Below are 402,517 nucleotides of genomic sequence, written 5' to 3'. Positions count from 1 at the left end.
CTTTGAATGCTTGGGATGTGTCCAATGTAACAAATATGTCGGCTATGTTTTCAGAGGCCTCCAGTTTCAATCAGCCTATCAATAATTGGAATGTTTCTAATGTAACTTATATTGATTGGATGTTTTCAGAAGCGACTAATTTTAATCAGCCATTAAATGAATGGGATACTTCTAGTGTAGCGGATATAAAAGGTGTTTTTAAGAACGCAACTAGTTTTAACCAACCACTAAATAATTGGGATGTTTCCAATATATTTTTTATGAATTGGGTGTTTTCAGGAGCAACTAATTTTAACCAGTCTTTAGATAATTGGGATGTTTCCAATGTAGGTTATATGTCTCATATGTTTTCGGGAGCAACTAATTTTAATCAACCACTTAATAATTGGCAATTTGAAGATATTAAAACTGGAGGATTTGATAATTTTTTAAACGGTTCAGGGTTATCTACAGAAAACTATGATTTGTTATTGGGTAGTTTGGTGGATATATATATGAGTAATTCTATGGAGGAAATTTTGGATTTTGGTGGTTTAGGATTGACTTACTGTAATATGGAGGCTCATGATTATCTTACCAATACTTTAGGATGGAATATAAATGATGCAGGAGTGTCTGGAACATGTAATATAATATCTGGAGGTGTTTTTTTTGATTTGGATGATGATGGTTGTACAGAAAGCGATATACCTGCCGATATTTTTTCAATAGAAATAGATAATGGTATTGAAACCTATAAGAGATTTATACAGAGTGGTGAGTATACTTTTGCTGCAACGGAATAGAGCTTTACAGTTTCACTGGTAAACCTCCCAGATTATTTTACTGTTACTCCAGAATTTGTGGAGGTTGATTTTGCTACTTCAACAGGGGAGCAGGTCGATTTTTGCGTCACGGCCAATCAAGATATCAATGATCTAAATATAACCTTATTGCCAATTACAGAGGCGCGACCGGGCTTTACGGCTACCTATAAATTGGTGGTTAAAAATTTGGGCACCCAAAGTATGGATAACATAACGGCAAGCCTCCTTTTTGATGAGGCCATGCAAAGTTTTGTGGAGGCCAATCCAGTTACAAGCGCAACAACTACCAACAGTTTGGAGTTTACCATTGCAACCCTTGCACCTTTTGAGAGTTGGGAAACAGGCATTACCATGCAAACCTTTACGCCTCCAGCTGTTAACGGTGATGACCTTTTAAACTTTACAGCTACAGTGTTACCAAACACCGATGATTATACGCCTAATGACAATATCTTTAGTTTGGAGCAAATTGTGGTGAACTCCTATGATCCTAATTACAAACAGGTGTTGCAGGGTGAAACTATTGTTATGGAACAAACAAGTGAGTATTTGGATTATTTGATCAGGTTTCAAAATACAGGTACGGCCAGTGCCATTAATATTAGGGTAGAAGATGAACTGCATGACAATTTGGATTGGAGTACTTTAAGTATTACCAGTGCTAGTCATGACTACCAGGTGGAAGTTACCAATAGCAATGAGGTGGAGTTTATTTTTGATGACATTTACTTGCCTGTAGAGTCACAAAATGAACCAGAAAGCCATGGTTTTATTGCTTATAAAATCAAGCCTATAACAACCGTAGCAGTTGGGGATGTTATGAGTGGGAATGCCAGTATTTATTTTGACTATAATGCGCCTATCATCACCAATACCGTAACCACGGAAGTTGTGGATGTTTTGGGAGTTGGGGAACATGTTTTGTCAAGTTTGGTAACTGTTTACCCAAACCCAATAAGTGAAGGGGTTTATCTAGAAATGAATGATGGAGTTGAGCTAATTTCTGCAAAACTGTATAATGTACAAGGACGCTTATTGCTTGAAACCAAAGAAACCACCAACCATATCAAAAACAGAACAATTGTCGTCTGGCGTTTATATGCTGCGTTTGGAAACAAACAAAGGACAATTGGTAAAAAGAGTTGTTAAGAAATAAAGTAATCGATATAAAAGAACATTAAAACGCAATCATTTCCGGTTGCGTTTTTTTATTTGGCAAAATAACTTTTTGAGGTTGAAAATAGAAAAAGGGGTTTTTCAAACTTTGGCTTAACAAGTGTTTATATATTGATGTTGTAAGAAAAATTTTAAAAATAATTAGTAGGCTTTAAATAATTTTTCTTCTTTTATAGTGAAAACCAACTAATTTCTTAATCAACCAATGAAACAAATCTGCTTATTTATAACATTTGTGTTACTGACATCCGCTGCTGTTGCACAAGCACCTTTTGTCACTACTTGGGGAGTGGCTGGTCATGGTAATCAGCTTCTTATTCGCTTTGAAACTGAATATGGAGAAGGAGGGAATTACACTATAGATTTCGGAGACGGTACAATTTTAACAAATCAATCAGGTGTCGCTTCACATACCTACGAAGCACCTGGCACCTATACTGTAACAGTATCTGGTAATTTCGATAGGTTTTTATTAGAGGAAGATTATGAAACACTTTTAAAAAGTGTGGAACAGTGGGGGGATACAGAATGGACATCTATGGAGGGGATGTTTAAGGGCTGTTCTAATTTGGTAATTAATGCCACTGATGTGCCGAATTTGAGTAAAGTAACTAGTATGAAAGAAATGTTTTATGGATGTGCTTCATTAGCTATTATACCCAATCTTGGTGAATGGGATGTTTCCAACGTAACAAATTTAGCTGGGATGTTTAACAGAGCAACTAGTTTTAACCAACCATTGGATACTTGGGATGTTTCCAAAGTAACAACTATGGGTAGGATGTTTACTTATGCAAGTAGTTTCAATCAGCCCCTTGAGGCTTGGAATGTTTCTAATGTAGTGAATATGGAAGCGATGTTTTTGCAAGCAACTAGTTTCAATCAGCCCCTTAATGCTTGGGACGTTTCCAAAGTAACAAATATGAGTAATATGTTTAGTGATGGAATTTTTAGTACAACTAACAGAACAGTGAAATTTAATCAATCTCTCGATGCATGGGATGTTTCAAATGTAACTGATATGAGCTATATGTTTTGTGGGGCTAAATTCAACCAATCCATTGAGGCTTGGGATGTCTCCAATGTGCTAACTATGAAAGGTATGTTTTACGAATCTAAATTCAACCACCCTATTGCTCCTTGGGATGTCTCCAACGTAACGGATATGAGCAATATGTTTTACAGAGCAGATTTTAATCAACCCATTGGTGCCTGGGATGTTTCAAATGTAATAGACATGAGTGGTATGTTTAGTGAGGCAACTGATTTCAGCCAACCCCTTAATTCTTGGAATGTCTCCAATGTAACAAATATGGCTGGTATGTTTAAAAGAACAAGCAGTTTTAACCATCCAATTAATGCTTGGGATGTTTCTAATGTGACAGAAATGGGATACATGTTTAGTGAGGCAACTAATTTCAACCAGCCCCTTAATGCATGGGATGTCTCCAATGTAACTAATATGTATTCCATGTTTTATTATGCAATTAACTTTAATCAGCCTCTTGATAACTGGGATTTTACTAATGCAGCTACGAGTGTTTTTACCTTTGTAATGTATTCTGGCTTAAATGTTATTAATTATGATTTGTTGTTGGAGCGTTTTTCAGAGTTAGACATGCCAACTGGGCTAAACTTTAATGCTCATGGCTTATTCTATTGCAATCAAGAAGCTCGTGATTATTTAATCAATACTTTGGGATGGAATATGGTACGTGATTATTTGTCGTTAACTTGTAATTCTATTTCAGGTTCGGTATTCTATGATGTAGATGCCAATGGATGTACAACAGAAGATTTAGTTGCAGATGTTTTTTTTGTAAATCTGGATAATGGTATTAGTAATTTTAGACAATCTGTTGCCAATGGTATGTATTCTATTCCAACAAGGGATGAAAATTATACTGTTTCGTTGGTAAATGTGCCTGAATACTTCACGGTTAGTCCTGAAGCTATAGAGGTTGATTTTACAAGTACTATAGATGAAATTGTTAATTTTTGTATCACCTCCAGCCAAGTTGTCAATGATTTAAGTATTACCTTATTACCAATCACTGAGGGGCGACCTGGTTATGAGGCTACCTATAAATTGGTGGTCAAAAATTTGGGCACACAAAGCATGGATAACATAACGGCAACCCTCACTTTTGATGAGGCTATGCAAAGTTTTGTGGTCGCATCTGCAAAGACAGAAACAACTACCTCTAATAGTCTAGAATTTAGTATTACAGCCCTTAATCCTTTTGAGAGTTGGGAAACAAGCATAACCATGCAAACCTTTACCCCTCCAATCGTTAATGGTGGTGATGTTTTAAGCTTTACGGCTATGGTGTTGCCAAACACCGATGATTATACACCCAATGACAATACATTTAATTTGGAGCAAATTGTGGTTAACTCCCGCGATCCGAATGACAAACAGGTGCTGCAGGGAGAAACTATTGTAATGGAACAAACAGGTGAATATTTGGATTATTTGATCAGGTTCCAAAATACTGGGTCTGCCAGTGCGGTTAATATTAGGGTAGAAGATGAACTGCATGAAAATTTGGATTGGAGTACTTTAAGTATTACCAACGCTAGTCATGAATATCAAGTGGAAGTCACTAATGGCAATGAGGTAGATTTTATTTTTAATGGTATTTATCTGTCTGCAGAGTCGCAAAATGAACAGGAAAGCCATGGTTTTATCGCTTATAAAATCAAGCCTAAAACAACGGTAGAGGTTGGTGATACCATGAGTGGAAATGCTAGTATTTATTTTGATTATAATGCACCTATCATCACCAATACTGTTACCACGGAAGTTGTAGGTGTTTTGGGAGTTGAAGAACATGTTTTGTCAAGTTTGGTAACTGTTTACCCAAACCCAATAGATGGAGAAATCCATTTGGAAATGAATGATGAGGTAGAGCTAATTTCAATAAAACTTTATAATATGCAAGGACGTTTATTGTTAGAAACAAAAGAAAACACCAACTATATAAAAACAGACCAACTATCCTCAGGTGTTTATATGTTGAGTTTGGAAACAAACAAAGGACAGTTGGTAAAAAGAGTTGTTAAAAAATAAAACAGGAATTATGTTTGAAAAACGCAACCATAATTGGTTGCGTTTTTGTTTACGTAATCTTAAGATAAATTTAAGGTATATTCCTTGAAAAAACATGTACAATGATTGTTTCTAAGATGGAGATATTGAGTTCTGTTGCTTTCGCAAATTTGAGCACAGTAAATACTTGGCGTTCGGTTTTCTTTCTCTAATAGTTTTTGCAGGTATACCATAAGCAACGGTATGATCTCCAATATTTTTGACCACTACGGATCCAGCACCAATAACTGTGTGTTGACCAATATGTACATTGTTTATAATGGAAGCTTTAAGGCAAACGGCAGAACAATATCCTATTTTAACATTGCCTCCAATTGTAACTCCGGGGGCCAAACTTGAATAATCTTCCATAATACTATCATGGCCAAGGGAAGAGTTGGTATTTAAAATACAAAATTCTCCTAATTTGGCATCGGCATTTATAACTACTCCAGCCATAATTACAGTTCCATCAGGGATCGTAATATCATTAGCTAATATAGCACTTGGATGAACTACTGATACAAATTTTATATAGGATGAAATTTTGTTGATTTTCTCTTTGCATTCCTTTCTCGTATGATTGTCACCAATACCAATTATAATTCCGTAGATATCATAGTTTAAAATAATCTCATCTATGTCAGTGAAGTTTGCTAAAATTTTGTATCCATAAACAATATCCCCTTTCTTTTTAAAAGAATCTATAAAGCCCACAATGTTGTAAGCTTTAGTTTTGTGTATAATATCAATAATTACTTTTGAATGACCTGAAGCTCCAACTATTAAAACATTTTTCATAGAAATACATTTGCTTGTTAATTTGGTATTCTTTTTAATGTTTTTGGGGTAGGACATTTTGAATTGAATTCGGAACTTACTCAAATATAATATTTTAATTTGTTATTTTATTTGTGATAACGAAAAATGTAAATATAATCCTATTTTGGACAACTATTAGGCTCTTACTATTTGAGAAAATGCTATAAAATTCTTTATTGTTAACTTGATCACTATCATTTTTTTTCCTTCTTCTAAATAGTATCGAATTCAATTATGCTATAGAATGATGGTTTAAAGGAAATCTTGTTTTTTTATTTATCCGAATCCAATTAAAACCCATAATTTTGAACACTCATATATTAGCTATGCCATTTTTTGAAAATATAAAGTCTAATTATCAGCCCAAGCGTTTGGCGGTAAAGTTGAATGCCAAAGGAGAGCAGTTTGTTGTAAAAGGCCATCCGTGGGTGTTTTCAAACAGTATTGTCAAGATCAATGAGGATGCAAAATCGGGTGATCTTGCCATTATTTTTAGTAAAAACAAGAATAAGGTAATTGGACTAGGGCTGTACGATGCCAATTCTCCCATTCAAATTAAAATGCTTTATAGTGGTGGTGAAAAAGTGGAAGTTAATGCTGCTTTTTTCCAAAGGCGAATAAATGAGGCTTATACAAGACGGTTTGAATTGTTACAGACCAATACTAATAGTTACCGATTGATTTTTGGCGAAAATGATGGTTTCCCTGGTTTAATTGCAGATGTATATGCTTCGGTATTGGTAGTGAAGTTGTATTCTGAAATTTGGCTTCCTTATTTAGAAGTTATTTTGCCGATGATGCAAGAAGTATCTGGCTCTGAAACCGTAGTGATTCGTTTAAGCCGAAATCTTCAAAATATATCCAATCAAAAACTAGTTGACGGTTCTGTAGTTTATGGGGTGTTGGAGGATGAGGTTGTGAAATTTGTAGAACACGGCGTGAATTTCTCAGCCAATGTTATTAAAGGTCATAAAACAGGCTATTTTTTAGATCATCGAGCCAATAGAAAACAGGTGGGGGAATGGAGCAAAGGCAAAACCGTGTTGGATGTGTTTTCTTATGCAGGAGGGTTTTCAGTTCATGCGCTATATAACGGGGCTACTTCAGTAACTAGTTTGGATATTAGTAAGCAGGCTTTAGAAGTGGCCGTAGCCAATGGAAAATTAAATGATTATTTAGGTGTACATAACACCATCGCAGGTGAGGCGTTCAAAGAATTGGAAAATCTAATTCGGAAAGGAAAAACATTTGACGTGGTGGTCATTGATCCGCCTAGTTTTGCAAAACAAGCTTCCGAAGTTGATTTGGCGAAAAAAAAATATGCTCAGTTAGCAACATTGGGCACGCAATTAACGGCTAAAAAAGGTCTCTTGGTGTTAGCTTCCTGTTCTTCAAGGGTGATTGCTCAAGCCTTTTTTGATATTAACAATCAAGTATTAAGTAGTGAGGGGAGGAAGTTTAAATTGGTGTTAAAAACGCAACATGATATTGACCATCCTGTGAACTTCCCAGAGGGAGCTTACTTAAAATGTGCATACTATCAATTTTTAGATTAGAAATCCACTTCTTGTTATGCGCGCATAGTAAAATGCTTATATTTGTTGTATAAGCAAACTATATGGGACCCCAACTTACAGAAATTTTAGACATCAAATACCCTATTATCATGGCACCAATGTTTTTGGTGTCCAATGTAGCTATGGTGAAAGAAGCCATGGAAGAAGGCATTGCAGGTTGTATTCCCGCTTTAAATTATAGAACGCTTCCGGAATTACAGGAAGCTATAAAGGAACTGAAGGTTGCAAAGCCCCAAGGAGGTTCTTTTGGCTTTAATTTGATAGTCAATAAATCGAACGTTAAATACAAAGAGCAGTTAGCACTATTATGTGAAGAGGGTTGTGATTTTATCATTACGTCTTTAGGAAGTCCAGAAGAAACCATTCGTGAAGCCCATAAATATGGCATTAAAGTGTTTTGCGATGTTACTGATCTTGCTTATGCCAAAAAAGTAACTGAGCTTGGAGCAGACGCTGTGATTGCCGTAAACAATCAAGCAGGAGGGCACCGTGGGGAAATGTCACCTGAGCAACTCATTAAGGAAATCAAAGCAAATTGTAATATTCCAGTGATTTCGGCTGGAGGAGTTGGTACGAAAGCACATGTAGATGAAATGTTTAAATACGGTGCTGCAGGAGTTTCGGTAGGAAGTCCGTTTATTGCCTCACAAGAAGCTGGAGTGACTCAAGAATACAAACAGGCTTGTGTCGATTACGGGAAAAAGGATATTGTGATGACCGAAAAAATTTCGGGAACGCCATGTACGGTCATCAATACACCTTATGTACAAAAAATAGGTACAAAAGCTACTTGGTTGGAAACGGTTTTAAATAAAAACAAAAAGTTGAAGAAATGGGTAAAAATGCTAAGGTTTTACTTAGGTATGAAAGCTACAGAGAATGCAGCGCTCAAAGCAACCTATAAAACAGTATGGGTGGCAGGACCAAGTATAGAATACACTCATGAGATTCTTCCTGTAAAAAATATTGTAAGAAGGTTGACCAGATGAAAGATTTTTGTATAAAAAAAGGGAAACTAAATGTTTCCCTTTTTTTATAGAATTATATAAGCTTACTGCTTGATTAATTGTGTAGTGGCTTGTTTTCCAGTTGTAGTAGTGGTTTTTAGAATGTAATTACCTTGAGCCAAGTTAGAAATGTTTACTTCTTCAGAAAAGCTATTTCCTTTACGATTTACTACAACTTGTCCTAATAAGTTAAGTATAGTTATACCTGAAATTTGCTCTCCAGCTTTTACAGTTACAACATTGGTTGCAGGATTAGGATATACTGACAATTGCTCCAACTCATAATTAGGAGTGGATAAAGTAGCCTCATAGGTTACGGTAATAGTCCACGTATTGTTGTCTACTTTGTTGTAAACTGTGCTACATTCTCCAGTTGTACCTCCCCAGGATCTCCAAGCTCTAAGTTCAAATTCAACATCGCCTGTAGCTCCATTAGCTATGTCAATATTGTTACGGTTGTAGATATGTGTACCTGTGGTGCCATATCCATAGTAGATGTTGGGTTCAGTATTTCCTGTTGTATTGCATACTAGAATAGATCTTTGGTCGGATTTGTGACCATAACCTAGAGCGGACATATTGTATGATACAGATACATTTGCGACTTGATATCCTTCAGGAATAGAAACTGTCAGTGTACCGGGGCATGTATTGTCTCCAGTTACACTAGAGGGCACTCCTTTTTGGGTTTCAATGTCCCTCTCTGTGTAAGTTGCACTAATTTGTCCAGGAGTAAATGAAATCATTGACCAATCTCCTAAATCATAGCCCCCACAGTTTGAACGAATCCAAAAATAATAGGAGGTTGCAGTCGATAATTCGGAGAGAGACAGAGAAGTAGTTGATGCGTCTAGGTTTCCTGTAGGTTCTGTTGTAGAGTTAGGACTTGTGCTGTCTGTGGATAAATAGTAATCATAACCATTAGAAGGGGAAAGATCGGGAATGCCCCAAGATATCACAGCACTTGTTGCTTCTGTTTCAGCTTCAACATTATATATAGGCAAACATGAAGGGGATAATTCAGCAGAAATTGCCATAATATTTAAGACTCCCGAAGCGGAGGTTTTTGTAATTTCTATGTTTTGAATTGTTTTCCCATAATTTGCAGGTAGAATGTCTAATTGTATTTGGTATAATCTAGGGTTTAAGGTGTTTACTTCAATTACATCTGTATTTCTGTTAACTCGGCTAAACCCAATTAATGCCCTAGGTTGTGATGTACTCCCCATCCAATTAGGCATTAAGGAAGGAGTGAAGGTTTGAGTTGAATTATCCGTAAAAGTAATGGTTGTTGCAAATTCAGAACTGTTGCTCCCAGAAGTTCCTACAATAAATAATTTAGAGGCTTGGACAGAATTGTTAAAAGTCAGGGTTCCGCTTGTTTCTTGAGTAACAAGGCGAAGTGAATTACTACCACTGTAATCTCCTAATTGAAAGTTAAGTCCAGATGTTGCTTCTGAAGAGAAGAAACCATTTGTAGGAAGGGCATTCTCTAAATTTGTCGATCCATCAGGATTAAAATCATTACTCATTAAACTCCAGTCTGTGGCATCTAGGGATTCTGTAGTGGAATATAAGGCAGACCCGCTCCCTTCGGCAATAATGTCTTCTGTAAATCCAGTATTTATTAATAAGGGTTCATAATTTTGTGCGTTTATTGCAGGAGAAGTTCCTAAAAAGGTTCCCAATAATAAAGCAGGTAATTTTAATTTCATAAAAATTTAAAAATTTAGGCGTTGTAATAATAAAAACGGAAGACTCTTGTCTTCCGATGCCAAATATATGGATATATCCTAATTTTACTAGGTGCCTTAATTTTTAAAATTCAAAGACTGATGGCAGATAAGCTTTATGGAGGAATCCTCCAAAAATAAAAAAGGGAAACTAAATGTTTCCCTTTTTTATGGAATTATTCAAGCTTATTGCTTTATCAATTTTGTAGTACCTTGTTTTCCGGTTGTAGTAGTGGTTTTTAAAATGTAGTTGCCTTGAGCCAAAGAAGAGATGTTTAGTTCTTCAGTAAGACCATTCCCATTTTTATTTAATACAACTTGCCCTAAAAGATTAAAAACAGTAATATCTGAAATTTCTTCACCTGCTTTTACTGTAACAACATTGTTCGCTGGATTTGGGTAAATAGATAACTCCTCAAGTTTGTAACTAGGAGTCGATAAAGCTGTAGGTTCGTAGGTTACAGTAACTGTCCAAGTATTATTGTCTACCTTTATATAAGTGTCATTACAAGAGTCTGGAGCGCCCCCATATGTTCTCCATGCTCTAAGTTCAAATTCTACAGTTCCAGTCGCTCCATTGGCTATAGTTAAATTATCTCGGTTATAGTTATGTGTCCCCATTGGTCCTGTGCCTTTAAAAAGTTCTGTTTCTTGGTTGCCTGTAGTGTTGCAAACTAATAAGGATCTTGCTTCTGATCTATAGGCGTAGTTTTGGGAAGTCATGCTGTAAGATACCCCTACATTGGATACCTGATAGCCTTCAGGAACAGTTACTGTTAATAGGCCTGGACAAGTTGTGGTAGAAGTAGGTGTTATATAGTAACTATAGTTCATATGTGTGTTTATATCTCCTTGTGTATATGTAGCGCTAGCCTGTCCGGGAGTAAATTTTACCAATAACCAATCTCCTAAGTCATATCCTCCACAGTTGGAGCGAATCCATAAATAGTTAGTTGTACCAGTTGCTAATTCTGGAAATGATAAGGATGTTGTAGAAGCACTTAAATTACCCGTTGGTTCTGTAGTGGCATCAGGGGCTGTACTTTCAGTGGATAAGTAGTAGTCAAATCCATTAGAAGGAACTATTGTAGGCAAACTCCAAGTTACTTCCGCACTGCTAGGGCCTGTAGAGGCTTCAAGGTTATAAATTGGTAGGCAAGATGGGGCTAACTCGGCAGAAAAGGCCATAATATTTAATACACCGCCACTTTCAGATTTTGTGATTGTTATACTTTGAATTTGTCTCCCGTAATTTTCAGGTGAAAGCTCCAATTTTATTTGGTATAATCTTGGGTTTGTTCCTCCAGTGGTATATTCATCTGTATTTTTGTTAACACGACCAAAACCTTGAAGTGCTCTGGGCTGAGTTGTTTTATAATACCAATCGGGCATTGTCACTGCATCGAAAGTTTGTGTTGAATTATCTGAAAATGTTACTGTTGTAATGAAATCAGAATCCCCGCTTCCAGAGGTTCCAACAACAAATAGCGTGGTAGCTTGTATAGAATTGGAAAAGGTTATTGTACCACTTGCGTTTTCACCAACAAGGCGTAGGGAGTTGTTGCTGCTATAGTCGGCCAACTGAAAGATTAAGCCATTTGTTGTTATAGAAGTAAAAAGTCCGTCCGTAGGAAGGGCATTGGTTAAAGTTGTTGCTCCATCAGGGTTAAAATCATTACTCATAAAGGCGTAGTAGGCACCATCTGCATCTTCTGTGGTTGAGTATAAAGAAGAACCAGGGCCGTTAGCTATAATGTCTTCAGTAAATCCTGAACTCACCAATAATGGTTCGTAGTTTTGAGCGTTTGCAAAAAATGAAGCTCCTAAAAAAGCTCCTAAGAAATAGTTAGGTAGTTTTAGTTTCATAAATTATTAAAATTTAAGCATTATGTTGATAAAAAGAAGACGTGTGGCTTCTGCCTCAAATATATGAATATTTGTTAATTTTCATGAAATCCCTTACTTTTTAACAGATGTAAAATAATTTTTATGAAAAAGAGCGTTAGAAGTCTTGTCTTTTGATAATATTTTTAAAAATTAGGGTGTTTAATTTAAAATGTTAAATATGAGTCAGTATGAATGACCATGGGATATCTTAAATTGAGGTTATTTAAACATATTTGTTGGTTTTTCATATGAAGTTTTACCTCATAAGCTTTCAATTTAAGATTTTGGGAGGCGTTTTGGCTTATATCAAATCAGAAATAAGTTCTGTATTCACCACATGTTTACCTTCAAAAGAAATGATTTTTAAGGTATTTGGAAATAGCAAATTTGCTCTGTTGATTTCTGTTTCCATACGTTCTTTTGTTAAGTATTCATCTTCTGTGCCATATAGAAGAGATACTTGCGTAGAGGAATCCATATAGTTGAAATCTTCAGGAGTCAATTCTTTTGGAATGCCACCGGAATGAATGATTAATTCATGGCATTGCAATTTCCGTTTGGCCAAATAACGCATAGAGACGCTAACCCCTTGGGAATAGCCTAAGACAATCAATCTTTTGTCAGCAGGGAATTGTTCTGCTTCCCAAACGGCATCAAAATAGCGCATCACATTTTCAGTTTCCTTAAGCGTATTTTCCTTGGTAAGCCAACTGGCTCCCACATGTCTCAGTTTTGGAGGAATATAGTATTTGCTCTGTGCCTGTGGCGCAACGATGTAGTTTTCTTCGGTATTCAAATGTTCAAAATGTCTTAAAAAATAGCGACTTAAATAGCCCATGCCATGGCAAACAAACCAAATATTCTTGGTGCGTTCTGTAAGTTGGTTGAGTGTGGCGTAAGAATTTGTGGTAGTATAGGTGATTTCCTTTTCGGATAAATTCATTATTAGTCTTGGTTTTGTATTTTTACAATCGACTTTAAAATTACACTATTTCTATGCAATTATCGAAAGAAGAGGTTCTGCAACGTGCCAATGAACAATGTAAAAATACCTTGATGGAAACCTTGAATATTGAAATTGTGGACTTTGGGGAAGACTTTTTGGTGGCCAAAATGCCTGTAGATTCCAGAGTGCACCAACCAGACGGGGTATTGCACGGAGGGGCTACTGCAGCATTGGCGGAGAGCGTAGGGAGCTTTGCTTCTCATATTTTTGTGGATACTGAAAAGTTTTTTGTGAGAGGTATAGAAATTACGGCCAATCACCTGAAAGGTATTCGTGAAGGCAATGTTTATGCCAAAGCCACTTTTATCCATAAAGGAAGAACGACGCAGCTTTTGGATATTCGCGTGACTGACGATGACGATAATTTGATTTCTGTATGTAAGTTGTCCACCATTTCCCTGCCTAAAAATAAGTAATGGATTTCCCTGCCTAAAAATAAGTAATGGATCTAGAGGCATTTTTGACACAATTTCAGGATTTCTACAAATCCCAACGTCCTTTTGTACTTTATCGAAAGCCACATAAAAAGGCAATAAAAGCCTTGGTGCAAGAGGATGATAAGTTACATTTTGTAAAGGATTTTTTCGAACAAGGTTTTGTGATGACGCCGTTTGATGATAAGAATCCCATGGTGTTGATTCCTTTTGAAAATTCAGAGGTTTTTGGAGTGGAATCCTACGATTTAAAAGAATTCGAAGAAAGAGAGAATTCATGGTCTTCATCCAATCTTGAAGCATACAAAAGGCAACACGTGGATTTAGTGAAAGAAGGTGTAAATGCCATTCAAAAAGGAGACTTTGAAAAGGTTGTGCTTTCAAGGCAGGAAAAGGTTGTTTTGGATACTCCGAATCCGATCGAATTGTTCCTAAAATTATTGGCTACATATCCAACCGCCTTTGTGTACTGTTGGTATCATCCTAAAGTAGGATTGTGGCTTGGGGCAACGCCTGAAACCTTGCTGAAAGTTGAAAATAACAGGATGTCTACAATGGCTTTGGCTGGAACACAGGCTTATAAAGATACAAAAGATGTCGTTTGGGGAGTTAAAGAGCAGCAGGAGCAACAATTCGTCACCGATTTTATTGTGGAAAGTCTCCAAGGTGTTGTGGGCAATTTACGAGTTACAAAACCAGGAACGGTTAGGGCGGGAGGCTTACTTCATATTCAAACCAAGATTAGTGGCGCTTTGAATGGCAATTTGGAAGAAGTTATTAAAAGATTGCATCCAACACCAGCGGTGTGTGGATTGCCAAAACTAGCTTCAAAAGCATTTATTATTGAAAAGGAGCATTACAATCGTACTTACTACACAGGTTTTCTTGGGGAACTTAATCTTAAGGAGAAGAACGCTCGCAATACTAAACGAAGAAACATCGAAAACAATGCTTACGATACTGTAAAAACGGTGACCGATTTATATGTGAACTTGCGCTGTATGCAGCTTAAGGATGATGCGGCTTTGATTTATGTTGGTGGAGGCATTACCAAAGATTCTAATCCGGAATTGGAATGGGAGGAAACCGTAAACAAATCCAAAACCATGAAAAAAGTCTTGAATTCTGTTCAGAAATGAAGACAAAAGAAAGGCTTTGTTCTGGGTAAATAAAATTTAAAAAGCTGTATTGAATAAACGTCCTTTTAATTTAGTATAATTCATAGAATGCTTAATTTTACAGCTCATTTGTAGATACTCGATTCATGAAATATTCCGCGATTCCACTCGCACAAACTGTAGTACAGCTTTGTAAAGCCAAGAACATAAAACATATTGTTATTTCTCCAGGTAGCCGCAGCGCTCCCTTAACCATAGGGTTTACCAACGACGAATATTTTACTTGTTACAGCATTGTAGATGAGCGATGTGCAGCGTTTTTTGCCTTAGGTATTGCTCAAAGTATTCAAGAACCTGTGGCCGTAGTTTGTACTTCGGGAAGTGCCTTGTTGAACTATTATCCAGCAGTTGCCGAAGCTTATTATAGTGATATTCCTTTGGTGGTGTTATCGGCAGATCGTCCTAAATATTTGGTAGGAATTGGTGATGGACAGACCATAAACCAAGAAAATGTGTTTAAAAATCACATTTTGTATTCGGCCAATTTAAAGCAGGATTTGGATGTGAAAGCAAAACCTTCGGACGACGATGAACCTGCTATTATAAAAAGCATAGAACATAAGTTAGAGCGTTTTTTAGGATTGAAACAGGAGCTTCAGGAAGAGAACGAACACGAAATCAATGACGCCATTAATATTGCGCTTACTAGAAAAGGGCCCGTTCACATCAATATTCCTTTTGATGAACCTTTATATGAGATAGCAGATAAATTAACTGTGAATCCGAAGGTCATTAAGCCAGAAGTTAAGCCTAAAAAAATGGATGCTTTAGAGCTCAAGCTCTGCTTGGAAGATTGGAGCAATGCTTCCAAAAAAATGATTTTGGTAGGGGTGAATGGTCCAAGTGCTTTGGAAGCAAAGTGGATTGAAGAGTTGGCAAATGACAATAGTGTCTTGGTATTTACCGAAACGACTTCCAATTTGCACCATAAAGAGTTCTTTCCTAGTATCGATAAACTCATTGCTCCTTTAACCGATGAAGAGTTTAAGGAGTTGCAGCCAGACATTTTGATTACGTTTGGAGGTTTGATTGTTTCCAAAAAAATCAAGGCTTTTTTAAGAAAATATAAGCCAAAACAACATTGGCATGTAGATGAGAAAAAGGCCAACGATACGTTTTTCTGTTTGGAAAAACACCTTAAGGTGTCTCCAAACCAATTTTTTGAAAGCTTGTTGCCTAAGTTGACCCATATCAAGAAAAGTAATTACAAGCAAGTTTGGAAAGCGGTAAAAACACATAGAAGAGAAAAACACAGTGAATACATGGAGGAAATTCCTTTTTGTGATTTTAAGGTGTTTTCAAAGTTGTTGAAGAGCATTCCGGATCATACAAATCTTCAGATGGGGAATAGTTCGGCTATTCGATATGCCCAACTTTTTAAAGGGAATCCAACGGTGGCAGTGTATTGTAATAGGGGAACAAGTGGTATCGATGGCAGCACAAGTACCGCTATTGGCTTTGCTCACGCCAATGAAGCCCAAACTACATTTGTTACAGGAGATTTGAGCTTCTTGTACGATAGCAATGCGTTGTGGAACAATCATATTCCGAAGTCATTTAGGATCATTGTCATTAATAATTATGGAGGTGGGATTTTTAGAATTCTTCCTGGACATAAAAACACAGAAAATTTTGATACCTTCTTTGAAACCAAACATCATTTAACAGCAAAGCATTTATGTGCCATGTATGGTTTGGACTATCAAACGGCAGATAACGAAGAAAATTTGTCAGCGGCTTTAGAGGATTTTTATAATGAATCTGAGCAACCAAAATTATTGGAAATTTTCACCCCTAGTACGGTAAATGATGAAGTATTGCTGAACTATTTTAAGTTTATACGTTAATAGAGAAAAGGCTTAAACTGATTTCTGCATAAAAAAATGCATATCTTTAAAGTCCATTTCTAATAATTAAAAACACGATAAAACCTATGAACAAGCGCGAAGAATTAATCATTAAGTACGCCGCTGAGCTAAAAGATAAGTTTGGATTAGAACCTGAGATGGATTTGCTTACCAAAATTACCATTGGCTGCGGACCGTCTATTTATAATGCAGATTCTGCGACAGTCTCCAGTTCAGATGATTCGGAATTGGAACGAGTAAAAACCAATTTCTTGATTAAAAAATTGGGGCTTGAGGATACTCCAGAATTGGATGCAGCTATTAATTCCGTGATAGATAATTATGGGCGCTCCAATAGGACTAAATATAGAGTGGTAGTCTATTATTTGTTGACGAAACATTTCAGTAAGGAAACGGTTTATTAATCCTTCGATATAAGAATAGAAAAGCGCTACAAAGATGTAGCGCTTTTTGTTTTTGGGTTCACTATTATGCTTAACTTTGCCGCATGATACACATAGGAGAATACAATACGTTAGAAATTGTAAGAGAAACCGAGCCTGGTTTGTTTTTGTCTGATAAGGAAGATAACGAGGTGTTGTTGCCTAACCGTTATGTTCCGGAATCTTTTGAGATTGGAGATGAATTGGAAGTCTTTGTTTATTTGGATAACGAAGAGCGTTTGGTGGCTGTTACAGATCATCCGTACATTACCAAAGGCGATTTCGCCCTTTTAAGATGTAATGCCGTGACCAAATTCGGGGCTTTTTTGGACTGGGGAATGGTGAAGGAGCTGTTCTGCCCGTTTAAGGAGCAGGTCTTTAAAATGAAAGAAGGCGGTTGGTATTTGGTACATTGTTATCTAGATGAAGAAACCGAAAGATTGGTGGCTTCGAGCAAGACCAATAGATTTTTGGATAACACGAATCTCACGGTTGAAGTGTTTGATGAAGTAGACCTAATTGTATCTCATCCTTCGGAAATTGGGATGAATGTTATCGTGAACAAAAAACACCAGGGACTTATTTTTAAGGACAATATCTTTAAGGATCTGAGTGTTGGCGATCGTTTGAAAGGTTTCGTCAAGAAGATTCGCAAGGATAATAAGTTGGATATTGTACTGGAGCAAATTGGCTATAGAAGTATAGAACCCAATGCCGATATTATTCTGAAGGAATTAAAGGATAATGGTGGTTATTTAGAACTTACCGATAAATCCGATCCTGAACTTATCAAGGAGGTACTTCAAATGAGTAAGAAGAACTTTAAAAAGGGGATTGGCAATTTGTACAAGCAACGCTTGATAGAGATTAAAGAGGATGGAATTTATTTGGTCTAGGCGTAAATTGTAATTGACCTAAAACCCATTCGGTAGCATCTGCGAGTGTATTGAAACGCTTTCTTTTAATGCTGAAATAGTGTTCCTCAATGGCCAACATACGTTTGGTATTGTGGTTGTAGGTAACAACGGCATAAGCTTTAATATGGCTTACTTTGCTGCTGTTTTCAAGGGCATCTACAAGGTCTACAGAAAAGGAGTGCACACGGTTGGAAATAAAGCCGTAGGGTTGGTCGCCAAAAATCTCATCGCATAAATCAAAGATTTCCTCAAAATCCTTAAAGGCCACGTTGGTGCCTTGCCTAAATTCGGCAACTACGTAATTGCTGAAAAAATGAAAGTCACCTATTTCAATACAATAAGTGGCTTCCACGTTTTTAGCGAAAGGCGATTCCAATACTTTCATTTCTTAACAAAATCTAACAACCAAAACAAAATTAGGGAGCAAGATTTTCCCTACCAAAAAAATGAATTCATATTAGTTGTAAATATGTATTTTTACGCTGAAATTAATTATCATGAGTAATATAAATTGGAAAACGGCCAAGGAATACGAAGATATCACGTATAAAAAATGCGATGGTGTGGCACGTATTGCGTTTAACAGGCCAAATGTTAGGAATGCCTTTAGGCCCAAGACAACAAGTGAATTATATGATGCCTTTTACGATGCCAATGAAGATGTAAATATCGGGGTGGTATTGTTATCTGCAGAAGGACCGTCAACCAAAGATGGCGTGTATTCTTTTTGCAGTGGAGGAGATCAAAAGGCGAGAGGTCATCAAGGTTATGTTGGAGAAGATGGTTACCATCGTTTAAATATTTTGGAAGTACAACGATTGATTCGTTTTATGCCTAAAGCAGTGATCGCGGTGGTGCCAGGATGGGCTGTTGGTGGCGGCCATAGTTTACATGTGGTTTGCGATTTAACTCTGGCCAGTAAGGAACATGCCATTTTTAAACAAACCGATGCCGATGTCACCAGTTTTGACGGTGGTTATGGATCTGCCTATTTAGCTAAAATGGTGGGGCAGAAAAAGGCAAGAGAAATATTTTTCTTAGGAAGAAATTATTCTGCTCAGGAAGCTTTTGAAATGGGAATGGTAAATGCCGTGATACCTCATACCGAATTGGAAGATACCGCTTTTGAATGGGCTCAAGAAATATTGGCAAAATCCCCAACTTCCATTAAAATGCTAAAATTCGCGATGAACCTTACCGACGACGGAATGGTAGGGCAGCAAGTATTTGCGGGAGAAGCGACGCGTTTGGCCTATATGACAGATGAGGCTAAAGAAGGTAGAAATGCCTTTTTGGAAAAGCGTAAGCCTAACTTCGACAAAAAGTGGATTCCTTAATTAGCTAGTACTATTTTATGAGTAAACTTAGCAGCTGGATTTCAGCATTTCGTTTGCGTACCTTGCCTTTGTCTTTATCTGGGATTATTATTGGAAGCTGTTTGGCAACCTATAATGGTCTTTTTGATATGGCTATTTTTGTGTTGGCAATGTTGACCACCGTTGGCTTTCAAATTCTATCCAATTTGGCCAATGATTATGGTGATGGCGTAAAGGGAACCGACAACGAAAACCGATTAGGACCACAACGAGCCATTCAAAGTGGAAGCATTACGCCTACACAAATGATGGAGGCGATCAAGATTAACATTTTAATAGTGATTGTGTTGTCATTGTCCCTAATCTATGTGGCAATGGGGCATGAGTATTTAGTATATTCCATAATTTTTATTGTGTTGGCTGCGGCCTGTGTGTATGCGGCTATCAACTATACTATGGGAGATTCGGCATATGGCTATAGAGGTTTGGGAGATGTTTTTGTGTTCATATTTTTTGGTTTGGTTAGTGTTATGGGAAGCTATTTCCTTTATGCCAAACAATTGGATCACGTTCTGGTATTACCTGCAATTGCTTTGGGCCTATTGAGTATAGGAGTTTTGAATCTGAATAATATGAGAGATATAGATTCCGATACCTTATCCAATAAAATTACCATAGCAGTGCGATTGGGGAAGCAAAAAGCGAAGATATACCATTATGTTTTAGTGGGAGGGGCTATTTTATGTGGAGCATTGTTTGGTGTTTTGTATTATAATTCGCCTTATAACTTAATTTTTGTATTGGCTTTTATTCCGTTGTTTAAGCACTTGATTAGTGTCAAAAAAGCAAAAACATCAGAAGATTTAGACAAGCAGCTGAAACCACTTGCATTAACAACCTTCCTATTTTCTTTATTACTGGGAATAGGGCATATTTTATAGAAAATTTAACTTTAAAATGTTGTAAATCAGTTCTTTAGTTGTATCTTTACAGTAATAATTTTGTAGGTCAACAATTTATGCTATATGTTGGCAATAAAATTTGGGGCTTTGAAACTCAGATAAATTGTTAAATTTATCTGAGTTTTTTTGTTTTACTAATTCCATAACCAATTATTCCATGAAAATTACATTTTACGGGCATGCCTGCCTTAAGATAGAAGTAAACGATGTTCATATTCTTGTAGACCCTTTTATAACTGGAAACCCTAAAGCAGACCAGATAGATATTGAGACCATTAAAGCCGACTATATTTTGTTGACCCACGCCCACCAAGACCACACTTTGGATGCAGAGGTTATTGCCAAGCAAAACAATGCCATTATTGTTTCCAATTTTGAAGTGACCAATCATTACGAGTCCAAAGGGATTGAAGTTCACCCTATGAACCATGGCGGTAAATGGGATTTTGAATTTGGAGTGGTGAAATATGTTAACGCCATTCATACGTCCTCATTTCCAGATGGCAGTTATGGTGGCCAACCGGGAGGTTTTGTGATTGAAGGAGAACATAAAAATATTTATATCGCAGGAGATACCGCATTGACCATGGACATGAAATTGATCCCGATGCGCACCAAATTGGATTTGGCAGTGCTGCCAATTGGGGATAATTTCACTATGGATGTGGACGATGCCATTATGGCCAGTGATTTTGTGGAATGCGATAAGGTGTTGGGCTACCATTACGATACCTTCGGCTATATTGAAATTGATCATGAAGAGGCCAAACGCAAGTTTTTCGATGCCAATAAAGATTTAATGCTTCTAGAAATAGGAGAGGGCATTGAGCTTTAATCACAAAATTCCAAATACTTACTTTTTAACTGCTAAACTGTAACAGTACAGAGAAATCCTCATCTGTATACTAGAAAGATTAAATTTTAAGGTTATGAAAAGGATCAAATTACCATTTACGTTTTTATGCATTATTGTTTTAAGTGCTGTTCAATTAGGTTTTGGACAGGCTAACACGTTTGAAGTATCTTCATTTGATAAGGTTATTGTGAGTCCACATATAGAGGTTATTTTTAGAAGCGGAGAAAAAGAAAGTGTGGTTGTAGAGATGTTGGGCGAACCTATTGAAAAGCTTAATGTAGAAGTCAAAAATAAAACACTTCAGTTGTATTTGGATGGCGCACAATTTGTAACTACCCATGATAAAAATACGGTAACAGGATATGGTTCGGTTCCATTGTATGATGGCACCATTGTAAAAGCTGTTGTTACTTATAAAGATGCCGATAAATTCTCTTTAAGAGGCGAAGAGCGTTTTCTATTTGAAGACATTGTGCAAATGTCAAAATTAACCATGAATATTTATGGAGAATCGCAAGTTTACATGAATGAGGTTATTTTAAAAGATCTGAAAGTGACCATTTACGGAGAAAGCTTTTTAAGGATTGATAAAGGAAGTATCGAGAATCAGAAGTTTACGGCTTACGGGGAAGCTACGGTTAATACCATAGACGTTAACAATAATTCTACTAAAATTACAGCATACGGAGACGGAACATTTCAATGCAATGTATCTGGACGTTTAAAAGTAGTTGCTTACGGAGAGCCTGTAATTACCTATAAAGGGGATCCTGTTTTAGATAGTGGTCTTAAAATAGGAGAGGTCTCTTTAGTAAAAGTAGAGTAATATATTTAGGATGGCTACTTTTTAGGATCTTGGACTAAGAAGGTCTTGGAATTTAGCCATTCCGTTCTTAAATCATCACTTAATTTTCCACTACCGTCATGTCTCCACCCCGGAGGCTTTAACAAGTAAAGGATTCTACTTCTCAAAGAAATTTTTGTTTGGAAGAAGTCTTTAAACATCTGAAACCATTCTAAAAATGCTATTTTAAAAGGGTTGTAGGTATGTATGTTCTTTACCAATCCATAAGTCACTTTTTCATCTTCCAATTCTGGTTGAAACGTTCCAAACAATTTATCCCAAATTATCAGTATCCCGGCATGGTTTCGGTCTAAATACAAAGGGTTACTCCCGTGGTGTACTCGGTGATGGGAAGGGGTGTTCATAATGGCTTCAAACCAATTGGGCATTTTGTTGATCGCTTCCGTATGAATCCAAAATTGGTAGAGTAGGCTTATGGACATTTGCAGTAAAATCATGGCAGGATGAAATCCTATAAGTGGCAACCACAACCAAAATACAAAAGAATAAAACCCACCAGACCAAGTCTGCCTAAGCGCAGTGCTTAGGTTGTAGAGCTCAGATGAATGATGAACCACATGCGAAGCCCAAAATAATCGACATTCATGGCTAATTCTGTGGAACCAATAATATGAAAAGTCATCCGCAAAAAATAGCAGTACAAAACTCCACCATGTTATTGGGATGGTCATGATTCTAAAATGGTTGTAAATGTAGAACAATCCCATTAACACAATTCCTTTACTTATAAATCCCAAGAGCACATTGCCAATTCCCATGGCAATGGAGGATAGGGCATCTTTGGCTTGATATCCTTTTAAATTTTGCTTGGTTGTAACGTACAGCTCTAGGGCCATGGCCAATATAAATACAGGAATGGCAAAGTGGATGATGTTTGGAAAATCTGGCATTTAATGCGATATTTGAATTCTAAAATTACAGATTTTTAATTGTCTTTTTCATTTTATATTCCTTAAAAGTTTTATTGTTATGACCTTTTCCTTGCGTGCCTTAGCCTTGTTGTGCTTTATTACTACAAGTCAGTTTTTGTTTAGTCAAAATCCGAATCAAACGGGGAGTTGGTACATGTATTTTTACAAACACCAGTTTCAAAATAGTCAATTTGGGATTCAAGGGGATGTACAATATCGCAATTGGAATATCATAGGAGACTTGGAGCAGCTGTTATTACGTTCAGGCGTCACCTATCAACCAAAGGAAGCAGATGTATTGTTTACTTTGGGGTACGCTCATGTTACTTCGGGAGCCTTGGGGGATTCTAATGATACCAGTGCAGAAAGTAGAATATATCAAGAAGCTTTGTTGCCGCAAAAAGTGGGAGGACGTTTTTATTTAACGCACCGATTTAGGTATGAGCAGCGCTTTGTGGAAGATCAGGATTTTAGAACGCGCTACCGCTATAATTTGTTTCTCAATATTCCTTTCACAGCAAAAACAATAAGTCCTAAGGTGTTTTATGCCGCGCTTTATAACGAACTCTTTGTAAATGGCCAAACCGATATTGGAGACGGCAGGGAAGTGGAACTGTTTGACAGGAACCGAACTTATTTAGGAGTTGGTTATGTATTGAATGAATCCATTCGTTTTCAATTGGGTTGGATGAACCAAAAAACGGCCAATAATGGCAAGGCGCAATTTCAGGTAAGCATGCATCATAAGTTTTAATTAAGGTGTATTTTTGTGGGTATATGAATGCAACGTATCATCAATACATTTTAAATTTTAAGCAACCCAGTGGCACTTCCAGAGGCATATTACGAACTAAGGAGACTTGGTTTATTGTTTTGGAATCCGAAGGTAAACGAGGAATAGGAGAGTGCGGCATCTTGAGAGGATTGAGTGCCGATGACCGTCCAGATTACGAACAGCAGTTGCAATGGACTTGCAATAATATTGAGATGGGCTTGGAGGCCTTGCTTGAAAAGAATCGAGAATTTCCAAGCATTCAATTTGGGTTGGAAATGGCTTTTAGGTCTTTGGCAAGCACATCTCCCTTTTTGTTGTTTGAAACCAATTTTACAAAGGGGACAGATGCTATTCCAATTAACGGTTTAATTTGGATGGGAGATGAAGCTTTTATGAAACAACAGATTGGAGCTAAAATTGAAGCTGGTTTTGGTTGTATCAAGATGAAAATTGGCGCGATAGATTTCGATACTGAAATCAGTCTGTTGAAGTCTATCAGAAAAGAGTTTAGTTCAAAGGATATAGAACTTAGGGTGGATGCCAATGGAGCCTTTACTCCCGAAGAAGCATTAGAAAAGCTCAAACGCCTTTCCAATTTGGATTTACATTCCATTGAACAACCGATTAAACAAGGGCAATTTGAAGAGATGGCAGCCTTGTGTGAAAAGACGCCTTTGCCTATCGCATTGGATGAAGAGTTGATAGGAGTTTACGATTCAAAGGAAAGACCGAAGCTTTTAGATAAGATTAATCCGCAATTCATCATTTTAAAGCCCAGTTTTATTGGAGGATATCATGGAAGCGAAGAATGGATTAATATGGCCGAAGAGCGGCAAATAGGCTGGTGGGTAACTAGTGCCTTGGAAAGCAATGTTGGGTTAAATGCGATTGCTCAATGGACCTATACCTTAGATCAAAACCAACCTCAAGGTTTGGGAACGGGAAGTTTATTTACCAATAATTTCGATAGTCCTTTAGAAGTCAAGAAAGGGGCTTTACATTACAATAACACCTTACATTGGAATTTTAATTTATAACATATGTATATAGAACAAGCATATAAAGTTTTGCACGAATGGTGGCGCTATGCCGTAGGGGTTTTGCTTATAATTATTGCGGTAATTATTGGGCAAATTCCTTTTACCGGAGCAGTTTTTTTGGAAGCCCATAACGAAGGGATGGACATGTTTAATATGAATGAGCAAACCATGATGACTATGTTGGAGCCAAATTTGAACCTGTTTTTAATGCTACTGTCTTTTGCGGTGGGGTTGGCAGGTGTTTTGTTTGTGGCAAAGACTATTCACCATCAAAGTATTCGCTCGTTAACCACGAGTAGACAAAAAATAGATTGGAAGCGGTTTTGGTTTGCTTTTATTTTCTGGGGAATTGTCTCTACAGGGCTGTCATTGTTGGATTATTTTATGAATCCTGAAGGCTATGTGTTGAACTTTAAACTAGTGCCGTTTTTAATTCTTTGTGCTGTTGCTATCGTAATGGTGCCACTTCAAACCAGTTTTGAAGAGTATTTGTTCCGAGGGTATTTAATGCAGGGAATAGGTGTAATTACCAAAAACAAATGGATGCCGCTACTGTTGACATCTGTAGTGTTTGGAGGATTGCATATAGCTAATCCAGAAGTAACCCAATTGGGCTATATAATTATGATTTATTATATCGGGACAGGATTATTTTTGGGTATCCTAACCTTAATGGATGAAGGAATGGAACTGGCTTTGGGATTTCATGCGGCCAATAATTTGTTTACGGCTTTGTTGGTAACCGCAGATTGGACAGCTTTCCAAACACATTCAATATTAAAAGATATGTCCAGCCCAACAGCGGCTGGTTTTATGGATGTGTTTGTGCCCGTATTTATTCTATTCCCAATATTACTATTTGTATTCGCTAAAAAATATAATTGGACCGATTGGAAAGGGAAATTGTTTGGAAGTGTTGAAGAACCGCCTGCAGAGGACTATAAAATTATAGAATAAAAAAAGCGACCAATTTGGTCGCTTTTTGTTTATGTATTCCGAGAGGAATTATTCCACAGGCTTTAATAAAATGGCAGCTTTGTTAAAATCGGATGCGGCATTGATGACCTCTCTAAACTCTTCGTAGCGATCTAAATCGTATTCCACAGTTTTGTAGAACTCTTGAATGGTGATAATGATTTTGTTGCCTTCCAATTTATAACTGGATTCAAACTTGGCCAGTTTTTCACCTTTATCGTTTTTGTAGCTTTTGTTCAGGTTTAAGCTGCTCAAACCTTCAGCAGTATACCCTTCTGGAATATGAACGGTAATGGTGTAATCGTATTGGTTTGGATAGCTCATTTCAATAGGATTCACACGTTCGGTCTCTTGGTACAATTCACTTTGGGTTCCAATAATAAGTCCCACTTGGAAAATATAGCTGTCACCAGCATCTTCAATCAAAGATTCCGAAGAGACTTTAGAGTTCACAATAAAAGGAACATTATACTTGGTTTGGTTGATGTCATTGTTCTCGGTAGAAAAGCTTATTTCCTGTTTGTCTTCAACACCAGAACTGGTTAAATACTCCTTAAACTCTTTGATACCTTGCTCGCTGGATAGATTTAAAATAGCTCTATTGGTGGCAGACCAGTGACCAGTATATTCTTGGTGCATTTCAATAATGGCACTTTCAATATCATCATTAAAGGTAATATCAGTCGTACGTTTTACTTGGCTGTAGTTAGGGTCATTTTGCTCAATTTTTTGGAAATAATGCCCTAAATCTCGTTTGATGTAAAGCCCATAGTTGCCAAGAATGTTTGCAGGAGCTTCCCCAACTCGGTATTCAATGCGGTCTGGAGCAATGTATTTTTTCTCCGTAGGCAAATAGATTAAAAACTCTCTGAGCATGCTCGGGATAAAGAATGTAGGATCGAATTTATATTCAAATCTACTGGCTGTAATTACCACTTCATATTCAACATCCAAAGCTTTTAGGTAATGGGCGTAGGCTTTTAAAATCCCAAAACTACTGGCGGAACGGTTCTCCAAAATGTAGTCTAAATTGGAAAGTTCTTCGTTGTTATTTTTTACAATGTTGAAGTTGCTCTTTATGAAATTATCCACACGAGAGGCTTTTTCAAACGTCGACATGTCTGTTTTACCTTCCGTGATAAGCGGAAGATCGTTACTTACTTTAGGAGATACTTCTGAAGGAAAGAATTTGGTTCCTACGTTATAGGAAACATTGGTCCAAAACATCTCTTGAGAAATATCCTGTCCGTTAGGGAAACATTGGTAAACCACCGCTATTTTGTTGGCGTCGGGAGTGGCGTATTCTTCTTCAACCATAGCTGGAATATCCTTTAAAACAAGTGATTTTGCATTGTTTCCGTCTACAGTGATATCCTCAAATTTTACATCGGTTCTGTATGCTTTTACGTTGGATTTTAGGTTTCCAGTAATGAAAGTGAATTCAGCATTCTTGATTTTGTAATTACTTTGGATGGTTTCGGCTCCATACATGTCGAATTCTTTTTCAACGGTGTATAAAACCTCAATTTCCGAACCTTTTTCCACTCCTTCAATGGCGAAAATCTTAAAGTCTCCGTATTCGTCTACGTTTTTGACTTCCTTTATGTTCTCTTGGTTCAAGACCGTTACCTTTCCTTTTGGGCTAATGGTTCTGGCCTTGATGTCTACCACTTTTTTAACCTCGTACATCGGGATGTACACGGTGTTGTGTCTGGCAATCCCTTTGTCATCATTTACGCGAGTAATGGTATGCTCGGTCTCATAACGTTTGGGCTCCGGAGACATGATATTTGCCGAATATTCAACAATGTGCTTTTTTAGAATTCCTATGGAAGATTCTTCGGTTTCTTCCTTGGTGAGTTTATGTAATTTGGGTTTCTTTTCCCAATCATAGGTTCTGAATTGCTGTGCAAAACTGCTGCTTGTAGTAAGGAGCAGTACAATAAGAGCTCTTTTTATCATTATAATTTTTCTAGTATTATACTTTTCTTGTAGGCTTTGATGAGGCTTTTGATAAAGCTGTTCCAACTCTCAAATTCATCATTTTGGATGCTTAGGGTTTTAACGTAGATGTCTTTGTGTTGGGTAAGGATATTGCCATCTACGGAATAAGTGATTTTGTAACCGTAATGTGGGTTTTCAAAACTCAATTCTTCAGGAATATAACTCACTTTGTACCCTTCAGGGATCGTTAAATGGCTTATAAATTGCTTCTCGAATAGGTAGTCTATTTTCTTGCTGTATTTTCTACCCTCCAAGTCTAAGCCACTTTTGGAAAGACTCCTGTCAATATTTAAATTGATATAGGTTTTGTTACCAATGGTTTTGGCATAGTTTTCAATATTCAAATCGTACTGAAGAACCAAAGGCGTTTGTTTGTTGTTGAAATTTGCCTTGGTAATATTGGTGTACTTGGTTTTATTGTTGCCCAAAGCCAAGTTGGTGTTTAAAAACTGTTCATCGGTTTGGTCATTTTTTTTGAAGGTATAGTCCGAAATGAAATCTACTTTTTCATATCCCGTCATTTCCCTTTTTTCCGTCACTTTTACAGAAGTGTCATCCAAAGTAAATTCACTGGTGACTTTTGAAATACTTTTGCTAGCATCTTGAACGGGCACTTTAATGATTTTGTAAGTATCCTTGTCTATTCCTAATAGGGCTTCTTTGGTTTGTGTGAAACCACTAGGCATTCCGTAAGGGACATAACTGTCCGTCGCATCCAGGAAAATGGTGTCTTTTTCAACAATTGCCGTGTTGATCATATGGTTATCAACCATAGGAGTAGGGACGTCGTGGTAAGAATATTGGCGGTCTCTAGTACCAATCCATGTGCGATACGATTCAATACCGACGTGGTTGAGCATTTCGTAAAGCAAATTGGCCATGTCTTTACAATCGCCGTAACGCTTGTCGCATACGCTGGCTGCGCCACGAGGAATAAAACCTCCAAGCCCATCTTCAAAGGCCACATAAGTGATATTGTCTTGTACCCAATTGAAGATCGCTTCGGCTTTTTCTTGTTTAGTACTTAAATTTTTGGTGATGTTATCGGCAATATCATATACCTTTTTTAAGTCCTTATCATCTATTTGTTCCACCAAAGAATTGTACCAGTTGTAAAGGTCGGACACGTCATTTAAGACATTGTATGTTTTGCCTTCTTCCGTATAGTTTTTAATGTAAACGATGATATGTGGAAGGTAATACAACGCAGATTCGGTGTCATCTTCTCCTTGAAACCCTTGAATGTTATTTGCAGTCCAAGTATAGGTGTAACCGTTAGGGGAATCTTCTTTTTTGAAGTTTACATCAATGTTTTTTGTGTTGAATTCAATATGTCCAATAGTAACATTTTTAGGGAACTCAATAGACAATTGTGCACTTTTGGTAGGCACATACGTTCCAAAACGGAATAGCCCCAAAAAGTGAGGGTCCTTGATGATTTCCTTATAGCTTAAATTGGTAATGGCCCCCTTGGTAACCGCAGGAAAAATAAAGCTTTTGGATTCTTGGTCGCTATAAAACACACCGTTGTCAAAATCTCGCTTGGTTTCAATATAGTCGACCTTTATTTTCTTGTCGGAGCTAGGAATGTAGGTATAGGCATCAATATCTTCAATGGTCCTAAAGCTATCAAAACTCATGGATTCGTTGGCAAAATAAAGCTTGTTGGAAGTTAGATATTCTGCCTGCTCCGAAATGTTGTTTGAAATATCAAACTTATGTTCATTCAACTTGATCTGAATGTGCTCGTGACGCTTGAGGTAAATGAAGTCTTCGTCGGAAAAATCTTGAGCAAATATGAAAAAGGGGCTTAACAGTAGGAGTAATATGGTCTTGTTCATAGATTCGTTCTTAATTTTCAAATATATTTTTTTTAATTTTAAATTTTAACGTAAAATCAGTTAAAAATAGCATAATTTTAGCTTATCTAATACCGTACCACAATGATTCCAAGTTACGATAAAATACATTTAAGGTTTAAGCTCAACGGTTCTAGTTATGATAAAGAATCGCTTAAAGAAGTGAGCTACAGTTTGATAAAGGAAGGAGAGGCCTACGAGAAAATAATAGGAGATTTTTTGTTGGATTGGCTTGATGATAAGGAGTCTGTTGAAGTGAAAACTTCGGGATCTACGGGCACGCCAAAGGTAATTTCGGTGAGTAAACAAGCTATGGTACATTCGGCCTTGGCTACAGGAAATTATTTTAAGTTGTCTCCGGGAGATAGAGCACTTCATTGTTTGCCTACCAATTTTATTGCGGGTAAAATGATGTTGGTAAGAGCTATGATTTTAGGGTTGGAACTAGATATGGTTGCGCCTTCTAGACTCCCTGCTTATGATGACCAAGTGGTTTACGATTTTTGTGCCATGATCCCCATGCAGGTGAAAGACAATTTGGAACGATTGAAAAACATTAAAACCTTGATTGTTGGAGGGGCTGCATTTCCGGCCACTTTAATGCCTTTCATTCAAGACCTGCCAGGAAACGTATATGCTACTTATGGTATGACTGAAACCTTGAGTCATATTGCGGTAAAACCATTGAATCATCTAAAAAAAGCAGCACATTTTCAAGTGTTGGAGGGCATTGATATTTCTCAGGACGAACGTGGCTGTTTGGTGATTGATGCGCCCGATTTAATGGTTGAAAAATTAGTGACCAATGATATAGTAGAATTGTATTCAGATAAAGAGTTTGATGTTTTGGGACGTATTGACAATGTCATTAATTCTGGAGGAGTTAAGTTGTTCCCTGAGCAAATTGAAGCCAAATTGGATTCCAATATCGGACAACGCTTCTTTATTTCTTCTGAAGAGGATGAAGTTCTAGGGGAGAAGGTGATATTGGTAGTGGAGAAAGATGATAGCTCCATTACACCATCTACATTTAAGGTATTGGACAAGTTTGAAAAACCAAAAGCGGTTTACGTATTGGAGCAATTTGAGGAAACCATCTCCGGTAAAATAAGGCGAAAAAATACATTAGAACTTTTAAAGAAACACTCAAAACAAAAACCACTCATTTGAGTGGTTTTTTGATTATATGATAGGTTGAATTAGTTGTTTCGTATTCTGCCAGACCCAGAAACTTTGGTATCTTCTTTTGCAGGATTGCCTTTATAGCTTACAGAGCCAGAACCTGCCACACGAGCTTTTAAAATCTCTTTTGAGTATACTTTGGCGCTACCAGATCCAGCTACGGAGACATCGGTGTTGTTTGAAATTAATTTGTAGGCTTCCAAATCTCCCGATCCCGCAACACTAGCTTCCAGTGAAGTGGTGTTTCCTGAAAGGACCAAATCCCCCGATCCGGCCAAACTGGCTTCAACTGTATTCGCTTCCACCGAAATTTTTAAATCTCCAGACCCAGCCATTTCCACATCAAAATGATTGGAGACAATGGTGTCTTCGTTCCAAAGGTCTCCGGAACCGGCAAAGGACACCTTCTCAATATCTGTAAAAGGGATGGTGATTTTTATTGGTTTGTTGCTGCTGGTTCTAAGGTTAGCCGAGTTTTCAACCTTAATGATCAACCGTTCGTTTTTTACTTCGGTTACAATGTATTCCAGTAAATTGGCTTCACCTTCCAAGATTATTTGGCCCTCTGTGCCTTTTACCAAAACATAGTCAAACGATCCTGCGCAACTAATGGTATTATAGTCTGATGTTGTTCGGGTAATGGTTGTAACATTGCCATTTCCCTTTACTTTCTTTTGAGCTTGAGTGGTGCCTATGGCAAAAATTGCGAATAGACATAATGCTAATCTTTTCATGGTGTTAGATTTTTTTGAATGTGACACTTCCGTAATCGGATGAAATTTTAATGTTGTTGGAGGAGGAGGCGTCTCCGTGATATCCTAAGTAATAGTTTCTCGAAGATTCTTCTTTCTCCTTGGTGAAATGGAATTCATCAGCATCTCTTAAGGAAGCGTATTCCAAATCGATTTCAAAGTTGAAGCTGTAGCCCGCTTGATAACCAATCGTGATTCCTACATAATCGGTGTCGATATTGATATTGCCGGCATTGGAAGCCATTTCATCAATTTTTAGGGAACCGTAATCTGCATTAATAGACACATTTTTGTAGACCTTCCCAATTCTTGTGGTAAGATAATCTCCATTGCCCTCTACGTTGTTGATGTTTTCAATGGTCATGGAGCCATAATCACATCTGTATTTAATGTTTTCTCCAATTTCTACCACCGATTTGGTATAATCGGCAACGATATCGAGATCCTTTGTTTTAGCTACGGTAAAGGCACTATAATCGGCATTGATATTTCCGCTTTTAATGTATTCGAAGTAGCTGTTTTTGGTATAATCAAAACGAATTTCGTTGCCATCCGCCATGAGTTCTTTGGTAGTGATTTTACCGTAATCGCATTTTAGAATAGCTCTTCCCTCAAGCTTGTCCAGGTTTATAAAACCATAATCGTTATTGAGGTCTACACTGTTGGAAATTGGCAATTTCACAAGGTAATTGATTTCCATGTTCACATTGTTGTTGTTTCCCCAGCTCCACCATGATTTGGATTTGTTTTTGTTGAAAATGGTTCTGGCTTCCACAAGATTGGAGTTGGCATTGAACTCAACTGTAATGTCATTCAATTTGGCTTCTACCTTTTCAAGGTCGTTGCCGTTGGTTTTGATATTTACTTCAATGGTAGTGGTGCTACCGCTGTAGGTGACCACATTGATGTTGCCGTAGCTGTTGTTGATTTTTAACAAGGCATTTGGGCTAACGGGAAATTCCTTTTTTATGGTTTTTTCCTTGGTATGCTTGCCCTTCCAGTTCATGGAATTGCTAGCAATGCTCACTGCCGAAATCAATAGGAAGGCAATGGCGAGTTTATATGGTAAGTTTGTTTTCATTGTATTCTTGCTTTAACTGTTTTACTTGTTTTATGTTTTCCAAAACATCGTTGAGTAGATCTATTCTGCTTTGGAAGTTTGAAATCATGGCGTAGATTACGCGTTTATCATCGCCACTTTGTGTTAAATCTATTTTGAGGGCTTCATATTTATTTTCTAGAATTTCCATTTGTTTAAGGGCATCGTCAATGAGCTTTTCCGTTTCAGGGGAGCGTTCGCTCTTAAGTGTAGCCAGTTCTTGCTCAATGGCAGCCGTAAAGAAGGTTTGCGTTTCTGATAATTCAGGAGACACACTGGCTAAATCTTTTGGCTCTGGCTGCTGCATGAATACGGTAAAAAGTCCAAGGGCCACAATAATGGAGGCTGCAATGGCTAGAGCACTTTGCCAATAGGAGCGCTTCATCCTTGGCTGAACAACAATGGAAGTTTGGCTTGGATTCTGCATTTGCAATTTTTCCAAGAAACGCCCTTGATGGCCTAGGTTTGGCATCTCGTAATCCAAGTCGTCCTTTATGGAGTCAAACAGTTTGTCTAGATTATCTCGTTTCATCGTTTTGTTTAATGTTCAGTTATTAACTGAAGTTTTTGTCTGAGGCTATCTTTGGCTCTGGATATCATGGTGCGGCAATTGGCATATGAAATATTCATGATTTCGGAAATCTCGTCATAGTCGTAGCCTTCAACTAAATGAAGGGTTAGGCATAGTTTGTAGTTTTCTTTCAAGGTTTTCATCGTGTCAATTACCTGTTTAGCTTTTAAGTTGGTAAACTCATGATCTTCGGGGATGCCATCTTGATCTTCAACTTTGTAAAGGATATCATCCAAATGAACATCATTGTGCTTACTGTTCTTGTTGTATCTATGGATACTGTTGTTAATTGTTATTCGTTTTAACCAAGCTCCAAATGTGCTGTAAACCTTTAGGCTGTCCAATTTTGTGAAAGCCGTTAAAAAGGACTCCTGCATGATGTCTTCAGCTTCATATTTGTCTTGAACAATCCTATAGGCGGTATTGTACATGGCTCTGTAATACCTATTATAGACTTCCATTTGAGCCTTTTGGTTGCCGTTATTACAGAGTTGCAATAAGTGCTCTATATTTTGATTGGTCAAGGTCAAAAAAACAATTGTTTAGTATAAAGATATCGTTGAATGGAATTTGTTACACTTTGCGTAAAAAATTGTACAGTCTTTTTTTAGCAATGGCATAACTATTGAATAAATATAGCGGTAAATAATGTAAAAACACTGTAAAACATTGGTTTGTAGTGGGCATTAAAAATTGTTTAACGTAAGTAATGTGTAAATTCTGTTACTAAAGAGGTGACAGAATGACCAAAATATATCTATGGCAAAATCTAATTTTTTAAGTCTTGACAGTTTGTCATTTCAGGAATTTGATGAAAATTCAGAATTAATTCCTTTAATGACCCCTGAAGATGAGGCAGAAATCAATAATGAAGTCCTACCGGATTCACTCCCAATATTGCCTTTGCGCAATACGGTGTTGTTTCCAGGTGTGGTGATTCCTATTACTGCTGGTCGCGATAAATCCATTAAGTTGATCAACGATGCCAACAGTGGCGGGAAGGTAATAGGAGTAGTATCTCAAAAAGACGAAAATGTGGAAGATCCTTCAGGAAAGGATATCTTCAAAACAGGGACCGTAGCCAAAATCCTTAAGGTATTAAAAATGCCCGATGGCAACACGACTATTATCATTCAAGGGAAAAAGCGCTTTGAAATAGATCAAGTAGTTAGTGAGGATCCTTATATGACAGCTACCATTAAGGATTTAATGGAGGCAAAACCAGGACCAAACAATGATGAGTTTGCAGCCATTATAGAATCTATTAAGGATTTGGCGCTTCAAATTATCAAGGAAAGTCCAAATATTCCAACCGAAGCAAGTTTTGCTATCAAGAATATTGAAAGCAATTCGTTCTTGGTGAACTTTGTGTCTTCCAATATGAACCTTTCGGTTGAAGAAAAGCAAAGGCTTTTGGAAATAAACGATTTGAAGGAACGTGCTTTGGCAACCTTGAAATATATGAATTTGGAGTTCCAGAAATTGGAGCTTAAAAATGATATCCAGTCCAAGGTTCAAAGTGATATGAACCAACAGCAACGCGAGTATTTTCTTCATCAGCAAATGAAAACCATTCAAGAAGAGCTTGGAGGTACTTCATATGAGGAGGAAATCGAGGAAATGAAATTGCGTGCCAAGGATAAGGTTTGGAGTGAGGATGTAGAGGAGCATTTCAATAAGGAAATTTCCAAATTGCAAAGAATGAACCCTCAGGTTGCAGAATATTCCATCCAACGTAATTATTTGGATTTGTTCCTGGATTTACCTTGGAATGAATACAGTACGGATATTTTTGATTTAAAACGCGCAAGAAAAATATTGGACCGTGACCATTATGGTTTGGACGATGTCAAGGATAGAATCATTGAGTATTTGGCGGTTTTAAAACTGCGTAACGATATGAAATCTCCTATTTTGTGTTTGTATGGACCTCCTGGGGTTGGTAAAACCTCTTTGGGGAAATCTATTGCAGAGGCATTGGGTAGGGAATATGTAAGAATGTCATTGGGTGGTTTACGTGATGAAGCCGAAATTAGAGGGCATCGCAAAACCTATATCGGGGCTATGCCAGGAAGAATCCTGCAAAGTCTTAAAAAGGCCGGTACTTCAAATCCTGTGTTTGTTTTGGACGAGATAGACAAATTATCTAACAGTCACCAAGGAGATCCGTCTTCGGCTATGTTGGAAGTATTGGACCCAGAGCAAAACAGTGAGTTTTATGATAACTTTTTGGAAATGGGTTATGACCTTTCCAAAGTTATGTTTATTGCTACGTCCAATAGTCTTAATACCATTCAACCTGCGTTGAGGGATAGAATGGAAATCATCAACGTAAGCGGTTATACTATTGAAGAGAAAGTAGAAATTGCCAAGCGTCACTTGTTGCCGAAGCAATTGGAAGAGCACGGACTTTCAGTAAAGGATTTGAAAATTGCCAAACCCCAATTGGAGAAAATTGTAGAAGGCTATACACGTGAATCCGGAGTGAGAGGATTGGAAAAGCAGATTGCCAAAATGGTAAGACATGCAGCCAAAAATATCGCCATGGAGGAAACTTATAATATTAAGGTGACCAATGAAGATATCATCAAGGTGTTGGGAGCTCCAAGATTGGAACGTGATAAATATGAAAACAACAATGTTGCTGGTGTGGTAACAGGCTTGGCTTGGACAAGTGTAGGAGGGGACATCCTCTTTATCGAATCCATTTTATCCAAAGGAAAGGGAGCTTTAAACATTACCGGTAATTTAGGTAAAGTCATGAAGGAGTCGGCTACCATTGCAATGGAGTACATTAAATCCCATGCCGAGGAATTTGATATCGATCCAGATGTTTTTGAAAAATACAATGTGCATATCCACGTGCCGGAAGGAGCAACGCCTAAAGATGGGCCTAGTGCAGGGGTAACTATGTTGACCTCATTGGTGTCTTTGTTCACGCAGCGAAAGGTAAAGAATAGCTTGGCCATGACAGGGGAGATTACTTTAAGAGGAAAAGTGTTGCCTGTTGGTGGAATCAAGGAAAAAATCTTGGCTGCTAAACGCGCTAGAATTAAGGAAATTTTACTTTGTGAAGAAAACAGACGTGATATTGAAGAAATAAAAGCTGAATACCTAAAAGGGCTTAAGTTCCATTATGTTACTGATATGAGTGAAGTGTTGAAAATTGCACTCACCAATCAAAAAGTAGATAATGCAAAGACTTTATAAGTGTATTGGAGCAGAAACAACAAAAACCTCAATGAAAATTGAGGTTTTTTTATGCAAGAAAAATAAATCAAACATGCACTCGTTTTAAGTAAGATTTGTTTACTTTGCACACCTATGCTAAAGAGGTTTACCACTTTTTTTTGTCTTTTCACCGTATCAACCATTTACTCGCAATTAGGCGGTGAATCTACCTATCAATTTCTAAATCTTGTGTCTTCTCCAAGGCAAGCTGCTTTGGGAGGAAAGGTGATTACCAACTACGATTATGATGTTACGGGAGCTATATACAACCCCGCAACCATCAATGATGAAATGGACAATCAGTTGGCCTTAAACTACACAAGTTATTTGGGAGGTATCAGTTATGGTACGGGGGCCTACGCCTATACTTGGGACCGAAGAGTACAAACCTTTCATATGGGGGTTACCTATATTAATTATGGTGATTTTGATGGCTACGATGAGAATGGAGTGTCTACAGGTTCCTTCTCAGGAAATGAAGCGGCGATATCTTTTGGATATGCAAGACAAATAGGATATTCCGATTTTTATTTTGGAGCGAACGTAAAGTTTATAACTTCCAAGCTGGAGCAGTACAATTCTATTGGGGCTGCTTTAGATTTGGGGGTCATTTATATTGATGAGGATTTAGGTTTTCATGCGGCTTTAACGTTAAGGAATGCTGGAACTCAATTCAAAACCTATGCAGGACAAAATGAAAGTCTTCCGTTGGAAGTGAATTTAGGATTGTCGCAGCAATTGGAAAATGTTCCATTACGATGGCATTTAACTTTCGAGAATTTACAGGAATGGCCAATTGGGGTTTCCAACCCGGCAAGAGCCACTACCGATTTGGAAGGGAATCAAACCCAGGAAAAAGTTGGCTTCTTTAATCAAGTATTGCGTCATACTATTGTGGCCGCAGAATTGTTTCCAGATCGCGGGTTTAATTTAAGATTGGGCTATAACTTTAGACGATCGGAGGAATTGCGAATTGAAGATCAGCGTAATTTTTCGGGATTATCTTTTGGAGTTGGCTTGAAACTTAATAAATTAAGGTTCAGTTATACCCATGCCCGATACACCAGTGCTTCAAACACTAACTTTTTAGGATTGCAAATAGATTTGAGATAATGCAGAATATTACCATAGCCATAGACGGCTTTTCTTCAACAGGTAAAAGTACGGTAGCAAAATCCTTGGCAAAAGCTTTAGGTTACGTTTATGTGGATTCTGGTGCCATGTATAGAGCAGTGACACTGTATGCCATGAGGCATAAATATATTGATGGAACACATTTCAATAGGGAAGGACTGTTAAATCAATTGGATGACATTGCTATTTCATTTCAATTCAATCCAGATTTAGGCTATGCCGAAGTATACCTAAACGGTGAAAACGTTGAAAAGGATATCAGGACCTTGGAGGTTTCCAATTTGGTGAGCCAGATTGCTGCGGTGCCGGAAGTTCGTGAAAAACAAGTGGCCTTACAAAGAAAAATAGGAGAGGACAAGGGGGTTGTGATGGATGGAAGAGATATCGGAACTGTAGTATTTCCAAATGCCGAATTGAAAATATTCATGACAGCTTCTCCCGAAACAAGGGCCAAACGTCGCTATGATGAATTGGTACAACGTGGGGACGAGGTAGATTATGAATCGGTGTTGCAAAATGTGCAGACACGTGATCATTTGGACTCTACCAGAAAAGATTCCCCTCTCATCCAGGCTGAAGACGCTATCTTGATTGATAATTCTCACTTAAGCCTGCAAGAGCAGTTCGATAAAATTTTGGAACTGGCACAAAAGGCTATTTCGGTAAAAAATAGCTAATAGAAATCCTTCTTTTTAATTATTTAAAATCAGCAGTTTATACTTTGTGTGAATTGTTTGTTTATTTTGTTTTATAGTTGTATTTTTGCACTCCTTTTTGGCGGATTGGAAAAGTAAAAAAGGACTTTGATAAAAATAAACAATAATTCTTCTGTGTGTTTCCGCATGACACTTTTCAAATATACAGAATACAAATTATTATCAGCACATGGCTGAAAACGCAAAACAAGCAGAAGTTGAAGCAACTGAAGCTAAAACTGTAAAGGCTCCAGTATCTGAAGCTCAAGCAAACCCAGAAAAATTCTTAAAAGATTTCAACTGGCACAATTACGAAGAAGGAATTGACCAAGTTGACGATCAACAATTGAAAGAATTTGAAAAATTAGTTTCTGAAAATTTCGTTGACACTTTAGATGACGAGGTTGTAGAAGGTGTAGTAGTTCACATTACAGATCGTGACGCTATTATCGACATCAACGCTAAATCTGAAGGTGTAATCTCTTTAAACGAGTTTCGTTACAACCCACATTTAAAAGTAGGAGACAAAGTAGAAGTATTGATCGATGTTCGTGAAGATGCTACTGGACAATTGGTGTTGTCTCACCGTAAAGCTCGTGTAATCAAAGCTTGGGATCGTGTTAACGCTGCTCACGAAAGTGGAGAAATCGTTAACGGTTTCGTTAAATGTAGAACTAAAGGTGGTATGATCGTTGACGTATTCGGAATCGAAGCATTCTTGCCAGGTTCTCAAATCGACGTGAAGCCAATTAGAGATTACGATCAATATGTAAATAAAACTATGGAATTCAAAGTTGTTAAGATCAACCACGAATTTAAGAACATAGTAGTATCTCACAAAGCACTTATCGAAGCTGACATCGAAGAACAGAAAAAAGAAATCATCGGTCAGTTAGAAAAAGGTCAAGTATTGGAAGGTGTTGTTAAAAACATTACATCTTACGGTGTGTTTATTGATCTTGGTGGTGTAGATGGATTAATTCACATTACTGACCTTTCTTGGTCAAGAATTAACCACCCGAACGAAATTGTGGAACTAGACCAAAAACTTAACGTTGTAATCCTTGATTTTGATGAAAACAAATCAAGAATCCAATTAGGATTGAAGCAGTTGAGCAAGCACCCTTGGGAAGCGCTTGGAGAAGACGTTAAAGTAGGAGACAAAGTAAAAGGTAAAGTAGTTGTAATTGCAGATTACGGTGCATTTATCGAAGTAGCTGACGGTGTAGAAGGATTGGTTCACGTTTCTGAAATGTCTTGGTCAACTCACTTACGTTCTGCTCAAGATTTCGTATCTGTTGGAGATGAAATCGAAGCAGTTATCTTGACTTTGGATAGAGAAGATCGTAAAATGTCTCTTGGTATCAAGCAATTGACTCCAGACCCATGGACAGACATTACTTCTAAGTACCCTGTAGGTTCTCACCACACAGGTATCGTACGTAACTTTACAAACTTTGGTGTATTCGTAGAATTGGAAGAAGGTATTGACGGATTGATCTACATCTCTGATTTATCTTGGACTAAGAAAATCAAGCACCCAAGTGAATTCTGTAACGTAGGAGACAAGTTAGACGTTGTAGTATTGGAATTGGATGTTGAAGGACGTAAACTAAGTTTAGGTCACAAACAAACTACAGACAATCCTTGGGATAAGTACGAAACTGAGTTCGCGATCAACACAACTCACACTGCTGAAGTTACTGAGATCGTAGACAAAGGTGCTACTGTAGAGTTCAACGAAGATATCGTAGCGTTTGTTCCTGCTCGTCACTTAGAAAAAGAAGACGGTAAGAAACTTAAGAAAGGTGAAGAAGCTGAATTCAAAATCATTGAGTTCAATAAAGAATTCAAGCGTGTTGTAGCCTCTCACACTGCTATCTTTAGAGCTGAAGAAGCTGCCAATGTAAGAGCTGCTGCTGAAAAAGCAGAAGCACAAGCTGCAGAAGCAAAACCTACTTTAGGAGATGCTAATGACGCATTACAGGCACTTAAAGATAAAATGGACGGTAAGAAATAATTCAAACCGCATTAAGCCTAAAAAGCCTTCAGATTTCTGAAGGCTTTTTTTATATCTTAAATCCAAAATCTGCATTGTATACAAGGATTTTTTAACTTAAATTTGTAATCCAAATACCTTTGGAAACAATATGAGTCAAAAAGTATTACTTAATGCTAAAGAGGTTAATATCATTCTTCATCGATTGGCCTGTCAACTCATTGAAAATCATAATAATTTTACCGATACTGTTCTTATAGGAATTCAACCTAGAGGGAAGTATTTGGCGCAGCGTTTGGCAAAAATGTTGCAAGATGAATACCATGTAGAGCAACTGCATTTAGGCTTTTTGGACATCACTTTTTTTAGGGATGATTTTAGAAGAGGGGATAAAACCCTAGAAGCCAACAGCACGGAAATCAACTTTTTGGTAGAAGGTAAAAATGTTGTGTTTATTGATGATGTACTGTACACCGGAAGAAGCATAAGAGCAGCCTTAACAGCCATACAGTCCTTTGGAAGGCCTAAAGAAATTGAATTGTTGACCCTGATAGACCGTCGCTTCAGCAGACACTTGCCCATTCAACCAACCTACAGTGGACGTCAAGTAGACGCCATCAATAAAGAAAAGGTGATAGTGAACTGGCAGGAAAACGAAGGAGAAGACTCTGTGTATCTCGTTGAAAAGGAAGTTTCAGGGTAAACTTAAAAGAATAACCGAATTAAATTACCAACCCCATTTAATGGGGAAAATATAAAGATCTATGAGCGAGTTAAGTGTCAACCACTTATTGGGAATTAAATATCTAAACTCACAAGATATTCAATTGATTTTTGAAACTGCCGATCACTTCAAAGAAGTTATCAATAGGCCTATAAAAAAGGTGCCTTCGCTCAGGGACATTACCATAGCCAACTTGTTTTTCGAGAATTCAACAAGAACAAGATTGTCTTTTGAATTGGCAGAAAAAAGGCTTTCAGCAGATGTCATTAACTTTTCTGCGGCACAGTCTTCAGTAAAAAAAGGAGAAACCCTTATCGATACTGTAAACAACATCTTATCTATGAAAGTGGATATGGTTGTTATGAGGCATCCCAATCCAGGTGCGGGCGTGTTTTTATCAAAGCATGTAAATGCAAGTATTGTAAATGCAGGTGATGGTGCCCATGAACACCCTACACAAGCCTTGTTGGATTCTTATTCCATCAGAGAGCGATTGGGTAGTGTAGAAGGTAAAAATGTGGTGATTGTAGGGGATATTCTGCATAGCCGTGTGGCGCTTTCTAACATATTTGCATTGCAATTACAGGGAGCCAACGTTATGGTGTGTGGCCCAAAAACATTGCTTCCTAAATACATTGATAAATTAGGAGTAAAGGTAGAAACCGATTTGCGCAAAGCTTTAAATTGGTGCGATGTTGCCAATATGCTTAGGGTTCAAAACGAGCGCATGGACATAAGCTATTTCCCGTCTACTAGAGAATATACTCAACAGTATGGTGTTAACAAAGCATTATTGGACTCTTTGGATAAAGAGATTACCATCATGCACCCAGGACCTATTAATCGTGGTGTCGAGATCACGAGTGATGTTGCAGATTCTAAGCAGGCCATTATTTTGGATCAAGTTCAAAATGGGGTTGCGGTTAGAATGGCTGTAATTTATTTATTAGCTTCTAAAATTAAACACTAACGATCATGATTTTTGACAAAGACGAAAACATTACCATCATTACGCAGGAAAAAGCAACTCCCCAAGAACTAGTTAAGAAATTAGGCGTTTTATACGAACGTTTTAAAAATGACAATGTCATTGTGAACCTAACCAGTTTAAATAAAATTCCATTGGAACAAGTGGTTGAATTTTTGGAAATCTCCAACAGACATAGAGGGGCCAAACATTCATTTGTAATAGTAACCGACAAAGTTGACTTTAATGAAATGCCCGATGAGATTATGGTAGTTCCTACTATTAAAGAGGCTTACGACATTATTGAAATGGAAGAGATGGAGCGTGATTTAGGGATTTAATACAAACGATTCTAACAAAAATACATATCGAAAACCAGTAAGTTAACTTGCTGGTTTTCTTTTTTGGTTATCATTATTCCTTATAAAAATTGATGTTTCCATAAAAAATTCGGAAATTTCAGATATCAAATATTCTCTAGAAAGAAATCAATTTCGAGAGCACCAAAACGTCCAATCTATAAAGTTTAGCAATATTTTGAAACTTACAATACTCGGTTGTTACAGCGCAACACCAAGGGCCAATACCAATCCAACCGCTCAGGTTTTGGAAATTAGAAACCATATGTTTTTGATAGACTGTGGAGAAGGCACACAAGTTCAGTTGCGTAAAAACAGGGTGAAGTTTGCCCGAATCAAGCATATTTTTATTTCGCATTTACATGGAGATCATTTTTTTGGTCTGGTAGGTTTGATTTCCACGTTTCGATTACTGACAAGGGAAACAGACTTGCATATTTATGGTCCAAAAGGGATTAAGGAAGTCATTACTTTACAAATGAAATTGGCAGATTCCTGGACCAATTATCAACTAATATTTCATGAATTGACCTCTACAGAATCTGAATTGATTTTTGAAGATGATGTGGTTCAGGTTTACACTATTCCTTTAGATCATAGGGTATATACCAATGGATTTTTATTCAAGGAAAAAGAAGGGGAACGAAAATTGGATATGAATGCGGTGCTTAATGAAGATATCGATGTGGCTTATTACCGAAAGTTGAAATTGGGTCACGATATCTTGGATAACAAAGGAAACCTTATAAAAAATAGTAGTGTTACCAAACCACCTGTACCTTCAAAGAGTTATGCCTTTTGTAGTGATACCGCTTATAATGAAAAAATGCTGCCAATTATAGAAGATGTTACGGTGTTGTATCACGAATCTACATTCTTGGAAAAACATGGGCATTTGGCCCCTAGAACAAAACATTCTACAGCTATTGAGGCGGCGACAATTGCAAAAAAATGTAATGCTGGAACCTTAATTTTGGGGCATTACTCTACACGCTACGATAGTTTGAATGAATTTAAGGAAGAAGCCCAAACTGTGTTCAATAAAGTGCTTCTTGCTGAAGATGGTAAGACCTTTAATTTTGATTGATACGCTGAAATTCCCTTAGATTCTGAACCCATTCCATGGCTTCTTCCAAGGTTTCACAACGCTTCATACTGGAAGGAGAGAATAGCTTTTCAATAGAAGCATTCATAAAATTGATATAGGAATAGTAAACAATGGCACTGGCTACAATATGGTCTAGTTCATCTTGAAATCTACTCCAGGAATGCGGGTCTAAAGAATAGGAATTTACCCTGTTAGAGATGTAGGCAATTTTAAAGCTAGGGCCATAGTGGTCCATTGCAAAAGCAATAACTTCTTCAATTTTTTCCCAGTCAAAATGAACGCCTTCATTGATTTCTGAAAGGATAAATTTGTCGAAAAAGTATATATTCCCAAAGGAAAACTCTACTTTTACGTGTTTAAATTCGTGGAAATATTTACTGTCTTCAAATCTCATGTAGGCGAAATATGAAGACAAAACTATAGGAATTTTTTCACCTGTAAAATTAAATTTCACCTAAAATTTCAGAATATATTCTAATGAATACAGACTTAAGTGGTTACAGAAAATCGTACGAAAAGGGGGAACTTCTGCTAAAAGATGTGTCGGAAAATCCGTTGGAGTTGTTCCAAAAATGGTTCCATGAAGTGGATCGTTTTTTTCCGGATGCCGAGGCAAATGCCATGACTTTATCTACCATTGGTTTGGATGGTTTTCCTAAGAGTAGGGTGGTTTTGCTGAAGAAATTTACCTACGAAGGTTTTATTTTTTACACCAATTATTTAAGTGAAAAGGGGAGGGCTATTGCCGTCAATCCTAATGTATGTCTCTCTTTTTTTTGGCACGGGGCAGAACGACAAATTATTATAAAAGGTAAAGCAGAAAAAATAGCAGAAAACTTAAGTGACGGCTATTTTGAATCCAGGCCTAGAGGTAGCCAATTAGGAGCGATGGTCTCTAACCAAAGCGAGGTTGTTAAAGACCGAGAGGAATTGGAAACTAAACTGAAGAATTTAGAATTGGAATATGAGGGGAAGGAAATTCCTAGGCCGGACTATTGGGGAGGTTATATTGTAAAGCCTGTGGAGATGGAATTTTGGCAAGGAAGACCCAATAGACTGCATGATAGAATTCGTTGTGTTTTAGATGCCGATTATAATTGGATCAAACAGCGATTGGCACCATAAACCACCTCATTTTTGAAGCTTAAACAACCTTAAGTCTTGTGTCGATGAAATGCATTTATCATCGCTGTAAGGCTTAATTTTTATCTCTAAAAGCACTGTTTATCGTTTATTGACATATTAAATCGACGAAATGCGTGTTTTTTATCGATTTTAACATTTCTTTAACAGTGAGTTTCTGATAGTCTAGTAATTTTACTAAACCAAATCAAATTTAACCTACTTATGACTACCAAAACTCTATGGCCGTTGCTGGCTTTACTAGCTTTGCTGTCGTTTTCCTGCACCACCGACAGCTTTTCTGATGGAGATATCAATACCATTACTTTAGAAAATGCTCCAGCAGCCAAAACCATTGAAATAGAAATCTTGGAATTGATCAATGCCCATAGAATCGAAAAGGGGCTGAACCCTTTGAATAATTTGGATGTCATTAAATCTGTAGCGTACACCCATACGGATTATATGGTGACTGAAAACGTTGTTAACCACAATAATTTCTTTCAAAGAAAAGAAAGCTTGATACAGAATGCCGCAGCTACAAAGGTTACAGAAAATGTGGCTTATGCCTATAGTACAGCACAAGGAGTTGTAAATGCTTGGTTAAATAGCGAAGGACATAGGGAAAATATAGAAGGAGACTTTACAGATTTTGATATTTCTGCTGAACAAAATAGCGAAGGAAAATGGTATTATACCAATATATTTATAAAGAGATAAATCCGCTGTTAACTTTAAATTCCTTAAAAGATCGTTATGTACTCATGACGATCTTTTTTGTTTTAGAGTCTTCTTAAGGAAAAAAATAGAAGATAGTTTAGTTTGTTTTAATTGGAGTAGGGCAAATACAATATTTAAAGGAATAGATGGCTTAGGAGTTTGGATTGGTAGAAAATAAAAAGCAGACCATTTGGTCTGCTTTTTATTTTAAGAAGTTTTGTAATTTTATTCCGAAAGGATATAGAAGTAAGATCTTCTGTTAAGCTGATGCTCCTCTTCGGTACATTTTACACCGTTTGAACATTGGTTCAACAATTGAGTTTCTCCATACCCAATAGCACTTTCTATACGTTCTGGAGCAATGCCACGAGACAATAGGTACTCTTGGGTAGATTTAGCTCTACGGTCTGATAGCTTCATGTTGTACTTGTCGCTTCCTCGGCTATCCGTATGCGATTCAATTTTAATCACCATATTAGGGTGGGTGCGCATTACGTCAACAATATGTTCAAGTTCCACTTGAGCATCTGTTCTGATATCCCATTTGTCGAAGTCAAAGAAAATAGGGTTGATCACTATTTGGTTTTCGATGATTAATGGTACCAATTCCAGATCAACAATCATATCACCATCACTATCGGTACCAGAAAGGATTTGTTTCAGTTCATCTTTGTAATCTACTTTGGTTCCCATAATGGTGTAGGCCGTTTTACATTTCAATTTGAACTCATACATACCTGTAGAGTCGGTCATTTTTTCTTCTAAAATTTTACCTTCGGCATCTATTAGTTTTACAGTTGCCAAAGACAGAGGCAATTTTGTAAGGCTGTCCTTAACAACACCTCTCACCATTTGTGAACAGGCGGTAAAGGAATAGATATCGTCACTACCAACACCTGGACGGTTAGATGAAAAATATCCGTTTTCAGTTTCTGAATCGATAGTGAAAGCAAAATCATCGTATCCTGTGTTGAAAGGTGCTCCTAAATTTTCAAGTTCAGCACTGGAATCATTCAGGATATCCGATTTAAAAATATCCAAGAAACCTAGGTTGATATTGCTATCTGAAGAAAAGTAAAGGGTATTGTCTTTGGCTACATAAGGAAACATTTCTTTACCGTCACTATTGATGGATGGGCCTAAGTTTACAGGCTCACCATAACTGTCATCTCCCAAAATAGCTACCTTGTAAATATCGGTTTCTCCATAACCTCCCTCACGATCTGATACAAAGAATAATGTTCTATCATCTGGACTCAATGCAGGATGCCCTGAAGAGTAGACCTTATCATTAAAAGGTAACTCTTTAATGTCTTTCCAAATACTGTCTTTATAGGACGCTTTATAAATTTTTAAGTGAGAAGTTCCTTCTTTGTCAGTTTTTAGACGGTTATTTTTATTGACATTGTCTCTGGTAAAGTACATTGTTTTGCCATCTTGAGTAATAGCGATATTCGCTTCGTGGAATTCTGAATTAATTGATTTGGAATTGATGCTTTTCACCTTTTTGAAGTTCTCTGCACCGTCTTGCTCATTGATCACTACTTCGTAGATATCCAAATAAGGTTCCCCATTCCAATCATAGATTTTATCCTTTCCATCTCTTGCAGAAGAAAAGTATAAAATACTATCTCTTCTATAAGCCCCAAACTCAGCATATTTGGTATTGATAGGAAGCGATTCCGTTCTTACATATATACCATCAGTGGAGGACAATTGCTCATAAATGGCAAGATCGTCAAAATTTAAATTGGCAATACGATCATCGTCAGGGTTGGCAGCTTTATATTTCTCCAGCCATACAATGGCTTCTTCATAGTTTCCTTGACCTCTTAAGGCTTGGGAATATCTATACATATATTTGGAGTCCAATTCACTTTCGTGAAGTCTTAAAGCTTCTCCATACCATTCAGCAGATTCGGCAGATTTGGAATTGTTATAGTAACAATCACCTAGTCTTGTCAACACATGAGCGCTACTATCTCCTTTTTTTACAGCTTCTTTGTAAAATTCTTCAGCCTTGGTATAAGCGTAATTTTTATAGAACTTATCGGCGACTCTTACCTGTTGCTTCTGAGCAACCATAAAAGTACTACTGAATGCTATTAATATTATAAGTAATCTTGATTTCATAACAGGCTATTTTAGAAGTATCTAGGGGATTTAACACGTTGCGTTTTAAATAATTCAAACATTAGTAGGATCTCGTGGGTTCCACTAGTGTAAGGTCTCAGGTCTGAAAGGGGATACCCGTAGGCATATCCAATTCGGATTTGCTTAGAGATTTGGAAATCGGCAATACCACTAATTTCCCCAGCTCTTTCGTCAATTCGGTAACCAGCTCCCAACCAAAGTTTTTCATAGAATAGGAAGTTGGCCGTAAAATCGAATGACATTGGGGCACCATTGGTAGCTTTTAACAACATGGCAGGCTTGAACTTGGTGTTGTCTCCAAGATCGAATACATAACCACCTGTAAGGTAATAGTTGTTACGCTCTACTGCTACGTAGTCCGTTCCTCCAACAGTCCCTTTGTTATAATCGGTGTTTAAAAGTCTTGGGGCAGAAAGTCCAATATACCATCTGTTGGAATGCCAAAGGACTCCCGCACCAAAGTTTGGGCTCCATCTGTTGGATACATCATTGAAGAATGGATCTTGGGCAATACTAGGGTCATTCAACAAAGCCATATCAATATTATAGTGGGTGAAACCAGCTTTTACTCCAAAGGATAATTTGGTGTTCTCTCCAGTGTGGATGCTATACGAGAAATCTCCATATAGATAAGAGAAGTTCTCATACCCCAATTCATCATTGATAAAAGAGAGTCCCAGTCCTATTTTCTCATTTCTAAGAGGGGAGTGGATAGATAGGGTTTGGGTGGTTGGGGCACCCTCTAATCCTACCCATTGGCTCCTATGCAATCCTACGATGCTTAACGTCTCTCTACTCCCTGCATAGGCAGGGTTGATAGAGATCGTGTTGTACATATACTGTGTAAACTGAGGCAATTGTTGTGCAACACCCGTCCAGCAATTGAACAGTATAAAAGCGATTATGTTAAACTTTAATAACTTCATAGGTCAAAATTTATTTAGTTCCTACGTAGATTGGACCTGAGAAAGGTTTTAATCCACTATTCTTTAAATTAATGATATAGTAATATGTTCCTGATGGGACTTTGCTTGCGCCTCCTACAGACGATCCTGATGAAGCGCCATTCCAATCGTTTTGATAGTTGAAGTTTTCATAAATTTTAGCACCCCAACGGTTGAATACTTGTAATTCAATGGTGAATCCACATTCTTCAACACCCGTTACCGTGAAGAATTCGTTATAACTATCTCCATTAGGTGTAATTGCTTTTGAAATCTCAACATCTTCTTCACCACAAGGGAATACAACACAATCGTCATGAACTGTTACTGTCACTTCGGTTACGCTAGGACAATCACCTTCTGTGATGGTATATGTGAAGATGAAATCTCCTAAGTCTTCTTCAGTAACAATAGTGGTATCGAACCAACTTCCATCTAGAGTGGTGTTTCCAGAAACAACTTCCCAAGTACCACTTTCGTCAACATCACCACTTAACAAGCCGAATAAGTCTAGAGGTCCTTCCTCTGTACAAATAGTAGTGTCAGATCCAGAAATGATATTCTCTACGTTCACGTTTACAATTTGCGTGTAAGTAGCTTCATTGCCACAATCATCGCTTACTGTCCAGTTACGCGTAATACTATAGTTTTCCGATCCTTCTTCCGGAGTGATAGACTCGTTGAAGACAACTGAAATATCTGTTGAACAAGCATCCTCAAAGCTCAATTCAGGAGCATCAGGAACTTCAGAACAATTCACATCGATGGATGGATCTAAGTCAACAATTAGTTCAGGAGCCGTAGTGTCAACAACACTGATTGTTTGTACCTGAGTTGTTGTGTTTCCACAGTCATCGATTAAAGTCCAAGTTCTTTCAATAGTACTTTCACCTACACAAGACCCTTCGGTAACTTCATCTGTAAAGGTTGCTTCCAACTCAGAAGAACAGTTGTCAGCTTCGTCGGTTACATCACCAGTTAATGTTAAATCACTAGTATCCATATCGCACTCTACAGTCAAGTTTTCTGGAACTGTAAAGGTTGGAGCTGTGGAATCCTGAACATTGATAGTTTGAACTTGTGTTGTTGTGTTACCACAATCATCAGTTAAAGTCCAAGTTCTAGTAATAATAGATGCGTTGGCACATTCACCTTCGGCAGTTGCATCAGAGAAGGTTGCTTCCAATTCAGCAGAGCAGTTATCAGCCTCATCTGTTACATCACCAGTCAATGCCAAGTTACTAGCATCTTGATCACACTCGATAGTTACGGCAGCTGGTACAGTAAATGTAGGCGCCGTAGTATCTTGAATTGTGATGGTTTGTACTTGTGTAGTTGTGTTTCCACAATCATCCGTTAAAGTCCAGGTTCTTGTAATGATTGATGCATTGGCACATTCACCTTCAGCAGTAGCGTCAGTATAGGTTGCATCTAATTCAGCAGAACAGTTATCAGCTTCATCAGTTACATCACCAGTTAATGCCAAGTCATTTTCATCTTGATCACATTCAATAGTTACAGCAGCTGGCACAGTAAATGTAGGAGCCGTAGTATCTTGAATTGTGATAGTTTGTACTTGAGTCGTTGTGTTTCCACAGTCATCTGTCAAGGTCCATGTTCTTGAAATGATGGCAGCATTGGCGCATTCACCTTCCTCAGTAGCATCGGTATAAGTTGCGTCCAATTCGGCAGAACAGTTGTCAGCTTCATCAGTGGCATCACCAGTCAACGCTAAGTCATTTTCATCTTGATCACATTCGATAGTTACGGCAGCAGGTACAGTAAATGTAGGTGCAGTAGTATCTTGAACGGTGATGGTTTGTACTTGAGTCGTTGTGTTTCCACAATCATCTGTTAAAGTCCAGGTACGTGTGATGATAGATGCATTGGCGCAATCACCTTCAGCAGTAGTATCGGTAAAGGTCGCTTCCAATTCAGTAGAACAGTTGTCTGTTTCATCAGTTACATCACCAGTCAATGCTAAGTCGTTTTCATCTTGATCACATTCAATAGATACTGAAGCAGGTACTGTAAATGTAGGTGCTGTTGTATCCTGAATTATGATGGTTTGTACTTGAGTAGTGGTATTTCCACAGTCGTCAGTCAATGTCCAAGTTCTAGTAATGATAAATGCATTGGCACATTCACCTTCAGCGGTAGCATCGGTAAAGGTAGCTTCCAATTCAGAAGAACAGTTGTCAGCTTCATCAGTTACGTCACCAGTCAATACTAAGTCATTAGCATCTTGATCACATTCAATAGTTACAGAAGCCGGTACAGTGAATGTAGGTGCAGTCGTATCTTGAACAGTGATGGTTTGTACTTGAGTAGTCGTGTTTCCACAGTCATCAGTCAATGTCCAAGTTCTTGTAATGATAGATGCGTTAGCACATTCACCTTCAGCAGTTGCATCAGTAAAGGTTGCTTCCAATTCAGAAGAGCAGTTGTCTGCTTCATCAGTTACATCACCTGTTAAAGTAAGGTCTGTAATTTCTTGATCGCATTCCAAAGTAAGAGAAGCAGGCACTGTAAATGTTGGAGCAGTAGTGTCAACAATAGTAAAGGATACAGTTGTTGTACTTTCATTTCCACATCCGTCGATGGCTGTAAAGGTTACTTCTGCAGTACCAGTGGCTCCACAAGCCTCTGTTAAGGATTCAAAGTCATTTGACCATGTAATAGAAGAACAGTCATCGGTAGCAGTGGCACCTCCATTGGAAGATAACCAAGCTTGAAGTTCAGCGTCGTTTCCTGTTCCGTCACATTCTACTGTTAAACTTTCTCCACCAGAAATCACTGGAGGTGTTGAGTCTTGAATAGCATATGAAGCCGTTGTAGTGCTTGTGTTTCCACAACTGTCAGTAGCAGTAAAGATTACTGATACAGGAGCGGAACAATCTGAGGTAGCTCCATTATAATTGTTAGTCCAAGTAACTTCTCCGCATAATTCTTCGGCAACAGCACCACCATTACTGTCTAACCAGTTTTGGATGGCATCGTTATTTCCGTTTCCATCACATTCAGCAACGATATCTGAAGCTTCAGTTGTAATGTTAGGAGCAATAGTATCTTCTATACTGAATGTAGCACTGGTAGTAGCCGTGTTTCCACAAGCATCTGTAGCTGTAAAGGTAACCGTAGCAGCTCCTGTATTTCCACAGGCAGCACTTAATTCAGTAAAGTCATTAGTCCAAGTTACTTCGCTACAATTATCAGTTGCGGAAGCACCTCCATTAGAGGCTAACCACTCGTTGAAATCTGTTTGGTTTCCTGTACCGTCACATTCCACAGTTAAGCTTGCAGCTTCTGTGTTTATAGTTGGCGCAGTAGTATCTTGGATAGAGATTGTTTGAGTTTGAGTTGTAGTGTTTCCACAAGCATCAACCAAAGTCCAAGTACGAGTTATTGTAGACTCGTTTGCACATTCACCTTCAGTTGTAGCATCGGTGTAAGTTGCATCCAAATCAGCAGTACAGTTGTCCGCTTCATCGGTTACATCACCAGTCAATGCCAAATCTGTGGCATCTTGGTCACATTCAAGGGTTACACTTGCAGGAACTGTAAATGTAGGCGCAGTGGTATCTTGAATGTTGATGGTTTGTACTTGTGTAGTTGTATTTCCACACTCATCAGTCAAAGTCCAAGTACGTGTGATGATAGTTTCATTGGCACAAGCTCCTTGAGCAGTGGCATCGGCAAAAGTAGCTTCCAAATCAGTAGAACAGTTGTCCGCTTCATCGGTTACATCACCAGTCAATGCCAAGTCATTCTCATCTTGATCACATTCAATGGTTACGGCAGCAGGTACAGTAAATGTAGGCGCTGTAGTATCCTGAATAGTGATGGTTTGAGCTTGTGTAGTTGTATTTCCACACTCATCCGCCAAAGTCCAAGTACGAGTAATGATAGACTCATTGGCACATGCTCCTTGGGCAGTAGTATCTGTATATGTAGCTTCAAGATCAGAAGAACATCCGTCAGTTTCATCGGTAACGTCTCCTGTTAAAGCAAGGTCTGTTGGATCTTGATCACATTCCAAAGAAACTGAAGCAGGAACCGTAAATGTTGGTGCTGTAGTATCTTGAACTGTGAAAGTGGCAGTAGTCGAGTTAGAGTTTCCACAACCGTCAGTTGCTGTAAAGATCACTTCGGCAGAACCAGTAGTTCCACATCCGTCGCTTAAGCCATTATAATTGTTAGACCATGCAATTGCAGAACAATCGTCGGTAGCAGTGGCGCCACCAAAAGTATCCAACCAGTCCTGGATCGCAGCAGCAATATCGCTACCGTCACACTCCAAAGTAACATCACCAGCTTCAGTAGTGATGGTAGGAGCAGTAGTATCTTGAATTGCATAAGAAGCAGAGGTAGACACAGTATTTCCACATTCGTCAGTTGCCGTAAAGGTTACAGTCACCGGTGCAGAACAATCAGAGTTGGCTCCATCGTAATCGTTGGTCCAAGTTACTTCACCACAATTGTCTGAAGCAGTAGCACCTCCATTGTTGGCTAACCAGTTTTCGATAGCTCCGTTGTTTCCAGAACCATCACACTCGGCAACGATATCAGAAGGAGTGGTTTCAATAACTGGCGCAGTAGTATCTTGGATAGAGATTGTTTGCGTTTGTGTTGTTGTGTTTCCACAGGCATCAACCAAGGTCCAAGTACGTGTTATTACTGACTCATTAGCACATTCACCTTCAGTTGTGGCATCCGTATAGGTAGCTTCCAAATCAGCAGAACAGTTATCTGCTTCATCAGTTACATCACCAGTCAATGCCAAATCTGTAGCATCTTGGTCACATTCAAGGTTTACACTAGCTGGCACAGTAAATGTAGGTGCCGTAGTATCTTGGATGGTGATGGTTTGGTCTTGAGTTGTAGTGTTTCCACAGTCATCGGTCAAAGTCCAAGTACGCGTGATGATAGTCTCATTGGCACAAGCTCCCTGAGCAGTGGCATCGGCAAAAGTAGCTTCCAAATCAGTAGAACAGTTGTCAGCTTCATCGGTTACATCACCAGTCAATGCCAAGTCGTTTTCATCTTGATCACATTCAATGGTTACGGCAGCAGGTACAGTAAATGTAGGTGCCGTGGTATCCTGAATAATGATGGTTTGAGCTTGTGTAGTTGTATTTCCACAGTCATCTGTCAAGGTCCAGGTACGTGTAATGATAGATTCATTGGCACATGCTCCCTGAGCAGTTGCATCTGTATAAGTAGCTTCAAGATCAGAAGAACATCCGTCTGTTTCATCTGTTACGTCTCCTGTTAAAGCAAGGTCTGTTGGATCTTGATCACATTCCAAAGTCACGGAAGCAGGAACCGTAAATGTTGGATCTGTTGTGTCTTCAATAGTAAAGGAAGCACTTGTAGTTACAGAATTACCACAACCATCTTCCGCAGTAAAGATAACTGTTCGTGTTCCAGTTAGACCACAGTCATCACTTAAAGCGCCTTCTTCATAAGACCAAGACACAGTTCCACAAGAATCAGAAGCAGATGCACCTCCATTGGAATCTAACCAAGCTGTGTATTCGGCAAGGTTTCCAGTTCCATCGCATTCAACTGTAAAATCAGAAGCAGGAGTATCAATAGTAGGTGCTATCAAGTCCAATATTGTAAACAGGGCTGTAGTGCTAGTTGAATTTCCACATTCGTCGGTTGCAGTAAATGTTACCAAAGCCAATCCTGTTTCTCCACAACCATTGGATAATCCTGTGAAGTTGTCGGTCCAAGTAATGTTAGAGCAATTATCTAAAGCCATAGCTCCGGCATGTGTATCCAACCAAGCTTCTAGTTCGTCTGTATTCCCAGCACCGTTACATTGTACGGTTTGATCTGCCGCTACAGTACTCATTATTGGATTTGTAGTATCTTCAATAGTAAAGGTTGCCGATGTAGTTGAAGTATTACCACAATCATCGGTAGCTGTAAAAGTTACTGTAGCAGAACCAGTAGCTCCACAATCATCGCTAAGAGCAGTAAAATCGTTACTCCAAGTAACGCTACCACAAGTATCTGATGATGCAGCTCCACCAGCAGTACTCAACCAGTTGTTCAATTCGGCTGTATTTCCAGAACCGTCACATTCAACGGTAAGGTCTGCAGCTGCTATATCAATTGTAGGATCTGTTGTGTCCTCAATGGTAAAGGTCGCAGAAGTTGTTGCTATGTTTCCACAATCATCAGTAGCGGTAAATGTAACAGTGGCAGAACCAGTAGCTCCACAATCATCACTTAAGGAAGAATAATCGTTAGTCCAAGTAACGTCACCACAAGTATCAGAGGCTGCAGCACCACCAAAAGAGCTTAACCAAGTTGATAAATCTGTAGTGTTTCCACTTCCATCACATTCCACGGTAAGGTTTGCTGCCGCAGTGTCAATGCTAGGAGAAGTGGTGTCTTCAATAGTGAACGTAGCAGCAGTTGTAGCAAAATTTCCACAAGCATCAGTGGCCGTAAAAGTAACTATTACAGACCCTGTGTTTCCACAGTCATCACTTAAAGTACCGTAATCATTACTCCAAGTAATCGTAGAACAATTATCTGTAGCCACAGCACCACCGTTGGCATCTAACCAAGCATTTAAGGCAGTTGAAGTATCACTGCCACATTCAGCAGAGGCATCAGCAGCTGCCACTGAAATTGTAGGATCTGTAGTATCTTCAATCGTTATTGTTTGCGTATCAGAACTAGAAAGCCCACAATCATCTGTGATAGTAAAAGTTCTAGTAACCACCACAGGACAAGTACCAGAAGCACTGTCTTGATAAGTGATTTCATTTACATTATTTTCCGTGAAAGTTCCTCCTTCTGCTAAGAAAATTAACTGAGAAATAGTTTGAGGAGTTTCACTATAAGCCAATGATGTTAAGTTATCATTGGTAACATCTGCAGCAACACAACCTTCAACTTGTACATCTGAAGGAGCGTTGGTTACAGGAGGTGTATTATCGTCAACTGAAATTGCAATGTCCTCACTAATAGAACATGAATTAGCATCGGTAACAGTAACCGTATAGGTGCCCGAAGGTAAATTAACGAACATTCCAGATTGGAAACTTCCCTCTTGAGGGCTAATACTATAAGTATAAGGAGCAGTTCCACCTGAAACTCCAGAAGGATTGATGGTTCCTGTGTTTCCACCAGTACATTCAATGTTAGTAGCACTTAGGGTCAATCCTGTAAGTATTGGTGATACAGTTACAGTATCTGTATGAACGTCGGAATCTCCATCAATATCAAAAACTGTTAAAGTAACAGTATAGTTCCCTGGGCCTCCATATGTGTGTGATGGATTGGCTTCTGTAGAAGTACCCCCATCTCCAAAATTCCAAGAATAAGTATAACCACCTTGTAGATTTCCACCGGTAGTTATATTTGTAAATGCAACTGTATAAGCATCACAACTTTGAGTATAAGTAAAGTTGGTGATCAGTGGCGCATTTACAATAAATCCAGGAGGATTAGAATAACATTTTGAAGGGTTTTCACCACAAGCTTGGTTGGCATTGGACTGCCATGCCATATAAAAGTTAACCAATTCTACTTGATCACCACAATTCCAGTTCAATTGATAAACCGGGAGGTTTTGGTCAACAGGTATAGGATTGGAATCATACAGACATTGTGTAACTGAAGTGGTTAGAACTCCATTAATTAAAATGTCAAAATCCATAAAAAGACTATATCTGTCTGCATTGGTATTGGCAGAGAAATAAGCATAGATATAGGCTGTTTGAGGTGTGCCAGGAATACAATCATTATCCAATTCGTTGCCATTAGCGTCAGCCAGGTAAAAGTTGCTAAGAGTAAAGTCATTTGCTTTGCATCCTTCCAAGGCTCTTGCCGTATCATCAACAGCTGTATTTGAAGTGCTTGATGACGTATTGTAAGAGTTCAATATAGTTAGGGGAGTATCCAAACTAATTCTCTTAACAGCTCTTTGGGGTGTCAGTTGTGCAAATGCAACACTTTGAAGAAGTACTATTAATAGAACCAAGGCATTTCTATACATTAGTCTACGTGTATTTGTTTTCATAAGCCCTAATTTTAGTTGATAGGAGTAATTAGTAAAAACTAATTATATTTCGTTTATTTAATTTTTTAGATTCAAAATGCCTTTCACTATTGTGCAAGGGGGTACTTTGTTTGATTGATGAAATTTTTAATACCATTTAAATGATTTGTTAATTAATATATTTAGCCGCTCAATAGAGCTTTTATTTTTACAATATAAATACAGTCTTTTTTAGTGATAAACACTTAAAAATTAAAAGTTTGAAATTTGTTGAGGGAAGAACGCTAGATATCAGCGCATTATAAATGGATAATTTTATATGTTGTTGATTTGGGGACATTTACATTAAATTTACTGAACAAAGCAACTCATTAATAAAATCTTTAACAAAAATAAATGTTAAAGGCACTAAAATAATCGTTAAAACGAAGATATACAACGCTTTAACGGTAAAAAATGCATTTAATCGAGTAAAAATGAAAAAAATAGTATTTGTAAGACACGCGAAATCCTCATGGGATGGGGGTTTCAGCGATTTAGACCGCCCTTTGAGCTCTAGAGGGATTAATGATATAAAATTAGTATCAAGTCACTATAAACCTTATAATTATATACCGGATATGGTGTTTTCCAGTCCTGCAAATAGGGCCTTAACGACGTGTAAAGGAGTAATGGACTACTTAAATTTACCAAAAAGCAAGCTGAAAATTGTTGACGATTTGTATGATTTTGGGGGAGAAAAAGTGATGAATTTCATACTATCGATAAACGACAACTCCATTAATAAAATTATGATCTTTGGACACAACCATGCCCTTACATCCATTGTTAATGATCTGGGTGATCAATTTATTGGCAATTTGCCCACTTGTGGCTTGGTGAAAATCGACTTTTTTGCAGAAGATTGGAAGTACATTACAAAGGGACATACAGATGTCATGATTTTTCCAAGAGATTTAAGACCATGATTTATTAGCAGGCAAAATTAAAGAGATAGGATCTTTAATTATATAAAGTCAAAATATAATGTAAATATCATGTGTTACGGACTTACTAAAAGTTAAATAGAATATATTTGTGTAAACAAATAATGATGACCAATATTACTGTAAAGGATAAAAATATATATGTAAATAGGGAGTTGAGTTGGCTTCAATTTAATGCAAGGGTTTTGCAGGAAGCTGCAGATGAATCTGTTCCTATGATTGAAAGATTGCGTTTCTTGGGAATTTTCTCCAATAATTTGGATGAGTTCTTTAAAGTGAGATACGCAACCGTAAAACGAATTGATGAAGCGGGCAAGGCTGCAAAAAGCGAGTTGGGAGGTATCAAAGCCAGTGAACTGCTAGAAAAGATTACCCAAGTAGTGATTAGGCAGCAAAGTGAAAGTTTGGAGATTCTACAGAACATCCATAAGAAGCTTGAAGACTACGATATTTATATCATCAAGGAAACTCAAATCACACCCAAACAGCATGAGTTTATAAAGGGGTATTTTCTTCAGCATGTAAGTCCAGCTTTGGTGACCATTATTCTTAATGATTCAGTGGAATTGCCAATGCTAAAGGATAGTGCTGCTTATTTGGCCGTGAAGATGATTTTGGAGAATGATGAAAAACAGTTTGCCTTAATTGAAATTCCAAAATCCATAGAACGCTTTGTGGTTCTGCCAAAACAGGATGATAAAGATTATATCATCATTTTGGATGATCTATTGAGATATTGTTTGGATGATATTTTTAATATTTTCGATTACAAGAGTATTTCTACTCACATGATTAAGATTACTAGAGATGGTGAACTTGATTTTGATAGTGACTTGAGTAAAAGTTTTATTGATAAAATTTCCGATAGTGTAAAGCACCGTCAGATTGGGGATCCAGTAAGGTTTGTTTACGACAAGACCATTGATAAGGAAACCTTAAAATATCTGTTGGATAAAATGGGAATTGATTCTAAGGATAGTGTTATTCCTGGAGGGCGTTATCACAATAGGAGAGATTATATGGATTTCCCAAGTTTGGGACGAACAGATTTACTTTATGACAAAATCAAGGCTTTACCTATTAAAGGCTTGAGTTTGGAGAGTAGTATTTTTGAAAATATTGCCAAGCGCGATTATTTATTGTATACGCCATATCACACATTTTCTTATGTGGTGAAGTTTTTAAGGGAGGCCGCCTTGGATCCAAAGGTAAAAACCATCAATATTACCATTTATAGGTTGGCGCAAATTTCACATGTGGCCAGTTCTTTAATCAATGCGGCAAAAAATGGTAAAAAAGTAACCGTTTCTATTGAAATTCAAGCCCGATTTGATGAAGCTGCCAATATTGCTTATGCTGAGCAAATGCAGGACGAAGGTGTTAATTTGTTGTTTGGAGTAGCGGGATTAAAAGTGCACAGTAAAATGTGTGTGATAGAGCGTGAGGAAGATCATAAGCTAAAGCGTTATGGTTTTATTAGTACAGGAAACTTCAATGAATCAACCGCGAAGATCTACACAGATTTCACTTTGTTTACTGCCGATCAAAAGATATTGAAAGACCTTAACAAAGTATTCAACTTCTTTGAAATCAACTATAAAATATTTAGGTACAAGCATATCATTACATCGCCACATTATACAAAGTCGAAGTTCTTTAAGCTAATTGATAATGAAATTGATAATGTAAAAGCAGGAAAACCGGCCTACATCAAACTTAAAATGAACAGCATTTCAAGTTACGCTATGGTGGATAAACTTTACGAAGCCAGTAGGGCAGGTGTAAAAATTCAAATGATTGTTCGCGGATTATGTTGTTTGGTTCCAGGAATACCAGGTATGAGCGAAAACATTGAGGTAATTAGTATTGTAGATAAATTTTTAGAACATACTCGTTTGTACGTGTTCTGTAACGATGGTGATACAAAAGTGTATATTTCTTCTGCCGATTGGATGACAAGAAACATTGAAAATAGAGTGGAAGTCACTTGTCCTATCTATGATGATGCCATCAAACAAGAGCTCTTGGAAATCTTTGATATTTGTTGGAATGACAATGTGAAGGCAAGAATTTTGGATGAGTTTCAGGATAACAAGTACAAACGAAACGATAAACCTAAAGTGAGAGCCCAATTTGCTACGTACGACTATTATTTAAAAAAATTAGAGAATTAAATGCTTTCAATTAAAAAATATGCGGCCATCGATATAGGTTCCAATGCTGTTAGGTTGCTCATTTCAAATATCATAGAACAAAAAGGAAAGCCTACACGTTTTAAGAAAAACTCGTTGGTAAGGGTGCCAATCCGTTTGGGAGCAGATGTGTTTTTAAAGCAAAAAATTTCAAAGGAAAACGAGCGTCGTATGTTGGATACCATGACAGCGTTTCGGTTGTTGATGAAATCTCATAAAGTAGTTGCCTATAAAGCTTGTGCCACTTCGGCTATGCGCGAGGCAGAAAATGGTAGTAAAGTAGCTAAATTAATTTCTGAACAAGCCCAAATTGATATTGATATTATTGATGGTGAAGAAGAAGCAGCCATTATCGCGGCTACCGATTTACATAGCTATATCGATGAAAGCAAAACCTATCTATATGTGGATGTAGGAGGGGGAAGTACCGAATTTTCTGTGATTCATCTGGGAGAAAAAGTAGAATCCAAATCATTCAAAATTGGGACGGTTAGATTATTAAACGATATCGTTAATAAAGAAACTTGGCAAGAACTGGAATCTTGGATTAAAGAACATACAAGGGAATACGACAAATTGGACTTAATAGGATCAGGTGGGAACATTAATAAAATCTTCAAAATTTCAGGAAAGGCCATGGGGAAACCATTGACCTATTTCTATCTGTCTTCCTATTATGATAAGTTGCAGACTTATTCCTATGAAGAAAGAATTACCGAATTGGACCTTAACCAGGACAGGGCTGATGTAATTATTCCTGCAACCCGTATCTATTTGTCGGCCATGAAATGGAGTGGTGCCAAGGATATTTATGTACCAAAAATTGGACTTTCTGACGGAATAATTAAAAGTATGTACTATAAAACCGTTTCTAGTTCTCTTTTAGAATAAGAATGAACACTTTATCTTATTTTTTTAGTTACATATCTAATATTTAACAGTTATTTGTTAATTCCATTTATATTCGAGCACTCAAATCATTCAAACTATGAAGACAATTTTTACTAGTTTATTGGTAGTGTTGTTCGTGACACTTGGATATTCTCAAGAAGTTAAATATGGTGTAAGAGCCGGTTTAACCATTTCAAATTTAGATTATAAAGACACCCCAATAGTAAGAAATCCACACAGAAACGGATTTTTGTTTGGGGTTCATGCAGACATCGGTTTAACCGAACAGTTCTCTATAATGCCAGAATTACAGTTTTCGCCGGAAGGTGCCGGAGTTGAAGATTTTGCCAATGATTACCTTAATTTACCAGTACTTTTCAAGTATGCCATGTTTGATGGTAGGGTAGCGCTTGGTGTAGGTCCTCAAGCTGGACTGAAAATTCACAAAGAAGGTGATGGCTTTAAAAACTTTGTGTTTTCCGGTGTAGGAATTATAGAGTTTAAGGTGTGTGAAGACTGGTACGTAGATGCCAGATATAACTATGGTTTTTCAAATGTTTTTGATGACGATTTAAGCCCCGAAGCAACAAACAATGTCATTCAAATTGGTGTTAACTTTAGAGTGTTTTAGGTAAGGCTATTAATCGTTTTTTTTATAAAATGGTATCATCCCAATTAGCAAAGTAAAGCTTTGTAATTGGGATTTTTTATGTTCTAGTGTTAACCGTGAATCGTTTCCTTTTTACCTAAATCTCTCATGATTTCGGCTTCATAATCCAATAAATCCTGCCACTTTTTATCCACTTCCTTTCGGTCTCCATACTGTCTGGCAAAACCTAAAAACATGGTGTAGTGGTTGGCTTCGCTTACCATAAGTTTTCTGTAAAATTCCGCTAGTTCCTTGTCTTCCAATTCTTCTGAAAGCAGTCTGAAACGTTCACAACTTCTAGCTTCAATTAAAGCCGCATAAAGCAATCTGTTAACCAACTGGGTTGTTCTACTGCCTCCTTTTGGAAAGAATTTCATCAAGGCGATTACATAGTCGTCTTTTCGGTCCCGACCCAAGGTCCAACCACGCTCCAAAATTTTATCGTGGACCATTTTAAAATGGCTAATTTCTTCCTTTACCAAAGCTACCATTTCCTGAACCAATTCGGTGTATTCCGGAAATCCAACTATAAGAGAAATGGCGGTACTGGTTGCCTTTTGCTCACAGAAAGCGTGGTCTGTAAGGATGTCTTCAATATTCTTTTCGACGATATTTACCCAACGTGGGTCTGTAGGGAGTTTTAAGCCTAACATCTGTTTAACTATTTTGTTCCTTTAAAAATGTGTTTTGTTTGCCATTGTGGTTAATGGTCATTTCATAAACTCTATAGGCGTGCGTTTGGGGATCGATAAAGGTAATTTCCAAATTCACCCAACCTAAGCCAGAAGTTTCCTGATTTACCCATACATGCTCCAGAGTAGCATTGTTCCAAAACGGTGAATTATCTTTATTTTGGAATTGATGGGCATTAATGGTAGTGGTATATATTTTTTGATTGGCATTATAAACTGCAATTTCCGATTCAAATGCTCGGTGGTATTGAATGTCTTTATTATTACCAATAGTTTTTTTGTGCTGAATTACCTCTTGGTCCATCAAACTGTAATTTTTGATGTTTACCCTTAGATTATTGGACATTATGGTGTCCGTTTCAACTTCTGTATATTCTTTTGGATAAAAATTGATAAGCTCTAAAGGCGTTTGTTTTTGATTGAATTCTGAAATAGATTGTTGCAAGGACTCCCTTGAGCTTTGGCGTCCGTCGCAACTTGTAAGAACCATTGCTGAGAGCGTGAAAAGTAACAAAATGTATTTCATGACATTCTAAATATCAAGTCCAAAAATACTTCTTAAAAGTTCAATATTAGGGTTTTTTTCCTTAAGTTTTTCATATTGATCTTCAGGGGTAAAAGCATATTGCTTTACAGTTTCCTCATTAACCACAATATCCAATCTTAGGTCAAAGTTTTTGAGCCTATTTTTGAGATATTCCATCAATGGGTTTTGGGCACGTTCCAATTCTACTTTTAAAGTTGAATTAGGAAATTCCAAGCCAATAGAGGTGCCATTCAATTTTGGGGTGTTCATCTCCAAGATGGATGCCATAATTTTTTCTCCTTTGGACTCCAGTTTTTCAATGTAGGAATTCCATGCATTCGTAAATTCCTCCGGGGTAAATTCCTCTGTAGGGAGGTCGGTTGGGTCTACAACAACATCTTGTTGTTTTATGGAATGTTCCCGTTTGGCGCGGATACTTTTTAGCGAAAGGCCCGAGGTTCTACCTTGTTGGGATTCTCTTTTGGCAATAATCGCTTCTGTAGTAAGTGCCTCTTTGGCTGCAGGCTTCTTAACTTCTTCACTAGTTGTAGTGGTTTGTGGTGAAGCTGCTTTTTGAACAGCCGCAGGTTTAGGAACAGTAACCGGTATTGGGGTAATGCCTTTCTTTTTGAAATAAGAAGGCGGAATTATGTAACGTCTGCTATTTTTTTTTTCTCCATCAAAAGTGATAGAGGCAAGCTGCATAAGGCATAATTCAACGAGCAAGCGTTGATTCTTGCTGCTTTTGTATTTCAGGTCACAGTCGTTGGCAAGTTCTATGCCTTTCAACAGAAAATCCTGTGGAGCTTTTTGGGCTTGTTCCAAATATTTTTGGGAAGCATCTTCACCAACTTCCAAAAGTTCTACTGTTTTTGGATTTTTACAAACCAATAAGTTTCTAAAGTGCGATGCCAATCCAGCAATATAATGATGCCCATCAAAACCTTTACCTAAAATAATATTGAACTGGATAAGCAAATCTGGAATTTTGTTTTCCAGAATTAAATCGGTACTGGTTAAGTAGGTTTCGTAATCCAGAACATTCAAGTTCTCAGTTACGGCTTGACGCGTTAGGTTCTTTCCTGAAAAACTTACTACCCTGTCAAAAATGGAAAGGGCATCACGCATAGCACCATCTGCCTTTTGGGCAATGATGTGCAGTGCATCGTCTTCGGCAGTTACGCCTTGTTCTTCGGCAATATATTTTAGATGCTCCTTGGCATCCTTAACCGTAATACGTTTAAAGTCGAAAATTTGACAACGAGATAAAATCGTTGGAATGATTTTATGTTTTTCAGTAGTTGCCAAAATAAAGATACAGTGCTTTGGAGGCTCTTCCAGGGTTTTCAAAAACGCATTGAAAGCGGCCTGTGAGAGCATATGCACCTCGTCGATGATATAGACTTTGTATTTCCCAACCTGAGGCGGAATTCTAACCTGATCCGTAAGGTTCCTAATATCATCTACCGAGTTGTTGGAAGCGGCATCTAGCTCAAAAATGTTAAAAGCAAAATCTTCATCTTCACCTTCATTACCGTCACTATTGATCATTTTTGCCAAAATACGGGCGCAAGTAGTCTTTCCAACTCCTCTAGGTCCCGTAAAAAGTAAGGCTTGAGCTAAATGGTTATTTTCAATGGCATTGAGCAAAGTATTGGTAATAGCTTGCTGACCTACAACATCTTTGAAGATTTGAGGTCTGTATTTTCGAGCTGATACGATGAAATGTTCCATTGAAAAAACTTAGAACAACAAAATTAAAAATTCAATTGTAAATAGGGAATTATGAGGTCTAATTTTGACAGGAGTTATCAACAACTTATTAGTGAGAATAGCGGTTGTCCTTTGGTGAGGTGAAATAAAATGACTAAAAAGGCATGGAAATTAGAATTTGTTATTTGTAAATTTGCACCCAAGTAAATCGCCTTATCGAACCAATTTATTGGTTAGGAAAGTCCGAACACCGTAGTGCAGTATAGTGGTTAATGGCCACCAGTCGTGAGGCTAGGAATAGTGCAACAGAAAGGATGTACAGGTAATGCTGTAGTGAAATCATGTAAACTCTATACGGTGCAATGTCATGTATACCAACGTTTGAGGGCGGCACGTTCGATGTTGGAGGGTAGGCAGCTAAAGTGTGCTGGTAACAGTACACTCAGATAAATGATAAGGGCTCCATTCGGAGTACAGAATTCGGCTTATAGATTTACTTGCTTAAAACAGGCCCATTTTTTAATGGGCTTTGTTTTTTCTCAATAATTGAGGTTTTTAAGTTTATTCCTCTTCGGAAAGATTTTCTGCTTCTATTTCAAAAAAACTGAATACACATCCTCCGTAATTTTTGGAATAGGCATAGTGTTCCATACTGGATAAGTCAGTTTCTTTGGAATGTTCTACAATTAAAACACCATCTTCTTCCAACAAATTATTTTGGAATACCAGATTAGGAATGGTTTCAAACTGTTCCTGTGTAAACCCATAAGGAGGATCGGCAAAAATAACGGTGGCTTTTGTTTTGGAACTTTCCAAAAATTTGAAAACGTCACTTTTTATAGTGGCGATGGGCATATCGAAAGTTTCAGACGTTTCATTGATAAATTTGATACATCCAAAATTTTGGTCTACAGCCGTAATCTGTTCGGTGCCGCGAGAAGCAAACTCATAACTGATACTTCCAGTTCCCGAAAACAAATCTATCACTGAAATCTCATCAAAGTAATACAGGTTGTTAAGAATGTTGAACAAAGCTTCCTTAGCCAAATCGGTAGTTGGGCGAACAGGGAGTTTTTTGGGAGGGGTGATACGTCTTCCTTTGTATTGTCCAGAAATAATGCGCATTACTTAAAACTGTTTAAAAGAACATAATTGTTGTGGGCTGCCTTAGGTTCTTCGATAAAATTAAATTTATGATGAGGCATGACAAACTCTACATTTCGTATAAAAGTATATACAATTTGGTACAGGTCATCTCCTTCGGTAATGGTTCCCATTAACTTCAACTTTAAGGTTTCGGGATCCATTTTTAATTGTTCTATGGTAAATAGAATGTAGTAAATAAAGTCTTCCTTGGTGATGTATTCAAAAGTATTGGACAATACCAAGTTATAATCTTTCACTACTACTAGTTCAAAATGATGTTCATTTACATTTACATAAATGTTGGGAACATTGGAAAGTGGTTGGTGCTTTAAAATGTGCTCTATTAAAACAGTAGAGGCATGTTTGTATTCAAAAGACCCAAACCTGTCAAACATAAAATTGTTGACATTTACCAAAGGGACATAAACATTCACCGAATCGTTAAACGGAATTTCATCAAATGAAATATAATCGGTGGTTAGGATTTTGGCATTGAACTTTAAGTAATCTGCACAATGGGCTTCATCAAACAACGGCTTTGGCACCAAACAAGACAATTCATTTTGGTAAATGAGAAGCACCTCGCTAAAGGTTTGGTCATAAACCGCGCCATCGTCCAAAGTTGCAATGATGCGTTCCAGAATGTCAAATGGCGTTAGCTTTTTGTCGAAAGGAACGTGCTGAAGATGTCCAACGGTATTTGTGGACCTATTTAAAATACAAAAAGAAAGTCCACTCAAACTAATTTGAATGGACAGTTCCTTAATATCGATTTGATGCAATTTCTTACTCGTTTGAATAATTTTTAGGCCAGTTTCCATTAGTGTTAATTTCGCTCATGGAACCTACTTTAAGCGCAGGACCATTTACATCGTCCACAGAAATCACTTCATTTTCTTTAGCTACCAAATTAGGATCTTGGTCAAAAAGAATCACGTCTTTCAAAACAGATGCTTCAAACACTGGAATTTCATCCAAGAAATCTGCTTTCAATTCAAATTTAGCGCCTGGCTTACCTACAGGTAAGTTCATCATAGTTTTGTAACGCGTGTCTGCTCCAAAAAGAGAATCTTTCACAGGAACAAAATCCAAAGTGTCAATGATAACAATATCTTTTCTCATTTCAACACCACCAAAACGCTTGGTAAGCTCTTCGTCGATAACACTTGAATCTCTACGTTGAGTAATGGTAAATTGAGCAGTATCAATGAACTTTACTAAATTGTCAAAGTTATCAGTAAATTTACCTGTAACCGTTTTGTGGGCTAACTCGGCATCTCTAATATCTTTCAATTTTTCGATTACTGCCGCATAGCGCTTCTTTTTAAGTTGGTTGAATTGGATTTCGCCGTAAACCGACATAAATGTTGAATATGCCAAGAATCCGATAAGTACCCATAAGGCGATGTTGATTAAAGGTTTAACCTTTTTTGGAACAAATTTATCAATCAACCATACGATTCCTATCGTACCTAGAATAATAATTACAACAGCAATAATTATTGTTAACATAGTTAGTTATTTTTATTTTATTAAAGGTGATACGCAAATCTACAACTTTTTTTTATTCACGAAAACCAATGCAAATAAAATTCAATTAAAAAAGAAAGATATGAAATTTGTTTCACATTATAAGGGTTTAATTTTATTAACTAATGCCACATTGCTCTATTATATATATAGTATCTTGCGAAAAATTCAATTTTAACAGATAAATGACCGCCTCCGATTTCTATAAACTCATCAAACAGAAGTTCCCTTTTGAACCTACATTAAAACAGAATGCCGTTTTAATACAGTTGTCTGAGTTTATTTTCGACAAATCGCCAAATGCCTTATACCTGTTGAAAGGATTTGCTGGAACCGGAAAAACGAGTATCATAGGTACGATTGTTTCCAATCTTTGGGAAGCCAAAAAAAGTGCGGTATTAATGGCGCCTACGGGAAGGGCCGCTAAGGTAATTTCCAATTATTCGGGAAAGGAGGCCTTTACCATTCATAAAAAAATTTACTTTCCGAAAAAAGAAAAGGGAGGAGGGGTGAAATTCGTACTTCAGCCAAACAAACATCGCAATACCATATTTATTGTTGATGAAGCTTCCATGATTCCGGATACTCCGGGAGAATCCAAATTGATGGAAAATGGCTCGTTGCTTGACGATTTAATGCAATATGTATATTCAGGCCACCAATGCAAATTGTTACTAATTGGGGACAAAGCACAGTTACCTCCAGTAAAATCCGATTTGAGTCCTGCCTTGGATGGGCAACGTTTGGACCTTAATTATAATAAGAAGGTTTCCAGTATTGAATTGGATGAAGTAATGCGTCAGGGGCAAGAATCTGGTATTTTATGGAATGCCACCAGAATCCGTGAAATTTTGGAAGAACACTTTTATGACGGATTTAAATTCAATCTTCACGGCTTTAATGATATCATAAGATTGGTCGATGGGCATGAAATTATGGATGCCATCAATGATGCCTATAGTGAAAGAGGCCATGAAGAAACCACTATTATAGTAAGGAGTAACAAACGAGCCAATTTGTACAATCAGCAAATTAGAAACCGCATTCTATTTAGAGAAAGTGAATTGTCTGCAGGTGACTATTTAATGGTGGTGAAGAATAATTATTTTTGGATCAAACCCACTACCAAAGCGGGCTTTATTGCCAATGGAGATATTATAGAGGTCTTGGAGATTTTTAGCATCAAAGAGCTCTATGGATTTAGGTTTGCCGAGGTAAAGGTGAAAATGGTAGATTATCCAAGGATGCAACCTTTTGAAACGGTGTTGATGTTGAATACTATTGAAGCGGAAACCCCTTCATTGACCTATGAAGATTCCAATAGGTTATACCAAGAAGTTCAAAAGGATTACGAAAATGAAGCTTCCAATTACCGCAAATTTTTACAGATTAAGGGTAATCGTTTTTTTAATGCACTTCAAGTGAAGTTTTCCTATGCCATCACCTGTCATAAATCGCAAGGTGGGCAGTGGGATACAGTGTTCGTAGAGCAACCGTATTTGCCAAATGGCATTGATAGGGACTATATGAGATGGTTGTATACGGCGGTAACGAGAGCCAAAGAAAAGTTGTATCTTATCGGTTTTAAGGACGAAAGCTTTGAAGCCTAGTTTTTAGATGAAATTACAAGCGAATTTTCATTATGGCATTAGAAACACTTATAGGTATATGCCTTGGTATAGGCTTATCGGCATCCGTTGGATTTCGCGTGTTTTTGCCGCTTTTTGCCTTGAGTTTAGTAGCGCATTATGGTTTATGGGAGGTCAATGAGTCTTGGCAATGGGTAGGGGGCACTACCGCTTTGGTTACGTTGGGCATTGCCACTTTGGTTGAAATTATTGCCTATTACATTCCTTTTATTGATAATTTATTGGATACCATTGCAATACCTTTGGCGGGTATTGCAGGGACTTTAGTTGTAGTTGTCACAGCTACCAATTTAGATCCAGTGGTGATGTGGTCTTTGGCCATTATCGCAGGAGGAGGGACGGCTGCTGCCATTAAAAGTGGCGCTTCGGCTACAAGGGCAACCTCTTCGGTTTCTACAGCAGGATTGGGCAATCCCATTGTATCAACCATAGAAACAGGCACATCGGCAGTTATGTCTGCTATGTCAGTTTTTCTGCCTGTATTGGCTTTCATTTTGACCCTTATCATGTTATATGTCTTTTTCAGGATTTACAAAAAGATTAAAGCACCCAAATCTTAAAATCATTCAAAAAGTTTTATTTTTGGACTGAAATATATCAGCTGATATGAAAATAATTTCCATGATTCCGGCACGTTATAGTGCCTCTAGATTTCCTGCTAAACTAATGCAGGATTTGGCCGGTAAAACGGTAATCCTTAGAACTTACGAAGCTACGGTGGCCACACAATTGTTTGACGATGTGTATGTGGTAACCGATAGCGATATCATTTATAATGAAATTGTAAGCCACGGAGGGAAAGCCATAATGAGCCAAAAGGAACATCAATCCGGTAGTGATAGAATTGCCGAGGCGGTAGCGGATTTGGATGTGGATATTGTGGTAAACGTGCAGGGTGATGAACCTTTTACCGAAAGAGCGAGTCTTCAAAAGGTAATTGAAGTATTTAAAGAGGACCCAAACAAGGACATCGATTTAGCTTCGTTAATGGTGGAAATCAAGGATTGGGACGAAATCAGCAATCCAAATACAGTAAAAGTTATTGTAGACCAGCAGAATTTTGCCTTGTATTTTTCAAGAAGTCCTATTCCGTATCCAAGAGATAAGGAAGCGGGAGCAAGATATTTCAAGCATAAAGGAATCTATGCCTTTAGAAAGCAGGCTTTGCTGGACTTTTATGAGTTACCGATGCAATTTTTGGAAGCCACAGAAAAGATTGAATGTATTAGGTATTTGGAATATGGGAAGAAAATAAAAATGGTAGAAACCAATGTGGAAGGTGTCGAAATTGATACACCGGAAGACTTGGAACGCGCCAAGCAACTTTGGAAATAAATGATATTCTAAATTTGAAGACTTTTGAAGAATGAATACCAACATATAAAAGTGATAGGGTTTGACGCCGACGATACATTGTGGGTGAACGAAACCTATTTCCGTGAAGCCGAATTGGAAGTCGCCAAATTATTGGCGCCTTACGAGACTGCCAATAAGATTGATCAGGAGCTGTTCAAAATGGAAATCAAAAACTTGCCGCTGTATGGCTATGGCGTGAAAGGGTTTGTATTGTCTATGGTAGAGATGGCTTTGGATCTTTCTAATAATTCGGTTTCAAATGCAACGATTTCCTCAATTTTGGATATCGGGAAGGACATGATCAACAAGCCTGTTGAATTGTTGCACGGGGTAGAGGAAACCTTAAAAATATTATCTCAGGATTACCGTTTGATATTGGTGACCAAAGGCGATTTGTTGGATCAGGAACGTAAGTTACAGAAGTCAGGACTCTTGAATTATTTCCACCATATTGAGGTAGTGAGTGAAAAGGAGGAGCGTGATTATTCCAAGTTGTTAAATCATTTGGACATCAAACCTTCAGAGTTTTTGATGGTCGGGAACTCCTTAAAATCAGATATTTTACCTTTGGTAAATCTGAAGGCTAAGGCCATACATGTTCCGTTTCATACCACATGGATCCATGAGCAGGTGTCTGAAACGGAAACAAAAGACAAAACATATAGAACAGTAAATAGTTTGCCTGAAATTATTCAGGTGTTGACTGAACAATAATAGAAATACATGAGTTTTAAAAATTATCCAATGGTATCCAGAGTGGTTTTTGGCCGCGGAAGTTTTGATCAATTGGAAGATATATTGGCCCCAAAGCGTATTAATTCAAAAGCCCCTTTCATTTTTTTGGTGGACGATGTGTTTGAAGGCAACGCTTGGATTACAGGAAGAATACCTTTAGCTTACGATGATAAGTTGATTTATATTTCTGCTGATGAGGAACCTAAAACATCCCAGGTAGATGAATTGGTTGAGAAAATTATTTTAGATCATAAAGATAGACCATCGGGAATTATCGGTATTGGAGGAGGGACTATTCTTGACCTTGCCAAAGCAGTAGCTATTATGTTGACTAATGAAGGTGAAGCCAAAGATTATCAAGGTTGGGATTTGGTTAAAAATCCGGCCATTTACCATGTCGGTATTCCAACCATTTCAGGGACAGGAGCCGAAGTATCCCGTACTACGGTTTTGACTGGGCCAGACAAAAAATTAGGAATCAATTCCGACCATACACCATTTGATCAGGTAATTTTAGATCCAGAGCTTACCAAAGATGTGCCAACAGACCAATGGTTCTATACGGGTATGGATTGTTATATTCACTGTATTGAATCCTTAAATGGGACTTATCTCAATGCCTTTAGCCAAAGTTATGGAGAGAAGGCCCTGGAGCTTTGTAAGGAAATTTTTGTAGAGAACTCATTGAGTGATGAGGAAATGCAGGACAAGTTGATGATGGCCTCTTGGCATGGAGGAATGAGCATAGCCTATTCCCAAGTGGGGGTGGCACATGCTATGAGCTATGGTTTGGGGTATTTATTGGGAACCAAACACGGAATTGGTAACTGTATTGTATTTGATCATTTGGAAGAATTTTATCCTGAAGGGGTGAAATTGTTCAAGAAAATGAAGAAAATCCACAACATCACTTTGCCTAAAGGTTTGTGTGCGAATCTGGAAGATTCAGAATTTGACACTATGATTGATGTGGCTATGAGTTTAGAGCCTCTTTGGGAAAATGCTGTTGGTAAAAATTGGAAGCAGACCATTACCAGAGAGCGTTTAAAGGAGCTGTATAAAAAGATGTAATATGCGTAGGCTGGCCAAATTCATTTATTTCCGAATCTTGGGCTGGAAGGTGGTTGGAAATGTTACGATGTCCAAGGATACGGTAAAGAAAGCAGTGCTTATTGCCGTACCACATACCAGTTGGCACGATTTCTATATTGGCGTATTGCTACGTCAGGTAGTGGGTATCAAATCCAATTTTATTGCCAAAAAGGAATTGTTTATGGGGCCTTTGGGTTGGTACATGAAGGCTATAGGAGGCGCACCAATCAATCGAGGAACCAACGAAAATAAAGTAGATGCCATTGCCCGAATTTTTAATAACAAAGAAGAATTTAGATTGGCATTGGCGCCAGAAGGGACACGTCAGAAGGTAGAGGAGTGGAAAACGGGATTTTACTATATCGCGAAGGCGGCAAATGTTCCCATCATTATGTTTACTTTGGATTTTGAAAACAAACAGAATCTTATTTCGGAGCCTTTTTATCCTACAGATAATAAGATAGCTGATTTTGAATACATGAAATCTTTTTTTAAAGGTGTGAAGGGGAAAATTCCTGAACTTTCCTAGAACTTCATTTAAGTATATGAAATAGAAAAGGCTATCCATTAGGATAGCCTTTTTCTTTATAAAGTTTTCAGCACTTATTTGATTTCTTTAAGGGCATTATCAACCAAGGTTGTTAAATGCATTTTGTGTGCTTTTGTAGAGATATCTCCATAAGGAGCGGCCATAATTTTGATTCTGTTTAGGTTGTAAAGCGCCATAGATTTAGCGTTGTTGTCAAATCGGCTACTTTGTGTCCCTGTTAACATTTCAATTAACATTTTGGTGTATTCTACCTGTAAATTTTGGCGGGTTGAAGATACATCTCCGTAGATGTCTGCCTTAAAAATGGCATTCGTCAAGTCTACCATAAAGGTTGACATTTTGTATTGGTTGCCATACATTTCAGAATCTGTAATTCTTTGTAACGTATTTGGGTGCAATAAATGATTTAATACATTTTTTTGGCTTGAAAGAATTTGGTCGTGAATTTTGATGTCCTCAGGACCTCTAAAGAAATTCTGTCCTCTTCGTTTGCTTGCCAAGAAGTTGTAAAGTTCGCTTGGTGCAGTAAAGGCATCTGGAGCAAATACATATTTGTCTAAAGCATCCATCGCGCGTTTTTGGTCTTCCAAACTTACCGGTGTATACGGTTGTGTAGCGCCTTCTTGACCAATCATGGCGCGGTCTACATACACACCACCAATATACCTTGAAATCACACCAGCAGCAGTACCTTCCTGCTTGATTAAGTTGTTATAGGCACGTTTTAAATCGTCGTATGAATTTCCTTTATTGGAAAACTTGATGCGGATATTATCCATCAAGTCTCTGGAAAGTTCAATAGTATTAATGGCATATTGAATAGCATCGCTAGACATATCACTAACATTAACTCTAGGATCGATAGCTTTACCCGGATTGCGCATGTCGTCGGCATCGTTTCCAAAAACAAGTTCAGGTCTTGTAGACATGTTTAAAAGGGCTTCATGATCAGCCTTTGATTTGAACGGAGTATATCCCAATTGGATGGCCCAAACATCGTAAGGTCCAACAGCGGTATCATAATATTGCCCTTGAGTTGCAGGATCTTTACTTAAGTTGATAGGGGCATAATCCATTACAGATCCAGTTAAACATTTTCCTTTTGTGAATTCTGGGTCAGCCAATTGCTCAGGTGAATATACTTGACTGGCTTTCATGTTATGGTTCAATCCTAAAGTGTGCCCAACTTCGTGCATGATCAAAGCTTTCATAGCTTCTTTTTTCATACGGGCCATTTCCAAATCGGAAGCATTATAAGCTTGCAACATGGTATTTCCAAACATTAGGTTTTCATGAACCACATGCCCCATAGAACAGTACATCGGATTGTTTTTTGAGAATTGTTCAGCCTCCATGTTTGTCATTCCCTGAGCATTACCATAAAGCTTGTCATAAAATACTCTGTTGGTAAAGTGTAGGTATTCCAACATGATATCGGCACCTAAAATTTCACCTGTTTTTGGGTTTGCGAAGCTAGGTCCGTAGCCACCAAATCTTGGAGCACTTGAAGAAGCCCATCTCAATACGTTGTAATTGATATCTCCGGCATCCCATTCGGCATCATCTGGTTGGAATTTTACCTGAACAGCATTTAGGAATCCTGCTTTTTCAAAAGCTTCGTTCCAAGCCAAAACACCTTCCATAATGGTTTCTCTCCATTCTAAAGGAGTGGTATTTTCAATCCACCATGTAATTGGTTTTACAGGTTCGGATAAATCGGCAGCTGGATTTTTCTTTACCAAATTCCAACGGTGAATTAAGTCTCTATAAGCTGTTGTTCCTGTAGAGGTTTGATCGTCTACCTGAGTAGTGAAATACCCAACCCTAGGATCGTCAAAACGAATTTCATAATCGTTTTCAGGCATTTCAATCAAACTGTGGTACACCTCAATACTCACATTTCTACCATCGGCAATGGCATCCGAGCCACCGTTAAGAACAGAGGCATTGGAATACACATATTCCACAGCCAAATCGGTATTGTTTGGGTAACTTTTAATGTTTAGGATTTTGGATTTGCCTTTGTCCAAATTCCCCAAAGTAAAGGCCATTGGCGATTGTCCCGGATATCTTGGAGGCTTGATTTGGGTAAAGGTTTCTTTTAAAAACAATTCGTCCGCATCAATTAAATAAAGGCCTTTGGCACTGTCGTGAGCTTCAATTTTCAAACTGGCCAAAACCCCGTTACTGGTGTTGGCATCTTTGGCATTGGCCAAGGGACTGCTAGGGTCGAAATAGAAGGACGTGTTTTGGGTTTCAAACTCAATATTGTTGAAATATTTCTTGATTTTAACCACTTTGGAATCGCCATAAGCACCTCTAAAGCTGTTGGCTTCCATAACTCCATCCATAACTTGTGAAAAATAGATGAATTCCTTGCCAATTTGGTCTTCAGAAATCAACATTTTAATAGAACCGGTAATGGTATCTTGATAAACTGTAAAAAGGCCTTCCTTAGCGTTGGAGGTCTTGATAAGTTCTTGGATAGATTTTCCGTTACTGGCAGGTTTTTGAACCGCTTCGGGGTAGTCTTTCGACTTCTTTTTTTTGTCTTTTCGCTGTGCTTCCATGCTCAAGGGAGCAAAAGCAAGCAAACCAGCCATCGCTGCGGTTAGGAGACGCGGCGAAGAGTAGTTACATTTCATATGCAGATTAAATTTAGTTCGGGCTGTAAGATAGGATAATTAATTGGAATCTTTTGCCTACTTCAAGGGACTATTCGGCTACCTTAAATGCCTTCATTTCGTCAAGTGGTTCCAATACATTGTAGTCGGCCCATATGCTTGGGTCATACTGTTTTGGCGTTTCATAATTGACGTGTTTTTGTTCAGTAGTTTCTACATATTCTGCAGAGGAGATTGGTTTTTGCGACAAAAACAAAACTTCCAAACGTTCCTTAAAAACACCTTCTACCATAAATTCAAAGGCGACTTTGTTGCTTCTGTTATCATTTTCGATAAACTTAAAAGGGCGGCTTATATAAAAATAGCTATCGCTTTGTTCTGAGATGTATTTAGGATAATAGAAGTTGTCTGAACCTTTTTGATAGATGATAGAACCCGTGTGGCCTTGTTCAACATACTTGATTCCCAATAAAAGTTTTAAATTGAATTTTTCACCCACACGTCCTTTATAGTAATGGTAATCGGCTTTAAGTACGGCAAAAGTTTCATTGGAAATGTAGAGCTTACCTTCATAGTCCGCAGAACTTCTTCTAGGTACAAAGGAAATGACATAAACCATTTCTGGACCAAGGAAGGTGATGTCGTCTAAGGTGTATTTGTAAAGTTTGGTTTCTAAAACAAAATTAAGGATGGAATGACTTTTAAAACCATGATGTTCCAAAGGACGTTTTACATTACCTTTTAATATGCCAATAGAATTTACGGTGTCTTTCATTTTGTCATTTCCTTCTGAAAGGGAAAGGGAGTCTGAAATTTTGAGCAACCCAGTTTTAATGGTATATACTTTGTCTTTATCCAAATGTTTTGAAATGATATCTTTTCCTTTATTTGCCAAAACCTCCAAAGATTGGCTGTTGTTCTTATCGAGAAGTCTAACGGCTTTTTCAACTTTAAGTTTGGTAGCGTTAGCATCCTTGATCAATAAATGGCCCACAAAATCGGTGTATTGCTTGGACTTGTTGTTTACCAAGGCTGTTTCCAATTCATTAAAGTCTTGGTTGAAGGCCTTAAGTTGTTTTTTGGAGAAGCCTGTGGACTTATCAATTTCAAAATTAACGTCTTTACCTTTTATAAATTCGGTTTTTCTGCTGAAGACTTCATAGTCCAAAAGGTCTGTTTTGTAGTTTTTTGACAGGTTTTTATTCACATAATAAAGAATGGAATCGACCGTGAGTTTTCGGTTGGTCAAGAATACTTCAGAAAGTTCATTGACCTGTTCCTTCAATATGTAATCTTTTGAAGAGAACTCTTCTACAAGCATTCCTAGTTTTTCAAAGCCCAAACAGGAAATATACACCGAATCCTTGGAATTGAAACCATCTGTGCTAATAGAAAAGTTGCCTTCTTCATTGCTAATGGTGCCATGATGCTCTCCAATTTGGATGGTGGCAAAGGAAATGGGAGACCGTACTTCTGTCAATACGCGGCCCGAAACAATTTGAGCATTCAGGTGTTGGTTAAAAAGAATACCTACGAATAGTAGAAGTGTTAAGGATATCTTGGGAGTAGAAGCTTTACTCATACGTTTTTTTTACTTTAGAACGAATTTGATTGCATTTTGTAACGTATGAATATAAAAAAACCTAAACATATGTTTAGGTTTTTGGATAATTTTTAAGAATCTTTTATTATTCGGCTTGTTCTTGCATTGTGTGGTACACGTTTTGAACATCGTCATCTTCTTCAATCTTTTCCAAAAGCTTTTCTACGTCTGCAGCTTGCTCTGGTGTAAGCTCTTTGGTTACTTGTGGGATGCGTTCAAAACCTGAAGACAGTATTTCAATACCTCTAGATTCCAATTCAGCCTGAAGGGCTCCAAACGATTCAAAAGGAGCGTAAATAAGGATTCCATCTTCGTCTACGAATACTTCTTCGGCACCAAAATCAATCAATTCAAGCTCTAGTTCTTCAGCATCCAAACCTTCACCGTTAATTCGGAAGTTACATGTGTGGTCAAACATAAAAACTACAGAACCTGACGTTCCCAAGCTTCCATCACATTTGTTAAAGTAACTTCTAATATTGGCTACAGTACGGGTGTTGTTGTCGGTTGCGGTTTCTACCAAAATGGCAATACCATGAGGCGCGTAACCTTCAAAAAGTACTTCCTTAAAATCTCCAAGACTTTTGTCGGACGCGCGTTTAATAGCACGTTCCACATTGTCTTTTGGCATGTTTACTGCCTTGGCATTTTGGATGACCGCTCTAAGACGAGCGTTACTATCGGGATCTGGTCCACCTTCTTTTACGGCCATTACAATGTCTTTACCAATACGTGTAAAGGCCTTACTCATTGCCGACCAACGTTTCATTTTACGTGCTTTACGAAATTCAAAAGCTCTTCCCATAGGATAAATATTATTATTGTTTCGCAAATGCGAAAAATCTTGTGGTTTTAAATTGCATCGCAAATTTAGTAAAAAAGTGATGCTATAAAAATAAGGTTGGCAATTTCTTATTCCTGCACTTCTACAATGGTTTCTATGGCCTGGGCAAGTTCAAAATCTTTGTCTGTCACACCCTTGGCACTGTGGGTAGACAATGAAATGGTTAGTACATTGTAAACGTTGGTCCAATTGGGGTGGTGGTTTAGGGCTTCGCACTCAAAAGCAATTCGACTCATAGCGCTAAAACAGTCCTTAAAGTTGTCGAATTCAAATTCTACATGAATGGCATCATCGTAGTATTCCCAATCTGGAAAACGCAATAATTTTTTTTCAATGGCTTCTTGGGTTAATGGTTTCATAGAATATAAAATTGGTTACCCTTAAATTTAAAAAAATTATTGGAGGAAGCCCTGATTTATTTGTGAAGTTCTTCCAAAACCTGTGTGCTGGAAATTTGAAGATTCTTGGGCAATAAGTTGTATTTGGGCAAAACCGCCAAGTAACGGTCTTCATTGGTAGTGTAGACGCGTTTAAAGTTGATATTCTTGTAAGTTAGAAGTTGTACTACATCCTTGATGAATTCATCGTGGTGGACCAAATCTGTACTTCCTAAATGAAAAATCCCTGATTTGTTACGATTGATAATGTAGTGAAGTTGCTGAGTGACTTTATAGTCTGTAGTTACATTCATGATGATGTTGGGGAACACCTCTACAGCGGTACCTTCTCTAATATGCTGTTTAAGTTCTTTGATTCTGGGACATTGGGAGCCTAACACCATTGGTAAGCGCGCTATAACGACTTGCTTTTTTGGAAGTCGCAACAGCATGTTTTCAATTTTTATTTTGAAATGCCCGTAGATGCTATGGCTAAAGGTTTTGTCCAGTTCGTAACTTGGGAACTTACTATAAGCATCAAACACATTGGCAGAGGAAAGGAAAATGAGCTTACAATTTTTATTTTCCAATAAATAATTAGCGATGTGCTGATGCGCCATGGTTTGGGCATGAAAGTCGCCACGAAGAGAAGAAATGATAATGGTTGGCCTAACAGCCTCAATGATTTCTATAACGTCATCTTCTTCCACATTATAGGGAAAAAAATGGGCATTGTTCTCAAAGTCTCTTTTAGGAATGCGGTAGGTGCCAAAGGTTTTAAAATAGGAGCAAAGCTCTTTGTAAAGGGCATTTCCCAAAAAGCCGCTTGCTCCTAAAATTAAAATCCTATGTTTATTTGTGGCCTCCTGCATTAATTAACTAATTTGGGACAATCGTTTGCTAGCCTTTGTAAAACGGCAGTTTTACCACCGTTGCAGGAATGGCATTTTTTCTAATTTGAATGTGGATTTTGCTATCTACGCCTGCAAGATCTGTAGGAACATAACCCAATCCAATACCTTTTCCTAGTGAAGGAGACATGGTTCCCGAAGTAACTTGTCCAATAACATTGCCTTCTGCGTCAACAATATCGTAGCCTTGCCTTGGAATACCACGCTCGTCAAGTTCAAAGGCAACCAATTTACGTTGTACACCTTCTTCTTTTTGTTGTTTTAAAGCTTCGCTATTGGTGAAATCTTTAGTGAATTTGGTAATCCATCCCAAACCTGCTTCAAGAGGAGAGGTTGTGTCATTGATATCATTACCGTAAAGGCAGTAACCCATTTCTAAACGCAAAGTGTCACGAGCAGCCAAACCAATTGGCTTGATACCATAGTTGGCACCTGCTTCAAATACTTTATCCCATATTTGTTGAACCTCGTCATTTTTGCAGTAAATTTCAAATCCACCGCTTCCTGTATATCCAGTTGCAGAAATGATGATGTTGTCAACACCCGCAAAGTCACCTACAACAAAGTTGTAGAATTTAATTTCGGATAGATCATGGCTTGTAAGTGATTGCATAGCTTCTTCGGCTTTGGGACCTTGTATAGCCAATAACGAATAATCGTCACTTAAATTGCGCATCTCAGCACCAACATCATTCTTGGAAGAAATCCAGTTCCAATCCTTTTCAATGTTACTGGCATTCACCACCAATAGATAAGTTTCTTCCTTAAGTTGGTAGATAATCAAATCGTCAACAATCCCACCATCATCATTTGGCATGCAGCTGTACTGTGCCTTACCGATAGCTAATTTGGAAGCATCGTTGCTGCTTACTTTCTGGATCAATTCCAAGGCGTGAGGTCCTTCAATCAAGAATTCGCCCATATGGCTTACATCAAAAACACCAACGGCTTTTCTAACGGTTTCATGTTCTATATTAACACCCTCATATTGTACGGGCATATTAAATCCTGCAAACGGAACCATTTTGGCGCCAAGTGCTTCATGAGTGGCTGTTAAGGCTGTATTTTTCATTTCTAAATTATATTGAATGTTGCGCAAAAGTAGAGAATTTTATCTGGTTTTGAAGAAAGGGCATCCCATAAAATGGGTTTAAAACTATGTTAAACAGAAAAGCAAAGGATTGTACATTTAAGAATGTTATTATTTTTACACGCTAACAAATTTATAGTATATGAAATCTCTCGTTTTTATGGTGTTAAGTAGTCTGTTTTGTATAACGGTACAGGCTCAAAAAGATATTCCACAAGATTATTTGTCGGCTGAATTCCACAAAGAAAGAAGAGAGGCTTTGCGTGAATCTATGCCAGAACACAGTGTGGCTGTGTTTTTTGCCAATGCGGTTAGAAATCGTGCCAACGATGTGGATTATGTATACCACCAAGATCCTGATTTTTATTATCTGACGGGCTACAAGGAACCACATGCCGTTTTGGTAATTTTTTCTGAAATGCAAACGGATGCTGAGGGTAATTCTTACAATGAAATCATCTATGTACAAGAGCTCGATGCTCAGGCAGAACAATGGAACGGCTATCGTTTGGGCGTAGAAGGCGCAAAGAAACAATTGGGATTTGAAAACGCTTTGAATGGAAAGGAATTTTTGGATTCAGGAATTGACTATGCTGGTTTTGATAGCGTTCTTTTCAAACCATTTCAGGATGATTATAGAGATTCTAAAGGAGATAAAGCCGATTTGTTCGATTTGATCAAATCCTTTAAAAACCAAGTGCAATGGCATAGTAACTTCAGCATTTCCCATACAAATGAGAATCCGGAACTTCCAGATGAAGCTACCTTAAAAAATACCAATGTAAAAACGGATACTAAAACCTTATCCAATTTAATGGCTGGGTTACGCCAGATTAAAACAGAAGAAGAATTGGTATTATTGACCAAAGCTATTAGAATTTCTGCCATGGGACAACGGGAAATTATGAAGGCAATGCACCCTGGAATGTCCGAAACCGAAATTCAAGGTGTCCATGAATACATTTACAAACGATATGGCAGTGAGTACGAGGGCTATCCGAGTATTGTAGGTGCTGGGCATAATGGCTGTGTGTTGCATTACATCGAAAATTCCAAAACCAAAGTTGGAAACGATTTGGTATTGATGGATTTGGGAGCGGAGTACCATGGATATTCTGCAGATGTGACTAGAACCATTCCTGCCAATGGAAAATTCACGAAAGAACAAAAAGCAATTTATGATTTGGTATACAAGGCTCAGGAGGCTGGTATTGCAGCTTCCAAAGTTGGCAGTGCCTATAAAGCTCCAGACAAGGCCGCTAGAGAGGTGGTTTACGAAGGACTTTTAAAATTAGGCATCATAAAATCGTTGGAGGAGGGCAGGCAATATTTCCCTCACGGAACGTCTCATTATTTAGGATTGGATGTCCATGATGCTGGACTTAGAGGTGATTTGGAAGCTAATATGGTGATTACCGTAGAGCCAGGAATCTACATTCAGGATGGCAGTCCATGTGATAAAAAATGGTGGGGGATTGCAGTGCGTATTGAGGACGATATTCTAATCACTGAAGATGGCCCGATAAACCTTTCAGCGGAAGCACCTAGAACCTCTGAAGCTATTGAAGCTCTGATGAAAGAAAAGAGTCCGTTTGGAACTTTTAAGGTTCCTAGTTTGAACTAAAGACCTTCCAAAACACAAGATATTTTAAGTTTATTGGGCAATGTAAATTAGGGGATTTGATTTTTCATAAAATCTTCCACAGCATTGCCCTTTTTAGTACCTTCGCGCCTTTAAAATTAAAACAATGATCTCGATAGATAATTTAGCAGTAGAATTTAACGGAACCACGCTATTTAAAGATGTTTCCTTTGTGATTAACCCAACCGATAAGATTGCCCTAATGGGAAAAAACGGAGCGGGAAAATCTACCATGATGAAAATTATCGCTGGAGCACAAAAAGGAACCAGAGGTCATGTGCGTAGCCCTAAAGATGCCGTGATTGCTTACTTGCCTCAGCATTTGTTGACCGAGGATAATTGTACAGTGTTTGAAGAGGCTGCCAAAGCCTTTAAACATGTGTTTGCTATGCGTGATGAAATGGATGCCCTTAACAAGGAATTGGAAACCAGAACCGATTATGAAAGTGAGGCATACATGAAAATCATTGAACGAGTTGCCGATCTTGGAGAGAAGTACTATGCTTTGGAGGAAGTGAACTATGATGCCGAGGTTGAAAAGGCTTTAAAGGGATTAGGGTTTAAGCAGGAAGATTTTAAAAGACAGACCAAAGAGTTTAGTGGTGGATGGCGTATGCGAATTGAGTTGGCTAAAATCCTGCTTCAAAAACCGGATTTGATCCTTTTGGATGAGCCTACCAACCATATCGATATTGAATCCGTGATTTGGTTAGAAGATTTCTTAGTTAATAAGGCCAATGCGGTTTTGGTGATTTCTCACGACAAGGCGTTTATCGATAATATTACCAACAGAACCATTGAGGTGACCATGGGCCGCATTTATGATTATAAGGCCAACTATTCCCATTACTTACAATTACGAGAAGAACGCCGTACCCATCAATTAAAAGCTTATCAAGAACAGCAAAAGTTTATAGCCGATAACATGGCATTTATTGAGCGTTTCAAGGGGACGTTCTCCAAAACCAATCAAGTGGCTTCGCGAGAGCGTATGTTGGAAAAATTGGAAATTATTGAGGTGGATGAAATCGATACCTCAGCATTGAAATTACGTTTCCCTCCAGCGCCTCGTTCAGGGGATTATCCTGTAACGGTAAAGGAAGTATCCAAAGCCTATGGGGATAAGGTGGTGTTTCGAGATGCCAGTATGTCCATTTCAAGAGGAGAGAAGGTATGTTTTGTAGGGCGAAATGGAGAAGGAAAATCTACCATGATCAAGGCCATTTTAAATGAAATTGAAGTGGAAGGGACTTGCCAATTGGGACATAACGTAAAAGTGGGCTACTTTGCCCAAAACCAAGCGTCTTTATTGGATAATGAAATGACCATTTTCCAAACAGTGGATGAAGTAGCGCAAGGAGAAATTCGCACCCAAATCAAGAATATTTTGGGGCGTTTTATGTTCTCTGGTGAGGATATCGATAAAAAAGTAGGCGTGCTTTCAGGTGGGGAGAAGACACGTTTGGCAATGGTGAAATTACTGTTGGAACCTGTGAACCTTTTGATTCTAGATGAGCCTACCAATCACTTGGATTTGAAATCTAAAGAGGTGTTGAAGGAAGCACTTTTGGACTTCGACGGCACAATGATTCTAGTATCCCACGATCGTGATTTCCTTCAAGGCTTGTCGCAAAAAGTATTTGAATTCAAGGATCAACGAGTAATTGAGCATTTTGAAACCATCGATGCCTTTTTGGAACGCAATCGCATTGAAAGAATTGCCGATATTCAACTCATGAAATAAAATGGTTTAGGTATTGAGCTTCCTGATTACCCTTGCAGGATTGCCAACCGCCAAAACATCTGCAGGCATATCTTTAGTGACTACGGAGCCAGCACCGATAACGGTTCTGTCTCCAATGGTTACACCAGGACAAATGGTGGCATGTCCTCCAATCCAACATTCTTCCCCAATGGTTACGGGTTTACAGTCTTCCCAAACCCTGCGCTCTTCAATGTTTAGAGGATGTTGTGCCGTATAAATATGTACGCCAGGTGCAATCAAGGTTTTTCTGCCAATGGTTACCCTGGCTCCATCTAGGATGACGGCCCCAAAATTGACAAATACGCCTTCCCCTGCAAAGATATGTTCGCCATAATCGCAATAGAAGGGAGGTTCTAGATGAATGTCTTTTGCTGAATTTGGACAAAGCTCATTAATGGTCTCCTGAAATTTATCGGTATAGTATTCGGTGACATTCAGTTTATGAAGTATGCGCTTGACTTTGGTTCTTAAATCAATCATTTCCTTACAATGCGCATCATAAGGCTCTCCAGCCATCATTTTTTCTCTTTCAGTTTTCATAGGAAGTCAAATAAATTTAATGAAATCATTGATTGATTTTGAATAACAAAAACGTTTCTAATCCTTTTCAATTTCTATAACAACCCCAAAGCAATTGGCATTAGCAAACAGAGACAAGGTTGTTGCAATAGGATCTTTAAAACAAAATAGATGGCCTTTTTGCAAGTTCACCTGCTGGTCTTCAAAGAAGATACTTAAAGAACCTTTGTAGAGGTACAATCCGAAAAAGGAAGCCGTTTTATCTATCTCCAAATTTGTTCGCTTATAGAGTTTCAAATCCAAAGCAGTGAGTTTCCCTTTGATGTCTTTGGAAGTCATTAGGTTGAAATCTGTACAAGTCCCATAGGAAGTGGTTGTCCAATCTCCGTCAAAGCAATCAATGTCTCCTTCATTAAGTGTAACGCTATGATGATTTTGATGCTCTAGGGTAACATTGCCTTCCAAAACCATCAATTGGCGGGAGATGCCTGGTAGTCTGGTAAATTCTGAAGTTTCCACATCTACAGTAGCTGTACTCAATCTGAAATCAAAATCCATTGCTTGATAAGAAGCTTCAGGGGGAAAGATACATAGTTCTGTTGTGCTGCCGCCACTCCAAGGTTTGGAGGTGAAATTGTCCGGCATATAAATACTGTAATTCAATGTTTTTAAATTTAGCTGATTCATAGTATGGTTTATTTGCGATAGTCTAAAGCTGGTTGCCGGTTTCCTAAAAGGGCTTCATATTTAAAATCTGTTCCGCGCCTTTGGTTAAACTCTGTGCGGATGTCTTTCAATAATTCAGGAGAAGTGTATAAATCTATGGCAGACAATGCCAATGTTTTGGCGGCTACCATCATGCCTTTAAAGCCAATACTGCTGCCTCCAGCTGCAACAGCCTGCCAACTATGTGCCGGCGTTCCGGGTACCCAAGTAGCGGTTCTAATTTGGCTTAAGGGCACGGCCCAACTAACGTCGGCTGTATCGGCAGAAGCTTTTCCATAGGTAAAGGCCATAGGCTGGATGATTTCAGCCTTATCCAAAGGCTCTGGTTTGGAGAGTGTTTTTTGAATAGCTTTGGCAAAATCTAATTCGTTTTGATTATAATGGATACCTCCAACCAAAGTCAAATTATCATGCATGATTTTAGCTAAGGCCTCATTGGGGAGCTTATCGTAAGTACCACCAATAATTTCGTAGGTCATGTTAGTTTCTGTTCCCAAGGCGGCGCCTTCTGCAGCTTTTACAATTCTGTCCCATACATTTTTGACTTCATCTCTATTAGCATGCCGCACTACATAGTAAACCTCAGCTTCGGCAGGGACTATGTTGGGAGCATCGCCTCCTTTAGTAATGACATAGTGTATACGTGTGGATTCCGTGGTGTGTTCTCGTAATAAATTTACCATCATGTTCATGCTTTCAACTGCATCTAGGGCTGATCTTCCCATTTCGGGGGCAGCGGCAGCGTGAGCAGATGTTCCTTTAAATCTGAATTTTCCAGAAATGGTTGCCAAATTGGTACTTGGGTTGGAATTATTTTCATTATAAGGGTGCCAGGTCAATACTGTATCCACGTCATTAAACAAACCCGCTCTCACCATATACACTTTCCCTGAACCGCCTTCTTCGGCAGGAGTGCCATAATAGCGTATGGTTCCTGAAGTTTTGGTGGTTTGCAGCCAGTCTTTAACAGCTATGGCCGCCGCAAGAGCTCCAGTTCCAAATAAATGATGTCCACAAGCCTGTCCTGGGGCTCCTTCAATTCTGGGTTGTTGATAGGGGACTGCTTCCTGTGACATTCCTGGAAGGGCATCAAACTCTCCTAAAACTGCAATTACAGGACTTCCTGAGCCATAGCTAGCCACAAAAGCAGTAGGAATATTAGCTACACCTTTTTCAATGGAAAACCCTGCTTTGCTGAGTTCGCTTTGCAATAGTGCTGCACTGCGTTCTTCCAAATAACCCAATTCCGGTTCTTCCCATAATTGTTTCGCAATCTCAGAATAATAGGCTTTTTTGGCATCCATGTTTGTTATGACGTCTTGTTTTTGTGTCTGTGCAGAACCTGTGATATGAATACAACAGAGGAGGAATAGAAACTGCAGTTTTGTGTTCATGTTGATTGGTGATGTTTGAATTAGCCTACATCTAAGATAGTGAAAACGAATGAGTTTGTTTTATGATGTTCCGTATTTATATTAATTGAAATTCAATATATATGGATAAAAAGAAAGGCGCCAATAGGCGCCTTTCAAAACTTGTTTTAAAATGAGTATTAACGTTTTGCGTTTTTAATGAGTTTCTTGATTTTTTTGGAGGGCTTCATATTGTTTTCTTCATTGGCGCAATAGTCCACTAAAATATTTTCGGCCTGCTGATAAACCTGATCTGGAGAAAGAGTTTCTCCTTTATGTTCCAACACGACTTTAGTCATGGCAGCCATGTACAATCCAAAAAGAGCATCATTACCTTTGGTAAGTTCCAATACATTCTGATCTACAACAAAATCATAATTGGGTGTTCCTGTCATCCATTTTGTAATAAATTGTATAGAAATTTTTCTATTCATTTCATTTTGATTCGCAGGATGGTCAAATAGATAATTGGCGCAAAGTAGGACATTGTCTTCTTGAGGTTGGTAGCTTTCAGCGGTTTTGAACTCGTAGTTGTTTAATTTTGAAAAATCTTAGGCTTTTGCGAAAGGACATGCCAATACCAAAGCCAATAAAAGAAGTAGTTTCTTCATGAAAAAATGTTAGGTTAGTTAATTTGTTTGATATAAATCTAAGAAGTTATTGTTGTATTCCAAATCTTACGGTTAATTTATGGCGGAATTTTATTAAGCAAAATACCCTCAACTTTTGTTGAGGGTATAGTTTTATTTAAATGACAAGTAAGACAGTTATTTCTTATAAACCGTATTTCCTTCTTTAATCGTCTCCAATACCTGGATATCCTTAATGCTCATAGGGGCAATTTTTAAAGGGTTTTGGTCCAATATAACCAAGTCAGCCAATTTTCCTGCTTTTAAAGTGCCTTTAGTGTTTTCCTCAAAATATTGGTGGGCGGCCCATTTGGTAAGAGAGCATAACCCAATGTATGGACTCACTCTTTCATCTGGCCCAATAATGTCTCCAGATCTACTTACTCTATTTACGGTAGTATGTAAAATCATAATACTGCTAGGTAAAGCCACAGGGGCATCGTGGTGCTCGGTAAAAATCATGCCTTTTTTCAAGGCTGTTGCCGTTGGGGATATTTTGTAAGCGCGTTCTTTCCCTAAGGTTTCATCACGGTGCCAATCACCCCAATAATAGGTGTGCATACTAAAAAAAGAGGGAGACATGCCTAATGCTTTCATTTGATCAAGTTGATCAAAACGCACGGTTTGGGAATGTACCATTACCGGACGTCTGTCTTTCTGTCCATAAGTTTCTGTGGCCTTTGTAACGGCTTTTATCAATTGGTCACCTGAAGCATCGCCATTACAGTGCGTTAAAATTTGCCAATTATGGGCATAGGCCGAATCTACAAATCTAGTAACTTCCGTATCTTCTTTTATAGCAGGATAGCCTCTGTAGTCCTTAGATTTTCCTGGAGGTGGTACCACATAGGGTTTGGTTAACCAAGCGGTTTTTCCTTGAGGAGAACCATCCAATGACAGTTTTACACCGGCTATTCTGTAATGATTGATATAATGATCGCTATCGCCATTAGCCAACATATAATCCATTTGAGATTGTATATCTGGATAGGCCGCTACATCTACGGGGAGTTCATTTCTATTGGCCAAGGTCTTCCAAGTTTCACAATTGTCTGATGTCGCTCTTCCTTCTTGAACTGTGGTGTAACCAAACTTTATATAGGCTTCTATTCCTGCTTTGGCGATAAGTTCATTGGCTTTAGTGTCTAAAGTGGACATGAACTTTATTAGGGGAATAAAACTAGCCATTTCTTCCAATACGCCGTTGGGAATATCAGTGCCTTCTTCTCTACGAATAGAGCCTCCAGCGGGATCTTGAACACCTGCAGTATAACCTGCCGCTTCCAAACCTTTATGGTTGGTGGAGGCCAAATGGCCTGATTGGTGAATGATAAAAACAGGTACTTCCGTGGAAACTTTATCTAAATCATCCGCTGTTGGATGTCTTTTTTCCTTTAATTGGGAGTCATCATATCCAAACCCTACGATGGCTCCGTATTTTGAAATGGCTTCAGTGTTGTTTGCCTTCCAATCATTGAGTAAACGTATGATATCGTCGATGCTTTTCCCTTCACCGTCTGGTGCAGGTAACAGATTGGCTGATACGGCCTGAAATCCGGCATTCCAAGTATGACCATGACCATCCATAAACCCAGGAAGTAAGGTATGCCCTTTAAGATCGATCATTTTATGGCCAGATCCAGCCACAGTCATCGCCTCGTTACTATTCCCTGCAAAGGCAATTTTTCCATCCTTTACAACAAGAGCTTCCACATACTCAGGTGTGTCACCTTCCATGGTAATAATGTTTCCATTGTAATAAACTGTAGCATTGGAAGTTTCAGAAGCATTAGAAGTTTCTGTTTTGGTTTCTTTTGGGGTTTCTTTACAAGATGTTGTCAATACAGTTCCTACTAACAACAAAAGCAGCATCTTTAGTTTCATTGAATTTTGGTTTTTAGTGATGGCATTCTCAATACCAGTTGGAATGTAGGTAAAGGCTATTCCTTGTACTAAGATACCTTATCTGTAGTTTTTTAACAACTTGAATTTTAAATTGTTGCGAATATTTTGTTGATAATGTTTGAGATTGAATGGTGTTCGGTTGTTTAGTGATCCCCTGAAAATGAGTATCTTTAAACTTGCTGAGATATTTCCAATGAAATGAGGGATATCATCTAGTGCGACGTTTTAATTTCAGAACTTTGTAGAAACATTTGCCATGGGTACCAAAGATCTTCAAGCAATGGTTCAAGAATTGGATGCAATCCTTGAAAAAATGCACCTTGACGGACAGGCTTTTTCCGAAAGATTGGCGCAGATACATCCCAATCATCAAAAAAGTGCCTTGAACTTAGTCAATTATTTATCACTAAGATCTTTTGATTTACGCAATCTACAATACGCTCTGGGAGTGTTGGGAATGTCTCGTTTGGCAAGGGCAGAGGCACATACGGAGGCCAGTGTAAAAATCACCCGCTTTTATTTGTCTAAATTATTAGATGAGCCAAGTAAATGGCCTGAAAAGTATACGGTTTCAATTGAAGAGAGTGACAAGATCCTAGCTAAAAACACCAAGCTTTTATTTGGAGAACCTCCCCGAAACAGAAAGCAGCGCATTATGGTGACCATGCCAGGGTTTACTGCTGAAGATCCGCAATATGTGGAGCAGATGATTCAAAGGGGGATGAAGATTGCTAGAATTAATTGTGCCCATGATTCGCAGGAAGATTGGCTACATATTATTAAGCACATTAAAGCTGCTGATGCCGAACTGGGCAAACGTACCATTATAGCTATGGATATTGGTGGTCCAAAAATACGCACAGGTGAAATGAAAAAGCCCATTGTGTTAAGAGAAGGGGATACGCTGCTGCTGTCCAAAACCCCTATGATGGCCAAAAAATCCAAAAAAGGAAAAGAGCCTTGTATAGTATCCTGTACTTTACCCGAGGTATTTGCTTATATAAAAGTAGGGGAACGGGTGTATTTTGATGATGGAGCCATTAAAGGAACCATCTCAGAATTGAATAATGAAGTTGCCACGATTAAAATTTTACGTGCCGGAGAAAAAGGTTCTAAATTGAAACCAGATAAAGGGATTAATTTTCCTGATTCCAATTTAGATATTCGCGGCTTGACCCAAACTGACAAAGAGAACCTAAAGTTTATTGCTGAATACGCCGATATTGTCAACTTTTCATTTGTCAACACCGTTGAGGATGTTAAAGAAATGCATAATTACCTGAAGGAACTGGGTGTTTTGGAAACCTTGGGGATTATCTATAAAATAGAAACACAGGGCGCCTACAATCAGTTAAGCGCTATTTTGTTGGAAGCCATGAAAGCTCCTAAAGTAGGGGTGATGATTGCCAGAGGAGATTTGGCTATCGAGACCAGTTGGGAAAACATGGGCTATATCCAAAAGGAAATGTTGGCCCTTTGCAATGCGTGCCATATCCCTATTGTTTGGGCGACACAGGTATTGGAAAATTTAGCGAAAAAAGGATTGCCGAGCCGTTCTGAAATTACAGATGCTGTGACAGCTACCAAAGCAGAGTGTATCATGTTGAACAAAGGCCCGCATATTCTACGAGCCATAGACATGTTGGATCAAATTATTCAGCATATGGAACCTTATCAGGATAAAAATGCGCCTTTGCTCCCTAAGTTACGGAAGTTGAAATAAGGTTATTTAAGGGATGTTAATCTTTATGAGATTCAACATGCTTTTTAAAGTTGTCCAAAATGGCCTGCCAACCTGAGCGTTGCAGGTCAATAGGGTTGGTGTTTTCTGCTTCAAAGGTTTCTTTTACAGTAACAAGGTTGTCGTTTGTAGTAAAATGGATGGATACCTTTCTGGCGTCTGATAGTTTGGAAGTAATTAACTTTAAAGGAATAACCTCTTGATACATACCTTCAAAATCAAATCCCATACTACCATCTTTAGCTTCCATACGCCAACTAAAACCACCCCCGGGACGGACATCGTTTTCGGCCTTTGGGCAACACCAGGTGTCGCTTGCAAAATTCCAATGGGTGATGTGTTCTGGGCTGGTCCAAAAATCCCATACAAGTTCAATTGGAGCGTTTATAGTAGTTTCTACAGTGATATCCATGAGGTTGCTGTTATGTTTTAATGTACATTCCCTTGGTAATGGGAAGGGTGTCTTGAAAACCAAATTTTTTATATAAAATAGGCGCATCCCTATCGGTAAGGAGACTTACAGAGCAGGAGGATGGCAAGTGCTTGTTGATATATTTGGAAATTTGTGCCATGATAGCTTTGCCATAGCCATTTCCTTGGTATTCCGGAAGCACACAGATGTCCACCACTTGGCAAAAACAGCCGCCGTCTCCCACAAGACGGCCCATGCCAACTATAGATTCACCTACTTCTAAAATCACAGTGTACAGTGAATTCCTAAGACCAATAATACAGGCTTGTTCGGTTTTGTCGGAGAGTCCACAGCGATTCCTTAAATCTTGGTAAATGTCTATTGGAATTGGGGCTTGTTTGATGGTGAATGCTTTCATCTTCTCAGTATTAATTTTGTAAGACAACGTAAAAAAAGAGGCTATGTTCTTCTAATTTAAGAAATTAAATTAAAACATGATGTGATTGTTGATAACTAGCACATTTTCAGATTTATTAACAATGGAATTAATTACAGGTGTCTTTTTTGCAATGTATTATGGGCATCATACTGTTGGCAAAGAGCTGCGTAATTTTCCTTATTTTTGAAGTCTACTTTTATACAGTTTTATGGACATTCAGCCTCTGTTAGCATATATGCAAAAGCATGTAACCCTTACTCCTGAAGAGGAACGTTATTTGGCGGAACACATTACTATTCGTCGCTATTTGAAAGGTCAATATGCTTTACAACAAGGAGATGTATGCAAGCACAGTAGTTTTATCCTTAAGGGATGTACCCGTATGTTTTATGTGGATGATGAAGGGCAGGAACACATCATTATGTTATGCGTGGAAGATTGGTGGAGTTCGGATATTGGGAGTTTTATCAGTCAGGAGCCAGCACAGTTCAATATACAGTGTTTGGAAGATACTGCCTTTGCCCAGTTTCATGTAGATACTATTGAAGAGGTGTATGCAGCGGTGCCAAAACTGGAACGCTTTTTTAGAAAGATTCTAGAACGAGGTTTGGCTGCTTCCCAAAAACGAATCATCCGCAACTTCAGTATGACTGCCAAGGAACGTTATCTATATTTTAAGGAGACCTATCCTATGATAGAGCAGCGCATTCCTCAATATATGATTGCTTCCTATTTGGGTATTACCAAGGAATTCCTAAGTAAAATCAAACGTCAGTTGGCCAAGGAGGCCTAAAAGTTAATCTAGTTTAACTTCTTTTTGTAACCTATGCCATTTTATTTTCGGGCATTGTGGGGCAACTTTGTACTGTAATTATTTAACAATAAAAAACAGATACAAAATGAAACGATTAACATTTGCAATCATTGCATTTGCAACATTTACAGCAACCGTTGAAGCACAACAAAAGACCGTAAGCACCACAGATAGTAAAGTAGTATGGAAAGGTTATAAAGTAGCAGGTTCTCACGAAGGAACTATTGCCTTGAAATCTGGAACTCTAAGATTTGATGGAGAAACCCTTACTGGCGGTGAATTTACCATTGATATGACCTCTTTGGAGTCTACTGATTTATCTGGTGAATACAAGGACAAGTTGGATGGACACTTAAAATCTGATGATTTCTTTGGAGTAAACAACTATCCTACAGCTAAAATGGTTTTTAATTCCGTAAAAGCCACAGGGAAAAATTCTTATGAAGTGACAGGAGATTTAACTATTAAGGGACAAACACATCCTGCTACCTTTGAAATCTCGGTATATGGAAGCAAAGCTAGTGCTACTTTAAAAATTGACCGTAGCAAGTACAACGTTAGATACGGTTCGGCTAGTTTCTACAACGATTTGAAAGATAAGGTAATCTATGATGAATTTGATATTGTAGCAGACCTTCAATTTTAACAAATGATTGGTTGGTGAGTGAGAAAGTCGCTTCGAGAAATCGAAGCGGCTTTTTCTTTTATATCCTTTTGAAAATTTGGAAACATTAAAATAATGCTACCTTTAAACAAAATAACTATGCCCTATGGATATAAAACTAGCCGTGCTTATTGATGGAGATAATATTCCTTCAGCTTATGTAAAGGAGATGATGGAAGAAATTGCCAAATATGGAAACCCCACTATTAAGCGCATTTATGGAGATTGGACCAATCCACATTTAAACAAATGGAAAACCGTATTGTTGGAAAATGCCATTACCCCCATACAACAATATGGCTATACATCGGGGAAGAATGCCACCGATTCGGCAATGATCATTGATGCAATGGATATTTTATATTCTGGTCAGGTGAACGGGTTTTGTTTGGTCTCAAGCGACAGTGATTTCACCCGTTTGGCCACACGACTTCGTGAAGCAGGCATGCAGGTGTATGGTATTGGCGAGAAGAAAACCCCGAATCCGTTTATTGTGGCTTGTGATAAATTCATCTATATTGAAATTTTGAAATCGCAAGGGGAAGAAAATGATGATCGCATTGCCGAAAAAACTACTGCATCCAAGAGTACTTATGATAAAATAACCGAAAAGGATATCAAATTTATAGCATCCACTATTTCAGATTTGGCAGACGATGACGGTTGGGCATTTTTAGGAGACGTGGGCAGCTTGCTTCAAAAGAAACAACCTAATTTCGATTCTAGAAATTATGGGTTTCAAAAGCTAACCCCTCTCATAAGTTCTATCAACAACTTTGAAATTGATAAGCGGGAAACTGGTAATGGCCGCTTTAAATTGATGTATGTGCGCATTAAGGAGCCAAAACGCCAAAATACCAGAAGAAGGAAGTAGTTCCAGATGAATTCTGCTTGTTGGAAATCATATTTAAAAGCTGATCATATAAAGAAATAAGGAGAATTTCTTGAGGTATTACGGCTAACAATTTGCTCACTAAAGTTTAAATGTTAGGTAACCTGAAATACCCGAAAATATGCTGACTTTGCAGAAAAAACAATGGAGTTATTTTTAGTGAGTTTTGGAGCCTTGTTCTCGATTATGAATCCTTTGGGAACAGTGCCTGTGTTTGTGGGTTTGACCACGGAACACAGTAAAAAAGAAAGAGCGGTCACGGCCTTTTGGACGTCCTTGGATGCCCTTATTATTTTATTGCTGTCTTTTTTTGCAGGGAAGTATATTTTATCCTTTTTCGGAATTAGTTTAACTGCTTTAAAAATTGCAGGTGGACTTATTATTGCCTCTTCTGGGTTCGCTTTGCTCACAGGTAAGTTTAGGGAGCATAAGGGGATGAAACGCGAGCGTGTACAGCAAGACATCCAAACCAGAGAAGCCATCGCCTTGACACCTTTGGCAATTCCTATGTTGGCAGGGCCGGGAACTATTTCTTTATTGATTACCTATAATCAAGAATACCAAGCATCGCATCAAATCTGTACTATTTTGGGGGCTCTGTTTCTGGTTTCGGTGCTTATTTATATCATTTTAAAGAGTTCACATTATATCGTGAAGTTTTTGGGGGCTTCAGGAATCAATGCTTTGTCTAGAATCATTGGATTTATAGTCATTGCCATTGGGGTGGAATATATCATCGGGTCGGTGATTGATATCATAAAGACCTTAGGAATTGCATAATTAAGAGTTGTTTTTACCGTTAATGGTCAGAAAAAGTAAAACAGATACGAGGCCACACACGGAAAAACCAATGAACAAAGGCAAGACACTGTCTATGACAAAACTTCCTATGTAATTGGCTATAGGAACGGCCATGATGGTAGAGGCAAATCCGTTGATGGCTGCTCCAATGCCCGCGATATGACCAATAGGATGCATGGCTAAGGAGCGTAGGTTTCCAAATAAAAATCCTATGGAAATAAATTGAAATCCAAAGAACGTCCATAGAATGGATAAAGGCGGATTTACGCCAGACCAAAACAAAAACACATACAGGATAGAGACAATGGAGTAGGCTATTGCTGCCATAAAGGCGATACGTTTCATTCCAAAACGTATGACTAAAGTGCTATTCAAAAATGTGGAAAACCCTATAGCAATGGCTAAACTGGCAAATATGTATGGAAAGAGATCTGCCAAATGATATTGATTTTCGAAGATTTGTTGGGAGGTACTCAGATAGACCATAAATGAACCCGTGATAAGCCCGGAAACAATAGTGTAGACAACAGCTTCTTTATACTTAAAGAACTCTTTAGTACCCTTTACAAAAAGATTCAAGGAAAGTTTGGTGTGGTTTTCCTTGGGATGGGTTTCGGGTTGGCGTTTCCAAAACCAAAACAGTACCAATAGGCCATAAATAAGGTTGAGGTTGAAAATGGAGTGCCAATCATAAAAAGTAATCAAGAATTGCCCCATAGTAGGAGCTACTACCGGAACCAAAATAAAAATCATGACCACAAAGGACATCACCTGTGCCATCCTATCCCCGCTGTAAGTGTCTCTTACCATAGCAATACTTATGGTTCGTGGCGCTGAAAGTCCGATACCCTGTAAAATACGTCCAAAGACCAGAACTTCAAATGAGTTAGTTGTTACGCAAAGGATACTTGCAATTACAAAAAGGGAAAATCCGGTGTAAATAATAGGCTTTCGTCCAAAACTATCGGAAAGCGGTCCGAATATCAGTTGGCCAAATCCCAATCCCAAAAAGATCATGGTGATCAACAGCTGGTTCTTAGTAGGGTCAGTTACATTTAAATCTTCAGCAATATCTGGAAGTGCAGGTAGAAGGGCGTCAATGGACAGGGCGACAATGGCCATTAAGGAGGCCATTAGTGCAATAAATTCTATGTTAGGCTTGCTTTGTTCTTGGATGGGTTGTTGCATATGCAAATGTAACCTATATATATTTTCTGACCTAAATGATTACCCGAACATCCCCCAATTCCTGAACTCTGTATTTGAAATTTTCACCGGGAGTTCCTATAAACATAAAGTTGACAGGAATGTTCCAGCGTTTGGAAAGTTCCTTGATTTTGGCAGGACCAAAGTGGCCTTCTTCTTTTACAAATTCTACAAAAATGTCTGGATAGGCACGATCCAAAACTTGTAAATCTTCAACCAAATTATGGACTACTTCGGTACCCGGAGGAACTACAGAAACGATTTTCAGGCGTCTTGTATGCTCATTTCTTTCAATATATTGCAGTACTTTGTTAAGGGTGGCTACGTTGTCATGGTTCGTAAAAAACACAAATTCCTGACTGTTGATTTTTCGAATGTATCTTAGGATTTTGGTGTCCATTCTATCAAATACAGGAACGCCTTTTGGTGTGATATAATTGATGAAATATAAGATGGCTTCCAAGATTTGTACACGCAGTAACATAAACCCTACAATTAAAAGGGTAGGGATGAGGTACTCCAAGAAAATGGCTAAATATTGAGGTTTTAGGATAATGTTACCTATCAAACCTGTAATTACCCCTGCAATGGCTAGAAAAAGTGCAATTGGGCCTACACGTTCGGGGCGAGGCAATTGTTTGCGGTTTATTTTGAGCAGTAAATTACCTAAGCCAAATAAAATCATCACACTTAAAAAGGCAATCGTATAAACTCCCGCCAAGGCCTGTAAGTTCCCTTCGGTGATTAACAAAACAGTAACGCATAGTACAAAAAATGTGATGAAGATGAGATAGGAACTCCCTCGTCTGTTTTTTTTCAATAGGAAACTTGGCAAAATACGGTCCAATGTCATACGTTCAACAAGTCCTCCAACACCCACAAAGGACGTCAGCACAGCTCCACTCAAAACTAATACGGCATCAATGGAAACAATGTAGAACAACCAATTGCCTGCAGCGGTATTGGCCATAAAGGAAAGAAGGGTTTCTTCATTGGAATGTATGGTGGCCATCGGGATGATTGCCAAAGCTAAAAATGCAATTAAAGGATTAAAAATGGTGACAATAATCCACATGTTTCGGAGGGTTTTAGGGAATACTCCTTCAGCTTGTTCTTCCACATAATTGGCAGAACTTTCAAAGCCACTGATACCCAACATTGCAGCGGCAAAACCAAAAAACAGGGCTGTAGCTACACTTCCTTCTATAGGATGCTTAAAGTTTGTGAATAGTACCTCCAATCCATTTTGAAACAAATAGAACCCGCAAAACAAGCAAAGGAGGGTAAGTGAGGTAAGGTGGAAAATAAAGATGGTAATGGCTACTTTTGAAGATTCACCAATTCCCATAATAACAATCAGCATAAATATGGCCAAAAGCCCAATGGTGGTTTCTACCACGGGGATAAAATTCCAAAGACTATGGGCGTATTTCACCGATTCACTGGCAGAAATTACCGCAGTCGCCATATAGGACAATACCGTAAGGGCTGCAGCAAAGGACGCTGTTGATTTTTTGGTGGTATTCAAAAGGGCATTGTAGGCGCCACCGTTAAGTGGAAGCGCTCCCACCACTTCACCGTAAATTTTTCTGAAAAGGAATAAAATTAAAGCAACTATAAGTAACGAAATCCAAGCAAATTGTCCTGCATAAATAATGGCCAATGCCGATACATAAAGACAGGAGGAACTAATATCATTACCACAAATGGCTGTAGCCGCTAGTTGATTAAGTTTTTTCATGAGATTGAAATTAAAAGGCCTTCATCAATTTGCTTGTTTTTTGATGAAGGCCTTTGTTATTTTTGTTTTAGAATGGAGTCATTTGTTATTTACTTCTGGTATAAACAATTTCCATGTTTTTGATTTGCTTACCGTCTTTGAGAACAAACATTTCAAAGGTATGGGAATCATTGTTGTTGTATGTGAGCACTTCCCTAATCCAAGTGTCTTTACCAGTGGCGGGATCAATCATGGACCCTTCCAAGGTTAAAATTTTCTTATCAGGATCATAATCTCCTTCCATATACATAATCCCACTGCCCATATTGTCTATCCAAGACGATACAAACTTTTTCTTGGCATTATCATAACCAATGATGCTTTCACCAAGGAAAGGCGTTCCCATCATCTCTCCTTTGTGGGTAGACCGTTGGTAAAGGCCATTCATGATCATTTCGTTAACTGTGTAGGCTTTTGAAATGTTTGCTGGCTGCGAAGGATCCATCCACATCTTTACCGTGGCATCCCAATTTCCATCCATGGAGGCCAAGAATTTATGTGGCGCACCTGGCGTCATATTGTCTTGCCAAGCTTTCATTTCTTCCGGGGTCTGCGACCAGATAGGTACCGTTAAAAGGAAACAAATGATTCCTAAAAAAACTCTTTTCATAACTAATTGGATTAATAACTGTATCATAAAGATACAATTAAAATCGAATTTTTTAACAGATTTGTTTACAGTGGAATATTGCCGTGTTTGCGTTTTGGTCCATCTACTTTTTTGTCTTGTAACATGGCAAAAGCTTTGATCAATTTTCTTCGGGTATCCTGTGGCAAAATGACCTCATCGATGAACCCACGTTCCGTAGCACTATAAGGATTTGCAAACTTTTCGGCATATTCGGCTTCTTTCTCTTTCAATTTAGCCTCATGGTCTTCGGCTTCCTTGATTTCCTTTCTGAAGATAATCTCGGCAGCGCCTTTAGCTCCCATCACCGCAATTTCGGCACTTGGCCAAGCAAAGTTCATATCGGCTCCAATGTGCTTGGAGTTCATTACGTCGTAAGCACCACCATAGGCTTTTCTTGTAATTACAGTCACTCTAGGTACCGTAGCTTCACTGAAAGCATAGAGTAATTTTGCTCCATGAACAATGATACCATTCCATTCTTGATCGGTTCCAGGGAGGAAACCAGGCACATCTTCCAACACCAAAAGGGGGATGTTGAATGAATCGCAAAAACGAACGAAACGTGCTGCTTTTTTAGAGCTGTTGACATCTAAAACACCCGCCAAGAACATAGGTTGGTTGGCCACAATACCAATACTTCGCCCACCTAATCTTGCAAATCCTACAATGATGTTTTCTGCATGGTCCTTATGGATTTCATAGAAAGAGTCAGTGTCGATAATACCTGAAATCACATCGTGCATGTCATATGGTTTGTTGGCATTATCCGGAATGATATTTTCCAATTGCTCTCTAACTTCGTTTTGTAATTCAAAAGGAATGGATTTAGGAGCTTCTGTATTGTTTTGGGGTAAATAACTCAATAAAGCTTTGATATCTTCCAAACAGGCAATGTCATTGGCTGAGGTTTTATGGGCAACCCCAGATTTTGAAGCGTGTGTGCTAGCTCCTCCCAATTCTTCAGAAGTAACAGTTTCATTGGTTACCGTTTTCACCACATTAGGGCCCGTAACAAACATATAACTGGTGTTTTCAACCATTAAAGTGAAATCGGTCATGGCAGGTGAATAAACCGCCCCTCCAGCACAAGGCCCCATGATGGCTGAAATTTGAGGAATGACTCCTGAAGCCTGAACATTGCGATAAAAGATATCAGCATAACCACCAAGCGAACGAACCCCTTCCTGAATTCTAGCCCCGCCAGAATCGTTAAGGCCAATAAGAGGTGCCCCCACTTTTACAGCCAAATCCATAATCTTGCATATTTTCTCGGCATGAGTTTCGGAAAGTGATCCACCAAATACGGTAAAGTCTTGCGCGAAAACATAAACAAGCCTACCATGAACGGTTCCATAACCAGTTACTACACCATCACCATAAAATTGTTGGTCTGCCATGCCAAAATCTTTGGTTCGGTGTGTTACCAAGGCGCCAATTTCTTCAAAAGAACCTTCATCCAAAAGGTAGTCGATGCGTTCTCTAGCCGTTAGTTTTTTATTGTCGTGCTGTTTAGCGATGCGCTTTTCTCCACCGCCTAAATACGCTTGGGAGAGCTTTTCGTTAAGTTGCTTTATTTTAGATTCCATACGGAAATATTTTAAATCTTAATAGGTTATTAATTATTTGGGAGCCTCAATAGTTTTTGGTCCTCCAAATACTGTTTTAAGGCAATAAGTGCCGCAATTTCAGCTTCTGTATGAAACTCAGTTTCCAAGGCTTTTGGATCGTAATATTTTTTGACAAAATGCGTGTCGAAATTTCCAGATCTAAAGGCTTCGTGTTTACAGACAAAGGTTCCAAATGGCAGGGTAGTAGCGACGCCTTTTACGTGATAATTGTTTATGGCTTCCAACATTGTTTCAATAGCTTCCTCACGGGTGTTACCGTAAGTGATCAATTTTGAAAGCATAGGGTCGTAATAGATAGGAATGTCCATGCCTTCTTCAAAACCATTGTCAACCCTGATGTTTGGTCCTTCTGGAAGTTGGTAGGTTTCCAAATGCCCTACACTCGGTAAAAAGTCGTTTAAAGGGTCTTCTGCATACACACGTAACTCTAAAGAGTGTCCTTTAATACTTAAATCTTCCTGTTTGATAGGAAGTACTTCTCCTTGAGCTACTTTTATTTGAAGTTCCACTAAATCCACTCCTGTAATCAATTCTGTTACGGGGTGTTCCACTTGTAATCTGGTGTTCATTTCCAAGAAGTAGAAGTTGTGTTGTTCATCAAGTAGAAACTCAACGGTTCCCGCACCAACATAGTCGCAGGCCTTGGCAACTTTTACAGCGGCTTCACCCATTCTCTCACGTAGGGCAGGCGTTAATACCGAAGAAGGCGCTTCTTCAACCACCTTTTGGTGACGACGTTGTACACTACATTCTCGTTCAAATAAATGAACAACATTGCCGTGGGTATCTGCCATCACTTGAATTTCAATATGCCTTGGAGAGGCCACGTATTTTTCAATAAACACCGATCCGTCTCCAAAGGCTGAGGTTGCCTCACTAATGGCGCGTGTCATTTGGGATTCCAAGTCTTTTTCCGAATCTACCACACGCATGCCTTTTCCACCACCTCCCGCAGAAGCCTTGATTAAAATTGGGAAGCCAATGTCTTTGGCAATTTCTTTGGCTTTATCCACATCGGTGATGGCTTTGTCAATACCGGGTACCATTGGGATGTCGTATTCCTTTACAGCATCTTTGGCTGCCAATTTGCTTCCCATGATTTTTATGGCCTTCGACTTTGGACCGATAAAAGTGATGTTGTTGCTTTCACATAATTCAGCGAATTCGGCATTTTCACTTAAAAAACCATATCCCGGGTGAATGGCATCGACATTTAATTCTTTAGCAACGGCAATTATTTTGTCACCTAGTAAATAGGATTGGTTGGAAGGGGCTTCTCCAATCAACACGGCCTCATCTGCAAATTTTACGTGAGGCGCATTGCGATCCACGGTAGAATACACCGCCACCGTTTTGAGTCCCATTTTTTTTGCGGTTTTCATTACCCTAATGGCAATTTCACCTCTATTGGCTACAAGTATCTTTTTCATATATATTTTGGGGTAAAGAGCAAAAACTTAAGCTCTTTTCTTATTTATTCAAATTCTATTAACAACTGATTTTTTTCCACAGCATCTCCTTTGGCTGCTGAAATGGATTTGATGACCCCATCTCTTGGAGAAGTAATGACATTTTCCATTTTCATGGCCTCAAGAATCAGTAAAGGCGTGTTTTCAGTAACGCTGTCTCCAACGGTCACCGAAATATCAAGGATCAACCCTGGCATGGGTGCCTTAATTTCGTTGACATGTTTAATGTTTCCCAAGGCAAACCCCATACTTTCAATGAGGGTGTCCAAAGGATTGTGAATTTTTATGTTGTAACTATTATTATTGATATTGACCTGATAGGTTCTGTTGTTGAAATCGGCATTGTTGATTTCTGCTTGGTATGATTTGTGGTTCCTAAGAACGTGATAGGCAGTGTTTGAAGTTTTAACGGCATTTAATTGTGAAACCTCAGCTGTGTCCACTTCTAAGTCCAGCTGATTATTAACCGAAATTTTAAAATTTCCCATATATTTTTGTTTAAGCGCTAAATATAGGGAATATAAAATGTATGTTTTTGAGAGAACTGTAATTTTTGCCTTTACAGGTTGAACATCTTGGAGAGGGTTAGTTTCTTTTTATTACTTAAAATAGCGGTAGTTTTTAGGAAAATAAGGGCGGTAATTAGGGCATCTCCTGCAGCGGTATGCCTATCGGAAACATCTAAAATATAATTCTCGGCAATTTCGTCCAGTGTATAGGGTTTGTCGTATTGAATGAAATTGGATTTGATGCGTGTGGCTCTGTAAAGGTTTACCGTGTCCAAAACTTTATTTTTGAGAACAGGGAGACCTTTTCGCTTTAGCATTTCGTTAATCATGGTCATATCAAAACGGGCATGATGGGCTACAATAATGGCGTTGCCTACATATGCCAAAAATTGCTGAATAGCCTCATCTTCACTAAAGGTCACAATGCGTTCGTGTTTGAGGATTCCATGGATTTCCACCGTTTTTTCATTGAAACGCTCCTGACGGATATAGGTTTCGAAAGTATTGGAAACATTGATCTGTCTGTTTACAATCTCTACAGCCCCGATGCAAAGTACCCTGTCGATGTTATAATCGAAACCTGTAGTTTCGGTATCCAAAACTACGAAGCGGCTGGTTTGTAGATCCAGTTCTGGTTCGTGGTCAAAAAGCGCAGCATAACGTTCCCAATAGTCAGGGTAGTAAGACTTGGGAGTCTCGGTGTTTTTTGATTTATTTCTTCTAAAAAAACTTAGCATGGCACGATTATAAAAGGTGACCTAGGTTAAAGCGCATTTTAATATATTCCTGAACGTTGTTAATAGTTTTAAAGCAACGTTTTAATTTCAATTTTTCTTCCTTGGTCATGGTTTCCAATTTAATGAAACGCCCATCGTCGTTATTTATGAGCCCATGTTTGGTCCTAAATTTCAAAATAGCCTTGAAAGAATAGGAGCAGGCTAAAAAGAGTTCTTTGTTTTCAGGAACCAGTTCTGCCAATTTTTCAAAACGTTCTCCTGTATTGGTGATGGTTTTGATTTGATAGTTCAACGTCAACAATCTTGCAGCATCTATAAGTGGCATAAGACCACGTTTTTTAATGTCGAAGAAGTCCTTGTATTCACCGTCACTTTCTACCAAAAACTGTCTGAAGAAGCCTAAAGGAGAGGCACTTCTCAAGGCATTGGTTCCCAATTTGGACATGAACAAGGAATTGTTTTTTGTAATCTTCAAGGTATGTTCGGCCAAAGCATTGGTTAACGAAGCATCCCCATAACTGATATCGAAATCGAAAAAGATGGAAGAGAGTAATATTTCGTCATTTCCCGTATTGGTTGTCCATTCAGTAAATTGAGCCTTCCATTCATCTAGACTTAGACACCATCTTGGGTTTTTTGCCATCATATCGGCATTGCAGAATTCAAACCCGACAGTATTCAGGCGTTTGTTGACCCTTTTAGCCAGTTTTAGAAAATACGCTCTAACGTCTTCCAAACGATCGGGACTTACATTTTCAAAAATAATGGCGTTGTCTTGATCGGTCTGCAGTAATTGTTCCTTGCGTCCTTGACTTCCTAAGGACATCCAAGCGAATTTCACTGGAGGTTCTTCTTTCATCTTTTCCAAACAACGCTCAATGATCCGTTTGATGGTGGCATCATTAAGCTCAAAAATGATTTTACTGGTATGTGTAAGCGGAATATTGGACTTGATATATCCTCGAAGTAAAAGGGTGATGTTTTCCCTGATGCGTTTGAGATCTTTGGTGTTGTTTGAACGCTGAATAGCTTTCATTAGCACCGAAGGACTATTTCCTTGTAACAACACTATATCATGGTCTGAAACCAGACCTACTATTTTACTGTTTGGTGTACCGTCCTCAGTGATACATAAATACCCAATTTGATGTTTCATCATGGAAATTTGGGCCTGTGCAATGGTAATGTTTTTAGGGTAACAAAGCACTGGACTGCTCATGATTTTGGAAGCACTCTCGTTAATGGTATGAAGCCCCGTCACCACTTTTTTGCGTAAATCCTTATCGGTAATCATGCCAATCGGCAAATCGTTCTCTTCTATAATCACAGAACCAATATTGTGCTCGTCCATGATCTTGGCGATGGTCTTGATTCTGGTATTTGGGGCAGCCGTTACAATTTTCTTGGTGTATTTTATTGGCTGTAATTCAAAAAGATTACTGCTAGCCTCAACACTGGCCGTGCTTTCCGAAAAAAACTCCAAGTGGTGTTTTTTGGTGAATGGATTTTCGGTATGGGAAGCAAAACTTTCTATTAGATAATTACCGATGTTTTTGTTTTTGGCAGCCAAAGGCCTGAACAGTTCAATAGGAATACCATAAAGGATGGATTCTTCATCGGTGACGGAAGTAATGGCATAATTTTCTTGGGCAAACAATGGCCGAAGCCCAAAAACATCACCTTCGTCAAATTTGTCAATAACTTCCGATGAGCCATAATTGCCTTTTATCAATACTACAGCACCTTTGTGTATGATATAAAAATGGTCCTGTAACGGGCTGTCTTTTTCATAGATCACTTTTCCCTTTTCCAAATAGGTAATGGTCACTTGTTTGGCAATTTCCAAAAGGTCCGATTTCTTCACCAAATCAAAAGGAGGGAAGCGTTTTAAAAAGTCGGCAATACGTTCGGCTATGGTATTTTTCATAGTACTAAATTAACAAAAAGAATGCTGCCCAATCCCTATTTTGGGACTTTAAATTTGGAATTTTCCTGATGGGTTTTGATGGCTTTTCTGGAGAGGACAATTCCCAATAACAACGAGATGACAGCCCCAATCCAGATGCCAGGAACAAAATGGATGAATAGAAAGAAATCGTATGCGCCATGGAACAGAATCGCAAAAAACAAGCCTGCCAAATTCAACTTGACACGGCTTTTTGAGAATTTTGCTTTCCCCATAAAATAGCCCATGATAATTCCAAAAGTGGCATGTGCAGGAACTGCCGAAAACGCCCTAATCAAAGCAATTTGATAACCTCCTTCCAAAACATACATGATGTTTTCAGTAGCGGCAAATCCCATGGAAACCATAACGCTGTACATGATGCCATCGTAGGGTTCGTTGAAATCGGCTTTGGTTTGGGCATAATAGCGCACAATGATGTATTTACTAAATTCTTCGGTAAGCCCCACCACAAAGAAGGCCTTTATAAATTGCTCAAAAATGCTGTAGCTATTATTGAGAGGGAGTATCATGTCAAAACCAAAATACAGGATACTGGTGATGATGATACTCACGATGCTTCCTAGTAAAAAACTGAACAGCAAAAGATGTTTAGGTTCTTTTTCGTATTTGTCCTTTAAGTAAACATAAAGAATGATAATGAATACTGGCGCTGTGGCCATGAGGAGTAATTGCATCAAGTAGGTTTATTGACGGTTTATAATAGCTTCCAAAACCGTTTCATAGTAGGCACGGTTGGAAGGTACAAAATGATCGTTGTTGCCGCTGTTTTTTAAAAGCTCTTTAAAGGTGGTGATATCTACCAGTTTTAAAGCTTCTACTTCACCAGGTTGGGGCTTTAATTCTTCCAATGGAACCTGTAATTCGGCTATATAAGTATGGTGGAATTCATTATCCGTAATGCCAAAAGGGTAGGACTGAAAGCACTCAAAAACGCCAATTTTATCTAGGTCGGTTTGTTTTAGGTCTAGGCTTAATTCTTCCCGAGTTTCACGGATGGCAGCTTCTTCAATGCTTTCACCCGCATCTACATGACCTGCCACGGAAACATCCCACATGCCTGGGCAAATGGCTTTTTCAAAACTGCGTTGAGCCAATAAAATGTCTCCATTTTTGGTGTATAGCCATATATGTGCCGTGTTGTGGTAATGCCCTTTGGTGTGGATTTCGGATTTTGGACAGGATACTCCGGTAAGTGTCCCTTCTTTGGTTACAATGTCTATAAGTTCGTCCATGCTGTATATAAAACAAGATTCCCGCGAAAGCGGGAATAAGTTAATTAAAATATGAGAAAGTTTCTCCGTCTTTTATTTGTAATAAGGTTTCATAAATCAATCGAATGACGTTTTCAACATCGTCTCTGTGTACCATTTCCACAGTAGTGTGCATATAGCGCAACGGTAAGGAAATAAGTGCAGAGGCTACACCGCCATTACTGTAGGCAAAAGCATCGGTGTCGGTTCCTGTTGCACGTGATAAAGCCGATCTTTGGAACGGAATTTTGTTAGCTTCGGCAGTATCAGTTATTAAATCGCGTAATTTTTGTTGTACTGCAGGTGCATAAGCCACTACAGGTCCCAATCCTAATTCCAAATGACCTTCTTTCTTTTTGTCGATCATTGGCGTTGTGGTATCGTGGGTTACATCGGTAACAATGGCCACATCTGGTTTGATGGTTTGAGTAATCATTTCAGCACCGCGCAATCCTATTTCTTCCTGAACTGAATTGGTGATATAGAGTCCGAAAGGTAATTCCTTTTTGTTTTCCTTTAACAAACGCGCTACTTCCGCAATCATAAAACCTCCCATTCGGTTATCCAAGGCACGACATACAAATTTATCGCCGTTTAAGATGTGGAACTCATCTGGATAGGTAATCACGCATCCCACGTGAACGCCCATGCTTTCAACTTCGGCTTTGTCTTTGGCTCCAACATCTATGGTGATGTTTTCTATTTTTGGTGTTTCTTCCTTAGCTCTATCACGGGTGTGGATGGCAGGCCATCCAAAAACCCCTTTTACAATCCCTTTTTTCGTGTGGATATTAACAATTTTACTCGGTGCAATTTGGTGATCGCTACCTCCATTTCTAATGACGTGGATCAATCCGTTGTCTGTAATATAATTTACATACCAAGAAATCTCATCGGCGTGTCCTTCAATAACCACTTTGTATTTGGCTTCAGGATTGATAACTCCCACAGCAGTTCCGTAGGTGTCAGTAATGAATTCATCCACGTAAGGTTTTAGGTAGTCCATCCAAAGTTTTTGGCCTTCCCATTCGTAACCTGTTGGAGATGCATTGTTTAAATAGTTTTCTAGGAATTCTAATGATTTTTTATTGAGTAAGCTGTCGTTTGCCATAAATATTAGTTGTTAGATTTCCGTAAAAATACTAGGATTTCTTCAGTTTCAACATTAGCAAAACTATTTTTTGTAACAAAACCTTATATTTTTACACTTATAACCTCTAAAACAGAACTGCTAAATAATATACCTATGAAATTAGTCATTAAAGATCTTACTAAAACCTATAAAAATGGGGTAAAAGCCATTGATAATTTAAGCCTGGAAATAGGCACCGGAATGTTTGGTTTATTGGGGCCAAACGGAGCGGGAAAGTCATCTTTAATGCGAACTATAGCCACCCTTCAGAGTCCAGATTCCGGCTCTATCATGTTTGGAGACATCAATGTGTTGGAAGATAAAATGGCATTGCGAAAAGTGCTTGGATATTTGCCTCAATCGTTTGGCGTATACCCTAAAATGTCGGCCGAAGCACTTTTGGATTATTTTGCCACTTTAAAAGGCGTGTCTTCCAAAGTGGAACGAAATGCCTTGGTTAGGGAAGTCTTGGAAATTACCAATCTCTATGATGTACGAAAGAAACATGTTGCGGGTTATTCAGGAGGTATGAAGCAGCGTTTTGGGATTGCACAGTTGTTATTGAACAATCCTAAACTTATTATTGTAGATGAGCCTACTGCAGGGTTGGATCCAGCAGAAAGACACCGCTTTTTAAATGTTTTACGAGAAGTTGGGACCAATTGTACCGTAATTTTTTCAACCCATATTGTGGAAGACGTAAAGGAATTGTGCACCGATATGGCTATTTTGAATGGTGGAAAAATTTTAATGCAAGCTACACCAACCCAGGCAAGGGAGTCACTTAGAGGAAAGATTTGGACCAAAGTTGTAGAGCGTGACGAGTTGGAGCAAATGGAAGCTATGTACAATGTACTTTCTTCTAATTACAATGAAGATAATACCTTGAATATTCGTGTGCATTCAGACACACTTCCAGCCGATGATTTTGTTGCTGCCGAACCGCAATTGGACGATGTATATTTTATAGCCTTGAAACAGGACGAACCAATGGTTTCCTAAGCAAACAGGAAAGTCTTGTCATTTTCTAATTTAAAAATACATCTATGTTCTTCACGATATTTACACACGAACTTCGTTATTGGCTAAAAAAGCCAGCCACTTATATTTACGCTGCCATATTTTTTGTGTTGGCCTTTTTTATGGCGTCTGCTTCGGCAGGAATTTTTGACAGTGTCACGGTTACCACAGGGTCCTCACGAATTGTCAACTCACCTATAGGGATTTTCAACCTTTACAATGCCTTAACCATTTTTATTTTCTTTTTGTTTCCGTCCATAATTGGAATTTCCATTTACAGGGATTATAAGAGTGAAATGCATACCATTTTGTATTCCTACCCGTTTAGTAAGGCCAATTATTTGTTTGCCAAATTCTTCAGTGCTATTGTGGTGGTAACGGGAATTGTATTTGTTATCGGTATCGGTATGTTTATAGGGTTCAGGTTTCCTGGAACCAATTCCGAATTGGTAGGGCCTTTCGATCTGCAATCCTATTTGTATACCTATTTGGTTTATATTCTGCCTAATGTATTGCTATTTGGGGCCATTGTTTTTGCTGTAGTAACTTTCACCCGAAATATTGCAGCGGGCTTTATCACCATCGTACTTTTGATTTTTGTTCAAGGTTTGATGGAAGGTTTGTTGTCGGATCCAGATAACAGGGCCTTAGCAGCCATGTTGGATCCTTATGGCGCTTCTGCAGCAGATTATTATGTAAGATATTGGACCGTTGCCGAACAGAACGAATGGCATTTACCTTTTAAAGGGCTCATTATCTATAACCGTTTGTTGTGGCTGGGTATTGCTTCTCTAATCTTTGGATTGGTTTACAAATTCTTTTCCTTTAGTCAAAATGCCGTTAGTTTTTCGTTTAGAAAAGATAAGGGAGAACGCTCGGTTAAACGCAATTTTGGAGGCATTACAAAAATCAACCTTCCAAAGGTGAGTTTTGATTATTCCTTTCTTCAAAACCTAAAAACTATGTGGAAATTGTCCAATATGGAGTTTTTCTACATTGTGAAAAGTTGGCCGTTTATAAGTATTTTGATTGTTGGTTTGATCATTGTTTTGATTTCACTTTCTGAAATTGGTAACCTCTTCGGAACACCTACATTACCAGTTACGTGGAAAATGTTGAATGGTGGTTCGGCATTTGTGATTGCTATCAACATCTGTACATTTTTGTATGCAGGCTTGTTGGTGCACCGTGGCAATATTACCCGAATGGAAGATTTAATCGATGTAACGCCTATTCCTAACTGGACGTTGTTCCTTTCTAAATTTATTGCCTTGTTAAAAATGCAATTGGTGATGTTGGCCATTATCATGGCGTCTGGAATGTTGTTTCAAATCTATAATGGCTATTACAATTTTGAAATTGGGCATTATGTGTACGAACTGTTTGTATTGAGTTTCATTAGCTATGCCATTTGGGCCTTTTTGTCAATGTTTGTGCAAACCCTTATGAGAAATCCTTACTTGGGGCTGTTTGTATTGATTGTATTGGCTATAGGTATGCCATTGTTGAGTTTGGCGGGAGTGGAGCAGGCCATTTTTAAATACAATCAAGGTCCTGGATATGCGTATTCCGATATGAACGGTTATGGGGATTCCTTTGGTCTTTACATGATTTACAAACTGTATTGGTTGCTCTGCGGTTTGGTGCTATTAATATTTACGGCGCTATTTTGGGTGCGAGGATTACCGGATTCATTTAAGGAGCGCATACAAATTGCCAAAAACAGATTGACGCCTAAAATGACCATGTTACTTTCAGTATTTGTCATTGGCTTTTTGGCACTCGGATTCCGAATTTACTATCAGAACAATATTTTGAATACCCGAATTTCTTCCAAAGAATCAGAGCTTAGGACCGTGGAATGGGAGAAAACCTATAAGAAATATGAGAATGCCGCTCAGCCTCGAATTGTTGCTGTGAAGGCCAATGTGAATATTTTTCCCAAGCAACTCGATTTTGATGCTTCCGGGGAATATGTAATGATCAATAAAACTGATGTGGCTATCGATAGCATTTTTTTAAACCACAATAGTTATCCAAGCACTTTTGAATTTGATAAGCCAAATACTTTGGTGTCTGAAGATACCATCTACAATTTCGATATCTATGAGCTGAAGCAGCCTATGTTGCCAGGCGATAGTCTTACCTTGAGTTTTACGGTGAAGAATAAACCCAATAGTTTGTTGGAAAAGAATTCGCCTGTAAGACACAATGGGACATTTATCAATAACTTTCAGATTTTTCCAAATCTGGGATATAATGGCGGAGAGTTGCAAGACAATAAAATCCGTGAGAAATATGATCTGCCTCCAAATGAACTCAAGCCAATGCCAACCGATTCTACGGCATTGGGCAATACCTATATTGGCAAAGATTCGGATTGGGTAGATTTTGAAGCTACGGTGAGTACTTCGGAAGATCAAATAGCGATTGCTCCAGGGTATTTACAAAGGGAATGGACCGAAAATGGTCGTCGTTATTTCCATTATAAAATGGACAGTAAAATTTTGAATTTTTACGCATTCAATTCTGCTGAATATGAAGTTAAAAAGGATACATGGAAGGATGTGAATTTGGAAATCTATTACCACAAAGGTCACGAATACAATTTGGACCGCATGATGGCGGGAATGAAAGCCTCTCTGGAGTATAACACAAAGAATTTTAGCCCTTATCAGCATAAACAATTGCGTATTATAGAATTCCCAAGAACAGGAGGGAGCTTTGCTCAGTCCTTTCCTAATACCATACCATTTTCGGAAGGAGTTGGGTTTATTGCCGATGTGGATGAAACAGAAGAAGGCGGGGTAGATTATCCATTTGCCATTACGGTGCATGAAGTAGCGCACCAATGGTGGGCACATCAGGTGATTGGAGCCGATGTGTTGGGAGCTACCATGTTGTCTGAAAGTTTATCGGAGTATGTGTCGTTGAAAGTGTTGGAACATCAGCAGGGCAAGAGCCAAATGCGCAAGTTTTTAAAAGAGGCTTTAGATGATTATTTAACCCAGCGTACCTTTGAGTCTAAACGTGAAAAACCATTGATGTACAACGATGGCCAAGGCTATATCCGTTACCAAAAAGGCTCTTTGGTGTTCTATGCTATAAGCGATTATATAGGCGAAGAAAAACTTAACAATGCCTTGAAAGCTTATGTGGAGAAGGTGAAGTTTCAAGAAGCGCCTTATACGACTTCCGTGGAAATGGTGGATTATATCAAGGAAGTGACTCCGGACAGTCTGAAATATGTTATCAAGGACATGTTTGAAACCATTACACTTTATGAAAATAGAGTGGCAGATGTCACTTCTACAGAGTTGGAAAACGGAAAATACCAGGTTGATATTCACTTTCAGGTGAGTAAATATAGAAATGATGAAAAGGGAAAACGCTTCTTTTCCGATAACGGAAAGGATTCGTTGCAGTACCAATCGGAAACTATGAAGAAACCGGAATATTCTGTGCCGTTGGCCGATTATATCGATATTGGAATTTTTGGAGAAGAGGAAGTAGATGGTGTTAAAAAGGAAACAGAGCTCTATTTGAAAAAGCAAAAGATTACTCAAATGGACAATCATATCTCAATTATAGTAGACGAAAAACCTGTAGAAGTAGGTGTAGACCCATACAACAAGTTGATTGACACCAACAGTAACGACAACCGGAAAAAGTTGTAAGCCATTTATAGAAAACCATAAGCATTGCTTATGGTTTTTTTATGGCATCAATAAATAAGGTTGTTATATAATATTAATAGTATTTTAAGGTTTTAGAGACTGTAAATTATTAATTTTACCCTAACATTTAAAACCTGTAGAATTAGAATATTCCTTTACCAAAGGCACTTTCTGTTATATTTGGAATGGTTTTGGATTTAAAAATTGTCTATGAAGTGGCTTTGCTACATAATGGTTAGTTGTCCCTTGGCCATATGGGCGCAAGTGAAACCTGTAGAACAAGATTCTATACAGGTGGATTATATTATTGTGGAAGGAGATTCCATCCCGCGTACCTCCATAGATTTACATGAAGTTATTTTACTACACAAACTAAAGTTTGATGATAAAGAAGCCAGGAAGCGCTACTTGATCCTGAAACGAAAAACCATAAAAGTATATCCTTATGCCAAATTGGCGGCAGAGCGATTGGTAGCCCTTAATGAGCGTATTGGCAAGTTGGACAACAATCGGGACAAAAAGAAATACGCTAAAATGGTTCAGCATTATATCGAGGATGAATTTTCAGCAGAATTGAAAAAACTGACTAGAACCGAAGGGCAAATTTTGGTAAAACTAATTCATCGTCAAACAGGGAGCACTACTTTCGATTTGATTAAGGAACTGCGCAATAGTTGGCGGGCCTTTTGGTTTCAAAACACCGCAAGGTTGTTCGACATTTCTCTAAAGGAAGAATTTGATCCCATGAATGTGAAGGAAGATTATTTAATTGAAGATATTCTGGAACGCGCCTTTCAAAATGGTCAGTTGATTCGTCAAGAACCCGCCATCGATTTTGACTACTATGATCTTACTGATAAATGGACGGTAACCAATGTGAAAAATTAGATGGGTCCATGCGAAAACAAACACACTTTGAAGAACAGTTAAATGCCAGCAGCCACGCTTTAGGAGCGGTTTTAGGCATTGTTGGTTTGGTGTTGTTAATTGTCTTTTGCAGTTCCACTATTCCTTGGGGACTCTTCAGTGTGGTAATTTATGGTGTTTCCATTATCGTTCTGTTTTTGGCTTCTACCTTTTATCACGGCATTAGGGAAGAGCAAAAGAAACACTATTTTAGGATTATGGACCATATAAGCATTTATTTGCTTATTGCAGGAACCTACACTCCCGTACTTTTAATTGCCTTGCCACATAGTTTGGGATGGCCCCTGTTTTGGGTGGTTTGGGGGATTGCGGCTTTTGGTGTCTTCTTGAAACTGTTTTTTACTGGCCGCTTTGAAGTTTTTTCGGTAATCCTTTATTTGGTAATGGGCTGGTTGATAGTTTTTGACTTTTCGGCTTTAACCGAACAAGTATCCAGTGGCGGTTTAACATTGTTGTTTGCAGGAGGACTTTTCTACACTTTGGGCATTATTTTCTATGCCATAGATAGGATTCCTTACAACCACGTGATTTGGCACCTTTTTGTATTGGCTGGTGCCATTAGCCATTTCTTTATGATTTTTCTTTATGTAATATAGGTTGGATTAATCCAATTTGATAACATCCTTGAAATCTTCAAAAAATGTTTCAAATCGGTCCATGGTGGTATTGAAAAACACCATGACATCCTGCCAAGTGTTTTTGTTGTGAATGGAGACTTTCTGCTCTAAAGGCACATAGATTCTAGAAATTTCCTTGCCATTTTCCAATAGATGTTCTTCTTCAAAAATAGCTTCAGGTAAATAGTCTTCCAATAAAATGGTCTTTAAGGATTCCAATTGCCCCCAATAGGTAATGCGGTTTTCCAAATCGCCTTCAACATCAAGAGAGACTAAGGCCTTTTTGGTGTCAAAATGAAATTTAAAACTGAACTCCTTAATTTTGGTATCGTAGAGAATCCACTTTCTTGGGAAGGATTTTCCAAAACTGGTCCAAAATTCTTGTCGTATCAATCTCGATTCTTCTTTGCTAAACATGGATAATGCTGTTTCTGTATTCTTAAATCATATAAGCTATGGCAATCCCAAACAAGATAGCAAATAGTTTGGTAACGCTAAACTTGTGGCCTTCGTCGCTTTCAAACAAAATAGTGGTTGAAATATGGAAAAATATTCCAATTACAATAGCGTTGATCATCGTGATATAATCTGCAATCAACTCCCAGCTTTGAGACAATAAAGTTCCCAAAGGTGTCATGATGGCGAAAATGGATAGGAATGCGATAATTTGAAGTTTGCTAAAGTGCGAATGCAATAAAAAGCCTGTTATGACAATGGCAATTGGTATTTTGTGGATTAAAATTCCATAGACCATATCGTTATGCTCGTGGATTGGAAATCCTTCAAAAAAACTATGGATGCATAAGCTGATAAACAATGCCCAAGGAAATGTATGTTCATGCTTGTGGACATGTACGTGGCCATGTTCGGCACCTTTGGAAAAGAACTCCAATATCACTTGGAATAATATTCCAAACATGATGAAGAGGCCTGTTTGTTTGGCTTCCAAATGCTCATATACCTCGGGAAGTAATTCAAAAAGGGTCAATGCCAATAAAAAGGCCCCGCTAAAAGCCAATAACAATTTTGTGTTGAGGGTATTGCTTTTTTTTGTGACAATAACAATGCCTATACCAGACAATACAGCAATTATGGGCAAGAGATATTGATAAATCATACTACCAAGATACAATTATTTAAAAATCATGATTAAACGTTCGGAGCTGCCTTTGTAGAATTTACGCAAATTGTAATCGCCAAAAACATCCAACAAATACACACCGGCTTCTTCAAAAAGCGCTTCAAAATCTTCCAAAGAAAAGGCTTTTACTCGTTCTTGGAAGTTGTAGTCATGCCCTTCATGTGTAAATGAAATATCCTTATAGATATAACCGTCTTCCACATAACGTTTAAGATGAAAATCGATACCTTCCATAGTTTTGGTTTCTTCAGGAACAAGGTTCGAAATAACGTAATCACTGTTCATAAAGTCAATCACTCCCAAACCGTAGGTGTTCAAATTGTTTTTGATGGCATTAATGGTAGCTAGATTACTAGCATCTTCATCAAAATAGCCAAAACTTGTAAAAAGATTCAATACAGCATCAAACTCCTCTTCATAAGGCGTGCACATATCGTGAACCTTAAAACGAAGCGTTTCGGTTTCATATTTTTTGGCGTGTGCGATGCTGTTTTCGGAAAGGTCAATTCCTGTAACGTCATATCCCAATGAGTTTAAATATCTAGAGTGACGTCCGCGCCCGCAAGCCAGATCCAAAATTTTGGAATCGTCTGAAAGGTTGAGGTACTTGGTAAGGTTGTCCATAAAGCGCTGGGCTTCATGGTGATTTCTGTCTTTATAAAGTATATGGTAAAAAGGAGTGTCAAACCATGACGCATACCATTGTGTTGTATCTTTTGTCATAAATATTTCAAGAGAAAAGGAACATTTGATGTTACCTTGGTTGATTGTGGTTTCAACCTATTTACATAATGCTATTATGTGCCACAAAAATACTTTATTTTTGCAATCTATTTGGAGTAAACTATGGAGAATAATTTTAAGATGGTGGCCAAGACCTTATTTGGCTTTGAAGAATTGTTGGCTAATGAATTGACGCAACTTGGAGCCCAAGAGGTAAAACCAGGTGTACGTAACGTAAGCTTTGTAGGGGACAAGGGATTTATGTATAAAGCTAATTTGGCGCTGCGCACAGCTATCAAGATTTTGAAACCTATCAAGTCGTTTCGGGTGGTAAGTGAGCAGGATTTGTATGATAAAATCTATCAAATGCCTTGGGAGAATTATATGAAGTCTACTGGCTCTTTGGCTATTGATGCCACTGTACACTCCCAAATGTTTACACATTCCAAATACATTGCCCTTAAAACAAAGGATGCCATTGTAGATAAATTTAGAAACACTACGGGACATCGTCCAAGTGTGGATTTACGTTTTCCAGATTTAAAAATCAACGTGCATATAGATCGTCAGCAATGCACTATTTCCTTAGATACGTCTGGAGAATCTTTGCATAGAAGAGGGTATAAGACAGCCACCAACATAGCCCCAATTAACGAAGTGCTTGCGGCAGGGTTGGTAATGTTGTCCGGTTGGGACGGCCAATCCGATTTAATGGACCCAATGTGTGGTAGTGGGACTATTTTAATTGAAGCAGCGATGATAGCTTGTAACATTCCGCCAAATCTAATGCGTAAGGAATTTGCTTTTGAGCGTTGGCAGGATTGGGATGTCGATTTGTTTGAAACCATTGAAGAGTCCCTATTGAAAAAGACACGTGATTTTCACCATAAAATTATAGGTTACGACAAATCGCCAAGCGCAGTGAACAAGGCTAAGGACAATGTGAAAAATGCCCACTTGGATGAGTTTATAACCATAAAGCACGAAGATTTCTTTAAAACCCAAAAGGCAGGAAATGAGAAACTCCACATGTTGTTCAATCCACCTTACGGCGAGCGTTTGGATATAGAAATGGAAAGTTTTTACAAATCGATAGGGGACACGCTGAAGCAAAGCTATCCCGGAACCGATGCTTGGTTTATTACGTCTAATTTGGACGCCTTGAAATTTGTAGGGTTAAGGCCTTCCAGAAAAATTCAATTGTACAATGCCAAGTTGGAATCTAAGCTTGTGAAATATGTGATGTACGAAGGCAGTAAAAAAGGAAAGTATATGTCCTAATTGATAAACTAGATATGTTATAAAAAAAGCGTTTCATAATTGAAACGCTTTTTTGTTTGTATCATAGTTCTAAAATCCTTTGTAGTTAAATATTTGGCCTCCAACAGACACTTCAGCCATCAAACCTCCTTTTGTATGGGTAAACACAGCTACGCCATCGGTGTATTTGGCATCCAGGGATTGGCCCATGGTTAAAGCTGTTGCAGAGATGCCAGCATCAAACTTAAAGTCACCTTTCTTGAATTCATCAAGAGCATTGGCAGTTTCAAAAAAGATGATTTCAATAAGGGCCTGTCCTCCAATTTGGGCTCCAATATTAATTTCTTTCACACTGGCCATTCCTTGAGCAATGCCAGAAACATAGAGCACACCATTTCCAGATGCCCCTCCAACAATAAGTCCTCCTTTACCAACATTTGGGAAGATGACATAACCAGCAGAGGTTTCAAAATACTTTTTTAAATCCGGAGAATGTTCCAACATTTCAATTTGGGCCTTTTCAGCATCGATAATAATTTTTCTGTCTTTCTCAGTTTGGGAATAGGCAGTTAAGGCAAACATGCTAAGTGCAAAAACGAAAACTAATTTTTTTAACTTTTTCATAATGGTGGTGTTTTTGTTAAAAATAGAAGCTTAAAGGTAATGATTTTAGTGTAAAATGCTGTTTGTTAATGATTTAAAGTTTTTATAAAGAAAGGAGGGCCAAATAGGCCCTCTTTAATAAATGTATATGAAATAGAATATGTTATTCTTCTTCCTGAATTACTTTTTTGTCTTTCTTGAATATAGGAACTAGATAAGAAATGGAATAGCCGAACCCCATTCCGAAAGCACCACTGTCGTAGGTTCTGTTGAAACCAGGGATGTAGATGTTCTCAAAGTTTCCCGGTTCAGTTTCGGTGATACGTCCCTTTAGTTGGGCATTGATACCAATAAACAAATTTTTAAAGGTTTCGGCTTTTATACCAATGATAAGTTCTCCCCAAAACGCTGTCAGGCCATCAAATTCCTGAGAGTCGTAAGAGGTGTATGGATTGCTCCAATATTGATCGGCATTATAAACGGTATAACTGTTTACAGTTTGGCTAAAGGTGCTGGCACCAACTCTAAAACCTGCATAGATCATATTTTGCATATCCAACCAGTTGGTGTACATATTATAATCAACCCCTGCCTTAAAATAACCTCCTTTGGTAGTGACATCCAAAAAATCGGTTTTGGTGGTTTTTTCTTCGGTGCCTATCTCGCCAGCCAAATATAATTTTTGAGTTAGACGATAATCTCCTATAATTTCAAACCCAGAATAGTCCTCATCAATCAAACTACGAATGGGTTTGCTGATATCAGCCCCGATTCGTAGGCCGTATTTCTGTTTGTAGACTAAGGTGTCGTTGCTGATAGAGTCTTTTTCCTCTTGAGCTGTTGCTAATAAAGGGAACAACAGCAAAACCAATATTTTAATGATAAATGTTGATGTGCGCTGCTGTTTCATTTTCTATGGTTGTGTTTACGGTTACGGCGTTAATGATCCAAATGTCCTCATCGTTGGTTTCATCTACATCTATTTCTGTTCCGGCAAAGGTACTTTTATAACCACAAGCTCTGGAAACGTAGACAAACTCTGGAGTATAGTTAACTTCAATAATATCGGTATTGGAAGCACTGGTTTCGTCAGTGTCGCTGTCGTAATCGGTGTTTATTTTTAGTTCAAATCTAGAAATGGCTGTGATGCCTTCCTCTTGAAAGTTCAGAGGCAACAGAATAGAATCTGTAGTTGAACTAGAAACAATTTCTTCCTCTAAACCTTCGCCTTTCACAGTAAGTTTTCTTGCAGAAAGCGTATTTGTAGGATTATTGACATCGTAAAAACGAATAATCAAATGAGGAGTGGTAGCCGTGGTTTCGGCACATATGTCATCTTTTTCGCAACCCAAAACAAGGTATCCCAGGATGGCTAAAAGTGGACATACAATTTTCAAATATCTTACCATAGTTAGATGTTCTGATTAGCAGAATTAGGGTGCCTTATTAATTTCGGCGTTCTAAAAGTACAACATTTTCTACATGGTAGGTCTGCGGGAACATATCTACCGCTTGTACCTTGGTTACTTTATAGGCTTCATCCATTAACGCCAAATCCCTTGCTTGTGTGGCACTGTTACAGCTTACATACACTACTTTTTCCGGAGCAATGTTCAATATTTGCTGAACCACATCTTTATGCATTCCGTCACGCGGTGGATCAGTAATAATCACATCTGGATGGCCATGTTGGCTGATGAACGCTTCGTTGAATACATTTTTCATATCACCTACATAGAAGTCAACGTTTTCAATGCCGTTTAATTGTGCATTTTCCTTGGCTGCTGTTATAGCATCTGGAACCGCTTCTACACCCACAACCTTTTTAGCCTTTTTGGCCACAAATTGTGCAATGGTTCCTGTACCTGTATACAAATCGTAAACGAGTTCGTCTCCTTTAAGGTTGGCAAATTTACGGGCAATTTTGTAAAGCTCATAAGCTTGTTTGGAATTGGTCTGGTAAAACGACTTTGCGTTGATTTTGAACCTTAGGTCTTCCATCTGTTCAAAAATATGATCTTCACCCTTGTAGCAAATGACTTCTTGGTCATAAATGGTATCATTTGCTTTTTCGTTGATCACGTATTGCAATGAGGAAATTTCTGGGAAGGTTTCAGCCAAATGATCCAACAACAATTCTCTCTTTGCTTTATCTTCCTTAAAGAATTGAATCATTACCATAAGGTCTCCCGTTGTAGAAGTCCGAATCATGAGCGAACGCAAAAATCCAGCTTGGTTACGGGTGTTGAAAAACTCCATGCCGTTGACAATGGCGAAGGATTTCACTTCATTGCGTATGGCATTGGAAGGATCTCCCTGCAACCAACATTTCTTCACGTCCAAAATTTTGTCCCACATGCCTGGAATATGGAATCCCAAAGCATTTTTGTCGCCCAAATCTTCATCAGATTGGATTTCTTCTTGAGTAAGCCATCTGCTGTCGCTAAAGGAGAATTCCATTTTGTTTCGGTAGAAATATTGTTCTGAAGATCCTAAAATAGGAGTGACTTCAGGCAGTTCTATATGCCCAATACGTCTCAAGTTGTTTTCAACCTCTTTATGTTTGTATTCCAATTGGTATTGGTAATCCATATCCTGCCATTTACAGCCACCACAAACCCCAAAATGCTCACATTTGGGCTCGCTGCGTTTCTCGGATAATTTATGGAATGCAATGGCTTTACCTTCATAGTAAGCCTTTCTCTTTTTATAGGTTTGGATGTCTACCACATCACCTGGAACGGCATTAGACAAAAATATCACTTTACCGTCTGGCGCCTTGGCAACCAGTTTGCCTTTGGCCCCGGCATCTATCACTTCTACGTTGGTAAATACCTGCTTTTTGTTTCTTCTTGACATGTGGCAAAAATAGAATAAATGCCGGTAAAAATTCCAAAAATAGGACAAGATTTAGTAATTTGCAGCCACTACAAAGACGGATGATTTCTCTCCTGAAAGAAGGAATTGCAAATATTTTAATTAAAAGTAAATAAAATGGCGGTTTTAGACCAAATGACGTCCCAGCAAGCAATTGATTTAGAAAACAACTATGGAGCTCACAATTACCATCCACTTCCTGTGGTTTTGAGTCGTGGTGAAGGTGTGCATGTTTGGGATGTTGAAGGGAAACAATATTATGATTTTTTATCGGCGTATTCTGCGGTTAACCAAGGGCATTGTCACCCAAAAATTGTAGGGGCTATGGTAGGGCAGGCACAAACATTAACCTTGACTTCAAGAGCATTTTACAATGATGTTTTGGGGAAATATGAAAAGTTTGCCTGTGAGTACTTTGGTTTCGATAAATTGCTTCCTATGAATACGGGAGCAGAGGCTGTGGAAACAGCTTTGAAATTATGTAGAAAATGGGCCTATGAAGTGAAGGGAATTCATGAAAATGATGCCGAAATTGTAGTTTGTGAAAATAACTTTCACGGACGTACAACTACCATCATTTCTTTTTCAAATGATCCTGTAGCGCGTGAACATTTCGGACCTTATACTAAGGGATTTATCAAGATTGCTTATGACAATTTAGAAGCCTTGGAAGAGACTTTAAAAAGCAATACAAATATTGCTGGATTTTTAGTGGAGCCTATCCAAGGGGAAGCCGGAGTATATGTGCCTAGTGAAGGGTATTTGGCTAAGGCGAAGGCTTTGTGTGAGCAATATAATGTTCTATTTATTGCCGATGAAGTACAAACAGGAATTGCCCGTACAGGAAAGTTATTGGCGGTAGACCATGAAAATGTAAAACCAGATATTTTGATTTTAGGGAAAGCCTTGAGTGGTGGGGCCTATCCGGTAAGCGCGGTATTGGCTAATAACACCGTCATGGATGTTATAAAACCTGGAAATCACGGGAGTACTTTTGGAGGAAATCCGGTGGCGGCTGCAGTTGCCATTGCTGCTCTGGAAGTGATAGAAGAAGAGCAGTTGGCTTCTAATGCCGAGGAATTAGGGCAGTTGTTTAGAAGCGAAATGAACAAGTACATTGCAACCAGTGAATTGGTTAGCTTGGTGCGTGGAAAAGGCTTGCTGAACGCCATTGTCATTAATGATGATGAGGAAAGCGATACGGCATGGAACATCTGTTTGGCATTGCGCGATAATGGATTGTTGGCAAAACCAACCCACGGTAACATCATTCGTTTTGCGCCACCTTTAGTAATGACAGAGGAGCAATTATTGGATTGTGTGAACATCATTACCAAAACACTCAAAGAATTTGAAGCTTAATCCAGATGATTCATAAATAAAAAATGCGACCAATTGGTCGCATTTTTTATTGTGTGAAGTGATGTTATTCTTGAGGTAAACCTTGTTGGATTTCTTGCAAACGCTCTTGCAATAATTCTGGGTTTGATAATGCTTCCCATCCAATAAAGCTAATGATCCATGCTATGTAAGCAATGGAAATGATGCTTAAAATAACGCCAATAATACCCATAATTCTTCCCGCTTTTACGTTGCCATAGCCCAAGTACTCTTCTGGAGCCGATTGGTAAAGTTTTGTAGCTTTTGAACCTAATACAATTGCAATAATTCCACAGATAAGTCCTGGGATTCCATAAAAGCAACAGCCTACTATTGATAGGATTCCCATTACTAAGATTAAGGTTGAATTTGGTAAAGTTTGTTTTTCCATGTTGATTAGTTTAAAGTTAAAAGTGTTTTAAATAATAATTTATCAAGGTAATTGTAATATTCAGGATGAATAGCGCTAAAATAATTTTATGTCCGCACTTGAATTGGTATTTAATATGCGCCAATAGAAAAACTCCCAAGAGTAACAAGGTGTAAATGGCAGGGTACATTTTAAAAGCTGCAGAAAATTCACCTTGAAGTACCAGTACCAAGGCACGTTGCGTACCACAGCCCAAGCATTCCATTCCGAAGGTTTGCTTCCAAAGGCAGGGTAGCATGAATGACTCTAGTGATGACATAATTGTTAGTAATGACTTCTAACAAATGTATGAAATCTAGATACTATTTAAATGAAATTGCAAGTATTTTCATATATGAAAATGTAAATGAATTGCAAGTCAAGCTATTAATGTTACTTCTAAAAGCTGTATTTTTGAGGCCTCTTTTAGTACAGTTTATTATGAATATTCCAAAACGAATCAACTATATTTTTATCGTCATTGGGGGGATTGTGGCATTTTACGCCCAAGCCCAAGAAAAGCAAAATACTTTTGTGTTAATTGGCGGCGTTGCGTTGCTGATGCTCGGCATTTATGGAATATCTAAAAATATTCCAAGTAAATTTGATAAGGACGATACGGACGAAAACGACCTAGACGCATGAGTTTAAAGATTGGAGACAAAGTTTCGGTGTTGGATGAGGATATCACAGGAATCATCACCCGAAAAAAGGGTGATTTATTTGGAATAGAAACCACCGATGGTTTTGTATTGGAATTTTATGCCTATGAACTTGTTGTTATTGAGGCATCATTAAAATCGGAAGTGTTTTCGGAGCAGTCTGCTTTTGAAGTGATTCAGGAGAAGGAAATTCCGCAGAAAAGAAAATCGCAAAGAACCAAACCTAAGGAGCGTAATTTACCAGCTATGGAAGTGGATTTGCATATCCATCAATTAACGCCCAAACCCAACAGGCTTTCCAATCATGAAATGTTGACTCTACAATTGGATACTGCCGAGCGCCAATTGAAGTTTGCCATTAGCAAGCGCATTCAAAAAGTGGTATTCATCCATGGCGTGGGAGAAGGCGTTCTAAAAACCGAATTGGAATACCTTTTTGGCAGATATAACAATGTTACCTTTTATGCCGCCGATTACCAAAAATATGGCATGGGAGCTACCGAAGTTTACATCTATCAGAATGTAGAGCCTTAATCTTCCTCTGTAGAGAAATCTACTTCCAAGGTATAAGTTCCCAAATCTATTTCATCTGTACTCAATACCGTGATATCTACATTATGTACTGTAAAGTAAATTGAAATGGTTCTGGTATAGGTGTTTTCAATAAACTCGTCAAGTGGAAATTCATCTTGAGCATTGCTATCTAAGTATCGTGCAATGGTGGCATCAACAGCAAAGTCATTTGCTGGATTTTTATCACCATTTTCATCCTCGTATCTTGTAAGGATACCATCCCCATCATCATCATTATCTAGGTAATCTGGGGTGCCATCTTCATCAGTATCTCTAGCGTCTTCAAAATTATTATCGCCATTTGGATCTGGTGCTTCATTTTTGGTCTTCACATTGTCATTGTCATCATCTTCATCTAAATAATCAGGAATACCATCCCCATCTGTATCGGTTGGGTTGGTACTAGGGTCATTATCACCGTCTAAATTGGCATCTTCTACAGAAGAAGGAATACCATCATTATCATCGTCTTCAAATGTGGAATAGTATTCTACGGTACCTGAGGTAGCTTCGTAGTTATTGGTAACGGTAACCGTTTCATCAGGGACTAAATTACAGATAAAGTTCTCGGGATTGTTATCGTAGGTTCTGTAATGAAATCTTACGCTTGTCCCATTTATGGCCATTGAACCTTCAACAATACCGTCTTCAGGATTAAAAATACCATCGTTTGTACTGTTGGAAGGAAACAGTAGGCTCAAGGATTCGTAGGGAGATTCCTTGGTTTTATATAATAGGTAAGACTCTGATGTTTCCGGGCAGAGCGTTAATTCGTCTTCAAAATCAAGTTCCACGTCAAGAATGTCACCATCATCACAGGATACTATAAAAAAGGCAACAAACAGAAGGTATATAAAGTTTCGCATAGTGGTAATTTGAGTCACAAAAATAAGAGAATTGTTAATTTATAACGTGGCATCTGGGAAATAATTTTATTTCCTGTACTTTTGCGGCTGATTGGCGAACGGGGAAGCATTCCATTGCCAATTTCCCAAGAATTACCAATAAACAAAACAACATGAAACAAGTATATTTTGACAGTGCCGCAACCACAAAGGTTAGGGACGAAGTGATTACAGAAATGCATAAAGTGTTATCTGAAAACTACGGAAATCCATCTTCAACCCACGCTTTTGGGAGGTCTTCAAAATCTATTATAGAATCAGCTAGAAAAACCATTGCCAAGTACTTAAACGCCCTGCCTCAAGAAATTATTTTTACTTCTGGAGGTACCGAGGCAGACAATATGATTTTACGTTGCGCTGTTAGGGATGCAGGTGTAAAAACCATCATCACTTCATGTATTGAGCATCATGCCGTGCTGCATACGGCCGAAGAACTGGAGAAGGAATACGGAATCAATGTAGAATATGTAAAACTTCAAAAATGTGGGACTCCAGATTATGAGGATTTGGAGCGTTTGTTACAAGCTTCTGAAGATTTGAAATTGGTAAGTTTGATGCATGTTAACAATGAAATAGGGAACCTTTTGGATGTTAAAAAGGTGGCCTTGATGTGTAAGGAAAACAATGCTTTGTTCCATAGTGATACGGTACAATCCATTGGACATTTTGAATGGGATGTACAGGATGTGCCAATTGATTTTATGACGGCTGCAGCCCATAAATTTCATGGACCAAAGGGAATTGGTTTTGCCTATATAAGAAAGAACAGCCATTTGAAGCCTCTTATTTTTGGTGGCGCTCAAGAACGCGGTTTTAGAGCAGGTACTGAGCCTGTACACAATATCAAAGGTTTGGAAACTGCTTTTGTTATGGCCTATGACCATTTGGATAAAGAACGCAATTATATTTTAGACTTAAAGAATTACTTTAAATCGGAAGTTGAAAAACATATCCCAGGCGTAAGTTTTAATGGGAACTGTGGTGATGATGAAAAGAGTACCTACACCTTGTTGAATGTGTGTTTGCCATTATCTGCTGAAAAAGCTTTGACATTGCAGTTTCAATTGGATTTAAAAGGAATTGCCTGTTCAAAAGGTAGTGCTTGCCAAAGTGGAAGTTCATTGGGATCGCATGTATTAACCCAAATATTGTCTGAAGAGGACTTGAAGAAACCTTCCATTCGTTTTTCATTCAGCAGTTACAACACCAAAGAAGAAATAGATTATATCGTAGAGGTACTTAAAGAAATAGTTGAGGCTTAACAGTTAGATAAGGCCATAAATAAATGGCTGCCTTCAACATTTCTTTTTGATCTGTAGAAAGTTATATCAATATGGGGCCTACACTTGCTCTTTGCCATTAGTAGTGTAGGCTTTAGTGTTTCACAATTCCATTATTGACAACTGGACATTTGTCTGGGCAGCCATCCTTTTCTTTTTTTACAATAATATCAATCGAGATATTCCCACGGATAGGTTTTCTGTTCGTATTTTCTATCAATTTCCTTAATAAACTCCAAATATTCTGGTGTAGCTTCGGTTAGGGGCAAAAACTCTCCTTCTTTTACGGGCGTTCCAATATCTACAAACAAATTTTCCAAACCAGCAGGCATAATGGTACAGGTGAGTCGGGCATTTTTGTTGGAGGTGTTTTTAAAGCAATGAATAGGTCCATTGAATGGAATGGTGACAAACTCCCCAGCTTTTACGGTAATATGACCTTCTTCACTTTTAAATTCCAATTCACCTTCGGTTAAATGAAATAGCTCCTGCGCGTGCGGATGGTCATGAGGAGGTGGGCCGCCTCCTGGAGGTACCAACATTTCAATAACCGCATAATCGCCGTTGGTGTCTTCACCAGAAATTACAATACGATAATTACTGCCGGCAACCGCCAAATATTGACCTTTATGTTTGTTTTTGATAGTTATTTTGGACTTCATAGAAGTGTATTAAAAAGTTTAGGTTCTGTAAAGTTATGCAGAAAGCTTTAAAAAGAGGGTGTAAAAATAGAAGTCTAAATAAAGTTGTGAAATTGATTTGTAATTAGTTGTATTTGAATGATATATGAATGTTGTGTATATTTATAATGCAACAATGATACGCATTGAAGCATTAAATTGAAGAACCAACAGTAATATGTATGAAACAAGAATACGATTTAAAGGAAAAAAGACATTTTGGAAGTTAGGGGTTTGTGTTTGGGCATCTTTAAGCTGTTATTGGCTAAATGCCCAAATTAGTTATGAATATACCACCAACAAAAGTTTTTATTTCGGATCCTATGGACGTGTAGGAGTAGACTGGTCTTTTGAAAATGGCGAATCTATAGGAAGACGTTTAAACCTGAGCAATATGGGAAGTATTGGCGGAAGGTTGGAAGAGCAGGATTATTTGGAGTTGGTTCCCAATTTTGTGTTCAAGCCCAAGAAAGGTGATAGTACTACCATCCATGTGCAAATGCGCTTATCGGTTTATGCTACCAGCCTTACTTCTATAGGAAATAGTTCTACCACAAGTTTGGGTGGCCTTAATTTTGCCTTACCAGAAATTTATGCAGAAGCTAGGAATATTAAGGGAAAGGATTTAAATATTTGGATTGGTTCCCGATTGTATAGAGGGCCGGATGTTCATATCGCCGACCATTATTATTTCAATGATCATTCTGGACAAGGGTTTGGTGTAGAATATAAAAAGTCTAGAATGGCTGCCGTGTTTGTGGCTTCAGTGGATACCACCTCTACATTACCACCATATTTCTATTTGAACATTGAAACAGGGACTCTTAGTGCCGCGCTTAGGCAGCGCACCGTAGTTATAGGTGAGCATGATATTGAATTGAATCAAGATAATAGGATTACGGCATTGGGAGAAGTACATTATATGGGAGGCGGTGATGAGGACAACGATTTGACCGAACCAGGAGATGTAGGGGAGGCCGTGAATTTCCCATCAGACTATGGTTTGGTGTTTGGGGCAAGGTACCATAGACGTTTTAGAAAACTTCGAGAGGGCTCTTTTAACGATTTAGCGGTCAGGTATGGCTCAGGGATAGCCAATGGAGGTGATGGTGGGATATCTAAAACTTGGTATACTTTTGGTGCGCCTAATGCGGAAGATTTAAATTTTAGAGGCGCCTATTCATGGTCGGTGGTCAATCAGGCTATGTTGAATATTTCCAATTTCTATAGTCTGAATGGTTATGTGATTTTTACCAAAAGTAAGGGTGGTGCAGATAGCAATCACATTGCTGAAACCTATTTTGGTAAGGAAGTTTTTAATAGAAAATTGGATTTAGCTATTGGGACCAGGAATGAATTCTACATTACCGATTACTTTCATATTTTGGCAGAACTGCACTATGCTCAGCGTAAAGATGGCACCAATCCCAATGCAAGTATGACCAAATTTAGTATTGCGCCGGTATTTGTACCTACGGGTGCTCGGGATATTTGGGCGAGACCCCATTTTCGGTTTGTAGCGTCTTTTGCTCGTTATAACGATTTTGCCAAAGAAAACTTGTATTCCCCTTATTTGTTGTTCACGGGGCCAAAGCGGTGGGGTTATTACTTTGGGGTAAAGGCCGAATGGTGGCTATGGAAATAGCTGTTTTAAAAAGTGGTAAACTCCATTTGTTTTCAAGAGAAAACAGCTTATTTGTTTTAATTCCAATTATTAACATAAGCATAACACTATTAACACTTTAGTGAATTTATCTTAAATCTAACTTAAGGTTATTCTTACCTTGCCGTTGTTCATTTGTGAAAACTTTTAAAAAAACATGAAAATGAACAATTATTACAAATTTGCTTGTGTTGGCCTAGGACTTTTGTCCTTTATGTCATGTAATGATGATGACGGTTCCAATAATGAACCAAAAAACGAGGTGGTTTTGCAATCGCACTCCCAATCTCCAGTATTATTGAAATTGACCCCAGAGTTTTCAGATGTAAACATTTATAACTTGTTGACATCGGAAGATCAATTGGCAAACACTCCAAATTTTGTGTACGGCTCTATGGCAGACGGTGCTGGGCTAATCAAAAACGCCGATGATACTTTCACTTTAATAAACAATATAGAAGCCGACTATTCCATTGCAAGAATTACTTTGGATGAAACTTTTAAGCCTGTAGGAGGTGAGTACATCTTGAATGCTCAGGCTACAGCATCTACTGCGCAGTGTTCAGGATCGTTGATTACTCCCGAAGAACACGGTTTTGGTCCTTTATATTTATCAGGTGGTGAATGGGGTGGATCTTCCAATGGTGTATTCTTAACAGATCCTTTCAAAAGTACTGGAGGGGCTTCTACAGCTCAAATGCTTACAGCAATGGGGCAGTGGTCTACTGAAAATGCAGTAGCTATTGGTAAAGATGCCTACCCAGGGAAAACGGTAGTATTTATTGGAGACGACCATTCCGATAATACGGTACCTTCAGGACAGTTGGGAATGTACGTTGGAAACCAAGGAGACTTGGAAGGTGGTTCTTTATACGGACTTAAAGTTACCGATTCTAACGTGAATTTTGAAATGGATATGGTTGAAGGACAATCTTATGCTATGGAGTTTGTTGAATTGGAGGAAACCCAATTGGATTTGTTGGATGCCGAGGCCAAAAACAAAGGGGTAATGGGATTCTCTAGATTGGAGGATATCGATTGGAGAAGAGGTTCTGCAGACAACAATAGAGAAATCTATTTTTGTGTAACGGGACGTAGCAAGCCAGACTTGGAAGGTAAAGGAACTTTCTACGGTCGTGTGTACAAAGTAACCATGAACCCTAACGACCCAACAGGAGCTGGTACGATTACTTGTGTATTGGATGGTGATAAATTAAGCGGAAAAGCAAAATCATTCCATAGTCCTGATAACATCGTAGTAACCGAAAACTATGCGTATATCCAAGAAGATCCAAATGGATACTATGACACTGCCGATAAAACGCACTACGCTAGATTGTATCAATATAACTTGAATACGGGAGCTTTAAAAGTGGTATTGGAATGTGACCAAGAAACTGCAGAAGGTTTAGGTTATGGTTCAGCGAGTTCTGCTTGGGAAATCACTGGAATGATCGACATTTCTGAAACTGTTGGAAAAGATGATACTTTCTTGGTGATTACTCAAAACCACGGATGGGAAAACGATGGTTTTACAGATTCCATGGCTAATGCTTCAAGTACTTCAAATGAAGGAAGTATGTTATACATTATTGAAGGTTTGGACAGATAGAATGACAAATTTTTATTTGAAACACATAAAGAAGGCACACTATGGTTTAGTGTGTCTTTTGTGCATTGTATTGGGGTCTTGCAAAAAGACTGAAACCCAAGAAGCCGTTGAACCCATTGTTACCTTGGAGCGCAGTTATGTGAATACTTTAGGACGCTGTATAGAGTTCTTGGATTCAACCTTGGCCAGTACTAACAGAGACTTGATGTTAAAGGGGTATTTAAATGCGCGAGAGCAATTTAAAATGGCAGAACCAATATTGTCTTATGTAGACAAGGGTAACTATAAAAGTTTGAATGCCCCCAATATTTTAAGTGTAGAGGAAGAAGATGCTACCGATATTAAAATCAACAATCCGTTTGGATTTCAAGTGATGGAAGAGCTGTTGTTTGAAGAACCTTTTGATAAAGGCGAATTTAAAAAGGTGGCGCAACAAACGAGAAACCGATTGGAGCTCATCAAACAGAACACACGTTTAAAATTGAAACCATACCATATTTTATGGCTCATTCGTGATGAAGTGGCACGTATTGCCTTAACAGGAATTACAGGCTTTGATTCACCTGTTTTGGAAGCTTCCATGAAAGAAAGCATCATTGCCTATGGAAGTTTAAAAGAGTTACTGAATGTTTATAAAGATGAATTTGCTTCGGAAGTATTGTATAATGAGTTTCAGGAAGCTTTTGATAAAGCTATTGTGAATTTGAATTCTGATTTTGAAAGTTTTGACAGATTCAATTTCATTAAAAACCATACCCATAAGCAATTGGAATTGTTGCAACTCACCAAAACCGATTGGGAAGTTGAGTTTCCTTTGGAATTGGCTTTTAATAATGACATGACGTCATTATTTTCAGCCAATACGTTTAATATGGATTATTTCTCGGGGTATGTAGAAGTGGATAGTTTACTGTCTTCAAAAATCAGTTTGGGGCAACGTTTGTTTAATGATACGAGGTTGTCGAGCGACAATTCTATGAGTTGTGCTACCTGTCACGATAAAAATAAAGCGTTTACAGATGGCCTGAAAACATTTCCAAAGCAATTGAGAAATACACCAACATTGACTTATGCGGCTTTGCAAAGAAGTTTCTTTTATGATGGTAGAACAGGGAACCTTGAAGGGCAAATTGTAGATGTGGTGAATAACCAACATGAATTTCACACTAACCTAGACGATTTGAAAGAAGTGGTTAGTAGTGATTCTGTATACGCAGTACAGTTTTCAAAATTGTATGGTTCCGAAGTTTCAGATCATTCTATAAGAAATGCCATTGCGGTTTATATTAGAAGTCTGAACAAATTCAATTCAAAATTCGACAACAATATCAACGGTTTGGAAAACACTTTGTCTTCGCATGAAGTAAATGGCTTCAATTTGTTTATGGGAAAGGCCAAATGTGCCACCTGTCATTTTGCACCGGTATTCAACGGAACGGTGCCTCCAAACTTTAAAGACACCGAGTTTGAATTGTTGGGAGTACCAAAGGACACGCTTCAGGAAACACTTGTAGACAGTGATTTGGGACGTTACAATGTATTCAACACTATTGAAAAGAAGTATTTTTTCAAAACGCCTACCGTTAGGAATAGTTCCAAAACTGCTCCTTACATGCACAACGGTGTGTTTGTGAATTTGGAGCAGCTTATGGAATTTTATAATGATGGAGGAGGTGCCGGATTAGGTCTGGATTTGGAATACCAAACCTTGCCTCCCGATGCTCTAGGGTTAACCGAAAGCGAAATGAAAGATATCATCAGCTTTATGGAATCTTTAGAGGATAGTTAATCTAAGAGTCCAACAAAAATGATTTCAATTCTTCATACGAAGCAATGGAAGTCGCTCTTTTTTTCTTACTCATTACCTTAAGGATTTGTGGAGGAAGTTCGATGTTTTCCCTGATAACTTCTTCCACAATATCTAAAAATTTGGTAGGATGCGCTGTTTCCAAAAACACACAATGAGCATTTGGGTTTTCCTTTAAATAGGACTTGCAGGCCAAATACCCAACAGCACCATGCGGATCGGCCACATAGCTGTAATCGTTGTAAAGTTCCTTGAGAGCTTCTTTGGTTTCCCTATCGGTAAAGCTGTAGCCGGATAAATCTTCTTTGAGATTCTTGTAATTGTTCTGATAGATTTCCTGAATTCTAATAAAATTACTAGGGTCTCCCACATCCATGGCATTGCTTATGGTTTGCACGGAAGGTTTAGGATCGTAAATCCCCTCACGCAGATAATCTGTGACTACTTTGTTGGCATTGTTGGCTGCTACAAAATGTTGAATAGGAAGGCCTATTTGTTTGGCCATCATACCAGCGCAGATGTTTCCAAAATTTCCACTAGGTACTGAAAATACAAGGTCCTTGTGAGTTTTGTATAATGCTTTGTAAGCGAAAAAGTAATAGAACATCTGCGGAAGCCATCTCGCCACATTAATGGAATTGGCAGAGGTTAACTGCATATGACTTGTTATGGATTCATCCAAAAAAGCTTGTTTCACCATCGCTTGACAATCGTCGAAAGTACCATCTACTTCTAAAGCTTTGATGTTCTTTTTCAAAGTGGTAAGTTGCTTTTCCTGAATATCACTTACTTTGCCGCTAGGATACAAAATAACGACCTTCACACCGTTGACTCCTAAAAAGCCATTGGCAACGGCTCCACCAGTATCGCCAGAAGTAGCGACCAAAACCGTGACTTCATTTGGATTGCTGGCATTGAAATAGCCTAGGCATCTCGCCATAAATCGAGCACCAACATCTTTGAAAGCCATGGTTGGGCCATGGAACAATTCCAAGGACGAAATTTGATTATTGATCTTTACAATTGGAAAATCAAAAGACAATGTTTCTGAGATAATCTCTTTTAAAGTGTCTTCAGGAATTTCGGGAACTATAAATTGTTTGATGGCTTCAAATGCAATGTCCACATCATCCATTTGATCCATCTGCTCAAAAAACGATTTTGGCAATGGTGTTATGGATTCAGGAAAATACAAGCCTTTGTCTGGTGCCAATCCTTTGATAACGGCATCCTTGAAGGTGGTTTCTGGGGCTTTTCGGTTGAGGGAATAGTATTTCATAGCAACGTTTTTATTCCTTGGGTGTTAATTTTTGAAACATGTATATTAAAATCCAAGTTGGTTTTGGAATATAAGTTTTCTGAGGCATGTGCCACTTGATTGGCAATATCTTCACCTTTTGACAAAATAAAAATGGAAGGTCCAGAACCTGAGATTCCAGAACCAAGGGCACCATGGTTTTGAGCAAGTGCTTTTACTTCTTGGAAATAAGGTATCAAAGTACTTCTGTAAGGTTCAATAACTACATCGTTAAGGGACTTGCTTATCAATTCATAATCGCAAGTGTGAAGTCCATGAACCAGGCTTCCCAGGTTAGCCCATTGTGTAATGGCCTTTTGCAATGGAATTTCCTTTGGCAAAATGGCTCTAGCCTCGGAGGTTTTGATTTCTATTTGTGGGTGAACAATAGTGGCATATAATTCATCGGGAGTTGGAATTTCCAAAATTTCTAATGGGTCAACACTTTTTACTAGAGTGAATCCTCCAAAAATGCCAGGCGCAATATTATCGGCGTGTTCACAACCACTTGCCAAAGCTTCTCCTTTCATGGCGAAGTAGGAGAGTTGTGTTTTGTTATAAGGTCTTCCCAGAAGCTCGTTAATAGCATAAACACTGCCCGAAGCGCTAGCCGAACTACTGCCAATACCGCTTCCGGGTTTGATATTCTTGTAGATTTCCATATCGAAACCAAAATTTGGTTTGGCATCTTCCAAAAGGGCCAGAGCGGCAACCCCTGCAACATTCTTTTCAGCCTCAAGCGGTAAATCGTAACCTTCAATTTTGGTGATCCGAATCCCTTTTTGGGCTGATTTTTTTACAATCATTTCATCTCCAACCGCGTCCAGGCAAAAACCCATGACATCAAAGCCACAGGCTACATTGGCCACCGTTGCTGGTGAAAATATTTTTATTTCGTTTTTCAATATTGGTTCAATTTTTTTTGGCTATAATAATCAATTCGTTGTCTCCATTGGTTGGATTGACCAACTGTTCTGTATGTACAATTTGAAAACGATATTTGGTTAAGATGTTTCCTAAATCCTTTTCCCGATAAAAATGCATGAACAAACGCAGTTCTGGATAATTATTGGATGCAGTCCATTGGGATGACTCATAATCTCCTGCAATTGTACTGATGTACAGATATCCATTTTTGGACAGAATTCTGGAACTTTCAGAAATAAGTTGCTCCACATCACCTTTGGAGAGATAAGGGAACAAAAAAGCACATATGATGCCATCATAAGTCTCCTGAATATTCTTAACATCTCGGCAATCCATCACCTCAAAGTTGGCCGAAGGCACATTTTTAGAAGCAATGTCAATCATGTTAGGCGAGAGGTCTCTTCCTGAAATCTTAAAGGTTGGAAATCGCTGCTTAATAAAACGCGTCACATTGCCAGGCCCGCAACCTAATTCCAAAATTTTGGAGTGCTGGTCATGGTTGTCAAGAAGTTCACAAAACTGAAGGACCGAAGGTTCGTAGGCTGAAATATCCACATATTTTTGATCGTACATGGAGGCACAGTCATTAAAGACCTTAAGCGTCGCTTCAGTTTGTGCTACATCTTTATGTACACTGGACTTAGTCATTTCCTGTCCGTATAATATCGGCAAACAAACCAGAAGCGGTTACATCGGCACCTGCACCGGCACCTTTGATAATCATTGGTTGCTCTATGTAGCGGTGGGTGTAAAACATCACAATGTTATCCTTTCCTTCAAGATTGTAAAATGGATGTCCTTGTGGAATTTCTCGCAAACCTACTGAGGCCTTTCCTTCGTTGAATTCCGCCACATATTTCAATTGACAATTTTTAGCCTTGGCATCGCTGTATAATTTTTGAAAATGCGCTTCATCATCAATTAAGGTTTTGTAAAAATCATCCACCGATTTACTTTCCAAATTAGCTTTGGTTAAAAAGGAATGATTGGTGATGTCCTCAAGTTCCATTTTTGAACCGCTTTCCCTAGCCAAAATCAATATTTTTCTGGCAACATCCACGCCACTTAAATCAATACGCGGATCAGGCTCTGTGTATCCTTCGGCTTGTGCCTGTTTTACCACGTCATGAAATTTGGTGGTGTCATTGAAGTTGTTAAACACAAAATTCAAACTTCCAGAAAGTACCGCTTGAATGCTCTTGATTTTGTCACCAGAAGCGATGAGGTTGTTTAAAGTGTCAATAACCGGTAATCCTGCGCCTACATTGGTTTCAAATAATAAAGGAGCGTTATACTTTCTTGATAAATTTTTAAGTTCTGAATAGTTTTCATAAGAACTTGAGCAGGCAATTTTATTACAGGCCACCACGGCAATACTTTCTTTTAAATATTTCCCATAGAGTTTTGCAACCTCTTCGTTAGCTGTGACGTCTACGAACACACTGTTACGAAGATTGAGCAACTTTATACGATTGAAAAATCCTTCCATAGAGGCTTTTTCACCTTTCGCAAGTGACTCTTTCCAATTTTTAAGCGGAATACCATCTTCATCAAAAAGCATGGTTCTGGAATTGGACAATCCAACCACCCTTAAATTGATTTTTAGGGTATCCCTTAGATATTTTTTTTGCTGATGGATTTGCTCAACCAATCGTTCACCTACATTTCCAACTCCAGAGATAAATACATTAAGTTGTTTTGTTTTTACTTCAAAGAAGGTTTCGTGTAAAGTGTTGAGCGCTTTTTTAACGTCTTGTTGAGCAATAACGGTTGAGATGTTCCTTTCGGAAGCCCCTTGAGCAATAGCCCTAATGTTGATATTGTTTTTACCAAGAGTACTGAACATTTTTCCGCTGATACCTTGGTGACTTTTCATATTATCACCTACAAGGGCAACAATAGCTAAATCCTTTTCAATAAGGATTGGATTGATTTTTCGAAGGGCTATTTCATACCCAAAATTAAAGTCGATAACTTCCTTGGCATGGTCCCCATCGGCCTCGTCTACAGCAAAACAAATAGTGTGCTCCGAAGACGCTTGGGTAATAAGAATCACATTTATTTTGTTTATCGCAAGAGTTTCAAATAGGCGTTTTGAAAATCCTGGGATGCCCACCATACTGTTGCCTTCCAAAGTTAAAAGGGCAATATTGTCAATATTGGTGATACCTCTTACCGTCAATCCATTGGATTGTTCGTCGTTGGTAATATAGGTTCCTGGAGCTTCAGGCTCCAAAGTGTTTTTGATAACAATAGGAATGTTTTGGATCAATACCGGTTGAATGGTAGGCGGGTACAATACTTTGGCTCCAAAATGCGAGAGTTCCATGGCTTCCTGATAGGAGAGCTTTTCGATAGGCTGCGCCTGTTTCACCAATTTAGGGTTGGCGGTATACATACCGCTTACATCGGTCCAAATTTCCAATTGTTCAGCCTCAATAGCGGTAGCGACAATCGCCGCCGTAAAGTCTGATCCACCACGACCCAAGGTAGTCGCTTCGCCAAGCTCGGAAGTGGCTACAAATCCAGGTAAAACGGTTACCTGTTGTTCAGCTGTTTTAAAATATTCTTGAATCTTTGGCAATGTCAGTTCGTAGATCACATCTGCCTTTGTGTAGTTAGTATTGGTAATGATAAAATCTTGGCTGTTTTTCCTTACCGCATCCAAACCTTTACTTTTTAAGGTTTCAGTAATGATAAAGGAAGAAAGAAGTTCTCCAAAACTCACTAATTTATCGGATGTTTTTGGAGACAATTCGTTGATAAGGAAAATACCATCCAAAAGACTTTTTAAAGCATTCAGAATTTCTTCAAGCTGGCTCACCACTTTAGGACTTGCATTAGGGATTAATTCCGAAAGAAGCTCCAGGTGAAGTGTTTTTAGGGCTTCATATTCCGATTGGAAACTTTCATCTTTGTTTTGTGCTAGTTTACCAAGAATGATAAGCTTGTCAGTAACGCCTCCAACGGCCGAAACCACACAAACCAAGGGGGCTTTTTCGGCATAGTTTTCTAGAATGTTAACGACTTTGTTTATGTTTTCTGCAGAGCCTACAGACGTTCCTCCAAATTTTAATACGTTCATTTTTAATCAATTTTGATTGTAGTAAAGGTTTTTAGACTTTTGGTGCTTTGACAGCACATTGTGTACGGAGAGAATATAATTAACAACCCAAACGGGTTGTAATGCCAAAAATGAAATGAATAGTAGCAGCTCCCGTAAAAACATGGGAGGCAAAGGTGTTACTATTTAATGTTAACTTCGTATTCATATGCCTATCAAATGTATTATTTTTACTTTAATTAAAAAACTATTTCAATCTTTTTAGGGAATTAACAATAAAAGCTCTGAGTTTTTATTTAAACATAAAATGTATTGAGAAATTGAACTGTTGAAAAATGAATTATGTAATGCTAAGCAAGGTGTTGCATATAAAAATAGTATCTCACTTATGAAAATACTCTCAAAAGAGCAAGTCTATGAAGGAGATAGACTTACAGCCGAACGCCAAAACATTAGTTCCACCGAGTTGATGGAGCGTGCAGCCACCAAAATTTTTAATTGGATCCATACAAGATTGCAGGGGCAGCCAATTCCTATTCATGTATTCTGCGGGATAGGAAACAATGGAGGGGATGGTTTGGTGTTGTCTCGTCACTTGATCAATTATGGCTATAATGTGAATACTTATATTGTGAATTATAGCGATAAACGTTCAAAGGATTTTTTGATCAATTATGATCGAATTAAACAAGCTTCCAAAAACTGGCCAGTATTGTTGAATGAAGAAGATGAATTCCCAAATATTACTCCAGATGCTATTATTGTGGATGCCGTTTTTGGAATTGGATTGAATAGGCCTGCTCATGATTGGGTCAAAAAACTTTTCCAGCATTTTAGGGCCTCAAAGGCGTTTACATTATCAGTGGATATTCCTTCGGGTTTGTTTACGGATCGAGTGCCTGAAGATGAAAATGGCGTGGTTTGGGCCAATTACACATTGAGTTTCCAAACCCCTAAATTGGTGTTCTTTTTACCGGAAACAGGTAAGTTTACTACAGAATGGGAAATATTGGATATTGGTATTGATCCTTCATATTTGCAACAGGTTAAAACAGAAGCTGAACTGATAGGGAAATTCGAAATGTTGTCCGTCTATAAACCTCGAGATAAATTTTCTCATAAAGGCGATTTTGGTCACGCCATGATTATTGGGGGAAGTTATGGCAAAATTGGAGCCGTTACTTTGGCCTCTAAAGCAGCTTTGACCGCTGGAGCAGGATTGATTACAGCCTATGTGCCCAAATGTGGCTATGTCCCGCTGCAGTCTTCATTTCCCGAAGCAATGGTAATGACAGATAACGAAGATGAATTGCTTACCGACATCTCTTTTGAATTGAAACCTTCTGCAGTAGGGATTGGCGTAGGGATGGGGACAGATAAAAAGACAGTTTCAGCTTTTGAAGGATTTTTAAAAAGGTATAGTGGGCCTTTGGTAGTTGATGCCGATGGCATTAACATGTTAGCCGCCAATAAAAAGTTATTGGAATTGTTACAGCCGCAAACCATTTTAACGCCGCACCCAAAAGAGTTGAAACGTTTGATAGGAGAGTGGAAGGATGATTTCGACAAATTGGAAAAAATTAAAACATTCACATCTAAATACAATCTTATTATTGTGGTGAAAGGAGCCAATACCATGACCGTTTTTAGAGATAGAATTTATGTGAATTCAACAGGAAACCCTGGATTGGCTACTGCCGGGACTGGTGATGTTCTTACAGGAGTAATTACTGGTATGCTTTCGCAAGGCTATGAACCATTGATGGCAGTATTGTTTGGAGTGTATTTACATGGCAAAGCGGCTGATATTGCAGTAATGGATTTAGGATATCAAGCCCTTAATGCGAGTGTTGTTATAGAGGCTTTAGGTGAAGCCTATTTGGATCTGTTTAAACAGCCAGGAATGGAAGAGCAGGAAAAGAATAGTGAATAGAATCATGCAAAAAAAAAAGGCCCACACTTTGGTGGGCCTTTTTTTTTATCAAGGACAATTAATTAAATGTCTAATTCTTCCAATAGTTTTACCAAACCTGCGCTTGAAGGTCTAGGAGCATCTGGAGTCACAATATTTCCTTGTGGGTCAATTAGGATAAATCTAGGAATCCCGTTGATTTTGTAGTTTTGAACAAAATCCGATTTCCATCCTTTGTCAGCCAATAATTGGATGCCTCCCAATTCTTTTTCAGAAACCATGTTTTTCCAACCTTCTTTGGCAGCAGCTGCAGCGGCTTCAGGAGTTTCTCCTTTGAAACCTCTTCCGTCATCAACAGAAATACTTACAAACTGGATGTTTTTATCATGGTATTCCTCTTCAATACGTTTTAGGTGAGGAATCTCAGCTTTACAAGGTCCGCACCAAGTAGCCCATACATCTACATAAACATATTTACCTTTTAAATCACTTAAGGAAGTGGTTCCTCCTTTGTGATTTTCGAAATTTTCAAAAACAGGAGAAGGGCTTCCTTGTGGAAGGTCTTGTTTCAAAGTAATGGAACTCGCTAAATATCTATGATAAGATTTAAGCATAGGATCTACATTTTTCATGGCATCAGCAACGATTGTGGAGTCCACAGTGGCATCTGAATTGTAAAATGTAGTCAATTCATTTTTAATGGATTCAATGGAATTGTCCAAAGCTTCCATGTTGTCCAATTGGCTTAATTTATCAAGGTCAAGTAATTCTTCTTCCTTAAGGGATTTTTTAGCTAAAAAGTTGCTGTTTTCCGCTCCTGCTCCAGAATAGGATACAGTTTCATCAAATTGGTTAGTGTCCAATTTAAGTTTGATGTCGTAGCCATTTTTAAGGTACATCATAGTGCTCTCAGCACCATCAAACAAGCTGTATACGCCAGCATCTACTTTAAGAGTGTCGCTAAAGCTACCGTCAGGGGCTACCTTAATAGTTTTTGAATAAGTCCGGTTTCTAACAGTAAGGGAGTCACTGTTTGGTTTTGTTATTTGTCCTGAAAAAGTAACGTAATCTTTAGGTGGTGCTTCTTGCTTACATGCAAATGCCGAAGCAATCAGTAAAAGGGACAATGTTTTCTTCATGATAAAGTTTTTGTGTTCATTCAAAAATAATAGAAATATGTTTCCCTGTATGCTAATTAATCAATTATTAACAATTAAAGTTATTTTTAGGTATTGGGGGAGGGAAAGTATGAGTTGTTGGTTGTGTATTTTATATGTAATAGGGGAAGTGAATTGGTTTCCTTGAGGTTGTATTAAAATAGAAAAGGGTCCTTGTTTTACAAGGACCCTTTTAATAAATATAAAATATTTATTTAAGACTCTGTATGCTTTTCAGCCTTTTCTATTTTTATGGTTAACTCTTCAGTTTTTGAATCTAAGTCCATAAAAATAGTATCGCCTTCCTGTAATTGGGCATTGATGATTTCTTCTGCCAAAGCATCTTCAATATACTTTTGAATAGCACGTTTTAAAGGTCGCGCTCCATACTGTTTGTCGAAGCCTTTATCTGCGATATAATCTTTGGCTTTATCACTCAATTTAAGTTCGTAACCTAAACCTTTGATGCGCTCAACAAGCTTGGCAAGTTCAATATCAATGATTTTATCGATATCTGATTTTTCTAAAGCATTGAACACAATGACATCATCAATTCTATTTAAGAATTCTGGCGCAAAGGCTTTTTTCAAGGCATTTTCAATAATGCTTTTTGAGTTGTCATGAGCTTGTGCTTCTCTTGCAGCAGTTCCAAAACCAACACCTTGTCCAAAATCCTTAAGCTTTCTGGCACCGATGTTGGAAGTCATGATAATAATGGAGTTTCTGAAATCTATCTTTCTTCCTAAACTATCAGTAAGATACCCGTCATCTAATACCTGTAAAAGCATGTTGAATACATCTGGATGCGCTTTTTCAATCTCATCCAAAAGGATTACAGCATAAGGCTTACGACGAACCTTTTCGGTTAATTGTCCGCCTTCTTCGTAACCTACGTATCCCGGAGGTGCCCCAACAAGTCTGGAAATTGCGAATTTCTCCATATACTCACTCATATCAATTCTGATAAGAGCATCTTCACTGTCAAATAGTTCACGGGCCAATACTTTGGCTAATTGGGTTTTTCCAACACCAGTTTGTCCTAAAAAGATAAACGACCCAATAGGTTTGTTAGGATCCTTAAGACCAGCTCTGTTACGTTGAATTGCCTTTACAACCTTCGCTACAGCTTCATCTTGACCAATAACTTTGCCTTTGATATGTTCGGGTAGCTTCGCTAGTTTGTTGCTTTCTGTTTGTGCTATTCTGTTCACAGGAATACCTGTCATCATCGATACTACATCTGCAACGTTATCTTCGGTAACAACTTCACGGTGAAGTTTGGTTTCTTCTTCCCATTTTTCTTGGGCCACGGCCAATTCTTTCTCCAGGCGTTTTTCGTCATCTCGAAGTTTGGCCGCCTCTTCATATTTTTGTTTTTTAACAACCGTATTTTTGGTTTCCCTAACTTCTTCTAGCTTTTTCTCCAATTCCAAAATTTGCTTCGGAACTTCAATATTGGTGATATGTACTCTCGATCCGGCCTCATCCAAAGCATCTATAGCTTTGTCCGGTAAAAATCGATCGGTCATGTATCTATTAGTCAATTTTACACAGGCCTCAATGGCTTCAGGAGTGTAATCTACATTGTGATGTTCTTCATATTTTTCCTTAACGTTGTTAAGGATTTCAATGGTTTCTTCCACACTTGTAGGTTCTACAATCACCTTTTGGAAACGACGCTCTAAAGCACCATCTTTTTCAATATACTGTCTGTATTCGTCCAAAGTAGTAGCACCTATACATTGAATTTCTCCACGTGCCAAAGCTGGTTTGAACATGTTTGAAGCGTCCAAACTCCCCGTGGCGCCACCGGCACCTACAATAGTATGGATTTCGTCAATGAACAAAATGATGTCATCATTCTTCTCAAGTTCGTTCATCACGGCTTTCATGCGCTCTTCAAACTGGCCACGGTATTTCGTTCCTGCTACCAAACTTGCCAGGTCTAAAGTCACTACTCGTTTGTTGAAAAGGATTCTAGATACTTTTCGTTTTACAATACGTAGTGCCAAACCTTCAGCGATAGCCGATTTACCAACTCCAGGTTCTCCAATAAGAAGCGGGTTGTTCTTTTTACGTCTGCTCAATATTTGGGACACACGTTGTATTTCTTTTTCTCTACCAACAACAGGGTCTAGTTTGCCTTCTTCTGCCAATACGGTGAGATCTCTACCAAAATTGTCTAGAACTGGGGTCTTAGATTTTTTTGTTGTTTTAGATGAAGATTGACCAAAAGGGTTTTGTTTAGAATCATCGTCATCGGCCATATCGTCGTCTGAATAAGACTCGGCTTTTGGAGATTCCAAAAAGTCATCATCGTTTGTAATCATAAATTTAAATTGCTCTTTAACGTTATCATAATCCACTTTTAGCTTGTTCAAAAGCTTGGTTGTGGGGTCGTTTTCGTTTCTTAAGATACATAGCAGCAAATGCGCTGTATTGATAGAGGTGCTTTGAAACAGTTTGGCCTCCAAAAAGGTGGTCTTTAAAGCACGCTCTGCCTGCCTAGTGAGATGTAGGTTCTTTTTTTCGTTAGAGGCAGTTGCCACATTAGAATTGGCTGGGCTCAATATTTCAACCTTGCGTCTTAAATGGTTTAAATCTATATCTAGGGCACTCAATATATCAATTGCTTTTCCACTGCCATTACGAAGTAGGCCCAGCATTAAATGCTCGGTACCTATAAAATCATGGCCAAGTCGTAGTGCTTCCTCTTTACTGTAAGCAATGACGTCCTTGACTCTTGGGGAAAAATTATCGTCCATAATTAAAAATCCTTTCTGCATTAAAAATAATAAAAAACATAGTTATAAAGGCAAAAACTGTACCTTAAATGTTTCATAAAAGCTAATAGAGGAAAAAAGTTTAAAAATTCAAAACTTTTAGACTTTTACTTATTAACGAAAGAAGGCCTTATATTTGTTAATAAAAAAAGTTAAAAAACCCTCTTAAAAGTCGGATAAGGACTATCAAAATACTTATATTAGCACGATTTGAAAACCTACAAAAAATCTAATTAAATATATATGGTAGAAGGAGAAAAACTCATTCCAATTAACATTGAAGATGAAATGAAATCGGCCTACATTGACTATTCAATGTCGGTCATTGTGTCACGTGCTTTGCCAGATGTTAGAGACGGATTGAAGCCAGTGCACAGACGTGTATTGTTTGGGATGCATGAGCTTGGTGTAAGATCCAATTCACCTTATAAGAAATCGGCCAGAATTGTTGGAGAGGTTTTAGGTAAGTACCACCCTCACGGAGATAGTTCTGTTTATGATACAATGGTACGTATGGCTCAGGAATGGAGCTTGCGTTATATGTTGGTAGACGGGCAGGGGAACTTTGGTTCCATTGACGGAGATAGCCCTGCAGCAATGCGTTATACAGAGGCGCGTATGCGTAAGATTTCCGAAGATATGTTGGCAGACATTGAAAAGGAAACCGTAGACCACAAACTTAACTTTGATGATACTTTACAGGAACCAACTGTATTGCCTACCAGAATTCCAGGATTATTGGTGAATGGTGCTTCAGGTATTGCAGTAGGGATGGCTACCAATATGCCCCCACACAACATTTCTGAAGTTGTGGATGGAACTGTTGCTTATATCGATAACAACGATATTGAAATAGAGGAGTTGATGACCCATATTAAGGCGCCTGATTTTCCAACAGGAGGTACTATTTACGGGTATGATGGAGTTAAGGAAGCATTCAAAACAGGTAGAGGAAGAATCGTAATTAGAGGTATTGCCAATATTGAGGAAGTTCAAGGCCGCGAATGCATTGTGGTAACAGAAATCCCTTATTTGGTGAATAAGGCCGAAATGATCAAGAAGACGGCCGACTTGGTTAACGATAAGAAACTGGAAGGAATTTCTACCATTCGAGATGAGTCCGACAGAAACGGGATGCGTATCGTTTATGTACTTAAACGAGATGCTATTCCAAACATTGTTTTAAACAAACTATACAAATATACAGCGCTTCAATCGTCGTTCAGTGTTAATAACATTGCACTGGTGAATGGGCGTCCACAATTGTTGAATCTAAAAGATTTGATTTATCATTTTGTGGAGCACAGACATGAGGTTGTAGTAAGAAGAACAACTTACGAATTGCGCAAGGCAGAAGAGCGTGCCCACATTTTGGAAGGGTTAATTATTGCTTCGGATAATATTGATGAAGTTATTGCATTAATCAGAGCCTCTTCAAATGCAGAAGAAGCAAGAGAGAAGTTGATCGAGCGTTTCAAGCTTTCAGAAATTCAAGCGAAAGCAATTGTTGAAATGAGATTGCGTCAGTTAACAGGACTGGAGCAAGACAAACTTCGTACTGAATATGAAGAATTGATGAAGACTATTGAAGACTTGAAGGATATTCTTGCTAAGAAAGAGCGCAGAATGGAAATCATCAAGGAAGAACTTTTGGTAGTTAAGGAAAAGTATGGTGACGACAGACGTTCTATTATCGAGTATGCTGGTGGTGATTTAAGTATTGAAGATATGATTCCTGATGCGCAAGTGGTAATTACCATTTCGCATGCGGGTTATATCAAACGTACATCATTGAGTGAATATAAGCTTCAACATAGAGGAGGAGTTGGGCAAAAAGCATCAACAACAAGAAACGAAGATTTCTTGGAGCATTTGTTTGTAGGGACCAACCACCAGTACATGTTGTTCTTCACCCAAAAAGGAAAATGTTTCTGGATGCGCGTTTATGAAATTCCAGAAGGAAGTAAAACTTCTAAGGGAAGAGCTATCCAAAACTTGATCAACATAGAGCAGGATGATAAGGTTAAAGCGTTCATCTGTACTCAAGATTTGAAGGATGAAGAATACATCAATAGCCACTATGTAATCATGGCGACTAAGCAAGGTCAGGTTAAGAAAACGTCTTTGGAGCAATATTCTAGACCAAGAACCAATGGTATCAACGCAATTACCATTAAGGAAGATGACGAGCTATTAGAAGCAAGACTTACTACTGGTAACAGTCAAGTGATGTTGGCATTGAAGTCTGGTAAGGCCATTAGATTTGAGGAAGCTAAAACACGACCAATGGGACGTAGTGCTTCTGGAGTACGTGGTATCACTTTAGCTACAGAGGGGGATGAAGTAATTGGTATGATTGCTATTGAAAATCCGCAGGAAGAATCTGTTTTGGTAGTGTCTGAAAACGGTTATGGAAAACGAACCTACATTGACGATCCAGAAGATGGAGAGCCAGTTTACAGAATTACCAACCGTGGTGGTAAAGGTGTAAAAACTATTTCCATTACAGAAAAAACAGGAAGTCTTGTAGCTATAAAAACAGTTACTGATGAAGATGATTTGATGATCATCAATAAATCTGGGATCGCTATCAGAATTGCGGTTAAGGATTTGCGTGTAATGGGAAGAGCTACACAAGGTGTTAGACTTATCAGTTTGAAAGGAAAAGATTCTATCGCAGCTGTTGCAAAAGTAATGAAGGATGAGCAAGAAGAGATTGAAGGAGCTGTAGAAGATATCGAAACCACAAATGAAGATGGTGCAGCCATCGATAATGCACAAGAATAAAAATAACTAATATTAATAAATAGTAATTCAAAATGAATTTTTCAATGAACAATCATAAATACTCAATTCAGAGAAGTATTGTGAATAAAAAGCAACTGGCAGTTGCTTTGGCTCTTTTGGCTGGTTCTTTCACCTATGCGCAAAAGAATGAACTTAAGGATGCTGAAAAGGCTATTAAATCTGGAAATTATGCAGATGCCAAAACGGCTATTAATTCAGCAGAGTCATTAATATCAGGAACAGATTCTAAAACTCAGGCTAAATTTTATTTCCTTAAAGGACAGGCTTTATATGCTAATGGGACTGGATCAGAAGCTGATATAGAAAAGGCTATTGAAAGTTTGGATAAAGTTAAAGCTATTGAAAGTGCCGATGGTAAAGTAAAATATTCTAACGATGTTGATGAAATGAAGCAACAGATGTTAAATGGATTCTTAACCGATGCAAATTCTGCACTTGAGGCGAAAGATTATATGAAATCTTCAAAAGGATTCGAGCAAGCTTACAGAATGTCTCCAAAAGACACTTTATATCTTTATTATGCAGCTTCTACTGCTGTAACTGCTAAAGATTATGATACATCTTTGGAATACTATGAAGAATTAAGGGATTTAGGTTATGAGGGTGTTGAAACAGAGTATACTGCTATAAATAAGGCTACTAATGAGGTGGAGACTTTTGGTTCTGCTTCTTTGCGTGATATCAGTGTAAAGGCAGGAACTCACATTAAGCCTTCGGTAAGAAAGACGGATCCAAAGTCTGCCGAAATCATCAAAAACATCGCTTTGATTTATGTGTCTAAAGGGGATACTGAAAAAGCTATTGAAGCTATTGATGATGCTAGAAAGCAAAATCCAGATGATTTTAACTTATTGTTGACTGAAGCCAATTTGCATTTGAAAATGGGTAATAAAGGGAAGTTCAAAGCTTTAATGCAGGAAGCAACTGTTAAAGATCCAAATAATCCAGAGTTACAATATAACTTAGGAGTTATTTCAGCAGAGGCGGGTGAGACGGAAGCTGCAAAAGCGTATTATAAAAAAGCTATTGAATTAGACCCTGGATATGTTGATGCTTACAATAACCTAGCGGTTGTAACTTTAGCTGGTGAGCAAAGCATCATTGAGGAAATGAATGGTTTGGGTAACTCGGCAGCTGACAACAGACGTTATGACGAATTGAAGGAGCAACGTATGCAATTGTATAGAGATGCTGTTCCTTATTTAGAAAAAACTCTTCAGTTGAAACCTAACAATTTGCAAGCGGCTCAAACGTTAATGAATATTTATAGTGCTATTGGAGATACTGATAACTATAAAAAGATGAAAGCAAAAGTTGAAGCAATCCAAAGCGGAAACTAAAACTTGAAGGATATATCATAAAAAAAGCTACTTAATTTTAAGTAGCTTTTTTTTTTAGATTATTTTTTTGATGACTCTTAATTTATGGGTGTGCATCCGTTTATCTACATTGTAAATTCCAGAATGGTCCAAACGATCAATTCTTACCTTACCATGCGCATGGATAATGTAATTGTTGGCCATGATGATGCCAACATGAACAATATGTCCTTCGTTATTATCAAAGAAAGCTAAATCACCAGGTTCACTTTCTTCTATAAAACTTAAGGCTTCTCCCTGTGTAGCTTGTTGTGAAGCATCTCGCAAAAGTTTATAACCATTAAGTTTGTACACCATTTGTGTAAAACCAGAACAGTCTATTCCAAAAGGTGTTTTTCCTCCCCACAAATAAGGAGTGTTCAAATAGGTGAATGCAGTTTTAAGGAGTTGTTCTCTTGGTTGAATTCCTTGAACCAAATTACCATCGTGTTGATGCTCCAATACAGATAAGCCATTTAATGACGAACCTAGAGGGATCGTGATTAAATTGTCATTGACATCTTGTACAAATTCAACTAAGTCGGAGGAAAGTTTAGGCAATTCACCTTTTAATGTATTATAGTTCTCTTGATCAATTTCAAGATATTGCTTGTTGTCTATCCAACCTTCGTAATTATCAAAATGCAAACGGATTTTGCTCCAATGTTTGCGCTGTTCCAAAACCTTAAAGAAATCTCCATATAAAACCTGTGAAACGAGTTCACTTTTATCGGAAGGTTCTAATCGTAAAGGAACAATGCTTAAGTTACAAATTCCGTATTGCATGTATCTGTTTTAGTTACGTTCAATAACAATTGCAGAAGCTCCACCGCCACCATTACAAATGGCAGCTGCTCCAATTTTAGCATTGTTTTGTTCCAAAACATTTATAAGGGTGATGATAATTCTAACACCAGAACACCCAAGTGGATGTCCTAATGAAACGGCTCCACCGTTTACGTTTACTTTATCATCATTTAATCCTAGAAGTTTCATGTTAGCCAATCCTACTACAGAAAAGGCTTCGTTAAATTCAAAGAAATCTACATCCTCTATAGCAATGCCTGCTTTGTCCAATGCCTTAGGAAGGGCTTTGGCAGGAGCAGTTGTAAACCATTTTGGCTCGTGAGCTGCATCGGCATAACTTTTTATGGTAGCCAATGGAGTCAATCCTAATTCTTCTGCTTTTTCTCTGCTCATCAATACTACAGCTCCAGCACCATCATTAATGGTAGAAGCATTGGCAGCCGTTACTGTCCCTTCCTTAGTAAAGGCAGGTCGTAAAGAAGGAATCTTGTCAATTTTTACGTTTGTGAACTCTTCATCTTTGTTCACAACTAAAGCATCACCACGACGTTGAGGCACTTCAACAGGAACTACTTCATTGTCGAATTTTCCAGCTTCCCAAGCAGCGGCAGATCTTTCATAAGACTGAATAGCAAAAGCATCTTGGTCTTCACGGGAGAAGTTATATTCGGTTGCACAAGCATCGGCACAAACACCCATGGCATTTTGGTCGTAAGCATCTACCAAACCATCTTTTTGCATCCCGTCAATTAAACTTGCTGGACCAAATTTTGTTCCCATACGGGCATACATATAATGCGGAATCAAACTCATGTTTTCCATTCCTCCGGCAACCACGATATCCGCATCACCTAAAGCGATAGATTGGGCAGCCTGCATCACAGCTTTCATTCCAGACGCACATACTTTGTTTACTGTTGTACAAGGAACCGTATCAGGAATTCCAGCATAAATGGCAGCTTGTCTAGCAGGTGCTTGACCAGCTCCGGCTTGAACCACATGACCCATTAAAACCTCCTGTACCAGTTCTGGTTTCAAGTTGATTTTATCTAAAGCTCCTTTTATGGCTACAGCTCCCAATTTTGGGGCTGGAATAGTTGATAAACTTCCTAAAAAACTACCTATTGGTGTCCTTGCAGCAGACACAATTACGACGTCTTTACTCATTGTTATGCATTTGTATTAGTTCGAGCAAAATTAATCATTTTTTTACAGAGTTAGGAACGAAATGGGATTATAACGTTATCGTAAATTTTAAGTGATTCATTGTGAAATGCATAGGTGGAAAATGAATAAGCGAGGAGACGGGAATTAGAATTTCTTAAAATTTAATAGTTTGGCTTTATTTCTTACATTTGAAATTGTGTCAATACTACGCTATGAATGAACTAATAAATAAATGGTACAGAAACCATGCGCTTTTGTATAAAGTACTGCTGTTTATTGCTACCACTTTATTGATTGTATACCTATTCCCTAAAAGCGGAAAATTTAAATACAGCTTTGAACAAGGTAAGCCTTGGCAGTCTGAAAACTTATATGCGCCTTTCAATTTCGCCATAAAAAAATCCCAAGCAGAAATCAATGAGGAAAAAAGGGCCATTCAAGAGAACAGTACCATTTATTTCAATGTAGATGAAGGTGTAAAAAGCACCGTTTTACAATCCTATAAAAACCAGTTTAAAGGGGCATTTCCCGACAGTGTTAAGCAAAAAAGTAATGCATTGTATAAAATAGGGAAGGATGTTATAGATCGTATATATAAACATGGTGTTTTAGATGATAGCTATAATTATGGGCCAGACAAAAACGTGGTGCTTTTGGACAACCAAACCCAAGTGGCCTCGATCACCTATAAAGATCTTACCAAGACCAATGCTTTCATTAATATTTTGGAACAATCACTTGCAGAAGAAGACCTATCTGAATATGATTCCAATTTTGTGTCTTTGTTTTTCGATATTGTCAAACCAAATATTTCTTTGAACAAAGCCATTTCAGATAATGCTTTGAAGGAAGAGTTGGATCGTGTGTCACCTACAAGGGGAAGTATTGAAAAGGAAACTTTGATCATTTCGAAAGGTGAGTTGGTTGAAGGCAAGAAATATGATATTCTAGAATCCTTAAAGTCAGAATATGAATCCCAAGTTTGGAGTGAGTCCAACTACAACTGGGTAATTTTTGCCTACACATTATTGGTGGCCTTGGCCTTATTGATGCTGCTTTTATTCCTTAGGAAATATAGAATGGAAGTGTTTTTGGACAATACCAAAGTTACCTTCATTTTTTTCAATATTGTTTTCGTTATTTTATTGACCACCTTGGTGGTAAATTACGATTCCAGATATGTTTATGTAATTCCGTTGTGTATTCTACCTTTGGTGTTGAAAGCCTTTTTTGATGCGCGTTTAGGTTTGTTTTCTCATGTGCTTACGGTATTGCTTCTTGGGTTTATTGTGCCTAATAGTTATGAATATATTTTCCTTCAGATTATTGCGGGTATTGTAACCATTTTAACGGTTTCAGAACTTTATAAACGAGCCAATTTGTTTATTTCCGTTGGTCAGATTACCCTTATTTACATTATTGCCTATTTCGCCTTTTTCGTAATTCATGAAGGAAGTGTAGCCAGCCTAAAATGGGGAACATTTGGATTGTTTATTTTGTGTGGACTTGCCACTTTGTTCGTTCAGCCTTTAATTTATATATATGAGAAATTGTTCGGGTTGGTGTCTGATGTGTCTTTATTGGAGCTTTCAGATACCAATTCTAAACTGTTGAAGGAATTGGCCAATAAAGCGCCAGGAACTTTTCACCATTCCTTAAATGTGGCCAATTTGGCTGAAGCTTCGGCCAATGAAATAGGTGCCAACGCCATGTTGGTAAGGGTAGGAGCCTTGTACCACGATATTGGTAAAATGAAGAATCCAACCTATTTCACCGAAAACCAATCTACGGGCATCAATCCTCATGATGAATTGTCTCCAAAGGAAAGTGCTAGAATTATCATAGATCACGTGATAGATGGTATTGAAATTGCCAAAAAGAACAACCTGCCAGACCGTGTGATTGATTTTATAAGAACTCACCATGGAATGAGTCTAGTGTATTATTTTTACTTAAAGGAGCGTGACATTGATGAGGATTTGAACAAGGAGGAATTTAGGTATCCAGGACCAAAGCCATTTAGTAAGGAAACTGCCATTTTAATGATGTGCGATAGCGTAGAGGCGGCCTCTAAAAGTTTAAAGGAACCTTCATCCACCAAAATTGACAAGTTTGTAGAATCCATTATAGGGAAGCAGATGGAAAGCGGTCAGTTTTTGAATGCCAACATTACCTTTAAGGAAATTGAAGCTATCAAGAAGGTTTTAAAGAGCAAATTGGCGAATATTTACCATTTACGGATTGAATACCCAGAATAGGAATATTGTTCTTAAAATGGGCTAGAGTGGCATTGTTCCCCTCGAAGAATATATTTTAACGATACACATAAAAACAAAAAAGCCTTACTATTTCTAGTAAGGCTTTTTGTGATCGCGACAGGATTCGAACCTGTGACCGTCTGCTTAGAAGGCAGATGCTCTATCCAACTGAGCTACGCGACCAAAACTTTAAGAGCGTTCCTCAAAAAGGCGGTGCAAATATAAGTACATACTTCATACAAAACAACTCTGTTTTTGATTTTTTTGATTTTTTTTTTCTCAGCATCTTTCATGTACTTGCTTTGGTTCATTTGGGTGTTGCCTGTTATGAAAAAGTTTTAGGCTGCTATTGTTTTATAAAAGATTTAAGGGTGAGTAGTTTAGTGCCTGTCTTCGCGAAAATGATGAAACCATGCTTTTGCAGATTTGAGTTTTCTTCTGGAGATTTCAATAGAAGTGCCGTCATGAAAAAAAAATGCTTGATTTTCCATTTTTTCTATGAAATGTTGGTTGATCAACATTGATCGGTGACATCTAAAGAACCCAAAATCACCTAAAATATCCTCAAAATAGCCTAAATTTTTCGATGACAATTCTTGGTTTCCGTTGTGCAAAATCAATTTACTGTAGTTTCTATCACCTTCAATGTATTTAATAGACTTTAATTTTAAACGTAAGGTTCCCGAATGGGTAGGCAATAATAGCGTTTGGTCTTTAATGTGTTTTAACTTTTGGTTTGATAAGGCATTTTTTACCTTTTCTTGATTTAAGATTCCATTTTTTTGATTGGAAAATCTATTGATGGCATTTTTTAGTTCTTCGGTATCAAAAGGTTTTAAAAGATAGTCCAATGCATTAAACCGTATGGCTTTTATGGCATAATGGCTATGTGAAGTAATGAAAATGGTTTTAAAGTCGATATTGGTAACAGTGTTAAGCATTTCAAACCCTGTCATGTCTGGCATTTCTACATCAAGGAATAGCAATTCGGGTTTTAGAGAATGTATCATTTCAATGCCTTCTTCGCCATTGGTAGCTATACCTACCACATTTAAATGTTTATGGTTTTCAGCTAAATGATCTTTCAGCAGCTCCAAAATGAAGGGGTTGTCATCTATTAGTAAGGTTTTAATACTCATTTTAAACTGGAATTTATCCCAATAGGGGTATGTATAAACCATAAATAGTTACCACTTGATAATAATTAAAGCCATTCGATAATTCAAAAGCATCATTAAAAAGGGTTGGTCTCTAAATTTATACAACATAAAAATGGGAAATTTTTCCATTAAGTAAAAAGATTAACCATTAATACTTTTAAATTATGAAAACTGTAATGATATCAATTGTGTTGTGTTTTACTTTGTTGGTGAGTGCACAACAGCAAAAGACAGTAGACTTTGGCATTGAGGATAGTATATTCTCTAATGTCTTGAACGAGAACAGGAAAGTCTGGATATATAATCCAGAAAGAAACTCTGGCATCTATCAATCTAATAAGGTGTATCCGGTTTTGTACCTGTTGGACGGTCCGTTACATTTCCATTCTGTAGCAGCCATTGTAAAGCAATTGAGCACTACCAATTTCAATAGAATTTTGCCTGAAATGATTATTGTGGCCATACACAATACGAATAGATCTAGAGATTTGTCCCCAACACAAATGGTTGAAAAAGGAGGGTATGCCCCAGATGATATGAGTAAACGTACAGGCGGCGGTGATTTGTTTTTGGACTTTATTGAAAATGAATTGAAACCCTACATCGAATCAAATTATCCAACGGCTCCCTATAGTATGTTGGTAGGGCATTCTCTTGGAGGGATGATGGCCATTTACACCATGTTCCAAAGGCCTCAATTGTTTCAAAGTTATATTGCCATTGACCCATCGATATGGTGGAACAATCAAGAAATCTTAAAGGAAATCCAAAACCGTCCATACTTAAATGATTTAAAAGGAACATCTCTTTACCTAGGTTACGCGAATACTTTGGTAGAAGGTTACGATATTTCAACAGTAAGTAAAGACACAACAGAGGAGACGCTTCATATACGATCTATTTTGTCTTTAAATAGCTATTTAAAGGATAATTTAATAGAAGGGTTTAGATACAAAAGTCAGTTTTACGAAAATGATACACATGGATCCGTACCGTTGATAACGGAATATGATGGTTTACGGTTTTTGTTTGAATTCCATAGAATTGAAATTAATGAAAAGGATTTTGAAAATATGGATGTTGATATGGTGGCCCAAATTGCAGGGCATTATCAAAATGTTTCAAGACACATGGGCTATGAAGTTAAGCCAGATGAAAGCTTGATAAATAGATTGGGATATGGCATGTTGAATGGTAAATTATATGATAGGGCGGGGCAGTTCTTCTCATATAATGCAAAGATCCATTCGGATAGTTTTAATGTGTTTGATTCCCTTGGTGATTACTACGTGGCAACAAACAATAAGGAAAAGGCTGCTGAAAGTTACCAAAAGGCTCTAGAACTAAAGGAATACCCACTTACCAGGGAAAAATTGGAACAGCTTAAACAGCAGTAGCTCAGTCATGTTAACCTTTTAATCGTTAAAATTAGTAACTTAATAAAATGAAACATTTGATTACATTATTCTTTTTTGCTTTTCTCTTTACCAATTCAGTAAAGGGACAAGTAGCTACTATAGATTCTCTTTTTCAGGTTTTTAATGATACTTCCAAAACTCCAGAAATGAGGTTGAAGGCTTATGACGAGCTTTATAGATACCTCGTGGATCCTGAAAAAAATAAGGGAATGGCACCTAAGGATTTATTCGGTATTGTGGATAAATTGAATTTTGGAAGCGATGCAGCTCTTGATTTAAGCAATAAATCAAGCAAAACTTTTAATAGAGGAAAAGTATATCTGCTAAAAGGATCTTATAGTTTTATCAATAATAATCAGTCTATGGATTGTGATTATTTGATGAAAGCCTTGGAGGTAGGCATGGAGGAGCAGGATTATGTGGTTATAGGAGGTGCTTTAGAAAGCTTATTGACTTTTAATTGCAAAAACCTTTCGAAAGAACGAGCCATCCAACTCATGTTGGATCTGAATTCAAAAGATCTGACGGCAGAGGAACAATTGAATTTATATAGTTCCATGAGTCGATTTATAGAAAATGATTCTATTAAATCTATTTTGTTCAAGAATCTTCCCGCAACGTTAAAATCGGAAACTGTAAGAAATTATAAATTGCAGGGGTTCTTTTCTGAGGTATTAAGAAATTTAGATTCCGAAATAGCAAGACCACTTTTTGATCATATTGAGACGGCATTGGATGTGCCAGAGGCTCGTGATAAATTGATTCCTATGTACTTGAGTTTAGGAGAATTTTATGTGTTGAATGAAAAATATCCAGAAGCTTTAAAGTCATTTCAAAAAGCATTGAAACTTTCTGAGGAATTACACTTTGAAATTGATAATTTGGAGAATGTTTGGGTGTCTATGGGAGAAATTCATTCAAATATTGAAAATTTTGAAGAAGCACAAAAGTACACTCTAAAAGGCTTGGAAATAGCCAAGCAAAAAGACGAAAGTAGGAACTTGGCCAGAATCTACTTATCAATGGCTTCCGTTAAAACAGAAATGAAAGAGCCAGAAATGGCATTGAAATACATAGACTCTGCAGTAGTGTTGATGGCTCCAAGAGCTAGTGAAGATAAGACTTGTGAGCAATGTATGAATTATGCCTTATTGGTAAAATCTAAAGTATTTAATGGGCTTGCTCGGCACAGGGAAGCATTGTTGCAGTTGTTGGATTTAGAGCCCTTTTACAAAGATAATTTGGCTAGTAGGGTGCAACCATTAATGTATCAAGAAATAGGGAAGGCCTATGTAGGACTTGGTGAATTTAAAAAGGCTGTTTCTTCCATTAAAAAAGGAATGACATATCCTCATGTAACCTTGCTTGATGATAAACGGAATTATGAAATATTAGCCCAATCTTATAAGGAGCTTGGTAATTATCAAAAGTCGCTTGAGGCTTATGAAAAGTTTGTTGCCGCAAATGATTCCATTACAAAATTTAGAAATAGTCAGGAAACAACACGTTTGGAGCTTGAAAATGCTTTTAATAAAGAGAGGTTTAAGGATAGTTTGGTAGTGGAAAAGGAGGCCTTGGAAAGAGAGTTGAGATTTGAGAAGCAATTGGGCAAGGAGCAAACCTTTAGAAATTTAATTATTGGGGCTGCAATTTTAGCGTTATTGGTTGCTTTGGGCCTGTATAACCGTTTGAATTTTATCAAAAAGACCCAACGAGTCTTAAAGGAAAAAAATCGTGTTATAGAAGCTGAAAAGGAAAAGGCAAAATCCTCAGAGCGCGCAAAACATCAATTTTTGGCAAATATGAGTCATGAAATAAGGACACCAATGAATGCCATTAAGGGAATGACGGATATTTTATTAAGACGAAACCCCAAAAAGGAACAATTGGATTATTTAAATGCCATTAAAGAATCGTTGAATTCCCTTTTGGTAATTATTGATGATGTATTGGATCTGTCCAAGATTGAATCCGGTAAAATCGAGTTGGAGAAAATTCCCTTTTCAATTTCAGAAGAAGTCCATAAAGTAGTCCAAATAATGAAGTTTAAAGCGGAAGAGAAAGGAGTGTCCCTAAATGTCGATTTTGATCAACATATTCCAATGGTAAAGGGGGATTCCGTTAGATTGCGACAGGTGCTTTTAAATCTTGTAGGGAATGCCATTAAGTTTACATCTGCTGGCCAAGTTGTTGTAAAAGTAGAATCTAAAATAGAGGAAGGTGGAGGGAATCTTCAAGTTCATTTTTCTGTTTTAGATACTGGTATTGGAATCGAAGAAGATAAACTTGTGAATGTTTTTAAATCGTTTGAACAGGCCCAAACAGATACTAGTAGAAAGTTTGGTGGCACCGGATTAGGTTTGAGTATATCTAAGAAGATAGTTAAACTGCATGGAGGGAAAATTTGGGCGGAGAGTAAGAGAGGTAAAGGGAGTACATTTCATTTTGTGATTCCGTATGAGCCCTTTATTATTCCTTCAAATTTTAATGGCAAGACACATACAGATGAATTTGATCTTTTGAAAGATCAATTGAAGGGGCTTAAAGTCTTATTGGTTGAAGATAATGCCTTTAATGCCGTTGTGGCAAAAGAAGAATTAGAGGACAATATCCAAGGTGTTGAAGTAAGGATTGCCGAAAATGGAGAAGTGGCTTTGGATAAATTGCAAACTGAATTGTTTGATGTTGTTTTAATGGATGTTCAAATGCCTGTTATGAATGGCTTTAAGTGTACAAAAGCCATACGCCAACTTAAGGATTCTGTAGGCCATATTCCCATTATTGCTATGACAGCAAATGTCTTGAAGGAAGAAGTGGTAAGATGTTTTGAAGCGGGAATGAATGATTTTGTTCCCAAGCCTTTTGATGTGGCAGATTTGCTTCAGAAAATCTATAAGGTAACTGACAAAGAACATAAAGTATTAAAATCATGAATCAATATAAAAACAAAGTATTTATTGTAGATGACGAGCCTTTGTTTTCTATGATGCTTAGTGACTATTTAACGCAACATAATCCCTCGTTGAAGGTAAAGAGTTTTATGTCTGGAGAGGCTTGTTTAGAGGCTTTATATGAAAATCCAGCTCTTATTATTTTGGATCATTATTTAAGCTCCAGTAATTCAGTGCATCTAAATGGATTGGATATGTTAAGTGAAATAAAGAAAACGAAAAGTCATCCTATAGTAGTAATGCTTTCTGGCCAGGAAAGCTACTTCACGGCAGCTAAAGCCATTGGTTTAGGAGCGTTGCACTATGTGATAAAAGATGAAAAAGCGTTTGAAAAGGTGAATAGGATTATTAAGGCGAATATTTAAAGAGAAATGATGTCTATGGATTTATCTTTTTTAGAGAAGTTTACGGGGGGAGATCCTTTAAAGATGAAGAAGTATATTGCGCTTTATCTAGATACAGCAACTGTGCTGTTCAATTCCATTGGTGAAGGGATTGCTGCTGAAGACTGGGAAAAGGTTTGTGCGAATGTCCATTCTCTTAAACCACAGATAACTTATATGGGATTGACTAATTTGAGTGAATTGTTGTTGAAAATTGAAGAGAAGTCAAAAGTTCAAGATACCTATTCCATAAATGAAATTTTTGAGCAAGCTTTGGTTGTCCATAGGCAATCTAAACAAGTTTTGGAAGGCTATTTGGAAACTTGAAAGAATTCCATAAAAAAAGCTGAACAAAATTATTGTTCAGCTTTTTGTCGGGGTGGCAGGATTCGAACCTGCGACCTCCTGCTCCCAAAGCAGGCGCGATAACCGGGCTACGCTACACCCCGAAAAGAAAGCGGAGAGACAGGGACTCGAACCCTGGCAACACTTTCGCGTTGACAGATTAGCAATCTGCTCCATTACCACTCTGGCACCTCTCCAATATTAAATAAAGAACCTTTCTTAATTGCGGATGCAAATGTAGGATAACATTGCGTATCTCACAACTATTTTTTGAATTTTTTCGTCAATATTTTGAAATTTCAAACCACTATAGTTTTAAATAGCTTGAAGCCAATATGTTTAGACGACCTGTAAATTTTGAATTTTTTCAAATGAAATTTCCTTAAAGTCGTCAATTAGCAAATTCGCTAGGGTGTAATCTTGATTTTTGGAATTTTCACTTCTGTAGGCAACACAAAAAATGTCGGCACTATTGGCCGCTACAATACCGTTGGTAGAGTCTTCAATCACCATACAATGCTGTTTTTCGTGTCCAGAAACTTCTGCAGCCTTTAAAAATATTTCTGGATGTGGTTTGGAGGCTTTTAAATCGGCGCCGCTTAATTTGGCCTTAAAATATTGATCTAACTCAAATCTTTTAAAGACGCGATCAATGGTGCTCAGAGTTGCAGAAGATGCCAAAATTAAGGTTAGTCCATTGGCGTGGTATTCTTGAATTAATTCCAACACGCCGTCTAAAAGCTGCAAACTTTCATCATAATCGAACAAATGATTAAAATGGTTGCGTTTCTTCCTTTCGAGATTTATAGGATCTTCATCTAGTCCAAAATGCGAACAAAGAAACTTACATACATTCCTTGTAGATTTTCCAGTAAAGGTTTCATACAATTCATCTGAAACGTCAATTCCATAGTCGTCAAACATTTTGTGGTAGGCCATGTGGTGCAATGGTTCGGTGTCCACAATAACACCGTCCATATCGAATAAGACTGCTTTTAGCATCAATAAAAATTTTGCGCGAAGATAGTCTATTTTTCAGAGGAATACATGCTTGTGAATTGTAGAGATTTATTCAGGTATCATGTGTTATGAGAATGTCATCCAAATATTAGTTTTGTGTTATTTGTCGAATTATTTTGCTTTTTATCGATGTTTTTTTTGGAAATGTGCATTGAATGAGTTTATATTTGCATTGTAATTCATTAAACCCCAACCAAATGAAGACCAACTTAACCCAAAAGATCATTACAGGCGCAATCATATGTACCCTGTTTAATTGTTCTTTAGAATCTGAAGAGAGCAATATTGAAGCGTTTAGTACCACAGAAGGCGTTGAGCTTTCTGACAGTACTATTCCTCCTCCGTGTCCTGGATTAGATCCACAGGCGCGACTCACCAACAATGGTACCTCAGTATTTAGTTTTGAAATCTATACTAATGAAGGTGAGTTTTTGGCAGGTGAATATGGTATTGGACCAGGAGAAATATCAGAATGGTTACCTTTTGAGGAAGGTGAAGTTTTGTTTTCCTTAGAAAGTGAGAATGAAACGGATATTAAAATCTCGCAGAATATGGAAGAATGTGAGATGTTTAGTATGGAAATCGATTCTGATAATCAACTTGTAGAAGAGTAGAAAAAACTCCTAACTTGTTTTCTTGCAAAAAATCACGATTTTTTCATCGTTTAAGTTGGTGGAGAAGAATAAATAGAGTTCTCCACCATCTTTTATTTTCAATTTAGTTCGAAGTTGTTGCACCGTTTCGGGGAAATTTCTAGTGGTAATATTCGCTTTCGAGATTCCTTCCTTTTTCATAAGTTGTTTGTTAAAAGGGATTGTTTTAACAATTTCAAAACTTCGGCCAGGAAATTCTATTAAGGTTTCAGAGGTATACAGATGTGTATGTTGGTGGAGTTTAGGAACTCCTAACTTTTCTGAAATAGATTTAAAAGCACCTGATTTTAAAATGGCTGCATTAGGTTCGTATAAATATGAAAGTGGCTCGCTAAATACGGCGCTAGCATTTTTTTCTACATTAAAATTGAAATCAAACTTTTCTTCGGTTGCCTGTGTAAGATTAACCGTTTTTATTTCGATATCTCCTTTAAAATTGTCCTCTAAAACCCATAACAGCTCTTTGACCTCATTATTAAGGGCGACAATATGAATGGTTTTGATATGCTTCAATTCTCCCATTCCTACTGAAATATCTAAAAGCGGGGAGGTCTTGATCATGATGTTCTTGGAACGTTGAAACAACATATCCAAATGTAAAGGCACATTGGGCAGGCAGTCATTTAAAAAAAAGACTTTGCCTTTGCTGTCATGGCGTCTGGAAGGATCGATATATATCCAATCGTAAGTATCTTGATGTTTTTTTAAATGCTCAATACCATCGACGTTCAATGCTTTAATATTGACATTTAATTGGGAATAGTTATGCGTAACGATTTCCGAAAGTTCAGAATTCAATTCACAGTGCGTGACATTTTGAATTCGTTTGGAAAAGTAGTAGCAATCCACTCCAAAGCCACCTGTTAAATCAATTAAGGACTTCCCTTCAATAAGCCCAGCTTTGTATTTGGCTGTAGCTTCAGAGGAAGTCTGTTCAATATTGAGTTTATTGGGATAAACTATGAGAGGTGCATTAAACCAAGTTGGAAGTTTATGTTGACAGCGTTTTTTAGCTTCAATCTGTTCTACCAAAAGTTTGATGTCTACTGTAATTTCCGGATGTTTTTTAAAGAGTAATGCAGCCGTATCAGAATTTAAATTTGCATCGATAAATTCTTGGTGAGTGGTATTTAAAATGTCAGGATTCAATTTAGAGATCTTTTGTGAGTCTTTGTACCAATTTTATATCGTACAAAAATTCCTTTAAAATAACTTTTAAGGCTGTATAAGCCGGCACGGCTACAACCATTCCAACGACTCCAAAAAGGATGCCAGCAATGATAATCACTAGGAAAATTTCCAATGGATGCGATTTTACACTTTTCGAAAAAATAAAAGGCTGACTTATAAAATTATCAATTAACTGGCCAACGGCAACCACGATGAGCACATAAAAAGTGGTTGGTAAAATGACAGTGCTCAAACCTCCGCCAAGATTGGAAGTCATAGAAAGTGTTACCATGATAACAGCGCCAATTAGCGGACCGATGTATGGTATCAAATTAATTAAAGCACACAGGAATGCAATAACCACAGCGTTTTCAACGCCTACAATAAGTAACCCAATTGTATAAATGAAAAACAGAATGGAAATTTGAATGATCAGTCCAATAAAATATCGAGATAATAAATCCTTGATTTTATCAAAGGATTTTTTTAGGCGAGTTTCCTTGCTATCTGGAATAAATGAGAGTATACTATTCTCCAAAAGTTTACTATCCTTTAGGAAGAAAAATGAAATAAACAATACAGAAAAAAGCCCAATTCCAAAACTTCCAAAGCCACCAATAATAGCATTGATAAAATTTGGAATGGCCGCAAAATCAAGTTTTTCAATCAAATTGGAATACTTGAAGGATTCTTCCATATTGATATTATAAATGTGAAAATAATCTATTACTTGGATATAGAGACTTTCAATATTGTCTTCTAGTTTTTTGATATCCAACAAAGCTAAATTATGACTCTGCTTTACAATCAGAGGAATGAACATCCCTATAAGCCCAACCAACAAGCCAACCAAAATTAGCATGGTAACAATTACGGCAGCAGTATTACCAAATTTAAGCCGCTTTCTTAAAAAGATGACTATTGGTCTTCCTACTAAAGAAGTAACCCCTGCAATCACGATATAGGTGATGACCGATTGAATTTTGTATAAAAAGAATAGGATGAGTACAATGGCTAAGATAATGCCTAATGCCCTTAAAATTCCGTTTGCAATTACTTTTGAATCCATATCTGTAAATATAGAAAATTGGATTACATAATTTGCTTTGTAAGTTCATAGAGTGCCACACTTGTTGCTTGCACAACATTCATACTGCTGTTTTGTCCAAACATTTCAATGTGCAATATGTGGTCACATTTTTTTAGAATTTCTTCCGACACACCAAAATTCTCATCGCCAATTACCAAGGCTATAGGGGATTGGTCACTATAGTTGAAGGTGTGTAAAGGAATACTATTAGAGGTAATTTCAAGCGCAATAATTTGAAACCCTTTCTGTTTTAGACTTGACACAACTTCCAATGTATTTTCTTCAATTTTGAATGAAACTACTTTTTCCGTTGCTCTAGCTGTTTTTGTCATTTTACGGCCCATAGGGATGTCATTACCGCAAAAAATGAGTTGTTCCACTCCAAAGGCATCAGCGGTTCGGAACAAGCTTCCAATATTTGGTGCATTAGAAATATTGTCGCAGACAATAGTGATTGGAAATTGCTTTTTAGTAAAATTGGAAGTGTAGTGGGTGAGTTGTGTCACTGTGGTGTGATATTAATGCTCAAAGGCATACTTTACTATATTGGCTCCCATTTTAAGGGCTTTTTCCCTAACATCTTGCGGGTCATTATGTACTTCGGGGTCTTCCCAACCATCACCTAAATCACTTTCATAGGTAAATAATAATACCAATCTGTTTTCATAAAAAATACCAAAAGCCTGTGGGCGTTTGCCATCGTGTTCATGAATTTTAGGAAGGCCTTCAGGGAACTTGTAAGCGATATTGAAGATTTCGTGGGTTTTTGGGATTTCAACAAGTTCTAAGTCTGGAAATACCTTTTTTAACTCCTTTGTAATATATGGACGAATACCATAATTGTCATCGATATGAAGAAAGCCTCCTGAGATTAAATAGTTCTGAAGGTTCTCGGCATCTTCAGGGCTGAAAAACACATTGCCATGCCCAGTCATATGTACCAACGGATATTGAAAAATATCGGTGCTTCCTATCTCAACCGTTTCTGGTGTGCTGTTCATTTGGGTGTTGATGTTGGCATTACAGAAAGCAATAAGGTTGGGTAAGGAGGTAGGGTTTCCATACCAATCCCCACCGCCTTTATATTTGGCAACGGCCAAATTTTGAGCCGAAATACATAATGGGAATAAGCAAATTACAAGGGCTAGGTACTTTTTCATATTATTCATTTGTAAAGGCAACCGAGTGACAGGCAACTATAGCCGCTGTTTCTGTTCTAAGTCGGGTGTTACCCAAAGTTACAGGAATAAAATCATTCTTAAGAGCCATTTCAATTTCTTTCACACTAAAATCTCCTTCGGGGCCAATTAAAATGGTGACTTCCGTATTTGGAATCAATTGTGATTTTAGGGATTTTTTATCCAATTCCTCACAATGCGCGATAAATTTTTGTCCACTGAATTCCTGTTCGACAAAATCTTTAAAAGGAATAGCAGCTTCCAGTTGCGGCATATAGCTACTCAAGGATTGCTTCATGGCCGATTGTAAAATCTTTTCAAACCGTTCTGTTTTGATAACCTTCCTTTCGCTATGGTCACAAATAATAGGGGTAATGGTATCGATGCCAATTTCGGTAGCTTTTTCCAAGAACCATTCATAGCGATCGTTCATTTTTGTGGGAGCTACCGCCAAATGGAGCTTGTAGTTTCGTTTTTCTTGAAAGGTTTTAGAGGTAATATTAGCTCGACAGTGTTTTTGGTCAGCAATCTCTATTTCAGCAGTAAACAGCCAACCTTGTCCGTTAGTAATGTGCAATACATCTCCTTGGGATTTCCGAAGCACTTTTATAATATGCCGACTTTCTTCTTTATCAAAAGAAATTTGAGAGGAAGTTTCTAAAAGCTCTGGGTTGTAGAACAACTGCATAAATTAAATTTTTAAACGAGCTGTAGCGGTTACGTTAAAATCGGAAAAATCACCTTCCAAATATTTTAAATGTCCAACGATGGCAATCATGGCAGCATTATCTGTGGTGTACTCAAATTTTGGGATATAGGTAGTCCATCCAAATTTTTTCTCACCATCCTTAAGTGCTTTTCGAATTCCCGAATTGGCAGACACTCCACCACCAATGGCGATGTGTTTGATACCGGTTGCTTTGCTGGCAAGTTTTAGTTTGTCCATTAAAATTCCAATGATGGTATATTGAATGGACGCGCAAATATCGTCTAGGTTTTGTGTTATAAAATCAGGATTGTTTTTGGTTTCCTTTTGAATGAAATACAGAATTGCAGTCTTTAATCCCGAAAAACTAAAATTTAATCCATCTACCTTTGGCTTGGTAAATTTGAATGCTTTTGGGTTTCCAACTTGAGCGCGTTTATCTATTTGTGGCCCGGCAGGATAGCCAAGCCCTAAAATCTTTCCGCTTTTATCGTAAGCTTCTCCCACGGCGTCATCGATGGTTTCACCAATTACTTCCATATCAAAATAGGAGTTCACTTTTACAATTTGTGTATGTCCTCCAGAAATGGTCATGGCCAAGAACGGGAAAGGCGGTTTGTTGAAACCTTCTTCTTCTATATAATGCGCCAAAATATGAGCCGACATATGGTTGACGTCAATCAATGGAATATTAAGTCCATAGGCCAAAGATTTTGCAAAAGACGTTCCCACCAAAAGTGAGCCCATAAGTCCAGGACCTCTTGTAAAGGCTATGGCACTTAACTGGGATTTATCTATATTGGCCTTTTTTAACGCTTGGTGCACCACTGGAACAATGTTTTGTTGGTGGGCCCTAGAGGCAAGTTCGGGGACAACGCCACCATATTCTTCATGAATATTTTGACTGGCCACAACATTGCTTAAAATTTTTCCGTTCAGCATTACAGCCGCTGCCGTATCATCGCAAGAGGATTCTATAGCAAGTATGTAAATATTTTGTGAAGTCATTACTGAAAATTAGGCACAATAATTGTTAATTTTGGCTTCAAAGTTAAAACATTAATACGTATCAAAAAATTTTTAAAAATAGTATCAAAGCTCGTTGCAATAGTTTTACTGTTGTTTGTCATTTTGGTGCTAATACTTTCCATTCCAGCTGTTCAGACCTCTTTGGGTAAATATGCTACCAAACGACTTAACGATGAGTTTGGAACGCATATTTCCATAGAAAAGGTTGGTTTGCAGTTTAATGGTGATGTGGAGCTGAAGCAGATTTACATTGAAGACTACAAGAAAGATACGTTGATTAGTGTTCAGGAACTGAATACCTCCATCCTTAATTATAGAAATTTATCTGAAGGGAAATTGGTGTTTGGAGATATAGATATCATGAATTTGGTGTTCAATATCAAAACATACCAAGGTGAAAAACAGACCAACTTGGATGTTTTTGTAGCCCGTTTTGATGAGGACAACCCAGACAAGGTAAAAGGTAATTTCTTGATGTCCTCAAGTGATGTGTCTATTTATAATAGTGTGTTTAAATTTTCGGATGAAAACAAGGAGAATCCAAAGATTTTGGAGTTTAATGATTTAAACATCAACGCTACCAATTTTTTGATTGACGGAAGCAATGTAAGCACCCGAATTAACACCTTAAATTTCGTTGATAGTAGAGGGGTGAAAATCCAGAATATGATTACCGATTTTCAATACACGGTCAATTATATGAATTTTGATAATCTTCAGATTAAAACTACCAATTCCAATATAAAAGGATCCTTAAGGTTTGATTATTTGCGTGAGGATTTACAGTTTTTTACGGATAAAGTGGACATCACCGCCAAATTTGAAAATTCCGAAGTCCAGTTGGATGAGTTAAATACCTTTTACAACGAATTTGGGGAAAATCAACAGGCAAAATTCAATGTAGAAATTAGTGGAACCCTTAATGATTTAAACACCAGTAACCTACGTTTGACGACTAGCCGTAGAAGTAAAATTTATGGTGATATCAATTTTAAAAACCTTTTCAATAATGAGGCTGGGACTTTTTCCATGGATGGAAAGTTTTCCAATCTTACTTCAAACTACTACGATTTAACAGGGTTGTTGCCTAATGTTTTGGGGAATTCCATTCCAACCGTTTTTTCCAAATTGGGGGATTTTACCATTACTGGTGATTCTTTTATAACGGCCACAACTATTGACGCCAAATTGAAAATGGATACAGAACTTGGTCATGTATCCTCCGATTTGAATATGGAGCATTTGAATGATGTGGATAATGCGAAGTATGTGGGTAATGTGGTGTTTGAGGAATTCGATTTGGGTAAGCTTATAGAAAGAGAAGAAGTAGGAACTACTTCCTTCAATCTTGATGTGGATGGAAAAGGCTTCTTGGTTAAAAACTTAAAAACAAAAATCCAAGGGAAAGTGTTTTCCTTGGTGTTCAATAATTATGATTACCAAAATATTGATGTAGCGGGGCGTTTGGAGAGTGACGTGTTTAATGGAATTATTAATTCCAGCGACCCTAATTTTAAGTTTAGATTTGATGGTTTGGCAGATTTATCCAAGGACATCAAAACCTTAGATTTTAAGGCAGATGTGGCGTATGCCAACTTGAAAGCCTTGAATTTTGTGCAGAAGGATAGTGTTTCCATTTTCAAGGGAAATGTAGTTATGTCAATGCAAGGTTCTAGTGTGGATGATGCCAGGGGAAGCCTAAGGTTTAAAAACACAACCTATATCAACCAGAGTAATGAGTTTTACTTTGAAGATTTTGATATCAAGTCCAGATTTGAGGAAAACAAACGAGTAATTAGAATCAACTCTCCCGATATTATTGAGGGGACTATAAGAGGTGATTTTAAGTTTAAGGATTTGGGCAAATTGGTGAGAAATTCGTTTGGAAGTCTGTATTCAAAATATGTTCCTAATGAAGTTAAGGGACATCAATACGTCAATTTCAAATTCAATATATATAATAAAATTGTAGAGGCCTTTTTTCATAATGTGGAATTGGCCGAAAACACTTTTATAAAAGGACGTATAGAAAACAGTGAAAAAGGGTTTAAACTATCCTTTAGCTCTCCACAGATAAAGGTCTTTGACTATTTTGCCCAAAACGTCAATTTAACGGTTGATAATAGTAATCCTGTTTACAATACCTATGTAGAGTTGGATTCGCTGCATACCAAATATTACGATGTATCAAGATTTAGTTTGATTAACGTAACCCAAAACGACACCTTATTTATAAAGTCCAATTTTAGGGGAGGTGCTCATAATGGAGACAAATACGACTTGAGTATGTTCTATACCATTGACGATATGGATAAGTCTGTTGTGGGTTTCCAAAAGTCCAATGCTACGTTTAAGGATTTTACTTGGCAGATCAATGAGAAGAAGGACACTCTTAATAAAATAGTCTTTGACCGTAAATTCAAGGAGTTTAATTTCAAGAATTTGGTATTGTCCAATTTAGATGAAGAAATTGAATTTTCTGGAGTTGTAAGAGATTCTACTTATAAGGATTTGAGTTTAAACTTCTCTGAAGTTGAATTAATGAAAATCACACCAAGGCTTGACAGTTTGCTTTTGGAGGGAATTGTAAATGGGAAATTGCAAGTTCTTCAGAAGCATGGTGTGTATTTACCGTCTTCAAGTATCACCATCGATAATTTTAAGGCAAATAACTACGATTTAGGCAATTTAAAGGCCGACATTGAAGGAAATCAATCCCTGACCAATTACAGTTTGGATCTTGTGTTGAAGAGTGACCGTTTAAGGTCATTGGAAGCCCATGGCGAGGTGGATGTTAGTGAGGCCAATTCCTATATAGATGTCAATATTGATTTTGATCGCTTTATATTGGATCCATTGGCACCATTGGGGGCAGGAATTATTACCAATATCAGGGGAATGGTCTCGGGAGAAGCCCAAGTGTTGGGGAGTCTTAAAAAGCCGGATATTCGTGGGGATCTATATCTGGACAATGCAGGGATAACTATTCCATATCTAAATGTCGATTATAGTTTCGATTTCGATTCTAGGGTAACTTTGGAGCAGCAAAAGTTCATATTTCGGGACGTCGCGCTTACCGATTCAAAATACTTCTCTAGAGCTTACCTGAACGGATATATTTCCCATGTGAATTTTGACGATTGGATCCTGGGCTTGGAATTGGCAACGGATCGTCTATTGGTTTTGAATACAGACGACTCTGAAGAAGCTTTATATTATGGAACTGGGTTCGTGGAAGGAGAAGCCACTATTAAAGGTCCTGCCGATGAATTGGTGATAACCTTTGATGGTAGCACAGAAAAGGGAACGGTGTTTAAGGTGCCCTTGAATGATTTGGAAACCTATGGAGATAACTCCTACATACATTTTTTAACGCCCGAAGAGAAGGAGGCCCGTTTAAAAGGAGAAGACTATGTAGCTCCAGAAGTGAAAGGGTTGGAGTTGGATTTTGACCTTATTGTAACGCCAGATGCCGATATTGAGATTGTGATCGATCGAAACTCGGGAAGTACCATTCAAGGTTCTGGTAACGGGAACTTATTGTTTGAAATCAATACCAACGGTAAGTTTAATATGTGGGGAGATTTCGCGGTTACAAAGGGAATTTACAATTTTGCCTATGGAGGCTTAATTCAAAAGGAGCTTGAAGTAGAGCCTGGAGGAAATATTCTTTGGGAAGGTGACCCAATGAAGGCCCAAATTAACTTGACGGCCGTTTATAAAACCCAAGCGAATCCTTCGGTGCTATTGGATAATCCTATTAATAGAAGTATTCCTGTAAATGTAGAAATCAGTCTACAGGGGCAGTTGGAACAACCAGAGCCGGAATTCAGCTTCAACTTCCCTAATGTGGGGTCTACAATCAAGTCGGAGTTGGAATATCGTTTGGAAACAAAAGAGAGTCGTGAGTTCCAGGCTCTGAATTTACTGTCTTTTGGGGCCTTTGCTAGTGAAATCAGTTTGGGACAACAGGCCTATGGTACAATTGCCGATCGTGTGAACAGTCTTTTCAATAGTCTTTTTGAAGATGAAGATGGCAAACTACAAATTGGTGTGAATTTACAACCGGGGGAAGTAACCCCAGATTATGCTACGGACGATCGTTTAGGGTTAACCTTGAGTACGCAGCTTAGTGACAAGGTGCTTATTAATGGAAAAGTAGGGGTGCCTATCGGTGGCGTGGAACAAAGTGTAATTGCTGGTGATGTAGAAATCCAAGTTTTGCTCAATGATGAGGGAACTTTATCTGCAAAATTCTTCAATAGAGAGAACAGTATTCGCAATTTTGGAGAAGAAATTGGATATACCCAAGGAATGGGATTGTCTTATAACGTAGAATTTGATACTTTTAAGGAATTGCTTCAAATCATCTTTACAGGAAAAAACAAAAAGAAAGTTTCAGAAAAGAAAGATGATACCAACGAAAATACAGCCGACGACAACTTCCCAGATTTTATTAACGTCAAAGAAAAAACGACCAACAAATAGCATATTTAGTACTAATTTCTTAAGTATTTAAAGAAGTTATTAACGAAATCGTTTGAATTTTCGTACCAAAATAAAAATATCATAAATGGTCGTATTTATTGGTTATCTTTGTTATGTTGACTTTTCAAAACATAAAAATTAATGAGTAAAAGCATAAAAAAAATAGCCGTATTTACCTCGGGAGGAGATGCTCCTGGAATGAATGCCGCTATTAGATCGGTTGTGAGAACTTGTGCATACCACAACATTGAATCCATAGGCGTATACCGTGGATACGAAGGTATGATTGAAGGTGAATTTGTAGAAATGAATGCCCGTAGTGTTAAGGACATCATTAATAAGGGAGGAACCATTCTTAAGTCGGCACGTTCTGATAGGTTTAGAACACCAGAAGGTAGAAAGCAAGCCTACGAGCAATTGAAAAAGGCAGGTGTAGACGCTTTGGTTGCCATTGGTGGAGATGGAACCTTTACCGGAGCTATGATTTTTAGTAGCGAATTTGATATGCCAATCATGGGGATTCCTGGAACTATCGATAATGATATCTATGGAACTTCACATACATTAGGTTACGATACAGCCTTGAATACAGGTGTAGATGCCATTGATAAAATTAGAGATACGGCCAGTTCACATAACAGATTGTTCTTTATTGAAGTTATGGGCCGCGATGTAGGGCATATTGCCTTAAACGTAGGTGTTGGAGCTGGAGCTGAGGAAATCTTGATTCCTGAGGAAGATTTAGGATTAGATCGTTTGTTGGAGTCATTAAGACGTAGCAAGCGTTCAGGAAAAACCTCTAGTATTGTAATTGTAGCCGAAGGTGATAAAATAGGAAAGAACGTTTTTGAACTTAGGGATTACGTAGAGGAAAACCTAGGTGAATATGAAGTACGTGTATCTGTACTTGGTCATATGCAGCGTGGTGGCTCACCATCTTGTTTCGATCGTGTATTGGCAAGTAGAATGGGAGTGAAAGCTGTAGAAAGCCTTATGGAAGGAAAAACCAACTTTATGGTCGGGTTATTGGATGATAAAATGGCACTAACACCATTGGATCAAGCCATCAAAGGCCAATCAAAAATAAATTTAGAATTACTTCGTGTGTCAGATATCATGACCACATAACATTAAATTAAGATTATGTCAAAGTTAAAATTAGGAATCAACGGATTCGGGAGAATTGGAAGAATAGTATTTAGAGCTACTATCAACAGACCAGATGTTGAAGTAGTAGCCATCAACGACTTATTGGATGTAGATCACTTGGCGTATTTGTTAAAATATGACTCTGTTCACGGAAAATTTGATGGAACTGTAGAGGTTAAGGATGGACATTTGGTTGTTAACGGTAAAACTGTTAGAATCACTGCTGAAAAAGATGCTAAAGCTCTTAAATGGGATGAAGTAGGCGCAGAGATCGTAGCTGAATGTACAGGAATCTTCACTACTTTGGAAACTGCACAATACCACATTGAGGCTGGTGCTAAAAAGGTAGTTATTTCAGCTCCAAGTAAGGATGCTCCAATGTTTGTAATGGGAGTAAACCATACAGAAGCTAAAGCTTCAGATACTATTGTATCCAATGCATCTTGTACTACAAACTGTTTGGCACCTGTAGCTAAAGTATTAAACGACAACTTCGGAATTGTTGAAGCTTTAATGACTACAGTTCACGCTACAACTGCTACACAATTAACAGTAGATGGTCCTTCTAGAAAGGATTACAGAGGAGGTAGAAGTGCTTTATTAAACATTATTCCTGCGTCTACAGGTGCTGCTAAAGCGGTAGGGAAGGTAATTCCAGAATTGAATGGAAAACTAACTGGTATGGCATTCCGTGTACCAACTGCTGACGTTTCTGTAGTTGATTTAACAGTGAAGTTGGAAAAAGAAACTTCTTTAGATGAAATCAAGAAAGCATTTAAAGCAGCTTCAGAAGGAGCTATGGAAGGTGTGTTAGGATATACAGATGAGTTAGTAGTATCTCAAGATTTCGTAAGCGATGCACGTACAAGTATCTTTGATGCCGATGCTGCGATCGAATTGAACTCTACGTTCTTTAAAGTTGTGTCTTGGTATGACAACGAGTTTGGTTATTCAAACAAACTGATTGATTTAGCTTTACATGTAAGCAAATTATAATAACACTTTATATACGAATAGAAGACCGCAGCATAAAATTTGGGAAACTAAATGGAATGCTACGGTCTTTTTTTATTTTATTCTTATGATTTTAATAGTTGATAGCGGTTCTACAAAGTGCGATTGGATGCCAGTTGATTTGGAAGGGAACCAACTTTCGGAAAAAATAAGAACCAAAGGTCTCAACCCTGCCATTTTGGAGCGCAATGAGCTTCGAGTAAGGATTTTGGAGAACGAGGAGCTTATGGCCTATAAAGACAAAGCTACACACTTGTACTTTTATGGTGCGGGTTGTGGGACTGAAAAACCAAAATTGGCGCTTCGCGATGTCTTAAAGGAAATATTTACATCTACACATATCGAGATTGAAGAAGATACCATGGCAGCCGTAAGGTCCACCATCAACCATGATGATGAGGCCGCAGTGGTATGTATTATGGGAACAGGATCCAATTGTAGTTATTACGATGGGAATAAGCTGCACCAAAGGGTAGTATCTCTAGGTTATTCATTAATGGATGAAGCCAGTGGAAATTACTACGGAAAGGAGCTTATTAAAGATTATTATTACAAGCATATGCCTTCTTCATTAAGAGTGGCATTTGACCATAAATATAATATGGAAGCAGACCATATTAAATACAATCTTTACAAGCAACCCAACCCTAATGCCTATTTGGCAACCTTTGCAGAGTTCATGATTTTAAACAAGGAATCCGTATATATGCACGATTTAATTGTAAGAGGTTTTAAATCTTTTGCAAAAAATATGATCATGCAGTTTAAGGATGAATTGAAAAGTGTTCCAGTACATTTTGCGGGATCGATATCGTTTTTCACTCAAGAGCACATTAAGGAAGTAGCCGCAGAAATGGGATTTACCGTTGGCAACTTTGTGAGAAGACCAATTGAAGGATTGGTAGATTATCACGTTAAAGCATTGAAACATGTATAAATCAATATACATCAATAAAAAAGCCTTGAAGATTCTTCAAGGCTTTTTTTTATCCATTATAAACTTGGTTTTCTTGTTCGGCAACCCTAATGAAAGTGGTGCGCTTGGTTAATTCCTTTAGTCTTTGGGCACCTACATAAGTACAAGTACTGCGTAAGCCTCCCAAAATGTCCTGCAATGTCGTATCTACAGGACCTCGATAAGGAACTTCCACGGTTTTACCTTCACTGGCACGGTATTCAGCAACACCTCCAACGTGTTTTTCCATGGCAGTTGAAGAGCTCATACCATAAAATTGTTTGTATTGTTTGCCATCACGCTCCAAAAGTTGCCCGCCACTTTCATCATGACCAGCAAGCATACCGCCAAGCATGACAAAATCTGCCGCGGCACCAAAAGCTTTGGCGATATCTCCCGGTGTGGCACACCCACCATCACTAATAATTTGACCTCCCAAACCATGGGCCGCATCAGCACATTCAATAATGGCCGATAATTGGGGATATCCTACACCTGTTTTCACTCTAGTAGTGCACACACTTCCAGGACCTATACCTACTTTAATAATGTCGGCACCTGCCAAAAGAAGTTCTTCAACCATTTCACCTGTCACAACATTTCCAGCAATAATAACTTTGTGTGGATAAGCTTCTCTAGTACGTTTTACGAAATGAACAAAGTGTTCCGAATAACCATTGGCAACATCAATACAAATAAACTTTATTTGGGAATTTTGACTGAAAATGGCGTGCAAACGCTCGGTGTCTTTTTTGCCTGTACCTGTACTAAGGGCTATGTAATCTTCGATACCACTAGGTGCTGAGTTCAAGAAATTGGTCCATTCTGAAGGGGAGTAGTGTTTGTGAATAGCTGTAAAAAGCTGTTTTTTATGCAAAGCCAAGGCCATTTCAAAAGTACCAACGGTATCCATGTTGGCAGCCATAATAGGAACGCCTTTCCAAGAAATTTTACTATTCAAAAAGGTAAATTCCCGTTCCAGGTTCACTTGGGACCTACTTTTAAGGGTGGACCTTTTGGGTCTGATCATAACATCCTTAAAACCGAGTTTTAAATCTTGTTCTATACGCATGGAATGATAATTTGGTTATTCCTAAAAATACAAGTTTGTTTTGTAAACGGTGTATTTTGTAGATATATAGTTGTCAACAATTGAAGATTTATGAGGATGTAATTCAGACGTTTTTTTATAAAATTCCAATAGAAACAAGATATGCAAGTCATTAGGTAATAAATTTCTAAATTGGCTTTAAAATTTAAAAGAAATGAATCCCAAAGTAGAGGCATTTTTAAGCCAATCCTCAAAATGGCAAAAGGAATTTGAAGTTTTAAGGAACATTGTTGCTGAATGTGGCATGACGGAGGAATTAAAATGGGGAAAACCTTGTTATTCCATAAACGGCAAAAATGTGGTCTTGATTCATGGTTTTAAGGACTATTGTGCCCTTTTATTCCATAAAGGAGCTCTGTTAAAAGACCCTGAAGGTATTTTGGTGCAGCAAACCAAAAACGTGCAAGCTGCAAGGCAATTACGTTTTACAAGCCTTCAAGAAATTTGGGATTTGTCGGCTACCGTAAAGGCCTATGTTTTTGAGGCTATCGAAGTGGAACGGGCTGGTTTGGAAGTTAAAATGAAGCCAACTTCGGAATTTATCATGGTAGAAGAATTTCAAGATGTTTTAGCTTCCAATCTAAATCTGAAAACTGCTTTTGAAAGCCTGACTCCCGGAAGACAACGTGCATACTTGTTATTCTTTTCCAGTGCTAAACAATCCAAGACTCGAAGCTCTAGAATTGAAAAATGTATTCCAAAAATGTTAGAAGGAAAAGGGTTAAATGATTAAGTGTTTTTCTAACTAGCTGATAAAGATCTTCAAACTTCACTTATTTTAATATCTTAGAGGGCAAAACAAATAATCAATGAAGAAAATTATTATCTGCTGTGCTGCTTTTCTGGCTCTGCAAGGATGTAAAAAGGAGACGAGTTCCCCTGCGGTTAAAGATGATTCAATAAGTACTGTTTTTTCCAAATTGTTGAAGGATTTTAACCAAGAGAAACTGGTGTTGGATCCACTGTTAGCTACACAGGCGGGAGACAACCGTTACAATGGTCAGTTTCCCAATTATCTTTCGGAAGCCTATAAAGCAAAGGAAAAGGCATTTTATGAAAAATATAAAACTGTTTTTGGTGATATTGCCGATTCCTTGCTGAATCCATCGGAGCAAATGAGTAAAGCAGTTTTGTTGTGGGATTGCAATATTAAATTGGAGGCTTTAGGTTTTAAGAAAGATTTGATGCCTATAGACCAAATGTGGTCTTTGAATTTGGATTTCAATCAATTGGCCAGCGGTTCTACGGCGCAACCATTTAAAACTGTTGAAGATTACGAAAACTGGTTAAAGCGTGTGGATGGCTATTTAACTTGGCTCGCTACGGCAAAATCCAAGATGCAGCTTGGAATGACGGAAGGTTATGTACTGCCAAAATCTTTGATTGTAAAGGTAATTCCTCAGTTTGAATCCTTGGCAAATGGTCCAGCAGGAGCACATTTGTTCTATGGTCCGATTAACTTGATGCCTGAGGATTTTGATCAAGCTTCGAAAGATCGTCTTACTTCAGAATATCAGGCAATGATTAATGACAAGGTGATTCCTGCATATAGCGATATGGCAACCTTTCTTAAAGACTCCTATTTGCCTGCTGGCCGAAGGAGTAGCGGTATTGCTGCAACACCGCTCGACACTGCCTATTACAATCATCAAATAAAGTTCTACACTACTACCAATTTAACCGCTGAGGAAATCCATCAAATTGGTTTAAATGAAGTTGCCCGTATCCGAAAGGAAATGGAAAAAATCAAGGAGCAAGTTGGTTTTAAAGGTGATTTGAATGCGTTTTTTGACTTTGTAAGAACGGATAAGGCTTTAATGCCTTTTACGGAGCGTTCACAGGTGATTGCCTTTTATGACAGTATCCACAATGTGATGAAACCTCAATTGAATAAGTTGTTTGGGAAGCAGCCCAAAACACCATTTGAAGTTAGGCGAACAGAGCCTTTTAGGGAAAAATCGGCGGCTGCCAATTATAGCTCGGGATCTTTGGATGGTACCCGTCCGGGAATTTTTTATACACCAATTCCAAATGTGACAGAGTACAATATTTTTGATAAGGAGGATTTGTTTTTGCATGAAGCCATTCCTGGTCACCATTTCCAGATTTCCTTGGCACAGGAAAATGAAGAACTACCTGATTTTAGAAGAACCTTGTGGTATAGTGCTTTTGGAGAAGGTTGGGCGCTTTATGCTGAGTCTATGGGGACGGAGCTAGGGTTGTACAAGGATCCTTATCAATATTTGGGAATGTTGGGAGCTGAAATACATAGAGCCATTCGGTTGGTGGTCGATACTGGGATTCATGCAAAAGGGTGGACTCGGGAAGAAGCCATAGCATATTCCTTGCAAAATGAAGCGAAATCCGAATCCAAGATTATTAGTGAAATAGAACGTTATATGGCTAATCCGGGACAAGCCCTGTCGTATAAAATTGGACAGTTAAAAATCATTGAATTACGTAAAAAGAGCCAAAAGGCTTTGGGTGATAACTTCGATATCAAAGCATTTCATGACCAAGTATTGGAAACAGGTTGCGTGCCTTTGGAATTATTGGAACAAAAAATAAATGCTTGGATAGCTTCTTATGAATAAGTCAAGTTGCTAAGCTTATATTTACTAGACAAAAAGGCCCAATAAATAATTATTGGGCCTTTTTTATTTTGTATTTTAATCCTTATTTAACTGCAATCATACTGATTTCCACATTCACCGCTTTTGGTAATTTTGCTACTTGAACAGTTTCTCTTGCGGGCGCCGTAGCTTCATCAAAATAAGCGCCGTAAACTTCATTTATCTTTGAGAAATTGTCCATATCGCTAATGAAAATGGAAGATTTAATTACATTCTCAAAGTTCATGTCGGCTGCTTCCAAAACGGCCTTAAGGTTTTCCATCACTTGTTTTGTTTCGGTTTGGATATCATCCATCACCAATTCCATAGTGTCTGGATTTAGGGCAATTTGCCCAGAAGTGTAAAGGGTGTTTCCCGTTAACACGGCTTGGTTATAAGGGCCTATTGGCGCAGGGGCTTTAGGAGTGTTGATGATTGTTTTCATGATGTTATAGTTGTTGGTCACGTTGTTTGCGTTTATCGTATTTAAGATCTTTAAGCAAGCTGGATTTAATCCCGATAAAGAAATTCCAAGAGCTACGACTACTGAATGGAATCCAGCTAAAGTTCATTCTCCAGCTTAAAAGGTCGCGTTCAAAGCGTAATTGAGTATAAGTGAATCCTTGATTTTTAAAATCGTAACCGGAAGAGGCACCAACCGTCCAACGAGGCGACAAATCGATATCTCCAGAGAACATTAAGGAATGTGAAGAGATTTCATTTTGCCTAGCAGAATTGGAGTAGTTCACGGCATAGGCCAAACGCAAACTCCAAGGAATTTCATATTTATAGAATTCGGAGTTTTCATCGGCTTTGGATTTACCACTGTCATCACTCAAGCGTTTATCGGCAAAGTCCTCATTCTTCCCAAAAAGGTCATCGGCACGCCCACCGCTTCTGACATTGTCTTCTATGGCACGTTTGTCTTCTTCGGTTTCTCCTTTAAATGTGTCGCTAGAAAGTGTATAGCTCATGTTCATACTGGCAGAAGTCATACGGAACAAGCTTCCGCCATTTTCAATATTGAACTTATCTATTTTACGATTATTGTTGTCTAGAGCATACGGATCTAAGGTCATCCCGAAGTTGATGCTCATCTTGTTGTTTAAAATCTGTGTTCCTCCCGAAACCCTTACAGGGCTCCAGTTCAATGAATCTCCTGCAATGTTGTAGGAAGTAGAGAAGTTCAAGTTGTTCAATAAAACCACTTTTTTAGCTTCGGTAGCTGTAGAGTCTCTATCCTTAACTTTTGCCTCTAAATTGTTGGAAAGGGAAATCCCTACAGAGCTTCCATAAGTTTTGTTTGGAGATCCAAAGATGGAACCTTCAAAACGGCTGTATTCTACTTCTCTTGTGGTAAGTCCGTCTGCGGAAATCACTTCGAAGGTTTCATAATATTGGTCGAAAGCCGGATTGATGTTATAACTTACCGAAGGACGCATAACATGCCTGATGGCTTGAATTTTAGGATCTTTATCTTTCAATTTGAAATCCCACATTCCGTAAATAGTCGTTCCTAAACTAGTCCCAAAGTTGTAGGTTCTAAAGCTGTCAAAACCTTTACGGTCTATGGTAACCACTTCATCTTCAAATTCGTCATAATATTTCTTAATAGTATTAAGTGTCCAGTTTTCTTCAAAATTGGTGCTGGCACTCATACTGAAATATTTAAACAATTTCCAGTTAGTACTTAATGGAATACTATGTTTCATGCCAATTTTGGCATCATCAAACATTTCTGGTTTGAAGAACAATGAATCGGTGGTTTGGATTCTATTTTCCCCCCGAACATTGTATTGAAAATTGATGTTTTGAAATGCACCCTTTTTGGTGCCTTCCCTTGGTGCAAATGGAAAAACACGACCAACACTAGCCTGTAAGGTTGGAAGTGTCATATTGATCTGTTCGGTTTGAGTATTTTGAGAATGAGTGGCAGTAAGGCTTAAGTTTGTTTGTGGCTCCCCCTGAAAAGTCTTAGAATAGGAGATCGAGGAAGACATGGTATTATTCAAAAAGTTGGCAGCATTGTATTGGTTAATGGATTGTTGGTAGTAGGTACTACTTCCTAAGTTAACCGAGGCAGAAAAGCGCGAGTTTGGATTGGCTTTGGAATCCTGGCTGTGGGACCACCTAATGTTGTAAATTGTAGATCTAGAATAATCCGGAAAACCACGTTCGCTACTAATTAAATTTTCATATCTAAAACTAAGGTTTCCTCTAAATTTGTACCTGAGCGCATAATTGTTTTCTATACGCAAACCATAACTTCCATTGGTATAATAATCTCCTAAAACGGCCAAATCAGTATAGTCGCTAATAGCAAAATAATATCCCCCATTTTGTAAAAAGTACCCTCTGTCGTTTTGTTCTCCAAAAGAAGGAAATATAATTCCAGAGGTTTGAGTTTTGGTCATAGGGAAATACGCAAAAGGCAAACCAATTGGCGTAGGTACGTCATAAATAAACATGTTGGTAAATCCAGTAACCACTTTTTTATTAGGAACTACCTTTGCTTTACGCATCAAAAAGTAATATTCAGGGTCATCTAGATTTTCTGAAGTGGTGAATTTCCCTCGTTTTATAAAATATACCGAATCATTTTCTTTTTTGGTAACATCGGCAATGATGGTTCCGCCACTTTGTTCGGTTTTGGAATTGAAAATCAAGGCCTTTTTGGTTTCGGTATTGAAAATAATGGAATCTGGTTCCACTACGTTGCTTCCCTGTTTGAATATAGGTGGTTGGGTATAAACACCAGCAGAATCCTTCAATCTTCCCGCGTAAACCAAATTTTTGCTGTAATCAATTACGATAACTCCCGATTTGATTTCCATGTCCTGATACAATACTTCAGCCTGGTTGTACAGAGTGATTTTTTGTGTTTTTTGGTTCATGGAAACATAGTCCTGTGCCCGGTACTTTACAATACCCGTTAGGAACTCTTTTTTCTTCGGGATGGAATCGGTACTTATGGAGTCTGATTCCTTTATATTTAGGGGGGCTGCCAGAAGGGAATCGGCAACCACATCAAGGGTGTCTCTTTCTACTTTTGGTTTAATGGTTTCGACTGGTTTTGGTAAGTCCTGAGCGAACGCCAAAGTGTTAATAAGCACTGTAAAACTTAGGCTAAAAAGTATTTGAAAGATGTTTGTACGCAACGCTTTTAAATGTATTTTTGTAAAAGTATGGCTCGGTTTTTGAAAAGCCAAAATTACATATATTTTTTTGGGATTAATTATTATTCAATTAAAATTTAAAAATTAACTCAGCCTCAATTTTTTAGGTAATAAATAAAGATATTCTGTCGTTGAAAACATTTATGAGAACGTACTTATTATCAATAATCGTATTATTTGCAATTTCTTTAACATTTGCTGCAACACCAAGAAAGGATCGGGACAAATTTGTGGTGGTCTTGGATGCAGGACATGGTGGGCATGATCCTGGAAATTTGGGAAATGGCTATAAAGAAAAGGATATTGCCTTGAAAATTGTACTGGATTTAGGTTCTGCTTTAGAAAAATTGCCCAATGTTAAGGTGATTTATACGCGTAAAACCGATGTGTTTGTGGAATTGCGCGAACGTGCAGCCATAGCCAACAGGGCAGACGCCGATTTGTTTGTGTCAGTTCATTGTAATGCTCACGGTTCTTCGGCCCATGGAACGGAGACTTTTGTGCTGGGAGAAGCTAATGATCAGCGAAACTTTGAAATTGCCAAAAAGGAAAATGAGGTAATCTTTTTGGAAAGTAATCACGAGAAGCACTACGCAGGATTCGATCCTAATTCTCCTGAATCCATGATTGGAATTTCTATCATGCAGGAAGAATACACCCATAATAGTATTCTTTTGGCAAGAATGGTAGAGGATAATTTTTTAAATTCTTTAAAGCGTAAAAGCCGTGGAATCAAACAGGCCAGTTTGTGGGTGTTACATAATACGTATATGCCAAGTGTGTTGATTGAGGTGGGTTTTTTGACTTATAAGCCAGAAGGACAGTATTTGCACTCGGGATCAGGGCAAAGTCAAATGGCGAATTCTATTAAAAATGCGGTAGTGAGTTATAAAAAGTACCTAGAGCAGAATGTAGGTGAAAATATTTTTGATGATGATGAGTTGGCAATGGCCACCGAAACAGAATTGGAAATAGAAACGGAATTACCCAAAGTTTATAAGGATGTTACCTTTAAGGTTCAGATTGCGGCAAGCTCGAAACGATTAAAATTAAAGCCATATAATTTCAACGGATTGGAAGTGTCTTCTATGGAAAAAGCAGGAAATACCTATAAGTATTTTTATGGTGAAACTTCCGATTATAACGAAATTCAAAAGTTCCAAGAGGTGGCCAAACAAAAGGGGTACAGTGGCAGTTTTATTGTGGCCTACAAAAATGGTGTGCGAATAGATCTTTCCGAAGCGCTTAAAACTGCTACCAATTAAAAGTATTCTTAATATATTTATCACTAATTTTGTGAGCAACCAAATACAAATTCACATTGAAAATCTCAAGAGAAGTTAAAACCGCAATATTGGTTATCTCAGGAATAGCCTTACTTATTTTCTTATTCAATTATTTAAAGGGTGAGAACCTACTGGATTCTTCACGTACGTATTATGCCGTTTACGATAATGTTGAAGGTTTGACACCATCTGCTCCAGTAACTATTAACGGGCAAATTGTAGGGAAGGTTCAAAATATTAAATTCAAGGAAGATGGTTCAGGGAAATTGGTAGTGAAATTATTAATCACCAATGATTTCGAGTTCTCTAAAAACAGTACGGCGGAATTATACGAAGCTGGATTGATAGGAGGGAAGGCCGTGGCCATTATCCCTGCATTTGACGGCGCCTCTCCAGCGAAAACGGAAACCTTCTTGGAATCAAAGACTAAAGACGGTCTTTCTGAATTGGTAAACCAACGCTTGACACCTTTACAGGAAAAAATTGAAATGGTAATGGTAAGTGCCGATGAAGCCATAAGAAATATCAATTCCATTTTTAGTGCCGAAAACAAGAAGAATTTGAGTGTGGCCTTGGCAGAATTGGATCAAACCATTGTTGCCTATAAAAATACAGCTAACGGTTTGAATAAAATATTGGCGGAAAATCAGGAAAGTTTAAAAAGCACACTTTCCAGCGCAGAAAATACTTTTGGTAACTTCTCCAAAATTTCAGATTCTATTTCACAAGTGGATTTGGCAGGTGCAGCTAGAGATTTACAAAGCTCCATGAACAACTTGAATCAATTGCTTTCAGGAATTGAAAATGGCGATGGTACTATGGGTAAATTCTTGAAGGACGACAAACTCTATGATAACTTGGAAGGTGCTACCAAACAATTGGAAGAGCTATTACAAGACCTAAAATTAAACCCTAAACGTTATGTGCATTTTTCGGTGTTTGGCAAGAAAGCCAATCAATATGATGCCGAAGGTAACCTTATAAAAGATTCCGATTCTGGGGAATAAACGACTACACTTACACAAATGAACTATATTCCAAACATACTTTTTGCCGTGGCTCTGGCACTGGGCATCGGCTACTTCGTTAAAAATGTAAAGAAATTAGTCCGTAATATTAAATTGGGACAAGATGTTGATGTCAGCGATCATAAGGATCAACGCTGGCAAAACATGATTAGAATTGCCTTAGGTCAAGGTAAAATGGTTCGTCGTCCCGTTGCAGGAATTCTACATATTATTGTATATCTAGGATTCATCATTATCAACATCGAGGTACTTGAAATTATTCTTGATGGTCTAACCGGAAAGCACCGGTTGTTCTCATTTATGGGAGGTTTTTATGGGTTTCTAATAGGCTCTTTTGAAATTTTGGCCTTCTTGGTGTTTGTTTCTGTGGTTATCTTTTGGATTAGAAGAAACATTATCAAGCTACAAAGATTTTGGAAACCAGAAATGACCAGTTGGCCTAAAAATGATGCTAATTTCATCCTTTACTTTGAAATGGTGTTGATGACCTTGTTTTTGGTTATGAATGCTACCGACCCTCACTTTCAAGAAATGCAATCTGGAAATGTGATCAGTCAATTTATTTCTCCATTGTTTTCAGGAGCTTCTGAAGGGACGTTACATGTTATAGAGCGTAGTGCTTGGTGGTTGCATATTTTGGGAATTTTGGTTTTCCTTAATTATTTATACTTTTCAAAGCATCTTCATATTCTACTGGCGTTCCCAAACACTTATTTTGGGAAGGTAAAACCTAAAGGAGCATTTAACAATCTTGAAGCAGTAACTGCTGAAGTAAAAATGATGATGGATCCCGATGCAGATCCTTATGCCATGCCGGAAGAAGGTGCAGATGAGGAAGTACCTGCAAAATTTGGAGCAAGCGATGTTCAGGATTTAAGTTGGGTGCAGTTGTTAAATGCGTATACCTGTACAGAATGTGGGCGTTGCACCAGTGAATGTCCTGCGAATTTAACAGGGAAGAAATTATCTCCTCGTAAGATCATGATGGACACCCGTGATCGTTTGGAGGAAGTTGGTAAAAATATCGATGCCAACAATGGGGAATTCAAAGATGATGGTAAACAGTTGTTGGGTGATTATATTTCGCATGAAGAAATTTGGGCTTGTACTACCTGTAATGCCTGTGTGGAAGCTTGTCCGGTGAGCATAGATCCGTTATCCATTATTTTGGAAATGAGACGTTATTTGGTGATGGAGCAGAGTGCTGCGCCAATGGAATTGAATAACATGATGAGTAACATCGAGAACAACGGTGCCCCTTGGCCATATAACCAGATGGATCGTTTAAACTGGGTAGATGAAAACTAGTATGGCATTCCAATATTTAAGGACAGGAATGTATAAACTACAAAACGAAAAATAAGATGGAACAACTTATAGTAAAAACCATGGCCGACTATATGGCCGAAGGCAAAGAACCTGAAATTTTGTTTTGGGTGGGGTCTGCTGGAAGCTATGATGATAGAGCTAAGAAAATAACCAGAGCTTTTGTTAAGTTGTTAAACAAAGCGCAAGTAGAGTTTGCTGTTTTGGGAACAGAAGAGAGTTGTACTGGCGATGTTGCCAAACGTGCCGGTAACGAGTTTCTTTTCCAAATGCAGGCCATGATGAATATAGAATTGCTGAATGGCTACGAGGTGAAACGTATTGTTACTGCTTGCCCGCATTCCTATAATACACTAAAAAATGAATACCCAGCTTTGGGAGGGCAGTACCAAGTGCAGCACCATACAGAATATATAGAAGAATTGATGCACAATGGACGTTTGAAAATAGAAAGCAGTTCTACCTTGAACGGAAAACGTATCACGTTTCATGACCCTTGTTATTTAGGGCGTGCCAATGAAGTTTACGAGGCGCCAAGAACCTTGTTGACAGCTTTAGGAGTGGATTTGGTTGAAATGAAGCGCCATAAGCAAACTGCTTTATGTTGTGGAGCTGGTGGAGCACAGATGTTTAAAGAACCAGAAAAAGGAGACAAAGACATTAACGTGTTAAGAACCGAAGATGCTTTGGAAACACAACCGTCCATCATTGCAACCGGATGTCCGTATTGTAATACCATGATGACCGACGGGGTGAAAGCTAAAGAGAAGGAAGATTCTATTCAGGTGCTCGATGTTGCTGAATTGATTGCAAATGCAGAAAACCTTTAAGTATTCGGCGTTAAAAAATCTCATTTTTCAAGGTTGTTTTAAGCCTTTTCTTTGATGAAAGATTAGCAAATCTTTTGAAATCATACTGAATCTTTAAATATCAAGCTTTGTTTAATGCAAAGCTTTTATTTTTCAAATAGAATATTGAATTTTACAGCTATAAGGTTTAAAAAAACGATAGTATGGCTAATGAGATTTTCCTTTTAAATATTTCAGGGCAGGATAAACCTGGTTTAACGTCCAATTTAACAGCGGTATTGGCAGAGTATGATGCGAAGGTACTAGATATTGGTCAGGCCAATATTCATGATACGCTTTCTTTGGGGATTTTGTTTGAAATTAAGTCGAAGGCCAAATCGGCTGCGGTATTAAAGGATTTACTTTTTAAAGCTTATGAGCTAGGGATTACTGCAAAATTTACTCCGATCACCTTAGAGAACTACGAAAACTGGGTGAATTTACAGGGAAAGGATCGTTATATCGTGACCATTTTAGGCGAAAAATTATCGGCTGAGCAGATTGCTAAGGTTACTGCGGTTATTTCAGAAAAAAATCTCAACATCGATGCGATTAAACGTCTTACAGGTCGTATTTCTTTGTCTAAGGAAGAAGAATATCCTAGAGCCTGTATTGAACTTTCCATTAGAGGGCAGATTGACGATAAATCTGAGTTCACCAAAAAGTTTATGGAAATTTCACATGACTTAGATGTCGACATTGCCTTTCAGGAAGACAATATTTATAGAAGAAACAGACGTTTGGTTTGTTTCGATATGGATTCTACATTAATACAAACTGAAGTTATTGACGAATTGGCTGAATTGGCAGGGGTAGGCGATCAAGTAAAAGCCATTACAGAATCTGCCATGCAGGGTGAAATAGAATTCAAGGAAAGTTTTACTAAGCGTATGAAACTCCTTGAGGGCTTGAGCGAGGAAGTGCTTCAGTCTGTAGCGGTAAATTTACCGATTACCAAAGGAGCTAGACGATTGATAGATACCTTAAAAAGTTACGGTTTTAAAACTGCTATTTTATCTGGAGGCTTTACCTATTTTGGTCACTATTTGCAAAAGGAGTTAGGGATAGACTATGTGTATGCTAACCAATTGGAGATTAAAGATGGGGCATTGACTGGAGGTTATCTTGGAGAAATTGTGGACGGAGAGAAAAAGGCCGAATATCTTAAAAAAATAGCAGAAGAAGAGGGAATCAATATTAGTCAAACCATTGCTGTGGGTGATGGGGCCAATGATTTACCTATGTTGAATTTGGCAGGTTTGGGAATTGCCTTCCATGCCAAACCAACAGTAAAAAACAATGCCCAAAGTTCCATATCAAGTATTGGTCTGGATGGTGTTTTGTATTTATTGGGTTACCACGACAGACATATAGATTTGGTGAATTAAATTAAGATGTAAAGTTGTACTTTTGTGTGCATAAAAAACAAAGAGCTATGTTAGTTGATTTCGATACATTACCAGAAGAATCTAGAGTTTGGATCTACCAGGCCAATAGAACTTTTACAGATACAGAAATTCGGGAATTGGAAACTAAATTGGATGAATTTATCCGTAATTGGACAGCCCACGGCAGTGATTTGCATGCAGGATTCAAAATAATGTATAAGCGCTTTATTGTAATTGCTTTAAACCAAAGTTTAAACAAGGCTACAGGGTGTTCCATTGATGCTTCGGTGAATTTTATTCAACAATTGGAAAAGGAGTATAATGTGGATTTGTTGGACAAAATGAACGTGTCCTATAAACAGGGAGAGTTCATTGCATACAAAAGTTTGATCGATTTTAAAAAGATGGCCAAGGACAAGGCAGTATCGCAAAATACAATCGTTTTCAATAATTTGGTGACCAATATTGCTGAGTTTAATGAGAATTGGGAAGTGCCGGCCAAGGATAGCTGGCATTCTAGATTTTTATAAAAATCCTTAGTCCAAAATTATCATGATATCAAAAAGAAGCTGCCTTTATAATCAAAAGCAGCTTCTTTTTATTTTTTGGTATTGTTAGTAGCTTCTTTATAAAACTGTCTTAAAGTTTTTTACACTTCCTTGTAAAAGTATTATTTTGGCTAATAATTAATTCTTTGGCCTAAATACCTTTATGAAATACATATATTCCCTAACTTCTATCATACTTTTATCCTGTTTTTACTACCCTTGGGCACAATCAAGTCCAATGCAAAACAATACCTCCATCAATCCCTTATTAGCAGAAAATCCTGTGGCTCAACAAAAATGGGTGGACAGTATTTATAATGGCATGACCTTGGAGGAAAAGCTTGGGCAATTGTTTATGGTGCAGGTGTTTTCAAGTCAAGATGCTAAGACAAGGGAAAAGATTGAAAACTTAATCACAGAACATCATATTGGTGGGATCATTTATTCTAAAGGAGGTCCTGTAAGGCAGGCTAAACTCAACAATGAGCTACAAGCCCTGTCAAAAGTTCCAATGCTTATTGGTATGGATGCGGAGTGGGGTTTGAGCATGCGTTTGGATTCCACTTATGCCTTTCCATGGAATATGACTTTGGGAGCTATTAAGGATAATGCCTTGGTTCAACAAACCGGGTATCAAGTAGGGGAGCACTGTAAGCGTTTGGGCGTACACTTCAATTTTGCACCTGTGGTAGATATCAACACCAATCCGGCCAATCCCATTATTGGAAATCGTTCTTTTGGTGAAGATCGCGATAATGTAACGGTCAAGGCCTTGGCATTTATGAGGGGAATGCAGAGCGCTGGTGTTTTGGCCAATGCTAAACACTTCCCAGGTCATGGGGATACCGAAGGGGATTCCCATAAAACATTACCTACTATTGGGTTTGATGAAAAACGTATTGATTCTATAGAGCTTTACCCTTATAAAAGGTTGATTAAGGAAGGTTTGTCCAGTGTGATGGTGGCACATTTAAATGTACCTAGTTTAGAACCTAGGCAAGGCTATCCATCTTCTTTGTCAGAGAGAATAGTTACCGATATTTTACGTGAACGTCTTCAATTTCAAGGGTTGATTTTTACAGATGCTTTGGAAATGAAAGGAGTGTCTAATTACAGCGAATCTGGTGATGTGGACCTAACGGCCTTTTTGGCAGGAAACGATGTGTTGTTGATGTCTGAAGATGTGCCTGCTGGCGTATCTAAATTGGGAGAAGCCTATGCTAAAGGAGTGATTTCTGAAGAGCGTTTGTCTCATTCGGTAAAGAAAATTTTAATGGCCAAATACAAAGTCGGGTTGGACCATTATGTACCAATTGAGACCGAACAATTGGAGGAAGACCTTAACAGACTTAAGGACGATTTACTATATAGTCAATTGATGGAATCTGCTATTACTGTTGTGCGTAACAAGCAGCAGGTATTACCTATTAGACATTTGGACACTAAAAAGATTGCTTATGTAAAATTTGGAGATGATGATGGATCGGTGTTTTTAAATGAGCTTCAAAAATATACTAAGGTGCACGAAGTAAGTGCAGATAATTTAGATGAACTTCTTACCAAACTTCAAAATTACAATACCGTTATCATTGGTTTGCATAAATCGAATGCATCTCCTTGGAAACCGTACCAGTTTACTAATCAAGAGTTGGTGTGGTTATATGAAATAGCCAGAACCAATAACGTGATTTTAGATGTGTTTGTACGTCCATATGCCTTAATGGATCTGCAATCTATTGAAAACATTGAGAGTATTGTGGTTAGTTACCAAAACAGTAAGATTGCTCAGGAAAAATCGGCGCAAATCCTCTTTGGAGCTTTGCCTGCAAAAGGACATTTACCCGTATCGGCAGGTGAGTATTTTAAGGTTGGTGATGGTGTGGAATATACCGATATAGAGTTGTTGGGCTATGGTCTGCCAGAAAGTGTAGGGATGAGTTCAGAAAAATTAAGGAAACTGGATTCTGTTGCTAATTATGCCGTTTACAACGAAATGACTCCAGGAATTCAATTGTTGGTTGCCAGAAAAGGAAAGGTGATTTACAATAAAAATTTCGGGAAACACACTTACGAAGGAGATGAAGTGGTAAAATCCAATGATATCTACGATTTAGCATCGCTTACAAAAATTTTAGCAACGCTACCTTTGGTGATGGAATTGGAAGAGCGTGGTGAGATTAGTTTGAACACTAAATTGTCTAAAATTCTTCCAGAGTTTAAAGAGTCCAATAAAAGGAACATTACTATTAAGGAAATGCTCTCGCATTGTGCTCGTTTAACGCCTTGGATTCCTTTTTATACGGCTACTTTGGATTCCTTGAAAAAGCCAAGTCCAGAGTATTACAGACGAAAACCGAGCCCAAAGTTCAATATTAAGGTCGCGGACGAAGTCTATCTAAGGTATGATTATCCAGACACCATGCAAAAAATAATAATGGAAAGCGAATTGCTTCCCAAAGCAGGTTACCGCTATAGTGATATGCCCTATTATATTTTGAAGAAATATATTGAAGGTTTTTACGACCAACCTTTGGACGAATTGGTTCAGGAACATTTTTATAAAGCTTTGGGGGCAAACCATACCACATACAACCCATCCAAATTGTTCAGTAATTCACAAATAGTGCCAACTGAAGTGGATGATTATTACCGCTATCAAACCATTCAAGGCTATGTGCACGATATGGGTGCAGCCATGGAAAATGGGGTGGGTGGCCATGCTGGGGTATTCAGTAATGCCAATGATGTGGCCAAGATTATGCAAATGTATCTGCAAAAAGGATTTTATGGTGGTAGGCGCTATCTAAAACCTGAAACTATTGAGAAATTCAACACCTGTTACTATTGCGATGCCGATAACAGACGCGGGGTTGGATTCGATAAGCCACAATTGGGAGATAGTGGTCCTACCTGTGGTTGTTTGTCCATGACAAGCTTTGGGCATTCAGGTTTTACGGGAACTTATGCCTGGGCAGACCCAGAAGAAGAAATAGTATATGTATTTTTGGCAAATAGAACGTACCCAACGGCAGGAAAGAATTTATTGCTGAGGGAAAATATTCGAACTGAAATACAACGTCTCATTTACGAGGCCATTGAAGATTAAATCATGAAAATAGGTATAGTATGTTATCCTACTTTTGGAGGAAGTGGGGTTGTAGCTACCGAATTAGGTATAGAATTGTCCAAACGTGGGCACGAAGTTCATTTTATTACATATAAACAGCCTGTGAGGTTAGAGCTTTTGGGAAGCCATGTGCATTTTCACGAGGTGAATGTGCCGGAATATCCGTTATTCCATTATCAACCGTATGAGTTGGCACTTTCCAGTAAGTTGGTAGATATGGTGAAATTGCACGGTATTGAAATCTTGCACGTTCATTATGCCATCCCGCATGCTTATGCGGCTTATATGGCCAAAAAAATGTTGATTGAGGAGGGCATTTATGTGCCTATTGTAACCACTTTGCATGGAACTGATATTACCTTGGTAGGAAGTCATCCCTTTTATAAACCGGCGGTTACTTTTAGCATCAATAAATCGGATGCGGTGACTTCTGTTTCTGAAGATTTAAAGCAGGACACACTTCGTTTGTTCGATATCAAAAAGGATATTGATGTGGTGACCAATTTTATTGATATGGGTAAACACAGAAACAATTTCACCAACTGTCAACGTAGTATGATGGCCAATGAAGAGGAACGCATCATAACCCATATCAGTAACTTTAGAAAGGTGAAGCGTATTACAGATGTAGTGAAGATTTTCTATAATATTCAAAAGGAAATTCCAGCCAAATTGATGATGGTAGGAGAAGGACCGGAAAAAGAACCCGCAGAAAGGTTGTGTGAAGAATTGGGCATTCAGGAGAAAGTGGTATTCTTTGGAAATAGTAATGAAATAGATAGGATTCTATGTTTTTCAGATTTGTTCCTTTTGCCCTCGGAAACCGAAAGTTTTGGTTTGGCTGCTCTAGAGGCCATGGCTTCTAGTGTACCTGTTATATCCAGTAATTCCGGAGGAATTCCAGAAGTCAATATCAATGGTGTCTCTGGATTTTTAAGTCCTGTGGGGGATGTTGAGGGGATGAGTAAAAATGCTCTAACTATTTTAAGAGAGCCATCAACGCTTAAGCTCTTTAAAAAACAAGCTAAGGCGCAAGCAGCTAATTTCGATATTCATGAAATCGTACCACAATATGAAGCCATCTACGAAAGAACTTTAAAAAACAGCGTAGTCATTTAAAGTGATTTACTTCTGCTTTGTAATAAAAAAACCACCCGTAAAAGGTGGTTTTTTTATTATAAGAATGTTGTTTGCTCTAGAATTGGTATCTCACCCCAAAGGCCAGATCAAAGTCTAAATCATTATTGTCGTGGTCTCCATTTCCAAAGCCCCATTCAGGTCTTAGGTCCAAAGAAAGCAATAACGGGAAATCGAAACTGTACTCAATTCCCACATCTCCACCAATAAATATAAAGGTGTCATGCTCATCATGGTGCCATTTGTCATTGTGGTAGTAGTCATCATAAGAATAGGACGCTAATCCTCCTCCGGGTCCTGCATACCAATTAAAGCCGCCATCAATGTTCCAAACCCATTGGTAGATTCCAGTTAATTTAACTCCGTCATGGTGGTTACCATCACGCCAACCAAAGTCAATTTCCAAACGATTGTCCAGGCCAAGAGCTCTTTGGTAAGAGATTTCAGCACCAATCCCGTCGCTATCACCTAAGCGTAGACCAATGGCGTTTGGAGAAATCATCTGCGCTTGGGAAGCAAACGAAAAACCAATACAGGCTAATGCTATTAAAAACAATTTTTTCATAAGTAATTTAAGTTTAAGATTTGTTAAATCGAAATTACAACTTTTGGGATTGGCTTGGTAAAGAATAACGTTGAAAATATGTTAAAATTGGATTTCTTATTCTAATTTAGTCGAAATTCTAAAGACATAAATCACTTAAAATATTGTAAGGGAATGACTAAGGCTTTGCAAACATTAGAGGCCCAGTTGGATGGCGAATTATATTATGACGATTTAATGAAATCCATGTATGCTACTGATGCTTCGGTGTATAGAATGTTACCTTTGGCCGTGGCTTATCCAAAATCTGAAAAGGATATTCAAGCTCTTATCAGCTTTGCAAGCAGCAATAACACTTCCTTGATTCCGCGTACGGCAGGGACATCTTTGGCTGGGCAATGTGTGGGCCCCGGGATTGTTGTGGATGTCTCCAAATATTTTACAAAGATTCTAAATATCAATGAAAGGGAACGTACCGTAACTGTGGAGCCGGGAGTGGTTAGGGACGCCTTAAACAACTATCTAAAACCTTTTGGTCTCTTCTTTTCTCCTAACACGTCCACATCCAATCGTTGTATGATTGGAGGGATGGTTGGCAACAATTCTTCGGGATCGACTTCGATTAAATATGGAGTCACTAGGGATAAGGTGTTGGCTGTAAAAACCATTCTGAGTGATGGAAATACGGTGCTATTTGAATCGATTTCAAGCGAAGAGTTTCATGAAAAGATGAAGCAGCAGGATATAGAAGGACGTATTTACAAGACGATTTATGAAGAATTGGAATCAAAAGAAGTTCTGGAGAGAATCGTTGCCACCTATCCCAAACCAGAAATTCACAGAAGAAATACAGGCTATGCCATAGATGAATTGATAAAATCTGAAATTTTTTCGGAAACTGAGACATCTTTTAATATGTGTAAGCTTTTGACGGGCAGTGAAGGGACTTTGGCCGTTTCAACAGAAATTACCTTGCAACTTGATGTCTTACCACCTACAGAAAGCATCATGATAGCGCTTCATTTTACTTCAATAGCCGATTGTATGAAGGCTGTTGTACCAGTAATGAAGCACGATTTGTACAGTTGCGAAATGATGGATAAAACCATTCTGGATTTGACCAAGCACAACAAAACACAGCAACAAAACAGGCAGTTTATAGAAGGAGATCCCGAGGCTATTTTGATGTGCGAAGTGAGGGCTAACAGTAAAACGGAAGTAGAGGTAATGGCTTCAAGTTTATTGAAAGATATTGAAGTACAAACCAAAAGTTATGCAAATGCCTTGTTATATGGGGATGAGATGGATAAGGCTATTGAATTGCGCAAAGCCGGATTAGGACTTTTAGGGAATATGGTTGGCGATAAAAAGTCTGCTGCTTGTATTGAGGATACAGCTGTCGCGCTAGAAGATTTGGATGCCTATATTAGCGAGTTCACAAAACTAATGGAAGGGTATGACCAAAAGGCCATTTATTATGCGCATGCCGGTGCTGGAGAGTTGCATTTGCGTCCCATTTTGAATTTGAAATTAAGTGACGATGTATTGCTATTTAGAAAAATCACGACTGATGTGGCCCATTTAGTGAAAAAATACAATGGAGCCATGAGTGGGGAGCACGGCGAAGGGATTGTGAGAGGGGAGTTTATACCATTCATGATTGGTGATGAAAATTATCAAATTCTCAAACGTATCAAAACAGCTTTTGATCCTAAAGGTATATTTAATCCTGGAAAGATAGTAGAAGCATTTCCCATGGACCAATCTTTGCGATATGTTGCGGATAGAAAGGAACCAGAAATAGAAACCTTTTTGGATTTTTCGGAGTCCCAAGGTATCCTCCGAGAGGCCGAAAAATGTAATGGTTCGGGAGATTGTAGAAAACTACCTGAATTTGGAGGGACCATGTGCCCAAGTTATCGAGCAACCCAAAATGAAAAGGATACTACAAGGGCTAGAGCAAATACTTTAAGGGAATTTTTAACCAACAGTGATAAACCAAATAGGTTTAACCATGAGGAATTAAAGGAGGTTTTCGATTTGTGTTTGAGCTGTAAGGCATGTGCCAGTGAATGTCCAAGCAGTGTAGATATGGCATGTTTGAAAGCGGAGTTCTTATATCAGTACCAAAAAGAAAACGGCATCTCTTGGCGTACCAAATTGTTCGCCTACAATAATGCCGTGAACAGGTTTGGGAGTCTGTCACCAAGACTTACTAACTTCATGTTTTCCAACAAAACAATCGCTTCTGCATTGAAAAATATCATGCAGGTAGCTCCAGAAAGAACACTTCCTTTGATTTCATCTAAGAGTTTAAGTAGTACTTTTAAATCGGTTCAATATCAATTAATTGAAAGTAATCCTGTAAAAACAATCTATCTGTTTAATGATGAATTTGTTAACTATTTAGACACCAGTATAGGTGTTGATTTTCTAGAATTGATGAAGCGCCTTAATTACCAAATCATTGTTTTGGAGAATGTAGAATCTGGAAGGAGTTTTCTATCTAAAGGATTGTTAGAGCAAGCCAAGGCAGTAGCTAATAAGAATGTGGAATTGTTCAAAAGTAAAATCTCAAAAGAAACCCCTTTAGTAGGTATTGAACCGTCAGCAATTTTAACTTTTAGGGACGAATATCTTACGTTGGCAGATGATAGGGAAGCAGCCAAATCTATTGCGGCCAACACATTTTTGTTTGAGGAATTCTTTCAGAATGAAATCAATTTAGGAAACATTAAAGAAGAGCAGTTTACCCAAGAGCCCAAGACCATTAAATTTCACGGACATTGTCACCAAAAGGCCTTGAGCAATCAAAAATCTAGTTTCGATGTACTCAATTTTCCTAAAAACTATAAGGTTACCTTAATCCCTAGTGGTTGCTGTGGTATGGCGGGAAGTTTTGGTTATGAAAAGGAACATTATGAAGTGAGCATGAACATTGGTGAGCAAACCTTATTTCCTGCAATTAGGAATGCTTCAAAAGATGTCATTATTGCAGCTAACGGAACAAGTTGTAGACACCAGATAAAAGATGGAACTTCGGTAGAGGCCTTACATCCCATCACAGTTTTGCGACAGGCTTTGGTGTAAATTATAGTTTGGAATGCTGGTCTACTATGGTGATGGCTGCTATCAAATCCTTTACTTCCATGTCCTTGATATCTTCATCGGCATAGAAGGGTGATAGCTTATCTTTACTATAACTGTAGACTTTCCATCGTTTGAATTGGTATTCCAAGGCTGTGAAGTTTTTCACCCAATCCCCAGAATTCAGGTACATGGTTTTTCCGTATTTATTCTCTTTAATCACCATTTTGGGTTGGTGAATATGGCCGCAAATCACATAGTCGTAGCCATTTTCAATAGCAAGGTCTGAAGCCACTTGTTCAAAGTCGCTAATGTATTTTACGGCGCGCTTTACGCTGTTTTTAATTTTTTTGGACAAGGAGTATTTCTCTTTTCCTAATTTCTCCAAAAGCCAATTGCTGAGACGGTTCAGTAAAATCAATAAATCATAACCATAACCGCCCAATTTGGCCAACCATTTGGCGTTCTGAATAGATACATCAAAGACATCTCCATGGAAAATCCAAGCCTTTTTGCCATCCAATTCCAAAACGGCTTTGTCTACTATAGATATATTCCCAATGCTCATGTCGCTAAATTTACGCAGCATTTCGTCATGGTTGCCCGTAACATAGATGATTTCTACACCATCGGCAGACATGTCCATAATTTTCTTGATAACTCTTAAGTGGGATTTTGGAAAGTATCGTTTACTAAATTGCCAAATGTCAATAATGTCGCCATTCAAAATGAGTTTTTTAGGTTGAATGCTGTTTAAATAGGTCAATAATTGTTTGGCATGACATCCATAGGTTCCTAGATGGACATCAGAGATTACGGCGATTTCTACTTTTCTTTTAATTTTCAAGAGTTTATCAAATTGATTAGTACAAATAACCCTTTTCTTTATTACTTAAAGATTAAGATGTAATTAATTAACCGTGAGCATTCTGTTAAGATATTGTTATGTGGGAATGAATAAAATAAGAGCTTTGTGGTTTTACATTTTTGATTCTCTGAGAATACAATTACATTAGCATAAAATAATAGTAGTATGGCAGGAAACTCCTTTGGAACGTTATTTAAACTCACCACTTTTGGGGAGTCCCATGGTATTGCAATTGGGGGAATTATTGATGGGTGTCCTCCGGGAATTCAATTGGATTTTGAGGCAATTCAACAGGAATTGGACAGAAGAAAACCTGGCCAATCAGACATTGTTACCCAACGTAAGGAACCCGATACTGTGGAATTTTTGTCGGGTATTTTTGAAGGTGTTACTACAGGAACGCCAATAGGTTTTACCATTCACAATACCAATCAAAAGTCGAAGGATTACAGCCATATTAAGGATGTGTACCGTCCAAGTCATGCCGATTACACTTATCAACAGAAATATGGCACCAGAGACTATCGAGGAGGCGGAAGAAGCTCTGCTCGTGAAACAGCGTCAAGGGTCGTTGCAGGTGCTATTGCCAAACAAGTCCTTGGTAAAATTACAATAAACGCTTATACCTCTTCTGTTGGTGATATTTATTTGGAACAGCCTTACCAAGCACTTGATTTTTCCAAAACGGAAAGCAATGCGGTGCGTTGTCCCGATGCTGAAGTGGCTGAGCAAATGATTGCCAGAATCAAGGAAATTAGAAAAGAAGGAGATACCATAGGAGGAACGGTAACTTGTGTGATTCACAATGTGCCTGTTGGCTTGGGAGAACCTGTATTTGATAAACTTCACGCCGAATTGGGTAAAGCCATGTTGTCCATCAATGCCGTTAAAGGATTTGAATATGGTAGTGGGTTTTGTGGCACCAAAATGAAAGGCAGTGAGCATAATGATTTGTTCAACCCTGATGGTTCTACCAAAACAAACCTCTCGGGAGGTATTCAAGGAGGGATCAGTAATGGTATGGATATCTATTTTAGGGTGGCCTTTAAGCCTGTGGCAACAGTAATGCAAAAGCAGGAAGCGTTGAATGCAGAAGGAGAAATTGTAGAAATGCAGGGGAAAGGACGTCATGATCCATGTGTAGTTCCTAGGGCAATACCAATTGTGGAGGCTATGGCAGCCTTGGTTTTGGCCGATTTCATGTTGCTTAATAAATCTTATCAATAATTAAAAGAACAATGATTCTATGAAGAAACTGGCATTGCATTGGCAAATAATTTTGGGAATGGTTTTAGGGGTAGTCTTTGCCCTAGTAATGGCTAAATTTGAATGGGGTAGTGGCTTCATTACCGATTGGATCAAACCTTTTGGAACCATTTTTATCAATTTGCTAAAGCTCATTGCAGTGCCTTTAATTTTGGCTTCTTTGATTAAAGGTGTCTCCGATTTAAAGGACATTTCAAAATTATCCAAAATGGGAGGTCGTACCATTGGGTTGTATATTTTCACCACAGTCATTGCTGTTTCTATTGGGCTTTTGGTGGTGAATTTTATAAAACCGGGGGCTTCCATTACAGAGGCTACACGAATGGAACTTGTGGAAAGTTATAAAGGTGATGCCGATTCCAAAATTGCCGCTGCTGAAAAGCAGAAAAATGCAGGCCCTTTGCAGGCTTTAGAAGATATTGTTCCTAGTAATATTTTCAATGCCGCCAGTGATAATGGCAATATGCTTCAAGTGATTTTCTTTGCTATTATTTTTGGAATAGGCCTTATTCTGATTCCTGAGGAAAAAGCGCAACCAGTGAAGTTATTCTTCGATAGTTTTAACGAAGTCATTCTAAAACTCATTGACTTGATTATGTTATTTGCGCCTTTTGGTGTATTTGCACTTTTGGCTGCTTTAGTGGTTGAATCTCCTAGCACCGATTTGTTTGCTGCTTTGGGGTGGTATGCGTTCTGTGTGGTTTTGGGTTTATTGCTCATGATGGTGGTATATGTGATTTTGGTATTCTTATTCACAAAAAAATCGCCACTTTTTTTCCTAAACGGAATTGCCCCAGCTCAGTTATTGGGGTTTTCAACCAGTAGTAGTGCGGCAACCCTTCCTGTTACCATGGAACGGGTTGAAGAGCATTTGGGGGTGGAAGAAGAGGTGACTAGCTTTGTCTTGCCTATTGGGGCAACTATCAATATGGATGGTACTAGTTTGTACCAGGCTGTTGCAGCAGTCTTTATCGCTCAAGCCTTTGGTATGGAATTAAGTTTTGGGGTACAATTGGGAATTATCGCTACGGCTACTTTGGCTTCCATTGGAAGTGCGGCAGTGCCAGGAGCAGGTATGGTAATGCTGGTGATTGTTTTGGCACAAGCAGGCATTCCTGAAGCCGGTTTAGCATTGATTTTTGCCGTGGACAGACCTTTGGACATGTGTCGCACCACGGTAAATGTAACTGGGGATGCCGCGGTATCCATGATTGTTGCCAAATCGGTTGGAAAACTTGGGGAGCCTCATGTAAGGAATTGGGACGATAACTACACCAAGCAACAAACATCAATTTAATTTAATTTAATTATGAAACCTATTATAATACCTAGCCCTTTGGTGTCTGCCGAATGGCTAAATGCTTATTTGGAAGCGCCTAATTTGGTTGTTTTGGACGCAACCATTCCAAAAGCTGTGGCAGCCGATTCTAAAGCGGAATCAGGAGTGCAGATTCCTCAAGCGCGATTTTTTGATTTGAAACAGAAATTCAGTGATGCATCTGGGGAATTTCCAAATACCTTTCCATCGGAAGCGCAGTTTGTTTTGGAAGCCCAAAACTTGGGAATCAACAATGATAGTGCAATTGTGGTCTATGACGATCAAGGAATCTATTCAAGTGCAAGGGCATGGTGGCTTTTTAAAGCTTTTGGATATGATAATGTAGCCGTATTGGACGGAGGACTTCCAGAATGGATCAAGTCAGGTTTTGCAGTGGAGCCTAAAGCTGCTTATACGGGTGTTAAAGGGAATTTTACAGGAAGTTACCATCCAAGATACATGAAGTTTTTTCAGGATATGTTAAAGGAATCCAGAGAAGGTACTCAAACAATCATTGATGCGCGTTCGGAAAGTAGATTCAAAGGCTTGGAAGTGGAGCCAAGAGCAGGTTTGCGGAGTGGCTCTATTCCTAATTCGGTGAATTTACCTTATACAGACTTGATGGAAAATGGGGTTTTTAAGGATACGGAAGCCTTAAAAAAGCTTTTTTCTAATTTAGCTAAACCTGAAGATGGGATTACGTTTTCCTGTGGATCAGGCATTACCGCCTGTATTTTGGCCTTGGGAGCAGAATTGTCTGGATATGATAATATTTCTGTATATGATGGCTCTTGGACGGAATGGGGTTCGTTAACCGAAGCTTAATTTCCAGCATTCAAAATCCAGTCTAAATTTTGATAAAAAAGAAATCCCAACACGAGGCTTCTAGCAATTTTTTTGCTACCCAAGGGAGATTAGACATGTCTCACCTGGGAACTTAAGAGGTTCCTGCCTAACGGAAGACAGGCTTAAGTTGATGTAATCGTGCTGGGATTTTGGGGCCTTTATAGGTTGACTTGCCTGTACTTAGGATATTTTACCGAGTATGAAAATTTGAAAGTATCTGTAGCGCCAGGGGAAAGTACTGCTTTCCATTCCATCAAACCTTTTTCATCATTGTACTGAGAGGTTCCAGTTTCGATGTCCTCAACTTTAATATCCTTGTTTTGACTGATTGGAATACGGTCCATAATCACAATATCGATAGGAGTTTGTTTGTTGTTTTTTAGTTCCAGTTCATACATTTTGTTGATAATTCTATTGTTTCCTATAAAATTGGTTTTTTTAAAATCATTCACTTGATTTCGTTTCACCACCACGTTAGGATCAACCCCAAGGGATACGGTTAAGGTATCTGTAGTAGTTTGTGGGTTGATATTGGTTTTTCCTGAGTAACTGCCTTCAAAATAGATATTCGCTTCGGCGGGCAGTAAGTTGTACTGTTCCCAATTCCCAATTTTTGCTGTTAGAAAAACATTTTCGTTTAAGATAGGTGCCGCATAATAGGAATAGCTTGCCGGAATCGAGAATTTATCAATTTCAATTACTGTGATGTCTTCGTTGGAAGGCATGCTGTAGGCCTTTTGTATTTCGAAACGCTTGTTGGTGACACCTTCTTCAATGATTTCTCCCGTAGCGGTAAGTTTTTTTGTAGAAATCATAATGACCCCATCTGATGCTTTGTTTCCATAGAGTCCCGAAGCTTCGCTACCCTTCAAGATTTCTACAGAACCAATATTATTAGGTGAGATGTTTTCAAATTCCTTCTCGGAGATAGGAACTCCATCAAGAACATATAATGGTTGACTATAATTTGAGATTGAATTAATACCTCTAATGTTTACATTTAGGCCGGCAACTTTGCCTTCTAGGGTACTAACTGCTCCGGTGTATGAAGTATCATCTAAATTTTCATTATCCATCATGGCCTGTACTTTGTTTTTATAGCCAGGAGTAGTGTCGTCAAATTTTCTTGCAGTGCCATAAGCAACAACCACTACCTCGTCAAGAGAAGAAACATCTTCTTCCAAGGCTACATTCATAATGCTGGAATGAATAGGGAGTTCTTCCGTCATCATACTCACAAAGGAAAATACAAGCTCTTTGCCTCCAGTGGTTCGCAGGGTATATTTACCATCAAAATCGGTTTGTACACCATTGCTAGTTCCTTTTTCCGTAACATTTACTCCTGGTAGAGGTAATCCATCTGCAGCAGAAGTTACAATGCCAGATACGGTTTGTACCATTGGGTTGTATTTGTAATTATAGCTTTTTGTGGCTCGTGTTCTTTCGTAATGACTATTTCGGGTTATAAATTTTAGGTATTTAGGATCTAGATCTGGTTTTTCGTTATTGGTGTTGGGATCGCTGGTAGAAAGCGTCACTTTTATATCGTTCCAATCTACACCCGTGTTTTGGTATACATGTGCTTTATATTGCATGTCAATGGGAGCATTGATACTGTTGGCTTTTAAATCGTAGGTAGGGAACCATCCCGCATTATTAACATTATATTTTAAAGTGATATTGAGGGCAGTTGGTATTGTGGTATTGAATTTCACTTTGATTTCTCCAGTCTGAACTTTTTCTTCAACATTATATTCTTGAAGCTGTTTTCTAATGTCGGCAATGTTGTCTTCGTAATCCCTTTTCTTTTTGTAAGACTCATATATCAAAGTATTCACTTCGGTAATTCGTTGTCTGTAATACGCGGCAAATTGCTTTAGTTTTTCCAAAGAAACCACTTGCGTGTCACTACCCAAGTGGCGATTTTGTTGAATGATAGACAATTCTTCTTTATACCCAGCAATTAAATCATCTTCAAATTGAATTTGATCCAAAATGGATTTTATTTGCTCCTGAAGCGTTTCTATTTCTTTGGTTTTTGGTTGTTTGGAAAGATAGTTGATACCATAATTGATAGAGAGAATAGAGGCGTTTTGCAAGCCTGAAACTTGAATGCTGCTTTCCTGAATATAAGGGGAAAGTTTGGGAAAGGTGTATTCTGAAGTTCCAACAGGTAAGTTTACAGTGGCAGTTCTGGTTATTTGGGCACCATCAAGGTAGACGGTGACTTCCTTTAACGAAGACTTTGTTTCATTTGTATTTGCAAAGCAAACAGCTGTAAGGAAAAGAAAAAAGATAACGTATGATTTCATGATTGTAGTTTTAAAGTGTCATAAAACTATCATGGAATAGATAAGTAAGAAAAAGGAAATGAGTTAAGGCTGCAATTTGTTTAGTGAAATGGTTTTTTCGATGAGTTAAATGGTTGCAGTTTTTGTAAGAAATGGTTGTTTATGGAGGATATTTGCATTTTTAATATGTTAATCAATTTTTTTTGCCACTAAACGATAATTTTAACAAAAAAGAGTTGGAATATGTAATTTTAAAATGGTTAAAGAATAATGTCTTATTACTCAAGAGGTTGGTTGTAAGCATTATTAAAAAGCAATTTATAGAGTTAAATTAGTTTTTAATTAGTTGTTAATTGTTAAAAAAGGTCTTGATGAATTTCAAGACCTTTTTTATTGAATATAAAATAACAAATTGCCTTGTCATTTAAGCGCTTTTGCTATTTCCTCTGTGTATTTCTCGGCATTTTTAGTGACGCTCTGTGGGTCTTCAATTTTGGTAGTAACCACAGCAACTAATTGCTTACCATCAGGTTGATCAAGATCATAGGCCACAGTTTCTAAAATAAAAGTTTTTTGGGTAACAGTTGTGGAGGTCATTGGTGTATAACTTCCATAGGTGGAGTAGGACATAGGGTGCATATAGTACCCGTAAAAACCTCCATAATACCCAGGATAGTAGCTTGGATAAGTGGCCCCTGCATAGTAACCTCCATCTGTATAGGTTTTTGAGGCCTCTTGGTAGTCTTTAATCACTGTTAAAACAACGGCATTATAGCCTTCATTTTTTAGAAAGGTTTTGAAATTTTCAAGCTCCACTTCGGTGTGCTTTTCTTCTAATTTAAAGGTGGATGGTAGCACAGAATAGCTAGGAGTGGCTTTAATACCATTACTGATAAGTTTGTCTGCAATATCGCGTTCAAAAGCGATTCGCGCCTGATTATTATCTGTTCTGGCAATAACCAAAACATTGTTGTCCTTGATTTGTGCTACATTATCAGATTTCCAAGAATCTAACACTTTGATACTACTTGAGCAGCCTGTAACAACAATAAACAACATTAAAACCGAAAAGATTTTTAAGGTATTTTTCATAAGAAGTTAAAAATGGATTAATAATATGGTTCTGGTGCCACCAGAATGTAAAATTTAGGTGGTAATTAAAATTACAATAAAATTTTAATAATCAGCAATTTATGATGGTAATGTGCGAATTTTATTAATCCAAATTTTCGCTAATCAAGAAATTTTGAGGAGAGTTCAGGTGTGGGGATCATGCACGATTCTTTTTTGCCAAACCATTTATAGCGATTTTTGGCTATGAAATCGTATACCCAATTTCTAATGAAACTTGGTACAATCAAAAAAATGCTCATAATAGATATTGGAAATCCTAATTTTGAGGCAATTTTAAGGGCTGCAGTCGATTTGTAGTATATTTTGTTGTTTGGTGTGTGCAGTAAAATGGAGTCTATTTTGGTTGTGTCAATACCGTGTTCTTCAATTACGGATTTTCCAATGTCACTCTGCAAGGCTGCAAATACAAACCTATTCTGTTTGTCATGTTTGATAACATATTTTATGGAAGTGTTGCAGAGATTGCAAACTCCATCAAACAGAATCAATTCCTTATTTGCAGGCAATATTATCATTTTTGTCTTTGGACAAGTTCCAACTGGTCAATATTTACAGTCGTGGTAAAGATACCATAGTTTACGGTAGCCTTGTTTTTTTCTATTTTGTCAATACTTCCAACGGCTTTTCCGTCTTGCATTCTCACGCGGTCGCCAACTTTTAAAGCAACTTTTGGTTTAGCTGGTTGTTGGGCAGCTTTTTCCTTGGCTACTTTTTTCCTTTGTCGGATTTCTTCAACCTTTTTTTCTGCTTCCTGTTTTACTTTTTGTTCTTTGGCTTTTTGTTCTTTTTTCTTTTTGGCCGAAACCTTTTTACGCTTGGAGTTTTCTATTTGCACCAATTTGAACAATTCGTCCATAAGTTGACGCTTCTTTTTGTTATCAAAATAGGCTTCAGACAATTCGTTTACTTTTTGACCTAAATAAATCAAGCGTTGGTTGCTGTCGTATAATTCTTGATAGCTTTCCAGCTTTTTCTGGATTTTGGAATTGATTTCCTCCAATCGTTCCGCTTCATTTTGCTTTTTCTGCTCGTTGACCTTTAAGGATCTTTCAGTTTTTTCTAGTTTAGAACGTTCCTTTTGAAGTTTAGCAATGGTTTGGTCGAACCTTACTTTACCGCGTTCAATTTTCTTCTTCGCTCTATTGATTAAGCTGTACGGGATTCCATTTTTTTTGGCAACTTCAAAAGTAAAGGAGCTTCCTGCTTGTCCCAACACCAATTTAAACATGGGCTCCAGACTCTTTTCATCGAACATCATATTGGCGTTTTGCATGTAGGGTAATTCGTTGGCCAATATTTTCAGGTTGGAGTAGTGAGTGGTAATGATGCCGTAAGCTTCTCTATGATAAAATTCCTCCAAGAAGGTTTCGGCTAAAGCCCCTCCTAATTCAGGGTCACTTCCTGTTCCAAATTCATCAATCAAAAACAAGGTGCTATGATTGCATTTTTTTAGGAAGTAGTTCATTTGTTTTAGCCTATAACTATAGGTGCTTAAATGATTTTCTATGGATTGATTGTCTCCAATATCGGTGAGGATTCTGTCAAACAAACAAAGAGAACTGCGTTCATGCACAGGGATAAGCATTCCGCTTTGCAACATTACTTGCAGAATACCTATGGTTTTTAATGTGATACTTTTTCCTCCGGCATTAGGTCCTGAAATTACTATAATTCTATTTTCAGAATTAAGTTCAATGCTTTGTGGAAATGTTTTTAGACCTTTTTTCTTGTTTGAAAGCAACAATAGGGGATGGAAGGCATCTCTAACCGTATAAGTTTTGGTATCATTTATTTCAGGCAAAACAGCATTCATAGATTGAGCGTATTTTGCTTTGGCAAAAACAACGTCCATTTTTACAAGAAACGCTTGATATTGCTTCAGCAGGTCCACAAATGGTCTGGTAAATTCCGTAAGGGCTTTTAAAATGCGCTCTATTTCTTCTTTTTCATCAAATTCCAAATTATTGAGTTCCCGAACATGATGAAAGGTCGCTTCCGGTTGGATATAAATGATGCTTCCTGTTTTGCTGGTTCCCAAAATACTGCCTTTTACCTTTCGGCGGTACATGGCTTTAACAGCCAAAACCCGTTTGTTTTCAATGACACTTTCTCTAATGTCATCCAAAAAGTCCTGACTGGCATAGGCGTTTAGCGCCGTAACAAAACTTTGGTTTATTTTTCCCATAATCAAATTAATGGCTTGCCTTATTTCGTAAAGGTGTTCGCTGGCACCATCTTTAATATCCCCAAATCGATCAACAATCGTGTTTATTTTATCGATAAGAATTTTGGTAATTTCAATGGAAGCAGCATTTTTACTAAGACTTGGGTAGTAATCCTCGAACTTCTTTAAAAACGTCAATATTTCGTTGGTGGTCACAGAGATGTTCACAATTTTTTTGAAGCCAAAAGGATCCAAAAAAGCCCCTTCCAAATTCAAAAATTGAAGCTCTTTTGCAATGGAATCGAAACCATGATTAGGAATGCGGTTTTCATTATAAAAGGAGGACAAATATTCGTTGGTGAAACCTAATTCCATGTGTAAAGTCTCCTTATCTGGAAACGGCACAATTTTTAAGGTTTCAGTTTTGCCTAAATCCGTAATACAATGTTCAGATACTTGTGAGAGTACAACGTTGAACTCTATATCCTGTAATGTTTTTTTATGAATGTTTATCATGGAATTCCTGCAATAAAAAGGGCAGACGAAACTATCTAAATTTTACAAGAAAGCAAAGTTACGTATTATGTTTTAAAAGCGGTTGCATGTTTTGTGGTGAATTGTTTTCTCAGGAATTGAATTTTAAATGCTTAGATTTGAGAATAAATTCACAGGCATGAAAATCAGGACACTTTTATTGCTATTTGTTATTGGGATTTTGACAATTCAATGTCAAAAGAACTACAATGATTATGCTGAATTTAAAGCAAAGCCTTCATATATCTTACAAATGAATGAGGAGCAGCGTCCATATTTTGAAGCTTACGATAAAGCTTTGAAATTATGGGAAACGAATTATGAAGAACTTTATGTGCCAACCAGTTTTGGTATGGCCCATGTAATTGTAAGTGGACCAAAAAATGGTGAGCCGACTGTTTTGTTGCATGGAATGAATGCCAGTGCCACCAGTTGGTATCCCAATGCTAAAGCTTTGTCTAAAAATCATCGTGTGTTTGCCATTGATTTATTCATTGAACCAGGAAAATCTGATTTAACGTTAGAGGTGAAGGACATTGAATCGATTGTGTCTTGGTATTTTGAGATTTTTCAAAAGTTGCAACTTGAGAAGTTCAATATTATTGGAGCCTCTCGAGGAGGTTGGCTTTCGGTGAAAATAGCTTTACATGACCAAACTAAAATTAAGAAAATGGTTCTATTAAGTCCTGCTCAGACTTTTAAATGGATTCAGCCCAGCACAGGCTTGTTGGCCAATATTATATATGCCTTATCTCCAGAAAAAAAGCGTTTGGAGAATGTTTTGGAATCGATGTCTGCAAATGTGAAAAAGATAGACCAAACGTATATCAATCAATATTTCTTGGGGAGTCAATTGGATTCTATCAATAGGTTTGTAGTGGATATGAAACCCTATTCCAAAGAAGAGTTACATTCCTTGGGAATGCCTATTTTAGTATTGATTGGTGATGATGATTTGATAAATAATGAAAAAAGTTTAGAGGTTGCCAAGGAAAATATTCCTAATATTGAAGCTGAAATTATTCCAAATGCAGGTCATTTTTTATCCATTGACCAAGCAGAAATGGTGAACACCAAAATATTGGAATTTTTGGACTCAGAATCTGAGGGAAAATAAAATATATTACTCAAAATCAGGGAAAGACAATACATGGACGTACAATTAGAGCCTACTTGGAAAGCGTATTTAGAAGAAGAATTTTTTAAACCTTATTTTGAAAATTTAACCGAGTTTGTAAAAAACGAATATTGTCGACACACCTGTTTTCCTCCAGAAAAGCAAATATATTCAGCCTTTGAATGGTGTCCCATTGAAAACACTAAAGTGGTTATTATTGGGCAGGATCCCTACCATGGACCAAAACAGGCTAACGGCCTTTGTTTTTCAGTGACCGATGGGATTGCCCATCCCCCTTCCTTGATCAACATTTTCAAGGAAATTGAAGCCGATCTTGATGTGCCATATCCTGTTTCGGGTAATTTGGAACGATGGGCACAACAAGGGGTACTGCTTTTAAATGCTACTTTAACGGTAAGGGCGCATGAAGCGGGAAGCCATCAAAATAAAGGCTGGGAAACCTTTACGGACCAGGTTATAAAGTGCGTTAGTGAACAAAAAGAGAATGTTGTGTTTTTACTTTGGGGCGGTTATGCCAAAAAGAAAATCAAACTTATAGATCAATCCAAACACCAGGTTTTAACTTCTGGACATCCATCACCATTAAGTGCCAACAGAGGGTATTGGTTTGGAAATAAGCACTTCAGTAAAACTAACTTGCTGCTCGAGAAAGCTGGACAGGAGCCGATTGAGTGGTAATTTTTTTCTTTACTACCGGTATTGGTTTAACTTCCTTTTGAGATGTTTTTTTAGTGGTTTTGTTGCAACTAAAAAAGAGTAGTGTAAAATTTAATGCGACTAAAAAAGCAAGAATATATACAATGGTTAAAAACATAGGTTGGTGGTGATTGGATAAATTTTAACCTAAATTTAGGACTTTATTTTTATATAAACCCCAATTTAACGTTGATAATATATCGTTAACTTCTAATTAACTTTAGAAACAAGTGTTTCATAGTCAACTTTGGAGTTAATAATGTTTAAATGAAACAACTTGTTTTGAACTACTTCAACAGTTTCTTTGTCCAGATTTTCTTGTGACCATTCGGTTAAGCTTAACCATTCCTGAACATCTTCCAGTTTTTGGTCATAGCGTTTGGAAATAATTTGGTCTATATTTGGAATGTCTTTAAAACCTTTAGTGGTATTATTAACGATATCCAAAATGGTTTTCACCGTATCTGGGTTTGCTTCCAAAAATTCATTTCTTACCGCAATCACAAAACAGGGCCAAGGTGTTGGGCAATTGCCAACCCTTCTAAAAATACCGTTGTCTACAATGGGTTTAGTGGTGAATTTCTCCCACATAAAATAATCGGCTAAATTGTTGGTGAGTCCTTCTATAGCGCCATCCAAATTGTCTATAACTTCAAACTCTAAATCCGTTTCAGGGTTCCAGCCATTATTTTGTGCATTGATGTAGGCCATTAAATGAGAACCAGAGCCAAAACGACTTATGGCAGCTTTGGTGCCTTTAAGGTCTTCGATAGTTTGATATTGAGCATCATTAGCCACATGAATTCCCCAAATAAGTGGCGATGCTACAAAGGTTTGTACTATTTTACTCGGGTTGCCTTCAATAATATCCTTAATGATGCCTTCTGTCAAAATTACGGCCAAATCAATTTCTCCTTCCCGTAATGCATTGCACATTTCACCTGTGCCACCAAAATAATCTTTCCATCTTAGATTGATACCTGCATCCTTATATTCTCCATTTTTCAAAGTCAAGTACCAAGCTAAATTGAAATGTTCAGGTACTCCACCTATTTTTACGGTCTTCATCTTTAATTCTCCGTTAATTTATCTAATGTATAGCGTATTAAACGCGAAATTGTCTCTTTAGGATTGTTACTGAATTGTCCTGTAGCTCTATTTGCTATAATGGCATTCATAGATACCGCTTTGTGGTTCAGTAATTTTGATAACCCATAGATAGCAGAAGTTTCCATTTCTAAATTGGTGATCGATAATCCTTTGTGCTTAAAGGTTGCTAATTTACTGTTCAAATCCCGATCTTCAATGCTTAATCTCAATATTCTTCCCTGTGGGCCATAAAATCCAACATTGGTACCTGTAAAACCATCAATGGTTTCATGTGATTTTAAACGTTCAAACAAAGAAGTGTCACATCCTATAACATAGGGCTTTGACTTGCCTTTGGACCAATTAGAGTGTTCCATAAAGCTCTGAGAAACATCTTCCAATACTTCTAAATTTTGACAGTTGTAAAATGTCAAAAGATTATCAAAACCAATAGCTTGTTCGCTAATAACAAAGCTATCTACAGGAATATGCTCTTGTATCGAGCCTGAAGTACCAATTCTAACGATATCTAAAGACGTAAGGTTTTCTTTGATTTCCTTTTTGGAAAAATCAATATTCACCAAAGCATCCAGTTCATTTAGTACTATGTCAATATTATCGGTTCCAATTCCTGTGGAGATTACGGTTATGCGTTTGTTTTTATAAGTGCCAGTTTGAGTATGGAATTCTCGTTTTCTTTTTTTGAATTCAATGGAATCAAAATATTGAGAAACTTGATCAACTCTATCCGGATCTCCAACCAAAATGATGGTTTCGGAAACATTTTCGGGTAATAAATTGAGATGGTAGATAGAACCATCTGGATTTAAAATAAGTTCCGAAGCTTTAAATGGCATTTATGGGGGTTTTGATGAGTTTGTTCTCCTGTTTGCTGAATTGGAAATCCAAGCGGTTCACACCGCCATACCAAATATTATTGTTGATGTCCATGGCAAAATTCGATTGATTTAAAAGGGCTTCATGTCCTTTTCTATTCAGAGAGATATCGGTTTCACTTTCATCAAAAAACATGGAAAGATGCTCAATCAATCGGTTTATTTGAATATCACCAAAGCCGTAATATCCTTGGTAATTCAAAATGTAGCCTAAAAGGTGATGGCGGGATTTTATGGTGTTGTCCCTAACAATAATTAGGATGTTTTGTTCCAAGGCGCTCAATCCGCTTCTAGAATCCGGGAAACGCTCCAAATGTGCTTTTAGGCAATTACTTAAATATTCAAAAGAAGAATTTGTGGTAATATAAGGTTTTAGCAGATTGTGGTCCTTTCCGCAGTAAATACTCCACAACGTATCTGCCATATTAATGTCGAAATCTTTCAAGAGTATCCTGTCATCATAATGTTCCAAGAGTTGATCTTGGGTAAGTTCCGAAAGTCCCTTGAGATTTTTTTCGCCTTCCACACGCCCACTGCAAACGAGGTAGAGGGGAAGGTTCATTTTCTTTTGAAGAATAAGGCTTAGTACTGCAATAAGATTGATATGGCAAAATAAATCGTATTCAAACCACAAGATGATTTCCGAATAGTTTTCGGGGTTATTAAGTTTATTGATGTCTATGTAGAACTTTTTTTCATCAAATTCCAAACCGTAAATATCCCTAAAGAATTCCTTTCGCAATTGAACGAACTCCTTGGAGTCTATATCTTCGGTGGTAGGGCCTTCACAAAGCATTTCGTCCCAAGTGAGAATGTCACCGGTAATATCGTACTCTAACAATTTTTTGGTGAGTTGACCACCATTTGTAATGTGAAGCGTCTCCATAAAGTTATCCTCCTACGCGTTTTACGACAAATCCTTTTTCTTTTAGAATCTGCATGATTTTATCTCTGTAATCTCCTTGAATGATAATTTTATCGTCTTTAAAACTACCGCCAACACTTAGCTTGGTTTTGAGTTCTTTGGCCAAGAGTTTAAAATCTTCGGTAGCACCTGTATAGCCTTCAAGGATGGTGATAGGTTTTCCTTTACGCTTTTCGTATTTGCAAATAATGGGGTCGTCCTGCATCCAGATATCATCTTCTGGTGTGGCAGTTTCGGTTTCAGGTTCAGGTTTGTGATCTGGGAAAAGGTGTTTTAATTGATCCTGTAAATCCATAAAGTAATTATTGTTTAATGAGTCCTAGTTCTACTAAACGTTCGTGAAGGAATTCCCCGGCGGTGGAGTCTTCGTATAATTTGGGATGTTCTTCATCTACGCAAGTATCCAAAACGTCCAATTTCATTTCAGAAACGGGATGCATAAAAAATGGAATGGAATAGCGAGACGTTCCCCAAAGTTCCTTTGGAGGATTTACCACACGGTGAATAGTAGATTTTAGTTTATTATTGGTATGTCTTGATAGCATGTCTCCCACATTAATCATCAGTTCGTCAGGTTGGGCAATGGCATCAATCCATTCGCCCTTGTGATTTTGCACCTGTAAACCGCGACCTTGTGCCCCCATTAAAAGAGTAATCAAATTAATGTCGCCATGGGCTGCCGCTCTAACGGCTTCTTTGGGTTCCTCTACAATAGGAGGGTAGTGGATAGGTCTTAAAATGGAGTTGCCGTTGTGGATATAATTATCAAAATAAGTTTCCTCAAGCCCTAGTCTAAGAGCTAAAGCGCGCAATACGTATTTAGCCGTTTTTTCCAACATCTTGTAGGCTTCTTTTCCAACAGCATTAAATTCGGGAACTTCCTCAACTGTAACATTGTCGGGGTATGTTTCGGCCAATTTGGGATTGTCTTCCACGTATTGACCAAAATGCCAAAATTCTTTCAAATCGCCTTCTTTTTTGCCTTTGGCACTTTCTTTTCCAAAGGAAACATAACCTCGTTGCCCTCCAATTCCTGGAATTTCATATTTCTGTTTGGTTTCTAGGGGAAGATCGAAAAAGCGTTTTACTTCGGAATAAAGCGACTCCACCAACTTGTCGTCCAAGAAATGGCCTTTAAGGGCAACAAACCCTATATCTTCATAGGCTTTTCCTATTTCATCTACGAATTTTTGTTTTCTAATGGGGTCTCCTGAAATAAAATCCTGAAGGTCAACACTTGGTATTGCGTTCATTATTAAGGCATTTATAGTTGTAATAATACAAAAATAACGAAAACATAGCTAAAATTTAGTACAAATGGTCTTGGGTAAAAAAAAATAAGTTTAAGAAAGGCAGATATAATTTTTAATTAAATTTGGCTGAGAAAAGAAACAATATCAATATGCTAACGTCCATCAAAAGCAACATTACCTACGATAAAAAGAATTTAGATTCCAAGAAATTGATCCAACTCTATAAGCAGATGTTAAAGCCACGCTTGATAGAGGAAAAGATGTTGATTTTACTGCGTCAAGGGAAAATTTCGAAGTGGTTTTCAGGTATTGGTCAGGAGGCTATTTCCGTAGGGGTAACTATGGCGTTACAAAAGGAAGAGTATGTGTTGCCAATGCATAGAAATTTGGGAGTATTTACTTCTAGGGACATTCCGTTACATCGTTTGTTCAGTCAGTGGCAAGGAAAAGCCAGTGGTTTTACCAATGGACGCGATCGTTCTTTTCACTTTGGAACTCAAGAATTCAATATTATAGGAATGATTTCCCATTTGGGACCTCAATTGGGTGTGGCAGATGGTATTGCCTTGGCGAGTTTGCTAAAAAAGAAAAAACAGGTTACTGCGGTGTTTACGGGAGAAGGAGGGACTAGTGAAGGAGATTTTCACGAAGCGCTCAATGTGGCTTCTGTGTGGCAATTGCCCGTTATTTTTTGTGTGGAAAACAATGGGTATGGACTTTCAACACCAACTAACGAGCAGTATAACTGTAAAGATATTGCCGATAGAGGAAAGGGCTATGGTATGGAATCCTTTATTATAGATGGAAATAACATTATTGAAGTGTATACCAAGGTTTCAAAATTGGCCGAAAGTATCCGTAAGCGTCCGCGACCAATTCTTATTGAGTTTAAAACCTTTAGAATGCGTGGCCATGAGGAGGCTAGCGGTACCAAATATGTTCCAAAGAAATTAATGGACGAATGGGCAGAAAAGGATCCTTTGAGCAATTTTGAGTTATATTTAAAGGAAACCAATGTTATTACCGATAAACAAATAGCCGCCGCAAGAGAAAGCATTGCAGAAGAAATCAATGCGCATTTGCAAATGGCTTATGATGAATCACCTATTGAACCTAATATTGAAAAGGAATTGGGTGATGTTTATAAAGATTTTAAGTATGAAAATGTTGAAGCCGGCTCAGAGGTTGCTGAAATTCGTTTCATAGATGCGGTTTCTGAAGGCTTAAAACAGTCCATGGAACGCCATAAGGATTTGGTGGTTATGGGGCAGGATATTGCCGAATATGGTGGTGTATTTAAAATCACTGAAGGCTTTGTGGATGCCTTTGGCAAAGACCGCGTAAGAAATACCCCGATTTGTGAATCGGCCATTGTGGAAGTAGGAATGGGGCTGTCCATTGCAGGTATGAAGGCAGTTGTAGAAATGCAATTTGCCGATTTTGTGAGTTCCGGTTTTAACCCTATTGTTAATTATTTAGCCAAATCGCATTACCGTTGGGGTCAACAGGCTGATGTGGTTGTAAGAATGCCTTGCGGAGCAGGTGTTGCTGCGGGGCCATTCCATTCACAAACCAATGAGGCTTGGTTCACTAAAACACCAGGGTTAAAAGTAGTATACCCAGCATTTCCGTATGATGCCAAAGGCTTATTGGCAACAGCGATCAACGATCCTAATCCAGTGTTGTTTTTTGAGCATAAAGCTTTGTACAGAAGTGTAAAGCAGGAGGTGCCAACGAGTTATTTTACCTTGCCATTGGGGAAAGCTGCTCTTTTGAAGGAAGGAACTGATGTCACGATTATTAGTTATGGAGTGGCGGTACATTGGGCCTTGGAAAGTTTAGAAGCCAACCCAGATATAAAGGCAGATTTGATCGATTTGAGGACTTTGCAGCCTTTAGATGCGGAGACTGTCTTTGCCTCGGTGAGAAAAACAGGGAGAGTGATAATTCTACAGGAAGACTCCTTGTTTGGAGGGATTGCCAGCGACTTATCTGCCATGATTATGGAGGAGTGTTTTGAGCATTTGGATGCGCCTGTGAAGCGTGTAGCAAGTTTGGAAACCCCAATTCCATTCATTTCTCAATTGGAAAATCAATATTTAGCAAAAGCTAGGTTTGAAGAGGCGCTTAAGGAATTGATTGCCTATTAGATTGAAAAGTTCATTGTTGAAAATTTAAATTATGCTGTCCAACACTAGCATTATAAAAGTTTTGGGAGTTCTGTTTTTTGTGTTTGCAATATCTTGTAAAAAAGAGGTTGAACCAACCAAAACCCATGAATGGAAAACTTTGAAGGTTACGGCGACAGCATACAATTCTCTCGAAAGTCAGACCAATTCCAATCCTCACATTACAGCTTTTGGCGATAGTTTGAAACCAGGATTAAAATATATTGCAGTATCTAGGGATTTGTTGAAAAAAGGCCTTAAACACGATACACCTGTAATGATTGAAGGTTTTGATGGGTTATTTTTGGTGAAAGACAAAATGCACACCCGCTGGACCAATAGAATTGATATCTATATGGGAGTGGATGTGGATTCTGCCAGAAATTGGGGGCGAAAAAAGGTGAAAATCAAATATCAGGTGGAGATCGTACCTGACTCTATTCCGTCTGAGCTTCAGATAAAATAAAAGGATAGGCTTCTTTTACTTCCTTTAAATCTTTTTCGGTTAAATTATCACTAGGCTTTCTTAGGATTTCACTGGCGTATGTGGCTCTTAAATCGTAATAAGCTTTAGTGATTTCATCTTGAACTTCTATGTAAAACTCATATTTAGTCTTCGCTGCAGTTTGTAAAGAAATCACTGCTTTTTGAGGATTCTCGGAGGACGTGATTTCAGATTTTCCGTGACAGTAGTCGCAGGTTTTTGTGCCATTATTGTCTATAAAGTTGGCTACAACCTGTTTTAGGTCTTGAATTGCAACAATTTTTTCGTTCACCAAAATGTCATTATTTGGGTTTATCATGACTCTAAGGATGTTTCTTTCCTTAATATCTGCATTGCAATCGGTGTTTGGAGGGCAAGGAGGCGGAAGTTTTCTACTTAAGCCTGAGTCCATGGAGATGGTGGTAGTAACCAAAATGAAGATGAGCAATAAAAATGCAATATCGGCCATGGAGCCTGCATTTACTTGGGGTGCGGCGTGTCGTGAAGTTTTCATATGTCAAGGATTTATGGTTTAATGAACCCTTCACAAAAACGATACCATAAAATTTTGTTAAAAAGAAAATCGGCATAAATAATGGATTTATGCCGATTTTCCTGATGATTGATTGATGAAAATTCTGTTGTCACTTCAACGTTTCCAAATCATCTTCTCTACTGTGAGTACTGTCAATAATTTTAGATAACGCTTTCATAGCTTTTGATTTTTAATGATTGTTAACTGTTGGTTCTTGATTGATGATGAAATTTGATTGATGATGTAATTGGTAATTTTTCTTTTCGCTTTTAGAATGTTATTCTAAATCGTCTCTTGTTATTCCAAGAATTGCTCTTGCTTCCGTGTAAGGTTTCTGATAATTGATTTGTGTCTAAAGTTCTCATGATATTTCGTTTTTAATGATTGATGATTTACTTTATAGACGCCCCCAATTAAAAAATGTTACGGTTAAAACACTGAAGTTTTGGTTTTTAACAGATTTTAACAGTCAAAATGTTCTTTAGTATTGGTTTACAGTGAGTTTTGCCCGACAAAATGACTTTCTATATGTAGAAATGTCAGTTTTTTAACATAAACATTGCTTTGGTATCTATTTTGTTTAGTGATAGGTGAATTTTTGTTTAACTTAAAAAATGAACAACATGAGTACTTTAGTAACATTGCCTAAACCAGGCAAAACAACTTCAAACAAAAGAAGCGTTGCCACACTGCCAAGTTTTTCATCTTGGGTTGACAATTTGTTTGACCCTAGTTTTGGTACAGAGTTTTTGTCCAATTTTAACACTGGTATTACAGCGCCTGCAGTAAATATAAAAGAGACCAATGAGGCCTTCCATTTGGAATTGGCTATTCCGGGAATGAAAAAATCAGATTTTGATATTAACATCGAGAACAAAATTTTGACGATTTCCTCAGAGGTCAAAACGCATGATGAAGAGAAAAACGAGAATTACACCAGAAGGGAATTTGGGTATTCTTCATTTAAAAGAACATTTACTTTGCCAGATACCGTAGAGTCAGATAAAATTAAGGCTACCTATCAAGATGGAATTTTGGAGGTCAATCTTCCAAAAAGAGATGAAGCAAAGCAAAAACCTGTAAAACGTATTGAGGTTTCTTAAATATCGATTACAATTAATTATATTTAAAGGGAGGTGTTAAAGCCTCCCTATTTTTTTCAAATGTTTTTAACAACTATTCCATTAAATCATGTAAAATCTTAACTTTACTAGAATTTTTTCTAGGAATTATGTCTATGTCTCAAACTCTACAGCTCACCCAGGAACTAAAAAACAAGAAACGTTTATACGATTATCAATTGGCGGATCTCAATCGGATTTTTGATGTGATTCAAACCCAATCGGATAGTTTTAATCTATTGTACCAGTTGCCAACAGGTGGGGGGAAAACCGTTATTTTCTCTGAGATTGTGAGACGATATATTAAGCATCATCAGAAAAAAGTGGTCATTTTAACCCACCGTATTGAGTTGTGCAAGCAGACGTCTAGAATGTTATCTGGTTTTGGGGTGAAAAACAAAGTCATTAATAGTAAAGTGAAGGAACTTCCGGATCAAGATGAGTTTGAATGTTTCGTAGCTATGGTAGAGACCTTAAACAATAGGCTGAATGACGATAAGTTGAAGTTGGAAGATATTGGCTTGGTAATTATCGATGAGGCCCACTACAATTCCTTTAGAAAGCTCTTTAAGTTTTTTAAGGATTGTTTTATTCTTGGCGTGACAGCTACACCTTTGAGTTCCAATATTAAACTTCCAATGAAGGATAATTATGACGAACTCATAGTAGGGGATGATATTTCCACTTTAATTAAGAATGGTTTTTTGGCCAAGGCCGAAATTTATAATTACGATGTAGAGTTAAGCACTCTGAAAATTGGGGTTAATGGAGATTATACGGTAAAGTCATCCGAAGCCCTTTATACCAACTCGGTGATGCAGAGCAAGCTACTATATGCTTATGAGGAAATGTCCAAAGGCAAAAAAACCTTGATCTTCAATAATGGTATCAATACTTCCAAGGAAGTGTATTATTCCTTTAAAAAGGCAGGGTACCAAAATATAAGGCATTTGGATAATACAGCTTCAAAACAAGAACGACGGGATATTTTAAAATGGTTTAAAAATACGCCAGATGGCATTTTAACTTCCGTGAGTATTTTGACGACGGGGTTTGATGAACCAACTGTAGAATCGGTTATTTTAAATCGTGCTACAAGATCTTTGACTTTGTATTTTCAGATGATAGGAAGAGGTTCTAGGGTTCTTGGCAATAAAAAGGATTTCTTGGTGTTAGACCTTGGGAATAATATCATCAGGTTTGGCCCTTGGGACCAACGCGTAGACTGGCAGCATATTTTTAAATATCCAGACCTGTATTTGGATAACATCAGAAATGACGAAGATATAGAGCGAGACTTTGTCTATACCATGCCAGAACTTATCAAACAAAAATTCAAAGGGGTAAAAAGCTTCGATTTTGATATGAAAGCTGAATATCAAAAGGCGGTTCAGGAGGGGCAGAAGTCTATTGTGGCCATTGAGCGCTCCATTCAGCAACATTCTCAAATGTGTATTGAAAGCAGTAAAGATGTCTACGAAGCTCGATCCTTAATTAAACATTTACAGGATGATATTGCCTATCGTATCAAGCAATATTCCTACTGCATTATGAATTGTACAGACAACTATAAAGATTGGCTGCATGATGAATATAACAGAAAATTACGCTTGAGCTTTAATGGGAAGTTTTAACTAAAGTTTAAAATTTATTTCCGCAAAACGCCTTATTTTCGGCAAAAAGGTATAGTCTTTGATTTCCTACAAGAAAAAGAAATGTTTAGAGTTATGAAGAATTCCAAAATTCTGTTTTTAATGGCTTTTCTGTTTATGGCATATTTCCAATCTCAAGCCCAGGTAGGAGATAAAAAGGAGAATAAGTCCATTAAGATTCCTGCGAAAGAAACTAAGGAAAAGGATTCTATACCAACAGATTTAAAGATAAAGCCTAGTTCAGACGCTCCCTCGTTGACCAAAACCGATGATAATATCAATGGTATTCCTTTAAAAAGTAAGGTGGAAGTTAGAGAATTGAAGGAGGAATTCTCCATGATTGACAATAGTACGCTTATCAATCCAGGAACCATTTACGAACAACGATGGAATAAAGCTGCGGCTGACACTGGTATCAAACCCGAAGCGATGGCTGACCAATTTTTGGGAGATTATAGGAGTAATGGAAAGTTTGTCAATATCATGTGTCGTGATCACGAGTATCCTGACGGTGACATGGTTCGAGTGTTTGTAAACGATGAAATTGTAGTTCCAAGGTTGGTGCTGACTTCAAATTACAAATCTTTTGACATTCCTTTACAAGAAGGGTTTAACAGAATTGTATTTCTTGCTTTAAATCAAGGGCAATCTGGGCCCAATACGGCCGAATTCAAGGTGTATGATGATAATGGTACTTTAGTGTCGGCTAAGGAGTGGAATTTGCTCACTGGGGTTAAAGCCAGTATTCTTGTTATTAAAGAAACCCCGTAACAGCTTTTTATTATAAACTCACTTCCGTAGGTATGACATCACCTGGTTGCATGTCATCAAGGGTAAAATCTCCCACACGAACTCTTACCAGTCGCAGGGTTGGAAAACCTACTGCAGAGGTCATCTTTCTTACTTGGCGATATTTTCCTTCACTAATAATAACAGATATCCATGATGTTGGGCCATGTCTGTCGTCCCTTATTTTTTGAATGCGTTCTGGTAAATTGGGAGGGTTTTCTAAAAAGGTAACTTCGCAAGGTTTTGTGATATATTTTATGCCCTTAAAACCAATTTCAACACCTTCTTGAAGTTTGATAATAGCTTCTTGGGTAATCATACCATCCACCTGGACGTAATATTCCTTATCAATTTTTGAACTGCAAATATCATAGCTCAATTGTCCATCTGTAGTCAAGAGTAGGAGGCCTTCAGAGTTTTTGTCCAAACGTCCAATAGCCATGGTGCCTTCGGGAAAAGAATGCAAGTCGCCAAGGAACTTTTTCTTTTGTTCATGCTTGGCATTGCTAACAAATTGACTTAAAATCCCAAAAGGTTTGTAGATTTTGAAGTGTTTATGTTCTGGTTTAGATGGCGTCATTTATAATATTAAAAACCAATTCTTTAGTTAATTGTTGGCTGTTAGCTCTGTTTCTGATGTCTTCATATGAAATCCTAAAATCACAACCTTCTTTGTGGGCACTGCATCCGTAAGCAGTTTTGCCTTTTAGGATAGTTCCTTTTTTACATTTTGGACAAGTCAATACCTCCGGAACTTCCTTCTTCTTGGTCTTTTTAGGTTCCAAAACCAATTTGAAGTTATCATCAAAACGAAGCAATCCCTCAACTGAAGAAGAGCCATCTTTAAACCCTTTTAAGTTTACGGTAGACCCTTTTTTGAGCAATCTGATAAACTGCTTTTCAGAAATGGTTTTGTTGTACACTTTAAACGGAAGCACAAAGTCACACCCCGATTTATAATTACTGCAACCGTAAGCTGTTTTTCCTTTAATAAGCTGTCCTTTTTTACATTTTGGGCATGTTTCGGCTGTAATTCCGGCCTTTTTAGTGGCTACTGCTTTAACAGCGCGTTGCTTTACTACAGCGGCTTGAGAAAGGTTGGCACGCTTGGTTTCGCTTCGTACTTCATAGACCAATTCGTCCACCATGCGCTTCATGTTTTTTATAAACATACTTGCACTATAACTGCCTTTTTCAATGTCCTTCAATTGCTTTTCCCACAATCCAGTAAGTTCGGCAGATTTCAATAGTTCATTTTGAATAATATCTATCAGAGCAATGCCTGTTACAGTCGGTAAGATTTGCTTTTTATTTCGCTTAATGTATTGCCTTTTGAACAAAGTTTCAATGATATTTGCCCTAGTAGAAGGTCTTCCAATACCATTTTCCTTCATCAATTCCCGCATTTCGTCATCATCCACCTGTTTTCCTGCGGTTTCCATGGCTCTAAGTAAGGTGGCTTCCGTAAACTGATTGGGTGGTTTGGTTTGCTTTTCCAAAAAGGAAGGCTCATGTGGGCCTTTTTCTCCTTTGGTAAATACAGGAAGAATATCCGATTCCTTTTCAGGTTTATCAGGATTTTCAAAAACAACACGCCAGCCCTTTTTCAGAATTTCCTTTCCGGTTGTTTTGAAATTAACCTCGGCCGCTCTTCCTATGACTGTGGTATTCGATACTTCACATTCATCATAAAAAACAGCAATAAAACGCCTTACAATAATATCGTAAACCTGTTGTTGGTTGTATTGCAGTTGGCTTTGCATTCCCGTTGGAATGATAGCGTGGTGATCGGTAACTTTTTTATCGTTGAATACCTTACTAGACTTTTTAATTTTCTTACCCAATAACGGCTGCACTAAAGTACTGTAATTGGTCAGCTTTTGAAGGATGCCAGGTACCTTTGGGTAAATATCTGTAGGTAAGAAAGTGGTGTCTACCCTTGGATAGGTAACCACTTTCATTTCGTATAAACGTTGAACGATTTTAAGCGTATCTTCGGCAGAAAACCCAAATTTGGTGTTGCAATAAACCTGAAGTCCTGTTAAGTCGAATAGTTTAGGAGCGTACTCCTTGCCTTTCTTTTTAGTGATGGATTCAATTTCAAATTCATCCTCTTTCACCTTGTTGGCCAAGACTTCTCCTTCTTCCATTTTTAGAAAACGACCTTCTTCATAGCTAAATAAGGTGTCTCTATAAAGCGTCTGAAGTTCCCAATAGGGCTGTGGTTGGAAATTCTCGATTTCCTTAAAGCGATTGACTACCATGGCAAGGGTAGGAGTCTGTACTCTTCCTATAGATAATACCTGCTTGTAGCCGCCATGTTTTAAAGTGTAAAGCCTTGTGGCATTCATACCCAAAAGCCAATCTCCGATAGCTCTAGAAAAGCCCGCATAAAAAAGGTTGTCGTATTGGGTTGACGGCTTTAAGTTATCAAAGCCTTCTTTAATGGCTTCCGTTGTCAAGGAGGAAATCCACAGGCGCTGTACTTCGCCTTTGTAATTAGCCTGATCCAGCACCCAACGTTGAATTAACTCTCCTTCTTGACCAGCATCCCCACAGTTGATCACTACATCGGCCTTGTCGAACAGTTTTTTTACAATTTTGAATTGCTTTTGAATTCCAGCATTGGGAGATACCTTAGTTTTAAACTTATCGGGAAGCATTGGAAGGTTGTTCAAATCCCAACTTTTCCAATGGGGTTTATAGTCGTTGGGCTCCATAAGGGTGCACAAATGACCAAAGGTGTAGGTAACCGCGTAGCCATTGCCTTCAAAATAGCCATCATGCTTTGTATTGGCTCCCAAAACGGAAGCAATTTCACGGGCTACACTGGGTTTCTCGGCAATACAGACTTTCACGGGCTAAATTTTATGCTTTGTAATTATAAAGGCGCAAGGTAATATTTTATGAGCTTTTCATTCTTATTTATAAAGGAAAAACAAAGATGAGGAAAAGTAATATTTCTATGATTCCCTTTCCAATATACTTAGGGCTATTCTAATTTTAAAATAGTCCATTTGTTCATTAAAGTATTCAAAATAGGTCTTTAAAGCTTTGGGAGTGTTTAGTTTGTCCTTGGCCATTTTAATGGCTTCCACGTCGCTTTTGGAAACAAAATCATACATATTTATGTCTTTGCCTTCTTGATATAATTTTGCCAAATGGGAAAAGATGGTGTTGAGATGCAACTGACGCTCTTCAGCTATTTCCTCAACAGATTTTCCTTGTTTGTAAAGGTTGAAAGTAGCTAGGTAAGTATCCTTTTTGCTATTTTTTTTCTGGGTCTTAAAAGTAATAATGGCATTTATGAAATCTTCGCCATATGCATTAAGCTTGTATTGTCCAACACCACTAACTTCCAGAAAATCGGTTTCTGTAGTTGGTTCAAGACGCGCCATATCTTTTAAGGCCGCATCACTAAACACCTGATAGGGTGGAATACCTTTGGCTCTTGAAATTTGATGACGCAGTTGGCGCAAATGCTCAAACAAGGCACTGTTTTCAAAAGCTGCTCGGGGTGGCACCTTTTTGGTTGCTTTTTTGGAGTTAATTTCTTGGACTTTGGTTAGCAATACGGTGTCGTTTTGAAATAGGACGTTCTTTGAAAACGCTGTAAGCTTAAGAGCGTTAAATTCATGAAAAGCGATTTCACAATAGCCTTGGTTGATGAGTTGGATGATATAACTTTGCCAATGATTCCATGGAATGTCCCTGCCAATGCCGTAAGTTTTCAGTTGGTTATAGCCTTTGTCTAAAACGGTAGCGTTTTGGGCACCTCTCAAAACGTCAATTACATTTCCTATGGCTTCAGTTTCTTTTAACCTTGCAATTGTTGACAATGCTTTTTGAGCGATGATAGTTCCATCAAAAAACTGAGGTGGATTATTACAGACATCACAATTATTGCAATTCTCAGAAAGTAACTCTCCAAAATAACTTAACAAAATTTTTCGGCGGCAACTGGTAGCTTCCGAAAACTGTTTCATCCTATCTAATTTTGCAATCTGTACCTCTTCATTACTGGCACCTTGAGCAAAATTCCGCAGTTGGATGACATCTGCGTAGCTATGGAATAAGATGGCATTGGAATCCAGACCGTCACGTCCTGCACGACCAATTTCCTGGTAATAGCCCTCTATGTTTTTAGGCATATTATAATGGATGACATAACGGACGTTGGATTTGTCAATTCCCATTCCAAAAGCTATGGTGGCACAAACAATTTTAATATTGTCGTAGATAAAATCCTCTTGAACTCTCTCTCGTTCCTCGTGACTCAAGCCTGCGTGGTAGGCGCAAGATGAAAAGCCAAAGTCATTAAGTTTTTTAGAAATGCTTTCGGTGGTTTTTCTACTTAAACAATATATAATCCCTGATTGATTCGGCCTGTCGGTCACGTATTTGACTATCTGATTTATTCTGTTATTGGCAGGTCTTACATCTAGTGCTATATTTTTTCGGTCAAAGGAGGATATAAATTGTTTTGCTGTTGGAATGTTTAATTGGGTTACAATATCCTCGCGTGTGGCTTTGTCTGCTGTTGCCGTTAGGGCAATGATTGGGATATTAGGCAATGAGTTTTTTAGAAAACCCAAAGCTTGATAGGAAGGTCTAAAATCATGTCCCCAACTTGAAATACAGTGCGCTTCATCTATGGCAATGCAACTCAAATGCTGTTTGGTTAAAATTGGCTGTAAACCGGCAAGGCTTTCCGGGGCTACATATAATAATTTGAGTTCCTTTTTGTAAACTTTTTCAAGGATTTGCTGCTGTTCCTCGCTGCTTTGACTGCTATTAAAGAAGGCTGCAGAAATACCATTGGCAAGTAAACCGTCCACTTGGTCTTTCATTAGCGCAATCAAAGGAGAAACTACTAAAGTGATGCCTTCAAAAAGTAAAGCTGGTAGTTGGTAACAGATAGATTTTCCGCCTCCTGTAGGCATAATTACTAAGCAATCATTTCCTGAAACAACGGTTTCTATAATCTGTTGTTGTTCGCTTCTAAAGGTGTCATACCCAAAATAGGTTTTTAGTGTGGAAATTAAGGTGCTTTGCATAACATAGATAAGAGCTGCGCAAATTAGATAAATCGTAATTGTAATTAAAACGAAATAGGTAAGAGTTATCAAATTTAATAAACACTCACCACCAAACTATAAAGCATTTTGAAATCATTCCGTTGGGATGTTTGACCCAAACAAGTGGGGAGGTTTGTTGGTTTAGAAGGTCTAAAAGTAATGATTCAATAACGGCATATGTTTGCCAGTTTACTTCTGGATGAGGGATTATGAACCAGTCCAATTTGGGAGGCATGTAACACTTACAATCTTTGAAATGCGGTAATTCCTTTTCCTTAATATAAAATCCTTGAATACAATCTTGGTTGATTTTAGAGAACTCAATATGTTCCTTGTTCCACGGCACAAAGAGTTGTGCTTTAAAAAGAACTCGTTGCTCCATGAGCTCTGGCTCGATTGATAGCTGTTTTAGGAAATTTTGACTTTCAGGTTGATGTAACAATGGAAGTTGTTTATTTTTCAGTTTTTCCAATTTTTGAATGAGACTGTCCTTTTTGTTAGGGCCTATCCAATGCTCAATCTCATTCGTTCCCGTTTGTTCGTCATACAAATAGAACTTGTAAATAATTTCAAGATGTATGGGTGTATCATCCAATGTAATGATGGCGTCCAGTTCTCCCAGTGTTCTTTGGTTCTTTTGAATTTGAATTCCTGAAGCAATAACTTGGATGTTTTGATGAGCTTTAAAACTATGGGATACAAATTGTTCGGCTAGCTTCCCTAAACGTAAAGGACCTTTAATATCTTCATTGAAGGGTTGTAAGGGGAGCTTTTGCAATTCCAGCTGCCGTAAACCATAAATAGTGTCACCTTTCCAGAGTATAGGTGTTTCGTAGTATCCAATGTAGCGTAATTTCAACTTTTTGTAGTCCATTACAAGTGTTAAAATTCGAATTTACGATAACTTTTAGAGTTTTAATTCCAAAAACATCTATAATAACTTTACCTTTGCAGCCCAATTGCGTAAATGATGTTTGCATTATTAGATTTAGGAATCCGTAATACACTTTTCACAGAACTCTTCCAATCCATTAGGGCTTATATTTCAGGCTCGATGGAAGAGGTAATTATTCCATTTATGTTACAGGAACAAAGCCATTTGGTATTTGTAAACTGTAAAACATCTTACAGCTCTTTTTAATAAATTATTTCATTGTAATTTATTATATTTCAACATGTTAATGTGTAATATTTAAACTATAAATTGATATTAATGTCTGATACTACCGTTTTAGAAGTGAAGGAGAATACCGTTGAGAAAGACTTATACAGTTACCAGAAAAAAGCGATTGAAAAAGTATTCAAGCGATTTGATGAAGCGCCAGATGATTACCACCTTTTGTACCAGTTGCCAACAGGTGGAGGGAAGACCGTAATTTTTTCGGAATTGGTTCGCCAGTACCTGAAAAATCATGACAAGAAGGTTTTGGTATTGACCCACCGAATCGAGTTGTGTAAGCAAACTTCTAAAATGCTTACAGAGTTTAAGGTTACCAACAAGGTGATACACAGTAAGGCCAATCTTGACGACCAAAAGGAGTATAGCTGTTTTGTGGCCATGGTAGAAACCTTGAACAATCGTTTACAGGAGGACATGCTTGATATTTCAGATGTTGGTTTGGTGATTATTGACGAGGCTCACTATAACTCATTCACCAAATTGTTTAAATACTTTGAGAAGTCTTTTATTTTAGGAGTTACGGCTACACCGCTTAGTTCCAACAAGGATTTCCCAATGAAAAAGAATTACAATGAGTTGATTACGGGTGAAACCATTGAATCGCTTATTGAAAATGAGTTTTTGGCACGTGCCGAAACTTACGCTTATAATGTTGGTTTGACCACTTTGGAAATTGGTTCTAACGGAGATTATACCGTAAAATCTTCGGAAGACTTGTATACGAATACAGACATGCTTAAAAAGCTGTTGTATGCGTATGAAGCGCATTCCAAAGGGAAAAAGACCTTGATTTTCAACAACGGTATCAACACGTCTTTGTATGTGTATGATACGTTTAAAAGAGCAGGTTATCCAGTAGCTCATTTGGATAATACGGCTTCTAAAAAGGAACGTAAACAAATCCTAAAATGGTTTAAGGAAACCCCAGATGCCATTTTAACTTCGGTGAGTATCTTGACCACAGGTTTTGACGAACCCTCTGTAGAAACCATTATTTTGAACAGAGCCACCAAGTCCTTGGCATTGTATTACCAGATGGTTGGTCGTGGTTCCAGGATCTTTAAAAACAAGAGTAAATTCAGTATTATCGATTTGGGGAACAACCTGCATCGATTTGGACCTTGGGGTGCCGATATAGATTGGCAGAAAATATTCAGTTCTCCAGATTACTATTTGGACAATATCACCAATGATGAAGATATTGAAAGCAATTTCAGATACGAAATGCCAGACGATATTCGAGCTGAATTTGCAAAGTCTGAAGATGTTTATTTCGATGTGAAGCAGGCTTATATCGATTCAGTAAACAATGGAGAATCTTCAAAAGTGTTATTGGAGCGTTCTATAGAGCATCATGCCAAAATTTGTGTAGAAAACAGCGAAGATGTTTACGATGCTTTGGCTTTGGTGAAATTGTTAGATGGGGATATCAACCACCGTTTGGAGCGTTATACCCAATGCATTAGTAACAGTACCCATAATTTTGTGAAATGGTTACATGAGGATTACCGTATGCGCTTAAAAACGTATTTAAGAAAGAATTTTGATGAAGTATTCGAGGATATCCACGGATATCCACCAGAAGACTAATTGGTAATGGTGTAAAGTAAATATTATAAATAAAGAAGGGGCAACTAAACAGTTGCCCCTTTTTTATAGAATTTAATTTATGACATAGCCCAAAAGCCAATACAGGATAATAAATACAATAATCACACCAATACAACCACATTTTCCTCCTCCAATTTTTTTAGCCCCAAAGCCAGCCAATAAAGCACGTAGTAGATTTTTCATTTTATAGCATTTTTATATTCCATAAAGAATTATTTAAAGATAAGTAAATGAAATTGAAGGAAATGCACTTTAATTGTTAAATCACTTTAAATTTGTTAAATTGCATAAAAACCACCAATATGCCAATCTATATGGATCGTCACAACATTCCTGCCGAGATAACGTCGGAGCACGTGGCAAGAATGCATCAAGAGGACCTAAAGGTTCAGCATTTGTATGGCTGTAAGGGAATGACCTATTGGTGCGATGATGAAAAAGGAACCGCATTTTGTTTGATTGAGGCCCCCAACAAAGAGGCACTTAAAAAAATGCACGATCATGCCCACGGCGCTTTACCACATGCCATAATTGAAGTGGATCCCATGGTGGTAGAAGCTTTTTTGGGTCGCATTAAAGATCCCGACTTTAAAGGTGGTGGTGAGCTAAATGTAATCTCAGAGTCGGCATATAGAATTATTATGGTGAGTGGTTTTGAATACGAAAGCTTTACCGTAGATTCCTCTTTTACCATTGCTTTACAGGAATATTTCAAGGGCCTCATTATCCGTTTTGAAGGCAGTATCGTCAAACTCAATAAAAACTATGGATTGGTATCTTTTAAATCTGTCACCAATGCCGTGATGTGTGCGATTGAGATTCAGGCGAAATTCAAAAAATACATTTCTAAACATAAAAACACCAATTTAAAGCTCAATATTGGTTTGTGTACAGGAGTGCCTTTTAATGATAAAGGCGGGATTTTTGATGAAACTGTGAAGTTTGCCGAATGGATGTGTGATATTGTGACAGGTCCTATTGTGTTGTCTTCCGAAGTTCGGAATTTATTTGAAAGTGAAAACCTGAATGTTTTTATTGCTGATGAACAAACCCACAGCTTAAGTCCTTCCGAAGAAAAATTTCTTTCCATTTTGATGGAGCATATTGAAAAGTCTTGGAATGACACCGATTTAAGCGTCGAATCTTTCAGTAAGAGTTTAGGGTTCAGTAAATCGCAGGTATACCGAAAGATGCAGGGCTTAACCAATAAATCCCTCAATTCCTTTATTAAGGAGTATCGTCTAAAAAAGGCCTGTGAATTTATGGAAAAGAAAAAAGGCAATATTTCCGAAATTGCTTTTGAGACGGGCTTTAACAGTCCGGCCTATTTTACAAAATGCTTTCAGGAGGCTTATGGTATTCTTCCTTCAGATTATCTCAAAACCCGAGCCATCAACTTTTAGTTGTTAACAATTACAACTTTAAACCTCCCTTGAATTCAGTTAATTACAACTGGATTTTTTTAAAATTAAATCGTTTGTAATATAAAAGTTGTATGAGCGATTATGCGTAATATTGCGGTTTCAAAATATCACAATGGGTACATCGCGGAATACTACTTTAATCATCCTTGCATTCTTTTCAATCTATGTCATTTGGGGCTCCACATATCTGTTGAATAAAATTGCCGTGGCACAATTGCCACCTTTTATGTTGGCCTCTGTAAGGTTCATAACAGCGGGAATCTTGATTTTTATCATCTCAAAAATTATGAGGATTTCATTAAAGATTTCTTCCCGGCAACTATTGAATACCATTTTTGCTGGCTTTTTATTTTTAACCTTCGGTAATGGTGTTGTCGTGTGGGCCTTAAAATATGTAGATAGTGGTTTTGCAGCTTTGGAAATTTCCGCACAACCTTTAATTGTGCTTATTTTAATGCGGATTCTGCAAGGAAAGAAAATACAACCAATGTCCGTCATTGGAGTTGTATTGGGAGTTATCGGGATTTATTTGTTGGTCAGCCAAAATGAAATTGTAAGCAAAGAAGGTTCAATAATTGGAATGGTCATGATTTTATGCTGTTTGTTGAGCTGGGCGTACGGGAGCTTGTTTGTAGGGAAGGCTGAATTGCCAAAGAACTATTTTGTGAATACCGGTTACCAAATGTTAACAGGAGGTATTATGTTGCTATTGGCCAGTTTGATTTTTCAGGAGCAATGGGTGATGCCTGCCGAATGGGAGAATTCGGTGGTTATTTCTATGGTACTTTTAATTTTATTGGGAAGTATTGTGGCTTTCACATCCTTTAATTATTTATTGAAAACGGTGTCTCCAGAAAAGGTAGCTACGTCCACTTATGTCAATCCTATAGTAGCCCTGGTTTTAGGTTGGTATTTTTTAAACGAACACATCACGGCACAATCCATTGTAGCCGCTGCAGTATTGTTAACGGGAGTGTATTTTATCAATACCAAAAAGACTTTGGAAATATTTTCCAGATTTAAAAGATGATAGGTTACTTTTAAATTGGAAAGAAGTACAAGGAAGATTATAAATTAAAAAAAGCTGTTTCAATGACGAAACAGCTTTTTTATTGCTATTGAATTAGTTCTAGATAATTCAAATTTATTTCAAAATTAAGAACTCACAACGTCTGTTGATGGAGTGCTCTTCTTCCGTACAATCGTCTTTACAATCAACCAACGGCTGGCTTTCACCATATCCTTTAGATCTCAAACGAGAACGCTCTATACCATTCGCTACCAGATATTCCAAGGTAGATTGCGCTCTATTATTTGAAAGGTTAAGGTTGTACTCTTCACTACTTCTAGAATCGGTATGAGCTCCCAATTGTACTTCCATTAGTGGGTATTTCTTCAATAAGCCTACCATGATGTCCAAAATGCTAGCCGCTTGAGGTTTGATATCCCACTTTCCAAAATCAAAATAGATGTTTTCCAGTTCAATATACATGTAGCCATCATTTTTAGTTACAATAATATCTTCGGCATCGTCATAAGATTCAATTTCCAATTCAATGTTGAACTCAAACCTACCGTCGTCATTAGTGGTAAACTCTTGTTCTCCTAGGGCATATAGATCCCTGTGTCCCATAATTTTATAGAGTTGGTTTGGCTTGGTGCTAAAGGCGTATTTAGCATCTTCTCCAACAATCGTTTGTCCAACAAGTTCTCCTTTATCATCATAAAGGGTTACAGTTGTTCCGGGAAGTAGTTCCTTGGTGTTTTTGTCAATTACGACACCTTCAACGATATAGCGTTTTTTGTTAGGGATTCTTAAAAATGCATAAATGAGGTCTTCACCACTTCGGTTGGAAGAAATGAAGCCTTTCTGTACATCTTCATTAAGTACATATCCAAAATCGTCCATTCCAGAATTGATGGTCTCTCCCAAATTGATTGGTTTTGAATAAAATCCAGCATAGCCATTACTCATAAAAATGTCCAAATTTCCCAGACCTTGGTGTCCATCGGAGGCGAAGTATAAGGTTTCGCTTTGGTCCATAAATGGGAATTGTTCTCTATGGGCTGTATTGATGACTTCCCCTAAATTTACAGGAGTCCCAAAGCCATCGGCGGTAATGTCTACAGAATAAATATCAAAGGACCCTAATGAACCCGGCATATCACTTGAAAAGAACAGTTTGGTGTTGCTAGGGTTTAAAAATGGATGTTGCGTAGAGTAGGTGTCGCTACAAAAAGGCAACACTTGAACATTGGTCCATTTGCCATCAACCAATTCTGCTTTGTATAATTTAATGGTGGCAATTTTATCGTCACCAATTTTTACGCGTTTATCGTTGGTTCTGGAAAAGTACATGGTTTTTCCATCTGACGAGAAAGTGGCATTACTTTCATGTGTTTTGGTATTGATATCCTCAGAAAAAGGTTCAATGTTTTCCAAGGCATCCTTTTCTTCTGAAAGAGAAGCTTCATACAAATCCAAATAAGGTTTGTTGTTCCATTCGTAAGTTGGATTTTCATTATTTCTATAGGCTGAAAATACAACATTGTCCCCATGCCAACCGATACCGAAATCACCAGAAGTGCTATTTTTCAATGGCTTCAATTCATAAACATAAGGCACAATGGCGCTTAAAGTGCGTTTCAATTTTGGAGTATCCATGACCTCACCAGTATAGATACTAAGAATGCTGTCGGCAGTTTTAAAATCACCACTTGCTTTGAGGGCCTGTCCATATCTAAAATAGTAGTCCTTGGCCAAACTATCGTTAGTAGCAAACAATTGTCCGTAAGCATTACTTGCTTTAGACATTTGGGCATTAAAGAAATAAGAATCGCCTAAATTTTGAAGGTTTTCCTTTGTTTTAGGTAAGGACTGGTACATCGAGGCAGCTTCCGAATATGCTCTGTTTTCAAACAGTTTTCTGGCTTTGGAAGCACTAGCCTTTTGTCCAAACCCCAAGGAAACTGTTAAAAAAAATGATATTAGTAAAACAATGTTTTTCATATTAAAAAGCTATTAGAAAAATCTTGGGGATTTATCATATCCTACACCAAATTTACTGATGTCAAACAGCAGCATGACTTCATGCGAACCCGAATTGAATTTGCCTAAATTAGAAAGCGTATAATCATAAGCGTATCCGAATCTTAATGATTTTGTAATCCTGAAATTGATTAATCCACTTACCGAATCGTCAAAGCGATAGCCTACACCAAATTCTACCATCTCATTAATAAGGACGTTGGTGGTTAGATCCAAAGACATTGGTGCACCAGAGACAGCCTTGGTCATAAAAGTAGGTTTCAATTTTAAATTGTCATTCAATTGAAATACATAACCTCCGGTTAAAAAGAAATGGATTTCTTCAGCGCCACTGGTGATAATACCGCTCGCGTTTTTAAGGTGTTCCGAACGTAAAATATTTGGCACAGAAAGACCTGCGTAAAATTTTTCACCAAAATAGAACGCTCCCGCCCCAATGTTCGGGAAGGTTTCGCTTAAATTGGACTGGAAAGCAGGGTCTAGTTCAGGATCGGAATAGACAAATCCGTTAAAGTTGGTACTAAAAAACGTCGCGCCAGCCTTAATTCCAAAGGACAGTTTAGTATGTTCACTCATTGGGATGATGTAAGCCACATCTACATAAGCATTGGTTTCTTTTACAACGTCTCCAATTTGGTCGTGTACCACCGAAATCCCTCCTTCAAGCCGATTGGCAATGGGAGTGTGGGCAAAAAAAGTACCCGTAGTTGGACCGCCTTCGGAACCTACCCATTGGGCACGGTAAAAGCCTCCAAGATTAATGGTGTTAGGATCATCTGTGGCATAGGCAGGGTTAATGACGCTCATATTAAACATGTATTGCGTATACTGGGGATCCTGCTGGGATTGGGCCGTCAATCCAAGTAAAAACATCAAAACACTGATGCGGTATGTTATTTTTTTAAGTGTCATATATTAATTTTATAAGACCTATCTGCTAAGATAAACTCGTCCCTGAATAGCTTTTGTCTCCCCATCATTAAAATTCAAAATGTAAAAATAAACGCCTACCGGACAAACTCCATTCCCCAGAGTTACACCCTTTTTTGATTCTCCATTCCAATCAGGGGTGTTGGTGTCTCCTTTATATAAAACGTTGCCGTATCTGTTATAAATTTCTAGTGTGAAATCGGGATATAAATCTCTTAAATTAGGAATGGTAAAGGTGTCGTTGATACCATCATCATTTGGAGAAAACCCATCAGGAATGACAAAACATTGGTCTAAAGTTACAGTTACATCCAATCGGATAACGCTTTCACAACCATCATCTGAAATCATGGCCGCGTAATAGGTGGCTCCATTTTCAAGAGGTTGAGAATCTTCCAAAGCATTACCATCTACAGGGGCATCATACCAAATGATGATGTTGGAATCGATGATATTGGCAGAGAGGTCTGCAACGGTAGGTTCAAACTCCCCGCAGAAAATATGACCATTATCCGATAGTTCTGGAGTTGGATTATCAAGTACATTAAAATTAGTGACTAATAGTACACCTTCCTGAGTACAAGTAGAATTGGGAAAACTAATTCCTGTGATGGTAATAGTAGTGTTCCCTTTATTTGTCAATTCTTGTGAAGGAATTGTAAAGTTAGTATCTCCTCCAATGAATTCGACAGTAATAGTATTGTATACATTGTTTGCTACAGTAAGCTCATAAGAAATATCGTAAAATCCGTCTTCTAATTGAAGCGCTAATGAAATTGTCACGTTATTAGAATATCCTAGACAAATATCATGTGCCTGCATACGGGCTGCATCAATATTAGGTGAGTCAATAACGATTACAGTTATTGATGCTGAAACTTCAATATTACAACCAGAATTGATAATTGTGTATGTGTAGGTGCCTGCCGAATCAATGGCAGGGTCAAAAATTCCCGTGCCACTGGCAAGCGCAGGTGACCAGGTTCCGCCTATATCAGGAGTTCCACCTAAAGTATTGAACAAATCTTGAGGAGCATCGTTTTCGCAAACTTCTAGGGTGCCATCCGTTCCAGCATTTGGCTCATCTATAATAGTCACTGTTACGGAAGCAGAAGCATCACCACAAGGATCTGTTCCAGAAACGGTGTAAGTGTAGGTTCCTTCGGAATCCAGTGTTGAATCAAAAACTCCAGTACCACTGGCCAGTGCTGGCGTCCAAGTTCCGTTGGTATCGGGAGTGCCTCCTAAATTATTAAACAGGTCATAGGTGGTTGTATCGGAAGCACAAATTTCTAGAGAGCCATCGGTTCCTGCATTGGCATTTGGAATGATGGTTACCGTTATAGAAGCTGAACTGTCACTACAAGGGGCAGTTCCAGAAATGGTATAAGTATAAGTTCCTGCAGAATCCACAGACGGGTCAAAAATTCCCGTGCCACTGGCAAGTGCAGGGGACCAGGTTCCGCCTAAATCGGGAGTTCCTCCCAAACTATCAAATAAATCTTGAGGGGCATCGCTTTCACATACTTCCAGTGTACCATCCGTTCCAGCATTTGGCTCATCTATAATAGTCACTGTTACGGAAGCAGAAGCATCACCACAAGGATTGGTTCCTAAAACAGTATAGGTATAGGTTCCTTCGGAATCCACTGTTGGATCAAAAACTCCAGTACCACTGGCCAGTGCTGGCGTCCAAGTTCCGTCGGTATCGGGAGTGCCTCCTAAACTATTAAACAGGTCGTAGGTAGCGGTGTCCGAAGTACAAATTTCTAAAGAGCCATCGATTCCTGCATTGGCATTTGGAATGATGGTTACCGTTACAGAAGCTAAACTGTCGCTACAAGGGGCAGTTCCCGAAACGGTATAAGTATAAGTCCCAGCTGTATCAACGGCAGGGTCAAAAAATCCAGTTCCGCTGGCAAGTGCAGGAGACCAGGTTCCTCCGATATCAGGAGTTCCTCCTAGACTTTCGAATAAATCTTGAGGGGCATCGTTTTCACATACTTCCAGTGTACCGTCAGTTCCAGCATTTGGCTCGTCTACAATAGTCACTGTTACGGAAGCAGAAGCGTCACCACAAGGATTTGTTCCAGAAACGGTGTAAGTGTAGGTTCCTTCGGAATCCACTGTTGGATCATAAACTCCCGTACCACTGGCAAGGGCAGGGGACCAAGTTCCGCCTGTATCGGGAGTGCCTCCCAAACTATTGAACAGGTCATAGGTAGCGGTGTCCGAAGTACAAATTTCTAAAGAGCTATCGGTTCCGGCATTGGCATTTGGAATGATGGTTACCGTTACAGAAGCTGAACTGTCACTACAAGGCGCTGTTCCAGAAACGGTATAAGTATAAGTTCCTGCTGTATCAATGGCAGGGTCAAAAATTCCTGAGCCACTGGTAAGCGCAGGGGACCAGGTTCCGCCTAAATCGGGAGTTCCTCCCAAACTATCAAATAAATCTTGAGGGGCATCGTTTTCGCAAACTTCTAGGGTGCCATCCGTTCCAGCATTTGGCTCATCTATAATAGTCACTGTTACGGAAGCAGAAGCGTCACCACAAGGATCAGTTCCCGAAACGGTATAGGTGAAGGTTCCTTCGGAATCCATTGATGGATCATAAACTCCCGTACTACTGGCAAGGGCAGGGGACCAAGTTCCGCCTGTATCGGGAGTGCCTCCCAAACTATTGAACAGGTCATAGGTAGCGGTGTCCGAAGTACAAATTTCTAAAGAGCTATCGGTTCCGGCATTCGCATTTGGAATGATGGTTACCGTTACAGAAGCTGAACTGTCACTACAGGGCGCCGTTCCAGAAACGGTATAAGTATAAGTTCCTGCTGTATCAATGGCAGGGTCAAAAATTCCTGAGCCACTGGTAAGCGCAGGGGACCAAGTTCCACCCATATCAGGAGAGCCTCCAAGAGAGTTAAATAAATCGTATGTTGTGGTGTCTTCTTCACAAATTTCCAAAGCACCATTAATTCCCGCATTAACGGAAGGAATAATATTCACAATAACAATGGCAGAAACATCTTCACATGGAGCAGTCCCCGATACAGTATAGGTATAAAGACCTGCGGGGTCCATTGTAGGGTCAAAAATCCCTGAACCACTGGTAAGGGCAGGAAACCAGGTTCCTCCAATATCAGGAGTACCTCCTAAGCTATTAAATAAATCTTGAGGTGAGTCATTGGAACAGATATCAAATGTATTATCATTTCCTGCATTAGGTTCTGAAATAATGGTAACCGTAACTGTTGCGCTTACATCGCCACAAGGAGGGACCCCTAAAACAGTATAGGTATACACACCTGTAGAATCCAAAGAAGGATCAAAAACACCCGTTCCACTATTTAATGCTGGTGACCAGGTACCACCCATTTCAGGTGTGCCTCCTAAACTATTAAATAAATCTTCAGGGTCACCATTGCTACAAAGGGCTAAAGCACCATCAATACCTGCATTCGAGTTTTCGGTTACGGTTAGTGTAACTGTTGCTGTAGCGGCAGGACAATTTGCAGTGTCATCTACTGAATAGGTGAATACATATGGACTTCCTGTAGCAGTAAGTCCACTCATATCAATAGTTCCTGTACTTCCATTGGAAGTAGATATTGGACCTGCCCAAGTTCCGGTATTAGAAGGAGACCCTTCCAGGTAATCAAATAAGTTTACAATAGGACTTGTGATTATTTCATTTTCACAAACGTCCAAGGAGCCATCTTCACCCGCTTCATTGGCTAAATTGATCACTACGGTAACTTCAAATCGACCTAAACTTTCACAAGGAGGGTCTATGGTAGTAGCATAATAATTTTCACCATCAATTAAAGGAGTAGATAGATCTAGAGGCAAAAATGAAAAAGATGTAGCATACCAATTATTAGTTCCCGAAGCACTTAAATCGGCAACTGTAGGGTTCGATTCGCTACAGAATTCCTGAACAGCTTGTCCTGTGGGGACAGGAACCAATCCTACATTTACTAAAACAGATAATCTTGAGGTTCTACATCCTGTATTTGGATTGGCCTGATCGGCATAATAAATGGTATTGTCCATTAACACTGTGGTGTCTGCCAAAGGGGTTCCTCCCGAAAATGAAAGGTACCATTGCACATCGTTTCCAATGGCAATCAAATCGGAAATTGTAGCATCTTCTGGAGTTTCCACACAAACTCCTTGGAAGTTAAACCCAATTGGAGCCCCATAAATTATTACGGTTACCTGCTGACGCGTGCCACAGGATCCAGAATTGTCATCGGCATAATAATCTTCACCATTTATAAGGCCATCGGTATTAGCCAATGGGGTTGTAGAAGTTGGAGTGTCATACCATACGATACCATTTCCATTATCTTGGGCCGCCAAATCGGATACAAGCACAGATTCAATATCACAAAATGTCTGAATGGGATCATTCACCGTGGGACATTGTGAAAATGAGTTAAAAAGGCCGCCAAATAAAACTATGTAAATGCCCAAAAGGTACTTACTGATAGCGTAGTTTTTACCTTTTCTCATAAATAGGGTAGTTGTTGGTCATTAGTGTTAGGTAACAAATTTGTGCTCTCAAATGTAAAAAAATATTATAATTTCCTACAGATTTGATCGCTATTGTATGTTACGGGATTGTATCAGTTCAGCTCTTTTAAAAAGCTCTCCGCATCATATTGGATGATATAAACCCCCTTGTTGTCATAACTCCCCTTAGCATTTGGTCTATAGTCAAACTTGATATTTATATATTCCGTGACATTGTTTTTTACAGCATTTTCAAAGGAACCCGATTGCGCCATTCTTAGCAAAGTATCGTAAGTAATGTCAAATCCATAGATGACGTTTTGGGTTGGTGTACTTTTATATTGGTATTTGTATTTTTTGATGAATGCAATTGTAGCATTGGATTGTTTTAAAGCCGATGCCGAAGGGTACATCATTTTTAAGATTCTAAATCTTTTGGAAGATACTTCTGCATCATCTGGGATTAAATCAGAATCGATAACCGCCAATTGAATGTTGTAGTTGCTAACTTGGCTTAACAACAAAGTTGTAGTACTCAAATAAGTACTATTTTTATCGGTGTCAAAAATAATGATATTGTTTTTGCTGTTTTGTAAAAGGCCCAATAACTCATCGTCCTGAAAAGTTCCATTACTTTTTACATCCAAAAATTTAGCTTCAGGCAACCAGTTAGAGATAAAGTTTTTGCTTTCTCTTCTATATTTATCATTGATGACAATGACATTGTTGCTAGAGTTGCGCTTAATGTAATTTAAGATGGCCTCACGTTGTGTGGTTTGGGAAGGTACTGCTTCATATATATTTACCAAACCAGGTTTTGTGGAAGTGTTTTCCAAAGTTACTACCGGAATGTCTTGAGTGGCAAACATAAGGGTAGCTTCCTCGGTTTTTGTATTTTTAAAAGGCCAAATAACCGCACGGGCATTTTTATTTGGATTAGGCTTCAACAAAAGTTTTTCACTTTCCATTTTTACTATATCCAAATCAAATTTAAGTCCCATTTTTTTCAAGGAGTCAATTGCCAATTGTGCTCCTCTATAGAATTCTAGATTTTGACGAAGCACAGAATCCTGAACTTCCGAGAATTGATTTACATTACGAAGACGATCGCTCATTTCCTTTTCTGAATAAGGGAATAAAAACAATAATTCTGTGTTTTTAGAGCGGTTCAGTGTGCTTACCAAATTGTCGTATTTGGAAGACGTAGCGGCAATAGTTGCTGTTGTGCTATTGTTTTCTTCTATAGAGGAACTTGCTTTGGTTGTTTCTGTTTTAGGCATCTTAACTATATCACCTTCCTTAACTCCATTAACAAGTTCTGGGTTCAAAATCAGGAATTCTGAAGGTTTCATACCTGCGTCCACAGACAAACTGTAAAGTGTTTCCTTTGATTTAATTTTATATGAGTAGTATTCTACCTTACCATTTGCTTTTTTTAAGGTTTCCACAGCTTCATCTACGGTAGAAGGATTGGTAGTAGTATATGAAGGCTTTACTGATGTAGAAACTCCAGAGGTTCCTTTGTTGATGGTTAGTTCGTGACCAACCTGTAAACCATCTTTAATTTGCGGATTGTCATGCTCCAATTCGGCAATACTGATACCAAATTGTTTGGCCAATCCAAATTTGGTTTCTCCTTGCTTAACAATATGTGTAAAACTACCGTTAGTAGTTTGTGATGTACTGGTTGTTGTGGAAGAATTTTCTTTCGAAGAAGGAATAATTAACACTTGCCCTACGTAAATACTTTCTGAACTACCAGGATTGAGTTGGTAGATTTGTTCTGGGCTAACACCGTACTTTAAGCCAATACGATACACGTTTTCACCCTTCTTAACTTTGTGTTTTATAGTGTTTTGCTGAGCGTTTGCTAGTTGGAAACAGCATAAGAAAAAGATAAAAACATTGTAAAATATTTTCATGAAAAGGTCTATTATTTGTGGCTTTGTTTAAAAATTAAAATTAATAAAAAATGCCTTATACCGTCATCTTTTCTGGGTTCTTGTCAACAATTTATTAACAATCAAGTGTTTCCATTTAAAATTTTTGAAGAATCTTCATTTTTTGAATTTTATAAAATTAATGAATACTGTTATTTTTTTGGTAATGTTAAGCTATGGTTAAGTTGTGATTGTTAGCAAGAAGAAATAGCTTATATATTGATTGTTAATGAATTTTAAATTTTGGAGTGTTTTTTCCTAAATAATTATCTTTGTTCTCTTTTAAAAACTACCCAATGAAAATTTACATTTCTGGCCTACTTTGTTTGTTGGCTTTCCCTATGTTTTCCCAAAAAAAAGTAATGAACCATGCCGATGTAGCGAATTGGAAAACCATTCAACACTCTCAAATTTCTCCTAATGGACAATTTGTGGTCTATGATTTGGCTGTTGAGAATTTCAATTCTTCTTTAGAAGTTAAGGACAAATCCGGTGCATCAATTTTAGAACATGAACATGCCCAAAAAGGGCAGTTTACTTTTGATTCCAAATATTTGCTTTTTGAAGTCAATCCTTTAAACGATTCTATTTTGGCTATGAAACGCAGGAAAGTAGATACGAAAGATTTGCCAAAAGATTCCTTGGCTATTTTTAATTTGGATCGACGTGCTTTGTTCAAGTTTGGGAATCTAAAATCGTATAAGATTCCAGAAAAATGGTCGGGATTTGTAGCGATGGAGTTGGAGGCAATTAATAAGAAATCCAAGGACAGTGAAGGTTCATCCGAAGCTTCGGATAAGAAGGAAAAAAAGACCAATAAGAAGAATGGTTTTCTTTTGGTGTTGATGAACTTGAGCTCCTTACAGGGGGATACCATTAAATATGTAACCAATTACACGTTTTCTAAGTTCGGCAATAGATTGGCTTACACAACTACAGGAGATGAAAACAACGAAAATGCTGGTGTATTTGTAGTGGATTTGAACAGTAAAAAAAGTACTAAAGTTCACGATGTAAAAAGAGCAACGTATTCTCATATCAACTTTAGTGAGTCGGGGAAATATCTAGGATTCATTGCAGATCAAGATACTACTAAAGTTCATGCTAGACCCAATGAGTTATTTGTATGGAAAGAAGGAAGTGATAAAGCTTCAAAAGTAGTAGATAATGCTAATGCTCCTAAAGGGTATTTGGTGTCTTCACATGAAGATTTAATGTTCTCGAGAGATGAATCCAAATTGTATTTCGGACTTAGAAAACCTCCCGTGGAAAAGGATACGACACTTTTGGACGAAGAGATTGTAAATGTGGAGGTTTGGACCTACGACGAGCCAAGATTGTACACGGTTCAGGAATTGGAATTGAAAAAAGACAGTATCAAGTCGTACACAACAATATTCGATTTAAAGCGTCATAAAGTGGTGCCGTTGGCTACGGAAGCATTTCCAAATGTTGAATTGGAAGATCACGGGAATGCAGAATGGGCTTTGGCTTATACAGAGCAACCCTATACTTTGGAAAGTCAATGGTCTGGAATGTGGTTAAGGGATTATGCCATTATCAATACAAAGGATGGTAAAACCACTCCAGTTTTAAGTGCTGTTCCATCGGCCAAATTAAGTCCTAAGGGTAATTATGTTTACGGTTATCATGAAGTTGATAGCACTTGGTTTGTGTATAACATAAAAAAAGGAACAAAAATAGAATTGACCAAAGGAATGGTCTTTGCCGATGAGTTGAATGATGTACCATTACCTCCCTATGCTTATGGAAGTGCTGGATGGACGACAGACGATAAAGCATTGTTGCTTTATGATCGTTATGATATTTGGATGTTCAACCCTGAAACAGGAAAAGGCAGCAAGCTTACCAATGGAAGAAACTCCAAAAAGGTTTACAGGCATATCAAATTGAATAAGGAGGAGGAGTCAATAGATCCAAATGGAACTTGGTTATTGTCTATTTTCAATGATGAAACCAAGGAATCTGGATTTGCTCAATTCAATCCTAAAACAAACAACCTACAAGAATTGGTTTATGGACCTTATAAATTTGGCAAACCAAAGAAAGCTGATAATCATGATGCTTTAGTCTTTACTCGGGAATCTTTTGAAGAATTCCCAGACCTTAGGCTGACAGAGGATGATTTTAAAACAGATGTCTGTTTAAGTGATGCCAATCCGCAGCAATCGGAATTTAATTGGGGAACGATTGAGTTGGTACATTGGAATTCCTTGGATGGTAAACCTATGACGGGAATGTTGGTGAAACCTGAAAATTTCGATCCTAACAAAACCTATCCAATGCTGGTGAATTTCTACGAGCGCAGTTCAGATAATTTATATAAGCATCATACGCCTTCGTTTGGAAGGTCTACCATCAACTACAGTTTTTATGCCAGTAGAGGGTATTTGATTTTCAATCCGGATGTCACTTATCGCGAAGGATATCCAGGAGAAAGTTCCTTAAATTGTGTGCTTCCCGGAGTTGCCTCTTTAATCGAGAAAGGTTTTGTTGATAAAGACAATATTGGGGTTCAAGGCCACAGTTGGGGTGGGTACCAGATTGCTTATTTGGTGACCAAAACCAATATGTTTAAAGCTGCAGAAGCAGGAGCACCTGTGCCTAATATGATTAGTGCTTATGGAGGCATTAGATGGTGGACAGGTTTAAGCAGACAGTTTCAGTATGAGCATGGGCAAAGTAGAATAGGAGGTACGCCTTGGGAGTACCCGATGCGCTATATTGAAAACTCGCCTATTTTCAATATCGATAAAATTCACACACCGTTATTGATTATGCATAACGATGCCGATGGTCATGTGCCTTGGTACCAAGGCATCGAACTGTTTGTAAGTTTAAGAAGATTAGGAAAACCCTCATGGTTTTTGAATTATGAAGGAGAACCTCACTGGCCGCAGAAATATCAAAACAAAAAAGATTTCAACATCAGGTTGGCACAGTATTTTGATTATTTCCTGAAAGGAGCTCCAAAACCACTTTGGATGGAAAAAGGTGTTCCCGCTATTGAAAAGGGTGTAGAACAGGGGTATGAGCTCTTGGAACATTAAAATTTCGCAAAAGAAGGCCTCCTGTACGGGAGGCTTTTTTGTTGAAATCTGGAAATAAAATAAATTAGTCTAATTCAGTCAATTGTAGTATATTTAATCTATTCACTTAGAATTTTTGATTGATAGCATAATTAAAAGCCCACATATTTACTCTTAGGTTTGCTTATTCATGGTTCTGCTTTCTTAGCAAAGTTTAATTTTCTAATCATAATTAATATTTAGTTATCATGAGTAATGCTATCATTATTACTGTAAGCCTCAAAAATTCCAATTCAAATCCTCCAAAACTTAAACTGAAAGATTCTCTGGGTGATGATCCAGGGAATGACAATTTAACAACTGAAGTCTCCACAGGAGATATCATTACATGGGTTCCCGATTATAGTAGTGGAATTAGTAGTCTGACGGGGATTACGAAAAAGCCGGATTCAGATTATGATCTTCTTAATCAAGACCCTTTAAAAGATTCCTCTGGAAATTATGTGGGGTCTGTGGTGTCTACCTCTCCTAAAAAAGGGGCTATTGAAACCTATAGTATTGGATTTACAATAGATGGAGACAGCGCAAGCTATTCTGACGATCCAAAACTCAAAATAAATAATTAGGAACGTTTTGTTAGTGTATAATTTTAAAAGAAAACCCTATTGTATAATAGGGTTATTTTGTTTGTTTTTCAATTTTGGAGTCTCTCAAAACCAAAAAAACGCAGACAGTCTTGTGCAATTGTACACGTCAAAAACCTACGGTGAAAATGAGCTACAGCTCATCAAGGATATTGCAGAAAACCAAGTACAGCCTAGTAGTAAATTGGAATATGCTGAACTACTGATAGCCAAAGCTGTTTTGGCCGATTCTTTAAATTATGTTCACAGTGGGTATTTACAAAAGGGGAATGCCTTGCGGGATTTGGGAAAAAATGTAGAAGCCTTGGAGGCTTATTTCTACAGCTTGAACTTAGCCAAGAAGCTTAAGGATTTAAGAGGAGAGGGAGGAGTGTTGATTTCCATTGCGGATGTCTATTCCATAATGGAAAATTCAGATAATGCCTTAAAATATTACGACGAGGGAATAGCCATACTTCAAAAAACAAAGGATTCTATTAAGTTGGCATCGGCATTATTAAATGCTGGGGATGAGTTTTTTAATGTCAAGGATTACGATAAGGCACTTCACTATTTTGAAAATTCTAGGGATATATTTAAAAAGGTTGACCATCCCATCGGGATAGCTTATAATTATGGGAATCTAGGGATGGTTTATGCCAGTTTGGGTAGAGATGAAGAAGCAAAAGTACATATAAATAAAGCCATAGTTATTTTAACAGATTTGGAAGACTATTATCCCATTTCCGTTTATCTTACTTATATGTCGCAGATTTATGAGGAGCAAGGAGATATGGAAAAGGCCCAGGAATTCGCTCAGCAAAGCCTAGAATTGGCAGAGGAATATGGTCTTAAAGAGCAGATGGGGGATGCTTATTTGTTGATTTCAGAATTGAAGGAAAAACAGGGGGATATTGAAAATGCCTATGATTTATTCAAGAAACATGTGGCCTATCGGGATAGTTTGAACAACATCCAGAAAGTCCAGGATATGGCCGATTTGCGTACAGATTTTGAGGTTTCTCAAAAACAGTTGGAAGTGGATTTGCTCAATCAACAAAAACGGACTCAAAAAATTATTGTTATTGCCACAACCATTGCCCTGGTTTTAATTGGTTTGTTGGCCATTGGGCTTTTTAGAAGAAACGCCTTTATCCAGAAAACGAAGCGCATTATTGAAAAAGAAAAACAACGTTCCGATCAATTATTGCTGAACATTTTACCGGAAGAAACCGCAAAGGAGCTCAAGGAGTCCGGTAAAGTAACCTCGCATAGATTTGAGTCGGTTTCGGTGTTGTTTACAGATTTTGTAGGTTTCACCAAGTACTCCGAAAGTTTGACACCTGAAGCTTTAGTGGAAACGGTAGATTTCTATTTTTCAAAATTTGATGAAATCATAGAGAAGTATGGGCTTGAGAAGATTAAAACCATAGGGGATGCCTATATGTGCGTGGGCGGTTTGCCTTTTGAAATTGAAGACCATGCCAAAAAAATTGTGAAAGCTGCTCTCGAAATTGTAACTTTTGTGGAAGAAATCAGTAAAAATCAACACACAGAAAAGAATTTCAACATCCGTGTGGGGATTCATACAGGTTCTGTAGTAGCAGGAGTCGTGGGAAGCAAGAAGTTTGCTTACGATGTTTGGGGGGATACTGTAAATATTGCTTCTAGAATGGAATCCAATTCCGAAGAAGGCAGAATCAACATATCAGCTAGCACTTATCAACTGATTCAAGATGAGTTTGAGTGTGAATATAGAGGAGAGGTAGATGTAAAAAACAAAGGGATGATGAAAATGTATTTTGTTGTGCATCCCAGTAATTCAAAGCAATCAATTAAATCGATAGCATATGGTAATTCAGGATCCTAACAATTATTGGGAACAGTTGGAACGTTTGGAAAAGCTCATCCGCGCCTCCGAATTAAAGGCCGGTGTGGTGTTTTCTTTCCACAGTTTGATTTTGGGAATATTTGTAGATAGGATAAAAACCCTGTCGTATTTGTTTGAAGAAGGCATTATTCCCAAGATTGGCATCATTTGTTGGATGTTTTTTGTGCTGCTATCCGTTTTTTATTGTTTCAAATGCTTTAAACCACAGATAGAGCGTGGGTATGAAAAGAACGTGTTTTTCTTTAGTGATGCCGTTTACAAATTTGGTTCCATAGAGGAATATACGCAGTATTTAATTGAAATTTGCGGAAGCCAACAAAAACTATATGAGCAACTGGGACAACAAATTCATGCCGAGAGCAAGATTATCGATGGTAAGTTTAAATGTGTCCATAGCTCTATTAAATACTTCGCTATTAGTTTTGTCTTTGCGGTTCTTGTTATTATCTATTGGATATTTACATTGTTTTGAAATTCTTGTAACTTATTGAATTGTATGGGCTAAAAAGATTTTATGCCAATTAATTATTGAAGTGCTTCAGAGGTAAATATATTGTTTGGCCAATTACAAGAATGGTACATATAGAAAAGATAACAGCCTCCTAATTCTATCGCATTAGGAGGCTGTCTTTCATAAACTTTGGTTGATCTAGGCGCTGTAGCGCTTTTTCTCAGTAATGGTCTGTTTGATGTGCAATAAACTGTTTACAATACCTATAAGTTCAAACTTTAAAAAGTTTTTGTTCTTTTTACTAAAATGATTGATACAGTAGGCATACAAAGGTTGATTTCCTTTTGTAATGTTCACGTAATAGGTGTCCTTTTCGGCATCTAAAACTATGGAGCTCTTAAAGTTACTTTCTATAAGCAACCAATAGGACAAACTGTTGATTTGATTGAACAGCGAAAGATTTGTATCCATACGTTTCGGTTTTTGATAAGATTTGAGAAACCTTATATTTCTATAAAAAAGGTAGTAAATGAATTCTCTCACCACAAAATTGTTTGTTGTAGTATCTTGTTTTTTAGTTAAAATGCTATCGCTTTGCAGTTTATCGAATTTATTGTTCCTTTTAAAGAGTCTCTAAAAAACAATGTTTAGGTAACCTGCTGAAAATGGATGGGTTACAAATCGATTTATGTAAATAATGTTGTATAAAAGCATTTTTAAAGAAAAGGTTTTTTAAGCGCTTTGTTCTAAAAAATAATTAATTTTACACCCTTTAATTATCGTAATATGTCTAAGAAAAAATATACCATTGCGGTTATTCAGCTCAACCTTAATGATGTGGCTGAAAACAACCTTAAAAAATGTCTTAGTTGGGTAGAAAAGGCGGCTAGTCAGGGCGCTGAAGTTATCTGCTTGCCGGAGCTTTACAGTAGTCATTATTTCTGCCAAAGTGAGGATACCGATAATTTTGCCTTGGCAGAACCTTTGTACAGTACGTCGTTTATAGCCTTTAGTGAATTGGCCAAGAAATTGGGTGTAGTAATCGTGGTGCCGTTTTTTGAAAAACGGATGGCGGGCATTTATCACAATAGTGCTTACATCATCGATACCGATGGTACCGAAGCAGGTTTGTACCGTAAAATGCATATCCCAGACGATCCTCATTTTTATGAAAAGTTCTATTTCACACCAGGTGATTTAGGGTTTAAAAATAATCCTACCAAAAAAGGAAATATAGGGACGCTTATTTGTTGGGACCAATGGTATCCAGAAGCAGCGCGTCTTACAGCGCTTAAAGGTGCCGAAGTGTTGTTTTACCCAACAGCTATTGGGTGGCATCCACATGAAAAGGCCCAATATGGTGAAAACCAATATGGCGCTTGGATGAATGTGATGAAAGGACATGCCGTTGCCAATGGTGTGTATGTAGCTGCTGCCAACAGAATTGGTTTGGAACAATATATTCCAGATACTGCCGGGATTGAATTCTGGGGAGCTTCCTTTATTGCAGGGCCTCAAGGAGAGATTTTGGCGCAAGCTTCACATGATCAAGAAGAAATTTTAATGGCAGAAGTTGATTTGGATCTTCAGGAGAACGTACGCCAAAACTGGCCGTTTTTTAGAGACCGTCGTATCGATGCCTTTGAGGATATTACCAAAAGAGCAATAGATTAATGAGAAGGTTTCCTGCAGAATGGGAGCCCCAACAGGGCGTTTTGTTGTGTTTCCCGCACAATGGCAATGATTGGCCTGGAAAATACCAAGCCATTCAATGGGCCTTTGTAGAGTTCATTAAAAAAGTTGCTACCTACGAAGAAGTGTTTTTGGTAGTTGCTGATGAGCCTTTAAAGGAAAAGGTAGAAGGCATGTTGACTATGGCTCATGTCAATTTGGAGCAGATTACTTTTATCACCCATAAAACCAATAGAAGTTGGATGCGCGATTCAGGGCCTATTGTAGTTTATAACGAAGGGAAACGTGAAGGACTCAACTTTAACTTCAACGGCTGGGCTAAGTACAAGAATTACCTTTTGGATAGGCATGTGCCGCAAAAAGTAAGCGATACCCTAGACATGCCACTTAGCCAGGTTACTTATAAAGGGAAACCTGTGATTTTGGAAGGTGGCGCCATTGATGTCAATGGAAAGGGTACCTTGTTGACTTCAGAAGAATGTTTAATGGACCCTAATATCCAAGTGCGCAATGAAGGCTTTACCAAGGAGGATTATGAAGCTGTTTTTAAGGAGTATTTGGGAGTTACAAACGTGATTTGGTTGGGTGATGGCATTGTTGGGGATGACACCCATGGTCACATTGATGACCTATGCCGATTTGTAAATGAGGACACCATTATCACTGTTGTGGAATCCAATACTGAGGATCCTAACTATCATGCTCTTCAGGACAATTTAAAGCGTTTGCAGAATGCTGTATTGGAAAATGGGAAGACTCCCAATATTGTCACTTTGCCAATGCCAAGTCCAATTGAATTTGAAGATTTGACACTTCCTGCAAGCTACGCTAATTTCTTGATTTTAAATAATTGTGTATTGGTTCCTACGTTTAACGATGCTAAAGACAGGGAAGCCCTAAACATTATTGCGGGCTGTTTCACAAATAGAGAGGTGATAGGTATTAGCGCCATTGATTTGATCTGGGGCTTCGGAACCTTACATTGCCTGAGTCAACAAATTCCAAAATAACTCAAAATAGCCTATGGCTTTAAAGAAAACCATCACATTCATGATCGTCAGCACTTTTGCGTTTGCGCTTATGAATGTGACGGTTAAATACCTCTCAAGTATCAATGCTTTTCAGTTGGTGTTTTTTAGGTCGTTGAGTAGTTTGTTCTTCACCTTTGGGTTCCTTCTGAAAAACTGTATTCCCATTTTGGGAAATCAAAAAAAGCTGTTGGTTCTTAGAGGATTGGCAGGAGTAACTTCTATGACATTCTTCTTTATGTCCATGAAATATTTACCTGTAGCCACTGCAGTTTCCTTACGCTATATAGCCCCCATATTTGCTGCAATTTTTGCCGTATTGTTCTTAAAAGAGCGTATCAAACCATTGCAATGGTTGTTCTTTTCCATGTCCTTTTTAGGAGTATTGGTTTTGAAAGGTTTGGATACCCAACTCAACACTTATGGCTTGATGTTGGTGTTAATTGCAGCGGTTTTTAGTGGGGTAGTGTATACATTAATCAGTAAAATTGGCACTAAGGACCATCCGGTAGTGGTGGTCAATTATTTTATGATTATTGCTACGATTGTGGGAGGCGTGCTATCAATAAAAGATTGGCAAACGCCTCAAGGTATTGAATGGGGCTTGTTGATGTTATTGGGAGTGTTTGGATATTTTGGACAAGTATATATGACCAAAGCATTTCAAACTGCAGCTACAGCACTAGTAGCACCTATGAAATATTTGGAAGTGGTTTTTACCTTAATTATTGGCTTGTTATGGTTCCAGGATATTTACACGGTTTGGAGCTTTGTAGGCATTCTGTTGATCATTGGTGGCTTGATTCTTAATATCCTCTACAAAGAGCGTCAAAAGGCGTCTTAGTCGGTTTTTCCGGTGATGCGCTTTCTGTGTTCCTTTCCCCATTTATACAATTCCTCAATGGCGGTGTCCAAGGTTTTACCGTAATCGGTTAAGGTATATTCTACCACTACGGGAATGCTGTCGTAAACTTTGCGTTTTACCAAATGGTTCATTTCCAATTCCCTTAATTCCTTGGAAAGCATGCGGTCACTTATTTTAGGAATTTCCTTGGCAATTTCACTAAAGCGCTTGTTACCAAATGTCAAAGAAATAATGATGGGAAGTTTCCATTTACCGCTCAATACATAGAGGGCGTCTTGTACGGGTTGAATAATACCCCGGCAGGTACTGTGTGCCTTTTCACATGTTTTGGCCTTATCGATAAGCTCCAATTGTTCCTGTAATCCCATAATAATTCATTATATATAAGTTACTATACTCTTGTATAGTACTATACTTTTGTTAAGTACTTACTTTAGTTTAGCAAATATATGTAAATTTGTCAAGACAATTAAATAAGTTTAAGATTATGAGTTTAGTAGAGAATTTAAATTGGCGCTATGCTGCAAAGGCTATGAACGGCGCTACTGTACCGCAGGATAAAATCGATTATATATTGGAGGCCACTAGATTGTCGCCTTCTTCTTCGGGGTTGCAACCTTATAAAGTGTTTGTGATTACTAACCAAGAGTTAAAAGAAAAGATAAGACCAATTGCTTTTGATCAACCCCAAATTACAGATGCTTCCCACTTATTGGTATTTGCTGCCTGGGATAACTATTCTTTGGAGCGTATTGAAGAGGTTTTCAATAAAACCATGAATGAGCGTAATTTGCCTGTAGAAACTATGGACGATTATAAAACGCGTCTTTGGGGAATGTATGAACCGTTAGGAGAGGAGTGGCATGCCAACCATGCGGCTAAACAGGCGTATATTGCCTTTGCTATGGCCATTGCAGCGGCTGCTGAACAAAAAGTAGATGCTACCCCAATGGAAGGCTTTATTCCAGACCAATTGGACGAATTATTGGATTTGAAATCCCAAGGGCTTAAGAGCAACTTGATTTTAGCTCTAGGCTATAGAGATACCGAAAAGGATTGGCTGGTAGATATGAAGAAAGTGAGAACTCCAAAAGAAGAGTTTGTTACAGAATTGGTATAACCAAAAAGATTATTTTAAGTTTTGAAAAAGCCCTCTACAATCCGAAAACAAAATGATTGTAGGGGGCTTAATGTTTCACCTAAAGCCTATTTATTATGAAAGACAACGCATTATTACAACCTTACCACTCTAAGAATTTAAGTCTTAAAAACCGAATTGTCATGGCTCCTATGACCCGCAGTAGGGCTGTTAACGAAGAACGAGTTCCTACCAATGACCTTCAAGGCTTGTATTATGAACAACGTGCTTCGGCGGGATTGATCATTACGGAAGGCTCTCAAGTTTCTGAGGCCGCTGTAGGCTATGTTAATACGCCCGGCATCTATTCCAAAGCACAGGTAGAGGGATGGAAATTGGTGACCAAACGTGTCCATGATAAAGGAGGGAAGATCTTTATCCAATTGTGGCATGTGGGGCGTATGTCGCATCCTGATTTTCATCGTGGTGAATTGCCTTTGGCGCCTTCTGCTATCAATCCAAATTCGCAGTCTTTTACTCCAGAAGGTTTTAAGGATACCGTGACTCCAAAAGAAATGACCAAATTTGAGATAGAGGACACCATCAATGATTTTATGAATGCTGCCACCAATGCCATGGAAGCGGGTTTTGATGGGGTAGAAATCCATTCTTCCAACGGATATTTGTTCCATCAATTTTTTAATGGAACCTCTAATGTGCGTACCGATGAATATGGAGGTTCAATTGAAAATAGGGCGAGATTCTTTTTTGAAGTATTGGATGCCATGAGCGAAGTGATTCCTCAAGAAAAAATAGGGGTACGTTTCAATCCGTCTTTGCACAATTTGTTTGGAATTACCTTGGATAAGGATACCATTCCAACCTTTGAATATATTATCAAGAAACTGAATGACTACAATTTGGCCTATGTGCATTTATCGGAACCATTTACAGATGTATCGGAAGTGCCTTATGCCGTTACTGATATAGCCAAACACTTCAGACCGTTGTACCATGGTACCTTAATGATCAACAACCAATTTACAACAGAAACAGGACATGAGGTCATTTCGTCCGGTGATGCCGATTTGGTAGCTTTTGGAAAACCGTTCATTTCCAACCCCGATTTGGTGGAGCGTATTGAACAGGATATTGAATGGGCCCAATGGGACCAAGATACGTTTTATACCCCTGGAGAAAAGGGCTATACAGACTATGCTTCTGCTAAAGTGGAGCAATCGTCTTAATATTATACTAAGGTTGTCGATATGAGGGAGTAAGGAGATTGCTTCGACAAGCTAAGCTTCACATTTTTTTGGACATGGCTTTTGACTTCTGTTTTCTAAATTCAGGCCAGTTCCAAAGAGAATTAATCGGTTCATTTTGACTGTGCATTGGCTAAACTGCACATTTACAAGGTGAACCGTTTTGCCTTTTACCGATGATTTTTTACGTTGGTATGAATTGCGGGTATTACATCGTAAAATTACTACGTTCATAAGATTTTTAATTAGAAAAACACATACTTCTCTAATTTTGAAGTGTTTAAAATAAATGTCTTATGAAAAATCTACTCACCTTCTTTTGTGCCGCTTTTTTGATGGGAGTTGTGTATTCCCAAAATGGACAGGATACTGTTTCAGAAGATTATAAAAATAGGAGTCCTATTTACGATTATACAGAAGCTACTTTAAGTTCTGTAGATACCATTCCTGGATATGCAGGGCAAGCCGAAAAACTAAAGATTACAGGAACTATATATCAAAGTGATGGTGTGACTCCTGCCAAAGATGTTATTTTGTTCATTTATCAGCCCAATGAAGATGGGGAGTATGATAATAGAAAACAAAATGATAAAAAATATGTCTACCACCGTGCTTGGGTAAAAACCGACGCCAATGGAAATTATACCTTTTACACCTTCGTACCCGGAGCGAGTTATGCGGCAAATGCCTTTCCTAGACGAAGAGGTTTGAAGCATATCCATCCCATTGTGATGGCACCTGGAGAGGAAGCCTATAAATTGGATGCATTTGTGTTTAGTGATGATCCATTAATGACCAACCGTTGCAAAAAGAAATTGAATAAACAAGAGTTTCAGGGCATGCTTAATTTGGAACAAGAAGGCGGCTTATTTGTAGCTCATAGAGACTTGGTGTTGAATTCTCATCAAGCAGACTTATAATTCCCCAAAATTGGCTCAACCAATTATTATTAGTTGTGTAAAGAAAAAGCCTGATAGTTTTAATTGCTATCAGGCTTTATAGTTCTTCCCTAAAGAGATTTATTTGATATCAACCACTTCCAAATCAAAAATAAGGTCTTTGCCAGCAAGAGGATGGTTGGCATCCACTACAATACTATCTTCTTTTACCTCAATAACCAATAATTGGTGTTCTCTACCATCTGGAGCTGTGGAAATTAATGACATTCCCACTTCGGGTGTCAATTCTTCAGGTAATTGGCTTTTTTGAACTTCCTGTATCAATTCTGGGTGCGCATCACCATAGGCTTCATCCTTTGTAAGGCTGATGGTTTTCTTTTCGTTTAGTTTCATATCAATTAATCCCTTCTCAAATCCTGGGATCATCATTCCTTGTCCTAAAGTAAACTCTAAAGGTTCACGTCCTTCCGAGGTGTCAAAGATTTGTCCATCGGTTAGTTTTCCAGTGTAGTGCACCTTTACAGTGTTGTTGTCTTTTACTTGACTCATAAACGTAGTTTTTTATTAGTCTACAAAGCATGGTATAACTTTTACACCTTGAACTTTTGTAGGTTAAGCTTTCGAGTCCATAAACTACGCCAAATGACAAAATCTGAAATATTGTCATGTTTCCTTTTTTTTATTATCGCAAAGGAAGAATCAAGAGCTGAAAGCACTCCGCCGACTCATAATATTTATGTAACTTTAAAGTGTTGATATTAAATTAATTAAAAGAAAATTAAACAAGTCATGGACACAACAAGTATTAAGGCATTTGGCACAGAAGCCGCGGATGCAGCCCTAGGGGAAATGGATATTAAGAGACGAAAAGTAACCGATAAGGATGTGGAAATCGATATTTTGTATTGTGGAGTATGCCATTCCGATTTGCACTTTGCGCGCAACGATTGGGGATTTAGTGTGTATCCTGTAGTACCTGGACATGAAATTGTAGGGAAGGTAAAGGCTGTAGGTAAAGGTGTGAGTAAATATAAGGTTGGAGATATTGTGGCTGTAGGGTGTTTGGTAGATTCATGCCGTACCTGTAACAATTGTGAAAATGACTTGGAGCAGTATTGCCCTGAATGGGTTGGGACCTATGGAGGTCATGACAAACATTTGGATATGCCTACCTATGGTGGTTATTCCGAAAGTATTGTGGTAGATGAACATTTTGTATTAAGTGTACCCGAAAATCTTGATTTGGCAGGCGTGGCTCCCATACTGTGTGCCGGTATTACCACGTGGTCACCATTGCGCCATTGGAATGTTGGAAAAGATAGTAAGGTGGCCGTTGTGGGCCTTGGAGGATTGGGACATATGACCATTAAATTGGCAGATGCGCTCGGCGCTCATGTGACCTTGTTTTCTCGATCTAAAAATAAAAAACAAGACGCCATGGATTTAGGAGCCGATGCAGTAGTCATCTCTACGAATGAAGATGAAATGGCGGCGGTACAGGGACAGTTTGATGTCATTATTGATACGGTGCCTTATGTGCATGATGTCAACCCTTATATTGGCACTTTAACCACTAACGGTACTTTGGTGTTGGTGGGCTATTTAGGGCCATTGGACCCTATGTTAAATTCGGTGCCCATGATCATGGGGCGTAAAAAGGTAGCGGGCTCCTTGATTGGTGGGATTGCCGAAACTCAAGAGCTTTTGGATTTTTGCGGTAAACATAACATCACCTCAGATATTGAAGTGATTAACATACAGGATATCAATACGGCTTATGAACGGATGCTCAAAAGTGATGTACATTACCGCTTTGTAATTGATATGGCGTCGTTATAACGTTAAAGTACTGTTTTACAATACCACCTCTTCAAATAGTTTTTGCGCGGTGGCTTCCAAGTTCGTACTAAAACCAGGGTGCGGTCTAGAAGTTTGAATAACCGAACTGCGTACCGCGGTCAGCCATCTAAATCTAGAGGCTGTATCCATTTGAGCAATCAAGCCACAGGTTTTGTCGCCAGCTGCAATGTGTTTAAATGATTCCAAATGCGCATTTAAAGCTTCTATATCCGCTTCTGGACTAAAGGCTTCAATACGAGCTTGGTCTACATGATAGTGCAGGTGAATACTGTTGTGTTGTTTGGCGTACAAAACAATGCCTACATTTATAAATTCTTCACGTTCCACTTTAGGGACGTAACGAATTACGGCGTACTCATATAAGATCTTTTCTGGCATGTATGGCTTGGTTTGTAAAGATTTCAGAATTGGCCAATCTTGTGTTTAGAAACTCAAGATAGCCATTTTTTAAGTCCTGTTCGGTATAGGGATAGCCTTCCCATTGCAACCAAGTGTCCGGAAGGTTGTTCACGATATCACTGATAACTTCTTCAGTCAACAAGGCTTTAAACTCTTGGTGCACTCTCTCCAATTCACTAGCTTGAGCCAATAGCACATGGTCTTTGATAAGGTTGAAGGGCGTTTTAGCTGCAGTAGAAATGTCCTTCCACGAATGGTGGAAATAAAAAGACGCCCCATGGTCTATCAACCATAAGTTTTTGTTCCAAATAAGCATGTTGGTGTTGCGCGTAGTGCGATCTATATTGGTGATAAAAGCATCCAACCACACAATTTTGGAGGCCAAAAGCGGATCTGGCGTCAACACCACAGGATCATAGTTTACAGCACCCGAGAGGTAGTGCAATCCGATATTTAATCCCTGGCTCCATTTAAGGAGGTCTTGTATTTCCTCATCCCCTTCGGTACGACCAAAAGCTTCATCCAATTCGGCAAAGACTACCTCTGGTACCAATAGCCCCAATTTTCGGGCGATTTCACAGCCCAAATATTCGGCAATAAGTCCTTTTACGCCATGTCCAGCCCCTCTAAACTTTACCACATAATTAAAACCATCATCTGCTTCAGCGATGGCTGGGAGGGAACCGCCTTCTCTTAAAGGCGTAATGTAACGTATGACATTGACATGCCGAATAGCTATTGACATAAGGTAATATTTGAGGCCAAAGATAACGGTTTTGGGAGGAAATTGAGAGTGGGTAGAGATAGAAATTTCCAAATACAGGCCTTGTATGGCATTCAAATGTGTATCATGAAATTTAGGTTTAAAATACTTACTTTTGATACCATCACAAACCATTCATTATGAAACCAGTACTTTATATCTCTTTTGTAGCCGCTTTATTGGTGGGCTGTAAAGAGGATTCAAAGCAGCCTGTGAGCGATGACGCTCAGAAATCTGCTCTTATTTTTGAGGGGATTGATCCTTCCATCAAGCCAGGGGATAATTTCTTTAACCACGTCAACAAAACTTGGTATGACCAGGCCGTAATTGCCGATGATCAAGTAGGGGTGGGCTCCTATAGATTTTTAAATATTCCACAGAAAAAATTGTTGCAGACCATTTTGGAGGAAGTATCTGTTGGAGACTATCCTAAAGGTAGCATTGAACAGAAATTAGGCGATTTCTATGCTTCAGGGATGGATACCTTGAGCATTGATCAGCGTGGCTTTGAGCCAGTAAAGCCAATTTTGGAACAAATTGATGCTTTAGATAGCCCTGCATTACTAATGGCTTTTGTAGCCGATCAAATGAAAGTCGGGAATTATTCTTTAATCAATGTGTCTATTTATCCAGATCAAGAGAATAGCGCTTTGAACATTGCCCATTTTGGACAAACAGGATTGGGTTTGCCAGACAAGGATTATTATTTCCAAACGGATCCCTCCTCGGTAGCCATTCAAAAGGCATATCAAAACTATTTAACGACTTTGTTTGAATTGATTGGCGATTCCAATTCAGAAGCTAATGCCCAAAAAGTGTATGAGATTGAAAAGGAAATGGCCGCTTCCCATAAAACCCGAGTGGAATTACGGGATACCCAGGCAAATTACCATAAATTGGCCGTTTCTGAATTAGACAAAACACAAGCAAAAATAGGTTGGAAGTCCTTGTTGGAGCATTCAGAAATGACGGTAGACTCTGTAGATGTGATGCAGCCGGCCTTTTTCGAAACGCTTAACACAATGCTAGGCACCCTGCCTTTAGATAATTGGAAAACTTATTTAAAAGCCAATACCTTGACAGCATTTGCGTCTATATTGAGTACTCCTTTTCAAGATGCGGAGTTTGCCTATTCCAAAGTGATTTCGGGACAAAGTGTTCAAAAAACTAGAGCTGAGCGTATGGTGCAACAGGTAGATCGCCAATTGGGATTTGCTTTGGGACAATTATATGTCAAACGTTATTTTGATGAAAATGCCAAAAAGAGAGCTTTGGAATTGGTGAACAATCTTCAAAAGACTTTGGAAAAGCGCATTACCCAATTGGATTGGATGAGCGATAGTACCAAAGTAAAGGCCAAAGAAAAACTACACAGCATAACCAAAAAAATTGGCTATCCAGATGTATGGAGAACCTATGACGTGGATATTGACAAGGCGCATTATTTTGAAAATGTTTTGGCCTTAAATCAAAACAACTATGCCTATCATTTAAGCCAATTGAATAAGGCGCCTAATAGAGATGAATGGTACACCACACCATCTACTGTGACAGCCTATTACAATCCATCTTTGAACGAAATTGTGTTTCCTGCGGGGATTTTACAGCCTCCTTATTTTGACCCAAATGTTGACGATGCTGTGAATTATGGAGGTATTGGGATGGTTATTGGCCATGAATTTACCCATGCCTTTGACGATCAAGGAGCACAATATGACAAGGAAGGAAATGTAAAAAACTGGTGGACCGAAGAGGATTACGCCAAGTTTAAGGCCAAAACCCAACAGATCATTGAGCAATATGATGCTTTTACCGTGTTGGACAGTGTGCACCTAAAAGGGGCTTTGACGGTTGGTGAAAACACTGCAGATAATGGAGGCGTGGCCATTGCCTATGATGCCTTTAAAATGACGGCCCAAGGCCAGGATAGCACCAAGATAAATGGCTATACTCCAGATCAGCGTTTCTTTATGTCGGTGGCGCGTATTTGGCGAGTAAAGACTCGTGATGAGTACTTACGTAATTATGTAGCAACCGATCCACATTCGCCACCTATATGGCGTGTGAATGGCCCTTTAATGAACATGACACCATTTTATGAGGCTTTTGATGTGGAAGAAGGGGACCAAAATTTTAAAGCTGAAACAGACAGAATCAAAGTCTGGTAAGTTTTAATTGTAAAATTGAATAAAGACACCTCCATTGGAATGGGCTCAAAATGACCAAAGATTTCCAACGGAGGTGTTTTTTTTAATCCATTAGAAATTCTAACATTTTGTGATTGCAATCTTTAGATTCCCATCTTTATTGGTGATACCAAATGGGATGACTTCCTTGGTAGAACGGGGTTCAATGGTAAATTGTATAAATCCCATGATATAAAAATCCTCAGAGGTATTTAAATGGAAGGGCTGCTTGTAAAACGTGTTTTGTCGTATCCAGTTAGCTCCATACCCATTGCAGTGAGGCTCTATATCTTCTTTTAAAATAGATGTTTCAGAGAGTGCATCAAACAATTGAATTTTATCGTTGGTTTCAACGTCAAACATAAAACGTCCCTTGTAGGTATGAGAGGAATTTGGAGAAGCATAATACGATTGTTCTTTTAAGCCCATGTATACAATAATGTTGTAGTCGTTATTTCCCAAATCTTCCAAATAAAAAGAGGTTTCATAGAGAGAATCTATTTGTGTTTGTCCCTCAGTTCTGGGAAACAACACTGGCCCCATGGGGTGTTCTGTTGTAGCCATTGCCAATTGGGAAGTTTCTACTGTCGATTTTTGGTATTTGTCCGTTTGACAATTGAAAAGAAGGGTGAGTGTGATTCCAAGAATAACGACATACGGTCTCACATAGTTACTAATTGTTTTCATAAGAATTTGGTTTAAATGGAACCTTCAACACGGAAGGTTCGGAGTTATTTGAATGTTATGTTAAAGCTATGGAGGACAGTTTTTAAAAATGTCAAAAAAGTGTCAAAGAACTGTCAATGCTTGTAAAAAGTCCTAAAAATGTTGGTTATTTACGGTACTTATGATACCCATGATGACAAAACTCTATTATAAAGTGACATTGTTGCTACTAAGTTTACTAATTGTAGCCTGTTCCGAATCTGTCAAAGAGCATTCTCCTGAACGTATAAAAGTAGGCTTACGAGAGGCAGGGCACCAATTGTTGTTGCAATCTGGCGATTCCAGTTCCCGAGTGCTTCCCGTGGTAGCTTTGGACGCTTCTACTTATGAACTATCCTTTGAACAGTCTTTACAGATAGTACCCGATAGTTTGGTGGCCATTGTGGAGCGTAGTTTAGAACCTGCAGAGCTGTCAGATCGGTATTTGGTAGAAGTACTACAGTGTGAAGATGCCGAAGTGGCCTATAGTTATGAGATGTGGCTGGAGGAGGAGCAGGGAATCGTACCTTGCCAAGGCCGATTGCTGCCACAATCTTGTTATAAAATCCATGTGAAGTTTAAAGAAGGACAAAGGGCGAACTCTAATTTGGTTTGGTTATGGCTACTCCCTGTAGTTATTTTAAGTGTTTTGGGCTGGTGGTTTTTTGGGCGAAAACACTTAGAGGTTTCAGAGCTTGCGGCCACCAAGGAAGTACCTTTGGGGCGTTTTATGTTCTATCCAGAACAGCATAAATTGGTAACGCCAGCCACTGAAATATCCCTTTCTAAAAAGGAATGCGAACTGTTGGAGCTGTTTGTGGAGCGCCCAAACCAAGTGATTAGCCGTGATGAACTGAGCAAACGGGTTTGGGAAGACCATGGCGTGGTTGTGGGGCGCAGTTTGGACACCTATATTTCCAAGCTTCGTAAAAAACTACAGGATGATGAACAGATCCAATTGGTCAATATTCATGGGGTTGGGTATAAGTTGGAGGTAAACTAGCACCTGAGGATGCACTTATAATTGCTTTATATTCTTATTTTTAGCTTCATTTTATGGCTGAAAATGCTTATATTTAATATAGTATTTCTTCCATGTTGATATAATAGCCAACCCACTTCCCGTACAATACCTATTTAATTAATTGTGTTTATCATGGAAAATTTTGTAGGTAGTCCCAGGGTGCTTTTTCAGTGCTGTTATTTTTTAGCATTCTTGCTCATTTTTTGTGTGGTACTTTATAAAAGTATCAAACATGGATATCATTTAAGATCGGTTCTTTTAATGATGACCACGATTTCTTTGTTTACGGTTTTAGGTTCAAGATTGTTTACCATTTCCATAGAAGATTGGATCACGGCTATCAATTCCCATTCCCCAAATTTTAATAATCGGTCGGCCATAGGAGGGCTGTTTTTCGGTTTTTTGGGACTGTTAGTGTCTCAACGAATTTTCGGATTTGGAAGGTTTATATTGAATTTATATGCCTGGATTTGCCCTATAGCTTTAGGAATTATTAAGCTGGGGTGTTTCTTTAATGGTTGTTGCTATGGTATTCCGTCCAATGGGATGTGGTCGGTTCAATATGCCAAGGGAACCCATGCCCATTTTAACCATTGGAGTGCGGGACAGATTGCTCCAGAAGCCTTGGCGTCTTTATCGGTGCATCCTGTGCAACTTTATGAGAGTGTCTTGTTAGTTTTGATAGGCTATCTTGTTTGGAAAACCCATAAAAAATGGCAAAAGCCCCTAAGTGCCTTGTTGTTTGGACTGTCCCTGTTTTTTATGATGCGCTTTGGGATTGAATTTTTCAGGGATCCTGCTGGCTCACAATTCAACACCTTGTATTATGCGGGCTTACGGTCCTATCAATGGAGTATGTTGGCTTATGGTATGATTGCCGGAATTGTCTTGTTGGTTTACGAACGTTACAAAGGTAGCGATTGGCTAAGGGGTCGGGAAAATTCGCTATTTCTGCATGCCGATTTTATGTATATCGTCTTTATCTCCTTATGTCTATATAGTTTTAGGAACCTGTTTTCAACATATGAACTTTTGGTAATTTGGGTCAAGTTTTTCCCTGCCATTGTATTTTCGCTTTATTACCTCTTCACAGAAAACAGGTTAAAACCCTACCGAATGGCCATAAGCGTGGTGTTACTGATGCCCTTATTTGTTTTTGCCCAAACCATCCCAATCCATAAAGCCACTATTAAAACCTACCATCGTGTTGATGTGGGAGGTTCGTTTGGAGATTTTGCCAATACCGTTCGGTATAACCCGCAACAAGGGGAGTGTGGTACCACCTACGACTCTGAGGATTACAGACAAACCTATCAGGTTGGAGGACTTGGCTATTCCTATATAAAGGAAAAAAACAATAAATCGCTTAGGCTAGGCGCCAATGTTCATGGGGGGATGGTGAAAAGCACCAATTTGACAAACAATAATACCGAAAAGGATTTTGTGTTTGGTGTAAACCCCTTTATGACCTATGATGGCAAGTGGCTAGGAGGAGGGGTTGGCTTTCAATTGGGAAGTTTAAGAGTTAATAAACATCAATTTTATGACGCCACAAATATTGAAGATGCCCAAAAGGAATATGTGTTTTTGCCCGAAGTGCATGCTCGATTTGGTCCAAGAAAATATGTGGATATTGATTATAATTACGGCTTTCTGTTTCCTTCTCCATATCCTACGATATACCATCGCTCCAGTATAGGAAGTAGTTTTGGTTTAAGTCCAGATTATAGTTTACGATATGGGTATATTTGGAATTTGGAAACCAGCTATTTATCATTAGAAACTTTGATCACCAAAAATATGGGAGTGCGCCTTATGTATATTTTTAAGGAGCACTATTCAGGACCAGGGCTTTTGAACGATGAAGTGGGGGGTAAGTTTCTATTTTCAGTAAACTATCGGTTTGGGGAAAGTATACGTCAAGCAAAAGAAAAGGATTGACCTGTCTTCACGACCCAAATGATTCAAAAGGAGCTTTTGATACTGTTTATGAATACAAAATCAGGAAGACGCCCGTCATGATGCCCATTAAAGGCACCAATTTTTTACGCTTGTTTTTCTCCTTAAATATAAGTCCACCGATTACTACAGCAATGATTATCTGGCTGCGCTTGATAGCAGATAACAACATGATAAGGGCTTCTGGATCTTGCAGGGCTTTAAAATAAAAATAATCGGCGGCCTGCAGGAGGACCCCAACCCCAACAATAGACCATCTAAATTTAAAGGCTTGACGTTTGGCTGCATAAGGAAACCAGGTGAAGCCTAAAATGATGCTTAAAATGAGTAGGGTATAGAGGCAAAACCAAAATTGCAGGGTTTGCGGATTGAGCTCCAAACTTTGAATGAGGAATTTATCGTAAAGTCCACTGCTAGCTCCTAAAAAAGTGGCAGCTATGATGGCAAAGATCCATTTGTTGCGCTTAAAATTAATGCCCTCTTTTTTGCCAATTCTGGAATAGAGCATTACCGAGAAAATGATGAGGAAGAAGCCCATCCATTGGAACATGTTCGGGCTTTCCTTATAGATGACAATCGCCCCAATAAAGGTGAAAAATGGTCCCGCCGAACGTATGGGGGTTACGATTGTGATGGGCAGATGCTTTAGAGCTTGATAGGCCAAGACCCAGGAACTGGCCATGATGGCTGATTTGATAAAAATAAAACCATGGGTTTGCCATGGGATGTTTTGAAAGTTAAAGCCTTTGTTTAAAGCAGCTTCAGGGTCTATGAGCGCTAACACATAAAAGGCTGCAATAAATACAAATCCACTGAACACCGTCCCGAAAAGTACTGGGTACACTTCGTTCCCTTGAACAGCGTGTTTTTTACATAAGTTGTGTAAGCCCAAAAAGAGCGCCGCCAATAATCCTAAATACATCCACATGGCCGCGAAGATACTTCTTTTTTGAGAAGCTTTTACAGGTTAAGCAACTCTAGAAGGAGGGGGTGGACTATAATTGAAAAAAGTTGTATCTTTAGTACAATTCTTCCTTTACTAGATTGTTACTATCTAGGTGATTTTTGATTCTCAAATCTCGGGCAAACAAGACTTCCTTTGCAATATTTTCACATCATGATTTCTTTAAGTAACTTTAGGTTAAGGCCCCTTCAAGTATTTTCTAAGAATGGTAAAATAAGGGTGTGTTTGTCCCTTATATCGACAATCGCCTTTTTAAACCTTATTATAGGTTGTTCTTATTACAACGTGAGGGATATAGCTACCACACCCGACACTATTTCTAATGAAATTGCAAATTTTAATGAAACATACAATTACGTTGTCATCCATACCAAGGGGCATATTTGGCATCTAAATGATTTTGTACTGAACGAAACTGAAAAGACCATATCAGGCTTATGTGCGCCTTTGGACGAGGCACATATTCCATTAAAACCTCGGGAAGATGATAAGGTGCATCGTTACACCACTGAACAAAAGCCTTTGAATGAGCTTCATTTTTATGTGAATTCTACCTTAGACCCAGAATTTGGGACTAGGGTAAGCTTTCCTTTATCAGACATTACTTCGATCTCAGTTAATGATAAAAATACGGGGAAAACTGTTGCCAGTGCCATTGGAGTAACTATTGGGGCAATTGCCCTGATAGCAATTATTGTGGCCCTCACGAAGAGTTCCTGTCCATTTCTTTATGTCAAGAACGGTAATGAGTATCAATTTGGAGGAGAGTTGTATCCAGGAATTATAACGCCTAATATGCAATGTGAGGACTATTTAAAATTACCAGATTTGAAAGTAACCAATAACACTTATGACATTAAGGTGACCAATGAATTGAAAGAAGTCCAGCATACAGATTTTTTAGAATTGGTAGAGATTAGCCATTCTCCAGATATTTCAGTACTCATGGATCAAAATGGAAATCCCCACACATTCTCTAAACTACAAGCGCCAAAACAGTCGATAGTTCATGGGGTGAAGACCCATTTAGATTGGGTTTTAGAAAAGGACAGTCGCCCATTTCAATTTAATAATGAATTGGACTCAGATACCAGTGTGCGAGGAGTAGACTTTCTTTTTGAGAAACCAAAGTTCGCAACCAGCCAGGCAAAACTCTATTTAAGTGTTAAGAACTCTTTGTGGTTGGACTATGTTTTTGGAAAGTTTAATGAACAATTTGGAACCTACTATCCAGAGTTTCAAAAGCAACAGCAAACTAGTTCAAAAAGAAAGAGTTTGGATTGGATAGAAGCCCAGCACATCCCATTATCGATATATGTGAAGACCACAAATGGTTGGGAGTTGGTTGAACGACTTCGTACTGTAGGACCTATGGCATATCGAGATTTGGCGGTTGCTGTAGATATGGGTAAGGTAGAAGGAGAGCAACTTGCTGTTAGGCTGGAAACAGGGTTTATGTTTTGGGAGGTCGATTATATAGGGATTGATTATTCAGAAAATGTAGATTTAGCCATAGAACACATAACTCCATATAAAGCTATCGATCAACAGGGCAGGGATGTTACCGAAACATTATTGACCGCAGATAGGAATTATTTAATACAACCTAATGTAGGAGACGAGGTTACGGTAACTTTTCCCATAGAATTAAACGAAAGCAACTTAAACCGGACCTACTTTTTGAAGAATAGAGGATATTACAATTATATAAGACACTATGATAAGGAACCTGATTTTCAAAAGCTAAAATTGTTTAGGGAAGCAGAAGCTTTTACAGATTTTTCCAAATATGAATATGAGGCATTAATGACATATGAAAAGTCATTTGATGTGGTGGCTAAATAAAATGAATTTGGAAATGATTACTGAAGTCCAAGATTATACAAAACCGAAAGCACAGGTTGCAGAAACTAAGCAAGCTATAATTCCTAAAAGTTATATGATTTCAGGATTGCGAATGCGATGGGTACATTTTAGGCTAAAATTAACGCTTCTAAAAGTAGCAATGGTGTGCTATAGAAATCCTTTGGATTGGCTGCGCTCCCTTCGTTATTTAGTAGTGTTAAGAAAGCGATTTTTGGGCAATTACAGGCTCCGAAAGATGGCATGTTTTAATGGTGAATATTTTATGGGCTTATATACGCCCGGTTGGAATAATGATATTTATAAGCGCTTTATAGCCTCCCAATTGCACGATTTCAAACCTATAGAAAAAGGTTTGGTAAACAGATTTAATACGGTTTTTTTGTCTGTTACCAAAAAATGTGCCTTGCAATGTGAACATTGCTATGAGTGGGAACATTTGAACAAGAAGGATACCTTGTCTGACACCGAACTAATTGACATTATTAAGAAGTTACAGGGCCAGGGGGTAAGTCAAATTCAATTGTCAGGAGGGGAGCCACTATTACAAATGGAGACCTTGATAAAGTTGCTGCATCGTGCCGATACAAAAAGTACCAATTTTTGGGTGGTGACTTCAGGGTTTAAATTAACTCTAGAAAATGCCAAACGTTTGAAAAAGGCTGGATTAAAAGGCGTCATTGTGAGTTTGGATCATCATGAAGAAGAAAAACACAATAGATTTAGGCATTTTAAGGATGCCTATTATTGGGTAGAACAAGCTTTGACCAATTCACAAAATGCAGGGTTGGTCACAGCATTATCCTTATGTGCGACAAAAACATTCATTTCAGAAGCTAATTTAATGTCATATATGGAGTTAGCAAAGATATTAGGGGTGTCATTTGTGCAATTATTGGAGCCTAAAGCTGTTGGGCACTATGCGCAAAAAGAGGTAAGCCTTGATGAGGCGCATATTGCTATTTTGGAAGATTTCTTTTTGAAAATGAATTTTGGTCCAAATTACAAAGATATGCCCATACTGAGCTATCATGGGTATTACCAACGCAGACAAGGTTGCTTTAGCGCCGGGCTTAAGGGAATGTACATTGATAGCGATGGTGATATGAATGCCTGTCCGTTTTGCCACAAGAAAACAGGTAAGGTGTTGGATGTAAATTATGAAAACCATTTAGAAGTTTTAAAAGCTGAAGGGTGTCCCACATATCCTTCCACTTAAAGTTAAACTATCATGTTTTATGGGTTTTCACATACCGAGATTTGGTTAATAGGAACACTTTTGTTCATACTTCGCTATGTACTGGTTGCAGGTGTCTTTTTTTATCTGTTTTATGTCTTAAAAAATTCGAGGTTTTCTAAGTTTAAAATCCAAAAACATTTTCCTTTGAAGGAGCAAATTAAACGAGAAGTATTGTATTCATTACTAACGTTTTTAATCTATGGAAGTAGTCTTTGGTTATTTGTGTTTTGGGTTGAAAACGGATATACCAAGTCTTATAATAATCTTCATGAATATGGTCTGCCGTATTTTTTTGCAAGCATACTTTTAATGGTTTTTATTCATGACACGTATTTCTATTGGACCCATAGATTAATTCATCATTCAAAATTTTTTAAACATATCCATAAAGTGCACCATAGTTTTACAAGTCCAACACCTTGGGCGGCATTTGCATTTCATCCATGGGAAGCTATAATCTCTTTGGGATTCATACCAATAATATTGTTCGTTATTCCTCATCATCAATGGGCATTGGTAGTTTTTATTACATTTTTAACGCTTTATAATGTTTTAATTCATTTGGGATTTAGCATTCCTAAACTAAAACAGTTTAAACTTCTCAACACTCCAGATGCTCACGATTACCATCACCTTAAGTCTAAAAAGAATTATGGCTTGTATTTTACTTTTTGGGATAGATTGATGGGAACTTATCAAGCTGCTTAAAATTTCTACAATGGAGTTAAAATCCCAATCGCTGAGAATCGCGTATTTGAAAATTTATTGACATTGGTACGGAATTTTAAAAATATGGCGAAGTGGAAATTTTGTAGTATTTAAGCAATGAATAAAAATTGCTAAAATTTCTTTTAACATAATATCTGACGATATGAGTCTAAGACATCATATCCGATATTATGCTAAATAGCCGTGAAATACGGCTATACAGAAATTACTACATAATTGAACTATAATTTACATTATGTAAAATAGAAATTATCCGATTTTGGTATTCCTTTTTTCAACTTCTATTATTTGTTTTCCTTGATACGTCTGATATACACATCCAATACCCTGTTGTAATGTTCCAGATGCTGTTGGTATTGGCTTTCGCTAAGTAAAGGTTTTATTTTGGCATTCACCTTTGTTTTGTCTTCTTCAATTTTAGATAAAATTTCTGCCTGATCGTAATTTTTATCCTTATCTGTTAAACGGCCCAGTTCATAAATATGATCGGATAAAATACTAGCATATGTGTTTCTGGTACTTTCAGACAATCCCAACTTGTTGGTCTGCTCGTAAAACCACATTTGGATATTGTCCCGTTCATTTGGCGTGAAGACTTCCACTTTGTTGGCCATTCGCTCTTTTTCTTTAGGCGTTAAGGTATTTTGAGCGTTTGTAGAAAGGATTCCTCCTAAGGCCAAAATGGCCAATACATAGGTTTTATTAGCTGCCATATAAAATTGTTTTATTTATTAAATATAGTGTAAAGTCCTCATATTTAACAGTAAACAGTTTGAAAATTATACTTACTGATAGATTTTCCTTAAATTATGTAATCATTTATAATCTATAAGCGCAGTTTATCCGTAGATATACATAAGACATCGAAACATTAATTAAATAACTATTATGAGAAAATTTTCTATTGTAATACTTACAGCAATTGCTTTGACCTCCTGTGTGTCCAAAAAGAAATATTTGGCACTTGAAAAAGACAATGGAGAGTTGAAAAGTGAACTCACCAAAACCAAGGTTGAAAACGAAGAATTGGAAGCGCAATTTGCCGCCATCCAAGCCCGTGTAGATCAATACAATGCCCGAATTAACTCCCTTTCTGAAGAATCTGATGCCAAAATGGTATCTGTTGACGGGGTTGTGATTTCTGAAGATCAAAAGGCACAAATGCGCGAGATGTTAAAGAACGTCCCTCCTGCTTATTTGGCCAATGCCAAAACCTTGAAGGATTCCATGAACGCTGCTATTTCATACAATGTAAGAAGCAATGTTACCAATATTGATGAAACTGAAGATGTGAGCATGAATATTGAAGGAACTGTTGTAATGATTTCCATTGCAGATGAGCTATTGTTTAGATCTGGAAGCTTTAATATCAGTAATGATGCGGACCATATTTTGAAAAAATTGGCAGATGTTATCAACTCAGAACCAAGTGTTGAAGTAATGGTTGAAGGGCATACAGATTCACAATCTATCAGCAATGTAAAAGTGTCAGACAACTGGGAATTAAGTGTATTGCGTGCTGCTTCTGTAGTGAAAAAATTGCAAAACGATTTTGATGTAGCTCCAGAAAAACTTATAGCTGCAGGACGTAGTTTTTACCAGCCTCTAACCGATAATGATACTGCAGAGCATAGAGCTATCAACAGAAGAACTAGGATTTTAATCCTTCCAAACTTGGATAAGTTCTTTGCATTAATATCAGCTGAAGAGTAAATCGCTCTCCTGATAACCTGTTATTTAATTAATCCTGTTAAAAAAGACTACTTCCCTCAAAGTAGTCTTTTTTTTGCCTAGAACGCACTCCTGTGTTAGTTAAAAAAGTGGTAAAAAATTAGACCAATCCTAAAGCGTATGGTATTTTTGTGACTCCATAAAAATACCATATGCTTTCACTTAAAAACATCTTTCGTATTACAGCCTTCTTGGAAGGAATTTCTTATATTTTATTGCTGTTTATTGCGGTTCCCATTAAATATTTTGGGGAAGACCCTCAATATGTAAAACTATTGGGCATGCCACATGGCCTATTGTTTATTGCCTATATTATTTTTGCCATTATTTTGGGAAGTAGGTTACAGTGGAACAATAAAATTCTTATTAAAGTTTTAATTGCCTCAATTCTGCCTTTTGCTACCTTTGTTGTAGACAGAAAACTATTAAAACAAGAGGCATAACGTGGAATCATTTTCGCATTATTTTTACGATTATTTTATTTCTTTAGACTTTTCGGAAACGACAGCTACCTATTTGAATATGGGAGTATTGCTAGTTATTTTGGCTATCATTATTCTTGTTGCGGATGTGGTGACCAAAAAAATATTGGTGAGCACTTTTGAAAGATTTGCCCATAAATCCAAAACCAATTTCGACGACCTTTTAATTTCCCATAAGGCCCCTCGAAATTTGGCGCATTTGGTACCTTTTTTAATCACCTTAAATCTTTTCCCTGTAGTTTTTGTGGACTTTCCAAACTTTGAGGCTCCTGTAGAAGCTTTGATTAAAGTGTATGGAGTCCTACTCTTCATTTGGATTTTAAGAAGTGTTTTAAAGACTTTAGAGGCCTATTTTAAAACCTTGCCTCGCCTTAAGGACAAACCTATAGACAGTTACATACAGGTTCTAATGCTTTTTGTATGGGGGATTGGTTTGATTCTTTGTTTTGCAATTCTTACTAATATTTCCATTGTTCGATTTTTAACAGGATTAGGGGCTGCTTCGGCGGTTTTACTGTTGATTTTCAAGGATACCATTTTGGGGTTTGTGGCCAGTATTCAAGTTGCAGTAAACGACACCATCAGAATTGGAGATTGGGTGACCATTGAAAAGTTTGGAGCTGATGGTACGGTAATCGAAATCAATTTGAATACGGTTCAGGTACAAAATTTTGACAATACCATTACCAATATCCCAACCTCTGCCCTTATTTCGGAATCTTTTAAGAATTGGCGAGGGATGAGCAATTCCGGTGGACGACGAATTAAAAGGTCCTTAATCATTAAAGTGTCTTCGGTAAAATATTTAGACTCTCAAAGTGTGGAAGACCTTAAAAAGATACAGTTGATTACCAATTATCTTACGACACGTCAAAAAGATATCGACAACTACAATAGCAACCATAATATTGATAAGTCATTGCTAATAAACGGTAGAAACCTGACCAATTTGGGTGTGTTTAGAAAGTATATACAGACTTATATTGAAAACCATTCTGCCATTAACAAGGACATGATGATCATGACGCGCCAATTGGAGGCTACAGCACATGGTATTCCTTTAGAAATTTATGCGTTTAGTAGTGACAAGCGTTGGGAGAATTATGAATATATCATTTCAGATATTTTTGATCATATGCTTGCAGCGGTTCCCTACTTTGGGTTGGAAGTGTTCGAGGTAATAAATGGAAACCTAAACCTTAGCAAGAACTAAAGTTTAGGTTTCTTAATAATAATTTGGTGTACTAATTGGCTTTTGCCTTGGCTTCATCAATCATTTCCTGATTGGCAACGATTCCTATTTCAACGCGTCTATTTTTAATTCTTCCTTCTTCGGTTGAATTGTCAAAACGCGGTTTTGTTTCTCCATAGCCTTCAACAGAAAAGCGTCCTCTGGAAACTCCTTTGGCCACTAAATAATCTACTACAGATTGCGCTCTCTTTTTGGATAATGACATATTGTAGGCTTCATCTCCAGAAGAGTCTGTATGTCCTTCAACCAATAGGTTAGTGTCTGGAAATTCTATAAATACTTCTGAAAGTGCATCCAAATTGGTTTTGGCTTCAGGTGTTAAGTCGGATTTGTTAATGGTAAAGTTTACCCCACTTCTATCATCAAAAGATAAGTGAATCCCCTCTCCTATACGTTCTACTTCAGCTCCTGGTACTGCTTGTTCAATTTTCTTGGCCTGCTTATCCATAACATTACCAATAATGGCTCCAGAAGCGCCACCTATAGCAGCTCCAATTAAGGCTCCCTTAAGGTCTCCTCCTATCAAGCCCCCAACCAAAGCTCCTCCTGCAGCGCCTGCTGCCGCTCCTCTTTGGGTTTTATTTGAATTTTGTATGGCACTACAACTAATCATTAGGGCCGAAAGCATTATAACAAGGGTGTATTTTAATTGCATTTTCATGATTTATTGGTTTTTATAAGTTAATGTCGTCCGAAACTTTAGAAAACTTTAGAAGCACGTCAAAAGATTTTCCTTCGTAGGTAGATGGTACACGCAATACCATACTGGAAGCACTTAAACTTTCAATTTTAGAACGGTATCCCGTCTTGGATTTGTCCATGGGATGGTTTTTCTCATCCGCATATTTGAACTGAAAGTAACGAGCTCCCTCGGTTTCATAAAAGGACCAAATCATACGGCTGCTAGTTACTTGGCAGGTAGAATTACTGGCATTGGTAGTAAAGCGCCCCGTGTTGTTGTTGGGAATAAAAACCCACTCACTACCTCGCAAACAAGCAGAATCGGTGTTATCAAACATATAGGCTTTGTAAAGCCCTTCTTCACCAATGAAATCAATATCTTCAACAGTCCACGTTCCCTTGAGGGTTCGCTCGTTGGTTTTATCGGCCGTAGAAGATGATGAGCCACAACTTAACAAAAATAAGCACCCTAGGAGTGCGACGGTTAAAGCTTTCATAATTAATGGTTTAAGTTGCTTAAAGATACAAAAAAAATGATAAGCTGTTGACCGTGAATTAATTAGTTTTGCAATCTATCCTTTACAAATTCAATTTCCGTTTTACCATGTGCTTGGGGCTTGCCATCGGGACCTAAATTCACCATGACAATATTATCAACCGTAAGGATGGTTTCTCTGGTCATTTTGTTCCTGGCTTCACATTTTAGGGTTAAGGAGCTTTTTCCAAACTTGGTAACTTCAATACCAATTTCGATGATATCCCCTTTTTTGGCAGAGCTGGTAAAGTTGATTTCTGAAATGTATTTGGTCACCACCCTGGAATTCTCCAACTGAATTACCGTATACAGTGCCACTTCTTCATCTATCCAAGCCAATAATTGCCCTCCAAATAGGGTTCCGTTAGGATTTAGGTCTTCGGGTTTTACCCATTTTCTAGTATGAAATCTCATAGGTTTTATAATAAGGTTTGTTGTGTATTGTCTTTGTTTGGAATTTTTAGTTGGCAGCCCAAAGCGCCATTAAGTTTTTCTATAAAATGTGCCGACAGCAAAGGCGATTCTTTCTCGATGTTTTGATGTACAAAGAAGTTGATTTCCTTAATGCCTTGATCTTGCCAATGTTTCAATCTTTCTACCCAGTCTTCCAAACGATTGTAGTCTGTTGCATGATTGGCCCCCACATATCTTACAAAGGCTTTGGGCGTTGTTAAACGCATGTGCATGATATCCCTTCTTCCTGCACTATCCACTAGGACATTGGTGATATTATTCTTCTCCAAAAGATCATAAAGCTGGTCGGCAACCACGGCGTCGTTGTACCAATTGGTGTGTCTAAACTCTATGGCCAATGGTATCTCCTTGGGCCAACGCTCTACAAATGACACCACACGATCAAAATCCTTGGGCGCAAAATTATTATGCATTTGCAGGAAAATGGTGCCTAGTTTTTCCTTTAGGTTGGAAGCATTGTAAAGATAATCTTCCACCACAGACTGTACTTCATTAAGGCGTTTCCAATGGCTGATTTCCTGATTCAATTTTGGGAAGAATTTAAAACCTTCCGGGGTTTTGTCGTACCAGGCCGAAAACTGTTCCGCAGGGAAAATCCTGTAAAAGGTAGCGTTGAGCTCAATGGCATTGAACTGACGGGAGTAATAGCTTAATTCATCTTTGGTGCCCCTTGGGTAAAATCCTTTAAGATCTGCTTTGTTCCATTTGGCACATCCCACGTAAATTTCAGGTACGTTATCATCTTTCACCGAATTCAAGACACGAAGGGTGTCTATATGGTCTTGTGGAATAGTAAAATCTATGCCTTCGGGATTAGGAACGCTTCCAAATTTCATAAAATGAGGTTTTCAAAAAGTGTCTTTCAAAGATACGGTATTATGAAAATTTGTCCTATGCAAATGGGATATAAAAGGGCAATATGTATATTCAAACAGTTAATACTGTTGATAAACTAGTTAACAACAAATGGTTTGGGCAACCAAAACGGCTTTTTTAATTTATAACTTTAAGAAAAACAATAGCCATGTCACGATCTTTAGACTTGTTACAGATTCGTCCTGTAATCTCTTCCGCTTTAATTTATGAGAACATGACTCGCGATGAGCACTTCCAAAATCAAACCTTAAGACCTATTATTAAGCTTCAAGGGGAACTGTTTGTTGCAGTGTTTAAAAATTATGTAGATAAACATAAAAATGTTTTTTATGAATTATCTTTGTCCAAGCAACTAGACTACATCGAGAATGCCATTCATAAGGATATGAAGTTTCGGAACTCCCTTAAAGGGATGGTCATTGGTCAGTTTACGGTTGAAGAATACGAGATCTACATTCAAAATTCTTCAGCATTAAACAAACGCATGATGGGGCTAGTTAAGAACCGATTAATTGATTATATACAGTTATTAGAGCCCAAAGTGGCTTGATTTATGAATTTAAAACACGAACTGTTATCGGCATGTTTGGAACATGTCAATAAGCGCATTGTTAGTTACAAAAATGAAATAGAACTAATTAAGGAAGCCATAGAATCCAATGATAAAGGCGGTGATGACGAAGATGACTCGGGAAGCGGTAAACTGTTTGATGATTTGGAGAAAAACAGCCAGCATATGGCCGATGCTTCCAAAGCTTTGGAAACCCTTAAATTGATTAACCCCAATTTAAAACATGACAGTGTAGTGTTGGGAAGTCTTGTAACTACCAATACAGCCACCTTTTATATGGCTACTAGTATTGGCAAAATAGACGTAAACAATTCACCTTATTTAGTAATCTCGCTGAACTCTCCAATAGGTGCGCTTTTGAAAAACAAAGTGGCAGGTGACTCTGTGACGTTCAACAACACGACCTATACCATAAAGAGTATTAGCTAGATTATAGATTCACCATTTAGGTTGGTAGTAAGTACTTCGCTCATATAGTCAAAATATGGGCGAACTGCTTTAAATGCCTGGTTGACATCTTCCAAAAAGCCATCGGAGAGCACTTCTTTATCGGTGTAATTTTTCACAAAGATGTATTGCTTTTTCTTGATAAGATCTATAGCAGGATCTTCTTTGTTAAAGTCTCGTGGCGCACTTTTTAGTTCATCACCTTTTAATTCGCCCCAAACGGACTTGAAATTTGGAGCGTCTATAATACTGCGCATGATACTGGCATCCATTTCAAATTCCTTTCGCATACGGAAGAGATCCTCTTTGTTGGGCTCCCAAAATCCTGTAGCAATAAAAGATTCGTTGTTTGGGGATATATGCAAATAATAGCCGCCACGCAGCTGTGGTTTCTGTCTTTGGAATGAACCTCCAAAATGGGTTTTATAAGGCGATTTATCTTTAGAAAACCTAACATCACGGTAAATTCTAAAAAGTTTCAAATTATCTAATTCGTCATGGCTCTTTAGCAATTCAAGCATGTGGTTATAGGCTGATTTCACTTCCTTTTCAACCGTTTTAAATTCCTTTTTATGAGTATTGAACCAATCCCTATCATTATTCTCTTTTAACTGACTTAGAAAATTAAATACTTCGGGTGAAAAGGATGTTACCATGGTTTTTAGATTTTATTGAGATTTAAAAGTACAAAAAAGTCCCTTTTTCAGAGGGACTTTTTAGATATTTAGATATGTTATAGTGCTGTATTAATCTTTATCAAGTACATCCTCTACTTCATCTTTCACATCGTCAGCAGCGTCTTCAATAGCATCGCCTGCATCATCTATGGCATCCTCAATTTTTTCACTGGTTGATTTCTTCTCTCTGCAACTTGTTACGGTAGCAGACAAGGAAAACAACAATACAATGGCTAAAAATACTTTTTTCATAATACTTATTTTAAAGGTTAGAAAATGTGTTTAGGTATCAACCTAGTTTTACTAAAGGTACAATAAAAGTCTTAGCTACTAATTATTTTGGTTGAAACCCTTCCATCTTTCATAAAAATTACGGTTTCTATATTTGACAGAATACTCCTTTAACATCTTTAACAAACCTTCTATTGAATTAACATAATTTATAAGAATAATTGTACATGCTAGGGATGAAAATTAACAGTATGCTTGGTTTTACAAGGGATTACTTGAGCTTATGTTTTACTTTTAATAATAAAAAGCAACTGCTTAATAAACAATAAATTACATTTTACTTGTGTATTGTTTATTTTTTTTTTAAACTGCAATTAAATTAATTAACACAAAGACATGGGCAGACCAGCAACAAAGCCTGCAAAACTCAAAGATGGGTTTTACTTAGAAATAAGAAATAGAGGGGCAAAAGACGGTATCAAGCTATACAGAGATACAAAAGCCAAAATGTTAAGAACCATTAAGGAATATGAACGTGTTAAGGATATTATCATCTTGGGGGAGTCCAGAAATGGGAAATGGGTGAACAAAGAGCCCATAGTACATATTGCCGATCACTAATCACTTCTTTTCATTTTTTTCTTCATAAAATTTATAGGTTACCAATAATTTCCTAAATTGTACTGTAGCAGTTTTCCTAAAATTGTACTTACATTCGCGAATATTAACCAATTAATCTGTAGAAATTTTATGAACACGACTTTTAAAACAAAACCGCCTATTTGGTTTTGGATTGTAAGTGTTGTTGCCTTGGTATGGAATGCTATGGGGGTTTTGCAATATCTTGGGCAGACCTACCAAACTGAGAGTTTTAAATCTCAGTACACCAATGAACAACTTGAAATTATCTCTAATACACCGGCTTGGGCCATTGCGGCATTTGCCACTGCCGTTTTTGGAGGCATCTTAGCTAGCATTGCTCTGGTTTTAAGAAAAAAAGCGGCTTATCCCCTCTTTCTCATTTCTTTAATAGGTGTAGTGGTTCAAATGATCCACAATCTGTTTTTAGTAAAATCTGTTGACATTTACGGTCCCTTTGCAGCTATTATAACAGGGATGATTATTATTTTTTCACTTTTATTTTTATGGTTCTCAAAAAAGTCAATTGCGAACCATTGGATTTCTTAAGCTATCATTACAACTTTTCACATAGAGGTATCAGTTTCTGATACCTTTTTTTATTCGTGGAATTCTATAGAATTTAAGATCAATCCAGATGGAGGTGCAATATATTCCACAACGTGTTCACTTCCCGGTAATAAAGATTCCTTAATGAATTCCAGTGAAATTTCTCCTTTTCCAAGTTTGATTAAAGCACCCATCATCATCCGAATTTGATTTCTTCCAAAGCCTTGCCCCTTCACTTTAAACGCAAAGGTTTCTTCGGGAAAAAAATTGGCCGTAAATATGGTGTTTTCTAAAATTTCACTGTGTATGATGGTTCTGTCAAACACACCGGTGTCTGACGCTTTGTAACAGTAGGTTTTAAAGTTATGTGAGCCCTGAAACAATTTTGCTCCTTCTTTCATTAACTCAGTATTTAAGGGATCTAAAATTGTGGTTAATATTGGCGCACAAAATGGATGGCATTTTTGTCCGTGGGTGAAAAGGTAAAGGTATTCCTTGACTTTGGAGTGTTGGATGACATTGAAATTTTCATCCACCTTTTGCATAGAAAGAGCCCTAATGTCCTGAGGCAAATTGTAATTAAACCATTCCAAAAACTCGGTTTCATTTTCAATTTCATGATACAGAAACAGTTCAAAAGCCGCCTCATTGGCAGATACCATAGCATCGGTTCTTCCTGCCGCCAGAGTTTTAAATTGTTTGCCCTCCAATACAAATTTGAAGGTCCTATCTATCATTAAATGAAGGGTTTTTAGTTTGGGCTGTTTTTGCCAACCGTGAAAACGGTATCCTAAATACTGTATCTTAAAAACGTAGTAAAATCTTTCTTGAAACATGGCGGCAAGTACGCTAATTTTTAGGGGTATCGCAAAATTTAGTGCCGTGTTTTTAGTATGTCAACCACATCCTTTAAAGTGTAACCTTTAGCTTGGAGCAAAATTAAATAATGGAACAGCAAATCGGCGCTTTCGTTTAAAAACAATTCTTCATTTTCATCTTTGGCCTCTATGACCACTTCAACGGCCTCTTCCCCAACTTTTTGTGCAATTTTATTGATGCCCTTTTCAAATAGGGATGCTACATAAGATTCCGACGGTTTAAAATTCTCTTTTCGGTTCTGAATAATATCTTCTAAAGTTGTTAGAAATCCAAAATTAAGGCGGTTAGGCATGTTCCAACAGGTATCACTTCCTTTGTGACAGGTTGGGCCAAAAGGTGTAGCCTGAATCAATAGGGTGTCACCATCGCAATCAATCTTTATATCTTCAAGTCTCAGTACATTTCCACTTTCTTCCCCTTTTGTCCAAAGACGCTGTTTGCTTCTGCTATAGAAGGTTACCAAGCCGGATACTTCGGTTTTTTCTAGGGCCTCTTCGTTCATATAGCCAAGCATGAGGACGTTTTTGGTTTCGGCATCCTGTATGATGGCAGGAACTAAGCCATTTTTGTTTTTATCGAAGTTTATTTGCATTCTCTTTCAAGTTTAAAGATGAATTGGGCACCGCTTTCTATAATCTAACGGCAATGCCTTTTTCTTTCAATTTCTGTTTTAATGTTTTGATTTCAATTTCACCATAATGAAATACACTCGCGGCGAGAGCAGCATCGGCATTTCCTTTGGTGAAGGCTTCTTCAAAATGTGCTATGCTTCCTGCGCCTCCCGATGCAATAATGGGGATATGAAGCTCTTTGGATAATTGCGCCAAAGCACCATTGGCAAAACCATTTTTGGTGCCATCGTGATTCATGGAAGTAAAGAGGATTTCCCCAGCACCTCTATCCTGAGCTTCTTTGGCCCATTCAAAAAGGTCTAAATCTGTAGGGATGCTGCCTCCTGCCAAGTGGACTTTCCATGAACCCTCTATTTGTTTAGCATCTATAGCTACCACGATACATTGATTTCCAAATTTAGCAGATAACTCATTGATCAAATCAGGTCTTTTCACCGCCGAGGAATTAATCGATACTTTGTCGGCACCACATTTTAACAGGGCATCGACATCTTCAATAGACCCAATTCCTCCTCCAACAGTAAATGGAATATTGACTTGTTCCGCCACATGAAGTACGAGCTCCAAAGTGGTTTTACGGGCTTCCTGAGTGGCTGAAATATCCAAAAAAACCAACTCGTCAGCGCCTTTTTTGGCGTATTGTTGGGCCAATTCCACAGGGTCGCCAGCGTCCAGTAAATTGACAAAATTCACACCTTTAACGGTGCGCCCATTTTTAATATCCAGACAAGGGATGATACGTTTTGTGAACATAATTATATTAGTCTTTTTTCTAGATCCTTCATTTGAATTCTACCTTCATAAATAGCTTTTCCCACGATAGCCCCTTCACAACCAATAGCTTCCAATTTATCAATGTCTTCCAAGCTACTAATGCCTCCAGACGCAATAAGTTTTAAGCTTTGAGGGTCATCCTTGCATTGAGCAAGGATTTCCTTGTAAAGCTCTATTGCGGGGCCTTCTAGCATACCATCTTTACTGATATCGGTACAAATAACATACTGTATTCCCTTTTCTTGATAAGATTTGATAAACGGCATGATATTCAAATCACTTTCTTCCTGCCAGCCCGATGTGGCGATTTTTTCATCTTTGCAATCTGCGCCCAAAATGATTTTGTCACTTCCATATTTGCTGAGCCAAGCTTCAAATATTTCAGTTTTTTTAACAGCAATGCTTCCTCCAGTAATCTGTGATGCACCCGAATTAAAAGCTATGTGTAAATCTTCATTGGATTTTAAACCTCCCCCAAAGTCAATTTTTAGGTTGGTTTTAGAGGCAATCTGTTCCAAAATTTTATAATTGACAATGTGCTTGCTTTTCGCACCATCCAAATCTACTAAGTGCAGATATTCAACCCCTGCACCTTCAAAAGATTTAGCAACTTCCAAAGGGTCTTCGTTATATATTTTTTTGGTGCTGTAATCGCCTTTTGTAAGTCGAACACATTTACCTTCTATAATATCTATGGCTGGAATTATTCTCATGTTTCTATAATTTTAAAGCTCTAAAAAATTAGCTAATAGTTTACTGCCAACTTCACCGCTTTTTTCTGGGTGAAACTGGACACCGTAAAAGTTGTTGTGTTGCAATGCCGACGTGTAGGAAGTGCCATAGGTTGTGGTTGCTATGGTTTCTGGACATATTTCGGCATAATAACTATGCACCAAATACATAAAGGCCTGTTCAGGGATTCCTTTAAACAAATTGGATGTTACATTTTCCACGGTATTCCATCCAATTTGAGGTACTTTAATATTTTGTTCCGTTGCAAATCGTTTCACCTTGGTTTGGAAGATTCCTAAGCCATCTGTATAACCTTCCTCTGTATGCTGACACAATAACTGCATGCCCAAGCAAATCCCTAAAACAGGTTGTTTGAGTTTTGGAATTATAGTGTTTAATTCATGGCTGAGCAACATGTGCATGGCAGAACTAGCCTCTCCTACACCTGGAAAAATAACTCTGTCTGCCGCCATAATAGTCTCTTTATTGGAAGATAAGCTGGTTTCCACCCCTAACCTTCCAAAAGCAAATTGAATGCTTTTAATGTTTCCTGCTCCATAATCAATAATTACAAGTTTCATTGCTTTTTCTCTTTTGTTATAAAACTCCCTTGGTAGATGGTAATACCATTTTTTCAATATCGCGTTTTACGGCCATTTTAATGGCTTTTGCAAGGGCTTTGAAAATGGCTTCTATCTTGTGGTGTTCATTGGTGCCTTCTGCTTTGATGTTCAAATTGCATTTGGCACCATCTGTAAAGGATTTAAAGAAGTGGAAAAACATTTCGGTTGGCATTTGCCCAATCATTTCTCGTTTGAAATCCACATCCCAAACCAGCCAATTCCTTCCGCCAAAATCGATAGCTACTTGAGCTAAACAGTCATCCATTGGCAAACAGAAACCATAACGTTCCATACCGCGTTTATCGCTTAAAGCTTTGGCAAATGTCTCACCTAAAGCAATGGCGGTATCTTCAATGGTGTGGTGCTCATCCACTTCCAAATCGCCATTAACTTCGATATTCAAGTCCAATTGTCCGTGATGTGCCAATTGGTCCAACATGTGGTCAAAGAATTTAAGGCCTGTATCAATAGAGCTTTTTCCTGTGCCATCCAAATTCAGTTCTATGGCTATTTTAGTTTCATTGGTATTTCTAGAGAATTGTGCTACACGCTCCTTAGCCTTTAGGTACTTGTAAATCTCCTTCCAACTATTTGTTTCCAGAGCAATGAAAGGTTTCAATTCATCTTCTTTGATGGAGATTTCCGTAGTGCCCAAGTTGGTATGATTATTAATGTAAATGGCTTTGGAATTTAAGTTTTTGGCCAATTCTACATCTGTTAACCGATCTCCTATCACAAAGGATTTAGATAAATCATATGCTTCTGAAAAATACTTGGTCAAAAGTCCTGTGTTAGGCTTTCTGGTGGAGGCATTTTCATGCGGAAAAGTGCGGTCTATAAACTGTTCAGAGAATAGGATATCTTCTTGCTGAAAGGTTTCAATAATGAAATTGTGCACGGGCCAAAACGTATTTTCCGGGAATACCTCCGTTCCCAAACCGTCTTGGTTGGTAATCATCACCAATTCAAAATCCAATTCCTTGGAAATCCTACTTAAATACTGAAACACTTTTGGGTAGAATTGCAATTTCTCAAATGCATCTATTTGTTCATCTTCTGGTTCTTTTATCAGGGTACCGTCACGGTCTATAAATAATACTTTTTTCATAACGAGGTTTCTAGATTTTTTAAGGTTTGGATGAGTATTTGATTTTCTTTGGAATTCCCAACTGTAATACGAAGGCAATTGTCACATAAGGGCTCCTTGCTCCTATTTCGAACCACAATGCCTTTTGTCACAAGTTGCTCATATCGTTTATTTGCATGGTCAACTTTTAAAAGCAAAAAGTTGGCATCAGAAGGATATATATATTCAATATATGGAATGTTCTCAAGCTCCTTTTGAAGCAGTTCTCGTTGTTCCAAAATGCTGGACACTTCGTCTTGAACCTGAGGTGCTTTCTGCAGTTGAGTTAAAGCTTTTTGTTGGGTTAATTCATTAATATTATAAGGTGGTTTTATTTTGTTGAGCAAGGCAATGATTTCTTTGGAAGCATAGCAAATTCCCAATCGTATTCCTGCGAGACCGTAAGCTTTGGACAAGGTTTGGGTTACGATAAGGTTTGGAAAATCCCCCAATCGGCTGAGCCAACTTTCCTGGGTAGAAAAGTCTATATAAGCTTCATCTATAATTACCAATCCTTGAAATGATTGAATCAACTCTTCAATGGCCGATGCCTTAAAACTGTTCGCCGTAGGATTGTTTGGCGAGCATAAAAACAACAGTTTGGCAGTATTGTCTACAGCGTTTAAAATACCTTCTACATTGGGCTGAAAATCCTCTGTAAGCATGATTTTTATGGTCTTGACCGCATTGACATTGGCCAAAACTTCATACATCCCGTATGTTGGTGGCAAAATGGCAATGCTATCCTTGTTGGGTTCACAAAAGACCCTAAAAATCAAATCCAAGACTTCGTCGCTCCCATTTCCTAAAAGGATTTGTTCCTTAGACACTTGTTTAAGTTCCGATAAGATCTCTTTTAGTTTGTTTTGTTGGGGATCTGGATAACGATTTAAACCATTATTGAAAGGGTTTTCGTTGGCATCCAAAAACACATAGTTGGCATTCATCTCTTTAAAGTCATCTCTTGCAGAAGTATAAGGCTTTAATGCCATGACATTAGGGCGTGCCAGTTTTTTTATATCAATCATTGTTTTCATGCCGTTTTAGCTTTTTTCTGGATATCCTTCAAGCGAATGGAGACCGCATTTTTATGGGCTTGTAGGCCTTCTGCTTCCGCCATGAGCTCTACGGATTCCCCAATACCTAACAATCCCACAGGAGTAATCCTCTGATAGGTGATGCTTTTAGTGAAACTGTCCAAATTCACGCCAGAATACGCTTTACTAAAGCCGTTAGTGGGTAACGTGTGGTTGGTTCCAGAAGCATAATCACCTGCACTTTCAGGGGTGTAATTGCCAATAAAAACTGAACCTGCATTATTGATGCCATTGACATAAAAATCTTCGTTTTCTGAACAGATGATTAAGTGCTCAGGGGCGTACATGTTGATTAAATCCATAGCTTCTTCATCCGATTTCATAAGAAAGCATTTGGAGTTGGCTATGGCCTTTTCGGCTATACTTTTTCTCGGTAATTGCTCAAGTTGACTTTCTACTTCTTTGATTACTTTATTGATAAAAGATTTTGAAGTGGACACTAGAATTACTTGGCTATCCACACCGTGTTCTGCTTGACTTAACAGGTCCGAAGCCACATAAACAGCATTTGCTGTTTCATCTGCCACTACCAATAATTCACTAGGGCCAGCGGGCATATCTATTGCCATTCCGTATTTGGTAGATAATTGTTTAGCTACAGTGACATATTGGTTTCCTGGACCAAATATTTTATAAACCTGTGGAATTGTATCTGTCCCAAAGGTCATTCCTGCAATAGCCTGTATGCCGCCTATTTTGATGATCTTATCAATCCCGCATAGATTGGCTGTATAAAGTATTTCGTTAGCGATTGTTCCAGTTTTGTTTGGTGGCGTGCATAATACCAATTCTTTACAACCTGCAATTTGCGCAGGAACGGCCAGCATGAGCACTGTTGAAAATAAAGGAGCTGTTCCTCCGGGAATATACAACCCAATTTTTTCAATAGGCCTTTTTTCTTGCCAACAGGTTACACCGGGCAAAGTCTCGACAGATACCTTTGTTGTTTTTTGAGCTTTGTGAAAGGCTTCGATATTGTTTTTTGCCACATTAATAGCTGTTTTTAGTTTGCCAGGAACTGTATTGCAAGCAGCTTCTATTTCCTGTCTAGAGACAAAATTAGACTCTAGAGTTACACCATCGAATAGTAACGTGTATTTTTTTATGGCCTCATCACTATTACGTTGTACGTCTTCAAATATTTGTTCAACGGTGTACTCTATAGTGGCCAAACTTTTTGTTGGACGTTTCAATAGCAGTTCCCACTGAGATCTATCTGGAGTTTCAATAATGTTCATAATCACTTTTATTTAATTGTTTACAGCACCATGTTTTCAATTGGGCACACCAAAATACCTTGAGCTCCCTCGCGTTTTAATTCGTCGATAATGTCCCAGAATTCATGTTTATTAATAACTGAGTGTACCGAGCTCCAGCCCTCTTCTGCCAAGGGCAATACGGTTGGACTTTTCATGCCGGGAAGAATTTTAATGATATCTTCAATTTTATCGTTTGGCGCATTGAGAAGCACGTATTTGGATTGTCTTCCTTTTAAAACGGATTGCAGCCTAAACTGAAGTCGGTCTAAAATTTCCTGTTGTTCCTTTCCAATAAGTGGTGAAGCCGCCAAAACCGCTTCGGATTTTAAAATGACTTCCACCTCCTTCAAATTGTTTTTAAACAAAGTACTTCCACTGGAAACAATATCGACTATGGCATCGGCAAGACCAATGTTTGGCGCAATTTCAACAGAGCCATTGATAATATGTAAATTGGCATTGATATTGTTTTTTTTGAGATATTGATTTACGGTATTTGGATAAGAGGTTGCAATACGTTTGCCTTCAAGATCCTGAATACTTTTGAATTTCGAACTTTTGGGAATGGCAACAGAGACTTTGCATCTTGAAAAGCCCAATTTTTCTACAATGGTGAGATTTCCTCCCTTTTCAATTAAGACATTTTCCCCAATGATAGCAGCATCCACTACACCGTCTTTTAAATATTGTGGAATGTCTCCATTTCTTAAATAAAAGACTTCCAAAGGGAAATTACGGGCGGCAACTTTCAACTGATCCTTGCCATTGTCTATGGATACCCCAATTTCATTTAAGATTCTCATGGAATCGTCGTGAAGGCGACCTGTTTTTTGAACTGCAATTTTTAATTTACTCATGTTATGCTTTTTGATGTTTGAGTAAATCTGGGGCATGAAAGCAAAAAACCCGTTTGATTTACTCAAACGGGTTTTAGATAGTATTTGGATTTATTCAACACATCTTCATCTCGCCTGAGTGCAAGTATGAAAATGATGATGTAATTGAATAAAAGTCATTTCTTTTTAATTATTTGAAGTACAAATATTTGTGAATTAATTTTAGATATCCAAATAATTTAAAATCTATTTTAGAATTTCTTTTTTATAAAGATGGTCCACCAACACTTTAGAAAAACGTTTCGCTCCCTTTTTAACACTTGAAGGTGAAGATACAGAGGATTGTCCTTTCCAAATTAAAGCCTCTTCTTTGGACTGCATTGAACTTAAATCATAAAGAAAGGCTTCAAACCAATACTTTTTGTTACCGGAGGTGTAGTAATCTGGAGCAGGGACTTCGGTGTTACGTAAATTTACGTGCTGTTCCAAACGTTGATTGGCAGGAGCTCCATACAACACTTCAGTACTATATTCTGGAACGTCCAAATCTCCTAAATAACTCACAACAATGGCACCATCTACCCTATTTTGTTTAAGGGTTTTGGTAATATAACCTTCATCCCAATTGCCTTGGGTGATATTTTCCTTGAACAGTTCTGAGCCATAGACCACATTGTCCATGCCGTGTTTTTCGAATTTCTGACCGATATGTTTTTCAAGAATTTCCTTAAGTTCTAAATCGGAGCTCACGGCAATCACGGCTATTCTGCCATAATATTTTGGAAGTTCAAGGTTTGGTTTAAGCCAATTTGATGTCATAGAAGGTCCACAGGACATCATCAATAGTAGCATCATCAGTATTAAACCAAACCTTGTCACATCATTTTTTTATTATTGATTTCCTAAAATAATAGGCATACCGCTGTCTCCCGAACCAATTACAATGACTTTGCTGTTTGGGGATTCGGAAAGTTGTATGGTTGCCTCAATTCCTTTGTCTTGAAGGATTTTATCTGTAAGTGAAGCACTCAGAATTTTATTGGCGTCTGCCTTTCCTTGGGCTTCAATTATTTGGCGTTCGGCTTCTTTTTGAGCCGTTACCAAACGAAATTCATATTCCAAAGATTCCTGTTCTTGCTTCAGCTTACGCTCAATGGCATCCTTTATGGTTGGGGGAAGCGTTACATCCCTTACCAATACTTCGTTCAACTGGATGTATTGGTCATCCACTATCTTTTTGGTTTCCTCAAATATTTCCTGTTGAATTGCATCACGTTTACTGGAATACAATTGTTCTGGTGTATAGCGTCCTACGACACTTCTCGCTGCAGATCTGATAGCTGGCAACAATACGCGCTCACGATACTTTTCACTTTTTTCCTTGTGCAATTTACCTAAGCCTTCATATTTTGGTTGAAACCAAACCGAAGCTTCCAATTTTATATCCAATCCATTGGAGGATAATACATTCATTTTTTCCAACACTTCCTGCTGTCTTACTTCGTAGACAAAGACTTTGTTCCAAGGAGCCACGACGTGGAAGCCTTCTGATAATGGAGGTTCATCGGTTACCACACCACCCCCAAATGTCCTATAAAGCACCCCGGCTTCCCCTGGACCAATAGTTATTGCAGATTTTGAAATAGTAATAATTAACACAACGAGCAAAGCCACGAAAGGCAATGCGATTTTGGGCATTTTTTCCATAAATAATATTAAATTAAACCTTTGTATTTTCTAATAAACCATTCAAGGGAAAGACTTAACGTGATAAGTCCAAGTAAAAATTTCCAGTCTATTAAAGGTACGATTTTTTTTGTGCTTTTTTGTAATGTTTGATACCTAGGATCGTTTTCAAGTAAGGAAAATAAATCTTCAAATTTGGAGGAAAACAAAGATGTACCATCGCTAAGTGAAGCCACTTGCTGAAGTTTTTTGGCATTGGCATTTAAAAATTGCTGTTCCACATTATAGTCCAAAACCTGTAATGCGCCTTGCTTTGAAATATTTTCATTTTCAACCGAAACGGTAAAGCTGTACTGTCCAGGAGCCAAACCACTCAAGTCTACTTGATAGTTGGTGTTTTTTAGAACAAAAGGAAAGTTATAGGTTTCTTCTGTGTCTTGATTTTTCAAGGAAATATTGATAGACACATTGGCATCAAACTCGTAATTTTTGTTGAAAAACTGGGCAGTGATTTTCAAATCGTCATTTCCGTTGTAAAAGGATTCGTAATCAACATTCAAACGACTTTTGTGCTGGTTGCTACTTAGGTACTGAATCAATTTCCCAATGAAATCATCAAACTTTTGAAATGATTGTTCCTCCAAAAACGATTTTGCACGCCATCTCCAAATGCCTTCACCTACCAAAACAGCCTGTCGTTGGTTTCCGGTTTCAAAAGTGGCCAAAAGTGGTTCGTCCAGTAGAGTTCCGTTAATGGTTTTGAATAAAATAGGTTCCACTGGTACCGTAAAGTTAAGAGGGCCAAATTCGGATTCAATTGGAGGAAAGTCATGAAAACCTAAATCCTCCACAATAAAGGTGGCATAATTAGGATTTAATGCCGGTTGGAACTCTTCTGTTTGTCTCGTTATTTTTTGTTGGTAAAATGGTTGGGCAGCATTTAAAAATGTCCAATTGGTTTTAGAGCCCAAAATGAAAAAACTGTTGAGTTTTCGCTTTTCAATGTCGTCATAAACCAATTTAAAGTTATTGTTAGGCTGATATAGAATAACCGATTGAAAATCTTGTTCTGAACTCAAATACTCTTTTGTGGTTAAGATGGTTCCAGAACGTTGTTCATTACTTTCAATTGCCTTTTTTAAAGCTCCAAGATCCGGGTGAACCAAATCCGAAATGATAGCTACATTGGTCTTTTGGTCAATCACTTCAACGGCGAAATTCTTATAATTGTTTACCGTATTTTTTTCGCCTTGTAACGGGATTAATTCGGCTTTATAGTTGTTGACGCCTACTCTATTGGCAGGTAAGGTGATTTGAACAATTTTAGAAGTATTTTGAGAATCAAATTCCAGATTTTCGGAATGCATCACCCCATTGCCTGAGGTTATTTTTAGCTGTGTGCTAACCTTATCCGTGCCTTCATAGACAGCAATAATTTCAACAGGAAACTTATTTTTTAAATAGGCATATTTATTGACGTTTAACTGCTGTATTTTAAGATCTGTGTATTTTGTGGTATCTCCAAGAACAATTGGGTAAATAGGCTGCTTATATACACTGTTGGTGGCATATTCGTAATCATTGCCATAAGTTTGATTGCCGTCTGTAATAAAAACAGTTGGAGCTATGGTATTCCCATATACTTCAGATAGTCTTTTAAATGCCAAGGACATGTCTGATTGCTTTTCGTCAAAACTCAGAGAATCCAAAGGCTGTAATTGCTTTCCAAAGGTGTAATATGCTACATTGAAATTGGAATTTATGGCTTCATTGGATTTTAAGGAACTTATCATGTCCTCAACCGTTTCGGTTTGTTTTAAATATGAAACCGATTCTGAATTATCGATGGCCACCACTAAATTGGGCTTTTCATTGTAATAGGAAATCTTTTCAAACTTAGGGTTAATGAGCAACAACAAAACCGTAAACACAGTTACAAACCTTAAAAAAGCCAAGAACATGTTGGTTTTTGTACGTTTTTTGGATTTATATATATACTGAAAAAGCGCTACTAGTAGCGCTATTATTCCAGCAATGATGATATATAAGATTGTTATGTCATTCATTAACAATTGGTTTTGATTGATGTGTTTAAAGGTTGTGTAGAAACACTAACCAACTAGGTTAGCATTCCACCATCCACGTGAAGTGTTTGTCCTGTAACATAAGCACTCATGTCGCTAGCTAAGAACACACATACATTGGCGATATCTTCTGGAGTACCTCCTCGTTTTAAAGGAATGGCATCTCTCCAACCTTTCACTGTGTTTTCATCCAATTTGGCAGTCATTTCGGTTTCGATGAACCCAGGAGCCACCACATTACATCTAATGTTTCTAGACCCCAATTCCAAGGCTACAGATTTAGAGAATCCAATGATTCCGGCTTTTGAAGCCGCATAATTCGTTTGTCCCGCATTTCCTTTAACTCCTACTACCGAACTCATATTGATGATAGACCCTTGGCGTTGTTTCAACATAGTGCGTTGTACCGCTTTGGTCATGTTGAATACGGACTTAAGGTTCACTTCTATAACTTTATCAAAGTCTTCTTCACTAATACGCATTAACAAGTTGTCCTTGGTAATTCCTGCATTGTTCACCAAAATATCGATGCTTCCAAATTCTTTAACTACGTCATCCACCAATTCCTGTGCTTGGTTAAAATCGGCAGCGTTGCTTTGGTAACCTTTGGCTTTTACGCCCATTGCGATCAATTCTTTTTCCAAAGCGTTGGCAGCCTCTACAGAAGAACTATAAGTAAATGCAACGTTTGCACCTTGTTGCGCGAATATTTCGGCAATTCCTTTTCCTATTCCTCGGCTAGCCCCTGTAATAATGGCTGTTTTTCCTTCTAGTAATTTCATTTCTATTTTCACGATTGGTTGCTTATTATTTCTAATCAGCAATAATTGTTTACACTATTTTATTAATGTCAAATATAGCAATTACAAGTTGCAAGAAATAAAAAAACCTCACAAATTGTTGTGAGGTTTTTAAACAGTGAGTTGTCGTTATCACAACTTAACTTCTTCTGGTTTTTCGTAGTTGAATAGGTAATCGATGTCCATTTCCTGCACTTCTCCCAGTTTGGACAAGGCTTTAAAATCGATGTCTTTTTTGTTACCAATTACCATAACGTTATAGTTTTCACCTTTGATATTTTCGTTGAAGAACTTACGTAAATCCTCCATAGTCATGGTTTGGATAGAATTGTATATTTCCTCTCTGTTATCATAATCGATGCCTCTTTTCTTCAAACGCTCATAATTCCAGAAAATGCTGGATTTGGTGATGCGATCGGCAGCTATTTTCTTTAAAGCTGCTTCCTTAGCGGCGTTAAATTGCTCCTCTGCTTCTGGCATGTTGGTCATCAATCCCATCATGGCATCTACAGCCTGTGGCATTTTGTTGGCTTGAGTTCCAATATAGGCTATCACATAGTTAGGTTTATCTTTTTCTGCAGCATTACTATAATTAGCTCTCGCAGAATATGCCAAAGACTTAGACTCTCTTAATTCCTGAAAAACAATAGATGACATTCCACCTCCAAAATACGAATTAAACAAGGTTGAAGCCGCCATATTTTCTGGTTTGAATGGCTCTCCTTTGGCTAAGAACAACATTTCAGACTGTACCATGTCAAAATCAACAAAATATACGTTTCCTCCTGTTTCCTGTTCAATATAGGTGGTTTCTTCTGGGTAAGCCTTCAATTCCGAAGGTATGGTATGGTTGCTGTTTAGGGCTGCTACAGCTGCATCCACATCTTTTCCGTAATAGAAAATGCGTTGTTCAAAGTTCCTTAAATCTTTTACTAAATCCACCAATTCTTGCGGATCTTGAGCTTTCAACTCCTCTGCTTGCATGATGTTTCTCAAACGGGAGTTTTCTCCATATTTTCCGTAGTTCAGCAAGCCATTGTTGAGAATGTTCCCTTTTTGGGTTTTACCATCTTCCCTGCTCTTCAGGATTTTGTCTACATACTTGTCATAAGATTCTTGATCTGCAACAGCATTGGTCCATAAGTTTTCCAACAACTCCAAACCTTTTGGCAAGTTTTCCTTCAAACCGCTCAATCCAACATAAGACTTGTCATATCCTGTACTTACATAATAATTGATTCCTAATTTATAGAATTCCTTTTTCAGGTCTTCCGCAGAATAGGAGTCAGTTCCCAAATATTCCAAATAGCCAACGGCTAATTCTAACTTTTTGTCATGGTCACTTCCCATGTCAAAAATGATATTCAAGTTGAACAAATCGTTCAATTCATTCTCTATGTAGGACACTTTAATTCCATTGGAAGTGGATACTTCTTTGATAGCCTCTTTATAATCAACAAACAATGGTTGCAATGGTTGTGGCTCAATCTTGTTGAAGTTGGTTAAATACTCCGAACTTTTGTCTCTGTTAAGGTTTACTGGCGTAATTCCGGGGTTTTCTACTTTTACAATAGTGCTATCTTCGCCTTGACGTTTGTAGGTTACCACATAGTTGTCTTTGTAAAATTGATTGGCAAAATCAATCACTTGCTGCTTAGTATAGCCTTTAAGATCATTTAAGAATTTCACTTTATCCTGCCAATCTTCGTTATGTATAAAAGCGTTATAATACATAGAAGCTAAAGCTGTACTGTTTTCATATTGCTGTGTCTGACTTAATTTAAGGTCATTCACAACGGCTTCAATCATCCAATCCTCAAACTCTCCATTTTTCAGTTTTTCAATTTGAGCCAATAACAACTCCTTGACTTCATCCAAGGATTGCCCTGCTTTTGGAGCACCATAAAATCTATGAAAGCCATAATCGTTTAAAAAATTAGGGCTGCAACCTGCATATTGTACCACTTGTTGTTGGTTCAAGTTTAAGTCAATAAGACCCGCATTTCCGTTGGCCAAAATCATATCACATAAAGTGACTAATTTTTCTTCTTCAGTATTCACTCCTTTTGAACGGAAAGCAATTGAAACACTTTCAGACTGAGGCCCAAATACTTCTTTTACCACAGGTGCAGTAATAGGTTCTTCCTTTGGCAAATCTGGATGCACAACTTCTTTACGCTCCATTTTACCAAAGGTTTCGTTTATCTTTTTAATCGTGGCATCAAAATCCAAATCACCAACCAATACTAAAGCCATATTGTTAGGCACATAGTATTTGTTGAAATAATTATGAATATCTACCATAGAAGGGTTCTTTAAGTGTTCTCCTGTACCTATTGTAGTTTGTTGACCATAAGGGTGGTTAGGGAACAGACCGTCCAACATTGCGAAATAAGATTTCCAACTATCGTTATCCTGGCCTCTATTAAATTCTTCAAATACAGCTTCTAATTCTGTATGGAACAAACGCAATACCAATTGACTAAAACGCTCACTTTCCAAATCCAACCATTTATCCAGTTCATTGGCAGGGATTAAATTATGATAAACTGTTTCTTCAAAAGAAGTATGTGCGTTAGTTCTAGTGGCACCTATAGACCCAACCATTTTATCATATTCATTAGCTACTGAATAATTTGATGCCTCTAAAGAAACTTCGTCAATTTTTTTATAGATTTCCTTTTTATTTTCAGGGTCTGTTTCTGCCCTATGTTGTTCGTATAAATCGGAGATTTGCTCCAAATACACTTTTTCCTTTTCCCAATCTAGTGCACTAATCTCGTCGGTGCCTTTAAATACCATATGCTCTAAATAGTGAGCAAGGCCAGTAGATTCTTTTGGGTCGTAATTGGATCCTGCTCTTACAGCAATGTAAGTTTGGATTTTTGGCTCGTCATTGTTTTTACTTAAATACACCTTTAAGCCATTTTCCAAGGTGTAAAGACGTAAACCTGTTGGATCATTGGCTACGGTTTCATAGGTTAAACCGCTAGGGTCACTGTGGGTTTCGATGGCATAAGCCACTTCTGATTCCTTGTTCGTCTTACAGCTATACGCCAGCAGAAAGAAGACCAAAAGGTAAAGAGGATTAAATTTTCTCATGCTTTTGATTTGATTAGTATTGGTGATATAAAAAAAATTCCGTTGACTAAAATAAGCCAACGGAATGATAACGAGTTTGTTTTATATTTATTTTAACAGTTTTTATGCTAAAACTTCGGCAACTTTTTTACCAATTTCTGCCGGTGAATCCACAACATGGATACCACATTCTCTCATGATTTTCTTTTTAGCCTGCGCCGTATCGTCGCTTCCTCCAACAATGGCACCAGCGTGACCCATAGTACGTCCAGCAGGAGCAGTTTCTCCTGCAATGAATCCTACTACAGGTTTTTTGCTTCCACTAGCTTTGTACCAGTTTGCAGCATCTGCTTCCAATTGCCCTCCAATTTCACCAATCATTACAACGGCTTCGGTTTCTGGATCATTGATCAAAAGTTCAACAGCTTCCTTTGTAGTAGTTCCAATAATTGGATCTCCTCCAATACCAATCGCCGTAGTAATTCCTAAACCTTGTTTTACAACTTGGTCAGCTGCTTCATAAGTCAACGTTCCAGATTTAGAAACGATACCAACTTTTCCTTTTTTGAATACAAAACCTGGCATGATACCCACTTTTGCCTCACCTGGAGTGATGATTCCAGGACAGTTAGGTCCAATTAATCTACAATCTTTATCTTTTATATAATCTGCAGCCAAAATCATGTCTGCAACAGGAATTCCTTCAGTAATTGTTATGATAACTTTAATTCCGGCATCAGCGGCTTCCATAATGGCGTCTGCTGCAAATGCAGGCGGAACGAAAATGATGGTAGTATCTGCTCCTACTTCCTTAACAGCCTCTGCAACTGTATTGAAAACAGGCTTGTCCAAGTGTGTTTGACCACCTTTTCCTGGAGTTACACCTCCTACTACATTTGTTCCATATTCAATCATTTGTCCTGCGTGAAAAGTACCTTCACTACCGGTAAACCCTTGAACAATGATTTTTGAATCTTTATTTACTAAAACACTCATTTATATTTAGTTTTTTATTTTTAATTAAGTTCGAACAAAAGTAAACTTTTAACACCTAATTAAAAGTTTTTTTAAAGTTTTATTTCCAAAAATGATTTAAGACTAGGATGGCTTTCATCGGCCAATTGGCTTATCTCGTGGCCCCTGTAAAGTTTGCTGTCTTTAAGCTCCCAAATAGTTATGAAATGAGCCATAGGCTCTTCCTCATCTGGAGATTCAATTGGATGGACATACATGGTATAACGAATGGTCATGAAGTTACCATCTTGAAGCATATGGCTGACTTGATTTCTTGCCGAAGCGTAGGCTTTTCCAAAGTTTTTAAACAATAAGACAATGTCTGAATAGTTTAGCTGTTTAAAACCAGTACTGCTGTTCCAGTTTAACTGACAGTCTTCATGGAAAAATTCCGAAGGATTAAAGGCTTCGTTCCCGAAATCTGAATCATAAAAACTAGTTACAAATTCTTTTGGTGTCATTGCTTTATGTTTTTGATGTCGTCCAAAATTTTAGGTATTTGCTTGATCATGGCCATTTCCTTCAACTTTTGTCTAGATTCTTCCGCAGGATAGCCAAAATAGGTTTTATGCCCTTCTAACGATTTGCTTACGCCAGATTGCGCTAAGATTACCGCCTTCTCACCTATGGTGACACCACTGGTGCTTCCAACTTGTCCCCAAATGGTTACTTCATCTTCAATGACCACACAGCCAGCAATACCCGCTTGGGAGGCAATCAAACATTTTTTACCTACAACCGTATCATGACCAATTTGAATCTGGTTATCCAATTTTGATCCTTCACCAATAATTGTGTCTCCAGTTACGCCGCGGTCAATAGTGCAGGCAGCTCCAATATCAACATTGTCCTTGATTACTACACGCCCTCCTGAGAGCAATTGATCAAAACCTTCTGGACGTTTTTTGTAATAAAAGGCATTGGCCCCCAAAACAGTTCCTGCATGAATGGTTACATTGTTACCTATCACAGCGTCATCATAAATGCTTACATTGGAATGAATAATACAGTTGTCTCCAATGGTTACGTTGTTTCCAATAAAGCAGTTGGGTTGAACAATGGTATTCTCACCTATTTTTGCTGTTGGTGCAATGGCAACATTGGAAGCTAGGAAAGGCTTAAAATGATGGGTCAATTTGTTAAAATCCCTAAATGGATCGTCACTTACTAAAAGAGCTTTTCCTTCAGGACATTCTACTTCTTTGTTGATTAGGACAATGGTAGCGGCCGAGTTCAGCGCCTTGTCATAATATTTTGGATGGTCCACAAACACAATGTCTCCTGGTTCTACCACATGAATTTCATTCATCCCCAGAACTGGAAAATCGTCTGAACCAACAAAATCACAGCCAATCAAGGCTGCGATTTCTTTAAGCTTGTATGTTTTTGGAAATTTCAATGAAAGCTATTCTTTAATACGCTCTTTGTAAGTCCCTTTTTCAGTTTCAATTTTAATCTTGTCACCTTCGTTGATAAACAAAGGCACATTGATTTCCGCACCAGTTTCCACAGTTGCAGGCTTAGTCGCGTTTGTCGCTGTGTTTCCTTTAACACCTGGCTCTGTATGCGTTACTTCCAAAATAACACTGGCAGGCATTTCTACCGATAAAGGCATGTTATCTTCAGCGTTGATGATTACCGTTACTACTTCTCCTTCTTTCATTAAATCAGGTCTATCCAAAGCACCTTCATTCAATTGGATTTGTGTATAATCCTCTGTATTCATGAAGTGGTAGTACTCACCATCGTTGTATAAAAATTGAAATTTGTGTGTTTCAACACGTACATCTTCAATTTTGTGTCCAGCAGAAAACGTATTGTCCAACACTTTTCCTGAAGTTACACTTTTCATTTTGGTTCTTACGAAAGCAGGCCCTTTACCTGGTTTTACGTGTAAAAACTCAATGATTTTGTATATATCGTTATTGTATCTGATACATAATCCGTTTCTGATATCTGATGTAGTTGCCATAAAATTAATTTGATTTAAAATATCCTTTCATTATTCCTCGCTGAGAATCCTTAATAAATTGAAGTATCTCATCTCGTTCTGGAGTCGCCTCCATTTCAGCTTCGATGATTTCTGCAGCTTGTGTGTTATTGTAATTTTTTTGATATAAAATTCGGTAGATGTCCTGTACCTCCCTAATTTTTTCTGTTGAAAACCCTCTACGTCTCAATCCTACAGAGTTGATTCCAACATAAGACAAAGGCTCCCTTGCAGCTTTTACAAACGGAGGCACATCTTTTCTTACCAAAGATCCTCCGGTTACGAAGGCATGGTTCCCAATAGAACAGAATTGGTGTACTGCGGTCATTCCCGCCAACACTACATAATCTCCCACTGTAATATGACCTGCCAAAGTAGAATTGTTGGAAAAAATACAGTTGTCTCCCACGATGCAGTCGTGGGCAATGTGGCAATATGCCATGATCAAACAGTTGTTTCCAACTACCGTTTTCATTCTATCAGAAGTCCCTCTGTTGATGGTTACACATTCTCTAATGGTAACATTATCACCAATAATGGTAAGGGTGTCTTCATCTTTATATTTCAAATCCTGAGGAACCGCAGAAATTACGGCGCCTGGGAAAATATTACAGTTTTTGCCAATTCTAGCACCTTCCATAATGGTTACATTACTGCCAATCCAAGTTCCTTCTCCAATAGTAACATTGTTATGGATGGTCGCAAAAGGCTCAATAACCACATTTTTGGCTATTTTGGCGCCAGGATGCACATATGCTAAAGGTTGGTTCATTTTATGATTTTTATTGTTTTAAAATCCATTTTCCAATTGAGTTTTCAATCTAGATTTTAGATTATTTAATCTTTGAAATTTGTGCCATCAATTCAGCTTCGGCACATAGTTTACCGTTTGCATAGGCATATCCCTGCATATGGCAGATGCCTCTTCTGATAGGTGTGATTAAATCACATTTAAAAATAAGCGTATCCCCCGGTACTACCTTGTGTTTGAATTTTACTTTATCAATCTTCATGAAATATGTCAAGTAGTTTTCTGGGTCTGGTACGGTACTCAACACCAAAATACCTCCCGTTTGTGCCATAGCCTCTACAATTAGAACTCCTGGCATTACTGGTGCTCCTGGGAAATGTCCGGCAAAGAACGGCTCGTTCATGGTCACGTTTTTCATACCGACCACGCAGCTATCTGACAATTCAAAGATTTTATCAATCAACAAAAATGGTTGTCTATGTGGCAACATGGCCATAATTTGGTTGACATCCATTAAAGGTGTTTGATTTAAATCTATAGTTGGAACGTTATTACGTCTTTCGTTCTTTATGAGTTTAGACATTTGCTTAGCAAACTGAGTGTTTACAAAGTGTCCAGGCTTATTGGCGATGATTTTTCCTTTAATATGGGTGCCTACCAAAGCTAAATCCCCTATTACATCCAAAAGCTTATGTCTTGCCGCTTCGTTTGGATGGTTCAAGGTTAAATTATTCAAGATGCCGTTTGGCTTTATGGTAAGGTCATCTTTATCGAAGGCTACTTTTAACTTTTCCAATGTTTGTGGAGACAATTCCTTGTCAACATATACAATGGCGTTGTTCAAATCCCCGCCTTTGATTAAACCATGGTCCAAAAGCATTTCCAATTCATGCAAAAAGCTGAATGTACGGCAATCGGATATTTCTTCTTTGAAATCGGAAATATGGTTGAGGGTTGCGTTTTGAGTTCCCAATACTTTGGTCCCAAAATCAACCATAGTAGTCACTTGGTACTCCTTTGCAGGCATTACGATAATTTCACTACCAGATTCTTCATCGGTGTACGAAACAATCTCAGTAACTACGTATTCTTCTCTAAAATCGTCCTGCTCTACAATACCCGCTTTTTCCAAAGCTTCTATAAAGTACTTAGAAGAACCATCCATAATTGGTGGTTCTGAGGCGTTCAATTCAATGGTGACATTGTCCAAGTCCAAGCCTACCAAAGCCGCCAATACGTGCTCTGAAGTTTGGATTTTAACTCCATTTTTCTCTAGACAGGTCCCTCTTTGTGTATTCGTAACGTAAGTAACGTCAGCTTCAATAACCGGATTTCCTTCCAAGTCTACTCTTTCAAACGTAAACCCGTTGTTTACTGGAGCAGGTTTAAACGTAAGCGTTACATCCTTGCCCGTGTGCAATCCAACACCTGTTAAAGACACTTCTTTTTCTATAGTCTTTTGTCTAATGTCTGTTTTAATTATTGCCATTTACCTTTTTTTCGATTTCGTTTATATCTTTTACAATCTTTGGAAGATTTTTAAAGTGCACATAGGATTTGTTGTATTCTCCATAGCCTAAGGCTGGGGATCCCTGAAGTACTTCATTATCCTTAATATTTCTTCCAATCCCAGATTGCGCCTGTATTTTAACGTTATTTCCAATGCTTAAATGGCCTGCAATTCCTACCTGTCCTCCAATCTGACAATTCTGGCCTATTTTGGTTGATCCTGCAACTCCGGTTTGAGCTGCAATCACTGTATTTTTTCCAACTTCAACGTTATGGGCAATTTGAATTTGATTATCCAATTTCACCCCTCTTCTAATAACGGTAGAACCTAACGTAGCTCTATCAATAGTTGTGGTAGCCCCAATATCTACATAATCTTCAATGATTACATTTCCTATTTGAGGAACTTTGGAATATTCACCATTTTCATTAGGTGCAAATCCGAAACCATCAGCGCCAATAATGGCCCCCGAATTTATCACACAATGACTGCCAATCACGCAGTCTGAATACACCTTTGCCCCTGCAAACACGATTGTGTTGTCACCAATAGAAACATTGTCTCCAATATAAGCACTAGGGTATATTTTTACGTTGTTTCCAATCTTAACATTTTCACCAAGATAGGAAAAAGCGCCAACATAAATATTTTCACCATATTTAGCCGTTTCCGATATAAAAGATGGCTGCTCAATACCGCTTTTGTTCAATTTAATATGGTTGTAATATTCCAACAACTTAGAAAATGATTTGTAGGCATCTTCTACCTTAATCAGGGTAGTTGTGATAGGCTCTTCCACCACGAAATTGTGGTTAACAATCGTAATGGATGCCTGTGTTGAATAAATATAAGGTTTGTATTTTGGATTCGCCAAAAAGGTAAGGGAACCTTGCGTTCCTTCCTCTATTTTAGAGAGTTTGTAGACCTCTACATCTGGATTTCCAACGACGTCTCCCTCTAAAATTTCTGCTATTTGTATTGCTGTAAATTTCATCAGTGGCAAAAATAGAAAAAATGTATCACATTTTGTCTTTAGGATAACATATATAATATTTAGTCACAGGTTTGGACAGTGCTTTAATATGGAATTGACCACTAGCCTTTCCTATTTTTACAATTTTGCCAGTTTTCTTTAAAATTTGAATTGGTTGATACTTATGACTGTATGCTTGATTGGAAATATCTCCAGCAAACACAAAATATGAGGCCTCATATTCTGAAATTCCATACATGTCCCTCAAGACCTGTAATTGCCTTTCAATCTCGTCTTGTTTAACTTTTTTCTCTTTCAACTTTATTTTCAGGAGGCTTCTATTAATAATCATGCTGCTTAAATTACTCAGCACAAAGTCATCATGATATTGCCATTCCTTCATTGCTGAAATAATGTCGTTATCATCCAACCTAGAAAACAGCTCCAAATCGTCTTTACTAAAATTTTCAACGGTCACTTCACGTTCCAAGAAATAAGAAAGAGGTTTACTAGCGTTCAAATAAATTCCAGAACTAGTAAGTTCCTTAGCGCGCTTCAATACACGAGTTAACAATTGCTCGGCCACCAATCCAGTCTTATGCAAATATACCTGCCAATACATGAACCTGCGGGCTATCAAAAATTTCTCTACACTGTAAATGGCCTTCTCTTCTACTACCAATTGATCATCCACCACATTAAACATGGTAATTAAGCGCTCACTATTCACATTACCTTCCGCTACACCTGTATAAAAGCTGTCACGCTTCAAATAGTCTGATCGATCCATATCCAACTGGCTCGAAATTAATTGGCACATGAATTGACGGTGGTAATTTCCTTTGAAAATGTCTAGAGCAAGCGTTAAACTTCCGTTAAATTCTTCATTCAGACGCTCCATAAATAAGAGAGAAATGGCCTCATGGGAAACTCCATTTACAATACTATGTTCCATAGCATGCGAAAATGGCCCGTGGCCAATATCGTGTAATAGAATGGCAATATAAAGCGCATTTTCTTCCTCTTCGGAAATCTCAACCCCTTTAAACCTTAGCACATTCAAGGCTTTTTGCATTAAATGCATACAACCTATAGCGTGATGGAATCGTGTGTGGTGCGCCCCTGGATATACTAAATAGGACATACCCATTTGTGTGATTCTTCTTAGGCGTTGAAAATATTTGTGTTCAATCAAATCAAAAATCAACGAATTGGGAATAGTAATAAATCCGTAAATTGGGTCGTTAAATATTTTGAGTTTGTTTACCTTATTTTCCAAACTTGAGCTATTACATTAATTTAAACAAATATACATGAACCAAATAAATATTCTTTGGGTTGATGATGAAATCGACTTACTTAAGCCACACATACTATTCTTGGAGAAAAAGCAATACAATGTAACCACTTGTCAAAGTGGTACGGAAGCTCTTGAAGTCATCAATAACTCAAATTTTGACATCGTTTTTCTTGATGAAAACATGCCAGGGCTTACAGGTTTGGAAACTTTAACAGAGATAAAGGAAAAACGTGCCAATCTTCCTGTGGTCATGATCACTAAGAGTGAAGAGGAATATATTATGGAAGAAGCGATTGGTAGTAAAATTGCTGATTATTTGATAAAACCCGTAAATCCGAATCAAATATTGCTGAGCTTAAAAAAGAATTTGGACCATTCACGATTGATTTCTGAAAAAACCACTTCCAATTACCAACAGGAGTTCCGTAAGATTGCGATGGACTTGACCATGGTAAACAGTTTTGAAGAATGGGAAGAACTTTACCAAAAACTACTTTACTGGGAACTACAGTTAGAGGATATTGAAGATGTGGGAATGACTGAAATATTGGAATCTCAAAAGAATGAAGCTAACCTACAATTTGGCAAATTTGTAGAAAAGAATTACGCTTCTTGGTTTAACGATGTTGAAGATGCTCCGGTTATGTCGCATAGACTATTTATGGAAAAAGTAGTCCCAGAACTGAGCAAAGAGCAGCCCACGTTATTGGTGGTGATTGACAATTTACGTTATGACCAATGGAAATCCTTCGAGCCCTTTGTAAGCAATTATTATAAAAAAGCTTCAGAGGAGCCGTATTTCAGCATTCTACCAACAGCTACACAATATGCAAGGAATGCTATCTTCTCTGGATTAATGCCTGGGGATATGGAAAAATTGCACCCAGACCTATGGAAAAATGACACTGACGAAGGTGGTAAAAATTTGCATGAAGAAGAATTTTTGGAACATCAGTTGAAACGATTGGGGCTTAGAGACCTAAAATTCGAATATCACAAAATCACAAATCTTAAATCAGGAAAAAAACTGGTCGATAATTTTAAGGCTTTAAAAAATAATGACCTTACGGTGGTGGTCTATAATTTTGTGGACATGCTCTCCCACTCCAAAACGGAAATGGAAGTAGTAAAGGAATTAGCGTCAAATGATAAAGCTTATAGATCCTTAACCCAAAGTTGGTTTAAAAACTCTCCTCTCTTGGAAATGATCCAGCAAGCTCAGGTTTTAGGGTTTAAATTAATATTGACTACGGATCATGGCACTATTAATGTCAAAAACCCCTCAAAAGTTATTGGTGATAGAGACACAAGCTTAAATTTAAGATACAAAACAGGTAGAAGTTTGACTTATGAAAACAAGGATGTTTACGCAATTAAATATCCTAAATCGGTTAATCTGCCTTCTATTAATATGACGAGTTCCTTTATTTTTGCTAAGGGAGATGCGTTTTTGGCGTATCCAAATAATTATAATCATTACGTAAGTTATTACCGTAATACCTATCAACATGGGGGGATTTCACTGGAAGAAATGATTATACCTTTTGTGGTTCTGCAACCAAAATAATCCATGTAATACAAAAATATCCGACGAAATACTTGTTTTTTTAGGAATTTCATATTTTTATTCCTATTATTGTAACTATAATTATTTAATACATATCCGATTGGAAATCGCCTACCAAATACATGATATTGAAAACGTTGCTATTAAGGTTTTGAATGAAATCAATTCAAAAACCATTTTGTTTTATGGTGAAATGGGTGTTGGAAAAACAACTTTAATAAAAGCTTTGGTAAAGGCTTTAGGCAGCAACGATACAGTGAGTAGTCCTACATTTTCAATTGTTAATGAATACAAGCTTGAAAAAGGCAGTATCTATCATTTCGACTTTTACAGAATAGAAGATGAAGAAGAAGCTCTTAATTTTGGTTTGGAAGAATACCTATTCAGTGATGAATGGCTTTTGATGGAATGGCCTGAAAAAATTCCATCATTATTACCAGAAGAAGCCGTTTGTATAGAAATTGTAACTGATGAAAATGGCCAGAGAACTTTGAAATTAACCCAAAACATAAAACTAACTGGACAAGACAACATGAAGCCTCAAAATTTTTTGTAAAAATTTAAGCGTTTTCCCACCTTACCATCGCTAAAGACTACGGAAAAACCGTAACATACTCGGGATTTATAAAAAAGATTTTAACATTTCTTTAACAGTTTTTGTAAGCTGTTACGTATAAATTTGAATCAAATTAATTAATTAAATCCCTTGAAATTATGAAAACTAAAAAGTATGTATTAGCGATTGCTATTTTTGGTGGAGTGTTGTTTGCAGCTCAGGCTACAAATTTAATCGACCTAAATGATCAAATCAAAACTGAAATCGAGAAAAAGCCAAGACCAATCATTCCTGGTACCTAAAAAAATTACTAAGAAATTAGTTTTAGGGAGTATAATTGCTACTATAATTGCAGCTACTCCCTTTTTTTATACGTTGTATGAAGGTGTTCCATCTGTTAAAGTTTGGAACACTTTTTTATTTACATATGATAGTAAATTATGGGAGGATGCCAACTATGCAATGTGGGTAATAACAGGAAAAGTTGTCCCCTTAATATTGCTTTTAATATGGTTTTTTACCTGTAGACACTGGTGGTATCATACTTTGTTGGTCCCCATTTTAATGTATCCCATTCAAATTATAAAAACCATTGAAGGTGACACAAGATATATTGACGAGGTTCAATGGATCTACATGCTTCCGATTATGGCGATTGTCATTCCTTCTATTTATTTAATTAGAGCTAGAATGTTCAATAAAATAAATGAAGCTGATAAAACCATGCAGGAGCTTGAAGATGAATTTAAGATTGGTCCTCCAAAAAATGTCATGGGGAGACTTAAAGATTACTTTTAGTACTAAATCCAATTTTATATCAAAAATTTATTTGTAATTTGAGTTTTTAATTTGACTTAAATGAGCAAACCCTTATCTCCTTTTACAAAGGCACAGCTTTTACCCCTAGAAGAGACTTTAGAAGTATACAAAAAGAAAGGTGAACTTTTCATAGGAATTCCCAAAGAAACCCATTTTCAAGAAAAAAGGGTATGTCTAACACCAGATGCCGTTTCGGCCTTAGTTTCAAACGGCCATAAAGTAATGGTGGAATCTGGCGCAGGTGAAGGCGCCAATTTTAGAGACAAAAGTTATAGTGATGCAGGAGCTGAAGTCACTAGAGATACTGCAAAAGTTTTTGCAAATCCTATTATATTAAAGGTAGAACCACCTTCTCTTGATGAGATTAAGCTCATCAACCCCCACACATTACTTATTTCAGCATTACAGCTTAAAACACAACAAAAAAAATATTTTGAAGCTCTAGCATCCAAACGAATTACAGCCCTAGCTTTTGAATTTATTAAAGACGAAGATGGTGCGTATCCCGTTGTAAGATCCTTAAGTGAAATTGCAGGAACTGCTTCTATTTTAATTGCATCGGAATTATTGTCTAATATTAATGGAGGAAATGGTTTGATGTTTGGGAACATCACTGGCGTACCTCCTACCGAAGTAGTGATTATTGGAGCTGGTACCGTTGGCGAATTTGCTGCTCGTTCGGCAATTGGTTTGGGGGCAAACGTTAAGATGTTCGACAACTCCATTTCCAAGTTAAGAAATGTTCAATTCAATTTAGGGCAAACAATCTATACATCTACAATTCAACCCAAAAATCTTATAAAGGCCTTAAAACGATGTGATATCGCTATTGGTGCTGTGCGAGGAACCAATAGAGCACCTGTAATTGTTACTGAAGATATGGTGAGCTGTATGAAGTCTGGCTCCGTAATTATTGATGTGAGCATTGATATGGGCGGTTGTTTTGAGACTAGTGAAGTCACCAATCACGACAACCCCACTTTTGATTACAATGGAGTCACTCATTATTGTGTTCCAAATATTCCCGCACGCTATTCTAGATCGGCTTCTGTGACCATAAGTAACATCTTTACACCTTATTTATTGCAGATAGGTGAAGATGGAGGTATTGAAGATGCCATCAGATATGATCGCGGTTTAAAAAATGGGTTGTATTTTTACCACGGGATTCTAACTAATAAATCTGTTGCAGATTGGTTCAGTTTGAGTTACAGTGACGTAAATCTTCTAATTTTTTAAATATTATATGAAATTAATACAACGTATTGGATACTACTTAGGTGGTTTTTCCATTGGATTAATATTTTTAGCCTTTTTCCTTCGCGGAAAAAATACTTCTTGTGATTATGGGCCCAATGCCCGAACTATAAAAAATATAGCACTAAAAAAGAAAGTCTATTCTAAGGAAGCATTGGCAACTATGCAATTATATGATTTGGATACAACTGCTGTTTCTAACCTTATATGGTCTGGAAACGTGAATTTCTCGAAGAGCCAAACGAAGCCTGAAGATTGTAAAACTTACGTGATTGAGAATTCTTTAGAAAGCAAAGAAGTTGTTATCGATGTTGAAAATTGCGATTCTCTGGTTACAATAGTTTTGTTGCATTTTAAATAGGCTTTTCTATTTAAAAATAAAGTCATTATATAAAATAAAAAAGCGCGACAATTACGTCGCGCTTTTTTTATACTCTTTTCAAGTTGTAACTTTTAATTAAAAACGGTTTTCTTGGTGGTTATCTCATTACCATTACAAACTACTTTGATGATAAATGCTCCATTTTTGAAAGTTGATGTATCAACCTCTAAACTGAAATCTTCACCTTCCAAAAGTTGATTTAGATCAATTTGATACACTAAATTCCCTTGCATATCATAGATAGCAATACTTTGAACACTTTGATATCCAGATAAATTTAATGTCAATATATCAGAATGTTTATCAAAATAGAAGCTAAACTCACCAATGGTAATCTCAGGCCCAACAATCGCACTACAATCAGTAACATTGATGGTAACGGAAGCTTGATCCTCGTCCAATTCATTATAAACAGTTACGGTATATTCTGTAGCTTCTTCCGGAGAAACGGTGATACTTTGCGTTGTTTCACCTGTACTCCAAAGGTACTCATCACCTCCAGAAGCTGTTAATACAACACTCTCACCTAAACACACTTCCAAACTTTCAGCTACTATTTCTGCAGAAACCGGCTCAATAACTTTTACTGTTACTTGTTGAGTAGCCTCACATCCATTCACAAATCCGGTTACTTCATAAACAGTAGTTACACTAGGGCTTACGGCAATATTTGGTTCGGTAGCACCATTGCTCCAAATGTAGTTGTTTGCACCTGTTGCAGATAATGTTACATAATCTCCTAAAAGAATTGTTACAATCTCACCATTAGTGATGCTTACACTTGGAAGCGAATTTACAGTAACAGTTACATCATCACTATCCTGGCTATCTCCAACAAAAGCAGTTACCGAATAAGTTGTAGTTGCCTCTGGGCTTACAGTGATGCTAGCGGTAGTCTCACCTGTATTCCATAAATAAGTGTCTCCTCCTGTTGCAGTCAATGTCACTGTGCTTCCCTGACAGATGGTTTGGTCCTCCCCTGCATTGGCATTAACGATTACAGTGGTGTCCTCTTCAACGGTTACGGTCACTGTATCGGTAGCCTCACATCCGTTTACAAATCCAGTCACTTCATAAGTGGTGGTTATGGCTGGGCTTACAGTGATTGTAGCGGCTGTAGCTCCCGTATTCCATACATAAGTGTTTCCTCCGGTTGCGGTAAGCGTCACGCTCTCCCCTTCGGTGATCGTTACGTTGGCTCCTGCATCCACTGTAGGCAATTCGTTTACGGTTACGGTTACATCGTCCGTTCCTTCATTTTCTCCGATATAAGCGGTTACCGAATAAGTGGTAGTTGCCTCTGGGCTTACAGTGATACTAGCAGTAGTTTCACCTGTGTTCCATAAGTAAGTATCACCTCCCGTAGCAGTCAGTGTCACTGTACTTCCTTGACAGATGGTTTGGTCCTCACCTGCATTGGCATTAACGATTACAGCGGTATCCTCCTCAACGGTTACGGTCACTGTATCGGTAGCCTCACATCCGTTTACAAATCCTGTTACTTCATAGGTTGTGGTTACAGCTGGACTTACAGTAATACTGGCTGCAGTCGCTCCCGTGTTCCACACATAGGTATTACCTCCGGTTGCGGTAAGCGTTACGCTCTCACCTTCGGTGATCGTTACATTGGTTCCTGCATCCACTGTAGGCAATTCGTTTACGGTTACGGTTACTTCGTCCGTTCCTTCGTTCTCTCCGATATAAGCGGTTACCGAATAAGTTGTAATTGCTTCTGGGCTCACGATGATACTAGCAGTAGTCTCACCTGTATTCCACAGATAAGTATCACCTCCTGTAGCAGTCAGTGTCACTGTACTTCCCTGGCAGATGGTTTGGTCCTCGCCGGCATTGGCATTAACGATTACAGTAGTGTCCTCCTCAACGGTTACGGTCACCGTATCGGTAGCCTCACATCCGTTTACAAATCCAGTCACTTCATAAGTGGTGGTTACAGCTGGGCTTACAGTGATTGTAGCGGCTGTAGCACCCGTGTTCCATATATAAGTGTTTCCTCCGGTTGCAGTAAGCGTTACGCTCTCCCCTTCGGTGATTGTTACGTTGCCTCCCGCATCCACTGTAGGCAATTCATTTATAGTTACGGTAACGTCGTCCGTTCCTTCATTCTCCCCGATATAAGCAGTTACCGAATAAGTGGTTGTTGCTTCGGGGCTTACAGTGATGCTAGCAGTAGTCTCACCTGTGTTCCATAAATAAGTATCACCTCCTGTTGCAGTCAATGTCACTGTGCTTCCCTGACAGATGGTTTGGTCCTCGCCGGCATTGGCATTAACGATTACAGTAGTGTCCTCCTCAACGGTTACGGTCACCGTATCGGTAGCCTCACATCCGTTTACAAATCCAGTCACTTCATAAGTTGTAGTTACAGTTGGGCTTACAGTGATTGTAGCGACTGTAGCTCCCGTGTTCCATACATAAGTGTTTCCTCCGGTTGCAGTAAGCGTTACGCTCTCCCCTTCGGTGATTGTTAAATTGGTTCCTGCATCCACTGAAGGCAATTCATTTACGGTTACTGTTACTTCATCAGTTCCTTCGTTTTCCCCGATAAAAGCAGTTACCGAATAAGTCGTTGTTGCTTCTGGGCTTACAGTGATGCTAGCAGTAGTCTCACCTGTGTTCCATAGGTAAGTATCACCTCCTGTTGCAGTCAATGTCACTGTACTTCCCTGACAGATGGTTTGGTCTTCGCCTGCATTGGCATTAACGATTACGGTGGTATCCTCTTCAACGGTTACGGTCACAGTATCGGTAGCCTCACATCCGTTTACAAATCCAGTCACTTCATAAGTCGTGGTTACAGCTGGGCTTACAGTGATTGTAGCGGCTGTAGCTCCCGTATTCCATACATAAGTGTTTCCTCCGGTTGCAGTAAGCGTTACGCTCTCCCCTTCGGTGATTGTTACATTGGTTCCTGCATCCACTGTAGGCAATTCATTTACGGTTACTGTTACTTGATCTGTAGCAGCACAAGAATTAGATGTTACTTCAACTGAATATGTGGTTGTAGAATTAGGACTTACAGTAATACTTTGGGATGTTGCTCCTGTATTCCACAGATAACTTCCTCCACCAGAAGCAGTCAAGGTTACTGATTCGCCCTGACAGATGCTTACATCATTTCCTGCATCTGCAGTTGGCAGTGCATTTACCGTTACGGTTACCTGGTCAGTGTCAGAGTTACTTCCTGTACTACTATAAGCAGTCACCGTATAAGTTGTAGTCTCTTCCGGAGATACTGTAATACTTTCTGTAGTTGCTCCATTGCTCCATTCATAAGTAATTCCTCCTGTAGCTGTAAGAGTTACAGATTCACCTTGACAAATTTCCTGATTTTGGCCAGCGTCTGCAATCACGCTATTGTCTACCAAAACAACGGTAACAGTATCTGTGCTTTCACAACCATTAGTGTATCCCGTAACTTCATATGTTGTTGTTTGGGCCGGACTCATCGTTATACTTTGGGTAGTAGCCCCCGTATTCCAAATATAGGTATTAGCTCCTGAAGCAGTAAGAGTCACACTTTCTCCATACCCGATAGTAACATCATTTCCAGCATTAACTTGTGATAATTCATTTACTGTTACCGTGACTTCATCTGAGTCCGAACAAGAATTAGAGGTTACTTCAACAGAATATGTAGTTGTTGAGTTAGGGCTTACCGTAATACTTTGGGTAGTTGCTCCAGTATTCCAGAGGTAACTACTTCCTCCGGTAGCACTAAGAGTTACACTGTTTCCTTGACAGATACTTACGTCATTCCCCGCATTTGCAGTTGGACGTGCATTTACCGTAACTGTTACTTCATCTGTGTCAGAGTTACTTCCCGTGCTGCTATAAGCAGTTACTGTATAAGTTGTGGTTTCCTCTGGAGATACTTCAATACTTGCAGTAGTTTCTCCGTTACTCCATTCATATGTTGCACCTCCAGTAGCAGTTAAAGTAACAGTTTCCCCTTCACAAATTGTTTGATCTTCTCCTGCGTTTGCAGTAATTGCCGGAGTTGTTGTGGCTGTGCTTCCATCTACTCCATTTAAAAATTCTTCCAACCAAGTGTAGCCACTTGGCGCAAAGTCATTGTGATCCTGTCCATTAGGAACATTTGCTTGAAACCAAGTTTCTGGAATATGTGGATTAGATTGGTAATAATTGGAGGACCTTGAATTCGATGTTATGCCCGGTACTACATACTCACTTTGAGATAACTGACTAGTATATTTTCCATTCTTAACATTATTCAGCCATTCTGTATCTAAAGCATCTAAGTTATTACTGACCGATCCATCTGCATTAAGTCTGGCATTACAGCCAACATCCATTTTAACATCATTAAAAGCATTATCAGCTGATTGAATTTCTAATGGAGCTCCGAATAAACTAAATTGATTACTAGAAAAATAATTTGATGGTACTTGATCACCTGTAGAATAGCCCCCTGCATCTTTAAAGAACTTCCATGCCAAAGTGTTATTTGAATTCATTTGAGAAACACTACTAGTTAAAGATCCTATGTTTTTAACCACATATTTATTTCCATTAGTATGAATTTTAGGTACATAGCTTTGAAGTAAATTATAGTTATTTATTTTTTTATCCGTTATTGTTGTATTGCCATAATCATAGTAATTACCAATATGATTTAGAGTGAAATCACCATTACCTCTAATAATCCTATTTGTAACAGTCCAAACAACGTTATTAATAACCTCATAATTGCCTCCATAACCATTAATATTTGGAAACCTATGAGTAATGTTATACCATAAATTATTCAACGCAGAAATTTTACCTATATTAACTCCTTCTGCACCACCCAAAATTGTACCTTTTACACTTTCGGCAAATATCGATCTCTGTACAGTGACATTATTTATTGTAGCATCTGTATTTGTTGTATTCCAACTAGCAGCTTCATCTACTCCAAAAGCAAAAGAACAATGGTCGAAAATCATATTCGTCATGTTGCCGGTTGCCGTGAAACTATCATCACCGCCATCAACACCTCCTTTAAAACGAATATGTCTAACAATTACGTTATCTCCTCCACTAAAATAAACCCTATTTCCATCGATAGTAATACCTCCTTCAGGGGCAGTTTGACCAGCAATAGTAATATTATTAGCAGAAGTAGTAGCAATTGAATTTAGATGAATAACTCCACTAACATCAAATACGACAATTCTATTCGAACCTCGAATAGCATCTCTAAAACTACCTGTTCCACTATCATTTAAATTAGTGACATGGTAAACTTCACCCCCTCGTCCACCTGTTGCATAGGCTCCTGCGCCTCTTGCTGTGGGGAAGGCTAATTGTTGGGAAAATGAATTGAAACTAAAAAGTGAAATAAATAAAAGGGTATAAATTTTTGCACAAAGATTGTGCATACCATTTCCATGGTAGGTCAAATTTGGGGTTTTCATATGCTATTAATTTTTGGGGCGTACTTTTGTACTGTTAATTTATATAATAGTGCTCATTAAAGGGTTCAAAGGTTAAGTTTATTCGTCCACTAGCGCTCAAAAGAGATTCTTTTCTTACAATTTGTAAAAATTGCAAAACAAAAAACTGACTTAAAAATGTCTGCTTTTAAATCAGCGGTGCAATAATATCTATTTAATTTTTAATAGTTTACGAATCTGAAACTTTTGTTTTAAACTTTAACACTTGTATGAATTTTCAATGTAAAAAACAAATGTTTTTAATGTTTATTTACTTACAAATTTTAAAGAATACTGCTTTTTTAAAATTTTGATTCCAAAATCGTAAAGAACTTTTAAAACTATTTCCATTATTGGAAACTCAATTTATGTACGGAAGGATATTGGTCTTGGATTATTCAAAAAATGTTAAATGTTTGATTTACACTTTTTTGAAACAATTCTACAAAATGCAATCTTGTAAGTCGTTTTTGATATTTGAGAGTCCCTAAAATCTTTAACTATTTATTTTTAAGTAAATTACATATTTTTCATTTTAGTTTTTTTGAGCTAAAAATGTGAAAAAAAATTGCCTTGAACTAAATGTTAAAATTTAAAAGAGAGTGAATCGATTAGTATTTTTCTTTTGGAAGATTTATCTCTATTTTTTTAATTATATTTAAACTATCTGTTTATCAATGTATTCAGTAGTATAACTAATCCTACATAATTGAATTATTTATTAAGTGTAATTGTCCCAGTTTACAATGTAGAGCCTTATCTTGAAAGGTGCATCACTTCCATTGTAAACCAAACATACAAACGCCTTGAAATTATTTTAATTAATGATGGCTCTACAGATTCAAGTGGAGCAATCTGTGACAGGAAGGCAATTATGGATAATAGAATACGAGTTTACCATATTGCCAATAGCGGTTCTAGTATTGCAAGAAACTATGGATTGGAAAGATGCCATGGAGATTACATAGCTTTTGTGGATAGTGATGATTGGATAGATCAAAACATGTTTTCTTCCATGATTAGTTTTGCCATAAAGAATTCTCTTGAAGTCGTTGAATGTAATTCAATCAACAGTAAAGAAATAACCAATGTCCATCAAATAGATAAAGGTTATAGAATTGAAAATAAAGATGAGTTCATATGTCGCATATTAAAATATAAGCGATTTGCAGTTTGGCGAAGGGTTTACCATAAACGTGTTCTAAAGGACAAGTTTTTCATTCCAAACATTCTGCATCAAGATGTGTATTACACTATTGACATTATTAACAGTTTAACTAGGTTAGGATATCTAAGTCAACCTTTTTACATCTATAATGTAGAAAATATGAATAGTGTTATACGCGGAAAATACAGCTTGACAAAATTAAACTCTATTGGAGCCCCTTTGTATGTAATACAACAAACAGATATCTATAATTCAAAAATTAAAACCTTAGCAAGCAATTATTTAGTTCATTTTCTAACTAGTCACTATAACTCTCTTTATTTGAACAATAAATTCGACCCTGATTTTCGCCATCGCAAACAAATTAAGGGGTTAATTAATAAACATCAGCAACTTCATAATTTCTCTTTCTGTGGATATGCAATTAAGCTTTTGCCTTTTAAGTTATATGGTACTTTTTTACTGATTAACAATACCAGGATAGACCTTCAAAGAAAACTTTATACCTTTTTTAAACATGTCAAGAGTCAATAATGCCATAAAAAACATAAAATTCAGTATGTTTTTTCACATACTCTTTTTGTTTGCTCAATTCTTTTCTCGAAAAATATTCTTGGAAAATCTTGGAGATGAGTTCATGGGATTGACAGGGACACTCCAAAGCTTTCTGAAATTTTTAAATTTAGCTGAACTGGGAATAGGAACTGCCATTGGTGTAAGTCTATACAAACCAATATTAGAAAGCAACAGATCAAAAATTAATGAGCTCATTAATTTTTTTGGCTACGTATATAAAAAAATAGGAATTCTAATTTTATTTATAGGTTTTACCCTCTCTCTATTTTTCCCATTAATATTTGGCTCTATTACTTTTTCTTTAGTTGTTGTTTATTTTGCTTTTTATACTTTCCTTTTCGGACAATGTCTCAATTTCTTTTTTAACTATCACATATTCTTATTAGAAGCTGATCAAAAAAACTACATTATAACCTCTTATTCAAAATCTTTAACATTAGCAAAAATAATTATACAATGTTTTGTGATCATTATTTATAAAAATTTTTATTTATGGATTTTACTAGAGCTATGTTACTTCATACTTTTTAGCATTCTTTTAAGAAAAAGGGTCTCAAAAGAGTATCCATGGTTAAAAACTAATAAAAGCATTACCAAATCAATTCTAAAAACCAATTCTGAATTGGTGGGGAAAATCAAACAAATTTCAATTCATAAGTTTGGCTCTTTTGTAACCAATGGTACAGATCAGATTTTAATTTTTGCATTTATAAGCATTGAAAGCGTTGCTTTTTTTGGAAACTATCAACTAATCTTTAGTCGATTATTACAACTCATAAACACTTCATTTGCCGGTACAGGTGCTGGTATTGGTAACTTGGTGGCAGAAAACAATAAAGCACATATAAAAAGGGTTTTTTGGGAAATGATGAGTTTAAGATTTTATATTGCAGGAGTCCTTTTTATAGTGCTCTATTTTTTAGTTGACCCCTTTATTGTATTATGGTTAGGCGAAAAATATATCTTGAACCAAAATGTACTTTTTCTTTTCCTAATAAATATGTTCGTTATGCAGATCCGAATCCCTGTTGATCATTTTAAAGATGCTTACAGCCTGTTTCAAGATGTATGGGCTCCAATCATTCAGAGTATCATAAATCTAGGTCTATCCATAATACTGTTGCGCTATTATGGGTTAGCAGGCATTTTAGCCGGAACATTAATTGCCTTTGTAATCATCATTTTAATTTGGCGGCCTTATTACCTATATAAATTCGGTTTTAAGGATGATATTTGGTCCTATTGGAAAGAATTTTTAAAATTATGCATTTCATTAATTGTAGCTTTTTTTATTTGTAATTTGATTATGACTAGCATAATTAAATCAATTAACTCGTTTTATAAACTTATAATTTCAGGGGTAGAAATTTCATTTCTCTCAATATTCATTTATACTCCTATTATTTATGTATGGAATGAAGGTTTTAGAAACGTATCAAAGAGACTGTATTTATTAATCAAAAAAAAACGATGAAAATTCATTTTATCATTTCGACTTTAAAAGGAGGAGGAGCTGAGAGAGTACTTTCCATCCTGGCAACTGCTTTTGCGGATAGAGATAATTATGAAATTACTGTTTTAACACTAAATAAGTGTAAAGATTATTATAAACTTCCCTGTTACATAAAAAGAATATCCTTGCATAAGGGAAGAATAGCTAATCATAAGATGAGGTCTATTTACAATTTAACTAAATTTTACTATCATAAAAAAAACAGACCTGACTTAATTATCTCATTCATCACCTTGACCAATTTTATAACTATTCCAGTGGCTAAGCTCTATTCTATCAAAATTATAGTAGAAGAACACAATAGTTATTTACGATCCATGAAAAATCGTGAATTTATAACGAACATTACCAAAAAATATTTTTACAAAAAAGCAAATTTACTTACGGTATTAACAACATTCGATGTTGCCTATTACAAAAAATATGGCGCAAATGTAGTTGTTATGCCGAATCCGTGTAGTTTTCCTCCTATCAAAATTCAACCACAAAATAGAGAGAAAGTTATTTTGGCTATAGGAAAATTAGATAAATATTATCATAAAGGGTTTGACAATTTAATTGAATTAATTGCCCCCATATTAAAATCAAATCCTGATTGGAAACTTAAAATTGCAGGATCTGGAGATAAAGGATATGAATTACTAAATAAACTATCAAAAAAGCTGGAAGTTTCAGATAGAATATTGTTTACGGGGTTTGTTTCAAACATATCAGAGTTAATGTTAAATTCTTCTATATTTATCTTACCTTCAAGATTTGAAGGCCTACCAATGGTTCTTCTCGAAGCTATGTCACAGGGCATGGCTTGTATTTCATATGATTGTAAAACAGGCCCCTCTGATATTATCACAAACAATGTTAATGGCCTTTTAATTGAAGATCAAAACAAAAAAGAAATGCAAAATAATTTGCAAAACCTAATCAATGATGAAACCTTGAGACAATATCTTTCCAAAAATGCAATCAAATCTTTAGACAAATATCAAATAGATACAATAATTAAAAATTATGAAAGCGTTTTTGAAAAATTATAACAAAAATGAAAAAACTAGCAATAATAATTTGTTTTGTATGGCCATTAATGTCCAATTGTTTAAATATCCAACGTTTCACGGGGGTATTTATATCTGTAGCCTTAGCTCAAATAATTGCTTATTCTAATATCCTATTAATTTTTTGTGGCATATTAATCATGCTTAAAAGCAAAGGGGGGGATTTTTCAATAACAGCAAGATTATGGTTTATGTTTTATGCGTTGTACTATACTTTTGGTTTATTGGCAAATGGAGTTTCTGGTTTTCAAAATTCTGAATACTCGCTAATGGCAACTTTGGTACCTGTTATATTTTTTACTGGATATTATTTTTTCCTCAGCAATGATGAATACTTTATTATTTTTACCAAAGTAATAACTTTTTCATTTGTAGTTTCTTCCTTTTTGACCATATTACTTTACAAAAGTAATTTTGATTTTGACCATGGAGGAATTTACAACCACAGCTTAGATAGAGCTGGTGGTGTATATGCAGACGCAAACAATGCCTCTTTAAGCGGCATTTTAGCATTTATTTTTTTTGATAAATATTTTACATCAAAAAAAATATTTAAAACAATTATTCTTCTAATTATCTTTTACAGTATCTTAATTACGTTATCAACTACTGGTTTATTTGTTTTTGTAATTGTTTTCATTCTTACAAAACATAAGTTTTTCTCGGGATTAAGAATAATACTTTTTGGAGCAATTTTAACCGTCTTTTATTTCTTCCTTTTTAGAATAGAACAATTTTATGGCTATTTCAATTTATCAGAAATACAGATTAATAAAATTAATAATATTAAAAACGTTTTGACATTTCAAACAGAAAAAATAAACAGTTCGGGAAGAAGTGAATTAGTAGAAGAATTACTTTACTATGTCTATCAAAAACCGTTTTTAGGAAATGGAATAGGTTTTTCGACGTTTATTCGTGGTCATAACACATATATTGGGGTATGGGGGGATGCAGGTCTATTCACATTTTTATTTTTCATCCTTTTGTTAATTATCTATTTATTGAAATCATTCAAATTAGAAATTAATTTAAGATTCTTCTGCTTTTCAATACTAGCAACCTTGTATATCTTTATGCTAACCCTTCAAACGGTTATTAATCAAGGTTACATTATAGTTGTGTTTGCTTTTGTAGGGTACGTTTTAGACAAAAACAAGCAACATGAATATAAAAACAGATACGCCTTAAGCTCTTCTTAGGTTCGATGTAAATAAAAAAAGCTTTAAACGGCTCAAATTAATGGATAACGATCTGTTAAATGTTAAGAAAACTCCATTTAAACTAACATTTTGCAATCAGTAAAAAAAATCATATTTAAAATCATCCCTTTTGCCTTAAATTTAAAATTTCAGTATACATAGTAAAATGGATAAAATGGTTTATTATGATAAATAACAAAAATTCATATAGAAAATATTTAAAGGCAGACAAGCGCGCATTAAATATCAAAAATAACGATTTTTTTTCGGCTTTAATTAATTACATATCTCCAAATCCTATATGGATATTTCAGAAAAAAATGCGCAAATTAGAATACTTTACCAATTGCAAAAATAAAGGTATTTACAAGCCATATATTCTTTTCCTAAGATATAAATACAAAAAGGCTTCTATAAAACTAGGTTTTTCAATTCCAATAAATGTATTTGGCCCAGGGCTAGCAATAGTTCATTACGGGACAATTATTGTCAATAGCAAGGCTAAAGTTGGAGCTAATTGCAGGATTCATGCATGCACTAACATTGGGGCTTCTGGAGGATCTAAATTGGCTCCAAAAATTGGTGACAATGTATATATTGCTCCAGGTGTAAAAATTTTTGGTAATATCTCAATAGCCAACAATACAGCTATAAGTGCTAATTCTGTTGTTAACAAATCAGTTTACGAGGAGAACATGATGGTAGCAGGCATACCTGCGAGAACAATAAAACCTATTAATATAAAATCAATTATTAAACATATTTGATTTAATCTGTTGTTTTTATAAACTTTATAAAACTTCACAATATTCTAACTTTCAATATTTTACCGATTGAAGGAATTAATAGTCATTCAAAGAGTAATTTTGATTAATATATTTTATTAAAACATTTTTACAATTTAAAATATCATAATATGCTAATCAAAAATAATTAAAGCAAAACTTTCATTTATAGGGAATTTTCACTTAAAACAAGCAAAACCATTAAAAGTAACAGAATAATTAAAAGTTGTCAAATTGCCTAGAACATTCATGCAAAAGGATTTTGGAAAAGTAAAAAACACGCAAACAAAGAAGAACAAGTATAATGAAGGAGTCAAATAAAATTAATATTTCTTTTATATTACCCTCATTGGTTGCTGGTGGAGCTGAACGCGTCATTTCATTTATTGCGCAAAACATTGATAAAACTAAATTTAATGTTACTCTTTTAGTCCTAGGTTTTCAGAAAGATAGTGTTTATAAAATTGATGACATTAACACTATTTATTTAAATAAGAAAAGGGTTTTAAAAGCAATCCCCTATTTAATTAATTACAGCCTTTTTAAGAAGCAAGATATTATTATTAGCGCCATCGGACATCTTAATACTGTAATGGCATATATTTCTTTAATAACTCCTAAAACAAAATTTATTGCCAGAGAGGTAAATATACTTAGTGCTTTAAAAACATTCCAAACTAAAAACAATTTTCTTCTAGAATTTTTAGGAAAGTATAGATTCAATTTTTTCGATGCGATTATTTGTCAATCAAGAGACATGTATGAAGACCTAATTTCTAATTACAATCTAAATTCAAACAAAATAGTAATTATAAATAACCCTATTACTGACAATTTCTACTTTTCAGGAAGGAAGTCTGAAAGCAAGATATTAAGACTAGTGACAGTTGCTCGATTAAAAAAGCAAAAAGGGCATCTACGCATCTTGAATGCCTTATCTAAAGTCAATTTCCCTTTTCATTACACTATCATAGGGGATGGACCTGAAATGGATATTATTTTCAAACTAATAGATCAACTAAAGTTGTCAAATCAAATCACTCATGTTAAACACACTGATGAAGTTCCTAAATATCTCCGCGAAAATGACCTTTATTTACAAGGCTCTTATATAGAAGGGTTTCCCAATGCTGTAATTGAAAGCTGCGCAGTAGGCACTCCTGTCTTAGCTTTTAGTGCCCCTGGAGGACTTAATGAAATAATAAAGGAACCTATAAATGGTTTTATTGTTAATTCAGAGCAGGAATACATAAACCACTTATTAGAAATCAACAGTCGATTTCCTTTCTCTCCTGAAGAAGTAAGTCTATCTGTTCAAAAAAAATATAGTAAAACTAATATTATTAAAGAATATGAAAACTTATTTACTGATTTGTTAAATTTATAATTATGGATAAAACCAAACCAAATATTAGTATTTTAAGTGTTAATCTAGGAAGTGGAGGAGCTCAAAAGGTTATCAGCCTTTTATTACAAGAACTTAAAAACAACTATAACGTCAGTTTAGTATTGTTTTATAATCATATCCACTTTAATGTTCCTAATGATATAAATGTGGTCTACCTTTCAAAGGCATCAACTGAAAGAGGTTACTATTCTAAATTAAGGAATTTAATAATATTTAATAAAAAATATAATGCCTTCATTAAAGAGGAAAACATAAACATTTCTGTGTCTTTTTTGGCTTTTCCAAACATAATCAATGGCATGATGGCTACAAAAAACAAAAATATTAAAACCATAATTAGTGAACGTGGTTTACCTGAAGGTAATACTACAAGTAACTTATCTCTGAAAATTGCTAAAGTATTCTATCCTATTTTTTATAATAAATGTTCTAAACTATTCTCCAATTCGGTTTATATAAATCAAACTTTAAAGGAGAATTTTAAAATTAATATCCCAATGGAAGTTATTTATAACCCCGTTGTCCCCCCTATCAATACTTTAAACCCGAATAACCTTATTACTGATATTGATTGCTTTAAAATTATAACTACTGGCACTTTAAATAAACGTAAAAACCAAATAATGATTATTCGTGCATTAAGGGAAAATATAAAGAACTATAGGCTTACCATTTTGGGAGATGGACCTTTAAAAGGATATTTAACACACGTAATACATAGTTTACAATTAGAAAAGCAGGTGGTTCTTGAAGGAAAAGTGAAAAATGTAAATGATTATCTATTAGACAACCATTGCTTCGTTTTGTCGTCTTTTGCGGAAGGTTTCCCTAATGCACTGTTAGAAGCTATGGCCATTGGACTTCCTTGCATTTCTACAAATTGTATATCTGGGCCTTTAGAGTTGCTAAATGAAAATAAAGCAGTTAAAATTGAGGAAGGAACATATTTTAAAGGCAAATATGGCCTTCTTGTAAATAATGATGATCAAATTGGATTGAAAAAAGCGTTGGAATTTCTAAAAGGCAATCCTTCAGAAAGAAAAAACTATAGTGAGCTAAGTTTACAAAGATCTAAAGAATATCAACTTAAAAATATTTACTCTAAATTCTATCAATTTATAAACAATTAAAATTTTTAAATAAAAACATATTAAATATAGGTGGCTTGAAACAAAACTGGATATTAATCCTCCAAAAAAATAATTTAGAACACACAAAGTGTAGCCTTTTACCTTTTTTATTAATTCCTCATACCACCTATAATTTTCAAAACAAGTCTATGTTTAAATGAAAAAAAAGAGAATTTTAATAGTTGCATCGTACTCAGGTTCGTTAATTCATTTCAGAGGTGATTTTATAAAAAGTCTCATTAATCATGATTTTGCGGTGTATACCGCTGCTCCGAATTATTCCGTTGAAATAACACAACAACTTCTTAATATAGGAGCGAAACCAATAGAGTTCAAATTAGAGCGAACAGGTTTAAATCCTTTAAATGACCTTAAATCTATATCTGAATTAAGATATATAATAAAAACTTCAAAAATAGATCTTGTATTTCCTTACACTGTGAAACCTGTAATATTTAGCTCTTTAGCAGCTAATCAATGTAAAGTTCCTGTTATATCCCTAATTACGGGTCTTGGGTTTGCCTTTACCGGTGTAACCTTTAAAGCTAGAATATTACAGCGCCTCAATGAGTTTCTATATAAACAATCAATAAGGAAAAACAAAGTCATTATCTTTCAGAATAAAGATGATTACGCATTGTTTTTGGATAGAAAAATTATTTCTAAAAAAAATAAAGTATGTTTTGTAAGTGGCTCTGGTGTGGATCTTAACAAATACAAAGTAAGAATAAACAATAACACATCAAATGTCATTAGTTTTCTTCTAGTAGCGCGTTTGATAGAAGAAAAGGGAATCCAATTGTATATCGAAGCTGCAGAATTATTAAAGCAAAAATATCCAGACGTAGAATTTCATGTTATTGGGGAACCTGATCAATCGCCCTCTGCTATTAAACTAGAAAAACTCAATGATTTAAATAATAAAAATATTATTGTATATCACGGAAAACAAGCTAATATTCCAGAACATCTCTTCAAAAGAGATGTTTTCGTATTACCTACATACTACAGAGAAGGCATTCCTAGATCAATTCTTGAAGCTCTCTCTGTAGGCCTCCCAATTATCACAACTGAATCACCTGGTTGTAAAGAAACTGTTATAAAAGGTAAAAATGGAATATTAATTCCTCCTAGAAACTTAGAACAATTAGTATGCGCTATGGAGTTTTTTATAATTCATAAAGAAAAAATCAAGGAAATGGGAATAAATAGCCGAAAATATGCCGAAGAACGATTTGATGTAAATATAATCAATGAAGACTTATTGAATATTATAAACTCTAATTTACAACTTCTCTAAGAGATATTCCTTAACAAAGAATTTGAGAAATTCTATTTGTGAACTTAATTTATATTGAAAAGAGTAAATAATTAACTCACTTCAAATCATACATATTTAACTTTTCCTTATGTCATAAATAAATTTCAAGTTAAGTTAAGTCATTTTATTATTTAGGGAGTAACCATATGATTCCATCGTGCTCCGTGAAAAATTAAAAAACTTCTTTTGATAATCGATATTTAACTGTTCAAACCATTCGTCATCATTGAAACGTAATTTAATAGAGTCCGCTTTACGAATACCATTTCCTGCCACAACATGAGAAATATGAAAAGAGCTATTCGAACTAACCATATCTATAATTGGCTTAACATCCAACCCTGCAACATCTCCAATTTTTCTAAGAGTTTCTTGTGGGTTCTTGGCAAAATCTTCGTAACGAATCAATACTGAATTGTTAGCTTTTTTTCTCACAAAATTAGATTGCCTATTAACCATTACCCAAAACAATGCTGTTCTCCATATGGGCTTTTGCCCCCCTTCCTTTTTAGCCTTTTTTTCAAGTGACCATGCAACTCCCCTCCCATCTCGGACCAGATGCACTAACCGTAAATCTATTTTTGGATGATTCAATAAAGCCCAAGCACGCAGGGGATTTTTTGAAATATCTAATATAATTGGTTTGCCACTGTGCCTACGAAGGGTGTCAAAAAAGTTATATGTATTGTTTAGATAGTCTTGTACGTTGGAAGATTTTAATGATAATCCAAACCATAATCTTAACCAGGCCTTCATTGATTTGTAACTTTCAAATTTTTTCCATTTTGAAAGACCTTCTTTTATAGATGAATCAGATATCTTTCTCAGCCAATCTCCCATTACAGATGACCAAAATTTACAATTGATAGTAGCTTCCCCACACGAACATATTTTACGCTCATTATAAACATATTCCATACTTTGAAGCTCTCCTCCACCAAAAACCTCTGGGTGATTATCTAGAATAATATTTAAAATTGTCGATCCAGAACGACCTGAGCCTGTGAAATAGATTACTTTAATTTTTTCTTGATTCTCATAGTTTTTCATAGCAAATTATTGTTTTTTTTTTGCATTAACCCACCACCAAAAGCATAAGTAACTCTTAGCTAATGAAGTAAATTCATAAATCTAAAAAGAATATAATCGATGTATCGCTGTTAAAAAAGATAATATCCATTTTTAATTAAAAATTCGCTCTTAAAAAATGGACTTGTTTTTAAAATACATTTAAGTAATTGATATTACTATGATTATAATTATTTAAAAAGAAAAATACCAAGAACATTTTAGTTTTTATAAAAGTTTTTTCTTTTAAAAGATCATTAACATTCTACTGTAAGTAAAGATTTGAATAAATGATCAACGGTAGAGTAATTGAAACCCAAAATGTGTTTCTATCAGAATTGCCCTTCCTTGAAAAGAAAAGAATCAAAACTCTATATGTGAAGTTTGAAATTTTGATATTTTCTGACTTTTGAATAGTCCTCTCTTTTAATTGATATTTTAAAAGAAGCTCCCTTTAGTGTTATAAAATATTTATTTTTATATGATTTATCGTTTCTTCAATAGAATCCCATATTATTATTTGTCATTATTTTTCAATCAAAACATGAATCTTATGACTATTTTTTGTTTGAGAATAACTAAAAGAAAAATAAATTTAATAGCAATGATTGCTGTTTCACTTTCGATAATTAGCGAAATTAGTTCAAATGTAAATTGGGGGTGGATTTCGGTATTGTTAGGGATTAGTTGGCCAATTCTATTTGTAATAAATGTAGTATTGTCAGTTTTTGGCCTTATTAGCAAAAGATATTTATATCTACTTGGTGTATTAATTTTATCCATTAACCTTAATTCATTTTTCCGAATTTCTACAGAATCTACAAATGAACCAAATGAATCGATTAACATTTTAACTTTTAATGTTAGAGGTTTCAACACCAATAACCTCATTAAGAATAAAGATACAACTTCAAACACATTAAAATTTATCGATTCAATATATCCGGACATCTTAGTACTACAAGAATCAGATTATAAAATCTCAAGAAAAATTAAAGGTTACGATTATGAATTTTTAGGTTATAGAAAAAATCTAGATAAATCTCTTTTGTCAATTAATTCTAAATACCCGATAATTAATAAAGGATACATAAACTTTCCACACACTAAAAACAATGGGATTTATGCAGATATATTGATTCAAAATGACACTATAAGAATCTACAATTTACACTTGCAATCCTATAAACTAACAGGAAACTCATTAAGAACTGGAAAAAATCTATTAAAAAAAATAGACAATACATTTAACCAACAAGTATTGCAGTCCAAAATTGTACGTGAAAATGCCTCCAATTGCACAATGAAAATAATTATTTCCGGGGATTTGAACACCCCTCCAAACACATTTCCTTATAACATTTTAAAACAAAATTTAAATGACTCATTTATAGAAAAAGGTAATGGATTAGGTACTACTTACAACTTAAGGGGCTACCCATTAAGACTAGACTATTTTTTTATGGATCAAAAAATTAAAATATTAAATCATAAAAACTTTAAATTAAATTTATCCGATCATGAGCCTATATTGGTTACCTTTAAACTTTAATAAAAAAACTAACTGATTTTAAATGAGAAGTTTATATAAGTTTTTTTTCAAACGTTTTTTTGACCTTAATTTAGCATTAATGGGATTTATTTGCCTCTTCCCTATTTTTCTAATTTTAACTATCCTATTGTTTTGGGTTAACCGAGGCAAACCATTCTTTTTACAACCTAGACCTGGGAAAAATGCTGAAATTTTTAAAATCATAAAATTTAAATCCATGACAGATGAAAGGGATTCCAAAGGAAAACTACTTCCTGAAGCTGAAAGACTAACGGGCTTGGGAAAATTTATTAGAAAATACTCATTAGATGAAATCCCCCAACTGATGAACATTATAAAAGGAGACATGAGCCTCATAGGCCCTCGTCCACTTTTAGTGAGTTATCTGCCTCGATATAACGATGTTCAAAAACATAGACATGATATTAGGCCCGGAATTACTGGGTGGGCACAAGTTAATGGCAGGAATGCCTTGAGCTGGGAAGAAAAATTCAATTATGATGTTTGGTATGTCAACAACTTTTCATTTCTTCTAGATATTAAAATTTTCTTTTTAACATTCGCTAAAGTAGTCTCCAAGAAAGGAATTTATACTTCAGAAACTTTATTCATGGAAGAATTTATGGGCTCAGAGTAATCCTTGAACTCATAAAGAAAAACTAACCATCTTTTTTGGTTCAAAAAAAAATCATTATCACTTAATCCTTATTAGTTTGCAATAATTATTAAAAAAAACACTTAATAACAGATTAAGGTTTTAATGATGCAATTCAAAGATTATTTTTTTTAAGTTCTAAAGAATTTCAGAAGTTTAACTCAAGTTTTCCTGAACTCCAATTTTATACCAATAGAATTTATGCTGTTTAATTCTTTAGAGTATTTTATTTTTCTCCCCGTAGTTTTCTTTCTTTATTGGACCGTATTCAAAAAACATTTAAAAGCACAAAATGCACTCATCTTATTGGCAAGCTACATATTTTACGGAATGTGGGACTGGCGTTTCTTGTCTCTAATATTATTAAGCACTGTAGTTGATTACATTACCGGCCTCAATATTTACGCTTCACAAGACTTAAAAACGAGAAAGCTTTGGCTTTGGGCAAGTATTATATTTAACATAGGACTTTTAGGATTTTTTAAATATTATAACTTTTTTCTAGATTCTTGGATTGACCTCTTGTCTGTTTTTGGCTATCATTTAAAAAGCACATGGACACTTAAGGTTATTTTACCAGTAGGGATATCATTTTATACCTTTCAAACCATGTCATATTCCTTTGACGTCTATTACAGAAAAATAAAACCAACTAAAGACTTTTTGTCATTTGCCACTTATGTAAGTTTTTTTCCTCAGCTGGTGGCTGGCCCAATTGAAAGAGCGTCCAATCTATTGCCACAAATAGCAAAAAAACGAAACTTTAAGTACAATCAAATTGTTGAAGGTTTGAAACTAATTTTATGGGGGCTTTTCAAAAAAGTTGCAGTAGCAGATGCTATAGGGCCTATTGTGGATGATATGTTTGCCAATTACAGCTCATACCCCGCTTCCACCTTAATCTTAGGAATTGTAATGTTCAGTTTTCAAATTTATTGTGATTTCAGTGGGTATTCCGACATAGCCATTGGAAGCGCTAAACTTTTTGGAATAGAATTAATGTCCAATTTTAAATTCCCTTATTTCTCTAGGAATATTGGCGAGTTTTGGCAGCGTTGGCACATATCGTTATCCACTTGGTTTAAATCTTACCTATACATTCCTTTAGGCGGTTCTCGAGTTGCAACTTCGAAAGTGATAAGGAATGTTTTTATCATTTTTATTATTAGTGGTTTTTGGCATGGTGCTAACTGGACATTTATTTTTTGGGGAGGACTTCATGCTGTGGCCTTTATTCCTGTACTATTGCTTAAGCGAAATAGAGCCTACAAAGATTCAACTATTGGAAGCGATACATTTTTTACCACTTTAAAAGAGATTACAGCTGCTCTTGTCACCTTTTCTGTCGTATCCTTTTCCTGGATTTTTTTCAGATCTAACTCATTAAGAGATTCATTTCAATTTATAAACCGAATCTTTGAACAGTTTTATTTTGAACCCTATTTCCATGTAAAGGGCTACAGAATGATCGATTATTACATCCTAATTATTGTATTTATCCTTTATGAATTCAGGATTCGAAAAGACGAACGGAATCCTATTCCATTTAAATCCAAATACGTACGATTTATCACCTATACAATTCTTATATTTATGATGTTATTGTTTTATGATGATAACACCGACAAATCTTTCATTTATTTCCAATTTTAGCAATCACGATTATATGGTTATACTAGGACTAAACTATTACTTTCACGATTCTACCGCATGTATCGTTAAAAACGGAAAATTGGTTGCAGCCATTGAAGAAGAACGTCTAAACAGAGATAAGCACACAAGGAATTTCCCCATGCTTTCCATAGATAGATGTTTGAAAATTGCGGAACTCAACTATAATGATATCGACCATATAGCGGTATCTATAAAACCAACACATAACCTTGGAAAGAAAATAACCCATAGTCTCACTAACTTAAAAACCATAAAACCGTTTATAAACCATGAATTGGTTCACGGCTATAATAAGCAGAAAAGTTTCTGGAATTGGTTTGGCTACCATTGGGATAGTAAAAAATCGGGACCCCAAGTTCATTTCATCCAGCACCATTTTAGCCATGCTCCCGGCAGCTTTTTTGTGTCCCCCTATAAAGAAGCTGCTTTGTTAGGCATTGATGGTTCAGGCGAATGGGCCACAACATGGCTTGGATATGGAAAGGATAATGAGGTTTATTGTTTGGGACAGAGCTATTTCCCTCACTCTCTCGGATCCTTCTATGAAGCTGTAACACAATTTTGCGGATTCAGAACCAGTTATGACGAAGGAAAAACAATGGGCCTTGCCCCTATGGGAGATCCCGAAGTGTTTCTAGAAGAAGTAAATAAAATTGTAAGTGTGGATCCTGATGGACAGCTCAAATTTGATTTAAGTTATTTCAACTATCAAAACATGAGCTGGAAGCGCTGCTCAGAAAAGTTTTTTAAAATCTTTGGAGAGCCTAGACAAAAAGATCAACCCTTCCAAAAGCATCACATGGATGTTGCTGCTGCGTTTCAACGTGTATTGGAAAACAAAGTCCTCGAAATCTGCGATATTCTTTATGAGAAAACAAAAGCCAAACATTTGGTGATTTCAGGAGGCGTATCGTTAAATAGCGTGATGAATGGAAGGATTGTTAGGGAAAGCCCTTTTGATGATATTTATGTCATGCCCGCTGCCGGCGATAACGGCACCGCTATTGGTGCTGCCTATTATTTGTATAACGGCCTTTTAAAGCACCCCAGAACCTTTGTGCATCTCGATCCATATGTTGGCACAAGCTATACCAATTCAGATATTGAAAAGGTCTTAAAAGGGGCCAAATTACCTTATGAAACACATGAAGATATCTGTGATATAGCGGCCAAGCTTTTGGAAGAAGGAAAAATTATTGGTTGGTTTCAAGGTGCTATGGAAATAGGTCCTAGAGCACTAGGAAGCCGAAGTATATTGGCAAACCCAGCCTATCCTGATATGAAGGATAAAATTAATTCAGAAGTGAAGTTCAGGGAAGCCTATAGGCCCTTTGCTCCTTCTGCAATTGTAGAAGCTAAAAATGATTTTTTCGACCTAGAAGTTGAAGCGCCTTTTATGTTGAAAATTTGTAATGTACTTAAGGATAAACAATCGGTAATCCCAGCAGTAACGCACGTTGATGGTAGCGCAAGGCTTCAAACAGTTAATAAAGAGTTGCATCCCCGTTATTATGAATTGATTAAAAAATTAGGTGAACGCACGGGTGTCCCTGTGGTACTCAACACCAGTTTCAACATTCAAGGTGAACCCGTTGTTGAATCGCCCCAAGACGCTATTCGTTGTTTTTTCTCTACAGGACTTGACTATTTGGTTATTGGGGATTTTTTGATTTCTAAAAAATTAGATTAAAATACTATGAGCTATCCCTTTTCCAAATCTTTCGAAGCTCATACTCTCAAAAATTGGGCTGGGCGCTCAAAAATCAACAATGTTGAGCGGTATTTGTTATCTAAATATTTTGATAACAATCAGGCCTCAGTTCTCGATGCTGGCACCGGCGCGGGCATCCTTCCTTTTCATTTAGAGCAAGAACGAGGATTTAAAAATATTACAGCTTTCGATATCATTCCACAAATGATTGAAATAGCAAAGTCTAAGGCTATTGAAAAACAATCCAATATAAACTTTTTAATAAGCGATGCTTCAGACCTAAAAGGGATAGAAAGCAATCAGTTTGGATACTTATGCTATACACAACAAATACTTAGTATGGTTCCTAAAAACCGATTAAAACCAGCTCTTCAAGAAGCCCATAGAGTAGGCAAAAAGGATTGTACCTTAATTGCCAGTTTTCTTGATTGGAACGCCAGATGGTACAATCCTATTTTAAATTTCAATACTAATGCTGCGCGTTTTATTCAAGGAAAGCCGCTTCAAAACAAGTATTTACCAGAAGTGAACTTTAACGGTAGGTTAAATTGGAAATTTTATAGCAAGGAACAGCACCCCCTATTGTGGGCAAAAAAAAGTGAAATAATTAACCTGTTACATGATTGTGGTTTCAAGATTAAATCTTTTTATACAGAAGAGGATTTAACAAATAAAAAGGGTTACACATTCTACTTTGTTTGCACAAAAGCTAATGTGGAATGAAGAAGTTAATCGCTAAATTTATTGTTTATACTCCCTTAGTTTTAATTGGATTAGAGATTCTTGTTAGAACTTTTAATTTAACAAAAGACTACCCTATTCGATATGTTGACGAAATGGGGGTTGAAAAATGGCTTCCTAACCAACATGGCGTTTCTGTGACGGGCATTAGGAGACAAAACGCTTCAGAATTCAGAATAAATAATTCAGGTTTCAATTCCTACAGAGAATACACTCCTTCAAAGGAAACCTTTGAAATTGCTTTGGTAGGCGATTCATTTATCGAAGGATTTCATCAAAATTATTACAATTCCATAGGCAAAAAGATAGAAAACAAACTCAATGGCATCCAAGTTTATGAGTATGGTTATGCTGGTTATGATTTGGCGGACGAATTACATCTCATACATCAATATCAAGAAGCCTTTAACCTTATCGATCTTGTATTTATCAGCCTTGAATTCGAAACAGATTTGACTCGCCCCAACTATACTGCCCTAGAAGAAAGAATGAAGTTGGAATCGCCACTTTACAAAGCCTTACGACAATGTAAACTATTGGTCTATATGCAGACTATTGGAATCCTAGAGGCCCCGAAATCCCTTTTTTCAAAAGCGTTTTCTCAGGATAGAAATATCAATATAGACCACCCCTTGGAGAAAAGAACTCATTTCAACCTTGGGTATTTTGAAAATTTTAAAAAGTTAGTCAATACCTATGGCTTTGATAAAACTAGATATATTTTCCTCCTGGATGCAGAAATAACCCCCGAAGCTTTTTTGAAATATTTAAGGAATAATCAATTTAAGTATGTAGCTTTTTCAGAAATTCTAAATAACTCAAAATCTAGCACAACACTTTTATATGATATGCATTGGAATGACCACGGAAGGGAACTAATAGCTAAATTGATTTCATTCTATATTACTGAAAATAAGTGAATTTAACATTGTGGAGACATGAGTTTTGTTTACATTTAATTAAACAAATCACAACCATGAACATTTTAATAACATCTGCAGGCAGACGGGTTTCATTAGTAAAGGCTTTTCAGAATGAATTGAATTTTTTTTTTCCTGAAGGACAAATTATAGCTGTAGATTTCAATACATCATTATCCGCTGCTTGCCAAATTTCAGAGAAATCGTTTGAGCTCCCTTTATTAGATGATAGTTCGTACATAGAAAAGCTCTTAGAGCTTTGCATTGTTAATCAAGTTAAACTGATAATCCCGACTATTGACCCTGAATTATATGTATTATCAAAAAATCGAGAAGTATTTTTAAAAAATGGTATTATCCCCATAGTCTCTTCCAAAACATTGATTGATATATGTGGAAATAAAAGAAAAACACATGATTTTTTTTACGACAAAGGTATTGATTTTGCGAAAGAATTTTCTAAGAACAATTATTCTCTTCCTCTATACATAAAGCCTGTAAGTGGTAGCAGAAGTTCAAAAAATTATATTGTTGAACATCAAAATGATTTCAAACCATGTCATTTTGAAAATGAAAATTTAATTTTTTTGGAATACTTGGATCATAATCAATATGATGAATTTACTTGTGATCTTTATTACGATAGAAATCATTTCCTTAAATGTGTAGTACCTAGAAAACGCATAGAAGTTAGAGATGGAGAAGTTAGCAAAGGAGTAACCCGAAAAAACGATTTAGTAGAATATATAACTGATCACCTAAACTATATTGAGGGAGCCATCGGTTGCTTATGCGCACAATTTTTTAAACATAAAAATACAAACCAAATATACGGTATTGAAATAAATGCAAGATTTGGAGGAGGTTACCCTTTGACTTACTTTGCAGGGGCAAATTACCCCAGATGGATTATTCAAGAATACCTTTTAAATCAAAACATTAGCAAATTTAATGATTGGAAAGGAGATTTACTTATGCTTAGATATGATAATGAAATTTTGGTACATGACTACAAAGAAGCATAATGCCATCATTGTTTTTGACTTAGATGATACTCTGTACAATGAAATTGACTATTTAAAATCAGCATTTCACGAAATTGCAGAATTCATTTCCCTTAAAACTTCGATATCATCAAAATCTATTTTCGAAGAGATGTTAAAATTTTACTTTAGTAAGGAAAATACATTTGATGTACTATTAAAAAACTCAAACTAAAAAATATTTACAGTAAAGACTTAAATAACATTTATAGAGAGCATTATCCTAATATAAGCTTAAAACCGGAGGATAAAGAATTTCTTGACTATCTGAAAACAAAAAATAACAACTGACCTAATAACAGATTGTAGAAGTTGCTAGCAGCGCAACAAAATTTATGCGCCAAAATTATCTAACTATTTGGATGACGTTATTGTTTCAGAAGAATTTGGTTCAGAAAAGCCAAATGTCAAAAATTTCGAGTACTTTAGTGATAAGTATGACAGAGATGCTTTTGTATACGTTGGAGACAATGTCAAAAAAGACCCCATAGCTCCTAATAAGCTTGGTTGGCATTCTATTTGCCTTCGTAATAATGGTAAAAATATTCATGAACAGGTTTTTAACCTAGAAAAAAATCAAACCCCTAAATATCTAATTAATAGCTTAAGTGAATTAACAAATATAATAGACTTTATTATGAAAGTTTCATGCAGCTACTAGTAAAAAAAATACAGAACGAACAAGATTTCAATGCCTATTTGGAAATCATCAATTCATTCAATAATGAGAGTCCTTTTTACAAAATTATAGGAGCTAACTTGAGTGAACTTATTGAAGAAAAATTAAGATATTTTGTTTTATTGGATGAAGGCGACCATGTTTTGGTTTTAATGCCTTTTCTATATAGAAAAATTGTTTATAAAACAGAGAAATATTATGATGTTATATCTCCCTATGGTTATAGTGGGCCATTGTTTGACTGTAATTTACCGAGAGGATACCTTCTGCTATTTTGGCAATTCGTAGATGAATGGTACAGGAACCACAATGTTGTATCTGAATTTATACGCTTCAGTTTAAATAATAATTGTCAGTTTTATTCTGGCACACTTACACCTACGTTAACAAACGTTAAAGGCTTTATTACAACCCAAGAAAATCAATGGAAAAATTTCAAACAAAAAGTAAGAAACAACTATAGAAGAAGTATTTCCTACAATTTAAAAATAGAGATCGTCTCCCCAGAAATAGATGATTTGAAAATTGAATTATTCCATTGTATTTATACTAAAACAATGACCCGGATCAATGCTGAAAAACAATATTTCCATTCTTTGGAATATTTTAAAAGCATTATCAATTTAAGCCAAGGTAAGGCCTTAATCGCTTTTGTTTACTTTCAGGGTATAGCGATATCGGCTGAATTGATATTGATTTCCGGTACAAGTTTATTTTCTTACTTAGGAGGGACTTTATCAGATTATTTCAAATATAGGCCTAATGATTTTTTAAAAATAGAAGTTATAAATTGGGCTAGAAAGAACAACTTGTGCCACTATGTTTTAGGCGGAGGTAGAACAGATAGCGATAGCCTTTATCAATACAAAAAGTCATTTTTCCCAAATGATAGTGATGTAATTTATTATACTGGAAGAAAAATTATAAACGAAGAAGTCTATAATATGCTAAACTCCAATTTAAATACGGAAATTATCGCAAAAAAAAATTGCTCTAGTTTCTTTCCTAGTTATAGAAAAATATAAGAATCTAAAACATAATCAGTATTCTAGACTCCATTCCATTATAGATATTAAAAATTATTTTTTTTAATCATCTCATTCTTTTACAAACTTTAACACTTCTTTGTAATAATCTGATTATATTTCAATTAATGCAAATATTTACATAAATTTATCCAGCTATTATAATGTTTTAATTTTTGTCTCAATCACATAAAGATTGCGACATTTGATTACCTTTCAAAATTTACCGATGAATTCAAAAATATGGTTATCTTCTCCACATATGAGTGGTAAAGAACAATTATTCATTCAAAAAGCTTTTGAAGAAAATTGGATTGCTCCATTAGGCCCAAATGTTATAGGCTTTGAAAGTGACTTAAAAACCTATCTTAAGCAAAATGTTCATGTGGCAGCATTGGCCTCTGGAACTTCAGCTCTGCACTTAAGCCTAATTTTACTCGGTATTACCCATGGTGATGAAGTAATCTGTCAAAGTATGACATTTGCAGCTTCCGCCAACCCAATTATCTATCAGGGTGCTACTCCAATTTTTGTGGATAGTGAACGAGATACTTGGAATATTTGTCCTGAACAATTGGAAATTGCCATAGAAGATCGAATTTCAAAAGGCAAAAAGCCAAAAGCGATTATAGCAGTGCATCTTTATGGAATGCCCTATAAAGTTGAAGAAATTAAATCTTTATCAAACAAGTATAATATTCCAATTATTGAAGATAGTGCAGAAGCCTTGGGAAGCAAATTTAAGGAACAGCACTGCGGTACCTTTGGTAATATTGGAGTCTTATCCTTTAATGGCAACAAAATAATTACAACGTCTGGAGGTGGTGCTTTGGTTACGACCGATAAATCCATCAGGGATAAAGCGATATTTCTCGCTACACAGGCTAAGGATGATTCCCCAGCCTATTTGCATTCCCAAATAGGTTATAATTACAGAATGTCCAATATTGTTGCGGGAATTGGCCGGGGACAAATGACTATATTAGAAAATCATATCTCAAAACGAAGAGCAAATTTTAACTTTTATAGAGAAACTTTAGGAACTATTGATTCGATTGAATTTTTAAAGGAACCTGAAAATATGTTTTCCAACAGATGGCTATCATGCATACTCCTACCTTCTTCGAAAATTAGAGAAGAACTCAGATTGCTTTTATCTGAGCAAAATATTGAATCAAGACCTCTTTGGAAGCCAATGCACCAGCAACCTATATTCAAGAATAACAACACTTATTTAAATGGTGTTTCCGATGATTTGTTTGATCGAGGATTGTGTTTGCCCAGTGGATCAAATCTTACTGAAAACGAGCTGAATAGAGTTTATTCCGTAATAAAAATGTATTTTGCAGTATGATGAAAGGTTTTCTAAATAATATATCTAAAAAATATGCTTCTAAATGGCTAGTGCTTCTATTTGATTTAGTAGTAGTTATTTTTACCTTTTTTTTAGCCTACCTTATTCGATTCAATTTAAAACTTGATTTCAATTTTTTATTATTTCTGAAACAGGTTCCTTTCGTAGCTCTAGCTGCGTGTATCAGTTTTGTGGCTGTTGGCTCTTACAAAGGTGTTGTAAGATTTACTGGTTTTAAAGATATTATTAATCTAATTATAGGTGCAAATATTCTAGCAACCATACTCATTTGTTGCACCTTTATTAGCCGAAAATATGATACTGAAGACAGCCTGTTTAATATCTCTGGGGCTATTATATATATTCACTTGCTTCTAAATATTCTATTTTTAATAGGTGCGAAACTAACCGTGAAATCTACTTATAATAGTATTATCCAAGATTTAAAGCCTATTACCAACATATTGATTTACGGGGCCGGAAGCTCAGGAATGATTACCTATGACGCCTTAACAAATGACCCTAAAACAAATCATTATGTTATTGGATTCATTGATGACAATGAAAGTAAAATAGGTAAAAAGATTGATCTTCTCAATGTATACCCTTTAAGAAAAATAACTTCAGAGTTTATTTCAAAGAACAAAGTACATGAGGTAATTGTTTCTATTCAGAATATTGACCCTACACGACTCATGAATATTACTGGCCACTTGCTGGAATTGAAGTTAAAGGTGAAAATTGTGCCCCCAGTACAACAATGGATTGATGGAGATTTAAGCCCTGGTCAAATAAAGGATATTAAAATTGAAGATCTTCTAGGGCGTGAACCCATTTCCATTATAAATCCAAGATTGGAAGCCCAGTATAATGGTGAAATCATAATGATTACAGGTGCTGCCGGCTCTATTGGAAGCGAAATTGCGAGGAAAATCACTCAATATGACTACAAAAAACTAATATTGGTTGACATTGCTGAATCGGCACTTTATGAAATACAGCAGGAACTCCTTAGAAAAGGAAATTCAAATTTTACAGCCATTGTAGCGGATGTGAGAGATGAAAGCAGAATGGACCAGATAATGGACCAAACGAAGCCTAAAATTATTTTTCATGCCGCTGCCTACAAGCATGTCCCCTTAATGGAAAACAATCCTTATGAAGCTGTAGGCGTGAACATCGTTGGCACAAAAAATATCGCTAACCTTGCAGTTAAACATGCTGTATCTAAATTTGTTTTAATCTCAACAGACAAAGCAGTGAACCCTACAAATGTAATGGGAGCGACTAAGCGTGTAGCCGAATTATATATCAACTGCTTACAAAATGGGGCAGGTAACACCAAGTTCATTACTACTCGGTTTGGAAACGTACTAGGCTCTAACGGCTCCGTAATTCCTTTATTTAAGAAACAAATCGAAGAAGGTGGACCATTAACAGTAACCCACAAGGAAATCACTAGATACTTCATGACTATTTCCGAGGCCTGTCATTTGGTATTGGAAGCTGCAACCATGGGGAATGGAGGTGAAATTTTTGTTTTTGACATGGGATCATCTGTAAAAATATTTGAATTGGCAAAAAATATGATTGCTTTATCAGGGCTTCGCTACCCTGAGGATATCAATATAAAAATTACCGGCCTAAGACCAGGAGAAAAAATATACGAAGAACTTCTTGCTGATGATGAAAAAACAAGACCTACCTACCATGAAAAAATAATGATAGCCCTTAATAAACCAATAGAAAATCAAGATGTTGTCGAAAAAATTATTATCTTATGTAACATTTATGCCAAAATTCATAATTTGGAAATTGTTTCTCATATAAAAGAAATTATTCCTGAATATCTTTCTAACAATTCCAAATTTGAAGTGTTGGATATAAAAAAATAATCTTAAAGTCCCTATTTTTTGCTTATGAACATAACAATATTCAATTTTCAAACCAACAAAATTAAAACACTTCTTATTGCCTCATCCATTGTTGTTTCATGCGCAAGTAGAAAAGATTTTGTTTATTTTCAGGACGAACCGTTACAAAAAAAGGACATAAGCCTTGTTAATACTGATTTGGTTTACAGCACTGATGACCTCTTAACGATTGATGTTTCTGCTTTGGATCCCGATGCTGCAAGACCATTCAACCTACCTGTTACCTCCTACTCCACATCGGTAATAGATGCTAGGGGGGAATTAAAAATGCAAACTTACCTTATTGATTCCAATGGGAATATTGAATTTCCTGTACTCGGTACTGTTAAACTTGGTGGGCTTACCAGAACTCAAGCTACTTCTCATCTAAAGAAAAAACTTTCAGAATATATTAAGGATCCTATTGTCAACATTAGATTGGCGAACTTTACTATAACTGTTTTAGGAGAAGTGAAAAACCCAGGAACATTTACCATTCAAGATGAAAGAATTTCAGTTAGTGAAGCTTTAGGACTCGCAGGTGACCTTACAAATAATGGAAAAAGAACCAATATTTTTTTGATTAGAGAAAATGGAGGAGAAAAAAGATTTGCTAGACTAGATCTAACCTCTGTTAATCTGGTTAATTCCCAATTATATTATATGGCACAAAATGACGTATTAATTGTGGAACCCAATCGAGCAAGGAGAAACGCCTCAACGTACAACCCCAATACAGCTGTAATCATTTCAGCTATCTCAACTCTAGCCACAATTACAGCGATATTTGTAGTAAAATAAAAGCTATACCAATCTCCCATGAAAACTGAAATAAGATCTAGCTCTAGTAATGATTTAAGAGAATATGTGGAAATTTTCACGTCTCATTGGAAATTAATAATCCTTTCATTACTGTTTTCTATTTTTATGGGCTATACATATTTACGCTATTCCACCTTTAAATATAAAGCAAACGCCACAATTAAAATTAAGGATGAAGATCAATCAACAAAATTACCCAGCATTGAAGAAATATCCAACAAGGGATTATTTGCAGAAGGAACAAATAAAATAACAGATGAAATAGAAATTCTAAAATCCATTTCTTTAATTGAAAATGTTGTTAAAAATCTTGATTTAAATATTCGCTATTTTGAAGAGGGTACAATAAAAGAAAAAGAATTATATCCCACACCCCCAATCAAAATTAATTTTTTTGAGCATGATTCTGTTATAAATAGTATTGATACTACATTATACATAAAAATTAAATCTCCAACAGAATACCTGCTTTTAAAAGACGAAGGGAGGCCCTTTGTTGGTTCAGACGAAACAGAAGATGAAGTTTTAGCTTTTGGGGATCGAATAAAAACTGGATTTGGAGACTTAGTCATAGTTCCCAATATCGAACCCAATAAAACAAAAATAGACAGCTATCTAAAAATAGCTATAAAACCTGTAAGCACCATTGCCGACCTTTACAAAAACAATATTCAAATATCCACAGAAACTGGGTCTAGTGTTATCAAATTGGAACTATTGGAAACTGTTCCTCAAAAGGCTATTGATGTACTAAACGAACTTATCACGGAATATAATCTGGATGTTCTTTCTGATAAGGAAGAAATGGTTAAGATTTCCGCTGATTTCATTACCAAAAGACTTGAATCTGTTGCCCAAGAATTAGAAGTTGTCGATTTCACCGCAGAACAACTCCAAAAAGAAAAGGAACTTACCGCCCTAAATTCCCAAGCAGATATATTCCTTAACAGTGAAAAACAAACGGGTACTGAAATTTTAAATACAACTAATAAAATACAGCTTATAACATATCTTCAAGAAGAACTTAAAGACCAAAACAGAAGTACAGATCTTCTACCACTCAACATCGGGATTGAAGATTCCAACATTGCACTTATTACAAAAAACCATAACGAATTAGTAGCGCAACGAGATAGAATCTTAAACAATTCAAGCGAGAAGAATCCAGTAGTTATTAATTTAAATAATCAAATTGCAGCATTAAAGCTAAACCTTCAAAAGTCATTAGACAATATGAAGGAAACTAGTATGTTAACTTTAAAAAGTTTAAATGAGGAAGAATCCAGAATTCGAGGTCAACTTTACCAGGCCCCAACAAAACAACGAGAATTCAGAGACATAAAACGTCAACAAGACATTAAAGAATCTTTATATCTCTATTTGCTACAGAAAAGGGAAGAATCTGCAATAAGATTTGGCATGTATTCCCCTAAGGCTAAAACAATAGATAAAGCTTATTCCTCTTACAAACCAGTGGCTCCAAACCCACTAATCACCTATTTAGGATTCTTTATTTTAGGCTTAGTACTTCCTATCAGCTATATATATACCAAAGATTTATTGGATACAAAAATTCACAATAAGAATGAACTCCAACGTTTTTTAAGCATTCCATACATTGGTGATATCCCAAAATCCCTGGGATCAACCAATAAATTAATTAAAAAAGTTGATTACTCCCCAAAAGCAGAGTCATTCAGAATATTGAGAACAAATATTAACTTCTTACTTAAAAACAAAAAAGAAAAAGGGAAAACTATTTTTGTAACTTCGACTACAAGTCAAGAAGGCAAATCTCATACCTCTGTGAATTTAGCTTTAACCCTATCCTATTCTAATAAAAAAGTACTCATTATCGAAACAGATATTCGTGTTCCAAAGATGTATGACTACCTTAACATTAATTCCAAACAAGGCTTAACAGATTTTATTAGTGACGAAAATTTAACATTGCAAGACGTAATTACTCCTGTAAAATCAAACGAAAACTTATTTATAATTCCGTCAGGAACTATCCCTCCTAACCCCGCGGAATTGTTAATGAATCAACGTATTGAACAGCTATTCAAGGAAGTCAAAAAGAATTATGACTACATTGTAGTTGATACAGCTGCAGTTGGACTAGTTACTGATGTTCAGCTCATTAGTGAGTTTGCAGACTTATTCCTTTTTGTCGTAAGTGCAAATAATGTTGACCGAAGACAACTTCACATTGCTGAAACATTATATCAAGAAAATAGGTTGCCAAATATGACAGCTGTATTAAATGGCACCACTTCCAAAAAAGGTTACGGCTATGGTTATGGCTACGGGAAAAATCCAAATAAAAAGAAATGGTATAATTTCAAGAAATAATTCTTTATAAACTACTCTAATTTTCTTCTTGAACGCTCTTTTGATAACAAATTGAGCTCCCTAGTGGTTTGCCCTGCTACAGAAGTGTTCTCCTCTGCCCTCCTGATTAAATATGGCATAACATCTTTAACAGGACCAAATGGCACGTATTTAGCAACGTTATAACCTTCTTTGGCAAGATTGAAGCTAATGTGATCACTCATTCCGTAAAGTTGTCCAAACCATACACGATTGTCATCTCTTTCAATCTTATACTGGTCCATAAGATCCATAGCTAAGTAGCAACTATATTCATTATGGGTACCTATAAACACAGCGATATCATTTAAATTTTCCAGACAATACGTCAAGGTATCATTAAAGGTTTTATCTGTTAACTCTTTAGTTTCACAAATTGGTGATGGATACCCTTTATCTTCTGCTCTCTCTCGCTCCTTTTCCATATAGGCTCCTCTTACAATCTTTACACCAATTTTAAATCCATCTTTTTGGGCATGATGGTGTAATGATTTGAGGTAGTCTAAGCGATCCCATCGGTAAGTCTGAAGCGTATTGTAAACTATAGGTTTTTCTGTATTGTAGCGACGCATCATTTCTTCAACCAAGACATCTGCTGCATTTTGCATCCAGCTTTCTTCTGCATCTATCAAAATCTCAACATCCCTTTCTTTCGCCAGTTTACATACGGTATCGAAACGTTCTACAACACGGTCCCACTCCTTTTGTTCAGAATCCGTAAGTGTTTTTCCTTCTCCCAGTTTTTGATATAAATGAAATCTTCCAAATCCTGTTGGTTTAAAAACAGCAATTGGCATTGCCTTCCTTTCATCTGCAAAGCGGATGATTTTCAAAGTGGTTTCCATAGCTCCGTCGAAATGGGCTTCGGTTTCTTTTCCTTCCACAGAAAAATCCAAAACAGAGCACACTCCTTTGCTATACATCTTGTCAATGACATTCAAACAATCTTCTTCATTTACACCTCCACAAAAATGATCAAAAACAGTTGCCCTTATCAATCCTTCAACCGGTAAATGCGCCTTCAAAGCGAAGTTAGTTGCCGCAGTCCCGATCCTCACCAAAGGCTCATGGGAAATCATTTTAAACAAAAAATAGGCACGTTCTAATTCAGAGTCACTTTTTAACTCAAAAGCAACTTTTGTGTTGTCAAATAATTGTTTTGTTGTCATTTGAAAAAAATAATGCAAATATATTTATTCATCCCCTAATTTTATCCTAAAAACTGCTTATTTTCACACTATATTATTAACTTTTTTTGCACAATGAAATCCATTATATCAACATCTTCCAAAGTTCACTTTAATGACGAAGCTTATACAGAATTAAATCATTATTTATCGAAAAATAGGTTCTCGAAAATTTTTGTGCTGGTAGATTCAAATACCCACGGATTGTGCCTCTCTCAGTTCTTACCAAAAGTTGAAACAGATGTAGAAATTGAGATTATTGAAATTGAACCTGGAGAACAACACAAAACCATTGAAACCTGTTCTGGAGTTTGGAACGTGCTTTCGGAATTGGGGGCTGATAGAAAAAGTTTACTACTAAATCTTGGTGGCGGTGTTGTAACAGATTTGGGAGGTTTTGTGGCGTGCACTTTTAAAAGAGGGATTAAGTACATTAATATCCCCACTACCCTTTTGGCCATGGTAGATGCTTCTGTTGGAGGTAAAACTGGAGTAGACCTTGGGGCCTTAAAAAATCAGATTGGAGTAATTAGTTCGGGGGAAATGGTGCTGATAGACACTTCCTTTATCAATACACTTCCCCAAAACCAACTAAAATCTGGTTTGGCAGAAATGTTGAAACATGGGCTTATTTATAACAGGGCCTATTGGGATAAAATGAAAGATCTTGCCCATCTAACATTGCACGACCTAGACGATTTAATTTACGAATCGGTTCTTATTAAAAACGATATTGTAGAAAAGGATCCCTTTGAAAACAATGTGCGAAAAACTTTAAATTTCGGGCACACGTTAGGCCATTCCATTGAATCGTATTTCTTGAACCATCCTGAAAAACCTGAATTACTACACGGTGAAGCGGTTGCAGTTGGGATGATTTTGGAATGTTATATTTCATCTGAACTTACAGGATTGTCCAAAAAAGATCTAGAAGAAATTCAAAACGTAATTAGTAAAATCTATGAATATGTAGAGATTGAAGAAGCCGATTTTGAAAGTATTATAGAGCTTTTAAAATACGACAAAAAGAATGAGCACGGCAATATCAACTTTGTGCTTTTAGAAACTATAGGCATACCTAAAATCGATTGTATTGTTGATAACCAACTCATCATAAAAGCTTTCGAATATTATAAAAGTTGTTATAAGTAACGAGCCTTTATGATTTCACAGTGATAATTTTCATTACCCAGAATAATACTTCTTTATTCTATAAAAAAAGGACTATTACATTAATAGCCCTTTTTGAAAAACGTAACGTTATTTATCTATTACAATTCATTAAAGATTGTATGCATTAAACGCTTTTTGTCGTTGATACTTTCTTCCAAAGAAATCATCGTTTCTGTTCTGTAAACACCATCTATATCATCCAGCATAAAAATAACATCCTTGGCATGGTCTGTGTTTTTAGCTCTAATTTTACAGAAAATATTAAACTTACCAGTTGTAATATGCGCTACAGTTACATATGGAATTTGGTTGATACGCTCCAAAACAAATTTTGTTTGTGAAGTGTTTTGAAGGAAAACCCCAACATATGCAATAAAGGAGTATCCTAGCTTTTTGTAATCCAATGTTAATGAAGACCCTTGGATAATCCCTGCTTCCTCCATTTTTTTAACTCTCACGTGAACAGTTCCTGCGGAAATAACCAATTTTTTTGCAATGTCTGTAAAGGGAATCCTAGTATTATCGATCAACATATCCAAAATTTGGTGATCGATTTCGTCTAATTTGAATTTAGCCATATTTAAGTTCTGTTAAATTTAAAACAAAAATAATAGATTTTCTTTGAAGATAATACAGTATATCACATTTTTTTTACATTATTAATGATATTTTATGATTTTCAATGAAAACGAAATCGATTTCGCTACCCTCCTGGAGCTCTGTGTTTTCAGCAGTTAACACCCTCTGTTTGTTGGCGTTATAAGCTTTATGAGCATGCAATTCCCCTTGTTTCGAAAAGCGCTCAATTTTAGGTGTAAATTTAACACTTAATCCTTCGAGCCGCTCTTCATACTGCACACAAACATCACAAATTTTCCCATTCACTAAAGCATCTCTTATAATGATGTCATGAAAGAGTTTTTGATTTTCCGGAATCGTGAAATATGGCTCATAATTATCACCTTTTATATCATTATTAGCGATATATTGAAAAGACAGTATTAAAGCATAGTAAATAAGCTTTCTGGTCTCCTCTCTTGCATAATCATCAGGATAATGACCTGCCTCAAATAATATGGTAGGCACTCCCAAATGCTGAAACGTATCCCCTACACAGTTAATATTAAAACTATCGTCATATATCCCCACTTGATTTGGGATAACGGTTTGTAAGTGTTTGTTCATCTCAGCTATAATCTCCATAGCGACCTTTCTATTGGATGTTAACGAACGCTCCTCATCCTGAGATGGCGATAAAAAAGACACTATGGCAGAATTATCGCTAGCTCCTGCACTAAATATGGTACGTTGTCCATGCAAATTATAGCAATAATCCGGTTGAAACCCTTCAAAACAGTTTTTAAGCACCTTACTTTCTGGTTGTGTTTGGTTTTGGGCATCCCTGTTAAGATCTACTTCGTTCGCATTTACCCTTGTGTAGGCTTCAGCGCCATCCGGACTTAGAATAGCAATTACTTTATATGTACAATTCTCCTGTAATTGTCTACTAATTTCCGAAGGCTGTTTAAAGAAGTTAAATACGTCAAAAAGAGCCTTAGTGGTCGTACTCTCGTTTCCGTGCATTTGAGACCATAAAAGAAGTTTTTTAGGCCCATTACCAAATGTTATGGAATATATGTTTTGTCCTTTAACAGAAGTACCGATAACATCCACCTTAAAAAGTGAAGGCAGCTGTTTAAGCATGGGCTCTATTGAAATATTGGTAATGTATCTATGCTGAAGTGATTTTTCGCAAATCAAATCATAGTCTCGAGATAGGCTGTCTATAGTCATTGTGAAATTTTAAGTTACAAAGGTAAACAAAGAGACATTTACAACTGTAAACAATAAAATCAAGGTAGTCGGTATACGTTTGTAACAGTTTAATAAGAGCTAAAAAGCTGTTTATTAGTCGGTGTTACGAATAATTCAATGCACATATCGAACAAAACTTAAACACTTGTTTTCTAGATATTTAATTATAGTTACTTAAAGCTGAAATTAAGATAATATTGAACTATTTTTCAGATATTTTACCAATGTAACCAATATTGTTTTACATTTGTAACAACAATTCAACTAACACCTTGTTTACAATGATAAACAACGATGACTTTGTTAAACGACTACAAAAAGTGATGGATTACTATAGTGAAAGCGCCTCTTCTTTTGCTGAAAAGATGGGAGTACAACGCTCTAGTATCTCCCATATCCTCTCAGGAAGAAACAAGCCTAGTTTGGACTTTGTTCTTAAAATACTTCAGGCTTTTCCTGAAGTAGAATTGTATTGGCTATTGAATGGAAAAGGAACTTTTCCTGCTGGTAGCGAAGTCTTTTCTGGGCAAACGTCCCTTCCTATTGTTGAGCGTGAAGAACCACTAAAACAAGCTCCAAAACTTCCCCCTTCCACCTTAGAAAAGCCCCTTGACAAGGCTATTGAACGCATCGTCATTTTTTACACTGATGGAACTTTTAAAGAATACCAAAAAGAATAAAATTCTTTCTTAATTTTGCTTCAAACTATAACGATGAAGATAATTTGTGCCCTTTTTGGATGTTTGATATTGACCAGCTGCTTTAATATAGATCGCAATTGCGCCGACTATAAAACAGGTACTTTTCAATTTAATTACCTAGAAGATGGCATTAAGAAAACAGGGAAATTTGTACGTACCGAAGCTTACAGCATTGATTATTTTGATGGAAAAATAGATTCTTCTTCCGTACGATGGATCAATGATTGTGAGTTCATCTTAACCAACTTAAACCCTAAATCCAATCAGGAAAAAAGGGCCATTCACATGAAAATCATCAGTACTACTGAAGACACGTATACCTTTGAATATAAATATGCCGTAAAGGAAAGCAACCGCCCCAACAGAGTCGTTAAAGGCACTGCCAAAAAAGTAGATTAGTCCATGCTTGAATTTTTGTTGTCCGGGGAAGCTATTATGGCACTACTCACCCTCACATTTCTTGAGGTCATCCTTGGTATTGACAACATTGTATTCATATCCATAGCCGCCAACAAACTCCCTGAAACGCAACGCTCAAAAGCAACTACTATAGGGCTTCTCTTGGCTATGTTTCAGCGTATTATATTATTGTTTTTTGTGTCGTTTTTAATTGGTTTGGACGATCCTTTTTACACCATTGATACCTCTTGGCTGCACATTGGCATCAGTTGGCAAGCCATAATTTTGTTCTCTGGAGGCCTGTTTTTAATTTACAAAAGCACTTCTGAAATTCGAGAAAAAGTTGAGAATCCTACCCATGATGAACACTCCGTAAAGTCAAAAAAAATAAAATCACTGGCTCAAGCCCTTGTTCAAATATTGATTATTGATTTTATTTTTTCCATCGATTCAATCCTTACGGCAGTTGGAATGACCAACGGCCTACACCCCAACCATAATTATGCTTTAATATTGATGATTATTGCAGTGGTAATTTCCATCGGAATTATGATTGCTTTTGTAAATCCCGTAAGAAGATTTATAGACAACCACCCCAGTATGCAAGTTTTGGGATTGGCATTTCTTATCCTTATCGGTTTTATGCTAATCACCGAAGCGGCGCATTTATCGCACACCTCTATTTTTGACCAAACCATTGGTGCTATTCCAAAAGGGTATTTATATTTTGCAATCGCCTTTTCACTTTTCGTGGAATTATTGAATTTTAAAACTTCCAAAAAAAGGTAAGTCCAAAATAATTTCACTTCAAATAAAAATCACCTTAAAAAATCAAAATGAGCAAATTTTCCTACTTGCTCATAATTTCCGTATTTAATTTTTTCCTTACCGATGTACTGAATACGCAAAATATAGCGATGAAGATAAATCTTGATTTTTCGTGCAAAAAAAAGGTCAAATCCTAAAAATTGATTTGACCTTTTAAAATTTATTTGCTGTAGAAATTAGAACAAGGTAGTTTGCCCTTGATCATCATCCTCTAATTCTGAATTGTCTTGTTGAGAAACATTTTCTTCGGAAGCTTCATTTTTTTCTGTAACATCAGTTTCGTCTACCACTTCCAAATCATCGGCATGAACTTCTTCCGGAGCTTCATAAGGCAAAGGATCCAACAAGCTTATTTGGTTGACTTTGTATTTGGTCAACTGATTTCCAAGAGCCGAAATTCCTTTTACACCAATAAATTCTTCAAGGTTCACCAAGAGATTCTCTTTTCTGTCTTTACCCCGCTCCTTAGTGAATTCCACTTCAGCCATAGGTTTCCAATCGGTAGAAACTATTTCAAGTTGTGAATTTGGATGGTCCGGAATAAAGCTTTCTTCCCTACTTTCATTTTCAATAAAAAATCGCTTCACATAATACAGTTCCTTTTCACCATTGTAATAGATGGCGGAAATTGGTTTTTTAGGAATCCATTTTTCCATGACAACCATGTCATTTCCAAAATGCGCTGTCAATTCAGGAGTAATGGTTTTGGCTACACCTGCTTGATTAATGATCAAGATGCGATCCTCGCCTCTAAATTCCCCTAGTAACTCGCCTCTACCGTCAACATTTAAACGTTGTACAGCGTCATCAAACCAAATTTTTCTAGGCTTCAAAGTAGACACCCCTTTCTCTTTCAGTTCGATACGCTTCACAGAATATTTGGTAACCAAATTACCTTTGGAAGCACGCCCTTTTATCAGGATTTCGGCAAAATCCAAATCCCATTTCAATTTCTTGATACTGCCCACTTGACGTAACAACACCGTTACCACTTCAGCTTCCCCATTTGGATTGGCCGAAAAATATAACACTGCAGAATTTTTTGCGCCGTTGGTAAGGTCATATTCCCTGTCGCGTGTAATGGCTGTAACATTAAAGCGCTTTACATAGGTGGGGCCACCCTTACCATCTCGGTACATCATGTTATAAATGGTACGCTTATCCTTCTTCTTGAAAACGGCCACATGGATGATATCCTTCCCTATAAAAGTCTTGGAATCCACCTTGGTAATCATCATTTTACCATCGGCTGTGAATACGATAATATCATCAATATCACTACAATCGCAAACATATTCGTCCTTTCTAAGGGACGTACCAATAAATCCTTCTGCTCGATTAACGTACAACTTCGTGTTTCTAATCACCACTTTTGTGGCGTCTACATCATCAAACACACGGATTTCGGTTTTACGTTCTTTTCCTGGTCCGTACTCCTTTTTCAGTCTTTCAAAATAAGCTATCGCGTAGTCTATAATATTGGCTAGATGATGCTTAACTTCTGCAATTTGACCTTCAAGAGCTTCTATTTTTTGAAGTGCTTTATCAATATCGAATTTAGAAATACGTTTGATTCGTATTTCTGTCAAACGTACAATATCTTCCTCGGTTACAGCTCTCTTTAAATGCTTTACATGAGGTTCCAGTCCTTTGTCAATTGCCTGAATAACACCTTCCCAAGTTTCTTCTTCCTCGATATCGCGATAAATTCTGTTTTCAATAAATATGCGCTCCAAAGATGCAAAGTGCCACTGCTCTTCAAATTCTTCCAACTTGATTTGAAGATCCTGTCTCAACAATTCAACCGTATTATCTGTAGAACGTCTCAACATTTCCGACACCCCTATAAAGAGTGGTTTGTTGTCTTCAATAACACAGCCCAATGGTGAAACAGACATTTCACAATTAGTGAATGCATATAGCGCATCAATGGTTTTATCAGGAGAAATTCCTGTTGGTAAATGCACCAAAATTTCAACTTCAGCAGCTGTATTATCCTCTATTTTTTTGATTTTAATCTTGCCTTTATCATTGGCTTTAAGAATAGAATCTATTAAAGTAGAGGTATTGGTACCGAATGGTATTTCCGTAATAACCAGTGTATTTTTATCGTATTGAGAAATTTTAGCCCTTACCCTAACGCGTCCACCACGGTTACCATCATTATAGTTAGTGACGTCTGCAATTCCCGCTGTTGGAAAGTCAGGAAAAATGGTGAAACGTTTCCCATTTAAATGCTTCACGGAAGCATCGATAAGCTCGATAAAGTTGTGTGGTAAAATTTTAGTAGACAATCCTACCGCAATACCTTCTGCTCCCTGGGCTAACAATAACGGGAACATTACCGGAAGGTTTATGGGCTCCTTTCTCCTTCCATCATAAGAAGCCTGCCATTCTGTAATTTTAGGATTATAGACTACATCCAAAGCAAATTTAGACAATCGGGCTTCAATATAACGGGAAGCTGCAGCACCATCACCAGTTAAAATATTCCCCCAGTTTCCTTGGGTGTCAATCAATAAATCCTTTTGGCCAATTTGTACCATAGCATCTCCAATACTGGCATCCCCGTGTGGATGATACTGCATGGTGTGCCCAACGATATTGGCTACTTTATTATAACGACCGTCATCCAAATCTTTCATGGAATGCATGATTCTTCGCTGTACGGGTTTGAAGCCGTCTTCTATGGCAGGCACGGCCCGTTCTAGAATTACATACGAGGCATAATCCAGAAACCAATCTTTGTACATCCCCGTAACACGGGTAATGGTTTCTTGTTGATCGTCTCGTTCATTATTTAGCAAATCGTCGTTATCTTCTGTCATTAATTATTTAGATTTTCTATTTAGTTTAATCATTTTACTCAAAGACTGCTTGATGTATTTCCGTTTTCTTCGAGATACCAAAGTGATATTAAAGCTTTCCTTATTCACGTTACCACGCTTGTCTTTTATATAAAGCGCCAAGGATTTGTAAACTATAAAATTGTTGATTCGGAATCTTACCAACTGTTCTTTAGTAAATTCAGCTTTATGTTCCCTGTAATTAAAATAGTCTGCCAACAATAACCCTCTATTAATGACCACTACTTTTACACCATCGCTGTCATATTCAAAATATCTGGAAATATAGTAAACAATAGAAAAAAGCACTATAAAACCTCCAGTAACCAACGTAAAGGTGATAAATGGGTTATCGCTCACATCTGAAAAAGCGCTAAAAACCGTAGCTAAAAGTATAGCCAAAACAATCAGTATAAAATATACCGAAATGATAACATTCTTTACTTTAGCATTATTGGTTCTCATAGATCCCCTACTTTTCTTCCAGTACGTCTAACTCTACCTTAAGATTGTTAATGATGAATTCTTGTCTGGTTGGCGTATTTTTTCCCATATAAAACTCCAAAAGCTCTTCAATGGACTTATCCTTATCCAACATTACAGGATCCAAACGGATGTCCTCTCCTATAAAATGCCTGAACTCATCGGGTGAGATTTCACCAAGCCCCTTAAATCGTGTGATTTCTGGCTTTGGTTTTAATTTATCAATGGCATAATGCCTTTCTTCATCGGAATAACAATAGATGGTTTCTTTTTTATTTCGAACCCTAAACAAAGGCGTTTGTAAAATATACAAGTGCCCCTCTTTAATTACCTCAGGGAAAAATTGTAAAAAGAACGTAATCAGCAACAGTCTAATGTGCATTCCATCCACGTCGGCATCGGTTGCTATTACAATATTGTTATAACGCAAATCTTCAAGTGATTCTTCAATATTTAAAGCCGCCTGTAATAGGTTGAACTCTTCATTTTCGTAAACAATCTTTTTAGTCAAGCCATAACAGTTTAATGGCTTCCCTTTTAAACTGAATACCGCCTGCGTGTTCACATCCCTGGATTTTGTAATACTTCCAGATGCCGAATCCCCCTCGGTTATAAATATCGTGGTTTCTAGATTGCGCTCATTCTTTGTATCCCCAAAATGAATCCTGCAATCACGTAACTTTTTATTGTGAAGGTTGGCTTTTTTAGCTCTATCCTTCGCCAATTTACGGATTCCAGAAAGCTCCTTACGTTCACGCTCGGCTTGAAGGATCTTTCTTTGGATCTTGTCCGCAGTTTCGGGATTTTTGTGCAGATAATTATCTAAATGTGTTTTTAAAAAGTCATTTACATAGGTTCTTACCGTTGGCAAATCCCCTCCCATATCAGTAGATCCCAGTTTGGTTTTGGTCTGACTTTCAAAAACAGGCTCCATAACCTTAATGGAAATGGCGGATACCACAGATTTCCGAACATCGGAGGCATCATAGTTTTTTCCGAAGAATTCTCTAAGCGTTTTCACCAACGCCTCTCTAAAAGCCGCTAAATGTGTTCCCCCTTGCGTTGTATTTTGCCCGTTAACGAATGAGTGGTACTCTTCGCTATATTGTGTTTTACTGTGAGTTAACGCAACCTCTATGTCATCTCCCCTTAAATGGATGATTGGATATGCCAAATCGGACTCATTGGTGTTATCTCCCAATAAATCCTTTAATCCATTTTCACTATAGAATTTTTCACCGTTGAAAACTATGGTCAATCCTGGGTTGAGATACACATAGTTACGGAGCATTTTCTCTACATACTCACTTCTAAACTTATAGTTTTTGAAAATGGTATCATCCGGTACAAAGGACACTTTGGTTCCTTTGCGTCTAGAGGTATCCTCCAACATTTCTTGATTGGTAAGGTTTCCTTGGTGGAATTCAGCCGAAGCCGACTTTCCATCCCTGGTGGACTCTACCCTAAAATAAACGGACAAGGCATTTACCGCCTTGGTACCAACCCCATTTAATCCAACCGATTTTTTAAAGGCTCGGGAATCGTACTTCCCTCCCGTGTTCATTTTTGAAACAACATCCACAACCTTCCCTAAAGGAATACCACGACCATAGTCACGTACAATCACCTTATTTCCTTGAATGGAAATTTCGATGGTCTTTCCAGCCCCCATGACATACTCATCAATGGAGTTATCCAAAACTTCCTTCAATAAGATGTAAATACCATCATCTGGTGAAGAACCGTCACCAAGCTTCCCGATATACATCCCAGGACGCATCCTGATGTGTTCTTTCCAATCGAGTGAGCGAATATTGTCTTCGGTGTAATTGGTTTGTTCAATCATATAACAAGCCTATGCAATTATTTTTTTGAGTTAGATGCTAATATAATATTTCGGCACAAAAATCCGAAATAAACGGATACAAATTACACATAAAAAAGCCAACATCCCATAGGATATTGGCTTTTAGATTTGTAAGAAAAGTAGTTTTATACGTTAAACAAGAAATGCATAACGTCCCCATCCTTCACAATATAATTCTTTCCTTCCACACGCATTTTTCCAGCTTCTTTCACTTTAGCTTCACTACCGAAGTTCACATAATCTTCATAACCGATTACTTCAGCTCTAATGAAACCTTTTTCAAAATCGGTATGGATTACTCCTGCTGCTTGAGGTGCTGTCGCTCCTATATCCACGGTCCAAGCTCTTACTTCCTTCACACCTGCAGTGAAATAGGTTTGTTGGTTTAATAATTTGTAAGCCGAACGGATCAATTTTGAAGACCCTGGCTCCTCCAAGCCAACATCCTGTAAAAACATTTGACGCTCTTCATAATCGTCTAATTCATTAATATCTGCTTCTGTAGCAACTGCCAACACCAAAACTTCAGCATTTTCATCCTTAACAGCTTCGCGAACTTGCTCTACATACTCATTTCCAGATACTGCAGATCCTTCATCTACATTACAAACGTACATTACTGGCTTGTCTGTAATGAATTGGGAAGGCTTTACAAAATCATTGTAATCATCCTCGCTAAACTCCAAAGCTCTTACAGAAATACCTGCTTCTAAACCATTTTTGATAGTCAACAGAACAGCTTCCTCTTTTTGAGCTTCTTTGTTCCCGGTTTTAGCAGCTCGCTTAACTTTTTCCAGCTTTTTATCAACGGTCTCCAAGTCTTTCAACTGCAACTCCATATCGATGGTTTCTTTATCTCTAATCGGGTTTACATTACCATCTACGTGCACAATGTTGTCGTTCTCAAAACAACGCAAAACATGAAGAATAGCGTCAGTTTCACGAATATTTGCCAAGAATTGATTCCCTAATCCTTCACCTTTACTAGCTCCTTTTACCAAACCTGCAATATCCACAATCTCAACCGTTGCTGGCAATACGCGCTCAGGCTTTACTAATTCCTCCAATTTTTGCAATCTAGGATCTGGTACGTTTACCACCCCAACATTAGGTTCTATGGTACAAAATGGAAAGTTTGCACTTTGCGCCTTAGCATTGGACAAACAATTGAATAAGGTTGATTTACCCACATTAGGCAATCCTACAATTCCTGCTTTCATATTTTAGTATTAGTTCATTACGTTATGTTCCACCACCGTGGAAATGCGGTGGCAAAGTTAACTATTTATGCGATGTTTTAAACAAAAAATCCTGAGTGTTTACTCAGGATTTAATGATGTGTTGTGAAAATTGCCTCTGAATTAATCTTCAGGGTGCATAAAGCGTTGTTTTCCTAACAATTCTTCTTCCGTTTCCACATGGTCGTCATCTGGAACGCAACAATCCACCGGACATACCGCAGCACATTGAGGTTCTTCATGAAATCCTTTGCACTCGGTACATTTATCAGGAACTATATAATATATTTCATCACTTAATGGTTCCTGTGCCTCATCAGCATTCACCGATTTACCATCTGGTAAAATAACATCCCCACTCAAACTGGTTCCATCATTATATCTCCAGTCGTCAGCACCTTCATATATAGCTGTATTAGGGCATTCCGGTTCACAGGCTCCACAATTTATGCATTCATCTGTTATAATTATTGCCATAGCATTTTTTCTATTTCAGCGTTTAAATTTTCTAACTTTGTACAAAAATAAAGCCAAAACCATTCATAACCAAACACAGAATGAATTTACCACAAAGAATTGATGCATTCGTAAAATTAGGTGATTTTTTAAGTCAGTTTGCACAAGATAATTTTATAAAAAAGGAACATATTCCTCATAACGACCTATTCTTTGACGGCTTTAAACATCAAATTAATTTGGCCAATGAACACAATGGCTGGTTCACAAAAGAAAATATTGTTTACGCACTTAATGGATGGTCTAACTCGTTGACAAAAAACAACATTGAAAAGTGGCTCTTAAAGTATCACTTTAACAATGAATCCCCTAAAAAAGTAGCCATTATTATGGCTGGAAACATTCCTTTGGTAGGATTTCATGACTTTGTTTCAGTGCTTATTTCTGGTCACGATGTTATGGTAAAGCAGTCAAGTAACGATAAGCAGCTACTTCCCTTTTTGGCCAAATATTTAGAATTCGTTGAACCTGGTTTCAAAGGAAAAATAAGTTTTACGGAAGAAAAACTAGAGAATTTTGATGCCGTAATTGCCACCGGAAGTGACAACACAGCGCGCTATTTTGAATACTACTTCAAGGGCAAACCATCCATTATTAGAAAAAACCGCAATTCCGTAGCGGTTCTCACAGGAAACGAAACCGAAGAAGAACTCAAAGAATTATCTAACGACATTTTCAGATATTACGGATTGGGCTGTAGAAATGTTTCCAAAATATTTATTCCTAAAGACTATGATTTCAATCAATTCTTTCAAGCCATGTATGATTGGAATCCTATCATTAATGAAGCTAAATACGCCAACAACTACGATTATAACAAAGCGGTTTATTTAATGAGTGAATTTGACATTTTGGAAAACGGCTTTTTGATGATCAAAGAAGACACAAATTACGGCTCACCAATAGCGACAGTTTTTTACGAATATTATGATTCCATTGAAGACTTAAAAAACAAATTGGAAAACGACAAAGAAGACCTTCAATGTGTTGTTTCTAAAAATGTTACCAGCAATGAAATCCCTTTCGGACAAACTCAAAACCCGCAACTTTGGGATTATGCCGATAACGTAGATACTATTGAATTTTTGCTAACGATTTAGCTGATAAATTATTAATTTATTAACGCCTTTTTTAATATAATTTATCAACTTTGCGGTCAACACAAACAAATTAATCAATAAAACTGTTTTTAGGACAAAAATCTATCAAACAACTTAATTAAAACTACATTGTCGATCATACATTCTAACAAACACAATTATAATTATATTCAAAAATGAAAAGACACAATTTTAGTGCAGGGCCATGCGTATTGCCGCGTGAAGTAATCCAAAAAGCATCTGAAGCGCTATTGGATTTTGATAACGGCCTGTCACTTATTGAAATATCCCACCGTAGCAAAGCCTTTGTTGATGTCATGGAGAATGCCAGAGCTTTAGCACTGGAGCTTCTAGGTCTTGAAGGCAAAGGTTACAAAGCATTGTTTTTGCAAGGTGGTGCCAGTACACAGTTTTTAATGGTGGCTTTAAATTTACTTGAAAAGCGTGCCGGTTACCTTAACACGGGAACTTGGGCGGACAAAGCTATCAAAGAGGCTAAAATTTACGATGACATCTATGAAGTAGCGTCTTCTAAAGATGCCAATTATAATTATATCCCGAAAGGATACGATATCCCGACAGATTACGATTATTTCCATTGCACATCAAACAATACCATTTTCGGAACACAGATAAAGGAATTTCCAGACTGTCCAATACCGATGGTTTGTGACATGAGTAGTGATATTTTCTCTCGCACATTGGATTTTAGCAAATTCGATTTAATTTATGCCGGTGCACAAAAAAACATGGGGCCTGCAGGAACCACTTTGGTAGTGGTTAAGGAAGATATTTTAGGGAAAGTATCCCGTAAAATTCCTTCCATGATGGACTACAAGCAACATATCGACAAAAGCAGTATGTACAATACGCCTCCTGTATTTGCGGTATACACATCTATGTTGACATTGGAATGGCTTAAAAATCTTGGAGGCATTTCAGAAATTGAAAAGATAAACGAGAAAAAAGCACAGCTTATTTATTCTGAAATAGATTTAAACCCATTGTTCAAAGGTTTCGCCAGCAGCAGTGACCGTTCTATCATGAACGCCACCTTTAACCTTACAAATGAAGATTTAAAGGAAACTTTTGACACCATGGTGAAGGACGCAGGCATTAACGGACTTAATGGTCACCGAAGCGTAGGCGGCTACAGAGCCTCTATGTACAACGCACTTTCCTTGGAGAGTGTTGCGACCCTTGTTGAAGTAATGAGTGAACTTGAGCGCAAAGCTTAAATTTTCACCAATAAATCAAGATATAATTTGAAGCAACCAACATAGGTTGCAACTGTAAAACATAAGCTTTAATATTTTAAAATAAGAACATGAAAGTATTAGCTAACGACGGAATTTCTAAAAGTGGAATTGAAGCCTTGGAAAAGGCCGGTTTCGAGGTAAGCACCACTACCGTTGCACAAGAACAATTGATCAATTACATCAATGAAAATGAGGTAGATGTATTATTGGTTAGAAGCGCCACAAAAGTAAGACAGGATATCATAGATGCCTGCCCAAGTATAAAAATCATTGGTCGTGGCGGTGTTGGTATGGATAATATCGATGTAGACTATGCTCGCAGTAAAGATATCCACGTAATCAATACACCTGCTGCTTCCTCTCACTCCGTGGCAGAATTGGTATTCGCCCATTTGTTAGGTTTGGCGCGTTTTTTACACAATTCCAATCGTGATATGCCACTTGATGGAGATACGCGTTTCAAGGATTTGAAGAAAAGCTATTCCAAAGGAATTGAATTAAAAGGTAAAACTATCGGAATTCTAGGATTTGGCAGAATCGGGCAAGCTACCGCTAAAGTTGCTATTGGCTTAGGAATGAAAGTGGTTGCCTACGATCCATTTATGGAAACCGTAAACTTGGAATTAGATTTCTTTGATGGTCAAAAATTGAATTTTGAAATCAATACCATTTCAAAAGATGACGTTTTAAAGCAATCAGACTTTATTACCCTACACGTCCCGGCTCAAAAAGAGTATGTGATTGGTAAAAAGGAATTTGACGAAATGAAGGACGGCGTGATTTTGGTAAATGCTGCTCGTGGTGGCGTTATCGACGAGGTTGCCCTTGTAGAAGCCATTGGTACCGGAAAAGTTGCAAGAGCCGCTCTAGACGTTTTTGAAAACGAACCAAAACCGGAAATTCAATTACTTATGAACCCTTCCCTATCGCTAACGCCTCATACTGGAGCAGCGACCAATGAAGCTCAAGATAGAATTGGAACCGAATTGGCTTCCCAAATAATACAACTCCTTAGAGGATAAGGTTTTACAAATCTAAAACTTACTAACAAAAGCCTGTTAATCAATTTTTTACAGGCTTTTTTTCGTACATTATAGTCTCAATCAAAAGCACATTACAATGGACGGAATTTTAGATTTATTCAATACGGATTTAGGCAAATCCATCATTAACGGAGTGTCCCAACAAACCAATCAACCGCATGACAAAACACAGGACATTCTCACCATGGCACTACCCTTAATGACTCAGGCCATGAAAAACAACGCACAATCACCACAAGGCGCCGAAGGACTTTTAAATGCTTTAAATAACCATCATGACACAGGACTTTTAGATGATTTGGAAGGATTGTTTAAGGGCGGTGTGGACCAAAATGTTCTAGCAGATGGCGAAAAAATACTGGGCCATGTATTAGGTAACAAACAACAAAATGTCACCAATGTATTAGGGCACCAATCGGGAATTGATACCAGTACCATAGCCAATATCCTAAAGGTTGCCGCTCCTATCCTTATGGGGTATTTAGCGAAACAATCCAGACAAAGCAATGTTTCGGGCTCCTCAGACCTTACAGACATGCTTGGAGGCTTGCTGGGTGGAAGTTCAGCACATAGACAACAGGATTTCTTAACCTCCATTTTAGATGCCGATGGAGATGGCAGCGCTATAGACGACATTGCCGGTATGGTTTTAGGAAACAACAAAACAAAGGGAGGCTTAGGTGGAATGCTTGGAGACATTCTGAAAGGAAACACCTAACCACCTTTCTTTTAAATTCTAAAGGCCAAGATAATCTCTTGGCCTTTTTACTGCAAAGGATTTGTAAGGTAATTACAGGCATTTTTCGTATCTTTAATAGAAATTCAAGCCATGAGAACCTTCGTTTCAGCCATATTATTTGTTATTCTGTTCTATAGCTGCCACAGTACTCAAAAAGTGGCCAGCACTACTGACGACGCAAAAATATCGGAAACCGACACCGTTAGGATTGCCAATGACGAATTGGAATATGAAATCATCATTTTTGATCCTGGCTTCAGCACATGGCTAAGAAGCATGGCAAGGCCTGAAGGCTACTATTCCCAAGAGTTTTTGGAAAGTAGAAACTACCAATACGTGGTTGCCTGGAACCAAAGAGTGCTACAACCACAAGTTTACGATCCCAATTTATATGGCATGCAAATAAACTATGATTCCAATATTGATTATGGCTATGAAGTAAACTATAAACTCTACAATTATTTCATTTACTTTCAATTGACTTACCGGCAACAATTAACAGGCTTTATTCCTAGAATTTAAAGTATATTTGCGCAGATTATTTTTGTCTATGGAAAAATTCAAAACAAAATGGGAAATACAGCGCAATTGGCAATTGATATTTCCCCTTTTCGGAGTTATAGCCCTGCTCTACAGCAGTTATAAATTAGCAAACCTTTTTTTTGAAAGCCCTACACTACTCTATATTACCCCTGTAACTTTAGTGATTTTTTATGCACTCATAAAACTTACGTTGTGGATTTTCAAAAAATTGGAGCATAAATGGGTAGTGACATATAAATGGGAAATGATCCGTATTTTTATTGTGTTTGCCATAACGGGATCTTCTTCTGTTTTTGTGGGAAGACCCTTGATTGCATGGGCAGGAATTACTAAAGAAAACTTAAATCCTGCGCTGTATTGGGTATTATTCATTATCATTGGCCTCATTTTCTATCAAATCCTTTTAGTAACCTTTGGTTGGTTGCTAGGACAATTTCAATTCTTTTGGGAATTCGAAAAGAAAATGCTTCGTAGATTTGGACTGGGAAAGTTTGTAGACTAGAGTTTTAACAAATGCAACGCAAAAAGCAACAACATATCGTTTTTAAGCTAGCTACTGCTATTTTAGTGGTTGCCTTGTTGCTTCCTTACATCACCAAGTTAACTCACGTTTTTACCCATCACCACCACGAAGTTTGTAATGGAGAAAGCCAAGCACATCTTCACAGTTTAGACCAAGACTGTAGCTTTTATCAGTTCAAAATAAACAACACTTTTGTTCTTACAAGCTTCGATTTTGTAATTCCAAAAATTGTTCCTGCAAAGGAAACCACAGTTGGGTTATACAACTTTAAATACAATCATCAGCAATTATCTTTTTCGTTACGTGGCCCTCCTGAACTAGCCTAACAATACCAAACTTTACCCAAAGTCTGGACTTACTACTTAGCAAACGTTATAAGTAACACATTATATAAATACATAATGTGTGGTTAGTCATGAAAAAGAATATGAAACACCTCTTTATCACTGCCATCACTACCCTTTTAGGGCTATTGGTTAATGGTCAAAATTGTAATATTATCTTTTCAGGTAAAATTGTGGATTTCCACAATGGTGAGCCTATTATAGATGCAACGGTACATGTTGAATCCCTAGATATTTACACAACAACCGATTTGGATGGAAAATTTATTCTGAAAAATCTATGCAAAGGCCCTCTCAAGGTCACCTTTTCCCATTTATCATGCGAAACAAAAACCATTGAGATTAATTTGACAGAAAACCTAGAAAGAATCATCTATCTGGAACATCATGTTGAAGAATTGGAAACCATTGTCGTAAAAGGCGCTGAAGCCAAAAAGAAAACCACGGCAGCCCAAGAAACCATCATTAAAACAGATGTAATTGACGATTATAGCTCGGCAAGTTTAGGCGATGTCATTAAACAAGTTAGCGGCGTGACCTCAATTACTACAGGTAGCAAAATAGTAAAACCTGTTATCAATGGGCTTCACAGTAGCCGCGTTCTTGTAGTAAATAACAACGTTAGAATGGAAGACCAAGATTGGGGCATTGAACACGCTCCCAATATTGATGTCAACGCAGCTGATAATATTTCGGTGATTAAGGGAGCTGGCACCTTGGCCTACGGAGGCGATGCCATTGGTGGTGTTGTGATTTTAGAACCTAAGCATCCCCATTCGGTAGATTCCCTTTTTGGTAAAACTATCACTGGGTTTCAAAGCAATGGATTGGGGTACAACATCAGTTCTTCACTCCATAAAACCTTTGAGTCTGGCTGGTACGCAAATGGCGTTTTGGGATACAAGCAAAATGGCGACCTAAAAGCACCAGATTACTACTTGAACAACACAGGTTCTAAAAGTTTCTCGGCAAGTTTGCAGGGCGGTTTTAAAAGTTTTGAGAAAGGATTTGAAGTATATCTAAGCCATATCGATAATGAAATAGGCATTCTAAGCGCCTCTCACATTGGTAATACCGAGGATCTGGTCAATGCCATAAACAACCGAGAACCTTTGGTAAATGAGCATTTCAGTTATAGGATCAAGGCTCCAAAACAAGATGTCAACCATACCCTGGTGAAAGCGACAGGATTTAAACGCTTTAAATCTTTTGGAAAAGTAAATTTTCAGTACGATTATCAAAACAACCAACGTTTTGAATACGACAAAAGGGTTGGTAGCGATAAGAACAAACCTGCTGTAGACCTAAACCTTCAAACCCACAGTTTAAGGGTAGATACCAAGGTTGACAACTTAGAAGGATACATCATGGATTTTGGTGTTTCAGGAAGGTTTCAGGACAACTTTGCCAATCCAGACACAGGGGTTAGGCGACTTATTCCTGATTACCAAAAGCTTGACTTTGGAGTCTATGGTATCATAAAATCGTATTTTAACGACAAACTATCTGGTGACTTAGGCATTAGATATGACTACAACCATATTGACTCTAAAAAGTACTACAAAACAAGTAGATGGGAAGAGCGCGGTTACGATGAAGATTTCAGTGATATTATCATAGATGATTTGGGAACGCAACTTTTAACAAATCCAAAGTTTTCATTTCATAACATCTCATTATCTACTGGCTTGTTATATAACCTTAACCAAAAAAATGAGGTATCGTTTAACTATAGCCTTTCGTCACGCCCACCAAACCCATCGGAATTGTTTAGCGACGGTTTGCACCACTCGGCAGCTAGGATTGAGTTGGGAGATTTAAGAATCAATAAAGAATTATCCAATAGATTGGGATTAAGTTACAGGTTAAATACCAAGAGAATTGTAATGAACCTCGAAACGTACTTTAATCACATTAATGATTTCATCTACATCAAACCTACGGGAACAGAAGCCACAATACGCGGTACTTTTCCTGTATGGGAGTATTTTCAAACCAATGCTATCCTCACGGGTATTGATGCTAGTTTTGATGTACTGTTGTCCAATAATTGGAATTTCAACAATAAATCTTCCTATGTCTATGGGCAGGATACCGAAAATGATTTACCGGTAATTGATATGCCTTCATTTAGGTTGAGCAATACCCTTTCGTATTCAAAAGCCAATTGGAAAGATTTAAACATTGCTTTAAATCATGAGTTTGTTGCCAAACAAAACAGGTATCCAGACTACAACTTTGAAACTTACATCGCCACTAGCGATAGTTACGTGTTGGTTGATATCAGTACACCGCCTGCCGCTTACAATTTATTTAACCTTTCTGCAGATGCCACATTCGACATTTCGAATAAAATGTCATTAAATGTGATGGCTGCTGTAGAAAATATATTTGACACCTCTTACAGGGAATATTTGAACAGACTAAGGTATTTTGCTGATGATACTGGAAGGAATATAACTGTTCAATTAAAGTTTAATTATTAAATCAAAAAAATTATGAAAACTATTTTAAAATTTCTACCATTATTATTTGTTGCTCCTTTTGTAACCTCTTGTTCTAGTGATGATGATACTCCTGCTCCAGTAAACGAAGAGGAAGTGATCACTACCCTAACCGCTACATTTGTACCAGTTGGAGGCGGCACTACCGTGACATTACAAACCCAAGATTTGGATGGCGATGGCCCAGATGCACCTGTAGTAACTGTTTCAGGAGCATTTGCTAGCAATACCACTTACAATGGCTCTGTTGAATTTTTGAATGAATTGGAATCGCCTGCGGAAGACATCACGGAAGAAGTACAAGAAGAAGGTGATGAACACCAAATATTCTATACTACCTCCAATGATTTAGGAACGTTTTCTTATAATGATTCCGATGCAGACGGAAATCCTATTGGAGTAGAATTTACATTCCAAACAGTTGAAACTTCAACTACTTTAGACGGTATATTAACCATTACCTTAAGGCACGAGCCAAACAAGGATGCTTCAGGTGTTAACGAAGGAGACATTACAAATGCTGGCGGAGAAACAGATATCCAAACTTCATTCAACATTTCAGTTGAATAAATATCATATAGTTTGAAAAAAGAGCGGCCAATGAGCCGCTCTTTTCATTTATTAAACTTCGATAATGGATTCTTTCTTCTTACTAAAAACATAGGTATACAGCCACATAATGGTGAAAGTTGGAATGACGTCCAAACCGGGCAATGCTTCTTCTACAAATGAAATGCCCGCAGCTATCTTCCCTTTTTGGCCTTTATACATTTTGGTCATGATCCAGGCAGAAACTGGCGCCCAAATGATATCTGAAAATTCACCAATACCAGGAATGGCAAAACTTACATATCCCATAGCATCCAAAAGCACACTAAGAGCCAACTTACCATAGGGTCTATTACTTTTATATTTCATTTTAAAATTTTAATCTTCTGAAAGCAAGAAGTATACCAAAAGAAAACTATGACAATTTTTCACTTATAAGCTTCAAAAACTCATTCCGGGTTTCTATTTTTTCAAACTGCCCCCGAAATCCAGAAGTAGTTGTCACCGAATTTTGCTTTTGCACCCCACGCATCATCATACACATATGGGACGCTTCAATAACCACAGCCACCCCTTGAGGTTTTAGAGTATCGTTAATACAGTCCAATATTTGCTCTGTTAGGCGCTCTTGCACCTGAAGTCTTCTCGAAAACACATCCACAATCCTAGGAATTTTACTCAGCCCGACGATATAGCCATTTGGAATATAAGCTACATGCGCCTTCCCAAAAAACGGTAAAATATGATGTTCGCATAAGGAATACAATTCAATATCCTTAACAATAACCATTTCATTATAGGATTCCTTAAACATGGCACCTTTCAAAATTTCCGCGGCATCTTGAGAGTATCCTTGAGTTAGATACAAAATGGCCTTTGCTGCGCGTTCAGGTGTTTTCAATAGGCCATCCCTTGTAACATCCTCCCCCAATTCTTCAATAATTCCATTATACCGAGCTTTAATATCATCGGTAATTTGGATGTTGTACTCTTCAAATTTTTCGTAAGGCATGATGTTAATAATAAGTTTACTTCCTTAAAAATAAACAAATTTACCGAGTTAAACCATTCAACCACAATAGCTTTCACTCATTTAAACGCCTCTGTTTTTATAATACATCAGCTCCCCTCCTTTTTATATGAATTTCTAATTGTGCATCACACCTTAAAATAGTATTTTCACCCTATGATTAACAACAATATGATAGAGGCGAAAAACATCCATAAATATTACAATAACTTACATGTTTTAAAGGGTGTAGACCTCTCAATTTCCAAAAGCGAGATTGTATCCATTGTAGGTGCTTCAGGCGCCGGAAAAACAACGTTACTACAGATTTTGGGAACTTTGGACAAGGCGTCACAAAAAGATACCAATAGCTTACTGATTAATGGCACGGATATTTTAAAGCTGAATGATAAAGCTTTGGCTAAATTCAGAAATGAGCATATCGGTTTTATTTTTCAGTTTCATCAATTGCTTCCTGAATTTACTGCTTTGGAAAATGTGTGTCTTCCTGCTTTTATTAAAAACACCCCTAAATCACAGGCTGAAAAACGCGCTAAAGAATTATTGGATTTTCTAGGACTGAGAGAACGTTACAATCACAAACCAAGTGAACTTTCCGGCGGCGAGCAACAACGTGTAGCCGTAGCCAGAGCTTTAGTAAACAACCCAGACTTGATTTTTGCAGATGAACCTTCAGGAAATTTAGACAGTGAATCTGCCGAAAACCTTCACAAATTGTTCTTTAGGCTTCGTGACGAATTTGGGCAAACTTTTGTCATTGTAACCCACAACGAAGACTTGGCCAATATGGCGGACAGAAAATTAACGATGGTGGATGGAAATATTGTGGGATAATCTAAATTTCAAACGCTACTTTAATCCCTTGAATGATCATGCTTGTACCGATAATGGCAATGATTAATCCCATTATTTTACTAATTACTGTAATAACGTTATTACCCAATTTTCTAACAATAAAGTCGCTAATGTTAAAGGCTAGGTAGGTTAGATAACAGATCACTCCAAACACCACAATTACAATGGCTATTTCGGTTAAATCGCCTTTAGACACGAAGTTCATGGCTGTTACAATAGTTCCTGGCCCTGAAAGAATTGGGATGGCCAAAGGAGACACCGCAATATTCTCATCGATTACCGCATTTTCCTTTAAGTGCTTCACGCTAGATTTTTTGGACTGAAGCATTTCAAACCCAACAAAAAATATCAAAATACCCCCTGTAATCTTAAAGGCTGGAATGGTAATGCCGAACAATTCAAAAATAAACTTACCCAATACCACAAACACCACCACAATAAGAAAGGCGATAATGGTTGCATTTTTACTGATTTTCTTTTTGGTAGCTTCATCCGCATCCTGTACCAAAGATGAAAATATTGGTACATTTGCAATGGGATTCATAATTGCAAAAAAGCCCGTAAAAACAGTTAATATAAAAGGTAAAAGTGTATTCATATATTCAATATGTGTATAAAGATAGCTTTTTTAATCAGCTATCAAAACACTTGCAAATGTATTAATATTGCGACAGCAAAATAATGTTTCAATCCACAAAAAAGTTCAAAACAAACAAATAAAATGCAGCAGCTTACTCCTCAAGAACTTACAGAGTTCCTCAATGAAAAGACCATCCTTTATAACAATCCTAAGTTCATTGAAAGCGACCCAATTCAAATTCCCCATAGTTTTTCCTTAAAAGAAGACATTGAAATAGCAGGGTTTCTGACAGCAACCATTGCTTGGGGCAATAGAAAAAGCATTATCAATAATGCTAAAAAAATTATGGCGTTCTTGGAAAATGCACCTTATGATTTTGTAATGAATCACCAAGAGCAAGATTTGGAACCATTAAATTCCTTTGTCCACCGAACTTTCAATGGCATAGATCTTATCACGTTTATCAAGGCTTTACAACATATTTACCAAAAGCACGAAGGATTGGAAAATCTGTTTCATAAACACGCTTCTCCAACAAGTATGCAAAATGCCATCCATCAATTTAAAAATGTCTTTTTTGAAATTGAGCATCTGCCGCGCACCAAAAAACACATCAGTGACCCCTTGAAAAATTCGGCAGCCAAACGCATTAACATGTTTAATCGTACCATTAAACTGGCAGTTAATTAAACACCACCAACTCCTCTTTATTAATGACTATTGAATCTAAAACACCAAACTTCAAATTCGTGGTGTTTTCAAAATCTTCAGGAAAGTCTTTACTTCTGTATTTGTCAATTAGTGAATTAAGGAACTCTCTGCTAGAACTGTGAGATATATAATCCGTAAACTCTGTAGGAACAATAACTTCAGGTCTTGAAATAGGTTCGTTTGATGCTTTATAATAGCCGTTTAAAGTAAATTCAGTCATCTGCTGGTTTGTGGTCCAAATAGAAGTTTCATTGAACCCTTTATACTTTATAACAAAGCTAAATACTCCATTCTTTTCAAGTTTCTGGTATCTTATATCAATTCGTTCGATTATAGTATTTACAGCCTTTAAAGAAGCTTCAAATCCTCCATTGAAATCAAAACCATTCATCACATTATTCACAATACCTAACCTGTAGTTATTCTTTTGTAAAGCAATCTTCTCTTCAGCCTGAGCTAATAGTTTTTTTAGTTTGATAACTTTTTCTTTATCAGTTTTATATTTTGCCTTTAAGCGTTCATCATCAGCAAAGTCTCCATCTAATAAAAGATTAAAGGACCGTGTTTCTGATTTAACGGCATCTGATAACTTTTTGTTAACGGCATTCTTTTCAGCTTGAAGAATATCCAGTAAATCTTTGTCTTCATCAAACTTATTTAAGTGTTCCTGAAGACTCTTGGATTCAAAAAGGTGTTTCAATATAAATGTTTCAAATCGAGGAATGTTAATGCCTCTGGAATATTTGCATTCATGAATTGGAGCCATTTTGCCAGAACATTTATAACTGTTATCTCTCGATTTTCTCTTAATAACTCCCTTATACATATGTCCACAATCCAGGCAGTACATCAAACCGTTTAATAAATAGTTATATGTTATATTCTTCCCAATGGATTCTTTCTTATTTTTTTTGAGATTTTCCTGAACCTTATAAAACTCTTCTTTTGAAATTATTGCCAAGTCTGGTAATTCTATTTCTTCACCATTCCATACATGAACACCACAATATAATTTTTTCGTTAAGATACCATGGACCGTGGAACCCCACCATTTTTTATTGCTGTGTTTAATTAATTTACCTGTATTTTGCTCTTTGGTGGTGGTCGATTTGCCTAGCTTTTCAAATCTTGTTGGTACCTCATCCAAGTTAAGTTTATTGGCTATGGTATAAGCTCCCATCCCAGATAATGACCATTCAAATATATCTTTAACAACCTCAATTTCAGCTTCATCTTTTACCATGAAACCATCGTCATCATACTTAATTCCATAAGCTCTTATACCGTGTCCTTTCCCTTTTTTTGCGTTTGACTCAAAAGCTAACTTCACATTATCAGAAGTGTTATCCGAATGAAATTCATTCATGACGGACATCATATTTGCCATAAGTCTGTTGGTTGTATTGTCTAAATCGAAATATGAGCCATTTGGATACCATTTTGCTTCAGCAAGTAAAACAGTAGATACAAAAATCCTCCATGTATCAGGGTTTCTTTCTATACGAGATTGGTTTATTGCATAGATGTGAGTGATTCTACCATCTTTAATATCTTTTAGAAACTCTCGAAACTTAATTCTTGATTCAATTTCAGCTTTCCCGGATATACCTCTGTCAATGTATATTTTGTAATCCATTCCCATTGAAGCAGCAAAAGCAATACCTTGCATTTCTTGCGTCTCAATAGAGGTGTCTTTTCCATCTATTTTATCACCCGATATCCTACAGTAAATACCAACCATATTAGATTGTGTTTTGATTCAAACATACAAATCTAATAAATATTTAAAAAGTATAATTAAGATGGCATTATATTGTGCCGCAATATGAAAAGTAAGAGAGAGCTTATTTAAAAATCAAGAATTATATCTAATAAAAATCAGGATGCTGTTGGTCCATATCAAGTCCCTCATTGTAAAGGTCATCATTATTAAAGAAATTATCATTCCATTTCTTTTTTTCGTATTCTTGTCTAGCAATATCCTCGTTAATTAGTCTTTCTATCGATTTCTCCTCGACTAATCTAATATCATCAACTATTTTCTTCAGACCCAATAATCGTTCTTTATCTATTTTATCTTCTTTATTTAAAGCGGTTAAATACCCTAAAATAAAAACTAATTTCTCTTTATCTCTCATTTTAAAACTCTTTAAAAAGGTAGGTCATCATGTTCATTTTCATCTGTTTCATAAAACTTTAAATCCGAAGGATTACTAAAGTTTAATTCCTCGTACAATTTATCAATCAACATACCAATTTCACTTTTACCTATCATATCTTGTCTGTCAATTCTAGCGATTTCATCAAAAACCCATTCCAATATTTCCCCATACTTTGTAGATTCTTCAAATTCTTCCATATTTAGTTATTCTTTAATTTTTTATAAGTTCAAAACCAAATATATGATTTCGTCTCTAGACTTTAAATATAAGAAACAAAGTTACTTATTATTGTACTTCATTTCTTCATTTAATGAGTTGTTCCCTTTGCCTTCTCAATTATATCTATCTAACATTCACTTTCAAATAGATTTTAGAAATATTCACTTTACTTTTTACTAAAAAACGGTATAGTGAATATATCTAATATTTAATTCCAGGTTTTACCGTTCCGAAAACTATTTATTAGTAAATAATAAACCAAATGAGAGGATATTACTGTATATGCCTAGAACATTTGGTATGCCCTAAAACTACAGATATGGCAAACAAAGAGTATTTAAATGTAGCTCAATTGAGCAAAGAAAGTGGGATGACAACCAGACACGTCAGGACAATAATTAAAGAATTGTCTCAATCAAAAAGTAATGATTTGATTAGAAAGGATAAGCACAATAAATGGGAAGTACATCACTTGTTGAAATCAAAATTTAAGAGAAAGAGAAAGAGTAAACAAAAATACTTTGCACTAAGCTTTCAAACTTATAGTGGTTACACACCCAGTGAGATTAAAACTATTTTAAAAAGTGTATTTGACCGAATTGATGATGTCAATTTAGAACTTCATTACACCATTGAAATGAAAAAGTCCAATAACAAGCCACATGTTCATAGCTACGTAGCAACAACAAAGAAGCGAGAACTATTTCAAACATTGAAATTGTTGTTTGCTAATTTAAGCTATCATGAATCAAAGATATTTGACTTAACAAGATGGAAGGGATATATGACCAAAGATGGTCATTCAATAACAACTTTAAAGAGAAATTAAAATGGGAAATTTTACATCAAGATATACGATAGGAAAACACTTCAATGATTATAAAGAAAGCTTTCCGTTTTTAGATTATACCACATTTTGCAAATTAGAAATTAAAGGCAAATTGGGGGCGCTTTTGAGAGGTGAAAGGATTGAACTTCCAAAAGAAGGCATTCTGATTGAAGAGAATTGGTGGAGAAAGGAAATCTATAAATCAACAGGGATTCCTGCTTTTTTATCGTCCTGAGTATCTCGGCTTACAGTTGATTATATGACGCTTTCCAAAAAGGCATATGGACCTAAAAATTTCCTGGGAAGATTTTTTTTTTACTTTTTTAGACCTTAACGGCACGTTAACGCTGTTAAGGTTCTTTCAATAATAATTGATTTTAGAGCTAAAATCAGGATAACCAAATAGAGCGGTCGAACCCGTATTTAAATTATGAATCAAGACGAAATAAGAACCAAAATAAACTACAAATTGGAGCAAATCAATATTGAGGATGACCAGAATAAAAAGAATGCACTTCTTCAGGATTTGAAAGTATTACAAATGAGACTTGACATGGAGAAAACTCATGACCAGATAAAGAAGATTACAAATAGAGAATGATAAGCTAAGTCTGCAAAGTGAATTAGAACTTATTCTGGAAATATCTTCTTTTTGAGTTTATTGTATTTTCTCCTTATATCTCTTTTCCAAATTTTTTTATTTGTACTTTCCTCTTTTATTCCATGTTTTTTAAGTGTTTTATCGTATTTCTTTATAATTCGGGAGCAATCATCTTCAGTAAATACTCCTGAATCGGCAAAAATCCATCCTGTAGGGGTTATATTGATATCACTCTTAAATGACCTTAATGTATGGTTAAATCTTTTACTTTCAGGTAAAGGGTCTTCAAGTAAATATTCAAGTCTTTGATAATCTTCTTTGGGAAAGTTCTCAATTAAATTTTTAGCTTTAAAATCTAATTTAGTTCCAATATAAGATTTTACGTAAGATTGGAAAGTAGATGCAGGTGTACCAACATCAAATTTGGCTCCTCTGGCGGTTATCCCACCAAATATTCTCATACCTTTAATACTTATTCCATTCATATTGGCAGCATTAAAAGAAAAGTCGTCAAAAGGACTTGCGTCAATTCTTACTCCATCGAACGCACAACGCCCTAGTAAAGCAGCTTGGAAATCTACTAGCCCAAACATAGAAAACATAAAACTAGTACCAAAAACTCTACTAGCTGTAAAATGAGTAGCCGTAAAACCGCAGCATTCAAAAAAGGAATCATGGATTCTTGAGCTAGTAAAGTGGGTGTTGGTCATAGTAGAATAAGTGAAATTTGTTCTAACAATTTTATTTTTAGTAAACCAAGTTTTTTTAAAGGAAGAATTTTGAAATTCTACATCAGTAAAAGAGCAGTTTGAAAAATTTAAATCATTAAAGTCACCTCCATAAAGTTTAGCATTTTTAAAATCACCAGAAAAATTTCTGTATAGAGTTTTATCCTTTGAAAAAAGTATTTTTACTATAGTTTGAATTTCAATTGTTGGAGATACTTGAAATTTTTCTGGTATTGCAATTTCTGTCCAAGATGACAAATCGTTGGTTTTTGTATTAATATATGCTATAAAAATATTAAAAACTTGTTCTGTATATTCTTCATTGTCTTTGGCTATATTATCTAGAGCGTAAATTCCTCCCAAACAAATATTGGAATTGGAATTGTCTAACATTTCTATAGCATCTTTGAACCTTTCGGCAATGTTACCTTTTTCAACAAGTTTGTTATTGTCGTTCATGGAGTCAACAATTTTCAAAGAATGGTATGCTCCAAGAACGACAATAACACCTCCACATACTTGAAGCATTGTTTTTAAATATTCCCCTTTTGCGTTACTGTCTTTTACCCCTCCAAAAAAATAATCAGACCAAGGGTGAATGTAATATGAAGTAAGGATAATTATAAGAATGATAAATACTATGCCAATTAAAAGAACTAAATCTCCTCGCTTTTTCATATGCAATAAATTATAATAATTCGACCCTTATTCAAATGTAGTAATTACTTTACATTAAATGCTGATTTCAAATTGGTTTATTGTAAATGATGTTCAAATTATGGGCATGCCTTTATTGAATACACTAATTCAAGCTAAATACCTGGTTTTTAGATGTATTATTTTGCCACCCTAAATTAATACACTATATTTGAATTATAATAAAGGAATCATGAAAGTCAAATACATTAGAGTTTCAACTCAGGAGCAAAACACAGCAAGACAAAAAAAAAACGAATCTGAATTCGATAAAGTTTACGTGGATAAGATAAGTGGAGTCATTTCATTCTTTGAACGACCACAAGGGAAAAAGTTGATTGAGAGAATCAACCAAGGAAAGATTAATGAAGTTCATGTTTTATCAATTGACCGCATTGGAAGAAACATTTTAGATATCCTAACCGTATGTGAATTTTTCACCAATAGTAATGTGAATCTTTATGTAGAGAATATTGGAATGTATTCCATGGTAGATGGCAAACAGAATCCAATCTTCAAGATGATTGTGTCAGTATTGGGAAATGTGAGTGAGATGGAGCGAAATAATATGTTAGAAAGACAACGTCAAGGCATAGAGGTAGCCAAAGCCAAAGGTGTATACAAGGGCCGTCTATATGGTTCCCGAATGACTACAGAAGAATTTTTGAGCAAATACAAGAAGGTAGCCAACGAACTCAAGAATGGTGAATCGTTGAGACGAGCGGCAGCCCTAGGCGGGGTAAGTCTTGGTGTTGCCCAACGAGTAAATAAAGTATTGAAAGAACAAAACTAAATTTTTTTTAGGATGACGTATAAGGGAAAAATTAGAATCGAGGGTGTTGGAACTGCAATAGATGTTTCAACTTCTGCCAGTAGTCCATCAGCCGCCAAAAAGATTATTGAAAATCAATATCGAGTAAAGCACTGGGTTCAGCAAATGAGTCGATATTAACTTAAAAACCTTCAAATACACCCAAACCAAATAAAGCAAAGTCATACTTTACAGGGTCATTGGGGTCCAATATACGAAGGTTTTCATCTAACTCAGCTAAAGCTTTTGCATCGTTTTGTTTTCGGGTTAACAAACCTAATTTTCGAGCAACATTACCAGAATGCACATCTAGTGGACATGATAATATTGAAGTTGGTATAGTTTTCCAAATACCGAAATCTACACCAGCATTATCGTTACGCACTAGCCACCTCAGCATCATATTAATCCTTTTACACGCCGAGCCTTTATTTGGGTCACCTACATGCTTTTGAGTTCTCGGTTCGTGTTCTATTGAGAAGAATACTTTTTTAAAGTCATGGATAGAAGGCTGCATACTATTCTTAGAAATATTTTTCATGAACACTGTTTCCATTCCGCCATGATTGATATAGATGTTTTTAAGAGCTTTGACGAAATAGGTTAAGTCAGTAGCATTAAAGGTTCGATGTACAAAAGATTCAAGTCCTTCTAAATTTTCTTCAGAATGATTAAGAACAAAGTCATAGGGTGAGTTCCCCATTAACTCCATCATTCTATCAGCGTTTTTGATTATCATTTTTCTATTGCCCCATGCAATGGATGCAGTTAAAAAAGAAGCAATCTCAATATCTTCCTTTAACTGATAGCGATGAGGTATTTGTATAGGGTCTGACTCAATAAAATCTGGATTGTTGTAATCATTAACCTTCTCGTCCAGAAAGCCTTTTAAATCGTCTAATTTCATGACGCAAAGATATATATTCTATCCCATAGAAAGACTCCAGTAATTTCCTTGAAACTAATAGTGTATGAAGTGTTTTCATGTAGTTTATTTCATTGTACTTTGGATTTTGAACCCAAATACTTGGACTCGAATGAAGAAGCGTAGGATGTAACGGCTAACTCTTAACACTAAAACATAATTATTTTTTAAATGTTTAATTGTAATTTAGAATAATCAATCCATAAATTACAAATTGTATGTACAGAAATAAATCAACTAAAAGTCTATATGAGGTTTATTTGGAACAACAACAAAAAACTTATCATACACCGAAAAACAAAGAAGAACTTGAAGAGGTATTAAAATTACTCATGAAAGACTTTCCCCATAACAAGCGGAAGGTTTATGATAGGGTATTCGAATTAAGTGATATTTTCTATAAGGAGAAAACTAATGAAAAATTGAAAAATGATGAGGCTTTATTAATCGAATTTTTAGGTTGGAAACAAGACATATACAATGCAATTCATCAGGATACTCAAGATTATGGTAAATACAACCCTTTTTGGTCTCCTGAACAAGAAAATCGGGCATATTCGTCAATGGAAAAAATCATGGAGTTATTTTTTGAACATTAAATAATTTATACAGCATTAATTATACAATTTAATATGTATTTACGTTGGATGGTTAGAAATGACAATGCTGGCGTAGATTTTGGCATCTGGAAATCCTTATCCCCCACTCAACTCTCCTGCCCATTAGACGTGCATTCGGGCAACGTGGCAAGAAAATTAGGTATCCTAAAAAGAACTCAAAATGATGGTAAGGCTTTGGCTGAATTGGACGCCGCATTGCGCTCCATGGATCCCACAGATCCTGTAAAATATGACTACGCATTATTTGGATTAGGGGTTTTTGAAAAATTCTAAAAAGAAGACCTATCTTTAACCATATTTATTAAACATTACATAATGAAACTCAAATTACTAACACTATTCTTACTCTCTGCACTTAGCGGATTTTCACAAAACCGAACAATTCCTTTAGACACGTTAATCACGACAGCACATTCTATTGAGGTTAAAGGACAAAAAATTGATTATGATGCCACCTTTGGAATGCAGCCGGTTTGGGACGACAAAGGAGAATTGGTAGCCTCCCTTTCTTTTACCTACTACAAACGCAAAAACATTAAGGACGATAACCGCCCGATTATTTTCTCGTTTAATGGAGGACCTGGTTCTGCTTCAGTTTGGATGCACATTGCCTATACCGGACCAAAAATGTTGAATATTGACGAAGAAGGCTACCCTTTGCAACCATACGGCGTTAGGGATAACCCTTATTCCATAATTGATGTGGCTGATATTGTCTTTGTGGACCCTGTAAACACGGGGTATTCTAGAAGTATCGCTAACAAAGAAGGAAAACTGCCAGACAACAACCTGTTCTTCGGAATTAATGCTGATATCAAATATCTGGCCTCCTGGATGAACACCTTTGTAACCAGACATAACCGCTGGCAATCGCCTAAATACATAGTTGGCGAAAGCTACGGCGGCACACGTGTGATGGGATTATCGCATGAATTACAGAATGCCCAAAACATGTATTTAAACGGTGTGATTATGGTCTCTCCTGCCGATTATAAAGTATTGACCTCTGGTAACCCAATATCGGATGCGGTTCATGTACCCTATTACACGGCAACAGCATGGCACCACAAAATGTTGCCTTCCCATTTGCAAAGCAAAGATCTTGAAGACATCCTTCCTGAAGCTGAAAATTTTGCCATCAATACTTATTTACCTGCCATTTCAAGAGGAGGTTTTGTTTCTGCAGAGGAAAAAGCAGCTATTGCCAAACAATTGGCCAGTTATTCAGGGCTAAGCGAGGATATCATCCTAAAAAATAATTTAAGAGTGCCTTCAAGCTTCTTTTGGAAAGAATTATTAAGAGATAAAGGCATGATAATCGGAAGACTAGATTCCAGATACTTAGGGATCGATTATGACGATGCGGCTGACAGCCCAAGCTATAACCCTGAATTGGATTCTTGGTTGCATTCCTTCACACCTCCAATCAACATGTACATTAAAAATGAATTGAAATTTGAAACAGACGTGCCTTATCACATGTTGGCCAATGTACATCCTTGGGACCGCCAAAACGACAACACTCGCGAAGGCTTAAGAATGGCCATGGCCCAAAATCCTTATTTGAAAGTATTTTTCCAATCTGGATATTATGATGGCGCAACCACATATTTCAATGCCAAGTACACTATGTGGCAAATTGATCCGAGTGGCAAAATGAAAGACCGTTTCAGCTTTAAAGGCTACAGAAGCGGACATATGATGTATTTAAGACAGGAAGACTTAAAAACAGCCAACGAAGATCTTAGAACCTTTATAAAGGCTTCCCTTTCCAATGGAAAAGCCGCCAAATACTAGGAAACATTTGCTTAAACAAAAAAGAGCCCGAAATAAATCGGGCTCTTTTCATTTATAACTATTTAGCTTTTACATATTCTCGCTTTGATTCAACCATGCATTTCTTAAAGCAATCTGCTTTTTAGTAGCATTCGGGTTTTCAACCAAAGTTCTACTTGTGGTAAATGCAGGAGTCAGTGTTGTTTTGATTTCAATTGTCTCTCCATTTCTATCCAAAGTAACATCTACTTCCTTACCAGTTTCCCAAGCAAAAATCTGGCTTACCACAAATTTGATATTCATATCGGAAATATTGAAGCCATTAATGCCAACCAACTTGTCTCCTGGCTGTACACCTTGCTCCTTCCAGAAAGAATTATCTTCTACATTATCGGTAAAGAACATTTCTTCGGTTTCCTTATTTCTGTCCATCACCAAACCGTTTGCAGCCTGTACATAATTGGTTGCGACTTTTGTTTCTTCATAATACAAACCAACTTTTTCAAAAAACTCATCATAATTGATTGGCACGCTACCCACTACATGGTTTTGTAGAAAAGCTGCCACCGACGGATAGGTCATATTTGATATTTCATCAATGATGCTATCATCCTCAAAAGGCTTGTCCTTACCATATTTTGAAGATAATTCTTTGATTAAAGACAACATACTTCGTGTTCCGTCACTTTCCTCTCTCATCAAGATATCCATACACATCCCAATCAATGCTCCTTTTTGATACACATTTACATAATTGTAAGCATAGGGCTCTTCCGTGATGTTTTCGCTCATTTCCGTAAAGCTTAAAGCATCATTAAAATAGCTGGCATGATCAATCTTTTTATCCATGGTTCCAAAAAAATCCCTTGGCGTCACCAAACCTTCATACACTTGAAAATGTTGCGCAAAGTATTCCGTTACACCTTCGTACATCCATAAATGCTTGGAGAATGTTGGAGTGTTATAATCGAAATAATGAATGTCTTCAGAATGCACCGTAAGTGGCGTCACAATGTGGAAAAACTCGTGAGATACGACATCTACCATAGATTGTGCAAGAGATTCTTTGGAATCCCATTCTCTTAAAACAACCACTGTAGATGTATGGTGTTCTAAGGCACCAAATCCTTTTGGAGCTTTAGCACTACCATCAGATAAATACAGGTAAATATCATATCTAGGCGTACTGTTGATAGATCCCAAATAGTTTTTCTGGGCTTCCATCATTTTGTACATCGTTTCCTTTAAACTTTCGGCAGTGTGCTTTTTGTTTGGAGAATAGACACTCAATACAATCTTGATATCCCCAACCATAAACTCTTCAACATCCAATTTCCCATACATCATTGGATTATCAGTTATATCAAAATAACGTGGCGCAAAATAGCTCGTTGTCATTTTTTCGCCATTGGCACTAGCGCTTTCCGCAACCTTTTGTAAGGCAGAAGTTCTTTCAAAATTAGCAGGAGATACTACGTCCAATGTATACTGGTTGTTTTTCAAGCTATCGAAATACCCTATAAATCCATGAAGATTCAATACATAGTTGTTAGGCTCGATATTGGTTCCTCCTGGAGAAAACAAATTAGGATAGTTCGGATTGCTTTCAACATCAAAAGAATCATTTACCCAGTAAGTCAATTTATCCAATTGGGTAGCATTGGTGATTACCCAAGTGTTTTTATCCACTTTTTCTACGGGAAGTGACTTACCATCATAATCCAAGGCTTTAAAATCATCAACAAAGGCACCAAAATCACTGATATCGTAAGTCCCTTGTACTACGCGAGGCAATCTGTAGGTAACGGTATCTTGGGTAAAACGTCCCGGATTAATGGTTACGGGCACCTTATCATTCACAACAGCGGTTAAGTCCATGGAGGATTCAATTGGGTTTGAAACTGCTAATTCATTAGAAGTTCTTGGGGAGGAACCACAGGATAACATCATCATTCCAAACCCTATTAGGGCCATTACTTTCTTCATAAGCTCATTTTTTTTAAAACGAGGGGCAAATCTACGCAATCGGATGCGTTTTTTCAGTAAAGGTTTTGTTAAAATATTTTTGTATGTACCTTAGTACCATGCAACAAGCTCTCGTAAGTGTGTTAACACCATTTAAAAATACAGCCGATTTTTTACCCGCCTGTATCAAGTCTATTCAAAGCCAAACACATACGTTTTGGGAACTAATTATAGTAGATGACAATTCTACCGACAATAGTTACGAAATCGTCAATTCCTATGCTGAAAGAGACCCTCGGATTAAACTTTTCAAAAACAATGGAACAGGAATCATTTCGGCACTTCGCCTAGCCTTTAACGAAAGTAAGGGAGCATTTATTACTCGAATGGACAGTGACGACATCATGAGTCCTGATAAATTACAATTCATGCTTCACGACCTTAAAATACATGGAAAAGGCCATATTGCCTTGGGGTTGGTTCAATATTTTTCCAATTCTGGACACTTAGGCAATGGATTTCAGCGCTACGAAACTTGGCTCAACAAACTTACCATAAAAGGCGATAATTTTAAGGAAATCTATAAAGAGTGTGCCATCCCCTCTCCTTGCTGGATGGTTTACAGGACTGATTTGGAGGCCTGCAAAGCCTTTCAACCTGAACGTTATCCTGAGGATTACGACTTAGCTTTTAGATTTTATAAAGGGCAATTGAAATGCATCCCTAGCAATAAAGTATTGCATCAATGGCGGGATTACCCCGATAGAGCTTCCAGAACAGACGAACACTACTCCAAAAACCATTTCATTCCTTTAAAAATTCGTTATTTTCTCAAACTGGATTACGACAACAAAAGGCCTTTAGCACTTTGGGGAGCTGGACATAAAGGAAAAATGGTTGCCCGAAAACTGATAGCAAATAGAATTCCCTTTACATGGTTGTGTAATAATGAAAAGAAAATTGGAAAGCATATTTACGGTCAAGAGCTTCACAGTTTTGAGTATTTAAAGACTTTTAAACAACCACAATGCATCATCACCGTTGCTAATCCTGAAGAACAAACCAAAATCGTGCGTCACTTACAGTCATCAGGTATGAAGCCCATAGAGGATTACTATTTATTTTGTTAAAATTCTTGAAAGCCAAAGAGTATAATCCTCTATCATTTTCTATATTTGAATACATGTACATTTAATCCACACGAATGCAGTTTAAATACCCGGAACTTCTTTACGCACTTTTCCTACTTATCATCCCTATAATTGTCCATTTATTTCAATTAAGACGTTTTGAAAAAGTGCCTTTTACCAATGTGCAGTTTTTGAAGAATGTCACGCTGCAAACCCGCAAAAGTTCCCAAATTAAAAAATGGCTTACCCTAATTACAAGATTATTGTTGCTTGCAGCCATTATCATTGCATTTGCACAGCCCTATATTACAAAATCTAACAGCTTTAATAGCAGCACAGAAACCGTTATTTATTTGGACAATTCCTTTAGCATGGAAGCCAAAGGAAAAAACGGGACCTTATTGAATACGGCTGTACAAGATCTTTTGGAAACAGTTCCAGAAAATGACCAGATTACCTTTTTTACCAACGATTCTTATCACCCAAATACCACGATAAAAGCATTAAGAAATGAATTGATTCGCTTAAAAACATCATCCAATCAATTAACCTATGAAGCAGCTGTGCTAAAAGGAAGAAAGGCATTTTCCAATGACAAAAGCTCCACTAAAAATTTGGTAATGATATCAGATTTTCAGGAAAAGGGAACTCCTTTTACCTTTAAGGCAGACAGTACTTTTCATTTAAATACAGTTCAATTGGAACCTGTTAACACCCGAAACGTGAGTATTGACAGCGCCTACATTTCTAAAAAGGATGTTGAAAACCTAGAATTAACTATTACTTTAAACAATCATAATCAAGATGTTATAAATCAATCAGTTTCACTTTTCAATAATGATAATTTAGTTGCTAAAAATTCTGTTGCTTTTGAAGAAGGTAATACAGCCGTTTTCACTCTTCCAATCAATCAGGAAATAGATGGTAAATTGCTTATTGATGACCCCAACCTTCTTTATGATAACACACTTTATTTCAACCTAAATCAACAGGATAAAATCAAAGTGCTGTCTATAAATGAAGAAGACGATACTTTTTTAAGTAAAATATTTACCAATGATGAATTTGTATATACTTCATCCCAATTCAAATCTTTAGATTACAACACAATTGAAGACCAAAATTTAATTATCGTCAATGAGCTGAAAGACATTCCAATGTCACTAACAACAGCCTTAAAAGCTTATAATGACAATGGCGGAACCATCTTAATTATCCCTTCAAATAAAACAAGATTAAACGCATTAAATCAGTTATTTACAAATTTAAATACAAGCTCACTCAACAACTTCATTGAAAGCGAAAAGAATATTACCAATATTAATTTTGACCACCCCCTTTTCACGAATGTATTCGACAAAAAAGTGAGCAACTTTCAATATCCAAAGACCAATTCTTATTTCACGTTACAAGCCCCCAATCCTTCAGCCGTTTTGAAATTTGAAGATGGCTCTTCTTTTCTATCACAATATCACCATGTATTTGTGTTTTCGGCGGCATTGAATGACGACAATTCCAATTTTAAAAACTCGCCTTTAATTGTTCCCGTAATCTATAATATTGGCAAGCAAAGTTTAAAATTGCCGCAATTATATTACACCATAGGCAAGGAAAACACGATTGATATCAATACCCAACTGCAGCAGGATGATATCCTTTCCTTAAAAAGTGATGAGCAATCTGTGATTCCTCTACAACAAACCTACATGAACAAGGTGGAATTGAAAACCAATGAATTCCCTGAAACCGCTGGAATCATCACGGTTATGAATAAAGACAAGGCGCTCAAAAAGTTAAGTTTCAACTACGACAGAAGCGAAACCCAATTGACTTACCACAACCTTGCATCCTTGGATGGAATTTCAAACAGTAACAGTGTTTCCTCCATGATTAACGAGATAAAAAGTGCCTCTAATGTTAATGAGCTATGGAAATGGTTTGTTATTTTTGCAGTAGCTTTTTTAATCATTGAAATGCTTATCTTAAAATTCCTAAAATGACCTTACTTATAAAATCTGCAACAATAGTTGATTCCAAAAGCGATTTTCACAATCAAACTGTTGATATTTTAATTGAAGACGGGAAAATATCCCAAATTTCCGAAACCATTGAAAACACCAAAAACTACGAAGAATTAACTTTGGAAAACCTGCACGTTTCCCAAGGATGGTTCGATAGCAGTGTAAGTTTTGGAGAGCCAGGATACGAAGACCGCGAAACGATTGCAAACGGATTAAAAACAGCGGCACTTTCAGGCTTTACGGATGTGGCTGTAAATTCTAACACGCACCCTGTAATAGATTGTAATACGGACATTTCATTCCTTAAGGCAAAATCTTTTGGAAATGCGGTAAACCTTTACCCTGTGGGCGCTTTGACAAGAAACAGCGAAGGTGTTGATTTGGCAGAATTATACGATATGCAAAATGCAGGTGCTGTTGCTTTCTATGATTACCAAAAGCCTATCTCCAACCCCAACCTTGTAAAAATTGCGCTGCAATATGCAGGTAACTTTGGAGGTTTGGTATTGTCATTCCCTCAGGAATCAAAAATTACCGGACTTGGAGTCATGAACGAGCACATAACAAGTACTTCGCTTGGCTTAAAAGGAAACCCTGCCCTTGCGGAAGAACTGCAAATAGCTCGTGACCTTTTTATTTTGGAATACACTGAAGGAAAACTACACATTCCAACTATCTCTACCGCCAAATCTGTAGACCTTATTAGAAAGGCTAAAGCAAAGAATTTAAATGTGACTTGTAGCGTGGCGGTACATAACCTCGTGTTTTCAGATGAAAGCTTGGTAGGTTTTGATACCAATTTCAAAGTATTACCTCCCTTGAGAACTCAAGAAGATATCGAAGCCCTTATTGAAGGGTTAAAAGACGGTACGATCGATATGGTTACTAGCGATCACAATCCGTTGGATATAGAACATAAAAAAGTGGAATTTGATCACGCCCAATATGGAACCACCGGTTTGGAAAGTGCTTTTGGCGCCTTAAATTCAACCTTCACTACTAAAAAAACGGTAGAATTACTCACCAAAGGTAAAGACCGTTTTGGCATTGAAAATCATCCAATAAAAGTTGGCGAAACGGCTTGCATCACTTTATTCAACCCTGATGACACCTACACATTTTCTTCTGAAGACATTATAGCGACTTCCAAAAACAGCTGCTTCGTAGACCATAAGTTAAAAGGAAAAGCCTACGGGATTTTTGCAAATAATCAATTGGTAATAAAATAATGACAGAACAGACGATAAAAGAAGGCAAAACATTGGCGATTGTAAGCTACATGACATTTGTTGGCTTGATTATAGCCATTATCATGAATTTGGAAAAGAAAAACCCTTTCACCAGTTTTCATATCCGCCAGATGTTGGGGTTAATTTTAATGCTATTGGTTTCCAATGTTTCCGAACAATATATCAATAGTTGGCTGGGCACTGTGCTTTGGACCATTACTTTTGTGTCTTGGTTGTTCGGTTTGTATAATGCCATTCAAGGTTCGGACAAACCAATTCCTGTAGTAGGGGAATATTTTCAAGAGTGGTTTCGTAACATTAACTAATCCCAAATGACAAATTTAGCTCTATACCACATTACCAGACCTTCGTCTTTAAAGGAAAATGCACCGTTATTGATTATGTTTCATGGTTATGGCAGTGATGAAAACGACTTGTATTCCTTTGCTTCGGAATTACCTGAAGAACTGTTCATCATTTCTGTAAGAGCGCCCTACCCAATGCAGCCTTATGGCAACGCTTGGTACGCCATCAATTTTGATGCTGAAATGAACAAATGGAACGACAATGTGCAAGCTGCGCAATCTCGTGATTTAATTGCAACCTTTATCGATCAAGCCTGCGATACTTATCCAGTAAACAAAGACAATGTTACACTTTTAGGGTTTAGCCAAGGAAGTATTTTGAGCTATGCCGTAGCAATGACTTACCCAGAAAAAATAAAGAATGTCATTGCTTTGAGTGGCTATATCAATGAAGAAATTTTGCCAGAAAACTTAGGTAGTAAAGATTTTAGCAATTTAGACATTTATGCCTCTCATGGAAGTGTGGATCAAGTAATTCCTGTGGAATGGGCTCGCAAAATCCCTAAATTCTTAAGCACACACAATATCAAACACGCCTATTCTGAATTTCCTGTAGGGCATGGCGTTGCCCCACAGAACTTCTACGAATTCAGAAAATGGTTATCTGAACGCATTTAGATTGAAGGTGGTGGATACATAAAGTACTCCACCACTTTAAATTTCAGCTCCTCTGTTTCTGAAATTTCATAGGTCATAAAAATCTGTCCCCAGTATTTCCCGTCACTAAAATCGGCAATGATCCATTTATGGTTCAATAATTTAATTTTATTGATCATAATCTTTCCATCAGTCATAGATGCATAAGGCACCAACGGATGGTCATCACCTTCGTAAACATTCAATTTGTAAATTTCATCCTTAATAAAAGGAATCAATTCCTCTACATCGTAACCTTTGTTTTCAAAATAGGAAAGGGCATCTTCATCCGTCTCAATATCAAAGTACATCAATTCCAAATTTTCATCATGCAACGCTTCTATTTCTACTTTGTCCTTTTCCAATTTGTCCTTTAGCTGTTTGATATCCTTTTCATAGGAATCCAAAATGTTTTTAGAATTCGCATATTGGAAAACGATTAACAATACCGAAAAAATAAACAGGTACATAAAAATTCTGCTCTTCATAATTTAAATTGAAATTTGTAGGTTATCATACGCCAAGAAAACGTTGCTTGGCAATTTTTGTTGTACTTCGTCGTGAAATCCCAAAAGATGACTGATATGCGTTAGATACGCTTTCTCTGGCTTCACTCTTTCTATAAAATTTAGGGCTTCTTCTAAATTAAGGTGTGACATATGCGGCTCTATACGCAAGGCATTAACCACCAAAACTTTTAAATTCTTCAACTTCCCCATCTCCTCTTCCTCTATAGTCTTCATATCCGTTAAATAGGCAAAATCACCAAATCGGTATCCAAAAACCTGCAGCTCATGGTGCATTAAATTCACAGGGATGATTTCTAAACCTCCCAAAGTAAAGGGTTTGCTAGTGATAACATTAGATATTACGCCTGGCGCCCCTGGATATTTGTTTTCGGTTTCAAAAATATAATCAAAGCGTTTCTCCAATCCTTCAATAACACGTTCATGTGCATAAATGGGCATATCTCCCTGCCTGAAGTTAAAAGGTCTGATATCATCAAGCCCAGCGGTGTGATCTGCATGCTCGTGAGTAAACAAAATACCATCCAGTTTTGTGCATTCTGCTCGTAGCATTTGCTGTCTGAAATCTGGACCGCAATCTACCACATAAGCATAGTCATCCCACTCTACCAAAACAGATACTCGTAACCTTTTGTCTTTAGGGTTTTTACTCAGGCACACAGGATGTGTACTACCTATAATGGGGATTCCTTGGGATGTTCCTGTGCCTAAAAATGTAACTTTCAAATCATCTGAGTTTGGAACAAAAATAATGTTATTTTTTTGTTTACCATGGTATTTTAATACCTTTGTGCAGTACTTAAAACCCGGATTTAAAAGATGGAAATAACCTTAAAGGGAGATAAAGAATTCGATGATGTTCCTTCGTTAAAGTCGAAAGCACTTCGAATCAACCTTAATGAGAATATTTATGGAACTTTTGCTGAAATTGGCGCTGGACAGGAAACCGTTCGCCAGTTCTTTAGAGCAGGAGGTGCTTCTGGGACCATCGCTAAGGCCATGTCTGCCTATGACAAAGACTTTAGTGACGCCATCTATGGTATTGAAGACGACAAACGTTACGTAACCGAAGCCCGTTTGCGTAAAATGCTTAACCACGAGGTTAACTTAATAGAAAAACGACTTCCTAGAGATAAACACCCACACAAATTGTTCTTTTCGTATGCCAACACTGTGGCTACAATAGATTTTGCAAAGAACTATAAAGGACATGGCTGGGTAGGTATTAAATATCAAGTAGATCCAGAGCAAGAATACAACGAAATTATCCTTCACTTGCGTTTTAAAGAAAACGACGCAAGACTGCAGCAGGAAACTTTGGGGGTACTCGGTACTAACTTGATTTATGGAGCATTCTATAAATACAATGAACCAAAGAAGCTTTTAAGATATCTATATGACCACTTGGACAAAGACCAACTAGAAATTGACACTATCAACTTTAGCGGTCCTATCTTTAGTGAGGTTGATAACCGTTTAATGAGTTTACAATTGGTAAAAAACGGCATGACCGATGCGGTTATGTTCTCACCAGATGGAAACAACGTACTTCCTGCGAGAGTGTTGTACAAAAAGAACATTTTGGCATTCCGTGGAAGTTTTAGACCGGTAACCAAAGTAAATATGGACATGTTCCATAAGTCTTACGACATGTTTGTTAAGGAGAATAAAGTAGATCCTAAAAACACTCAGGTAGTTTTTGAAATCACGCTTTCCAACTTACGTGCCGAAGGAGAAATCAATGAGCAGGACTTTATGGACCGCGCCAAACTATTGTGTTCTTTGGGACAAACGGTTTTGATTTCCAATTTCCAAGAGTATTACCGTTTGGTGGAGTATTTCTCTCAATATTCTAAAAACAGAATGGGATTGGCCATGGGCGTCAACAACCTTGTAGATATTTTCGACGAGAAATATTACCGTCACTTGAGTGGTGGTATTTTGGAGGCCTTCGGAAAATTGTTCTTTAAGGATCTTCGCGTATATCTTTATCCAATGGTTACCAAAGATGGTACGTTGGTAAACAGTGAAAACCTTAAGGTACACCCACGTATGAAAGAATTGTATAAATTCTTTAAATACAATGGAAAAGTGGTAGATATCACCGATTACGATCCAAGTGTTTTGAACATTTTCTCTAGAACCGTATTAAAAATGATTTCCAACAGCAAAAATGGTTGGGAAAACCTCCTGCCTGAAGGAGTTGCGAAATTAATCAAAGAAGAGAACTTGTTTGGTTTTGAAACCGAAGAAGTTTACCACGAAGAATAGTTCGTAAAACGATATATTATAAAAAAGCCCTTTTGAGAACTTCAAAAGGGCTTTTCTTTATGCCAAAATTTGATCGGCGTGAGCTTTGGTTTTCACTTTTAGAATGATATCCTGAATAATCCCGTGTTCATCAATAACAAAAGTAGTTCTATGGATGCCATCAAACTCACGTCCCATAAATTTCTTAGGTCCCCAAACACCATAGGCATTGATGACTTCTTTGTCTTCATCTGCCAATAATGGATAAGGAAAGTCATATTTCTTCTTAAAATTGGATTGACGCTTTTCCGAATCGGCACTTACGCCTAAAATATCGTATCCCAAGCTTTGGAAACGCTCATAATTATCACTTAAATCGCAAGCTTCAGCCGTACAACCAGGCGTACTTGCCTTTGGATAAAAGAAAAGAACCAACTTTCTTCCTTTATAGTCTGCAAGTGATACTGTGTTTCCTTGTTCGTCTTTTGCCGTAAAATCTGGAGCCTTATCTCCTACCTGTAATTGAGTCATAATTATTAACTTTGAATTTTGTACAAAAATACAATTTATGACCAAGCAAGAAAAAGTGAATTTCGTAATTACCACTTTAAAGGAACTATACCCAACCATTCCAATTCCGTTAGACCATAAAGATCCTTATACCTTATTGATAGCAGTCCTGATGTCTGCACAAAGTACTGATGTTAGAGTGAACCAGATTACGCCTTTATTGTTTGAAAGAGCAGACAATCCGTATGATATGGTGAAACTTTCGGTAGAAGAAATTAGGGAAATCATTAAGCCAGTTGGACTTTCTCCAATGAAGAGTAAAGGAATCTATGGGCTATCAGAAATATTGATTGAAAAACACAATGGCGAGGTCCCGCAAACCTACGAAGAACTAGAAGCATTGCCTGCCGTAGGTCATAAAACAGCCGCAGTGGTGCTATCACAAGCTTTTGGCATTCCCGCATTTCCGGTGGATACGCATATTCACCGCTTAATGTATCGTTGGAATTTAAGCAACGGCAAAAATGTAGTCCAAACCGAAAAGGATGCGAAACGATTGTTCCCAGAAGAATTATGGAACGATCTTCATTTACAGATTATTTGGTACGGAAGAGAATATTCTCCAGCCAGAGGTTGGGATCTTGATAAAGATATCATCACCAAAACTATTGGAAGAACAACTGTAATCAACGACTATTATAAAATGAAAAAGCCCTGATGTCTCAGGGCTTACAAAGTCTAGTTTAGAAGTGCTTCAAACTTCAATTTATTACAATGTATAACACTTAAAGCCTTCGAATAATTTAAAAGAAACTCTATGGTCTCCTTTTTAGGATTCAGATTGTCTTTCTTTGGGGGTGTGCATTCTGAGTAAAGTTTTGCCATTATTAAATTTTTAGGTTCTTATAATTTCAATAACGTACAAAAAATCACTTTATTATATCAATTTGTTAAAATTATATTATTTTTTTCAATCACCTTTCGCAAATTGATCAATGCATAGCGCATTCTACCTAAAGCTGTATTAATACTCACGCCTGTTACGTCTGAGATTTCCTTAAAACTCATGTCCTTGTACATACGCATTTTCAAAACCTCTTTTTGGTCATCAGGCAACTCTTCTATCAACCGTCTAAGATCGCTTTCTACCTGATCTTTTATAAGCTGCTTTTCGGCATTTAAGTTATCATCTCCCAATACCGAGAAAATACTGAATTCCCCTGCATTGTCAAATTTGGGCATTCTGTTGTTCTTCCTAAAATGATCAATGACCAAATTGTGGGCAATACGCATCACCCAAGGCAAAAACTTCCCTTCTTCGTTGTATTTTTTCAACTTCAAGGTACGTATAACCTTAATGAAGGTATCCTGAAAAATATCTTCGGTAACATCTCTATCCAAGACTTTGGAATAGATAAAACTGTAAATTTTTTGTTTGTGCCTATAAATAAGTACGGAAAGAGCGCTCTCATCTCCGTTAATATAATTCCTTACTAAAACAGCATCAGTGATAAGTTCGTTTTTCATAATAATTACTTTAATGGCTCGAAGTAAAACTTCCTAGCTTGGGGTTAATTTTTTTAAAGTAATATTATGCTATAGGCAAGTGGTTTTAGACTGATTAATGACCAAATATAACAACTATAAAGACAAAAAAGCAAAATTTAACAACAAACTTTAACATTTTATTTATACTAAACGAGGAAAACCGATATAAAGCTTGCACAATTTTTACCGGAAATATTTTAGGATTTTCCGTTCAACTTTATCAATATCAAATTAATTTATTCAGATAAAATACTTGTAGTATCTTTGCAAATCTATTAGCAAAAGGCATTATGAACATTAATATTTCCGAAGTAAATCCAAAAGAGAATATCATCATTAAAGGTGCTAAACTTCACAACTTAAAAAATATTGATGTTATTATTCCACGGAATAAATTAGTGGTAATCACAGGGCTATCTGGTTCTGGAAAATCCAGTTTGGCCTTTGATACACTTTACGCTGAAGGACAAAGACGCTATGTTGAAAGTCTGTCCAGTTATGCCCGCCAGTTTTTAGGGAGGCTCAATAAACCGAAAGTAGATTTTATTAAGGGAATTGCCCCTGCCATTGCCATAGAACAAAAAGTAAACTCTACAAATCCGCGCTCTACGGTAGGAACCACCACTGAAATTTACGATTATTTAAAACTCTTGTTTGCTCGCATTGGTAAAACCTACTCTCCCATTTCCGGAAATGAGGTAAAGAAACATACCACACAGGATGTTTTGGAATATATCAAACAATTTGAAGATGGCGCAAAATTGTTGCTGCTCTCTCCTATTATTCTTGAAGAGGGCCGCACGATGGAGAACAAACTTAAAGTGTTACAGCAACAAGGGTATGCCAGAGTAAAATATCAAGACGAGGTCCTTAGAATTGAAGATGCCCTTCAAAAAGGATTGACTTCGGATATTGTTTTGGTTGTGGATCGCGTTATTGTAAGGCATGAAGAGGACTTCTTTAACCGATTGGCCGATGCCATTGAAACTGCCTTCTTTGAAGGGAAGGGTGCCTGTACAGTAGAATCTCTTTCCAACGCAGAACAACGTTCCTACAATAACAAATTTGAACTGGATGATATGACCTTTTTGGAGCCTAACGTCCATTTGTTCAGCTTTAACAATCCTTACGGTGCCTGTCCTAAATGCGAAGGCTATGGAGATGTTATTGGTCTCGATGAAGATTTGGTCATCCCCAATACAGGCTTATCAATCTATGAAAATGCCATTTTCCCATGGAGAGGTGAAAGCATGAGTTGGTACAGGGATCAATTGGTGAACAACTCACATAAATTCGATTTTCCTATACATAAACCTTATTATCAATTATCCGAAGCGCAAAAACAATTGGTTTGGGAAGGTAATAGCTATTTTGAAGGCTTGAATTCCTTTTTTGAAGAACTTGAAGCCAAAGCTTATAAAATCCAAAACAGGGTCATGTTATCCCGTTATCGAGGCAAAACCAAATGCAGTACTTGTCACGGAAAACGCTTAAGACCTGAAGCTAATTACGTAAAAATTGGAGGGGCAACCATAACGGATTTAGTAGAATTGCCATTAAATCAATTAGCTGATTTTTTTGATACTCTTGAACTAAACGAATACGATACAAAAATTGCCGAACGATTGCTGAAGGAAATCACCAATCGCTTATCGTTCCTAAAAAATGTAGGACTTGAGTATTTAACCTTAAATAGACGTTCCAACACCTTGTCTGGAGGAGAAAGTCAACGAATTAACCTTGCTACATCTCTTGGAAGTAGTTTGGTAGGCTCTATGTATATTCTGGACGAACCTAGTATAGGACTCCACCCAAAAGACACCCAAAAACTTATAAAAGTATTGGAGGCCCTTCGTGATTTGGGCAATACGGTGATTGTGGTAGAACATGATGAAGATATCATGAATGCTGCAGATGAAATTATTGATATAGGCCCCGAAGCAGGGACTTTTGGAGGTGAAGTTGTGGCTACAGGTACTTACAAGGATATCCTAGCGTCCAATTCGTTAACGGCCCAATACCTCAATGGACAATTGGAAATTGAAGTTCCTCAAAAAAGACGTACTTCAAAATACCATATTGATATTCTTGGCGCCCGAGAAAACAACCTTCAAAATATCGACGTAAGATTCCCATTGGAAATGCTCACGGTAATTACTGGTGTTTCTGGTAGTGGAAAAAGTACCTTGATCAAAAAGATTCTCTATCCCGCCATTCAAAAGAAACTAACCGATTTTAGTGAGAAACCAGGTCAATTTACTGAGCTTCAGGGCAACTTTAAAAATATCAAACATGTGGAGTTTGTTGATCAAAACCCAATTGGAAGGTCTTCGCGCTCCAACCCTGTTACCTATATTAAGGCATATGATGATATCAGGGCGTTGTTTGCTTCTCAAAAGCTGAGCAAGATTCGTAACTATCAAGCTAAACACTTTAGTTTCAATGTAGATGGTGGTCGTTGTGAAACCTGTAAAGGTGAAGGTGAAGTGACTATTGAAATGCAGTTTATGGCCGATGTGCACCTAACCTGTGAAACCTGTAACGGAAAGCGCTTTAAAAAGGATATTTTGGAAGTGACGTTTGAAGGCAAAAGTATCGACGACATTTTAAACCTTACAATTGACGAGGCCATTGCATTTTTCACCCAAACTAAAGAAACCAGAATCCAATCGAAACTGCAACCACTTCAGGATGTTGGTTTGGGCTACGTAACCCTGGGACAAAGCTCATCTACACTTTCTGGTGGAGAAGCTCAACGTATTAAGTTGGCTTCTTTCTTGGGAAAAGGAAGTAAAAGTGATAATGCACTATTTATTTTTGACGAACCAACTACAGGACTGCATTTCCACGATATTCAAAAACTACTCAAGTCATTCCAGGCACTTATTGCCAAAGGCCATTCCATAATTGTTATTGAACACAATTTGGATCTTATAAAATGTGCCGATTTTATTATTGACTTAGGTCCTGAAGGCGGAAAGCAAGGTGGACAACTAGTAGCTGTTGGGACTCCTGAAGAAATTGTAAGAAACGAAAACTCGATTACAGGTAAATTTCTCAAAGAAAAACTTTAATCGATTTTAACAATTATTAGACTTTTTATTCCTCTAAAATACAGTATCTTGCAGCCCTCTTTAAAAGAAAAGAGCAACGTTATTGAAACCCCTTTAATTTATTAATCTACATATAGCAGGAAGCTTGTCTCATTAGTTTGAGGCAAGCTTTTTCAGTAAAATAGAAATGCTGTAAGTCCCATTACTATCACAGCCAACGGAATTACAAACAATAAGAAAGCAAAAGAAATGGTGCTGCTCTTTAAAAAACATACAAACCATCCTTGCCCATAAAATCGTTTAATAGCTATCCACAGATAAAAGAAGGTTGAAAACATAATGACACTGTTGATCCAACCAGGAAACCCCTTCCAAATTAGATTGCAGATTACCAAAATGCTAAACACCATAAACAAGAACGAAAAGAAATAAAAAGTAAACACCAAATGGTGCGCATACTTCCCTTTTCTGTAGAAAAACACTTTTAGAATCAAAGCAAAAATTGGAAGCAAAATGAACATGGAAATGGGGATACTATCATAGAAAGCCTGAAGGATAGACCCTCCGCTTCTATTCTTATAAAACTTTAATGCTTGATGGTACAGACGTCTAGAAAAAGCACTGTTATCGTCGTCCATGCCCATTTCTTTGTAAATCTCCTCATCTGAAGCTCCCGAAGCAATTAATGAATCTATGGCTTCCTGATTAAAATTAAATCCTGTTTTCACAACCTTTTTATCTTCGGAAGATTTTATGGAATCCAACACTTTAAATCCAGATTCATCCAGTTGAAAGCCCACCTTGGAATCCTTTAACTTCTGATTCACCTCCGCCACTTTCACCGAATCTGAAACAGCTTGCTTGATGGAATCTATATATTCTTGTTTATGTTCAAATTCCGTTTTTAAAGCGGTATCCAATTTTTGGGTTTGTTCGCGAGTCACAAATGAGAATACAAAGAAAAAAATCACGGAAATAAACAGATACATCTGTGCTGGATGTAAATACAATAAGCGCTTCCCTCCTATAAATTTACTCGCCAAATAGCCGGGTCTTGTCATTAATGGAATGAAACTCTTGAAAAACCGAGCATCGAAAGAAAAATAATTACTAATGGTATTGTAGAACAAGACTCCTAAAGTTAACTGCTCATCTACCTTTTGACCGCAAAACGGACAAAACTCAAAATTGGCATCAAATTCGTTTTCGCAATTTTTACAAGTAATCTCAGATTCACTCATCTGCTATAATTTGGCGGTTAATAAGTTAAAAGTAATAAAAAAGAATTTTACTACATATTTAAACGCATGGATTAAAATGACTAAACCACAAATTAAATTAACCGCATAAAAAAGACCTTAAATAAGGTCTTTCCAAATTCATATTTTCATTGAATCTTACCTAGCCACAAAATCACTTAGGAAAATAAAAATATGCCCAGTTTTACTATCTATTTCCATATTATATTTCGTTGGATAGTTGCTTCCTGGGTTTTCAAACTGCAAGGGCTGGGTAAAATCTGAAGTAAACTCTGTAGCAGTTTGTAAAAAGTCCAAAGCAAACTTAGTTTCTACAAACACATGTTTTTGATTATATGAACCATGAATGATTCCTGTGTCAAAGTCATTGTTTACTGCTAAGAAATCAAAAGGCAACCAATGCTTTCCAGCATATGGATAATACCCCAATTGTCCTGGTAATTTTAAAAAGCCCACAGGCATTTTATTCACATCGGGGAACACATTTACAGCATCTACAATAGCTTGATTATTGTCATCATACGGAAGGATTTGCAAGCGTTCTTCTTCAGGAATCTCAAAAAAATGAACATCAAAATGAGGAATCCAATAGGCCGGTGCATGCCCCATTGGTTCCCAATTAAGGGTAATATGCTCAAAGGCCGTCAATTGTTTGGCCTTTAAATGAAGAGGAATTGAAGTAATTGCATCATCTTCTGGCAAACTTTCTAAATCTCCCAATGCTTCAGGGGTAATTTCAATGCCGAATGCCACAGGAAAATCATTGTCATCCACACTTACCCAAGATCTTACCTTCCCAATTCCAAAAGCAACCTGAGGCCCTTTAAATACTAGTAATTTATCAGCCTCTCGCTTGGCTGAAGGAACATTTTCCGTTGGTGTTGACACAACGGATTCTTCAATTAAATCTGTTTCCTGAGTAGAACAGGAATACATCAAAAAAGCCACAAATATCCAAAGATATACAGTAGCACAACTGCAACGTTTTTTCATGATTATTGGTATTAGAATTATAATATTCAAGCAAAACAAATCATGAGCTATATCAGCGACTCATGATATTACTTACCATTATTAGAATACCTTAGGAAGAGAGTTTTGTAAAAGAATAGTAACTCCATTACTACATAAAAATAGGTAATTTAAAAAGTGTAAATCGTTGTGATAGATAAAGGATATGGTTTGGTGGATAGAAACATGTTTTTAAAAGATAAAATGAAAAAACTATACCCTTCCTTCATACAATTGATCTATAACGTGGCCATAACTACTTCCCACGGGAATGGACACCTTCCCTATTTCAATATCGTAATTGGTGAACGCCGTAATTTTTTTAATCGCCAAAATATACGAGCGATGTGTCCGAATAAATAAGTGTTTTGGCAAAATGGCTTCGGTGACGCTTATGGACTGCTTCACTTTGAGCTCAGGATGATCTTCACGATGGATGATGATATAATCCTTAAAACTTTCTATGTAAAGAATGCTTTTCAAAATTACCTTAACCGTTTTTCGTTGTGCCCTGAAATACAAAAATTCCTTGTTTAAAGCTCCTTCTGCTGAAAGGTCAAAATAATAACCATTGGTGTACTTTTTTACCGCCTCCAAAAACCTATCGTAAGAAATAGGTTTGGACAAATAATCCAATGCTTCCAACTGAAAAGCCTCTATTGGTTTGTTTTTATGGGAAGACATATAGATTACCTTAGGTGTATTTTTATGGATTTTCATAAATTCCATAACGGGTAAACCTAAACAGCCTACATCCAAAAACAGCAAATCTACCTGTTCTCCTTCCAATGTATCAAAAGAATGTTGGGCACAACTAAATACCCCCACCACTTCCATTTGTTCAATAGATGCAATATGGTCCTTCAAAATTTTAATTGAAGGAGGTTCATCATCTACTATCAAACATCTACAGATCATGATTGGTTAGAAAGCACAGAAGTGCAGTTAGCTATTCTAAAGTTACATAATTATAAATTATGTGATACTTTTTTTTAATTATATGGATTTTAACTGGTATCACTCAGTATATAATTCAACAAATATCCATCTAATAAACAAGGCTATAGCTAAATAAAATCGAATGTTTTAAAATAATTTTCTCTATTTCATTTAATTATCAAATCATATTTGGCACGCTGTTTGTTTTGTATAAACCGAACCCTTAAAATCTTCTAATATGAAAAAGATTATTTTATTATTTACGAGTTTACTTCTAGCAGGGGTATCTGTAAACGCAACATCTACTTTTAACAATACAACAGTTTCCCATACGTATGTGGGAGGTTATGGCAACTCTTTTATCTTTATGGAGGATGGCATTGAATTTTCGGTATTTCCTGATGGACAGTTTGATTTTTATGTTCCAAAATATGGCCCCGATGTAAATGTGGCTTTCACTTCTCCAAACTTCTCCATTAGTTTCAATTCTGGATACAACTACAGCCCATATATTCAGTATGACGATTTTGGAGCCATCATTCAAATTGAACATGTGCCAATTTTCTATGATTACTATGGAAGAATTGTACGTGCAGGAAACGTAAACATATTTTACAACAATTTTGGTCGCATTGCGAGAATAGGCGGTTTATATGTTCACTACAACAATTACAGAACTTATACCCACTGTACTGGTTACATTAACGTGTACAATAGAGCCTATGTATACCGCCCTTGGCATAGATATTATGTAGTTCCAACCTACAATTATTGCATGGTAAGTCCGCAACCTTACAGAAGATATTATACACCGGTAAGACATACTTATTACAGACCTTACCATAATAATGTAAGACATGTGAATGTAAATGGACACAGAAGTGCTGTTGCCAACAATTCTAGACGAACCAATGCGCAACAAGCACGAACTCACGAGCGATATAGACAAGAAGCTGTTCCGCAAAGACAGGTAACTAGGACCAATAACAGTAATAATAGAAGTACAAACCGCTCTCAAGTGAATACCAACGAGCGAAGAACTGCAAATTTTTCAAATAACAACAATAGAAGTCAAAATTCTAGAACACAAACAACTAGAACAACCAATTCTAGACAAACCGTTAGTACTTCTACAGAAAGAAGAAAAAAATTAGAATCGAAACAACCAAATCGATCTAATGAACGTACATATACTAGCAGACAAACTAACAATAGATCTGCTCAAGTAACACAAAGTAGAAACACTACTTCTTCAAAGAAAAGAGCAAGCAGCAATGCTTCTCAAAGAAGTTCTGGAAGAAGATAACATATAGACGACTTTTTGGTTGGTTAGTTAGAAATCCCCTGTGAGAAGTATGCCTCAAAGCACCTCACGGGGTTTTCTTATTTTATACCTTATTTAGATTTTGGTAAGAAACTTTTTTACGACACTATTAATGTCCTCCGAAATGTGAAGCTTGAAAACTAATAGACCATAGCCTAACACAATCAATAAAGACTTTAAGGTCATATTGATTAAGGGATGAAATGGAAAGTCCCAAAAATAGAAGACTGCAAACCCAACGAGAATTACCAAACTTAACACCAGACTCTCTTTGGTGAAGGGCCACATACCAAATTTCAATTTTACAAAGTAGATTTTTATAGAGTTATAAATAAATATTGCAATAAAAGTGGCTATTGCTGCACCATTCATTCCATACTTAGGGATGAAGGCTAAATTCAACAATACAATTAAAATGGTCAACAAAACTCCAAAAAACAAGACCATTCTATAATAATCACTGTTAAATAAAATGGCGTTATTATTTCCCATTACATTATCGTACAACTTAGCTGCACTAATCAAAAACACTACCAACAAGCCTTCTCTAAATTCCTTTGGAATAATTAAATATAGTTCATTGATATTTAAAACAATCAACAAAAAAATCAAGCCACTTACTACATATAGGTTTAGTGAGGACCTTTGGTAAAGTCCCTTTAGCTCCACCATGTTTTTATCATTTAACAACTTTGCGGTTAAAGGCATCATAATTTGGTGCATCGCCCTTTGAGGCACCGCAATAACCGTTGCAATAAAAATGGCCACACTGTAATAGGCCACTTCTTCAATATCGGGGCGTAATTTCCCCAGCATGAACTTATCGATATCCAAAATAAGCGTAGCAATAGAACCTGCTATGATGATAAGTGACGAATACTTTAAAATAGCGCTCAGATTTTCAATTTTATTAAATCGAATCACCGGCCAACGCACATTGTAAGCATATAGTTTCATCACCACCATTCTTAACACATATACACCCACCAAAGCATTTATAAACTGTTCTACGGTAAGCCAGTTAAAATAAACGGCAAATAGGAGGATCATAATTGCTATTCGGTGGAAAACTTCCTTCATGAAATTTCCAAAAACCGTTTGCATCTGAACTTTGGCCCAAGCAAAAAACACTTCAAAATAGGCCATAGCTACAGCTGTGATAAAAATATGCCATACATAACCTTTCACAATCGCATTTTCGGCACCTAGCCAATTGGAAATCATATCATGGGCAAAAAAGCCAATAACCCCTATTGGAATGGCCATTGCCAAAGGCAGAAACAACATTAAGGTTAAAAAGCTGTTGATGCTATTTTTAGTTTTATAGGTAGAATAAAACTTAATCATGGTGTTTTGTACCCCAAAAGCCATTAAAGGCATCATGATATTGGCTGCAGACAATATAAAACCAACCAATCCGTAATATTCATCAGAAATGAAATTGGTATACAAAAACAAAGTATTGATGGCACCAATACCAAATCCTAGATATGTACTGACTGTGTTTTTAAAGGATTGTTTAATGACAATTCCCATAGAAGTTCAGGTTGGTTTAAATTAGTTTCGACAGTTTTTCAGTCAATGATTTTCTGCTGTATTGTTGCAAACCAATAGGCTGTGTTACCAAAGAATTTGCTTTGTAAGCTTCAAAATACAATAATATTTGCGACTTTATACGTTGCTTTTCATTGTAGTAAAAATAGTGTCCCGTATTGGTTTCCTTAATGATGCGCTCCACATCGGATTGCATAGGCCCAATTGCAATGATTGGTGTGTTGGAAATCATATACTCAAATAATTTCCCTGGAATGATCACTTTGGTGTCTTCAGAATCTATTTCAATTAGCAACAGCACCTGCGATTGCATTTGAGCTTTTATAGCTTCGGTATGCGGCACATATCCCTGCAAGTGAACATACTCCTTTAGGTTGTGATGATAAATGCTTTGCAATACATCGTCGCTAACCACCCCTGTCAAATTAAGTTGAATCACTTTACGGAAGTCTTCATTTTCATCAATCAATTCAGAAATAGCTTTCCAAAATTGAACAGGATTGCGTTGAGACAACAAAGACCCAATATGGGACATCGTAAACTTTTTATCCTTCTCTGGTCTAGCTACCTTATGAGTATCATATCCATTGGTGATTACGGTAATGGGCTGGCTCGTTTTGGTTTCAAACTCCAATTTGGTGTTATTACTTGTTACCAAAATATGGTCGGCAGTTTGCAACACTTGCTGCTCCAATTTTAAGTGCTTTTCCTTGGATGATTTTGAAAGCTTCAGTTCCTTATGATAGCCAATCGTCGTCCAAGGATCCCTAAAATCTGCAATCCAAGTCACTCCTAACCTAGCCTTTAACTGCATTCCTATTAAATGCAAACTATGCGGAGGCCCTGTGGTTATAATCGTTTCAATGTCATTCTTTGAAATATATTCTAAAAGAAATTCAACCGAAGGTCTTACCCAACTTTTACGGGCATCCGGAATAAAAAAGTTTCCACGTACATACAGCAAGAGCTTTTGAACAAAGGATTGCTTTTTGGCTTTTGGAATTACTCCTGAACTAATTTCACTAGCCTTGTTTTTTGAAATGAAATTGGCAAAACGATACGGTTCTTTAATAGGAAGTTTTAAAACCCTAGTGCCTTCCGGAACTTCATTCAACATATTTTGGTCCACAATGGGATAATTGGGGTTCTCCGGACAAAACACGATAGGTTCCACACCAAATTGTGGCAAATACTTTACGAATTTCAACCAGCGTTGTACCCCAGGTCCGCCAGCTGGAGGCCAATAATATGTTATAATGAGTGCTTTTTTAGGCACGTTCATTCATTTTTTTATATCCAAAAATTGCACCTCCAATAAGTAATAATACCAACACTACAGAACTCGCTAAAGAAATCTTGCTACCAGTAGCTATTACTTTAGGTTCAAATTTAAACTCTATGGTATGCGTGCCTGATGGCACGTTCATTCCTCGCAAGACATAATCTACTCTCATATGTTCTGCAGCAATCCCATCTACATAGGCCTGCCAACCATGACCGTAGTAAATTTCAGAAAACACTACAAAACCGTCATTTGAATTATTAGAAGTATATTTTAAGTAATTCGGTTTAAAATCAGTTAAAGTGATGGTCGCCAAAGAATCTACCGTAAATTTTTTCGCTTCAATTGGCAAAGAAGAAATCGCCGTAGTTTTGGTATTCAAACTATCTAATAACAACATTTCCTCATTGGCGGTTTCTACAGTCTTCAACTCCGAAACAAACCACGCATTACCATTGACTTCTTCATTAGTGTAAGGAAACACATTTCCTTTTTCATCTTGTGCTATGATGTACTTTGTATTCAGCATGTTGAGCACTTCCATATTGTTTCGGGACACATGGAATTCATACAATTCATTATAACGTCCCAATTTCGCCGCATGATACCCACTTAAAGAGTTATGGAAATAAGAAGCTCTAGCCCCTCCTGAAGTTAAGTCAAACACTCTATAATGTGATTGATCCTTCATGATTTCCAGATCTACTGCAGAAGCTTGATAAGGATTGTTCACTTTTAAAGAGGACACAAAATTATCATTGTTCACATAGCGTCTATCCACCCCAACCAAATCAAAAGCAATCAATAAAGCCATTATCAAAATGACTTTCCCTTGAGATAATTTCTCGCGAAGGAATAAGAAAATAGTCCCAGAAGCCAATAGTACCAAAACCAACGTTCTGATGGTATCTGCATTAAACATAGACTTTCTATCTTCTCTTAGGGCATCTACAAAACTTTGTCCATACTCGCCATAAGCCTGACGGAAATAGCCATCATTTACTCCCACAAAATCCAAGAAATAAGATTTAAACAATAAGAAAACTAAAGCCAAACCACCCGTAATCATCGCCGAATACTTTAAGGCCTTTTCCTTGGTTTCCTTGTCGTCTTCATTTTTAAATAATTGGGTAAGTCCCAAAATGGCCAATACAGGAATACATAATTCCAAAATCACCTGAATAGAACTAACTGCTCTAAACTTATTATATAATGGGACATAGTCTATAAATAGATCTGTTAGGAACCCTAAATTCTTTCCATAGGACAATAATAAGGATAGTATAGAACCACCCACAAGCCACCATTTCAAGCGACCTTTCACAAAAAACAAGGCTAAAACAAAGAGAAATAACACTACGGCTCCTATATAGGCAGGCGCTTCCACAATGCTTTGGTCTCCCCAATACGTTGGTGTGGCCTGTACTTCTCTCGCAGCCTCAACCGGAGATGCCCCAATATTGGTATAAAATTTATACATGGCCGAATCTGGCCCTACATCTTCGTGACTTCCACCTCCCATAAATCTTGGGATATACAAGTTGAAAGTTTCCAACAATCCATAACTGTACTCCGTGATGTAATCTTTACTTAAGCCACTGGTAACTTCTTTTGGAGAACCATCAGCATTAATGGTCAATTCGCTTTTACCACGGGTACTTTCTTTAACATATTCCTGAGTAGCCATTATGTTCGTGGCATTCAGCCCAACAGCCAAAATTGCTGCAACAGCAATGATTCCAACGGATTTAAAGAAATGTGGCAATTCCTTATTTCTATAAGCATCCACCAAATAAGCCAAACCTAAAATCAATACCAACAACAGTAAATAATAGGTCATTTGAAAGTGGTTAGCACAGATTTCCAAGGCCAAAGCAACGGCGGTTAATAGAAAACCTCCGATATATTTTTTTCTGAAAGTGAGTAAAATTCCACTCAAAACCAATGGCATATAAGCAATGGCATGCGCCTTGGCATTATGACCGACTCCCAGAATAATAATAAGATAGGTTGAAAAACCAAAGGCCAAAGCTCCCAGTCCAGCTAACTTAAAGTCCACCTTTAATACCAATAATAGGATATAAAACCCTATAAAATATAGAAATAGATAATCGGCTGGTCTTGGTAAAAACCGAAGTGTCAAATCTAATTTCTTGATGTAGTTATGTGGATAATGGGCACCTAATTGATATGTTGGCATGCCTCCAAAGGCACTGTTGGTCCAATAAGTTTCGGTGCCCGATTCTTCTCTAAAATCGTTTTGTTGTTTGGCCATCCCCTTATAGTGCATAATATCACTTTGGAAGATTTCCTTTCCTTTTAAAACTGGGCTAAAATATGCTAATGAAACAACAATAAAACCTACTAAAACCAGTAGGTGTGGAAGAATTCTTTTAATTGGAAAATGCATGAATATATATTATCGAATGATTGCGAAAATTAATCAATTTCTTCGTAATCTATATATTCTCCTACGGTTTTATTTGAAGCGTTATCGGTTTTGGGCATCTTGTCAATGACCGTTTCCCCTACCTTTTCTTTTTCTTCTTTTCTATTTGGTTGTTGCTGTTGAAATTGTCCTCCAAAACGTTCCTGCATTTTTTTGGACATATAACGCACCAAAAGCGGCGCAAAAATCCTGGAAAGGATTTTCAATCCGTAATAAATCAGCAGTATTATTAATATTGTTCTTAAAAGGCCCACCGCAGATGCTGTTTGCAACATGAATTATTTTTTGTCAAAAATACAATTCTCTTTCCTTAAACACCCGCATAAAACCTTAAAAAAAATATAAAATGGAATTGACACTCCATCGTTTTAAGGGTATCATATTAGAATGAAAAAATTTATGTAGTTTTGAAATCAAACAGTACACTAACAAAGCCCAACCTCTAAAACGCTATGTACCAAATGAAACCCATGAAAACCTATTTATTATTACTGGCCTTTTTGGCGTCTTCCATATCCTTTGCTCAATATACCGATGTTATCAACTCCAACCGCCCAGGGGTTTCTAGCAGTGCTTTTTCTGTTGGAACCAATGTGCTGCAATTCGAGATGGGGCCATATTATGTGAAGGAAAAGCACACGCCTCTTCAATACGAAGTATCTGGTTTTGGAGTAGATTTTATGGCGCGTTACGGACTGTTTTTTGAGCAATTGGAAATCAATTTAGAAGGGGTTTATCAAAACGACAAGTTCACCGATAACCGCTCTGCCATTTCTGAGGAAACCAAGCGCTCCAACTTTAAAAACTTTACCCTTGGTGCCAAATATTTAATTTATGATCCTTATAAAAACCAAGAGGACAAACCTAATATTTATAGCTACCATGCTAACAGAAAATTTCAATGGAAATCGTTAATTCCAGCTGTTTCGGCCTATGTTGGTGCCAATTTCGATTCTAAGGACAATCCCTATACTGCACCGGATGTAGAAGGCTTTAGCCCAAAAATTATGATTGCCACCCAAAACAATTTTTCCAACGGTTGGGTATTGGTCTTGAATTTTATAAAAGACAGAATAGGCTCTGAGTATTCGGATTTTCAATATATCATCACCTTAACCAAATCCTTAAACGAACAATGGGTACTGTTTGGTGAAACCCAAGGTATCAAAAGCGACTTTTACGCCGATAATTTGTTTAGATTTGGGGGTGCTTATCTTTGGAACAAAAATTTCCAGTTAGATACAGCCGTTACTTTGAATACCAAAGACACACCATCAGTATTCAATTTTAATATTGGAGCGTCTTACAGATTTGATTTCCACAAGGACAAAGAGCCAGATAACAACAATTCGGCCAAAGACGAAATGAAGCGTAAGCAACGCGCCAATAAAAACAAAAAGAAAATAGACACAGATTTTTAATGACAGTGGCAAATACAATTATTTTGCCCGAGGAGACACATGATTACAGTAAAAGAAATACATTCCAAAAAAGACCTAACAGCATTCGTTAAATTTCCCTTCAAGCTTTATAAGAACAATAAATATTGGGTACCTCCCATGATCAAAGATGAAGTGGAAAGCTTCGATCCGGAATTAAACCCAGTTTTTAAGCATGCCCAGGCCTCTTATTTTTTAGCTTACAAAAACAATGAAATTGTTGGAAGAATTGCAGCCATTATCAACTGGACCGAAGTAAAATCCCAAGACAAAAAAGTGCGGTTTGGTTGGTTTGATGTTATTGATGATATAGAAGTGACCAAGGCACTTTTGGATAAGGTTATTGAATACGGAAAAGCCCATAAATTAGAATTTATTGAAGGTCCTATGGGATTCTCCAATTTGGATAAGGTTGGTGTGTTAACCGAAGGCTACGACCAATTGAGTACTATGGTTACTTGGTATAATCATCCTTACTACGTCACCCATCTCGAAAAACTTGGTTACGTTAAACAGAAAGAATATATCGAAGGTTATTTCGATGTTGATAAGGTAAAAACTGAACAATTTGAGAGAATGGTTCCGCTTATTTCCAGAAGGTATGGTGTTCGTTCCCTTAATTTCACAAAAATTGATGAGCTGTTGCCTTATGTAGACAAAATGTTTGACCTGTTCAATGAAACCTACTCCAAACTAGCTTCTTTTGTGGCAATTTCAGAAGAACAAAAGGATTATTTTAAAAAGAAGTACATCCCTTTGATCAACCCTAATTATATCAAATTCATTTTGGATAAAGACGATAATATCATTGCGTTTGCCATAGTATTACCTTCCTTTTCGAAAGCCATACAAAAAGCTAAAGGAAAAATGTTCCCATTTGGATTTTATCACTTATTGAAGGCTAAAAAACATAGCGAAGAAGCCGTCTTTTATTTAATAGGCGTGCATCCTGAATACCAAAACAAGGGTGTTACTGCTCTAATTTTTAAAGAATTCTACGACTCCTTCAGAAAAGATGGTGTAAAGCGATGTATAAGGACCCCTGAACTGGAAGAAAACATAGCCATTCACCAATTGTGGAAAAACTTTGAATCGCCAATAACAAAACGACGCAGAACCTACAGAAAAGATTTCTAGCATAAAAAAAGCCACTTTAAAAAGTGGCTTTTCTATTTTATAGTTTTTCTAATTACTGTTCCATTGCAGCGGCAACAGCAGCAGAAAGTCTTTTATAAGTTCCATTCTCCAAACGCTCACGGATTGATGAGAAAGCCTCTAAAGTTTCTTGGATATCTTCCATGGTATGAGTAGCCGTTGGAATCATTCTTAAAAGAATCAACCCTTTTGGAATTACAGGATAAACTACGATAGAACAGAAAATTCCGTAGTTTTCACGTAAATCCTTAACTAAAGCCATAGCTTCCGGAATACTTCCTTTAAGGTAAACCGGGGTTACACAACTTTGTGTAGTTCCCAAATCGAAACCACGGTCCCTTAAACCAGATTGCAATGCGTTTACATTCTCCCAAAGCTTGTTCTTAAGCTCTGGCATAGTTTTCAACATATCCAAACGTTTCAAAGCTCCAACCACCAATTGCATTTGCAATGACTTGGCAAACATCTGAGAACGTAAGTTGTATTTTAAGTAATCTATGATTTCTTGATCTGCGGCAATAAAAGCTCCTGTACTGGCCAAGGACTTAGCAAACGTTGCAAAGTATACATCGATACCATCTTGAACTCCTTGCTCCTCACCTGCTCCAGCTCCAGTTTTTCCTAGAGTACCAAAACCGTGTGCATCATCCACCAAAAAGCGGAAGTTGAATTTTTCTTTAAGGGCTACAATTTCCTTCAATTTTCCTTGCTCTCCACGCATACCGAATACTCCTTCAGAGATTACAAGAATCCCTCCTCCGGTTTGCTCAGCCATTTTAGTAGCTCTTTCTAAGTTTTTCTCTAAACTTTCAATATCATTGTGCTTATAGGTAAAACGTTTCCCCATATGCAAACGAACACCGTCAATAATACAGGCGTGTGCATCTACATCATAAACGATGATATCATCTTTAGAAACCAAAGCATCAATGGTAGATACCATTCCTTGGTAACCAAAGTTTAAAAGGTAAGCAGCATCCTTATTTACAAAATCAGCCAACTCACTCTGCAATTTTTCATGCAAATCTGTGTGACCAGACATCATACGAGCACCCATTGGGTACGCTGAACCATAAGCGATACCAGCTTCGGCATCTACTTTACGAACTTCTGGGTGGTTAGCTAATCCTAAATAATCATTAATACTCCAAGTGATAACTTCCTTTCCTTGGAATTTCATCCTGTTGGAAATTTGTCCTTCCAATTTTGGAAATACAAAATAGCCTTCAGCCTGAGAGGCCCATTTTCCTAAAGGTCCCTTATCCTTGTATATTTTATCAAATAAATCTTTCATTAAAGCTAAAATTTGTCTAGTTATAGCGGCAAAATTAGTTAATTCTATCCGCTTTGCATAATTAATTTATAAACTTGTGTTCATAATTTTAATGCACAAAAAAACCTATCATCTAAACGGTTATATGATAGGCTTTCTTACTGAATTATGAATCTTATTTTACGTATTGAATCGCTTCGATTTCAGTTTTGCTATCAAAGAAACCTTGTTCTTCCATCCACTTATCACTGTATACTTTACTCATATAACGTGATCCATGGTCTGGGAAAATCACAACAACTTTATCGCCTTTTTTAAACTCACCTTCAGCACTTAATTGCTTAATGGCTTGCATGGCAGCACCACTGGTGTAGCCCACAAAAAGACCTTCAGTTCTTGATATTTCTCTAGCAGTATGGGCACTTTCCTCGTCTGTTACCTTGATAAATTTATCGATAACATCAAAGTCTGTAGCTGAAGGAATCAGGTTTTTTCCTAAACCTTCTATTCTGTATGGATAGATTTCCTTTTCGTCAAACTCTTTGGTTTCGTGGTACTTTTTCAATACCGACCCATAAGCGTCCACTCCTATCACCTTTACATTTGGATTTTGCTCTTTCAGGTACTTAGCGGTTCCTGAAATAGTTCCTCCTGTACCACTACAAGCAATCAAATGCGTGATTTGACCTTCGGTTTGTTCCCAAATTTCAGGACCCGTGCTATTGTAGTGAGAATCTGTATTTAATTGATTGAAATACTGGTTAATGTAGACAGAGCCTTTAATTTCTTCGTGTAAACGCTTAGCTACTTGATAGTACGAACGAGGATCATCTGCTTTCACATGGGCTGGGCAAACATAAACTTTTGCTCCCATTGATTTCAGCATGTCAATTTTATCTGCTGAAGATTTTGAGCTCACCGCAAGGATACATTCGTAGCCTTTGATAATACTCACCATTGCCACACTAAATCCAGTATTTCCAGAAGTAGTTTCGATAATGGTATCTCCCGGTGACAAAATTCCTTTTTTTTCTGCTTCTTCAATGATGTGCAGTGCAACTCTGTCTTTAGAGGAATGTCCTGGATTGAAAGCTTCTACTTTAGCATAGAAGTCACCATCGAAGTTTGAAGTCATCTTGTTTAATTTGATAAGTGGTGTTTTCCCTATGAGTTCCAACACATTATCAAATACTTGTAAGTTTTCTTTCATAAATGCTATTTATCAGTCACAAATTAAAAAAATGTCACCTAAAACCTCGCAAAAATAACGTTTTTTTTTTAACTAGTTATTAATATTCTCCAGGTCCAGCAAAAATGCGTACTCTTCGGCATCTTCCTTTAAGGCTTCAAAACGTCCTGAAGCCCCGCCATGACCTGCAGTCATATTGGTTTTAAGCAGTAATTTGTTACTGTCGGTTTTCAATAATCTTAGTTTAGCTACCCACTTAGCTGGTTCCCAATATTGCACTTGTGAATCGTGCAAACCAGTGGTCACCAAAATATTGGGGTAATCTTGGGCTTTGACATTGTCATAAGGTGAATAGGATTTCATGTAGTTGTAATAATCCACTTCATTCGGGTTCCCCCATTCGTCGTATTCTCCCGTAGTTAAAGGGATGCTGTCATCCAACATGGTGGTAACCACATCCACGAAAGGTACGGCGGCAATTACCCCTTTGTAAAGTTCAGGTGCCAAATTTATAACAGCTCCAATAAGCAAACCACCTGCACTGCCTCCCAAGGCATATAAATGCTCTTTAGAAGTATACTTCTCAGATATCAAATGCTTTGAGCAGGCAATAAAGTCTGTAAACGTGTTGGTTTTGGTCAATAATTTTCCATCCTCATACCATTGGCGTCCTAAATATTCACCACCACGAACATGTGAAATCACATAAATGAATCCACGATCCAACAAGCTTAAACGAATGGTTGAAAAATAAGGATCAATGGTTGAACCATAAGAACCATAGGCATATTGCAACAATGGATTACTGCCATCCTTTTTGATTCCTTTGCGATACACCATAGACATCGGAATTTTGGTGCCGTCATCAGCAGTGGCCCAAATACGCTCGGAAACATAATTTTCCTTGTCGAATTTACCACCCAAAACTTCCTGTTCTTTCTTTACCGTTTTTGTTTTGGTAACCATATTGAAATCTATGGTAGATGATGGCGTTGTCAATGAATTGTAGCCATATCTTAAAATATCGGTATCAAAATCTACGTTGGTTCCTGTATAAGCTGTATAGGTTTCGTTATCGAAAGGAAGGTAATAATCTTCTGTACCATCCCAACGGATAATTCTTATTTCATTCAATCCATTACTACGCTCACTAACTACCAAGAAATCCTTAAAAATGTCAATATCTTCAATCAACACATCCTCACGATGGCCTATGACTTCTTGCCAATTTTCAATTCCGGTAGCCGTTTCAGGGGTTTTCATCAACTTAAAGTTGGTTGCGTTATCTGAATTGGTTACCACATAAAAGTTATCACCATAATGCGAAATACTGTATTCCACTCCCCTAATACGTTCTTGGAACAATTTGAAACTTTCGTCAGGTGTATCGGCATTCAAAATATGGTATTCGTTCGTTAAAGTACTGTAACAAGCTATTACCAAATACTTTCTTGATTTGGATTTGTATACGGTCACCCCAAAGGTATCATCCGCTTCATGGAACACAAGCGTATCATTGGTTTCATCATTGCCTAACTTGTGTTTGTAAATCTTGTCAGATCTTAAGGTTTCTGTGTCCTTTTTAGTATAGAACAATGTAATATTATCATTGGCCCAAGAAGCAGAACCTGTGGTGTTTTCAATACTATCCGGCAATATTTCATTGGTTACCAAATTTTTCACTTTCAAGGTGTAATTCCTACGTCCAACAGTATCCAACCCAAAGGATATAAGTGTATTATCTGGACTCACATTTAGTCCCACCAATCGAAAATAATCATGACCTTGTGCCATTTCATTACAATCAAAAAGCAGTTCATCCTCAGCTTCTAGAGTTTCCTTTTTTCTTATGTAAATAGGGTAATCTTTTCCTGTTTCGTATTTTACAATGTACCAATAACCATTGTATTTATAAGGTACAGATTGATCGTCTTCCTTGATTCTAGACTTCATCTCCTCAAACAAATGCTCTTGAAATTCCTTGGTATGAGCCGTCAGTTCATCACAATAGGCATTTTCGGCATTCAAATAATCAAGAACCTCCTGATCCTCACGTTGATTCAACCAAAAATAGTCGTCTAATCTAACATCGCCGTGAATCTTTAACTCTTTAGGAATACGTTTAGCAACAGGGGGCTGTACCTTTACTTGTGTCATTAAGTTTAATTTTTGAAGAGTGCAAAAATAGGGTTTTAATTACAATTTGGGTGTTAACTTAATATTAATGCTTTTTTTGGAGAGAATTGGTAATTTTGCAGGAAACCATAAAATTGAATATTATGTTTGGAGATATGATGGGCATGATGAACAAATTACAGGAAGCCCAAAAGAAAGTTGAAGCCACTAAAGAGCGCCTAAATACGGTATTAATTGACGAAGCCAGTAACGACAATAAATTGAAAGTTACCATCACCGCCAACAGAACCATAAAATCCATTTCCATTGACGATGAATTGCTTGAGGACAAGGAAATGTTGGAAGATTATTTACTGCTAACCCTTAACAAGGCCATCGAGCGCGCCACTACCGTTAACGAAACCGAAATTGCTGCTGTAGCTAAAGAAGGAATGCCAAACATTCCAGGAATGGACATGTTCAAATAAGTTAAAATTTCAAAGTTTTTAAACTCAATAAAAAATAGTCATGCATTTGCGATGTATAATCCAAATGTGTGACTATTCTTAGTTTTCCCCCTCCCATTCCAATAATATGGATGTTTTTTTCTTTTAGAGCATTAACAAAAACCTCCTCTTCAACGCCCGAATTCAACTCAAAAATTACAATGTTGGTTTCAATTGGCTCAATGCTTTTAATAACCGGAAGTTCCTTTAAAACTGCTCCAATTTCTTTGGCTTTGTCGTGATCTTCCTGAAGCCTTTCAATATGATGATCTAGAGCAAACAGTCCAGCTGCTGCCAAAAATCCCACTTGACGCATATTCCCACCAAAAAGTTTTCTGTAACGAATAGCGTGCTCCATGATATCCGCATCACCAACCAACACAGAACCTACTGGACAGCCTAAACCTTTACTCAAACACACCGAAATGGTATCGAACAGCCCACCGTATTGTTGGGTACTTTCCTCTTTTGCCACCAAAGCATTCCACAATCTGGCACCATCCAAATGGTATCCCAATTGATTCTCATTACAGACTTCCTTTATACGTTCCAATTCCTTAAAATCCCAACACGCACCACCGCCTTTATTGGTCGTGTTTTCAATTTCCACCAAGGAAGTATGACTGTAATAATATTGTGGAGGATTGATAGCTTCCTTAACCTGATTGGCCGTAAACATACCTCTGTAACCGTCAATTAATTTACAGGAAACACCACTATGAAACGAAGCTCCTCCAGCTTCATAATTATAGATATGGGCATATTTATCGCAAATTACCTGTTCACTTGGGTTGGTATGCAATTTTATGGCCACTTGATTGGCCATGCTTCCAGAAGGGAAAAACAAAGCACTTGACTTTCCGAACATACTGGCTATGCGTTCTTCCAATTCAAGGACCGTTGGGTCTTCCCTAAACACATCGTCACCCACTTTAGCAGCCATCATGGCCTCCATCATTTCTGGAGTTGGTTTTGTTACCGTATCACTTCTTAAATCTACTATCATATTAATCTAAAACATAATTACACATATTGGTTCCAATAGGTGATCCATCTGGAATTTTAGGGGCTTCTTCAAGCTCAAATTCCTTAAGTTCTTTATTGAATTCAGCTATCAATCTATTGTAATGCGAAGCATAGTTGTTTTTGCTTTGTTTTAGCTCTGCGGAAATATTTTCCAAAGCATTACTTGCGATGGCATTCACTTGAAAATAAGCTTTTTCGGTAACGGCCAAATTCATTACATATTTTAAAACATTCACATTCACCATTTGCTGAACTTCATCTAAATAAGCATTTTTATATGATTGATGAAACGACTTTTCAATCAATTCATTTAAAACGTCTTCCAGACCTATTTGATTTTTATCCAAACTCTTTTGCGTCACTAATCTATTGGCTCTTTCTGGATGTAATAACAATTTTAAAGTCATCTCACTTGAGGTGGACGCTGCGCTTAAAGGGTCGAAAGCTACGCCCGCCTTTCCTGAAAAGGATTCGCGCCCTCTGTTATATTGAAAAGCCCGTGGCGGAAATAATTCCAATTTATCCTTCGGAATTGCCAATTGTTCCGCAGATAGTGTTCCTAAAACAGCTTCCAAAGCCTCTTTTTGAACTTTGGCATCCACTATTTTTCCAGTTAATTGTCCATCGCCTTTGACCGCATAATTATAATCCAAACCACCCACTACTTTTGTGGCAGCCTCTGTTTGATATCGATGAAAGAAATACAGTGGCACAAATACATCTTCCAAAACCGAATAAGGCTCATAAGTCCTGATATTATCCACTGAAAAATTGGCTATGGCTTGCTCCCTAACCTTCATCACTCGATTTAATTCTTCAGAAGCACTTTCTCCGTTATCCCATAAATGGGCCAACAAATGGGCACCTCCCTGTGCTCTAGCATCAGAATCTGTAATAAAACGAAGTCCCTCCTTTTGGGCTTTATCCAAAATAGCATTTAAAGCTTTTCCTTCATTTGTTGAATTCGAAAATTCAGAATAACTATAGGCTACTGTAACCTTATCCCAGATTCCAATTCCCGTTGCATAGGCATTAGATAAATCAATATTCTTTCCTTGAAGCTCAATTAGCGGGTGCGGATAATCCATCACTGAAGCCCTGTCATTGGCACTAGCAGCAAAATTATGGGCAAAACCCAAGGTATGCCCAACTTCATGCGCGCTCAACTGCCTAATTCTTGCTAATGCCATTTCCAACATTGGTTGGTAATTATCATCACTCTTGACAAATGGCTGATTAAATAAAGCCTGCGCAATCATAAAATCCTGACGAATCCTTAAACTCCCCAAACTCACATGACCTTTGATGATTTCGCCTGTTCTAGGATCTATCACACTACTTCCGTAGCTCCATCCGCGAGTTGAACGGTGCACCCATTGAATCACATTATATCTGCAATCCATAGGATCTGCATCCTCAGGCAACATTTTTACTTGAAAAGCATTTTTAAAACCAACCTCTTCAAATGCTTCATTCCACCAACTTGCTCCTTCCAATAAAGCAGAACGCACGGGTTCTGGAGTACCAGGGTCCAAATAATAAATAATAGGTTCCTTGGCCTCACTTACCTTTTCATTTGGAAACTGCTTTTCCAATCGATGTCTAATGATGAAATGTTTTTTTATAGGCTCTTGAATTGGGGTAGCATAATCTAAATAGGAAATGGAAATCGCCCCACTTCTGGGATCAAAACCCCTTGGTTGATAGCCATCATCTGGCAACTCCACGAAGGAATGATGTTGAATCACACTCACTAAAGATGGCGTTGGTGTAACGGTTCTCAGTTTAGTTCCCGAAGGCTCTCCCGAAAAAGTCAACAAGGCCTCAAATTCTACATTTTCAGGAAATGCCTTTGTTCGCCCCAAAGACAAGGCACTCTTACTTAAATCTACCTTGTAGTTTCCCTCTTTAGAACGTTTCAGTGTATTGGCTACCTCGTGTCTGTCCTCCAATAAAAAAGGGGTCAAATCAATAATATACGCCCCATTACTCTCCTTTTCTATCTTAAAGCCATAAAGCACCGATTTTGCAAAAGCCTGCTCAATGCTTTTTTTCTCCAAGTCGTTGTCTGTATTGGCTCTATAGTCCAAATTATGTTGAACCAACAACAGTTTGTTTCCTGCTTTGGTAAAGCTTACAACACGGTTATCCCCTAGCTGCCCCCTATCCAAACCAATATCATTAGAACCAACTCCTGTGGCTAAGGAATTCACATACAGAAATTCAGTATCCAATTTATTTACTTCCAAATAAATCTTGTCCTGTGCTTCTTCATAGTAAAAATTAAAGAATCCCTTATAGGATTCTAATTGCTTCCCTTCCAGAACTTGTGAAAATACTGAAGATATGTAGAGAAAGGATAAAATTGCTAAAAGCTTGTTTTTCATAGAAAATAAATTAGTCTATAAAACTAATTATTTAAATGGCGTATTCAAATTATTACCAAAAATTGTGAAGTGTCTAAGATGGGCTTTTTTGAATTCCAACTCCTTTTTAGTATTTTATTAATTAATCACCAAATAATTACAAAAACCTCATTTTTATACATCTATTATTACATTTTTCAACCAACTTAAGTTAAAACTTATCTTTATTTTAGAGAAAATTAGCACAAATGAAATCGAAAATTACAAATCCATTATTTTCCTCGTACATCAAAAATGAAGGCCTTTTCGATGAAATATTTGATGACAACAAAAAAGTTCGTAAAACCTACAAGAAAATCTTTGAACTATATAGAGACCATTCCAATTCAGACTATGCTGCTTTGAATGAGAAGGCCAAAGCCGCCTTTTTCAATCAAGGAATTACCTTTCAGGTCTACAGGGATTCACAAACTCAGGAAAAGATTTTCCCTTTCGATTTATTTCCTAGAATCATCGAAGCCAAAGAATGGAAAACCATTGAAAAAGGAGCTTTGCAGCGCAGCAAAGCCTTGAATGCTTTCCTTTGGGATTTATACCACGACAAACAAATTATCAAAGCTGGAATAGTTCCTATGGAGCTTATCAGTTCCTCGGCCAACTACTTGAGACAAATGCAGGATTTGGATCCTCCAGGTGGTATTTATAACCATATTTCAGGAACCGATCTCATAAAACATTCCGATGGCAACTACTATGTTCTTGAAGACAATATCAGATGTCCTTCTGGGGTTAGCTACGTTATCTGTAACCGAAACGCTTTGAAGCGCGCTTTGTTTGGGGTGTTTAACCATTACCAAATCCATAATGTCACCAATTATGCCGAAAATTTATTGGAAATCATGGAATCGGTAAAACCACATGGCGTTGACATTCCAACCTGTGCGGTGATTACGCCCGGCATTTACAACTCGGCCTATTATGAGCATTCCTACTTAGCCAAAACCATGGGAATAGAATTGGTGGAAGGTCGTGATTTGTTTGTGGAAAATGATTTCGTCTATATGAAAACCATTACTGGTCCTAAAAAAGTAGATGTTATCTACCGCCGTATTGACGATGGCTTTATAGATCCTTTGGAATTTAGGCAAGACTCAGCCATTGGGGTACCAGGACTGTTTGCAGCCTACAAAAAAGGGAATGTCAGTTTGGTGAATGCTCCAGGAACAGGGGTTGCCGACGACAAAGCCATTTACACCTATATGCCAGAAATCATTAAGTTTTACCTTGGCGAAAAACCTGTTCTTAACAATGTTCACACCTACCACTGTAGTCGCCCAGACGATTTAAAGTATGTCTTGGAAAATGTAGACA

General features: G+C 37.3%; 348 protein-coding genes, 3 tRNA genes, 1 other RNA gene and 3 pseudogenes (1 of these 355 running past the window's edge). 184 read left to right on the top strand and 171 right to left on the bottom strand.

What is annotated here, in order from left to right; all coding sequences use genetic code 11:
* The 4 genes and pseudogenes from BKM32_RS11970 to BKM32_RS11960 form a co-directional block, all read left to right on the top strand.
* Positions 1–785, top strand: a 785-nt coding sequence (locus BKM32_RS11970) for a BspA family leucine-rich repeat surface protein (RefSeq protein ID WP_171971873.1), incomplete at its 5' end; no start/stop codon positions are given.
* Positions 786–842: 57 nt separating this feature from the next.
* Positions 843–1,247: pseudogene (locus BKM32_RS16675) on the top strand (T9SS C-terminal target domain-containing protein); the annotation flags it as partial.
* A gap of 577 nt (positions 1,248–1,824) precedes the next feature.
* Positions 1,825–1,962, top strand: coding sequence for a T9SS type A sorting domain-containing protein (locus BKM32_RS16670; RefSeq protein WP_083702176.1), 138 nt, complete (start codon positions 1,825–1,827; stop codon positions 1,960–1,962).
* Between the two features lie 225 nt (positions 1,963–2,187).
* The gene (locus BKM32_RS11960) at positions 2,188–5,055 is read left to right on the top strand and encodes a BspA family leucine-rich repeat surface protein (protein ID WP_076663979.1); all 2,868 of its coding nucleotides are present in this window, start codon (positions 2,188–2,190) and stop codon (positions 5,053–5,055) included.
* A gap of 111 nt (positions 5,056–5,166) precedes the next feature.
* Here the strand turns inward: BKM32_RS11960 and BKM32_RS11955 are convergent, their stop codons facing one another.
* The gene (locus BKM32_RS11955; protein ID WP_076664015.1) at positions 5,167–5,874 is read right to left on the bottom strand and encodes an acetyltransferase; all 708 of its coding nucleotides are present in this window, start codon (positions 5,872–5,874) and stop codon (positions 5,167–5,169) included.
* A gap of 347 nt (positions 5,875–6,221) precedes the next feature.
* Here BKM32_RS11955 and BKM32_RS11950 point away from each other — a divergent pair, with 347 nt between their 5' ends.
* On the top strand, positions 6,222–7,451 hold the full coding sequence (locus BKM32_RS11950) for a class I SAM-dependent rRNA methyltransferase (RefSeq protein WP_076663978.1): 1,230 nt from the start codon (positions 6,222–6,224) through the stop codon (positions 7,449–7,451).
* Positions 7,452–7,513: 62 nt separating this feature from the next.
* Positions 7,514–8,461, top strand: coding sequence for a nitronate monooxygenase family protein (locus BKM32_RS11945; RefSeq protein WP_076663977.1), 948 nt, complete (start codon positions 7,514–7,516; stop codon positions 8,459–8,461).
* Between the two features lie 62 nt (positions 8,462–8,523).
* Here BKM32_RS11945 and BKM32_RS11940 read toward each other — a convergent pair whose 3' ends face one another.
* The 3 genes from BKM32_RS11940 to BKM32_RS11930 form a co-directional block, all read right to left on the bottom strand.
* Entirely contained in the window at positions 8,524–10,194 is a 1,671-nt protein-coding gene (locus BKM32_RS11940; protein WP_076663976.1) for a T9SS type A sorting domain-containing protein, read from the bottom strand.
* A gap of 204 nt (positions 10,195–10,398) precedes the next feature.
* Positions 10,399–12,078 carry a T9SS type A sorting domain-containing protein gene (locus tag BKM32_RS11935; protein ID WP_076663975.1) on the bottom strand — a complete coding sequence of 560 codons (1,680 nt, stop codon included), beginning with the start codon at positions 12,076–12,078 and terminating at the stop codon, positions 10,399–10,401.
* A 322-nt stretch (positions 12,079–12,400) separates the two neighbouring features.
* The gene (locus BKM32_RS11930; protein WP_076663974.1) at positions 12,401–13,042 is read right to left on the bottom strand and encodes an alpha/beta hydrolase; all 642 of its coding nucleotides are present in this window, start codon (positions 13,040–13,042) and stop codon (positions 12,401–12,403) included.
* A 53-nt stretch (positions 13,043–13,095) separates the two neighbouring features.
* Between BKM32_RS11930 and BKM32_RS11925 the strand changes: the two genes are divergently transcribed.
* From BKM32_RS11925 to BKM32_RS11905, 5 genes are all read left to right on the top strand, one after another.
* Complete coding sequence (locus tag BKM32_RS11925) at positions 13,096–13,521, top strand: PaaI family thioesterase (protein ID WP_076663973.1); 426 nt, start codon at positions 13,096–13,098, stop codon at positions 13,519–13,521.
* A gap of 26 nt (positions 13,522–13,547) precedes the next feature.
* Entirely contained in the window at positions 13,548–14,678 is a 1,131-nt protein-coding gene (locus BKM32_RS11920; protein ID WP_076663972.1) for a chorismate-binding protein, read from the top strand.
* 125 nt (positions 14,679–14,803) lie between these two features.
* Positions 14,804–16,564 (top strand): 2-succinyl-5-enolpyruvyl-6-hydroxy-3-cyclohexene-1-carboxylic-acid synthase, encoded by a 1,761-nt coding sequence (gene menD, locus BKM32_RS11915; RefSeq protein ID WP_076663971.1) that lies wholly within the window; start codon positions 14,804–14,806, stop codon positions 16,562–16,564.
* Between the two features lie 86 nt (positions 16,565–16,650).
* Positions 16,651–16,989 (top strand): DUF2853 family protein, encoded by a 339-nt coding sequence (locus BKM32_RS11910; RefSeq protein ID WP_076663970.1) that lies wholly within the window; start codon positions 16,651–16,653, stop codon positions 16,987–16,989.
* Positions 16,990–17,072: 83 nt separating this feature from the next.
* The gene (locus tag BKM32_RS11905) at positions 17,073–17,903 is read left to right on the top strand and encodes a S1 RNA-binding domain-containing protein (RefSeq protein WP_076663969.1); all 831 of its coding nucleotides are present in this window, start codon (positions 17,073–17,075) and stop codon (positions 17,901–17,903) included.
* Here the strand turns inward: BKM32_RS11905 and BKM32_RS11900 are convergent.
* Positions 17,875–18,309 carry a hypothetical protein gene (locus tag BKM32_RS11900; protein WP_076663968.1) on the bottom strand — a complete coding sequence of 145 codons (435 nt, stop codon included), beginning with the start codon at positions 18,307–18,309 and terminating at the stop codon, positions 17,875–17,877. The genes BKM32_RS11905 and BKM32_RS11900 overlap by 29 nt on opposite strands.
* Before the next feature lie 112 nt (positions 18,310–18,421).
* On the opposite strand from BKM32_RS11900, the gene BKM32_RS11895 reads away from it, so the two are divergent.
* From BKM32_RS11895 to BKM32_RS11880, 4 genes are all read left to right on the top strand, one after another.
* The gene (locus BKM32_RS11895; RefSeq protein ID WP_076663967.1) at positions 18,422–19,261 is read left to right on the top strand and encodes a 1,4-dihydroxy-2-naphthoyl-CoA synthase; all 840 of its coding nucleotides are present in this window, start codon (positions 18,422–18,424) and stop codon (positions 19,259–19,261) included.
* 17 nt (positions 19,262–19,278) lie between these two features.
* Positions 19,279–20,181 carry a 1,4-dihydroxy-2-naphthoate octaprenyltransferase gene (gene menA / locus BKM32_RS11890; protein ID WP_076663966.1) on the top strand — a complete coding sequence of 301 codons (903 nt, stop codon included), beginning with the start codon at positions 19,279–19,281 and terminating at the stop codon, positions 20,179–20,181.
* Between the two features lie 178 nt (positions 20,182–20,359).
* Positions 20,360–21,037, top strand: coding sequence for a metal-dependent hydrolase (locus BKM32_RS11885; RefSeq protein WP_076663965.1), 678 nt, complete (start codon positions 20,360–20,362; stop codon positions 21,035–21,037).
* A gap of 94 nt (positions 21,038–21,131) precedes the next feature.
* A complete protein-coding gene (locus tag BKM32_RS11880) occupies positions 21,132–21,884 on the top strand; it encodes a head GIN domain-containing protein (protein ID WP_076663964.1) in 753 nt (250 codons plus the stop codon).
* Positions 21,885–21,898: 14 nt separating this feature from the next.
* Here BKM32_RS11880 and BKM32_RS11875 read toward each other — a convergent pair whose 3' ends face one another.
* Complete coding sequence (locus BKM32_RS11875) at positions 21,899–22,813, bottom strand: sterol desaturase family protein (protein ID WP_076663963.1); 915 nt, start codon at positions 22,811–22,813, stop codon at positions 21,899–21,901.
* Between the two features lie 79 nt (positions 22,814–22,892).
* Between BKM32_RS11875 and BKM32_RS11870 the strand changes: the two genes are divergently transcribed.
* The 3 genes from BKM32_RS11870 to BKM32_RS11860 are packed head-to-tail and all read left to right on the top strand — an operon-like array spanning position 22,893 to position 25,606.
* A complete protein-coding gene (locus tag BKM32_RS11870; protein ID WP_076663962.1) occupies positions 22,893–23,588 on the top strand; it encodes a DUF2490 domain-containing protein in 696 nt (231 codons plus the stop codon).
* Positions 23,589–23,611: 23 nt separating this feature from the next.
* Positions 23,612–24,646 (top strand): o-succinylbenzoate synthase, encoded by a 1,035-nt coding sequence (locus tag BKM32_RS11865; RefSeq protein WP_076663961.1) that lies wholly within the window; start codon positions 23,612–23,614, stop codon positions 24,644–24,646.
* 3 nt (positions 24,647–24,649) lie between these two features.
* A complete protein-coding gene (locus tag BKM32_RS11860; protein WP_076663960.1) occupies positions 24,650–25,606 on the top strand; it encodes a CPBP family intramembrane glutamic endopeptidase in 957 nt (318 codons plus the stop codon).
* Between the two features lie 48 nt (positions 25,607–25,654).
* Here BKM32_RS11860 and BKM32_RS11855 read toward each other — a convergent pair whose 3' ends face one another.
* Positions 25,655–27,586: a DUF3857 domain-containing protein gene (locus tag BKM32_RS11855; protein ID WP_123812110.1), complete on the bottom strand. Its 1,932-nt coding sequence runs from the start codon at positions 27,584–27,586 to the stop codon at positions 25,655–25,657.
* Positions 27,586–29,469: a DUF3857 domain-containing protein gene (locus BKM32_RS11850; protein WP_076663958.1), complete on the bottom strand. Its 1,884-nt coding sequence runs from the start codon at positions 29,467–29,469 to the stop codon at positions 27,586–27,588. Before BKM32_RS11850 ends, BKM32_RS11855 begins: the two co-directional genes overlap by 1 nt.
* A 102-nt stretch (positions 29,470–29,571) precedes the next feature.
* Between BKM32_RS11850 and BKM32_RS11845 the strand changes: the two genes are divergently transcribed.
* On the top strand, positions 29,572–30,657 hold the full coding sequence (locus BKM32_RS11845) for an AMP-binding protein (protein ID WP_076663957.1): 1,086 nt from the start codon (positions 29,572–29,574) through the stop codon (positions 30,655–30,657).
* Between the two features lie 29 nt (positions 30,658–30,686).
* Here the strand turns inward: BKM32_RS11845 and BKM32_RS11840 are convergent, their stop codons facing one another.
* Genes BKM32_RS11840 through BKM32_RS11825 form a run of 4 tightly spaced genes read right to left on the bottom strand, consistent with a single transcriptional unit; the run spans position 30,687 to position 33,621 of the window.
* Positions 30,687–31,403, bottom strand: coding sequence for a head GIN domain-containing protein (locus tag BKM32_RS11840; RefSeq protein ID WP_076663956.1), 717 nt, complete (start codon positions 31,401–31,403; stop codon positions 30,687–30,689).
* A gap of 4 nt (positions 31,404–31,407) precedes the next feature.
* Positions 31,408–32,502, bottom strand: coding sequence for a hypothetical protein (locus BKM32_RS11835; RefSeq protein WP_076663955.1), 1,095 nt, complete (start codon positions 32,500–32,502; stop codon positions 31,408–31,410).
* Positions 32,480–33,052: a hypothetical protein gene (locus BKM32_RS11830; RefSeq protein WP_076663954.1), complete on the bottom strand. Its 573-nt coding sequence runs from the start codon at positions 33,050–33,052 to the stop codon at positions 32,480–32,482. The genes BKM32_RS11835 and BKM32_RS11830 overlap by 23 nt, the downstream gene beginning before the upstream one ends.
* Before the next feature lie 8 nt (positions 33,053–33,060).
* Entirely contained in the window at positions 33,061–33,621 is a 561-nt protein-coding gene (locus BKM32_RS11825) for an RNA polymerase sigma factor (protein WP_076663953.1), read from the bottom strand.
* Positions 33,622–33,850: 229 nt separating this feature from the next.
* On the opposite strand from BKM32_RS11825, the gene lon reads away from it, so the two are divergent.
* The 8 genes from lon (at position 33,851) to BKM32_RS11785 (ending at position 43,287) form a co-directional block, all read left to right on the top strand.
* Positions 33,851–36,301, top strand: coding sequence for an endopeptidase La (lon, locus tag BKM32_RS11820; RefSeq protein WP_076663952.1), 2,451 nt, complete (start codon positions 33,851–33,853; stop codon positions 36,299–36,301).
* Positions 36,302–36,415: 114 nt separating this feature from the next.
* A complete protein-coding gene (gene porQ / locus BKM32_RS11815) occupies positions 36,416–37,435 on the top strand; it encodes a type IX secretion system protein PorQ (RefSeq protein ID WP_076663951.1) in 1,020 nt (339 codons plus the stop codon).
* A complete protein-coding gene (gene cmk / locus BKM32_RS11810; protein WP_076663950.1) occupies positions 37,435–38,133 on the top strand; it encodes a (d)CMP kinase in 699 nt (232 codons plus the stop codon). The genes porQ and cmk overlap by 1 nt, the downstream gene beginning before the upstream one ends.
* A 208-nt stretch (positions 38,134–38,341) precedes the next feature.
* On the top strand, positions 38,342–40,171 hold the full coding sequence (rpsA, locus tag BKM32_RS11805) for a 30S ribosomal protein S1 (RefSeq protein WP_053977682.1): 1,830 nt from the start codon (positions 38,342–38,344) through the stop codon (positions 40,169–40,171).
* A gap of 130 nt (positions 40,172–40,301) precedes the next feature.
* Complete coding sequence (gene pyrR / locus BKM32_RS11800) at positions 40,302–40,853, top strand: bifunctional pyr operon transcriptional regulator/uracil phosphoribosyltransferase PyrR (protein ID WP_076663949.1); 552 nt, start codon at positions 40,302–40,304, stop codon at positions 40,851–40,853.
* A gap of 61 nt (positions 40,854–40,914) precedes the next feature.
* On the top strand, positions 40,915–41,844 hold the full coding sequence (locus BKM32_RS11795; protein ID WP_053977684.1) for an aspartate carbamoyltransferase catalytic subunit: 930 nt from the start codon (positions 40,915–40,917) through the stop codon (positions 41,842–41,844).
* A gap of 5 nt (positions 41,845–41,849) precedes the next feature.
* The gene (locus BKM32_RS11790; RefSeq protein ID WP_053977685.1) at positions 41,850–42,182 is read left to right on the top strand and encodes a hypothetical protein; all 333 of its coding nucleotides are present in this window, start codon (positions 41,850–41,852) and stop codon (positions 42,180–42,182) included.
* Between the two features lie 196 nt (positions 42,183–42,378).
* Positions 42,379–43,287: a ribonuclease Z gene (locus BKM32_RS11785; protein WP_076663948.1), complete on the top strand. Its 909-nt coding sequence runs from the start codon at positions 42,379–42,381 to the stop codon at positions 43,285–43,287.
* On the opposite strand, the gene BKM32_RS11780 is transcribed toward BKM32_RS11785, so the two are convergent.
* Entirely contained in the window at positions 43,274–43,702 is a 429-nt protein-coding gene (locus tag BKM32_RS11780; RefSeq protein ID WP_076664014.1) for a hypothetical protein, read from the bottom strand. The two genes, BKM32_RS11785 and BKM32_RS11780, sit on opposite strands and share 14 nt — an antisense overlap.
* An 83-nt stretch (positions 43,703–43,785) precedes the next feature.
* Here BKM32_RS11780 and pdxH point away from each other — a divergent pair, with 83 nt between their 5' ends.
* Both pdxH and BKM32_RS11770 read left to right on the top strand, forming a co-directional pair.
* A complete protein-coding gene (gene pdxH / locus BKM32_RS11775; protein WP_076663947.1) occupies positions 43,786–44,433 on the top strand; it encodes a pyridoxamine 5'-phosphate oxidase in 648 nt (215 codons plus the stop codon).
* Positions 44,434–44,655: 222 nt separating this feature from the next.
* Positions 44,656–45,150: a CAP domain-containing protein gene (locus tag BKM32_RS11770; RefSeq protein WP_076663946.1), complete on the top strand. Its 495-nt coding sequence runs from the start codon at positions 44,656–44,658 to the stop codon at positions 45,148–45,150.
* A gap of 225 nt (positions 45,151–45,375) precedes the next feature.
* Here BKM32_RS11770 and BKM32_RS11765 read toward each other — a convergent pair whose 3' ends face one another.
* The 3 genes from BKM32_RS11765 to BKM32_RS16350 are packed head-to-tail and all read right to left on the bottom strand — an operon-like array spanning position 45,376 to position 56,292.
* Positions 45,376–47,283 (bottom strand): OmpA family protein, encoded by a 1,908-nt coding sequence (locus BKM32_RS11765; protein WP_076663945.1) that lies wholly within the window; start codon positions 47,281–47,283, stop codon positions 45,376–45,378.
* 11 nt (positions 47,284–47,294) lie between these two features.
* Positions 47,295–48,230, bottom strand: a complete 936-nt coding sequence (locus BKM32_RS11760; RefSeq protein ID WP_076663944.1) for a type IX secretion system membrane protein PorP/SprF — start codon at positions 48,228–48,230, stop codon at positions 47,295–47,297.
* Positions 48,231–48,240: 10 nt separating this feature from the next.
* The gene (locus tag BKM32_RS16350; protein WP_083702174.1) at positions 48,241–56,292 is read right to left on the bottom strand and encodes a gliding motility-associated C-terminal domain-containing protein; all 8,052 of its coding nucleotides are present in this window, start codon (positions 56,290–56,292) and stop codon (positions 48,241–48,243) included.
* Between the two features lie 455 nt (positions 56,293–56,747).
* Between BKM32_RS16350 and BKM32_RS11745 the strand changes: the two genes are divergently transcribed.
* From BKM32_RS11745 to BKM32_RS11730, 4 genes are all read left to right on the top strand, one after another.
* Positions 56,748–57,239, top strand: coding sequence for a histidine phosphatase family protein (locus BKM32_RS11745; RefSeq protein WP_053977692.1), 492 nt, complete (start codon positions 56,748–56,750; stop codon positions 57,237–57,239).
* A 125-nt stretch (positions 57,240–57,364) separates the two neighbouring features.
* Positions 57,365–59,431, top strand: a complete 2,067-nt coding sequence (ppk1, locus tag BKM32_RS11740; protein WP_076663943.1) for a polyphosphate kinase 1 — start codon at positions 57,365–57,367, stop codon at positions 59,429–59,431.
* A complete protein-coding gene (locus BKM32_RS11735) occupies positions 59,432–60,340 on the top strand; it encodes a Ppx/GppA phosphatase family protein (RefSeq protein ID WP_053977694.1) in 909 nt (302 codons plus the stop codon). It begins immediately after the preceding gene.
* A 97-nt stretch (positions 60,341–60,437) separates the two neighbouring features.
* Positions 60,438–60,971, top strand: a complete 534-nt coding sequence (locus BKM32_RS11730) for a porin family protein (RefSeq protein WP_076663942.1) — start codon at positions 60,438–60,440, stop codon at positions 60,969–60,971.
* A gap of 89 nt (positions 60,972–61,060) precedes the next feature.
* Here the strand turns inward: BKM32_RS11730 and BKM32_RS11725 are convergent, their stop codons facing one another.
* Genes BKM32_RS11725 through BKM32_RS11715 form a run of 3 tightly spaced genes read right to left on the bottom strand, consistent with a single transcriptional unit; the run spans position 61,061 to position 63,941 of the window.
* Entirely contained in the window at positions 61,061–61,642 is a 582-nt protein-coding gene (locus BKM32_RS11725) for a tRNA-(ms[2]io[6]A)-hydroxylase (RefSeq protein WP_053977696.1), read from the bottom strand.
* A 4-nt stretch (positions 61,643–61,646) separates the two neighbouring features.
* The gene (locus BKM32_RS11720) at positions 61,647–62,207 is read right to left on the bottom strand and encodes a hypothetical protein (protein WP_123812109.1); all 561 of its coding nucleotides are present in this window, start codon (positions 62,205–62,207) and stop codon (positions 61,647–61,649) included.
* Positions 62,208–62,213: 6 nt separating this feature from the next.
* Positions 62,214–63,941 carry a DNA polymerase III subunit gamma/tau gene (locus tag BKM32_RS11715; protein ID WP_076663940.1) on the bottom strand — a complete coding sequence of 576 codons (1,728 nt, stop codon included), beginning with the start codon at positions 63,939–63,941 and terminating at the stop codon, positions 62,214–62,216.
* Between the two features lie 179 nt (positions 63,942–64,120).
* Here BKM32_RS11715 and rnpB point away from each other — a divergent pair.
* Positions 64,121–64,424, top strand: an RNA gene (gene rnpB / locus BKM32_RS11710) — RNase P RNA component class A.
* Positions 64,425–64,481: 57 nt separating this feature from the next.
* Here the strand turns inward: rnpB and rsmD are convergent.
* The 3 genes from rsmD to BKM32_RS11695 are packed head-to-tail and all read right to left on the bottom strand — an operon-like array spanning position 64,482 to position 66,578.
* Positions 64,482–65,045: a 16S rRNA (guanine(966)-N(2))-methyltransferase RsmD gene (gene rsmD / locus BKM32_RS11705; protein WP_076663939.1), complete on the bottom strand. Its 564-nt coding sequence runs from the start codon at positions 65,043–65,045 to the stop codon at positions 64,482–64,484.
* The gene (locus BKM32_RS11700; protein ID WP_076663938.1) at positions 65,045–65,887 is read right to left on the bottom strand and encodes a DUF3822 family protein; all 843 of its coding nucleotides are present in this window, start codon (positions 65,885–65,887) and stop codon (positions 65,045–65,047) included. Before BKM32_RS11700 ends, rsmD begins: the two co-directional genes overlap by 1 nt.
* On the bottom strand, positions 65,853–66,578 hold the full coding sequence (locus BKM32_RS11695; RefSeq protein WP_171971871.1) for a hypothetical protein: 726 nt from the start codon (positions 66,576–66,578) through the stop codon (positions 65,853–65,855). Before BKM32_RS11695 ends, BKM32_RS11700 begins: the two co-directional genes overlap by 35 nt.
* Positions 66,579–66,781: 203 nt before the next feature.
* Here BKM32_RS11695 and BKM32_RS11690 point away from each other — a divergent pair, with 203 nt between their 5' ends.
* The 6 genes from BKM32_RS11690 to BKM32_RS11665 are packed head-to-tail and all read left to right on the top strand — an operon-like array spanning position 66,782 to position 71,957.
* Complete coding sequence (locus BKM32_RS11690) at positions 66,782–68,206, top strand: ATP-dependent RecD-like DNA helicase (protein ID WP_076663937.1); 1,425 nt, start codon at positions 66,782–66,784, stop codon at positions 68,204–68,206.
* Between the two features lie 32 nt (positions 68,207–68,238).
* The gene (locus BKM32_RS11685) at positions 68,239–68,805 is read left to right on the top strand and encodes a DUF4126 domain-containing protein (protein ID WP_053977702.1); all 567 of its coding nucleotides are present in this window, start codon (positions 68,239–68,241) and stop codon (positions 68,803–68,805) included.
* A gap of 46 nt (positions 68,806–68,851) precedes the next feature.
* Positions 68,852–69,580, top strand: a complete 729-nt coding sequence (gene kdsB / locus BKM32_RS11680) for a 3-deoxy-manno-octulosonate cytidylyltransferase (RefSeq protein ID WP_053977703.1) — start codon at positions 68,852–68,854, stop codon at positions 69,578–69,580.
* A 24-nt stretch (positions 69,581–69,604) separates the two neighbouring features.
* On the top strand, positions 69,605–70,315 hold the full coding sequence (locus BKM32_RS11675) for an HAD family hydrolase (RefSeq protein WP_076663936.1): 711 nt from the start codon (positions 69,605–69,607) through the stop codon (positions 70,313–70,315).
* A gap of 9 nt (positions 70,316–70,324) precedes the next feature.
* Entirely contained in the window at positions 70,325–71,407 is a 1,083-nt protein-coding gene (locus tag BKM32_RS11670) for an iron-containing alcohol dehydrogenase family protein (protein ID WP_076663935.1), read from the top strand.
* Position 71,408: 1 nt separating this feature from the next.
* Entirely contained in the window at positions 71,409–71,957 is a 549-nt protein-coding gene (locus BKM32_RS11665) for a 1-acyl-sn-glycerol-3-phosphate acyltransferase (RefSeq protein ID WP_076663934.1), read from the top strand.
* Between the two features lie 74 nt (positions 71,958–72,031).
* On the opposite strand, the gene BKM32_RS11660 is transcribed toward BKM32_RS11665, so the two are convergent.
* The 6 genes from BKM32_RS11660 to gcvT form a co-directional block, all read right to left on the bottom strand.
* The gene (locus BKM32_RS11660) at positions 72,032–74,623 is read right to left on the bottom strand and encodes a zinc-dependent metalloprotease (RefSeq protein WP_076663933.1); all 2,592 of its coding nucleotides are present in this window, start codon (positions 74,621–74,623) and stop codon (positions 72,032–72,034) included.
* A 70-nt stretch (positions 74,624–74,693) separates the two neighbouring features.
* Complete coding sequence (locus BKM32_RS11655) at positions 74,694–76,184, bottom strand: hypothetical protein (protein ID WP_076663932.1); 1,491 nt, start codon at positions 76,182–76,184, stop codon at positions 74,694–74,696.
* Positions 76,185–76,290: 106 nt separating this feature from the next.
* The gene (locus tag BKM32_RS11650; protein ID WP_076663931.1) at positions 76,291–77,010 is read right to left on the bottom strand and encodes a YebC/PmpR family DNA-binding transcriptional regulator; all 720 of its coding nucleotides are present in this window, start codon (positions 77,008–77,010) and stop codon (positions 76,291–76,293) included.
* 107 nt (positions 77,011–77,117) lie between these two features.
* Positions 77,118–77,408, bottom strand: a complete 291-nt coding sequence (locus BKM32_RS11645; protein WP_053977709.1) for a 4a-hydroxytetrahydrobiopterin dehydratase — start codon at positions 77,406–77,408, stop codon at positions 77,118–77,120.
* Positions 77,409–77,464: 56 nt separating this feature from the next.
* Positions 77,465–78,298 carry a sugar nucleotide-binding protein gene (locus BKM32_RS11640; protein ID WP_076663930.1) on the bottom strand — a complete coding sequence of 278 codons (834 nt, stop codon included), beginning with the start codon at positions 78,296–78,298 and terminating at the stop codon, positions 77,465–77,467.
* A gap of 28 nt (positions 78,299–78,326) precedes the next feature.
* The gene (gene gcvT, locus BKM32_RS11635) at positions 78,327–79,409 is read right to left on the bottom strand and encodes a glycine cleavage system aminomethyltransferase GcvT (protein WP_076663929.1); all 1,083 of its coding nucleotides are present in this window, start codon (positions 79,407–79,409) and stop codon (positions 78,327–78,329) included.
* A 160-nt stretch (positions 79,410–79,569) separates the two neighbouring features.
* On the opposite strand from gcvT, the gene BKM32_RS11630 reads away from it, so the two are divergent.
* Together BKM32_RS11630 and BKM32_RS11625 are read left to right on the top strand one after the other, a co-directional pair.
* Positions 79,570–81,051 carry an aminopeptidase P N-terminal domain-containing protein gene (locus BKM32_RS11630; protein WP_076663928.1) on the top strand — a complete coding sequence of 494 codons (1,482 nt, stop codon included), beginning with the start codon at positions 79,570–79,572 and terminating at the stop codon, positions 81,049–81,051.
* Between the two features lie 124 nt (positions 81,052–81,175).
* Entirely contained in the window at positions 81,176–82,813 is a 1,638-nt protein-coding gene (locus tag BKM32_RS11625; RefSeq protein ID WP_076663927.1) for an ABC-F family ATP-binding cassette domain-containing protein, read from the top strand.
* A 6-nt stretch (positions 82,814–82,819) separates the two neighbouring features.
* Here BKM32_RS11625 and BKM32_RS11620 read toward each other — a convergent pair whose 3' ends face one another.
* The 5 genes from BKM32_RS11620 to BKM32_RS11600 form a co-directional block, all read right to left on the bottom strand.
* Positions 82,820–83,374, bottom strand: coding sequence for a sugar O-acetyltransferase (locus tag BKM32_RS11620; protein ID WP_076663926.1), 555 nt, complete (start codon positions 83,372–83,374; stop codon positions 82,820–82,822).
* A 57-nt stretch (positions 83,375–83,431) separates the two neighbouring features.
* Positions 83,432–84,040 carry a HutD family protein gene (locus tag BKM32_RS11615; protein ID WP_076663925.1) on the bottom strand — a complete coding sequence of 203 codons (609 nt, stop codon included), beginning with the start codon at positions 84,038–84,040 and terminating at the stop codon, positions 83,432–83,434.
* Between the two features lie 8 nt (positions 84,041–84,048).
* On the bottom strand, positions 84,049–85,473 hold the full coding sequence (locus BKM32_RS11610; RefSeq protein ID WP_076663924.1) for an amidohydrolase: 1,425 nt from the start codon (positions 85,471–85,473) through the stop codon (positions 84,049–84,051).
* Positions 85,474–85,631: 158 nt separating this feature from the next.
* Complete coding sequence (locus BKM32_RS11605; RefSeq protein ID WP_076663923.1) at positions 85,632–85,925, bottom strand: hypothetical protein; 294 nt, start codon at positions 85,923–85,925, stop codon at positions 85,632–85,634.
* A 333-nt stretch (positions 85,926–86,258) separates the two neighbouring features.
* A complete protein-coding gene (locus BKM32_RS11600; protein ID WP_216349600.1) occupies positions 86,259–88,004 on the bottom strand; it encodes an amidohydrolase in 1,746 nt (581 codons plus the stop codon).
* Positions 88,005–88,281: 277 nt separating this feature from the next.
* On the opposite strand from BKM32_RS11600, the gene BKM32_RS11595 reads away from it, so the two are divergent.
* Positions 88,282–89,748 carry a pyruvate kinase gene (locus tag BKM32_RS11595; protein ID WP_076663922.1) on the top strand — a complete coding sequence of 489 codons (1,467 nt, stop codon included), beginning with the start codon at positions 88,282–88,284 and terminating at the stop codon, positions 89,746–89,748.
* Positions 89,749–89,764: 16 nt separating this feature from the next.
* On the opposite strand, the gene BKM32_RS11590 is transcribed toward BKM32_RS11595, so the two are convergent.
* Positions 89,765–90,178, bottom strand: a complete 414-nt coding sequence (locus BKM32_RS11590; protein WP_076663921.1) for an SRPBCC family protein — start codon at positions 90,176–90,178, stop codon at positions 89,765–89,767.
* A 10-nt stretch (positions 90,179–90,188) separates the two neighbouring features.
* Entirely contained in the window at positions 90,189–90,596 is a 408-nt protein-coding gene (locus tag BKM32_RS11585) for a GNAT family N-acetyltransferase (protein WP_076663920.1), read from the bottom strand.
* A gap of 229 nt (positions 90,597–90,825) precedes the next feature.
* Between BKM32_RS11585 and BKM32_RS11580 the strand changes: the two genes are divergently transcribed.
* The 4 genes from BKM32_RS11580 to BKM32_RS11565 all read left to right on the top strand — a co-directional run bounded on the left by BKM32_RS11580 (position 90,826) and on the right by BKM32_RS11565 (position 93,767).
* A complete protein-coding gene (locus tag BKM32_RS11580; protein ID WP_076663919.1) occupies positions 90,826–91,410 on the top strand; it encodes a Crp/Fnr family transcriptional regulator in 585 nt (194 codons plus the stop codon).
* A 106-nt stretch (positions 91,411–91,516) separates the two neighbouring features.
* On the top strand, positions 91,517–92,077 hold the full coding sequence (locus tag BKM32_RS11575; protein WP_171971870.1) for a YceI family protein: 561 nt from the start codon (positions 91,517–91,519) through the stop codon (positions 92,075–92,077).
* Between the two features lie 124 nt (positions 92,078–92,201).
* On the top strand, positions 92,202–92,969 hold the full coding sequence (locus tag BKM32_RS11570) for an NYN domain-containing protein (RefSeq protein ID WP_076663918.1): 768 nt from the start codon (positions 92,202–92,204) through the stop codon (positions 92,967–92,969).
* Between the two features lie 162 nt (positions 92,970–93,131).
* Positions 93,132–93,767, top strand: coding sequence for a MarC family NAAT transporter (locus BKM32_RS11565; RefSeq protein WP_076663917.1), 636 nt, complete (start codon positions 93,132–93,134; stop codon positions 93,765–93,767).
* Here BKM32_RS11565 and BKM32_RS11560 read toward each other — a convergent pair whose 3' ends face one another.
* From BKM32_RS11560 to BKM32_RS11510, 11 genes are all read right to left on the bottom strand, one after another.
* Complete coding sequence (locus tag BKM32_RS11560) at positions 93,768–94,976, bottom strand: multidrug effflux MFS transporter (protein ID WP_076663916.1); 1,209 nt, start codon at positions 94,974–94,976, stop codon at positions 93,768–93,770.
* A 31-nt stretch (positions 94,977–95,007) separates the two neighbouring features.
* Positions 95,008–96,735: an APC family permease gene (locus tag BKM32_RS11555; protein ID WP_053977726.1), complete on the bottom strand. Its 1,728-nt coding sequence runs from the start codon at positions 96,733–96,735 to the stop codon at positions 95,008–95,010.
* Positions 96,736–96,820: 85 nt separating this feature from the next.
* Positions 96,821–97,384, bottom strand: a complete 564-nt coding sequence (locus BKM32_RS11550; protein ID WP_076663915.1) for a DUF1579 domain-containing protein — start codon at positions 97,382–97,384, stop codon at positions 96,821–96,823.
* A 65-nt stretch (positions 97,385–97,449) separates the two neighbouring features.
* Positions 97,450–98,991, bottom strand: a complete 1,542-nt coding sequence (locus BKM32_RS11545; RefSeq protein ID WP_076663914.1) for an acyl-CoA carboxylase subunit beta — start codon at positions 98,989–98,991, stop codon at positions 97,450–97,452.
* 29 nt (positions 98,992–99,020) lie between these two features.
* Complete coding sequence (gene accC / locus BKM32_RS11540) at positions 99,021–100,463, bottom strand: acetyl-CoA carboxylase biotin carboxylase subunit (protein ID WP_076663913.1); 1,443 nt, start codon at positions 100,461–100,463, stop codon at positions 99,021–99,023.
* 44 nt (positions 100,464–100,507) lie between these two features.
* On the bottom strand, positions 100,508–100,990 hold the full coding sequence (locus tag BKM32_RS11535) for an acetyl-CoA carboxylase biotin carboxyl carrier protein subunit (RefSeq protein WP_076663912.1): 483 nt from the start codon (positions 100,988–100,990) through the stop codon (positions 100,508–100,510).
* Between the two features lie 71 nt (positions 100,991–101,061).
* Complete coding sequence (locus BKM32_RS11530) at positions 101,062–101,748, bottom strand: PolC-type DNA polymerase III (protein ID WP_076663911.1); 687 nt, start codon at positions 101,746–101,748, stop codon at positions 101,062–101,064.
* Between the two features lie 7 nt (positions 101,749–101,755).
* Positions 101,756–103,675: a DUF294 nucleotidyltransferase-like domain-containing protein gene (locus tag BKM32_RS11525; protein ID WP_076663910.1), complete on the bottom strand. Its 1,920-nt coding sequence runs from the start codon at positions 103,673–103,675 to the stop codon at positions 101,756–101,758.
* 35 nt (positions 103,676–103,710) lie between these two features.
* Positions 103,711–104,391 carry a PrsW family intramembrane metalloprotease gene (locus tag BKM32_RS11520; protein WP_076663909.1) on the bottom strand — a complete coding sequence of 227 codons (681 nt, stop codon included), beginning with the start codon at positions 104,389–104,391 and terminating at the stop codon, positions 103,711–103,713.
* A 9-nt stretch (positions 104,392–104,400) separates the two neighbouring features.
* Positions 104,401–104,949, bottom strand: a complete 549-nt coding sequence (locus tag BKM32_RS11515) for an NUDIX domain-containing protein (protein ID WP_076663908.1) — start codon at positions 104,947–104,949, stop codon at positions 104,401–104,403.
* A 40-nt stretch (positions 104,950–104,989) separates the two neighbouring features.
* Complete coding sequence (locus BKM32_RS11510) at positions 104,990–106,078, bottom strand: M42 family metallopeptidase (protein WP_076663907.1); 1,089 nt, start codon at positions 106,076–106,078, stop codon at positions 104,990–104,992.
* A 135-nt stretch (positions 106,079–106,213) separates the two neighbouring features.
* Here BKM32_RS11510 and BKM32_RS11505 point away from each other — a divergent pair, with 135 nt between their 5' ends.
* The 4 genes from BKM32_RS11505 (at position 106,214) to BKM32_RS11490 (ending at position 112,319) form a co-directional block, all read left to right on the top strand.
* The gene (locus tag BKM32_RS11505) at positions 106,214–107,101 is read left to right on the top strand and encodes an ABC transporter ATP-binding protein (protein WP_076664009.1); all 888 of its coding nucleotides are present in this window, start codon (positions 106,214–106,216) and stop codon (positions 107,099–107,101) included.
* A 44-nt stretch (positions 107,102–107,145) separates the two neighbouring features.
* Complete coding sequence (locus BKM32_RS11500) at positions 107,146–110,796, top strand: M1 family aminopeptidase (protein WP_076663906.1); 3,651 nt, start codon at positions 107,146–107,148, stop codon at positions 110,794–110,796.
* Between the two features lie 210 nt (positions 110,797–111,006).
* Complete coding sequence (locus BKM32_RS11495; protein ID WP_076663905.1) at positions 111,007–111,684, top strand: DUF4294 domain-containing protein; 678 nt, start codon at positions 111,007–111,009, stop codon at positions 111,682–111,684.
* A gap of 8 nt (positions 111,685–111,692) precedes the next feature.
* Entirely contained in the window at positions 111,693–112,319 is a 627-nt protein-coding gene (locus BKM32_RS11490) for a hemolysin III family protein (RefSeq protein WP_076664008.1), read from the top strand.
* Positions 112,320–112,325: 6 nt separating this feature from the next.
* Here BKM32_RS11490 and BKM32_RS11485 read toward each other — a convergent pair whose 3' ends face one another.
* The 3 genes from BKM32_RS11485 to BKM32_RS11475 are packed head-to-tail and all read right to left on the bottom strand — an operon-like array spanning position 112,326 to position 114,204.
* Positions 112,326–112,757: a DUF4268 domain-containing protein gene (locus tag BKM32_RS11485; protein ID WP_053977738.1), complete on the bottom strand. Its 432-nt coding sequence runs from the start codon at positions 112,755–112,757 to the stop codon at positions 112,326–112,328.
* 22 nt (positions 112,758–112,779) lie between these two features.
* Positions 112,780–113,454 (bottom strand): ZIP family metal transporter, encoded by a 675-nt coding sequence (locus BKM32_RS11480; RefSeq protein WP_083702179.1) that lies wholly within the window; start codon positions 113,452–113,454, stop codon positions 112,780–112,782.
* An 18-nt stretch (positions 113,455–113,472) separates the two neighbouring features.
* Positions 113,473–114,204: a bifunctional 2-polyprenyl-6-hydroxyphenol methylase/3-demethylubiquinol 3-O-methyltransferase UbiG gene (locus BKM32_RS11475; RefSeq protein ID WP_076663903.1), complete on the bottom strand. Its 732-nt coding sequence runs from the start codon at positions 114,202–114,204 to the stop codon at positions 113,473–113,475.
* A gap of 123 nt (positions 114,205–114,327) precedes the next feature.
* On the opposite strand from BKM32_RS11475, the gene BKM32_RS11470 reads away from it, so the two are divergent.
* Positions 114,328–115,485: a class I SAM-dependent RNA methyltransferase gene (locus tag BKM32_RS11470; RefSeq protein ID WP_076663902.1), complete on the top strand. Its 1,158-nt coding sequence runs from the start codon at positions 114,328–114,330 to the stop codon at positions 115,483–115,485.
* A 69-nt stretch (positions 115,486–115,554) separates the two neighbouring features.
* Here the strand turns inward: BKM32_RS11470 and BKM32_RS11465 are convergent, their stop codons facing one another.
* The 4 genes from BKM32_RS11465 to rlmD all read right to left on the bottom strand — a co-directional run bounded on the left by BKM32_RS11465 (position 115,555) and on the right by rlmD (position 118,926).
* Positions 115,555–116,088 (bottom strand): YSC84-related protein, encoded by a 534-nt coding sequence (locus tag BKM32_RS11465; protein ID WP_076663901.1) that lies wholly within the window; start codon positions 116,086–116,088, stop codon positions 115,555–115,557.
* Between the two features lie 142 nt (positions 116,089–116,230).
* Positions 116,231–116,977, bottom strand: coding sequence for a DUF6048 family protein (locus BKM32_RS11460; RefSeq protein ID WP_076663900.1), 747 nt, complete (start codon positions 116,975–116,977; stop codon positions 116,231–116,233).
* Positions 116,943–117,476 carry a DUF6452 family protein gene (locus BKM32_RS11455; RefSeq protein WP_076663899.1) on the bottom strand — a complete coding sequence of 178 codons (534 nt, stop codon included), beginning with the start codon at positions 117,474–117,476 and terminating at the stop codon, positions 116,943–116,945. The genes BKM32_RS11460 and BKM32_RS11455 overlap by 35 nt, the downstream gene beginning before the upstream one ends.
* Positions 117,477–117,513: 37 nt before the next feature.
* Positions 117,514–118,926 (bottom strand): 23S rRNA (uracil(1939)-C(5))-methyltransferase RlmD, encoded by a 1,413-nt coding sequence (gene rlmD, locus BKM32_RS11450; RefSeq protein ID WP_076663898.1) that lies wholly within the window; start codon positions 118,924–118,926, stop codon positions 117,514–117,516.
* A 135-nt stretch (positions 118,927–119,061) separates the two neighbouring features.
* Between rlmD and rocD the strand changes: the two genes are divergently transcribed.
* Positions 119,062–120,306 carry an ornithine--oxo-acid transaminase gene (rocD, locus tag BKM32_RS11445; protein ID WP_076663897.1) on the top strand — a complete coding sequence of 415 codons (1,245 nt, stop codon included), beginning with the start codon at positions 119,062–119,064 and terminating at the stop codon, positions 120,304–120,306.
* A gap of 64 nt (positions 120,307–120,370) precedes the next feature.
* Here rocD and BKM32_RS11440 read toward each other — a convergent pair whose 3' ends face one another.
* Positions 120,371–120,715, bottom strand: coding sequence for a CCC motif membrane protein (locus tag BKM32_RS11440; RefSeq protein WP_053977747.1), 345 nt, complete (start codon positions 120,713–120,715; stop codon positions 120,371–120,373).
* Positions 120,716–120,731: 16 nt separating this feature from the next.
* Positions 120,732–121,013 (bottom strand): DUF2752 domain-containing protein, encoded by a 282-nt coding sequence (locus tag BKM32_RS11435; protein WP_076663896.1) that lies wholly within the window; start codon positions 121,011–121,013, stop codon positions 120,732–120,734.
* A gap of 29 nt (positions 121,014–121,042) precedes the next feature.
* On the opposite strand from BKM32_RS11435, the gene BKM32_RS16570 reads away from it, so the two are divergent.
* Both BKM32_RS16570 and BKM32_RS11425 read left to right on the top strand, forming a co-directional pair.
* The gene (locus BKM32_RS16570; RefSeq protein ID WP_083702171.1) at positions 121,043–121,378 is read left to right on the top strand and encodes a hypothetical protein; all 336 of its coding nucleotides are present in this window, start codon (positions 121,043–121,045) and stop codon (positions 121,376–121,378) included.
* Positions 121,375–121,929, top strand: coding sequence for a Smr/MutS family protein (locus BKM32_RS11425; protein WP_076663895.1), 555 nt, complete (start codon positions 121,375–121,377; stop codon positions 121,927–121,929). The genes BKM32_RS16570 and BKM32_RS11425 overlap by 4 nt, the downstream gene beginning before the upstream one ends.
* Here BKM32_RS11425 and BKM32_RS11420 read toward each other — a convergent pair.
* Positions 121,926–122,834, bottom strand: a complete 909-nt coding sequence (locus BKM32_RS11420) for a hypothetical protein (protein ID WP_076663894.1) — start codon at positions 122,832–122,834, stop codon at positions 121,926–121,928. The genes BKM32_RS11425 and BKM32_RS11420 overlap by 4 nt on opposite strands.
* Positions 122,835–122,986: 152 nt before the next feature.
* On the opposite strand from BKM32_RS11420, the gene BKM32_RS11415 reads away from it, so the two are divergent.
* A complete protein-coding gene (locus BKM32_RS11415) occupies positions 122,987–124,135 on the top strand; it encodes a cysteine desulfurase family protein (RefSeq protein WP_053977751.1) in 1,149 nt (382 codons plus the stop codon).
* 188 nt (positions 124,136–124,323) lie between these two features.
* Here BKM32_RS11415 and BKM32_RS11410 read toward each other — a convergent pair whose 3' ends face one another.
* Positions 124,324–124,815, bottom strand: a complete 492-nt coding sequence (locus tag BKM32_RS11410) for a cupin domain-containing protein (protein ID WP_076663893.1) — start codon at positions 124,813–124,815, stop codon at positions 124,324–124,326.
* A gap of 196 nt (positions 124,816–125,011) precedes the next feature.
* On the opposite strand from BKM32_RS11410, the gene BKM32_RS11405 reads away from it, so the two are divergent.
* The 3 genes from BKM32_RS11405 to BKM32_RS11395 all read left to right on the top strand — a co-directional run bounded on the left by BKM32_RS11405 (position 125,012) and on the right by BKM32_RS11395 (position 129,897).
* Positions 125,012–126,478 carry a carbohydrate porin gene (locus tag BKM32_RS11405; protein ID WP_076663892.1) on the top strand — a complete coding sequence of 489 codons (1,467 nt, stop codon included), beginning with the start codon at positions 125,012–125,014 and terminating at the stop codon, positions 126,476–126,478.
* A gap of 181 nt (positions 126,479–126,659) precedes the next feature.
* Positions 126,660–128,108, top strand: coding sequence for an alkaline phosphatase PhoX (locus tag BKM32_RS11400; RefSeq protein ID WP_076664006.1), 1,449 nt, complete (start codon positions 126,660–126,662; stop codon positions 128,106–128,108).
* Positions 128,109–128,124: 16 nt separating this feature from the next.
* Complete coding sequence (locus BKM32_RS11395; RefSeq protein WP_253187455.1) at positions 128,125–129,897, top strand: cytochrome-c peroxidase; 1,773 nt, start codon at positions 128,125–128,127, stop codon at positions 129,895–129,897.
* Position 129,898: 1 nt separating this feature from the next.
* On the opposite strand, the gene thrC is transcribed toward BKM32_RS11395, so the two are convergent.
* From thrC to thrA, 4 genes are read right to left on the bottom strand one after another with little or no spacing between them, the layout of a single operon-like run.
* The gene (gene thrC / locus BKM32_RS11390; protein WP_076663891.1) at positions 129,899–131,194 is read right to left on the bottom strand and encodes a threonine synthase; all 1,296 of its coding nucleotides are present in this window, start codon (positions 131,192–131,194) and stop codon (positions 129,899–129,901) included.
* A complete protein-coding gene (locus BKM32_RS11385) occupies positions 131,191–132,117 on the bottom strand; it encodes a homoserine kinase (protein ID WP_076663890.1) in 927 nt (308 codons plus the stop codon). Before BKM32_RS11385 ends, thrC begins: the two co-directional genes overlap by 4 nt.
* 7 nt (positions 132,118–132,124) lie before the next feature.
* Complete coding sequence (locus BKM32_RS11380; protein WP_076663889.1) at positions 132,125–132,787, bottom strand: class I SAM-dependent methyltransferase; 663 nt, start codon at positions 132,785–132,787, stop codon at positions 132,125–132,127.
* Positions 132,780–135,224 (bottom strand): bifunctional aspartate kinase/homoserine dehydrogenase I, encoded by a 2,445-nt coding sequence (thrA, locus tag BKM32_RS11375; RefSeq protein WP_076663888.1) that lies wholly within the window; start codon positions 135,222–135,224, stop codon positions 132,780–132,782. Before thrA ends, BKM32_RS11380 begins: the two co-directional genes overlap by 8 nt.
* A 367-nt stretch (positions 135,225–135,591) precedes the next feature.
* Between thrA and BKM32_RS11370 the strand changes: the two genes are divergently transcribed.
* A complete protein-coding gene (locus tag BKM32_RS11370) occupies positions 135,592–137,136 on the top strand; it encodes a bifunctional ADP-dependent NAD(P)H-hydrate dehydratase/NAD(P)H-hydrate epimerase (protein WP_076664004.1) in 1,545 nt (514 codons plus the stop codon).
* Between the two features lie 62 nt (positions 137,137–137,198).
* On the opposite strand, the gene BKM32_RS11365 is transcribed toward BKM32_RS11370, so the two are convergent.
* Together BKM32_RS11365 and BKM32_RS11360 are read right to left on the bottom strand one after the other, a co-directional pair.
* Positions 137,199–138,254, bottom strand: a complete 1,056-nt coding sequence (locus BKM32_RS11365; protein WP_076663887.1) for a redoxin family protein — start codon at positions 138,252–138,254, stop codon at positions 137,199–137,201.
* Between the two features lie 233 nt (positions 138,255–138,487).
* Positions 138,488–141,037, bottom strand: a complete 2,550-nt coding sequence (locus BKM32_RS11360) for an ATP-dependent Clp protease ATP-binding subunit (RefSeq protein ID WP_076664003.1) — start codon at positions 141,035–141,037, stop codon at positions 138,488–138,490.
* Positions 141,038–141,298: 261 nt separating this feature from the next.
* Here BKM32_RS11360 and gyrA point away from each other — a divergent pair, with 261 nt between their 5' ends.
* The gene (gene gyrA, locus BKM32_RS11355) at positions 141,299–143,842 is read left to right on the top strand and encodes a DNA gyrase subunit A (RefSeq protein ID WP_076663886.1); all 2,544 of its coding nucleotides are present in this window, start codon (positions 141,299–141,301) and stop codon (positions 143,840–143,842) included.
* 44 nt (positions 143,843–143,886) lie between these two features.
* A complete protein-coding gene (locus BKM32_RS11350) occupies positions 143,887–145,203 on the top strand; it encodes a tetratricopeptide repeat protein (RefSeq protein WP_076663885.1) in 1,317 nt (438 codons plus the stop codon).
* A 54-nt stretch (positions 145,204–145,257) separates the two neighbouring features.
* Here the strand turns inward: BKM32_RS11350 and BKM32_RS11345 are convergent, their stop codons facing one another.
* Together BKM32_RS11345 and BKM32_RS11340 are read right to left on the bottom strand one after the other, a co-directional pair.
* Positions 145,258–146,007 (bottom strand): C40 family peptidase, encoded by a 750-nt coding sequence (locus tag BKM32_RS11345; RefSeq protein WP_076663884.1) that lies wholly within the window; start codon positions 146,005–146,007, stop codon positions 145,258–145,260.
* 9 nt (positions 146,008–146,016) lie between these two features.
* Positions 146,017–147,195 carry an acetyl-CoA C-acyltransferase gene (locus BKM32_RS11340; RefSeq protein ID WP_076663883.1) on the bottom strand — a complete coding sequence of 393 codons (1,179 nt, stop codon included), beginning with the start codon at positions 147,193–147,195 and terminating at the stop codon, positions 146,017–146,019.
* A 212-nt stretch (positions 147,196–147,407) separates the two neighbouring features.
* Here BKM32_RS11340 and BKM32_RS11335 point away from each other — a divergent pair, with 212 nt between their 5' ends.
* Positions 147,408–149,453, top strand: a complete 2,046-nt coding sequence (locus BKM32_RS11335; protein WP_076663882.1) for an HD family phosphohydrolase — start codon at positions 147,408–147,410, stop codon at positions 149,451–149,453.
* A gap of 109 nt (positions 149,454–149,562) precedes the next feature.
* Here the strand turns inward: BKM32_RS11335 and BKM32_RS11330 are convergent.
* Both BKM32_RS11330 and BKM32_RS11325 read right to left on the bottom strand, forming a co-directional pair.
* Positions 149,563–149,636 (bottom strand) — tRNA-Arg (locus BKM32_RS11330).
* Positions 149,637–149,833: 197 nt separating this feature from the next.
* Positions 149,834–150,592 (bottom strand): LytTR family DNA-binding domain-containing protein, encoded by a 759-nt coding sequence (locus BKM32_RS11325; protein WP_171971869.1) that lies wholly within the window; start codon positions 150,590–150,592, stop codon positions 149,834–149,836.
* A 185-nt stretch (positions 150,593–150,777) separates the two neighbouring features.
* Here BKM32_RS11325 and BKM32_RS11320 point away from each other — a divergent pair, with 185 nt between their 5' ends.
* From BKM32_RS11320 to BKM32_RS11305, 4 genes are read left to right on the top strand one after another with little or no spacing between them, the layout of a single operon-like run.
* Positions 150,778–152,010: an alpha/beta hydrolase-fold protein gene (locus BKM32_RS11320; RefSeq protein WP_076663880.1), complete on the top strand. Its 1,233-nt coding sequence runs from the start codon at positions 150,778–150,780 to the stop codon at positions 152,008–152,010.
* 47 nt (positions 152,011–152,057) lie between these two features.
* Positions 152,058–154,964 carry an ATP-binding protein gene (locus tag BKM32_RS11315; RefSeq protein ID WP_076663879.1) on the top strand — a complete coding sequence of 969 codons (2,907 nt, stop codon included), beginning with the start codon at positions 152,058–152,060 and terminating at the stop codon, positions 154,962–154,964.
* Entirely contained in the window at positions 154,961–155,347 is a 387-nt protein-coding gene (locus BKM32_RS11310) for a response regulator (protein WP_076663878.1), read from the top strand. Before BKM32_RS11315 ends, BKM32_RS11310 begins: the two co-directional genes overlap by 4 nt.
* Before the next feature lie 15 nt (positions 155,348–155,362).
* Positions 155,363–155,692, top strand: a complete 330-nt coding sequence (locus BKM32_RS11305) for an Hpt domain-containing protein (protein ID WP_076663877.1) — start codon at positions 155,363–155,365, stop codon at positions 155,690–155,692.
* A 47-nt stretch (positions 155,693–155,739) separates the two neighbouring features.
* Here the strand turns inward: BKM32_RS11305 and BKM32_RS11300 are convergent.
* The 3 genes from BKM32_RS11300 to BKM32_RS11290 all read right to left on the bottom strand — a co-directional run bounded on the left by BKM32_RS11300 (position 155,740) and on the right by BKM32_RS11290 (position 156,712).
* Positions 155,740–155,814: transfer RNA gene (locus tag BKM32_RS11300), tRNA-Pro, on the bottom strand.
* A 9-nt stretch (positions 155,815–155,823) separates the two neighbouring features.
* Positions 155,824–155,907: transfer RNA gene (locus BKM32_RS11295), tRNA-Ser, on the bottom strand.
* Between the two features lie 142 nt (positions 155,908–156,049).
* Positions 156,050–156,712, bottom strand: a complete 663-nt coding sequence (locus tag BKM32_RS11290; protein WP_076663876.1) for an HAD family phosphatase — start codon at positions 156,710–156,712, stop codon at positions 156,050–156,052.
* Between the two features lie 215 nt (positions 156,713–156,927).
* Here BKM32_RS11290 and BKM32_RS11285 point away from each other — a divergent pair, with 215 nt between their 5' ends.
* On the top strand, positions 156,928–157,344 hold the full coding sequence (locus BKM32_RS11285; RefSeq protein ID WP_076663875.1) for a hypothetical protein: 417 nt from the start codon (positions 156,928–156,930) through the stop codon (positions 157,342–157,344).
* Between the two features lie 9 nt (positions 157,345–157,353).
* Here BKM32_RS11285 and BKM32_RS11280 read toward each other — a convergent pair whose 3' ends face one another.
* Genes BKM32_RS11280 through tsaD form a run of 6 tightly spaced genes read right to left on the bottom strand, consistent with a single transcriptional unit; the run spans position 157,354 to position 162,535 of the window.
* A complete protein-coding gene (locus tag BKM32_RS11280) occupies positions 157,354–158,532 on the bottom strand; it encodes a class I SAM-dependent methyltransferase (RefSeq protein WP_076663874.1) in 1,179 nt (392 codons plus the stop codon).
* Between the two features lies 1 nt (position 158,533).
* On the bottom strand, positions 158,534–159,622 hold the full coding sequence (locus BKM32_RS11275) for an AI-2E family transporter (protein WP_053977772.1): 1,089 nt from the start codon (positions 159,620–159,622) through the stop codon (positions 158,534–158,536).
* Positions 159,623–159,645: 23 nt separating this feature from the next.
* The gene (locus BKM32_RS11270) at positions 159,646–160,149 is read right to left on the bottom strand and encodes a TrmH family RNA methyltransferase (RefSeq protein ID WP_076663873.1); all 504 of its coding nucleotides are present in this window, start codon (positions 160,147–160,149) and stop codon (positions 159,646–159,648) included.
* A 12-nt stretch (positions 160,150–160,161) separates the two neighbouring features.
* Positions 160,162–160,803, bottom strand: a complete 642-nt coding sequence (locus BKM32_RS11265) for a DUF4159 domain-containing protein (protein WP_076664002.1) — start codon at positions 160,801–160,803, stop codon at positions 160,162–160,164.
* Position 160,804: 1 nt separating this feature from the next.
* Positions 160,805–161,509: a 16S rRNA (uracil(1498)-N(3))-methyltransferase gene (locus tag BKM32_RS11260; RefSeq protein WP_076663872.1), complete on the bottom strand. Its 705-nt coding sequence runs from the start codon at positions 161,507–161,509 to the stop codon at positions 160,805–160,807.
* 3 nt (positions 161,510–161,512) lie between these two features.
* On the bottom strand, positions 161,513–162,535 hold the full coding sequence (gene tsaD / locus BKM32_RS11255) for a tRNA (adenosine(37)-N6)-threonylcarbamoyltransferase complex transferase subunit TsaD (protein ID WP_076663871.1): 1,023 nt from the start codon (positions 162,533–162,535) through the stop codon (positions 161,513–161,515).
* Between the two features lie 126 nt (positions 162,536–162,661).
* Between tsaD and BKM32_RS11250 the strand changes: the two genes are divergently transcribed.
* From BKM32_RS11250 to BKM32_RS11235, 4 genes are all read left to right on the top strand, one after another.
* On the top strand, positions 162,662–167,044 hold the full coding sequence (locus BKM32_RS11250) for a translocation/assembly module TamB domain-containing protein (protein ID WP_253187457.1): 4,383 nt from the start codon (positions 162,662–162,664) through the stop codon (positions 167,042–167,044).
* Positions 167,045–167,185: 141 nt separating this feature from the next.
* Positions 167,186–168,172: a 6-phosphofructokinase gene (gene pfkA / locus BKM32_RS11245; protein ID WP_053977777.1), complete on the top strand. Its 987-nt coding sequence runs from the start codon at positions 167,186–167,188 to the stop codon at positions 168,170–168,172.
* Between the two features lie 15 nt (positions 168,173–168,187).
* Positions 168,188–169,189: a type I glyceraldehyde-3-phosphate dehydrogenase gene (gene gap / locus BKM32_RS11240; RefSeq protein WP_053977778.1), complete on the top strand. Its 1,002-nt coding sequence runs from the start codon at positions 168,188–168,190 to the stop codon at positions 169,187–169,189.
* Positions 169,190–169,274: 85 nt separating this feature from the next.
* Positions 169,275–170,144 (top strand): N-acetylglucosamine kinase, encoded by an 870-nt coding sequence (locus BKM32_RS11235; protein ID WP_076663869.1) that lies wholly within the window; start codon positions 169,275–169,277, stop codon positions 170,142–170,144.
* 49 nt (positions 170,145–170,193) lie between these two features.
* On the opposite strand, the gene BKM32_RS11230 is transcribed toward BKM32_RS11235, so the two are convergent.
* The gene (locus tag BKM32_RS11230; RefSeq protein ID WP_076663868.1) at positions 170,194–171,234 is read right to left on the bottom strand and encodes a GMP reductase; all 1,041 of its coding nucleotides are present in this window, start codon (positions 171,232–171,234) and stop codon (positions 170,194–170,196) included.
* Between the two features lie 193 nt (positions 171,235–171,427).
* Between BKM32_RS11230 and BKM32_RS11225 the strand changes: the two genes are divergently transcribed.
* Positions 171,428–172,006 (top strand): YdeI family protein, encoded by a 579-nt coding sequence (locus tag BKM32_RS11225; protein WP_076663867.1) that lies wholly within the window; start codon positions 171,428–171,430, stop codon positions 172,004–172,006.
* Between the two features lie 76 nt (positions 172,007–172,082).
* Positions 172,083–173,867 carry a DUF885 family protein gene (locus BKM32_RS11220; protein WP_076663866.1) on the top strand — a complete coding sequence of 595 codons (1,785 nt, stop codon included), beginning with the start codon at positions 172,083–172,085 and terminating at the stop codon, positions 173,865–173,867.
* Positions 173,868–173,949: 82 nt separating this feature from the next.
* Here BKM32_RS11220 and BKM32_RS11215 read toward each other — a convergent pair whose 3' ends face one another.
* Entirely contained in the window at positions 173,950–174,330 is a 381-nt protein-coding gene (locus tag BKM32_RS11215) for a RidA family protein (protein ID WP_076664001.1), read from the bottom strand.
* A 4-nt stretch (positions 174,331–174,334) separates the two neighbouring features.
* Positions 174,335–177,094, bottom strand: coding sequence for a putative LPS assembly protein LptD (locus BKM32_RS11210; RefSeq protein WP_076663865.1), 2,760 nt, complete (start codon positions 177,092–177,094; stop codon positions 174,335–174,337).
* A gap of 110 nt (positions 177,095–177,204) precedes the next feature.
* Here BKM32_RS11210 and BKM32_RS11205 point away from each other — a divergent pair, with 110 nt between their 5' ends.
* The 8 genes from BKM32_RS11205 (at position 177,205) to bshA (ending at position 187,731) form a co-directional block, all read left to right on the top strand.
* The gene (locus BKM32_RS11205; protein WP_076664000.1) at positions 177,205–178,326 is read left to right on the top strand and encodes an N-acetylmuramoyl-L-alanine amidase; all 1,122 of its coding nucleotides are present in this window, start codon (positions 177,205–177,207) and stop codon (positions 178,324–178,326) included.
* A 56-nt stretch (positions 178,327–178,382) separates the two neighbouring features.
* Entirely contained in the window at positions 178,383–179,354 is a 972-nt protein-coding gene (locus BKM32_RS11200) for an MlaD family protein (RefSeq protein WP_076663864.1), read from the top strand.
* A gap of 18 nt (positions 179,355–179,372) precedes the next feature.
* Positions 179,373–180,683 (top strand): (Fe-S)-binding protein, encoded by a 1,311-nt coding sequence (locus BKM32_RS11195; protein WP_076663863.1) that lies wholly within the window; start codon positions 179,373–179,375, stop codon positions 180,681–180,683.
* A 56-nt stretch (positions 180,684–180,739) separates the two neighbouring features.
* Entirely contained in the window at positions 180,740–181,531 is a 792-nt protein-coding gene (locus BKM32_RS11190) for a (Fe-S)-binding protein (RefSeq protein WP_076663862.1), read from the top strand.
* 182 nt (positions 181,532–181,713) lie between these two features.
* Positions 181,714–182,937 (top strand): phosphoserine phosphatase SerB, encoded by a 1,224-nt coding sequence (serB, locus tag BKM32_RS11185; RefSeq protein ID WP_053977787.1) that lies wholly within the window; start codon positions 181,714–181,716, stop codon positions 182,935–182,937.
* A 47-nt stretch (positions 182,938–182,984) separates the two neighbouring features.
* Positions 182,985–183,467, top strand: coding sequence for an ABC transporter ATPase (locus tag BKM32_RS11180; RefSeq protein WP_076663861.1), 483 nt, complete (start codon positions 182,985–182,987; stop codon positions 183,465–183,467).
* 181 nt (positions 183,468–183,648) lie between these two features.
* Complete coding sequence (locus BKM32_RS11175) at positions 183,649–186,591, top strand: glycoside hydrolase family 3 N-terminal domain-containing protein (protein WP_076663860.1); 2,943 nt, start codon at positions 183,649–183,651, stop codon at positions 186,589–186,591.
* 3 nt (positions 186,592–186,594) lie between these two features.
* Complete coding sequence (gene bshA, locus BKM32_RS11170) at positions 186,595–187,731, top strand: N-acetyl-alpha-D-glucosaminyl L-malate synthase BshA (RefSeq protein WP_076663859.1); 1,137 nt, start codon at positions 186,595–186,597, stop codon at positions 187,729–187,731.
* Positions 187,732–187,807: 76 nt separating this feature from the next.
* On the opposite strand, the gene BKM32_RS11165 is transcribed toward bshA, so the two are convergent.
* Positions 187,808–188,314, bottom strand: coding sequence for a hypothetical protein (locus tag BKM32_RS11165; RefSeq protein ID WP_053977791.1), 507 nt, complete (start codon positions 188,312–188,314; stop codon positions 187,808–187,810).
* Between the two features lie 153 nt (positions 188,315–188,467).
* Between BKM32_RS11165 and BKM32_RS11160 the strand changes: the two genes are divergently transcribed.
* Positions 188,468–191,383, top strand: coding sequence for an FAD-binding and (Fe-S)-binding domain-containing protein (locus tag BKM32_RS11160; protein WP_076663858.1), 2,916 nt, complete (start codon positions 188,468–188,470; stop codon positions 191,381–191,383).
* Position 191,384: 1 nt separating this feature from the next.
* Here the strand turns inward: BKM32_RS11160 and BKM32_RS11155 are convergent, their stop codons facing one another.
* Positions 191,385–192,227 carry a UDP-2,3-diacylglucosamine diphosphatase gene (locus BKM32_RS11155; protein ID WP_076663857.1) on the bottom strand — a complete coding sequence of 281 codons (843 nt, stop codon included), beginning with the start codon at positions 192,225–192,227 and terminating at the stop codon, positions 191,385–191,387.
* A 186-nt stretch (positions 192,228–192,413) separates the two neighbouring features.
* Here BKM32_RS11155 and aroC point away from each other — a divergent pair, with 186 nt between their 5' ends.
* From aroC to BKM32_RS11140, 3 genes are read left to right on the top strand one after another with little or no spacing between them, the layout of a single operon-like run.
* Positions 192,414–193,475 (top strand): chorismate synthase, encoded by a 1,062-nt coding sequence (gene aroC / locus BKM32_RS11150; protein WP_076663856.1) that lies wholly within the window; start codon positions 192,414–192,416, stop codon positions 193,473–193,475.
* Positions 193,476–193,494: 19 nt separating this feature from the next.
* Positions 193,495–194,811: a dicarboxylate/amino acid:cation symporter gene (locus BKM32_RS11145; protein WP_053977795.1), complete on the top strand. Its 1,317-nt coding sequence runs from the start codon at positions 193,495–193,497 to the stop codon at positions 194,809–194,811.
* Between the two features lie 12 nt (positions 194,812–194,823).
* Positions 194,824–195,657 (top strand): sulfurtransferase, encoded by an 834-nt coding sequence (locus BKM32_RS11140; RefSeq protein ID WP_076663855.1) that lies wholly within the window; start codon positions 194,824–194,826, stop codon positions 195,655–195,657.
* 179 nt (positions 195,658–195,836) lie between these two features.
* Here the strand turns inward: BKM32_RS11140 and BKM32_RS11135 are convergent, their stop codons facing one another.
* The 4 genes from BKM32_RS11135 to BKM32_RS11120 all read right to left on the bottom strand — a co-directional run bounded on the left by BKM32_RS11135 (position 195,837) and on the right by BKM32_RS11120 (position 201,783).
* Complete coding sequence (locus BKM32_RS11135; RefSeq protein WP_076663854.1) at positions 195,837–197,990, bottom strand: DUF4139 domain-containing protein; 2,154 nt, start codon at positions 197,988–197,990, stop codon at positions 195,837–195,839.
* 399 nt (positions 197,991–198,389) lie between these two features.
* On the bottom strand, positions 198,390–199,061 hold the full coding sequence (locus tag BKM32_RS11130; protein ID WP_076663853.1) for a hypothetical protein: 672 nt from the start codon (positions 199,059–199,061) through the stop codon (positions 198,390–198,392).
* A 140-nt stretch (positions 199,062–199,201) separates the two neighbouring features.
* Complete coding sequence (locus BKM32_RS11125) at positions 199,202–199,618, bottom strand: thiol-disulfide oxidoreductase DCC family protein (protein ID WP_076663852.1); 417 nt, start codon at positions 199,616–199,618, stop codon at positions 199,202–199,204.
* A complete protein-coding gene (locus BKM32_RS11120) occupies positions 199,615–201,783 on the bottom strand; it encodes a DNA mismatch repair protein MutS (RefSeq protein ID WP_076663851.1) in 2,169 nt (722 codons plus the stop codon). Before BKM32_RS11120 ends, BKM32_RS11125 begins: the two co-directional genes overlap by 4 nt.
* Before the next feature lie 157 nt (positions 201,784–201,940).
* Between BKM32_RS11120 and BKM32_RS11115 the strand changes: the two genes are divergently transcribed.
* Positions 201,941–202,918, top strand: a complete 978-nt coding sequence (locus BKM32_RS11115; RefSeq protein WP_076663850.1) for an alpha/beta fold hydrolase — start codon at positions 201,941–201,943, stop codon at positions 202,916–202,918.
* Positions 202,919–202,951: 33 nt separating this feature from the next.
* Positions 202,952–203,617: a uracil-DNA glycosylase gene (locus BKM32_RS11110; RefSeq protein WP_076663849.1), complete on the top strand. Its 666-nt coding sequence runs from the start codon at positions 202,952–202,954 to the stop codon at positions 203,615–203,617.
* 228 nt (positions 203,618–203,845) lie between these two features.
* Here BKM32_RS11110 and BKM32_RS11105 read toward each other — a convergent pair whose 3' ends face one another.
* The 5 genes from BKM32_RS11105 to BKM32_RS11085 are packed head-to-tail and all read right to left on the bottom strand — an operon-like array spanning position 203,846 to position 207,798.
* Positions 203,846–204,703 (bottom strand): substrate-binding domain-containing protein, encoded by an 858-nt coding sequence (locus tag BKM32_RS11105; protein WP_076663848.1) that lies wholly within the window; start codon positions 204,701–204,703, stop codon positions 203,846–203,848.
* A 2-nt stretch (positions 204,704–204,705) separates the two neighbouring features.
* Complete coding sequence (locus tag BKM32_RS11100; RefSeq protein WP_076663847.1) at positions 204,706–205,581, bottom strand: nucleoside phosphorylase; 876 nt, start codon at positions 205,579–205,581, stop codon at positions 204,706–204,708.
* Positions 205,571–206,506: a hypothetical protein gene (locus BKM32_RS11095; RefSeq protein ID WP_053977805.1), complete on the bottom strand. Its 936-nt coding sequence runs from the start codon at positions 206,504–206,506 to the stop codon at positions 205,571–205,573. Before BKM32_RS11095 ends, BKM32_RS11100 begins: the two co-directional genes overlap by 11 nt.
* Before the next feature lie 4 nt (positions 206,507–206,510).
* Entirely contained in the window at positions 206,511–206,840 is a 330-nt protein-coding gene (locus BKM32_RS11090) for a translation initiation factor (RefSeq protein WP_076663846.1), read from the bottom strand.
* Positions 206,841–206,847: 7 nt separating this feature from the next.
* Positions 206,848–207,798 (bottom strand): isopenicillin N synthase family oxygenase, encoded by a 951-nt coding sequence (locus BKM32_RS11085; protein ID WP_076663845.1) that lies wholly within the window; start codon positions 207,796–207,798, stop codon positions 206,848–206,850.
* A gap of 149 nt (positions 207,799–207,947) precedes the next feature.
* Here BKM32_RS11085 and BKM32_RS11080 point away from each other — a divergent pair, with 149 nt between their 5' ends.
* Positions 207,948–209,948, top strand: coding sequence for a thiamine pyrophosphate-dependent enzyme (locus tag BKM32_RS11080; RefSeq protein ID WP_076663844.1), 2,001 nt, complete (start codon positions 207,948–207,950; stop codon positions 209,946–209,948).
* Between the two features lie 31 nt (positions 209,949–209,979).
* Positions 209,980–210,432, top strand: coding sequence for a 3D domain-containing protein (locus BKM32_RS11075; RefSeq protein WP_076663843.1), 453 nt, complete (start codon positions 209,980–209,982; stop codon positions 210,430–210,432).
* Here BKM32_RS11075 and BKM32_RS11070 read toward each other — a convergent pair.
* Entirely contained in the window at positions 210,404–210,964 is a 561-nt protein-coding gene (locus tag BKM32_RS11070) for a biopolymer transporter ExbD (protein WP_076663842.1), read from the bottom strand. The two genes, BKM32_RS11075 and BKM32_RS11070, sit on opposite strands and share 29 nt — an antisense overlap.
* A gap of 644 nt (positions 210,965–211,608) precedes the next feature.
* Here BKM32_RS11070 and BKM32_RS11065 point away from each other — a divergent pair.
* From BKM32_RS11065 to BKM32_RS11055, 3 genes are all read left to right on the top strand, one after another.
* The gene (locus BKM32_RS11065) at positions 211,609–212,088 is read left to right on the top strand and encodes an Hsp20/alpha crystallin family protein (RefSeq protein WP_076663999.1); all 480 of its coding nucleotides are present in this window, start codon (positions 211,609–211,611) and stop codon (positions 212,086–212,088) included.
* A gap of 128 nt (positions 212,089–212,216) precedes the next feature.
* Entirely contained in the window at positions 212,217–213,740 is a 1,524-nt protein-coding gene (locus BKM32_RS11060) for a DEAD/DEAH box helicase (RefSeq protein WP_123812107.1), read from the top strand.
* 93 nt (positions 213,741–213,833) lie between these two features.
* Complete coding sequence (locus BKM32_RS11055) at positions 213,834–214,529, top strand: hypothetical protein (protein ID WP_083702169.1); 696 nt, start codon at positions 213,834–213,836, stop codon at positions 214,527–214,529.
* Positions 214,530–214,539: 10 nt separating this feature from the next.
* Here the strand turns inward: BKM32_RS11055 and BKM32_RS11050 are convergent, their stop codons facing one another.
* The 4 genes from BKM32_RS11050 to BKM32_RS11035 all read right to left on the bottom strand — a co-directional run bounded on the left by BKM32_RS11050 (position 214,540) and on the right by BKM32_RS11035 (position 220,499).
* Complete coding sequence (locus BKM32_RS11050) at positions 214,540–215,127, bottom strand: pseudouridine synthase (RefSeq protein WP_076663840.1); 588 nt, start codon at positions 215,125–215,127, stop codon at positions 214,540–214,542.
* Positions 215,114–217,405, bottom strand: a complete 2,292-nt coding sequence (locus BKM32_RS11045; RefSeq protein WP_076663839.1) for a type IA DNA topoisomerase — start codon at positions 217,403–217,405, stop codon at positions 215,114–215,116. The genes BKM32_RS11050 and BKM32_RS11045 overlap by 14 nt, the downstream gene beginning before the upstream one ends.
* A 105-nt stretch (positions 217,406–217,510) precedes the next feature.
* Complete coding sequence (gene recQ, locus BKM32_RS11040; RefSeq protein ID WP_076663838.1) at positions 217,511–219,604, bottom strand: DNA helicase RecQ; 2,094 nt, start codon at positions 219,602–219,604, stop codon at positions 217,511–217,513.
* Between the two features lie 85 nt (positions 219,605–219,689).
* A complete protein-coding gene (locus BKM32_RS11035; protein WP_076663837.1) occupies positions 219,690–220,499 on the bottom strand; it encodes a DUF1853 family protein in 810 nt (269 codons plus the stop codon).
* A gap of 93 nt (positions 220,500–220,592) precedes the next feature.
* Here BKM32_RS11035 and BKM32_RS16505 point away from each other — a divergent pair, with 93 nt between their 5' ends.
* Together BKM32_RS16505 and BKM32_RS11030 are read left to right on the top strand one after the other, a co-directional pair.
* Complete coding sequence (locus BKM32_RS16505; protein ID WP_157503254.1) at positions 220,593–220,766, top strand: hypothetical protein; 174 nt, start codon at positions 220,593–220,595, stop codon at positions 220,764–220,766.
* Between the two features lie 72 nt (positions 220,767–220,838).
* The gene (locus BKM32_RS11030; RefSeq protein ID WP_053977816.1) at positions 220,839–222,395 is read left to right on the top strand and encodes a DEAD/DEAH box helicase; all 1,557 of its coding nucleotides are present in this window, start codon (positions 220,839–220,841) and stop codon (positions 222,393–222,395) included.
* A gap of 72 nt (positions 222,396–222,467) precedes the next feature.
* Here the strand turns inward: BKM32_RS11030 and BKM32_RS16635 are convergent, their stop codons facing one another.
* Positions 222,468–222,599 (bottom strand): hypothetical protein, encoded by a 132-nt coding sequence (locus BKM32_RS16635; protein WP_256385857.1) that lies wholly within the window; start codon positions 222,597–222,599, stop codon positions 222,468–222,470.
* Positions 222,600–222,718: 119 nt separating this feature from the next.
* On the opposite strand from BKM32_RS16635, the gene BKM32_RS11025 reads away from it, so the two are divergent.
* A complete protein-coding gene (locus tag BKM32_RS11025; protein WP_076663836.1) occupies positions 222,719–223,819 on the top strand; it encodes a nickel-binding protein in 1,101 nt (366 codons plus the stop codon).
* A 133-nt stretch (positions 223,820–223,952) separates the two neighbouring features.
* Positions 223,953–224,870 carry an EamA family transporter gene (locus tag BKM32_RS11020; RefSeq protein WP_076663835.1) on the top strand — a complete coding sequence of 306 codons (918 nt, stop codon included), beginning with the start codon at positions 223,953–223,955 and terminating at the stop codon, positions 224,868–224,870.
* 114 nt (positions 224,871–224,984) lie between these two features.
* Here BKM32_RS11020 and BKM32_RS11015 read toward each other — a convergent pair whose 3' ends face one another.
* From BKM32_RS11015 to BKM32_RS11000, 4 genes are all read right to left on the bottom strand, one after another.
* Positions 224,985–226,850: an OmpA family protein gene (locus BKM32_RS11015; RefSeq protein WP_076663834.1), complete on the bottom strand. Its 1,866-nt coding sequence runs from the start codon at positions 226,848–226,850 to the stop codon at positions 224,985–224,987.
* 12 nt (positions 226,851–226,862) lie between these two features.
* Positions 226,863–227,801 carry a type IX secretion system membrane protein PorP/SprF gene (locus tag BKM32_RS11010; protein WP_076663833.1) on the bottom strand — a complete coding sequence of 313 codons (939 nt, stop codon included), beginning with the start codon at positions 227,799–227,801 and terminating at the stop codon, positions 226,863–226,865.
* A gap of 18 nt (positions 227,802–227,819) precedes the next feature.
* Positions 227,820–232,337, bottom strand: coding sequence for a gliding motility-associated C-terminal domain-containing protein (locus BKM32_RS11005; protein WP_076663832.1), 4,518 nt, complete (start codon positions 232,335–232,337; stop codon positions 227,820–227,822).
* A gap of 113 nt (positions 232,338–232,450) precedes the next feature.
* The gene (locus BKM32_RS11000) at positions 232,451–234,259 is read right to left on the bottom strand and encodes a LysM peptidoglycan-binding domain-containing protein (protein WP_076663831.1); all 1,809 of its coding nucleotides are present in this window, start codon (positions 234,257–234,259) and stop codon (positions 232,451–232,453) included.
* Positions 234,260–234,573: 314 nt separating this feature from the next.
* Here BKM32_RS11000 and BKM32_RS10995 point away from each other — a divergent pair, with 314 nt between their 5' ends.
* The 4 genes from BKM32_RS10995 (at position 234,574) to BKM32_RS10980 (ending at position 240,313) form a co-directional block, all read left to right on the top strand.
* Positions 234,574–237,348 (top strand): S9 family peptidase, encoded by a 2,775-nt coding sequence (locus BKM32_RS10995; RefSeq protein WP_076663830.1) that lies wholly within the window; start codon positions 234,574–234,576, stop codon positions 237,346–237,348.
* Positions 237,349–237,575: 227 nt separating this feature from the next.
* Complete coding sequence (locus tag BKM32_RS10990; protein WP_076663829.1) at positions 237,576–237,953, top strand: hypothetical protein; 378 nt, start codon at positions 237,576–237,578, stop codon at positions 237,951–237,953.
* A 112-nt stretch (positions 237,954–238,065) separates the two neighbouring features.
* Positions 238,066–239,820 carry an adenylate/guanylate cyclase domain-containing protein gene (locus BKM32_RS10985; RefSeq protein ID WP_253187454.1) on the top strand — a complete coding sequence of 585 codons (1,755 nt, stop codon included), beginning with the start codon at positions 238,066–238,068 and terminating at the stop codon, positions 239,818–239,820.
* On the top strand, positions 239,801–240,313 hold the full coding sequence (locus BKM32_RS10980) for a Pycsar system effector family protein (RefSeq protein WP_053977827.1): 513 nt from the start codon (positions 239,801–239,803) through the stop codon (positions 240,311–240,313). Before BKM32_RS10985 ends, BKM32_RS10980 begins: the two co-directional genes overlap by 20 nt.
* Positions 240,314–240,490: 177 nt before the next feature.
* Here the strand turns inward: BKM32_RS10980 and BKM32_RS10975 are convergent, their stop codons facing one another.
* A complete protein-coding gene (locus BKM32_RS10975; protein WP_053977828.1) occupies positions 240,491–240,763 on the bottom strand; it encodes a hypothetical protein in 273 nt (90 codons plus the stop codon).
* A gap of 315 nt (positions 240,764–241,078) precedes the next feature.
* On the opposite strand from BKM32_RS10975, the gene BKM32_RS10970 reads away from it, so the two are divergent.
* From BKM32_RS10970 to BKM32_RS10960, 3 genes are read left to right on the top strand one after another with little or no spacing between them, the layout of a single operon-like run.
* Complete coding sequence (locus BKM32_RS10970; RefSeq protein WP_076663826.1) at positions 241,079–241,966, top strand: carbon-nitrogen hydrolase; 888 nt, start codon at positions 241,079–241,081, stop codon at positions 241,964–241,966.
* Entirely contained in the window at positions 241,966–242,994 is a 1,029-nt protein-coding gene (locus tag BKM32_RS10965) for an agmatine/peptidylarginine deiminase (protein ID WP_076663825.1), read from the top strand. The genes BKM32_RS10970 and BKM32_RS10965 overlap by 1 nt, the downstream gene beginning before the upstream one ends.
* Before the next feature lie 13 nt (positions 242,995–243,007).
* Positions 243,008–243,856: a DMT family transporter gene (locus tag BKM32_RS10960; protein WP_083702167.1), complete on the top strand. Its 849-nt coding sequence runs from the start codon at positions 243,008–243,010 to the stop codon at positions 243,854–243,856.
* On the opposite strand, the gene BKM32_RS10955 is transcribed toward BKM32_RS10960, so the two are convergent.
* Positions 243,853–244,245 (bottom strand): helix-turn-helix domain-containing protein, encoded by a 393-nt coding sequence (locus BKM32_RS10955; protein WP_053977832.1) that lies wholly within the window; start codon positions 244,243–244,245, stop codon positions 243,853–243,855. The two genes, BKM32_RS10960 and BKM32_RS10955, sit on opposite strands and share 4 nt — an antisense overlap.
* 119 nt (positions 244,246–244,364) lie before the next feature.
* On the opposite strand from BKM32_RS10955, the gene BKM32_RS10950 reads away from it, so the two are divergent.
* From BKM32_RS10950 to BKM32_RS10940, 3 genes are all read left to right on the top strand, one after another.
* Positions 244,365–244,997 (top strand): nitroreductase family protein, encoded by a 633-nt coding sequence (locus BKM32_RS10950; protein ID WP_053977833.1) that lies wholly within the window; start codon positions 244,365–244,367, stop codon positions 244,995–244,997.
* Between the two features lie 95 nt (positions 244,998–245,092).
* Positions 245,093–246,202, top strand: coding sequence for an alkene reductase (locus BKM32_RS10945; RefSeq protein WP_076663823.1), 1,110 nt, complete (start codon positions 245,093–245,095; stop codon positions 246,200–246,202).
* A gap of 314 nt (positions 246,203–246,516) precedes the next feature.
* Complete coding sequence (locus tag BKM32_RS10940) at positions 246,517–247,140, top strand: hypothetical protein (RefSeq protein WP_076663822.1); 624 nt, start codon at positions 246,517–246,519, stop codon at positions 247,138–247,140.
* 99 nt (positions 247,141–247,239) lie between these two features.
* Here BKM32_RS10940 and BKM32_RS10935 read toward each other — a convergent pair whose 3' ends face one another.
* The gene (locus tag BKM32_RS10935; protein WP_053977836.1) at positions 247,240–247,668 is read right to left on the bottom strand and encodes a peptidylprolyl isomerase; all 429 of its coding nucleotides are present in this window, start codon (positions 247,666–247,668) and stop codon (positions 247,240–247,242) included.
* Positions 247,669–247,908: 240 nt separating this feature from the next.
* On the opposite strand from BKM32_RS10935, the gene BKM32_RS10930 reads away from it, so the two are divergent.
* On the top strand, positions 247,909–248,958 hold the full coding sequence (locus BKM32_RS10930; RefSeq protein ID WP_076663821.1) for an NAD(P)-dependent alcohol dehydrogenase: 1,050 nt from the start codon (positions 247,909–247,911) through the stop codon (positions 248,956–248,958).
* A gap of 15 nt (positions 248,959–248,973) precedes the next feature.
* On the opposite strand, the gene BKM32_RS10925 is transcribed toward BKM32_RS10930, so the two are convergent.
* Complete coding sequence (locus BKM32_RS10925; RefSeq protein ID WP_076663820.1) at positions 248,974–249,357, bottom strand: DUF3037 domain-containing protein; 384 nt, start codon at positions 249,355–249,357, stop codon at positions 248,974–248,976.
* Positions 249,335–250,123 carry a HipA family kinase gene (locus BKM32_RS10920; protein ID WP_076663997.1) on the bottom strand — a complete coding sequence of 263 codons (789 nt, stop codon included), beginning with the start codon at positions 250,121–250,123 and terminating at the stop codon, positions 249,335–249,337. Before BKM32_RS10920 ends, BKM32_RS10925 begins: the two co-directional genes overlap by 23 nt.
* A 158-nt stretch (positions 250,124–250,281) precedes the next feature.
* On the opposite strand from BKM32_RS10920, the gene BKM32_RS10915 reads away from it, so the two are divergent.
* Entirely contained in the window at positions 250,282–252,309 is a 2,028-nt protein-coding gene (locus BKM32_RS10915) for a M13 family metallopeptidase (protein ID WP_076663819.1), read from the top strand.
* A 99-nt stretch (positions 252,310–252,408) separates the two neighbouring features.
* On the opposite strand, the gene BKM32_RS10910 is transcribed toward BKM32_RS10915, so the two are convergent.
* Positions 252,409–253,014, bottom strand: a complete 606-nt coding sequence (locus BKM32_RS10910; protein WP_076663818.1) for a hypothetical protein — start codon at positions 253,012–253,014, stop codon at positions 252,409–252,411.
* 169 nt (positions 253,015–253,183) lie between these two features.
* Here BKM32_RS10910 and BKM32_RS10905 point away from each other — a divergent pair, with 169 nt between their 5' ends.
* Both BKM32_RS10905 and BKM32_RS10900 read left to right on the top strand, forming a co-directional pair.
* Positions 253,184–254,035: a winged helix-turn-helix domain-containing protein gene (locus tag BKM32_RS10905; RefSeq protein ID WP_076663817.1), complete on the top strand. Its 852-nt coding sequence runs from the start codon at positions 253,184–253,186 to the stop codon at positions 254,033–254,035.
* A gap of 153 nt (positions 254,036–254,188) precedes the next feature.
* Positions 254,189–255,997 carry a prolipoprotein diacylglyceryl transferase gene (locus tag BKM32_RS10900; protein WP_076663816.1) on the top strand — a complete coding sequence of 603 codons (1,809 nt, stop codon included), beginning with the start codon at positions 254,189–254,191 and terminating at the stop codon, positions 255,995–255,997.
* Positions 255,998–256,043: 46 nt separating this feature from the next.
* Here BKM32_RS10900 and BKM32_RS10895 read toward each other — a convergent pair whose 3' ends face one another.
* A complete protein-coding gene (locus tag BKM32_RS10895; protein ID WP_076663815.1) occupies positions 256,044–256,943 on the bottom strand; it encodes an EamA family transporter in 900 nt (299 codons plus the stop codon).
* 321 nt (positions 256,944–257,264) lie between these two features.
* On the opposite strand from BKM32_RS10895, the gene BKM32_RS10890 reads away from it, so the two are divergent.
* The 3 genes from BKM32_RS10890 (at position 257,265) to BKM32_RS10880 (ending at position 260,790) form a co-directional block, all read left to right on the top strand.
* The gene (locus BKM32_RS10890) at positions 257,265–258,824 is read left to right on the top strand and encodes a hypothetical protein (protein ID WP_076663814.1); all 1,560 of its coding nucleotides are present in this window, start codon (positions 257,265–257,267) and stop codon (positions 258,822–258,824) included.
* Positions 258,825–258,837: 13 nt separating this feature from the next.
* Positions 258,838–260,061 (top strand): radical SAM protein, encoded by a 1,224-nt coding sequence (locus BKM32_RS10885; RefSeq protein WP_171971868.1) that lies wholly within the window; start codon positions 258,838–258,840, stop codon positions 260,059–260,061.
* A 165-nt stretch (positions 260,062–260,226) separates the two neighbouring features.
* Positions 260,227–260,790: a sterol desaturase family protein gene (locus BKM32_RS10880; RefSeq protein WP_171971867.1), complete on the top strand. Its 564-nt coding sequence runs from the start codon at positions 260,227–260,229 to the stop codon at positions 260,788–260,790.
* A 305-nt stretch (positions 260,791–261,095) separates the two neighbouring features.
* On the opposite strand, the gene BKM32_RS10875 is transcribed toward BKM32_RS10880, so the two are convergent.
* A complete protein-coding gene (locus BKM32_RS10875; protein ID WP_076663811.1) occupies positions 261,096–261,524 on the bottom strand; it encodes a hypothetical protein in 429 nt (142 codons plus the stop codon).
* Positions 261,525–261,699: 175 nt separating this feature from the next.
* Between BKM32_RS10875 and BKM32_RS10870 the strand changes: the two genes are divergently transcribed.
* The 3 genes from BKM32_RS10870 (at position 261,700) to BKM32_RS10860 (ending at position 264,237) form a co-directional block, all read left to right on the top strand.
* Positions 261,700–262,524 carry an OmpA family protein gene (locus tag BKM32_RS10870; protein ID WP_076663810.1) on the top strand — a complete coding sequence of 275 codons (825 nt, stop codon included), beginning with the start codon at positions 261,700–261,702 and terminating at the stop codon, positions 262,522–262,524.
* Positions 262,525–262,694: 170 nt separating this feature from the next.
* Positions 262,695–262,985: a DUF3817 domain-containing protein gene (locus BKM32_RS10865; protein WP_076663809.1), complete on the top strand. Its 291-nt coding sequence runs from the start codon at positions 262,695–262,697 to the stop codon at positions 262,983–262,985.
* 1 nt (position 262,986) lies between these two features.
* Entirely contained in the window at positions 262,987–264,237 is a 1,251-nt protein-coding gene (locus tag BKM32_RS10860; protein WP_076663808.1) for a mechanosensitive ion channel family protein, read from the top strand.
* A 31-nt stretch (positions 264,238–264,268) separates the two neighbouring features.
* On the opposite strand, the gene BKM32_RS10855 is transcribed toward BKM32_RS10860, so the two are convergent.
* From BKM32_RS10855 to BKM32_RS10840, 4 genes are all read right to left on the bottom strand, one after another.
* The gene (locus tag BKM32_RS10855; protein WP_076663807.1) at positions 264,269–264,937 is read right to left on the bottom strand and encodes an OmpA family protein; all 669 of its coding nucleotides are present in this window, start codon (positions 264,935–264,937) and stop codon (positions 264,269–264,271) included.
* A 13-nt stretch (positions 264,938–264,950) separates the two neighbouring features.
* The gene (locus tag BKM32_RS10850; RefSeq protein ID WP_076663806.1) at positions 264,951–265,454 is read right to left on the bottom strand and encodes a lipocalin family protein; all 504 of its coding nucleotides are present in this window, start codon (positions 265,452–265,454) and stop codon (positions 264,951–264,953) included.
* A gap of 62 nt (positions 265,455–265,516) precedes the next feature.
* Complete coding sequence (locus tag BKM32_RS10845) at positions 265,517–265,906, bottom strand: acyl-CoA thioesterase (RefSeq protein WP_053977853.1); 390 nt, start codon at positions 265,904–265,906, stop codon at positions 265,517–265,519.
* Between the two features lie 5 nt (positions 265,907–265,911).
* Positions 265,912–266,802 (bottom strand): DUF72 domain-containing protein, encoded by an 891-nt coding sequence (locus BKM32_RS10840; protein ID WP_076663805.1) that lies wholly within the window; start codon positions 266,800–266,802, stop codon positions 265,912–265,914.
* Between the two features lie 188 nt (positions 266,803–266,990).
* Between BKM32_RS10840 and BKM32_RS10835 the strand changes: the two genes are divergently transcribed.
* Positions 266,991–267,392 carry a glyoxalase gene (locus BKM32_RS10835; protein ID WP_076663804.1) on the top strand — a complete coding sequence of 134 codons (402 nt, stop codon included), beginning with the start codon at positions 266,991–266,993 and terminating at the stop codon, positions 267,390–267,392.
* A 3-nt stretch (positions 267,393–267,395) separates the two neighbouring features.
* On the top strand, positions 267,396–267,842 hold the full coding sequence (locus tag BKM32_RS10830) for a hypothetical protein (protein ID WP_076663803.1): 447 nt from the start codon (positions 267,396–267,398) through the stop codon (positions 267,840–267,842).
* On the opposite strand, the gene BKM32_RS10825 is transcribed toward BKM32_RS10830, so the two are convergent.
* Positions 267,839–268,516 (bottom strand): DUF2461 domain-containing protein, encoded by a 678-nt coding sequence (locus BKM32_RS10825; protein ID WP_076663802.1) that lies wholly within the window; start codon positions 268,514–268,516, stop codon positions 267,839–267,841. The two genes, BKM32_RS10830 and BKM32_RS10825, sit on opposite strands and share 4 nt — an antisense overlap.
* 90 nt (positions 268,517–268,606) lie before the next feature.
* A complete protein-coding gene (locus BKM32_RS10820) occupies positions 268,607–268,789 on the bottom strand; it encodes a hypothetical protein (RefSeq protein ID WP_053977858.1) in 183 nt (60 codons plus the stop codon).
* Between the two features lie 375 nt (positions 268,790–269,164).
* Here BKM32_RS10820 and BKM32_RS10815 point away from each other — a divergent pair, with 375 nt between their 5' ends.
* Both BKM32_RS10815 and BKM32_RS10810 read left to right on the top strand, forming a co-directional pair.
* Entirely contained in the window at positions 269,165–269,389 is a 225-nt protein-coding gene (locus BKM32_RS10815) for a hypothetical protein (RefSeq protein ID WP_076663801.1), read from the top strand.
* Positions 269,390–269,518: 129 nt separating this feature from the next.
* The gene (locus tag BKM32_RS10810; RefSeq protein WP_076663800.1) at positions 269,519–269,956 is read left to right on the top strand and encodes a hypothetical protein; all 438 of its coding nucleotides are present in this window, start codon (positions 269,519–269,521) and stop codon (positions 269,954–269,956) included.
* Between the two features lie 50 nt (positions 269,957–270,006).
* Here BKM32_RS10810 and BKM32_RS10805 read toward each other — a convergent pair whose 3' ends face one another.
* The 22 genes from BKM32_RS10805 to BKM32_RS10700 form a co-directional block, all read right to left on the bottom strand.
* Positions 270,007–270,792 carry a tRNA pseudouridine(38-40) synthase TruA gene (locus BKM32_RS10805; protein WP_076663799.1) on the bottom strand — a complete coding sequence of 262 codons (786 nt, stop codon included), beginning with the start codon at positions 270,790–270,792 and terminating at the stop codon, positions 270,007–270,009.
* Between the two features lie 38 nt (positions 270,793–270,830).
* The gene (hisIE, locus tag BKM32_RS10800) at positions 270,831–271,427 is read right to left on the bottom strand and encodes a bifunctional phosphoribosyl-AMP cyclohydrolase/phosphoribosyl-ATP diphosphatase HisIE (RefSeq protein ID WP_076663798.1); all 597 of its coding nucleotides are present in this window, start codon (positions 271,425–271,427) and stop codon (positions 270,831–270,833) included.
* Between the two features lie 37 nt (positions 271,428–271,464).
* Positions 271,465–272,220 (bottom strand): imidazole glycerol phosphate synthase subunit HisF, encoded by a 756-nt coding sequence (gene hisF, locus BKM32_RS10795; protein ID WP_076663797.1) that lies wholly within the window; start codon positions 272,218–272,220, stop codon positions 271,465–271,467.
* A 2-nt stretch (positions 272,221–272,222) separates the two neighbouring features.
* Positions 272,223–272,954, bottom strand: coding sequence for a 1-(5-phosphoribosyl)-5-[(5-phosphoribosylamino)methylideneamino]imidazole-4-carboxamide isomerase (hisA, locus tag BKM32_RS10790; RefSeq protein WP_076663796.1), 732 nt, complete (start codon positions 272,952–272,954; stop codon positions 272,223–272,225).
* Positions 272,955–272,966: 12 nt separating this feature from the next.
* The gene (gene hisH, locus BKM32_RS10785) at positions 272,967–273,554 is read right to left on the bottom strand and encodes an imidazole glycerol phosphate synthase subunit HisH (RefSeq protein WP_076663795.1); all 588 of its coding nucleotides are present in this window, start codon (positions 273,552–273,554) and stop codon (positions 272,967–272,969) included.
* A 16-nt stretch (positions 273,555–273,570) separates the two neighbouring features.
* Positions 273,571–274,704, bottom strand: coding sequence for a bifunctional histidinol-phosphatase/imidazoleglycerol-phosphate dehydratase HisB (gene hisB, locus BKM32_RS10780; RefSeq protein WP_076663794.1), 1,134 nt, complete (start codon positions 274,702–274,704; stop codon positions 273,571–273,573).
* The gene (gene hisC / locus BKM32_RS10775) at positions 274,701–275,759 is read right to left on the bottom strand and encodes a histidinol-phosphate transaminase (RefSeq protein ID WP_076663793.1); all 1,059 of its coding nucleotides are present in this window, start codon (positions 275,757–275,759) and stop codon (positions 274,701–274,703) included. Before hisC ends, hisB begins: the two co-directional genes overlap by 4 nt.
* A complete protein-coding gene (gene hisD, locus BKM32_RS10770) occupies positions 275,756–277,057 on the bottom strand; it encodes a histidinol dehydrogenase (protein WP_076663792.1) in 1,302 nt (433 codons plus the stop codon). Before hisD ends, hisC begins: the two co-directional genes overlap by 4 nt.
* Before the next feature lie 20 nt (positions 277,058–277,077).
* The gene (gene hisG, locus BKM32_RS10765) at positions 277,078–277,935 is read right to left on the bottom strand and encodes an ATP phosphoribosyltransferase (RefSeq protein WP_076663996.1); all 858 of its coding nucleotides are present in this window, start codon (positions 277,933–277,935) and stop codon (positions 277,078–277,080) included.
* 225 nt (positions 277,936–278,160) lie between these two features.
* Positions 278,161–278,769 (bottom strand): hypothetical protein, encoded by a 609-nt coding sequence (locus BKM32_RS10760; RefSeq protein ID WP_123812104.1) that lies wholly within the window; start codon positions 278,767–278,769, stop codon positions 278,161–278,163.
* A gap of 36 nt (positions 278,770–278,805) precedes the next feature.
* Positions 278,806–279,621: a prohibitin family protein gene (locus tag BKM32_RS10755; protein WP_053977870.1), complete on the bottom strand. Its 816-nt coding sequence runs from the start codon at positions 279,619–279,621 to the stop codon at positions 278,806–278,808.
* Between the two features lie 8 nt (positions 279,622–279,629).
* Positions 279,630–281,666 (bottom strand): hypothetical protein, encoded by a 2,037-nt coding sequence (locus tag BKM32_RS10750; protein ID WP_076663790.1) that lies wholly within the window; start codon positions 281,664–281,666, stop codon positions 279,630–279,632.
* A 53-nt stretch (positions 281,667–281,719) separates the two neighbouring features.
* Positions 281,720–282,466 (bottom strand): 3-oxoacyl-[acyl-carrier-protein] reductase, encoded by a 747-nt coding sequence (gene fabG / locus BKM32_RS10745; protein ID WP_053977872.1) that lies wholly within the window; start codon positions 282,464–282,466, stop codon positions 281,720–281,722.
* A gap of 150 nt (positions 282,467–282,616) precedes the next feature.
* Positions 282,617–285,586, bottom strand: a complete 2,970-nt coding sequence (locus tag BKM32_RS10740; RefSeq protein WP_076663789.1) for a pitrilysin family protein — start codon at positions 285,584–285,586, stop codon at positions 282,617–282,619.
* A gap of 102 nt (positions 285,587–285,688) precedes the next feature.
* Positions 285,689–286,561 carry a succinate--CoA ligase subunit alpha gene (gene sucD, locus BKM32_RS10735; protein WP_053977874.1) on the bottom strand — a complete coding sequence of 291 codons (873 nt, stop codon included), beginning with the start codon at positions 286,559–286,561 and terminating at the stop codon, positions 285,689–285,691.
* Between the two features lie 71 nt (positions 286,562–286,632).
* Complete coding sequence (locus BKM32_RS10730) at positions 286,633–287,040, bottom strand: hypothetical protein (protein WP_076663788.1); 408 nt, start codon at positions 287,038–287,040, stop codon at positions 286,633–286,635.
* Positions 287,037–287,978, bottom strand: coding sequence for a UDP-3-O-(3-hydroxymyristoyl)glucosamine N-acyltransferase (lpxD, locus tag BKM32_RS10725; RefSeq protein ID WP_076663787.1), 942 nt, complete (start codon positions 287,976–287,978; stop codon positions 287,037–287,039). Before lpxD (BKM32_RS10725) ends, BKM32_RS10730 begins: the two co-directional genes overlap by 4 nt.
* 6 nt (positions 287,979–287,984) lie before the next feature.
* On the bottom strand, positions 287,985–288,551 hold the full coding sequence (efp, locus tag BKM32_RS10720; protein WP_076663786.1) for an elongation factor P: 567 nt from the start codon (positions 288,549–288,551) through the stop codon (positions 287,985–287,987).
* A 4-nt stretch (positions 288,552–288,555) separates the two neighbouring features.
* The gene (gene lpxA / locus BKM32_RS10715) at positions 288,556–289,341 is read right to left on the bottom strand and encodes an acyl-ACP--UDP-N-acetylglucosamine O-acyltransferase (RefSeq protein WP_053977878.1); all 786 of its coding nucleotides are present in this window, start codon (positions 289,339–289,341) and stop codon (positions 288,556–288,558) included.
* A gap of 61 nt (positions 289,342–289,402) precedes the next feature.
* Positions 289,403–290,809 (bottom strand): bifunctional UDP-3-O-[3-hydroxymyristoyl] N-acetylglucosamine deacetylase/3-hydroxyacyl-ACP dehydratase, encoded by a 1,407-nt coding sequence (locus tag BKM32_RS10710; protein WP_053977879.1) that lies wholly within the window; start codon positions 290,807–290,809, stop codon positions 289,403–289,405.
* Complete coding sequence (lpxD, locus tag BKM32_RS10705; RefSeq protein WP_076663785.1) at positions 290,796–291,824, bottom strand: UDP-3-O-(3-hydroxymyristoyl)glucosamine N-acyltransferase; 1,029 nt, start codon at positions 291,822–291,824, stop codon at positions 290,796–290,798. The genes BKM32_RS10710 and lpxD (BKM32_RS10705) overlap by 14 nt, the downstream gene beginning before the upstream one ends.
* A gap of 25 nt (positions 291,825–291,849) precedes the next feature.
* Entirely contained in the window at positions 291,850–292,947 is a 1,098-nt protein-coding gene (locus BKM32_RS10700) for an HD domain-containing protein (RefSeq protein ID WP_253187453.1), read from the bottom strand.
* A 169-nt stretch (positions 292,948–293,116) separates the two neighbouring features.
* Between BKM32_RS10700 and BKM32_RS10695 the strand changes: the two genes are divergently transcribed.
* The 6 genes from BKM32_RS10695 to BKM32_RS10675 all read left to right on the top strand — a co-directional run bounded on the left by BKM32_RS10695 (position 293,117) and on the right by BKM32_RS10675 (position 297,663).
* Positions 293,117–294,670 carry a bifunctional response regulator/alkaline phosphatase family protein gene (locus tag BKM32_RS10695; RefSeq protein ID WP_076663783.1) on the top strand — a complete coding sequence of 518 codons (1,554 nt, stop codon included), beginning with the start codon at positions 293,117–293,119 and terminating at the stop codon, positions 294,668–294,670.
* Between the two features lie 100 nt (positions 294,671–294,770).
* Entirely contained in the window at positions 294,771–295,226 is a 456-nt protein-coding gene (gene tsaE / locus BKM32_RS10690) for a tRNA (adenosine(37)-N6)-threonylcarbamoyltransferase complex ATPase subunit type 1 TsaE (protein WP_076663782.1), read from the top strand.
* Positions 295,227–295,384: 158 nt separating this feature from the next.
* Complete coding sequence (locus BKM32_RS16500; protein WP_168155229.1) at positions 295,385–295,528, top strand: hypothetical protein; 144 nt, start codon at positions 295,385–295,387, stop codon at positions 295,526–295,528.
* Positions 295,529–295,790: 262 nt separating this feature from the next.
* Positions 295,791–296,024, top strand: coding sequence for a hypothetical protein (locus BKM32_RS16565; protein ID WP_253187452.1), 234 nt, complete (start codon positions 295,791–295,793; stop codon positions 296,022–296,024).
* A gap of 60 nt (positions 296,025–296,084) precedes the next feature.
* The gene (locus BKM32_RS10680; RefSeq protein ID WP_076663781.1) at positions 296,085–297,284 is read left to right on the top strand and encodes an alanine dehydrogenase; all 1,200 of its coding nucleotides are present in this window, start codon (positions 296,085–296,087) and stop codon (positions 297,282–297,284) included.
* A 7-nt stretch (positions 297,285–297,291) separates the two neighbouring features.
* Positions 297,292–297,663 (top strand): DUF4258 domain-containing protein, encoded by a 372-nt coding sequence (locus BKM32_RS10675; protein ID WP_076663780.1) that lies wholly within the window; start codon positions 297,292–297,294, stop codon positions 297,661–297,663.
* Positions 297,664–297,755: 92 nt separating this feature from the next.
* On the opposite strand, the gene BKM32_RS10670 is transcribed toward BKM32_RS10675, so the two are convergent.
* Positions 297,756–303,122, bottom strand: coding sequence for a hypothetical protein (locus BKM32_RS10670; protein WP_076663779.1), 5,367 nt, complete (start codon positions 303,120–303,122; stop codon positions 297,756–297,758).
* Between the two features lie 727 nt (positions 303,123–303,849).
* Between BKM32_RS10670 and BKM32_RS10665 the strand changes: the two genes are divergently transcribed.
* The 8 genes from BKM32_RS10665 to BKM32_RS10630 all read left to right on the top strand — a co-directional run bounded on the left by BKM32_RS10665 (position 303,850) and on the right by BKM32_RS10630 (position 313,274).
* A complete protein-coding gene (locus BKM32_RS10665; RefSeq protein WP_076663778.1) occupies positions 303,850–304,842 on the top strand; it encodes a glycosyltransferase in 993 nt (330 codons plus the stop codon).
* Complete coding sequence (locus tag BKM32_RS10660) at positions 304,826–306,358, top strand: lipopolysaccharide biosynthesis protein (protein ID WP_053977889.1); 1,533 nt, start codon at positions 304,826–304,828, stop codon at positions 306,356–306,358. Before BKM32_RS10665 ends, BKM32_RS10660 begins: the two co-directional genes overlap by 17 nt.
* Entirely contained in the window at positions 306,355–307,431 is a 1,077-nt protein-coding gene (locus tag BKM32_RS10655; protein WP_053977890.1) for a glycosyltransferase family 4 protein, read from the top strand. Before BKM32_RS10660 ends, BKM32_RS10655 begins: the two co-directional genes overlap by 4 nt.
* Before the next feature lie 5 nt (positions 307,432–307,436).
* Positions 307,437–308,651: a hypothetical protein gene (locus BKM32_RS10650; RefSeq protein ID WP_123812103.1), complete on the top strand. Its 1,215-nt coding sequence runs from the start codon at positions 307,437–307,439 to the stop codon at positions 308,649–308,651.
* A 185-nt stretch (positions 308,652–308,836) separates the two neighbouring features.
* Entirely contained in the window at positions 308,837–309,418 is a 582-nt protein-coding gene (locus BKM32_RS10645) for a serine O-acetyltransferase (protein WP_053977892.1), read from the top strand.
* A 322-nt stretch (positions 309,419–309,740) separates the two neighbouring features.
* On the top strand, positions 309,741–310,823 hold the full coding sequence (locus tag BKM32_RS10640; protein ID WP_076663777.1) for a glycosyltransferase: 1,083 nt from the start codon (positions 309,741–309,743) through the stop codon (positions 310,821–310,823).
* 2 nt (positions 310,824–310,825) lie between these two features.
* Complete coding sequence (locus BKM32_RS10635; RefSeq protein ID WP_053977894.1) at positions 310,826–311,974, top strand: glycosyltransferase; 1,149 nt, start codon at positions 310,826–310,828, stop codon at positions 311,972–311,974.
* A gap of 157 nt (positions 311,975–312,131) precedes the next feature.
* Positions 312,132–313,274, top strand: a complete 1,143-nt coding sequence (locus tag BKM32_RS10630) for a glycosyltransferase family 4 protein (protein ID WP_076663776.1) — start codon at positions 312,132–312,134, stop codon at positions 313,272–313,274.
* Between the two features lie 135 nt (positions 313,275–313,409).
* Here the strand turns inward: BKM32_RS10630 and BKM32_RS10625 are convergent, their stop codons facing one another.
* Positions 313,410–314,345, bottom strand: a complete 936-nt coding sequence (locus tag BKM32_RS10625; protein ID WP_076663775.1) for a sulfotransferase — start codon at positions 314,343–314,345, stop codon at positions 313,410–313,412.
* 571 nt (positions 314,346–314,916) lie between these two features.
* Between BKM32_RS10625 and BKM32_RS10620 the strand changes: the two genes are divergently transcribed.
* From BKM32_RS10620 to BKM32_RS10560, 13 genes are all read left to right on the top strand, one after another.
* Complete coding sequence (locus BKM32_RS10620; RefSeq protein ID WP_171971866.1) at positions 314,917–315,915, top strand: endonuclease/exonuclease/phosphatase family protein; 999 nt, start codon at positions 314,917–314,919, stop codon at positions 315,913–315,915.
* A 22-nt stretch (positions 315,916–315,937) separates the two neighbouring features.
* Positions 315,938–316,552 carry a sugar transferase gene (locus BKM32_RS10615; protein ID WP_053977898.1) on the top strand — a complete coding sequence of 205 codons (615 nt, stop codon included), beginning with the start codon at positions 315,938–315,940 and terminating at the stop codon, positions 316,550–316,552.
* 219 nt (positions 316,553–316,771) lie between these two features.
* Complete coding sequence (locus BKM32_RS10610; RefSeq protein WP_076663773.1) at positions 316,772–318,223, top strand: MBOAT family protein; 1,452 nt, start codon at positions 316,772–316,774, stop codon at positions 318,221–318,223.
* A 13-nt stretch (positions 318,224–318,236) separates the two neighbouring features.
* Entirely contained in the window at positions 318,237–319,934 is a 1,698-nt protein-coding gene (locus BKM32_RS10605; RefSeq protein ID WP_076663995.1) for a carbamoyltransferase C-terminal domain-containing protein, read from the top strand.
* A gap of 93 nt (positions 319,935–320,027) precedes the next feature.
* Positions 320,028–320,678, top strand: a complete 651-nt coding sequence (locus tag BKM32_RS10600) for a class I SAM-dependent methyltransferase (protein WP_171971865.1) — start codon at positions 320,028–320,030, stop codon at positions 320,676–320,678.
* The gene (locus BKM32_RS10595) at positions 320,675–321,616 is read left to right on the top strand and encodes a hypothetical protein (RefSeq protein ID WP_076663771.1); all 942 of its coding nucleotides are present in this window, start codon (positions 320,675–320,677) and stop codon (positions 321,614–321,616) included. Before BKM32_RS10600 ends, BKM32_RS10595 begins: the two co-directional genes overlap by 4 nt.
* Before the next feature lie 56 nt (positions 321,617–321,672).
* Positions 321,673–322,641, top strand: a complete 969-nt coding sequence (locus BKM32_RS10590) for an ATP-grasp domain-containing protein (protein ID WP_053977902.1) — start codon at positions 321,673–321,675, stop codon at positions 322,639–322,641.
* 349 nt (positions 322,642–322,990) lie between these two features.
* A complete protein-coding gene (locus BKM32_RS16335) occupies positions 322,991–323,320 on the top strand; it encodes an HAD family hydrolase (protein WP_083702163.1) in 330 nt (109 codons plus the stop codon).
* A 98-nt stretch (positions 323,321–323,418) separates the two neighbouring features.
* On the top strand, positions 323,419–324,363 hold the full coding sequence (locus tag BKM32_RS10580; protein WP_168155231.1) for a GNAT family N-acetyltransferase: 945 nt from the start codon (positions 323,419–323,421) through the stop codon (positions 324,361–324,363).
* 229 nt (positions 324,364–324,592) lie between these two features.
* Positions 324,593–325,717: a DegT/DnrJ/EryC1/StrS aminotransferase family protein gene (locus BKM32_RS10575; protein WP_076663770.1), complete on the top strand. Its 1,125-nt coding sequence runs from the start codon at positions 324,593–324,595 to the stop codon at positions 325,715–325,717.
* The gene (locus BKM32_RS10570; protein WP_076663769.1) at positions 325,714–327,612 is read left to right on the top strand and encodes a nucleoside-diphosphate sugar epimerase/dehydratase; all 1,899 of its coding nucleotides are present in this window, start codon (positions 325,714–325,716) and stop codon (positions 327,610–327,612) included. Before BKM32_RS10575 ends, BKM32_RS10570 begins: the two co-directional genes overlap by 4 nt.
* Before the next feature lie 24 nt (positions 327,613–327,636).
* The gene (locus tag BKM32_RS10565) at positions 327,637–328,431 is read left to right on the top strand and encodes a polysaccharide biosynthesis/export family protein (protein ID WP_053977908.1); all 795 of its coding nucleotides are present in this window, start codon (positions 327,637–327,639) and stop codon (positions 328,429–328,431) included.
* A gap of 18 nt (positions 328,432–328,449) precedes the next feature.
* Positions 328,450–330,807 (top strand): polysaccharide biosynthesis tyrosine autokinase, encoded by a 2,358-nt coding sequence (locus BKM32_RS10560; protein ID WP_076663768.1) that lies wholly within the window; start codon positions 328,450–328,452, stop codon positions 330,805–330,807.
* Between the two features lie 11 nt (positions 330,808–330,818).
* Here BKM32_RS10560 and BKM32_RS10555 read toward each other — a convergent pair whose 3' ends face one another.
* The gene (locus tag BKM32_RS10555; RefSeq protein WP_076663767.1) at positions 330,819–331,994 is read right to left on the bottom strand and encodes a proline dehydrogenase family protein; all 1,176 of its coding nucleotides are present in this window, start codon (positions 331,992–331,994) and stop codon (positions 330,819–330,821) included.
* Between the two features lie 93 nt (positions 331,995–332,087).
* Between BKM32_RS10555 and aroB the strand changes: the two genes are divergently transcribed.
* On the top strand, positions 332,088–333,164 hold the full coding sequence (gene aroB / locus BKM32_RS10550; RefSeq protein ID WP_076663766.1) for a 3-dehydroquinate synthase: 1,077 nt from the start codon (positions 332,088–332,090) through the stop codon (positions 333,162–333,164).
* Between the two features lie 119 nt (positions 333,165–333,283).
* Here the strand turns inward: aroB and BKM32_RS10545 are convergent, their stop codons facing one another.
* Positions 333,284–333,763: an Lrp/AsnC family transcriptional regulator gene (locus BKM32_RS10545; protein ID WP_053977912.1), complete on the bottom strand. Its 480-nt coding sequence runs from the start codon at positions 333,761–333,763 to the stop codon at positions 333,284–333,286.
* 73 nt (positions 333,764–333,836) lie between these two features.
* Positions 333,837–334,979 carry a M14 family zinc carboxypeptidase gene (locus tag BKM32_RS10540; protein WP_076663765.1) on the bottom strand — a complete coding sequence of 381 codons (1,143 nt, stop codon included), beginning with the start codon at positions 334,977–334,979 and terminating at the stop codon, positions 333,837–333,839.
* 302 nt (positions 334,980–335,281) lie between these two features.
* On the opposite strand from BKM32_RS10540, the gene BKM32_RS10535 reads away from it, so the two are divergent.
* The 3 genes from BKM32_RS10535 to BKM32_RS10525 are packed head-to-tail and all read left to right on the top strand — an operon-like array spanning position 335,282 to position 336,889.
* Positions 335,282–335,680, top strand: a complete 399-nt coding sequence (locus BKM32_RS10535; RefSeq protein ID WP_076663764.1) for a helix-turn-helix transcriptional regulator — start codon at positions 335,282–335,284, stop codon at positions 335,678–335,680.
* A gap of 33 nt (positions 335,681–335,713) precedes the next feature.
* Complete coding sequence (locus BKM32_RS10530) at positions 335,714–336,100, top strand: hypothetical protein (RefSeq protein WP_076663763.1); 387 nt, start codon at positions 335,714–335,716, stop codon at positions 336,098–336,100.
* Between the two features lie 3 nt (positions 336,101–336,103).
* On the top strand, positions 336,104–336,889 hold the full coding sequence (locus tag BKM32_RS10525; RefSeq protein ID WP_076663762.1) for a TerC family protein: 786 nt from the start codon (positions 336,104–336,106) through the stop codon (positions 336,887–336,889).
* Positions 336,890–337,104: 215 nt separating this feature from the next.
* Here BKM32_RS10525 and BKM32_RS10520 read toward each other — a convergent pair whose 3' ends face one another.
* From BKM32_RS10520 to BKM32_RS10500, 5 genes are all read right to left on the bottom strand, one after another.
* The gene (locus BKM32_RS10520) at positions 337,105–339,756 is read right to left on the bottom strand and encodes a DNA gyrase/topoisomerase IV subunit A (protein WP_076663761.1); all 2,652 of its coding nucleotides are present in this window, start codon (positions 339,754–339,756) and stop codon (positions 337,105–337,107) included.
* Between the two features lie 3 nt (positions 339,757–339,759).
* The gene (locus BKM32_RS10515; RefSeq protein ID WP_076663760.1) at positions 339,760–340,239 is read right to left on the bottom strand and encodes a hypothetical protein; all 480 of its coding nucleotides are present in this window, start codon (positions 340,237–340,239) and stop codon (positions 339,760–339,762) included.
* A 7-nt stretch (positions 340,240–340,246) separates the two neighbouring features.
* Entirely contained in the window at positions 340,247–342,103 is a 1,857-nt protein-coding gene (locus BKM32_RS10510; protein WP_053977919.1) for a DNA topoisomerase IV subunit B, read from the bottom strand.
* Between the two features lie 146 nt (positions 342,104–342,249).
* Entirely contained in the window at positions 342,250–343,344 is a 1,095-nt protein-coding gene (gene ychF / locus BKM32_RS10505; RefSeq protein WP_053977920.1) for a redox-regulated ATPase YchF, read from the bottom strand.
* A gap of 141 nt (positions 343,345–343,485) precedes the next feature.
* On the bottom strand, positions 343,486–343,839 hold the full coding sequence (locus tag BKM32_RS10500) for a 4Fe-4S dicluster domain-containing protein (RefSeq protein WP_076663759.1): 354 nt from the start codon (positions 343,837–343,839) through the stop codon (positions 343,486–343,488).
* Positions 343,840–343,919: 80 nt separating this feature from the next.
* Between BKM32_RS10500 and BKM32_RS10495 the strand changes: the two genes are divergently transcribed.
* The 9 genes from BKM32_RS10495 to BKM32_RS16495 all read left to right on the top strand — a co-directional run bounded on the left by BKM32_RS10495 (position 343,920) and on the right by BKM32_RS16495 (position 352,503).
* Entirely contained in the window at positions 343,920–344,978 is a 1,059-nt protein-coding gene (locus tag BKM32_RS10495) for an acyl-CoA reductase (RefSeq protein ID WP_076663758.1), read from the top strand.
* Between the two features lie 176 nt (positions 344,979–345,154).
* The gene (serC, locus tag BKM32_RS10490; protein ID WP_076663757.1) at positions 345,155–346,216 is read left to right on the top strand and encodes a 3-phosphoserine/phosphohydroxythreonine transaminase; all 1,062 of its coding nucleotides are present in this window, start codon (positions 345,155–345,157) and stop codon (positions 346,214–346,216) included.
* 89 nt (positions 346,217–346,305) lie between these two features.
* Positions 346,306–347,259 (top strand): D-2-hydroxyacid dehydrogenase, encoded by a 954-nt coding sequence (locus BKM32_RS10485; protein ID WP_053977924.1) that lies wholly within the window; start codon positions 346,306–346,308, stop codon positions 347,257–347,259.
* 97 nt (positions 347,260–347,356) lie between these two features.
* Positions 347,357–347,998 carry a DUF937 domain-containing protein gene (locus BKM32_RS10480; RefSeq protein ID WP_076663756.1) on the top strand — a complete coding sequence of 214 codons (642 nt, stop codon included), beginning with the start codon at positions 347,357–347,359 and terminating at the stop codon, positions 347,996–347,998.
* A gap of 111 nt (positions 347,999–348,109) precedes the next feature.
* Positions 348,110–348,541 carry a DUF6146 family protein gene (locus BKM32_RS10475; protein ID WP_076663755.1) on the top strand — a complete coding sequence of 144 codons (432 nt, stop codon included), beginning with the start codon at positions 348,110–348,112 and terminating at the stop codon, positions 348,539–348,541.
* A gap of 28 nt (positions 348,542–348,569) precedes the next feature.
* Complete coding sequence (locus BKM32_RS10470; RefSeq protein ID WP_076663754.1) at positions 348,570–349,064, top strand: DUF6787 family protein; 495 nt, start codon at positions 348,570–348,572, stop codon at positions 349,062–349,064.
* 11 nt (positions 349,065–349,075) lie between these two features.
* Positions 349,076–349,411 (top strand): hypothetical protein, encoded by a 336-nt coding sequence (locus BKM32_RS10465; RefSeq protein ID WP_076663753.1) that lies wholly within the window; start codon positions 349,076–349,078, stop codon positions 349,409–349,411.
* Between the two features lie 101 nt (positions 349,412–349,512).
* Entirely contained in the window at positions 349,513–351,915 is a 2,403-nt protein-coding gene (locus BKM32_RS10460) for a TonB-dependent receptor (RefSeq protein ID WP_076663994.1), read from the top strand.
* Between the two features lie 12 nt (positions 351,916–351,927).
* The gene (locus BKM32_RS16495) at positions 351,928–352,503 is read left to right on the top strand and encodes a type 1 periplasmic binding fold superfamily protein (RefSeq protein ID WP_076663752.1); all 576 of its coding nucleotides are present in this window, start codon (positions 351,928–351,930) and stop codon (positions 352,501–352,503) included.
* A 51-nt stretch (positions 352,504–352,554) separates the two neighbouring features.
* On the opposite strand, the gene BKM32_RS10450 is transcribed toward BKM32_RS16495, so the two are convergent.
* Both BKM32_RS10450 and folE read right to left on the bottom strand, forming a co-directional pair.
* On the bottom strand, positions 352,555–352,851 hold the full coding sequence (locus BKM32_RS10450; RefSeq protein WP_076663751.1) for a hypothetical protein: 297 nt from the start codon (positions 352,849–352,851) through the stop codon (positions 352,555–352,557).
* Between the two features lie 46 nt (positions 352,852–352,897).
* Positions 352,898–353,494 carry a GTP cyclohydrolase I FolE gene (gene folE / locus BKM32_RS10445; RefSeq protein ID WP_076663750.1) on the bottom strand — a complete coding sequence of 199 codons (597 nt, stop codon included), beginning with the start codon at positions 353,492–353,494 and terminating at the stop codon, positions 352,898–352,900.
* 189 nt (positions 353,495–353,683) lie between these two features.
* Between folE and BKM32_RS10440 the strand changes: the two genes are divergently transcribed.
* Positions 353,684–354,346 carry an ABC transporter ATP-binding protein gene (locus BKM32_RS10440; RefSeq protein WP_076663993.1) on the top strand — a complete coding sequence of 221 codons (663 nt, stop codon included), beginning with the start codon at positions 353,684–353,686 and terminating at the stop codon, positions 354,344–354,346.
* Position 354,347: 1 nt separating this feature from the next.
* Here BKM32_RS10440 and BKM32_RS10435 read toward each other — a convergent pair whose 3' ends face one another.
* The gene (locus tag BKM32_RS10435) at positions 354,348–354,965 is read right to left on the bottom strand and encodes a MarC family protein (RefSeq protein ID WP_076663749.1); all 618 of its coding nucleotides are present in this window, start codon (positions 354,963–354,965) and stop codon (positions 354,348–354,350) included.
* Between the two features lie 123 nt (positions 354,966–355,088).
* Here BKM32_RS10435 and BKM32_RS10430 point away from each other — a divergent pair.
* A pseudogene (locus BKM32_RS10430) lies at positions 355,089–355,613 on the top strand (DUF2400 domain-containing protein); the annotation flags it as partial.
* 16 nt (positions 355,614–355,629) lie between these two features.
* Here the strand turns inward: BKM32_RS10430 and BKM32_RS10425 are convergent.
* The 3 genes from BKM32_RS10425 to BKM32_RS10415 form a co-directional block, all read right to left on the bottom strand.
* Positions 355,630–357,399: a recombinase family protein gene (locus BKM32_RS10425; protein WP_076663748.1), complete on the bottom strand. Its 1,770-nt coding sequence runs from the start codon at positions 357,397–357,399 to the stop codon at positions 355,630–355,632.
* Between the two features lie 127 nt (positions 357,400–357,526).
* Entirely contained in the window at positions 357,527–357,796 is a 270-nt protein-coding gene (locus BKM32_RS10420; protein WP_076663747.1) for a hypothetical protein, read from the bottom strand.
* Between the two features lie 11 nt (positions 357,797–357,807).
* The gene (locus tag BKM32_RS10415; protein WP_076663746.1) at positions 357,808–358,017 is read right to left on the bottom strand and encodes a hypothetical protein; all 210 of its coding nucleotides are present in this window, start codon (positions 358,015–358,017) and stop codon (positions 357,808–357,810) included.
* A 341-nt stretch (positions 358,018–358,358) separates the two neighbouring features.
* Between BKM32_RS10415 and BKM32_RS10410 the strand changes: the two genes are divergently transcribed.
* The 3 genes from BKM32_RS10410 to BKM32_RS16490 all read left to right on the top strand — a co-directional run bounded on the left by BKM32_RS10410 (position 358,359) and on the right by BKM32_RS16490 (position 359,469).
* On the top strand, positions 358,359–358,868 hold the full coding sequence (locus BKM32_RS10410; protein WP_076663745.1) for a hypothetical protein: 510 nt from the start codon (positions 358,359–358,361) through the stop codon (positions 358,866–358,868).
* A gap of 1 nt (position 358,869) precedes the next feature.
* Entirely contained in the window at positions 358,870–359,103 is a 234-nt protein-coding gene (locus BKM32_RS10405; RefSeq protein WP_076663744.1) for a hypothetical protein, read from the top strand.
* Between the two features lie 195 nt (positions 359,104–359,298).
* Positions 359,299–359,469 (top strand): hypothetical protein, encoded by a 171-nt coding sequence (locus tag BKM32_RS16490; RefSeq protein WP_171971864.1) that lies wholly within the window; start codon positions 359,299–359,301, stop codon positions 359,467–359,469.
* Between the two features lie 29 nt (positions 359,470–359,498).
* Here the strand turns inward: BKM32_RS16490 and BKM32_RS10400 are convergent, their stop codons facing one another.
* Complete coding sequence (locus tag BKM32_RS10400) at positions 359,499–360,875, bottom strand: pentapeptide repeat-containing protein (RefSeq protein ID WP_076663743.1); 1,377 nt, start codon at positions 360,873–360,875, stop codon at positions 359,499–359,501.
* A 211-nt stretch (positions 360,876–361,086) separates the two neighbouring features.
* On the opposite strand from BKM32_RS10400, the gene BKM32_RS10395 reads away from it, so the two are divergent.
* Positions 361,087–361,686: a recombinase family protein gene (locus tag BKM32_RS10395; protein WP_076663742.1), complete on the top strand. Its 600-nt coding sequence runs from the start codon at positions 361,087–361,089 to the stop codon at positions 361,684–361,686.
* 12 nt (positions 361,687–361,698) lie between these two features.
* A complete protein-coding gene (locus BKM32_RS16485; protein ID WP_171971863.1) occupies positions 361,699–361,845 on the top strand; it encodes a hypothetical protein in 147 nt (48 codons plus the stop codon).
* A 1-nt stretch (position 361,846) separates the two neighbouring features.
* Here the strand turns inward: BKM32_RS16485 and BKM32_RS10390 are convergent, their stop codons facing one another.
* A complete protein-coding gene (locus tag BKM32_RS10390) occupies positions 361,847–362,611 on the bottom strand; it encodes a TIGR02757 family protein (protein ID WP_076663741.1) in 765 nt (254 codons plus the stop codon).
* 236 nt (positions 362,612–362,847) lie between these two features.
* Here BKM32_RS10390 and BKM32_RS10385 point away from each other — a divergent pair, with 236 nt between their 5' ends.
* From BKM32_RS10385 to BKM32_RS10375, 3 genes and pseudogenes are all read left to right on the top strand, one after another.
* Positions 362,848–363,228 (top strand): hypothetical protein, encoded by a 381-nt coding sequence (locus BKM32_RS10385; protein ID WP_076663740.1) that lies wholly within the window; start codon positions 362,848–362,850, stop codon positions 363,226–363,228.
* Positions 363,229–363,252: 24 nt separating this feature from the next.
* A pseudogene (locus tag BKM32_RS10380) lies at positions 363,253–363,522 on the top strand (DUF2400 family protein); the annotation flags it as partial.
* 42 nt (positions 363,523–363,564) lie between these two features.
* Entirely contained in the window at positions 363,565–365,046 is a 1,482-nt protein-coding gene (locus tag BKM32_RS10375; protein ID WP_076663739.1) for a S10 family peptidase, read from the top strand.
* Between the two features lie 69 nt (positions 365,047–365,115).
* Here BKM32_RS10375 and BKM32_RS10370 read toward each other — a convergent pair whose 3' ends face one another.
* Positions 365,116–367,011, bottom strand: coding sequence for a peptidase M61 (locus BKM32_RS10370; RefSeq protein WP_076663738.1), 1,896 nt, complete (start codon positions 367,009–367,011; stop codon positions 365,116–365,118).
* 83 nt (positions 367,012–367,094) lie between these two features.
* On the opposite strand from BKM32_RS10370, the gene BKM32_RS10365 reads away from it, so the two are divergent.
* The 5 genes from BKM32_RS10365 (at position 367,095) to BKM32_RS10345 (ending at position 372,353) form a co-directional block, all read left to right on the top strand.
* Positions 367,095–368,120, top strand: coding sequence for a glycosyltransferase family 2 protein (locus BKM32_RS10365; protein WP_253187451.1), 1,026 nt, complete (start codon positions 367,095–367,097; stop codon positions 368,118–368,120).
* 74 nt (positions 368,121–368,194) lie between these two features.
* Entirely contained in the window at positions 368,195–370,120 is a 1,926-nt protein-coding gene (locus BKM32_RS10360) for a BatA and WFA domain-containing protein (RefSeq protein ID WP_076663737.1), read from the top strand.
* Positions 370,117–371,370, top strand: a complete 1,254-nt coding sequence (locus BKM32_RS10355; protein ID WP_076663736.1) for a dihydroorotase family protein — start codon at positions 370,117–370,119, stop codon at positions 371,368–371,370. The genes BKM32_RS10360 and BKM32_RS10355 overlap by 4 nt, the downstream gene beginning before the upstream one ends.
* A complete protein-coding gene (locus BKM32_RS10350) occupies positions 371,370–371,696 on the top strand; it encodes a DUF4870 domain-containing protein (protein ID WP_076663735.1) in 327 nt (108 codons plus the stop codon). The genes BKM32_RS10355 and BKM32_RS10350 overlap by 1 nt, the downstream gene beginning before the upstream one ends.
* A gap of 6 nt (positions 371,697–371,702) precedes the next feature.
* Positions 371,703–372,353 (top strand): alpha/beta hydrolase, encoded by a 651-nt coding sequence (locus tag BKM32_RS10345; RefSeq protein WP_076663734.1) that lies wholly within the window; start codon positions 371,703–371,705, stop codon positions 372,351–372,353.
* Here the strand turns inward: BKM32_RS10345 and BKM32_RS10340 are convergent.
* Together BKM32_RS10340 and BKM32_RS10335 are read right to left on the bottom strand one after the other, a co-directional pair.
* The gene (locus BKM32_RS10340) at positions 372,350–372,859 is read right to left on the bottom strand and encodes a hydrolase (RefSeq protein WP_076663733.1); all 510 of its coding nucleotides are present in this window, start codon (positions 372,857–372,859) and stop codon (positions 372,350–372,352) included. The genes BKM32_RS10345 and BKM32_RS10340 overlap by 4 nt on opposite strands.
* A 3-nt stretch (positions 372,860–372,862) precedes the next feature.
* A complete protein-coding gene (locus BKM32_RS10335) occupies positions 372,863–373,624 on the bottom strand; it encodes an MBL fold metallo-hydrolase (RefSeq protein WP_076663732.1) in 762 nt (253 codons plus the stop codon).
* A gap of 93 nt (positions 373,625–373,717) precedes the next feature.
* Here BKM32_RS10335 and BKM32_RS10330 point away from each other — a divergent pair, with 93 nt between their 5' ends.
* Positions 373,718–375,169, top strand: coding sequence for a nicotinate-nucleotide adenylyltransferase (locus tag BKM32_RS10330; protein WP_076663731.1), 1,452 nt, complete (start codon positions 373,718–373,720; stop codon positions 375,167–375,169).
* A gap of 57 nt (positions 375,170–375,226) precedes the next feature.
* Here the strand turns inward: BKM32_RS10330 and bcp are convergent, their stop codons facing one another.
* On the bottom strand, positions 375,227–375,679 hold the full coding sequence (gene bcp, locus BKM32_RS10325) for a thioredoxin-dependent thiol peroxidase (protein WP_076663730.1): 453 nt from the start codon (positions 375,677–375,679) through the stop codon (positions 375,227–375,229).
* Positions 375,680–375,716: 37 nt separating this feature from the next.
* On the opposite strand from bcp, the gene nth reads away from it, so the two are divergent.
* Positions 375,717–376,376, top strand: a complete 660-nt coding sequence (nth, locus tag BKM32_RS10320; protein WP_076663729.1) for an endonuclease III — start codon at positions 375,717–375,719, stop codon at positions 376,374–376,376.
* A 224-nt stretch (positions 376,377–376,600) separates the two neighbouring features.
* Here the strand turns inward: nth and BKM32_RS10315 are convergent, their stop codons facing one another.
* Positions 376,601–377,185 carry an RNA polymerase sigma factor gene (locus BKM32_RS10315; protein WP_053977946.1) on the bottom strand — a complete coding sequence of 195 codons (585 nt, stop codon included), beginning with the start codon at positions 377,183–377,185 and terminating at the stop codon, positions 376,601–376,603.
* A gap of 311 nt (positions 377,186–377,496) precedes the next feature.
* On the opposite strand from BKM32_RS10315, the gene uvrA reads away from it, so the two are divergent.
* On the top strand, positions 377,497–380,280 hold the full coding sequence (gene uvrA / locus BKM32_RS10310; RefSeq protein ID WP_076663728.1) for an excinuclease ABC subunit UvrA: 2,784 nt from the start codon (positions 377,497–377,499) through the stop codon (positions 380,278–380,280).
* Positions 380,281–380,432: 152 nt separating this feature from the next.
* Here uvrA and BKM32_RS10305 read toward each other — a convergent pair whose 3' ends face one another.
* The 3 genes from BKM32_RS10305 to BKM32_RS10295 all read right to left on the bottom strand — a co-directional run bounded on the left by BKM32_RS10305 (position 380,433) and on the right by BKM32_RS10295 (position 383,447).
* Complete coding sequence (locus tag BKM32_RS10305; RefSeq protein WP_053977948.1) at positions 380,433–381,500, bottom strand: DUF3667 domain-containing protein; 1,068 nt, start codon at positions 381,498–381,500, stop codon at positions 380,433–380,435.
* Positions 381,501–381,656: 156 nt separating this feature from the next.
* Positions 381,657–382,511, bottom strand: coding sequence for a hypothetical protein (locus BKM32_RS10300; RefSeq protein WP_076663727.1), 855 nt, complete (start codon positions 382,509–382,511; stop codon positions 381,657–381,659).
* A gap of 231 nt (positions 382,512–382,742) precedes the next feature.
* Positions 382,743–383,447 (bottom strand): LytTR family DNA-binding domain-containing protein, encoded by a 705-nt coding sequence (locus tag BKM32_RS10295; protein WP_076663726.1) that lies wholly within the window; start codon positions 383,445–383,447, stop codon positions 382,743–382,745.
* A gap of 259 nt (positions 383,448–383,706) precedes the next feature.
* Between BKM32_RS10295 and BKM32_RS10290 the strand changes: the two genes are divergently transcribed.
* Positions 383,707–384,774: a hypothetical protein gene (locus BKM32_RS10290; RefSeq protein ID WP_076663725.1), complete on the top strand. Its 1,068-nt coding sequence runs from the start codon at positions 383,707–383,709 to the stop codon at positions 384,772–384,774.
* 93 nt (positions 384,775–384,867) lie between these two features.
* Here the strand turns inward: BKM32_RS10290 and BKM32_RS10285 are convergent, their stop codons facing one another.
* The 4 genes from BKM32_RS10285 to BKM32_RS10270 are packed head-to-tail and all read right to left on the bottom strand — an operon-like array spanning position 384,868 to position 390,352.
* Positions 384,868–386,328, bottom strand: a complete 1,461-nt coding sequence (locus tag BKM32_RS10285; RefSeq protein ID WP_076663724.1) for a lipopolysaccharide biosynthesis protein — start codon at positions 386,326–386,328, stop codon at positions 384,868–384,870.
* Positions 386,329–386,344: 16 nt separating this feature from the next.
* Positions 386,345–387,628, bottom strand: coding sequence for a glycosyltransferase family 4 protein (locus BKM32_RS10280; protein WP_076663723.1), 1,284 nt, complete (start codon positions 387,626–387,628; stop codon positions 386,345–386,347).
* Positions 387,615–390,038: a YfhO family protein gene (locus BKM32_RS10275; RefSeq protein WP_076663722.1), complete on the bottom strand. Its 2,424-nt coding sequence runs from the start codon at positions 390,036–390,038 to the stop codon at positions 387,615–387,617. The genes BKM32_RS10280 and BKM32_RS10275 overlap by 14 nt, the downstream gene beginning before the upstream one ends.
* Positions 390,039–390,067: 29 nt before the next feature.
* Positions 390,068–390,352: a DUF4834 family protein gene (locus tag BKM32_RS10270; protein ID WP_076663721.1), complete on the bottom strand. Its 285-nt coding sequence runs from the start codon at positions 390,350–390,352 to the stop codon at positions 390,068–390,070.
* 195 nt (positions 390,353–390,547) lie between these two features.
* Here BKM32_RS10270 and BKM32_RS10265 point away from each other — a divergent pair, with 195 nt between their 5' ends.
* Together BKM32_RS10265 and BKM32_RS10260 are read left to right on the top strand one after the other, a co-directional pair.
* Entirely contained in the window at positions 390,548–391,498 is a 951-nt protein-coding gene (locus BKM32_RS10265) for a transporter (protein WP_253187450.1), read from the top strand.
* Between the two features lie 39 nt (positions 391,499–391,537).
* Positions 391,538–392,653, top strand: a complete 1,116-nt coding sequence (locus BKM32_RS10260) for a GNAT family N-acetyltransferase (RefSeq protein ID WP_053977957.1) — start codon at positions 391,538–391,540, stop codon at positions 392,651–392,653.
* Between the two features lie 52 nt (positions 392,654–392,705).
* On the opposite strand, the gene BKM32_RS10255 is transcribed toward BKM32_RS10260, so the two are convergent.
* The 3 genes from BKM32_RS10255 to BKM32_RS10245 form a co-directional block, all read right to left on the bottom strand.
* Positions 392,706–393,965, bottom strand: a complete 1,260-nt coding sequence (locus BKM32_RS10255) for an aminotransferase class I/II-fold pyridoxal phosphate-dependent enzyme (protein WP_076663719.1) — start codon at positions 393,963–393,965, stop codon at positions 392,706–392,708.
* 154 nt (positions 393,966–394,119) lie between these two features.
* A complete protein-coding gene (locus BKM32_RS10250) occupies positions 394,120–395,154 on the bottom strand; it encodes a PLP-dependent cysteine synthase family protein (RefSeq protein WP_076663718.1) in 1,035 nt (344 codons plus the stop codon).
* A gap of 72 nt (positions 395,155–395,226) precedes the next feature.
* Positions 395,227–397,290: a S9 family peptidase gene (locus tag BKM32_RS10245; RefSeq protein WP_076663717.1), complete on the bottom strand. Its 2,064-nt coding sequence runs from the start codon at positions 397,288–397,290 to the stop codon at positions 395,227–395,229.
* A 122-nt stretch (positions 397,291–397,412) separates the two neighbouring features.
* Between BKM32_RS10245 and BKM32_RS10240 the strand changes: the two genes are divergently transcribed.
* Complete coding sequence (locus tag BKM32_RS10240) at positions 397,413–397,736, top strand: YbaB/EbfC family nucleoid-associated protein (RefSeq protein ID WP_053992475.1); 324 nt, start codon at positions 397,413–397,415, stop codon at positions 397,734–397,736.
* A 1-nt stretch (position 397,737) separates the two neighbouring features.
* On the opposite strand, the gene BKM32_RS10235 is transcribed toward BKM32_RS10240, so the two are convergent.
* Positions 397,738–398,760, bottom strand: a complete 1,023-nt coding sequence (locus tag BKM32_RS10235) for a low specificity L-threonine aldolase (RefSeq protein ID WP_076663716.1) — start codon at positions 398,758–398,760, stop codon at positions 397,738–397,740.
* A gap of 1 nt (position 398,761) precedes the next feature.
* On the bottom strand, positions 398,762–401,167 hold the full coding sequence (locus BKM32_RS10230) for a zinc-dependent metalloprotease (protein ID WP_076663715.1): 2,406 nt from the start codon (positions 401,165–401,167) through the stop codon (positions 398,762–398,764).
* 227 nt (positions 401,168–401,394) lie between these two features.
* On the opposite strand from BKM32_RS10230, the gene BKM32_RS10225 reads away from it, so the two are divergent.
* Positions 401,395–402,517 carry the 5' portion of a circularly permuted type 2 ATP-grasp protein gene (locus tag BKM32_RS10225; protein WP_076663714.1) on the top strand. Its footprint extends 344 nt past the window's final position, so only the first 1,123 of its 1,467 coding nucleotides appear in the window; the start codon lies at positions 401,395–401,397; its stop codon lies beyond the right edge, outside the window.

It is taken from the genome of Mangrovimonas sp. DI 80 (assembly GCF_001975575.1).
Lineage (GTDB): Bacteria > Bacteroidota > Bacteroidia > Flavobacteriales > Flavobacteriaceae > Mangrovimonas_A > Mangrovimonas_A xylaniphaga.
Note: the sequence above shows the minus strand (reverse complement) of the source record. Positions and strands in the feature narration are given on the sequence as shown.

Bases quoted from the DNA above. Each gene is read 5' to 3' on its own strand.
- BKM32_RS16670 (WP_083702176.1), top strand. From the start codon at position 1,825: ATGTACAAGGACGCTTATTGCTTGAAACCAAAGAAACCACCAACCATA.
- BKM32_RS11960 (WP_076663979.1), top strand. From the start codon at position 2,188: ATGAAACAAATCTGCTTATTTATAACATTTGTGTTACTGACATCCGCT.
- BKM32_RS11955 (WP_076664015.1), bottom strand. From the start codon at position 5,874: ATGAAAAATGTTTTAATAGTTGGAGCTTCAGGTCATTCAAAAGTAATT.
- BKM32_RS11950 (WP_076663978.1), top strand. From the start codon at position 6,222: ATGCCATTTTTTGAAAATATAAAGTCTAATTATCAGCCCAAGCGTTTG.
- BKM32_RS11945 (WP_076663977.1), top strand. From the start codon at position 7,514: ATGGGACCCCAACTTACAGAAATTTTAGACATCAAATACCCTATTATC.
- BKM32_RS11940 (WP_076663976.1), bottom strand. From the start codon at position 10,194: ATGAAATTAAAATTACCTGCTTTATTATTGGGAACCTTTTTAGGAACT.
- BKM32_RS11935 (WP_076663975.1), bottom strand. From the start codon at position 12,078: ATGAAACTAAAACTACCTAACTATTTCTTAGGAGCTTTTTTAGGAGCT.
- BKM32_RS11930 (WP_076663974.1), bottom strand. From the start codon at position 13,042: ATGAATTTATCCGAAAAGGAAATCACCTATACTACCACAAATTCTTAC.
- BKM32_RS11925 (WP_076663973.1), top strand. From the start codon at position 13,096: ATGCAATTATCGAAAGAAGAGGTTCTGCAACGTGCCAATGAACAATGT.
- BKM32_RS11920 (WP_076663972.1), top strand. From the start codon at position 13,548: ATGGATCTAGAGGCATTTTTGACACAATTTCAGGATTTCTACAAATCC.
- menD (WP_076663971.1), top strand. From the start codon at position 14,804: ATGAAATATTCCGCGATTCCACTCGCACAAACTGTAGTACAGCTTTGT.
- BKM32_RS11910 (WP_076663970.1), top strand. From the start codon at position 16,651: ATGAACAAGCGCGAAGAATTAATCATTAAGTACGCCGCTGAGCTAAAA.
- BKM32_RS11905 (WP_076663969.1), top strand. From the start codon at position 17,073: ATGATACACATAGGAGAATACAATACGTTAGAAATTGTAAGAGAAACC.
- BKM32_RS11900 (WP_076663968.1), bottom strand. From the start codon at position 18,309: ATGAAAGTATTGGAATCGCCTTTCGCTAAAAACGTGGAAGCCACTTAT.
- BKM32_RS11895 (WP_076663967.1), top strand. From the start codon at position 18,422: ATGAGTAATATAAATTGGAAAACGGCCAAGGAATACGAAGATATCACG.
- menA (WP_076663966.1), top strand. From the start codon at position 19,279: ATGAGTAAACTTAGCAGCTGGATTTCAGCATTTCGTTTGCGTACCTTG.
- BKM32_RS11885 (WP_076663965.1), top strand. From the start codon at position 20,360: ATGAAAATTACATTTTACGGGCATGCCTGCCTTAAGATAGAAGTAAAC.
- BKM32_RS11880 (WP_076663964.1), top strand. From the start codon at position 21,132: ATGAAAAGGATCAAATTACCATTTACGTTTTTATGCATTATTGTTTTA.
- BKM32_RS11875 (WP_076663963.1), bottom strand. From the start codon at position 22,813: ATGCCAGATTTTCCAAACATCATCCACTTTGCCATTCCTGTATTTATA.
- BKM32_RS11870 (WP_076663962.1), top strand. From the start codon at position 22,893: ATGACCTTTTCCTTGCGTGCCTTAGCCTTGTTGTGCTTTATTACTACA.
- BKM32_RS11865 (WP_076663961.1), top strand. From the start codon at position 23,612: ATGAATGCAACGTATCATCAATACATTTTAAATTTTAAGCAACCCAGT.
- BKM32_RS11860 (WP_076663960.1), top strand. From the start codon at position 24,650: ATGTATATAGAACAAGCATATAAAGTTTTGCACGAATGGTGGCGCTAT.
- BKM32_RS11855 (WP_123812110.1), bottom strand. From the start codon at position 27,586: ATGATAAAAAGAGCTCTTATTGTACTGCTCCTTACTACAAGCAGCAGT.
- BKM32_RS11850 (WP_076663958.1), bottom strand. From the start codon at position 29,469: ATGAACAAGACCATATTACTCCTACTGTTAAGCCCCTTTTTCATATTT.
- BKM32_RS11845 (WP_076663957.1), top strand. From the start codon at position 29,572: ATGATTCCAAGTTACGATAAAATACATTTAAGGTTTAAGCTCAACGGT.
- BKM32_RS11840 (WP_076663956.1), bottom strand. From the start codon at position 31,403: ATGAAAAGATTAGCATTATGTCTATTCGCAATTTTTGCCATAGGCACC.
- BKM32_RS11835 (WP_076663955.1), bottom strand. From the start codon at position 32,502: ATGAAAACAAACTTACCATATAAACTCGCCATTGCCTTCCTATTGATT.
- BKM32_RS11830 (WP_076663954.1), bottom strand. From the start codon at position 33,052: ATGAAACGAGATAATCTAGACAAACTGTTTGACTCCATAAAGGACGAC.
- lon (WP_076663952.1), top strand. From the start codon at position 33,851: ATGGCAAAATCTAATTTTTTAAGTCTTGACAGTTTGTCATTTCAGGAA.
- porQ (WP_076663951.1), top strand. From the start codon at position 36,416: ATGCTAAAGAGGTTTACCACTTTTTTTTGTCTTTTCACCGTATCAACC.
- cmk (WP_076663950.1), top strand. From the start codon at position 37,435: ATGCAGAATATTACCATAGCCATAGACGGCTTTTCTTCAACAGGTAAA.
- rpsA (WP_053977682.1), top strand. From the start codon at position 38,342: ATGGCTGAAAACGCAAAACAAGCAGAAGTTGAAGCAACTGAAGCTAAA.
- pyrR (WP_076663949.1), top strand. From the start codon at position 40,302: ATGAGTCAAAAAGTATTACTTAATGCTAAAGAGGTTAATATCATTCTT.
- BKM32_RS11795 (WP_053977684.1), top strand. From the start codon at position 40,915: ATGAGCGAGTTAAGTGTCAACCACTTATTGGGAATTAAATATCTAAAC.
- BKM32_RS11790 (WP_053977685.1), top strand. From the start codon at position 41,850: ATGATTTTTGACAAAGACGAAAACATTACCATCATTACGCAGGAAAAA.
- BKM32_RS11780 (WP_076664014.1), bottom strand. From the start codon at position 43,702: ATGAGATTTGAAGACAGTAAATATTTCCACGAATTTAAACACGTAAAA.
- pdxH (WP_076663947.1), top strand. From the start codon at position 43,786: ATGAATACAGACTTAAGTGGTTACAGAAAATCGTACGAAAAGGGGGAA.
- BKM32_RS11770 (WP_076663946.1), top strand. From the start codon at position 44,656: ATGACTACCAAAACTCTATGGCCGTTGCTGGCTTTACTAGCTTTGCTG.
- BKM32_RS11765 (WP_076663945.1), bottom strand. From the start codon at position 47,283: ATGAAATCAAGATTACTTATAATATTAATAGCATTCAGTAGTACTTTT.
- BKM32_RS11760 (WP_076663944.1), bottom strand. From the start codon at position 48,230: ATGAAGTTATTAAAGTTTAACATAATCGCTTTTATACTGTTCAATTGC.
- BKM32_RS16350 (WP_083702174.1), bottom strand. From the start codon at position 56,292: ATGAAAACAAATACACGTAGACTAATGTATAGAAATGCCTTGGTTCTA.
- BKM32_RS11745 (WP_053977692.1), top strand. From the start codon at position 56,748: ATGAAAAAAATAGTATTTGTAAGACACGCGAAATCCTCATGGGATGGG.
- ppk1 (WP_076663943.1), top strand. From the start codon at position 57,365: ATGACCAATATTACTGTAAAGGATAAAAATATATATGTAAATAGGGAG.
- BKM32_RS11735 (WP_053977694.1), top strand. From the start codon at position 59,432: ATGCTTTCAATTAAAAAATATGCGGCCATCGATATAGGTTCCAATGCT.
- BKM32_RS11730 (WP_076663942.1), top strand. From the start codon at position 60,438: ATGAAGACAATTTTTACTAGTTTATTGGTAGTGTTGTTCGTGACACTT.
- BKM32_RS11725 (WP_053977696.1), bottom strand. From the start codon at position 61,642: ATGTTAGGCTTAAAACTCCCTACAGACCCACGTTGGGTAAATATCGTC.
- BKM32_RS11720 (WP_123812109.1), bottom strand. From the start codon at position 62,207: ATGAAATACATTTTGTTACTTTTCACGCTCTCAGCAATGGTTCTTACA.
- BKM32_RS11715 (WP_076663940.1), bottom strand. From the start codon at position 63,941: ATGGAACATTTCATCGTATCAGCTCGAAAATACAGACCTCAAATCTTC.
- rsmD (WP_076663939.1), bottom strand. From the start codon at position 65,045: ATGCGCATTATTTCTGGACAATACAAAGGAAGACGTATCACCCCTCCC.
- BKM32_RS11700 (WP_076663938.1), bottom strand. From the start codon at position 65,887: ATGGAAACTGGCCTAAAAATTATTCAAACGAGTAAGAAATTGCATCAA.
- BKM32_RS11695 (WP_171971871.1), bottom strand. From the start codon at position 66,578: ATGTTAACAATAATTATTGCTGTTGTAATTATTATTCTAGGTACGATA.
- BKM32_RS11690 (WP_076663937.1), top strand. From the start codon at position 66,782: ATGACCGCCTCCGATTTCTATAAACTCATCAAACAGAAGTTCCCTTTT.
- BKM32_RS11685 (WP_053977702.1), top strand. From the start codon at position 68,239: ATGGCATTAGAAACACTTATAGGTATATGCCTTGGTATAGGCTTATCG.
- kdsB (WP_053977703.1), top strand. From the start codon at position 68,852: ATGAAAATAATTTCCATGATTCCGGCACGTTATAGTGCCTCTAGATTT.
- BKM32_RS11670 (WP_076663935.1), top strand. From the start codon at position 70,325: ATGAGTTTTAAAAATTATCCAATGGTATCCAGAGTGGTTTTTGGCCGC.
- BKM32_RS11665 (WP_076663934.1), top strand. From the start codon at position 71,409: ATGCGTAGGCTGGCCAAATTCATTTATTTCCGAATCTTGGGCTGGAAG.
- BKM32_RS11660 (WP_076663933.1), bottom strand. From the start codon at position 74,623: ATGAAATGTAACTACTCTTCGCCGCGTCTCCTAACCGCAGCGATGGCT.
- BKM32_RS11655 (WP_076663932.1), bottom strand. From the start codon at position 76,184: ATGAGTAAAGCTTCTACTCCCAAGATATCCTTAACACTTCTACTATTC.
- BKM32_RS11650 (WP_076663931.1), bottom strand. From the start codon at position 77,010: ATGGGAAGAGCTTTTGAATTTCGTAAAGCACGTAAAATGAAACGTTGG.
- BKM32_RS11645 (WP_053977709.1), bottom strand. From the start codon at position 77,408: ATGAAACCATTAACCCAAGAAGCCATTGAAAAAAAATTATTGCGTTTT.
- BKM32_RS11640 (WP_076663930.1), bottom strand. From the start codon at position 78,298: ATGCAGGAGGCCACAAATAAACATAGGATTTTAATTTTAGGAGCAAGC.
- gcvT (WP_076663929.1), bottom strand. From the start codon at position 79,409: ATGAAAAATACAGCCTTAACAGCCACTCATGAAGCACTTGGCGCCAAA.
- BKM32_RS11630 (WP_076663928.1), top strand. From the start codon at position 79,570: ATGAAATCTCTCGTTTTTATGGTGTTAAGTAGTCTGTTTTGTATAACG.
- BKM32_RS11625 (WP_076663927.1), top strand. From the start codon at position 81,176: ATGATCTCGATAGATAATTTAGCAGTAGAATTTAACGGAACCACGCTA.
- BKM32_RS11620 (WP_076663926.1), bottom strand. From the start codon at position 83,374: ATGAAAACTGAAAGAGAAAAAATGATGGCTGGAGAGCCTTATGATGCG.
- BKM32_RS11615 (WP_076663925.1), bottom strand. From the start codon at position 84,040: ATGAATCAGCTAAATTTAAAAACATTGAATTACAGTATTTATATGCCG.
- BKM32_RS11610 (WP_076663924.1), bottom strand. From the start codon at position 85,473: ATGAACACAAAACTGCAGTTTCTATTCCTCCTCTGTTGTATTCATATC.
- BKM32_RS11605 (WP_076663923.1), bottom strand. From the start codon at position 85,925: ATGAATAGAAAAATTTCTATACAATTTATTACAAAATGGATGACAGGA.
- BKM32_RS11600 (WP_216349600.1), bottom strand. From the start codon at position 88,004: ATGAAACTAAAGATGCTGCTTTTGTTGTTAGTAGGAACTGTATTGACA.
- BKM32_RS11595 (WP_076663922.1), top strand. From the start codon at position 88,282: ATGGGTACCAAAGATCTTCAAGCAATGGTTCAAGAATTGGATGCAATC.
- BKM32_RS11590 (WP_076663921.1), bottom strand. From the start codon at position 90,178: ATGGATATCACTGTAGAAACTACTATAAACGCTCCAATTGAACTTGTA.
- BKM32_RS11585 (WP_076663920.1), bottom strand. From the start codon at position 90,596: ATGAAAGCATTCACCATCAAACAAGCCCCAATTCCAATAGACATTTAC.
- BKM32_RS11580 (WP_076663919.1), top strand. From the start codon at position 90,826: ATGGACATTCAGCCTCTGTTAGCATATATGCAAAAGCATGTAACCCTT.
- BKM32_RS11575 (WP_171971870.1), top strand. From the start codon at position 91,517: ATGAAACGATTAACATTTGCAATCATTGCATTTGCAACATTTACAGCA.
- BKM32_RS11570 (WP_076663918.1), top strand. From the start codon at position 92,202: ATGGATATAAAACTAGCCGTGCTTATTGATGGAGATAATATTCCTTCA.
- BKM32_RS11565 (WP_076663917.1), top strand. From the start codon at position 93,132: ATGGAGTTATTTTTAGTGAGTTTTGGAGCCTTGTTCTCGATTATGAAT.
- BKM32_RS11560 (WP_076663916.1), bottom strand. From the start codon at position 94,976: ATGCAACAACCCATCCAAGAACAAAGCAAGCCTAACATAGAATTTATT.
- BKM32_RS11555 (WP_053977726.1), bottom strand. From the start codon at position 96,735: ATGAAAAAACTTAATCAACTAGCGGCTACAGCCATTTGTGGTAATGAT.
- BKM32_RS11550 (WP_076663915.1), bottom strand. From the start codon at position 97,384: ATGAAAAGAGTTTTTTTAGGAATCATTTGTTTCCTTTTAACGGTACCT.
- BKM32_RS11545 (WP_076663914.1), bottom strand. From the start codon at position 98,991: ATGGAATCTAAAATAAAGCAACTTAACGAAAAGCTCTCCCAAGCGTAT.
- accC (WP_076663913.1), bottom strand. From the start codon at position 100,463: ATGAAAAAGATACTTGTAGCCAATAGAGGTGAAATTGCCATTAGGGTA.
- BKM32_RS11535 (WP_076663912.1), bottom strand. From the start codon at position 100,990: ATGGGAAATTTTAAAATTTCGGTTAATAATCAGCTGGACTTAGAAGTG.
- BKM32_RS11530 (WP_076663911.1), bottom strand. From the start codon at position 101,748: ATGCTAAGTTTTTTTAGAAGAAATAAATCAAAAAACACCGAGACTCCC.
- BKM32_RS11525 (WP_076663910.1), bottom strand. From the start codon at position 103,675: ATGAAAAATACCATAGCCGAACGTATTGCCGACTTTTTAAAACGCTTC.
- BKM32_RS11520 (WP_076663909.1), bottom strand. From the start codon at position 104,391: ATGCAATTACTCCTCATGGCCACAGCGCCAGTATTCATTATCATTCTT.
- BKM32_RS11515 (WP_076663908.1), bottom strand. From the start codon at position 104,949: ATGGACGAACTTATAGACATTGTAACCAAAGAAGGGACACTTACCGGA.
- BKM32_RS11510 (WP_076663907.1), bottom strand. From the start codon at position 106,078: ATGGCAAACGACAGCTTACTCAATAAAAAATCATTAGAATTCCTAGAA.
- BKM32_RS11505 (WP_076664009.1), top strand. From the start codon at position 106,214: ATGAAATTAGTCATTAAAGATCTTACTAAAACCTATAAAAATGGGGTA.
- BKM32_RS11500 (WP_076663906.1), top strand. From the start codon at position 107,146: ATGTTCTTCACGATATTTACACACGAACTTCGTTATTGGCTAAAAAAG.
- BKM32_RS11495 (WP_076663905.1), top strand. From the start codon at position 111,007: ATGAAGTGGCTTTGCTACATAATGGTTAGTTGTCCCTTGGCCATATGG.
- BKM32_RS11490 (WP_076664008.1), top strand. From the start codon at position 111,693: ATGCGAAAACAAACACACTTTGAAGAACAGTTAAATGCCAGCAGCCAC.
- BKM32_RS11485 (WP_053977738.1), bottom strand. From the start codon at position 112,757: ATGTTTAGCAAAGAAGAATCGAGATTGATACGACAAGAATTTTGGACC.
- BKM32_RS11475 (WP_076663903.1), bottom strand. From the start codon at position 114,204: ATGACAAAAGATACAACACAATGGTATGCGTCATGGTTTGACACTCCT.
- BKM32_RS11470 (WP_076663902.1), top strand. From the start codon at position 114,328: ATGGAGAATAATTTTAAGATGGTGGCCAAGACCTTATTTGGCTTTGAA.
- BKM32_RS11465 (WP_076663901.1), bottom strand. From the start codon at position 116,088: ATGAAAAAGTTAAAAAAATTAGTTTTCGTTTTTGCACTTAGCATGTTT.
- BKM32_RS11460 (WP_076663900.1), bottom strand. From the start codon at position 116,977: ATGAAACAGCAGCGCACATCAACATTTATCATTAAAATATTGGTTTTG.
- BKM32_RS11455 (WP_076663899.1), bottom strand. From the start codon at position 117,476: ATGGTAAGATATTTGAAAATTGTATGTCCACTTTTAGCCATCCTGGGA.
- rlmD (WP_076663898.1), bottom strand. From the start codon at position 118,926: ATGTCAAGAAGAAACAAAAAGCAGGTATTTACCAACGTAGAAGTGATA.
- rocD (WP_076663897.1), top strand. From the start codon at position 119,062: ATGGCGGTTTTAGACCAAATGACGTCCCAGCAAGCAATTGATTTAGAA.
- BKM32_RS11440 (WP_053977747.1), bottom strand. From the start codon at position 120,715: ATGGAAAAACAAACTTTACCAAATTCAACCTTAATCTTAGTAATGGGA.
- BKM32_RS11435 (WP_076663896.1), bottom strand. From the start codon at position 121,013: ATGTCATCACTAGAGTCATTCATGCTACCCTGCCTTTGGAAGCAAACC.
- BKM32_RS16570 (WP_083702171.1), top strand. From the start codon at position 121,043: ATGAAATCTAGATACTATTTAAATGAAATTGCAAGTATTTTCATATAT.
- BKM32_RS11425 (WP_076663895.1), top strand. From the start codon at position 121,375: ATGAGTTTAAAGATTGGAGACAAAGTTTCGGTGTTGGATGAGGATATC.
- BKM32_RS11420 (WP_076663894.1), bottom strand. From the start codon at position 122,834: ATGCGAAACTTTATATACCTTCTGTTTGTTGCCTTTTTTATAGTATCC.
- BKM32_RS11415 (WP_053977751.1), top strand. From the start codon at position 122,987: ATGAAACAAGTATATTTTGACAGTGCCGCAACCACAAAGGTTAGGGAC.
- BKM32_RS11410 (WP_076663893.1), bottom strand. From the start codon at position 124,815: ATGAAGTCCAAAATAACTATCAAAAACAAACATAAAGGTCAATATTTG.
- BKM32_RS11405 (WP_076663892.1), top strand. From the start codon at position 125,012: ATGTATGAAACAAGAATACGATTTAAAGGAAAAAAGACATTTTGGAAG.
- BKM32_RS11400 (WP_076664006.1), top strand. From the start codon at position 126,660: ATGAACAATTATTACAAATTTGCTTGTGTTGGCCTAGGACTTTTGTCC.
- thrC (WP_076663891.1), bottom strand. From the start codon at position 131,194: ATGAAATACTATTCCCTCAACCGAAAAGCCCCAGAAACCACCTTCAAG.
- BKM32_RS11380 (WP_076663889.1), bottom strand. From the start codon at position 132,787: ATGACTAAGTCCAGTGTACATAAAGATGTAGCACAAACTGAAGCGACG.
- thrA (WP_076663888.1), bottom strand. From the start codon at position 135,224: ATGAACGTATTAAAATTTGGAGGAACGTCTGTAGGCTCTGCAGAAAAC.
- BKM32_RS11370 (WP_076664004.1), top strand. From the start codon at position 135,592: ATGAAAATACTCTCAAAAGAGCAAGTCTATGAAGGAGATAGACTTACA.
- BKM32_RS11365 (WP_076663887.1), bottom strand. From the start codon at position 138,254: ATGAAGAAAACATTGTCCCTTTTACTGATTGCTTCGGCATTTGCATGT.
- BKM32_RS11360 (WP_076664003.1), bottom strand. From the start codon at position 141,037: ATGGACGATAATTTTTCCCCAAGAGTCAAGGACGTCATTGCTTACAGT.
- gyrA (WP_076663886.1), top strand. From the start codon at position 141,299: ATGGTAGAAGGAGAAAAACTCATTCCAATTAACATTGAAGATGAAATG.
- BKM32_RS11350 (WP_076663885.1), top strand. From the start codon at position 143,887: ATGAACAATCATAAATACTCAATTCAGAGAAGTATTGTGAATAAAAAG.
- BKM32_RS11345 (WP_076663884.1), bottom strand. From the start codon at position 146,007: ATGCAATACGGAATTTGTAACTTAAGCATTGTTCCTTTACGATTAGAA.
- BKM32_RS11340 (WP_076663883.1), bottom strand. From the start codon at position 147,195: ATGAGTAAAGACGTCGTAATTGTGTCTGCTGCAAGGACACCAATAGGT.
- BKM32_RS11335 (WP_076663882.1), top strand. From the start codon at position 147,408: ATGAATGAACTAATAAATAAATGGTACAGAAACCATGCGCTTTTGTAT.
- BKM32_RS11325 (WP_171971869.1), bottom strand. From the start codon at position 150,592: ATGAGTATTAAAACCTTACTAATAGATGACAACCCCTTCATTTTGGAG.
- BKM32_RS11320 (WP_076663880.1), top strand. From the start codon at position 150,778: ATGAAAACTGTAATGATATCAATTGTGTTGTGTTTTACTTTGTTGGTG.
- BKM32_RS11315 (WP_076663879.1), top strand. From the start codon at position 152,058: ATGAAACATTTGATTACATTATTCTTTTTTGCTTTTCTCTTTACCAAT.
- BKM32_RS11310 (WP_076663878.1), top strand. From the start codon at position 154,961: ATGAATCAATATAAAAACAAAGTATTTATTGTAGATGACGAGCCTTTG.
- BKM32_RS11305 (WP_076663877.1), top strand. From the start codon at position 155,363: ATGGATTTATCTTTTTTAGAGAAGTTTACGGGGGGAGATCCTTTAAAG.
- BKM32_RS11290 (WP_076663876.1), bottom strand. From the start codon at position 156,712: ATGCTAAAAGCAGTCTTATTCGATATGGACGGTGTTATTGTGGACACC.
- BKM32_RS11285 (WP_076663875.1), top strand. From the start codon at position 156,928: ATGAAGACCAACTTAACCCAAAAGATCATTACAGGCGCAATCATATGT.
- BKM32_RS11275 (WP_053977772.1), bottom strand. From the start codon at position 159,622: ATGGATTCAAAAGTAATTGCAAACGGAATTTTAAGGGCATTAGGCATT.
- BKM32_RS11265 (WP_076664002.1), bottom strand. From the start codon at position 160,803: ATGAAAAAGTACCTAGCCCTTGTAATTTGCTTATTCCCATTATGTATT.
- BKM32_RS11260 (WP_076663872.1), bottom strand. From the start codon at position 161,509: ATGCAGTTGTTCTACAACCCAGAGCTTTTAGAAACTTCCTCTCAAATT.
- tsaD (WP_076663871.1), bottom strand. From the start codon at position 162,535: ATGACTTCACAAAATATTTACATACTTGCTATAGAATCCTCTTGCGAT.
- pfkA (WP_053977777.1), top strand. From the start codon at position 167,186: ATGAGTAAAAGCATAAAAAAAATAGCCGTATTTACCTCGGGAGGAGAT.
- gap (WP_053977778.1), top strand. From the start codon at position 168,188: ATGTCAAAGTTAAAATTAGGAATCAACGGATTCGGGAGAATTGGAAGA.
- BKM32_RS11235 (WP_076663869.1), top strand. From the start codon at position 169,275: ATGATTTTAATAGTTGATAGCGGTTCTACAAAGTGCGATTGGATGCCA.
- BKM32_RS11230 (WP_076663868.1), bottom strand. From the start codon at position 171,234: ATGCGTATAGAACAAGATTTAAAACTCGGTTTTAAGGATGTTATGATC.
- BKM32_RS11225 (WP_076663867.1), top strand. From the start codon at position 171,428: ATGAATCCCAAAGTAGAGGCATTTTTAAGCCAATCCTCAAAATGGCAA.
- BKM32_RS11220 (WP_076663866.1), top strand. From the start codon at position 172,083: ATGAAGAAAATTATTATCTGCTGTGCTGCTTTTCTGGCTCTGCAAGGA.
- BKM32_RS11215 (WP_076664001.1), bottom strand. From the start codon at position 174,330: ATGAAAACAATCATCAACACTCCTAAAGCCCCTGCGCCAATAGGCCCT.
- BKM32_RS11205 (WP_076664000.1), top strand. From the start codon at position 177,205: ATGAGAACGTACTTATTATCAATAATCGTATTATTTGCAATTTCTTTA.
- BKM32_RS11195 (WP_076663863.1), top strand. From the start codon at position 179,373: ATGAACTATATTCCAAACATACTTTTTGCCGTGGCTCTGGCACTGGGC.
- BKM32_RS11190 (WP_076663862.1), top strand. From the start codon at position 180,740: ATGGAACAACTTATAGTAAAAACCATGGCCGACTATATGGCCGAAGGC.
- serB (WP_053977787.1), top strand. From the start codon at position 181,714: ATGGCTAATGAGATTTTCCTTTTAAATATTTCAGGGCAGGATAAACCT.
- BKM32_RS11180 (WP_076663861.1), top strand. From the start codon at position 182,985: ATGTTAGTTGATTTCGATACATTACCAGAAGAATCTAGAGTTTGGATC.
- BKM32_RS11175 (WP_076663860.1), top strand. From the start codon at position 183,649: ATGAAATACATATATTCCCTAACTTCTATCATACTTTTATCCTGTTTT.
- bshA (WP_076663859.1), top strand. From the start codon at position 186,595: ATGAAAATAGGTATAGTATGTTATCCTACTTTTGGAGGAAGTGGGGTT.
- BKM32_RS11165 (WP_053977791.1), bottom strand. From the start codon at position 188,314: ATGAAAAAATTGTTTTTAATAGCATTAGCCTGTATTGGTTTTTCGTTT.
- BKM32_RS11160 (WP_076663858.1), top strand. From the start codon at position 188,468: ATGACTAAGGCTTTGCAAACATTAGAGGCCCAGTTGGATGGCGAATTA.
- aroC (WP_076663856.1), top strand. From the start codon at position 192,414: ATGGCAGGAAACTCCTTTGGAACGTTATTTAAACTCACCACTTTTGGG.
- BKM32_RS11145 (WP_053977795.1), top strand. From the start codon at position 193,495: ATGAAGAAACTGGCATTGCATTGGCAAATAATTTTGGGAATGGTTTTA.
- BKM32_RS11140 (WP_076663855.1), top strand. From the start codon at position 194,824: ATGAAACCTATTATAATACCTAGCCCTTTGGTGTCTGCCGAATGGCTA.
- BKM32_RS11135 (WP_076663854.1), bottom strand. From the start codon at position 197,990: ATGAAATCATACGTTATCTTTTTTCTTTTCCTTACAGCTGTTTGCTTT.
- BKM32_RS11130 (WP_076663853.1), bottom strand. From the start codon at position 199,061: ATGAAAAATACCTTAAAAATCTTTTCGGTTTTAATGTTGTTTATTGTT.
- BKM32_RS11125 (WP_076663852.1), bottom strand. From the start codon at position 199,618: ATGATAATATTGCCTGCAAATAAGGAATTGATTCTGTTTGATGGAGTT.
- BKM32_RS11120 (WP_076663851.1), bottom strand. From the start codon at position 201,783: ATGATAAACATTCATAAAAAAACATTACAGGATATAGAGTTCAACGTT.
- BKM32_RS11115 (WP_076663850.1), top strand. From the start codon at position 201,941: ATGAAAATCAGGACACTTTTATTGCTATTTGTTATTGGGATTTTGACA.
- BKM32_RS11110 (WP_076663849.1), top strand. From the start codon at position 202,952: ATGGACGTACAATTAGAGCCTACTTGGAAAGCGTATTTAGAAGAAGAA.
- BKM32_RS11105 (WP_076663848.1), bottom strand. From the start codon at position 204,703: ATGAAGACCGTAAAAATAGGTGGAGTACCTGAACATTTCAATTTAGCT.
- BKM32_RS11100 (WP_076663847.1), bottom strand. From the start codon at position 205,581: ATGCCATTTAAAGCTTCGGAACTTATTTTAAATCCAGATGGTTCTATC.
- BKM32_RS11095 (WP_053977805.1), bottom strand. From the start codon at position 206,506: ATGGAGACGCTTCACATTACAAATGGTGGTCAACTCACCAAAAAATTG.
- BKM32_RS11090 (WP_076663846.1), bottom strand. From the start codon at position 206,840: ATGGATTTACAGGATCAATTAAAACACCTTTTCCCAGATCACAAACCT.
- BKM32_RS11085 (WP_076663845.1), bottom strand. From the start codon at position 207,798: ATGAACGCAATACCAAGTGTTGACCTTCAGGATTTTATTTCAGGAGAC.
- BKM32_RS11080 (WP_076663844.1), top strand. From the start codon at position 207,948: ATGCTAACGTCCATCAAAAGCAACATTACCTACGATAAAAAGAATTTA.
- BKM32_RS11075 (WP_076663843.1), top strand. From the start codon at position 209,980: ATGCTGTCCAACACTAGCATTATAAAAGTTTTGGGAGTTCTGTTTTTT.
- BKM32_RS11070 (WP_076663842.1), bottom strand. From the start codon at position 210,964: ATGAAAACTTCACGACACGCCGCACCCCAAGTAAATGCAGGCTCCATG.
- BKM32_RS11065 (WP_076663999.1), top strand. From the start codon at position 211,609: ATGAGTACTTTAGTAACATTGCCTAAACCAGGCAAAACAACTTCAAAC.
- BKM32_RS11060 (WP_123812107.1), top strand. From the start codon at position 212,217: ATGTCTATGTCTCAAACTCTACAGCTCACCCAGGAACTAAAAAACAAG.
- BKM32_RS11055 (WP_083702169.1), top strand. From the start codon at position 213,834: ATGAAGAATTCCAAAATTCTGTTTTTAATGGCTTTTCTGTTTATGGCA.
- BKM32_RS11050 (WP_076663840.1), bottom strand. From the start codon at position 215,127: ATGACGCCATCTAAACCAGAACATAAACACTTCAAAATCTACAAACCT.
- recQ (WP_076663838.1), bottom strand. From the start codon at position 219,604: ATGCAAAGCACCTTAATTTCCACACTAAAAACCTATTTTGGGTATGAC.
- BKM32_RS11035 (WP_076663837.1), bottom strand. From the start codon at position 220,499: ATGGACTACAAAAAGTTGAAATTACGCTACATTGGATACTACGAAACA.
- BKM32_RS16505 (WP_157503254.1), top strand. From the start codon at position 220,593: ATGATGTTTGCATTATTAGATTTAGGAATCCGTAATACACTTTTCACA.
- BKM32_RS11030 (WP_053977816.1), top strand. From the start codon at position 220,839: ATGTCTGATACTACCGTTTTAGAAGTGAAGGAGAATACCGTTGAGAAA.
- BKM32_RS16635 (WP_256385857.1), bottom strand. From the start codon at position 222,599: ATGAAAAATCTACTACGTGCTTTATTGGCTGGCTTTGGGGCTAAAAAA.
- BKM32_RS11025 (WP_076663836.1), top strand. From the start codon at position 222,719: ATGCCAATCTATATGGATCGTCACAACATTCCTGCCGAGATAACGTCG.
- BKM32_RS11020 (WP_076663835.1), top strand. From the start codon at position 223,953: ATGGGTACATCGCGGAATACTACTTTAATCATCCTTGCATTCTTTTCA.
- BKM32_RS11015 (WP_076663834.1), bottom strand. From the start codon at position 226,850: ATGAAAAACATTGTTTTACTAATATCATTTTTTTTAACAGTTTCCTTG.
- BKM32_RS11010 (WP_076663833.1), bottom strand. From the start codon at position 227,801: ATGACACTTAAAAAAATAACATACCGCATCAGTGTTTTGATGTTTTTA.
- BKM32_RS11005 (WP_076663832.1), bottom strand. From the start codon at position 232,337: ATGAGAAAAGGTAAAAACTACGCTATCAGTAAGTACCTTTTGGGCATT.
- BKM32_RS11000 (WP_076663831.1), bottom strand. From the start codon at position 234,259: ATGAAAATATTTTACAATGTTTTTATCTTTTTCTTATGCTGTTTCCAA.
- BKM32_RS10995 (WP_076663830.1), top strand. From the start codon at position 234,574: ATGAAAATTTACATTTCTGGCCTACTTTGTTTGTTGGCTTTCCCTATG.
- BKM32_RS10990 (WP_076663829.1), top strand. From the start codon at position 237,576: ATGAGTAATGCTATCATTATTACTGTAAGCCTCAAAAATTCCAATTCA.
- BKM32_RS10980 (WP_053977827.1), top strand. From the start codon at position 239,801: ATGGTAATTCAGGATCCTAACAATTATTGGGAACAGTTGGAACGTTTG.
- BKM32_RS10975 (WP_053977828.1), bottom strand. From the start codon at position 240,763: ATGGATACAAATCTTTCGCTGTTCAATCAAATCAACAGTTTGTCCTAT.
- BKM32_RS10970 (WP_076663826.1), top strand. From the start codon at position 241,079: ATGTCTAAGAAAAAATATACCATTGCGGTTATTCAGCTCAACCTTAAT.
- BKM32_RS10965 (WP_076663825.1), top strand. From the start codon at position 241,966: ATGAGAAGGTTTCCTGCAGAATGGGAGCCCCAACAGGGCGTTTTGTTG.
- BKM32_RS10960 (WP_083702167.1), top strand. From the start codon at position 243,008: ATGGCTTTAAAGAAAACCATCACATTCATGATCGTCAGCACTTTTGCG.
- BKM32_RS10955 (WP_053977832.1), bottom strand. From the start codon at position 244,245: ATGGGATTACAGGAACAATTGGAGCTTATCGATAAGGCCAAAACATGT.
- BKM32_RS10950 (WP_053977833.1), top strand. From the start codon at position 244,365: ATGAGTTTAGTAGAGAATTTAAATTGGCGCTATGCTGCAAAGGCTATG.
- BKM32_RS10945 (WP_076663823.1), top strand. From the start codon at position 245,093: ATGAAAGACAACGCATTATTACAACCTTACCACTCTAAGAATTTAAGT.
- BKM32_RS10940 (WP_076663822.1), top strand. From the start codon at position 246,517: ATGAAAAATCTACTCACCTTCTTTTGTGCCGCTTTTTTGATGGGAGTT.
- BKM32_RS10935 (WP_053977836.1), bottom strand. From the start codon at position 247,668: ATGAGTCAAGTAAAAGACAACAACACTGTAAAGGTGCACTACACTGGA.
- BKM32_RS10930 (WP_076663821.1), top strand. From the start codon at position 247,909: ATGGACACAACAAGTATTAAGGCATTTGGCACAGAAGCCGCGGATGCA.
- BKM32_RS10925 (WP_076663820.1), bottom strand. From the start codon at position 249,357: ATGCCAGAAAAGATCTTATATGAGTACGCCGTAATTCGTTACGTCCCT.
- BKM32_RS10920 (WP_076663997.1), bottom strand. From the start codon at position 250,123: ATGTCAATAGCTATTCGGCATGTCAATGTCATACGTTACATTACGCCT.
- BKM32_RS10915 (WP_076663819.1), top strand. From the start codon at position 250,282: ATGAAACCAGTACTTTATATCTCTTTTGTAGCCGCTTTATTGGTGGGC.
- BKM32_RS10910 (WP_076663818.1), bottom strand. From the start codon at position 253,014: ATGAAAACAATTAGTAACTATGTGAGACCGTATGTCGTTATTCTTGGA.
- BKM32_RS10905 (WP_076663817.1), top strand. From the start codon at position 253,184: ATGATGACAAAACTCTATTATAAAGTGACATTGTTGCTACTAAGTTTA.
- BKM32_RS10900 (WP_076663816.1), top strand. From the start codon at position 254,189: ATGGAAAATTTTGTAGGTAGTCCCAGGGTGCTTTTTCAGTGCTGTTAT.
- BKM32_RS10895 (WP_076663815.1), bottom strand. From the start codon at position 256,943: ATGTGGATGTATTTAGGATTATTGGCGGCGCTCTTTTTGGGCTTACAC.
- BKM32_RS10885 (WP_171971868.1), top strand. From the start codon at position 258,838: ATGATTACTGAAGTCCAAGATTATACAAAACCGAAAGCACAGGTTGCA.
- BKM32_RS10875 (WP_076663811.1), bottom strand. From the start codon at position 261,524: ATGGCAGCTAATAAAACCTATGTATTGGCCATTTTGGCCTTAGGAGGA.
- BKM32_RS10870 (WP_076663810.1), top strand. From the start codon at position 261,700: ATGAGAAAATTTTCTATTGTAATACTTACAGCAATTGCTTTGACCTCC.
- BKM32_RS10865 (WP_076663809.1), top strand. From the start codon at position 262,695: ATGCTTTCACTTAAAAACATCTTTCGTATTACAGCCTTCTTGGAAGGA.
- BKM32_RS10855 (WP_076663807.1), bottom strand. From the start codon at position 264,937: ATGAAAATGCAATTAAAATACACCCTTGTTATAATGCTTTCGGCCCTA.
- BKM32_RS10850 (WP_076663806.1), bottom strand. From the start codon at position 265,454: ATGAAAGCTTTAACCGTCGCACTCCTAGGGTGCTTATTTTTGTTAAGT.
- BKM32_RS10845 (WP_053977853.1), bottom strand. From the start codon at position 265,906: ATGAGATTTCATACTAGAAAATGGGTAAAACCCGAAGACCTAAATCCT.
- BKM32_RS10840 (WP_076663805.1), bottom strand. From the start codon at position 266,802: ATGAAATTTGGAAGCGTTCCTAATCCCGAAGGCATAGATTTTACTATT.
- BKM32_RS10835 (WP_076663804.1), top strand. From the start codon at position 266,991: ATGTCACGATCTTTAGACTTGTTACAGATTCGTCCTGTAATCTCTTCC.
- BKM32_RS10830 (WP_076663803.1), top strand. From the start codon at position 267,396: ATGAATTTAAAACACGAACTGTTATCGGCATGTTTGGAACATGTCAAT.
- BKM32_RS10825 (WP_076663802.1), bottom strand. From the start codon at position 268,516: ATGGTAACATCCTTTTCACCCGAAGTATTTAATTTTCTAAGTCAGTTA.
- BKM32_RS10820 (WP_053977858.1), bottom strand. From the start codon at position 268,789: ATGAAAAAAGTATTTTTAGCCATTGTATTGTTGTTTTCCTTGTCTGCT.
- BKM32_RS10815 (WP_076663801.1), top strand. From the start codon at position 269,165: ATGGGCAGACCAGCAACAAAGCCTGCAAAACTCAAAGATGGGTTTTAC.
- BKM32_RS10810 (WP_076663800.1), top strand. From the start codon at position 269,519: ATGAACACGACTTTTAAAACAAAACCGCCTATTTGGTTTTGGATTGTA.
- BKM32_RS10805 (WP_076663799.1), bottom strand. From the start codon at position 270,792: ATGTTTCAAGAAAGATTTTACTACGTTTTTAAGATACAGTATTTAGGA.
- hisIE (WP_076663798.1), bottom strand. From the start codon at position 271,427: ATGCAAATAAACTTCGATAAAAACAAAAATGGCTTAGTTCCTGCCATC.
- hisF (WP_076663797.1), bottom strand. From the start codon at position 272,220: ATGTTCACAAAACGTATCATCCCTTGTCTGGATATTAAAAATGGGCGC.
- hisA (WP_076663796.1), bottom strand. From the start codon at position 272,954: ATGAGAATAATTCCAGCCATAGATATTATAGAAGGTAAATGTGTTCGA.
- hisH (WP_076663795.1), bottom strand. From the start codon at position 273,554: ATGAAACTTGTAATTATTGATTATGGAGCAGGAAACATTAAAAGCATT.
- hisB (WP_076663794.1), bottom strand. From the start codon at position 274,704: ATGAAAAAAGTATTATTTATAGACCGTGACGGTACCCTGATAAAAGAA.
- hisC (WP_076663793.1), bottom strand. From the start codon at position 275,759: ATGAAAACAATGATTGATATAAAAAAACTGGCACGCCCTAATGTCATG.
- hisD (WP_076663792.1), bottom strand. From the start codon at position 277,057: ATGAACATTATTGAAACTCCAGATAGATCTCAGTGGGAACTGCTATTG.
- hisG (WP_076663996.1), bottom strand. From the start codon at position 277,935: ATGAGTAAATTAAAAATTGCAGTTCAAAAAACAGGTCGCCTTCACGAC.
- BKM32_RS10760 (WP_123812104.1), bottom strand. From the start codon at position 278,769: ATGATGCTACTATTGATGATGTCCTGTGGACCTTCTATGACATCAAAT.
- BKM32_RS10755 (WP_053977870.1), bottom strand. From the start codon at position 279,621: ATGGAAAAAATGCCCAAAATCGCATTGCCTTTCGTGGCTTTGCTCGTT.
- BKM32_RS10750 (WP_076663790.1), bottom strand. From the start codon at position 281,666: ATGAATGACATAACAATCTTATATATCATCATTGCTGGAATAATAGCG.
- fabG (WP_053977872.1), bottom strand. From the start codon at position 282,466: ATGAAATTACTAGAAGGAAAAACAGCCATTATTACAGGGGCTAGCCGA.
- BKM32_RS10740 (WP_076663789.1), bottom strand. From the start codon at position 285,586: ATGAGAAAATTTAATCCTCTTTACCTTTTGGTCTTCTTTCTGCTGGCG.
- sucD (WP_053977874.1), bottom strand. From the start codon at position 286,561: ATGAGTGTTTTAGTAAATAAAGATTCAAAAATCATTGTTCAAGGGTTT.
- BKM32_RS10730 (WP_076663788.1), bottom strand. From the start codon at position 287,040: ATGACACCAAAAGAATTTGTAACTAGTTTTTATGATTCAGATTTCGGG.
- efp (WP_076663786.1), bottom strand. From the start codon at position 288,551: ATGGCAACTACATCAGATATCAGAAACGGATTATGTATCAGATACAAT.
- lpxA (WP_053977878.1), bottom strand. From the start codon at position 289,341: ATGAACCAACCTTTAGCATATGTGCATCCTGGCGCCAAAATAGCCAAA.
- BKM32_RS10710 (WP_053977879.1), bottom strand. From the start codon at position 290,809: ATGGCAATAATTAAAACAGACATTAGACAAAAGACTATAGAAAAAGAA.
- lpxD (WP_076663785.1), bottom strand. From the start codon at position 291,824: ATGAAATTTACAGCAATACAAATAGCAGAAATTTTAGAGGGAGACGTC.
- BKM32_RS10700 (WP_253187453.1), bottom strand. From the start codon at position 292,947: ATGTCCTATTTAGTATATCCAGGGGCGCACCACACACGATTCCATCAC.
- BKM32_RS10695 (WP_076663783.1), top strand. From the start codon at position 293,117: ATGAACCAAATAAATATTCTTTGGGTTGATGATGAAATCGACTTACTT.
- BKM32_RS16500 (WP_168155229.1), top strand. From the start codon at position 295,385: ATGAAAACTAAAAAGTATGTATTAGCGATTGCTATTTTTGGTGGAGTG.
- BKM32_RS16565 (WP_253187452.1), top strand. From the start codon at position 295,791: ATGTATCCCATTCAAATTATAAAAACCATTGAAGGTGACACAAGATAT.
- BKM32_RS10680 (WP_076663781.1), top strand. From the start codon at position 296,085: ATGAGCAAACCCTTATCTCCTTTTACAAAGGCACAGCTTTTACCCCTA.
- BKM32_RS10675 (WP_076663780.1), top strand. From the start codon at position 297,292: ATGAAATTAATACAACGTATTGGATACTACTTAGGTGGTTTTTCCATT.
- BKM32_RS10670 (WP_076663779.1), bottom strand. From the start codon at position 303,122: ATGAAAACCCCAAATTTGACCTACCATGGAAATGGTATGCACAATCTT.
- BKM32_RS10660 (WP_053977889.1), top strand. From the start codon at position 304,826: ATGTCAAGAGTCAATAATGCCATAAAAAACATAAAATTCAGTATGTTT.
- BKM32_RS10655 (WP_053977890.1), top strand. From the start codon at position 306,355: ATGAAAATTCATTTTATCATTTCGACTTTAAAAGGAGGAGGAGCTGAG.
- BKM32_RS10650 (WP_123812103.1), top strand. From the start codon at position 307,437: ATGAAAAAACTAGCAATAATAATTTGTTTTGTATGGCCATTAATGTCC.
- BKM32_RS10645 (WP_053977892.1), top strand. From the start codon at position 308,837: ATGATAAATAACAAAAATTCATATAGAAAATATTTAAAGGCAGACAAG.
- BKM32_RS10640 (WP_076663777.1), top strand. From the start codon at position 309,741: ATGAAGGAGTCAAATAAAATTAATATTTCTTTTATATTACCCTCATTG.
- BKM32_RS10635 (WP_053977894.1), top strand. From the start codon at position 310,826: ATGGATAAAACCAAACCAAATATTAGTATTTTAAGTGTTAATCTAGGA.
- BKM32_RS10630 (WP_076663776.1), top strand. From the start codon at position 312,132: ATGAAAAAAAAGAGAATTTTAATAGTTGCATCGTACTCAGGTTCGTTA.
- BKM32_RS10625 (WP_076663775.1), bottom strand. From the start codon at position 314,345: ATGAAAAACTATGAGAATCAAGAAAAAATTAAAGTAATCTATTTCACA.
- BKM32_RS10620 (WP_171971866.1), top strand. From the start codon at position 314,917: ATGACTATTTTTTGTTTGAGAATAACTAAAAGAAAAATAAATTTAATA.
- BKM32_RS10615 (WP_053977898.1), top strand. From the start codon at position 315,938: ATGAGAAGTTTATATAAGTTTTTTTTCAAACGTTTTTTTGACCTTAAT.
- BKM32_RS10610 (WP_076663773.1), top strand. From the start codon at position 316,772: ATGCTGTTTAATTCTTTAGAGTATTTTATTTTTCTCCCCGTAGTTTTC.
- BKM32_RS10605 (WP_076663995.1), top strand. From the start codon at position 318,237: ATGGTTATACTAGGACTAAACTATTACTTTCACGATTCTACCGCATGT.
- BKM32_RS10595 (WP_076663771.1), top strand. From the start codon at position 320,675: ATGAAGAAGTTAATCGCTAAATTTATTGTTTATACTCCCTTAGTTTTA.
- BKM32_RS10590 (WP_053977902.1), top strand. From the start codon at position 321,673: ATGAACATTTTAATAACATCTGCAGGCAGACGGGTTTCATTAGTAAAG.
- BKM32_RS10575 (WP_076663770.1), top strand. From the start codon at position 324,593: ATGAATTCAAAAATATGGTTATCTTCTCCACATATGAGTGGTAAAGAA.
- BKM32_RS10570 (WP_076663769.1), top strand. From the start codon at position 325,714: ATGATGAAAGGTTTTCTAAATAATATATCTAAAAAATATGCTTCTAAA.
- BKM32_RS10565 (WP_053977908.1), top strand. From the start codon at position 327,637: ATGAACATAACAATATTCAATTTTCAAACCAACAAAATTAAAACACTT.
- BKM32_RS10560 (WP_076663768.1), top strand. From the start codon at position 328,450: ATGAAAACTGAAATAAGATCTAGCTCTAGTAATGATTTAAGAGAATAT.
- BKM32_RS10555 (WP_076663767.1), bottom strand. From the start codon at position 331,994: ATGACAACAAAACAATTATTTGACAACACAAAAGTTGCTTTTGAGTTA.
- aroB (WP_076663766.1), top strand. From the start codon at position 332,088: ATGAAATCCATTATATCAACATCTTCCAAAGTTCACTTTAATGACGAA.
- BKM32_RS10545 (WP_053977912.1), bottom strand. From the start codon at position 333,763: ATGGCTAAATTCAAATTAGACGAAATCGATCACCAAATTTTGGATATG.
- BKM32_RS10540 (WP_076663765.1), bottom strand. From the start codon at position 334,979: ATGACTATAGACAGCCTATCTCGAGACTATGATTTGATTTGCGAAAAA.
- BKM32_RS10535 (WP_076663764.1), top strand. From the start codon at position 335,282: ATGATAAACAACGATGACTTTGTTAAACGACTACAAAAAGTGATGGAT.
- BKM32_RS10530 (WP_076663763.1), top strand. From the start codon at position 335,714: ATGAAGATAATTTGTGCCCTTTTTGGATGTTTGATATTGACCAGCTGC.
- BKM32_RS10525 (WP_076663762.1), top strand. From the start codon at position 336,104: ATGCTTGAATTTTTGTTGTCCGGGGAAGCTATTATGGCACTACTCACC.
- BKM32_RS10520 (WP_076663761.1), bottom strand. From the start codon at position 339,756: ATGACAGAAGATAACGACGATTTGCTAAATAATGAACGAGACGATCAA.
- BKM32_RS10515 (WP_076663760.1), bottom strand. From the start codon at position 340,239: ATGAGAACCAATAATGCTAAAGTAAAGAATGTTATCATTTCGGTATAT.
- BKM32_RS10510 (WP_053977919.1), bottom strand. From the start codon at position 342,103: ATGATTGAACAAACCAATTACACCGAAGACAATATTCGCTCACTCGAT.
- ychF (WP_053977920.1), bottom strand. From the start codon at position 343,344: ATGAAAGCAGGAATTGTAGGATTGCCTAATGTGGGTAAATCAACCTTA.
- BKM32_RS10500 (WP_076663759.1), bottom strand. From the start codon at position 343,839: ATGGCAATAATTATAACAGATGAATGCATAAATTGTGGAGCCTGTGAA.
- BKM32_RS10495 (WP_076663758.1), top strand. From the start codon at position 343,920: ATGAATTTACCACAAAGAATTGATGCATTCGTAAAATTAGGTGATTTT.
- serC (WP_076663757.1), top strand. From the start codon at position 345,155: ATGAAAAGACACAATTTTAGTGCAGGGCCATGCGTATTGCCGCGTGAA.
- BKM32_RS10485 (WP_053977924.1), top strand. From the start codon at position 346,306: ATGAAAGTATTAGCTAACGACGGAATTTCTAAAAGTGGAATTGAAGCC.
- BKM32_RS10480 (WP_076663756.1), top strand. From the start codon at position 347,357: ATGGACGGAATTTTAGATTTATTCAATACGGATTTAGGCAAATCCATC.
- BKM32_RS10475 (WP_076663755.1), top strand. From the start codon at position 348,110: ATGAGAACCTTCGTTTCAGCCATATTATTTGTTATTCTGTTCTATAGC.
- BKM32_RS10470 (WP_076663754.1), top strand. From the start codon at position 348,570: ATGGAAAAATTCAAAACAAAATGGGAAATACAGCGCAATTGGCAATTG.
- BKM32_RS10465 (WP_076663753.1), top strand. From the start codon at position 349,076: ATGCAACGCAAAAAGCAACAACATATCGTTTTTAAGCTAGCTACTGCT.
- BKM32_RS10460 (WP_076663994.1), top strand. From the start codon at position 349,513: ATGAAACACCTCTTTATCACTGCCATCACTACCCTTTTAGGGCTATTG.
- BKM32_RS16495 (WP_076663752.1), top strand. From the start codon at position 351,928: ATGAAAACTATTTTAAAATTTCTACCATTATTATTTGTTGCTCCTTTT.
- BKM32_RS10450 (WP_076663751.1), bottom strand. From the start codon at position 352,851: ATGAAATATAAAAGTAATAGACCCTATGGTAAGTTGGCTCTTAGTGTG.
- folE (WP_076663750.1), bottom strand. From the start codon at position 353,494: ATGCCTTACGAAAAATTTGAAGAGTACAACATCCAAATTACCGATGAT.
- BKM32_RS10440 (WP_076663993.1), top strand. From the start codon at position 353,684: ATGATAGAGGCGAAAAACATCCATAAATATTACAATAACTTACATGTT.
- BKM32_RS10435 (WP_076663749.1), bottom strand. From the start codon at position 354,965: ATGAATACACTTTTACCTTTTATATTAACTGTTTTTACGGGCTTTTTT.
- BKM32_RS10425 (WP_076663748.1), bottom strand. From the start codon at position 357,399: ATGGTTGGTATTTACTGTAGGATATCGGGTGATAAAATAGATGGAAAA.
- BKM32_RS10420 (WP_076663747.1), bottom strand. From the start codon at position 357,796: ATGAGAGATAAAGAGAAATTAGTTTTTATTTTAGGGTATTTAACCGCT.
- BKM32_RS10415 (WP_076663746.1), bottom strand. From the start codon at position 358,017: ATGGAAGAATTTGAAGAATCTACAAAGTATGGGGAAATATTGGAATGG.
- BKM32_RS10410 (WP_076663745.1), top strand. From the start codon at position 358,359: ATGGCAAACAAAGAGTATTTAAATGTAGCTCAATTGAGCAAAGAAAGT.
- BKM32_RS10405 (WP_076663744.1), top strand. From the start codon at position 358,870: ATGGGAAATTTTACATCAAGATATACGATAGGAAAACACTTCAATGAT.
- BKM32_RS16490 (WP_171971864.1), top strand. From the start codon at position 359,299: ATGAATCAAGACGAAATAAGAACCAAAATAAACTACAAATTGGAGCAA.
- BKM32_RS10400 (WP_076663743.1), bottom strand. From the start codon at position 360,875: ATGAAAAAGCGAGGAGATTTAGTTCTTTTAATTGGCATAGTATTTATC.
- BKM32_RS10395 (WP_076663742.1), top strand. From the start codon at position 361,087: ATGAAAGTCAAATACATTAGAGTTTCAACTCAGGAGCAAAACACAGCA.
- BKM32_RS16485 (WP_171971863.1), top strand. From the start codon at position 361,699: ATGACGTATAAGGGAAAAATTAGAATCGAGGGTGTTGGAACTGCAATA.
- BKM32_RS10390 (WP_076663741.1), bottom strand. From the start codon at position 362,611: ATGAAATTAGACGATTTAAAAGGCTTTCTGGACGAGAAGGTTAATGAT.
- BKM32_RS10385 (WP_076663740.1), top strand. From the start codon at position 362,848: ATGTACAGAAATAAATCAACTAAAAGTCTATATGAGGTTTATTTGGAA.
- BKM32_RS10375 (WP_076663739.1), top strand. From the start codon at position 363,565: ATGAAACTCAAATTACTAACACTATTCTTACTCTCTGCACTTAGCGGA.
- BKM32_RS10370 (WP_076663738.1), bottom strand. From the start codon at position 367,011: ATGAAGAAAGTAATGGCCCTAATAGGGTTTGGAATGATGATGTTATCC.
- BKM32_RS10365 (WP_253187451.1), top strand. From the start codon at position 367,095: ATGTACCTTAGTACCATGCAACAAGCTCTCGTAAGTGTGTTAACACCA.
- BKM32_RS10360 (WP_076663737.1), top strand. From the start codon at position 368,195: ATGCAGTTTAAATACCCGGAACTTCTTTACGCACTTTTCCTACTTATC.
- BKM32_RS10355 (WP_076663736.1), top strand. From the start codon at position 370,117: ATGACCTTACTTATAAAATCTGCAACAATAGTTGATTCCAAAAGCGAT.
- BKM32_RS10350 (WP_076663735.1), top strand. From the start codon at position 371,370: ATGACAGAACAGACGATAAAAGAAGGCAAAACATTGGCGATTGTAAGC.
- BKM32_RS10345 (WP_076663734.1), top strand. From the start codon at position 371,703: ATGACAAATTTAGCTCTATACCACATTACCAGACCTTCGTCTTTAAAG.
- BKM32_RS10340 (WP_076663733.1), bottom strand. From the start codon at position 372,859: ATGAAGAGCAGAATTTTTATGTACCTGTTTATTTTTTCGGTATTGTTA.
- BKM32_RS10330 (WP_076663731.1), top strand. From the start codon at position 373,718: ATGGAAATAACCTTAAAGGGAGATAAAGAATTCGATGATGTTCCTTCG.
- bcp (WP_076663730.1), bottom strand. From the start codon at position 375,679: ATGACTCAATTACAGGTAGGAGATAAGGCTCCAGATTTTACGGCAAAA.
- nth (WP_076663729.1), top strand. From the start codon at position 375,717: ATGACCAAGCAAGAAAAAGTGAATTTCGTAATTACCACTTTAAAGGAA.
- BKM32_RS10315 (WP_053977946.1), bottom strand. From the start codon at position 377,185: ATGAAAAACGAACTTATCACTGATGCTGTTTTAGTAAGGAATTATATT.
- uvrA (WP_076663728.1), top strand. From the start codon at position 377,497: ATGAACATTAATATTTCCGAAGTAAATCCAAAAGAGAATATCATCATT.
- BKM32_RS10305 (WP_053977948.1), bottom strand. From the start codon at position 381,500: ATGAGTGAATCTGAGATTACTTGTAAAAATTGCGAAAACGAATTTGAT.
- BKM32_RS10300 (WP_076663727.1), bottom strand. From the start codon at position 382,511: ATGAAAAAACGTTGCAGTTGTGCTACTGTATATCTTTGGATATTTGTG.
- BKM32_RS10295 (WP_076663726.1), bottom strand. From the start codon at position 383,447: ATGATCTGTAGATGTTTGATAGTAGATGATGAACCTCCTTCAATTAAA.
- BKM32_RS10290 (WP_076663725.1), top strand. From the start codon at position 383,707: ATGAAAAAGATTATTTTATTATTTACGAGTTTACTTCTAGCAGGGGTA.
- BKM32_RS10285 (WP_076663724.1), bottom strand. From the start codon at position 386,328: ATGGGAATTGTCATTAAACAATCCTTTAAAAACACAGTCAGTACATAT.
- BKM32_RS10280 (WP_076663723.1), bottom strand. From the start codon at position 387,628: ATGAACGTGCCTAAAAAAGCACTCATTATAACATATTATTGGCCTCCA.
- BKM32_RS10275 (WP_076663722.1), bottom strand. From the start codon at position 390,038: ATGCATTTTCCAATTAAAAGAATTCTTCCACACCTACTGGTTTTAGTA.
- BKM32_RS10270 (WP_076663721.1), bottom strand. From the start codon at position 390,352: ATGTTGCAAACAGCATCTGCGGTGGGCCTTTTAAGAACAATATTAATA.
- BKM32_RS10265 (WP_253187450.1), top strand. From the start codon at position 390,548: ATGAAAACCTATTTATTATTACTGGCCTTTTTGGCGTCTTCCATATCC.
- BKM32_RS10260 (WP_053977957.1), top strand. From the start codon at position 391,538: ATGATTACAGTAAAAGAAATACATTCCAAAAAAGACCTAACAGCATTC.
- BKM32_RS10255 (WP_076663719.1), bottom strand. From the start codon at position 393,965: ATGAAAGATTTATTTGATAAAATATACAAGGATAAGGGACCTTTAGGA.
- BKM32_RS10250 (WP_076663718.1), bottom strand. From the start codon at position 395,154: ATGAAAGAAAACTTACAAGTATTTGATAATGTGTTGGAACTCATAGGG.
- BKM32_RS10245 (WP_076663717.1), bottom strand. From the start codon at position 397,290: ATGACACAAGTAAAGGTACAGCCCCCTGTTGCTAAACGTATTCCTAAA.
- BKM32_RS10240 (WP_053992475.1), top strand. From the start codon at position 397,413: ATGTTTGGAGATATGATGGGCATGATGAACAAATTACAGGAAGCCCAA.
- BKM32_RS10235 (WP_076663716.1), bottom strand. From the start codon at position 398,760: ATGATAGTAGATTTAAGAAGTGATACGGTAACAAAACCAACTCCAGAA.
- BKM32_RS10230 (WP_076663715.1), bottom strand. From the start codon at position 401,167: ATGAAAAACAAGCTTTTAGCAATTTTATCCTTTCTCTACATATCTTCA.